364 protein-coding genes, 3 tRNA genes, 6 pseudogenes and 5 CRISPR repeat arrays (2 of these 378 cut by a window edge) are annotated in these 461373 nt (G+C 73.0%); of the genes and pseudogenes, 232 read left to right on the top strand and 141 right to left on the bottom strand.

Annotation, left to right across the window (positions count from 1 at the left end; all coding sequences use genetic code 11):
* The 7 genes from ftsZ to ACQPYD_RS24120 all read left to right on the top strand — a co-directional run.
* Positions 1–995, top strand: partial view of a cell division protein FtsZ gene (ftsZ, locus tag ACQPYD_RS24150; RefSeq protein WP_433702114.1) — the 3' portion only. 481 nt of this gene lie to the left of the window's left edge; the window shows 995 of its 1476 coding nt (coding positions 482–1476); the start codon falls outside the window, past its left edge; its stop codon occupies positions 993–995.
* Positions 996–1132: 137 nt separating this feature from the next.
* A complete protein-coding gene (pgeF, locus tag ACQPYD_RS24145) occupies positions 1133–1852 on the top strand; it encodes a peptidoglycan editing factor PgeF (protein WP_433697824.1) in 720 nt (239 codons plus the stop codon).
* Between the two features lie 156 nt (positions 1853–2008).
* Entirely contained in the window at positions 2009–2737 is a 729-nt protein-coding gene (locus ACQPYD_RS24140) for a YggS family pyridoxal phosphate-dependent enzyme (protein WP_433697823.1), read from the top strand.
* 136 nt (positions 2738–2873) lie between these two features.
* Positions 2874–3401: a cell division protein SepF gene (locus ACQPYD_RS24135; RefSeq protein ID WP_330159617.1), complete on the top strand. Its 528-nt coding sequence runs from the start codon at positions 2874–2876 to the stop codon at positions 3399–3401.
* A 39-nt stretch (positions 3402–3440) separates the two neighbouring features.
* Entirely contained in the window at positions 3441–3728 is a 288-nt protein-coding gene (locus ACQPYD_RS24130; RefSeq protein WP_267945813.1) for a YggT family protein, read from the top strand.
* A 134-nt stretch (positions 3729–3862) separates the two neighbouring features.
* A complete protein-coding gene (locus tag ACQPYD_RS24125; protein WP_267945812.1) occupies positions 3863–4741 on the top strand; it encodes a DivIVA domain-containing protein in 879 nt (292 codons plus the stop codon).
* A 69-nt stretch (positions 4742–4810) separates the two neighbouring features.
* A complete protein-coding gene (locus tag ACQPYD_RS24120; protein ID WP_433697822.1) occupies positions 4811–6571 on the top strand; it encodes a hypothetical protein in 1761 nt (586 codons plus the stop codon).
* 98 nt (positions 6572–6669) lie between these two features.
* On the opposite strand, the gene ileS is transcribed toward ACQPYD_RS24120, so the two are convergent.
* Positions 6670–9870, bottom strand: a complete 3201-nt coding sequence (gene ileS / locus ACQPYD_RS24115) for an isoleucine--tRNA ligase (RefSeq protein WP_433697821.1) — start codon at positions 9868–9870, stop codon at positions 6670–6672.
* 364 nt (positions 9871–10234) lie between these two features.
* Here ileS and ACQPYD_RS24110 point away from each other — a divergent pair, with 364 nt between their 5' ends.
* The 4 genes from ACQPYD_RS24110 to ACQPYD_RS24095 all read left to right on the top strand — a co-directional run bounded on the left by ACQPYD_RS24110 (position 10235) and on the right by ACQPYD_RS24095 (position 12616).
* Positions 10235–10495 (top strand): hypothetical protein, encoded by a 261-nt coding sequence (locus ACQPYD_RS24110; protein ID WP_267945809.1) that lies wholly within the window; start codon positions 10235–10237, stop codon positions 10493–10495.
* Positions 10496–10671: 176 nt separating this feature from the next.
* A complete protein-coding gene (locus tag ACQPYD_RS24105) occupies positions 10672–11082 on the top strand; it encodes a TraR/DksA family transcriptional regulator (protein WP_267945808.1) in 411 nt (136 codons plus the stop codon).
* Between the two features lie 29 nt (positions 11083–11111).
* Positions 11112–11693, top strand: coding sequence for a signal peptidase II (gene lspA, locus ACQPYD_RS24100; RefSeq protein WP_433697820.1), 582 nt, complete (start codon positions 11112–11114; stop codon positions 11691–11693).
* Positions 11690–12616, top strand: coding sequence for an RluA family pseudouridine synthase (locus ACQPYD_RS24095; RefSeq protein WP_267945806.1), 927 nt, complete (start codon positions 11690–11692; stop codon positions 12614–12616). Before lspA ends, ACQPYD_RS24095 begins: the two co-directional genes overlap by 4 nt.
* A 9-nt stretch (positions 12617–12625) precedes the next feature.
* Here the strand turns inward: ACQPYD_RS24095 and ACQPYD_RS24090 are convergent, their stop codons facing one another.
* Complete coding sequence (locus tag ACQPYD_RS24090) at positions 12626–13642, bottom strand: DMT family transporter (protein ID WP_433697819.1); 1017 nt, start codon at positions 13640–13642, stop codon at positions 12626–12628.
* 73 nt (positions 13643–13715) lie between these two features.
* Between ACQPYD_RS24090 and ACQPYD_RS24085 the strand changes: the two genes are divergently transcribed.
* Complete coding sequence (locus tag ACQPYD_RS24085) at positions 13716–14621, top strand: LysR family transcriptional regulator (protein ID WP_267945804.1); 906 nt, start codon at positions 13716–13718, stop codon at positions 14619–14621.
* Between the two features lie 79 nt (positions 14622–14700).
* Here ACQPYD_RS24085 and ACQPYD_RS24080 read toward each other — a convergent pair whose 3' ends face one another.
* From ACQPYD_RS24080 to ACQPYD_RS24065, 4 genes are all read right to left on the bottom strand, one after another.
* Positions 14701–16383 carry a thiamine pyrophosphate-dependent enzyme gene (locus ACQPYD_RS24080; protein WP_433697818.1) on the bottom strand — a complete coding sequence of 561 codons (1683 nt, stop codon included), beginning with the start codon at positions 16381–16383 and terminating at the stop codon, positions 14701–14703.
* A gap of 234 nt (positions 16384–16617) precedes the next feature.
* A complete protein-coding gene (locus tag ACQPYD_RS24075) occupies positions 16618–16932 on the bottom strand; it encodes an AzlD domain-containing protein (RefSeq protein WP_433697817.1) in 315 nt (104 codons plus the stop codon).
* Positions 16929–17630 (bottom strand): AzlC family ABC transporter permease, encoded by a 702-nt coding sequence (locus tag ACQPYD_RS24070; protein WP_433702113.1) that lies wholly within the window; start codon positions 17628–17630, stop codon positions 16929–16931. Before ACQPYD_RS24070 ends, ACQPYD_RS24075 begins: the two co-directional genes overlap by 4 nt.
* Positions 17631–17928: 298 nt before the next feature.
* Positions 17929–18780: a helix-turn-helix domain-containing protein gene (locus ACQPYD_RS24065; protein ID WP_433697816.1), complete on the bottom strand. Its 852-nt coding sequence runs from the start codon at positions 18778–18780 to the stop codon at positions 17929–17931.
* A gap of 65 nt (positions 18781–18845) precedes the next feature.
* Here ACQPYD_RS24065 and ACQPYD_RS24060 point away from each other — a divergent pair, with 65 nt between their 5' ends.
* The 3 genes from ACQPYD_RS24060 to ACQPYD_RS24050 all read left to right on the top strand — a co-directional run bounded on the left by ACQPYD_RS24060 (position 18846) and on the right by ACQPYD_RS24050 (position 20746).
* A complete protein-coding gene (locus ACQPYD_RS24060; protein WP_355013454.1) occupies positions 18846–19283 on the top strand; it encodes a GNAT family N-acetyltransferase in 438 nt (145 codons plus the stop codon).
* Between the two features lie 144 nt (positions 19284–19427).
* Entirely contained in the window at positions 19428–20084 is a 657-nt protein-coding gene (locus ACQPYD_RS24055; protein ID WP_433697815.1) for a PaaI family thioesterase, read from the top strand.
* 311 nt (positions 20085–20395) lie between these two features.
* Positions 20396–20746, top strand: a complete 351-nt coding sequence (locus ACQPYD_RS24050) for a chorismate mutase (RefSeq protein WP_433697814.1) — start codon at positions 20396–20398, stop codon at positions 20744–20746.
* Positions 20747–20792: 46 nt separating this feature from the next.
* Here ACQPYD_RS24050 and ACQPYD_RS24045 read toward each other — a convergent pair whose 3' ends face one another.
* The gene (locus tag ACQPYD_RS24045) at positions 20793–22097 is read right to left on the bottom strand and encodes an endonuclease/exonuclease/phosphatase family protein (RefSeq protein ID WP_433697813.1); all 1305 of its coding nucleotides are present in this window, start codon (positions 22095–22097) and stop codon (positions 20793–20795) included.
* Between the two features lie 230 nt (positions 22098–22327).
* Between ACQPYD_RS24045 and ACQPYD_RS24040 the strand changes: the two genes are divergently transcribed.
* From ACQPYD_RS24040 to ACQPYD_RS24030, 3 genes are all read left to right on the top strand, one after another.
* The gene (locus tag ACQPYD_RS24040) at positions 22328–23191 is read left to right on the top strand and encodes a hypothetical protein (RefSeq protein ID WP_433697812.1); all 864 of its coding nucleotides are present in this window, start codon (positions 22328–22330) and stop codon (positions 23189–23191) included.
* A gap of 305 nt (positions 23192–23496) precedes the next feature.
* Positions 23497–27060, top strand: a complete 3564-nt coding sequence (gene dnaE / locus ACQPYD_RS24035; RefSeq protein ID WP_433697811.1) for a DNA polymerase III subunit alpha — start codon at positions 23497–23499, stop codon at positions 27058–27060.
* A 150-nt stretch (positions 27061–27210) separates the two neighbouring features.
* Positions 27211–28020 (top strand): PadR family transcriptional regulator, encoded by an 810-nt coding sequence (locus tag ACQPYD_RS24030; protein WP_433697810.1) that lies wholly within the window; start codon positions 27211–27213, stop codon positions 28018–28020.
* A gap of 79 nt (positions 28021–28099) precedes the next feature.
* Here the strand turns inward: ACQPYD_RS24030 and ACQPYD_RS24025 are convergent, their stop codons facing one another.
* Together ACQPYD_RS24025 and ACQPYD_RS24020 are read right to left on the bottom strand one after the other, a co-directional pair.
* A complete protein-coding gene (locus ACQPYD_RS24025; RefSeq protein ID WP_433697809.1) occupies positions 28100–28633 on the bottom strand; it encodes a DinB family protein in 534 nt (177 codons plus the stop codon).
* A 117-nt stretch (positions 28634–28750) separates the two neighbouring features.
* On the bottom strand, positions 28751–29281 hold the full coding sequence (locus ACQPYD_RS24020; RefSeq protein WP_433697808.1) for a DinB family protein: 531 nt from the start codon (positions 29279–29281) through the stop codon (positions 28751–28753).
* An 83-nt stretch (positions 29282–29364) separates the two neighbouring features.
* Here ACQPYD_RS24020 and ACQPYD_RS24015 point away from each other — a divergent pair, with 83 nt between their 5' ends.
* Positions 29365–30075, top strand: coding sequence for a hypothetical protein (locus ACQPYD_RS24015; protein WP_433697807.1), 711 nt, complete (start codon positions 29365–29367; stop codon positions 30073–30075).
* An 18-nt stretch (positions 30076–30093) separates the two neighbouring features.
* Here the strand turns inward: ACQPYD_RS24015 and ACQPYD_RS24010 are convergent, their stop codons facing one another.
* The 4 genes from ACQPYD_RS24010 to ACQPYD_RS23995 all read right to left on the bottom strand — a co-directional run bounded on the left by ACQPYD_RS24010 (position 30094) and on the right by ACQPYD_RS23995 (position 34358).
* Positions 30094–31953 carry an AMP-dependent synthetase/ligase gene (locus tag ACQPYD_RS24010; RefSeq protein WP_433697806.1) on the bottom strand — a complete coding sequence of 620 codons (1860 nt, stop codon included), beginning with the start codon at positions 31951–31953 and terminating at the stop codon, positions 30094–30096.
* Between the two features lie 152 nt (positions 31954–32105).
* Positions 32106–32591 (bottom strand): Cys-tRNA(Pro) deacylase, encoded by a 486-nt coding sequence (gene ybaK, locus ACQPYD_RS24005; RefSeq protein WP_433697805.1) that lies wholly within the window; start codon positions 32589–32591, stop codon positions 32106–32108.
* Between the two features lie 205 nt (positions 32592–32796).
* Positions 32797–33573, bottom strand: a complete 777-nt coding sequence (locus tag ACQPYD_RS24000; RefSeq protein ID WP_433697804.1) for an LON peptidase substrate-binding domain-containing protein — start codon at positions 33571–33573, stop codon at positions 32797–32799.
* A gap of 224 nt (positions 33574–33797) precedes the next feature.
* On the bottom strand, positions 33798–34358 hold the full coding sequence (locus ACQPYD_RS23995) for a ferritin (RefSeq protein WP_433697803.1): 561 nt from the start codon (positions 34356–34358) through the stop codon (positions 33798–33800).
* Between the two features lie 248 nt (positions 34359–34606).
* Here ACQPYD_RS23995 and hisD point away from each other — a divergent pair, with 248 nt between their 5' ends.
* From hisD to ACQPYD_RS23945, 10 genes are all read left to right on the top strand, one after another.
* Entirely contained in the window at positions 34607–35908 is a 1302-nt protein-coding gene (gene hisD, locus ACQPYD_RS23990; RefSeq protein ID WP_433697802.1) for a histidinol dehydrogenase, read from the top strand.
* A gap of 95 nt (positions 35909–36003) precedes the next feature.
* Positions 36004–37101, top strand: coding sequence for a histidinol-phosphate transaminase (locus ACQPYD_RS23985; protein ID WP_433697801.1), 1098 nt, complete (start codon positions 36004–36006; stop codon positions 37099–37101).
* Positions 37102–37172: 71 nt separating this feature from the next.
* A complete protein-coding gene (hisB, locus tag ACQPYD_RS23980; protein ID WP_433697800.1) occupies positions 37173–37766 on the top strand; it encodes an imidazoleglycerol-phosphate dehydratase HisB in 594 nt (197 codons plus the stop codon).
* Positions 37767–37928: a hypothetical protein gene (locus ACQPYD_RS23975; RefSeq protein WP_267945781.1), complete on the top strand. Its 162-nt coding sequence runs from the start codon at positions 37767–37769 to the stop codon at positions 37926–37928. It begins immediately after the preceding gene.
* 16 nt (positions 37929–37944) lie between these two features.
* Positions 37945–38598 carry an imidazole glycerol phosphate synthase subunit HisH gene (gene hisH, locus ACQPYD_RS23970; RefSeq protein WP_433697799.1) on the top strand — a complete coding sequence of 218 codons (654 nt, stop codon included), beginning with the start codon at positions 37945–37947 and terminating at the stop codon, positions 38596–38598.
* 33 nt (positions 38599–38631) lie between these two features.
* Positions 38632–39399, top strand: coding sequence for a bifunctional 1-(5-phosphoribosyl)-5-((5-phosphoribosylamino)methylideneamino)imidazole-4-carboxamide isomerase/phosphoribosylanthranilate isomerase PriA (priA, locus tag ACQPYD_RS23965; protein WP_330159367.1), 768 nt, complete (start codon positions 38632–38634; stop codon positions 39397–39399).
* A complete protein-coding gene (gene hisF / locus ACQPYD_RS23960; protein ID WP_267945778.1) occupies positions 39396–40169 on the top strand; it encodes an imidazole glycerol phosphate synthase subunit HisF in 774 nt (257 codons plus the stop codon). Before priA ends, hisF begins: the two co-directional genes overlap by 4 nt.
* A 223-nt stretch (positions 40170–40392) precedes the next feature.
* The gene (locus tag ACQPYD_RS23955) at positions 40393–40950 is read left to right on the top strand and encodes a peptidoglycan-binding domain-containing protein (protein WP_433697798.1); all 558 of its coding nucleotides are present in this window, start codon (positions 40393–40395) and stop codon (positions 40948–40950) included.
* Positions 40951–41306: 356 nt separating this feature from the next.
* Positions 41307–43331 carry an ABC transporter ATP-binding protein gene (locus ACQPYD_RS23950; protein ID WP_433697797.1) on the top strand — a complete coding sequence of 675 codons (2025 nt, stop codon included), beginning with the start codon at positions 41307–41309 and terminating at the stop codon, positions 43329–43331.
* The gene (locus ACQPYD_RS23945; RefSeq protein WP_433697796.1) at positions 43328–45181 is read left to right on the top strand and encodes an ABC transporter ATP-binding protein; all 1854 of its coding nucleotides are present in this window, start codon (positions 43328–43330) and stop codon (positions 45179–45181) included. Before ACQPYD_RS23950 ends, ACQPYD_RS23945 begins: the two co-directional genes overlap by 4 nt.
* Positions 45182–45192: 11 nt before the next feature.
* On the opposite strand, the gene ACQPYD_RS23940 is transcribed toward ACQPYD_RS23945, so the two are convergent.
* Complete coding sequence (locus tag ACQPYD_RS23940) at positions 45193–46194, bottom strand: sugar isomerase (protein WP_433697795.1); 1002 nt, start codon at positions 46192–46194, stop codon at positions 45193–45195.
* 201 nt (positions 46195–46395) lie between these two features.
* On the opposite strand from ACQPYD_RS23940, the gene hisI reads away from it, so the two are divergent.
* The 15 genes from hisI to ACQPYD_RS23865 all read left to right on the top strand — a co-directional run bounded on the left by hisI (position 46396) and on the right by ACQPYD_RS23865 (position 59067).
* Positions 46396–46740 (top strand): phosphoribosyl-AMP cyclohydrolase, encoded by a 345-nt coding sequence (gene hisI, locus ACQPYD_RS23935; RefSeq protein WP_267945773.1) that lies wholly within the window; start codon positions 46396–46398, stop codon positions 46738–46740.
* Complete coding sequence (locus ACQPYD_RS23930) at positions 46737–47441, top strand: Trp biosynthesis-associated membrane protein (protein WP_433697794.1); 705 nt, start codon at positions 46737–46739, stop codon at positions 47439–47441. The genes hisI and ACQPYD_RS23930 overlap by 4 nt, the downstream gene beginning before the upstream one ends.
* Positions 47441–47722, top strand: a complete 282-nt coding sequence (locus ACQPYD_RS23925) for an HGxxPAAW family protein (RefSeq protein WP_433697793.1) — start codon at positions 47441–47443, stop codon at positions 47720–47722. The genes ACQPYD_RS23930 and ACQPYD_RS23925 overlap by 1 nt, the downstream gene beginning before the upstream one ends.
* Before the next feature lie 255 nt (positions 47723–47977).
* Positions 47978–48322, top strand: a complete 345-nt coding sequence (locus ACQPYD_RS23920; protein WP_433697792.1) for a CD225/dispanin family protein — start codon at positions 47978–47980, stop codon at positions 48320–48322.
* 91 nt (positions 48323–48413) lie between these two features.
* The gene (locus tag ACQPYD_RS23915; RefSeq protein ID WP_433697791.1) at positions 48414–48920 is read left to right on the top strand and encodes a DUF2752 domain-containing protein; all 507 of its coding nucleotides are present in this window, start codon (positions 48414–48416) and stop codon (positions 48918–48920) included.
* Between the two features lie 101 nt (positions 48921–49021).
* Complete coding sequence (locus tag ACQPYD_RS23910; RefSeq protein ID WP_433697790.1) at positions 49022–49384, top strand: CD225/dispanin family protein; 363 nt, start codon at positions 49022–49024, stop codon at positions 49382–49384.
* A 259-nt stretch (positions 49385–49643) separates the two neighbouring features.
* Positions 49644–50039 (top strand): CD225/dispanin family protein, encoded by a 396-nt coding sequence (locus ACQPYD_RS23905; protein WP_433697789.1) that lies wholly within the window; start codon positions 49644–49646, stop codon positions 50037–50039.
* A 244-nt stretch (positions 50040–50283) separates the two neighbouring features.
* On the top strand, positions 50284–51090 hold the full coding sequence (trpC, locus tag ACQPYD_RS23900) for an indole-3-glycerol phosphate synthase TrpC (protein WP_433697788.1): 807 nt from the start codon (positions 50284–50286) through the stop codon (positions 51088–51090).
* A gap of 246 nt (positions 51091–51336) precedes the next feature.
* The gene (trpB, locus tag ACQPYD_RS23895; protein WP_267945765.1) at positions 51337–52554 is read left to right on the top strand and encodes a tryptophan synthase subunit beta; all 1218 of its coding nucleotides are present in this window, start codon (positions 51337–51339) and stop codon (positions 52552–52554) included.
* Positions 52554–53366 carry a tryptophan synthase subunit alpha gene (gene trpA / locus ACQPYD_RS23890; RefSeq protein ID WP_433697787.1) on the top strand — a complete coding sequence of 271 codons (813 nt, stop codon included), beginning with the start codon at positions 52554–52556 and terminating at the stop codon, positions 53364–53366. Before trpB ends, trpA begins: the two co-directional genes overlap by 1 nt.
* A gap of 433 nt (positions 53367–53799) precedes the next feature.
* Positions 53800–54321: a MauE/DoxX family redox-associated membrane protein gene (locus tag ACQPYD_RS23885; RefSeq protein WP_433697786.1), complete on the top strand. Its 522-nt coding sequence runs from the start codon at positions 53800–53802 to the stop codon at positions 54319–54321.
* 52 nt (positions 54322–54373) lie between these two features.
* Entirely contained in the window at positions 54374–55351 is a 978-nt protein-coding gene (locus tag ACQPYD_RS23880) for a DsbA family protein (protein WP_433697785.1), read from the top strand.
* A 54-nt stretch (positions 55352–55405) separates the two neighbouring features.
* Positions 55406–56518, top strand: coding sequence for a prolipoprotein diacylglyceryl transferase (gene lgt / locus ACQPYD_RS23875; RefSeq protein ID WP_433702112.1), 1113 nt, complete (start codon positions 55406–55408; stop codon positions 56516–56518).
* Positions 56519–56616: 98 nt separating this feature from the next.
* Entirely contained in the window at positions 56617–57852 is a 1236-nt protein-coding gene (locus ACQPYD_RS23870) for a hypothetical protein (RefSeq protein ID WP_433697784.1), read from the top strand.
* Positions 57853–58008: 156 nt separating this feature from the next.
* A complete protein-coding gene (locus ACQPYD_RS23865) occupies positions 58009–59067 on the top strand; it encodes a hypothetical protein (protein WP_433697783.1) in 1059 nt (352 codons plus the stop codon).
* 216 nt (positions 59068–59283) lie between these two features.
* Here the strand turns inward: ACQPYD_RS23865 and ACQPYD_RS23860 are convergent, their stop codons facing one another.
* Positions 59284–61173, bottom strand: a complete 1890-nt coding sequence (locus tag ACQPYD_RS23860) for a bis-aminopropyl spermidine synthase family protein (RefSeq protein ID WP_433697782.1) — start codon at positions 61171–61173, stop codon at positions 59284–59286.
* 573 nt (positions 61174–61746) lie between these two features.
* Between ACQPYD_RS23860 and gltB the strand changes: the two genes are divergently transcribed.
* From gltB to ACQPYD_RS23835, 5 genes are all read left to right on the top strand, one after another.
* Positions 61747–66303, top strand: a complete 4557-nt coding sequence (gene gltB, locus ACQPYD_RS23855; protein WP_433697781.1) for a glutamate synthase large subunit — start codon at positions 61747–61749, stop codon at positions 66301–66303.
* Positions 66304–66335: 32 nt separating this feature from the next.
* Positions 66336–67808, top strand: a complete 1473-nt coding sequence (locus ACQPYD_RS23850; RefSeq protein WP_267945757.1) for a glutamate synthase subunit beta — start codon at positions 66336–66338, stop codon at positions 67806–67808.
* Positions 67809–68234: 426 nt separating this feature from the next.
* Complete coding sequence (locus ACQPYD_RS23845) at positions 68235–68618, top strand: DUF2784 domain-containing protein (protein ID WP_433697780.1); 384 nt, start codon at positions 68235–68237, stop codon at positions 68616–68618.
* 74 nt (positions 68619–68692) lie between these two features.
* Positions 68693–69592 carry a prenyltransferase gene (locus tag ACQPYD_RS23840; protein ID WP_433702111.1) on the top strand — a complete coding sequence of 300 codons (900 nt, stop codon included), beginning with the start codon at positions 68693–68695 and terminating at the stop codon, positions 69590–69592.
* Positions 69593–69715: 123 nt separating this feature from the next.
* Positions 69716–71014, top strand: coding sequence for an MFS transporter (locus ACQPYD_RS23835; protein ID WP_433697779.1), 1299 nt, complete (start codon positions 69716–69718; stop codon positions 71012–71014).
* A gap of 118 nt (positions 71015–71132) precedes the next feature.
* On the opposite strand, the gene ACQPYD_RS23830 is transcribed toward ACQPYD_RS23835, so the two are convergent.
* Complete coding sequence (locus ACQPYD_RS23830; protein WP_433697778.1) at positions 71133–71861, bottom strand: maleylpyruvate isomerase N-terminal domain-containing protein; 729 nt, start codon at positions 71859–71861, stop codon at positions 71133–71135.
* Positions 71862–72007: 146 nt separating this feature from the next.
* Between ACQPYD_RS23830 and pyk the strand changes: the two genes are divergently transcribed.
* Positions 72008–73441 (top strand): pyruvate kinase, encoded by a 1434-nt coding sequence (gene pyk / locus ACQPYD_RS23825; protein ID WP_433697777.1) that lies wholly within the window; start codon positions 72008–72010, stop codon positions 73439–73441.
* Between the two features lie 122 nt (positions 73442–73563).
* Here the strand turns inward: pyk and ACQPYD_RS23820 are convergent, their stop codons facing one another.
* The 3 genes from ACQPYD_RS23820 to ACQPYD_RS23810 all read right to left on the bottom strand — a co-directional run bounded on the left by ACQPYD_RS23820 (position 73564) and on the right by ACQPYD_RS23810 (position 75681).
* The gene (locus ACQPYD_RS23820) at positions 73564–74523 is read right to left on the bottom strand and encodes a DUF1266 domain-containing protein (RefSeq protein ID WP_433702110.1); all 960 of its coding nucleotides are present in this window, start codon (positions 74521–74523) and stop codon (positions 73564–73566) included.
* 209 nt (positions 74524–74732) lie between these two features.
* Complete coding sequence (locus ACQPYD_RS23815) at positions 74733–75518, bottom strand: transcriptional regulator (protein ID WP_433697776.1); 786 nt, start codon at positions 75516–75518, stop codon at positions 74733–74735.
* A 90-nt stretch (positions 75519–75608) separates the two neighbouring features.
* A tRNA-Leu gene (locus tag ACQPYD_RS23810) sits at positions 75609–75681 on the bottom strand.
* A 156-nt stretch (positions 75682–75837) separates the two neighbouring features.
* On the opposite strand from ACQPYD_RS23810, the gene ACQPYD_RS23805 reads away from it, so the two are divergent.
* From ACQPYD_RS23805 to ACQPYD_RS23785, 5 genes are all read left to right on the top strand, one after another.
* Positions 75838–76401, top strand: a complete 564-nt coding sequence (locus ACQPYD_RS23805; protein WP_267950446.1) for an ANTAR domain-containing response regulator — start codon at positions 75838–75840, stop codon at positions 76399–76401.
* Between the two features lie 321 nt (positions 76402–76722).
* A complete protein-coding gene (locus ACQPYD_RS23800; RefSeq protein ID WP_433697775.1) occupies positions 76723–78285 on the top strand; it encodes an ABC transporter permease subunit in 1563 nt (520 codons plus the stop codon).
* A 12-nt stretch (positions 78286–78297) separates the two neighbouring features.
* Complete coding sequence (locus ACQPYD_RS23795) at positions 78298–79287, top strand: branched-chain amino acid ABC transporter permease (RefSeq protein ID WP_267945750.1); 990 nt, start codon at positions 78298–78300, stop codon at positions 79285–79287.
* Complete coding sequence (locus ACQPYD_RS23790; RefSeq protein WP_433697774.1) at positions 79277–80146, top strand: ABC transporter ATP-binding protein; 870 nt, start codon at positions 79277–79279, stop codon at positions 80144–80146. Before ACQPYD_RS23795 ends, ACQPYD_RS23790 begins: the two co-directional genes overlap by 11 nt.
* Positions 80143–81000, top strand: a complete 858-nt coding sequence (locus ACQPYD_RS23785) for an ABC transporter ATP-binding protein (RefSeq protein WP_267945748.1) — start codon at positions 80143–80145, stop codon at positions 80998–81000. The genes ACQPYD_RS23790 and ACQPYD_RS23785 overlap by 4 nt, the downstream gene beginning before the upstream one ends.
* A gap of 380 nt (positions 81001–81380) precedes the next feature.
* On the opposite strand, the gene ACQPYD_RS23780 is transcribed toward ACQPYD_RS23785, so the two are convergent.
* Both ACQPYD_RS23780 and ACQPYD_RS23775 read right to left on the bottom strand, forming a co-directional pair.
* A complete protein-coding gene (locus tag ACQPYD_RS23780) occupies positions 81381–82631 on the bottom strand; it encodes an ABC transporter substrate-binding protein (protein ID WP_433697773.1) in 1251 nt (416 codons plus the stop codon).
* 473 nt (positions 82632–83104) lie between these two features.
* Positions 83105–83533, bottom strand: a complete 429-nt coding sequence (locus tag ACQPYD_RS23775) for a PaaI family thioesterase (RefSeq protein ID WP_433697772.1) — start codon at positions 83531–83533, stop codon at positions 83105–83107.
* Between the two features lie 119 nt (positions 83534–83652).
* Between ACQPYD_RS23775 and polA the strand changes: the two genes are divergently transcribed.
* The 5 genes from polA to coaE all read left to right on the top strand — a co-directional run bounded on the left by polA (position 83653) and on the right by coaE (position 90322).
* Positions 83653–86469 carry a DNA polymerase I gene (polA, locus tag ACQPYD_RS23770; RefSeq protein WP_433697771.1) on the top strand — a complete coding sequence of 939 codons (2817 nt, stop codon included), beginning with the start codon at positions 83653–83655 and terminating at the stop codon, positions 86467–86469.
* Between the two features lie 95 nt (positions 86470–86564).
* Positions 86565–86978 (top strand): alternative ribosome rescue aminoacyl-tRNA hydrolase ArfB, encoded by a 414-nt coding sequence (arfB, locus tag ACQPYD_RS23765; RefSeq protein WP_267945744.1) that lies wholly within the window; start codon positions 86565–86567, stop codon positions 86976–86978.
* Between the two features lie 440 nt (positions 86979–87418).
* Positions 87419–88915: a 30S ribosomal protein S1 gene (gene rpsA / locus ACQPYD_RS23760; RefSeq protein ID WP_352986020.1), complete on the top strand. Its 1497-nt coding sequence runs from the start codon at positions 87419–87421 to the stop codon at positions 88913–88915.
* Between the two features lie 239 nt (positions 88916–89154).
* The gene (locus tag ACQPYD_RS23755; RefSeq protein ID WP_433697770.1) at positions 89155–89658 is read left to right on the top strand and encodes a GNAT family N-acetyltransferase; all 504 of its coding nucleotides are present in this window, start codon (positions 89155–89157) and stop codon (positions 89656–89658) included.
* Positions 89659–89722: 64 nt separating this feature from the next.
* Positions 89723–90322: a dephospho-CoA kinase gene (gene coaE / locus ACQPYD_RS23750; RefSeq protein ID WP_433697769.1), complete on the top strand. Its 600-nt coding sequence runs from the start codon at positions 89723–89725 to the stop codon at positions 90320–90322.
* A gap of 130 nt (positions 90323–90452) precedes the next feature.
* Here coaE and ACQPYD_RS23745 read toward each other — a convergent pair whose 3' ends face one another.
* Positions 90453–91568 carry a hypothetical protein gene (locus ACQPYD_RS23745; protein WP_433697768.1) on the bottom strand — a complete coding sequence of 372 codons (1116 nt, stop codon included), beginning with the start codon at positions 91566–91568 and terminating at the stop codon, positions 90453–90455.
* A gap of 160 nt (positions 91569–91728) precedes the next feature.
* On the opposite strand from ACQPYD_RS23745, the gene uvrB reads away from it, so the two are divergent.
* The 16 genes from uvrB (at position 91729) to der (ending at position 110460) form a co-directional block, all read left to right on the top strand.
* Complete coding sequence (uvrB, locus tag ACQPYD_RS23740; RefSeq protein ID WP_433697767.1) at positions 91729–93825, top strand: excinuclease ABC subunit UvrB; 2097 nt, start codon at positions 91729–91731, stop codon at positions 93823–93825.
* A 194-nt stretch (positions 93826–94019) separates the two neighbouring features.
* Positions 94020–94478, top strand: a complete 459-nt coding sequence (locus ACQPYD_RS23735; RefSeq protein ID WP_433697766.1) for a DUF3060 domain-containing protein — start codon at positions 94020–94022, stop codon at positions 94476–94478.
* Between the two features lie 373 nt (positions 94479–94851).
* Positions 94852–95847 carry a GNAT family N-acetyltransferase gene (locus tag ACQPYD_RS23730; RefSeq protein WP_433697765.1) on the top strand — a complete coding sequence of 332 codons (996 nt, stop codon included), beginning with the start codon at positions 94852–94854 and terminating at the stop codon, positions 95845–95847.
* Positions 95848–95944: 97 nt separating this feature from the next.
* Positions 95945–96868 carry a hydroxymethylglutaryl-CoA lyase gene (locus tag ACQPYD_RS23725; RefSeq protein ID WP_433697764.1) on the top strand — a complete coding sequence of 308 codons (924 nt, stop codon included), beginning with the start codon at positions 95945–95947 and terminating at the stop codon, positions 96866–96868.
* A 445-nt stretch (positions 96869–97313) separates the two neighbouring features.
* The gene (locus ACQPYD_RS23720) at positions 97314–98954 is read left to right on the top strand and encodes a CTP synthase (RefSeq protein WP_267945735.1); all 1641 of its coding nucleotides are present in this window, start codon (positions 97314–97316) and stop codon (positions 98952–98954) included.
* Positions 98955–98994: 40 nt separating this feature from the next.
* Positions 98995–99663 carry an NUDIX domain-containing protein gene (locus ACQPYD_RS23715; protein WP_433697763.1) on the top strand — a complete coding sequence of 223 codons (669 nt, stop codon included), beginning with the start codon at positions 98995–98997 and terminating at the stop codon, positions 99661–99663.
* Positions 99664–99714: 51 nt separating this feature from the next.
* The gene (locus ACQPYD_RS23710; RefSeq protein ID WP_433702109.1) at positions 99715–100737 is read left to right on the top strand and encodes a site-specific tyrosine recombinase XerD; all 1023 of its coding nucleotides are present in this window, start codon (positions 99715–99717) and stop codon (positions 100735–100737) included.
* Between the two features lie 251 nt (positions 100738–100988).
* Entirely contained in the window at positions 100989–101948 is a 960-nt protein-coding gene (locus ACQPYD_RS23705; protein WP_267945732.1) for a ParA family protein, read from the top strand.
* Positions 101945–102328: a hypothetical protein gene (locus ACQPYD_RS23700; protein WP_402908417.1), complete on the top strand. Its 384-nt coding sequence runs from the start codon at positions 101945–101947 to the stop codon at positions 102326–102328. Before ACQPYD_RS23705 ends, ACQPYD_RS23700 begins: the two co-directional genes overlap by 4 nt.
* A gap of 131 nt (positions 102329–102459) precedes the next feature.
* Positions 102460–103305, top strand: a complete 846-nt coding sequence (locus tag ACQPYD_RS23695) for a segregation and condensation protein A (RefSeq protein WP_433697762.1) — start codon at positions 102460–102462, stop codon at positions 103303–103305.
* Positions 103302–103892: an SMC-Scp complex subunit ScpB gene (scpB, locus tag ACQPYD_RS23690; RefSeq protein ID WP_267945729.1), complete on the top strand. Its 591-nt coding sequence runs from the start codon at positions 103302–103304 to the stop codon at positions 103890–103892. The genes ACQPYD_RS23695 and scpB overlap by 4 nt, the downstream gene beginning before the upstream one ends.
* Positions 103879–106113 (top strand): pseudouridine synthase, encoded by a 2235-nt coding sequence (locus ACQPYD_RS23685; protein WP_433697761.1) that lies wholly within the window; start codon positions 103879–103881, stop codon positions 106111–106113. Before scpB ends, ACQPYD_RS23685 begins: the two co-directional genes overlap by 14 nt.
* A 120-nt stretch (positions 106114–106233) precedes the next feature.
* Positions 106234–106596, top strand: coding sequence for a chorismate mutase (gene aroH, locus ACQPYD_RS23680; RefSeq protein ID WP_330158635.1), 363 nt, complete (start codon positions 106234–106236; stop codon positions 106594–106596).
* A 68-nt stretch (positions 106597–106664) separates the two neighbouring features.
* Positions 106665–107885 (top strand): prephenate dehydrogenase, encoded by a 1221-nt coding sequence (locus tag ACQPYD_RS23675; RefSeq protein ID WP_433697760.1) that lies wholly within the window; start codon positions 106665–106667, stop codon positions 107883–107885.
* Positions 107886–108086: 201 nt separating this feature from the next.
* Positions 108087–108782: a (d)CMP kinase gene (cmk, locus tag ACQPYD_RS23670; RefSeq protein WP_344180170.1), complete on the top strand. Its 696-nt coding sequence runs from the start codon at positions 108087–108089 to the stop codon at positions 108780–108782.
* A 241-nt stretch (positions 108783–109023) separates the two neighbouring features.
* Positions 109024–110460 (top strand): ribosome biogenesis GTPase Der, encoded by a 1437-nt coding sequence (gene der, locus ACQPYD_RS23665; RefSeq protein WP_433697759.1) that lies wholly within the window; start codon positions 109024–109026, stop codon positions 110458–110460.
* Between the two features lie 134 nt (positions 110461–110594).
* Here the strand turns inward: der and ACQPYD_RS23660 are convergent, their stop codons facing one another.
* Positions 110595–112049 (bottom strand): MFS transporter, encoded by a 1455-nt coding sequence (locus ACQPYD_RS23660; RefSeq protein ID WP_433697758.1) that lies wholly within the window; start codon positions 112047–112049, stop codon positions 110595–110597.
* A 137-nt stretch (positions 112050–112186) separates the two neighbouring features.
* On the opposite strand from ACQPYD_RS23660, the gene ACQPYD_RS23655 reads away from it, so the two are divergent.
* Positions 112187–112684, top strand: coding sequence for a DUF523 domain-containing protein (locus ACQPYD_RS23655; protein WP_433697757.1), 498 nt, complete (start codon positions 112187–112189; stop codon positions 112682–112684).
* A gap of 108 nt (positions 112685–112792) precedes the next feature.
* Here the strand turns inward: ACQPYD_RS23655 and ACQPYD_RS23650 are convergent, their stop codons facing one another.
* Positions 112793–113929 carry a serine hydrolase domain-containing protein gene (locus ACQPYD_RS23650; protein WP_433697756.1) on the bottom strand — a complete coding sequence of 379 codons (1137 nt, stop codon included), beginning with the start codon at positions 113927–113929 and terminating at the stop codon, positions 112793–112795.
* Between the two features lie 133 nt (positions 113930–114062).
* On the opposite strand from ACQPYD_RS23650, the gene ACQPYD_RS23645 reads away from it, so the two are divergent.
* The gene (locus ACQPYD_RS23645) at positions 114063–114602 is read left to right on the top strand and encodes a helix-turn-helix transcriptional regulator (RefSeq protein ID WP_433697755.1); all 540 of its coding nucleotides are present in this window, start codon (positions 114063–114065) and stop codon (positions 114600–114602) included.
* Between the two features lie 54 nt (positions 114603–114656).
* Here ACQPYD_RS23645 and ACQPYD_RS23640 read toward each other — a convergent pair whose 3' ends face one another.
* Positions 114657–115196, bottom strand: a complete 540-nt coding sequence (locus ACQPYD_RS23640) for a dihydrofolate reductase family protein (protein WP_433697754.1) — start codon at positions 115194–115196, stop codon at positions 114657–114659.
* Positions 115197–115285: 89 nt separating this feature from the next.
* Positions 115286–116209, bottom strand: coding sequence for a helix-turn-helix domain-containing protein (locus tag ACQPYD_RS23635; protein WP_433697753.1), 924 nt, complete (start codon positions 116207–116209; stop codon positions 115286–115288).
* Between the two features lie 179 nt (positions 116210–116388).
* Between ACQPYD_RS23635 and ACQPYD_RS23630 the strand changes: the two genes are divergently transcribed.
* A tRNA-Pro gene (locus tag ACQPYD_RS23630) sits at positions 116389–116462 on the top strand.
* A gap of 231 nt (positions 116463–116693) precedes the next feature.
* On the opposite strand, the gene ACQPYD_RS23625 is transcribed toward ACQPYD_RS23630, so the two are convergent.
* From ACQPYD_RS23625 to ACQPYD_RS23605, 5 genes are all read right to left on the bottom strand, one after another.
* A complete protein-coding gene (locus ACQPYD_RS23625; protein WP_433697752.1) occupies positions 116694–117152 on the bottom strand; it encodes a carboxymuconolactone decarboxylase family protein in 459 nt (152 codons plus the stop codon).
* Entirely contained in the window at positions 117149–117547 is a 399-nt protein-coding gene (locus ACQPYD_RS23620) for a GNAT family N-acetyltransferase (protein ID WP_433697751.1), read from the bottom strand. The genes ACQPYD_RS23625 and ACQPYD_RS23620 overlap by 4 nt, the downstream gene beginning before the upstream one ends.
* A 170-nt stretch (positions 117548–117717) precedes the next feature.
* Positions 117718–118821: an LLM class flavin-dependent oxidoreductase gene (locus ACQPYD_RS23615; RefSeq protein WP_433697750.1), complete on the bottom strand. Its 1104-nt coding sequence runs from the start codon at positions 118819–118821 to the stop codon at positions 117718–117720.
* A 327-nt stretch (positions 118822–119148) separates the two neighbouring features.
* On the bottom strand, positions 119149–119616 hold the full coding sequence (locus tag ACQPYD_RS23610) for a MarR family winged helix-turn-helix transcriptional regulator (protein WP_433697749.1): 468 nt from the start codon (positions 119614–119616) through the stop codon (positions 119149–119151).
* A 332-nt stretch (positions 119617–119948) separates the two neighbouring features.
* A complete protein-coding gene (locus tag ACQPYD_RS23605) occupies positions 119949–120896 on the bottom strand; it encodes a DUF5996 family protein (RefSeq protein ID WP_433697748.1) in 948 nt (315 codons plus the stop codon).
* Between the two features lie 536 nt (positions 120897–121432).
* On the opposite strand from ACQPYD_RS23605, the gene ACQPYD_RS23600 reads away from it, so the two are divergent.
* The 3 genes from ACQPYD_RS23600 to ACQPYD_RS23590 all read left to right on the top strand — a co-directional run bounded on the left by ACQPYD_RS23600 (position 121433) and on the right by ACQPYD_RS23590 (position 122824).
* A complete protein-coding gene (locus ACQPYD_RS23600; protein WP_433697747.1) occupies positions 121433–122089 on the top strand; it encodes a hydrolase in 657 nt (218 codons plus the stop codon).
* Positions 122090–122244: 155 nt separating this feature from the next.
* Entirely contained in the window at positions 122245–122553 is a 309-nt protein-coding gene (locus tag ACQPYD_RS23595) for a GNAT family N-acetyltransferase (protein ID WP_433697746.1), read from the top strand.
* Positions 122546–122824, top strand: a complete 279-nt coding sequence (locus ACQPYD_RS23590) for a (4Fe-4S)-binding protein (RefSeq protein WP_330158616.1) — start codon at positions 122546–122548, stop codon at positions 122822–122824. Before ACQPYD_RS23595 ends, ACQPYD_RS23590 begins: the two co-directional genes overlap by 8 nt.
* Positions 122825–122970: 146 nt before the next feature.
* Here the strand turns inward: ACQPYD_RS23590 and rox are convergent, their stop codons facing one another.
* The 3 genes from rox to ACQPYD_RS23575 all read right to left on the bottom strand — a co-directional run bounded on the left by rox (position 122971) and on the right by ACQPYD_RS23575 (position 126926).
* Positions 122971–124410, bottom strand: a complete 1440-nt coding sequence (rox, locus tag ACQPYD_RS23585) for a rifampin monooxygenase (RefSeq protein ID WP_433697745.1) — start codon at positions 124408–124410, stop codon at positions 122971–122973.
* A 412-nt stretch (positions 124411–124822) separates the two neighbouring features.
* Complete coding sequence (locus ACQPYD_RS23580) at positions 124823–125653, bottom strand: NAD(P)H-binding protein (protein WP_433697744.1); 831 nt, start codon at positions 125651–125653, stop codon at positions 124823–124825.
* Between the two features lie 283 nt (positions 125654–125936).
* Positions 125937–126926: a DUF5937 family protein gene (locus ACQPYD_RS23575; RefSeq protein WP_433697743.1), complete on the bottom strand. Its 990-nt coding sequence runs from the start codon at positions 126924–126926 to the stop codon at positions 125937–125939.
* A 169-nt stretch (positions 126927–127095) separates the two neighbouring features.
* Here ACQPYD_RS23575 and ACQPYD_RS23570 point away from each other — a divergent pair, with 169 nt between their 5' ends.
* From ACQPYD_RS23570 to ACQPYD_RS23555, 4 genes are all read left to right on the top strand, one after another.
* On the top strand, positions 127096–127449 hold the full coding sequence (locus ACQPYD_RS23570; protein ID WP_433697742.1) for a cupin domain-containing protein: 354 nt from the start codon (positions 127096–127098) through the stop codon (positions 127447–127449).
* A gap of 188 nt (positions 127450–127637) precedes the next feature.
* Positions 127638–128804, top strand: coding sequence for an NAD(P)-binding domain-containing protein (locus tag ACQPYD_RS23565; RefSeq protein WP_433697741.1), 1167 nt, complete (start codon positions 127638–127640; stop codon positions 128802–128804).
* 420 nt (positions 128805–129224) lie between these two features.
* The gene (locus tag ACQPYD_RS23560; protein WP_433697740.1) at positions 129225–129728 is read left to right on the top strand and encodes a very short patch repair endonuclease; all 504 of its coding nucleotides are present in this window, start codon (positions 129225–129227) and stop codon (positions 129726–129728) included.
* A 119-nt stretch (positions 129729–129847) separates the two neighbouring features.
* The gene (locus ACQPYD_RS23555) at positions 129848–131941 is read left to right on the top strand and encodes a DNA translocase FtsK (protein WP_433697739.1); all 2094 of its coding nucleotides are present in this window, start codon (positions 129848–129850) and stop codon (positions 131939–131941) included.
* A gap of 36 nt (positions 131942–131977) precedes the next feature.
* Here ACQPYD_RS23555 and drmB read toward each other — a convergent pair whose 3' ends face one another.
* The 4 genes from drmB to ACQPYD_RS23535 all read right to left on the bottom strand — a co-directional run bounded on the left by drmB (position 131978) and on the right by ACQPYD_RS23535 (position 143667).
* Complete coding sequence (gene drmB, locus ACQPYD_RS23550) at positions 131978–133750, bottom strand: DrmB family protein (RefSeq protein WP_433697738.1); 1773 nt, start codon at positions 133748–133750, stop codon at positions 131978–131980.
* Positions 133751–133848: 98 nt separating this feature from the next.
* The gene (locus ACQPYD_RS23545; RefSeq protein ID WP_433697737.1) at positions 133849–137064 is read right to left on the bottom strand and encodes a helicase-related protein; all 3216 of its coding nucleotides are present in this window, start codon (positions 137062–137064) and stop codon (positions 133849–133851) included.
* Positions 137051–138967 (bottom strand): UvrD-helicase domain-containing protein, encoded by a 1917-nt coding sequence (locus ACQPYD_RS23540; protein ID WP_433697736.1) that lies wholly within the window; start codon positions 138965–138967, stop codon positions 137051–137053. Before ACQPYD_RS23540 ends, ACQPYD_RS23545 begins: the two co-directional genes overlap by 14 nt.
* Positions 138964–143667 (bottom strand): DEAD/DEAH box helicase, encoded by a 4704-nt coding sequence (locus ACQPYD_RS23535; RefSeq protein WP_433697735.1) that lies wholly within the window; start codon positions 143665–143667, stop codon positions 138964–138966. Before ACQPYD_RS23535 ends, ACQPYD_RS23540 begins: the two co-directional genes overlap by 4 nt.
* Before the next feature lie 478 nt (positions 143668–144145).
* On the opposite strand from ACQPYD_RS23535, the gene ACQPYD_RS23530 reads away from it, so the two are divergent.
* The 3 genes from ACQPYD_RS23530 to ACQPYD_RS23520 are packed head-to-tail and all read left to right on the top strand — an operon-like array spanning position 144146 to position 148019.
* The gene (locus ACQPYD_RS23530) at positions 144146–146206 is read left to right on the top strand and encodes a helix-turn-helix domain-containing protein (protein WP_433697734.1); all 2061 of its coding nucleotides are present in this window, start codon (positions 144146–144148) and stop codon (positions 146204–146206) included.
* Positions 146203–147168 (top strand): hypothetical protein, encoded by a 966-nt coding sequence (locus ACQPYD_RS23525; RefSeq protein ID WP_433697733.1) that lies wholly within the window; start codon positions 146203–146205, stop codon positions 147166–147168. The genes ACQPYD_RS23530 and ACQPYD_RS23525 overlap by 4 nt, the downstream gene beginning before the upstream one ends.
* Positions 147169–147188: 20 nt before the next feature.
* Entirely contained in the window at positions 147189–148019 is an 831-nt protein-coding gene (locus ACQPYD_RS23520) for a DUF6339 family protein (RefSeq protein ID WP_433697732.1), read from the top strand.
* Here ACQPYD_RS23520 and ACQPYD_RS23515 read toward each other — a convergent pair.
* From ACQPYD_RS23515 to ACQPYD_RS23500, 4 genes and pseudogenes are all read right to left on the bottom strand, one after another.
* Positions 148003–148269, bottom strand: coding sequence for a DNA cytosine methyltransferase (locus ACQPYD_RS23515; protein WP_433697731.1), 267 nt, complete (start codon positions 148267–148269; stop codon positions 148003–148005). The genes ACQPYD_RS23520 and ACQPYD_RS23515 overlap by 17 nt on opposite strands.
* A gap of 386 nt (positions 148270–148655) precedes the next feature.
* Positions 148656–148703: pseudogene (locus tag ACQPYD_RS23510) on the bottom strand (hypothetical protein); the annotation flags it as partial.
* A gap of 116 nt (positions 148704–148819) precedes the next feature.
* A pseudogene (locus tag ACQPYD_RS23505) lies at positions 148820–148939 on the bottom strand (DNA cytosine methyltransferase); the annotation flags it as partial.
* A 116-nt stretch (positions 148940–149055) separates the two neighbouring features.
* Positions 149056–150039: a DNA cytosine methyltransferase gene (locus tag ACQPYD_RS23500; RefSeq protein WP_433697730.1), complete on the bottom strand. Its 984-nt coding sequence runs from the start codon at positions 150037–150039 to the stop codon at positions 149056–149058.
* A gap of 280 nt (positions 150040–150319) precedes the next feature.
* Between ACQPYD_RS23500 and ACQPYD_RS23495 the strand changes: the two genes are divergently transcribed.
* Positions 150320–151306 carry an aldo/keto reductase gene (locus ACQPYD_RS23495; RefSeq protein ID WP_433697729.1) on the top strand — a complete coding sequence of 329 codons (987 nt, stop codon included), beginning with the start codon at positions 150320–150322 and terminating at the stop codon, positions 151304–151306.
* 173 nt (positions 151307–151479) lie between these two features.
* Here ACQPYD_RS23495 and ACQPYD_RS23490 read toward each other — a convergent pair.
* Positions 151480–151743 (bottom strand): annotated as a pseudogene (locus tag ACQPYD_RS23490) (hemerythrin domain-containing protein); the annotation flags it as partial.
* A 404-nt stretch (positions 151744–152147) separates the two neighbouring features.
* On the opposite strand from ACQPYD_RS23490, the gene ACQPYD_RS23485 reads away from it, so the two are divergent.
* Positions 152148–152221, top strand: a tRNA-Pro gene (locus tag ACQPYD_RS23485).
* A 208-nt stretch (positions 152222–152429) separates the two neighbouring features.
* On the opposite strand, the gene ACQPYD_RS23480 is transcribed toward ACQPYD_RS23485, so the two are convergent.
* Positions 152430–152834, bottom strand: coding sequence for a hypothetical protein (locus ACQPYD_RS23480; RefSeq protein WP_433697728.1), 405 nt, complete (start codon positions 152832–152834; stop codon positions 152430–152432).
* 38 nt (positions 152835–152872) lie between these two features.
* Entirely contained in the window at positions 152873–153562 is a 690-nt protein-coding gene (locus tag ACQPYD_RS23475; RefSeq protein ID WP_433697727.1) for a TetR/AcrR family transcriptional regulator, read from the bottom strand.
* Between the two features lie 370 nt (positions 153563–153932).
* Here ACQPYD_RS23475 and ACQPYD_RS23470 point away from each other — a divergent pair, with 370 nt between their 5' ends.
* Positions 153933–155360, top strand: a complete 1428-nt coding sequence (locus ACQPYD_RS23470) for an MFS transporter (protein ID WP_433702108.1) — start codon at positions 153933–153935, stop codon at positions 155358–155360.
* Positions 155361–155694: 334 nt separating this feature from the next.
* On the top strand, positions 155695–156702 hold the full coding sequence (locus tag ACQPYD_RS23465) for an SDR family NAD(P)-dependent oxidoreductase (protein ID WP_433697726.1): 1008 nt from the start codon (positions 155695–155697) through the stop codon (positions 156700–156702).
* A 52-nt stretch (positions 156703–156754) separates the two neighbouring features.
* Here the strand turns inward: ACQPYD_RS23465 and ACQPYD_RS23460 are convergent, their stop codons facing one another.
* The 6 genes from ACQPYD_RS23460 to ACQPYD_RS23435 form a co-directional block, all read right to left on the bottom strand.
* Entirely contained in the window at positions 156755–157309 is a 555-nt protein-coding gene (locus ACQPYD_RS23460) for a TetR family transcriptional regulator (protein ID WP_433697725.1), read from the bottom strand.
* Positions 157310–157481: 172 nt separating this feature from the next.
* Entirely contained in the window at positions 157482–159824 is a 2343-nt protein-coding gene (yicI, locus tag ACQPYD_RS23455; protein WP_433697724.1) for an alpha-xylosidase, read from the bottom strand.
* A gap of 55 nt (positions 159825–159879) precedes the next feature.
* A complete protein-coding gene (locus ACQPYD_RS23450) occupies positions 159880–160797 on the bottom strand; it encodes a carbohydrate ABC transporter permease (protein ID WP_433697723.1) in 918 nt (305 codons plus the stop codon).
* Positions 160794–161696 carry a carbohydrate ABC transporter permease gene (locus tag ACQPYD_RS23445; RefSeq protein WP_433697722.1) on the bottom strand — a complete coding sequence of 301 codons (903 nt, stop codon included), beginning with the start codon at positions 161694–161696 and terminating at the stop codon, positions 160794–160796. The genes ACQPYD_RS23450 and ACQPYD_RS23445 overlap by 4 nt, the downstream gene beginning before the upstream one ends.
* The gene (locus tag ACQPYD_RS23440) at positions 161693–162880 is read right to left on the bottom strand and encodes a sugar ABC transporter substrate-binding protein (protein WP_433697721.1); all 1188 of its coding nucleotides are present in this window, start codon (positions 162878–162880) and stop codon (positions 161693–161695) included. Before ACQPYD_RS23440 ends, ACQPYD_RS23445 begins: the two co-directional genes overlap by 4 nt.
* 495 nt (positions 162881–163375) lie before the next feature.
* A complete protein-coding gene (locus ACQPYD_RS23435) occupies positions 163376–163807 on the bottom strand; it encodes a PPOX class F420-dependent oxidoreductase (RefSeq protein WP_433697720.1) in 432 nt (143 codons plus the stop codon).
* 177 nt (positions 163808–163984) lie between these two features.
* Here ACQPYD_RS23435 and ACQPYD_RS23430 point away from each other — a divergent pair, with 177 nt between their 5' ends.
* Positions 163985–164353: a VOC family protein gene (locus ACQPYD_RS23430; RefSeq protein ID WP_433697719.1), complete on the top strand. Its 369-nt coding sequence runs from the start codon at positions 163985–163987 to the stop codon at positions 164351–164353.
* 17 nt (positions 164354–164370) lie between these two features.
* On the opposite strand, the gene ACQPYD_RS23425 is transcribed toward ACQPYD_RS23430, so the two are convergent.
* Positions 164371–165042: a TetR/AcrR family transcriptional regulator gene (locus tag ACQPYD_RS23425; RefSeq protein WP_433697718.1), complete on the bottom strand. Its 672-nt coding sequence runs from the start codon at positions 165040–165042 to the stop codon at positions 164371–164373.
* Between the two features lie 111 nt (positions 165043–165153).
* Here ACQPYD_RS23425 and ACQPYD_RS23420 point away from each other — a divergent pair, with 111 nt between their 5' ends.
* From ACQPYD_RS23420 to ACQPYD_RS23410, 3 genes are all read left to right on the top strand, one after another.
* Complete coding sequence (locus ACQPYD_RS23420) at positions 165154–166080, top strand: zinc-binding dehydrogenase (protein WP_433697717.1); 927 nt, start codon at positions 165154–165156, stop codon at positions 166078–166080.
* A 358-nt stretch (positions 166081–166438) separates the two neighbouring features.
* Positions 166439–167446, top strand: coding sequence for a glutathione S-transferase family protein (locus ACQPYD_RS23415; protein WP_433697716.1), 1008 nt, complete (start codon positions 166439–166441; stop codon positions 167444–167446).
* Entirely contained in the window at positions 167443–168660 is a 1218-nt protein-coding gene (locus ACQPYD_RS23410) for a saccharopine dehydrogenase family protein (protein WP_433697715.1), read from the top strand. The genes ACQPYD_RS23415 and ACQPYD_RS23410 overlap by 4 nt, the downstream gene beginning before the upstream one ends.
* 141 nt (positions 168661–168801) lie before the next feature.
* On the opposite strand, the gene ACQPYD_RS23405 is transcribed toward ACQPYD_RS23410, so the two are convergent.
* A complete protein-coding gene (locus ACQPYD_RS23405; protein ID WP_433697714.1) occupies positions 168802–169701 on the bottom strand; it encodes a LysR family transcriptional regulator in 900 nt (299 codons plus the stop codon).
* 110 nt (positions 169702–169811) lie between these two features.
* Between ACQPYD_RS23405 and ACQPYD_RS23400 the strand changes: the two genes are divergently transcribed.
* Positions 169812–170771 carry an EamA family transporter gene (locus ACQPYD_RS23400; protein ID WP_433697713.1) on the top strand — a complete coding sequence of 320 codons (960 nt, stop codon included), beginning with the start codon at positions 169812–169814 and terminating at the stop codon, positions 170769–170771.
* Here ACQPYD_RS23400 and ACQPYD_RS23395 read toward each other — a convergent pair.
* From ACQPYD_RS23395 to ACQPYD_RS23370, 6 genes are all read right to left on the bottom strand, one after another.
* Positions 170768–172060, bottom strand: a complete 1293-nt coding sequence (locus ACQPYD_RS23395) for an FAD-dependent oxidoreductase (RefSeq protein WP_433697712.1) — start codon at positions 172058–172060, stop codon at positions 170768–170770. The two genes, ACQPYD_RS23400 and ACQPYD_RS23395, sit on opposite strands and share 4 nt — an antisense overlap.
* Before the next feature lie 126 nt (positions 172061–172186).
* Positions 172187–173008: a TetR/AcrR family transcriptional regulator gene (locus ACQPYD_RS23390; protein ID WP_433697711.1), complete on the bottom strand. Its 822-nt coding sequence runs from the start codon at positions 173006–173008 to the stop codon at positions 172187–172189.
* 133 nt (positions 173009–173141) lie between these two features.
* Entirely contained in the window at positions 173142–173966 is an 825-nt protein-coding gene (locus ACQPYD_RS23385; protein WP_433697710.1) for a class I SAM-dependent methyltransferase, read from the bottom strand.
* Positions 173963–175261, bottom strand: a complete 1299-nt coding sequence (locus ACQPYD_RS23380) for an aspartate aminotransferase family protein (RefSeq protein WP_433697709.1) — start codon at positions 175259–175261, stop codon at positions 173963–173965. Before ACQPYD_RS23380 ends, ACQPYD_RS23385 begins: the two co-directional genes overlap by 4 nt.
* Before the next feature lie 11 nt (positions 175262–175272).
* Entirely contained in the window at positions 175273–176415 is a 1143-nt protein-coding gene (locus ACQPYD_RS23375; RefSeq protein ID WP_433697708.1) for an NAD(P)/FAD-dependent oxidoreductase, read from the bottom strand.
* Positions 176403–177689 carry a threonine synthase gene (locus ACQPYD_RS23370; RefSeq protein WP_433697707.1) on the bottom strand — a complete coding sequence of 429 codons (1287 nt, stop codon included), beginning with the start codon at positions 177687–177689 and terminating at the stop codon, positions 176403–176405. Before ACQPYD_RS23370 ends, ACQPYD_RS23375 begins: the two co-directional genes overlap by 13 nt.
* A 356-nt stretch (positions 177690–178045) precedes the next feature.
* Between ACQPYD_RS23370 and ACQPYD_RS23365 the strand changes: the two genes are divergently transcribed.
* The 9 genes from ACQPYD_RS23365 (at position 178046) to ACQPYD_RS23325 (ending at position 189023) form a co-directional block, all read left to right on the top strand.
* A complete protein-coding gene (locus ACQPYD_RS23365) occupies positions 178046–179374 on the top strand; it encodes a phenylacetate--CoA ligase family protein (RefSeq protein ID WP_433697706.1) in 1329 nt (442 codons plus the stop codon).
* A gap of 39 nt (positions 179375–179413) precedes the next feature.
* Entirely contained in the window at positions 179414–180946 is a 1533-nt protein-coding gene (locus ACQPYD_RS23360; RefSeq protein ID WP_433697705.1) for a class I adenylate-forming enzyme family protein, read from the top strand.
* Positions 180947–181389: 443 nt separating this feature from the next.
* Complete coding sequence (locus tag ACQPYD_RS23355; RefSeq protein WP_433697704.1) at positions 181390–182106, top strand: gamma-glutamyl-gamma-aminobutyrate hydrolase family protein; 717 nt, start codon at positions 181390–181392, stop codon at positions 182104–182106.
* A 423-nt stretch (positions 182107–182529) separates the two neighbouring features.
* On the top strand, positions 182530–184293 hold the full coding sequence (locus tag ACQPYD_RS23350) for a hypothetical protein (protein WP_433697703.1): 1764 nt from the start codon (positions 182530–182532) through the stop codon (positions 184291–184293).
* A 118-nt stretch (positions 184294–184411) separates the two neighbouring features.
* A complete protein-coding gene (locus tag ACQPYD_RS23345) occupies positions 184412–185338 on the top strand; it encodes a carbohydrate kinase family protein (protein ID WP_433697702.1) in 927 nt (308 codons plus the stop codon).
* Between the two features lie 231 nt (positions 185339–185569).
* A complete protein-coding gene (locus ACQPYD_RS23340) occupies positions 185570–186592 on the top strand; it encodes a glucosyl-3-phosphoglycerate synthase (protein WP_433697701.1) in 1023 nt (340 codons plus the stop codon).
* The gene (folP, locus tag ACQPYD_RS23335) at positions 186586–187446 is read left to right on the top strand and encodes a dihydropteroate synthase (RefSeq protein WP_433697700.1); all 861 of its coding nucleotides are present in this window, start codon (positions 186586–186588) and stop codon (positions 187444–187446) included. Before ACQPYD_RS23340 ends, folP begins: the two co-directional genes overlap by 7 nt.
* Before the next feature lie 10 nt (positions 187447–187456).
* Positions 187457–188149: a hypothetical protein gene (locus ACQPYD_RS23330; protein WP_433697699.1), complete on the top strand. Its 693-nt coding sequence runs from the start codon at positions 187457–187459 to the stop codon at positions 188147–188149.
* 82 nt (positions 188150–188231) lie between these two features.
* Positions 188232–189023 carry a dihydrofolate reductase family protein gene (locus ACQPYD_RS23325; RefSeq protein ID WP_433697698.1) on the top strand — a complete coding sequence of 264 codons (792 nt, stop codon included), beginning with the start codon at positions 188232–188234 and terminating at the stop codon, positions 189021–189023.
* Between the two features lie 48 nt (positions 189024–189071).
* Here ACQPYD_RS23325 and ACQPYD_RS23320 read toward each other — a convergent pair whose 3' ends face one another.
* The 3 genes from ACQPYD_RS23320 to ACQPYD_RS23310 all read right to left on the bottom strand — a co-directional run bounded on the left by ACQPYD_RS23320 (position 189072) and on the right by ACQPYD_RS23310 (position 191929).
* Complete coding sequence (locus ACQPYD_RS23320) at positions 189072–190238, bottom strand: PrsW family intramembrane metalloprotease (protein WP_433697697.1); 1167 nt, start codon at positions 190236–190238, stop codon at positions 189072–189074.
* Positions 190235–190849: a hypothetical protein gene (locus tag ACQPYD_RS23315; protein WP_433697696.1), complete on the bottom strand. Its 615-nt coding sequence runs from the start codon at positions 190847–190849 to the stop codon at positions 190235–190237. Before ACQPYD_RS23315 ends, ACQPYD_RS23320 begins: the two co-directional genes overlap by 4 nt.
* A gap of 339 nt (positions 190850–191188) precedes the next feature.
* Positions 191189–191929, bottom strand: coding sequence for an SDR family oxidoreductase (locus tag ACQPYD_RS23310; protein WP_433697695.1), 741 nt, complete (start codon positions 191927–191929; stop codon positions 191189–191191).
* 141 nt (positions 191930–192070) lie between these two features.
* On the opposite strand from ACQPYD_RS23310, the gene ACQPYD_RS23305 reads away from it, so the two are divergent.
* The 8 genes from ACQPYD_RS23305 to ACQPYD_RS23270 all read left to right on the top strand — a co-directional run bounded on the left by ACQPYD_RS23305 (position 192071) and on the right by ACQPYD_RS23270 (position 199837).
* Positions 192071–192781 carry a TetR/AcrR family transcriptional regulator gene (locus ACQPYD_RS23305; protein WP_433697694.1) on the top strand — a complete coding sequence of 237 codons (711 nt, stop codon included), beginning with the start codon at positions 192071–192073 and terminating at the stop codon, positions 192779–192781.
* Positions 192782–192931: 150 nt separating this feature from the next.
* Positions 192932–193570, top strand: coding sequence for an HD domain-containing protein (locus ACQPYD_RS23300; protein ID WP_433697693.1), 639 nt, complete (start codon positions 192932–192934; stop codon positions 193568–193570).
* A 153-nt stretch (positions 193571–193723) separates the two neighbouring features.
* Positions 193724–194422: a GNAT family N-acetyltransferase gene (locus ACQPYD_RS23295; RefSeq protein WP_433697692.1), complete on the top strand. Its 699-nt coding sequence runs from the start codon at positions 193724–193726 to the stop codon at positions 194420–194422.
* Positions 194419–195408 (top strand): amino acid ABC transporter permease, encoded by a 990-nt coding sequence (locus ACQPYD_RS23290; protein WP_433697691.1) that lies wholly within the window; start codon positions 194419–194421, stop codon positions 195406–195408. Before ACQPYD_RS23295 ends, ACQPYD_RS23290 begins: the two co-directional genes overlap by 4 nt.
* A gap of 8 nt (positions 195409–195416) precedes the next feature.
* Positions 195417–196169: an amino acid ABC transporter ATP-binding protein gene (locus ACQPYD_RS23285; protein ID WP_433702107.1), complete on the top strand. Its 753-nt coding sequence runs from the start codon at positions 195417–195419 to the stop codon at positions 196167–196169.
* A 104-nt stretch (positions 196170–196273) separates the two neighbouring features.
* Positions 196274–197257 (top strand): ABC transporter substrate-binding protein, encoded by a 984-nt coding sequence (locus ACQPYD_RS23280; RefSeq protein ID WP_433697690.1) that lies wholly within the window; start codon positions 196274–196276, stop codon positions 197255–197257.
* A 3-nt stretch (positions 197258–197260) separates the two neighbouring features.
* Positions 197261–198286, top strand: a complete 1026-nt coding sequence (locus ACQPYD_RS23275) for an LLM class flavin-dependent oxidoreductase (protein WP_433697689.1) — start codon at positions 197261–197263, stop codon at positions 198284–198286.
* A gap of 237 nt (positions 198287–198523) precedes the next feature.
* The gene (locus ACQPYD_RS23270) at positions 198524–199837 is read left to right on the top strand and encodes an NtaA/DmoA family FMN-dependent monooxygenase (protein ID WP_433697688.1); all 1314 of its coding nucleotides are present in this window, start codon (positions 198524–198526) and stop codon (positions 199835–199837) included.
* A gap of 155 nt (positions 199838–199992) precedes the next feature.
* On the opposite strand, the gene ACQPYD_RS23265 is transcribed toward ACQPYD_RS23270, so the two are convergent.
* Together ACQPYD_RS23265 and ACQPYD_RS23260 are read right to left on the bottom strand one after the other, a co-directional pair.
* Positions 199993–200304: a twin-arginine translocase TatA/TatE family subunit gene (locus ACQPYD_RS23265; protein WP_433697687.1), complete on the bottom strand. Its 312-nt coding sequence runs from the start codon at positions 200302–200304 to the stop codon at positions 199993–199995.
* Between the two features lie 246 nt (positions 200305–200550).
* Positions 200551–200892, bottom strand: coding sequence for a hypothetical protein (locus ACQPYD_RS23260; protein WP_433697686.1), 342 nt, complete (start codon positions 200890–200892; stop codon positions 200551–200553).
* A gap of 143 nt (positions 200893–201035) precedes the next feature.
* Here ACQPYD_RS23260 and ACQPYD_RS23255 point away from each other — a divergent pair, with 143 nt between their 5' ends.
* Positions 201036–201770, top strand: a complete 735-nt coding sequence (locus ACQPYD_RS23255) for a helix-turn-helix domain-containing protein (protein WP_433697685.1) — start codon at positions 201036–201038, stop codon at positions 201768–201770.
* Positions 201767–201949, top strand: coding sequence for a DUF397 domain-containing protein (locus ACQPYD_RS23250; protein ID WP_433697684.1), 183 nt, complete (start codon positions 201767–201769; stop codon positions 201947–201949). Before ACQPYD_RS23255 ends, ACQPYD_RS23250 begins: the two co-directional genes overlap by 4 nt.
* A gap of 63 nt (positions 201950–202012) precedes the next feature.
* On the opposite strand, the gene ACQPYD_RS23245 is transcribed toward ACQPYD_RS23250, so the two are convergent.
* Complete coding sequence (locus ACQPYD_RS23245; protein WP_433697683.1) at positions 202013–202618, bottom strand: TetR/AcrR family transcriptional regulator; 606 nt, start codon at positions 202616–202618, stop codon at positions 202013–202015.
* A gap of 119 nt (positions 202619–202737) precedes the next feature.
* Here ACQPYD_RS23245 and ACQPYD_RS23240 point away from each other — a divergent pair, with 119 nt between their 5' ends.
* The 5 genes from ACQPYD_RS23240 (at position 202738) to ACQPYD_RS23220 (ending at position 209609) form a co-directional block, all read left to right on the top strand.
* Positions 202738–204219 (top strand): DHA2 family efflux MFS transporter permease subunit, encoded by a 1482-nt coding sequence (locus ACQPYD_RS23240; RefSeq protein ID WP_433697682.1) that lies wholly within the window; start codon positions 202738–202740, stop codon positions 204217–204219.
* A gap of 169 nt (positions 204220–204388) precedes the next feature.
* Positions 204389–206323 (top strand): helix-turn-helix domain-containing protein, encoded by a 1935-nt coding sequence (locus tag ACQPYD_RS23235; protein WP_433697681.1) that lies wholly within the window; start codon positions 204389–204391, stop codon positions 206321–206323.
* A 96-nt stretch (positions 206324–206419) separates the two neighbouring features.
* Entirely contained in the window at positions 206420–207688 is a 1269-nt protein-coding gene (locus ACQPYD_RS23230; RefSeq protein WP_433697680.1) for a hydroxymethylglutaryl-CoA reductase, degradative, read from the top strand.
* A gap of 119 nt (positions 207689–207807) precedes the next feature.
* A complete protein-coding gene (locus ACQPYD_RS23225; protein ID WP_433697679.1) occupies positions 207808–208224 on the top strand; it encodes a hypothetical protein in 417 nt (138 codons plus the stop codon).
* Positions 208221–209609 (top strand): tripartite tricarboxylate transporter permease, encoded by a 1389-nt coding sequence (locus tag ACQPYD_RS23220; RefSeq protein WP_344178708.1) that lies wholly within the window; start codon positions 208221–208223, stop codon positions 209607–209609. Before ACQPYD_RS23225 ends, ACQPYD_RS23220 begins: the two co-directional genes overlap by 4 nt.
* A 75-nt stretch (positions 209610–209684) precedes the next feature.
* Here the strand turns inward: ACQPYD_RS23220 and ACQPYD_RS23215 are convergent, their stop codons facing one another.
* Positions 209685–210443 carry an IclR family transcriptional regulator gene (locus tag ACQPYD_RS23215; protein WP_433697678.1) on the bottom strand — a complete coding sequence of 253 codons (759 nt, stop codon included), beginning with the start codon at positions 210441–210443 and terminating at the stop codon, positions 209685–209687.
* Between the two features lie 207 nt (positions 210444–210650).
* On the opposite strand from ACQPYD_RS23215, the gene ACQPYD_RS23210 reads away from it, so the two are divergent.
* From ACQPYD_RS23210 to ACQPYD_RS23175, 8 genes and pseudogenes are all read left to right on the top strand, one after another.
* Positions 210651–212018 carry an NAD(P)-binding domain-containing protein gene (locus ACQPYD_RS23210; protein ID WP_433697677.1) on the top strand — a complete coding sequence of 456 codons (1368 nt, stop codon included), beginning with the start codon at positions 210651–210653 and terminating at the stop codon, positions 212016–212018.
* A 217-nt stretch (positions 212019–212235) separates the two neighbouring features.
* On the top strand, positions 212236–213582 hold the full coding sequence (locus ACQPYD_RS23205; RefSeq protein ID WP_433697676.1) for a TRAP transporter large permease subunit: 1347 nt from the start codon (positions 212236–212238) through the stop codon (positions 213580–213582).
* A gap of 2 nt (positions 213583–213584) precedes the next feature.
* Positions 213585–213836, top strand: a complete 252-nt coding sequence (locus tag ACQPYD_RS23200) for a hypothetical protein (RefSeq protein WP_267945641.1) — start codon at positions 213585–213587, stop codon at positions 213834–213836.
* Positions 213837–213991: 155 nt separating this feature from the next.
* Positions 213992–214087: pseudogene (locus ACQPYD_RS23195) on the top strand (MerR family transcriptional regulator); the annotation flags it as partial.
* Positions 214075–214464 (top strand): annotated as a pseudogene (locus ACQPYD_RS23190) (STAS domain-containing protein); the annotation flags it as partial. The pseudogenes ACQPYD_RS23195 and ACQPYD_RS23190, both read left to right, overlap by 13 nt.
* An 848-nt stretch (positions 214465–215312) precedes the next feature.
* Positions 215313–215807: a DUF6153 family protein gene (locus ACQPYD_RS23185; RefSeq protein ID WP_433697675.1), complete on the top strand. Its 495-nt coding sequence runs from the start codon at positions 215313–215315 to the stop codon at positions 215805–215807.
* A gap of 124 nt (positions 215808–215931) precedes the next feature.
* The gene (locus ACQPYD_RS23180; protein ID WP_433697674.1) at positions 215932–216561 is read left to right on the top strand and encodes a DUF305 domain-containing protein; all 630 of its coding nucleotides are present in this window, start codon (positions 215932–215934) and stop codon (positions 216559–216561) included.
* 69 nt (positions 216562–216630) lie between these two features.
* The gene (locus ACQPYD_RS23175) at positions 216631–217509 is read left to right on the top strand and encodes a F510_1955 family glycosylhydrolase (protein WP_433697673.1); all 879 of its coding nucleotides are present in this window, start codon (positions 216631–216633) and stop codon (positions 217507–217509) included.
* A gap of 255 nt (positions 217510–217764) precedes the next feature.
* Here ACQPYD_RS23175 and ACQPYD_RS23170 read toward each other — a convergent pair whose 3' ends face one another.
* The 6 genes from ACQPYD_RS23170 to ACQPYD_RS23145 form a co-directional block, all read right to left on the bottom strand.
* The gene (locus ACQPYD_RS23170) at positions 217765–221472 is read right to left on the bottom strand and encodes an AAA family ATPase (RefSeq protein ID WP_433697672.1); all 3708 of its coding nucleotides are present in this window, start codon (positions 221470–221472) and stop codon (positions 217765–217767) included.
* A gap of 231 nt (positions 221473–221703) precedes the next feature.
* Positions 221704–222690 (bottom strand): sporulation protein, encoded by a 987-nt coding sequence (locus ACQPYD_RS23165; protein WP_433697671.1) that lies wholly within the window; start codon positions 222688–222690, stop codon positions 221704–221706.
* A gap of 380 nt (positions 222691–223070) precedes the next feature.
* A complete protein-coding gene (locus ACQPYD_RS23160) occupies positions 223071–225311 on the bottom strand; it encodes a heavy metal translocating P-type ATPase (protein WP_433697670.1) in 2241 nt (746 codons plus the stop codon).
* Positions 225312–225782: 471 nt separating this feature from the next.
* Positions 225783–226535: a cupin domain-containing protein gene (locus ACQPYD_RS23155; RefSeq protein WP_433697669.1), complete on the bottom strand. Its 753-nt coding sequence runs from the start codon at positions 226533–226535 to the stop codon at positions 225783–225785.
* A complete protein-coding gene (locus ACQPYD_RS23150; protein ID WP_433697668.1) occupies positions 226532–227437 on the bottom strand; it encodes a PmoA family protein in 906 nt (301 codons plus the stop codon). The genes ACQPYD_RS23155 and ACQPYD_RS23150 overlap by 4 nt, the downstream gene beginning before the upstream one ends.
* A 16-nt stretch (positions 227438–227453) precedes the next feature.
* On the bottom strand, positions 227454–228569 hold the full coding sequence (locus ACQPYD_RS23145) for a Gfo/Idh/MocA family protein (protein ID WP_433697667.1): 1116 nt from the start codon (positions 228567–228569) through the stop codon (positions 227454–227456).
* Positions 228570–228683: 114 nt separating this feature from the next.
* On the opposite strand from ACQPYD_RS23145, the gene ACQPYD_RS23140 reads away from it, so the two are divergent.
* Positions 228684–229703, top strand: a complete 1020-nt coding sequence (locus ACQPYD_RS23140; RefSeq protein WP_433697666.1) for a LacI family DNA-binding transcriptional regulator — start codon at positions 228684–228686, stop codon at positions 229701–229703.
* Positions 229704–229815: 112 nt separating this feature from the next.
* On the opposite strand, the gene ACQPYD_RS23135 is transcribed toward ACQPYD_RS23140, so the two are convergent.
* Positions 229816–230052, bottom strand: a complete 237-nt coding sequence (locus ACQPYD_RS23135; RefSeq protein ID WP_433697665.1) for a hypothetical protein — start codon at positions 230050–230052, stop codon at positions 229816–229818.
* A 234-nt stretch (positions 230053–230286) separates the two neighbouring features.
* Here ACQPYD_RS23135 and ACQPYD_RS23130 point away from each other — a divergent pair, with 234 nt between their 5' ends.
* From ACQPYD_RS23130 to ACQPYD_RS23120, 3 genes are all read left to right on the top strand, one after another.
* A complete protein-coding gene (locus ACQPYD_RS23130; protein ID WP_433697664.1) occupies positions 230287–231462 on the top strand; it encodes an MFS transporter in 1176 nt (391 codons plus the stop codon).
* 222 nt (positions 231463–231684) lie between these two features.
* Entirely contained in the window at positions 231685–232287 is a 603-nt protein-coding gene (locus ACQPYD_RS23125) for a DUF1707 SHOCT-like domain-containing protein (protein WP_433697663.1), read from the top strand.
* A gap of 375 nt (positions 232288–232662) precedes the next feature.
* Positions 232663–233715: a hypothetical protein gene (locus ACQPYD_RS23120; protein ID WP_433697662.1), complete on the top strand. Its 1053-nt coding sequence runs from the start codon at positions 232663–232665 to the stop codon at positions 233713–233715.
* A gap of 219 nt (positions 233716–233934) precedes the next feature.
* Here the strand turns inward: ACQPYD_RS23120 and ACQPYD_RS23115 are convergent, their stop codons facing one another.
* Genes ACQPYD_RS23115 through ACQPYD_RS23090 form a run of 6 tightly spaced genes read right to left on the bottom strand, consistent with a single transcriptional unit; the run spans position 233935 to position 240604 of the window.
* The gene (locus ACQPYD_RS23115; RefSeq protein ID WP_433697661.1) at positions 233935–234555 is read right to left on the bottom strand and encodes a bifunctional 4-hydroxy-2-oxoglutarate aldolase/2-dehydro-3-deoxy-phosphogluconate aldolase; all 621 of its coding nucleotides are present in this window, start codon (positions 234553–234555) and stop codon (positions 233935–233937) included.
* Complete coding sequence (locus ACQPYD_RS23110; protein ID WP_433697660.1) at positions 234552–236009, bottom strand: mannitol dehydrogenase family protein; 1458 nt, start codon at positions 236007–236009, stop codon at positions 234552–234554. Before ACQPYD_RS23110 ends, ACQPYD_RS23115 begins: the two co-directional genes overlap by 4 nt.
* Positions 236006–236947, bottom strand: a complete 942-nt coding sequence (locus ACQPYD_RS23105) for a PfkB family carbohydrate kinase (protein ID WP_433697659.1) — start codon at positions 236945–236947, stop codon at positions 236006–236008. The genes ACQPYD_RS23110 and ACQPYD_RS23105 overlap by 4 nt, the downstream gene beginning before the upstream one ends.
* Positions 236944–238155, bottom strand: coding sequence for a D-mannonate dehydratase ManD (manD, locus tag ACQPYD_RS23100; RefSeq protein WP_433697658.1), 1212 nt, complete (start codon positions 238153–238155; stop codon positions 236944–236946). The genes ACQPYD_RS23105 and manD overlap by 4 nt, the downstream gene beginning before the upstream one ends.
* The gene (locus ACQPYD_RS23095) at positions 238152–239225 is read right to left on the bottom strand and encodes an L-idonate 5-dehydrogenase (RefSeq protein ID WP_433697657.1); all 1074 of its coding nucleotides are present in this window, start codon (positions 239223–239225) and stop codon (positions 238152–238154) included. The genes manD and ACQPYD_RS23095 overlap by 4 nt, the downstream gene beginning before the upstream one ends.
* On the bottom strand, positions 239222–240604 hold the full coding sequence (locus ACQPYD_RS23090; RefSeq protein WP_433697656.1) for an MFS transporter: 1383 nt from the start codon (positions 240602–240604) through the stop codon (positions 239222–239224). Before ACQPYD_RS23090 ends, ACQPYD_RS23095 begins: the two co-directional genes overlap by 4 nt.
* Before the next feature lie 127 nt (positions 240605–240731).
* Between ACQPYD_RS23090 and ACQPYD_RS23085 the strand changes: the two genes are divergently transcribed.
* The 3 genes from ACQPYD_RS23085 (at position 240732) to ACQPYD_RS23075 (ending at position 243782) form a co-directional block, all read left to right on the top strand.
* Positions 240732–241463, top strand: coding sequence for a GntR family transcriptional regulator (locus ACQPYD_RS23085; RefSeq protein WP_433697655.1), 732 nt, complete (start codon positions 240732–240734; stop codon positions 241461–241463).
* 284 nt (positions 241464–241747) lie between these two features.
* A complete protein-coding gene (locus ACQPYD_RS23080; protein ID WP_433697654.1) occupies positions 241748–242677 on the top strand; it encodes an alpha/beta hydrolase in 930 nt (309 codons plus the stop codon).
* Between the two features lie 235 nt (positions 242678–242912).
* Complete coding sequence (locus tag ACQPYD_RS23075) at positions 242913–243782, top strand: NAD(P)H-binding protein (protein ID WP_433697653.1); 870 nt, start codon at positions 242913–242915, stop codon at positions 243780–243782.
* 113 nt (positions 243783–243895) lie between these two features.
* Here the strand turns inward: ACQPYD_RS23075 and ACQPYD_RS23070 are convergent, their stop codons facing one another.
* Both ACQPYD_RS23070 and ACQPYD_RS23065 read right to left on the bottom strand, forming a co-directional pair.
* A complete protein-coding gene (locus tag ACQPYD_RS23070) occupies positions 243896–245170 on the bottom strand; it encodes an ArgE/DapE family deacylase (RefSeq protein ID WP_267945606.1) in 1275 nt (424 codons plus the stop codon).
* A gap of 32 nt (positions 245171–245202) precedes the next feature.
* On the bottom strand, positions 245203–246519 hold the full coding sequence (locus ACQPYD_RS23065; protein ID WP_433697652.1) for an MFS transporter: 1317 nt from the start codon (positions 246517–246519) through the stop codon (positions 245203–245205).
* A gap of 216 nt (positions 246520–246735) precedes the next feature.
* Here ACQPYD_RS23065 and ACQPYD_RS23060 point away from each other — a divergent pair, with 216 nt between their 5' ends.
* Positions 246736–247902, top strand: coding sequence for a helix-turn-helix domain-containing protein (locus tag ACQPYD_RS23060; RefSeq protein ID WP_433697651.1), 1167 nt, complete (start codon positions 246736–246738; stop codon positions 247900–247902).
* A gap of 33 nt (positions 247903–247935) precedes the next feature.
* Here the strand turns inward: ACQPYD_RS23060 and ACQPYD_RS23055 are convergent, their stop codons facing one another.
* Positions 247936–249111, bottom strand: a complete 1176-nt coding sequence (locus ACQPYD_RS23055) for a helix-turn-helix domain-containing protein (protein ID WP_433697650.1) — start codon at positions 249109–249111, stop codon at positions 247936–247938.
* A gap of 274 nt (positions 249112–249385) precedes the next feature.
* Between ACQPYD_RS23055 and ACQPYD_RS23050 the strand changes: the two genes are divergently transcribed.
* The 6 genes from ACQPYD_RS23050 (at position 249386) to ACQPYD_RS23025 (ending at position 256249) form a co-directional block, all read left to right on the top strand.
* The gene (locus ACQPYD_RS23050; protein WP_433697649.1) at positions 249386–250768 is read left to right on the top strand and encodes an MFS transporter; all 1383 of its coding nucleotides are present in this window, start codon (positions 249386–249388) and stop codon (positions 250766–250768) included.
* Positions 250765–251175: a RidA family protein gene (locus tag ACQPYD_RS23045; RefSeq protein WP_433697648.1), complete on the top strand. Its 411-nt coding sequence runs from the start codon at positions 250765–250767 to the stop codon at positions 251173–251175. Before ACQPYD_RS23050 ends, ACQPYD_RS23045 begins: the two co-directional genes overlap by 4 nt.
* The gene (locus ACQPYD_RS23040; protein WP_433697647.1) at positions 251168–251797 is read left to right on the top strand and encodes an RraA family protein; all 630 of its coding nucleotides are present in this window, start codon (positions 251168–251170) and stop codon (positions 251795–251797) included. The genes ACQPYD_RS23045 and ACQPYD_RS23040 overlap by 8 nt, the downstream gene beginning before the upstream one ends.
* Positions 251798–251870: 73 nt before the next feature.
* A complete protein-coding gene (locus ACQPYD_RS23035; protein WP_433697646.1) occupies positions 251871–253526 on the top strand; it encodes a thiamine pyrophosphate-dependent enzyme in 1656 nt (551 codons plus the stop codon).
* A 57-nt stretch (positions 253527–253583) separates the two neighbouring features.
* Positions 253584–254885 (top strand): M20 family metallo-hydrolase, encoded by a 1302-nt coding sequence (locus ACQPYD_RS23030; protein ID WP_433697645.1) that lies wholly within the window; start codon positions 253584–253586, stop codon positions 254883–254885.
* On the top strand, positions 254882–256249 hold the full coding sequence (locus ACQPYD_RS23025) for an NAD-dependent succinate-semialdehyde dehydrogenase (RefSeq protein WP_433697644.1): 1368 nt from the start codon (positions 254882–254884) through the stop codon (positions 256247–256249). Before ACQPYD_RS23030 ends, ACQPYD_RS23025 begins: the two co-directional genes overlap by 4 nt.
* Positions 256250–256393: 144 nt before the next feature.
* On the opposite strand, the gene ACQPYD_RS23020 is transcribed toward ACQPYD_RS23025, so the two are convergent.
* The 4 genes from ACQPYD_RS23020 to ACQPYD_RS23005 all read right to left on the bottom strand — a co-directional run bounded on the left by ACQPYD_RS23020 (position 256394) and on the right by ACQPYD_RS23005 (position 262106).
* The gene (locus ACQPYD_RS23020; RefSeq protein ID WP_433697643.1) at positions 256394–258331 is read right to left on the bottom strand and encodes an FAD/NAD(P)-binding protein; all 1938 of its coding nucleotides are present in this window, start codon (positions 258329–258331) and stop codon (positions 256394–256396) included.
* 164 nt (positions 258332–258495) lie between these two features.
* Positions 258496–259815 carry a winged helix-turn-helix domain-containing protein gene (locus ACQPYD_RS23015; protein WP_433697642.1) on the bottom strand — a complete coding sequence of 440 codons (1320 nt, stop codon included), beginning with the start codon at positions 259813–259815 and terminating at the stop codon, positions 258496–258498.
* Between the two features lie 189 nt (positions 259816–260004).
* Positions 260005–260946 (bottom strand): MBL fold metallo-hydrolase, encoded by a 942-nt coding sequence (locus ACQPYD_RS23010; protein ID WP_433697641.1) that lies wholly within the window; start codon positions 260944–260946, stop codon positions 260005–260007.
* 236 nt (positions 260947–261182) lie between these two features.
* Positions 261183–262106, bottom strand: coding sequence for a LysR substrate-binding domain-containing protein (locus ACQPYD_RS23005; protein ID WP_433697640.1), 924 nt, complete (start codon positions 262104–262106; stop codon positions 261183–261185).
* 213 nt (positions 262107–262319) lie between these two features.
* On the opposite strand from ACQPYD_RS23005, the gene ACQPYD_RS23000 reads away from it, so the two are divergent.
* The 3 genes from ACQPYD_RS23000 to ACQPYD_RS22990 all read left to right on the top strand — a co-directional run bounded on the left by ACQPYD_RS23000 (position 262320) and on the right by ACQPYD_RS22990 (position 266348).
* A complete protein-coding gene (locus ACQPYD_RS23000) occupies positions 262320–263108 on the top strand; it encodes an enoyl-CoA hydratase/isomerase family protein (RefSeq protein WP_433697639.1) in 789 nt (262 codons plus the stop codon).
* Between the two features lie 50 nt (positions 263109–263158).
* A complete protein-coding gene (locus tag ACQPYD_RS22995) occupies positions 263159–264889 on the top strand; it encodes an acyl-CoA synthetase (protein WP_433697638.1) in 1731 nt (576 codons plus the stop codon).
* 136 nt (positions 264890–265025) lie between these two features.
* Complete coding sequence (locus ACQPYD_RS22990) at positions 265026–266348, top strand: MFS transporter (RefSeq protein ID WP_433697637.1); 1323 nt, start codon at positions 265026–265028, stop codon at positions 266346–266348.
* Positions 266349–266399: 51 nt separating this feature from the next.
* On the opposite strand, the gene ACQPYD_RS22985 is transcribed toward ACQPYD_RS22990, so the two are convergent.
* The 13 genes from ACQPYD_RS22985 to eccD all read right to left on the bottom strand — a co-directional run bounded on the left by ACQPYD_RS22985 (position 266400) and on the right by eccD (position 284054).
* Complete coding sequence (locus ACQPYD_RS22985; protein WP_433697636.1) at positions 266400–267308, bottom strand: aminoglycoside phosphotransferase family protein; 909 nt, start codon at positions 267306–267308, stop codon at positions 266400–266402.
* Between the two features lie 188 nt (positions 267309–267496).
* Positions 267497–268084 carry a DUF488 domain-containing protein gene (locus ACQPYD_RS22980; RefSeq protein WP_433697635.1) on the bottom strand — a complete coding sequence of 196 codons (588 nt, stop codon included), beginning with the start codon at positions 268082–268084 and terminating at the stop codon, positions 267497–267499.
* Positions 268085–268089: 5 nt separating this feature from the next.
* A complete protein-coding gene (locus tag ACQPYD_RS22975) occupies positions 268090–268311 on the bottom strand; it encodes a DUF2945 domain-containing protein (protein ID WP_344184247.1) in 222 nt (73 codons plus the stop codon).
* 309 nt (positions 268312–268620) lie between these two features.
* A complete protein-coding gene (locus tag ACQPYD_RS22970) occupies positions 268621–271932 on the bottom strand; it encodes a right-handed parallel beta-helix repeat-containing protein (protein ID WP_433697634.1) in 3312 nt (1103 codons plus the stop codon).
* Between the two features lie 66 nt (positions 271933–271998).
* The gene (locus ACQPYD_RS22965; protein WP_433697633.1) at positions 271999–273618 is read right to left on the bottom strand and encodes a hypothetical protein; all 1620 of its coding nucleotides are present in this window, start codon (positions 273616–273618) and stop codon (positions 271999–272001) included.
* A 72-nt stretch (positions 273619–273690) separates the two neighbouring features.
* Complete coding sequence (locus ACQPYD_RS22960) at positions 273691–274050, bottom strand: hypothetical protein (RefSeq protein ID WP_433697632.1); 360 nt, start codon at positions 274048–274050, stop codon at positions 273691–273693.
* A 48-nt stretch (positions 274051–274098) separates the two neighbouring features.
* A complete protein-coding gene (locus tag ACQPYD_RS22955) occupies positions 274099–274437 on the bottom strand; it encodes a YbaB/EbfC family nucleoid-associated protein (RefSeq protein WP_433697631.1) in 339 nt (112 codons plus the stop codon).
* A complete protein-coding gene (locus tag ACQPYD_RS22950) occupies positions 274349–277639 on the bottom strand; it encodes a hypothetical protein (protein WP_433697630.1) in 3291 nt (1096 codons plus the stop codon). Before ACQPYD_RS22950 ends, ACQPYD_RS22955 begins: the two co-directional genes overlap by 89 nt.
* A gap of 32 nt (positions 277640–277671) precedes the next feature.
* Positions 277672–280380: an AAA family ATPase gene (locus ACQPYD_RS22945; RefSeq protein WP_433697629.1), complete on the bottom strand. Its 2709-nt coding sequence runs from the start codon at positions 280378–280380 to the stop codon at positions 277672–277674.
* A gap of 123 nt (positions 280381–280503) precedes the next feature.
* The gene (locus tag ACQPYD_RS22940; RefSeq protein ID WP_267945581.1) at positions 280504–280806 is read right to left on the bottom strand and encodes a WXG100 family type VII secretion target; all 303 of its coding nucleotides are present in this window, start codon (positions 280804–280806) and stop codon (positions 280504–280506) included.
* 51 nt (positions 280807–280857) lie between these two features.
* Positions 280858–281184 carry a hypothetical protein gene (locus ACQPYD_RS22935; RefSeq protein ID WP_267945580.1) on the bottom strand — a complete coding sequence of 109 codons (327 nt, stop codon included), beginning with the start codon at positions 281182–281184 and terminating at the stop codon, positions 280858–280860.
* Between the two features lie 22 nt (positions 281185–281206).
* Positions 281207–282652 carry a type VII secretion protein EccB gene (eccB, locus tag ACQPYD_RS22930; RefSeq protein WP_433697628.1) on the bottom strand — a complete coding sequence of 482 codons (1446 nt, stop codon included), beginning with the start codon at positions 282650–282652 and terminating at the stop codon, positions 281207–281209.
* A 1-nt stretch (position 282653) separates the two neighbouring features.
* Positions 282654–284054 carry a type VII secretion integral membrane protein EccD gene (gene eccD / locus ACQPYD_RS22925; protein ID WP_433697627.1) on the bottom strand — a complete coding sequence of 467 codons (1401 nt, stop codon included), beginning with the start codon at positions 284052–284054 and terminating at the stop codon, positions 282654–282656.
* 216 nt (positions 284055–284270) lie between these two features.
* Between eccD and eccCa the strand changes: the two genes are divergently transcribed.
* A complete protein-coding gene (gene eccCa, locus ACQPYD_RS22920; protein ID WP_433697626.1) occupies positions 284271–288245 on the top strand; it encodes a type VII secretion protein EccCa in 3975 nt (1324 codons plus the stop codon).
* Positions 288246–288313: 68 nt separating this feature from the next.
* Here the strand turns inward: eccCa and ACQPYD_RS22915 are convergent, their stop codons facing one another.
* From ACQPYD_RS22915 to ACQPYD_RS22900, 4 genes are all read right to left on the bottom strand, one after another.
* Positions 288314–289573 (bottom strand): S8 family serine peptidase, encoded by a 1260-nt coding sequence (locus tag ACQPYD_RS22915; RefSeq protein WP_433697625.1) that lies wholly within the window; start codon positions 289571–289573, stop codon positions 288314–288316.
* A 713-nt stretch (positions 289574–290286) separates the two neighbouring features.
* Positions 290287–306009: an ADP-ribosyltransferase gene (locus ACQPYD_RS22910; protein ID WP_433697624.1), complete on the bottom strand. Its 15723-nt coding sequence runs from the start codon at positions 306007–306009 to the stop codon at positions 290287–290289.
* Between the two features lie 783 nt (positions 306010–306792).
* Positions 306793–307008 (bottom strand): hypothetical protein, encoded by a 216-nt coding sequence (locus ACQPYD_RS22905; RefSeq protein WP_267945573.1) that lies wholly within the window; start codon positions 307006–307008, stop codon positions 306793–306795.
* Positions 307005–333095 (bottom strand): hypothetical protein, encoded by a 26091-nt coding sequence (locus ACQPYD_RS22900; RefSeq protein WP_433697623.1) that lies wholly within the window; start codon positions 333093–333095, stop codon positions 307005–307007. Before ACQPYD_RS22900 ends, ACQPYD_RS22905 begins: the two co-directional genes overlap by 4 nt.
* Positions 333096–333558: 463 nt before the next feature.
* Between ACQPYD_RS22900 and ACQPYD_RS22895 the strand changes: the two genes are divergently transcribed.
* From ACQPYD_RS22895 to ACQPYD_RS22830, 14 genes are all read left to right on the top strand, one after another.
* Complete coding sequence (locus ACQPYD_RS22895; RefSeq protein WP_433697622.1) at positions 333559–334128, top strand: DeoR/GlpR family DNA-binding transcription regulator; 570 nt, start codon at positions 333559–333561, stop codon at positions 334126–334128.
* Positions 334129–334709: 581 nt separating this feature from the next.
* Complete coding sequence (locus ACQPYD_RS22890; protein WP_433697621.1) at positions 334710–335243, top strand: hypothetical protein; 534 nt, start codon at positions 334710–334712, stop codon at positions 335241–335243.
* Complete coding sequence (locus ACQPYD_RS22885; protein WP_433697620.1) at positions 335237–336088, top strand: hypothetical protein; 852 nt, start codon at positions 335237–335239, stop codon at positions 336086–336088. The genes ACQPYD_RS22890 and ACQPYD_RS22885 overlap by 7 nt, the downstream gene beginning before the upstream one ends.
* 21 nt (positions 336089–336109) lie before the next feature.
* Positions 336110–336781, top strand: coding sequence for an SAF domain-containing protein (locus tag ACQPYD_RS22880; protein ID WP_267945568.1), 672 nt, complete (start codon positions 336110–336112; stop codon positions 336779–336781).
* Positions 336781–337551, top strand: coding sequence for a hypothetical protein (locus ACQPYD_RS22875; RefSeq protein WP_433697619.1), 771 nt, complete (start codon positions 336781–336783; stop codon positions 337549–337551). The genes ACQPYD_RS22880 and ACQPYD_RS22875 overlap by 1 nt, the downstream gene beginning before the upstream one ends.
* The gene (locus ACQPYD_RS22870) at positions 337548–338906 is read left to right on the top strand and encodes a CpaF family protein (RefSeq protein WP_433697618.1); all 1359 of its coding nucleotides are present in this window, start codon (positions 337548–337550) and stop codon (positions 338904–338906) included. The genes ACQPYD_RS22875 and ACQPYD_RS22870 overlap by 4 nt, the downstream gene beginning before the upstream one ends.
* The gene (locus ACQPYD_RS22865; protein ID WP_433697617.1) at positions 338894–339781 is read left to right on the top strand and encodes a type II secretion system F family protein; all 888 of its coding nucleotides are present in this window, start codon (positions 338894–338896) and stop codon (positions 339779–339781) included. The genes ACQPYD_RS22870 and ACQPYD_RS22865 overlap by 13 nt, the downstream gene beginning before the upstream one ends.
* Entirely contained in the window at positions 339778–340671 is an 894-nt protein-coding gene (locus ACQPYD_RS22860; RefSeq protein WP_433697616.1) for a type II secretion system F family protein, read from the top strand. Before ACQPYD_RS22865 ends, ACQPYD_RS22860 begins: the two co-directional genes overlap by 4 nt.
* 27 nt (positions 340672–340698) lie before the next feature.
* Positions 340699–340869 carry a hypothetical protein gene (locus ACQPYD_RS22855; protein WP_433697615.1) on the top strand — a complete coding sequence of 57 codons (171 nt, stop codon included), beginning with the start codon at positions 340699–340701 and terminating at the stop codon, positions 340867–340869.
* A 38-nt stretch (positions 340870–340907) separates the two neighbouring features.
* Positions 340908–341231 carry a TadE/TadG family type IV pilus assembly protein gene (locus tag ACQPYD_RS22850; protein ID WP_433697614.1) on the top strand — a complete coding sequence of 108 codons (324 nt, stop codon included), beginning with the start codon at positions 340908–340910 and terminating at the stop codon, positions 341229–341231.
* A 62-nt stretch (positions 341232–341293) separates the two neighbouring features.
* On the top strand, positions 341294–341662 hold the full coding sequence (locus tag ACQPYD_RS22845; RefSeq protein ID WP_433697613.1) for a TadE/TadG family type IV pilus assembly protein: 369 nt from the start codon (positions 341294–341296) through the stop codon (positions 341660–341662).
* Entirely contained in the window at positions 341659–342060 is a 402-nt protein-coding gene (locus ACQPYD_RS22840; RefSeq protein ID WP_433697612.1) for a pilus assembly protein TadG-related protein, read from the top strand. Before ACQPYD_RS22845 ends, ACQPYD_RS22840 begins: the two co-directional genes overlap by 4 nt.
* Before the next feature lie 16 nt (positions 342061–342076).
* Entirely contained in the window at positions 342077–345691 is a 3615-nt protein-coding gene (locus ACQPYD_RS22835; protein WP_433697611.1) for an OmpA family protein, read from the top strand.
* 266 nt (positions 345692–345957) lie between these two features.
* Positions 345958–346404, top strand: a complete 447-nt coding sequence (locus ACQPYD_RS22830) for a hypothetical protein (protein WP_433697610.1) — start codon at positions 345958–345960, stop codon at positions 346402–346404.
* Positions 346405–346431: 27 nt separating this feature from the next.
* On the opposite strand, the gene ACQPYD_RS22825 is transcribed toward ACQPYD_RS22830, so the two are convergent.
* Positions 346432–347910 (bottom strand): bifunctional phosphatase PAP2/diacylglycerol kinase family protein, encoded by a 1479-nt coding sequence (locus ACQPYD_RS22825; protein WP_433697609.1) that lies wholly within the window; start codon positions 347908–347910, stop codon positions 346432–346434.
* Between the two features lie 523 nt (positions 347911–348433).
* Between ACQPYD_RS22825 and ACQPYD_RS22820 the strand changes: the two genes are divergently transcribed.
* Genes ACQPYD_RS22820 through ACQPYD_RS22800 form a run of 5 tightly spaced genes read left to right on the top strand, consistent with a single transcriptional unit; the run spans position 348434 to position 354126 of the window.
* Positions 348434–349879 (top strand): NAD(P)/FAD-dependent oxidoreductase, encoded by a 1446-nt coding sequence (locus ACQPYD_RS22820; protein WP_433697608.1) that lies wholly within the window; start codon positions 348434–348436, stop codon positions 349877–349879.
* Entirely contained in the window at positions 349876–350640 is a 765-nt protein-coding gene (locus ACQPYD_RS22815; protein WP_433697607.1) for a DUF1365 domain-containing protein, read from the top strand. Before ACQPYD_RS22820 ends, ACQPYD_RS22815 begins: the two co-directional genes overlap by 4 nt.
* Complete coding sequence (locus ACQPYD_RS22810) at positions 350637–351902, top strand: class I SAM-dependent methyltransferase (protein ID WP_433697606.1); 1266 nt, start codon at positions 350637–350639, stop codon at positions 351900–351902. The genes ACQPYD_RS22815 and ACQPYD_RS22810 overlap by 4 nt, the downstream gene beginning before the upstream one ends.
* Entirely contained in the window at positions 351899–353326 is a 1428-nt protein-coding gene (locus ACQPYD_RS22805) for a class I SAM-dependent methyltransferase (RefSeq protein WP_433697605.1), read from the top strand. Before ACQPYD_RS22810 ends, ACQPYD_RS22805 begins: the two co-directional genes overlap by 4 nt.
* A 56-nt stretch (positions 353327–353382) precedes the next feature.
* Complete coding sequence (locus tag ACQPYD_RS22800) at positions 353383–354126, top strand: DUF1295 domain-containing protein (RefSeq protein WP_433702106.1); 744 nt, start codon at positions 353383–353385, stop codon at positions 354124–354126.
* 159 nt (positions 354127–354285) lie between these two features.
* On the opposite strand, the gene mug is transcribed toward ACQPYD_RS22800, so the two are convergent.
* The 3 genes from mug to ACQPYD_RS22785 all read right to left on the bottom strand — a co-directional run bounded on the left by mug (position 354286) and on the right by ACQPYD_RS22785 (position 357538).
* Positions 354286–354831: a G/U mismatch-specific DNA glycosylase gene (gene mug, locus ACQPYD_RS22795; RefSeq protein WP_355014547.1), complete on the bottom strand. Its 546-nt coding sequence runs from the start codon at positions 354829–354831 to the stop codon at positions 354286–354288.
* 323 nt (positions 354832–355154) lie between these two features.
* Positions 355155–355940, bottom strand: a complete 786-nt coding sequence (locus ACQPYD_RS22790) for an SDR family oxidoreductase (RefSeq protein ID WP_433697604.1) — start codon at positions 355938–355940, stop codon at positions 355155–355157.
* Between the two features lie 548 nt (positions 355941–356488).
* Positions 356489–357538 (bottom strand): NAD(P)-dependent alcohol dehydrogenase, encoded by a 1050-nt coding sequence (locus ACQPYD_RS22785; RefSeq protein WP_433697603.1) that lies wholly within the window; start codon positions 357536–357538, stop codon positions 356489–356491.
* A 210-nt stretch (positions 357539–357748) separates the two neighbouring features.
* On the opposite strand from ACQPYD_RS22785, the gene ACQPYD_RS22780 reads away from it, so the two are divergent.
* The 4 genes from ACQPYD_RS22780 to ACQPYD_RS22765 all read left to right on the top strand — a co-directional run bounded on the left by ACQPYD_RS22780 (position 357749) and on the right by ACQPYD_RS22765 (position 361289).
* Positions 357749–359374: an MFS transporter gene (locus tag ACQPYD_RS22780; protein WP_433697602.1), complete on the top strand. Its 1626-nt coding sequence runs from the start codon at positions 357749–357751 to the stop codon at positions 359372–359374.
* Positions 359375–359475: 101 nt separating this feature from the next.
* Positions 359476–359865, top strand: a complete 390-nt coding sequence (locus tag ACQPYD_RS22775) for a VOC family protein (RefSeq protein ID WP_433697601.1) — start codon at positions 359476–359478, stop codon at positions 359863–359865.
* 67 nt (positions 359866–359932) lie between these two features.
* Positions 359933–360316 (top strand): VOC family protein, encoded by a 384-nt coding sequence (locus ACQPYD_RS22770; RefSeq protein WP_433702105.1) that lies wholly within the window; start codon positions 359933–359935, stop codon positions 360314–360316.
* A 1-nt stretch (position 360317) separates the two neighbouring features.
* Entirely contained in the window at positions 360318–361289 is a 972-nt protein-coding gene (locus ACQPYD_RS22765; protein WP_433697600.1) for a sigma-70 family RNA polymerase sigma factor, read from the top strand.
* A gap of 69 nt (positions 361290–361358) precedes the next feature.
* On the opposite strand, the gene ACQPYD_RS22760 is transcribed toward ACQPYD_RS22765, so the two are convergent.
* Both ACQPYD_RS22760 and ACQPYD_RS22755 read right to left on the bottom strand, forming a co-directional pair.
* Positions 361359–362201 carry an alpha/beta fold hydrolase gene (locus tag ACQPYD_RS22760; RefSeq protein ID WP_433697599.1) on the bottom strand — a complete coding sequence of 281 codons (843 nt, stop codon included), beginning with the start codon at positions 362199–362201 and terminating at the stop codon, positions 361359–361361.
* 49 nt (positions 362202–362250) lie between these two features.
* Complete coding sequence (locus tag ACQPYD_RS22755) at positions 362251–362619, bottom strand: VOC family protein (protein WP_433697598.1); 369 nt, start codon at positions 362617–362619, stop codon at positions 362251–362253.
* A 138-nt stretch (positions 362620–362757) separates the two neighbouring features.
* Between ACQPYD_RS22755 and ACQPYD_RS22750 the strand changes: the two genes are divergently transcribed.
* Positions 362758–363429 carry a TetR/AcrR family transcriptional regulator gene (locus ACQPYD_RS22750; RefSeq protein ID WP_433697597.1) on the top strand — a complete coding sequence of 224 codons (672 nt, stop codon included), beginning with the start codon at positions 362758–362760 and terminating at the stop codon, positions 363427–363429.
* Between the two features lie 270 nt (positions 363430–363699).
* On the opposite strand, the gene ACQPYD_RS22745 is transcribed toward ACQPYD_RS22750, so the two are convergent.
* Together ACQPYD_RS22745 and ACQPYD_RS22740 are read right to left on the bottom strand one after the other, a co-directional pair.
* Positions 363700–364191 (bottom strand): ATP-binding protein, encoded by a 492-nt coding sequence (locus ACQPYD_RS22745; protein WP_344179224.1) that lies wholly within the window; start codon positions 364189–364191, stop codon positions 363700–363702.
* Positions 364192–364279: 88 nt separating this feature from the next.
* Complete coding sequence (locus ACQPYD_RS22740; RefSeq protein ID WP_433697596.1) at positions 364280–365425, bottom strand: protein-L-isoaspartate(D-aspartate) O-methyltransferase; 1146 nt, start codon at positions 365423–365425, stop codon at positions 364280–364282.
* 308 nt (positions 365426–365733) lie between these two features.
* Between ACQPYD_RS22740 and ACQPYD_RS22735 the strand changes: the two genes are divergently transcribed.
* The 6 genes from ACQPYD_RS22735 (at position 365734) to ACQPYD_RS22710 (ending at position 372723) form a co-directional block, all read left to right on the top strand.
* Entirely contained in the window at positions 365734–367206 is a 1473-nt protein-coding gene (locus ACQPYD_RS22735) for a helix-turn-helix domain-containing protein (RefSeq protein WP_344179230.1), read from the top strand.
* A gap of 20 nt (positions 367207–367226) precedes the next feature.
* Positions 367227–367706: a hypothetical protein gene (locus tag ACQPYD_RS22730; RefSeq protein ID WP_330162119.1), complete on the top strand. Its 480-nt coding sequence runs from the start codon at positions 367227–367229 to the stop codon at positions 367704–367706.
* A 554-nt stretch (positions 367707–368260) separates the two neighbouring features.
* Positions 368261–368749 carry an HIT family protein gene (locus tag ACQPYD_RS22725; protein WP_433697595.1) on the top strand — a complete coding sequence of 163 codons (489 nt, stop codon included), beginning with the start codon at positions 368261–368263 and terminating at the stop codon, positions 368747–368749.
* Positions 368750–369190: 441 nt separating this feature from the next.
* Positions 369191–369708: direct repeats of the CRISPR family, unit length 29 nt; unit sequence CTGCTCCCCGCGCACGCGGGGATGGACCC.
* Positions 369709–370035: 327 nt separating this feature from the next.
* On the top strand, positions 370036–370929 hold the full coding sequence (locus tag ACQPYD_RS22720; RefSeq protein ID WP_433697594.1) for a CPBP family intramembrane glutamic endopeptidase: 894 nt from the start codon (positions 370036–370038) through the stop codon (positions 370927–370929).
* Between the two features lie 16 nt (positions 370930–370945).
* A complete protein-coding gene (locus tag ACQPYD_RS22715) occupies positions 370946–372121 on the top strand; it encodes a sensor histidine kinase (protein WP_433697593.1) in 1176 nt (391 codons plus the stop codon).
* Positions 372118–372723 (top strand): response regulator transcription factor, encoded by a 606-nt coding sequence (locus ACQPYD_RS22710; RefSeq protein WP_267945529.1) that lies wholly within the window; start codon positions 372118–372120, stop codon positions 372721–372723. Before ACQPYD_RS22715 ends, ACQPYD_RS22710 begins: the two co-directional genes overlap by 4 nt.
* An 82-nt stretch (positions 372724–372805) precedes the next feature.
* Here the strand turns inward: ACQPYD_RS22710 and ACQPYD_RS22705 are convergent, their stop codons facing one another.
* A complete protein-coding gene (locus ACQPYD_RS22705; RefSeq protein ID WP_433697592.1) occupies positions 372806–373768 on the bottom strand; it encodes an alpha/beta hydrolase family protein in 963 nt (320 codons plus the stop codon).
* A 201-nt stretch (positions 373769–373969) separates the two neighbouring features.
* Here ACQPYD_RS22705 and ACQPYD_RS22700 point away from each other — a divergent pair, with 201 nt between their 5' ends.
* Both ACQPYD_RS22700 and ACQPYD_RS22695 read left to right on the top strand, forming a co-directional pair.
* On the top strand, positions 373970–374566 hold the full coding sequence (locus tag ACQPYD_RS22700) for a TetR/AcrR family transcriptional regulator (RefSeq protein ID WP_433697591.1): 597 nt from the start codon (positions 373970–373972) through the stop codon (positions 374564–374566).
* A 150-nt stretch (positions 374567–374716) separates the two neighbouring features.
* Positions 374717–375050: a CRISPR direct-repeat array (repeat unit 29 nt; unit sequence CTGCTTCCCGCGCACGCGGGGATGGACCC).
* Between the two features lie 229 nt (positions 375051–375279).
* Positions 375280–375729, top strand: coding sequence for a hypothetical protein (locus tag ACQPYD_RS22695; RefSeq protein ID WP_433697590.1), 450 nt, complete (start codon positions 375280–375282; stop codon positions 375727–375729).
* Between the two features lie 292 nt (positions 375730–376021).
* On the opposite strand, the gene ACQPYD_RS22690 is transcribed toward ACQPYD_RS22695, so the two are convergent.
* Positions 376022–377227 carry a DUF418 domain-containing protein gene (locus ACQPYD_RS22690; protein ID WP_433697589.1) on the bottom strand — a complete coding sequence of 402 codons (1206 nt, stop codon included), beginning with the start codon at positions 377225–377227 and terminating at the stop codon, positions 376022–376024.
* A gap of 263 nt (positions 377228–377490) precedes the next feature.
* Between ACQPYD_RS22690 and ACQPYD_RS22685 the strand changes: the two genes are divergently transcribed.
* On the top strand, positions 377491–378573 hold the full coding sequence (locus tag ACQPYD_RS22685; protein WP_433697588.1) for a GntR family transcriptional regulator: 1083 nt from the start codon (positions 377491–377493) through the stop codon (positions 378571–378573).
* A 146-nt stretch (positions 378574–378719) separates the two neighbouring features.
* Entirely contained in the window at positions 378720–379652 is a 933-nt protein-coding gene (locus ACQPYD_RS22680; protein WP_433697587.1) for an aldo/keto reductase, read from the top strand.
* Positions 379653–380010: 358 nt separating this feature from the next.
* A CRISPR array of direct repeats spans positions 380011–381749; the repeat unit is 29 nt; unit sequence CTGCTCCCCGCGCACGCGGGGATGGACCC.
* A 30-nt stretch (positions 381750–381779) separates the two neighbouring features.
* Here the strand turns inward: ACQPYD_RS22680 and ACQPYD_RS22675 are convergent.
* The 4 genes from ACQPYD_RS22675 to ACQPYD_RS22660 form a co-directional block, all read right to left on the bottom strand.
* The gene (locus tag ACQPYD_RS22675; RefSeq protein ID WP_433697586.1) at positions 381780–382289 is read right to left on the bottom strand and encodes a GNAT family N-acetyltransferase; all 510 of its coding nucleotides are present in this window, start codon (positions 382287–382289) and stop codon (positions 381780–381782) included.
* Between the two features lie 259 nt (positions 382290–382548).
* Positions 382549–382923, bottom strand: a complete 375-nt coding sequence (locus tag ACQPYD_RS22670; RefSeq protein ID WP_433697585.1) for a hypothetical protein — start codon at positions 382921–382923, stop codon at positions 382549–382551.
* The gene (locus ACQPYD_RS22665) at positions 382920–383450 is read right to left on the bottom strand and encodes an ATP-binding protein (protein ID WP_433697584.1); all 531 of its coding nucleotides are present in this window, start codon (positions 383448–383450) and stop codon (positions 382920–382922) included. Before ACQPYD_RS22665 ends, ACQPYD_RS22670 begins: the two co-directional genes overlap by 4 nt.
* A 112-nt stretch (positions 383451–383562) precedes the next feature.
* Positions 383563–384504, bottom strand: a complete 942-nt coding sequence (locus ACQPYD_RS22660; protein ID WP_433697583.1) for a helix-turn-helix domain-containing protein — start codon at positions 384502–384504, stop codon at positions 383563–383565.
* Positions 384505–384660: 156 nt separating this feature from the next.
* On the opposite strand from ACQPYD_RS22660, the gene ACQPYD_RS22655 reads away from it, so the two are divergent.
* From ACQPYD_RS22655 to cas2e, 12 genes are all read left to right on the top strand, one after another.
* Positions 384661–385506, top strand: coding sequence for a helix-turn-helix domain-containing protein (locus tag ACQPYD_RS22655; RefSeq protein ID WP_433697582.1), 846 nt, complete (start codon positions 384661–384663; stop codon positions 385504–385506).
* A 2-nt stretch (positions 385507–385508) separates the two neighbouring features.
* Complete coding sequence (locus ACQPYD_RS22650) at positions 385509–385694, top strand: DUF397 domain-containing protein (protein ID WP_344179272.1); 186 nt, start codon at positions 385509–385511, stop codon at positions 385692–385694.
* A 923-nt stretch (positions 385695–386617) separates the two neighbouring features.
* Complete coding sequence (locus ACQPYD_RS22645; RefSeq protein WP_433697581.1) at positions 386618–387334, top strand: GntR family transcriptional regulator; 717 nt, start codon at positions 386618–386620, stop codon at positions 387332–387334.
* A gap of 8 nt (positions 387335–387342) precedes the next feature.
* On the top strand, positions 387343–387603 hold the full coding sequence (locus ACQPYD_RS22640; RefSeq protein WP_433697580.1) for a DUF397 domain-containing protein: 261 nt from the start codon (positions 387343–387345) through the stop codon (positions 387601–387603).
* A 122-nt stretch (positions 387604–387725) separates the two neighbouring features.
* Positions 387726–388854: a CRISPR direct-repeat array (repeat unit 29 nt; unit sequence CTGCTCCCCGCGCACGCGGGGATGGACCC).
* Positions 388855–389027: 173 nt separating this feature from the next.
* Positions 389028–391934, top strand: coding sequence for a CRISPR-associated helicase Cas3' (gene cas3 / locus ACQPYD_RS22635; RefSeq protein ID WP_433697579.1), 2907 nt, complete (start codon positions 389028–389030; stop codon positions 391932–391934).
* Positions 391935–391977: 43 nt separating this feature from the next.
* Positions 391978–393639 carry a type I-E CRISPR-associated protein Cse1/CasA gene (gene casA, locus ACQPYD_RS22630; protein WP_433697578.1) on the top strand — a complete coding sequence of 554 codons (1662 nt, stop codon included), beginning with the start codon at positions 391978–391980 and terminating at the stop codon, positions 393637–393639.
* Positions 393636–394355: a type I-E CRISPR-associated protein Cse2/CasB gene (gene casB / locus ACQPYD_RS22625; protein WP_433697577.1), complete on the top strand. Its 720-nt coding sequence runs from the start codon at positions 393636–393638 to the stop codon at positions 394353–394355. Before casA ends, casB begins: the two co-directional genes overlap by 4 nt.
* 133 nt (positions 394356–394488) lie before the next feature.
* Complete coding sequence (cas7e, locus tag ACQPYD_RS22620) at positions 394489–395676, top strand: type I-E CRISPR-associated protein Cas7/Cse4/CasC (RefSeq protein WP_433697576.1); 1188 nt, start codon at positions 394489–394491, stop codon at positions 395674–395676.
* Positions 395673–396392, top strand: a complete 720-nt coding sequence (gene cas5e, locus ACQPYD_RS22615) for a type I-E CRISPR-associated protein Cas5/CasD (protein WP_433697575.1) — start codon at positions 395673–395675, stop codon at positions 396390–396392. The genes cas7e and cas5e overlap by 4 nt, the downstream gene beginning before the upstream one ends.
* Complete coding sequence (gene cas6e / locus ACQPYD_RS22610; RefSeq protein WP_267945509.1) at positions 396392–397135, top strand: type I-E CRISPR-associated protein Cas6/Cse3/CasE; 744 nt, start codon at positions 396392–396394, stop codon at positions 397133–397135. The genes cas5e and cas6e overlap by 1 nt, the downstream gene beginning before the upstream one ends.
* Complete coding sequence (gene cas1e / locus ACQPYD_RS22605; RefSeq protein ID WP_433697574.1) at positions 397132–398088, top strand: type I-E CRISPR-associated endonuclease Cas1e; 957 nt, start codon at positions 397132–397134, stop codon at positions 398086–398088. Before cas6e ends, cas1e begins: the two co-directional genes overlap by 4 nt.
* The gene (gene cas2e / locus ACQPYD_RS22600; protein ID WP_267945507.1) at positions 398085–398435 is read left to right on the top strand and encodes a type I-E CRISPR-associated endoribonuclease Cas2e; all 351 of its coding nucleotides are present in this window, start codon (positions 398085–398087) and stop codon (positions 398433–398435) included. The genes cas1e and cas2e overlap by 4 nt, the downstream gene beginning before the upstream one ends.
* Positions 398436–398533: 98 nt before the next feature.
* Positions 398534–399478: a CRISPR direct-repeat array (repeat unit 29 nt; unit sequence CTGCTCCCCGCGCACGCGGGGATGGACCC).
* Positions 399479–399557: 79 nt separating this feature from the next.
* Here cas2e and ACQPYD_RS22595 read toward each other — a convergent pair.
* Positions 399558–400034 (bottom strand): PACE efflux transporter, encoded by a 477-nt coding sequence (locus ACQPYD_RS22595; RefSeq protein WP_433697573.1) that lies wholly within the window; start codon positions 400032–400034, stop codon positions 399558–399560.
* Between the two features lie 98 nt (positions 400035–400132).
* On the opposite strand from ACQPYD_RS22595, the gene ACQPYD_RS22590 reads away from it, so the two are divergent.
* Positions 400133–401029 (top strand): LysR family transcriptional regulator, encoded by an 897-nt coding sequence (locus ACQPYD_RS22590; protein WP_433697572.1) that lies wholly within the window; start codon positions 400133–400135, stop codon positions 401027–401029.
* Positions 401030–401177: 148 nt separating this feature from the next.
* Positions 401178–401639, top strand: a complete 462-nt coding sequence (locus ACQPYD_RS22585) for a PPOX class F420-dependent oxidoreductase (protein WP_267945504.1) — start codon at positions 401178–401180, stop codon at positions 401637–401639.
* Positions 401640–402138: 499 nt separating this feature from the next.
* Here the strand turns inward: ACQPYD_RS22585 and ACQPYD_RS22580 are convergent, their stop codons facing one another.
* The 5 genes from ACQPYD_RS22580 to ACQPYD_RS22560 form a co-directional block, all read right to left on the bottom strand.
* Positions 402139–402540 carry a four-helix bundle copper-binding protein gene (locus tag ACQPYD_RS22580; protein ID WP_267945502.1) on the bottom strand — a complete coding sequence of 134 codons (402 nt, stop codon included), beginning with the start codon at positions 402538–402540 and terminating at the stop codon, positions 402139–402141.
* 101 nt (positions 402541–402641) lie between these two features.
* The gene (locus tag ACQPYD_RS22575; RefSeq protein ID WP_433697571.1) at positions 402642–404108 is read right to left on the bottom strand and encodes a cytochrome P450; all 1467 of its coding nucleotides are present in this window, start codon (positions 404106–404108) and stop codon (positions 402642–402644) included.
* 39 nt (positions 404109–404147) lie between these two features.
* A complete protein-coding gene (locus tag ACQPYD_RS22570; protein WP_433697570.1) occupies positions 404148–406172 on the bottom strand; it encodes a CocE/NonD family hydrolase in 2025 nt (674 codons plus the stop codon).
* Positions 406173–406184: 12 nt separating this feature from the next.
* Positions 406185–407537, bottom strand: coding sequence for an ATP-grasp domain-containing protein (locus ACQPYD_RS22565; protein WP_433697569.1), 1353 nt, complete (start codon positions 407535–407537; stop codon positions 406185–406187).
* A gap of 93 nt (positions 407538–407630) precedes the next feature.
* Positions 407631–408626, bottom strand: a complete 996-nt coding sequence (locus ACQPYD_RS22560) for an aldo/keto reductase (protein ID WP_433697568.1) — start codon at positions 408624–408626, stop codon at positions 407631–407633.
* Between the two features lie 399 nt (positions 408627–409025).
* Here ACQPYD_RS22560 and ACQPYD_RS22555 point away from each other — a divergent pair, with 399 nt between their 5' ends.
* The 3 genes from ACQPYD_RS22555 to ACQPYD_RS22545 all read left to right on the top strand — a co-directional run bounded on the left by ACQPYD_RS22555 (position 409026) and on the right by ACQPYD_RS22545 (position 410603).
* Positions 409026–409331 (top strand): hypothetical protein, encoded by a 306-nt coding sequence (locus ACQPYD_RS22555; RefSeq protein WP_433697567.1) that lies wholly within the window; start codon positions 409026–409028, stop codon positions 409329–409331.
* 117 nt (positions 409332–409448) lie between these two features.
* A complete protein-coding gene (locus tag ACQPYD_RS22550; RefSeq protein ID WP_352984852.1) occupies positions 409449–409697 on the top strand; it encodes a hypothetical protein in 249 nt (82 codons plus the stop codon).
* Positions 409698–409955: 258 nt separating this feature from the next.
* On the top strand, positions 409956–410603 hold the full coding sequence (locus ACQPYD_RS22545) for a VOC family protein (protein WP_433697566.1): 648 nt from the start codon (positions 409956–409958) through the stop codon (positions 410601–410603).
* 333 nt (positions 410604–410936) lie between these two features.
* Here ACQPYD_RS22545 and ACQPYD_RS22540 read toward each other — a convergent pair whose 3' ends face one another.
* On the bottom strand, positions 410937–411218 hold the full coding sequence (locus tag ACQPYD_RS22540; protein ID WP_433697565.1) for a hypothetical protein: 282 nt from the start codon (positions 411216–411218) through the stop codon (positions 410937–410939).
* Between the two features lie 84 nt (positions 411219–411302).
* On the opposite strand from ACQPYD_RS22540, the gene ACQPYD_RS22535 reads away from it, so the two are divergent.
* The 7 genes from ACQPYD_RS22535 (at position 411303) to ACQPYD_RS22505 (ending at position 417356) form a co-directional block, all read left to right on the top strand.
* Entirely contained in the window at positions 411303–411557 is a 255-nt protein-coding gene (locus ACQPYD_RS22535; RefSeq protein WP_433697564.1) for a hypothetical protein, read from the top strand.
* Positions 411558–411857: 300 nt separating this feature from the next.
* A complete protein-coding gene (locus ACQPYD_RS22530; protein ID WP_433697563.1) occupies positions 411858–412061 on the top strand; it encodes a hypothetical protein in 204 nt (67 codons plus the stop codon).
* Positions 412058–412381, top strand: a complete 324-nt coding sequence (locus ACQPYD_RS22525; protein ID WP_433697562.1) for a YidB family protein — start codon at positions 412058–412060, stop codon at positions 412379–412381. The genes ACQPYD_RS22530 and ACQPYD_RS22525 overlap by 4 nt, the downstream gene beginning before the upstream one ends.
* A 582-nt stretch (positions 412382–412963) precedes the next feature.
* The gene (locus ACQPYD_RS22520) at positions 412964–413317 is read left to right on the top strand and encodes a hypothetical protein (RefSeq protein WP_433697561.1); all 354 of its coding nucleotides are present in this window, start codon (positions 412964–412966) and stop codon (positions 413315–413317) included.
* Positions 413318–413546: 229 nt separating this feature from the next.
* Positions 413547–414653: an SDR family NAD(P)-dependent oxidoreductase gene (locus ACQPYD_RS22515; protein ID WP_433697560.1), complete on the top strand. Its 1107-nt coding sequence runs from the start codon at positions 413547–413549 to the stop codon at positions 414651–414653.
* Positions 414654–414728: 75 nt separating this feature from the next.
* A complete protein-coding gene (locus tag ACQPYD_RS22510) occupies positions 414729–415694 on the top strand; it encodes a TIGR03557 family F420-dependent LLM class oxidoreductase (protein ID WP_433697559.1) in 966 nt (321 codons plus the stop codon).
* A gap of 555 nt (positions 415695–416249) precedes the next feature.
* Positions 416250–417356, top strand: a complete 1107-nt coding sequence (locus ACQPYD_RS22505; RefSeq protein ID WP_433697558.1) for a glycoside hydrolase family 5 protein — start codon at positions 416250–416252, stop codon at positions 417354–417356.
* Between the two features lie 168 nt (positions 417357–417524).
* On the opposite strand, the gene ACQPYD_RS22500 is transcribed toward ACQPYD_RS22505, so the two are convergent.
* Positions 417525–420017 (bottom strand): ATP-dependent Clp protease ATP-binding subunit, encoded by a 2493-nt coding sequence (locus ACQPYD_RS22500; RefSeq protein ID WP_433697557.1) that lies wholly within the window; start codon positions 420015–420017, stop codon positions 417525–417527.
* Positions 420018–420674: 657 nt separating this feature from the next.
* Between ACQPYD_RS22500 and ACQPYD_RS22495 the strand changes: the two genes are divergently transcribed.
* The 10 genes from ACQPYD_RS22495 (at position 420675) to ACQPYD_RS22450 (ending at position 430886) form a co-directional block, all read left to right on the top strand.
* Positions 420675–420824 (top strand): hypothetical protein, encoded by a 150-nt coding sequence (locus tag ACQPYD_RS22495; RefSeq protein ID WP_433697556.1) that lies wholly within the window; start codon positions 420675–420677, stop codon positions 420822–420824.
* Positions 420825–421330: 506 nt separating this feature from the next.
* Positions 421331–422332 carry a substrate-binding domain-containing protein gene (locus tag ACQPYD_RS22490; RefSeq protein WP_433697555.1) on the top strand — a complete coding sequence of 334 codons (1002 nt, stop codon included), beginning with the start codon at positions 421331–421333 and terminating at the stop codon, positions 422330–422332.
* 59 nt (positions 422333–422391) lie between these two features.
* The gene (locus ACQPYD_RS22485; RefSeq protein WP_433697554.1) at positions 422392–423906 is read left to right on the top strand and encodes a sugar ABC transporter ATP-binding protein; all 1515 of its coding nucleotides are present in this window, start codon (positions 422392–422394) and stop codon (positions 423904–423906) included.
* Positions 423907–423919: 13 nt separating this feature from the next.
* Positions 423920–424930 carry an ABC transporter permease gene (locus tag ACQPYD_RS22480; RefSeq protein ID WP_402913102.1) on the top strand — a complete coding sequence of 337 codons (1011 nt, stop codon included), beginning with the start codon at positions 423920–423922 and terminating at the stop codon, positions 424928–424930.
* 110 nt (positions 424931–425040) lie between these two features.
* Positions 425041–426126 carry a zinc-dependent alcohol dehydrogenase family protein gene (locus tag ACQPYD_RS22475; RefSeq protein WP_433697553.1) on the top strand — a complete coding sequence of 362 codons (1086 nt, stop codon included), beginning with the start codon at positions 425041–425043 and terminating at the stop codon, positions 426124–426126.
* Positions 426123–427355: a hypothetical protein gene (locus ACQPYD_RS22470; RefSeq protein ID WP_433697552.1), complete on the top strand. Its 1233-nt coding sequence runs from the start codon at positions 426123–426125 to the stop codon at positions 427353–427355. Before ACQPYD_RS22475 ends, ACQPYD_RS22470 begins: the two co-directional genes overlap by 4 nt.
* 1 nt (position 427356) lies before the next feature.
* The gene (locus ACQPYD_RS22465) at positions 427357–428112 is read left to right on the top strand and encodes an SDR family NAD(P)-dependent oxidoreductase (RefSeq protein ID WP_433697551.1); all 756 of its coding nucleotides are present in this window, start codon (positions 427357–427359) and stop codon (positions 428110–428112) included.
* Between the two features lie 22 nt (positions 428113–428134).
* The gene (locus ACQPYD_RS22460; protein WP_267945478.1) at positions 428135–428866 is read left to right on the top strand and encodes a FadR/GntR family transcriptional regulator; all 732 of its coding nucleotides are present in this window, start codon (positions 428135–428137) and stop codon (positions 428864–428866) included.
* On the top strand, positions 428863–430008 hold the full coding sequence (gene dgoD, locus ACQPYD_RS22455) for a galactonate dehydratase (protein WP_344179350.1): 1146 nt from the start codon (positions 428863–428865) through the stop codon (positions 430006–430008). The genes ACQPYD_RS22460 and dgoD overlap by 4 nt, the downstream gene beginning before the upstream one ends.
* Positions 430009–430016: 8 nt before the next feature.
* Entirely contained in the window at positions 430017–430886 is an 870-nt protein-coding gene (locus tag ACQPYD_RS22450) for an SMP-30/gluconolactonase/LRE family protein (protein ID WP_433697550.1), read from the top strand.
* Between the two features lie 207 nt (positions 430887–431093).
* On the opposite strand, the gene ACQPYD_RS22445 is transcribed toward ACQPYD_RS22450, so the two are convergent.
* Genes ACQPYD_RS22445 through ACQPYD_RS22435 form a run of 3 tightly spaced genes read right to left on the bottom strand, consistent with a single transcriptional unit; the run spans position 431094 to position 432128 of the window.
* Positions 431094–431447, bottom strand: a complete 354-nt coding sequence (locus ACQPYD_RS22445; protein ID WP_433697549.1) for a DUF1048 domain-containing protein — start codon at positions 431445–431447, stop codon at positions 431094–431096.
* A gap of 1 nt (position 431448) precedes the next feature.
* A complete protein-coding gene (locus tag ACQPYD_RS22440) occupies positions 431449–431805 on the bottom strand; it encodes a DUF1048 domain-containing protein (protein ID WP_433697548.1) in 357 nt (118 codons plus the stop codon).
* Positions 431802–432128, bottom strand: coding sequence for a PadR family transcriptional regulator (locus ACQPYD_RS22435; RefSeq protein ID WP_267950435.1), 327 nt, complete (start codon positions 432126–432128; stop codon positions 431802–431804). Before ACQPYD_RS22435 ends, ACQPYD_RS22440 begins: the two co-directional genes overlap by 4 nt.
* 483 nt (positions 432129–432611) lie before the next feature.
* Here ACQPYD_RS22435 and ACQPYD_RS22430 point away from each other — a divergent pair, with 483 nt between their 5' ends.
* A complete protein-coding gene (locus ACQPYD_RS22430; RefSeq protein WP_433697547.1) occupies positions 432612–433055 on the top strand; it encodes a hypothetical protein in 444 nt (147 codons plus the stop codon).
* Between the two features lie 196 nt (positions 433056–433251).
* On the opposite strand, the gene ACQPYD_RS22425 is transcribed toward ACQPYD_RS22430, so the two are convergent.
* The 3 genes from ACQPYD_RS22425 to ACQPYD_RS22415 all read right to left on the bottom strand — a co-directional run bounded on the left by ACQPYD_RS22425 (position 433252) and on the right by ACQPYD_RS22415 (position 435506).
* The gene (locus ACQPYD_RS22425) at positions 433252–434208 is read right to left on the bottom strand and encodes an SDR family NAD(P)-dependent oxidoreductase (protein ID WP_433697546.1); all 957 of its coding nucleotides are present in this window, start codon (positions 434206–434208) and stop codon (positions 433252–433254) included.
* A gap of 288 nt (positions 434209–434496) precedes the next feature.
* Positions 434497–435345: an NmrA family NAD(P)-binding protein gene (locus ACQPYD_RS22420; protein ID WP_433697545.1), complete on the bottom strand. Its 849-nt coding sequence runs from the start codon at positions 435343–435345 to the stop codon at positions 434497–434499.
* Positions 435342–435506: a hypothetical protein gene (locus ACQPYD_RS22415; RefSeq protein WP_433697544.1), complete on the bottom strand. Its 165-nt coding sequence runs from the start codon at positions 435504–435506 to the stop codon at positions 435342–435344. The genes ACQPYD_RS22420 and ACQPYD_RS22415 overlap by 4 nt, the downstream gene beginning before the upstream one ends.
* Positions 435507–435854: 348 nt before the next feature.
* Here ACQPYD_RS22415 and ACQPYD_RS22410 point away from each other — a divergent pair, with 348 nt between their 5' ends.
* Positions 435855–436289 (top strand): hypothetical protein, encoded by a 435-nt coding sequence (locus tag ACQPYD_RS22410; RefSeq protein ID WP_433697543.1) that lies wholly within the window; start codon positions 435855–435857, stop codon positions 436287–436289.
* A 321-nt stretch (positions 436290–436610) separates the two neighbouring features.
* The gene (locus tag ACQPYD_RS22405; protein WP_433697542.1) at positions 436611–436883 is read left to right on the top strand and encodes a hypothetical protein; all 273 of its coding nucleotides are present in this window, start codon (positions 436611–436613) and stop codon (positions 436881–436883) included.
* Positions 436884–436995: 112 nt separating this feature from the next.
* Here ACQPYD_RS22405 and ACQPYD_RS22400 read toward each other — a convergent pair whose 3' ends face one another.
* The 3 genes and pseudogenes from ACQPYD_RS22400 to ACQPYD_RS22390 all read right to left on the bottom strand — a co-directional run bounded on the left by ACQPYD_RS22400 (position 436996) and on the right by ACQPYD_RS22390 (position 438561).
* Positions 436996–437514: a hypothetical protein gene (locus ACQPYD_RS22400; RefSeq protein ID WP_433697541.1), complete on the bottom strand. Its 519-nt coding sequence runs from the start codon at positions 437512–437514 to the stop codon at positions 436996–436998.
* Positions 437515–437772: 258 nt separating this feature from the next.
* Positions 437773–437958: pseudogene (locus tag ACQPYD_RS22395) on the bottom strand (BldC family transcriptional regulator); the annotation flags it as partial.
* A 153-nt stretch (positions 437959–438111) separates the two neighbouring features.
* Positions 438112–438561: an ATP-binding protein gene (locus ACQPYD_RS22390; protein ID WP_433696786.1), complete on the bottom strand. Its 450-nt coding sequence runs from the start codon at positions 438559–438561 to the stop codon at positions 438112–438114.
* Positions 438562–438874: 313 nt separating this feature from the next.
* On the opposite strand from ACQPYD_RS22390, the gene ACQPYD_RS22385 reads away from it, so the two are divergent.
* The 4 genes from ACQPYD_RS22385 to ACQPYD_RS22370 all read left to right on the top strand — a co-directional run bounded on the left by ACQPYD_RS22385 (position 438875) and on the right by ACQPYD_RS22370 (position 441407).
* Positions 438875–439681, top strand: coding sequence for a helix-turn-helix domain-containing protein (locus ACQPYD_RS22385; protein ID WP_433697540.1), 807 nt, complete (start codon positions 438875–438877; stop codon positions 439679–439681).
* On the top strand, positions 439681–439866 hold the full coding sequence (locus ACQPYD_RS22380) for a DUF397 domain-containing protein (protein WP_433697539.1): 186 nt from the start codon (positions 439681–439683) through the stop codon (positions 439864–439866). The genes ACQPYD_RS22385 and ACQPYD_RS22380 overlap by 1 nt, the downstream gene beginning before the upstream one ends.
* A 170-nt stretch (positions 439867–440036) precedes the next feature.
* On the top strand, positions 440037–440210 hold the full coding sequence (locus ACQPYD_RS22375; RefSeq protein WP_433697538.1) for a DUF397 domain-containing protein: 174 nt from the start codon (positions 440037–440039) through the stop codon (positions 440208–440210).
* Between the two features lie 474 nt (positions 440211–440684).
* A complete protein-coding gene (locus ACQPYD_RS22370) occupies positions 440685–441407 on the top strand; it encodes a response regulator (RefSeq protein ID WP_433697537.1) in 723 nt (240 codons plus the stop codon).
* Positions 441408–441505: 98 nt separating this feature from the next.
* Here the strand turns inward: ACQPYD_RS22370 and cutA are convergent, their stop codons facing one another.
* Positions 441506–441835, bottom strand: coding sequence for a divalent-cation tolerance protein CutA (cutA, locus tag ACQPYD_RS22365; RefSeq protein WP_433697536.1), 330 nt, complete (start codon positions 441833–441835; stop codon positions 441506–441508).
* A gap of 210 nt (positions 441836–442045) precedes the next feature.
* On the opposite strand from cutA, the gene ACQPYD_RS22360 reads away from it, so the two are divergent.
* Positions 442046–444559: a DUF1963 domain-containing protein gene (locus ACQPYD_RS22360; protein ID WP_433697535.1), complete on the top strand. Its 2514-nt coding sequence runs from the start codon at positions 442046–442048 to the stop codon at positions 444557–444559.
* A gap of 118 nt (positions 444560–444677) precedes the next feature.
* Here the strand turns inward: ACQPYD_RS22360 and ACQPYD_RS22355 are convergent, their stop codons facing one another.
* Complete coding sequence (locus ACQPYD_RS22355; RefSeq protein ID WP_433697534.1) at positions 444678–445577, bottom strand: oxidoreductase; 900 nt, start codon at positions 445575–445577, stop codon at positions 444678–444680.
* A gap of 66 nt (positions 445578–445643) precedes the next feature.
* On the opposite strand from ACQPYD_RS22355, the gene ACQPYD_RS22350 reads away from it, so the two are divergent.
* Positions 445644–446249, top strand: a complete 606-nt coding sequence (locus ACQPYD_RS22350) for a TetR/AcrR family transcriptional regulator (protein WP_433697533.1) — start codon at positions 445644–445646, stop codon at positions 446247–446249.
* An 83-nt stretch (positions 446250–446332) separates the two neighbouring features.
* Positions 446333–446716, top strand: a complete 384-nt coding sequence (gcvH, locus tag ACQPYD_RS22345) for a glycine cleavage system protein GcvH (protein ID WP_433697532.1) — start codon at positions 446333–446335, stop codon at positions 446714–446716.
* 235 nt (positions 446717–446951) lie between these two features.
* Here gcvH and ACQPYD_RS22340 read toward each other — a convergent pair whose 3' ends face one another.
* Entirely contained in the window at positions 446952–447137 is a 186-nt protein-coding gene (locus ACQPYD_RS22340; protein WP_433697531.1) for a hypothetical protein, read from the bottom strand.
* A 328-nt stretch (positions 447138–447465) separates the two neighbouring features.
* On the opposite strand from ACQPYD_RS22340, the gene ACQPYD_RS22335 reads away from it, so the two are divergent.
* The gene (locus ACQPYD_RS22335; RefSeq protein ID WP_433697530.1) at positions 447466–448782 is read left to right on the top strand and encodes a bifunctional o-acetylhomoserine/o-acetylserine sulfhydrylase; all 1317 of its coding nucleotides are present in this window, start codon (positions 447466–447468) and stop codon (positions 448780–448782) included.
* Positions 448779–449921, top strand: coding sequence for a homoserine O-acetyltransferase MetX (metX, locus tag ACQPYD_RS22330; protein WP_433697529.1), 1143 nt, complete (start codon positions 448779–448781; stop codon positions 449919–449921). Before ACQPYD_RS22335 ends, metX begins: the two co-directional genes overlap by 4 nt.
* A gap of 38 nt (positions 449922–449959) precedes the next feature.
* Here the strand turns inward: metX and ACQPYD_RS22325 are convergent, their stop codons facing one another.
* Positions 449960–450931: an aldo/keto reductase gene (locus ACQPYD_RS22325; RefSeq protein ID WP_433697528.1), complete on the bottom strand. Its 972-nt coding sequence runs from the start codon at positions 450929–450931 to the stop codon at positions 449960–449962.
* Positions 450932–451120: 189 nt separating this feature from the next.
* Positions 451121–451936: a hypothetical protein gene (locus tag ACQPYD_RS22320; protein ID WP_433697527.1), complete on the bottom strand. Its 816-nt coding sequence runs from the start codon at positions 451934–451936 to the stop codon at positions 451121–451123.
* Between the two features lie 122 nt (positions 451937–452058).
* Here ACQPYD_RS22320 and ACQPYD_RS22315 point away from each other — a divergent pair, with 122 nt between their 5' ends.
* The 4 genes from ACQPYD_RS22315 to ACQPYD_RS22300 all read left to right on the top strand — a co-directional run bounded on the left by ACQPYD_RS22315 (position 452059) and on the right by ACQPYD_RS22300 (position 459047).
* The gene (locus tag ACQPYD_RS22315; RefSeq protein WP_433697526.1) at positions 452059–453729 is read left to right on the top strand and encodes a hypothetical protein; all 1671 of its coding nucleotides are present in this window, start codon (positions 452059–452061) and stop codon (positions 453727–453729) included.
* Positions 453726–455054: a hypothetical protein gene (locus tag ACQPYD_RS22310; protein WP_433697525.1), complete on the top strand. Its 1329-nt coding sequence runs from the start codon at positions 453726–453728 to the stop codon at positions 455052–455054. The genes ACQPYD_RS22315 and ACQPYD_RS22310 overlap by 4 nt, the downstream gene beginning before the upstream one ends.
* A gap of 1 nt (position 455055) precedes the next feature.
* Positions 455056–458160 (top strand): tetratricopeptide repeat protein, encoded by a 3105-nt coding sequence (locus ACQPYD_RS22305; RefSeq protein ID WP_433697524.1) that lies wholly within the window; start codon positions 455056–455058, stop codon positions 458158–458160.
* 101 nt (positions 458161–458261) lie between these two features.
* The gene (locus tag ACQPYD_RS22300) at positions 458262–459047 is read left to right on the top strand and encodes an amidohydrolase family protein (protein ID WP_433697523.1); all 786 of its coding nucleotides are present in this window, start codon (positions 458262–458264) and stop codon (positions 459045–459047) included.
* A gap of 160 nt (positions 459048–459207) precedes the next feature.
* On the opposite strand, the gene ACQPYD_RS22295 is transcribed toward ACQPYD_RS22300, so the two are convergent.
* Positions 459208–460047 carry an alpha/beta fold hydrolase gene (locus tag ACQPYD_RS22295; protein ID WP_433697522.1) on the bottom strand — a complete coding sequence of 280 codons (840 nt, stop codon included), beginning with the start codon at positions 460045–460047 and terminating at the stop codon, positions 459208–459210.
* Positions 460048–460259: 212 nt separating this feature from the next.
* Positions 460260–461373 carry the 3' portion of a xylulokinase gene (gene xylB, locus ACQPYD_RS22290; protein ID WP_433697521.1) on the bottom strand. It continues 269 nt past the right edge of the window, so only the last 1114 of its 1383 coding nucleotides appear in the window; the start codon falls outside the window, past its right edge — the gene reads right to left on this strand; it ends in the stop codon at positions 460260–460262.

Here is a 461373-nt window from a genome sequence, read left to right as displayed (position 1 = left end):
TCCCCAACGACCGGCTGCTGTCCATCTCCGACCGCCAGGTCAGCGTGCTGGACGCCTTCAAGGCGGCGGACCAGGTGCTGCTCTCCGGTGTGCAGGGCATCACCGACCTGATCACCACGCCGGGCCTGATCAACCTGGACTTCGCCGACGTCAAGTCGGTCATGTCCGGGGCGGGTTCGGCGCTGATGGGCATCGGTTCCGCACGCGGGGACGACCGGGCCGTCGCGGCAGCGGAGATGGCCATCTCCTCGCCGCTGCTCGAAGCGAGCATCGACGGCGCCCACGGGGTGCTGCTGTCCATCCAGGGCGGCTCCGACCTGGGCCTGTTCGAGATCAACGAGGCGGCGCAGCTCGTCGCGAACTCGGCGGCCCCCGAGGCCAACATCATCTTCGGCGCGGTCATCGACGACGCCCTGGGCGACGAGGTGAGGGTCACCGTCATCGCGGCGGGGTTCGACGAGCCCGAGGTCAGCGGACCCGTGGTCCGGGAGCGGCAGCCGGTGGACCCTCCTGAGGCCGTCGCCCACAACGCGGGCTCCGCGTCGCGCAGGGAGCAGCAGCCCACCAGGGTGACGCCCCCCGCCGGCGACGCGGGCGGGACGGCGGCCGCCTCCATGCCGTGGATCACGCCCTCCCGCCCGGAGCGGGCCGAGCCGGAGGCGGCGTCCGCGCAGATGCCGCCGGTCCGGTTCCCGTCCGAACCGGAGCCGGTCCGCCAGGAGCAGGCCCCGGTCGAGCAGCCGCGCACGGAGACCCCGGCCCACGGCTCGGAGTCCCACGCCTCCTACGAGACGCCCGCCCCGGCGGGGTCCTCCGAGGAGGGGCGGCCCGCGGGGGAGCGGGAGGAGCCCTCGCAGCACGGCGAGGTCCAGTCCGGCCCCGTCCACGCCGTCTCCGACTCCACCGCCGAACGGCGGGGGGACGTGCCCACGCCCCGCCGCCGGGTCATCTTCGACGACCCCGACGACCTTGACGTGCCCGAGTTCCTGAAGTAGCGCACCACCGTCCCGGTACCATCGACGTGTCAGCGGCCCCGACCCATGCGGCGGGGCCGTCGCCGCCCCCGGGGAAGCGCGCGCCGGCCGCGCCGGCGCCGTCCCGGCGGGCCGAGGGAAGGACCGCGGTCACACGGATGGGCAACGTCATCGATCTGGGGCACGGCGTGCGTGCCGCCGTCACCGAACGGCACGGCGGGGTCAGTGCCCCGCCGTACGACTCGCTCAACCTGGGGCTGGGCTCGGGTGACGTGCGGGAGGCCGTCCTCGCCAACCGGCGGACCGCCGCCGCCGGCCTGGGGTTCGACATCGACCGGGTCGTGTGGATGCACCAGGTGCACAGCGCCGACGTGCTCGTCGTGGACGCGCCGGGTGGGGCGGGTGCCTGCGACGGGGTCGTCACGACCCGGCCCGACCTGGTCCTGGCCTCGATGGCCGCCGACTGCCTGCCGGTCCTGGCCGCCGACGGCGAGGCGGGGGTCCTGGGGGCCGCGCACTCGGGCCGCCTCGGGACGGCGAACGGCGTGGCGGCCAACCTCGTCGGGTCGATGGTCGGCCAGGGGGCCCGTGCCGACCGGATCACCGTCTTCCTCGGCCCGGCCATCTGCGGCAAGTGCTACGAGGTGCCCCCGGAGGTCCAGGCCGAGACGGCCCGGGACACCCCCGAGGCCGCCTCCACCACCCGGAAGGGCACCACGGGGGTGGACATGCTCGCGGCCGTCACCGCCCAGCTGCGGCGGGCGGGTGTGACCGACGTCCGGGCCGACGGCCGCTGCACCCTGGAGAGTCCTGAGCTCTTCTCCCACCGGGGCGGCGCGCCGACCGGAAGATTCGCCTCGTTCATCTGGCGTTCCTGACTGTCGTACCGGGCCGCCAGGATGGATTTCGGAACCCGCCGGAACCGCCAGGGACCTCCCCTCCTGCGGTGACGCGTCCGAAACACGGGTCCCACGACCCCCGGGGACCGCATCGGACTCCGGGGACCCACCCGACGGGGAAAGAGAAGGAGCACCGTGCCACACGTCGACCCAGCTCGCGTCGAGCAGGTCCGCGCCAACCTCGCGGCCGTGCGGGCCAGGATCGAGCAGGCCTGCGCGCGCGCCGGCCGCGCGCCCGAGGAGGTGTCGCTGGTCGCGGTCACCAAGACCTATCCGGCCGACGATGTGCGGATTCTCGCCTCCCTGGGTGTCCGCGACGTCGGCGAGAACCGGGACCAGGAAGCCGCGCCGAAGGCGGCGGAGACCGCTGACCTCGACTTGACCTGGCATTTCGTCGGACAGTTGCAGACCAACAAGGCGCGCTCCGTGGCCTCCTACGCCGACGTCGTGCACTCGGTGGACCGCGCCAGGCTGGCCCGGGCGCTCGGGGAGCGGGCGGCGGCGGCCGGACGCGGCCTCACCTGCCTCGTCCAGGTGAACCTCGACGACGACTCGCGGGCCGGCGTCATCGGACCGCGCGGCGGGGTCGACCCCGAGGACGCGCTCGCGCTCGCCGCCGACATCGAGGCGCACGAGTCGCTCAGACTCGGGGGCGTGATGGCGGTGGCCCCCCGGGCGGGCGACCCGGCCGAGGCCTTCGCCCGCCTCCACGGGGTGGCGAGTCGTGTCCGTGATCGTTATCCTCTGGCGACGGTGATCTCGGCGGGGATGAGCGCGGACCTCGAATCGGCGATCGAGCGAGGAGCGACACACGTGCGACTCGGTACGGCGTTGCTCGGCAACCGCGGACCGATCGTGGGGTAATGTCCCCACATAGACCTTGGAACCCGTCTGTGGAGTTCGCCCGAAAGGGCGCCCCACCCCGTGGAACGCGGGGACGGCGGGCCAGTACGGAGGAGTCGGCTGCGGTGAAGGCCGCGGGGACGACGGAGGACATGAGATGGCCGGCGCGATGCGCAAGATGGCGGTCTACCTCGGCCTCGTGGAGGACGACCGTTACGATCACCGCTATGCGGACGAATATGATGAGTTCGACGATTTCGACGAGGCCGTGGAGGAGCAGCGCGATCGCGATGCAGATTCTCCGCGTGGCGAGGAAACACGAGGCACCGCAGTGACGGACACCGGCGACTACCTGAGTACAGGTGAACGGCGCGGTGGAACGACCACGACTGCCTCAACCGCCGACCTCGCTCGGATCACAACGCTCCATCCGCGCACCTACAACGAGGCGCGTACGATCGGAGAGCACTTCCGGGAGGGCACACCGGTGATCATGAACCTGACCGAGATGGTCGACAGCGACGCCAAGCGTCTCGTCGACTTCGCGGCTGGTCTGATCTTCGGTCTGCATGGCAGTATCGAACGCGTGACCAACAAGGTGTTCCTGCTGTCACCGGCCAACGTCGAGGTCACCGCCGAAGACAAGGCCCGGATCGCCGAGCGAGGGTTCTTCAATCAGAGCTAGACCATCACACTTGTCCAGAGATTGGGTCGGGGAACGACCGTGAGTATCGTCGTTGCAGTGCTGCTCTTCGCGCTACAGCTGTTCGTTTTCGTGCTGATCGCGAGGGTGGTCCTGGAGATGGTGCAGTCCTTCGCCAGGACGTGGCGGCCCACCGGGTTCGTCCTCGTCCTCGCGGAGATCGTGTACACCGTCACCGACCCGCCACTGAGGTTCCTGCGACGGTTCATCAAGCCGGTGAGACTGGGGAGCGTCGCACTCGACCTGAGTGTCCTCGTCCTCTTCATCATCGTGTGGATCTTGATGGCTCTCATCGGGAGCCTCGCTTAGCAGGGAAGGGGCACGGGGGCAAGTATCAGGTCCCCGGTGCCGTTATGTGGTCTTGGTCATGATCTGGATTGCCGTAAGGTCACGATCAGGTAGCGTCCCTACGGACAGACTCCAAGCGCGCCAAGGAGACGAACATGCCGCTGACACCCGCCGATGTGCGGAACAAGCAGTTCAGTACGACCCGGCTCCGGCCGGGGTACGACGAAGAAGAGGTCGACGCCTTTCTCGACGAGGTCGAGTCCGAGCTCGACCGCCTGATCCAGGAGAACGAGGAACTGCGCGGCAAGTTGGCCGAGTGCCTGCGGGGCAAGGTGCCCAACGCCGGCATGCAGGACTTCCAGCAGCCCCAGGACCAGGCGCCGGAGCCCCAGCAGCACGAGCAGATGCGCCCGGAGCCCGTCCAGCAGCCGCAGGCCGTCGAGCCGCAGCCCCCGGTCCAGCAGCAGATGCCGATGACCGGCGCGAACATGGGGATGGGCGGTGAGGAGAACATGGACACGGCCGCCCGCGTCCTCGCCCTCGCCCAGCAGACCGCCGACCAGGCGATCTCCGACGCCCGCCGTGAGGCGGACGAGACCCTCGGCCGCGCCCGCCACGAGTCCGAGGACATCCTCGGCAAGGCCCGCCGCCAGGCGGACCAGATCATCGGTGAGGCCCGGGCACGGTCGGAGAACCTCGACCGCGACGCCCAGGAGCGCCACCGCCAGGTCATGGGCAGCCTGGTGCAGCAGCGTGAGGAGCTGGAGCACAAGGTCAACGTGCTCAAGGACTTCGAGCGCGAGTACCGGAGCCGTCTGAAGGACTACTTCGAGCGCCAGCTGCGCGAGCTGAACGAGGAGGGCAAGCCCGTCGAGCCGAACCCGAACACCACGGGCGGCTTCCAGACGATGGCTCCGCAGGCCGGTGGCGCCCCCGCTCTCCAGCACGGCCCCGGCGGCAACCCGTTCGGTCAGCCCGAACCCGCCCAGCACGGTGGATTCCACCCGGGTGAGGCTCCGCACGAGCGTCGCTAGACCAGCGGCATTCGGCTCCGAACAACTGAAGACTCCGGATACAACACGTGTAAAGGCCCTGGTCGACCCGTGATCCTTAGCATCCTCGCAACCGTGGCGGTGCTGGCGGCCATCGCCGTCATCGCGGCTGCCCTGGCCCTCGCCGAGACGGTCCTGGTGTACATCGCACTCGGACTGGCCGGCGCCAGCGTCCTCCTCCTCCTGGGGGGCATGGTCCAGGGACGCATCGCCGAGAGCAGGACGGGTCACCCCGGAACGGACGGTTTGGGGAAGTCGTCCGTCCCGACCGGCGCCGCCATCCCGGCGGCGACGGCAGCGGGCCCCCACGTCGTGCCGGAGTACTCCGGGCGCGTTCCCGTACCGGCCCAAGGGCCGGTACGGGAAGCCCCCGCGCAGGACACGCCCGTCTGGGCGGCCGCGGACGACGCCGGGCACGGGGAACCGGAGTACGACGTCCCCCGCTGGCAGACCCCCACCGCGCACGAGTGGCCGGAACCGGACACGGCGGTCACCGCGCCCGCCGGGAGCACCTTCCACGCGGGCTCCCCGGCCGAGGCCGGCCCGGCTCCCGCCTCCGAGGCGCGGACGGACGGGGAACCGGTCGACACGGCGGTCACCGCCGACATCCCCGAGGCCCGTGAACGGGCCGGTGAGGACGGAGAGGCACCCTCCCGCCTCCACACGGGGGACGACGGGCCCGAGCGGGACCCCGCCCCCTTCACCTACAGCATTCCCGGCCGGGGCTCCTCCCACGAGGACGGGGCCGACCCGGCCGACGCGACCGCGGACCCCGACGACGGGGTCGCGGGCGCCGGGGCTCCCGAGACGGACGCCTTCTCCTACCGGATCCCCGGCGAGGCGGACCGGACCGAGCGGGCGCAGGACGCCCCGGAGCCCGGCGACCCGGACACGGCGCAGGCCCCGGCGCCCGACTCCTCCGCGGACGGCGACGGGGAAGCCCGCCCGGACACCGACGCGGTCCCGCGCGCCGAGCAGGCCGTGGAGCACGCGGAGGCCGGCTCCGCCCGCGGCGAGGACGAGCCCGCGACCGACGGGGACGCCGGACCCGGGCCCACGGCCGACGGCGAGGACCCCGAGCCCGACACTGACGACACCGCGGCGCAGGGGGAGCGCGAACACGCCTCCTCCGAGGCGGAACCCGTACCCTCGGCGCACACCGACACCGACACCGACACCGACACGAGCGTGTCGGCGGAGGCCCACGCCCCGGAGTCGGAGGACGCGGACGCCGGCCCCGGGCAGGAGGACGGCGGGCGCGTCGAGGACGCTCCCGCCGCCGGTACGGGCGGCGCGGCCGAGGACGCGGACACCGGGGACCCCGCCCCGGAGGCGGGTTCCGCCGACGACGCGGACGGGGCCTTCTCCTACCGCCTGCCCGGCCGGGGCGCCGCCTCGGACGAGGGGGCCGACGAGGCGGAGAGCGACCGGGAGACCGCGGACACCGGGCGGACGTCGGCGTTCGGCTACCGGCTCCCACAGCCCGAGGACGGCGGGGCGGACGCGGAGCGGTCCGACCAGGACGGCGAGGACGACGAGGAGGTCGCCCCCGCGGCCGACGGCACCGCCGACGCGGGCGACCCCGACACCGCCCCGGCGCCCGCCCGTCCGGAGGCGGAGGGCGATGCGGCCGACGGCCCGGGGGACGGGACCGGGGACGCGGAGCCGGACGGGAGCGAGCGGCCCGCGAGGGCCGGGGACGCCGAGGAGGCCGAGGACGACCACGCCGTCGCCTACGCGGCCGTTCTCGAGGGGGACACCGACCTCGACGGCGACAAGGACTCCGACAAGGACTCCGACAAGGTCCACTGACACCGACGCACGCGAACGGGCGCCGCCCCCAGGGGGACGGCGCCCGTTCGCGTCGGGGCCCGGTCCGGCGGCCCCGGGGCCGCCGGACCGGGAGCGGGTCAGGCCTTGCGGAAACCGAAGGCCACGCCGAACTCCTCGGAGGAGGCGGTGTGCAGGTCCCGTGCCATCTCCCCGGCGGTGAACGCGTCGGCCAGCACCTCGCCGGCGATCGCCTCACCGTGCTCGGTGAGCGCCAGCTCGGTGGTCTCGTCCGTGGCCGTCCACCACACCTCGATGCGGTCGGACACGTCCAGGCCGCTCTTCTTGCGGGCGTCCTGGAGCATGCGGACCATCTCCCGGGCCAGACCGGCGCGGCGCAGCCGCGGCGTCAGCTCCAGGTCCAGGGCGACGGTCTCACCGGCCTCGGACGCCACGGCCCAGCCCTCCCGTGGCTGCTCGGTCACGAGCAGCTCGTCGGCGCTGACCTCGACGGGCTCCTCCTCGACCCGTACCCGCGCCCAGCCGCTCTCGCGGACCTGTTCCACCAGGGAGGCGGGATCGGCGGCCTCGATGGCCTTGGCCACCAGCGGGGTGCGCTTGGCGAACCGCTTGCCCAGCGCCCGGAAGTTCGGCTTCACGATGAAGTCCACCAGGTCGCCGCCCACGGAGGACAGCGCGTCCAGCGACTCCACGTTGAGCTCGTCGGACACCTGGTCGCGAAGCTGCTCGGGCAGGCCGGCGAAACCGGCGGCGCCCACCAGGGCGCGGGCCAGCGGCTGCCGGGTCCGCACGGCGGAGTCCACCCGGGCCGACCGGCCCAGCTCCACCAGGCGGCGGGCCAGCGCCATCTGCCGCGACAGGTCCGGGTCGACGAGGTCCTCGCGCACCTCGGGCCACGACGCCAGGTGCACCGACTCCGGCGCGTCCGGCCGGCGTACCGACGCCCACACGTGGTCGGTGAGGAACGGCACGATCGGCGCCATCAGCAGCGTGACGGTCTCCAGGGCCTCGAACAGCGTCGCGAACGCGGCGGCGCCCTCGGGGGTGTCCGCACCGCCCCAGAACCGGCGGCGGGAACGGCGCACGTACCAGTTGGACACGTCGTCCACGAAGGCCGTCAGACGGCGTCCCGCGGTCGTGGTGTCGAACGAGTCCAGCGCCGCCGTGACGTCCCTGACGACCTCGTTCAGCTCCGAGAGCAGCCACCGGTCCAGGAGCGGGCGGTCCTCGGGGGCGGGGGCGTCGGCCAGCCGGGAGTGGTCCCAGCCCCCGCCGGCGTTCGCGTACAGGGTGAAGAACGAGACGGTGCTGTAGTAGGTCAGCAGCACCTTGCGGACGATCTCCTCCAGGGCGGAGTGGCCGACCCGGCGGGCGGTCCACGGCGAACCGCTCGCCAGCATGAACCAGCGCAGCGCGTCGGCGCCGTGCTTGTCCATGACCGCGATCGGCTCCATGACGTTGCCCAGGTGCTTGCTCATCTTCCGGCCGTCCTCGGCGAGGATGTGGCCGAGCACGACCACGTTCTCGAAGGAGTTGCGGCCGAACACCAGGGTGCTCACCGCCAGCAGGGAGTAGAACCACCCGCGGGTCTGGTCGATCGCCTCGGAGATGTACTGCGCCGGGAAGTTGTCCCGGAAGGTCTCCTCGTTCCGGTGGGGCGCTCCCCACTGGGCGAACGGCATGGAGCCGGAGTCGAACCAGGCGTCGATGACCTCGGGGACGCGGCGGGCGACCCGCTGCTCCTCGGGCAGGGACGGGTCCGCGTCCGGGTCGGGGATGACGATGTCGTCCACGAAGGGGCGGTGCGGGTCCAGGGAGGACAGGTCCCGGCCGCTGAGGCGGCCCAGCTCCTCCAGGGAGCCCACGCAGATCTGGCGGCCGTCGGGGAACTCCCAGATCGGCAGCGGGGTGCCCCAGTAGCGGTTGCGGGACAGCGCCCAGTCCACGTTGCCGCGCAGCCACTCGCCGAAGCGGCCCTCCTTGACGTTCTCCGGCACCCAGTTGGTGACGTCGTTCTGCGCCAGGAGCTCGTCCTTGACCGCGGTGGTGCGGATGTACCAGGACGGGACCGCGTAGTACAGCAGCGCCGTGTGGCAGCGCCAGCAGTGCGGGTAGGAGTGCTCGTAGCTCAGGTGGCGGAAGAGGAGCCCGCGGTCCTTGAGGTCGCGGACGAGCGTCTTGTCGGCCTCCTTGAAGAACACCCCGCCGACCAGCGGCAGGGGGGACTCGAAGGTGCCGTCCGGGCGGACCGGGTTGACCACGGGCAGGCCGTAGGCGCGGCCCACGAGCATGTCGTCGGCGCCGAAGGCGGGCGCCTGGTGGACCAGGCCGGTACCGTCGTCCACGGTGACGTAGTCGGCGAGCACCACGTAGTGGGCGGGCTCGTCGAAGGGCACCAGGTCGAAGGGGCGCTCGTAGGTCCAGCGCTCCATCTCCTCGCCCCCGTAGCTCTCGCCCGTGAGCTCCCAGCCCTCGCCGAGGACCTTGTCGAAGAGCGGACGGGCCACCACGAGGCGCTCGTCGCCGTCGGTGGCCACCACGTACTCCACGTCCGGGTGCACGGCCACGGCGGTGTTGGACACCAGCGTCCAGGGGGTGGTCGTCCAGACGAGCAGCGAGGTCGGGTGCTCGGGCGAGGCGAGCGGACCGGAGGTCACGGGGAAGCGGACGTACACCGACGGGTCGGTGACGGTCTCGTACCCCTGCGCGAGCTCGTGGTCGGACAGGGTCGTGCCGCAGCGCGGGCAGTACGGGCTGATCCGGTAGTCGCGGACCAGCAGGCCCTTGTCCCAGATCTGCTTGAGGGCCCACCACACGGACTCCACGTACTGCGGGTCCATGGTGCGGTAGGCGTCGTCCATGTTCACCCAGTAGCCCATGCGCTCCGTCATGGTGGTGAACGCGTCGACGTTGCGGAGCACGGACTCGCGGCAGCGCTCGTTGAACTCGGCGATGCCGAAGGCCTCGATGTCCTTCTTGCCGGACAGGCCGAGCTCCTTCTCCACGGCGACCTCCACGGGCAGGCCGTGGCAGTCCCAGCCCGCCTTGCGGTCCACGTGGTAGCCGCGCATGGTGCGGAACCGGGGGAACACGTCCTTGAACGCGCGGGCCTCGACGTGGTGCACGCCCGGCTGGCCGTTGGCCGTGGGCGGGCCCTCGTAGAAGACCCAGTTGGGGCCGCCTCGGGTCTGGTCGAGCGAGCGCTGGAAGACGTCCTCCTTCGACCAGCGGCCGAGGACGTCCCGCTCCATGGCCGGCAGGTCGATCTGCGCGGGGAGCTGGGGCAGCGGGCGGGATGCGGGCCGGGGGTCGTTGGCCACGGTCGTACCTTTCCATCAGGGTCGTTCCTGACGGAGGGACGAGGCACGGGCCCCGCGGTACCACCCTCCTTGGACCGCGAGCGCGCCGCAGGGCGCGTCGGCAGGGTCCCACTTCGTTGCTCTGTGCCGGTTCTACTGGAGCCGCCCGCGCGGGCGGGCCCGTTCTTCCGGCGGTTCCGGGGTGATCTTCGCGCTGGTCGTGCCCCCGGGCTCGCACCGCCCCCGGGTCGCTTGGGCGGGCCAGGCCTTCTAGGCTGTGATCCGTCCGGTCGGGGCCAGCGCTACTCGTCCCCATCGACACCTGGAGCCAGGATAACGCAGCGCGGCGCTTCCGCCGTGCGCTCTTGTGACGGAGGGGGCCGCTGTGGCGGAGGACGTGAGGGGTGCGGTCCTCGTGACCCTGTCCGACCGGGACGACGCGGTGGAGCTGGCGGAGCAGCTCCTGGAGCAGGGCTACGAGCCGTGCCGCGTGCACCGGGACATGCTCGCGGGCGAGGACGACGCCGAGGACGCGGACTGGGTGATCGAGGTGCTGACCGGCCCCCACGGCGGGCCGGCCGTCTTCGACGAGCCGCACCTGGCCGCGCTGGCCGAGGACTACGGCGGTTTCGCGGCCGCGGAGTAGGACCCGCCGCCGCTGTCGAGCCGGGAGGGGACCGCCGGAGCGGCGCACCGTCCCGATCATTGCCTTGCACCGGGGGATTGCCTAGGCTTCGCGGCACCGATCACGGCACCGCCCGGGGGAGGACCCGCAGGTCGGCGAGGTCCGGGGTGTGCCGAACCATCTGGGAGGGGAATGCGATGAAGGCCACCGAAGCCTCCATGCTGCCGGTACTGCCGGGGGAGGACCCCTGGACCACGGAGGAGCTGACCGGGATCCGGCGAAGGCTGGAGGAGGAGATCGCGGTCGCGCGGCGGGAGATCCGCGAGGCGGAGGACGCGCTCGCCGACCGGCTCACCGACCCGGTGGACGGCGCCGGGGACGACCCCGCGGACGCCGGGGCGAAGACCTTCCAGCGCGAACATGATCTGGCGTTGGCCTACAATACTCGTGACCTGCTCTCCAAGAGCGAGCGGGCGATCGAACGGATGGACGCGGGAACATACGGGGTCTGTGAGTCATGCAGCCTGGCCATCGGGAAGGCGCGACTTGAGGCCTTTCCGCGTGCCACCCTGTGCGTCACCTGCAAACAGCGCGAGGAGCGTCGCTGACTGAGGTAGAGCCCTCCGGGGACAGCAACATGACCACGTCCGACACGACCGGTGCGCGCCCGCGCAGGTACCTTCTCCTGCTGCTGGTCGCAGCCGCCGCGATCGTCGCCGACTTCCTCACCAAGGAGTGGGTCCTGGCGACCTTCTCCCAGGGCGAGCGCGTCGACGTCATCGGCAGCCTCCTCCAGTTCACGCTGGTGTACAACACCGGCGCCGCGTTCTCCATGGGCACCGACTTCACATGGGTGTTCACCTGCATCGCCAGCCTCGTGGTCATCGCCATCGGGTACATGGGGCTGCGGGTCCGCAGCGTCTGGTGGGGCGTGACGCTCGGCCTGATGATGGGCGGCGCCGCGGGGAACCTCGTGGACCGGTACTTCCGGGAGCCGGCGCCCTTCCACGGCGCGGTCGTCGACTTCATCAGCGTCGGGAACTTCCCGGTCTTCAACATCGCCGACTCGTGCGTGGTCGTCGGGGCGTGCCTGGTGGTGGCGCTGACCTTCAAGGGCCTCAACCTGGACGGCAGCGTCGTCGAGGAGGAGCCCGCGAAGAAGGACGACAAGGGTTCCGGGCCCCACCCGGACGACACCACCGAAGGGAAGGGCCAGTGAGCGACACACGCAGCCTGCCCGTGCCCGACGGCCTGGAGGGCGACCGGCTCGACGCGGCCATCGCCCGCCTGTTCGGCCTGTCCCGCACACGGGCCGCCGAACTCATCCTCGACGGCAGCGTCCTGGTCGACGGGTCCGAGGCGGGCAAGTCCGACCGGGTCCAGGCCGGGGCCTGGCTGGAGATCACCCTCCCGCCGCCGCCCACGGCGCCCGTGCCGCGCCCCGAGGCCGTCCCCGGCATGCGGATCGTGCACGAGGACACCGACATCATCGTGGTGGACAAGCCCGTCGGCGTGGTCGCCCACCCGACGGTCGGCTGGACCGGGCCCAGCGTGCTGGAGGGCCTGCTGGCCTCCGGCGTGCAGCTGGCGACCAGCGGCGCCGCCGAGCGCCAGGGCATCGTCCACCGGCTGGACGCCAACACCACCGGCCTCATGGTGGTCGCCAAGAGCGAGACCGCCTACAGCGTGCTCAAGCGGGCGTTCAAGGAGCGCACCGTGGACAAGCGCTACCACACGCTGGTGCAGGGGCACCCCGATCCGCTCCGCGGCACGGTGGACGCGCCCATCGACCGGCACCCCGCCGGCGACGGCCGCTGGGCCGTGGTCGCGGGCGGCCGTGCGTCGGTGACGCACTACGACACGCAGGAGGCCTTCCGGGCCGCCAGCCTCCTGGAGATCCGGCTGGAGACGGGCCGCACCCACCAGATCCGGGTGCACATGGCCGCGCTGCGCCACCCGTGCGTGGGCGACACGCTCTACGGGGCCGACCCCACCCTGGCCGAGCGGCTGGGCGTGCGGCGGCAGTGGCTGCACGCCGTCCGGCTGGGCTTCGAGCACCCCACCGAGCACCGCCCGGTGGAGTTCTCCAGCACCTACCCCGCCGACCTCGAAGCGGCGATCGACGTGCTCCGCGAGGACTGACGGCGCCGTTCACGCGAAGGGGCGGCGGGCCCGGGCCCGCCGCCCCTTCGCGTGCGGTCGGGGCCCGGACCGCGGCGCGACGCGGCGCACGCGGACGACGCCCTGGCACAGGGCGGCCCCCAGGACGACGACCACCGCGCCCAGCGGCTGGTTCCAGGTCAGGGTCTCGCCCATGAGCACGGTCCCGGCGGTGATCGCCACGACCGGCGCCACGTAGGTGACGGTCGTGGCCACGGTCGCCCCCGCCTCCCGCACGATCGCGTACTGGAGGATGTACGCCACCCCCGTGCCGAGCACGCCCAGGACGGCCACCGACGCCACCACCTGCCAGGTCACCCCCGTGGGCGCCTCGGTGAGGAACGGGACGAGCAGTGCCAGGGGGAGGGAGCCGAGGAGCAGCTGGAGCGAGCTCAGCTCCAGGGCCCCGTGGGAGCTGCCCGCGACGAAGCGGCGCAGGTAGGGGGTGCCGATGCCGTAGCAGGCCGTCGCGCCCACGACGAACAGCATGCCGACGACGGCGTCGCGGTCGCCGGCGGCCACCTCGCCCAGCGTGTTCCACACCCCGAAGACGGTGAGCACGCCGAGGAAGCCGATCCCGAGCCCGAGGACCCTGTCCCGGTCGGGGCGCTCGTCCGAGAGCAGCGCCATCGAGAACACCACGCCGAACAGGGGCGTCGCGGCGTTCACGATCCCCATCAGCGCGGAGGGGATGAGCTGTGCGGCGTACCCGAACAGGGTGAAGGGGACCGTGTTGAGCAGCAGCGCCGCCACGAACATGTGGCCCACCAGGCGCGGAGAGGTGGGGAGGCGCCCGCCGCGCAGCAGCACGAGCGCCAGCAGGGGGAGCGCGCCCGCGGCCATGCGGCCGAGCGCGAGCTGCGCGGGGGACAGCGCGCTCGCCCCCACCTTGATGAAGACGAAGCTCATACCCCAGATCAGGGCGAGGAGGGCGAACTTGGCGCGCCAGTCGGAGAGCGGGTGCGGCGGGGGGCCGGACGTGGTCGCGGCGGAGGGGACGGCGGTCATGGGATGTTTCTATCCTGCACCGACGCATTAGGACTACTTCGTATTTCTTAATGCGGAGGTTAGGCTTGCTTACATGCTCAGCGTCGACCGACTCCGGGTCCTCCACACCATCGCGACGCACGGCTCCCTCACCGCCGCCGCCGAGGCCCTCCACGTCACCAACTCCGCCGTCTCCCAGCAGCTCACCAAGCTCGAGCGCGAGGTGGGCCAGCCCCTCGTCGAACGCAACGGCCGTGGCGTTCGCCTCACCGACGCCGCCGAGCTCCTGGTCGAGCACACCGCGAAGATCCTCTCCCTGGTCCACCGGGCCGAGGCGGACCTGGAGGCGCACCGCGACGACGTCACGGGCCACCTGCGCCTGAGCGCCACCCCCACGGCCGTCCGGGGCCTCCTGCCCCACGCGCTCACCTCCCTGCGCGAGGCGCATCCGGGCCTCCAGGTGGAGCTCCACGAGGAGGAGCCCCACGAGAGCGTGCCCTCGATGGCCCGGGGCGACGCCGACCTCGCCATGGTCATCGACTGGGTCGGCTCCCCGCTGGCCCTGCCCGCGGGGATGAGCCGGGCGCCGCTGCTGGAGGACGTCGGCGACATCGCCCTGCCCGCCGACCACCCCCTCGCCCACCGCGAGCTCCTCGAACCGGAGGAGATCCTCGACCTGCCCTGGATCAGCTGGTCGCGCGGGTCGATCTGCGACGACTGGCTCCACGGCATGATCCGGGCGCGCGGAGGCGAGCCCCGCGTCATCCACAACGTCGAGGAGCACCAGACCAAGCTGGCGCTCATCGCCGCCGGGATCGGAGCCGCCGTCATGCCCCGGCTGGGCCGGGGACCCCTGCCGGACGGGGTGCGGGTGGTGCCGGTGCAGCCCGCGCTGGTCCGGCAGGTGTACGCGTTCTGGCGCACCGACGCCTCGCGCCGCCCCGCGATCCGGGCCGCCGTCCGCGCCCTGCGTGAGGCCGCGGCCGCCTACGCGGACTGAGACCGGGGCCTTCCGGCGCCCGGGCGGCACACGGACCGGCCGCCCCGCCGCGCGGACGCGCCGCGCGGCGGGGGACCCGCTACCGGTCCCCGCCCAACAGGCCGGACAGGGTCGCGGTCGGGCTGATCACCTCCGGGTCGGTCCGGACGTCGACCAGTGTCGGAAGGTCCGCGCCGACTGCCTCGGCCAGCGCCTTCTCCAGTTCCTCACGGGTGTGGGCGGTCGCGCCCCGGGCCCCCAGCGACCGCGCGTACCCGGCCAGGTCGAGCGGGCCGCTGATCCGCGTCCCCGCGATGCGCCCCAGCTCCCGGGCCTGGTGCATGGCGATCGTGCCGTAGAGCCCGTTCTGGAACACCACCACGGTCACGGCCGCGCCCTCCCGCACCGCGGTCTCCAGCTCCTGTCCGGTCATCAGCGCGCCGCCGTCGCCGGCCACGGCCACCACGGTCCGGTCGGGAGCGGCGATCTTGGCCGCCACCGCCGCCGGCACGGCGTAGCCCATGGCCCCGCTGGTGGGCGCCAACTGGGTGGAGGGGTGCCGGAACCACCAGCCCCGGTGCAGGAACGTCGCGAAGTTGCCCGCGTCGTTCGTGATCAGGGCGTCCTCGGGCAGGGCCGTGCGCATGGCCGAGACCACCGCCCACGGGTGCAGGCCCCGGCCCGCGTGGTCCGCGGCGTGGGCGGGCGGGACCGTGCTGTCCACCCACCTCCGGCGGGCCGCGCTCCAGTCGCGGTAGGGAGCCTGCACGGGGGACCCGGCCAGCTCGCGCAGCGCCTCGCGGGCGTCGGCCACCGCGCCGAACCACAGGTCGGCGGTGGCGCCCACCTGGCCGGGGTCGATGTCGATCTGCGCGATCCGTGCCCTCGCCGGATCGGGCAGCCGGTACCCCTGCGTGGTGGTCTCGCTCATCCGGCAGCCGACCACCAGCACCGCGTCCGCCTCCGACAGGGCGTTGAGCACGGGCTTGGGGCACCCCAGTCCCAGGTGGCCGAGGTAGAGCGGGTGGTCGTTGGGGAACACGTCCTGGCGCCGCCACGAGGCGTACACCCCGGCGCCGAAGCGCTCGGCCACCCGGACCAGGTCCTCCCGGGCCGCGCGGGCGCCCCCGCCCGCGACGATCACCGGGCGGACCGCCCGGGTCAGCCAGGTGGCCAGCCGGTCACGGTTCTCCCCGCCCAGGGGAGGGCGGGGGACCACGTGCGGGCGCGGCGGATCCTGCGGTCCCACCCGGCGGCCGAACAGGTCGCCGGGCACCGCGATCGCCACCGGCCCCGGACGGCCGGTGGTGGCGACGCGGACCGCCCTGGCGGTCACCTCCGCGAGCCGGTCGGCCCTGTGCACGGTGGTCGCCCACTTGGTGATGGGGGCGTAGAACGCGGTGAGGTCCACCTCCTGGAAGGCCTCCCGGCCCAGCCGGTCGGTCTCCGCCTGTCCCAGGAACACGATCATCGGCGTGGAGTCCTGCATCGCGGTGTGCACGCCCACCGCCAGGTTGGACGCCCCGGGCCCCCGGGTGGCCGCGGCCACGGCCGGTGTCCCGGTCAGCTTGGCCTCGGCCTCCGCCATGAACCCGGCGCCGTTCTCGTGCCGGGTCGACACCAGCCGCATCAGGGGGTGCTGGTCGACGGCGTCGGCGAGTTCGAGGAAGCTCTCCCCGGGGACGGTGTAGCAGCGTCTGATCCCGGCGGAGGCGAGGACCTCCACCACCGCGTGAGCGGCGGTGTCGGTGGGTGGTGGGGTGCGGTCGGCGGCTGTGGCCATGGGGGTGGGATCCCTTCCATCGTCGCAAGGTCCACTCGGCGCCCGGGATCGGCCGGGCGCATGCGGCCGACTCTGACAGGCGGTCACGGGACGGTCAAGGACGGGCGTGGAGGCGGGAGGCGGTGGTGCGGGCCCGTTCCGACGGTGGGGGAGGGGCCGGGCGCGGAGCGGTGGCCGGGCCGCGGCGACGGGGCGGCGGAGGCCGGGCCGGGGAGCGCGCCCCGGCCCGGCGTGTCAGAGCCCCAGAGCGCGCAGGCCGGCCGTGACGGCCGCGGCCGCGACGATCACGACGAGGAACGGCGCCTTCAGGACGAGGGCGAGGACGGCGGCGCCCAGACCGCCCATCCGTGCGGTGTCCCAGGCCAGGGCCTGGCCCTCGCCGCGGAGCGCCTCCACCGCGATCAGCGCGGCCAGCAGGGCGATGGGGACGGCGGTCGCGAACCGCCTCAGCCACGGGTTGTCGAGGAGCCGCCGCGGAGCGGCCAGACCCGCGTACTTGAGCAGGTAGCAGCCGGCGGCGGTGGCGACGAGCGCGATCCACAGGGTCATGGGCGGGCCTCCCGCGAGGCGGCGCCGGAGCCGGACGCGGGCTCCGCGGCCGTCGGGGCGGGCGGGTCGGCGGAGGGGCCCGCGAGCGCGATCAGCGCGGCCGACGCGGCCAGCAGCACCGGTACCCCGGCGGGGAGCAGCGGGGTGGCGGCCAGGGCCAGCCCGGCTCCGGCGCCGGCGATCAGCCAGGTCCGGCCCCCGCCCTCGCGGAGACGGGGCCACAGCAGCGCGAGGAAGATCGCCGGGCCCACCGCGTCGAGGCCGAACGCGCCGATGTCGCTCACGCGCTCCGTCGCCAGCGCCCCCACCAGGGTGGTCGCCACCCAGAAGGAGCCCAGCACCGCGTAGGTCGTGACGAACGCCGTGCGCGCCGACTCCCGGTCCGGCTGGACCAGTGTGACCGCGGTGGTCTCGTCGATCACCCCGTGCGCGGCCAGGGCGCGGCGCGCGCCCCGCCACCCGAGGACGTCGGCCAGCCGCAGTCCGTACAGCGTGTTGCGGGCGCCGAGGAGCAGCGCGCCCGCCGCCCCGGCGACCAGGCTTCCGCCGCCCGCGACCACCCCGACCAGGGCGAACTGCGAGGCTCCCGTGAACATGAACAGGCTCATGAACACGGACTGGGCGGGTGAGAGGCCCGCGGCCACCGCCGCGGTCCCGAACGCGAGACCGGCGGCGCCCACGGCCACGCCGATCCCCATGCTGTCGCGTACCGCCGCCGAGCGGAGGTACGAGCGGAGAGAGAAGGATTTCACGGCGCCCACGCTAGGGGGGGCGGGCGCGCGCCGTCTTGAACGTTCTTGCCCGCGGGGAGCGCCCCCCGCGGGCCGCGGGCCGCGGGTCGCGTGGTTGCGGGGAGGGGCGGAGGGGCGACGCGAGGTGCGCGGGCATCGGCGTTCGGGCCCCGCCGGGGCGGCGGGCGGCCCGGGACGCGGACGGAGGGGGCCGGCCGGGTCCACCGCCCTCCGGAGCGCCGGAGGCGGGCGGCGGGGCCGCGGGTCAGGGGGCGAGCAGGGCGCGCTGGTAGGCGCCGGGCGGCACGCCCAGGTGGCGCTTGAAGTGGCGCGTCAGGTGGGCCTGGTCGGCGAAACCGACCTCGGCCGCCACCTCGGCCGCCCGGCGGCCGGCGAGGAGGAGCTGCCTGGCCCGGTCCACCCGCACCTGGTTGAGGTAGGCGTGCGGGGGCAGCCCGTACGCGGCCCGGAAGGCGCGGGACAGGGAGAACGGCCCGATCCCCAGCTGGGCGGCGAGCTCGTCCAGGGTCGGCGGGTCGAGCAGGCGGGAGGAGAGGACCTCCCTGGCCCGCGCCACCTCGGGGCGCGCCGCGTGCGGGACGGGATCGGCGGCCCGCTCACGGCCGTGGGAGCGCAGCAGCATGCCCAGGCCCCGCCGGGCGAGGGCCGAGGACGTCAGGCGGTCGCCGTGCTCGGCCGCCACGTGGGCGGAGGCCAGGACACGGGCGGCCTCGGGCGCGTGGATGCCCGACTCCGTGAACCCGGGGGTGCCGCGCATCCCCAGTTCGCGGGCGATGTCCACCATGACCTCGGGGGACGGGTAGAACACCCGGTACCCCCAGCCCTCGGGGACGCCGGCGTGGCCGGTGTGCACCTCCCCGGGGCCGACCACCGCCAGGCCGCCGGGGCCCACGCGCGCCTTGCCGCGTGAGTGGGAGTACTCCTCGATGCCGCCGGTGATCACCCCGATGGTGTAGGTGGGGTGGGTGTGCCGGGTGAATGTGGTGGTGACGAAGCGCGCGGTGAGGAGTTCGGTGCCGGGCAGTCCGGAGAAGCGCCAGTAGCGCGCGCTCTCCGTGCCCGGGTCGTCCACGCCGGGGTGTGTGGTGCTGGGCATGCCCATACCCACAGGTTAGGGGGCCTCCCGACAGGGCGGTCCGGGCCCGGGGCTAACCTTCGGGGATGACTACGACCGAGATCCGACTGGCACGGGACGAGCGCGACCGTGCCGCCGTGTTCGTCATCCGGGGCGCCGTGTTCGTCTCCGAGCAGCAGGTCCCCGTCGAGGAGGAGTGGGACGAGCGCGACACCGCCGCCGTCCACCTCCTCGCGCTGGCCGACGGGGTCCCCGTCGGCACCGTCAGGCTGGTGGACCAGGGCGACGGCGCGGGCCTCCTGGGGAGGCTGGCCGTGCTGCCCAAGGGGCGGGGGAACGGGACCGGGGCAGCCCTGGTCAGGGCGGCGGAGGAGCGGGCGCGCGAACGCGGGTTCGTCCGGGTGGAGCTGCACGCGCAGACCCACGCGCTGGGCTTCTACGCGCGGCTCGGCTACACGGCCCACGGCGACGAGTTCCTGGACGCCGGGATCCCCCACCTGCACATGGTGCGCGACCTGGCCTGACGCCGCGAGGGTGCTCCCCGTCCCGGTGCGGTGTGACGGGGAGCGCACGGCCGACGGGGGTGCGGCCGGAATACTACCGAGTAGGATTCGGTTCGACATCGGTGCCCCCTCCACCCGTGCACCCACCGACCCCACGAGGAACACATGACGGTCAACACGCAGCCGGCGACCGAGCGGCCGGACCCCCGGGCCTTCGGCCTCCCCGTGGTCGAGCAGGCCGAGATCCCCTCCGAGCTGCGCTCCCTGGTGGCGCGTGTCCACGACCTCATCGACGCCGTCGCCAACACCGAGGCCGACGGCGACACCCTCGCCGAGGCCGCGGCGACCGTGGAGGGCCTCACCGGCAGGCTCAACGTCGCCCGCAGGCAGATCGGCACCATGGTCCTGCGCGAGCTGCCCGGCGGCGACACCGAGTACGGGACCATCACCAACGTGGTGTCCGGCGACACCAACCCCGCGGCCCCGCCGCTGTTCCTGGACGCGACCGAGGAGGGGGTGCGCGGCGAGGTCACCCTCAACACCGTCTACCAGGGCCCGCCCGGACTGGTCCACGGCGGCTGGATCGCCGCCATGCTGGACCAGGCCGTCGGCTCCGCGTCCTCGCTCGCGACCTCGCCCGGCCTCACCGCCAGGCTGGAGGTCGACTACCGCAAGCCCACGCCGCTCTTCACGCCCCTGGAGGTCGTCGCGCGGGTGACCGGCACCGAGCGGCGCAAGGTGTACGTCACCGGCGAGATCCGCGTCAACGGCGAGGTCACGGCCGAGGCGACCGCCCTCATGGTGCGCGTCGAGGTGCCCTGACCGGCGCACGGGACACAGCTCCGAGGGCGGTCCGTACCCCGGTACGGGCCGCCCTCGTCCGTGCGCGGGACGGACGCGGTAGGATGGCGCCCGTGACCCACCGCATGCACGTGTTTAGCAGGCCGACGAGCCCGTCGGCCGCTTCCACGTAGGCGGAACAGGGAACGTCGGCAGCAGAGCACCCGGGCGGAGGCCCCGGTGCTCTTTCGTTTTCCAGGCGGCCGACGCCCCCGCACGTGTCACACCCGTTCCCGCGGGACGTACGGCCGCACCGCATCCGCGTCCGTGGACGCATCCCGTCGGAGGCCACCGTGAACCACCCGTCCGCCACCCCCGAGCCCGCGCCGGCCGTCCCCCCGGCCGCGCCGGAGGAGCAGATCGCCCTCCTGCGCGGTCGCATCGACCGCATGGACGCCGAGCTGGCCGCGCTCCTCGAACGGCGGGCGCTGGTCGCCGCCCAGGTGCAGAGGCTCAAGCCGGTCGGATACTTCGCCGGTCGCGACATGGGCCGTGAGCGGGCGCTGGTCGAGCGGATGGCCCGCCACGCCCCGCGCCTGGGCCCCGACCGGATCGCCGAGATCATGGACAGCGTCATCAGCGCCGGGCTCTCCGCGGCAGAGGAGGAGGCGGGGGCCCGGAGGGCGGGCTCCCCCCGGGCGTGAGCGGGCGGGGCCGCCCGCCCCGGACGCCCGCGCCCGGGGCGGCGGCTCAGGGGCGGAGCAGGTCCACCCAGACCAGGCGGTGGTCGGAGCTCGGGAACGGGTAGTCGCCGGTCAGGCGGAAGAGGCTGTCGTCCACGGTCGGCCAGAACACCCCCGATCCGCGGACCGGGACGGTGCGGGAGGGCAGTACGTAGTCCACGCGCAGGTTCCCCGGCCCCGGCTCGTCCGTGAAGTCGGCGCTGTCGAGGCCGGGGTCGCCCTCGTGGCCCTCGTTGGCGCCGCCCTGGCGCTGGGCGGCGCCCCTGCCGCCCTGGCTGGCGGGGCGTGGGTCGGTGATCCCCGGGTGCTCCAGGAGGCGGGCGATCGCGCCGGGGTGGCCGTCCCCGTCGTCGGGGTCGGCGTTCAGGTCGCCCGCGATGACGAAGGGGGCGCCGACCGGCAGGCCGCCGCGCCGGCCCTCGTCGTCGTAGATGTAGGAGCCCGCGCGCGGGGTGACGTAGTCGGCCCAGAAGCGGATCTCGTCGTGGTTGCGCAGGACGTTGCGCCTCTCGGGCCCGTCGAAGGCCGGCGGCGTGGGATGGCTGGCCAGGAGGTGGATCGGGCGCCCCCTCCCCGTGTCGACCGGGATGTCCCAGTGGCTCTTGGACGAGAGGCGGAGGACCTCCAGCGCCTCGTCGGAGTAGTAGGGCCCGCCGGTCGCCGGGTCGGTGGGCAGCAGCGCGTCCGGCATGTCCGCCCAGCGGAAGGTCTGGAAGGTGCGCACCCGCTCGGTGACGATCGGGTACATCGAGTACACGACCATCCCGTACTGTCCGGGGAAGGCGCCGTAGCCGAACGCGTCCTCGGCATAGCCGGGGGTCCCGGGCTCCGTCACCGCCCGGCCGTCCCCGTCGAGGTCCGCGCCCGAGGGCACGCCCGTGTTGACCGGGGCGGTGTACACGTACGGGTAGTCGATGCCCTCGGCGTCGTTCTGGCCGACGGAGAGGTAGTTGTCCTGGAACAGGCGGGCGCCCTCGCCCTCCTCGTCGTGGTCGAACTCGTTGACGAGGAGCACGTCGGGCCGCACGTGCTGGATGATCTCCGCGACGTTGCGGGCCTGCTCGCTGTCCGGGGTGGCGAGCTCGGCCGCGAGCGCACCCTGCCCGGGGCGCTCGAGGGCGGTGTTGAACGTCGCGAACCGGACCTGGTGCGGGCCGGGCGGCCCGGGGACGGACGGCGACTCCGCCGCGGCGGCTGGCGCCGCCACCAGGGCCGACGCCGCGAGGACGAGCGTGGCGGTGGAGGCCACGCGGCGTCGGGCCGGGCCGGCCGGGGGACCGGGCCGGGCGTCGCGGTTCACGGACGGGGGCATGGAGGCATCCTCTCACCGGGGGAGCGGGGGGCGGTGCCGCCACCCCGACCGCGGGAGGGTAACAGGCGGGGGTGAACCGGGGGCGGACCCGGGCCGTCCACCGGGCGCGGGTGGCGCGGGTGGCGCGGGTGGCGCGGGTGGCGCGGGTGGCGCGGGTGGCGCGGGTGGCGTGGGCCCCGGCACCCGGAAAAGCGCTTGGCCGCACGGTCGGCGGTTGGTTCCATGGGGCCATGGACCAGATCGAACCGAACCGCCCCTTCCGCTGGAACGTGGCCCGCGGCGACCGGCTGGGGTCCCTCGTCGGAGACGGGTCCGAGGAGTACGACCCCGGCTACGTCGCCGAGCTCACCGAGTGCGCGGCCAAGGTCGTCGCGCGCAGCGCCGACGGGGACTTGTTCTTCGTCGGCCGCTCGCCCGACAGCCTGTACGACCTGCTGGGCGGGGTCCTCGCGGGGACGGCCGACGCCGAGCGCCTGAACCGGCTGCCGCTGTCCCTCTACGGGTACGAGGGGCGCGTGACCACCCCGCAGGAGCGGCGGCAGCTGCGCGTCAACCTGGCCGACGCGGGGCTGTCCCCGGCGGGGCTGGCGGGCCGCAGGCGCCCCGTGGTCCTCGTCGACCTGGTCGCCGCGGGCTCCACCTTCGGGAACCTCCACCGGGAGCTGCGGGACTGGATCGACGACGAGCGCGCCGCCTGGAACGTGATCCGGACGAAGGTCCGCTACCTGGGAGTCACCGCCAGGGGGAAGACGAGCCCGAAGACCTGGCGCTGGCAGCAGCACGCCGACTGGGTGGGCGAGCTCCCGGCCCGCGCGGTGCGCAACGTGTCCGTCTCCGGTTGGCTGTGGGGCTATCTGGGCAACAGCCAACCCAAGGCCGAGCACTCCTTCCGGCGCCACCGCTGGGCGGACCCGGGTGTGACCGTGCCCCGGCGCGACGAGGAGGCCCGCGCGGCCCTGAACAGCGCGGTCGTCCTGCACGGCTACGGGCGCACCCCCGAGGCCAGGGAGCGCTTCCGCCGGGTCCTGGCGGGCGAGCCCGGCTTCCGGGAGCCCTGGCTGCGCGCCCTCGCCGGCCGCGTCCGCGCCGCCTGAGCGCCGCCCGGACCCGCTTCCCGGCGATCCCGCCCTCCCGTGCGGTCCGGCCCGGAGGGCCACCTCGCCGAAGCGGGGCGGTCGCCCCGGTCCGCCGGGGCCGGGTGGCCGGGCGCGACCGAACGCGGCGGGCCCCCGCCCCGCCCGGAGCCGCGCCGTGATCCAGGACACAGGGGCCCGTCCGGCTCCGCGTCCGCAGGTGGGGAGTCCGGTTCGTCGTCCACAGTGGGACACGGGCGTCGTGGGAAAGTCGTAGGCTCGGGAGATACCACCCGACCTACGACCCTCATGGGGGCACCCGAACCATGGCCGACTCCTTCGCACATCTGCACGTCCACACCGAGTACTCCATGCTCGATGGGGCTGCGAAGCTGAAGCCCCTCTTCAAGGAGGCGGCGAGGCTGGGGATGCCGGCGGTCGCCATGACCGACCATGGCAACATGTTCGGCGCCTACGAGTTCTACCAGCAGTCCAAGGGCACCGGTGTCACGCCGATCATCGGCATCGAGGCGTACGTGGCGCCCGAGTCGCGGTTCCACAAGAAGCGCGTGTTCTGGGGTCGCTCCAGCGGGTCGGACGACGTGTCCTCCGAGGGTGGCAAGGACATCTCCGGCGGCGGCCGCTACCTCCACATGACGATGCTGGCGCAGAACGAGACCGGGCTGCGCAACCTCTTCCGGATGTCCTCGCTGGCGTCCATGGAGGGCTACTACATGAAGCCCCGCATGGACCTGGAGCTCATGCAGGAGTACAACGAGGGCATCATCGTCTCCACGGGCTGCCCGTCGGGCGGCGTGCAGACGCGGCTGCGGCTGGGCCAGGAGAAGGAGGCCATCGAGTACGCGGCCGGGCTCCAGGACATCTTCGGCCGGGACAACGTCTTCCTGGAGCTGATGGACCACGGTGTGAGCATCGAGAAGGAGGTCCGCGACGGCCTCCTCAAGGTCGGCCGCGAGCTGAACATCCCGCCGCTGGTCACCAACGACTCCCACTACGTGTACGAGAACCAGGCGGCGGCGCACGACGCCCTGCTGGCGGTGGGCGTGGGCAAGAACCTGGACGACCCCACCCGGTTCCGGTTCAACGGCTCGGGCTACTACCTCAAGACCGCCGACGAGATGCGCGGCATCCTCGACTTCGACGAGTGGAAGCAGGGGTGCAAGAACACCCTGCTCATCGCCGAGCGCATCGACCCCAACGCCTACGACGCCGTGTTCAAGCACCGGGACCTCATGCCGGTCTTCCCGGTGCCGGAGGGCGAGACCCAGGCCTCCTGGCTGGCCAAGGAGGTCCAGCGGCTGCTTCCCACGCGCTACCCGGACGGGGCGGGCGAGGAGGTCCAGAAGCGGGTCGAGTTCGAGCTGGCGATCATCAACGAGATGGGCTTCCCGGCCTACTTCCTCGTGGTCGCCGACATCTGCCAGTACGCGCGCAAGAGCAAGATCGCCCTGGGCCCGGGGCGCGGCTCGGCGGCCGGGTCGATGATCGCCTACGTCCTCGGCATCACCGACCTCGACCCGCTCGAGCACGGCCTGCTGTTCGAGCGGTTCCTCAACCCCGAGCGCGTGTCCATGCCCGATGTCGACCTGGACTTCGACGAGCGTCGGCGCGGCGAGATGATCGAGTACGTCACGCGGCTGTACGGCGAGGAGCGCGTCGCCCAGATCCTCACCTTCGGCACCATCAAGGCCAAGGCCGCGGTGAAGGACTCCACCCGCATCCTGGGCATGCCCTACTCGGTGGGCGACCAGATCACCAAGGCGTTCCCGGCCGCGGTCGGCGGCAAGGAGATCCCGCTCGACGCGGTGTTCAACACCGAGCACGAGCGCTACTCGGAGACGACCGAGCTGCGCAGCCTCGTCGACAACGACCCGCAGGTCAACAAGGTCATGGAGACCGCGCGGGGTATCGAGGGCCTGACACGCGGCACCGGCGTGCACGCGGCGGGCGTCATCCTGTCCAAGGAGCCCCTGCTCGACGTCATCCCGCTGCACAAGCGGGACAACGACGGTGCCATCATCACGGGCTTTCCCTATCCTCAGTGCGAGGACATGGGCCTGCTCAAGATGGACTTCCTGGGCCTGCGCAACCTGACGATCATGGACGACGCGGTCAAGAGCATCAAGGAGGCGGAGGGGGTCGACATCGACCTCATCAAGCTTCCGCTGGACGACAAGAAGACCTACCAGCTCCTCTCGCGCGGCGACACCCTGGGCGTGTTCCAGCTGGACGGCGGCGCGATGCGCAACCTGCTCAAGCGGATGCAGCCGAAGAAGTTCGGTGACATCGCGGCGGTCAACGCCCTGTACCGGCCCGGCCCGATGGCCGCGAACGCGCACAACGACTACGCCGACCGGTCGAACGGGCGCCAGGAGGTCACAGCGATCCACCCGGAGCTGAAGGACGCCCTGGAGCCGATCCTCCAGGAGACCTTCCACCTGATCGTGTATCAGGAGCAGATCATGGCCATCGCCCAGCAGCTGGCCGGCTACACGCTGGGCGGCGCCGACCTCATGCGCCGCGCGATGGGCAAGAAGAAGAAGGAGGCGCTGGAGGAGGAGGAGGCCAAGTTCTTCCCCGGCGCCATGGAGAGGGGCTTCTCCAAGGAGGCCATCCAGGCCCTGTGGGACGTCATGCTCCCGTTCGCCGGGTACGCGTTCAACAAGTCGCACGCCGCCGGCTACGCGCTGGTCTCCTACTGGACCGCCTACCTCAAGGCCAACTACCCGGCCGCGTACATGGCCGCGCTGCTGACCTCGGTCAGCGACGACAAGGACAAGATGGCGGTCTACCTGGCGGAGTGCCGGGCGCAGGGCATCAAGGTGCTCCCCCCGGACGTCAACGAGTCGGGTCTGCGCTTCACACCGGTGGGCAAGGACATCCGCTTCGGCATGGGCGCGGTCCGCAACGTCGGCGCCAACGTGGTCAACTCCATCGTCAAGACCCGCACGGAGAAGGGCAAGTACACGTCCTTCACCGACTTCCTGGCCAAGATCGAGCTGGCGGCCTGCAACAAGAGGGTCATCGAGTCGCTGATCAAGGCGGGCGGGTTCGACTCGCTCGGCCAGCCGCGACGCGAGCTGTACCGCCACCACGAGACCGCGGTCGACGGCATGATCAGCTCCAAGAAGCAGGAGGCGCACGGCCAGTTCGACCTCTTCGGCGGTGCGGAGGAGGGCGGCGACTCCACCCCCATCGGCCTCAACATCAACTGGGGGGACGAGGAGTGGGACCGCAAGACCAAGCTGGCGTTCGAGCGGGAGATGCTGGGCCTGTACGTGTCCAGCCACCCGCTGGCGGGGGCCGAGCGCGTCCTGGCGCGGTCGCGGGACACGTCCATCGCGCAGATCGTCGCGGGCGACCTGAGCCGCGAACGGGGTGAGGTGCGCATCTCCGGCCTCATCTCCAAGGTGGACAAGCGCACCAACAAGGCGGGCAACCAGTGGGCCATCGCCACGGTGGAGGACCTGGACGCCTCCATGGAGGTGCTGTTCTTCCCCAAGACCTACCCCCTGTACGTGGAGGCCCTGCTGGAGGACACGGCGGTCACGGTCAAGGGCCGTCTGAACGACCGGGACGGCACGTGGTCGATGTTCGCCTCGGAGATGTCGATCCTGGACATCTCGCACATCACCGAGGGGGAGCCGCCGGTGCTGCTGACCGTGGACGAGAAGCGCCTCACCCCGGAGCTGGTCGGTGACCTGCGCCAGGTCCTGGCCACCCACAAGGGGGAGACCCCGGTGCGGATCAGGGTGGACAACCCGGTCCGGTCGAGGATCTACGCGGTGGACCGCTTCTCGGTGCGGATCTCCCCGGAGTTCAACGGCGAGGTGAAGAGCCTGCTGGGGGCGTACGCGGTCGACTACTGACCCCGGCCGACCAGGATCCCCGTGAGCCGCGCGGTGCGGCCCACGGGGATTCTTCTGTGTCCGGGACTTGTCGGAAGAGAGTTAACGATATATCTTTGAGCTATCAGAACAGAGTAGACAGTCTCTCTGTATCGATAGAAGGAGAACACCATGAGCGCCATGGCACTTCCCGGCCCCTGGTCCTGGAACGCACGCGGCGGACGCTCCGAGCGTGCGCGGCGTCCCTGGGACCGGCACCCGGCCGACGCACACCGGGGCCCCCACCCGCACCCCCACCCGCACGAGTACGGACACGAGCACGGCGGCGACCGGGCGCAGTTCGGACCGCCGCCGCCCCCGCCGCCTCCCGGCGTCCCGCCGGGAGGCGGGCCCTGGGGAGGCGCAGGAGTCCCCTTCGGTGGCCCGTTCGGCGGTTTCGGACACGGTCCCGGCGGCCACCGGGGCGGTCGCGGAGACGGTCGCCGGGCCCGGCGCGGCGACGTCCGCACCGGCATCCTGCTGCTCATCGCCGAGGAGCCGCGCAGCGGCTACGAGATCATCCGCGAGGGCCGCGACCGCAGCGGCGGCATGTGGCGGCCCAGCCCCGGGTCCGTCTACCCGATGCTCCAGCAGCTGGAGGACGAGGGCCTGGTCGCACAGGAGGAGGGGGAGGGGCGCCGCCGTCCCTACCGGCTCACCGAGGAGGGCATCGCCTACCTGGACGAGAACGGCGCCGGTCTCACCCCGCCCTGGGAGGCGGGCGCGGACGCCCACGCCGACAGCCGGTCCCGCTACGAGGAGATCGGCGGCCTGGCGTACCAGCTGGCAGCGGCCGCCGCCCAGGTCGCCCAGGCGGGCACCGACGACCAGCTGGACCGCGCCAAGCGGCTCCTGGCCGAGACACGGCGCAGCCTCTACCTGATCCTGGCCGAGGAGGACACCGCCCCGGAGTCGGACCCCGGGGAGGACACCGGCCTCTGAGCCGGGAACGCCGGGGGCCCGTGAACGCGACCCCGGGGTTCCAGCGGTCGCCACGGGCCCTCCGCGGTCCGGCCCCGCCCTACTCGCCGGTCACCCCGTCGGCGAGTTCGCGCAGCAGGTCCAGGTGCCCGTTGTGGCGGGCGGTCTCCTCGATCATGTGCACCAGGACCCAGCGCAGGGTGGCGGGCTCCTCGTCCTTCCGTGCGGTGGCGGCCACCGCGTCCAGGTCGAGCCCCGCGGTGATCTCGCGCGAGCGCGCGCACTGCTCCTCGTACTCGTCGAGCAGCAGGGACAGGGGGAGCTCACTGCCGCGCCGCCACTCGGCGTCGGGGTCCTCGGGGGTCGCGTGCCCGTTCTCGGGCAGTCCCATCAGGAGCTTCTCGAACCAGGCGTGCTCCACCCAGCGCAGGTGCGAGACCACTGCGCCGACGCTCATCAGCGGCGACGTCGGAAGCGGGGTGGCGGAGGCGTGCCCGGGGGACAGGCCCACGCACTTGGCGTGCACCGTGGCGCGGTGCCACTCCAGCCACGTCGTGAGCATGGTGCGCTCGTCGGCCGCCATGGGCGGATCGACGCGGCCGGGGGCGGTCAGGGGAGCGTTCTCGTCGTTCATCCCCGTATTGTCCGGTCGGCGCCCCTCGCACGCCAGCGCATTTCCGGAGGCGCCGCCCCGGTTCGGGGCCGGGGACGGGGAGGGCTCCGGGGGGTGCGCCCCGGCCCTGTCCCGGTCCTACTGCCCGGTCACGCCGTCGGCGAGTTCGCGCAGCAGGTCCAGGTGCCCGTTGTGGCGGGCGGTCTCCTCGATCATGTGCAGGAGCACCCAGCGCAGGGTCGGCTGCGGGCGCGAACGGCGGGCCGAGGCCCCCAGCTCCAGCCTCGCGGTGATCTCGCGCGAGCGCGCGCACTGGGCCGCGTAGTCGTCGAGCAGCCCCGTGAGCGGCAGCTCGCCGCCGACGCGGAACTCGGCGTCCGGGTCCTCCAGCGAGTACGGCGCCCGGTCGGCCTGGTTGAGCATCACCACCTCGAACCAGAACGCCTCCACCCACCGCAGATGGGACACGAGGCCGCCCGCGGTCATCAGCGGAGAGGTGGGGAGGGGAGCCGCCCCCGACAGCTCCGAGGCCAGACCGGCGCACTTGAGGTGGACCGTGGCGCGCTGCCTGTCCAGATAACTGGTGAGCATGGTGCGCTCGTCGGCCGCCAGGGGAGGATCGACACGCCGGGGCACGGGTGCGGCCGGAGGGCTGTTCTTGTCGCTCATGCCGGTATTCTCCGTTCCGGCTATGCCCTGTATCCACTGGTTTTCCGGGGTGGGACCGGGACGGGGTGAGGAGAGTTGGGGAGATGACGGAGCAGAACCGCGCGGACGGGGCGGCGCCGCTACGACAGCTGGCCGTGGGGGCGTGCGTCTTCGGGGCCCTGGTTCTGCTGGGCGCGCTGCTGGGCCTGGTGTGGTGGCAGTTCGCGCCCCGCGCGGAGGGCACCGCGCTGGGCGACGGGCAGGTCTTCACCGGCACCACCGAGGACGTGTTCGCCGGTGAGGGCTACTTCGTCGTCATGACCGCGCTCGCCGGCCTGGCCACCGGGTACGCGGCCTACATGGTCCAGTTCCCGCTGGCCCGGCGACGCCTCCAGGACCTGCGCCTGGCCGTCCTGGTCGCGGGTTTCCTGGGCGCGGTCGCGGGCGCCCTGCTCACCTGGCGCGTCGGGGTCGCCCTGGACGGCGGGGTCCACGCCGCCGTCGGGGCCGCGGAGTCCGGTGCGACGGTCGTGACCGGGCTCCATCTGGACGCGACCGCGTTCCTGGTGGCCTGGCCCTTCGTGTTCGTGCTCCAGTACGGCCTGCTCGACGCGGTCAGCATCGTGCGCCGCGACCTGCCCGGTGTCCCCCCGCCCGAGCCCGCGCCGCCCGAGGGGGCGGCGGAGGGGGCCGTCGGGCAGGAGGACGGGGACCGGGCGCCGCAGGACGGCGTGCTGCCCCCGGCGCCGCCCGCCCACGGTGCGCCGGTCGCGGTCGAACGCGACCCGTCCGGACCGGAGGACGCAGGACGCTGACCCCCGGCCGCGTGCGCCTCAGAGGGGCCGGACCGCGTCCTCGTACATGGCGTCGAGGAGGTGCCGGTACTTGGCCTCGATCGTCCTCCGCCTCATCTTGAGGCTGGGGGTGATCTCGCCCTCCTCCACGCTCAGGTCGTGGGGGAGGACGGTGAACCTCTTGACCGTCTCGTGCCGGGGCAGACCCCTGTTGAGCTCGTCGACGGCCTCCTGGACCATCTGCCGCACCCGGGGCTCCGCGGTCAGCTCCGTGTAGTCGAGGGCGCCCAGTCCGTTCTCGGCCGCCCACACGCCGACCGCCTCGGGGTCCAGGGCCACCAGCGCGGTGCAGTAGGGGCGCCTGTCGCCGTGCACGACCAGGTTGCTCACGTAGGGGCACAGCGCCTTGAAGCGGCTCTCGATCCCCTGCGGCGCGACGTACTTGCCTCCGGACGTCTTGATGAGCTCCTTCTTGCGGTCGGTGATCCGCAGGCGTCCGCCCTCCAGGACGCCGATGTCGCCGGTGGCGAACCATCCGTCCGGGCCGAGCGCCTCCTCGGTGGCGCCGGACAGGTTGTGGTACCCGCGCATCACGCACCCGCCGCGGATGAGGATCTCACCGTCCTCGGCGAGCTTGACCTCCGTGCCGGGCATGGGCAGGCCCACGGTGCCGAACCGGACCGAGCCCGGCCGGTTGAGGAACGTGCCCGCGCTGGTCTCGGTGAGGCCGTAGCCCTCCAGGATGAGGATCCCGGCCCCGTAGAAGAACCGGCCGATCTCGGGGGAGAGCGGAGCGCTGCCGGAGACGAAGAACTTGAGGCGCTCCCCGAAGCGCGACCGCAGCCTGGAGAACACGAGCCGGTCCGCCGCCCGGTGCTGGACGGCCAACAGGCCGGTGGGCGTCCGCCCCTCCTCCTTCTCGCGGGCGACCCGGTCCGCGACCCCCGCGGCCCACCGGAAGATCCGGTACTTGGCGGCGCCGCCCTCCGCGGCCTGCATGACGACCCGGTTGTACACCTTCTCGAAGATGCGCGGCGCGGCCGCCATGAAGGTGGGCCGCACGATCGCCAGGTTGTCAACGATCTTGTCCACCCGGCCGTCCACGGCGGTCCTGAAACCGATCTGCAACTGACTGACCTGCATGAGCTTGCCGAAGACGTGGGACAGGGGCAGCCACAGGTACTGGACGTCGTCGGGGGTGAGCATCTCCCAGCCCTGCCCGCGCAGCTCCTCGTCCAGGTCCTGGACCGCCTGGGCCTCGTACAGCCAGTTGGAGTGGTCCAGGCGCACGCCCTTGGGCCTTCCGGTGCTGCCGGAGGTGTAGATGAGGGTGGCCAGGTGGTCGGGCCGGACCGCCGCGACGAGTGCGTCGAACAGCCCGGGTCTCTCCTCCCGGAGCTCCGCGCCCAGTGCGGACAGCTCGTCCAGGGTGATGACCCAGTCGCCGTCCCCGTCGCCGTCGAAGACGACCACCTTGGACACGCCGGGGATCTGCGCCCGCTGGTCGACGAGCTTGGCGACCTGTGCGGCGTCCTCGGCGAAGACCACCATGCTGCCGGAGTCGGAGAGGATGTAGGCGCAGTCGGGCGGGGTGCTGGAGGGGTAGACGGTGGTGGAGGCGCCGCCGGCGCACAGGATGGCCAGGTCGGCGAGGATCCACTCCATCCGGGTGCCGGAGGCGATGGCGCACCGGGCCTGGGAGGTCACTCCCAGGGAGTGCAGGCCCAGCGCGAGGTCGCGCACGCGGTCGAGGGTCTGGGACCAGGTGAGGGTCTCCCACTTCTCGGGAGCGCCGCTCGGGTCGGGGACGGGATGGCTGAACGCCACGGCGTCACCGGACTCGGCGACGCGGTGGGTGAACATACCGGGAACGGAGGAGAAGGGGGATGTGTTGCCCATTTCACAAAGCTACCCCCGGGTAGGTAGCCCGGCAACAGCCCCTCCGCGGGCCTTCCCGGGCGTCGGACCCGGCAGGGAGGGAACGTGACGGGCCCCTGCCGTGCGTCCCCGCGCCCCGCCCCCCGCGTCCCGCCCCCGCGGCCGGACCGGCGTCAGCCGGCGCCGATCGGGGCGGTGACCGCCTCGGTGAGCGCGATCAGGTCGCTCGGGCGCAGCTCCATCTGCAGGCCGCGCCTCCCCGCCGAGACGTAGACGGAGGCCAGGTCCGTCACCGAGGAGTCGATCACCGTCCGCAGCCGCTTGCGCTGGCCCAGCGGGCTGATCCCGCCCCTGACGTAGCCGGTGATCTTCTCGGCCCTGTCGGGGTCGGCCATGGCGGCCTTCCTGCCGCCGACCGCGGCGGCGAGCGCCTTGAGGTCGAGCGAGGTGCTCACCGGGACGACCCCCACGGTGAACACCCCGTCCACCTCGGCGATCAGCGTCTTGAAGACGTGCTCGCGGGGCACCCCGAGCGCGTCGGCGGCGTCGGCGCCGTAGGAGCTCCCCTCCGAGCCGCCGTCCACCTCGTAGGGGTGCAGGGTGTAGGTGGTCTTGGTCCGCCCGGCGGCCACGGTCGCGGGTGTGGCTTTTCCGCTCATCGGAATTCCTGGTTCCTGTCTGCGCGCGAGCGCGCGGATGTGCGTCGACGGTCCGCGCGAAGCGTCCGGGCCGGTCCCGGGCGGGCCGCGCCGGCCGCACCTGTCCGTACAGCAGGCTAGACCCGGACCCGAGCGCCCCACGAGGGGACCTGCGGGGAGGGGCGGGCCTCCGGTGGAGGGGGTGCTGACCGCCCCCCGCGCCGGGTCAGTTGAAGGAGACGCCGTTGCTGAGGAAGGGGCCCGCGGGCAGGTTGGGGAGGGAGGGGGCCGCCACGATGCGGTTCTCCCGGCGCAGGAACCTGGCCGCCACCGCCAGCCGTGTCGCGGCGTCCTCCGCCTCCAGCATCCGCTGCTTCTCGGACTGGTCCAGCACGACCGAGGCGGCCACGGAGTACGACAGGGCGATGGGGTCCTTGGGCAGTTCCGGCGCGGCGTCCGGCGACATCCCGATCGACGCCAACCGCTGGGAGTAGGTCCCGAACAGGTCCCGTACGTGCTCGGCGTGCTCGTCGGCGTCAGGGCCCAGGGGCTCGGGCAGGAACGACACCGAGGCGGTCGAGTACACCTCGGGGGAGGAGGCGTCCACCTCGGCCAGGTCGGTGACCGCGAACCGGGCGCCCCCCTCGACCACCAGGTCGTAGCGCCCGTCGTCGTAGGTGCGCACGTTGCGCAGCAGGGCGGTGCAGCCGGTGGCGGCCACCCTGGGGAGCGAGGTCCCCGGACCGCCGATCGTCGGCACCCCCGTGTCGGCCCCGCCCGCGCCCTGGCCCGACTCGGCGGCCACCTCGTGTCCCAGCTCGATCCACACCACACCGAACCGGCGCGGTCCCCGGTCGTGCCCGGTCACCTCGCTCTGGGCGAGGGCGGGGCCGAGCAGCTCCGAGACCAGGGCCCGGTACCGCCGCTCGAAGACGTGCAGGGGAACGGTCATACCGGGGAACAGGACGGTGTTCAACGGGAAGATCGGCAGTGCCACGGGCATGCCCCCAGTATGCCTCCCTCCCGGCGGGGCGACGGCGTCGCGCGGGTCGGCGCGTCCGGGCGCGCGTACGGCCCGGGGATCCCGGTTCGGCCTCGGCAGAACACCGGAACGCGTACGGCCCGGGGCCGGCGCCGGGCTCCCCCTCGGGAACGGGCGTCCGGGCCCCGGGCCGTACGGGAAGAGGCCGCCCGGCGGGCGGCCGCGTGGCCGGAGGGCCGCGCCGGTCAGGAGACCGAGGGGCCCGCGGTGCCGGGAGCGCCCTGGCTCCCGTTGTCCTCGCTGGGCATGTCGCGGGCCACGAAGGTCTCCACGTCGAACAGGTTGCCCTGGGCGCGGTCCACCACGTTGAGGAGCGTCGACATCTTGGCGACCTCCTCGGTCTGCTCCTGGATGAACCACTGGAGGAACTGCTCGCCCGTGTAGTCGTCCTCGTCGCGGGCGACCTTGGCCAGTCTCTGGAACTGGTCGGTCACCTCGCGCTCCTGGCGCAGGGCCAGGGCGACCAGGTCGCGGGGGGTGGAGAAATCGGTCTCGATCTCGTCCACGGAGGGGAGGGCGAACTGGATGTCGCTGTCGAGAAGGAACCGCACGATCATCATCGCGTGGTCCCTCTCCTCCAGGGACTGCTCGTAGAAGACCCGAGCCAGCTGGGGCAGGTCCTGGTCGTCGAACCAGGCGGCGATGGCGACGTACTGGTGCGAGGCCGTGAACTCGTGCCGTACCTGGTCGACCAGGAGGCGGTGGAACTTGGAAAGGCCGATATCGCTGCTCTTGTTCGAAGTCATGGCTCTACGATAACCCATCGATAAGAGTTTTACGAAACGCGCCAAAACGTGTCGCGCATTGTTAGGCAAGCCTTTCTGAAGCTAAATTAGGTTAGGTGTCCCAAAGTTAGGCGACACTTATTCGCGGTATGTGCGGTGGTTGTCGGCCCAGGTCGCCGCGATCGCGTACCCGCCGGTCGCGAAGGTGTGGTGTCCATCATCCGGACACCGCAGCCCACCGAATGCGCGAGGCCCCCTAGACTGGGCCCGTGATCAGTCGAATCGACCTCCGAGGCACCCAAGGCGACCCGCGCGAAGCCCTTCCGCGCGCGGAACTGGACGTGGCGGCCGCCGCCGACCGCGTACGTCCCATCTGCGAGGACGTGCGCCATCGGGGGACCGAGGCGCTGATCGAGCTCACCGAGCGCTTCGACGGCGTCCGGCTCACCGACATCCGCGTGCCCGCCGAGGCGATCGAGGAGGCCCTGACCGGCCTCGACCCGGCCGTGCGCGCCGCGCTGGAGGAGTCGATCCGCCGCGCCCGCAAGGTCCACCGGAACCAGCGCCGCTCCGACCACACCACCCAGGTCGTCCCGGGCGGCACCGTCACCGAGAAGTGGATCCCCGTCGACCGCGTCGGCCTCTACGTGCCGGGCGGCCGGGCCGTCTACCCCTCCAGCGTCATCATGAACGTCGTCCCCGCCCAGGAGGCGGGGGTGCGCTCCCTGGCGGTCACCTCGCCCCCGCAGAGCGACTTCGGCGGGCTGCCGCACCCGACCATCCTCGCCGCGTGCGCCCTGCTGGGCGTGGACGAGGTCTACGCGGTCGGCGGCGCCCAGGCCATCGCCATGTTCGCCTACGGCGCCGAGGGGTGCGAGCGCGCCGACATGGTCACCGGCCCGGGCAACATCTGGGTGGCCGCGGCCAAGCGCCTGCTCAAGGGCGTCATCGGCATCGACGCCGAGGCGGGCCCCACCGAGATCGCGATCCTGGCGGACTCCACCGCCAACGCCGACTACGTCGCGGCCGACCTCGTCAGCCAGGCCGAGCACGACGTCGTCGCGGCCTCGGTCCTGGTCACCCCGGACGAGGCGCTCGCCGACGCCGTCACCGGGCACCTGGAGCGGCGCGTCGCCGCCACCAAGCACAGCGGCCGCGTCCGCGAGGCCCTGTCCGGTCCGCAGTCCGGCATCGTCCTGGTGGACGACCTCGAACACGGGCTCGCGGTCGTGGACGCCTACGCCGCCGAGCACCTGGAGATCATGACCGTGGACGCCCCCGCGCGGGCCGCGCGCGTGCGCAACGCGGGGGCGGTCTTCGTCGGCGACTTCTCCCCGGTCTCCCTCGGCGACTACGCGGCCGGGTCCAACCACGTGCTGCCCACCGGCGGCTGCGCCTGCCACTCCGGCGGCCTGAGCGTGCAGACCTTCCTGCGCGGAGTGCACATCGTGGACTACGACCGCGGCGCGCTGGCCGACGTCGCCCACCACGTCATCACCCTGGCCGACGCCGAGGACCTGCCCGCGCACGGCGAGGCCGTCGCCGCGCGCACGAACCCGGTGACGGCCTGAGCCCTGCGGCCGACCGCCCGGCGGGCGGGGGCCGGGGGGCCGCGCGGCCGCACAGGCCGCAGGAGTCCCGTGCACCCGCCCGCCCACAACCGACCATGAGCGTGGAACCCGTGAGCTTCACACTGAACGACCTGCCACTCCGCGACGACCTGCGGGGGCGCTCGCCCTACGGGGCGCCCCAACTGGACGTGCCGGTGGTCCTCAACACCAACGAGAACCCGCACGCGCCCTCGCCCCGCCTCGCCAGGGCCCTGGCCGACGCCGTCGCCGCCACCGCGCTGGGCCTCAACCGCTACCCCGACCGGGACGCGGTCCGCCTGCGCGAGGGCCTGGCCTCCTACCTGGGCCACGGTCTGACCGGCGCGCACGTGTGGGCGGCCAACGGGTCCAACGAGGTCCTCCAGCAGATCCTCCAGGCCTTCGGAGGGCCGGGCCGGACCGCCATGGGCTTCGAGCCGTCCTACTCGATGCACCCGATCATCTCCCGGGGCACCGGGACGGGATGGGTGTCCGTGCCGCGCGACGCCGACTTCCGGATCGACACCGACACGGCCCTGGCCGCGATCGCCGAGCACCGGCCCAGCGTGGTCTTCCTCACCTCGCCCAACAACCCCACCGGCACCGCCCTGGACATCGACGACATCGCGCGCGTCGCCGAAGCGGCGCCCGGGGTCGTGGTCGTGGACGAGGCCTACGCCGAGTTCCGCCGCACGGGCACGCCCAGCGCGCTCACCCTGCTGGCCGACCACCCCAGGCTGATCGTCTCGCGCACGATGTCCAAGGCGTTCGCCCTGGCCGGGGCCCGCGTCGGCTACCTGGCCGCGCACCCGGCCGTGGTCGACGCCCTCCAGCTGGTCCGCCTGCCCTACCACCTGTCCGCCGTCACCCAGACGGTCGCGCTCACCGCGCTCGACCACTCCGACGAACTCCTCGGCGCCGTCGACGACCTGCGCGCCGAACGCGACGCCGCCGTCGCCTGGCTGCGCGAGCACGGCTTCGCCGTGGCCGACTCCGACGCGAACTTCGTCCTGTTCGGTGAGTTCGAGGACCGCACCACGGTGTGGCAGGCGATGCTCGACCAGCAGGTCCTCATCCGCGAGGTCGGTCCGCCGGGCTGGCTGCGCGTCACCGTCGGCACCCCGGAGGAGATGGCCGCCTTCCGGGCCGCGCTCCTCCGCGCGACCGGCCGCTGACCGCGCCTCCGGGACCCGCCGGCCGCCGGCCCCGCCCCACCGCACCCGCCAGAACCACCGGGAGAGTCACCATGAGCCGTATCGGGCGCATCGAACGCGCAACCAAGGAAACCAAGGTCCTGGTCGAGATCGACCTGGACGGCACCGGCGTCGCCGACGTCTCCACCGGCGTCGGCTTCTTCGACCACATGCTCGACCAGCTCGCCAAGCACGGCCTGTTCGACCTGACCGTGCGCACCGAGGGCGACCTGCACATCGACTCGCACCACACCATGGAGGACACCGCCCTGGCCCTGGGCGCGGCCTTCCGGGAGGCGCTCGGCGACAAGGCCGGCATCCGCCGCTTCGCCGACGCCAAGGTGCCCCTCGACGAGGCCCTGGCCGAGGTGACCGTCGACGTCTCCGGCCGCCCCTACCTGGTCCACAGCGAACCCGAGGGCATGGCGCCGCTCATCGGCCGCGACTACGACACCACCATGACCCGCCACATCCTGGAGTCCTTCGTCGCCCAGGCGCGGGTCGCCCTGCACGTGCGCGTCCCCTACGGGCGCAACGCCCACCACATCGTGGAGTGCCAGTTCAAGGCACTGGCGCGCGCCCTGCGCTCCGCCACGGAGAAGGACCCGCGCGTCAGCGGCATCCCCTCCACCAAGGGCGCCCTGTAGATGGACACCGACCTGTGGGGGATCGCCCTCGTCGTGCTGGGCGGGTTCCTGGCCGGGGGCGCCTACGCGATGTGGAAGGTCAACAGGCTCATCGCCGTGGCCCTGGCCGGCTGCACCGTGCTCGCCGTCGCCTCCGGCGCTCTCCGACTGGGCTACCTGTAGAGGAAGGGCAGTTCCCATGCCGTCACGAGTGGTCGTCTTCGACTACGGCTCCGGCAACCTGCGCTCGGCGCAGCGCGCCATGGAGCGCACCGGCGCCGACGTCACCGTCACCTCCGACCCGCACGCCGCCCTGGAGGCGGACGGCCTCGTCGTCCCGGGCGTCGGCGCGTTCAGCGCCTGCATGTCCAGCCTCAGAGCGGCCGGCGGCGACCGGATCATCGGACGGCGCGTGGCCGGGGGCCGCCCCGTCCTGGGCATCTGCGTGGGGATGCAGGTCCTCTTCGACCGGGGCGTGGAGCGGGCCGACCCGAGGGCCGGGGACCAGGTGACCGAGGGCTGCGGCGAGTGGCCCGGGACCGTGGACCGCCTGCGCGCGCCCATCGTGCCGCACATGGGCTGGAACACCGTCCGGCCCCCCGCGGACACGCGGCTCTTCGCCGGGATCGGCCCGGAGGAGCGCTTCTACTTCGTGCACTCCTACGCGGTGCGCGAGTGGGAGTTCTCCACGCACAACGAGCGCATCCGCGAGCCCGGGGTCACCTGGGCCGAGCACGGCGAGCCGTTCGTGGCCGCCGTCGAGAACGGGCCGCTGTGCGCCACCCAGTTCCACCCGGAGAAGTCCGGCGACGCGGGCGCCCGCCTGCTCGCCAACTGGGTCGCCACCCTCTGACCGACGTTTTCCCACCGAGCACGAGAAGGTTTCATGACCGGCGAGCACACCCCGTCGTCCCCCGCACTCGAACTGCTTCCCGCCGTGGACGTGGCGGGCGGGCAGGCCGTCCAGCTGGTCCAGGGCAAGGCCGGTTCGGGGGGCCAGTACGGCGACCCCTTCGAGGCCGCCACGGCCTGGCAGAACGCCGGGGCCGAGTGGATCCACCTGGTGGACCTGGACGCCGCGTTCGGGCGCGGGCACAACCGCGACCTGCTGCGCGACATCGTGGGACGCCTGGACGTCAAGGTGGAGATGTCCGGCGGCATCCGCGACGACGAGTCGCTGGCCGCCGCGCTGTCCACCGGGTGCCGCCGGGTCAACATCGGCACCGCGGCCCTGGAGAACCCGGAGTGGTGCGCCAGGATCATCGCCGAGCACGGGGACCGGATCGCGATCGGCCTGGACGTGCGCGGCACGACCCTGGCCGCGCGCGGCTGGACCCGGGACGGCGGCGACCTGTTCGCGACCCTGGACCGGCTGGAGTCGGAGGGCTGCGCCCGGTACGTCGTCACCGACGTCAACAAGGACGGCACCCTCAAGGGCCCCAACCTGGACCTGCTGCGCACCGTGTGCGAGCGCACCGACAAGCCGGTGGTCGCCAGCGGCGGCGTGTCCAGCCTGGACGACCTGAGGGCCATCGCCACCCTGGTCCCGCTGGGGGTGGAGGGCGCCATCATGGGCACCGCGCTGTACGAGGGCGCGTTCACCCTGGAGGACGCCCTGGCCGCGGTGCGCGACGCGAAGGACGTGGTCCGGTGAGCCTGGCCGTGCGCGTCATCCCCTGTCTGGACGTGGACGCCGGGCGGGTGGTCAAGGGCGTCAACTTCGAGAACCTGCGCGACGCGGGCGACCCGGTGGAGCTCGCCCACGGCTACGACGCGGCCGGCGCGGACGAGCTCACCTTCCTCGACGTCACCGCCTCCAGCGGCGACCGGGAGACCACCTACGACGTGGTCCGCCGCACCGCCGACCAGGTGTTCATCCCGCTGACCGTGGGCGGCGGGGTGCGCACCGCCGACGACGTCGACCTCCTGCTGCGGGCGGGCGCGGACAAGGTGGGCGTCAACACGGCCGCCATCGCCCGGCCCGAGCTCATCGAGGAGATCGCCGAGCGCTTCGGCCGCCAGGTCCTGGTGCTCTCCGCCGACGTGCGCCGGGTGCGCGAGGGCGACCGGCCGACCCCCAGCGGGTTCGAGGTCACCACCCACGGCGGCCGCCGCGGGACCGGGATCGACGCCCTGGAGTGGTGCGAGCGCGCCGCCGGGCTGGGCGCGGGGGAGATCCTGCTCAACTCGATGGACGCCGACGGCACCAGGGCCGGCTTCGACCTGGAGCTGATCCGCGGGGCGCGGGCCCGGGTGGACGTGCCCCTGATCGCCTCCGGCGGCGCGGGGGCGGTCGAGCACTTCGTCCCGGCGGTGGAGGCGGGCGCGGACGCGGTGCTGGCCGCGACGGTCTTCCACTTCGGGGAGTTCACCGTGGCCGACGTCAAGCGGAGCCTGCGCGAGGCGGGCCACGCGGTGCGCTGAGGGATTTCGGCTGGTAGAGGTGCGCAAGGTCCCCGGGACGAGTACGTCCCGGGGACCTTCGAGCGTCCGTATGACGACACGTAGTCGTTTCCGTGTGGCGTTGCCTCGACACGCCGATGCTTCGTGTGAGCATGACCCCGTAGTGCCCATTACCCACGGGGGAAGGACCTTTTTTCGCATGTTTCCGCACTTCTTTGGTGGTTTTGGTAGGCGTTTCGTCTCCTTGATCGCCGCCTCCGCGGTCGCCGCCACCGCCGTCGTCGCCACCGCTCCCGCGGCCTCCGCCGACAACCTCAACCGGACCTCCGAGCAGGTCGTCGCCCAGATCGAGGCCGAGGCGTGGCCGTACTACGTGAGGGGCGACCGCTCGGTCGACATCGCGGCCGCACGCAAGCTGCTCGCCCACCACGGCTACCGCTCGGACAGCACCACCTCGCGGTTCTTCAACCTCAGCCTCGAGAACACGGTCAAGCGCTACCAGCGTGACAACCCGAACGACCTCGTCGAGACCGGGGCGCTCGACGACGAGACCTGGCTGCTGCTGCGCGAGCGCACCTTCGGCGAGTACGGCCCGGGCAGCAGCGGACTCGTCGTCGAGGCGATCCAGGTCCTCCTCAAGGAGAAGGGGATCGCCTCCGGACTCTCCGTCGACGGCCAGTACGGCTCCGCCACCGAGCGGGCGGTCCGCGCCGCGCAGCGCGAGTTCGGCATCGGGGTCGACGGCATCACCGGCCGCCTGACCTTCCGCGCGCTGGTCACCTACCAGGTCGCGGTCCAGTAGCACCCGGCGGTCGGAGGACGGCCGCTCCGACCGCCACGGCGCCCGGACCACCCCGGTGGTCCGGGCGCCCCGTCGACCACCGCACCCGGCGTGCGCGGGCCGCCGCACGCGGACCCCTCCGCCCGCCCCGGGCGCCGTCCCCCGCCCCCGAGCACTCCCGCGAGCGCCGGACCCTCCCGGCCGGAATAGCCCCGGCGCGAACCGCGCTGAAACAATCCGGTGGAACCTTGTCGGTTCCGCTGGATAGGTTGGCTCGACACACGCACCCACGTCCCCTTCGGCATGCCCGGAGGGCGTCGGCGCGTGAGGGGCCGGGCCGTGCCGGCGGAACCGGCAGGCAGACGAACGGGGGGCGTATGGCGCAGGGCACCAGCACGAGGGATCCGGGGACCGGGGAGGGCTCCGCGCCACCGGAGGAGCCCGCCGACGGCGCCGGGACCGCCGACCGCGCCGCGGACACCGCCGGCGCCGGGATCTTCGGCCGGGGCATGCGCGTCCTGTGGGTCGCCGCGCGCACCGAACCGTGGATCTTCCTCGCCGCCGTCGCCGGAGCCATGCTGCACGCCGGCGTCACCGTCGGCTCGGCCTCCGTCCTCGGCCACCTCACCGACACCACCATCCTCCCCGCGTTCGCCCGGGGCAGCACCACCGCGGCCGCGCTCGCCACCGCCGCCGGACTGCTCCTCGCGGTCGGCCTGGGCAAGGCCGTCGGCATCGCCATGCGCCGCATGCTCGCCGCCCTCATGCAGTTCCGCATGCAGGCCCGCTACCGCCGCGCCGTCGCCCGCAAGTACCTCGAACTCCCGCTCTCCTGGCACCACCGCCACCCCACCGGCCAGCTCCTCTCCAACGCCAACGCCGACGTCGAGGCGGCCTGGCAGCCGCTCGCCCCGCTGCCCATGGCCGTCGGCAGCGTCTTCATGCTCGTCATCGCCGCGGTGGCCATGCTCGTCACCGACCCCGTGCTCGCCCTGGTCGCCTTCGTCGTCTTCCCCGTCCTGGCCGCCGCCAACGTCGTCTTCCAGCGCCGCGTCTCACCCATGGCCTCCCGGGCCCAGGCCCTGCGCGCCGAGGTCAGCGGCGTCGCCCACGAGTCCTTCGACGGCGCCCTCGTCGTCAAGACCCTCGGCAGGGAGGACACCGAGACCGAGCGCTTCACCCGGTCCGCGCACAGCCTCCGCGACGCCCTCATCCAGGTCGGCCGCATGCGCTCCATGTTCGACCCGGTCATGGAGGCCCTGCCCAACTTCGGCGTGCTCGCCGTCCTGCTCCTCGGCATGTGGCGGCTCTCCACCGGCGCCATCGACCCCGGCGACCTCGTCCAGATCGCCTTCCTCTTCACCCTCCTGGCCCTGCCGATCCGCTCCTTCGGATGGATCCTCGGCGACCTGCCCCGCAGCGTCGTCGGCTGGGACCGCGTCCAGTCCGTCCTCGGATCCGGAGGCACCATGGAGCACGGCGACCGGACCCTGGAGGACAGCCCTCGCGGCATCGCCCTGAGCGCCCGCGGCGTCACCTTTTCCTACGCCGACTCCTACGACGCCGACGGCGGCGGCCGCGACCTGATGGACGACGGGGAGTCCACCGCCCGCACCACCGTCCTCAACGGTGTGGACCTGGACATCGCCCCCGGCCGCACCGTCGCCCTCGTCGGCCCCACCGGCTCGGGCAAGTCCACGCTCACCACCCTGCTCATGCGCCTCGTCGACCCCGACACGGGCCACATCAGCCTCGACGGCGTCGACGTCCGCGACCTCGCCCGCGGCCAGGTCTCCGAGCACGCCGCCCTCGTGCCCCAGGGCACCTTCGTGTTCGAGGACACGGTCCGCGACAACATCACCCTCGGCACCGACATCGACGACGAGCAGGTGTGGGCCGCCCTGCGCCTGGCCCGCGCCGACGGCTTCATCGGCGAACTCGACGGCGGCCTCGACGCCCCGCTCGGGGAGAAGGGCACCACCCTGTCCGGCGGCCAGCGCCAGCGCCTCGCCCTGGCCCGCGCCGTCGTCCGCCGGCCCCGGCTGCTGATCATGGACGACGCCACCTCCGCCGTCGACCCGCAGGTCGAGGCCCAGATCCTCGCCGGGCTGCGCGCACGCGACGACGCCGCCACCGTGGTCGTCGTCGCCTACCGGCGCGCCACCATCGAACTCGCCGACGAGGTCGTCTACATGGAACGGGGCCGCGTCCTGGCCCGCGGCACCCACGACGAGCTCCTCACCGCCTCACCCGGCTACAACAGGCTGGTCACCGCGTACGAACGGGCCTCCGCCGAGGGCGAGGCCGAACGCGAACCCGTCCCCGAGGAACCCGGACCACTCGAACCCGCCCCGCCCGCCACCGCGCACGGCGACCACGCCACCGAGGAGACGAGCCGATGAGCGCCCCCGCCCAGACCCGCGCCGATCAGCGGCCCGAACCGGACCCCGGGCGGGAGGCCGGCGACGCCGCCGACCCGCTCCTCTCCCTGCACCGCTCCACCGACACCGCCATGGGCACGGTCCGGCGCGGCCTGCGGCTCTCCCCGGAGTTCGCCAAGGGCCTCTGGCTCACCCTGGTGTTCGCCGTCGTCGCCACGGCCGGCAAGATCGTCGTCCCCGTCGCCGTCCAGCAGATCATCGACAACGGGCTCTCCGGCCCGGAAGGCCCCGACCTCGGCTTCGTCGCCCGCATGGTGGCCGCCTGCGCCGGACTCCTCGTGGTCACCATGGTCGCGTCCTACCTGATGAACCTGCGCCTGTACCGGGCCACCGAGTCCGGACTGGCCACCCTGCGCCGCAAGGCGTTCCGGCACGTCCACGACCTGTCCGTGCTCACCCAGAACAGCGAGCGCAAGGGCGCCCTGGTCTCCCGCGTCACCAGCGACGTCGACCAGATCAGCACCTTCATGCAGTGGGGCGGCCTGCTCCTGCTCGTCAGCGCCGGCCAGCTCCTCGTCGCCACCGTCCTCATGGCGGTCTACTCCTGGCAACTCACCATCGTGGTGTGGGTCTGCGTGCTGCCGCTGCTGTTCGGCGTCCGCTGGCTCCAGAAGCACCTGTCCTCGGCGTACATGAAGGTCCGCGAGAACACCGGCGACATGCTCGGCGTCATCGGCGAGACCGTCATGGGCGCGGCCGTCATCCGCGCCCACGGCACCGAGAAGCGCACCGCGGAGCGGATCGACTCCACCGTGACCAGGACCCGGCGCTCCCAGGTCCGCGCCCAGCGGCTGGCCATGGCGGTCTCACCCTTCGCCGAGATCGTCTCCGCGGTCGGCAACGCGGCCGTGGTCCTCGTCGGGGTCTGGCTCGGCCTGGGCGGCGACCTGACCGCCGGACAGCTCATCGCCTTCCTGTTCCTGCTGACCCTGTTCATCCAGCCCATGATGATGGCGACCGAGATCTTCAACGAGGCCCAGAACGCCATCGCCGGATGGCGCAGGGTCCTGGGCGTCCTGGACACCGCACCCGACATCGCCGACCCCGGGGAGGCCGGCAAGGTCCTGCCCCGCGGCCCGGTCCGGGTCACCTTCGACGACGTCACCTACTCCTACCCCGACGGCCCCGTCGTCCTGGACGACGTCGCCGTCGAGATCACCCCGGGCACCCGGGTCGCGGTCGTGGGGGAGACGGGCTCGGGCAAGACCACCTTCGTCAAACTCCTCACCAGGCTCATGGACCCCGCCAGGGGCACCGTGCGCCTCGACGGCGCCGACCTGCGCGAGGTCGCCTTCTCCTCCCTGCGCAGCCGCGTCGTCATGGTCCCGCAGGAGGGCTTCCTCTTCGACAGCTCCCTGGGCGACAACATCCGCTTCGCCCGCCCCGAGAGCACCGACGCCGAGCTGGAGGCCGCCGTCACCGAACTCGGCCTCTCCGAGTGGCTCGACTCCCTCGCGCACGGCCTGGACACACCGGTCGGCCAGCGCGGCGAGTCCCTTTCGGCGGGGGAGCGGCAGCTCGTCGCCCTCGTGCGCGCCTACGTCGCCGACCCCGACCTGCTCGTTCTCGACGAGGCCACGTCGGCCGTGGACCCCCACACCGAGGTCCGCATCCAGCGGGCCCTGGACCGGCTCACCCGGGGACGCACCTCCGTGGCCATCGCACACCGCCTGTCCACCGCCGAGGCCGCCGACCGGGTACTGGTTTTCGACGACGGCCGCATCGTCCAGAGCGGGTCGCACGCCGAACTCGTCGCGCGGCCCGGCGTGTACGCCGACCTGTACGCCTCCTGGGTCAGCTCCTCGGCCTGACCCCGCCACCGTCAGCGGCGGGACGCCCTCCACCAGTGGGCGGCCAGCAGCTCCGCCACCAGCGGCTCCACCAGCAGGCTCACATCCGGGTCGGAGTCGCCCGGGTAGCGGACGGTCAGCTCCGCCCCCGGCACGCGCTCGTGCCCGGGGGTGGGGCCCACGGCCACGAACGTGCCGCGCAGGTGCCCCAGGTGCTCGGCGAACCGCTCGTCGTAGGCCGACCCCGCGAACAGCAGAGCCCGGTAGTCCGTCACGGCCGCCAGGTAGCGGTCCGTGTGCGACCACTCCCCGGTCTCGCACGCGTACGCCGCCCGCACCGGGCCCTTGCGCAGGGCCTGGACGCCCTGCGAGGCCGACGCCATCCGCTCGTCCGGCGCCACCAGGTGCACACCGTGCGGCGACTCCAGGATCCGCGCCACCTCGGGCACCCACTCCGGGGCACTCGCCAGCAGCGACTTCGCGGCGTTGGCCGCCCGGCGCAGCAGCCCCGGGAAGTTCTGGCTGCTCCCGGACACCGGGGCGCCCAGGCGGTGGCCCAGCAGCAGGAGCAGCGCCAGCGCGTGCTGGTAGGCCCGGCAGGCCAGGCCGCTCGCCTCCTCGCCCGCGTGCAGCGGCACCAGCAGGTCCGCGTAGTGCCCCACCACCAGGTCCGCGGACGGGGCCAGCACGATCACCGGTGACCGCGCGACGTACCGGTCCAGCACCGTGTACAGCTCCCTCTGACCGCCGCCCAGGGACACCGCCACCACCAGCGTCTCCGGGCCGGCGGGCGGCTGCTCCGCGGACGAGGAGCGGTCCGCGCTCGCCGCGATGCCCGCGCGCCGCAGCCGGGCCGCCGCCACGTCGCAGGCGTAACGGGCCGAACCCAGGCCGACGAACCGCACGGCGGCGGGCTCGTCGGCCAGGAGCGCGGGCAGCGCGGCGTAGGGGTCCCACCGGGGGAAGCGGGTGGCGAGCGAGGTCAGCGCGGCGGGCTTGCCCGCCAGGTCGGCGGACAGGGTCTCGGCGGTCACGGAACTCCCAGGGTGGAGACGGCGGACGGAAGGGGCGGGGGAGCGCGGCGGGCGCCGGGTACGGACCGCGGCACCCGGACAGGGAGGACGCACGAACTCTAACCGCCCCGGACGAACGCCCCCAAGGGGACGCCCCGCGCCCGGTCCCGCTGGGCACGACCCGGTGCGGACCGCTGGACGGTCGGCCATAACCTGGAGGACATGAGCGTCACCAGCCTCGACCCGGCCATCGCCGCCCGACTCAAGCGGACCGCGGACGGCCTCGTCCCCGCCGTCGTCCAGCAGCACGACACCGGGGAGGTGCTCATGCTCGCCTGGATGGACGACGAGGCGCTGCACCGCACCCTCACGACCCGCGCCGCCACCTACTGGTCGCGCAGCCGCAACGAGTACTGGGTCAAGGGAGCCACGTCCGGGCACACCCAGCGTGTGGTGTCCGTCGCACTGGACTGCGACGGCGACACGCTCCTGGTCCGCGTCGACCAGGAGGGCGCCGCCTGCCACACGGGCGACCGCACGTGCTTCGACGCCGGGGAACTGCTGTGAGCTCCCCCACGACATCCCCCCGAGTCCGGCGCGAGTACGGCGTCACCATGCTCGGCCTGGCCGCCGCCGCCGGACTCCTCCTCGCCGCCGCCGGACAGCAGTGGGCGACCGGCCAGCTCACGGCGCCCGGACCGGTCCCGCCGGTCCCCGTCGCCCTCACCGGGGCCGACCTGACCGGCGCGCCCAGCGGCATCGGGTGGGCCGGCCTGGCCGGCATCGCGGGCCTGTACGCCACACGCGGATGGGCCCGGCGGATCGTCGGCGCCCTCGTCGCCGCGGGCGGCGTCCTCGCCCTGACCTCCGTGTGGGGGGCCACACGGCCCGACGCCCTCATGGAGGCCGTGGCGAAGAACGCCACCGACGCCGCGGGCACCGCGCAGGTGGCCGCGGCGCCCCACCTGGCCGCGCTCGGCCCCGCCATGGCCGCGGGGGGCGCCGTCCTCCTGGTCCTCGCCGGGCTCCTGTCCGCGGTACGAGCCCCTGCCTGGCCGGGCATGGGCACCCGGTACGATCGGGACGCCGCACCGCGCGCGACCCGGGCCGAGACACCTGCCGACCTGTGGAAATCGCTGGATGCCGGTGACGATCCCACACTCGACGCCCCCGACGGCGGCCGGTCCGAGGACCCCGCCGGCCCCGGGGACGCCGGCGAACCCGCACCGCTGGCAGCACGGCCAGCCGAACCGAAGGAGAACCACTGATGGCCGACGAACACCACGACGACCACGGCAACACCGTTTCCGCCTGGTTCCTCACCATCTCCTGGATCGTGGCCTGGACCGTGGCGGCCGTCGCCATCATCCTCGGCGGCGCCCTGGTGACGTGGACCCTCATCGGTCTCGGCCTCAGCGTCGTCCTCGCCGTCATCGCCGGCGTCATGAAGAAGGTCGGCCTCGGCCGCAAGGAGCCGCGCCCCTACCCGCAGACCCGCGAGGCGTGGGAAGCCGCCCGGAAGGTCTCGGCGACGGCGGGCAATAACTGACTCCCCTCCGCGAAACCGCAGCTCACAACGAGTGAATAACAGAAAATGGACGAAGGTCCCATGGGGCAGGTAGATTCACCACACCGGACCTGCCAAACGTGTCGTCGCCTGTCGGCTGATGTCCCCTCTGTCTGGCATCATTCGTTTCTGCCCGTGACGTACGCGTTCCGGTGACCCGATCCTGCCCCATGTCGGGCCGGTGTGTTCTCCACACCGTGCGAAATCCCTTGTCCTCTTTCTGAAAGTTGTACGACCATGAGCTACGGTCCCCCTCCCCCCGGCAACCCCGGACCGCCCCCCGGCGGCGGCTACGGGCCTCCCGGAGGCGGCTACGGCACCCCGCCCGACAACGGCCTCACCTGGGCGATCGTCGCCATCTTCTGCTGCTGGCCCTTCGCCATCCCGGCGCTCATCAACGCGACCAAGGTCAACGACCTGTGGAACCGCGGCGACCACGCCGGCGCCCACCAGGCCCAGACCCAGGCGAAGAAGTTCACGAAGATCGCCTTCATCTGCGGTGGCATCCTGTGGGTGGTGGTCGGTGGCCTCTACCTCCTGAGCGCCGTGCTCCTCGTCTCGGCAACGCCCACGTACTACTAGTCGGCACCCGCACCGAGCACGTCTCTGCCCCCGTGCGCCCTGCGGCCACGGGGGCAGAACCCTGTCCTCCCCGAACCCGTAGGCTGGTCCCGTGCACCCAAGCGAACCACCCGAGACCGCCGGGCCCCAGACGCCTGCCGCGCCCTCGTGGACCCAGCGCGTCGAACACCGGCTCAGGGCCCTGCCCCCGGTCGTGTGGCCCGTCGGCCTGGGAGTCCTCGGCCTGGCCGGGGCGACGCTCCTGCACTTCGTGGACCCCAACGAGCCCGGCAACTACCCGACGTGCCCGTGGCTGCTGCTCACCGGCACGTTCTGCCCCGGCTGTGGCAGCATGCGCGCGATCGCGCTGGCCACGCACGGCGACTTCCTCGGCGCCATCAGCATGAACCCCCTGCTGGTGCTCCTGCTCCCCTACATCGCGGTGACCTACACGTTGTGGCTGGTCAGGACGGTCCGGCCGCCCACGAAGCCGCCCAGGCTCACCCCGGGCTGGTTCCTGTGGCTGCTCCTGATCGTCATCAACGCCCACTGGATCCTGCGCAACCTGCCCTGGTTCTCCTTCCTCGCCCCGGGCACACCGCTGTTCCCCGGCTGGTAGCCAGAACCAGAACGGCACTTCCGCCGTCTGAGCGGATGAGCGCCACGAGCCCCCCCGCAAGAAACAACGCACCACACCTCGTCCTGGAAGGTTGGACCCCTATGAGCTACGGACCTCCCACCGGCGGCTACGGCCCGCCCAGCGGTGGTTACGGCCCGCCCGCGGGCTACGGAGGCGCGCCGGGGTACGGAGGCCCGCCCGCTGGCGGACCGCCCAAGAACTACGTGATGTTCAACATCCTGGGCATCTTCGGGTGCACCGTGATCGGCATCATCGGCCTGATCTTCGCGCTCCAGGTCAACAGCAAGTGGGAGTCGGGCGACTACGCGGGAGCCCAGTCCTCCGCGCAGGTCGCCAAGATCATGGGGATCATCGGCCTGGTCGGATTCATCTGCGTCGTCCTCTACCTGCTCTTCGTCCTCCTGATGTTCATCGTCGCCTTCGGTGCCACAGCCACGTACTGAGGCAGGCATCCCGGCCCACGGCAGCGCGTGCCGCCGCGAGCGGCGCGACGAGCGGTGCTCGGGACACGGCGCCCCTGTCCCCGGCCTCCGGGGGCAGGGGCGCCGACGAACGCGCGGCGCCCCCGGCCGGGAAGAGCCCCCCGGCTGCCCATCGGCGGTCACGGACCCGGACGGGCGGAACACCGGCGAGGGCCGTGCCCGACAGGCGGGCCGGGACGAGCCGGCCCGCCGACATCCCCCCACGAGAGCGGAACCCGACATGAGCTACGACGCCCTGCCCCCCGGCGGCCACGGCCCCCCCGGCGGATACGGCCCTCCAGGGAGCTACGGCGCGCCCGGCGGGTACGGCCCTCCCTCCGGCTACGGAGGCGTACCGGGCCACGGCGGCCCGCCTCCCGGCGACCCGCCCAAGAACCACCTGGCCATGAACATCCTGGGCATCATCAGCTGCTTCCCGGTGATCGGCATCATCGGCCTGATCTTCGCTGTCATGGTCAACAGCCAGTGGACGTCCGGCGACTACCGGGGCGCCGAGTCCTCGTCCAAGATCGCCAAGGTCATGGGCATCATCGGCGTGGTGCTCTTCGTCCCGGCGGCCCTCTACATCCTCTTCATGATCGTGATGATGGTCGGCCTCTTCCTCTCAGAGATCTGATTCCGGCGCGACGGCTCACGCCGCCCGGACACCTCCTGACACAAGCGGACAGAACCACCCCTCCCGCCTGGTCCCCCGGAGAACCCGGGGGACCAGGTGGGGGGTGGCGGCCCCCCGGCCCCCGAAGGTCGATACGATGACCAGCAACACGGTGCGCCGGCGGTGCGCCCGGGCACGCCGCGCGGGCGGCCCGCCCGCCGGAGCCACCACCGTGACAGACCACTGCACGAGGGAGCGGTAACTGGTGAGCGTGCTCGACGAGATCCTCGACGGAGTACGCGCCGACCTGGCGAAGCGGCAGGAGGCGCTGCCCCTGGACCGCCTCAAGGCCCAGGCCGAGTCGGCGCCCACCCCGAAGGACGCCGAAGCCGCCCTGCGCCGTCCCGGCGTCCACGTGATCGCCGAGGTCAAGCGGGCGAGCCCCTCCAAGGGACCGCTCGCGACCATCACCGACCCCGCCGCCCTGGCCCGCGACTACGAGGCCGGGGGCGCCGCGCTCATCAGCGTCCTCACCGAGGAGCGCCGCTTCAAGGGCAGCCTCGCCGACCTCCGGGCCGTCCACCAGGCCGTCGACACCCCGCTCCTGCGCAAGGACTTCGTGGTCAGCTCCTACCAGCTGTGGGAGGCCCGCGTCTTCGGCGCCTCCGCCGTCCTCCTCATCGTCGCGGCGCTGCCCCAGGAGGCCCTGGTCTCCCTGGTCGAGCGCGCCCGCTCCCTGGGGCTCATGCCCCTGGTCGAGGTCCACGACGAGGACGAGGTGACCCGGGCCGTCGACGCCGGCGCCACCGTCATCGGCGTCAACGCGCGCAACCTCAAGACCCTGGAGGTCGACCGGGACACCTTCTCCCGGATCGCCCCCGGCATCCCCTCCGACGTCGTCAAGATCGCCGAGTCCGGAGTCCGCGGCCCGCACGACCTGCTGGCCTACGCCGGCGCCGGCGCCGGCGCGGTCCTCGTCGGCGAGAGCCTCGTCCGCGGTCGGAACCCGCGCGAGGCCGTGGCCGACCTGGTGACCGCGGGAGCACACCCCGCCCTGCGTGACCGGAACTAGGGGACGAACAGCACGATGGGACAGACGACGCCACGGACGGTCGCGGTGAAGGCACACCCCGGCCTCCGATGGCGATGGCTCTAGGGAACCCGCAGGCATGAGCCGCGGGTTCCCGACGCCGCGTTGACCCACCGGTCCGAACGCGCCGCCGGAACCAGGCGGCGCGCAGCCGGTCGACGCGCGGACCCCCGCGGCGTACGCCCGGGGGAAGAGCCGCCGTCGGCCCCTTCCCAGGAGAACGTCCCAATGAGCCATGCTGGACCACTGCCCGACCACGGCGGGCACTACGGCCGCTTCGGGGGCCGCTTCGCCCCCGAGGCGCTCATCGCCGCCCTCGACGAGGTCGAGGCGGAGTGGGAGAAGGCCAAGAACGACCCCGCCTACCAGGCCGAACTGGCCGCACTGCTGAAGGACTACACCGGCCGCCCCAGCGCCCTCAGCGAGGCCCGCAACTTCTCCGAGCACTGCGGCGGCGCCCGCGTCCTCCTCAAGCGCGAGGACCTCAACCACACCGGCTCGCACAAGATCAACAACGTGCTCGGCCAGGCCCTGCTCACCCGGCGCATGGGCAAGACCCGCGTCATCGCCGAGACCGGAGCCGGACAGCACGGCGTGGCCACCGCCACCGCCTGCGCCCTCCTCGGCCTGGAATGCGTCATCTACATGGGGGAGGAGGACACCCGGCGCCAGGCGCTCAACGTCGCCCGCATGCGCATGCTCGGCGCCGAGGTCGTCCCCGTCACCATCGGCAGCCGCACCCTCAAGGACGCCATCAACGAGGCGTTCCGCGACTGGGTCGCCAACGTGGACCGCACCCACTACCTGTTCGGCACCGTCGCCGGGCCCCACCCCTTCCCCAAGCTGGTGCGCGACCTGCACTTCGTCGTCGGGGAGGAGGCCCGGGCCCAGGTCCTGGAGAGGGTCGGACGGCTCCCCGACGCGGTCGCCGCCTGCGTGGGCGGCGGCTCCAACGCCATGGCGGTCTTCGCCGCGTTCATCCCCGACGAGAGCGTCGCCCTGTACGGCTTCGAGGCCGGGGGAGACGGCGCGGACACCCCCCGCACCGCCGCGTCGATCACCGCGGGCAGCCCCGGGGTCTTCCACGGGGCGCGCACGTTCGTGCTCCAGGACGAGTTCGGCCAGACCCTGCCCAGCCACTCCATCTCGGCGGGGCTCGACTACCCGGCGGTCGGCCCCGAGCACGCCTACCTCGCCGACACCGGCCGGGCGAGCTACGAGCCGATCACCGACGCGGAGGCCATGGAGGCGTTCCGCCTGCTGTGCCGCACCGAGGGCATCATCCCGGCGATCGAGAGCGCCCACGCCCTGGCCGGCGCCCGCAAGCTCGGCGAGCGCCTCGGCCCGGACGCCGTCATCCTGGTGAACCTCTCCGGGCGCGGGGACAAGGACGTCGACACCGCGGCCGCGTACTTCGGACTCGTCGACACGGAGGGACAGGCGTGATGACAGCGACGACGCTGCAGACCAAGCTGGCCGAGGCCCGCGAGGAGGGCCGGGCGGCCCTGATCGGCTACTTCCCCGCGGGGTTCCCGGACCCGGACTCCTCCGTCCGGGTGATCCAGGCCATGGTGGAGGGGGGCTGCGACGTCATCGAGGTCGGCCTGCCCTACTCCGACCCGATGATGGACGGCCCCACCATCCAGAGGGCCGCGGACCGGGCCCTGGCGGCCGGAACCACCACCGAGGACGTGTTCCGCGTCGTGGAGGCCACCGCCGCCACGGGCGCCGCCGCCGTGGTCATGTCGTACTGGAACCCGATCGAGCGCTACGGGGTGGAGCGCTTCGCCGCGAACCTCGCCAAGGCGGGCGGGGCCGGGGTGATCACCCCCGACCTCATCCCCGAGGAGGCGGGGGCCTGGACGGCCGCCTCCGAGGCGTCCGGCCTGGACCGGATCTTCCTGGTCGCGCCCTCCTCCACCGACCGCCGCCTCGCCATGACCACCGCGGCGTGCAGCGGGTTCGTGTACGCGGCCTCGCTGATGGGCGTGACCGGCACCCGCACGCAGGTCGCCGACACCGCCGAGACGCTGGTGCGGCGCACCCGCGAGGTGACCCGTGAGTCCGGCCTGCCGGTCTGCGTGGGCCTGGGGATCTCCACCGCCGCCCAGGCGGCCGAGGTGGCCGCCTACGCCGACGGCGTCATCGTCGGCGCGGGGTTCTGCCAGCGGATCCTGGACGCCCCGGACCTGGAGACCGGCCTCGCCGCCGTCCGCTCCTTCGCCGAGGAGCTCGCGGGGGGCGTCCGCGACAGGTAGGGCCCGGTGTGCTCCGCGGGCCCCGTCCGCCCGGGACGCGCGGCCCGCCCGCGGGACGGGGGCCGGGTTCGCACGGGACCTCCGGGCACGGCGGTCGCGGCGTCGGTCACCGGCCGGGGAGACCTGTGGCACCGGTGTCGGGCCGTCCCCTCGGGGGCGGCCCGACGCTCTTCCCGCCTGGTCAAAAGCAGGGTTAAGAGGGTGAGAATCGGGTGAGAGGCCCCTGCCGGAACCCCTGAAACGCCTTCACGGGGGCCGAGTCGGTGATGTGATGGCGGTGTCGCGGATTCCTGGGGCGCCCGCCGCTACGCCCGGGGTTCCGGCCGCAGCGTCACGGACCCACCACAGTCAGTAGGATGTGACGCGATACGTAGAGCGACGGTCCAGACACCGAACGCGACAAAGCGTCCCCTACTCCCCGAAGGCCCAAGCGATGGACACAACCGACGAATCCCCCGACGCCTCCACCGCCCCCGCGGTCCCGCGCTCCCGCTGGGAGGCCGTCCAACCCTGGCTCACCCTCGCCTGCCGGCTCGGACTCGCGGCCGTCCTCGTCTTCGCCGCCGTCTCCAAGTTCCCGCCCGCGCTCTCCGTCCAGGCGGTCGAGGCCTACGACCTCTTCCCCGTCGAGGTCGCCCGGCTCATCGGCTACACCCTCCCCCTGTTCGAGCTCGCCCTGGCGGCCCTCCTCCTCGTCGGACTCGCCACCCGCTACGTCGGAGCCGTCGGCGCCCTCCTCATGGTCGTCTTCATCGCCGGGATCGTCTCCGCCATGGCCAGGGGCCTCAACATCGACTGCGGCTGCTTCGGCGGCGGCGGACAGGTCGCCCCCGGGGAGACCACCTACGGGCTCTCCATCGCCCGCGACATCGCCTTCGCCGCCATGGGCGCCTTCATCGCGGTCCGGCCTCGATCACCCTTCGCCCTCGACCGCGCCATCGGGCTCTTCCGGTGACCCCGGAACCCACGACGGTCGACCACCTCCAGCAGTAGAAACAGGGGAAAGCATGGGGAGTGAAGCGCGCAAGCGCTCCCGCGAGAAAATCAGGGAACAGCGCGAACGGGAGAAGCGGGCGGCCAAACGCACCAAGACGCTCATCGTCATCGGCGCCGCCGCGGCCGTCGTCGTCCTGGTCGTCGGCATCGGGTTCGCCGTGCTCAACGCCGACCGCCGCGACTCCGGGTACGAAGGGGCGCTCCCGCCCCAGGTCCTCCAGGAGGACGGCAGCGTCGTCCTCGCCCAGGAGGGCGCGCAGGCGCCCGTCGTCGAGGTCTACGCCGACTTCCAGTGCCCCGCCTGCCGCCAGTTCGAGCTGCTCAACGGCGACGTCCTCAAGCGGAACGCCGCCGAGGGCAACGCCATCGTGCACTACCGGCCGGTGAGCATCTTCGCCCAGCAGCCGGTGCCCATCAGCAGCAACTCGCTGCGCGCCGGCGCCGCCGCACGCGCCGCCGCCGAGCACGGCTACTTCGTCGAGTACAACGACATCCTCTTCGAGAACCAGCCCACCGAGGGCAACGAGGGCTTCACCGTCGACGAGCTCAAGGACTGGTTCCGCCAGACCGACGCCGCCGCCGAGCAGGAGGGCGAGTTCGACCGGCGGATCGACGAGGAGGCCGCCGTCGTCGCCACGTTCACCGAGGACTACCTGCCCGCACTCACCGAGGACGCCGTGGCGGAGATCGGCGAGGAGACCCTCGGCACCATGGTCCTGTCCGACCTGATCTCCTGGGGGGCCGACAACGGGCACGACCCCGCCTTCCTCGACGGCACCTACACGGGCGAGATCATCACCGCCACCGGAACGGCCTACACTCGCTACAGCGGAGACAACACGTTCCGCGGCACTCCTTCCGTGTACCTCAACGGCGAGTTGCTCGACAACAACACCGCCATGACGGTCAGGGGCCTCAACGAGGCGATCGCCTCCGCGGACGCCGGTGAGGTCGACACCCAGCCCATGGGTGACGGGGGTGCGGAGTAGCACCCCTGACAGCACCCCCGCACGCGGGGCGAACCCGAGAGCAGATCAGTGACACTGTCGTCGACAGCTTCCGAGGGCGCGGCCGGTCTCGGCCGCGCCCTCGCGGCCATCCCCAGCCCCCAGATCAACGCGATCCCGATCGGGCCCCTCCAGATCCACTTCTACGCGCTGTGCATCCTCGCCGGCGTCGTCGTCGCCGTGGTCTGGAGCGAGCGCCGCTGGGCAGCCATGGGGGGTGAGAAGGGCACCATCATGGACATGGCCGTCTGGGCCGTGATCCTGGGACTGATCGGCGGCCGGCTCTACCACGTCATCAGCGACGCCCAGCTGTACTTCGGCGAAGGGCGCGAGCCCATCCGCGCCCTGTACGTGTGGGAGGGGGGCCTCGGCATCTGGGGCGCCGTGCCCCTGGGCGCCGTCGGCGTGTGGCTGGTGGCGCGCAAGCGCGGGCTGTCCATGTCCAAACTGTCGTTCGCGATCGCCCCCACCATCCCCCTCGCCCAGGCCCTCGGCCGCTGGGGCAACTACTTCAACCAGGAGCTGTTCGGAGCCCCCACCGATCTGCCCTGGGCCGTCGAGATCTCCCCCTACCCCGAGGGCCACCTGCGCCCCGGCATGGAGTTCGGCGTCACCACGTACCACCCCACGTTCCTCTACGAGTCCCTGTGGTGCGTGCTCCTGACCGTGTTCCTGGTCTGGGCGGGACGCCGCTTCGAGGGCTCCCTCCAGGGCGGCCGCCTCTTCGCGCTCTACGTCATGGGCTACTGCGTGGGCCGGTTCTGGATCGAGTACCTGCGCGTGGACCCCGCCAACGACTTCCTGGGCATGCGCCTGAACAACTGGACCTCGATCGTCGTCTTCCTCGGCGCGCTCGCCTACTTCGTGTGGGCCGGGCGCCGCATCGACTCCTTCTCCACCGCCGTCGTCCCCCACGGCCACGACGCCGGAACCCAGGTGTTCGGCGCCACAGCCGGCAGTGAGGTGTCCGACGACAGCACCGTCTACAGCGCCGTGGACAGCGAAGAATCGGGTTCCGGAACGCAAAATGGCAGCTCAGAGGAGGCGGGCACGGAATACCACCCGAGCCCTGAGCGATCTAGTACCGAGGGCTCGACCGCGAACGACGCCGGAGACACGGGAACCGATTCCGGGGCGAAGCCCGAGTAGCGCAGGGCTCCTGAGCGCGGGCCGGCCGTGTCCGGCCGCGGAGCGGAGAACGCCCTGTACCTTTCGAGCAGACCACGGGTTGACGATTGAGAAAGACCGTGAGCAGAGCTGAGTCCGGGTACGGCCGCCGGGGACGGCGCGGAGGTTCACGCCGCGCCGGCCGGGCCTACACCGAGGACCACGCCGACGACTACGGCCACGACGAGGGCCGCGAGGACGACTACGACCCCGAGGAGGACTTCTCCGCGGAGTACGGTCACACCCGCACGTCCGACGCCGACACCGCCGACACCGCGGACCGGGCCGACGGGGGCGAGGCGTACGACGACTACGACGAGTACGAGGACGAGGAGGGGGCCCCGGCCGATGACGGGGCCGCCGGCTCCCGGCGGTCCTCCCGCCGCAGGAAGGGTCGCGGGGCGACCGCGGCCGGAGCTTCGAGGCGCAGGGCGTCCGGGGCCGGGCGCGGCGGGGTCGGCAAGGTCTCGGCCTTCTCCGCGTCCGCGATCAAGAAGGTGTCGGTCCTGGGCGACCGCCCCAACCAGATCGTCTACACCCTCGCCGAGCAGAGCAAGCGCAAGCGCGGCACAGCCGTCCTCGGCGTCCTGCTGGGCGCGTTCAGCATCGCGCTGGTCGCCCTCCTCGGACTGCTGACCTTCCAGCTCTTCACGGGGTCGGGGGGATCGGTCTCGGGCGGCGACGACTCGGTCGTGGCTCCGCCGGAGGGGCACAGCACCCTCACGCCGGAGCTCTACCTGTCCGAGCCCAACCGCGAGGACGTGTTCGGCGCGATCAACGAACGCCCCGAGGGCGCGGAGCCGATGACCGAGGAGTCCGTGTTCGGGGCGGTCGGCGAGATCGGGCTCGACGACATGACGCTGGAGCTCCGCCAGAGCAGCGTCACCGACTCCTGCACCTCACTGGTGTGGGGGGAGGAGCTCGGCCAGAGCCTCATCGACGCGAACTGCATCCAGGCCGCCACCGGTGTGTACACCGACGCGGGCGATGAGCACATCGCACAGGTCACCGTCTTCGACCTGGCCAACGCCGATGCGGCCGCCGACGTCGAGGCCTCCCTGGACCCGACCAACGCCGAGAGCGACGCCGGATTCCTGCTCACGCAGAACGGCGGCGAGATTCCCGGCCTCCAGGAGGGCTACAGCCAGGCGAACGCCCAGGTCATGGGCCACTACCTGGCGGTGTTCTGGGTCGCCGACACCGACGGCGCCGACCCGGGCGACAACGCCGACCTGGCGAAGCTGAGCGTGGCCTCCATGAACTCCACGCAATTCATCTACGAGGAGGTCGTCGAGGCGGGTCGGGCCGAGGAGTAGGCCTGTCCCGCCCTGTCGGACGCCCCGATAGGATCTCGGACAGATCGACCCTTCCGCCAGGGTCGTGCGGGCGGGGTGCTTTCCGCCCCTCTCCCCAAGCGAACCGGGCCGGCCACGCGCGCGCGGCCGGCCCGCATCCGAGGAAAGGTCCACTGGGTGTCCCCTTCTGAACCGTCGGCGTCCGGTCCCGCCGGACGCCGGAGGAAAAACAGCGAGTCCGACGAGGTGTCGGCGGGGCCGTCCTCCCGCACGGGTGGGCGCCGCCGGGCCGGAGGCCGGAGGAAGCAGGAGACCAAGGGACGCCGCCGTCCCCTCCTCGTGGTGGCCGGAGTGGCCGTGGTGGCGCTGGCCGTGCTCGGCACCGTGCTGTACATGCGCCTCGGCGAGGGGGGCGGAGCGGACCAGGCCGCCCAGGAGACCCGACCCGTCATGTACCGGGTGATCGACACCGGCCGGATGAACGAGGTGCTGGCCTCCCGTGAGGGCGACAGCCGCGCCCTCAACGCCGGAGAGCTGTTCGAGAGCCGCAACGCGGAGATCTCCAGCCAGGAGATCGACTTCACCCTGCGCGACTCGGACCTGAGCGAGGACTGCTCGGCCGCGGTGTGGGGGGAGCAGGTCCGTACCGCCCTGGCCGAGGCCGACTGCACCCAGGCAGGACGCGCCACCTACGTCTCCGACACCTACTTCGGCGTGACGGCCGTGTTCAACCTCGCCGACGTCGAGGGGAGCAGGGCCGTCGCCGCCGCCATGAACGCGCCCGAGGCGGACGAGGCCGGGGCCGACGAGGAGGGCGACGCCGCCCCGGACTCCGGGTTCGTGCTCTCCCCCTCCGGCGCCGACCCGTTCGACCGCCTGGGCGAGGGCTACAGCGCCAGCGACGCGATCGTCAGCGGCCACTACCTGGTCGTGGTGTGGGTCCAGCCCACCGACTCCGAGTCGGTCGAGGAGAGGGTCAGCCTCTCCGGCCCGCTCGTGGCGCTGGCGAACTTCCGCGACCCGCTCTACCGGCGGATGGTGCAGCTCGACGACGGCTCCGGCACCGGCCAGACGGACGAGGGCACGCAGGAGGGCACCGTCGAGGATCCGGCGGGGACCGAGGGCACGGTGCAGGACCCGGCCGGAACCGACGGCACGGTGCAGGACCCCGCGGGTACGCAGGGCACCGCGGAGGACCCCGCCGGAACCGAGGGCCTCGGCACCGGAACCGGCTGAACCGCGTGCGGAGGGGCCCGGAGGACACGTCCTCCGGGCCCCTCCGCACGTCCGCGGGGCGGGGGAGTTCCCCCGCGGATCCCGTACGGCCGTCCACCGGCCCCGGTGGGCCCGGCGGGCGCGGATCCCCGCCCGTGGCGTGGCCACCGGGGGAGCCGGGCCCGCCGGCGCCGTGCTGCCCCGGACAGCCCGGCGCGGCGCCGGCCGGGGCCGGACCTACACCTGGGCGAGCAGCGCGGCGGCCACGCCCCGCAGCTCCGCGAAGCGGTGCTCGGGCAGGTCGAGCAGCGTGTGGCCGGCCAGCCACCACGGAGCCGTGGACACGGCCTGGCGCGCGGTGCGCTTGTTGGCCGGGCGGCCCGCGCGCGCCGACACCTCGACGAGCCCGGCCCTCAGCGTGGCGGTGAGCGTGCCGTGTGCCCGCTCCTGCACATGGGTCAGGAGGAGGTCGACAGCGGCGTCCGGAACCCCCTGCGCCCGTTCGTCCGCCGGGACCCCTCCCCGGCCCTCCCCGGCGCCCGCTCCCGCCCCGCCCGGCTCGTCCACGTCCGGAGGGCGCCGCGTCAGGCGTACCGCGGTCAGGTCGTCGGCGCCGAACCCGCGCAGGAACCGCACCCGGAAGCGGGGCTCCACCAGGGCGCGCAGACCCTGCTGCCCCGCGGCGTCGCGCACGCACGCCGCGGAGGAGGGGACCAGGGCGTACACCGTGTCCGCGGCGGAGGCCAGGGCAGCGCGCGCCGCCAGCCGCTCCCACCCGCCGGTCAGGTTGAGCACGGCGCGGTCGCCCACGGGCGCGGGCGCGTCCATCCAGGTGGACAGCCGTACCCGCCCGGCCGCCGACACCTCCGACGGCCACTCGCCCACGAGCGTCGGCTCCGGGCCCTCGGCGGTGGTCCGGCCGCCGTCCCCGCGGCCCCTGTCCGCGGCCTCCCGGCCGTCCAGGTCCTCGCGCACGCGGTCGAGCACCGCGCGGGCGCGCCCGGCGTCGAGGCCGCCCCGGGCCTCCTTGGCGTTCACCCCCTGGCTGTACACCCTGGCGGCGTCGCCCGAGGGCGGCGCCGGGGCGCGCGTGAGCGGCCGGAGCACGTAGAGGTCGGAGGCCGCGCCGATGGACTCCGCGCCGTGGTACCGGTTGAAGTCCGGCCACACCGCCTCGAACAGCAGGTCCATCCGCGCCAGCCGCGACTGGGTGGCGGCCGCCAGCTTGGGCGTGGTCTCGCTGGCGCCGTACGCCACCAGGACCCGCCCCCGGCGGGGGTCGGCCATGCCCTCCACACCGCGGCGCACGAACAGCTCCACCCCGTCGGCGGTGTACGGGGGATCGGTGAACACCACGTCCGCGACGCCGCGCACCGTGGACGGCAGCCCCAGGCGCAGGTCGGCCGTGTGGGTCCGCACCCGCAGGTCCAGCCTGTCTGCCAGCGCGTCGATGTGTGCCAGCACACGCTCGTCGATGTCGACGACCTCGGCCCGGGCGCCGGGGCACACGAGCGTCAGCGCGATCGAGGTCAGGTCGTGGTCGCCCACGCACAGCAGGACCCGGTCGTGCAGGTCGAAGCGCGTGGCCAGGAACAGGGCACGGCGCAGTGCCGTCTCCGCGGTCGCGGTGACGTGGTCCAGGTCCAGGTCGGAGGCGGGGCCCTCGGCCACGGCGCGCGTCAGTTCGGCGTGGGCGCGGGCGTACCGGGGGAGGAGGTGCGCCACGGGGTCGGCGAGGTCGTCGCCGGCCGCGCCGGCGTAGCCGGAGGGCCGCGCCAGGCGTACCCGGCTCTGGCGGCCGTCGCTCTCGGTGGTGAGTTCACCGGCCTCGTCCAGCGCCTTGAGCAGCGACGACACCAGTGTGTACGCGACACCCGTCCCCCGAACCAGGTCGTCGGCGCCCCACCACCGGCCGTCGGCGAGCAGCGCCAGGACCCGGCGGAGCCGGGGCATGTCCGCCCCGTGCTCGCGCAGCAGCCGGAACGCGGCCTCGGGCAGCGGCGGCGCGCCCCCGGGCGGGGGCGCGGGGGAGGTGTCCGAAACCGTGACTCCTGGTGTTCGTGGGGTGTGGTCGGGGGGTGCGGAACCGTGGTCGTCCGGGTCCGGGAAAGTCGGGTGGCCTGCCATCCACCGATGGTCCCACGGGTCGACGGGTGGCTGTGGCCGCCCAGGTCAGAACGGTCCGTCGCGGGTGAGGGACAGATCACCCACGCGGGGGACCCGGGCCCCCTTGGGCGGTGCGTTAACGCCGGGGTAATGTTGACCACCGGTACACGGCGTCACGCGGTCCCGGAGCGGAACACCGACCCACAGTCGGGGTTTTATCCACTTTGGGAGGTTTAGCGGGGTTCCCTCGTGGAAAAACCGGCTAGGCCAGCCCTCATCGGGGACAACCGAGAGGGACAAGCACCGCCCCCCGGGGGGCGAACCGCGAACACCGGCGCACCGCGGCGCCATCTGGTCTAGACCTCCGATTCGCATCGCGGCCGGACCAGCGTGTATAAGGGAACCCGCCCGCAACAGGGACCCCGACCGCCACCGGCGACCACGAGGACGTGGACGCGCGACGGTAGCGCGAAGGGCGCCCGCACAGCGGGAACCGCCGCTCACGCGGCACACAACTACATCCGCACGCAGCAGGGCCAATGTCGTCCCGAATGCGCTTTTCACAAAGCCGACAAGAGACGACAGGGAGGGTAGATGCCCGCTGCTCAGGTGCGGCGTTCGTCCGTCCGAACGAACGCAGAATCCACTTCCCAGGGCCTGTACGACCCCACCTTCGAGCACGACGCCTGCGGTGTGGGCTTCGTCGCCGACCTCACCGGCCGGCGCAGCCACGACATCGTCGAGAAGGCGCTCACGGTCCTCCGCAACCTCGACCACCGGGGCGCCTCCGGCGCGGACCCCGACGACGGGGACGGCGCGGGCATCCTCACCCAGATCCCGCACGAGCTCTACACCGAGGTCTGCGGCTTCGCACTCCCCGAGCCCGGCGCCTACGCCACCGGCATCGCCTTCCTCCCCGTCGACGCCGCCGAGCGCGCCGCCGCCGTCGAGGCCATCGACGCCATCGTCGCCGACGAGGGGCTGACCCTCCTCGGCTGGCGCGAACTGCCCTTCGAGCCCCAGTACAGCGGCCCCGCCGCCCGCCAGGCCATGCCCTACTTCGGGCAGCTCTTCATCACCGGCACCCCGGGCACCCCCACCGAGGGCCTCACCGGCATCGAACTCGAACGCCACGCCTACTGCGTCCGCAAGCGCGCCGAGCACGAGACCGACGTCTACTTCCCGAGCCTGTCCCCGCGCACCATCGCCTACAAGGGCATGCTCACCACCCCGCAGCTCGAACCGTTCTTCCCCGACCTGTCCGACCGGCGCTACGCGTCCGGCCTCGCCCTGGTCCACTCCCGGTTCTCCACCAACACCTTCCCGTCCTGGCCGCTCGCCCACCCGTTCCGCTTCGTCGCCCACAACGGCGAGATCAACACGGTCAAGGGCAACCGCAACATGATGCGCGCACGCGAGGCCAAGCTCGCCAGCGACCTCATCCCCGGCGACCTCGACCGCATCTTCCCCATCGTCGACCCCGACGACTCCGACACCGCGTCCTTCGACGACGCCCTCGAACTCCTCCACCTCGGCGGACGCACCCTCCCGCACGCGGTGCTCATGATGATCCCCGAGCCCTGGGAGAACCACACCGAGATGGACCCGGCCGTCCGGGCCTTCTACGAGTACCACTCCACCCTCATGGAGCCCTGGGACGGCCCCGCCTCGGTGTCCTTCACCGACGGCACCGTCGTCGGCGCCGTCCTGGACCGCAACGGGCTGCGCCCCGGCCGCTACTGGGTCACCGAGGACGGCTTCGTCGTCCTCGCCAGCGAGGCCGGAGTCCTCGACATCGACCCCGCCACCGTCGTCCGCAAGGGACGCCTCCAGCCCGGCCGCATCTTCGTCGTCGACACCGCGCAGGGCCGCATCATCGAGGACGAGGAGATCAAGGCCGAACTCGCCGCCGAACACCCCTACCAGGAGTGGATCGACTCCGGCGTCCTGCGCCTCGCCGAACTCCCCGCCGCGGACCCCGTCCCCGTCGCCGAGCTCAACCTCGCCCAGCAGGTCTTCGGCTACACCGAGGAAGAACTCCGCGTCATCCTCACCCCCATGGCCCGCACCGGAGCCGAGCCCATCGGCTCCATGGGCACCGACACACCCGTCGCCGCACTCTCCGACCGCTCCCGGCAGCTCTTCGACTACTTCTCGCAGAACTTCGCCCAGGTCACCAACCCGCCGCTGGACGCCATCCGCGAGGAGATGGTCACCAGCCTGTCCACCCTCCTCGGCGCCGAGCACAACATCCTCGACGCCGCCCCCGGCGACACCCAGCGGCTCGTCCTGCCAACACCCGTCGTGGACCAGGCCGAACTCGCCGCCATCGTCGCCGCCGGCCGAGACAACCCCGCCCTCAGGACCTACACCGTCGACGGCACCTACCCCGTCGACGGCGGCGGGGACGCCCTCTCCGCACGCCTCGACCAGATCAACACCGAGGTGTCCCGGGCCATCGCCGACGGCGCGCACATCCTCGTGCTCAGCGACCGCGGGGCCGGCGCCGACCGGGCGCCCGTCCCCTCGCTCCTGCTCACCGGCTCCGTCCACCACCACCTGGTACGCGAGAAGACCCGCACCGAGGTCGGCCTCCTCATCGAAGCCGCCGACGTGCGCGAATGCCACCACGTGGCACTCCTCGTCGGTTACGGCGCCTCCGCCGTCAATCCGTACCTGGCCCTCGCCACCGTCCGCGACATGGTCGAACGCGGAACCCTCGGCGGCGTCGACGCCGACACGGCCGTCCGCAACACCGTCAAGGCGTTCGGCAAGGGCGTCCTCAAGGTCATGTCCAAGATCGGCGTGTCCACCGTCAGCTCCTACACCGGGGCCCAGATCTTCGAGGCACTCGGCCTCGGCGCCGAGGTCGTCGACCGTTGCTTCACCGGAACCACCTCACGCCTGGGCGGCGTCGGCTTCGACGTCCTCGCCGAAGAGGTCGCCATCCGCCACCGCCGCGCCCACGCCGCCAACCCCGGCGCCCACCGGCGCCTGGACGTCGGAGGCGAGTACCAGTGGCGCCGCGAGGGCGAACCCCACCTCTTCAACCCCGAGACGGTGTTCAAGCTCCAGCACTCCACCCGTACCCGCACGTACGAGATCTTCAAGGAGTACACCTCCAAGATCGACGACCAGGCCGAGAAGCTCATGACCCTGCGCGGGCTCTTCCGCCTCCGCGAGGGCGTGCGCGAACCCGTCCCCGTCGACGAGGTCGAACCCGTCTCCGAGATCGTCAAGCGCTTCTCCACCGGAGCCATGTCCTACGGCTCCATCTCCGCCGAGGCACACGAGACCCTCGCCATCGCGATGAACCGCCTCGGCGGCAAGTCCAACACCGGCGAGGGCGGCGAGGACCCCGCCCGCTTCACCCCCGACGCCAACGGGGACCTGCGGCGCAGCGCCATCAAGCAGGTCGCCTCCGGCCGCTTCGGCGTCACCTCCCACTACCTCAGCAACGCCGACGACATCCAGATCAAGATGGCCCAGGGCGCCAAGCCCGGCGAGGGCGGCCAGCTGCCCGGCCACAAGGTCTACCCGTGGATCGCCGACACCCGGCACTCCACCCCCGGCGTCGGGCTCATCTCCCCGCCGCCGCACCACGACATCTACTCCATCGAGGACCTCGCCCAGCTCATCCACGACCTCAAGAACGCGAACCCGTCCGCACGGGTCCACGTCAAGCTGGTCTCCGAAGCGGGCGTCGGCACCGTCGCCGCGGGCGTCTCCAAGGCCCACGCCGACGTCGTCCTCATCTCCGGCCACGACGGGGGGACCGGCGCCTCGCCGCTCACCTCCCTCAAGCACGCGGGCACGCCCTGGGAGCTCGGCCTCGCCGAGACCCAGCAGACCCTCCTGCTCAACGGCCTGCGCGACCGCATCGTCGTCCAGGCCGACGGACAGATGAAGACCGGACGCGACGTCGTCATCGCCGCCCTGCTCGGCGCCGAGGAGTTCGGCTTCGCCACCGCGCCCCTCGTCGTCTCCGGCTGCGTCATGATGCGCGTCTGCCACCTCGACACCTGCCCCGTCGGCGTCGCCACCCAGAACCCCGCCCTGCGCGCACGGTTCTCCGGCCAGGCCGACCACGTCGTGAACTTCTTCGAGTTCATCGCCCAGGAGGTCCGCGAGTACCTCGCCCGGCTCGGCTTCCGCAGCCTCGACGAGGCCATCGGCGCCGTCGACCTGCTCGACACCACCGAAGCCGTCACCCACTGGAAGGCCCAGGGGCTGGACCTCGCACCCATCCTCCACGAGGTCGAACCCCGCACCGGCGACCACCGCACCCACCAGCGCATCCAGGACCACGGCCTCGACAAGGCCCTGGACAACACCCTCATCCAGCTCAGCGAGGGCGCGCTCGACTTCGGCCGGCCCGTCCGGCTCGAACTGCCCGTGCGCAACGTCAACCGCACCGTCGGCACCATGCTCGGACACGAGGTCACCAAGCGCTACGGCGCCGACGGCCTCCCCGACGACACCATCGACGTGTCCTTCACCGGATCCGCGGGACAGTCCTTCGGCGCCTTCGTGCCCAAGGGCGTCACCCTGCGCCTGTCCGGGGACGCCAACGACTACGTCGGCAAGGGACTCTCCGGCGGCCGCATCGTCGTCCGCCCCGCGGCCGACTCCCGGCTCGTCGCCGAGGACCACATCATCGCCGGAAACGTCATCGGCTACGGGGCCACCTCCGGTGAGATCTTCCTCCGCGGCGTCGTCGGCGAACGCTTCTGCGTCCGCAACTCCGGCGCGCTCGCCGTGGTCGAGGGCATCGGCGACCACGGCTGCGAGTACATGACCGGCGGACGCGCCGTCGTCCTCGGCCGCACCGGCCGCAACTTCGCAGCCGGCATGTCCGGCGGCATCGCCTACGTCCTGGACCTGGATGCCCGGCGCGTCAACACCGAGATGGTCGAGATCGACGCCCTCACCGACGAGGACCGCGCCTACCTCACCGACGTCCTCACCCGGCACCTGGCCGAGACCGGCTCGGACGTCGCCCGGCGCGTCCTCGCCCAGGGCGACACCGGCCTCGCCCGGATCGCCAAGGTCATGCCGCGCGACTACAAGCGGGTCCTGCTCGCCCAGGCAGAGGCCGAAAGAGACGGCCGCGACGTCAACGAGGCCGTCATGGCCTCCGCGCAGTCCTGAGCGCCGGCCCACACGAGAGGAGGAGAAACACCATGGCCGACCCCAAGGGTTTCCTGAAGATCACCGAGCGGGAGCTCCCCGCCCACCGCCCCGTCGACGTCCGCATCCAGGACTGGCGCGAGGTGTACGAGGACTTCGACCGCGCCACCGTCACCAAGCAGGCCTCGCGCTGCATGGACTGCGGCATCCCGTTCTGCCACAACGGCTGCCCGCTCGGCAACCTCATCCCCGAGTGGAACCACCTCGTCCACAACCACGACTGGGCCGAGGCGATCGAACGCCTGCACGCCACCAACAACTTCCCGGAATTCACAGGCCGGCTCTGCCCCGCCCCCTGCGAGTCCGCGTGCGTGCTCGGCATCAACCAGCCCGCCGTCACCATCAAGAACGTCGAGGTCTCCATCATCGACCGCGCGTGGGAGGAGGGCTGGGTCAAGCCCCTGCCCCCCACCACGCGCACCGGCAAGAAGGTCGCCGTCGTCGGCTCCGGCCCCGCCGGGCTCGCCGCCGCACAGCAGCTCACCCGCGCCGGACACGACGTCACCGTCTACGAGCGCGCCGACCGCATCGGAGGCCTCCTCCGCTACGGCATCCCCGAGTTCAAGATGGAGAAGCGGCACATCGACCGCCGCCTCGCCCAGATGACCGCGGAGGGCACCGCCTTCCGCACCGGCGTCGAGATCGGCGTCGACATCACCGTCGACGAGCTCCGCGCCGGCCACGACGCCGTCGTCCTCACCGGCGGAGCCACCGCCTGGCGCGACCTGCCCGCACCCGGACGCGAGCTCAAGGGCATCTACCAGGCCATGGAGTACCTGCCCCTGGCCAACAAGGTGCAGGAGGGCGACTACGACCGCGCCCCCATCCACGCCGAGGGCAAGCACGTCATCGTCATCGGCGGCGGCGACACCGGCGCCGACTGCGTCGGCACCGCCCACCGCCAGGGCGCCGCGTCGGTCACCCAGCTGGAGATCATGCCCAAGCCCCCGGCGACGCGGCCCGACCACCAGCCCTGGCCGACCATGCCGATGCTGTACAAGGTCACCAGCGCCCACGAGGAGGGCGGACGGCGCATCTACTCCGTCAACACCCTGGAGTTCCTCGGCGACCAGGACGGCAACGTCCGCGCGCTGAAGCTGGTCGAGGTCAAGCGCGGCCCCAACGGCTTCGAGCCCGTCGAGGGCACCGAGCGCGAGATCCCCGCCGACCTGGTCACCCTCGCCATGGGCTTCGTCGGCCCGCAGAAGGAGGGCATGATCGACCAGCTCGGCGTCGAACTGGACGGCCGCGGCAACGTCGTGCGCGACAGCGACTACCGCACCACCGTCGACGGCGTCTTCTGCGCCGGCGACATGGGGCGCGGCCAGTCGCTGATCGTCTGGGCCATCGCCGAGGGCCGCTCCGCCGCCGCGGGCGTGGACCGCTTCCTCGCCACCGGGACCGGCCTCCCCGGCGGCACCAACCTGCCGGTGGCCATCCCGCCGACCGAGCGCCCCCTGGTCTAGGGAGCGCCCGCACCGCGGGACACGGCAGAACACCACGCGTCGGGCGCGGGGGGAACACCCCCCGCGCCCGACGCGTTCCCGCCTGCCGGTGCCTGCCGGTGCCTGCCGGTGCCTGCCGGTGCCTGCCGGTGCCTGCCGGTGCCTGCCGGTGCCTGCCGGTGCCTGCCGGTGCCTGCCGGTGCCTGCCGGTGCGAGGCCGGGCCGCGGGCGGCCACAGGCGCCGGGAGCCGCGCGCACAGGGCGCCCGCGCCCCGTCCACAGGCCGCACCGCCCCCTGGCCCGCCCGGCCCCGCCCGGAGATACTGGGAACAGACGGACCCGACCCGGCGCCCGGGCCTCCCCGCACCCCTCCCACGGAGCCCCGCACCGGGCCAGCCCCTCCGCCGGCCCACAGCGCCCGCGGACACACCAGCGAGGACGACGCCCATGGCCTACCGACTCATCGGCGACACCGCCATGGTCCTCCACCTGCTCTTCCTCGCCTACGTCACCCTCGGCGGATTCCTCGCCTGGCGGTGGCCCCGCACCATCCGGCCCCACCTCGCCTGCGCCCTCTACGGCCTCGGCGTCACCGTCGTCGGATGGCAGTGCCCCCTCACCGCCCTCGAGACCTGGGGACGCGAGAACGCCGGCCAGGCGGGACTCCCCGCCACCGGCTTCATCGACCACTACCTCACCGGCGTCATCTACCCCTCCCAACACCTCCTCACGGTCCAACTCGCCGTCGCCGCCACCATCGCCGCCTCCTGGGCCGGATACCTCATCCACCACCGAAGACGCAAACACCACAAAGCTTCGAACCCCGCGTAAAGAACGCGAATGGATTGTCCCGCGAGCTATTCTCCGCACCCGACAGCGGACGTACCGTCGAAGACATGACCGTCGTGACCTGGGACTCCTTCCGCACAGCGGAACACTTCACCATGCGCAACGCGCGACTCATCGACCGCCACCGCTTCGCCCACCTCTTCCAGAACGGCCCCACCGAACCCGTCCGCCAAGCACTCACCGCCTACCGCAACCTCGACGGCGGCTACGGCAACGGACTCGACCCCGACCTCCGCGGACACGCCAGCCAACCCGCCGCCGCCCAGATCGCCCTGCGCTACCTCGACGAACTCGGCCCCATCCCCACCACCGTCGGACTCGGCATCTGCCGCTACCTCTCCACCGTCAGCGAACCCGACGGCGGCCTGCCCCCCGTCCTGCCCAACGTCCGCTACAGCGAGGCCGCCCCCTGGTGGCAGCACCGCGACGACTTCACCGCCGACCTCGGCCTCACCGCCCACATCACCGGCCACCTCCACAAACACCACATCAGCCACCCCTGGCGCGACCTCGCCACCGCCTGGTGCTGGAAACGCATCGACGCACTCCACTGGACCGACCCCCACGAAGCCATCGGCATCTGCGCCTTCCTCCAACACGCACCCGACCGGCCCCGAGCCGTCCAGGCCATCAACCGCCTCTACCCCATGATCCGCGCCGGCATCGACGTCAACCCCAAACCCTGCGGACAGCGACACGTCCACACACCGCTCGACCTCGCCGACAACCCCAGCCACATCGCCCGGCCCCTCTTCACCGAAGCCGAGATCAACCGCAACCTCGACTACTTCGAGAACAGCCAACGCCCCGACGGCGGATGGGACGCCGCCTGGGAACACTGGGACACCGCCGCCACCATCGAACGCGAAGGCATGCGCACCATCCAACGCCTGCGCATCCTCCGCGCCTACGGCCGCGTCGCCGCCTTCCTCCCACCACCCCGCCGCGACCGCTGAACACCCGCCCACCGGGCCCGGCCCACCGACCGGGCCCCCACCCACACCCCAAAAACCCCCGGACACCCGCCCGCCTTCGATAGAGTCACCCGCCGACAACCCGACGGCACCCCGCGAAGGCACATGCCCACCACCACACCCCCCACGCCCGGCCGACCCACACCACGCCTCAGCCCGGCCTTCCACCGCTTCTGGGCCGGCAGCCTCTCCAGCAACCTCGCCGACGGCATCATGCTCACGGCCCTGCCCATGCTCGCCGCCGCCCTCACCAACGACCCCCTCGCCGTCGCCGGACTCACCGCGGCCCGCTACCTCCCCTGGCTCCTCTTCGGACTCCTCGCCGGAGCCCTCGTCGACCGCGTCGACCGCGTCAGGGCCATGGTCGCCGCCAACCTCCTCCGCGCCGCAGCCATCACCGCCCTCGCGATCCTCACCGCCACCGGCAACGCCACCGTCACCACCCTCTACATCGTCATGTTCGCCGCCATGACCTGCGAGATCGTCTACGACATCGCCGGAAGGGCCATCCTCCCCGCCCTCGCCCGCACCGCACTCGACCGCGCCAACGGACGACTCGTCGGCGGACGCGAAGTCGCCCAGGAATTCGCCGGCGCACCCCTCGGCGGCTTCCTCTTCGCCATCGCCGCAGCACTGCCCCTCGCCGCCAACGCCGGAGCCTACGCCCTCGGCGCCCTCATCCTCCTCGGACTGCCCCTCACCGCACGCCGAGCCCCCGCACCACCCACCGACCAGCCCGCCACCCCACCCGCCAACCCCGTCCGCGCCGTCCTCCACGACATCGCACAAGGCCTGCGCCACATCCACACCGACCCGCCCCTACGCGCCCTCATCCTCTTCGGCGCCACCCTCAACCTCGGCGCCGCAGCGGTCACCGCCGTCTTCGTCCTCACCGTCCAGGACCACTACGGCGTCCCCCCGCACCTCTTCGGCGTCTTCCTCGCCACCGCCGCCCTCGGCGCCATCGGCGGCGCACTCCTCGCCGGCAACACCGCACACCGCATCGGCCGCTACCGCGGCATCACCGCCGGATACCTCGCCCAAGCAGCCTTCTGCACCCTCTTCGCCCTCGCCCCCAACGCCCCCACCGCAGCCGCCGCCTGGACCCTCGTCGCCGCGGCCAGCGCCTACGGCACCGTCCTCTCCAGCGGCATCCTCCAGCAGATCGTTCCCGAACACCTCATGGGACGCGTCAGCAGCGCCAAACAGATGCTCGGCTTCGGACTCGCCCCCGCAGGCGCCCTCCTCGGCGGCCTCCTCGCCCGCGCAGACCTCCGGGCCCCCGCTCTCTTCGGCGCAGCCGTCTTCACCGCCGCCACCCTCCTCACCCTGCGCCACCTGCGCACCGCCACCGCCCGCGCCGACGCCAACGAACAGGCCGCCCGCGCCGACCCCGCCCACTGACACCCGCCCGCCCCGCCACCCCCTCGGGGACGGCAGGACCGGACAGGACAGGCCCCAGAAGCGCCCCCCGCGACGAACAGGCCCACCCCCAGAACCCGCCCCCGGCAAACCCCACCGCCTAACCCAACGCCAGGAACCGCACCCCCGCCCCCTCCCACGCACCCCGGGACACACCGCCCCCACGACCCGTCACCGAACGCACCGCGGCCACCCCCGCCTCACGACCCGACAACGCACCCGGAACCACCCCCTCCACCACCGCAGGATCGGCCTCCCCGAACAACAACCCCCGCACCACGTCCAAAGCCCCACCGCACACCCACGGACCCCGACCCAGCGCATCCGCCAGGTCCAACCCGTGCAACACCGACTCCACCACCCGCGTCACCAGGAAATCCGACAACAGCATCCGATCCCCGTGACGCGTCACCACCACCCGGTCCACCGGCTCCGCCGCCAACCGCGCCACCAACGGCGACCACCGCCCCCGCAACAACCGCCCCGCCTCACCCGCGTCCGCACGACGCGCCGCCGCCTCCACCGCCGAACCCACCCGCTGCGCGTTCACCTCCGCCGAGAACCGCACATCCGGCCGGTAATACTCCCCAGCAGAAACCAACGCCCCTCCCGTCACCGCAGGTTCACCAACCAACATCGGCTCCACCTGCAACATCGCCCTTACCGTGTGCGCCGCCAACGCCGCCACATCCCACGGCGCACACCGCGTCCCCACCACCGCCTCCTCCTCCGACAACCCCCACAACACCGCGTCCAACGAGGCAACCTCCACCGCCAACGCACCCAGCACCACATCACGCGAGAACACAGAACCTCCCAGAATCGCCACCGCCACAGGCAACCTACAGAAAGCCCCCGCACCACCCACAACCCCGTTCGTGCAACGACCCCGTTCGTCTTCCCGCAGCCTGAGATACGTCCATTCGCAACCTGGTTTAGACCACTGCATCCCCCAGACGCTCTAAAGTGATAGGCGTGACACGTCGAGCAAAAATCGTCGCGACCCTCGGTCCCGCCACGTCGAGCACGGAAGTCCTCCGCAAGCTCGTCGACGCAGGACTCGACGTCGCCCGTATCAACCTCAGCCACGGAACCCACGACGACCACAGCGCCAGCCTCGCCAACCTGCGCGAAGCCGCTGAGTCGGCCCAACGAGCAGTCGGAGTCCTCGCCGACCTCCAAGGACCCAAGATCCGCGTCGGCACCTTCCCCGACGGACCGGTCGAACTCACCGCCGGAGACGAGTTCACCGTCACCATCGACGACGTCCCCGGCGACGCCACACGCGTCTCCACCACCTACAAGGGACTCCCCGGAGACGTCCGCCCCGGCGACCGCGTCCTCATCGACGACGGCCGCGTCGTCCTCGAATGCACCAAGACCACCAGCACTGACGTCCACACCCGCGTCATCTACGGCGGAACCGTCTCCAACCACAAGGGACTCAACCTCCCCGGCGTCTCCGTCAGCGTCCCCGCCCTCACCGAGAAGGACGAGGCAGACCTCCGCTGGGCCCTCCACCAGGGCGTCGACATGGTCGCCCTCTCCTTCGTCCGCAGCCCCGCGGACGCCGAGGAATGCCACCGCATCATGGACGAGGAGGGCATCACCGTCCCCCTCATCGCCAAGATCGAGAAGCCCCAGGCGGTCGAACGCCTCCAGGACATCATCGAGGTCTTCGACGGAGTCATGGTCGCCCGCGGCGACCTCGGCGTCGAACTCCCCCTCGAGAACGTCCCCATGGTGCAGAAACGCGCCGTCGAACGCTGCCGCGACAAGGCCAAACCGGTCATCGTCGCCACCCAGATGCTCGAATCCATGATCGGATCACCCCGGCCCACCCGCGCCGAGGCCTCCGACGTCGCCAACGCCGTCCTCGACGGCGCCGACGCCGTCATGCTCTCCGGAGAGACCAGCGTCGGCCAGTACCCCATCGAGACCGTCGAGACGATGGCCCGCATCATCTGCGCCGCAGAACAGGAATCCCTGCGCGCCTCGCACATCCTCAACCGGGTACCCGAGACCACCGGCGGAGCCATCGCACGCGCCGCCGCCGAGATCGGCGCCACCATCGGAGCCAAGGCCCTCGTCGCCTTCACCATGTCCGGCGAAACCGCCCGACGCCTGGCCCGCTACCGCTCACCCATCCCGCTCATGGCGTTCACCACCGAGAACTCCACCCGCGGAACCCTCTCCCTCACCTGGGGAGTGGAGACCAACCTCGTGCCCTGGGTCGACAACACCGACGACATGGTCCGCCAGGTCGAAGCCGAACTCCTCCAGCTCGGCGACTACACCAAGGGCGACAAGGTCGTCATCGTGGCCGGCAGCCCGCCCGGAACCACCGGATCCACCAACTCCCTGCGCGTCCACCGCCTCGGCGACGCCGTCGCGCTCGGAACCACGTAGGACCGGCGCCCGCGACGGGCGCCCGCAAGACGTGCCGCATCAGGTCCGGCCCGGAGGAACGGCGTATGAGCCGCGCCGACCACCGGGTCAGGGCCAGGTGCGGCCGACGTCTTTCCGGAGCCCTACGGCTCCGGGTTGGCGGCCAACCCGCCCTCGGGAATGACCCGCTCCAACGGCATGTCCCACGGCAGCAGGTTCCACGGACTCCGCACATCCTCGGTGAGCAGCCCCAGAGCCGCCCACACCCGGTCCGTCCCCCCGTGGTCGCCCTCCACGCCCTTGTCCCGCCACAGCAGGTACCCCGCGTGGAAAGCCGTCGACAACTGCTGCCACGACGAGTACCGGCGCTGCAGGTCCGAGGCCACCCGCCGCAACAGGGTCTGCGTCTCCACCGGGCTCAGCCAGTCCAGGGTCGCGCCCCCGCACACCAACCGGATCACGTGCACCGACCGCCACCACTGGTACGCCCCGATGATCACCGTCTCGTCGGCCTCGCCGACCCCCGTGACGGCACGCAGCCGGACGACCTGCTCCGGCGTCAGCAGCACGTGACCGCCCGTCGCCTGCCCGCCCTCGTCCCGGGGGAACCGGGAACGCGCGATCCCACCCCTCAGGTCCACGACCAGGTCCAGGGTCGGACTCGTGTGCAACTCGTCCAGAAGACCCTCCACGGCCGCCAGGAGCGACTCCCGGTCCGTCACCTGCCACTGGCGCTCCAGCAGCCGCCGGTAGCGGCGGCGCAGCGACGGGCGCGCCACCACGTCCCAGGGCTCGGCGAGCGCCACCCGGAACGGGGCGGCGACGGCGGCCGCCCAGCGCTCCGTGCTCAGCGGCGCGTCCGGGTCCTTGGTGCGCACGGCGGGGGACTCACGGGCGCCGATGACCAGCTCGGCGAAGGAGCCGACGACGAGCGCCGCCGCGGGGAGGAACGACCATCCCGCCTGGCCCACGGCCACGAGAAGGACGACGAGCAGGGCGAACGGGGTCAGCAACCAGGGCTGGCGGCGTCGGGAGCCCCAGGCCACCACGACCCAGGCGCCGATTACCAGTGCGCCGACGATTCCGGCCACCGCGGTCAGCACCTGCTGCTCCTCTCCTGAGAACTCGTCCGTGATCTTCAAGGATCAGGGACACGCGGTCGCCGGGGCGACCGAACCCACGGGTTGTACTCAGGTTGTGGCCGTGATGTGACCGGTTCGGCCCGCCTTGCCCGGGGATAAAGTGACAAAAGGCCCATTTGTGGTCGAACTGGCCGGGTAGTTACGCAGGTTCCGGCCCCGCTGACCGCTCCTCAGTACTTGGGCCCCACGAACTCGTCCATCCGCGCCACGGCCGCCCGCTTCGACACCGACACGATGAACGCATCCCGGTTCGGGAGCTTCACCTCCACTCGGCGCCTCCATGAGATGCCGAGCCGGTCGAGGGCATGGACAAGAAGGTTGCTGATGTCCTGTGACGTGTTGGAGAAGAAATAGCGGGGGTACTCGTAGTACTTCCATCCTCCGTCTGTCTTCTTGCGCACACGGTTGGACACGCGGCAGCCGTCGGAGTGGATCAGTCCTCGGATGAACGGTTCGGGATGCTCGTCGACGGCTTCCTGCTGCCAGGGTTCGAGGATGATCGGTCGTGAGTGCTTCATTCCCTTGCCGTTCTGCGGGAAGATGCAGCGCCAGTGCTTCGAGGTGCCCTTGACTTCTGTGCACCCCCTGCGTCGCACCTGGAAGACGCTCACGGGGAAGACCTTGGGTATGGCCTGTGCGCACTCCTCGATGAGACCGGGCCATGTGTCGCAACAGGCGATCGACAGGTAGTCGACCCCGTTGCGGATATGTCCGATGTACCCGTCTCCCAAGTAGAGGCCGAGCAGGTAGACGTAGGCTGCGGGGTCCAGAGCACCCGTCCCGCAGACAGGGCAGTAAGCGGTCCGGTCGGCTTCCGTCTGCGGGGACCGCCGGGTGCCGTAGCGCCAGTGCCTGAGCGCTTGGACGGAGACGCCGCACTGTTTCGCGATGGCGCGGTCGGTCAGACCGAGGGCCTTGAGGCGAAAAGTCTCTTCAACGATGTCGCGTGAGTACATAGAGTGAAGATTCGCTCACGCCTGTGACATTCGCCCACGTCCGGTCAATGCTCCGAGAAGCAGAAAAGCCACCCCTTGGGGTGGCTCTCGTACCCTGGGTGGGATTCGAACCCACACTGCGCAGGACTTGAATCTGCTGCCTCTGCCATTGGGCTACCAGGGCTTGGAGAATTTGTCAAGTCATTCTCTGTAGTTTTCCCGGTCGGCCAGCGGCCCCGGTCAACGGTGGTGTCACGATTGGCGCGCATTGCCGGTCCCGACGCTCAGCATCCTAGCGGATCTCTGTAACCTCATGTACGTGACGAGGACGCAGAGCCGTGTGGTGATCGCGGAAGACGAGGCCCTGATCCGCCTGGACCTCAAGGAGATGCTGGAAGAGGACGGTTACGCCGTCGTCGGCGAGGCCGGGGACGGGGAGACCGCTATCCGGCTTGCCCGGGAGCTCAAGCCCGACCTGGTGATCACCGACATCAAGATGCCGGTGCTCGACGGCCTCTCGGCCGCCGAGCGCATCGCCGGTGAGCGCATCGCTCCGGTCGTCATCCTGACCGCCTTCTCCCAGCGGGAGCTGGTGGAGCGCGCGCGGGACGCCGGGGCCATGGCCTATCTGGTCAAGCCGTTCAACAAGTCGGACCTCGTGCCGGCCATCGAGATGGCCACCTCCCGCTACGCCGAACTGGCGGCGCTGGAGTCGGAGGTCGGCAACCTCCAGGACCGTCTCGAGACCCGCAAGCTGGTCGAGCAGGCCAAGGGGCTTCTCCAGGGCCGCCACGGGATGAGTGAGCCCGAGGCGTTCCGGTGGATCCAGAAGAACTCGATGGACCGGAGACTGACCATGAGGAAGGTCGCAGAGACGGTCGTCGAGACCCTCGGGGGACAGTAGGCCGACCGGGCCGACCCCCGCGACCCTGAACCGGGGCCGCACCCGACCGGGTGCGGCCCCGTTGTCGTGTCCGGGGGAGGAAGGGTGAGGGCCGGTGTGCCGGGGGTGACGAAACCTAGACGAATGGCCACCGTCAACGGGCGATGGATACCATTTTGATCTCGTTTGCGCACAATGGGGTGACGGTTGGGTCACGTGGCTTTAGCTCTGCTGAATGACCAGGCTAAACCGGGCTAAACTCGCCGCACCGAACAGTAAAGGACAAGCGGTGTCGAATGCTCGCATTTGGTGCCGTCACCCTCAGATGCGCAAGGAGCGCGCGTGCGCACACGTCTCGTGACCGTGTTGCTCGCCCTGATCACCGCCATCCTGGTGATCCCCGGGCCAGTGGCAGCGGCAGACGAACAGGGCGGTGAAGCGCTGCACGGTCAGATCCTCAACCCGGAGAACCGGGATCAAGGTGTCGAAGGCATCGGGATCACGGTCTACGACGGTGAGGACGAGATCGGGGCGGCGGAGACCGACTCTGATGGAATGTGGGAAGTGGAGCTGCCCGAACCGGGCACCTACCGCGTAGTGGTGGACCAGGAGTCCGTCCCCAGCGAGTACGTCGTACGAGAGGGCATCATCGTCGACGGCGAGACCGAGGTCGAGGTCGAGGCCGACGACCGGCGTCCCCTCATCGTGGCCCTGGAGGGCGCGGGCGCCGCGGAGGGCGGTGACGCCTCGGAGTCCCCCTCGGACGACGCGGCGGACGACTCCGGCGGCGAGGCCGGGGGAGAGGACGGGTCGGTCGCGCCGACGACGGGCGGCGGCAGTTCCTTCGGAGCCCAGTTCCTGCAGCTGACCGTGTCGGGGATCCTCTTCGGCCTGGTGATCGCGATCTCCGCGATCGGTCTGTCGTTGATCTTCGGTACGACGAAGATGATCAACTTCGCCCACGGCGACATGGTGACCTTCGGTGCGATGGTGGCGCTGTTGTTCAGCACGGGCGCCGCGGGGTTGGGCAATTCCCTGTTGGCGATCTTCGCGGGTATCGGGATCGCGGTCCTGATCGGCGGGCTGCTGGAGGCGAGGCTTCCGCGGACGACGTTGATCGTGGCCCAGTGGGTGGCGATCTTCGGCGGTATCGCGCTGGCGACGACGCTGGGGGTCATGGGCGACTCGATCGACTGGCAGGTGCCGCTGTGGTTGGCCGCCGCGATCGCGGTGGTCATGGGCGCGGTGCTGGGCGGGACGATGGAGCGCTACATCTGGCGTCCGCTGCGGCACCGCAATGTGGCGTTGATCCAGATGTTCATCGTGTCGATCGGTCTGGCGCTGATTCTGCGCCACGTGATCCTGGTGATCTTCGGTGCGGGCCGCAACCGCTATGCGGGTTATCAGATCCAGGAGCTGGTCCAGCTGGGTCCGGTGGCGATGGCGCCGCGTGACCTGGTGATCATGGGCGTGGCGGTCGCGGTGCTGGTGGCCGTGGCGTGTCTGTTGCAGTTCACCCGGATCGGCAAGGCGATGCGGGCGGTGTCGGACAACCGTGACCTGGCGGAGTCGTCGGGTATCGACGTGGACCGGGTGACCCTGTACGTGTGGGGTCTCGGCGGCGGTCTGGCGGCTCTGGGCGGCGTGCTCTACGGGCTGAACCAGGTGGTCGAGTACGAGATGGGCTTCCGCCTGCTGCTGCTGATGTTCGCGGCGGTCATCCTGGGCGGTCTCGGCACGGCGTACGGCGCGATGGTCGGCGGTCTGGCCGTCGGCCTGGTGGCGATGCTGTCCACCCTGTGGTTCCCGTCCCAGCTCATGCAAGCGTGGGCACTGGCCCTGATGATCCTCATGCTGCTGGTCAGGCCCCAGGGCCTGCTCGGTCGGCGCGAGCGGGTCGGCTAGGAGAGGTAGACGATGGACATCCTTTCGATCCTCGCCGAATCTACCCGTTCGGCGTTCGGTCCGATCGCGGCGATCTATGCGCTCGCCGCCATCGGTCTCAATATTCATTTCGGTTACACGGGCCTGCTGAACTTCGGCCAGGTCGGTTTCATGCTGGTGGGCGCGTACGGCGTCGGGATCAGTGTGGCGGTGTTCGATCTGCCGCTGGCCGCCGGTTTCGGTGTGGGCCTGTTGTGTGCGCTGGTGTTGGCGCTGCTGCTGGGTATTCCGACGCTGAGGTTGCGGGCGGACTACCTGTCGATCACGACGATCGCGGCGGCGGAGGTGATCCGCCTGGTGTACCGGGCGGGTTTCGCGGAGCCGTTGACCGGTGGCGCCTTCGGTCTCCAGAACCTGTCGGCGGACTTCCGGACGCTGAACCCGTTCGACGCGGGTGAGCGGTACGGGTTCGGTCTGCTGGCCTACAACGGCAACCACTTGTGGGTCCTGGTGGTGACGTGGGGCCTGGTGGCTGTGATGGCCGGTCTGACGTGGTTGTTGATGCACAGCCCGTGGGGCCGTGTGATCAAGGGCATCAGGGAGGACGAGGACGCGGTCCGCAGCCTGGGCAAGAACGTGTTCGCGTACAAGATGCAGGCGCTGGTGCTGGGCGGTCTGATCGGTTCGCTGGCGGGTTGCATGCTGGCGGTGTACCAGGCGTCGATCCAGCCGGACCAGTTCAAGCCGCAGGTGACGTTCTTCCTGTGGGTGATCCTGCTGCTGGGCGGTGCCGGGCGGGTGTTCGGTCCGGTGCTGGGCGCGATGGCGTTCTGGTTCCTGATGACGTTCACCGACGGTGTGCTGCAGGGCATGGGCGCCCTGGGCTGGCTGCCGTTCCTGGACGGTCCGGACTACGGTGCGATCCAGCTGGCGTTCGCCGGGTTGATGCTGGTGGTGCTGATCGTGTTCCGGCCGCAGGGTCTCATCGGCGACCGTAAGGAGATGTTGGTCAATGTCAAGTGACGAGGCGAACGTCGGCGCGGGTGTCGACCGGATGGTCGGCGCGGAGCCGGTTCCGGGTTCGGCGAAGTCGGATCCCATTCTGGTGGCGGACGGTGTGTCCCGGTCGTTCGGCGGTCTGACCGCTGTGGACGTGGAGCACGTGGAGGTGCAGCGGGGGACGATCACGGCGTTGATCGGTCCGAACGGTGCGGGCAAGTCGACGCTGTTCAACCTGTTGACCGGTTTCGACCGGGTGGACAGGGGCCGGTGGACGTTCGAGGGCCGGGCGATCAACGGCAAGCGCGGCCACCAGGTGGCGCGTGCGGGGATGGTGCGGACGTTCCAGCTGACCAAGGCCCTGACCCGTATGACGGTGTTGGACAACATGCTGTTGGGTGCGCCGGGTCAGTTCGGGGAGCGGATGGCGGGTGCGTTCCTGCGTCCTGTGTGGCAGAGGCAGGAGCGGGAGAACACGGCGCGTGCGCTGGTCCTGTTGGAGCGTTTCAAGCTCATCGACAAGCGTGACGACATGGCCGGCTCGCTGTCGGGCGGTCAGCGCAAGCTGTTGGAGATGGCGCGTTCGCTGATGACGGATCCGAGCATGATCATGCTGGACGAGCCGATGGCGGGTGTGAACCCGGCGCTGGTGCAGTCGTTGCTGGGGCACATCACGGCGTTGCGCGACGAGGGCAAGACCGTGTTGTTCGTCGAGCACGACATGGACGTGATCATGGGTATCAGCGACTGGATCGTGGTGCTCGCGCAGGGGCGGGTGATCGCCGAGGGCCGTCCCTCGGACATCCGTGCCGACCAGCAGGTGATCGACGCCTACCTGGGCGCCCAGGAGGAGACGGTCGAGACCCAGGGGAGTGGCGAATGACGGGGAAGGGCGGCCCGGGTCCGGGTCCGGACGGGGTTCCGGCGGAGGCCGAGGACGCGGCCGTGGTCCAGGAGCACCGTGAGGAGGTCCTGGAGCAGGCGAGGGCCGAGGCCGTGGAGGTGGGCGGTCCGGAGGACTACCTGCTGTTGGCGCGGGACCTGGTGGCGGGTTATGTGCCGGGGGTGAACATCCTGAACGGGTGCACCCTGACTCTCACCGAGGGTGAGGTCGTGGCGATCATCGGTCCGAACGGTGCGGGCAAGTCGACGCTGATCAAGACGATCTTCGGGCTGATCCCGGTGCGCGAGGGCGGTCTGACGCTGCGGGGTGCGAGTATCGCGGGTCTGCCGGCACACAGTCTGGTGGAGCGCGGTGTGGGGTACGTGCCGCAGACGCAGAACGTGTTCCCGTCGTTGAGCATCGAGGAGAACTTGCAGATGGGGGCGTATCTGCGGCCCCGTTCGTTCGCCGAGAGGTTCGGGGTGGTGGCCGACCTGTTCCCGTTGTTGGGGGAGCGGCGCAAGGCCAAGGCGGGTTCGCTGTCGGGTGGTGAGCGCCAGATGGTGGCGATGGGTCGTGCGTTGATGATGAACCCTTCGGTGCTGTTGTTGGACGAGCCGACGGCGGGTCTGTCCCCGATCTACCAGGAGGAGGTGTTCCAGCGGGTCAAGGAGGTCAACGAGACGGGTGTCTCGGTGGTCATGGTGGAGCAGAACGCCCGCCGGTGCCTCCAGATCTGTGATCGGGGCTATGTCCTGGACCAGGGCCGCAACGCGTACACGGGTTCGGGTGGGGATCTGTTGAACGATCCGAACGTGATCGAGTTGTACCTGGGGACGCTCGCGAAGGGCTGACCGGGGAGTGCGGAGGGGGCGGGGCCTGCGGGTCCCGCCCCTTTCGTCGTGTGCGGGGGTGTGGTCCTCCCGGCGGCCCGTGGGGCCGTATGCGCCCTCTCCGCCGTGTGCGGGGCCGTCTGTGCGGTGGCGAGGGGCGGTGTGCGGCCCGGGCGGCGGGGGCGCGGTGCGGCCCGCGGCCGGGCGGTGTGCCGTCCGGGGGCGGGCCGGGAGGGGCCGTCGGGCGGGTGCGGCCGTGCGGCCGCGCCGGGGGTGCGGGGGGTGCGGGGTTCGGCGGGGTGCCCCTGGGACGCGGAGAGGCGCCCCGGGTGTTCCCGGGGCGCCTCGGTGGTGCCGGTGTTCTGGGGGCGGGTCACCGCGGGGTGGCCGCCCGGCGGGGGTTACCCCTCGACGGAGTGCTCCTCGTAGGCGAGGATCTCGTGGCCGTCGTCCCCGAAGTGGAAGATCTCGAAGGTGGCGGCGGTCGGGTCGCCGTTGTCGTCGAAGTCGATGTTGCCGCTGACGCCCTGGTAGTTGATCTCCTCACCGTCGGCGAGGAGGTCGCGGCACTCGGCGAAGCTGCCGCACTCGGTGCCCTCGGGGCGGCTGATGTTGGGCAGCTCGGCGACGTAGTCGCTGGGGGCCACGCTGTCGGCGGCCTCGGCGGCCAGGGCGATGGCGGTGACGCAGTCGTAGACCTGGGGGGCGAACTGGAAGACGTCGAGGTCCTCGTTGAACGAGGTGAGGCCCTCGGTGAACTCGGGGTTGTCGGCGCTGGGGGCCACACCGGTGATGCCGTTGACGCTGTCGGGGTCGTCGGCGTTGACGGTCTCGCCGAGGCCGGCGTCGTTGAGGCCGTCGGTGATGAACAGCTGGTCGCCCGCGACGCCGGACTCCAGGAGCTGGGCGATGACCTGCGCGCCCTCCTCGAAGGCGATGAGCGCGACGGCGTCGGGCTCGTCGCCGCTGACGGCGTTGACGACGGAGTCGAAGGTGGTGGCCTCGGGGTCGTAGGTCTCGTTGACGGTGACCTGGGCGCCGAGGCTCTCCAGCTCGGCCTGGAGGCCGTCGGCGTAGCCGCGGCCGTAGTCGTCGCCGCGGGAGACGATGGCGACGTTCTGGTGGCCGGCGTCGGCGATGGTGCGGGCCATCACGATGGAGGAGAGGGCGTCGCTGGGGGCGGTGCGGAAGTAGTATCCGCCGTCCTCGATCTCGCTGAGCTCGGCTGCGGTGTTGGAGCCGGAGCACTGGACGATCTCGGCACCGGTGATGGTGTCGTAGGTGGCCTGGGTCATGCCGGAGGCGGCGGCGCCGATGACGGCGTTGACCTCGTCGGCGACGAGGGCGTTGGCGGCCTCGTTGGCCTGGGCGTTGTCGCCGGCCTCGTCGGCCTCGACGATGGCGGGGACCTCGGTGCCGAGGATGCCGCCGGCGTCGTTGATCTCCTGGACGGCGTACTGGGCCGCGGTGATCTGGGGCGGGCCGAGGAAGGCGAGGCTGCCGGTCTGCGGGTAGAGGACGCCGAAGGTGAACTCCTCGCCGCCGCCGGCGTCGCCCCCGCCGCCCTCTCCGCCGTCGCTGCCACACGCGGTCAGTCCGAGTACCAGGGCCGCGGTTGCGGCAGTCAGGCCCAGGACCTTCTTGCTTGCCATGATCGTGGTCACTCCGTTCAACCGGCGAAGCACGCGTTGCGTGTCGCAGCGGTGCCGTTGTTGCGTGTGCGCCCTGATGCCCGCGGTGTGTGGCATGACTTAATCAGGACCGTTAGCGGAGCTTAATCATGGATGTTCTACCTCGGAAAGAACATTTCGGGCGTTGGTGCCGACTCGCCGTCATGCTGTTATGGCTCTGTAGTCATCACGGGGATTCCCGTGCTTCCGGTTGGACGGTTGCGAGCTGTGCGCACACGGGGGAAAGCATTCTGTCGCGATGACCAGGCATGACGAAGCCCGACCGTCAAGGGTTGGGGTCGGGCCGGGGAAAGCCGGGAAAGCGCCGGGCGGGGGTCCGAAGTGGTCCTTACCGAATGAGGGAAATCCCTTGGCCGTTATTGCGCCGCGGTCGGGTGGGAGCCCTCGCGGCCGGTCCGCGGCGGTCCCTCCTCCCCGCGGCCCGCGCGCGTGCCCTACGCCTCGGGCGCGTCGCGGAGCATGCACGTGAGCCGCGAGGTGCACACCTTGCGGCCCCGGTCGTCGGTGATGGTGATGTCCCACGTGGCCAGGGTGCGGCCCAGGTGCACCGGGGTGGCCACGCCGGTCACGTACCCCGAGGTCGCCGAGCGGTGGTGCGTCGCGTTGATCTCGATGCCCACGGCGATGCGGCCGAACTGGTGGGCGTGGACGGTGGAGCCGATGGAGCCCAGGGACTCGGCGAGGACGCAGGAGGCGCCGCCGTGGAGGAGTCCGAACGGCTGGACGTTGCCCTCCACCGGCATGCGGCCCACCACGCGCTCGGCGGAGGCCTCGGTGACCTCGATGCCCATGGTCTCGCCCAGGCCGCCCGCGAGGGCGCCGTTGTCGAGCATGCGGCGCAGGGCCTCGGAGTCCGTCGTCATGATGTGTGCCTTCCGATTCGGTGGAAACGAGCCCGGGCCGGGTGAAACCGCCCGGTGCGGGGCCGGGGTCCTCGCGGGGGTGGCCGCGAAGTGTCCGCTCCGCATCCTAGGATTCGTCTGTGGTGACGAATCGAGAGACCCCCGACCAGACATCCCAGGCCAGCGCCGGGGCGGGCAGTGCCGCCCCCGCGGGTGGCGGTGGGCGCCCGCGCCTTCTCCTCCTCGACGGCCACTCGATGGCCTTCCGGGCGTTCTTCGCGCTGCCCGTGGACAAGTTCGGCACGAGTACCGGGCAGTCGACCAACGCCGTCTACGGTTTCGCGTCGATGCTGGTCAAGCTGTTGCGTGACGAGGAGCCCACGCACGTGGCGGTGGCGTGGGACCTGTCGGGCCCGACGTTTCGCCACGAGGAGTACGAGGAGTACAAGGGGGGCCGTTCCGAGACCCCGCCGGAGTTCCCCTCCCAGGTGCCCCTCACCCAGGACCTGATGCGGCTGATCGGTGTGGCCAACCTGTCGGCGCCGGGCTTCGAGGCCGACGACGTCATCGCCACCCTGGCCCGCCAGGGCTGCGAGGCCGGTATGGAGGTGCTCATCGCCTCCGGCGACCGGGACGCCTTCCAGCTGGTCACCGACTCCTGCACGGTCCTCTACCCGGGGAAGAGCCTGTCCGACCTGCGGCGGATGGACCCGGCGGCGGTCGAGGAGAAGTACGCGGTCCCCCCGGAGCGCTACCGCGACCTGGCCGCGCTGGTGGGCGAGAAGGCCGACAACCTGCCTGGAGTGCCCGGGGTGGGCCCCAAGACGGCCGCCAAGTGGATCGCCAAGTACGGGTCCCTGGACGAGTTGATCGCCCACGCCGACGAGATCGGCGGCAAGGCCGGGCAGAGCTTCCGCGACCACATGGACGACGTCCTGCGCAACCAGCGCCTCAACCTGCTGGCCACGGACGTGGAGCTGGGCGCCGACGTGGCCTCGCTGGTGTTGGGGGAGGCGGACAGGGCCGGGGTCGACGCGCTCTTCGACAACCTGGAGTTCGCCTCCAACCTGCGCGAGCGCCTGTACGCGGTCCTGAAGACGGACGGGGACGGCGGGGCCGGGGAGGGCGCGGTCACGGCGGCCGAGGGGTTCGCGGTGGACCTGACGGTGGCCGGCACCGGGGAGCTGGCGGCGTGGCTGCGCGAGCACGCCGCGGCCGACACCCCGGAGAGCGACACCCTCACGCCGCAGGCGCCGGCGGGGGTCGCGCTGGACGCGGTCTGGGGGCAGGGGTCGGGCCGGGTGGACGCGCTGGCGATCAGCGTGCCGGCCGGCGCGGCGGTGTTCGTCGACCCGACGCTGCTGGACCCCGCCGACACCGAGGCGCTGGCGGGGTTCCTGGCCGACCCCGCCCGGCCCAAGGTGGTGCACGAGTACAAGGGCGCCCTGCTGGCGCTGGGCGCGCACGGCTGGTCGCTGGGCGGGGTGGTGAGCGATACGGCCCTGGCCGCGTACCTGGTGCAGCCGGGGCAGCGCCGGTTCGATCTGGCGGACCTGTGCCGCAGGTACCTGGGCCGGGAGCTGGAGGAGGACACCTCGGGCGACCAGCTGTCGCTGGACCTGGGCGAGGGCGGCGACGCGGGCTCGGGCCGCCAGCACCTGCTGGCGGTGCGGGCGGCCGCGACCCGCGACCTGGCGGGCGTGCTGACGGCGGAGCTGGACAAGCGGGGCGGGACGCACCTGCTGGCCGACGTGGAGCTGCCGCTGGTGGACGTGCTGGCTCGGATGGAGCGGGCGGGCATCGCCGCCGACCGCGAGTACCTGGAGGGGCTCCAGGAGGAGTTCGCCTCGGCGGCCCGGGGCGCGGTGGAGAAGGCGCACGAGGTGGTCGGCCGGGAGTTCAACCTGGGCTCGCCCAAGCAGCTCCAGCAGGTCCTGTTCGAGGACCTGGGCCTGCCCAGGACGAAGAAGATCAAGACGGGGTACACGACCGACGCGGACGCGCTGGCGTGGCTGGCGGCGCAGAGCGACCACGAGCTGCCGGGGGTGCTGCTGCACCACCGCGACCAGACGAAGCTGAAGACGACGGTCGAGGGCCTGATCAAGACGATCGCCGACGACGAGCGCATCCACACCACGTTCAACCAGACGGTGGCGGCGACCGGGCGGCTCAGCTCGACGGAGCCGAACCTGCAGAACATCCCGGTGCGCACGGACGTGGGCCGGCGCATCCGGCGGGCGTTCGTGGTGGGCGAGGGGTTCGACGAGCTGCTGACGGCGGACTACAGCCAGATCGAGCTGCGCATCATGGCGCACCTGTCGGGCGAGCAGGCGCTCATCGACGCGTTCAACAGCGGTTACGACTTCCACGCCCAGATGGCCGCGCAGGTGTTCGGGGTGTCGGTCGAGGAGGTCGACGGCGAGGCGCGGTCGCGGATCAAGGCGATGAGCTACGGCCTGGCCTACGGGTTGAGCGCCTACGGCCTGTCCCAGCAGCTGGGGATCACGCCGGAGGAGTCCAAGAGGTTGATGGAGGACTACTTCGCGGAGTTCGGCGGGGTGCGCGACTACCTGAACGCCGTGGTGGAGGAGGCGCGCCGGGTCGGGTACACGGAGACGATCCTGGGTCGGCGCCGCTACCTGCCGGACCTGACGAGCGACAACCGGCAGCGGCGCGAGATGGCGGAGCGGATGGCGCTCAACGCCCCGATCCAGGGGTCGGCGGCGGACATCATCAAGGTGGCGATGCTTCAGGTGGACGCGGCGATCACCGATCGGGGGCTGTCCTCGCGGGTACTCCTCCAGGTGCACGACGAGCTCGTGGTGGAGGTCGCCCCGGGGGAGCGCGAGGAGGTCGAAAACCTCGTGACGCACGAGATGAACTCGGCCTATGCTCTGCGTGTCCCGCTGGGCGTCTCGGTCGGCAGCGGGCAGAACTGGCACGACGCCGCGCACTGAGCGGGGCGCCGGCGGCCCCGGTCCCGGGGCCGCCGCGAGGGACGCGGGAGGCGGGAACGGTGGCGGCGCGCGGTGGGACCGGCGACGGGGGCGGGTTGACCGTGGGTTCGGTCACGGTTCCCGCCGACGCCCTGGTGTGGAGGTTCTCGCGGTCCTCGGGGCCGGGCGGACAGCACGTCAACACCTCCGACACGCGTGTGTCGCTGTCCCTGGACGTGGCGGGGTGCGGTCCCCTGGGCGAGGTGCGGCGCCGGCGGGCGCTGGAGCGCCTGCGGGGGCGGCTGGTGGACGGGGTGCTGACGGTGACGGTGCAGACGCACCGGTCGCAGGTCCGCAACCGGGCCGAGGCGCGGGAGCGGATGGAGTCGCTCCTGGCCGAGGCGACGGCTCCGCCGGCGCGGGGGCGGCGGGCGACCAGGCCGGGGCGCCGGGCCGAGCAGCGTCGCCTCGATGCCAAGCGGCGCCGCGGTGACGTCAAACGGTCACGCTCTCGTCCTCCTTTGGACTGACCGGAACCGGGGCCCGTAACTTTTTTTCCCGGGGGTGCGGGAGGCGGTCCGCGGATGTCCGCACAGCTCCCCGCGGGGCGCCGTGCGCCCGTGCGGACGTGGGTGTACCGTCCAGTTGATCTTGACCGCCATGCTCGGGTAAGTTGCGGCCATTGTGCCCTTCGCCGGGTTGGCGGCCCCGGGTTCCGATTGACCAGGACGCCCTTGTCTCATATTCTGGCGGGACCGTTGTGGGTTCGTGCGGGCGGCTGCTGTCTCCGAGCAGGGGGCAGAGGTGTCGCACCGCTCCGGTCACCACTCTGGAACCAGGCGGCTGGTGTACACCGACGGATCAGGTTCCGTCGTGACCCTGCTTTCTGCGTCTGGATGACGGATCGACGGGCTCGAACCCGCGGCATGCCCATTTTCTGAATCTGTCCGTATCCGGAGTCCACCCACAAATGACGAGCAGCACCGAGGCCACCTCGACACCCCAGGTAGCGGTCAACGACATCGGGTCCGAGGAAGCCTTCCTCGCGGCGATCGACGAGACCATCAAGTACTTCAACGACGGTGACATTGTCGAGGGCACCATCGTGAAGGTCGATCGAGACGAGGTCTTGCTCGACATCGGCTACAAGACCGAGGGTGTGATCCCCTCCCGGGAACTGTCGATCAAGCACGACGTCGACCCCGGTGAGGTCGTTGCTGTCGGCGACCAGGTCGAAGCCCTCGTTCTCCAGAAGGAGGACAAGGAAGGTCGACTGATCCTGTCCAAGAAGCGCGCCCAGTACGAGCGCGCCTGGGGCACGATCGAGAAGATCAAGGAGGAGGACGGCGTCGTCACCGGCACCGTCATCGAGGTCGTCAAGGGCGGTCTCATCCTCGACATCGGCCTGCGCGGCTTCCTCCCGGCGTCCCTCGTCGAGATGCGCCGTGTGCGCGACCTGCAGCCGTACGTCGGCCGCGAGCTCGAGGCGAAGATCATCGAGCTGGACAAGAACCGCAACAACGTGGTCCTGTCCCGTCGCGCCTGGCTGGAGCAGACCCAGTCCGAGGTCCGCCAGACGTTCCTCAACACGCTCCAGAAGGGGCAGATCCGCAAGGGCGTCGTCTCCTCGATCGTCAACTTCGGTGCGTTCGTGGACCTGGGCGGCGTCGACGGCCTGGTGCACGTCTCCGAGCTGTCCTGGAAGCACATCGACCACCCCAGCGAGGTTGTCGAGGTCGGCCAGGAGGTCACCGTCGAGGTTCTCGACGTGGACATGGAGCGCGAGCGCGTCTCCCTGTCGCTCAAGGCGACCCAGGAAGACCCGTGGCAGCAGTTCGCCCGGACCCACCAGATCGGCCAGGTCGTCCCCGGCAAGGTCACCAAGCTGGTTCCGTTCGGTGCGTTCGTGCGCGTCGAGGAGGGCATCGAGGGCCTGGTCCACATCTCCGAGCTGGCCGAGCGCCACGTCGAGGTGCCGGAGCAGGTCGTCCAGGTCGGCACCGAGATCTTCGTCAAGATCATCGACATCGACCTCGACCGCCGTCGCATCAGCCTCTCGCTGAAGCAGGCCAACGAGAGCGTCTCCCCGGACCAGGTGGACTTCGACCCCACCCTGTACGGCATGGCGGCCGACTACGACGAGCAGGGCAACTACAAGTACCCCGAGGGCTTCGACGCGGACTCCGGCGAGTGGCTGGAGGGCTTCGAGGCTCAGCGGGACGAGTGGGAGCGCAGCTACGCCGAGGCGCAGGCCCGCTTCGAGGCGCACCGCAAGCAGGTCGAGGAGGCCCGTGCGGCCGAGGCCGACGCTGCGAACGCGCCCGCCCCTGAGGAAGAGGACGACTACACGGACGGTGGCGCCCAGAGCGCCGGCTCGTCCGGTTCGGAATCCTCCAGCAGCGGCGCCCTGGCCTCTGACGAGGCCCTGGCCGCGCTCCGCGAGAAGCTCGCGGGCGGCGAGGCCTAGGCAGGAGGTCCCGCAGAGGATCCCCTGACAGCCGCGAAGGGCCGTCCCCCACTCGGGGGGCGGCCCTTCGTCGTGTCCGCGCGGGGGTACGGGCCGGGTCCGCGTCGACGGCGACCGCGTCGCTTCCGCGCCCGCCCGCACCGGGGCGCGCCGGTTCCGCGCGGACGGCCCCGTAGCCGGACCCCGCCGGGCTAGGGTCGGTGGCGTGCCCCGGCGGGCGGGGCGCGTGAGGAGACGACGTGTTCGACATCCACCCGGCCACCCCTGCGGACGCGGGTGAGGTCTTCACCCTCCAGCGGGCGGCGTTCGTCGACGAGGCGCAGGCCCACGGCGACCCGTTCGTGCTCCCGCTCACCGAGGGCCTGGACCGCATCGCCAGGGTGCTCGCGCAGCCGGACGCCCTGGTCCTCAAGGCCGTGGAGGGCGCCCGGATCGTCGGCGCGGTCCGCGCGGCGGTCGCGGGGACCAACGCCGTCGTGGGACGCCTGGCGGTCGCCCCCGACCGGCGCCGCCTCGGCATCGGGCGGGCGCTGCTCACCCGGGTGGAGGAGGAGCTGTCGGTCCGCCACCCCGGGCTGACCTCCCTCACCCTGTCCACCGGCGCCCAGGGCGCCGGGGAGCAGCGTCTGTACCGGCAGCGCGGGTACGCGGAGACGTCGCGGGAGCGTGTGGCCGACCACCTGGTGATGGTGCACATGCGCAAGGAGGTCGTTCCGGCGGTGCGCTCCGGGGCCGCGGGGTGAGGTCCCGCACGGTCGGGGCGGGGCGCCCGTACCGGGCCGGGGCCGGCCGTCTAGGGTTCGGGACATGCTGAGAGTGGGACTGACCGGAGGGATCGGCTCGGGCAAGAGCACGGTCTCGTCCGCGCTGGCCGCCTACGGGGCGGCCGTCGTCGACGCCGACGCGATCGCCCGGGAGGTGGTCGAGCCGGGGACGCCGGGGCTGGACGCCGTCGTCGCGGAGTTCGGCGAGGGGGTGCTGGCCCCGGGGGGCGGGCTGGACCGTCCCAGACTGGGCGAGATCGTCTTCGCCGACGCGGACAGGCTCGCCGCGCTGAACGCCATCGTGCACCCCCTGGTCGCCCGGCGCAGCGCGGAGCTGATGGAGGAGGCGGTGGCCGCGGGGGTGGAGGTCGTCGTCTACGACGTCCCCCTGCTGGTGGAGAACGGCCTGGGGCCCCTCTACGACGTGGTCGTGGTGGTGGACGCCCCCGACGAGGTGCGGGTGGAGCGGGTCGTGCGGAGCCGCGGCGTGCCGCGTGAGCAGGTGTGGGCGCGGATCCGGGCGCAGGCGGACCGGGACGCCCGGCTGGCCGCCGCCGACCTGGTGGTCGACAACTCAGGGACCCCGCAGGAGCTGCGGGAGCGGGTCGCCCTCCTGTGGGAGGACCTCCGGGCCCGGGCCTGAGCGCCCCCGCCGCGTCCCCGCACCGGGCGCGTGCCGCGTCCTCCCGTGTGTCGCGCCCTGCCGCGCGGGGCTCAGCCGCGGCGTCCGCCGCGGTTCCCGCTCGTACGGGCCCGCGGACGGGGCGCCGGGCTCACCGCGGGGCTCCGCCCTCCCCGCCGCCCCGGTGGAGCGCCTCGGTCAGGGAGGAGCCCGCGTCGACGGCCTCGCGCACCAGCTCCTCGCGGACGCGGCGGGCTGCCTCGACGCCGAGCAGGCTCTCGTCGAGTTCCCCGGTGTGCATCGTGTCCCTGGCGGAGGACAGCGCGAGTTCGGCGTAGTCCCCGGCCCGGTCGGCGATGGCCTGGCACTGCTCCCATTCGCGGTGCGCGGTGACGGCCGCGTGGACGCGCTCGCCGTAGTCGGCCAGGACGCCGACGCGGTCGGCGATCGCCCGGTGGGCGCGTTCGACCGCCTCCTTGTGGGGCGCGAGCGCCCGCGTGACCTGCGGTGAGACGGCCTCGCGCGTGCGCTGCACCAGTTCCCTGCGCAGGGAGCGGAGTCGCAGCAGCTCCTGGGACAGCCGCCACTCCTCCTCCCTCAGGAGGGGGAGGGTGTGGCCGGCCTCGAACGAGTCGCCGAGCACGTCGGCGGCCTCCTCCACACGGTCCGTCGCCTGCTGGGCCCGGGCGAACAGGTGGGCCTCCGGTTCCTCGCGGCGGGTGGCGTAGCCGTAGGGGCGGCCGAAGTCCTCGGGCAGGACGTAGCGGTCGTGGTGTTCGGCGGCCAGGCGGGTCACCATGCCGGGGCGCATGACGGCGCCGGCGCCTCCCGCGGCCGCGGCCAGGTAGAGGGCGGCGGTGGCGGGGTCGCCGGGCACGGGCAGGTCCAGCGGTCCGAGGGCCCGGTCCAGGAGCAGGCGGGCGAGGAGCACCCCGGCCGCGGACGCGGGCAGCGCCCAGAAGGAGTGCACGACCAGGTCGGCCCAGTCGTCGGAGAAGGAGCCCTTGAGGGAGACCAGGACCAGGACGGCGACCGTGGCGCCCAGGCAGAGCAGGGCGAGGAGGGCGGGCCCCAGGGCGGGGGCGAGGAGGGCGGCGACGGCCAGGGAGGCGCCCCCCGTGGCGGTGAGGAGGGCGAGCTGCCTCCAGGTGGGCCGCCCGGGCGGGCCGGCGGAGGCGGGGAGGAGCTTCTCGGGGCGGGCCCTCATGCGCGCCAGCGCGCGCGGTGGGAGGCCGGGGTCGAAAGTGGGCCTGGAGGGGTGGGACACGGCTGGCACCTCGTCTCGGGGCGCTGGGCGCTGGCTCCGATGGTAGTCTCCGGCGTCCCGGACGCCCAGGGATGTCCTGGGCTGTCTGTAGCGTTAGGTGTGAGGGGACATGGGGCGGCTCGGGGGCGCCCCGCAGGCAGGAGCGGGAGAAGAGGGCGACGTGCGACCGGTCAGCGGCATCAAGCGCAGTGAGGCACCGTTCGAGGTCATCTCGGACATGACACCGGCGGGGGACCAGCCCGGGGCGATCGCGGAGATCACCAGGAGGGTGCGCGAGGGGGACCCGCACACGGTCCTGCTCGGTGCGACCGGTACGGGCAAGACGGCGACGGTGGCGTGGACGGTGGAGCAGCTCCAGCGGCCGACCCTGGTGATGCAGCCCAACAAGACCCTGGCGGCGCAGTTCGCCAATGAGCTCCGGCAGATGCTGCCCGACAACGCGGTCGAGTACTTCGTCTCGTACTACGACTACTACCAGCCCGAGGCCTACGTCCCGCAGAGCGACACCTACATCGAGAAGGACTCCTCGATCAACGACGAGGTGGAGCGCCTGCGCCACTCGGCGACCAACTCGCTGCTCACCCGCAGGGACACGATCGTGGTGGCGTCGGTCTCGTGCATCTACGGGCTGGGGACGCCGCAGGAGTACGTGGACCGGATGGCGCAGCTGTCGGTGGGCATGGAGGTCGACCGCGACCAGCTGCTGCGCCGACTGGTGGAGATGCAGTACTCGCGCAACGACACCGCGTTCACGCGCGGCACGTTCCGGGTGCGCGGCGACACCGTCGAGATCATCCCGGTGTACGAGGAGCTGGCGATCCGCATCGAGATGTTCGGTGACGAGGTCGAGCGCCTGCTCACGCTGCACCCGCTCACCGGCGAGGTGCTGGGGGAGAGCCAGGAGATGTTCATCTTCCCGGCCTCGCACTACGTGGCCGGTGAGGAGCGCACCGAGCGGGCGATCGCGTCGATCGAGGCCGAGCTGGCCGAGCGGCTGGCCGAGCTGGAGGGGCAGGGCAAGCTGCTGGAGGCGCAGCGCCTGCGCATGCGCACCACGCACGACCTGGAGATGATGCGGCAGCTGGGCACCTGCTCGGGCATCGAGAACTACTCGCGGCACTTCGACGGCCGCGAGCCGGGGAGCGCCCCCAACACCCTCCTGGACTACTTCCCCGAGGACTTCCTGCTGGTGCTGGACGAGTCGCACGTGACCGTCCCGCAGATCGGCGCGATGTACGAGGGCGACGCCGCGCGCAAGCGCACGCTGGTCGACCACGGTTTCCGGCTCCCGTCGGCCATGGACAACAGGCCGCTCAAGTGGGAGGAGTTCACCGGGCGGATCGGGCAGAGCGTCTACCTGTCGGCGACCCCGGGCCGCTACGAGCTGCGCCAGAGCGGCGGCGACGTGGTGGAGCAGGTGATCCGCCCGACGGGCCTGGTGGACCCGCAGGTGCTGGTCAAGCCCACGGAGGGGCAGATCGACGACCTGGTCCACGAGATCCGGGTGCGGGCCGAGCGCCAGGAGCGCGTGCTGGTGACCACCCTGACGAAGAAGATGGCGGAGGACCTCACCGACTACTTCGCGGAGCTGGGCATCCGGGTGCGGTACCTGCACAGCGAGGTGGACACGCTGCGCCGGGTGGAGCTGCTGAGGGAGCTGCGGGTCGGCGAGTTCGACGTGCTGGTGGGCATCAACCTGCTGCGTGAGGGCCTGGACCTGCCCGAGGTGTCGCTGGTGGCGATCCTGGACGCGGACAAGGAGGGCTTCCTGCGTTCGGAGACCTCGCTGATCCAGACCATCGGCCGCGCGGCGCGCAACGTCGCGGGCCAGGTGCACATGTACGCGGACAACGTGACGGACTCGATGAGGGCCGCCCTGGACGAGACCGACCGCCGCAGGGAGAAGCAGCTGGCGTACAACGCCGAGCACGGGATCGACCCGACCCCGCTGCGCAAGCAGATCGCCGATATCCTGGACTCGCTGAACCGGGAGGACGTGGACACCGAGGAGCTCATGGCCACGGGGTACCGCGGCAGCGGCCCCCAGGGCGCCAAGGCCCCCGTGCCGGCGCTGGGCGAGCGCGCGGACGTGTCGGCGATGCCGCGTGCCGAGCTGGCCGGGCTGATCGAGCAGCTGGGCGCGCAGATGCACCAGGCCGCCGCCGACCTGCACTTCGAGCTCGCGGCCCGGCTGCGGGACGAGATCGGTGAGCTGAAGAGGGAGCTTCGCGGGATGGACGCGGCCGGTGTGAAGTAGGGGGCGGGCGCGCCCGACCCCTGCCGGGCGGGGGGCGTGCGGCCTCGGCGGCCCCCGGTCGGGGCCGTCCGCGGCGTCTCGGGCGAGGCACGTTTCGAGAACGATGAGGTCGCGCAGTTACCTCCGCGTGACATACTCTTGGCCTTACGCAGGACGTATGTCGTGATTGCCGTGTATTCGGCTGTGGGGGACGCATGAGGGTTCGGTATCTGGTGGGCGCGGGCGGTGCGCTGGTGTCCGCGTCGCTGGCCACCGTCCTGCTCACCGGTTGTGGGACGGCCTTCGGGCAGGACGAGTCGGACGAGCCCGCGGTGCCCCCCACCCCGGAGGACGCGGCCCACGAGGCCGCGGTCCCCGAGCACAACGTCATCAACGAGGACGTCCTCATCATCGTGGACGACGGAGCCGAGGTCAGCGAGGAGTGCGGGGACCGCGAGGTCGTCGTCACCGCCGACGACGCCGTCGTGGTCCTGGACGGCGACTGCGGGCTGGTGCGCGCCACGGGCCGGGGGTCGACCGTGGACGTGGGCTCCGCCGACAAGATCGTGCTGGTCGGGGTGGACAACACCGTCTCCTTCGCCTCCGGCGATCCCGAGGTCATCAACCACGGCCGCAACACCACCGTCACCGAGGGCGGCTCGGCCGACGGGTGACCCGCGGCCGGGGAGCGCCGCGCGCCGCCCCGGACCGTCGACGGAGCGGGACGATTCCGTGTCGCTGCGTTGACCGCCCCGGCATCCGAGAGTGACCTTCCATCGGTTACCGTGGTGCGCGTCCACAACGCCCCGGACGGGGGCGGGCGGACGAAAGTTTCGGACGGGCGCGGCCGAGCGGAGTGAATTTTCGGCGGCTGTTCACTGTTCGGTTCTCCCGTTCGGTTCTGAGGCGGTACGGTCGTTTCGTTCCGCCCGCGGTGAATCCGGTCCCGTCGGGGCGGCACGACGGCCACGGGCGGCGCCGCGCACCGTCCGGCCGACCGGTCAGGGGACGCGCGCTCGGCGCGGGGATCCGCTAGGGGAGGGGTGGATGAGCGGTTATGTCGCACGGGTGCGGCACGACGAGTCGCCCGGAGGCGACGTCGGCCTGGACCCGTTGGTGCGGTCGGCCGCGCAGCGCTGGGCCGCATCGGACCCGCTGCTGCCCGAACCCGTCAGCTTCGCCCCGGGTTCCTACCCGCTCCTGACGGTCAGCGACGAGGACGGCCGCACGGTCGCGGCGGGCACCATGCACTACACCTGGTACCAGCCCGGCGAGGTCGGCCGGATCTGGGGCGTGCCCGACCAGCACTGGCTCACGCCCATCGTCGGGGGGCCCGACCCCGGCCGCGCCCTGGACTCCCTGCTGACCAGCTGGCGCGACCAGTTGGAGGACCTGCCGACGGGCACCGGCTCGGAGTCGGCGGCGCTGGTGAGCTGGCCCGCCCGCGACGTGTGCGGCATCATCCCGCTCCAGCGCCACGGCCTCCAGCCCTACACGGTCCTGGCGGCCCGCAAGCGGCGGCGCGGGGTCCCCCCGTCGCTGCCCCCGCGCGACGTGACGATCCGGCTGGCCGACCGCAGCGACCTCACCCAGGTGGTGGGGCTGCTGATGGAGGAGCACCGGTACGAGCAGAACTTCGGCGGGGTCTTCCTGCAACCGGACACCGCCGAGCAGACCCGGGAGGTGGCGGCGCGGGCGCTGAACCGCTCGCGTTCGTGGATCTGGCTGGCGGAGCGCCGCGGCCGTGCCGTCGGACTCATGTGGGTGTCGCCGCCGGAGCGCTCGCGGTGGGCCAAGCCCCTGGTGAACGCCCGGCCGATCGCGCACATCGGTTACGCGGTGGTGATCGCCGACGAGCGCGGCAACGGGATCGGCACCGCCCTGGTCGGCCAGGCGCACCAGGCCCTGGACAGCCACGGCGTGGGCGTCTCGGTGCTGAACTACGCGGCGATGAACCCGCTCTCCGGGCCGTTCTGGCACCGGATGGGGTACCGCCCGGTGTGGACGACCTGGGAGGTCCGTCCGGCGCTCGCCCTGCGCTGACCGGCGGGGAGGCGCCGGCCACCCCGGTTCCGGGGCCGCGGGCGGGGCTCCACTAGCCTGGGCGCAGAACGCGACGGGGCGTGGAGAGGCGGGGACGATGACCAGGCACGACCGTGGGCCCGAGGGTGCGGAGCACGTCGAGATCGTCGAGGTGGGGCCGCGTGACGGCCTCCAGAACGAGGCGACGACGCTGTCGGTCGAGGAGCGGATCGAGATGATCGACCGCGCCGCGGACGCCGGGGCCCGCCGGATCGAGGCGGTCAGCTTCGTCAACCCCAAGCGCGTCCCGCAGATGGCCGGGGCCGAGGAGATCATGGCGGGCGTCCGGCGCGCGCCGGGGGTCTCCCACATCGGGCTGGTGCTCAACCGGCGCGGGCTGGACCGCGCGGTGGCCGCCGGGGTGTCGGAGGTCAACGTGGCGGTGCCCGCCACGGACGGGTTCTGCGTCCGCAACCAGGGGTGCACGGTGGAGGAGATGCTGGACGCCCTGGCCGGTATCGACGCCGCGCTGGCGGGGACGGGCATCCCGCTGAGCGTGACCGTCTCGACCGCGTTCGGGTGCCCCTTCGACGGCGAGGTCGGGCCGGAGCGGGTGGTGGAGGTCGTCCGCCGGATCGCCGACACCGCCGCCGTGGAGATCGCCCTGGCCGACACGATCGGCGTGGGGGTGCCGGGTCAGGTGAGGGACCTGCTGGGCCGGGTTGCCGAGGTCGCCGGCGGCCGAGCCCTGCGCTGCCACTTCCACAACACCCGCAACACGGGTTATGCGAACGCGCTCGCGGCCGTGGAGGAGGGCGTGCGCGTGCTCGACTCCAGCGTGGGCGGGTTCGGAGGGTGCCCGTTCGCGCCCGCGGCGACCGGCAACATCGCCACCGAGGACCTGCTGTACATGCTGCACCGCAGCGGCCTGCACACGGGCGTGAGCCTGTCGGACGCCGCCGCGCTGGGTGGGTGGACGGGTGAGCGGCTGGGCAAGCAGCCGCCCGCCTACCTGGGCCGCGCCGGCGGGTTCCCGGCCTGACCCCTCCCGTCCCGGGAGCCGCGAGCAGGGGCGTGCGGGCCCGCACGCGGCGCGCCCCCTCCGGGGGGCGGGCCGCGTGCCGGGCGCCGTGGCCCCGGTCGCCCCCGGGTGTGGTGTTCGTCGCCGTGAGGGCCGTCCGGGCAGCCGCCCGAGCGGCCGTCCCGACCGGGTTCGGATGATTTTTCCGGCCCGGCCGCGGGGTCCGCGGAGGGTGTGACGTGCCCCGAAGCCCCTTCCCCACGGGGAAAGCGCGCTGGTCGGGCCGGGGAACACCCGTGCGGTGCGCGGCGTTCCCAGGTGAGTGCAGACGGGGGGCCTGTTATCCTGGTGCCCCGTGGAGTCCGGCGGCCTGAGCGAAGATCCCAACGCCCGCGACCGGACCGCCGCACGGCCGCTCAGCTCGTCCCGAGCCCGCCGTAGCCACTCAACCCACGGGAGCAACACTTTGGCATCCGCCGCGAGTACCAAGCACCTTTTCGTTACTGGCGGCGTCGCCTCCAGTCTTGGCAAGGGCCTCACCGCCTCCAGCCTGGGACGACTCCTGAAGTCGCGCGGTCTGCGGGTCACCATGCAGAAGCTGGACCCCTACCTCAACGTCGACCCGGGGACCATGAACCCCTTCCAGCACGGCGAGGTCTTCGTCACCGACGACGGGGCCGAGACCGACCTGGACGTCGGCCACTACGAGCGCTTCCTGGACGTGGACCTGGCCGCGACGGCCAACGTCACCACCGGCCAGATCTACTCCAGCGTCATCGCCAAGGAGCGCCAGGGCGCCTACCTCGGTGACACCGTGCAGGTCATCCCGCACATCACCAACGAGATCAAGGCGCGCATCTACGCGATGGACGCCCCCGACGTCGACATCGTCATCACCGAGATCGGCGGCACGGTGGGCGACATCGAGTCGCAGCCCTTCCTGGAGGCGGTCCGCCAGATCCGCCACGAGATCGGCCGGGAGAACTGCTTCTTCCTGCACGTCTCCCTCATCCCCTTCCTGGGCCCCGCCAAGGAGATGAAGACCAAGCCCACCCAGCACTCGGTCGCCGCGCTGCGCAGCATCGGCATCCAGCCGGACGCGATCGTGTGCCGGTCGGACCGGCCCATCACGCAGAGCCTCAAGTCCAAGATCAGCCTCATGTGCGACGTGGACGAGGCCGGCGTGGTCTCCACCCCCGACGCCCCCTCCATCTACGACATCCCCAAGGTGCTGCACCGCGAGGGCCTGGACGCCTACGTCGTCCGCCGCCTGGGCATGCCCTTCCGTGACGTGGACTGGACCGAGTGGGACGAGCTGCTGCGCCGCGTCCACCAGCCCGGCCACGAGGTCACCATCGCGCTGGTCGGCAAGTACATCGACCTGCCCGACGCCTACCTGTCGGTCAGCGAGGCGCTGCGCGCGGGCGGGTTCGCCACGGACACCCGCGTCAACCTGCGCTGGGTCGCCAGCGACAACTGCGCCAGCCCGTCGGGCGCGGCCTCCGAGCTCGACGGCGCCGACGGCGTGCTCATCCCCGGCGGCTTCGGCGTGCGCGGCATCGAGGGCAAGCTCGGCGCGATCCGGTACGCCCGTGAGAACGGCGTTCCGCTGCTCGGCATCTGCCTGGGCCTCCAGGCGATGGTCATCGAGTACGCGCGCAACGTGCTGGGGCTGGAGGGGGCCAACAGCACCGAGTTCGACGACAAGGCGGTCGACCCGGTCATCGCGACGATGGCCGACCAGACCGACGTCGTGGCCGGAGAGCGCGACATGGGCGGCACCATGCGGCTGGGCCTGTACCCGGCCGACCTGGGCGAGGGCACCGTGGTCCGCGAGCTCTACGACGGCACCGCGCAGGCCTCCGAGCGCCACCGCCACCGCTTCGAGGTCAACAACGCGTACCGCTCCCGGCTGGAGGAGGCGGGTCTGGTGTTCTCCGGGCTCTCCCCTGATGGCAAGCTGGTGGAGTACGTCGAACTGCCCCGGGACGCGCACCCGTTCTTCGTCGCGACGCAGGCGCACCCGGAGCTGCGTTCCCGCCCGACCAAGGCCAACCCGCTCTTCAGCGGGCTGATCGCGGCGGCTCTGGAGCACAAGGTCTCCTGACCGCCGGCCCGGGTGGGGCACGATCCTGAGAGGCGATCCCATGCCCAGTGACACCCACCCGGCCGAGAACGAGACCACGGGGGCGGACGCGAAGGTCGCGGACGCCCCCGAGTCGTGGCCGGTGGACCGGTCCGAGGTGCGCTACCGCAGCGCCAGGGTCACCATGCGCACCGACTGGGTGGAGATGCCCGGGGCCGGGGGCGTGGGCACCACGGTCGCGGGGCGCGACTACATGCAGCACCCGGGGGCGGCCGCCGTCCTGGCCCTGGACGACGACGGCCGGGTGCTGCTGCTGCGCCAGTACCGGCACCCCGCCCGGCACACCCTGTGGGAGCTGCCCGCCGGCATGATCGACGTGGAGGGCGAGGGCCCGCTGCCCACGGCCCGGCGGGAACTGGTCGAGGAGGCGGGCCTGCGCGCCGAGCGGTGGTACGGGCTCCCCGACTTCTTCCCCAGCCCCGGGTTCTCCGACGAGCGCATCCACGTGTTCATGGCCCGGGGCCTGTCCGAGGTCCCGGCCGAGGAGATCGACTTCGTGCGTGAGCACGAGGAGACCGACCTCGCCGCGGAGTGGGTCCCGCTGGAGGACGCGGTGCGCCTGGTCATGGAGGGGCGCCTGCACAACGGTCCGACCGTGATCGGGATCCTGGCCGCGCACGCCGCCTCCGCCGACGGCTTCGCGTCCCTGCGCGCGCTCCCCGCCGGCTGACCCGTGGGCGACGAACCGGCCGCCGCGCCGACCGGGGACCCCGGGGGCCCCGTGCCGCAGGGGAGGGGGGCGCGCCCCGGCGCCGGCGGCGACCCCGCGGACGCCGGGCCGCTGGCCCAGGTGTGCGCGGCGTTCCTGGACCACCTCAGCGCCGAGCGCGCACTGGCCGCGAACACCCTGCTGGCGTACCGTCGCGACCTGCGGAGGTACTCCGAGTACCTGGCCTCCGCCGGGGTCTCCTCCCCGGAGGGCGTCGGGCCCGCCCACGTGGGCGGGTTCCTGCGTGCGCTGCGGGAGGGCGGGGAGGGGCGTCCGCCGCTCGGCGCGGCGTCGGCCGGGCGGGCCCTGGCCGCGGTGCGCGGCCTGCACCGGTTCGCCGTGCGCGAGGGGTGGGCCGGGAGCGACCCCGCGGCGGAGGTGTCCCCGCCGGCTTCGCCGATGCGGCTTCCCAAGGCGGTGCCGCTGGACACGGTGGAGCGCATCCTGGCCGCGGCGGGCCCGGCCGACGGGGCCCCGGCCCCGCCCGCCGGGGACCGCGCCGCGCTGCTCGCCCTGCGCGACCGCGCCCTGCTGGAGGTCCTGTACGGGACGGGCGCGCGCATCTCCGAGGCGGTCGGGCTGGACGTCGACGACGTCGCCGACGCGGTCGGCGGGGACGAGGCGGTCGGCCTGGTGCGGTTCCGCGGCAAGGGCGGCAGGGAGCGCGTGGTCCCCCTGGGCTCCTACGCCAGGCGGGCGCTGTCCGCGTACCTGGTGCGGGCCCGCCCCTCCCTGGCCTCCTCGGGCCGGGGCGGGCCGGCCCTGTTCCTCAACGCCCGCGGCGGGAGGCTGACCCGTCAGGGCGGCTGGGGGGTGCTGGCGGCCGTCGCGGAGCGCGCCGGGGCCGGGGGTGTCTCACCGCACACCCTGCGGCACTCCTTCGCCACACACCTGCTCGACGGGGGTGCCGATATCCGCGTCGTGCAGGAGTTACTGGGGCACAGTTCGGTCACCACCACGCAGATCTACACACTTGTGACGGTGGAGCGTTTGCGTGAGGTGTATGCGTCGAGTCATCCGCGTGCACGACGCTGACGTGGCGCTATGTCGACGAAAAGGCCTGTCCGGCGGGCGAAGTGGAACAACGGGCCTGCCCGGCCCGATTTCCTCCGGAGGCGAAGGCGTGGGATTCTACCCATGCGTTTCGTTGAAGTGCGCCGTGTCGGCGATCTAGAGTCGCCGCACAGAGGTACGTTGCTGTCGACATATTGAGTTTCCGACGGCCGCCGGGCGCAGGGGGTGTGGCACCTTCGGGCCCGGTCGGCCCGTAGGGGAGGTCAAGGGTTGTGAACTGGGCGGAGGACGACGTGGCTGCGCATACCGCACCCGTCGGCGAGAGGGAACTCGCCGACCCGGTGACCAACCCCTGGGGGACGACACGCAACACGGGGGCCGACCTGCACAGCAAGAGACCGGAACGCAAGTATCCGGAGCCAGAGCCGCTGGACGAACACGGCCCGGCACGGATTGTAGCACTCTGTAACCAAAAGGGCGGGGTCGGTAAGACCACCACCACCATCAACCTCGGTGCGGCCATCGCCGAGTACGGCAGACGGGTCCTCCTGGTCGACTTCGACCCGCAGGGGGCCCTGTCGGTCGGACTGGGCCGGCTCGACCCGCGCGAGCTGGACCTGACCGTCTACAACCTGCTCATGCAGCGGGACGTGACGGTCGAGGACGTCCTGCTCAAGACGGACGTCGACGGACTGGACCTGATCCCGAGCAACATCGACCTGTCGGCGGCCGAGGTGCAGCTGGTGGGCGAGGTGGCGCGCGAGCAGATGCTCGGCCGCGCGCTGCGCCCGGTGATCAACGACTACGACGTCGTGCTGATCGACTGCCAGCCCTCGCTGGGGCTGCTCACCGTCAACGCCCTCACCGCGGCGGACGGCGTCATCGTGCCGCTGGAGTGCGAGTTCTTCGCGCTGCGCGGTGTGGCGCTGCTCATGGACACGATCCAGAAGGTCCAGGAGCGGCTCAACGAGGACCTCGTCATCGACGGGTTCCTGGGCACCATGTACGACCCGCGCACGCTCCACGCGCGCGAGGTGCTGTCCACGATCATCGACGGGTTCGGCGACAAGGTCTACGGCACGGTCATCAACCGCACCGTGCGCTTCCCGGACGCCACCGTGGCGGGCGAGCCCATCACCAGGTTCGACTCGACCTCGGCCGGGGCCAACGCCTATCGGGACCTGGCCAAGGAGGTGCTGGCGAGGTGGCCTCTCAGCGGTCACGGCGCGTGACCCTACCCGGGGCGGACGAGCTGTTCTTCCGTCCCAGCGGCACCGAGGAGGTGCCGGAAGAGACCGAACGCCAGCACACGGCACCGGAGCAGGGCAGAAGGAACGAGACGCCGCGTCGCACGTCGGGGGGTGCGTCCGGCACCAAGGTGCTCGGAGCTCCCAAGCCGAGTGGACGGCAGCGCCACGACGAGAAGATCACCGTCTACATCTCCGGGCCCGAGCTGCTGGCCCTGGAGCAGACCCGGCTCTCGCTGAGGGCGGAGCACGGACTGTCGGCCGACAGGGGCCGCCTGGTCCGTGAGGCCGTCGCGGTGCTGTTGGCCGACTTCGAGGAGAACGGCCAGGCCAGCATGCTGGTACGCCGTCTGACCGAGGGCTGAGCGGCGGCCTGGGAGCGTACCGGCGCCGGAGGGGGTGCCGGTTCGACGACGGAAAGGGTGCGGGTGTCACCGGTGGGGTCCGGCCGGTGACACCCTTGTTCGCATGAGTGAGACGACGCGGGGTCGCGGCCATGGCCGCTGAGCGGAGCCGGGCGGCCGCCTCCGAGGTGGACGAGAACGCCTTCCAGGTGCACCTGGAGAACTTCGAGGGGCCCTTCGACCTGCTCCTGGGGCTGATCTCCAAGCACAAGCTGGACATCACCGAGGTGTCCCTGTCGAAGGTCACCGACGAGTTCATCGCGCACATCCGCACGTTCGGCGACGACTGGGACCTGGACCAGGCCAGCAACTTCCTGCTGGTCGCGGCGACGCTCCTGGACCTGAAGGCGGCCCGCCTGCTGCCGCGCGGCGACGTCGAGGACGAGGCCGACCTGGCCCTGCTGGAGGCCCGCGACCTGCTGTTCGCCCGGCTGCTCCAGTACCGGGCGTACAAGGAGGTCGCCTCGTTCATGCGCGACCGGCTGGCCTCCCAGGGGCGCCGCTACGCGCGCGCCGTCCCCCTGGAGGAGCAGTTCGCGGGGCTCAGGCCCGAGGTGATCTTCCGGCTGGGCCCGCAGGAGTTCGCGGCACTGGCGGGACTGGTGTTCACGCCCCGGGAAGCGCCGAGCGTGCCCGTCACCCACATCCACCAGACCAAGACCTCCGTCAAGGAGCAGGGCGAGCTGATGGTCGCCGAACTGCGCGAGCACGGCCGGCTGACGTTCGCCGAGCTCACGGCGGCCTGCACCGGTACCTTCGAGGTCATCGCCCGGTTCCTGGCCCTGCTGGAGCTGTACCGGGCGTCCAGTGTGGGCTTCGACCAGCCCGAGCCCCTGGGGGAGCTGCTGGTCACCTGGACCGGCGGTGAGGGCGAGGTCGAGCTGGAGAGCGAGTACGACGGGACGGACGCGGTGGAACCGGGGGAGGAGCGGAAATGACCTGCGAGGACACGATCGGGGTGGGCGGGGCCGAGGCCCCGCCCACCCTTCGGCGCGACCTGGAGGCCGTGCTCATGGTGGTCGACCAGCCCGTGTCGGAGTACGAACTGGCGAAGGCGTTGGACGTCCCCGTCACGGTCGTCTCCGCGGCACTGGAGGACCTCTCCCGGGAATACACCGAGCAGGGGCGGGGTTTCGACCTGAGGGCGGTGGCCGACGGGTGGCGTGTGTACACGCGCCCCGAATGCGCCGACGTCGTCGAGCACTTCCTCCGGGAGGGGCAGGAGGTGCGGCTCACGCAGGCCGCACTGGAGACGATGGCGGTGGTGGCCTACCGGCAGCCGGTCTCCCGTGGCAGGGTCTCCGCAGTACGCGGTGTCAACTGTGACGGAGTTATGCGTACCCTCGTACTGAGGGGCCTGATCGAAGAGGCCGGACACGACGCAGAGTCCGGTGCGCAGCTGTATCGGACCACCTCCTATTTCCTGGAACGGTTGGGCCTGCGAGGCCTCGACGAGCTGCCTGATCTGGCGCCGTTCCTCCCCGACGACATCGAAGGTCTAGACGACACCGGTGAGCACACCTAATGAAAGTTCCCGCGGTGCGCGGGACGACGCCCCGCGCGGTGAGCGCGGCGACTACGACAACCGCGGTGGCCACGGCCGCCGCGACGACCGCCCCCGAGGCGGTCAGCGTGACGAGCGCGGCCCGCGGGGCCGCGACGACCGGCGCCCCTACGGCGACCGCGACAGCCGCTCCGGCGGCGACCGCGGTGGCTACCGGGGCCGTGACGACCGCGGAGGCGACCGGGGCCGCGGCGAGGGCCGCTCCTTCGGTGGCGACCGCGACAGCCGCTCCGGCGGCTACCGCGGCGGCCGCGACGACAGCCGCTCCGGCGGCCACCAGGGCGACCGCGGCGGTTACCGCGGCGGCCAGGGCTCGGGCGAGCGCCGCTCCTTCGGCGGTGACCGCGACAGCCGCGTAGGCGACCGGGGCGGTTTCCGCGGCGGGCGCGAGGACCGTGCCGGTCAGGGTTCGGGCGAGCGCCGCTCCTTCGGCGGCGGCCGTGACGACCGCGGCCGCGGCGGCTACCAGGGCGACCGCGGCGGCTACCGCGGCGCCCGTGACGACAGCCGCTCCGGCGGCGACCGCGGCGGCTACCGCGGCCGTGACGACCGTGCCGAGGGCCGGTCCTCCGGTGGCGACCGCGACAGCCGTGGAGGCTTCCGGGGTGACCGGGACAGCCGTCCCGCCGGTCAGGGTTCGGGCGAGCGCCGCTCCTTCGGCGGCGGCCGCGACGACCGCGGCCGCGGCGGCTACCAGGGCGACCGCGGCGGCTACCGCGGTGGTCGCGAGGACCGCGCGGGTCAGGGTTCGGGCGAGCGCCGCTCCTTCGGCGGTGACCGCGACAGCCGCTCCGGCGGCGACCGCGGCGGCTACCGCGGCCGTGACGACCAGCGCTCCGGCGGTTACCAGGGCGACCGCAGCGGCTACCGGGGCGGACGGGACGATCGCGCGGGTCAGGGTTCGGGGGACCGCCGCTCCTTCGGCGGTGACCGCGACAGCCGCTCCGGCGGCGACCGCGGCGGCTACCGCGGCCGTGACGACCAGCGCGGCGGCGGGCGCTTCGAGCGCGGCGGCCGCGGACCCGGCGGCGGTCGCGACGACCGCGGCGGCCAGGGTGCGGGCGGACGCCGCTCGTTCGGCGGCGACCGCGACAGCCGTGGAGGCTTCCGGGGTGACCGGGACAGCCGTCCCGCCGGTCAGGGTTCGGGCGAGCGCCGTGAGTTCCGCGGCGGCCGCGACGACAGCCGCTCCGGCGGTTACCAGGGCGACCGCGGCGGTTACCGCGGCGGACGGGACGACCGGGGGCGCGGCGAGAGCCGTTCCCACGGGGACCGTGCGAGCCGGGCCCGCGACGAGCGCCGCGCCCAGGGCGGGCGCGAGGGCACGCCGGGCGGCCCCAAGAGCGAGAGCCAGCTGTCGAAGGCGGCGCGCGAGCGCCTCAACGCCCTGCGGGCCGACTTCGACCCCAAGGACGAGGACCGCGCCGAGGAGGGCCGCGACACCTACACCGACGTCGAGGGCGGCATCCGGCTCCAGAAGGCGCTCGCCGCGGCCGGCGTCGCCAGCCGGCGTGCGAGCGAGGAGATGATCGCCGCCGGACGCGTCAGCGTGGACGGGCAGGTCGTGCGCAGGTTCGGAGCCCGGGTCAACCCCGAGGCCTCCGAGATCCGCGTGGACGGCATGCGCGTCGTGACCGCCCCGGACAAGCTGTACTTCGCGCTCAACAAGCCGCGCGGCGTCGTCAGCACCATGTGGGACCCGGAGGGCCGCCCCACCCTGGCCGACTACACCGGTCAGACCGAGGAGCGGATCTTCCACGTCGGCCGGCTGGACACCGAGACCGAGGGTCTCATCCTGCTGACCAACGACGGCGAGCTCGCCAACCGGCTCACCCACCCGCGCTACAAGGTCGTCAAGACCTACATCGCGAAGGTGCCGGGCCCGGTCCCGCACCGCGTCGTGCGCGAGGTGCAGAAGGGCATCGAGCTGGAGGACGGCCCTGTCCAGGTCGACTCCTTCCGCGTGGTCGAGAACGAGCCCCCCAAGGCGCTCGTCGAGATCCGGCTGCACGAGGGCCGCAAGCACATCGTGCGGCGCCTCATGGAGGCCGTCGGCCACCCGGTCGCCGACCTCGCGCGCACCCAGGTCGGTCCGATCGACCTCAACACCCTCAAGCTGGGCACGATGCGGGCCCTGACCTCTCGCGAGGTCAGTGAGCTCTACTCCGCGGCCGGTCTGTAGGGGCGGCTGTAGATACAGTTGACGGCGGTCGTCGGCCCGGGTCTCCCGGGCGGCGGCCGCCGCTCCCGCTTCCGGGGGCGGCACGCGAACGACGAGTACGACGACAAGGCGGGATCGAACGTGGCGGTACGGGCCATCCGGGGTGCGGTGCAGGTGGACGCGGACGAACGCGATCAGGTGCTGGAGGCCACGGTCGAACTGGTCTCCGAGGTGATGAGGCGCAACGCCCTGCAGACCGACGACGTGATCAGCGTCCTGTTCACCGCGACCCCCGATCTGACGAGCGAGTTCCCCGCGCTCGCGGCGCGCAAGATCGGCTTCACCGACGTCCCGCTCATGTGCGCGGCCGAGATCGCCGTCCCGCACGCCCTGCCGCGCGTGGTGCGCCTCATGGCGCACGTGGAGACGGACCGCCCGCGCGCCGAGTTGCAGCACGTGTACCTGCGCGGCGCCCAGGCGCTGCGGTTGGACATCGCGCAGTAGGGCGCGGAACGGCTTCCCCGGCAGGTCGTAGGCTTGGGGGACCAGCACACATCGGAGGCGGGGGAGCAGTGGGCGACACCAGCGGCACGGTCGGGGACGGGGGGCGCCGGGACTCGGTGCGCCGGGTCACGGTGATCGGGGCGGGGCTGATCGGCACGTCGATAGCCCTGGCGCTGCGCGCCCGCGACGTCGACGTCACCCTGACGGACCCGGACCCCGCGTCGCTGCGCCTGGCGTGCGACCTGGGCGCCGGCAGGCCCCTGGACGAGACCGCCGACCCGTCGGCGGCCCCCGCCGACGTGGCGGTCGTCGCCGCCCCGCCCGCCGTCGTCCCGCAGGTGCTGCGCCGCGCCCAGGACCGCGGGCTCGCCCACGTGTACACGGACGTGGCGAGCGTGAAGGCGAGCGTGCTCGCCGAGGCCGAGCGGCTGGGCTGCGACATGGCCACGTTCGTTCCCGGGCACCCGATGGGCGGCCGGGAGAAGCAGGGGCCCGGGGCCGCCCGCGCCGACCTGTTCCTGGGCCGTTCGTGGGCGCTGTGCCCCACGGGCAAGGCCGATCCGGAGACCGTCGCGGCGGTGGCGGAGCTCGCCCGCCTGTGCGGGGCCGATCCGCTGGTGCTGGACGCCGGGGCGCACGACCGCGCCGTGGCGCTGGTCTCGCACGCCCCGCACGTGGCCTCGTCGGCGGTGGCCGCGCGCCTGGTGTCGGGCGACACCGCAGCCCTCTCCCTGGCGGGACAGGGCGTGCGGGACGTCACCCGGGTGGCGGGCGGCGACCCCGCCATGTGGACGGAGATCCTCACGCACAACGCGGCCCCGGTCTCCGAGGTGCTGTACGCGGTGGCCGCCGACCTCGTCGCGACCGCCGACGCCCTGCGCGGGGTGTCGGGGGAGGCGGACGGCGCGGCCGGGGGCGCGGCATCCCGGGCCGGGGCGGCCTCCGGCGCGTCGGGGGCGAACCGGTCGGCCCCGGCGGAGGCCCTCGCCCCGGTGCGCGACCTCCTGGAGCGGGGCAGGTCGGGACACGGCCGCATCCCCGGCAAGCACGGCACGGTGCGGCTGCCCGAGTACACGGTGATGCCCGTGGTCATCCCCGACGAGCCGGGCACGCTGGGACGCCTCTTCGCCGCCGCGGCGGACGCGGGGGTCAACATCGAGGACGTGCGCATCGAGCACACCCCGGGCCTGCCGCTGGGCGTGGCGCAGCTGTACGTGCTGCCCGAGGCGGTGGACGCGTTCGCGCGGGCGCTCACGGCCGACGGGTGGTCGGTCCACCCGGGCGTCTGAGCCCCCTCCCGGGGCGGGAGCGTCCTTCCCGGGGCGCGGGGCCGCCGGGCCTTCCGGCCCGGCCCGCCCGCGAGGGCGCCCCCGGTCCCGGGCGGCGCCGGTCGGGGCCGTACGAACCCGCCGATTCCAGTCAAGAGCAGGCCGCCGCCACGGGTACGCTTGGGCGTCGGCACAAGTGAACGTCACCAGGAGTCAACGGCAGTGAGCGCGCAGGACAGCACCGAGGGCATCGTCATCGCGATCGACGGCCCCTCCGGGTCGGGCAAGTCGAGCACGTCCAGGGGCGTGGCCAAGGCGCGGGACCTGCGGTACCTCGACACCGGCGCGATGTACCGCGCGCTGACCTGGTGGATGCTCGACAACGGCGTGGACGTCGAGGACGCCGCGGCGGTGGCCGCCGCCGTCGAGCGCCCCGTCATCACCATGGGCACCGACCCCAACGCGCCCTCGGTCTCCGTCGACGGCCGCGACGTGGCCGCCGAGATCCGGAGCAAGGAGGTCACGGGCAGCGTCAGCGCGGTCTCCGCCGTGCCCGAGGCCCGTGAGCTGCTGGTGCGCACGCAGCGCGAGGTCATCGCGGCAGCCCGTGCCGCCGGTGCGGGTATCGTGGTCGAGGGCCGTGACATCACGACCGTGGTCGCTCCCGACGCCCCGGTCAAGCTGTTCCTGACCGCGAGCCCGGAGGCCCGCGCCCAGCGGCGCAGCAAGGAGGTCCGGACCAGCGACGTCGCCGCCACCCAGGCCGACCTGGCCCGGCGCGACAAGCTGGACTCCAGCCGGACCCACTCGCCCCTGACGCAGACCGCCGACGCCACCGAGCTCGACACCACCGGGCTGACCCTGGACGAGGTGGTCGCCCTTGTCGTCAAGCTGGCCGACGAGGCCGGCGCCCGCTAGCGGGGCGGACGGGCCGCTCCGGGGCCGCGGGGCGGACCCGCGGCACGGTGGGACCGGTCACGAACACCCCTTCGGGGGAACACACGGACATCCGCGGGGGTTCCTCCCCCGTGGCAGTACGCGGACGCCGTCGGCGTCCGCGCGGACACGCCTGCCCCGGCAATCTCCGGGACGGGTCGACCATTCGCATCCTCGCGGCACGCATCCTGGGCGCGCGGGGACCTAGAACCGGGAGCAGTACATGAGTGACTTCGACATCTCCGACGTCGGCCACGAGGGGTTGGACGGCGCCGAACCCGCGACCCTCCCCGTGGTGGCCGTGGTGGGACGCCCCAACGTGGGCAAGTCCAGCCTGGTCAACCGCATCATCGGCCGACGCGAGGCCGTGGTCGAGGACGTGCCGGGCGTGACCCGTGACCGGGTGGCCTACGACGCCGAGTGGCAGAACACCAAGTTCACGCTCGTCGACACCGGCGGCTGGGAGACCAGCGTCAGCGGGTTGGCCGCCATGGTGGCGCGCCAGGCCGAGTACGCCGCGCAGACCGCCGACGTCATCCTGTTCGTGGTGGACGCCACCGTGGGCGTCACCGACGCCGACGCGGCCGTCACCCGGGTCCTGCGCGCCACGAAGCGCCCCGTGATCCTGGCCGCCAACAAGGTCGACGGCAACATGCAGGAGGCCGACGCGCTCGCCCTGTGGCAGCTGGGCGTCGACCAGCCCTACCCGATCAGCGCCCTGCACGGGCGCGGCACCGGCGACCTGCTGGACGCCGTCGTGGAGGCCTTCCCCGAGCAGCTCGTCGGCGACACCGAGGACGAGGGCGAGGACGGCCCTCCCCGCATCGCCCTGCTCGGACGCCCCAACGTGGGCAAGTCGAGCCTGCTCAACCGCCTCGCCGGCGAGGACCGGGTCGTCGTGGACTCCGTGGCGGGCACGACCCGCGACGCGGTCGACGAGCTGATCGACCTCGGCGGCAAGACCTGGAAGTTCATCGACACCGCCGGCATCCGCCGCCGGTTCCGGGCGCTGCAGGGCGCCGACTACTACGCGACCATGCGCACGGGCACCGCCCTGGAGCGGGCCGAGATCGCCGTGGTCCTGATGGACGTCAGCGAGCCGCTGGCCGAGCAGGACATCCGGGTCGTGGAGCAGGTCGTGGAGGCCGGGCGCGGCCTGGTCCTGGCGTTCAACAAGTGGGACATCCTCGACGAGGAGCGCCGGAACTACCTGGAGAAGGAGATCGACCGCCAGCTGGCGCGCGTCTCCTGGGCGCCGCGCGTCAACGTCTCGGCGAAGACCGGCCGCCACATGGAGCGGCTCGTCCCGGCGATCGAGACCAGCCTGGCGGGGTGGAACCAGCGCATCTCGACCGGTCAGCTGAACAACTGGCTCAAGGACCTCGTGGCCGCGACCCCGCCTCCGGTGCGCGGCGGCAAGCAGCCCAAGATCCTGTTCGCGACGCAGGCGGGTTCGCGCCCGCCGCACTTCGTCCTCTTCACCACCGGGTTCCTGGAGGACAACTACCGCCGCTTCATCGAGCGGCGCCTGCGGGAGGACTTCGGGTTCGACGGCTCCCCGGTGCACATCAGCATGCGCATCCGTGAGAAGAAGGGCGCGACGCCGGGCCGTGCCTCCAAGGGCAGCGTGCGTCCGGACCGCAAGCACCGGCGCCGCTGAGCGGTGTCGCGCGGCCCGTCCGGGGCCCGCGACTGCCGGGGCGCCCGCACGCACAGGGGGAGCCTCTCCGCCGGAGAGGCTCCCCCTCGCCGTGTACCGGGGTGTCCCCGGGCGCGCCGCCGGGCCGGGCACGGTCAGGAGTCGGAGGGCAGCCGGCGCACGTTGCTCGGCGGGACGAACTTCCCCGACTCCCCGCTCGGCCTCGGGTAGGGCAGGCGGGTGCCGTCCCGCGCGGTGCGGGCCGAGGCCTCCATGGGGGGCGCGCCCGGGAGCGGCCGGTTCGCGCTCTCGTCCATGTGCCACACCACCACGAGTCCCACCACGCCCGCGATCATCAGCAGCCAGGCCGGGGAGTAGAGGTTCCCGGTGGACTGCACGAGCGTCTCCGCGATCAGCGGCGTGGTGCCGCCGAACAGCGCCACCGACACGTTGAAGCTGATCGCCAGGGCGCCGTAGCGCACCTTGGTGGGGAAGAACGCGGGCAGGGTGGAGGGGGCGGCTCCGGAGAAGTGCACCAGGGTCACCGCCAGGAGGACTATGCCCAGGGCGACGGCCCACACGCCGGCCTGTTGCAGCAGCCAGAACGCGGGCAGGGCCAGCACGATCGAGAGGAGGCTCCCGGAGGCGAGGACGGGCCTGCGCCCCACCCGGTCGCTGAGGCGCCCGAACTGGGTGACCCCGACCAGCATCAGCACCATGGCGGCCAGGGTCATGACCAGTGCGAGCGCGGCGCTGTAGCCGAGCTCGGCCTCCAGGTAGGTCGGCATGTACGCGGTCACCATGTAGTTGTTGACGTTGAAGACCATCACGAGTCCGATGCACAGGAGGATGGTCCGCCACTGCCCGACGACCGTCTCCCGGAGCTGGCCCTTGCGGCGCCCGCCCTCGGCGTCCTTGGCGAAACCTTCGGTGTTCTGGTTGAAGACCGGGGTCTCCTCCAGCTTGAGCCGCAGGTAGAGGCCGATGCCGCCCAGCGGGAGGGCGAGCAGGAACGGGAGGCGCCAGCCCCAGGCGAGCATGCCCTCCGGCCCCAGCACGAGGGTCATCAGGGTGACGATGCCGGCGCCGCCGACGTAGCCGCTGACCGTGCCGAACTCCAGCCAGGAGGACAGGAACCCGCGGCGCCGGTCGGGCGCGTACTCGGCGATGAAGGTGGTGGCGCCGCCGTACTCGCCGCCGGTGGAGAAGCCCTGGAGCATGCGGGCGACCAGCAGCAGGACCGGCGCGGCGATGCCGATCGTGGCGGCCGACGGGATGAGCCCGATGGAGAAGGTGCTCACGGCCATGAGCAGCATGGTGAAGGCGAGGACCCGCTTGCGGCCGATCCGGTCGCCCAGGGGGCCGAAGAACAGGCCGCCCAGGGGGCGGACCAGGAAGGCTGCGGCGAACGTGGTGAAGGTGGCGATGAGCTGCACGCCCTGGGACTGCGACGGGTAGAACACCAGCCCGATGGTGACGGCCAGGTAGCTGTAGACGCCGAAGTCGTACCATTCGGTCGCGTTGCCGATCGCGGCGGCGGTGACCGCCTTCCGGGTCGTCCTGTGGTCCGTCTCCAGGGCCTTTCGGCCCTGAGGCTGTGACTCGCTCACGTCTCCCCCTCGGTGAGTCCACCCAAGTGTCACCCAAAGCACCAGGTTAATCACTTTTTGTGATTAACCCGTGCGGTTCGGCCGTGTCGCCGCCGGGGTAGCGTGGCAGCGCGGGGGAGAGCGGAGAGAGGGAGCCCATGCGCAAGGTACTGGTCAGCGCCTGTCTGATGGGGCGCAGGGTGCGCTACGACGGGCGTTCCAAGGCGATCGGGGACGACCGGGTCGCGCGCTGGCGGGAGGAGGGGCGGCTCGTGGTGCACTGCCCGGAGATCGCCGGCGGGCTGCCCGTGCCCCGCCCGCCCGCGGAGATCGAGCCCGGCGCGACGGCGGCCGACGTGCTCGCCGGGCGGGCGCGCATCCTCACCCCCGAGGGCGCGGACGTGACCGAGCACTTCGTGCGGGGCGCCCGCGCGGCCCTCGCCACCGCCCGGGAGCACGGGGTGGAGGTGGCGGTCCTCAAGGAGTCCAGCCCGTCCTGCGGATCCCGCGAGGTGTACGACGGGACCTTCGGCGGACGCAAGCTGGCGGGCGCGGGGGTGACGGCCCAGCTGCTGAGGGACCACGGCGTCGCGGTCTTCAACGAGGACGAGGTCGCCGAGGCGGCCGGGTACCTGGACGCCGCCGAACGGGTCTGAGGGCCGGGGCCTCCGGGGCCGGTCCGGCCCCGGAGGCCCCCGTCCGGTGGAGGGGTCCGCGCCGCTCGGGCGGAGCGCACGGGGGACGCGGCCCGGCGGGGGCGGCCCTCATGCGCGCCAGGCTCCCAGGCACCGCGCCATGAGCCGGAAGGGGACGGCCCGCCCCCTGGTCTGGTCGACGGTGCCGGCCAGGTGCAGGTCCAGTTCGGGGCAGTGGAAGAGCCACGTCCCGGTGGCCCCCGAGTGGCCCACGAGGGTGACGGGGCGGCCCAGCGGGGACGCGAGCCGCCCCACGGTGAAGAACATGGTGCCCAGGCCGTACCGGAGGACGGGGATGTTGCGCAGCCGGTTGCGCCGCTCCGTGAGCGCCGCCAGGGAGCGGGCCTCCCCGAGGAGTTCGCCGCCGAGCAGCGCCCTCTGGAAGGCGAGGAGGTCCGCGGTGGTGCTGAACAGGTCGTTGGAGGAGGCGATCAGCGAGTCCAGCCGGACGGGGCGCCGTCCCGCGTGGAGGGGCGAGGGCTCGGCGGTCGCCGGGTCCGGCGGACGGTGCCCCGGGAGCCAGGTGTGGGCCAGGCCGAGCGGGGCGAGGACGCGTTCGGTCAGCAGGGCGGCGAACGGCCGGCCGGTCACCGCCTCCACGATGCGGATGAGCAGCTGGAACCCGGTGTCGGAGTAGCGGGCCTTCTGCCGGGGCGCGTCGAGGTCCTGCGGCGCGAAGTGGGGGCGCTGCAGTTCGCGTGTGGTCCGCACCGTGTCCTCGAACGTCCAGGCCAGGTCCCGCCCCCGGCCGAGGTGCTCGTACAGGCTCGGGCCGCCTCGGCGCCTCTCGAAGTGGTCGGGCAGCCCCGACGTGTGGCTCGCCAGATGGCGGACCGTGATCGCGGACGTGTGGTCCGTGCCCCGGAGGACGTGGAGCCCGGTGAGCGCCTCCGGGGGCAGGTACCGGCCGATCGGCGCGGCGAGGTCGAGTTCGCCGCGCTCGTGCGCCTGGAGCACCAGGGTGACGATGAAGCGCTTGGTGACGCTCGCGACGAAGAAGGGGGTGTCGGGGCGCGGCGGCCGGTCGTCGGCGGGCCCGGAGGCGGCGGACCAGCGCAGCCCGCCGTCGCCGCTCGCCAGGGCGAGGTTGGCGTGGTGGATGCCGGGCCGCGCGACGAGGTTCTCCAGCAGGCGCGTCAGTCGGTCGTCGACGCCGGGGGGCACCCGGTTGTCCTGGGCGCGGGTGGTGGCGGGCGGTGGTGTCACGCGGGCTCCTGGTGTGCCGGGGCGGCCTGTCGCCGTGCCTTCGGCGTCCGGGGCCGGGGGAGGGGGAGGGGACGATGGTCTCTATATGTCTATTAGACATGTCTATGAGAGTCAACGGGTCTACACTCGCCCCATGGCCCACGTGATCCTCGGACTGCTCCTGATCGCCCCGCAGAGCTTCTACGACCTCATCAAGGGGTTCGAGGCCGGCGTCGCGCTCTTCTACAGCGCCAGCTCCGGCAGCATCAGGCGCGCGCTCGACTCCCTGCTCGCCCGGGGGGCCATCGAGGTCGCCAGCGTCGAACCCGGGGGCCGGGGCCGCAAGGTGTACCGCGTGACCGGCGCGGGCCGCGAGGAGTTCCGCGCCTGGATGACGGGGGACCCGACCGGATCCGACCTGGAGACCGCGGCGCTGTCCAGGCTCTTCTTCCTCGGACTGCTGGAGCCGGACGAACGCGCGCTGGTCCTGCGCCGCGTCACGGCGCGCATCGAGACCGACCTCGCCGCCCTCTCCGACCTCGACAGGGGCCTCGACGCGACGGACGTCGCCGAGGAGCACCGCGACATCGTCGCCCACCAGCGCGCGGCGCTCGACTACGGCATCGCCTCGCAGCGGTTCATGCTCGACTGGTTCCGCGCCCACGCCGACCGGCAGGAGCGGTCGGACCGCTGAGGCCGGCGGGGCGTCCGCGCGGACAGGGCCGCGAGGACGCCCCGGGAGGCCGGGCTAGGGTCGGACGACCTCGTACCGGGCGCAGGCGAAGTCCCCGGCGCGGTGGACCTCCACGACCCTGAGGTCGACCCGGCCGGCCAGGAGCGGTGCCCCCGACCCCAGGGTGACGGGCGCGATGGACACGACCACCTCGTCGAGCAGCCCGAGTTCGGCGAACCGCCCGGCGATCCCGCCCCCGCCGACCACCCACACGTCGCGTCCGCCGGCGGCCCCGACCATCTCCGCGTGCAGGTCCCGCAGCTCCTGGTCGCTGTCGGCGCTCGCGAAGCGCAGGTCGCCCTCGACGCGGGGCAGGTCGCGGTGGGTGAGCACCCAGGAGGGGATGGCGTAGGGCCAGGCCTCGCCCCCCTCGTGGCGCAGGATCCACTCGTAGGTGTGGGCGCCCGAGACCAGCGCCCCCACGTTCTTCATGAAGTCGGCGTGCTCGTTGTTCGCCTCCCCCGGGTCCGCGGCGAACAGCCACTCCAGGGAGTGGTCGTCGGTGGCGATGAACCCGTCGAGGCTGGTCGCGGTGTTGTAGATCGTCCTGGTCATGTTCTTCCTCCGTGGTGCCGCCGCCCGGTGCGGCGGCCGTCGTGCCGGTCCCTGTGCCCCGGCGGTGTGTGCTCGCCCGCGCTCCGGGCCTACCGGTCGTGGTGCCGGCCCTGGAGCCACTCGATGGGGTCGCCGTGGTCCACCTCCACGCCCGCGGAGCGCAGCATCTGCCGGACGAGCTGCCTGCGGTGCGCGGAGAAGGTGAGGACGTGGGCGACGACGCTGCCGATGACGAAGCTCTCCGGCGGATCGCACAGGGCGTCCACCAGGCGGTCGCCCCAGGCGCCCCGGCGGCCGATGTCGTTGACGGCCGCGATCCACCGCGCCGCCGCGTCCTCGTGCCGTTCGAGGAGCGCCGCGGGATCGTCCGCCCCCCGTTCGGGCTGGTCGGCGCCCTCGATCGAGGCGAGCCACATCTCCTTGGCCCGCACCAGGTGTTCGAGGACGGCCGCGATCGACTCCTCGGGGCCGTCCCACGCCAGCACCGTGCTCCCGGGGGCGCGCACCTCCCGGTAGACCTCCGCGGGGAGCGGCGCGGCGAGGCGGAGCAGGTGGGCGGTGTCGTCGACGTCGTGGTGGATCTGGAGGGCGAGGACGTCCATGCCGGTGTCCTTCTTCGGGTTCTCCTCGATCCACAGGTGGATCGGCGGGTGGAAGTGGATGCCGTTCGGAGCGGGCAGCCACGTGGTGCTCCCCGGTGTGGTGGCCCCGGGAGGGTGCCCGTACGCGCGCCCGAAGGCGCGGATGAAGCCCTCGACGGACTGGTAGCCCGCGGCGAACGCGGCGTCGGTCACGGAGCTCCCCTGGCCGATCTGCCAGGCCGCGCGCTCCAGGAGGACCCTGCGGCGGAGGGCGACCGGGGCCTCCCCGGTGTCGCGGGTCATGCGGCGTGTGAAGTGGAACGGGGAGGCGAACGCGTGCCCCGCCATGTCGGTGAGGCGGGGGTTCTCCTCGTCCAGGACGGCGTCGAGCAGTTCCCGGAGACGGTCCCGTCCGGAGGTGGACTCGGTCATGTGACCAGTATGTTCCGGGCGTCGCCGGGTTCGCCTGACCGAACTTGCCCTCCCTCGCGCGCGGCGGCGGGTCCGGCCGCGCGGGCGCCGGGGCGGGGCGAATCGTGGTGCGGACGTCCCGGCGGATGCGGTAGAGTCTTCTCCGTCGGCGGGGCCGGAGACGGCGCCCGCCCAGCGGCCGGGACGTAGCGCAGTTTGGTAGCGCACTTGACTGGGGGTCAAGGGGTCGTGGGTTCAAATCCCGCCGTCCCGACAGAGAAGTAGCAGGTCGGAGAAGGGTCCGCCGCGAGGCGGGCCCTTCTCCGCGTTCCCGGTGGGGTCGGGGCGGCGCTGGACCGGGGCGGTGCGGGTCGTCGGCCCGCGTCGCGGGGGACGGCGGACGCCCGTGGTTCTCCCGGTAGGCGGCGGGAGAGGTCCGTCTCCCACCGCCGTGGCGCCGCCCCGGCCGGGCCGTGGACCGCCACGGCGGTGGAACCGCCTCCTCCTACTGTCCGAGCACCGGGTGGCCGCTGGCGATCGAGATGCGGTTGAACGCGTTGATGAGGGTGGTCGTCCACTCCACCGCGGAGATCTGGGCGGTGGTCAGGTGGGCCGCCGCACGAGCGTTGAGGGCCTGTCGGTCGATCGTCGGATCGATCACCGTCAAGGACTCCGCCAGCTCCAGCGCGGCCCTCTGCTCATCGGTGAACGCCGCGACCTCGCGCCAGGCCGGCAGCACGTCCAGGGTGCCCTGCGCCACTCCTGCCTTGCGCGCCTTGGAGGAGTGGATGCCCAGGCAGGTCGGACATCCGTTGATCTGGGACACCCGGGTGTTGATCAGCTCGAGGGTGTCGTCGCCCAGACCCGCCTCTCGTGCCGCGGACCGGGACGCCGCGGCCGCCTTGACCATCGCCCCGTAGACCTCGGGGTGCTCCTTGTCGATGTAGGGGCGCTCCGCGCTCATGCGTCACCCCTGCCCTTGACCGTCTCCTCGACCAGGGCGAGGTCGGCCGGCCTCGGTCGGCGGACCCGTCCGCCTCGGGCCGTGTACTCGTCGCCGTGCTTGCGCAGGTGCCCGGCGAAGAGCGGGCACACGGGGACGACGGTGAGGTTCCTGCGGATGCTGTCGGCCAGTGCCTCACCGACCAGCAGCCCGGCCAGGCCCCGGCCGCCGAACTCCGGTGCGACCTCGGTGTGGAAGAAGACGCGCTCGCCGGGTACCCCGGGCGGGTCGACGAAGTCCGCGCGTCCGGCGAGGGTGCCGTCGTCCAGACGCACGGTGTAGGCGCTGACGGCGCGTGTCTCGTCCAGCGCGACGTGTACGACGGCGCCGGTCCTGTCGGTCTGTGGCTCGCTCATGGCGACCTCTCTGTGGGGATGGTGTTCGGGTCGGTCGGTGGCGGACACGGTGGCGCCCCGGCCCGGGCGGGGCGGGCACCGGTCGGGCGGCCCGTCCGCGGGCCGGGCGCGGGGCGGCGGGCTCCTGCCGCCCGGAGCGGGAACCTGCCGCGCGAGTCCGTCATCGCGCCTCAGTCCGCCGCCGCCGCGGAGGCCTCCTCGGCGTCGCGAGCGGCGAGCAGTGAGGCGTGCGTGGGCGCCCCGGGCACGTGTTCCGGCCGGTTCTTGGCGAACTCCTCCCTCAGGACCGGCACGACCTCCTCGCCGAGGATGTCGAGCTGCTCCAGCACGGTCTTCAGGGGGACCCCGACACCGTCGACGTTGAACAGCTGGCGCTGGTAGTCGCCGAAGCTCTCGCGGAAGGTGAGGGTCTTGTCGATGACCTGCTGGGGGCTGCCGACGGTCAGCGGGGTCTCGTCCATGTACTGCTCCAGTGACGGTCCGCCGCCCATCTGGGGGGAGCGGTCGAAGTAGGGACGGAACTCCCGTACGGCGTCCTGGGAGCTGGGCCGCATGAAGACGTGGCCGCCGACGCCGACGACGGCCTGTTCGGGGGTGCCGTGGCCGTAGTGGGCGTAGCGCCTGCGGTAGAGGCCGATCAGCTTCTGGAAGTGCTTCCTGGGCCAGAAGATGTTGTTGGCGAAGAAGCCGTCCCCGTAGTAGGCCGCCTGTTCGGCTATCTCCGGTGAGCGGATGGAGCCGTGCCAGACGAAGGGGGGAACGCCGTCGAGAGGGCGGGGCGTGGAGGTGAAGGACTGCAGCGGGGTGCGGAAGCGGCCTTCCCAGTCGACGACGTCCTCGCGCCAGAGCTTGTGCAGGAGGGCGTAGTTCTCGACGGCGAGGTCGATGCCCTGGCGGATGTCCTTGCCGAACCACGGGTAGACGGGGCCGGTGTTGCCGCGGCCCAGCATCAGGTCCACGCGTCCGTCGGCCAGGTGCTGGAGCATGGCGTAGTCCTCCGCGATCTTCACCGGGTCGTTGGTGGTGATCAGGGTGGTGGCCGTGGACAGGACGATCCGCTCGGTGCGCGCCGCGATCCAGCCGAGCATGGTGGTCGGGGAGGAGGGCACGAACGGCGGGTTGTGGTGCTCGCCGGTCGCGAACACGTCCATCCCGACCTCCTCGGCCTTCTGCGCGATGGTGACCATCGCCTTGATCCGCTCGTGCTCGGTCGGTGTCCGGCCGGTGGCGGGGTCCTGTGTCACGTCACCGACGGTGAAGATCCCGAACTGCATCGCATCCACCTCCGTGTGGTCGCTGTGTCGACTGCCGTGGCGAACGCGGTGCCGGGTGTGGCCGCTCCGCCGCGACATCGTCGTCATTTGGTTGATGGATCAACTACGATACTCGAAAATTAAGTTGATCAATCAACAAAGAATGCGTTCGCTTCCGAAGGAACCCGGCTCGGTGCGAGCCCGGTGCGGTCCTGTCGGCATCGAGGACCGCCGAGGCGGTGCGGGGCGGCGCGGCCGGGCCGGTCGATCCCCGCCCCGCCGGGCGCTTCGGGGGGAGCGGCTCTCCGCGGGGGCGGGGCCGGCCTCCCGGGGCTCCGCGCCGCCCGCTCAGTCCGGCTGTTTCTCCATGTGGTCCGAGACGCGCTGGGAGAGCCGGGCGAACGTGCTGAGCTGGTTCGGGGTCAGGGCGTCGATGAACAGGCGGCGCACGTGCTCGACGTGCAGGGGCGCGGCGTCCTCGATCGCCTTGTGGCCGGCCGGCGTGGCGACGACGAATGCTCCGCGGGCGTCGTCGGGGCATTCCTCCCTGGCCACGAGCCCGCGCTTGACCATCCGCCTGACCTGGTGGGACATCCGGCTCTTCTCCCAGTTCACGAGGTTGGCCAGCTCCAGGAGGCGCAACTTCCCGTCACTCCTCTCGGTGAGGTTGACGAGCACGATGTAGTCGGAGGCGGACATCCCGGAATCGGCCTGGAGGAGACGGGACAGCCGTCCGATGAGCGTCTCCTGCATGTGGATGAAGCTGTCCCAAGCGGCCTTCTCCTCCGCCTCCAGCCAGCGTGGCGTCTCGTTCATGAGCGCAGTGTAACGAAGAAGTTGACATCTCATCCACCTGAGCTGGAACGACGGAGGTGCGGCCCCTTGCCCGGCCGGTGCGCGTCGTGCCCCGGACGCTGGGGTTCGGGGCCGCCCCGGCTCGGGGCCCGCGGTGATCCTGCCGCCGGTCGACGGCGCACCCTGTTCGCCGTCTCCCCGCGGACGGCAGGTGCCGCCCCTCCTCCCGGGGCGGCGCCGCGAAGCGATGCGTGTGGCCGTTCTCCGGGCCGCCCGCGCACGGACTTCCGGGAACGCGGGCGAGGCCCGTCGGCGGGGGCGGCGGTCCGTCCCGGCCCGGCCGGGAACCGTCGTCAGCCCCGGGGCGCAGGGGTTCCCTGCCAGCGGAGGGGGTCGTCCTCCAGCGCGGGGCGGTCCCAGTGCCCGAGGTCCGCGGCGGCCTCGTAGGTGGTGCGGAGGAACTCGGCGACCGCGCGGTCGGGGTCGGGCGCGGCGCGGGCGACCTCGTACGGCAGCAGGAACTGCTGGAACTCGGTGCTGAAGTACGCGCCTTCGGGGCCGACCGGCTGATCGGCGAACCCTTCGGGTCCGGGGTAGGCGTAGGAGTAGAAGGCGCCTTCCTCGCCGCCGCCGGGCCAGAACCCGCAGCTGGACAGCTCCCGGGAGTAGCCCTCGACCATGACCCAGTCCCCGCAGTTGGGCGCTCCGCCCGGGTGGGGCGGGGCCGACCGTCCCGAGAAGCGGGTGCAGGCGAGGTCCATCGCCCCCCAGAAGAAGTGCACCGGGCTGACCTTGCCGACGAAGTGTGACCGGAACTCGCCGATCACCCGGTTCGCCTGCAGCAGCTGACGCCAGAACAGGGTGGCCGCCTCGCCGTCGTAGGAGGCGTGCTCGTGGTCCTCGGCGAAGGGGATCGCCGGCTCGACCTCGTTGGGGCGCGGCCGGATCGGCGCCTCGATCCCGAGCCGGTCGAGCATGTCCAGGACCCGGGCGTAGAACTCGGCGACCGGCATCGGCCGCAGTGGGAGGCTCTGCGAGCCGCCGTTGCTGCTGCGGACCTCGAGCCGGTGGCCGACGAGGTCGAACTCGATCTCGAAGGCCCCCGTGCGGTACGGGATGGCCGAGGTCGTCAACCCGCGCGGGCTGACGTAGAGGGTCACCTGCCACCAGTGGTTGATCAGCGGAGCATGGGCCATGCGGATCTTGCCCACGATCTGGGTCCACATGTGCAGGGTGTCGCGTGTGGGGGTCCAGTCCGAGACCCGCAGGCTCGGCCAGTTCGTCTTCGACGGGCTGGTCATCGGTTCTCGCTTCCTTCGCCGTGCCGCCGGAGGGCGGAGGCGGTCGTGATCGTGGTCTGCGGACGGGCGCCCCGACCCCCTCGTCTCCTCGGGAGCGGAGCGGGCCGTGGTCCTGTCGGTCCCTGCCACACCCTCACGACGGCCGACGGCGTCCGCGTGAGCGGTGCCTCGCGCCCCAGGGGGCGCGAGGCACCCGATGGTAGTTGATACATCATCGGAACGGTAGGTGATTGATCAACTTGCTGGGCGGTGATCTGCGCCCCGGTGGGCGATGGCGCCGCCCGATCCGCACTTGGTTGACACATCATCTAATGCTGCTAATTTAGGTGACGCATCACCCAATTGGTGGAGATGTGGCGTCCCGGGCGCGGCCCCCGTGCGGAGGTCGCGCCGGTTCGCGGAGCCGTGCCGACCGATGTCGCGTGTCGTCGGCCGGTCCGGTCGTCGGGGCGCCGGTGCGGACGCGTGTGCCCGTGGCGCCCGACGGTCTCCCTGCCGAGCCCCCAGCACACGAGAACCCTGAGAGGAACCCCCCTGTGAGCACCGAAGCCAAGAACGGACTTCAGGCACTGCTGACGCCCGAGGAGAGCGTCGTCGTCCTGATCGACCACCAGCCGTTCCAGTTCGCCAACCTGAACAGCCACGAGCCGTCGATGGTCGTGAACAACGTCGTCGGTCTCGCCAAGGCCGCCAAGGTGTTCGACGTTCCGACCGTTCTCACGACGGTGCTGGAGGAGCGCGGCGGCTTCCTCCTCCAGGCGCTCCAGGACGTGTTCCCGGAGCAGAAGCCGATCGACCGTACGTTCATCAACACCTGGCAGGACGAGCGAGTCGTCGACGCCGTCAAGGCGACCGGCAGGAAGAAGCTGGTCATCGCCGGTCTCTGGACGGAGATCTGTGTCGCCATGCCGGCGATCCAGGCGGCGGGCGAGGGGTTCGAGGTCTTCGTCGTCACCGACGCGTCGGGCGGCATCTCGGCGGAGGCCCACGACATGGCCGTGCGGCGCATGGTCCAGGCCGGCGTGGTGCCGATCACCTGGCTGGCCGTGGCGGGGGAGTGGCAGCGCGACTGGGCCCGCGAGGAGACCGTGCAGGGCATGACCGAGGTCCAGACGCAGCACGCCGGCGCCACCGGCGTCGCCTTCGCGTGGGAGACGCAGCTGCTGGCCAGCCGTTCCAGAAGCGGCGTCTGACACGACCGCGGAACGGGCCCCGGTCCGGATGGGGCAGGGCGGGTGTTCGGAGCCGCGGGGGCGGCGGTACTGCCGGTGTGCCGTGTGAATATGTTGATGCATCATCTTTATGGGGTCGGCGTGACGCCCGGCCGACCGATCGAGGAGGAGGCCGTATGGCAGTCGAAGTGAGCGATGCGCCCGAGGCCAAGCGCTATGAGGCACGCGTCGACGGAGAACCCGGGGTCGCGGGCATCGCGGGGTACATCCGCACGGCGGAACTCGTCGCGTTCGTGCACACCGAGGTCGCGCCGGAGCACGAGGGGAGGGGGGTCGGGTCCGCGCTGGCCCGCACCGCCCTCGACGAGGCGCGGTCCGCGAACCTGCGGGTGCTCGCGACCTGCCCCTTCTTCGCGGGCTGGATCGCCCGTCATCCCGAGTACCAGGACCTGCTGTACCAGTCCCGGAGCAGGGTCAGTGACTGAACGGGCGGAGACGGCGGCTACGGAGGCCGGTACGAACGGCGGATCCGGGAAGAAGACGTACGAGGGGCGGTCGGTCACGGTCACCTTCGAGGCCGGGCGCTGCCGGCACGCGGCCGAATGCGTCCGGGGACTGCCCGAGGTGTTCGACACGGCTCGGCGCCCGTGGATACGGCCGGACGGCGCCACCGCCGATCGGCTGGTCGAAGTGGTGCGGCGCTGCCCTTCGGGTGCGCTGCGGTACCGACTCGCCGACGGCGGAACGGGGCCCTGAACGACCCGCGCAGACCACGCGCGGCTCGACCGGCGGCCGAGGCGCGCGGGTCCGCATCCCGCCGTCCCGACGGAGAGGCGGCCGGCCCCGGAGGGGCCCGTCCGAGGACGGGCCCCTCCGGCCGTTGCCGGGCGGTGGCCGCCGGCTCAGACCGCGGCGGCGCCGAACCACCTCGACAGCGGGCCGGCCAGCTCCTGCTGGTCCTCGCCGACCCACGCCACGTGCCCGTCCGGCCTCAGCAGCACGGCGGGCACGTCCGGTTCCCCGCCGGTGTCCTCGACGTGATCGACGCGGTCGGCCCAGCCCCGGACGGAGAGGCGCCCGGTCCGGTCCAGGAGCAGTCCCCGGCCCCCGTGCATCAGCTCGTAGAGGCGGCCGCCCCGGCCCAGCTCCACGTCGCGCATCCGACTGCCGAGCAGCTCGTGCCCCTCGCCGAAGTCGTAGCGGACGTCGACCGCGGTGATCATGCCGGTCACGTACCTGTTGACCTCCTCGAAGTCCATCAGCCGCGAGAACAGCCCCCGCAGCGCCGCCGCACCCGGGTCCGCGCCCAGCATCGTGATCTGCGCGCGGGTGTTGTCCAGCACGCGGGCGCCGACCGGGTGCCTCTCCTCGTGGTAGCTGTCCAGCAGTCCCTCCGGCGCCCGGCCCCCGACCGAGGCGGCCAGTTTCCAGCCGAGGTTGAACGCGTCCTGCACACCCAGGTTGAGCCCCTGCCCGCCGGTGGGCGGGTGGATGTGCGCCGCGTCCCCGGCCACCAGCACCCGGCCCGCCCGGTAGCGCTCGGCCTGCCGGGTGGCGTCGCCGAAGCGGGAGAGCCAGCGCGGCGAGTGCACGCCGAAGTCGGTGCCCGCGAAGGCCCGCAGCCGCTGCCTGAACTCGTCGAGGGTCGGTTCGGCCGCGCGGTCCTCGGCCACCCCGTCGGCGGGCACGATGACGCGGTGCACCCCCTCGCCCTCCTCGGCGGCGGGGGCGAGGCCGAACCGCAGCTGGGTCCTGTGGACCTTCGCGACGGCGGCGGCGATCACTTCCGGATCCGCGGTCACCTCCATGGCGCCCAGCAGCGTCTCGACCTTGGCGGGCTCGCCGGGGAAGCCGATCCCGGCCAGCTTGCGCACCGCGCTGCGCCCGCCGTCGCACCCCACGAGGTAGCGCGAGCGCAGGCGGGTGCCGTCCGCCAGCTCGACGTCCACCCCGTCCTCGTCCTGGTCCAGGCCGACCACCTCGCAGCCGCGCCGGATCCGCGTGCCCAGTTCGAGGGCGCGCTCCTCCAGCAGCCGCTCGGTGACCGGCTGCGGGGTGGCGAGACCGTACGGGTGGGCCGTGTCCAACAGCTCCGGCCACGGCTTGGTGACGCCCCCGAAGAGACCGCCGACCCGGAACTTCTCGCTGACCGCGAGGAACCGGTCCAGCAGACCGCGCTGGTCCATCACCTCGACGCTGCGCGCGTGCAGGCCCTGCCCGCGGGAGTGCCCCGTCGGCTCGGTCAGCTTCTCCAGCACGAGCGTGTCAACGCCGTGCAGCCGCAGCTCGCCGGCCAGCATCAGGCCGGTCGGCCCGCCGCCGACCACGATCACGTCGATCATGAATGCCCCTGTCCCTCGTCATGGCGTCCCGGCCGCCCGCACCTCCTGGGGGTGCCCGCGACCGACCGCCTTCCCCGCCGGTACGGCGTCCGCGCGAGCCCCGCCCGACCTGCGACGGCACACGCGTGACGTGGTTCCCGGAACCGTGTGTTCCGGCCACGAGCGATGATTCTGGGGCACGACCCGGGTCTTGCCGCAAGCCCCCGGGTGCGCTATACGTTGAGAGTGGAAGGACGGATTTTTCCTTCCCTCGCCGGTCCGACACGGACGGGCGACCCTCTCCCGAGCCGGTGACGCGGAGCTCTCCTCCTATCGCGTGGGCTCCCTCCTCCAAGCCCCCTGTCTCCTTCGGGGACCCTGTAGCCATCGCCGGTACCGCCCTGGAGGCAGAGGTGCGCGACCGGGGGCGCGGCTAGGCCCGCGCGGCCAGGAACTCGTCGAAGGACCGGGGATCGCGGCCGGTCAGGTCACGCACCACCGTGGTCACCTCGGACATCGTGCCCGAGCCCATGTCCGCGTAGAGCCACAGGAGATCGTCCACGAACCAGTCCGGCAGCCCCTGGGACCGCAGCGCGGCTCCCGCCTCCCGGGGGGTCTGGTCGTGGAACGGGACGCCGAGCTTCGCGGCGATCTCCTCGTGCGTCAGCGCCTCGGGGCCTGTGATGTCGTAGGCCGCGTTCCCCACGGCCGGACCCGTCAGCAGGGCCGCGGCGCACGCGGCGACGTCGTAGGCGTCGACGTAGGCCACCCTGCCCCCGCCGTAGGGGCCGGACACCGCGCCGCCGGCGGCGAAGCCGCCCTCCCCGGTGAAGAAGTTCTGCATGAAGCCCGTGGGCCGCAGCAGGGACCAGCCCGGGACGGAGGCGGCGAGGTGCTGCTCGATCTCCCAGTGGGCCCGTACCGACAGCTTCGAACCGGGCAGCGGCCGCCAGGCCGACACCTTCACGACCCGGGCCACCCCGGCACGCCGGGCCGCGTCCACGGCATCCACCTGCTGGCGGACCATCGGCTGCGGACCGGCGACGGGAAGCGCGCCGCCGCTGTTGAGCAGGAGCCGGTCGACTCCCTCCATCGCTCTCGCCATCGAGTCGGGATCGTCGAAGTCGCCGACCACGAAGTCGCAGCCCAGGCGCCGCCCCCTCTCCTCGTCGCGGACCAGGGCCCGGAAGGGGGCGCCCTCGCCCGCGAGCATGCGGACGAGGTGTCGGCCGATGCTGCCGGTGGAGCCCGTGACGAGAATCATCTGTTCCTCCTGGGGGTGGGCCCTCCCCCGGGGAGGGCCGCGGGGCCTGCGGGGGTTCTTCTCGGTGCGTGGCGCCTCCCGGCCGCGCTGACCGGGCCGGAGACCGGCTCCGTGCCGGGACCGGTGAGCGGGCCGGGCGTTCGCCCGGGGGCGGACATGGTGCTTCCGGTCGGGCGCCACCGGGTTCCGGGGGCGGGGGCGCTCGGCGGCACGCATGACAACACAGGATCCGACACCGCGATTCCGGCGGAGGAGGGCGGATCGGTACGGCGCGCCCGGGGGGTCAGGCGCCCGCTCCGAGGAGGGCCTCGCCCAGCGGGGTGCGGGCGTGCAGCATCCGCGTCCCGTCGCGCCGGCTGTGGACCAGCTGGGCCTTCCTCAGGATCGTCAGGTGGTGCGACGCCGTGGACACGGCTGTCGCACACGCGTCGGCGACCTCCGATGTCGACCGGGGGCCGTCCAGGGACAGCAGGGCACGGGCTCGGCCCGAACCGAGCAGTTCCACCAGGGACTCCTCGACCGCCGAGCGCTCCTGCGTCCACGACGCGGAGAGCCCGAGCACGGGGTAGAACAGCGTCGGCTGCGCGGGCGGCTCGGTGAGCACGGAGCAGCGGGGCGTGCTCATCACGGAGGGCACGAGCACCACCCCGCTGCCCTCGCAGTCGACCTCCTCGCTGTGCTTGCGCATCTCGATCTCGATGGCATCGCGGTGCCACGCGACGGAGCCGTGGAGCGAGCCGACCATCGCGGCTACCCCGTCCACGCCCACGCGGCGCACGCGCAGGTCGATGTCGGCGCTGATGAGCCGTCGGATCTGGGGCCAGTGCGGGGCCAGCGCGGCCTCCCAGACCTCCTCCCAGGCATCCGCCACCTGGGCCCGGGTCCGCTCCGGATGGGCGAACATGTCGGCGATGACCCGGTGGCGCAATCCCTCCGACCGGGCGAGCACCTTGGTGAGGTCCGCCCGGACGGACTCGGCGGGCACCCGGCGCAGGCGTTCGGCCTCGTCGGCCGGGGCCATGTCCCACGTCGGCGTCGAGGTGAGGAAGTCGGGGAAGTAGCCCTCCGGGCCGATCACCGTCCGCAGCACCCCGAAGGCCCCCCGGGGCATGGCCGAGCGCACCGAGCGGAGCCAGCCCCACTGGAGGGGGTGGTCCGGCGGGTTCTGGAGCACGCGGACCGCGTGGCACAGCTCGTGGCCGGGGGAGATGCCGAAACGGATGGAGGAGATGTCCGTGGCGCCGATCCGGAACCGGACCAGGTTTCGACCCATATCGAAAGAGTAGAGGCGCACGGGGCCGACGCGCCAGAGTGGAGGCATCGGGACAAGCCCCCCCAGGAGGAAACGTGCAGTTCGCGATGCTGTACCACTACGACCCCGCCACCGCCGGCCCCGTCGAGGTGCGGCCGGTCGTCGAGTTCGAGTTCGAAGGGTGAGGACCATGAGCGATGTGACCGTACCGGCCGTCGTGCCCGCCGTGGAGCTGCTGGTCGGCTACTCCCGGACCCTGCGGTTCGAGGGCTACCTCCACGGCTCCGGGATCTCCTTCTTCCTCGTGGACAACGACCCCGGCCAGGGCCCCGGCCTGCACCGCCACCCGTACACCGAGACGTGGACGGTCCTGGAGGGGGAGGCGACCATCACGGTGGGGGAGGAGCGGATCGTCGCCAGGACGGGCGACACCGCCGTCGTCCAGCCCCACGTGTGGCACGGGTTCACCAACACCGGCACCGGACGGCTGCGCCTCATGTGCGTGCACGCCTCGGACACGATGATCCAGGAGTGGAAGGACTGAAGCCCCCTCCCGCACGGGGGCGGCGGCGCGGGACCACCCGCGCCGCCGCCCCGTTCCCGCTCCGTCGGGTCGGAGCCTCGCCGTTCCACGTACCGCCGGGTGTCCGTCCGGAGCGGGCGCCGGGGATCCGGCATGAACCCCCCGCCGCCGTTGTTGCCCCCTGACAGCGGACGACGGAAGGGACGGACATGGCGGACGGGAAGGGTCGTGGCGGGTCGGGCGCCCCCGGAGCAGGGCACGGCCGCACAGGCGGATCCGGGCCGGCACTGCCGGGCTCGGCCGACGTGGTCGTCGTGGGCGCGGGACAGGCCGGCCTGTCGGTGGCCTGGCATTTGCGGCGCCTCGGGCTCACCCCGGGCTCGGACCTGGTGGTCCTCGACCGCGGGCCGGGTGCGGGCGGGGCCTGGCAGTTCCGGTGGGAGTCGCTGCGGCTGGACAAGGCGCACAAGGTCGATGACCTGCCCGGCATGGGGGAGCTCGGTCTGAGCTTCGCCACCGCGGACCGGACGAGGGCGGCCAGGGAGGTCGTGGCCGACTACTACGAGCGCTACGAGCAGGCGTTCGCGCTGGACGTGCGCAGACCCGTCGAGGTCACCGGAGTCCACGAGGACGGCCGCGGAGGGTTCCTCCTCACGACCGGCCGGGGCGACATCGGCACCCGGGTCCTCGTGAACGCCAGCGGGACGTGGGCACGCCCGTTCCGGCCCTACTTCGCGGGCGCCGCGGAGTTCCGGGGCACGCAGGTCTCCACGCCCGGCTACCGCTCCGCCGAGGACTTCCGGGGGAAGCGCGTCCTCGTCGTGGGCGGGGGCACCTCCGCGGTCGGGTTCCTGCGCGAACTGGAGGGCGTGGCGGCGGCCACGGTATGGGCCACCCGCCGGCCCGTCGAGTTCACCGACGACCCGGACGCGGGGGTCACGGCCGTGCGGATGGCCGACGAGGCGGCCAGGGCCGGGCGGCCGCTCCCGAGCATCGTCAGCGGCACCGGCCTCCCCGCCACCCCGGAGAACCTGGCCGCGGCCGAGCGGGGGCTCCTCGTGGCCCGGCCGATGTTCTCCTCGGTCGAACCGGACGGGGTCCGCTGGGCCGACGGGACGTTCGCCCCCGTGGACGCCATCATCTGGGCCACCGGGTTCCGGGCCGAGCTCACCCACCTGGCGCCGCTGCGCCTGCGCGAGCCCGGCGGCGGCGTCCGCGTCGACCAGGGCCGCTCGGTGCGCAACCCCCGCCTGTTCCTGGCGGGTTTCGGCCCCCAGGCGAGCACGATCGGGGCCAACCGCGCCGGCCGCGCCGTCGCACGGCAGGTCGTCGCCGAGCTCCGTACCCCCGTGGCGGATCCGGCTCCCGTGGGCTAGACAGGTTCCCCGCGCGGCACGCCCGCCGGCTCCGGCGCGAGGAGCATGGTGTCCAGTACTCCGGACCGGACTCGCCGGCGCTCACCGATGACCTGAGTGCCTGACCGGCGTTCGCATCTCACCGGTGATCCGGGGCGCGACGGCCCTGCCACTCCTTGCCGGAATTCCTTGGGAAGGTGTCGGACCTCGGTGGGGCACGCTCCTTTCCCGAACACAATCAGGTATCCGATATGTTCACACTCGGAAGCCCCTGACTTCGTACGAGAGCTCGGGGAGCGCCGCTCGACACGTCCCGGTCCCATCCGAACCCGGAGCGGCCGAACAGCGGTTGTGGCACAGGACCTTGCACACCGGGTCGGGTGGGTTCGATGACGCGCGAGGTCGAGATACCCGTGGGAAAACCGGTGAGGGAAGGCACTGATGGACGAGACGTCGGTCGAAGCGGTATCGTGCCGGCCCGCAGGCGTGCATGCGGCCACCTCGGCGCGTATGTCCCGACAGAAACGCAAGGACACAGCACCCGAGATGGAACTACGGCGTGCACTGTATCGCAGGGGTTCGCGCTATCGGGTGAATCGACCGCTGGAAGGCATGCCACGCAGAAGAGCGGACGTAACCTTCGTCGGGGCCAAGGTCGTCGTGTTCGTCGACGGGTGTTTCTGGCATCGCTGCCCTGTCCACGGAACGGCTCCGGTCAACAACGGAGCATGGTGGGAGCACAAACTGAGCGGGAACGTGGCTCGTGACCGCGAAACCGATACCAGGTTGCGAGAGGCCGGCTGGGCGGTGCTCCGTTTCTGGGAGCACGAAGACATGGAAGCAGCTGCTTCCGAGATCGAACGTGTGCTGAGAGAACGCCGCCTTGCACGCGGAAGGGTCGGGAGAGGCCGCAAACCGGAATCGCCGGTTCGTGGCCCCCGGTGAGTGGGCTGTCGTCCCTCCTCTTCCCAGGCGGTCGCAGACGCGAATTTTTGAAGAGAACCGTTCTACGTCAGAACCTTTCCACGGGAGGAACGGCGTAGTGTCTTGCGAAAGGCTGGCTGTTGTACGGCGGGATCGAGCTCGACGGCCGCTATCGCCTCGAGAAGCACCTGGGCAGTGGAGGCATGGGCGAGGTCTGGGGCGGTCTCGACCTCAAGCTCCGTCGAGCGGTCGCTGTCAAGCTTCTGCCCCTACGCCACGCCGATCCTTCGCGGATGGACCGTTTTCGGCGCGAGGCCGAGATCGCTGCGGCCTTTCAGGATCCGGGCATCACGGTTGTCCATGACACAGGGGAGAGCCATGGGTTTCTCTACGTCGTCATGGAGAAGGTTGACGGCGAGGACCTGAAACGTCTTCTCGACCGTCATTCTGACGGTCTGCCGGTCGAACAGGTGTTGGACATCGGAGTGCAGGTGGCCGAGGCCCTGATCGCCGCGCACGGTCGCAATGTGGCGCATCGCGATGTCAAACCTTCCAACATCATGCTCACCCCTCGGGGACAGGTGAAGATCTGCGACTTCGGAGTGGCTCGGGTCCTCGAGGACAACCGTGGGGAGCAGGGTACCGCCGGGATCGGCACGGCGGTCTACATGGCGCCGGAGCAGTTCGACGGCGTGGTGGGCATCCGATCCGACCTGTACTCGCTGGGGTGCGTCCTCTACGAACTCGTCACCGGTTTCCCACCTTTCCGGGGAACGCCTCATAAACTGATGGATCTACACCGTCGTGCGCTTCCCGCGTCTTTCGCGGAGTGCCGTCGGAGTGTGCCGGCGGGGCTGGAGGCCCTCGTCACGGACCTGCTCGGCAAGCGCCCCGAGGAGCGACCTGCGAACGCTGAGGAGGTCCGCGATCGGCTGAAGAGGATCGTTCGGGGACACGACCGGGGAAGTGATGCCGTTCATCACGACTCCCGGACGGTGATGCCCACCGGCCCGAAGCCTGCTGTCCCGCCGGCGTCCGAGCCCTTCATCCCGCCTTCGCCCCGTCTCCTCGCTTCCGGTTCGCCGGCCAAGAAACACACGCCTCACAACAGTCATGTCATGTCTACGGTCCAGAGTGTGTTGGCCAGGAGCAATGTGGACGCTCGCGTGGCAGGGTGTGTTCGAGGTCCCGTGGTCAGCAGATATGAGATCCGTCTGCCCTCCCCGGAAAGTGCGTCTCGTGTCGGACGGCTGGTCGAACAGATCTCCGTGGAACTGGGTGGTGTCGACGTGGAGTTCCTCGCCTTCGTGCGATCGACATCGGCTCTTCCCGGGGGAACCGCGGTGGGGTTGGAAATCATCAACGCGGACCCGGAGGTCATCGGTCTGGGAGACCTGCTTCGCTCGGCACCCGTGCCGCAGGAGAACTCGTCCCTGTTGTACGGCCTGGGACGAGGCGCTGCGGGACCCGTGCTGGTGAACCTGGAGGAGACCCCCCATCTGCTGATCACCGGTGCCCGTGGAACGGGGAAGTCCATGGCGATCCGTGCTGCGGTGACCTCCCTGCTCGTGCGTACCACCCCCGAAGAGGTTCGCCTGGTGCTGGTCGACTCACCCGGCGGCCGGCTCTCCGTCTTCGACGACGTGCCCCACCTGTTGTTCCCCGTCACCGACGACCCGACGGGGGCGGTGGTGGCGTTGCGATGGGTGGAGGAGGAGATGGAACGTCGCTACGACGACCTCGCCTCTCACGGACATCGCACGGTTCACGGCTACAACGTGGCGGTACGTGAGGGACGGACACCACCTCCGGCACGGAGCCTCGGGACGAGAACCCCACACCCTTCGATCGTGGTCTTCGTCGACGAGGTGACCGTGCTCACCGACCGGCATCGCGAGGAGACCGAACACTTGCTCGGAAGCCTTGCTCGATTGGCGCGTGCGGTGGGTATCCACCTGGTCCTGGCCACCCGTGAGGTGCACACCGGTGCACTCACCGAACGTGTCCATGCCGACATCCCCTCCCGTCTCACTTTCAGGACGATTTCCGTAGAGGGGGGCGAGGTGACCGTCGACGACGGGGGCACCACGCGACTTCGTGGATCCGGCGACGCCCTGTTTCTGCCGAGAGGAGCGAAGAGACCGACACGGCTACGTACATCCCTGGTGTCCCAGGGGGACCTCACCTCCGTCGTCGATCACTGGAGGCGGTCCGGTCACCGGCCGGACCGGTGAAATGCCGGGGGCACCGCCCGGTGCCCCCGGCTTCCCTCAGTTGTCCTGGTTGAAGAAGCCGACCGACGAGTCCTCCGGGGTGCCCAAGAGTATGCCGCGGTCCAGGAAGGAGTTGTTGGTCTCGCAGCTCGTCTCGGGCAGAAGTACGCAGGCGTAGCAGGCGGCCAGATTCAGCCCGTTGACCCCGCTCGCCTCCGACTCCATGCAGGGAGGGTCCTGGGAGCACCAGGCAGCCCGGTTCAGAGCCGATTCGAGCGTGGCACGCAGTCGCGCGTACTCGCCCTGGGCAACCACGCCCCCGAGGCTCCCGGCGGAGTCACTGGTAGCGGTGTAGATCAGCATGCCCGCCATGTCGTCGGACACGTACAGCCGTTCCCGCAGGGAAGCAGCGGGATATCCGGCCCCCAGGCTCCATTCGTTGATCAGGATGTGGGCCAGGGTGTGCAGGAGCACGTACCTGGGGGTGATCGGTGAATCGACGGCCTCGTCCTTCCTGTCCGAAGACGATTTTCGAGCCAGGGAACGCAGTACACGGGTGTGTTCCCGACGGATCCGATCCATCCGTTGCACCGTGCCGGGGCGGCGCTCCCAGCTGTGCAGCAGGTCGTTGTCCAGGGTCAGGAAAACACCTTCCCCACTCACCTCGACAGCGGGAAGCCAGTCCTGTGCCTCCAAGGCCAGAGCGGCAGGTTGCGTGCCCGGGCTCATCACGTCGGGCGCCTGAACACGGGTGAACGCCTGCAGGGCGCGCACCTCACGGAGCCGCTTCACCTGCATGCTGCGTTCGATTCCGAAGGGAAGCGCAGCACGGTCACCCTCGGGCTTCACACACTCGAAGTCCTGGTCCCTCTCCGACTCGGCGGTGCCGAACATCAGCTGTTCGTACTCTTCCCTCCTGAGTCGTTCGGCCGGTTCGAAACCGCCGTACGCCTCGGACTCGGGTTCCGTGTCCGCCAGCTCCATCCGTTGACGGACGGCGTTCACGATCTCCTGGCGGGTGAAGAGCGATCCCTGTAGGAGTCCGGTGCCCTCGATGACCTTGTCGAGAAGGGCGTCGTCGACCTTTTCCGCGATCAGAGGTTCCAACACGCCATAGTGGTCGTGGACCCGTTTCTGCAGGGTGGCCGACCACGGGGGGATGGACAGGGCGGATCGGTTGACGGGGAACCAGGCCGCGGACGAACCACGCTGCAGGGTGCGAGGTGCGGACGTGCAACCGACCTCCACACCTTCGGCCCCCAACCAAGGTCGCCTTCCCGAGCACGAGATACCCAGGGCCTGCATGGCCCCGCCTCCGAAGGCACCTTCCAGGGAAGCCTTCTTCCCACAGGAGCAGCGCACCACGACCGAACGCAGTGAAGCGGTCCGCCCGGTGCTGTGCAGGGTCAACTCGTGTCGGGTCCCCGTCTCCGAACTCACCGGAGAGGTTCTCTTGTGGACCCAGGCGAAGTAGGGGAAGTCGTCCAGGTGTCCGTTCTCGCACGCGACGACGAACCGTGAGGGGGACAGGGATTCCTCGCACGCACCGCAGAGGCTTTTCCCGCGGGGCGAGCCGAACTCACGGAACTTCTTGAGTTCGTGGCACTTGGGACAGGAGTACATCTCGGGGAAGAGACGAACTCGTACCCCGTCGCCGACCGGTGGATTCGAGGCCGGAGGAAGACGAAACCCCTGGACCCCCAACCAGTGCTGGAGGCGTGGCTCGAAGATCGCCGTGGAGTCGTCCACCTTCCACGAGTCGATCCCGCTCACCACGTAGGACTTCTCGTCGATCGCGACCAGCGCACCCACGCCGTAGGTGGTGATCATCTGGGTGCGACGTACGCCGCCCAGAGGGGTTCTCGAAGCCTCTGTCGAGTTCTCCCGCCTCCGGGGACGGCGCTGTCGCCGTTCGTTCATGGCCATGTTCAACGCTCCAGGTAGAGATCGGATTCGACGTCGACGTCGCGCATGCTCCACAAGGTCGGGAACGCGTCGTCCAGGTCCTCGTCGGAGTACGAGCACAACAGGGCGGTGTCGGGAGCGCGCTCCTTGCTGCGCTCGAACGTGTACGGAGCCTCGTAGACGAGGTCGCCGTTCCCTTTCGCGAGAAGACGCCACTCCTCGAAGAAGTGGTCGATGTCCTCCGCCGTCGCGGCGACTTCCTCGGGATCGACATCCTTGACACGCAGCAGCACGAGTTCCCTGATCTGCTCCAGGCGCTCCTCGAAGTCCCCCACACGGGCCGCAGCGTCGTTGGCCCTGGCCTCGGGGTACAACAGACGGGCCATACCCACGAGCACGGCATGGAGAGCCCGGTCACGAGCCCTGGCGGAGAACGGTGTCACGCTGGTCGACTCGACCTGGCGGTAGAGAGCCGAGTGGTACGAGGTGAAGCTCTCGTAGTGAGACCGGTCCCGCGAACGTGCACCGTTGAACAGCGTCACCACGAGACCGGGATGGCGTCGTCCGACACGGCTGCTCGACTGGATGTACTCGGCCGTCGTCTGGGGCTGCCCCATGATCGCCATGAGCCCCAGACGGTCGATGTCCACGCCCACGGAGATCATGTTGGTGGCGAGGACGGTGTCGAAGGCGCCCTCCTCGGGAAAGGCACGGTTCAGATCCTGGAGCCTCTGAGGGATCTCGCTGGACGTGACCCGGCTGGTGAGCTCCGACAGGAATTCCGCAGGGCGTGTTTCCTGATCATGGCGTTCGGCCAGGAGCTTGAGCCGGTCCTGTACATCGTCGTGTACCTGCAGTTCCGCCGCCGCCAGCAGCCGCAAACTGTTGAAGTACCCGACCAGGGTCCAGTAGGCGTCCCGGACCTTGTCGGTGCTCCTGATGGTGAAGGCGTGGTGCAGCAATGCCGCGTAGGACCGGACCAGCAGTGTCGCCTGACTGGTGGACGGGGTGAGCAGCCCGACGTACAGACGGGACGCCTTGTCCTTGGCGGAGGTCTCCACGGCGAACCACGAGTCACGGGAGTCGAGTCCGGCCGGCGGGAACTGGCGTACGTCACGGTTGAACAGTCCTCGGGCCTGGTCCCGGGCACGACGGATCGTCGCCGTGGAGGCGATGACCTTGGCCTGGTCCGCAGCGACGTCGACCGCGGTCTCGTACAGACCGGTCAGGCTTCCGAGGGGGCCCGAAATCAGGTGCAGTTCGTCCTGGACGATCAACTCCGGTGGCGGTGTCCCGTCGTCGACGTCCCGGTTGAACAGGGCGGCCACCCGGGGGCGCCAGGCGATCTGGGCGAACTTGTCGACCGTTGCGATGACCAGGGTCGGTCGGCGCGCGTAGATCACCTCGTCGACCACGTGGACGGGGAGCGCGTCATGGAAGTCGCACTCCTGGGAAGGGCAGAAGATCCGCATGTGTGCGGTGCTCGCGTCCGCCTCGTAGTGGTGGGCGTCCATAGGTGTGCCGCACCAGGGACAGGCGCGCAACTGGACGGGATCCTCCTCCTGGAGCGTCTTCCCTTCCCGCAGCTGCTTCAGGCTCGCCGCCGCGTCCTTGATGGTGTTGGGGGTGGCGGCCTTGCCCACCCACATACCGAGGGAGATCGTTTCTCCACCCAGTTCCCGAGGGGACAGGCGACGCATGGTCTCCATCGAGCAGATCAGGGTGGCGGCACGTTCGAACTGCTGGAGGGTGAGTAGACGCAGTGTGTAACGCATGAGGGCGGTGACACCACCACCCGTCTTCCCCAGTCGGCTCCGGCGCAGGAACACCGTGAAGGCGATGAGACCCAGGTAGGCCTCGGTCTTGCCACCGCCGGTGGGAAACCACAGCAGATCGGCGACCTTGCGGTCGTCGTGATCGGGATCGACGATGCCGTTCAGGCACAGGAGCAGGAAGGCGATCTGGAAGGGACGCCAACGGCCGTCGAGGACGGGTGCCCCGTGCCCGCCGGACCTGATCCAGTTGGTTCTGCCTCGCTGTAGGGCCATGGCCCGATTGGCACGACGGAATGCCGCTTCGACCTCCGGGTCCCTGCGCAGCAGTTCGATACCGGCGGACATCCGGTCGCAGGCCTCCGAACAGAGATCCACCTGTGCCTGGGCTGCCCGACCGTACTCGGTGGCTTGGAGTAGGCGGGCCTCCTCCGCACGTTCGGCGATCCAACCCCGGTACCCCTTCACCAGGCGACGCAGAGCTCCCACGACGTCGGTGTCGGCGGAGCTCAGACGGTCCATGTCCAGTTCCGAGGCATCGATCTCCGGGTTGGAGTCGGTCAACAGCACCTCGTAGGAGGGGACGAAGGCGGTGCGCACGCTCTCCACCGCCATGGGGACGCCGCGCAGCAGGCGCTCGTCACGCGGTGGTGGTGGGGTCCAGTCCCAGACGGTGGCACAACCGTGTCCGACGGCGAAATGGGGAGTGTGCCGGTGGAGCAGCTTGTTGACGTGGATCTCCTCCTCGTCCGTACCCACAGGCACCGGGCGTTCGACCAGAGCGGGTGCGGAGACGTCCCCACCATGCACGGAGAGGGCCGGTTGGAAGAAGCAGTGGACGTCCTGGAGGTCGTAGGCACCGATCGTGTGCGTGTTGAGCAGAGCAGCGGTGACGGCAACCGATCTGGGCGCCCCTTGCGTGGAACGGGCGGGGCGCACCTGTACACGAAGGCTCAGCCCCGGGACGATCTCCTCCGTCCACAGTTCCGGACGGGTCACGTCGACGATCACGCCCTTCTCGGGCACGGGGATGCGGTGCCAGCGCAGCTTCTGCTCGGCTGTCGAGCGACGTTCGGCACGCTCGGCCGCCACGGGGTGCCCATCCGGGTCACGCGCTTCGTACACGGCAGCCGTAACCTTGACGACGACGGAGGAGGCCCGTTCCGGGTCGACGGCGAAGGTGAGACCCATCGACGAGGGGTTCTGCATGTTCGCGGCCGCCACGCCGACATCGAGTACCTCGTCGACACCCACGCGAGCCCCCGCCAGGTCGACGTCCTGCTCGGAGATGTTCTCCGGGACCTCTTCCCGCTTCGCACGCCTGGGGAAGAGCACGCCGGTCAGGTAGGTGGTGAGCGGGGCGTCGGAGAGCACCTCCTGGTCTCCGCCGACCGGTCCCAACAGGTCCCTCTGCAGTTGTTCGACCAGCTCGGACCGGAACATGTAGTGCTCGTCATGTGCCGTCATCGTGGTTCTCCTCCTCGGGCTTGGGGTCGTACTCGAAAGTGCTCAGTCCCGTGAGACGAGGGGCGAGCCACACCCCGCGGGTGCCCAGGCCGGCTCGGAGACCGGCCGCCTCGCTGCCCGCGGAAGCCTCGACGGAATCGATGCGCACGCCGGACAGCAGACGTGGCCAGTTGCGTGGCTCGTAGCTGGGGCCGAGCTTCATGAAGTGGTACAGATCGCTCCGGAGGCGGTCGGACAGCATGCCGATGGGGCGTTCCCGGTGCACCACCACGTAGTGAGGGCTCCGGCCGGGTTCGTCGGAGTCGGGCAGCAGCCGTTCCAACCTCACCTCGTCCCCCTGACGGACACCAGTGGCCAGATACTCCTGCACCTTCTGAGGATCCTCGACGAATCCGTGGGTCCCGGCGGGGAATTCGGTGCAGACGTCCCCGGCGTGCAGTTCCAGGCCCAACCGCGCCCATCGGCGGAACGAGTACCGTCCCCACCGGTCGAGCCCTGGTGCCGAGCGGACGAAGTACTGCTCGGGGGGATCCATGTGCAACAGCTCTTGGCGGGGCCGCGTCATCGCGACATAGAGGAGCCGTGCCTCCTCCGCCACGTCGACGTGGCGTTCACGTTTCTTCCTGCCCGCCTTTTCGGACTTCTGCTCCCCGACCGGCAGACTTCCCGGATCGACCACGACCACCCGGTCGAACTCCAGCCCCTTGGCACGGTGGAAGGAGGAAACCACGAGGGAGGCGGGAGGCTGCGCCGTCAACTCATCGGCCAACCTTCCGAGTGCCACGGCCGTTCTCAGACGTCCCATGTCGACGTTGCGAGCTCCGTCCCTGGCAGAACGTCGTAGACCGAGCCACAGCGGTTCGACCTCGTCGACGGGGAGACCGTACGCGCTCACGACTTCCTCGAACCGGCTCCTGGTGAGGATCGAACCGTCGACCGTCCTGAAGAGGAAGGCCAACCACGCCGGGGCGCTACGGTCACGGGCCGAGCGTTGTAGTTGATGGTGCACCCCTCCTTGCCAGAGGGAGCCGGACAACAGGAGTGCCTGGCCGTTGGTACGGCACAGAATCGCGGTGGTGCCTTCATGGGATCCCAGGCTGAGAAAGCCGAACTCGTCCATGTCCAGGCTCAAGGTGGTGCGGAGGGAACCACGGAGCTCCTCGTGGATCCCCGGTCCGACGACACGACCGGATTCGGCGTCGCGTCGCAGTTCCGGACCGTGTGGCAGGGCCAGTCCCGATTCTGACGTGCACGTCCGGAAATTGGAGGTGAGGCGCAGCTCGATCAGGTCCTCGCCGAAAGTGCGGCGTACCCAGGTGAAGAAGCGCCCTGTCTCCTGAGCACGTTGTTCGACGTCGGGGATCGTGAATCCGTAGATCGACTGGGCGGGATCACCGACCACGGTGAAACCGGGGTCGAACTCGTCCAGCAGGACCTCGACCATCTCTCGACGTGGCCCCACCAGATCCTGAACCTCGTCGATCACTACGTGGACCAGGTCCCCTCCGAGCTCCTCCTCGGCGAGACCGTCCTCGATCGCCCGGCGTGCTCCCTCGATACGTGCGTCGAAGGAGCGTTCCTCCCAACCGCCGCCGGCGTCGACCTTCATGAGCAAATCGAGTGCCCAGGAGTCGAATGTCTGCGCGCGGACGTGGCGGGCGGAACCTCCGTGCGTGATCGTGCGGGCCCGCAGTTCACGGACCGCGGCCCGGGAGAAGGTGAGCACCAGAATCTCCCCGGGGCCCACTTCCTCCTCGGAGACGAGGAAGTCGAGCCGCCGGATCAGGGTGTGGGTCTTGCCCGCGCCCGGTCCCGCGGTGACGAGTACCTGGGCATCGGCCGGCTGTTCCACCACCGCACGCTGTTCGTCCGTCAGCCCGTCCAGAGGATCGGATGTGTTCACTTCCGTCCCCACAGGTGTTCGAACTCGGTGAAGGCCAGCTTCTTGTCGTAGTTGGTCACGTTGTCGTGGACGTCCAGGATGCGGCAGATCTCCTTGCCGCCGTTGAGCTTTCCGCGAAGACCACGGCCGATCATCTGTTGATAGACGTTCGGGCTGTAGGTGGGGCGAGCCACGATCACGGTCTTCGTGGCGGGTGCGTCGAACCCCTGGGCCAGAACGCCGTAGTTGGTCAGGACCCGGATCTTGCGGTTGCGGTAGTCCTCGATGATGCGGCGCCGTTCGGGCAAGGGGGTGGTCGAGTCGACCGCCTCCGCCCGGATACCGTGTTTGTTGAGCTTTGCGGCCATGAGTTTTGCGTGGTTGACCGACGTTGCGAACAAAAGCACGGGTTCGTCGTCCGGGAGATTGCGGATCTCCTCGATCAGCATGGTGTTTCGGCTGTGGTCGTCGGCGATCCGTTTCTCCGCGGAGATCGGAAGCCGGCGCAGGAAGGAACTCTTCTCCAGATCCTCCAGTTCCGTCTCGCTCAGCTCGATCGTGACACCGGTGAGCTCACGGTGCTCCACATGCGCCAACACACCCAGGTTCTGCAGTTCGGTGTAGGGGTCACCGTCGAAGATCCCCTCGTCCAGGCGTATTCCGCCGTAACGTTGAACGAGCCGCTGCGTCTCCTCCTCGTTGAATCCGCGGAACGGTGTCGCGGTCAGGCCGATCAACGGTCGTTCCGAGGAGCGATGGGTGATGCCCAACAGCTTCAGCAGTTCGGTGTAGCGAGGGGTGATGGAGGTGTGTGCCTCGTCGATCAGCACCAGGGCGGCATCACGCAGCCAGGCGTATTCCGCCGTGTGCAGGCACTTCTCCAACTTTGCGTCCGTGGCGACCACGAGGTGGGAGTTCTCGGACACGGGGGCGGCCTCGTTCGATTCACGCAGGCGACTGATCGTCAGAGGACTGTCCGGGCCCACCTTCGACCACACGAACTGCCAGCTCTGCACGGCCTGCTCGCACAGCTCGCTGGTCTGCGCGATCCACAGCACGGGGCGGCCACCCAGCCCTTGTGCCTTGATGACCCGGATGACGGCTTCGGCTGCGACACGGGTCTTGCCGGCCCCTGTGGGCAGGCACAGCATCGCCTTGCCCGCCTTGTACCTGGTGAGCCGGTCGAACATCTTGGCTGCCAGTTTTTCCTGGTAGTCGTGCAGGCGAGGGAACTCGCGCGGACCATCGACGGTCTCTGTGGCGGGCAGACGTGGTTCCTTCGTGCCGGCGTAGTTCTGGGGTAGTCCGAGCTGGTTGACCACCTGTAGGGACCTGTTGTCCCCATTGAAACCACAGGCGACGTCGGGAACGTTGGCCTCGATGTCCTTGCGGTAGTGCCGCATCACCGAGGTTCCGTAGGAGTCCACCGCCAGCTGGGCGATCTCCCGGTGGGCGGCTTCCCCGTTCTGTTCGATGTTCTCCGATTCGAGCAGACCTTGGGGCAGTCCTGCCTTGATGGCCTCCACATCAGCCAGTTCCAGCAGTTTGTCGGCGACGTCCGGAGCCTTGCGGGCGCGTTCCAGTCGTTCGTTCTTCTTCTGTTTCTCCCGCTGCTCGAGGAGCTGACGGCATCGATTCGGCCCGAGGCCGAGGCCGAGTTCGACATCGATCGCGTTGAGCACGGCCAGATCGTCATCGGGGTCCAGGACCAGGACGGAACGATCGAGCACCGCCGAGTCGAGTTCGGTGGTGTTCATTCCCTTGGGTGTGCGCACGATCTGTTGCAGTTCACCGCATCGCACGATCGACCAACCGTCCACCTGGGCACGATGGGACAGCCTCAGGTGAGGAAACTCCTCGAGGATCAGGTTCGCTTCGGACTGGGCGACATGACGTATCTCTTTCTGGATGACGTCGTCGGGGGAGACCATTCCCCAGTCCCGGCGCATCACCTCGGCGGTCTCCGCATCCGGTACCAGTAGGGCCGGGAGCGACTCACGGATCAGGGACTCGTACTCGGCACGGTCGGACGTGACGGCGATGTCCGCGTCCTCGTACTCGCTGCTCCACCCGGCGCCCACCCGGCAACGTGTGGGCAGCCCCTCGGGCCAGTCGGCTCCTGCTTCGACCAGCAGGGCGTACACCTTTCCGGGAAAGACGTCGTCCTCGCTCAGTGCCGCTTCCTCGACGAGTTTCCTCCAGAAGCGGGTACCGATGGCTTCCAGGGTGTCGGGCAGCTTCAGCGCCTCCGCCACGACCGAGGAGACCTCGGAGACCGGAAGCACGTCATGGTGCACCCGGAGCTGCGGGCCCACGGAGTCCGGTAGGGAACGTAGTCCACGGGAGGTTCGGAGGTGGCCGTGTCTGTGTGCCATCCACCTCAGTGGGGAGACGACCGCTTTCACTGTGGAACTGCTCCGGCCGACCCGAAGCGTCCAGCTGGTGACCAGCCCCAGACGGGGGAGGGCCTGCAGGAAGGAGGCACTTCCCTCCTCGGAGAGCTCGGTCAGGAAGTGCAGGGGGCCCGCAGGAGGTGCGCCCTCGAAGTGCATGGAATCCAACTTGGGCCTTCGCTCCGACGCGGGAAGACTGCGGCAGTAGCGCTCCCAGATGGTCTTCACGTAGGCGTCGTACCACTCCTCACCACTCTGGGGCCTCACCTTCTCGACAGGGCCGTCGAGCAGTCCCAGGTCACCGAGGATCACACGATCGGGTTCGTGGAAGTTCAGGTCGACCGCCACGTGGGCATCCCGGGAACCGTCACGAGGAACCACGGGGCCGGGGAGAAGACAGTTCCGGATCGGCCGAAAGTGGCCGGCCACCGTACGAACCCTGAACTGTCGGTAGGTGTCGATCTCCGCGGAACGGATCGCCGTGAGTGTGTCGGCCGGTCCGGCTTTTCGGGACAGCTCCCACAGGGCGGTCCACCTGGCGTCGTCGTAGCCCGAAAAGCCCTTCGTCAGGACGGAGGCGAATCTGCCGGCTGCGTCCGCTTCGTGGATCCCGAGCTCGTCGAGGGCGCGTTGTACTTCACCGTCCGTGATGACTCGTTCGTCGACGTAGGTCATCCGATCGGTCAGGTTGTCCGAGTCGCTGCTGCGACGGAAGACATTGGGGGAGGGGGCGACCAATTGGTGATCCTCGGTCAGGACGATCCTGGCCTTGAGCGCCTCCTCCGCGAGAGAGGTGTGCCCCTCCTCCGCGAAGGGGGAGTGGTGACGTCGAATGTCCGCCACGATACGGATGGCTGTCCGTGACGACTCGGGGGCGTGGTCTGCGACGAGCGCTTCGAGCCAATCCACGATCGAGGCGGTCTCGAGCTTGGCGGAGGCCAGAATTCTCTCGGCACTCTGCCTGCGATGAGTGGTGTTCTCCACCGAATGGTGGCACCAGTCCGTCGGACGGCCGGGGTACTGTGCCCACAGGTCGAGCCACTTCTTCTGCAGGCGCGCGGGATGGAGCCGCACGGCCTCCGGAAGGCCGAAGCGACCGTCCTGGTCCGGCAGGGTGGGGCTCACCGCGGCATGTTTCCAGATCGCATCGACGAGGTCCGTGGCGGCGAACTGGGGCTCTTCACGACCACGTGCCGGCACGAAGTCCAGGTATGTGCACGGGTCGTCGGAGTGCGACAGCTTTTCCAACGACTCCACTACCAGCCTGGCGGAGACGCGAATCAACTCACGGTTGAACTCGTTTCCGTCGTACAGATTCTGACGGTCCTCGCTTGTCTTCCAAGGGGCGTTGAGGATGCCACGCAGCGTGGTGGTGAAGTTCGTGGGGAAGAAGGCCCAGAACTGCCCGAGCTGTCCTCGCCCCTTCCTTTCCGGGACGGCCCAGGAGACATCGATCTCCGGTCGGTCGTGCAGTTCCCCGGCTTCACCGATCGCATGGGGGGAGGGGCGGTGTCTCCTGGTGAAGACCCGCCACCTGTCGACCGTTTCCGTTGTGGATCCCCCCACTCCGCTACGGATCTGCAGAACTCGGGTGTCGCCGTCGATCTGCTGGGAGATGTGGCGGATACGTGGAGCGGTACCACGCCGATCTTCGAGCACGACGGATCCCACGTGTGGAGAGAACAGGGGGAACTCCACGGGAAACGCGTCGAGGTCCTTGCCCAGGCGTGTGGCCTTTCCGGGTTTCAAGGGAAGACGGACCACGGTGGTGGCCCAGTCCAGGAGCTCGGCCAGAACCGGATCGTCCTGCATCTCTTGCCCCGGTTCGAGGGGGCGGGCCATACGGAGAACGGGAATCTCCTCGATGTCGGCCCACACCGACCGGATCTCCTGTTCGGCCCACTCTCGGGAGAAACCGAAGCTCCTGCCGGGCTCCCGGCTGAAGAACTGAGGAGTGTCGGTGACACTCAGAACGGACTTGACGCCGACGCCGAAGCGACCGATTTGCCCACCCCGCTTGCGGGACACCCCCATGCGGAGAATGGTGTCGGCGCCTTCCGGAGCCATGGGGCTGCCCTGATTTGCACAGTAGAGGTGCTCCTCGGTCAGGATGACGGAGACCCTGCCGCCGGGCTGGGCAAGGAGTTCGTCGGCTCCGTTCTGCACCAATTCGTAGATCTGTCGATCACCATAACCGCCCTGGGTGATGCGGCGTTCGCTGTTGGCGTGCTCCTGGATGAGACCCCGGTCGATGCGGTAGGTCTCCAGAACTCGCCGAGACTGTTCCATGACCATTTGCAGAACGGAGTTGATCTCTGGAGTTCTCATGTGTGTGCTTTTCTTTTTCGAATGCACGACTTCAGGGCGAGGCGGGGGTCGACCGATGTGCGCATGAAGATGGCAGGGGGAGGGGCGAAGAAAGAAGAGTGCTCACTCCGTGGAGGGGCGATCGGGTCGCTGGTGTTTCACTTCTGGGGGAGAGTCGGGTGGTTTTCCGATTTCGGCGTCCACGGGAAAAGGGTACAGTTCACCCCTGGATTGAAGCATGTTTTTTCGACTTCGCCGAAGCTGAAGTAATCGGGAGTATGGCACGGGCTCGAGGGTGTGGCAAGTTCCAAGGTGGGGTGGGGCGGCGCCGCTCGTTGTCGGGTGGTGCAGTAGTGCAATATGTCCTTTTTGGGACTCTTGGGGTCGTCTCTCCATAGAAGAGTCTCTCCCGAGGTGTGTCAAGCTTGGTTTGACAGTTGGTGTCACGTCAAAGGATGCTTGGGGTGAGGCTTTCGGAGACCTCGAGGACGGAGCGCAGATGACGGTGCACGAAGGCGAACCCTTCGGTGTGTGGCTGGGGCGCCAGCTGCGTCGGAGAGGTGTCAGCCAGGCGGAACTGGCCAAGGAGCTGGATGTCACCCGCGCCGCGGTTTCGGCATGGATCACGGGGCGGGCCGAACCACGCCTGGAGAAGATCGAGCTGATCGAGCGGTTTCTGGGGTTGTCGTCGGGAGCTTCCGTGACGCGTGCGGAGCTCTCCGACTCGGCCGACTCCCTCGGGTGGTACCACCGTCCCGCCCACAGGGACGGAGGCAGGGAGCTGGGTAACGCGGCAGCCTACGCCTTCGACTCGGACCTTGCCGTCCTCGCTCGTGAGGCCACCCAGAACAGTCTGGACGAGAGGTTCGACCCCGAGCGTCCGGTCCGGGTCCGCTACGTTCTGCACGAGCTCACGGGGGAGAGGCTGCACCGCTTCCTGAAGGCTCTCCGCTGGGACGATCTGAGGGAACACCTTCACGCCGCCGCCGATCCCCTTCGCAAGACGGGAAGGATCCTGCGCAACGGCCTTCAGGACCTTGCAGAGAAGGACAGCCTGGTTCTCCTGAGGATCGACGACTACAACGCCTCCGGGCTGACCGGACCGGAGTACGGCGACGGGCGCTTCGCGGCGGTGGTTCGCCGGCAGCTCGACAGTCACAAGAGCACGACGGCCGGTGGCTCCTTCGGGCTGGGCAAGGCCACCTTGTGGGCGTCCAGTCGGTTCGGGTTGGTGATGATGCACAGCACCCTCTCCGAAACGTACGAGGGGCAACGGGAGCGTCGTCTGATCGGGCGTCTGGATCTGCCCTGGCACGAACTCGGAGATCAGCAGTACGCGGGGCCCGCATGGCTCGGTGTGCCGGACCGAGAACGTGACGGAACGTCGCGTTCCTGGTGGGCGGACGAACGCACGGTCGAGGAGCTGTACCTCTCCCGAGGTAGCGACGAACCAGGCACCTCCTTCCTGGTGGTGGGCGCCTACGACGCGGCCACGGAGGGCGGAGACCTCGAGACGATGCACGAGAACCTGGTGCGCGGTGTCGCCGACAACTTCTGGGCCTCCATGATCGCCGGACGTGATTCGGCACCCATGCTGGAGGCGACCGTGGAATCCCTTCGCAACACGACAACTGTGCGACCCGAGGAGAGGGTCGACCCGCATCGTCACCAGCCTTCCAGGTCGCGAGCGGTCCGAGCCTTCCTGAACGGCGAGACGGTGGAGAGGATCACCGATGCGGAAGCCGTACTCCAGAAGACCGTCCCGCTCACGGTGCCACCCGTCAAGGGCCGCAGCAAGGCGTTCGAGCACGAGGCAGTACTGCTGGTCACCCCCATGGAGAACGGAGAGGAAGAGCGCCCCAACCGCCTGGTGTGCATGCGAGGCACCCGCATGATCGTCATGGACAGGGCCGTGGGTGAAGTCGTGGGGACCCCACCGTTCCAGGCCGTTCTTCTTGCCGGTCTCGCGGTGGGCGAATCGGAGGAGAACGCCGCAGCGGAGGCTTTCCTCCGTACGGCCGAACCTCCCGACCACAACGACTGGAAACAGACGGACGACCTGACGGCCACCTATGCTCGTGGCGCGGCCACACGTCTTCGTGAGTTCCGCCAGGCGATGATCACCATGACGCGTGCGGCCGCGCGTCCTACGGAAGGACCTCCCGACGAGGTCCCGGAAGCGCTGCGGGGACTGCTGGACCTGGACCCGCCCCAGCCCAACCCGGCGCCGAAGCACCCCACGGTCAAGAGTCTCACCGGTGAGGTGAGGCCTGACGGTGCCTGGCAGATCCGGGCCGTTGTGCGGCTTCCTGAAGGTGTGGATCCCTGGATCATGCGGCCCGCCCTGCGTTTCGGAACCCTCTCGGGCGGTGGGCTCCCCGCCGGCTGGGCCGAACTCGAGCCGGAGTTCGGCTGCGAGGTCGTCGAAGGCAGGTTGCGGTTCACACCGGGCGCGCGCACCGCTGCCTTCCGGGGGGTGTCGGACGTGGCCAGCCACCCTGTGGCGGCCAACCTGGCCATCGCCGAAGTGGATCTGGTGAGGGGAGAGAGCGCACCGTGAAACGACTGTTTCCTTATGCGGTTCTGGCGGGAGAGGTCGGCCTGGAGGTTCTCCGCGCCCGACTCGACGACGTGCCGATCGAGTTCTCCATGATCTCCGGGGCACAGCGGACCGTCGCACTTCACGAAGTGGAACGGGAGCGCTGGGGGACAGCCACCCTCACGGTGAGGGTGCGTCTGCCGAAGCGCGAGCTCACGGACGGACCTTGGACGAACGTTGCTTGTGCAGCGGTTGTGTCCGAACGCCGCACCAACGTTCGCGCACATGTCCCGCTCGAGCAGGACGAGCCCGGTGTCTGGCTGGGTGAGGTGACCCTGCACAGAGAACGTCACGTGAACAAGGCCGAATTGACCGCCCAGGTGAGCGCAACGGTCGATGAGATCGACAGTCGTCTCATCGGCAGGAGCGAGGCATCATGGACCGTCGATCTCCTGGCGACCACACCCACAAAGAAGGATGGTATCCGTACGGAGTGGGTGGACTTCGGCGGGGAAGAAGCTGGTCACCTCGATCTCTTCCGCAGTGATCCGTGGTTCGTGGAAGCTGTCGGGGAGGAACCGACCTTGTACCTCAACAAGCGCTTCGAGGGAATCGAAGCGATCTTGAGGAGCAACAGGGCTGTGGACCGACCGGCGCAGAACGCTCTGGCCTCGCAGATCGCCCAAGAGGTGTGGACCGTGCTGTTCACCTCCGTGGTCAGAGGGCTTCCCAAGGATGATCAGGGACGACCCGAATGGCCGGGAGGGTGGCAGGAGAGCACGCTGAGGAAGATGCTCCCCGATGTCCTTCCCGATTACTCGCTCACCGATGCGCTGGCGGAGATCGTTGCCCGAGAGGACGGGGGTGGGGGGGACATTCACGCGCGCGTGGCGCACGCCGCCGCTGTGCAGGCCCGGCGCACACGTCATCTGGGTAGTTTCCTTCGCGCGTTTCGCAGGAAGGCCCAGGAAGAGGAACAGTGATTTCGCCTCCCGAGAATCTGATGTCGTTGCCCAACGAAGCCGCGACGAGGCATCTGACAGAAGCCGTGCTCCAGGGGCGCGCACCGATCCCGGCCAAGGGTTTGGACAGGTCGGTACGTGCTCACCCGAGCATGGAACCACGATCCATCGACCCGATACGTGAATTGATCGATGAAGCTCGCAAGCGCTTCGATGACGCTCCGACGGAGGCCGATGCCTGGTTGGCGCCCCGGCTGCACTCCGTGCTGCGGTTCACCCGGGCCGAGGCGGCCGACAGCGGTCTGTGGAACCATCTCGCGTTGCGGATCGCACCCGACCACGTCTTCTGGCGTCACATCGGGAAGGCCACACAGAAAAAACCTGTGCCCATGGTGAGCAGGAGCCGTTTCATCGGACCGTTCCACACCCAGGCCTTCGCACGACTGTGGTGGGCTGCGGAACTCTTCCGGGACGGCTACGACTACGAGCCCGTCGTGGTTGCCTGCGGAAACCAGGATGTTCTCAACACGGCCCTGCGTATGTCCATCGTGTTGCACCGACCCACGGCCCAGGCTCTCCTGCGGCTGGTGAAGGACGGAACGGCGGGTGCCGGCCGTGAGGCCAATGCCCTGGCCAAGGCGGTCAACGCTGTGGCGAGCACGCTCTCGCTCGAGACGCTCGCGCCGGACGCGGAGCCGGACACGGACGCCTATCGGTTCTGGGTCGGTGGAAGAGAGGACTCACTCATCCCCTTCGACTCCCTGCCCGACGGACCGGATGACGGGAGGGCCCCGCTCGACTCCGTGAATCGGCTCGAAGGTGTCTTCCGGACGATCTATACCGAGGTTCCCGCTGTCACGAAGAGCGGGTGAGCATCAGATAGGCGTGCACCTGTTGGGCGATGGCACGAGCAAGCCCGACAGGGACCGCATTGCCGATCTGGCGAGCGATCTGTGTCTTGCTACCGCACCACAAGAAGTCCTCGGGGAATCCCTGGAAGAGAGCTGCCTCGTAGTGGGTGATCGGTCGGTGTGCCCACGGATGGAGGTAGCGTCCCTTCTCCGGTTTGTAGAACTCGGTGCGAATGGTGACCGAGGGGCGGTCGAGGTGCAGCCGACCCATGACGTCTCCCGTGCCGCTGCGGTGGTTGAGCCAGCTCTCGGTCGACAGGTGCGGCGGAAGGTCGTGGCGATTCCCCCCCGGGGTATCGCCTTGTACCTTTCGATGGAAAGATCGATCGGGTTTCGCCCTATGTGCAACTGGTTGGTACGGAATGGGCCTGGCATGTCTTTTTTGAGGAGGTTGATGCACCCGGGGGGAAGTTCTGTGTCCTCGGGTTTCACCAAACTCTTCGGTGCCTGTGGAGTTCCGAAGATGTTCTGCACCGTTTCCCATGGCTTGATGCTTTCCCACAGGACCGGTTCGAGGTTTTTTGCGTGGGTGGGTACAGGGTGTTTCAGGGGGGACTTCTGTGGATGCAGGTCCATGACATCTCGGCGTGTCGCCAGGACAATGGTTCGTTTGCGAGCCTGGGGAACGCCGTAGTCCGCTGCCACAAGGTGTTTGCGTTCGAGAACGTAGTTTTCGAGCGCCCCTTTTCTGCGACCGCGAATTCCAGCTCGGCGTACTCGGGGGACTTGAGAAAACGGTCGACGTTCTCGATCACGAAGACCTTGGGCTGAAGTTTGCCGACCACCCTGATGTATTCACGCCAGAGCTGATTTCGTGGATCATCGGGGTCCTGTTTCCCCAGGGCGGAGAAACCTTGGCACGGAGGCCCGCCCAGGATCACGTCGACGATCGTTATCTTCTCGGGCAGGGGTCATACGGACACCTTAGCGATCTTCGGACGAGCAGGCGTGTTCGGAAGGGTGTGAGGGATCTCGACCCCCTCTCCCCACCGGGGTGTCAGTGGTCGAGTGCTGCTCGGATCGAGTTTCCCAGCGCCGCTCCGAGAGGAGGTGGGAACGCCTGCCCGACCTGACGGTACCGGGCGGTCTTACGTCCGGCGAACTGCCAGTCGGACGGAAAGCCCTGGAGGAGAGCCACCTGCTCCACCGTCAGTTTGGGCAGTCCTCGATGACCGTGTGTTCCCTCACCCTGTCTCATCACGAAGTCCGGCCCCGGAACGTCGTCACCGATGCTCGCGCCGTTGACGCCCAAGCGGGCCCAGATCCTCTTCGTGCGAGTGGGACCCAGATCGGCACCGCCCCTCTCCTTGGACCCGCCCACGATCGTCGGTGCCACCTCGTTCGCCAGAAGGCTCCATTCATGGGCCTCCTGCCACCCACGGCTCGCCATCAACGGGCCCAGGACCTCCCCCACGGTGGCCGCCTTGCCCGTGGACGAAGGCCAGGAGAAGTGGTCCATGTCCTCAGGTCTCATGGCCACGAGAACTCCGTGTTCGCGACGTTGGGGAACCCCGAAGTCCTGTGCGTCGAGAACGTGCCACACGCACACGTAGCCGCAGTGCTTCAGCTCCTCCTCGACGGAGTCACGGAGCTCGGCGAACTTGGGCGACTTCACCAGATGAGGGACGTTCTCCAGCATGACGGCCCGGGGTTGGACCTCCGTTGCCAGCCAGACGGTTGCCTTGAGCAGGTCGTCACGCTCACTCGTGGCCTGACGCTGTTGCCCTGCCACCGAGTAGGGAATACGTGGAAGACCACCTGCCAGCAGGTCGACGTTCAGGACCTGGGGATATTCGTGTCCCACGAAATCTCGTAGGTCCGTCTCGACGACATCCCATTGTGGTCGGTTCAGAAACAGGGAGGCGCACGCGTGAGGGTCGGTGTCGAGAAGGAGTGTCGGATCGAAGCCTGCTTGTTCCAGGCCGAGAGCCTGGCCACCGGCTCCGGCGCAGATGTCCAGACTTCTGAACCTTTTTTCCATGGTTCCCCTGTTGTGTGTCCGAGGGTGGCGCGCAACATCGTCCACCGATCGGTACATGTATCGCTTCGGATGGCGCCTTCTCACGGTACCTGGGCGCGCCGACCTTTCGGTGTGCAAGGGTGCTTTTCCAGAGGAAGAGAACTGCGCGAGAGTTGTGACGTGTTGTCTGCGGATCCAGCTCCCGTGGGCTGGACAGGTTCCCCGCGCGGCACGCCCGCCGGCTCCGGCGAGGACCGCAGCGTTCGAGAGTTGTCCGTGGGCACACGGAGAAGGGGAGCGCATGGGGACGACCAGGCTGGGACGCTCGCGGGTGGAGGTCGGCGCGCTCGGGTTCGGCGCCGTGGGGATCGGCAACGGCATGGACCGGGCAGTGTCGGAGGAGGCCGCCCACGACGCCGTGCGGGCGGCGTGGGACGCGGGGGTGCGGTACTTCGACACCGCCCCGCACTACGGGCTGGGCCTCTCCGAGCGGAGGCTGGGACGCGCGCTGGCCGACCTGCCCCGGGAGCGGTACACCGTGTCGACCAAGGTCGGCAGGCTGCTGGAACCGGCTCCGCACCGGAGCGGGGAACGCGACGACCACGGTTTCGACGTCCCCGCCACGCACACCCGCCGGTGGGACTTCAGCGCGGACGGAGTGCTGCGGTCACTGGAGGGGAGCCTGGAGCGGCTCGGCCTGGACCGGGTCGACCTGGTCCTCCTCCACGACCCGGACGACCACTGGGAACAGGCCGTGGGCGAGGCCTACCCCGTGCTGCACGAGCTGCGCGACCAGGGGGTGGTCGGCGCGATCGGCGCGGGCATGAACCAGGCCGGGATGCTGGAGCGCTTCGCGGTGGAGACCGACGTGGACGCGGTGCTGCTCGCCGGGAGGTACACGCTCCTGGACCGGTCGGCGGCGGCCACGATGCTCCCGGCCTGCCGGCGCGCCGGGGTGTCGGTGATCGCGGCCGGTGTGTTCAACAGCGGAGTGCTCGCCACGGACGAACCCGTCGAGGGCGCGACCTACGACTACGCGGCGGCGTCGCCGGAGGTGCGCTCCCGGGCCGCAGCGGTCGCCGGGGTCGCCCGCCGCCACGGGGTGTCCCTGCCGGGAGCGGCGATGGCGTTCGCGGCCCGGCACCCGGTGGTGGCCACCGTCCTCGTGGGGGCGCGGTCGGCGGAGCAGGCCCGGCGCAACGCCGACCTGTTCGCCCGGCCGGTGCCGGACGCGCTGTGGTCGGACCTGGTGGGGGCGGGGCTGCTCGGGGAGGAGGACCTCGGCTGACCCGGCGGCGGGACGGAGCCCTTGCCGGGGGCCTTCCCGGGAGCTCAGGCGAGGGGGCCCAGCAGGGTCCGCCTGTCCAGCCCCTCGTCGGTGAGCTCGTCGAGGACGCCGGTGATCTGCTTCTCCTCGTACCGGAAGTGGGTCTCCATGACCGCCTCGATCCTGTCGAGGTGGCGCAGCTGCTCCTCGGCGCCGTGCCCGGAGTCCACGGCCTTCTGCAGGCCGGCGATGAGGTACTCGATCATGCTGTGGTCCTGCTTGAGCTTGGCGACGACGGGCGCGAGGTCGGGGCGGCGCTCCAGGAGGAGGGGGAAGAGGGCGGCGTCCTCGCTCGTGTGGTGGCCGTTCAGGGCGGTGCAGAACCCGAGGCAGAAGAGCCGGAGGTCGCGGGAGACGGACTCGGCCCCCGCGCCGTCGGTGACGGCCTCGCGGGCCACCTCCAGGGCGTCGCGCAGCCGCTGGTGGACAACTCGGAGCTCCCGCCCCCAGGCGTGTGCCCTCTGCTCGGTCAATGCGTGGCTCCAGGTGTCGTGTGGAAGGGAGGAGCGCCCCGCGGCGGTTGCCGTGGGCACGGCGCGCCGGCGTCCTGCGGAAGGCCCGGGAGCGCGAAACGCCCCACGGTACCGCGCGGAGCCACCGCGGAGGCCTCGCCGCCGCCGGGGCAGGCAGGGACACGGGAAGCCGGCGCGCCCTCCACCCGGCGGGAGGCGCGGCCGGTCCACCGGGTCGCGACCGCCCTCGGAGGAGGGCAGTCCGAAAGGTGTGGGCGGTTCGAGAGCACTGCCGGATGCGCTACAGTTTTACCTGTTGGCGGGACCGGAGACGGTGCCCGCCCAGCGGCCGGGACGTAGCGCAGTTTGGTAGCGCACTTGACTGGGGGTCAAGGGGTCGTGGGTTCAAATCCCGCCGTCCCGACAGGGAAGTAGCAGGTCAGGGAGAGGTCCACTTTCGAGTGGGCCTCTTTCTGCGTCTTGGACGGGGTGGAAGCGGGGCGAGGCGGAGTGGGCGGGACGTCGGTCCACGGCGTTGGGCGTCCACCGCCTTGACCACCGAGCGGCGTACGGGCCGCGGTCGGGGGCGTCGATCGCGCTCCCACGGGAGGACGCGGGGTCCGGCACGGAAATCATGACGGCTTCCCACGCGCCGTCATGTCACCGCGGTCGCCCGGGGCGGTGGGGAGGGCCGTGGCGGGGGCGTGCTCGTTCTTGCGGCGGGCGCTCCTGGCGAGCCGCCGCATCACGTGGTCGTGGAGGGGGCGCAGCAGTCGTTTGGCGCGCAACGCGAGGTGTCCCTCCCAGTCGGTGAGGATGAGCGGGCGGCCCCGCTCCACGCCGCGCAGGATTCGAGCGGCGATGTCGTCGGCGCCCAGCCTCGACCCGTCGATGAGTCGCGCCGCACCCGCTTCCACGGATGTGTCGCTCCCGCGCAAAGAGGAGGCCAGGCCGCTGCGGAAGAACGAGGGGCAGGCCACCGACGTGCGCACCCCGTAGGGCGACAGTTCGTGGGAGAGGGTCTCGCTCAGAGCCACGACCGGACCCCGTGCGGCCCAGGGGCCGGAGCTACAGGTCAGCGGGCGCGGTCGCCCGCGGCGCTCGGCTCCGGGCGGGCGGAGGGGGCGGTGACGGGGGCCAGCCACAGGCCGGTGAGCGCATCGGTCAGGCCGGTGGCGGCCTCGTGCCACGAGCCCCTGGGGGTGGGCTCGCCCCCGGCGAGGGCCCGCTCGTGCTCGGCGAAGGTGTGCACGATGAGGTGGCGGGCCATGTCCTGCCGTTCGCGGCGCACGGGTGCGGGCAGGTCGGGCAGGCACCTGCGCAGCTCCTCCCCGGTGCGCACCAGCGAGGGTGACTCCATGGCCTCCCGGGAGACGATCCCCCGGAAGGCGGGGTCGGCCAGCGCCTGGGCGCTGAAGCGCCCGTACCAGGAGGGTGTGCCCAGGTCGTCCAGGTGCTGGGCCAGGGGCTCGACCATGCACGCCACCCAGTCCCTGACCTCGGAGGAGCCGTCGACCCGTGCCACCATGCGGCGCCGCACGTCCTCGACGGGCCCGGTGCGGCGGCGCACGATCGCGCGCACCAGCCCCTCCTTGGAGCCGAAGTGGTAGGTGACGGCGGTGTTGTTGCCCTGTCCGGCCTCCTGGCCGATCTGGCGGTTGGACACCCCCGCCATGCCGTGTTCCGCGAACAGCCGCTCCGCCGCCGACAGGATCGTCTCCCGTGTCGCCGCCACCCGCTCCGACCTCGCCACCCTGCCGCTCATGCCGACCACCGTACCGATCTCCGCGCGGGGCGGTTCACCCGTGTCGCCGGGGCGGGCCCCCGTTCACCGGTCCGGGGCTGGCCCCCGTTCCCGGGTCCGCGCCCCTCGGACGCGTGCGTGCGCGCCGGTCGCGCCCGTTCCGGGTGGGAGCGGGCACCGGAGCCGTCGACGTTCTCCCCGCTGATATGGCCCCCCTCACTCCCGCCGGGCGTGGAGTCGGCCCGGCACGTCCTGTTAGTCTAAGTCATGCGCCTGACTTAAAAGTCGGCGCTTTCGCGTGTCCGAATACGGGGGTTCCTGCTCGATGACCGATGCCCGCACCAGCCCACCCGAAGCGCGGACGCCCGCGCGCCCTCCCGCCCGGCCGAACGTGGTCATCTGCGTCCTCGCCTTCAGCGGCATCGTCGTCTCGCTCATGCAGACCCTGGTCATCCCCCTCGTTCCCGTGCTGCCGGGCTTCCTCGGGGCGACCCCCGGGGACACGGCGTGGGCGATCACCGCCACACTGCTCGCCGCCGCGGTCGCCACCCCCACGGTGGGCCGCCTGGGCGACATGTACGGCAAGCGCCCCATGCTGGTCCTCAGCCTGTCGGTCCTCGTGGTCGGCTCGGTGTTCTGCGCCCTCGCCGACAGCCTGGTGCCGATGGTCGTGGGCCGCGCCCTCCAGGGGCTGGCGGCCGGGGTCATCCCGCTGGGCATCAGCATCATGCGCGACGAGCTGCCCCCCGAACGCCTGGGCGGGGCGACCGCGGTGATGAGCGCGTCCCTGGGGGTGGGCGGCGCGCTCGGTCTGCCCGCAGCGGCGTTCCTCGCCCAGACCGCGGACTGGCACACGCTGTTCTGGGTCGCCGCGGCGCTGGCCGGCGCCGCCGCCGTCCTGGTGCGCACGCTCGTCCCGGACTCGGGGGTCCGCGCGGGGGGCAGGTTCGACCTGCCCGGGTCGGTCGGCCTCTCCGTGGCGCTGCTCCTGCTCCTGCTGGCCGTGTCCAAGGGCTCGGACTGGGGATGGGGCAGCGGCGTTCCCGGGGCGATGCTCGCCGCAGCGGCCGTGGTGCTCCTGGTGTGGGGGTGGTGGGAGCTGCGCGCCCCACACCCCCTGGTCGACCTGCGCACCAGCGTGCGCCGCCAGGTCCTGCTCACCAACACCGCCTCCCTGGTGTTCGGGTTCTCCATGTTCGCCATGTCCCTGGTCATTCCGCAGCTGCTCCAGCTGCCCGAGGCCACCGGGTACGGGTTCGGGCAGACGATCCTGGTCGCGGGGCTGGTGATGGCCCCGAACGGGCTGGTCATGATGGTGATGGCGCCGCTCTCCGCGCGCCTGTCCCGCGCCATGGGCCCGAAGACGACCCTGATGTGCGGCGCGCTCCTGGTCGCCATCGGCTACGGCCTGAGCCTGCTGCTCATGTCCGGCATCTGGCAGCTCATGATCGCCTCCACCGTCATCGGCGCCGGTGTGGGCCTGGCCTACGGCGCCATGCCCGCGCTGGTCATGGCGGCTGTGCCGCGGTCCGAGACGGCCGCTGCCAACAGCCTCAACACCCTCATGCGCTCCATCGGCACCTCCGTGGCCAGCGCCGTCACCGGCATGGTCCTGACCAGCATGACCCTGCCGGTGGGCGGCCAGGACCTCCCGTCGCAGGGCGCCTTCACCCTGGTCCTGGGCATCGGCGGGCTCGCCGCCCTCACCGCCTTCGCCATCGCCGCGTTCCTGCCCGGGCGCCGCAAGCCCTCGGCGGACGACCCGCCCGCGTCCGGAACCGCGGAGCCCGTCGGCGCCGCGGCCACCCGGGGCGCCTGACCGGTGCGCGCCCGGGGCCGCCCGCTCCGGGCGCGGCGAAGTCCCGGGGTCGTCCGCTCCCGCCCGTTCGCGCACCCGACCCGATCCGCGCGTGTCCCGCACGGCCCTGTGTGTGGGACACGCGCGGTCCTCGTCGGGCCCGATGGCGGGGCGCGTCCTCGGCGGTGCGGGCCCTCCTCCCGCCCTGGTGAGAGCAGGGTCGCAGCCCCGCCCGGGTCGCGTGCTCCCCCCGTCGCTTAGGGTGGCGTGGGTGTCAACTAAGTTGACAGCAGGGTCGTGGAAGGCACGGCCCACACGAGCGGCGGGATCGGCACCCCGCCGGCGAGGAGGAGACATGACCGCGAACGGCACGCCCATCACCGCAGGGAACACGGTGGAGGAGTGGCTCGCGCACCCCGCCGGAGGGCCGGTCCTGCGCGAACTGCTGGAGGGGTCGGGACAGGACGCGGACGCGCTGCGCCCCGTCGGCAAGCTCTCCCTGGCCAAGCTCGTCGAGATCGCCGGCGACCGGTTCCCGCAGGAGCTCGTCGACGAGCTCGTGCTCCGCGCCAACGGCGGGGTCGCCCCCGTCGTCGAGGAGGAGCCGGAGGCGTCCGCGACCGGTGCGCGGTTCGCCGGACGCACGGTCGTGGTCACCGGAGCTGGCTCGGGGATCGGCCGCGCCACCGCCGCGCGGATCGTGCGCGAGGGCGGCCGGGTGATCGCCGTGGACATCGCGCAGGACCGCCTCCGGTCCCTGGTCGACGCCTCGCCCGAGGACACGGTCGTGCCCGTCGCCGCCGACATCACCGGTGACGAGGACGTGGCGCGGATCGTCGAGGCGGCGGGCGGGCGCGTCGACGGCCTGGCCAACGTCGCCGGGATCATGGACGACATGTCGCCCCTGCACGAGGTGAGCGACCGGACCTGGGAACGCGTCTTCGCGGTCAACGTCGACGGCACCTTCAAGCTCTCGCGCGCGGTGGTCCCTGCCATGCTCGCCGCCGGGCGGGGCGCGATCGTCAACGTCGCCTCCGAGGCGGCGCTGCGCGGCAACGCGGCGGGGATCGCCTACACGGCCTCCAAGCACGCCGTCGTCGGCATCACGCGCAGCTCGGCGTTCATGTACGGACCGCACGGGGTCAGGGTCAACGCCGTGGCCCCGGGGCCCGTGGCCACGGGGATCGAGGCGACCTTCGGCTCGGAGTTCGGCAAGGCCCGCATCGGTGAGTTCATGCGGCTCATCCCGCAGGTGGCCGACGCGGACAAGCTCGCCGCGTCGATCACCTGGCTGCTCAGCGACGACAGCGACAACGTCAACGGCGTCGTGCTCGCCTCCGACGGGGGCTGGTCCGTCCAGTGACGGACGCCGGCGCCCGGTCCCCGCGAGGAGGGGGCCGGGCGCCGGGACGCGTTCAGTCCCCGGGGGTGATGAGGTCCTGGAGGAGGGCGCCGTAACGCGCCACGACCTCCCCCCGGTCGGCGTCGGCCAGCTCCTTGTCGCCGACGACCCAGAGGCTGTAGAGCAGGCCGCCGACGAGCGCGGCGGCCAGGCGGGCCCGGAGCAGGGCGTCGGGGCCGGAGAGGCGTTCGGCCAGCGGACGCACGAACGCCGTCTCGTGGGCCTCGTGCAGGCGCGACCCCACCGTGCTGGCGTCGCTGGCCCGGATCAGCGCGAGGTAGATGCCGCGCGTGTGGTCGTCCACCGTGAGGACGTAGTCGACGAACCGCGTCCCGAGCGTCTCGATCGGCCCGCCCAGGAAGGGCGCCCGGTCGGAGCCGATCCGGACGGTCTCCAGGAACAGCCGCTCCTTGGTGCCGAAGTGGCGGATGACCAGGGCGGGGTCCACCTCTGCCGCCGCGGCGATCTCGCGGACCGAGGTCCGGGAGTAGCCCTGTTCGACGAACAGGTGGGCCGCGGCGGCGGCGATGGCGTCGCGTGTGGGGATCTCGGGGTCGCGTCGGGGCACCGTGCGATTCTAGGGCGTGCCCGGCGGACGCCCGTCCCGCTGCGCGACGCCCCGTCACGCCGCGGCCCGCGGGGGCCGTGCGCGGACCCCCGCCGCAGGAGGCCCCGCACGGACGGACCGCGCGGCGCGGCCCGGGGAGGAGCGGAGCCGGTCCTCCCCGGGCCGTCCCCGGTCAGGGCAGGCGCAGGCTCAGGCTCGTGGCGCCCGCGGGGGCCGACGCCAGGGTGCCGCCCTCCCCGTCGGCGGCCTCGGTGGAGGGGTCGGCGGGGACGGCTCCGGGCGCGCCCACCAGGAGGACCCTCCACCCCCGGGCCGGGGCCGGGTCGGCCTCCACGGTGACCCCGTCCTCCGAGCGCGAGACCCGGAAGACGGCGGCGTCGGAGCCGTCGGCGGCCGGCACGGTCACGACGGTCGGACCGGCGGCCGGCTCGGCCGGGGCGCCTGCCCCGTACACGCGCAGGGTCAGGCCGTCCGTGTAGTCGTAGTCGGGGCGGTCGTCCACCGCGCCGACGGGCAGGACCGCGCCCGGCCGCACCAGCAGCGGCAGGGAGTCGAAGCCGTGGACCTCGCGGCGCCACCCCGGGCCCCGCACGGTCTCCCCCGTGAGCAGGTGGGTCCACACCCCCTCGGGCACGTAGTACTCGACGGAGCCGTCGGGGCTCAGCACGGGGGCGACGAGCAGGTCGCCGCCCAGCATGTACTGCGTGTCCAGGTGGTGGCAGGTCGGGTCCTCGGGGAACTCCAGCACCATCGCGCGCATCACGGGCGTGCCCCGCAGGTGGGCCTGGACGGCGGCCCCGAACAGGTAGGGCATGAGCTCGCACTTCAGCCGGGTGAACGCGCGGGCCACGTCGGTCGACTCCTCGTCGAACTCCCACGGGACCCGGTAGGAGCGGCTGCCGTGCAGCCTGCTGTGCGAGGAGAGCAGGCCGAACGCGAGCCAGCGCTTGAACAGCCCCGGGTCCGGGGTGCCCTCGAAGCCGCCGATGTCGTGGCTCCAGAAGCCGAAGCCCGACAGCCCCAGCGACAGTCCTCCGCGCAGGCTCTCCGCGACGGCCTCGAACGTCGAGGCGCAGTCCCCGCCCCAGTGCACGGGGAAGCTCTGGCCGCCCGCCGTCGCGGAGCGCGCGAAGAGGACCGCCTCTCCCTCGCCCCGTTCACGCAGCAGCAGGTCGAACACCGTCGCGTTGTACAGCTGCGTGTAGTAGTTGTGCATGCCGTGCGGGTCGGAGCCGTCCGACCACACGACGTCGGTCGGCACCCGTTCGCCGAAGTCGGTCTTGAAGCAGTCCACACCCATGTCCAGCAGGGGCTTGAGCTTGCCGGCGTACCACTCCCGGGCGTCCGGGGACGTGAAGTCGACCAGCGCCATCCCGGCCTGCCACATGTCCCACTGCCACACCGTCCCGTCCGGCCGCCGGACCAGGTGCCCCAGTCGGGAGCCCTCCTCGAAGAGCGCCGACCGCTGGGCGATGTAGGGGTTGATCCAGACCGAGGTCCGCAGCCCCTTGGCCTTGAGCCGGGAGAGCATCCCCACGGGGTCCGGGAAGACCTCCGGGTCCCAGACGAAGTCGCACCAGTGGAACTCGCGCATCCAGAAGCAGTCGAAGTGGAACACGCTCAGGGGCACGCCCCGGTCCGCCATGCCGTCGACGAACCGGTTCACGGTGTCCTCGTCGTAGGAGGTGGTGAACGAGGTGGACAGCCACAGCCCGAAGGACCACTGCGGGGGCAGGGCGGGGCGGCCGGTGAGCGCGGTGTACCGGTCCAGCACCTCCTTGGGGTCCGCCCCGTGGACGACGTAGTACGTCAGGGCGTGGTCCTCGACGCTGAACTGCACGCGGCCCACCGACTCCGAGCCGACCTCGAACGACACCGGTCCGGAGTGCGCGACGAACACGCCGTAGTTGCGGTTGGTCATGTAGAACGGGACGTTCTTGTAGGCCTGCTCGCTGTTCGTGCCGCCGTCGGCCTGCCAGATGTCCACGGTCTGGCCGTTGCGCACGAACGGGGTGAACCGCTCGCCCATGCCGTACACGAGCTCGCGGATCCCCAGGGACAGCTGTCCGAGCATGTGGTGGGCGCCGTCCGCGTCCTCGACGAAGCCGGTCCCCTTCGCGTCGACGCCGGTCAGCGTGGCTCCGTCGGCGCTGAACTCCATGCGCCACGGGCCGTCGGTGCTCACCGTCAGCGAGAGCGCCCCGCTGGTCAGCTCGACGGTGGAGCCGTCGCGCCGGACCGAGGCGGCGCCGGGGGCGCCCCGGACGTCGAACTCGGGCGTGGGCCGCACCGAGCCCGCCAGGTGGGTGGTCCGGACACCGATCACCCCGGGGGCCGGGGACCAGCAGTCGACCGTCACCAGCGCCGTGTTGAGCGTGTCCCCGCGGTGGCCGATCGGGCGCACCGGCGCGTAGAGGGTGAAGCGGTCCCCGTCCACGCGGACGTCGCGGACCTCGCGCGCGTAGTGGGCGCGCACGCCCTCCCTCATCTGCCAGAAGCCGTCGGTGAACTTCATGGGCGGACTGCCCCTCTCGTCTTGGTGTCGGTTCGCCGTCGGTGCCGACGACGGGTCACTTGAGCGCTCCGCTGGAGATCCCGGCCGCCACGTACCTCTGTGCGACGACGAGCAGCACCGCGGCGGGGACGGAGGAGAGGACGGCCGCGGCCATCACGGCGCCCCAGTCGCCGACGTGCGCGCCGATGTACTCGTAGATGCCGAGCGTCACGGGCTTCACGGCGTCGGTCGTGTTCAGGGTCAGCGCGAAGAGGAAGTCCGACCACGCGAACAGGAAGGTGAACAGCCCGGCGGTGATCAGCGCGTTGCGGCTCATGGGCAGCACGATCGAGACGAGGACGCGCAGCCGCCCGCCGCCGTCGATCATCCCGGCCTCGATCACCTCCTCGGGGATGGACACCATGAAGGCGCGCAGCAGGACGATGGAGAAGGGCAGGCCCAGGGACGCGTCCGCCAGGATCAGCCCCAGGTAGGAGTTGACCAGTCCCAGGCCGACGTAGGCGTTGTAGAGCGCGTTGGCGACGACGATGCCCGGGACCATCTGGGTGATGAGGGTCGCGAACACGATCGTGTCCGCACCGCGCAGCCGGAAGCGGGCCAGGGCGTAGGCCGCCGGGGCGGCCACGGTGAGGCAGACCGCCACCGAGCCGAGCGCCACCAGGACGGAGGTGAGCAGGTTGCCCGCCTGCGACTCCCACGCCCGCTGGAAGTTGCCGAGGTCGAGCGAGCGGGGGAACCACGGGAGGCCGGCCGCCGAGGCGCCCGGCTGGAGCGCGGTGTTGACCATCCAGTACAGGGGGAAGAGCAGGACCGCCAGGACGAGGACCCCGACCACGAGGCTCACGGCGTCGCCGCGCGCCTTGCGGGTGGTCCGCGGCCGGCGCCGCGGGGAGCCCCCCGGCGTCCGCTGCCGCCGGGTCGTGGCGCCCGGGAGGCGGGCCGGGTCCCCGGTACCGCTGCGCAGTGCGCTCATCGGTTGACACCTCCGCGGTTGGCGCGCAGATAGACCGCCGCGAAGACCATGCTGAGGACGATCAGGACGTTGCCGACGACGGCGCCCTGGCCGAAGTCGAGCCGGAGGAACGACAGCTGGTAGGTGAGGGTGCCCAGCGTCTCGGTGGAGTGCGCCGGCCCCCCGTTGGTGAGCGCCAGGACCAGGTCCAGGATCTTCACGGTGGACATGAAGCCCAGCACTAGCACCACGGTCACGACGGGCCGCAGCAGGGGCAGCGTCACGGAGAAGAAGGACCGGAACGGGCCCGCGCCGTCCAGGACGGCGGCCTCGCGCAGTTCGGCGGGGATCTCCTGGAGGCCGCCGTAGAGGATCACCATGTTGAAGGGGACCCCGATCCAGATGTTGACGAGGACGACCGACAGGAGCGCCTGGTCGGGACTGCTCAGCCAGGGGACGGCCGACGAGGTGAGGTGGAGCGCCTGGAGCGCCTCGTTCAGCACGCCGGTCTCCTGGTCCAGGACGCGGCGCCACACGGTGCCCGCCACCACCATGGGGATCAGCCACGGCAGGAGGAGCAGGGAGCGCATGACCCCCGAGAGCGGGAACCGGCGGCTGAAGAAGAGGGCGAGCGCCATGCCGATGCCGAACTGCCCCGCCAGGGAGCCGACCGTGAACAGGAGGGTCCGCCACAGCGAGGCGCCGAACAGCTCGTCGGAGAAGACGGTCCGCCAGTTGTCGAGGCCGTTGAAGGGCGCCTCGCCCGTGAAGTAGGTGGAGAAGGTGTAGTCCTGGAAGCTCATCACCACGTTGCGGACCAGCGGGTACCCGAAGAACAGCAGCATGTACGCCAGCGCGGGGGCCACGAACAGCCACGGTGTGAGGGCGCGCCGCCGCGGCGCGGGGGTCCGTGTCCTCATGACCGTCCGCCCGTCTGCGACTCGACCTGTTCCTGGGCCCTCTCCATGGCGTCCTGCGGGCTCGCCCGACCGGTGAGGGCCGCTTGCAGCGCGGTGCCGATGGCCTGGGAGTAGGTGTTCCACTCGGTGCCGACGTGCTCGGTCCTGCTGCGCGCGGTGGACACCTGGTCGACGAAGGGGGACAGCTCGGGTACCTCCTCGCGGTACCGCTCCGCCGCCCAGGGGTCCAGGGGCACGTTGCTGCCCTTGGTGGACCAGTCCAGCTGCGCCTCCGGCGTGGTCAGGCAGGCGACGAGTTCGGCGGCGACCTGCTCGCGGCCGGGGTCGGCGGCGTTGACCGGCACGGTGTACGCCTCGCCGCCGATGGGGGCGACGGAGGTGTCCCCCGCCGCGGGGACGGGGATCTCCGCCACCGCCCACGCGCGCTCGGGGTGCTCGCGCAGGACCGGCATCTGCCAGGGGCCGTTCACCATCATGGCGGCGTTGCCCGCGATGAACTGGTCGTTGGCGTCGGCCTGGGTCCAGTTGACGACCGACGGCGACACCGACCCCTCCTCGACCAGCGAGACGACGTACTCGAGCGCCTCCACCGACGCGGGGGAGTCGAGCTCCCGCTCGTCGCCGCCGTTGGACCACAGCCACGGCAGGAACTGGTAGACGCCGTCCTCGGTGGCGAGGGCGCTGATGGCGAGGCCGTAGCGGTCGCCCTCGGTCAGGGCGGCGGCGGCCTCCCGCAGCTCCTCCCAGGTCGCCGGCGGTTCGATCCCCTCCCGCTCCAGGAGGTCGGCGTCGTAGAAGAGCCCGATCGAGTTCACCGACCGGGCCGCGCCGTAGTACACGCCCTCGTAGCTGCCGAAGGCGAGAGCGCTCTCGGTCAGCCCGTCCGTGGGCAGGCCGAGCCGCTCCAGGGGGACCAGGCCGCCGGCCTCCGCGAACTGGGGCAGGTCCGAGCCGTCGAGGGAGATGACGTCGGGGAGGGAGTCGGAGGAGGCCATCCTCAGGGCCTTGGGGACGAGCTGGTCGGCGGGGACGCTGAGCTGGTGCACCTCCACGCCCGCCCGGTCGCCGCAGGCGTCCATGACCTCCTGGTCCCAGGAGTGGTAGGGCTCGTCGGTGCCCGAGTTCATGATCGTGTACACGTTCGGGTCGCGCTCGGCCGCGCAGCCGACGAGGGTCAGGGTCATCGCCGCCGAGCAGGCTGCCGCGCGGACGCGGCGGCGCGGGGACGGTGGCGGGGGGCGGTGTGGGTGCATCGGGGCCCTCTTCGGCGGGGGGTGGGCGGTGCGGTCGCGTCGTGGCGCGGGCCGCGGGGGGTGTCGCCGTCGGCCCGGTGATCGGATCACCGGGCTGGGTCGGGCGGGGTCGTCGGAGGGCGGGGCGGCTCGGTCTGCGGTGGACCCGCCACCCGGGGGTCGCCGTCGTAGGAACTCGTCAGCCGGTGTCGAATCGATTCGACAGTGGGGTACAGGGGTGTGTGTCGAAGCGCTTCGACAGCAGCCCCATCGTAGGAACCCCGCCCTGGTGTGACAAGACCCCCTCGCCCCGTATCGCCTCCGGGGCGAGGGGGTCGCGGCGCGGGGCCGGGGCGGGCGGCCGGTCGGGACGGAGGGGCCCGCCGCCCGGCGCTCCCCTCCCTCCCGGGGTCCCCGACCGTCGCGGAGCGGTCGTCCCCGGCGACCTCAGCGCAGGCTGGCGCCGTACACGTGGTCGACCGTCATGGTCATCAGCACCCTGCGCTCGGAGACCATCACCGCCCGGTACTCGTCCCAGTCCGGGTGCTCGCCGGCGGCGAGGCGGTAGTAGCCGACCAGCGCCTCGACCTCGGGGCCCCCGGGGTCCGTTCCCGGGCCGGTCAGGGACGCCACGCCCTCGGCGGTGGCCCACGCGCGGCCGTCCCCGCTGGTCACCTCCAGTGTGGCGCGGGGGTCCCGGCGGAGGTTGGCCGTCTTGGCGCGCCCCTCCGTGACCGAGACGTGGATGAGGCCCGCCTCCCGGTCGTAGAAGGGCATGACGGGCGAGAGCTGGGGGCGGCCGTCCGCCTTGATGGTCGCGAGGACACCGAGCCGGCTCTCCGCGAGCAGGGTGCGGGGATCGAACGTTGTGGCTGTCATGCCCGGAGCCTAACCGGACACGGGCGGCCGTCGCCGTAGGACGTGCGGTCGCGGGGGCGGCCGGGGGCGGGGCCGCCGCGCGGGGCCTGCGTGACGCGGAGCCGGCTCCGGCGTAGGGTGTGCGGCACCGAACGGCCGGGCTCCGTCCGGCCGCCGCCACCACCGCTGGAGGCAGGTGTGCGCCTGGTCTGCGTGCTCGACACCGAGGACCTCGAGGAAACGGCCCGGTTCTGGTGCGGGGCCCTCGGCTTCGTGCGGGAGGAGAGCCAACGGCACCCCTCCTACCTCGCCCTCCTGGACCCCGGTGGGCGGTGGCCGGACCTGCTGCTCCAGAAGGTGCCCGAACCCTCCCGGGGCAAGAACCGCATGCACCTGGACATGGTCGTCCCCGACCTGGAGGCCGAGGCGGAGAGGGTGATCCGGCTGGGCGCCCGGCGGGTGCGTCCGACCTTCGAGGAGGCGGGGGACCTCATCGCGGTCCTGGCCGACCCCGAGGGCAACGAGTTCTGCCTGGTCCAGCAGCTCGAAGGAGCGCGGGAGGCGTAGGCGGGACCCGTGCGCGGCTACGCGGGCCGCGGGGCGTAGGCGATCCCGGGGAGGCCGGGCAGGACGGCGAACGCCGCGCGCAGGCGGCGCGCGAGGTCGTCGGCGCCGGGCGTCCCGTCCTGGGCGCCCCAGTCGCCCAGCGCCTGGTTGAAGGACGCGACGAGCATGTCGAGCGCCAGTCGCGCCCCCAGGTCGTCCGGGGAGGGGAGCTCGAGCCGCCGGTACAGGATCGCCATGGCCGTGCGGGTCGTGCGGTCGCAGAAGTGGCGGGCCTGCGCGTCCATCGACGGCGTCCGCTCGGCCAGCCTCTGGCTGAGCAGGAGCTGCCGCGTCCACCCTTCGTCGCCCGTCCGGTCGAGGGCGGCCAGGAGTCCGTCCTGGAGGAACCCCAGGAGCGTCGAGTCCCCGGCGGAGCGGGTCTCCAGCTCGCCGAGGCAGGCCGTCCACAGGTCCTGGCCGGGGGCCAGGGCCACGTCCTCCTTGCTGGTGAAGTTCCGGAAGAACGTGCGCTCGGAGACCTCGACGGCCTCGCACAGGTCGTGGAGCGTCGCGCCGTCGAAGCCGTGTTCGGTGAACAGCTCCAGGGCCGTGGTGACCAGCCGCTGCCGGGTGAGGAGCTTCTTGCGTTCGCGCAGGGACAGGGACGGCCGCGGTGAAGAGGGGGACGAAGGGGACGTAGCGGTCGACATGGCGGTCAGCCTAGCATGCGCTTCACAGGTAAATGCTGGTTGACGGCTTATGCCTATCACCGGCACTATTGTGGCCGTTGCCCTGTTCATCGCTCGGAAGGCGGACCTCCCATGCGCGCACTGCTCGTCGACCACTCGGTTCACGGAGGACTGCGGCTCGGCCGGGTCCCCGACCCCCGCCCGGAGCCGCACCAGGCCCTGGTCCGCGTGACGGCGACCTCCCTCAACCACGGCGAGGTCTCCGGTATCCGGAAAGCGCCGGAGGGGGCCGTGCTCGGCTGGGACGCCGCCGGGACGGTGGAGCGGGCGGCCGCGGACGGCTCGGGGCCTCCCGCCGGCGCCCCCGTGGTGACCCTCGGCGCCGGCGGGGCGTGGGCCGAACTTCGCGCCGTGGACACCGCGATGGTCGGAACCGTCCCGGCGGGGGCCGACCCCGGGGCGATCAGCACCGTCCCCGTCGCCGGCGCCAGCGCGCTGCGCGCCCTGCACCGCATCGGCCCGATCCTGGCCAAGCGGGTGCTGGTCACCGGGGCCTCGGGCGGCGTCGGCCGCTACGCCGTCCAGCTGGCGAGGCGGGGCGGGGCCCACGTGATCGCGTCCACGGGAGCGCCCGAACGCCACGGCGACGGCCTGCGCGCCCTGGGTGCGCACGAGGTCGTCGCCTCCCCCGACCGGGTCGCCGAGCCGGTGGACGGGGTGGTGGAGCTGGTCGGCGGCCGACAGCTCGTGGACGCCTACGGCCTCCTGGCGCCGCACGGCACCCTCGTCGCCGTGGGGCACTCGGCCGCGGAGGGGGAGGTGTTCCCCTACGGTGCGCTGATCGGCGACGGCGGGCGCCACGACCGCTCGCTCGTCACCTTCTTCCTCCCCGCCGCCCCCGGACTCGCCGCCGACCTGACGTGGCTCGCGGCCCGGGTGGCCGCGGGCGAACTCGACCCGCAGACGTCCTGGCGCGGCGGTTGGGGCCGGGCCGCGGAGGCGGTCGAGCTCCTGTTGGGCAGGCAGCTGCACGGCAAGGCGGTCCTGGACCTGCTCTGAGGGCCCGCCCGTCCCGGATCGGCCGGGGCGGCCGGCGCGGCCCGGCCCGGCTCATCCGGCGGCGAACAGCTGCCTGTAGTGCGCGATGAGCTCCTCGTCCGGGCCGGTCCCCTGCGGGGCGGGCCGCCCGTCGAGGGCCGCGGCGAGGCCCTCCAGGCACGTGTCCCACCCCGCGGCCGTGTTCGCCGTCCACTCCGGCAGTTCCCGGCCCGCGTGCCGACCGGCTCCGCGCGCGGGGAAGCGCAGGGCGGGCGCGGCCGGGCGTGCCGGTGACCGGCGCCCGCCGTGCCGGGAACGGCGGGCCGCGGGCGGATACGATGCGGCTCCGACCGTGACAGCGCGTCCGAGAGGAGCCGGGATGAGGGCCAACAGGATTCCGACCGAGGAGATCAGGCGGGAGCCGGCGGCGTTCGACGACAGGGTCACCGCGGACGGCCGGTTCGGCCGTGCCGCCGAGCCCGGACGCTTCCGCCTGGTGGTCAGCCGGGCCTGTCCGTGGGCGCACCGGGTCGTGGTCGTGCGGCGGCTCATGGGCCTGGAGGGGGCGGTCTCCCTGGCCGTCACCGACCCCCGGCAGGAGGACATCGACGGGGACCCGCACTGGGTGTTCACCGAGGAGACCGGCAGCCCCGGGGACAGGGACCCCGTCCTCGGCATCCACGCCCTGCGCGAGGCCTACCTCGCCCGCGACCCGCACTACGACGGCGGTGTCAGCGTTCCCGGCCTGGTCGACGTGGACAACGGGCACCTGGTCTCCAACGACTACGACCGGCTCTCCCTGGACATGGCCGCCGAGTGGGGCGGCCTCGTCCGGGACGGGGCGCCGGACCTGTACCCCGCGCCGCTGCGCGACGAGATCGAGGCCCTGGGCGCGGACGTCTACCGGGACCTCAACAACGGCGTCTACCGCGCGGGTTTCGCACCGGACCAGGCGCACTACGACGCCGCGGTCGCCGGGGTCTTCGCCCGCCTCGACGCACTGGAGGAGCGCCTCGCCGCCCGGCGCTACCTCGTCGGCGACACCGTCACGATGGCCGACATCAGGCTGTTCACGACCCTGGTCCGGTTCGACTCCGTGTACCACGGCCACTTCAAGTGCAACATCAGGAAGCTGGCCGAGTACCCGGCGCTGTGGGCCTACGCCCGCGACCTGTTCCAGACGCCGGGCTTCGGGGACACCACCGACCACGACCACATCCGCGTCCACTACTACTACGTGCACACGGGCATCAACCCGACCAGGATCATCGCCGCCGGCCCCGATCCGCGGGGCTGGCTCACCGCCCACCACCGGGAGGAACTCGGAGGGAGCCCCTTCGGCGCGGGGACCGCGCCGGGCCCGGTGCCCGAGGGCGAGCGCGTATGACCGCCGCCGACGGAGGGGCCGCGGGCCCCGGCGGCCCCCGCCCGCGCAGGTACGACCTGGTCCTGTTCGGGGCGACCGGGTTCACCGGCGGGCTCACCGCCGAGTACCTGGCCCGGAACGCGCCGGCCGGGACCCGGTGGGCCCTCGCGGGGCGCGACGAGGGCCGTCTCGCCGCCGTGAGGGAGCGGCTGGCGCGGACCGACCCCGCTCTGGCGGGCCTGGACCTGCTCGTCGCGGACTCGGGGGACCCGGTGTCGCTGAGGGCGGTGGCCGAGGCGTCCCGGGTGGTCGCGACCACGGTCGGGCCCTACATCCGCCACGGCGACGGGCTCGTCGCGGCGTGCGCGCGGGCGGGGACGGACTACGTCGACCTGTGCGGCGAACCCGAGTTCGTCGACCGCACCTACCTGCGCCGGCACGCCGAGGCGGTCGACAGCGGGGCCCGGATCGTGCACAGCTGCGGTTTCGACTCCGTGCCCCACGACCTGGGCGCGTACTTCACCGTCGGCCTCCTCCCCGAGGGGGTCCCCCTCCGGGTGGAGGGGTTCGTCAGCGCCTCGGCCGCCGTGTCCGGGGGCACGTTCCACTCGGCGGTGACGGCGTTCTCGCGCCTGGGGGCGGGAGCCGCGGCCGCCCGGCGGCGCCGGGAGCGGGAGCGGTCGGAAGGGGACGGCGGCCGCAGGGCGCGGGGACTGCCCCCCGTACCGCGCCGGGAGGGCAGGCTCGGCGTCTGGGCCCTGCCGCTGCCCACCGTCGACCCGCAGGTCGTCCTGCGCTCCGCCCGGGCGCTCGAACGCTACGGGCCCGACTTCTCCTACGGCCACTACGCGGCCGTCGGGAGGCTGCCGAGCGCGGTCGGGATCGCCGGGGGCGCCCTGGGCCTGGCGGCGCTCGCGCAGGTGCCGCCTGCGCGGGAGTGGCTGCTGAAGCGGATGGGGGCGGGCGAGGGGCCGTCGCCGGAACGGCGCGAGCGGTCGTGGTTCAGGGTGGTGTTCCTGGGCGAGGGCGGCGGCGAGCGCGTGGTCACGGAGGTGTCGGGGGGAGACCCGGGCTACGGGGAGACCGCGAGGATGCTCGCGGAGTCCGCGCTGTGCCTGGCCTTCGACGACCTCCCGCCCGTGGCGGGGCAGGTCACCACGGCCACCGCCATGGGGGACGCGCTGACGGCGCGGCTCCCGGACCTGGGGTTCCGGGTCCGGGCCCACTGGTCGTAGGGCCTCGCGGCCCCGGGGCGCACGCGCGGCCGCGGCGGGGCCGCGCGTGCGCCGTGCGGGAACCGTGCCCGCGGGGCGTCGGGGGCCGTGTGCCCCGCGCCTCGGGACCCGCGCCCCGGAGGGGGCGGCGCGATCGGGCACTCAGAGGGCGCGGGCGTGCTCGCGCAGGATCCGGACGGCCTCGGCGACGGCGGGGCGGCGCGAGGTCCCCGCCCGCCAGAGCACGGACACGCCGCGCACCGGACAGGGGTCCAGCGGCTTGACCACGACCGTGGCGGGGAGGTCGCCGCGTCCCAGGCGGGGGACCAGGGCCACGCCCAGGCCGGCCCCGACCAGGGCGATCTGGGTCTGGTACTCGGCCACGAAATGGGCGAAGTCGGGCTCGGTCCCCACGGAGCGCAGCGTGCGCGTCAGCCAGTCGTGGCAGACGGTCCCCGGCGGCTGGCAGATCCAGCGGGCGTCCGCCACGTCCTCGCGGTGCAGGACCGCCCTGTCGGAGAGCGGGTGGTCGCGGGGCAGCAGGACGTCGCACCTGTCCTCGCCGACGACCTCCCGGGACACCCCGTCGGGAACGGTCATCGGCGCGATGTCCCAGTCGTGGACCACGGCCAGGTCCACCGTGCCTTGGGCGACCATGTGCGGGGTGGCGTGGGGGTCCTCCTCGAACAGGCGCAGGTCGAGGGCGGGGTGGGCCGCCGCCAGTTCGGCCAGCGCCCCGGGGAGCAGGCCCCGCGCGGCCGTCGAGAAGGCGGCCACGGTCAGCCGCCCGGTGGGCCTCCCGCGCCGCTCCTCCAGCGCCACCTCGGCCTCCTCCACGAGGGAGAGCACCCGGGCGGCCGTGCCCACGAGCGTCCCGGCGGCGTCGGTGAGCACGACCCCCCGCCCCCGGCGCTCCAGGAGCGTGGTCCCGGTCTCACGTTCGAGCTTGGCGATCTGCTGGGAGACCGCCGACGGGGTGTAGCCGAGCGCCTTGGCGGCGGAGCTGACGGAACCGTGGACGTGCACCGCATGCAGGGAACGGAGCCTGGAGAGGTCGAGCACGGGAGCGTCCTCCGTCGGTCGGGCACCGGTGATCGTTCAGCACCGCTGAAGAGAAGTATGTAGGACATTTCGCTGGTGCTTAAACCAGGGGTCCCCCCATCATCGGTTCCATGCGTCCCCTTCACACGTTCCTCGCCGTCCTCGTCGCCCTGGTGTGGGGAGTCAACTTCGTCGTCATCGAGGTCGGCCTCGACCACTTCCCACCGCTCCTGTTCTCCGCCCTGCGCTTCCTGGCGGCGGCCCTTCCCGCCGTCTTCTTCGTGCGCCGCCCCCGGGTGGCCCTGGGCTGGGTCGTCCTCGTGGGCCTGGTGCTGGGCGTGGCCAAGTTCGGCCTGGTCTTCCTCGGCATGGACCTGGGCATGCCGGCCGGGCTGGCGTCCCTGGTCCTCCAGGTCCAGGCGGTGTTCACGGCGGTCATCGCCGCGGTCTTCCTCGGGGAGAGGCCGGGTCCCGTCCGCTGCGCGGGGATGGCCGTCGCCCTGGGAGGGATCGGCGTCGCCGCCTACGACCAGGGCGCCACGGGGCCGGTGGCGGGCTTCGTGCTCGTCGTGGCCGCCGCCGCGTTCTGGGGGCTGTCCAACGTGCTGACCCGCAAGGCCGCGCCCCCCGACGCCCTGAGCTGGATGGTCTGGGTCAGCCTGGTGCCGCCGCTGCCGATGTTCGCCCTGTCGCTGCTGGTGGAGGGGCCCGAGGCGGGGCTGGCCGCGCTGAGGGGGCTGGACCCCGCGGGGGTGGGCGTGATCGTCTACGTCGCCTGGATCTCCACGCTCTTCGCGTTCGGGGTGTGGGGGTTCCTGCTCCGCCACTACGACGCCTCCACCGTCGCCCCCTTCTCGCTGCTGGTCCCGGTGTTCGGCATGTCCTCGGCCGCGCTGCTGCTCGGCGAGAGGGTCACCCCGCTGAGCCTGGCGGCGGCCGTGCTCCTGGTCGGCGGGGTCGCGCTCGCCTCGCTCGGCCGCAGGGGCGCCGGCAGCGGCGCACCGCGGGTCCCCGGGGCGGCGGCGCCCCCCGCTTCCGGGGCGGAGGGCGACCCGGACGGGCCCCGCCCGGTCCCCGTCCCCGGGGTCTAGCCGGGAACCGCGCCCGGCTCGGGCCGTTCCGGCGGGCGCCGGGCGAAGTCCGGTGCGTGCTCGGGGCGCAGGCCCACCCCGATGAGGCGGGCGGGCACGTACGCGAGCCGGGGCACGCGCGTCAGGAGCGCCAGCAGCGGCGCGGGCGGGCCCGGCCGCCTGCCGCGGATGATCGGCTCGACCATCCCGCGGTGCATCAGCCGCTGCAGGAGCTGGACCCCGGCGGTCGGCAGGAGGCGGCGCCTGCGGACCGCCGCCAGGTCGCGGCCGGTGACCGACCGGTGCAGGAGCGGCCGGGCCAGCAGGGCGGCCGCGGCGACGGCGTCCTGCACGGCGAGGTTGATGCCCACGCCCCCGACCGGGGACATCGCGTGCGCCGCGTCGCCGATGCACAGCAGCCCGTCGGCGTGCCAGCGCCGCAGCCGGTCGAGCCGCACGTCCAGGTGTTTGACCTCGTCCATGGACCCCAGCGCCCCGACGCGGTCGGCCAGCTCCGGCATCAGTTCGGCGATGTCGTCCCGGAAGGCCGCGATCCCCCTCCCTCGCAGCGCGGCGTCGGTGCCCTTGCGCGCGATGTAGGCGAGTTGGAGGTAGCCCTCGCGCGGGATGACCAGGGCGAACCGGCCCCGCCCCGCACGCGGCGTCAGGGCCCTGCCGTCCGCCGGAGCCCCGGGCAGCCGGAACCACCAGGCGTCGATCCCCACGGGGAACCTCCGGGTGGGCAGTTGCGCCTCGCGGCGTGCGAGCGACCAGCGGCCGTCGCAGGCCACCGTCAGGTCGGCGCGCAGAACCCCGCCCCGGTGCGGGGCCCCGTCCTCCCCGGTGTCCCCCGGGCCTTCGGCGCGGGGCCGGTGGCGTACGCCGACGATCCGGCCGGCCTCGCGCACCAGACCGGTGGCCTCGGTGCTCATGCGGAGCGTGAACCCCGGTTCGTCCCGTCCGGCCTCGGCCAGCAGGTTCAGCAGGTCCCACTGCGGGACCATCGCGATGTAGGGGTGGCGCACCCGCAGGAGGCGGAAGTCCGCGACGGTCACCGTGCGTCCGCCGCCGACGGGGAACGCGGCCCCGCTCAGCCTGCTCTGCGGGAGCCGGGCGAACCGCTCGCCCAGCCCCAGTTCGTCCAGCAGGTCCATGGTGGAGGGGTGGACGGTGTCCCCGCGGAAGTCCCTCAGGAAGTCGGCGTGCTTCTCCAGCACCGTCACCTCGACGCCGGCGCGTGCCAGGAGCAGTCCCAGGACCATCCCGGCGGGGCCGCCGCCGATGATCGCGCAGGTCGTTCTGTCGTTCATCGGGACTCCCGGGAGGTGGTCGGGGCGGTCGGGCGGCGCGGGCCCGCCGGCGCGCCGCAGGGCGGGGCGGCGGACGTGTCGGCGGTGACTGCGGTGGGCGGGCTGTGCATGGACGGCTCCTCGGGATCAGTCGGTGCGCGGCTCCGGCGGGATCGCGGCGGCCCTGAGGAACGCGTCGGCGAACACCGCGCAGGTCTCCTCCGGGTCGGGGAGATCCGCGCCCGGCACGCCCCGGAGGGCGGGGCGCAGTATCGAGTGGACGGCGATCGGGCCGATCATCTGCTGCATGAGCAGGGGGACGGGCAGGTCGCGGATGCGGCCCGCGGCGATCTCCCCCGCGAGCCACGCGCCCAGCCCCGCGAGCATCCGCGGGAAGACGAGCCGGGAGACGAGGTCCGCGGCGGGGCCCTCGGGCCGGGCGAACACGTCGGCCAGGAGGGCGGGCAGCACACGCGGCTCCCGGCCGAGCCCGGCCGCCACCAGGCGGTAGATCCCGTGGACCCGCGTCCGGAGGTCCTCCCCGGGCCGGGCGACCGCCTCCTCCAGGTCGAGGATGGGGCTGTACCGCTCGAACACCGCTCGGAGGAGCCCGTCCCGGCCGCCGAAGGCCGCGTAGAGGCTGTGCACCGAGCACTCCGCGGACGCGGCGACCGCCTCCAGCGTGGCGGAGGCCAGGCCCTGTCCGCTGATCAGCCCCGCCGCGGCCTCGACGGCGCGCGCCCTGACCGGGCGCCTCCCGCCGGGGTCGACGCCGGCGGCGCGCACCGCCTCGTCCAGGGCCCCGCGGGAGCCCCCGACGCGGCGCAGCAGGGTGCTGCGGGAGACGCCCGCCTCCTCCGCGATCGCGACCAGGGGCACGTCGGCCACATCCTTCCCCAGGTTCTCGGCGGCGCGGACCGCCGCGCCCACGAGGTCGTCCGGGACGGTACTGCGTGTTGGTTCTGACATCAACTTCAAGGTAACCCGTAACCGAGTTCCAGACAAGGGGGCGGGAGCGCGAACCCGTCGCGCTCCCGCCCCGTGCCGCGCGCCTCCCGCTCCGCGCGCCTCCCGCTCCGCGCGCCTCCCGCGAGGCCGGGGATCAGCCGTCCGCCTCCGGCCTCCTCGCCGTCGCGAAGCGCGGGCGCTCCGTCGCCGGAGGGAGCCCGTCGGAGGACTCCAGCGGTGCGAGCAGCGCGAAGAGCTCCCGGCGCAGTTCCTCCAGCAGGTCGGCGGGAAGGTGTTCGTAGAAGGACCGGATGCCGGTGGACCAGGTCCACTCCCACCACGCGGCGGCGTCGCGGAAGACGAACCGCGCGGTCTCCTCGCGGGCCCGGACGTCGGTGAACCCCGCCGCCTCCAGCAGGGTCCCGGGGTCCACGCCGTAGACCCTCCGGCGGAACACGGAGCTCCCGGCGCGTTCGGCGTAGGACCGGAAGACCTCCCGGACCTCCTCGAGGTCGCCCGGCACCAGGGGCGTGGACGGGACCGAGACCGCGCAGCGCCCTCCCGGCCTGAGCGCGCGGCGGAAGCCGTCCACCGCGGCCCCGGGGTCGGGCATGGCGAACAGGGCGAAGGCGCACAGCACCACGTCGTAGGAGGACTCCGGGACAGTGAGGGCCTGGGCGTCCATCCGCGCGGCCCACGCGTTGGCCGTGCCGCCCGCCTCGATGTCCGCCGCGAGGTGCGCCACCATCGCCGGGGAGAGGTCGACGCCGTCGACCCTGCCCCCGGGACCGACGCGCTCCGCGGCCGGGAACAGGCACGCGCCCCGCCCGGCGGCGACGTCGAGCACGCGCTCGCCGGGAGCGGGCGCCGCCAGGTCCACCAGACGCCGTCCGAACGTCCGGAAGTAGGCGACGTGCGGGTCGTACCCGGGGGCGCACCTGTCGTACACGGAGGCGTTCACCCGGGGAGGCCCGCTCACCGGACGATCCTCGTGGCCGGGGCCTGTGCCAGGGACTCCTTCAGGACCGCGGCGATCGTGTCGATGTCCTCCTCGGTGTGGGCCGTGCTCAGGAACCAGGGCTCGTCGGGGTTGGGGTGGAAGTACAGCCCGCGCCGCTGGCAGGCGGACTGCAGGGCGCGGTGTGCGGCGCGGTCCACCGCCGAAGCCTCGTCCAGGAGTGCCATCGACAGCACGGAGCCGACCCGTTCGAACAGCACCGACCTCCCGGCGGCGGTGGCCGCCTCGCGGACGCGGTCCTCGGCGTACGCGCCCAGGGCCTCCAGGTCGTCGTAGAGGTCCGGGGCGGAGCGGATCTTGGTCAGCGTGGCGGCGACGGCGCGCAGGGCGGCGTGGTTGCCCGCGTAGACGCCCGCGTGGAACGCCTCGTAGGTGGTGAGCGGTTCCATGGCCTCGCGGGACCCGCCGAAGGCCGCCACGGGGAAGCCCCCGCCCATCACCTTGGACAGCACGGTGAGGTCGGGGATGACGCCGTACCGCTCCTGGGCGCCTCCGCGCGCCACCCGGAACCCGGTGATCACCTCGTCGAAGACCAGCACCGCGCCCTTCTCCCGGGTGCGCAGCCTCAGCAGCTCCAGGAAGCCGGGGGCCGGGGGCACCACCCCGGCGTTGGCCAGGACCGGCTCGCAGAGGACCGCGCCCAGCTCGCCGCCGTACTCGGCGAACACCCGCTCCACGGCGGCCGCGTCGTTCCAGGGGATCTGGATCGTGTGGCTCATCGCCTCGGGGATCATCCCCGCCGCGCCGGGCCGGGGGCGGTAGCCCTCGGCCCCCGGGGCGCGCAGCAGGGTCTCGCTCCAGCCGTGGTAGTGCCCCTCGAAGGTGAGGAGCAGGGGGCGGCCCGAAATCGCGCGCGCCAGCCGCACCGCCGACATCAGCGCCTCGGTGCCGGAGTTGGCGAACCGCAGCTGCTCGACGCCGGGGACCAGTTCGGCGACCAGGCCCGCCGCCTCGCGGTCCAGGCGGTGCGGCAGCCCCGTGAGGTGCCCCCGTCCGAACTGGTCGGCGATCTGGTCGGTGACCTCCCGGTCGGCGTAGCCGAAGACGTGCGGACCGTAGCCCATGTTGGCGTCGATCAGCTCGTTGCCCTCCACGTCGCGGATGCGGCAGCCGGACGCCGACTCCACGACGAGGGGCGTCACGACGCCCCTGGCCCGCATGTTGCTGCTGACCCCGCCCGCGACGACCGTGTGGATGGCGTCGTAGGCCGCCTTGTTGGAGGCCGGGGCCGTCGCGTTCGTGCTGGTGTCCGTCATCGGTGTCTCTCCTACTGTGTCGCGTTCGCGGTCGCGTGGCGGGCTCCGGCGCCGGCCGGGGTCTCCGTGCCGAACCGGTCGGGTGGGAAGGGGGCGAGCAGGGGGTCGCGGCGGCCGTACACGATCTCCTCGGCGGCGAGCCTGCCCAGGAGAGGGCCGAGCGTCGCCCCGCTGTGGCTGACGGCCTCGTAGTAGCCGGGAACGGCGTCCAGGAATCCGACGCTGGCGTGCCCGTCGGCCGGGTAGGCGCGCGTCCCGAGGCGCACCCGCTCGGGGCGGGCGCCGCGGAGGCCGGGCAGGACCGCGGCGGCGCGGCCGACCAGCTCGGCGAGGAGTTCGTCGAGCCGCCGGGCGCAGGGGCGGGCCGTGCCGATGCGGGCGTCGACGGCGTCCGACCGCACCAGGACGGAGTCCGGGCCCGACGGGCGGACGCTGACGTCCGGGCCCAGCAGCATGGCGTCCGTCGCGCCGGGCAGGGGGAGGTCGGCCAGAAGGCCCAGGGTGGGCCCGAGGGTGAGCGGTCCGCCGACGAGTCCGGCGACCTCCTGTCCCTGCGCCCCGGCGGCGTTGACCACCACGTCGGCCTCCACCGTGCCGCCGTCGGCGAGGCCGACGGCGCGCACGGTTCCGTCCGCGTCGGTGCGCACCGACGCGGCCTCCGCCCCGAACCGGACGTCCGCCCCGCGGCCCCGGGCCTCGCCGAGCAGCCAGGCAGCCATGGGGGGCAGGTCGACCCACCCCTCCTCGGGCAGGCGGGCGACCAGTGCCGGCAGTGCCGCGGGGCGGACCCCGGCCGGGAGGCCGGTGCGGGCCGGGTCCGCGCAGTGGGCCGCGTACCCCCGCCCCGCCGCGGTGGCGACGGCGTCCTCCAGGCGCGGCGTGTCGTCGCTCCAGACCAGGCTCGGGCACGGGTGGAACCCGGGGACGCCCTCGGCCCTCAGCCGGTGGAGCTCGCCCAGCCCGGCGCGGTTCAGCTCGAAGTAGGCCCGGGGCGCCTTGCCGAACGCCGTGGCGCGGGAGAAGGAGGCCGCGCTCGTGACCGAGGCCGGGACCGGCTCCCGCTCCAGGACGGTCACGCGCGCCCCGGCGAGGGTGAGGTTCCACGCGACGGAGGCGCCGATGATCCCCCCGCCGACGACGGTCACCTTGCGCATGCGTCGTCCTCCTCCGGTGTCGTCCGCGCGTCCCCGGCGGCCGGTGGCTCCCCGTCCCAGCCCACGGGTCCCTCGGGCCAGGCCGCGCCCACGACCCTGTGGCGCGAGGGCGTCGGCCATCCGGTGCGGACGCCGCCGGTGAGGTTGACCAGGACCGGGGCGTCCGGGGGGAGCGTCCCCTCGCGTCGCATGCGCACCGTTCCGGCCAGGGCGGTCGCGCTGGCGTGGCAGACGCTCACCCCCTCGGTCTCCTCCAGCAGGTCGCGGGCCTCGCGGATCTCGGACTCGCCCACCGCGAGGATCCGGCCCCCGGTGGTGTCGCAGACGTACCGGATGTAGGGGTAGGTCCGGGTGGGGTCGCCCCGCAGGATGGCCTCGGCGATGCCGCGCGGCTCCCTGACGATGTGCCGCTCGGAGATGGCGGACGCGCCCTCGCGGTAGGCGTGCGCCATGGGGGCGCAGCTCTCCTGCTGCACGGCCACGAACCGGGGGAGCGCGGACAGCCGGCCCAGGAAGCGGTACTCCAGGGCGCCCTTGTAGGCGCCGAGGAGGCCCATGCCGCTGCTGACCGCCTGGAACACGTACTCGGGCGGCGCGTCCATCTGGTCGAACGCCTCCAGGTAGGCCAGCTTCAGCCCCTCCCTGCGGGCGAGGTTGAAGAATCCGCCCTCGAAGAAGGCCCCGGTGCGGTCGGCGAAGCGGCGTGCGGCCGCACCCGCCGAGACGAAGTCCCCCTCGACCAGGTACGTCGAGACCGCGTCGTGGTCCGGGTAGTTGAGCCGGTGGCGGAAGCGCCGACCGCAGAAGAGCGCCATCTCGACCCCGTCGAGGAGCTGGACCCCGCGCGCGTAGGAGGTGGAGCTGTTGCCGGTGGAGGCCATCACGAACCGCTTCACGCCGAGTTCGGCGAGGCGGGACAGTCCCACGGAGGCGATGCGGTCCTTGGTGCTGAGCGTCGGGTTGGCGCTCTCGTCCTTGAGGACGAGCCGGGAGAGCCCGACGCGTCGGCCGAACTCCTCGGCGGGGAAGCACGGCGTGTCCCCCTCGCCGAGCCAGGTGGCGCTGTCCCGGGAGCGCAGGGGGAGCAGGTCGAAGTAGGTCTGAAGGGGGTTGTGTCCCTTTTCGAGGGATACGGAACCGAGGTCATGAATGGCGTCGACGGCTCCGCCGCATTCGCCGCAGCGGTTCGCCGGGCCGTCGTCCTTCCACCGGCCGCAGGCCACGCACGCCAGTGAGAAGCCGCTTCCCCGGCGGATGGACGAGGAGTCTCTCATGAGTGCTTCGTAGTGCAGGTTGAACCCCATGGGAACCTTCCGATGGTGGTGCCTGGAGACTGTCCGAAAACGCCGTGGGGCACTCGGGCGAACGGTGTGAGGAAAGGGGTCCGTCGTTCCCGGCGGCGAGGGGATTCGGTGTGGAGTGCGTAGAATTGGTCGGTTATATACCCTGGTGGAGGAGGCCGAAGGGGTACAAAATAATTGTTTCCCTGTAATCGCCGACGGGAATCATTCCCCCGGAGATTTTCTGACGGACGACGGCTTGCCCTGGTCGAGCTCCCCCGATAAGGGAAAGAACGCACATGATCAACGGTGTTTTTCCGGGTGTCGGAGAATGGTCCGATTTCGACGGTTTGAAAGGAATATGGGAGGATCGGATTCCCGAGGCGCTCCGCCGGGCCGGCCGGAGCGACTTCTACCGCGGGCGCCTCGGCGACGGCCTCCCCGGGGGGCTGGCCGACCTGGAGGGCCTGCCGCTCACCACCAAGGACGACCTGCGCGCGAGCTACCCCTTCGGGATGGTCGCGGTCCCGCGCCGCGCACTCGTCTCGTACCACGAGTCGAGCGGGACGTCCGAGGGGGCGCCCACCGCCTCCTTCCACACCGAGGCCGACTGGGCGGAGATGCTCGACCGCTTCGGCCGGAACAGGCTGGGCATGGCCGACACGGACACCGTGCTGGTCCGCGTCCCGTACGCCATGGTCACCATCGCGCACCAGGTGCACGCCGCGGCCAGGGCGGCCGGGGCCCTGGTGGTGCCGGCCGACGCGCGCTCCACGGCCATGCCCCTGCCCCGCGTCCTGCGGCTGCTGCGCGACCTGCGCGTCACCGTGGCCGCGGCCCTGCCCACCGAGCCGCTGCTGTGGGCCGCCTGCGCCCGCCTGGCCGGGGAGTCCCCCCGCGCCCACGCCCCCGGCCTGCGCGCCCTGCTGAGCGCGGGGGAGCCGCTCAGCCCGGCCCGGCGCCGCCGGATCGAGGAGCTGTGGGGCTGCGCGGTCCACCTCAGCTACGGCAACTCCGAGTGCGGGTCCAACCTGGGCGGAGAGTGCCCCGAGGGGAACCTCCACCTGTGGGCCGACCGCTACCTGCCGGAGGTCCTCGACCCCGCGACCGGGACCGCCTCCTTCGAGGGGCGGGGGCGGCTGGTCCTGACGACCCTGTTCCGCGAGGCGATGCCGCTGGTGCGCTACGACACCGGTGATTTCGTGGAGCTCTCCTACGGCGGCTGCCCCTGCGGCTGGGCCCTGCCCCGGGTGCGGGTGGCCGGGCGCTGGGACCACGGCGTCTCCCTGCGGGGGCGCCGGGAGCGGGTGTTCGCCTCGGACGTGGAGGAGGCCGTGTTCTCCCTGCCGTCCGAACTGGGGGTGCTCTTCTGGCGGGCCGTCGAGGACGGGGGGGTCCTCCGCGTGCGCGTCGAGGCCGGGGACGGCGCCGCCGGGGAGGTCTCCGCGGCGCTGGCCGACGAGGTCGAGAGGCTCCTGGGCGTCGGACCCGAGGTCGAGGTGGTGCCCGCCGGGACCCTCGTGCCGCTGGAGGAGCTGACCCGGCGGTCGTTCACCGCCAAGCCCCGCTACCTGTCACCGGCGGGCGCGTCGGCGGGGACGGGGGCGATGTACCAGGGGCCCGCGCCGCAGGCCGTGGCCCGGGGCTCCGAACCGGAGCCGCACACGGCCCGCTCCTGAGGCCGGTGTCCTGCCGTACCAGAGGAGAGGGAACCCCCCATGACCATGTCACCAGTGCTGGAAGCCCTTGCCGCCGACCGTGACCGCGCCGCCTTCGTGGACGGGCGGGGGGAGGTGACCGCCGGGGAGGCGCTGGACCTCGTGTACAGGGTCGCCCGCGCACTCCTCGACGGCGGCCTGGGGCCGGGGCGCGCCGCCGTTCTCCTGGGGCCGGTGAGCACGCGGCTGTACGTGGTCTCCCACGCGGTCGAACTCGTGGGCGCGGCGCAGCTGGACGTCCCCGCGTCCCTGCCGCCCGGGGAGCGGGCGCGGCTCGTGGAGGAGTGCGGGGCGAGGGTCGTGGTCGCCGACCCCGGAGCCGTCGAAGCCGACGGGCTCGGGGCCGCTGCCGGCCTCCCCGGCGTCCGGCTCTGGACAATGGCGCCCTCGGAGGCGGGGGAGGACCTGTTCGAGGCCTGTCGGCGACACTCGGCCCTGCCCTTCGGGTCGCTGGCGCGCACGGGCGATCCGCGCTCGATCGGTCTGACGAGCGGTTCCACCGGGCGGTCCAAGGCGGTGGTGCGGCGGTTCCGCTCCGCCCCCGGCTCCAACGCCTCGTGGCTCGCGCGCCTTCTCGCCGGTGCGGAGGGCCCGGTGCGCACGCTCCTCACGGACCGGCTCGTCGGCCCGATCCGGGCACTCGGCGACGCCACCGTGATCACCGGGGGCCGGGTCGCCTCCCTCGCGGACTGCGAACCGGACTCCCTCCGCGGCGCGGTGCGCGAACACGGGATCACCCACACGGCGATACCGGCCACCTACCTGCGCCCCCTGCTGGACCACCCGGACACGGCCGACGCGGACCTGTCCTCCCTGCGCTGCGTCGTCACCGGTGGGGGGCCGGTCAGTCCCGCGCTGCTCAGGAGGGCGACGGCCCGGCTGGGGCCGGTCGTGCACTGCTCCTACGGGCAGACCGAGGCGGGGCACATCGCCTGGCTGGCCCCGGAGGACTACGCCGACGGGAGTGGGGAGGCCGTGCGCAGCTGCGGCCGTCCGATCCCCGGGGTGCGGGTCGAGGTCCGCGACCCCGCCGGGCGGGCGCTCGGCGTGAACGAGCGGGGCCGGGTGTGGGTGCGCACGCCCCTCCTGATGGACGAGTACCTGGGGCGGCCGGAGGAGACCGCGCGCGTGCTCCGGGACGGGTGGCTGGACACCGGGGACGTCGGACGCCTCGGGGAGCGGGGCCTGCTCACCCTGCTGGGGCGGGCGAGCGGCGCCGTGGTGGTCGGCGGCGAGACCGTCTTCACCGCCGAGGTGGACGCCCTCCTCCAGGAGCATCCGCACGTGCTCGACGCGGCCGCCTTCGACGTCCGCGGCGAGGACGGCGCGACCCTGCACGCCGCGGTGGTCGTCGCGCCGGGCGCCGAGCCCGCGGAGTCCGAGCTGAGGGAGCTGGTCCGGGGGCGGCTCGGACCGAACCACGTGCCCTCGTCGGTCATGTTCGTGCCGCGCATACCGCAGACCCCCGCCTACAAGGTGTGCCGGGAGACGCTGCGGAGCTGGCACGCCTCCCCGCCCGCCCCGGCGGGATGACCCGCGGCGCGGCCCGGCGCGCATCCCCTCGCGCCGGGCCGCCGCCGCGCCGCCCTGCCTCCGCCCGGTCCCGGAAGGGGCGCACGCCGGTGTGGGCGCGTGGTTCCGGAGGGGAGGAAAAGGGAGGGGCCCGTCTTCTGGGCCTGTGCGGTTCAGGGTCTGGAAAAGGATGCGTTGTCCGCATTCGGTCTTCTCCCTCGCGGGGATTCCTCTGTGGTTTCATGGGTCTTTCGCGGGGATACGGTGCGGGGATCGCGGTCCCTGTCGGCGTTTCCACCGTCTCCGGCACGGTGCGCCCTCCGTCCGGCCGGGCGGAGGGCGCGGGGGGCACGCGTGCCCTGCCGGGCGGGGCCCACCGGGCCGCCCGGCTCCCGCCGGGGCGGCGGAGTGCGCACGCGGGGTGACCGGAGCGCTCCGGCAGGAGTGACGAGGAGGGGAGTGAGGTGCCGACCGTCATCGGGATCTCCGCCTACGCCGAACGCGCCCGCTGGGGCGAGGCCTGGGACATGGACGCGAACCTCCTGCCGGCGGCCTACGCCGACGCGGTCGCCGCGTCCGGGGCCGTGCCGGTGCTGGTTCCCCCGGTCCCCGGGGCCGCCGGAGCCGTGGGGCGCCTGGACGGCCTGCTCCTCGCGGGCGGGGGCGACATCTCCCCGGGCCGCTACGGCGCCCCGGTGGGAGAGCACACGGCGGGCGTCCAGGACCGGCGCGACGAGGCGGAGGGCGCACTGCTCGCCGCCGCCCTGGCCCGGGGCGTTCCCGTGCTGGGGATCTGCCGGGGGATGCAGTTGCTCAACGTCGCCCGCGGCGGCACCCTGCACCAGCACCTGCCCGACGCGGTGGGCCACGAGGGGCACCGGCCGAGGGCCGGGGTGTTCGACCCCCACCCCGTCACCGTCGCGGCGGGCTCCCTCACCGCCCGCGTCCTCGGCCGCACCCGGCTCGACGTGCCCACCTACCACCACCAGGCCGTCGCCACCCTCGGCGAGGGCGTGGTCGCGACGGCGTGGGCGGACGACGGCACGGTCGAGGCGGTCGAGTACGCCGACGCCCGCGACGTCCTCGGAGTGCAGTGGCACCCGGAGATGGGGGACGACCCCGGCCTGTTCGACTGGCTCACCGGGAGGGCCTCGGCCGTTGAGCGGGCTCCGGCGGGCTGACCGACGACAGGACCCGCGCCGCGCGCGGGTCCGCGTCCGCTGCGGCGCGCACGCCGCGCCGGGGCCGGACGACGGGGACCGCGCCGCCGCGGGGCGAGGGCGCGTTCCCGTGTGACCGCCGGTCCCGCACCCCTGGAGGTCCGCGCCCCCGGGCCCCGGCCTGTGGGCGCCCGGGGCCGGAACCCCCTCGCGCGGGGCGTTCCGTTAGGTTGTCGTCCGGCATGGCGGACGGCGCGGACGCGAGCGCGCGAGGGAACCGGGCGAGGAGCACGAGTGAACGGCGACGAGCGGCCGGAGGGTCCCGGGACCGCACAGGAACCCGCGGAGCCGCGGAGGGGAGTGGTCCCCGGGGCGTCCACGGAGCCCCGGCGGCTCGGGGAGGGCGCCCGGTGCGCCGGACCGGGGGAACCGGAGGCGCCGCCTGTGCCGGAGACCCCCGGTCGGCGGGTCAGGAGCGTCGTCGCGTGGGCCGGACTCGGGCTGCTGGCGGGCGCGGCCTGCCTGGCGGTGTGGGGCTTCTTCGGCGGGCTCCGGTCCGCGTCCCGCGAGGAGGTCGTCGGCGGCTGGCTCCTGGTGCCGCTCCTGGCCGCGGTGCTCCTGGCCTGGGCGGCCCGCATGGCGGTGCGTGTGTCCGACGAGGGCGACCTGCCCGTGCGGGGGTGGGCCGTCGCCGTGCTGGCGGCGGTCTCGGCGGGCCTGGCGTTCCTGGCCTTCACGGCCTTCCCCCGCGACTCCTTCCTCGCCACCGCGGGCGCACCGGAGTCCTTCGCCCCCTCCCAGCGCGCGACGGTCCTGTGGCTCGCCCTCTGCCTCACCTCCCTGGGCGGCCTCCTGCTGGCGGCCGCCCCCATGTGGCCCTCGCCCCGGCGGTGGGGCCGCATGCTGCTGGGCTTCCCCGCCGGAGTCCTGGCCGTGGCGGTCGCCGGCGCCCTCGTCCCGACCGCCGTGCTCCCGTCCGTGCTGCACACCGTGGCCGTGCCGGGGGACCCCGTTCCGGAGCCGCCGACGGTCACACGGGTGGGGTGGACCTGGAAGCCGCCCCCGGCGGCGCGGATCCAGGACGTGGTCCGCGGCAGCCGCGGAGCGCTGGTCGTCCTGGACGACGGGGTGGTCGCCCTGGACGGGGCGACGGGCGGGGAGCTGTGGAGCTACCGGCTCCCCTACGCGGACGGCGTGGCGGGCGGCGCCGTCGACGGCGCGGCGTACGTCACGTACACGGAGGCTCCGGAGGGGGACGCCGCCGGGCCCGCGGACCCGGTCACCGTGCTGCTGGACCCGGGGACCGGGGAGGTCGCCGGCCGGTTCGCGCTCTCCGAGGAGGACCGGGAGGAGTACGCGGGCTGGAACGCCGGCCTGCGCCTGCGCTGGGACGGCCCCGCCCTGTCCGGCCGGTCGGTCGACGGGCGCGAGGAGCTGTGGTCCCACACCCCGGCCGGCGTTCCCGGCCGGGACTGCCTCGGGGACGAGGCGCGGATGGCGGGGGACCGTGTCGTCTTCGTCCACGCGTGCCTCGTGCCGGAGGGGGGAGGCGCGGGCGCGTACGCGGTCGTCGGCCTGGACGCCGGGGACGGCTCCGAGGTCTGGCGGCACGAGTGGGAGACGGCGGAGGGGGAAGAGGTCCCCTTCCTGAGCGTGCCTCCGGCGGGCGGGGGAGACCCCGTGGTCCTGCTGACCCGCTGGGGCGGAGCCAGGCACCATCCGCCGGCGTTCCTCGACCTGGACTCGGGGGCGGAGGTCGCCGCACTGCCCGAGGAGGCACGGGAGTCGGAGCACGTGTCCGTCTTCGAGGACGACGTGCTGCTCGCCGACACCGGCGGGGCCGTGGTCCGTGTGGACGACTGGACCGAGGATGAGGTGCTCAGGGTCCGGGTGCTCGGCGCCGGCACCGCGGAGGTGACGGACTATGTCCTCGGCTCGGGGGCCGAAGGGGTGGTCCTCCCCCTGGCCGACGCGGTCCTGCTCCCGCGCATGGCGTGGACGGGCCTCTCCAGCGGGACGGTCCCCGACCTCATGGTGGTGCCCTTCGGGGACAGCGTCACCGAGGAGGGGGCGGAGGGCGTCCCCGTGGGCGTGCGCGACCCCCGCGGCCGCGAGTACGACTACAAGAGCCTCGACCTGGTCGCCGTCCCCGGGGCGGTGGCCGTCCACGCGGAAGGCGCCGACCGGGTGGAGGGGCTCGTCCCCTGAGGCTGTGGAAGAGTGTTCCCGGCACACCGGGAACCCCTCCCCGGCAGACCCGTCCCGGGCGCCGGCGGCCGGGCCCCGGCGGACCCGGCCCCCCGACACGGAACAGCCTGGAGGCAGCATGGCGACCGCGCCCGCCGCACCCGTCCACGACGTCCTGGTGGTGGGCGGCGCCGGGGTGGACACCGTCGTCCGCGTCGACGCCCTGGAGGTGCCCCCGGGCGACTCCGTGTCCGTCCCTCCGGCATACGACTACGTGGGCCACACCGGGAACGGGGTGGCGCTCGGCTGCCACGCGCTGGGTCTGGCGGTGAAGTTCGTGGACTTCCTCGGGGACGACGTCCAGGGCCGCATGGTCCTGGAGCGCTACGCCGGACTCGGCCTGGACTTCGAGCACGTCGTCTCCCCGCACGGCACCCCCCGCGGGATCAACCTGGTGGACCCCGGGGGACGGCGCTTCTCCTTCTACGACGGCCGCCACCCCGCCGACCTGCGCCTGCCCCGCGAGTTCTACCTGCCCCACCTGGAGCGCGCCGCCCACGTGCACCTGTCCATCGTCAACCACAACCGCGACGTGTACGAGGACCTGGAGGGGCTGGAGGCCACCAGCTCCACCGACCTGCACGACTGGGACGGGGAGGACCCCCACCACCTGCACTACGCCCTGCGCTCGGACCTGGTGTTCATGAGCGCGGCGACGGTTCGCGACCGGGTCGGCGAGGTGCTGCGCGGCATCCTGGACCGCGGGCGCGCCCGCCTCGCCGTGGCCACCGACGGGGCCGAGGGCTGCCACGTGCTCGTGCGCGGCGGGGAGGGGCCCCGGCACTTTCCGGCGGTGCGGCCCGAGCGCCCCGTCGTGGACACCAACGGGGCGGGGGACGCCTTCGTGTCGGGGTTCCTGTACGCCTATCTCGGCGGCGCCCCGGTGGAGGAGTGCGTGCTGGCCGGCTCCGTGGCCGGGGCCTTCACGTGCGGGAGCGCGGGGACCCACAGCGACTTCGTCGACCGCGACGGCATGGAGCGGCTGGTCGCCGCCGCGCGCCCCTGAACCGTGCGGAGCGGGCCCGACCGCTCCGCACGGGGGCGCCCCCGTGCGGCGGACCGGGCACGCGGGCGTCCGGCCCGAAGGGATCGCGGCCTCCGCCGACGGGTCGCGTCCGCCGCACCGGCCCCCCGTGAGTCACCCGTCACAGAGCGCGGGGATTTCGTGCCCGAATTCACGTCCTGGCCGGTGCCCCGCACGGAACGTGCCCTAGGGTTGGCCGCTGGGGAGGCTTCTGTGGAGAACGCGTGGTTCGGACGTCGCACGTACCGGTCCTCGGACTGGTCGGTCGAGCGGCTGGTCGAACTCAAACACCGGGGGCGCCGCACGGTCAGCCTGGTGCTGCCGGCGCGCGACGAGGCCGCGACCGTCGGGGGGATCGTCGCCCGGGTCCGCCGGGAGCTGGTCGAGGACGCGCCCCTCCTGGACGAGATCGTCGTCATGGACTCCGACTCCGCCGACGACACGGCCGCCGTGGCCCGCGAGGCCGGAGCGACCGTCCACCGCGTCGGCGACGTCCGCCCCGACCTCGGCCACCACCGGGGCAAGGGCGAGGCGATGTGGAAGTCCCAGTTCGTGACCTCCGGCGACATCGTCGCCTTCCTGGACGCCGACCTCGTCGAGTGGGGTCCCCACTTCGTGTCCGGGCTGCTCGGCCCCCTGCTCACCCAGCCGGACGTGTCCCTGGTCAAGGGCTTCTACGACCGCGTCCTGGACCCGTCCGGGGACGGCGGGGCCGCCGGGGGCGAGGTCTCCTACGAGGGCGGACGGGTCACCGAACTCGTCGCCCGCCCCACCATCGCCCTGCGCTGGCCCGCGCTCTCGGGTGTCGTGCAGCCGCTGTCGGGGGAGTGGGCCGTGCGCCGGGACCTGTTCTCCCAGCTGTCCGTGCCGACCGGCTACGGCGTCGAACTCGCCGTCCTGGTCGACACCCACCTGCGGCGCGGCGTGGACGCCGTCGCCCAGGTGGACCTGGGGCGCCGGGCCCACCGGCACCAGTCGCTGCGCGACCTGGGGGCCATGGCCACCGAACTCCTCGCGGTCGCCGACCGCCGCTCCGGCCTCGACCGGGGCTCCGACCGGGTCGAGCTCCGGCAGTTCGGCTCCGGGGAGGCACGGGGGGCGCCTCTCGCGACCGAGGTCAGCGTCGTGGAGCGCCCGCCGGCGGCCGATGTGGGGGCGCGGGAGTCGCGGGCGGGCGGCGGAACCGGGCGCGCGGTGCTCCCGGACGGACTGGAGGGGGTGATCGGCCGGTGCTGAGACTGCGGGGCCGGGAGTACGGCGCGGACACGGCGCTGGTCATGGCGATCGTCAACCGTACACCCGACTCCTTCTACGACAAGGGCGCCACCTGGGACGACGGGCCCGCGTTCGAGCGCGTGCGCAGGGTCGTCGACGAGGGCGCCGACATCGTGGACATCGGCGGGATCAAGGCGGCCCCGGGGGAGGAGATCGGCGCGGACGAGGAGAAGCGCCGGATCGTGGACTTCGTGGCCGGGGTCCGGGCCGAGTTCCCCGACCTGGTCATCAGCGTGGACACCTGGCGGGCGTCCGTGGGCCGGGCGGTGTGCGAGGCGGGGGCCGACCTGCTCAACGACGCCTGGGGCGGGCACGACCCGGGGCTGGCGGAGGTCGCGGCCGAGTTCGGCGTGGGCCTGGTGTGCACCCACACCGGGGGCGTCACCCCGCGCACCCGGCCGCACCGGGTGCACTACGAGGACGTGGTGCGCGACGCCGTCGACCGCACCGTCGCCCTGGCCGAGCGCGCGGTGTCCCTGGGGGTGGACCCGGCGTCGGCCCTCATCGACCCGGCGCACGACTTCGGCAAGAACACCTGGCACTCCCTGGAGCTGACCCGGCGCCTGGGCGAGATGACCTCGACCGGGTGGCCGGTGCTGGTGTCGCTGTCCAACAAGGACTTCGTCGGCGAGACCCTCGACCTGCCGGTGGGCGAGCGCCTGACCGGGACGCTCGCGGCGACCGCGGTGTGCGCCTGGCTGGGCGCGCAGGTCTACCGGGTCCACGAGGTGGTGGAGACCCGGCAGGTGATCGACATGGTCGCCGCCATCCGCGGGGTCCGACCCCCTGCGCGCACCGTGCGGGGGCTGGCGTGAGGAGTCGTCCTTGATCGTGGGAACCGTGGTCTGCCCGCATCCGCCCCTGCTGCTGCGCGAGCTCACCGGGGGCCAGGACGTGGCCGCCGAACTGCGCAAGGCGTGCACGGAGGCACTGGGGGCGCTGACCGCGCTCGCACCGGACGCGGTCGTGGTGGTCGGCGGGCACGACGCCCCGGGCGAGCACGCCGGGGGCGCGGTGCCGGTCCGGGGGTTCGGCGGGACGGGGGAGCGGGCGCCCCGGGAGCGGGCGCTGCCGCTGAGCCTGGGCGTGGCACGCCGGCTGCTCGACGGGGCCGGGTACTCCGGGCCGGTGGAGATGCTGACGGTGGCCTGGGACGCGTCCGCCGCCGAGACGGAGGCCGCGGGGGCGCGGATCGCCGGGCGGGGCGGCCGGGTGGGCCTGCTCGTCATGGGCGACGGCGGGGCCCGGCGCGGGCTCAGGGCCCCCGGGCACCTGGACGGGCGCGCCTTCGATTTCGACGAGGGGATCCGCCGTTCGCTGGCGGAGGGGGACCGGGCCGGCCTCCTCCGGCTGGACCCGGGTCTGGCGGCGGAGCTGATGGTGGCGGGCCGGGCGGCGTTCCAGGTCATGGGGCACGCGCACGCCGGCGGGGCCCCCGTGCGGCCCGAGCTCCTCTACGCCGACGACCCGTTCGGCGTCATGTACTTCGTGGCGACGTGGCTGCGCGGGGCGGGATGAGCCGCGCGGCGCCCGCCGTCCACGGCTCCTCCCCGAGCGCGGCGACGACCCGCCAGGGAGCCGAGACCCCGGAGGCACCGTCGTGCGCCTGCTGTTGAACGACGCCCTGCCCGAGGCCGCCGCCCCGGGCGAACGCCTGGACGCGGCGGCGCTGGAGGGGCTCTACGCCTACCCGGGCGGGGCGGGCCGTCCCTGGGTGCGGGCGAACATGGTCGCGACCCTGGACGGCGCGGCGGCCGGCGGCGACGGGCGGACGGGGACCATCAACACCCCCGCCGACCGGCTGGTGTACACGCTGCTCCGCGACCTGGCCGACGTCGTGCTGGTCGGGGCCGGAACCGCCCGCGTCGAGGGGTACCGGCGCCCGCGCCCCCGCACCAGGGACCGGGCGGCGCGCGCCGTCGCCGGGGGCCGTGCGGCCTGCCCCGAGCTGGCCGTGGTCAGCAGGACGGCCGCGGTGCCGCCGCTGCTCGCGGCGGACCCCGGGGGCGGAGCCGGCGGGGACCGGGGCGGCGTGCTGATGGTGACCTGCGGGGCCGCGGGCGCCGAGGCGATCGGGCTGGCCCGGAGGACCCTGGGCGCGGACCGGGTCCTGGTGTCGGGCGGCGACTCCGTCGACCTGCCCGCCGCCGTCGGGGCGCTGGCCGCGCGCGGGCTGCCCCGGATCCTGTGCGAGGGCGGTCCGCGCCTGCTCGCCGACGTGGCCGCCGCCGGCCTGCTGGACGAGCTGTGCCTCACCGTGGTCCCCGCCCTGGCGGGCGGCGCCGAGCAGCGCATCGCCGTGGGCGCCGTCGCCGACCGCGCGTTCGCGCCCCGGGTGCTGATCGAGTCCGAGGGCACGCTGCTCCAGCGCTGGACCCGCCCCGGGGCCTGAGATCCCGTCCCCCGCCGCCCCGCGCCCGCACGGCCGCGGGGCGGCGTGTCAGACGGCGTGTCCGGCGTACAGCGCGGCCCGGTCCTCGGCGGCCTGCACCATCCGGTCCTGCCTGTCCCGGACGGCCGGCTGCTCCGGCTGCGCGACCCGCTGGAGTTCGCGTCGCCGCCCGTGCCGCGTGGCCAGGGCCACGGCCGCCGATCTGCGCATCCCGAGCTCTTCCGCCTCCGAGCCCAGCGCGTCGCGCACCCGGCGCCGGTAGGCGCGCCGCACGGTGAGGTACACGGCCGTCGTCGTCGCGAAGATGACGGCGACCTTGGCCAGGACGCCGAGGACACCGCCGAACAGGGGCGCGTCCAGGAGCCAGTGCAGCGCCATCGCGAGCGCCACCAGGAGGGCGGCGCACACCGCCCGGCGGGTCCTCGGCCGCCAGCCCACCGCGGCGAGCAGGCCGACGGCGGTGCCCGCGACGGCCGACATCGCCCAGTGGGATCCCGGACCGGTCAGCCCCACCCGGATGACGGCGGTCTGCACCACGGGGGCGAGGCCGCCGGTCCCGCCCGCCATGAGCACCGCGTTCATCGAGTAGATGAAGTTCTCCGTCACCTCGAACCCCAGGCCCACCAGGGAACCGATCGCGAAACCGTCCACGGGCCCGCGCACGGAGGTCGGGAAGGCGACCGCGACGAGCACGATCCCCGCCAGTTTCAGCACCTCCTCGTTGAGCGGCGCGGTCAGCGCGGCGCCCCAGAGCCCCGCCAGGTCCAGTCCCAGGCCCTTGGCCCAGACCGCCCCCAGGCCGCCGTTGGCGACGACCCCGGCGCCGGTCGCCGCGAACAGGCCCCAGGCCACCGCGACCACGGAAGCGTCCGCGTCGGGCTCCCGCACGGGGCGGATGCGGCGCAGCACCCAGAACCCGAAGGCCAGGGTCACGATGCCGAGCGCCGCGGCCAGCAGCGCCTCGGGGAGGAAGGCCCGCACGGGGAGCGCCAGCTGCAGCGCCAGGTAGAGCAGTCCGGCCAGGCACAGCACGGTGATCAGGACGAGTGAGGCCAGGGCCGGCAGCCGCCGACCGCGCGCGGACCCCCCGTCGCCGGGCCGCGGCGCGGGGACGCGCCGGGGACCCGGAGGGGTGTGGGGCGAACGGCGCGGGGACGGCACCGTCCCCCGGTCGGTGGCGGCCGGGGCGGGCCGGTCGTCGGGTGCGTGGTTCATGCGGCTCCCTCCCTGGTGAACGAGACGGCCCGGACGACGTCGGCGACCGCGGCGAGGTCGGCCGTCGTCGCGTCCTGCCCGGCGAGCGTCATCTCCACGGCGAAGAGGCCGTCGGGGGAGGGGTAGACGACCGCCGCGCCCTGCTGGGAGTCGCTCTTGAGGGTGCCCGTCAGCCCCTCGGCCCCGTCCTCGGTCGAGATCGCCTCCGGTTCGCTCAGCCGTGCCGACGCCTCGCCCGCGCGGGCGACCCGGCGCATGCCGTCCCACAGCTCCTCGGCGGTGGGCGGCGGCGAGGTCGTGGGGGTGACGGAGTTGAGCGTCAGCTGCACGGGGCCGCGGTCGAAACGGTAGACCTGCCCGGCCTGGCTGGCGCCGGTGTCCAGGAGCCAGCCGTCCTGGGGGAAGGTCAGGGACGCCCGGTACTCCCCCGCGGCGCCGACGGTCACGGGTTCGCCGGAGGGGACGGTCTCCGAGCCGGGCAGGAGCGCGTTGACCAGCGGCCAGCCCACGACGAGGGCGGCGACCGCGGCGGCGGCCAGACCCAGTGGGACCCAGTTGCTCAGGGATCCGCGCTCCTGCGCGCGCGGGCCGTCCCCTGTCGCCTCCGTCATGGCGCCCCCTCCGTCGCTCACGGTGAACCCTCACCGCCAGCGAAACACCCGGAGGTGCGGTGCGGGGCGACCCACGGGCGACTTGGCGCACGTTGACGGCGATTTCACCAATCAAGGAGCTTCCTGGGCGAAACGGGCTCGTGGGTGCGGCCGCGACCGCCTCCCCGGGCCGGGTCCGCCCGCCGCTCTCCTGGCCGCTCCGGACATGGCGGGTCGCCCGGACCGGTCCGCCGCCTGCCCGCCTCGGGCACCCCGGCGGCTCCGCCTCGCGCGCCGCCGGGGTCCCCGCCCCGGGGCGGCGCGGGGTCCGCGCACGCCCGGGCCGGGGGCCGCCGGGGGTCAGGCGATGCCGCCGTTGGCGTAGACGGTCTGGCCGTTGATCCAGCGTCCCGGGCCGGCCAGGAAGGCGACCGACTCGGCGATGTCCTCGGGCAGGCCCAGGCGCTCCAGCGGGGGCTGGGCGGCGAGCCGGTCGACGGTCTCCCGGTCCTTGCCCTCCAGGAACAGCGGGGTGGCGGTGGGCCCGGGGGCGACGGCGTTGACCGTGACGTCGCGTCCCCGCAGTTCGCCGGCGAGGACCGGGGTGAGGGCGTCCACGGCGGCCTTGCTCGCCGCGTACCCCGCGTAGCCGGGGAAGGCGAGCTTGACGACCGAGGACGAGAAGGTGATGACCGCTCCTCCCCGGCGGACGCGGCGGGCCGCCTCGCGGGCGACCGCGAAGGTGCCGCGCACGTTGGTGCGCAGGAGGTCGTCGAGGGCGTCCAGGTCCTGCTCCGCGACCCGGGCCAGCCTGAGCACCCCGGCCGTGTGGGCCACGACGTCCACCCCGCCGAAGGCCCTCTCCGCGGTGTCGAAGAGCGCCTCGACCTGGTCGGCGTCGGCGACGTCGGCACGGGCCGCGAGGGCCCGGCCGCCCCGGCCGGTGATGGAGGCGACGGTCTCCTCGGCGCGTCCGGCGTTTCCCGCGTAGTGCACCACGACGGACATCCCGTCGCGGGCGAGGCGTTCGGCGACGGCGCGTCCGATGCCGCCGGAGGCCCCGGTGACGAGGGCGACCCGGTGGGTGTTCTGGGTGTCCATGGCGCTTCCCCTGGCTTGTATCGGTGTTCCGTTTTTCTGTTATCGACGATAACACCAGAAGCGTACCCGAGATACGTGCTTTGCGTAACCTTGATATCCCGTGGGGGTCCCGCGGGTGCGCGGAGTGGCTATCCTCGGCACGTGGACACGCGCACGCAGATGCTCGAGGCGGCCGAACGCCTGCTCGACGACTCGCCCGACCGGGACATCGCCACCCGGGCGGTGTGCGAGGCCGTCGGCGTGGGCGCACCCGTCCTCTACCGGCTCTTCGGGGACAAGAACGGTCTGCTCAGCGCGCTCGTGGACTACGGCTTCGAGCGCTACCTGGGCGCCAAGCGCTCGGCCGGGCACACAGAGGACCCCGTCGCGGACCTGCGCCGGGGATGGGACGCGCACAACGGCTTCGCCCTCGCCCACCCGGCCGTCTACCGGCTGATGTTCTCCCCCCACCTCGCGCAGGTGCCGGGTGCGTCGAAGGAGGCGTTCTCCCTGCTGGAGCGGACCCTCGTCCGCTGCGCGGCGGCCGGCCGCCTGCGGGTCGGGCCCCACCGCGCCGCCCAGGCGATCATGTCCGCCAACGTCGGCGTCGCCCTGAGCATGGTCAGCCAGCCCGACGTCTACACCGACCCCGGCCTGTCCCACCGCGTCCGCGACGCCGTCTTCGCCGGCCTGCTCACCGGGGACCCCGTCCCCGGGGACGCCGACCCCGCGGAGCCGGAGCCGGGGGCGGGCGCCGCCGCTCTGCGGCTGGCCGCCCTGCTGTCCGACGGCTCGGACGCGCTGACCGGCGCGGAGTCGGCCCTGCTGCGCGAATGGCTCGACCGCATCGCCGCGGGCGTCCCCCGCGCGTAGCCCCGGGCGGCGGTCGCGCGGGAGCGGAGCTCCCCGGCCGGACCGCGGGGCCGCCCCGGCGATCGGCGGGCGACACGTCCGCGCGGACATGGCGCGGGGCCCCCGACGGGATCACGATGGGCAGGAGCGCCCCGACCCGAGAGGACCGACATGGCCGAGACCGTCGCCGGAGTGGCCGTCCCCGACACCGAACTCGTCCGCGAGGCGACCGCGCTGGTCCGCGGCGCAGTGGACGACCTCCTGTTCCACCACTCGCGCAGGGTCTTCTTCTTCGGCGCGCTCCAGGGACGCGGCCGCGGGATCGAGGCCGACCCCGAACTCCTCTACGTCGGCGCGATGTTCCACGACCTGGGGCTGACCGCCGGGTACGGCAGCGCGGACCGGCGCTTCGAGGTCGACGGGGCCGACGCCGCGCGGGCGTTCCTGCTGGACCACGGGTGCTCGGAGGGCGACGCGCGCAAGGTGTGGCTGGGGATCGCCCTGCACACCACGCCCGGCGTGCCGGAGTTCCTCGAGCCCGAGATCGCCCTGGTGGCCGCCGGGGTGGAGACCGACGTCCTGGGGCTGGGCCTCAGCGGCCTGGCCGCGGACGACATCGGCGCCGTCACCGGGGCGCACCCGCGCCCGGACTTCAAGCGGCGCATCCTGGCGGAGTTCACACACGGCAACGCCCACCGGCCGCGCACCGTCTTCGGCACCGTCAACGCCGACGTGCTCGCCCACTACGTCCCGGGTTTCGTGCGGGACGACTTCGTGGAGGCCGTCCTGGGCAGCCCCTGGGCGGAGTGAGCCGGGGCTGTCTCCCTGGGCCGCCCCGGTGCGGGCGCCGGCCCCCTAAGCCTACTTTTCCTACTTGACATATGGGTTTTGTGGGAAAGAGAATTCGAGGGCGGCCCCAGCCCCGCCCCCACGGGCCGCACGACAGCGAGAGCGAGGCCGCCCATGGGTCCACAACGGCCCGCGCCGCCGGAGACCACCGTCCTCCGGGCCGCGCGCATCGACGATCCCCTGGCCGCACCGCTGGTGGACGAGCTCCGCCGCGAGTACACCGCGCGCTACGGCAGCGCGGCGGGCGACGAGATGACCCGGTTCCCGGTCTCCGACTTCGCCCCGCCGCACGGGCTGCTCCTGCTGCTCCTCCTGGACGGACGGCCCGTCGCAGGAGGCGCCTTCCGCCGCTACGACGACCGGACGGCCGAGGTCAAGCGCATGTGGACCGCATCGGCGCACCGGCGGCGCGGCTACGCGCGCCTGGTCCTGGCCGCCCTGGAGAGGGCCGCCGCCGCGGCCGGGTACGGGCGCGTGCACCTCACCACCGGACCGCGCCAGCCCGAGGCGCGCGGACTCTACCTCGCCGCGGGGTACACGCCGGGCTTCGACGTCGCGGCCGACCCCGAGAGCGTCGGGCCCCTCGCCTTCGGCAAGGACCTGCCCCCGTTCCCGCAGCGCCCGTGGCGCACGGAAACGGGAACCGCGGCACGCGGTCGGGAGGCCCGGAGCGCCGCCCCGGACCGGCCGGTCCCGGCCCCGCGGACGGCGCGCACCGCCGGGGACGCCCCGCGGCCCGTCCCTCCCGCCGCCCCCGGCCGCGGCCCCCTCCACTCCTGCACGGGCCCCTTCCGGAGCGGGGGCGGGAGGTGAGCGCCCCGACGACCGCAGAGGCCGCCCCGCCCGCCGGCGGCGGCAGCGACCCGGTGGACCCGGCGGGACTCCCCGTCCGGCCCGCGCTCCACCCCCTGCGCTGGGCGGCCGGAGCCGTCGTCGCCGTCCTGGTCGCGATGTTCCTCAACATGCTCGTCACCAACCCGGCGTGGAAGTGGGACGTCGTCGCCGAGTACATGTTCGCCGAGTCGATCCTCGGCGCCCTCTGGCTGACCGTCCGGCTCACGGTCTACGGCACCGTCATCGGCTTCGCGATCGGCGGCGTCCTCGCCCTCATGCGGCTCTCCCGGAGCCCCCTGCTGGCCGGGGTCGCCTGGGTCTACGTGTGGGCGTTCCGGTCGATCCCCCTCATCGTCCAGCTGCTGTTCTGGTACAACCTGGCGATCCTGTACGACCGGCTGTCCTTCGGGATCCCGTTCGGCCCGGCGTTCGTCACCTTTCCCACCATGGAGCTCATCAGCCCCATGACGGCGGCGGTCCTGGGACTGGCCCTGCACCAGGCCGCCTACGCGGCGGAGATCGTCCGCTCCGGAGTGCTCTCCGTCGACCAGGGCCAGCGCGAGGCCGCCGCCGCGCTCGGCCTCCCGCGGTGGCGCCAGGTCCGCCGGATCATCCTGCCCCAGGCCATGCGCACGATCATGCCGACCGCGGGCAACGAGGTCATCGGCCTCTTCAAGGGCACCTCCGTGGTGTACGTGATGGCGCTGGGCGAGCTCTTCTACCGCGTGCAGGTGATCTACAACCGTACGGGCGACGTGGTGCCCATGCTCATGGTCGCGACCCTCTGGTACATCGTCCTGACCACGCTGCTGTCCGTCGCCCAGTTCCACGTCGAGCGCCACTACGCCAAGGGCTCCGTGCGCGTCCTGCCGCCCACGCCGCTCCAGCGGCTCCGCGCGGCGGGGGACGCCCTCGCCCGCCGGACGGCGCGCGGCGGACCGGCACCGAGAGGAGGAACCCCGTGAGCACTCCCATGGTGGAGGTGCGCGGCGTCCACAAGAGCTTCGGCGCCCTGGAGGTGCTGCGCGGCGTCGACCTGACCGTCGAGGCAGGGCACGTCACCGCCGTGCTCGGGCCCTCGGGCTCCGGCAAGAGCACCCTGCTGCGCTGCGTCAACCACCTCGAACGCGCCGACCGCGGCTACGTCGCCGTCGACGGGGAGCTCATCGGCTACCGCCGCGGCCGCGGCGTCCTGCACGAGCTCAAGGAACGGCAGATCCTGCGCCAGCGAGCCGCCATCGGCTTCGTGTTCCAGAACTTCCACCTGTTCCCCCACCTGACCGCGCTGGAGAACGTCGTGGAGGCCCCCCGGTTCGCGCTCCGGCGCCCCGCCGCCGAGGTGGAGGCCGAGGCCCGTGCCCTGCTGGACCGGGTGGGGCTGGCCGACAAGGCGGACGTCCACCCGCGGCGGCTCTCCGGAGGCCAGCAGCAGCGGGTCGCGATCGCCCGTGCCCTGGCCCTGCGCCCCAAGGTCCTGCTCTTCGACGAGCCCACCAGCGCCCTCGACCCCGAACTGGTGGGCGAGGTCCTCGACGTCATCCGGGACCTCGCGGCGGGCGGGACCACGATGGTCATCGTCACCCACGAGACCGGGTTCGCCCGCGAGGTCGCCGACACCGTCGTGTTCATGGACGGGGGACTGGTCGTGGAGTCCGGGCCGCCCGCGCAGGTGCTGGACGCGCCCCGCCACGAACGCACCCGGGCCTTCCTCGACAAGGTCCTCTGACCGGTGGGGCGCTCCCGCGCCCCGCCCCCACCGCCCGCACCGCACACCGCCTTCCGCCCCGCCCGGTCCCGTCCGAACACGGGACCCATCCCCCGAGGAGCCCCATGCCGACCCCGCCCCCCGCCCCCTCCAGGAGGGCCCCCGCCGTGCTGGCCGCCCTCGCGGCCCTCTCCCTGACCCTCAGCGCGTGCGCAGACCCCGAGGAGGGAGCCGCCGCGGCGGACGGGGCCGGGGAGGAGAGCCCCTTCAACCTCACCCCCGACCAGGACCGGGTCCGGGCGGAGGCCGTTCCCGAGATCGCCGCGCTCGTCCCCGACGGGGTCCGGGAGTCCGGTGAGCTGAACGTGGGCCACTCCAGCGGCGGGGCGCCGCCCCTGACGTTCTACGCCGACGACGACGAGACCGTCATCGGGGTGGAGACCGACGTCGCCCAGCTCGTCGCCGACGTCCTGGACCTGGAGTACGTCCCCGAGGCGACCGGCTGGGAGAACCTCTTCCTCTCCGTGGAGAGCGGACGGTTCGACGCCGCGTTCTCCAACGTCACCGTCACCGAGGAGCGCAAGGACCTCTACGACTTCGCCACCTACCGGGTGGACACCGTCTCCTTCGAGAGCAGCGTCGACAGCGGCATCGGGGAGGTCGCCGGGCCCGAGGACGTCGCAGGACTCTCGGTCGCGGTCAGCTCCGGCACCAACCAGGAGGAGATCCTCCTGCGCTGGGACGAGCAGAACCGGGAGGCGGGACTGGAGCCCCTCGACCTCCAGTACTACGAGAACTCGAGCGACTACTACCTCGCCCTCCGGTCCGGGCGCATCGACCTCTACCTCGGCCCCACGCCCAGCGCCGCGTACCACGTCGAGGTCGCCGGGGAGACCGAGATCGTCGGCACCGTCTCCGGCGGCGGTGAGATCAGGGCCGAGATCGCCGCGATGACCCTCAAGGACAACGGCCTCGTCGCGGCGCTGGAAGCCGCCCTCGACCACGTCATCGAGGGCGGCGAGTACCAGGAGGCGCTGGAGCGCTGGGCCGTCGGCGGCGAGGCCGTCACCGAGTCCGAGACCAACCCGCCCGGCCTTCCCAGGAGCTGAACCATGCCCTACCCACTGCACATCGGCGCCTCCCTCGACGGCGTGGAGGACCCGTTCGACCTCGCCTCGTACGCCGGGGCGGCGCGCCTCGCCGAGGAGGCCGCCCTCGACTTCGTGGCGCTGGACGACTCCCTCACCGGGGCCGACCGGCCCGACGCCCTCCTCACCCTGGCCGCCGTCGCCCCGCTGACCGGCCGGATCGGCCTGGTGCCGACGGTCACCACCACCCACACCGAGCCGTTCCACGTGGCCAAGGCGGTGGCCTCCCTGGACCACGCGAGCCTGGGGCGGGCGGGCTGGCGGGTGGAGGTGTCGCGCACGGAGGCCGACGCCCGGGCCGTCGGGCGCCGGGAGACCGCCCCGGACGCCGCGCTCTGGGCGGAGGCGGAGGCGGTCGCCGACGTCGCGTCGCGGCTCTGGGACAGCTGGCAGGACGACGCGGAGATCCGCGACACCGCCACCGGGAGGTTCGTCGACAGGGAGAGGCTGCACTACGTGGACTTCGAGGGCCCGGGCTGGAGCGTGCGCGGCCCCTCGATCACCCCGCGCCCGCCCCAGGGGCACCCGCTGGTCGTGGTGCGCGCCGACGGCGAACCGTCGCTGCGCGCGGCCGCGACCACCGCCGACGTGGTGCTCGTGGCCCCCGCCACCCTGGGCGGGGCCCGCACGTCCCGGGCCCGGGTGCGCGAGGCGGTGGCGGAGGCGGGGCGCGACCCGGAACGGGTGTCGGTGCTGGCCGACGTGAACGTCTTCCTCGACCCGGGCCGGCCCGGACCCGCCCGGGCGCTGCCGGGGCTGACCCACACCGGCTCCCCGGGGGCGCTGGCCGAGACCCTCCTGGAGTGGGGGCGGGTCGTGGACGGGTTCACGGTCAGGCCCTCCTCGGCCGCCGCGGACCTGCCCGTGTTCGCGGAGCGGGTGCTGCCGCTGCTGCGGGAGTCGGGTGCGTTCCGGGCGGAGTACGCCGAGGACACCCTGAGGGCCCGCTTCGGCCTGCCCCGTCCCGCCAACCGCTACGCGCCCGCGTGAGCGGGGCGGGGCCCGGGGGCGGCGAGGCGGACGCACACCGGTACGGGATGGGACTGGAACTCGGGGTGAGCCCGATCCCGCCGCCGCGGGAGCCGGAGGCCTGCGCGGGGAAGGGGACCGCGCCCCCGGCCGGGGCGCAGGTCCCGGGCCGCGGGAGGGCCCGGCGCCTCCGGCGCGGCCGGGGCGCGGGGACGACCGCTGGGGCGGGAACGGCGCAGACGGATGAAGGAGAACGCGATGGGCGGCAGTGAGTCCGAGGTCCGGCAGGTGCGGCTGGTCGCGCACTTCCCGGGCGTGAACAACACGACGGTGTGGAGCGACCCGGCGTCGCTGAGCCAGATCGACTTCTCCTCGTTCGAGCACCTGGCGCGCACCGCCGAACGGGGACGGTTCGACTACCTCTTCCTGGCCGAGGGGCTGCGCCTGCGGGAGCACCAGGGACTGATCCACGACCTCGACGTGGTGGGGCGGCCGGACACGCTCACGGTCCTCGCCGCACTGGCGTCGGTGACCGACCACCTCGGGCTGGCGGGCACCCTCAGCACCACCTACAACGAGCCCTACGAGCTCGCCCGCCAGCTCGCCACCCTGGACCACCTGAGCGGGGGACGCGCCGCGTGGAACGCGGTGACCTCCTCCGACGCGTTCACCGGCGAGAACTTCCGGCGCGGCGGCTACCTCGACCACGCCGACCGCTACGAGCGGGCCTCCTCGTTCGTGCGCGCCGTCCGCGCGTTCTGGGACGCGGCGGGCGAGGGCGCCGACGGCACGGGGGCCGGCACGGCCCGCCACCACGACCGGTTCTTCGACATCGAGGCGCGGCCCACCCTGCCGCGGGCGCCGCAGGGGCAGCCGGTCGTCATCCAGGCGGGGGACTCCCCGCAGGGGCGGGACTTCGCGGCGGCCTCGGCCGACGTCGTCTTCTCCCGGCACGGCGGGTTCGAGGAGGGCAAGGCGTTCTACGCCGACGTGAAGCGGCGGGTGGGGGCCCACGGGCGCGATCCGGAGTCGCTGCTGATCATGCCCGCCGTCACGTACACGGTCGGCGACACCGCGGCCGAGGCCGACGAGAAGGCGCTGCACATCCGCTACCAGCAGGTGAGCGGGCAGACCGCGATCCGGTTCCTGGAATCGGTCTGGGGCAGGGACCTGTCCGACCACGACCCGGAGGGTCCGCTGCCGGACGCCGACCCGGTGGTCGGGGACACCGGCATCACCCGGGGCCGCACCAGGCTGGTCCGCGACCCCGCGGCCACGGTGCGCGAGTGGAGGGAGCTGGCCGAGGCCAAGCGGCTGAACATCCGCGACCTGGTCGTGGAGGTGTCCGCGCGCCAGACGTTCGTGGGCACCCCGGAGTCGGTGGCCGCGGACATCATCACGCACGTGCGCGAACGCGCGAGTGACGGGTTCGTGCTGGTCCCGCACATCACCCCGGGAGGGCTGGACGAGTTCGTGGACCGCGTCGTGCCCCTGCTCCAGGAGCGCCGTGCTCTGCGCGCCGAGTACACCGGTGCGACGCTCCGCGAGAACCTGGGGCTCCCGCCCCGCTGACCCCGCGCTCCCCGCGGCGGTGTCCGCACCGGGTGGGGAGACCGCCCGAAGCCCCTCCGGGCCGTGCGCGCACCCTTCGCCCGCGCGCCGCCCGGAGGCCTTCCGTGCCTCGCCCCGGGAGCACCGCCTCCGTGCCGGGGCGGGGGGAACCGCTCTTACCTGTCGGCGGAGCGGTGGCTGACGACCGTGCCCTCCAGGGGAGGTCCGGTCGGCGCCGCGGCGTGCGCCACGGCCCGCAGGGGCGCGGCCTGCCGGGGAGACGGGCCGGAGCCCGCGTCCTCGGCGCCGCCGGACCCGGAGTCCGCGTCCGCGCCGGACTGCCCGCCGGTGTCGGTGGCCTTGAGCTCCGTCTTCAGGATGCGTGCGCTGCGCCCCAGCGAGCGGGCGAGGGCGGGCAGACGCTTCGCGCCGAACAGCAGGAGCGCGATGACGAGCAGGACCAGGATCTCGCGTGCTCCGATACCCATGTGTGGCTCCTCAGGTGGGTTCCCGTAGTACCGATGCGCCCTGCCGCGGCAGGGCGCGGGTCCGGGCGTGACGGATCGATGTTAGACCCGTCTCCGCCGGTCGCGGCGCCGGGGGCGTCCTGTGGTCCCGCCGGGGCGCCTCCCGCCGTCCTGTTCGCCGGCCGCCGGGGTCCGGGCGGCCCGTGCCCGGTCGCGGCTGTGGGCGCGGGCGCGCTCCCACGGCCGCGCGTGCCCGGGCCCCGCCCGTCAGCCCCGGCGCTCCCCGCCCACCCGGCGGTCGCTGCGGCGGGGGAGGGGCGGGGCGTGGCCGGCGCGGTGCTCGACGACGGAGTCCACCAGGAGGTGGAGCCGGTCGCGGTGGACGTAGCGCCAGGTGCCGTCGCGGTCCTGGTAGCCCCAGCTGAAGCCGTTCTTGAGGCCGATGGAGACGTTGCCCAGGTAGGCGGGCCCCACCAGGGCCCGGTCGACCTCGGCCCCGGGGGTCCAGGGGAAGCGCCGCCACTCGACGGTGAAGGCGAGCCCCCTCAGGTCCATGAAGGCCTCTGCCGCCCTGGCGAACACGTCCGTGTTCAGGTTCGTTCGGTCCATGTCCCCAGCATCGTGGAGAATCCCCCCGCCGCACCAGCGATAGGAATTTCTCCCTGTCCGTGTGGTCGAATGTGCACCACGGTGCTTCAATTTCCACCATGGGTGCAAATATTTTCGGGACATCTCTGCGTAAGGCGCGTGAATTGAACGGCTACACGCAGCGCCAGTTGGCCCAGAGGCTCGGTTCCGGTGTCGCCGCCTCGACCCTGTCCCGGTGGGAGAGCGGCAAGGCGCGCCCCCGCCAGGACAGGGTGAAGCAGCTGAGCGACCTGCTCGGCGGCAACGGGGTGCTGCTGCGGGAGTGGCGCCTGGAGGTGGCCGGGGCGGAGATCCCGTCGTTCATGCGGTCCCTGGGGGACCTGGAGAACGAGGCGGTGACGATCGACACGGTCACGGTGTCGGTCGTTCCGGGGCTGGTGCAGTGCCTGTCCTATGCGCGCGAGGTGTTCCGTGCGGGGCGTCCGACCGAGTCGGACGATGAAATAGAGCGTTTGTCGCAATTGCGGGTGAGGAGGTACGAGGCGCTGGTCGGAAGGAACAATCCTCTGATCACCGCCGTTTTTCCGCAGTTCGCACTGGAATGGATGCCGGAAGCGGTCAGGAAGGAGCAGGCGGAGTCGCTCCTGCACATGGTGGCGCGAGGCCGGACATCCGTACAGGTGTTCCCCAATGGCTCCCTGTACCTTGCATCGGTTGCTCCGGTCCAGGTGTACAGGTTGCGCGACGGGACGATCATTGCGTCCTCGGACCACGGAGGGGGGAACTTCGTGCACCAGGAGCCCTCCGAGACGGCCGTCCTGGAGAGGAAGGTCCGCGACGCGCTGAGCATGGCACTTCCCGTGAGCCACACGGTCGAGTTCCTGCGGGGGATGCTGTGAACGCCTGGCACAAGTCCACCTACTCCGAGAGCGGGTCCCACTGCGTGGAGGCCCGTGAGCACGAGAGCGGGGCCGACGTGCGCGACGCCCGCAACCGGGAGGCGGGGTTCCTGTCCTTTCCCGCCGACGAGTGGCGGGTGTTCCTCGGCTGCTCGCAGGCGGCCCGGCAGCGGGTCTGAGGCGGCCCGCGGCCCGGCCGCGCGACGCCCGGCGCCGGTCGCGGGGAGGCCCGGCGGACGGGGTCAGCCGACGACGCGGCGCAGCTCCCCGCGGCAGTGCCGGTAGACCTCGACCGGGTCCTGGGTTCCGCCGCCCGCGGAGATCTCGCCCCACCGCTCCCAGCTCGTGCGCCACACCGCCACGGCCACCTCGGCGACCAGCAGCACGGCCACCGGGTCGTGCTCCCCGACCTGCTCGGCGACGCGTGCCCTCAGCCGTGCGGCCAAGTCCTTCTCCTGGGAGGCCGCGAGCGCCCGGAGGTCGGGTTCGCGCGCGAGGAGCCGGGCGAGGCGGCGGTGCTCCTCCAGTCCGGGGTCGTTCTCCCGTCCCATCGCGCTCTCCGCGGCGGACTCGATGGCGCGCAGCACGGCCGCGGGCTCGGGGTCGGACGCCTCCAGGCCGTCGATCACACCGAGCAGCCGGTGCTGGCCGGGCAGGCCCGCCTGCTCCTTGGACTCGAAGTGCCGGAAGAAGGTGCGGGAGGAGACGCCCGCCCGCTCGGCGATCTGCTGGACGGTCGTCTCCCGGACCCCCTGCTCCTCGAACAGCGCGAGCGCCGCCTCGTGGATCTCCTGGCGCGTGGTGAGGCGCCTCCTGGCGCGCAGGTCGCGGGGGACGTCGTCGTTCATGCGGTCCTTCCTAGCACACGCGCCCGCGGTGACGATGCGCACACCGAGTCATGTCAGCTTACGACAACTTGGCGCATTGTGACACTATCTCGGGGTTTGCCGACGAGAAGAAGGTGCCCATGACGCACGTCCGAAACCGGGACGAACCCCCGGCTGCCGAGCCCCTCTCACCGGAGGGGGGAGGCCCGCGGCCGACCGCGCGGATCGCGCCGGTCATCGCCGTCCTGGCGGTCTCCGCGCTGCTGATGATCCTCAACGAGACCGTCCTCAGCGTGGTGCTGCCCCAGCTCATGCAGGAGTTCCGTGTCGAGGCCACCACCGTGCAGTGGCTGACCACCGGGTTCATGCTGACCATGGCCGTGGTCATCCCGACCACGGGCTACCTGCTCCAGCGGTTCACCACGCGCGCCCTGTTCACGGCCGCCGTCCTGCTCTTCCTCGCCGGAACCGCGATGGCGGCCGCGGCCCCGGGCTTCACCGCCATGCTGCTGGCCCGGGTGGTCCAGGCGTGCGGGACCGCGATCATCCTGCCCCTGCTCATGACCACCACCCTCACGTCCGTGCCGGTCGCCCACCGGGGCACCGTCATGGGCCTGAACTCCGTGGTCATCTCCGTGGCCCCGGCCATCGGACCCACGGTCTCCGGTGTCGTCGCCGACTCCCTGGGCTGGCGCTGGGTGTTCGGCCTGATGCTGGTGATCGGCGTGGTCACGCTGGTGCTCGGGCTCGTGTTCATCAGGGTGGCCGACGAGACCCGCCGGGCGCCGCTGGACCTGCTCTCCGTCGTGCTCTCGGTGGTCGGCTTCGGCGGACTGGTGTACGGTCTGGCCTCCGTGGGCGCCGCGGTCGCGGGGGCCTGGCAGCCGCCGGCGGCACTGGCGGTCGGCGTCGCGGCCCTCGCGCTGTTCACGGTGCGCCAGGTGCGCCTGCAGCGGAGCGGATCGGCCCTGCTGGACCTGCGCCCGTTCGCCGTCCACAACTTCCGGGTCTCCCTGGTGATCGTCGTCGTCTGCATGGCGACGATGCTGGGCACCGTCGTGGTGCTGCCGATCTACCTCCAGACCGCGCTGGGCCTCAGCATGCTCACGACCGGGCTCCTCCTCCTGCCGGGCGGCCTGGTCCAGGGCGTCCTGTCACCGCTCATCGGCCGGATCTACGACAGTGTCGGACCGCGCCCCCTGGTCGTCCCGGGCGCCCTCCTGCTGTGCGGCGGCCAGTGGTGGCTGGGCACGGTGGGGGCCGACACCTCCGCCGGACTCGTGGTCGCCATGCACGTGGTGTTCTGCGTCGGCATGGCCATGCTGATGACACCGCTGATGACCCTGTCCCTCGGAGCGCTGCCGCGCAGCCTCTACGGGCACGGGAGCGCGATCATGAACACCCTCCAGCAGTTGGCCGGAGCGGCCGGCACGGCCCTGCTCGTCGCCGCCATGTCGATCGGCGCGGCGGCCGCGGCGGGCCTCGGCGGAGCCGGGGCGCAGGCGGTCGGCACACAGGACGCGTTCGTCATCGGCGGCTGCCTCGGCCTCGTCGCGGTGGTGTGCGCCCCGTTCGTGCGGCGCCTCGGCCGGGACGGCGACCGGGAGGGAGCCGACGCCTGACCCGTGTCGCACCCGCGCCCCGGGCGGAGGCCGGGCCCGGCCTCCGCCCGGGGCGGGCGCCGCCCGGCACGGGGCGCACGGGGCCGGGAACGCGCCCCGGGGGAGCGCGGAGCGCGGCCCGGCGGCGGCCGGTATGCCCTCCCACCTGAGGAGATGCGATACTTCCGTGATGCACGACACTCCCGCGCCACTCGATCCCCGGGCCCAGCGCGCGGTCGTCGACCTGCTGGCCCGGGTGGAGTCGGGCGACCAGCTCTCCGCCGAGGACGTGCGCTCGCTCCTGGGGCCCGTGGGAGAAGGGGTGGTCGTCCGCGCGCAGCGGGCGGCCGCCGGGTTCGGCAGGCTGCGGCGCCGCGACGGCGAGCTGTCCGCCCTCATCGCCAGCACACGCGACCTGGTCGAGGTCCGCGACGTGCAGGCCCTGCTGCGCAAACTCGTGGACCGCGCCCACGACCTGGTCAGCACCGACGTCACCTACCTCTCCGTCTACGACGAGAGCACCGACGAGCTGTTCGTCCGCGCGAGCCGCGGCACGGTCTCCCCGCGCTTCCAGGGGCTGCGCGTCCCCGCGGGGATGGGCATCGCCAGCCGGGTGGTGCGCACCCGGTCGCCCCAGTGGACGGCCGACTACGGCGCGGAGCACGACCTCGACCGCGACCCCGAGATCGACGCCGCCGTGGGTGAGGAGCGCCTGCGGTCCCTGCTCGGTGTGCCGATGGCCGCCAACGGCGAGGTGCTCGGCGTCCTCTTCGCCGCGGACAGGTCCACACGCTCCTTCGCCAGCGACGAGATCGCGCTGCTGTCGGCCTTCGCCGACCACGCCGCGGTCATCCTGCACACCGCCCGGCTGTTCTCGGCGGTGACCGACGCCGCCGACCGCGCCGAGGACGCCCAGTCCCGCGCCGAGCGCCACCTGGAGGCCATGAACGCCTCCGCCCGCGTCCACGAGCGGCTCACCGCCCTGGTGCTGTCCGGCCACGGCCCCCGCGAGGTCGCGGCCACGCTCGCCGAGTCCCTGGGGCGGCCCGTCGCCATCGCCGACCGGGAGCTGCGGCCGGTGGCCGCGACCGCCGAGGGGGGCGGTCGCTGGTGGACGCGGGGACGGCTGTCGGCCCCGGCGGTGCGGGCCGCCGAGCGCAGCCGGGCCTCGGGCCACTGCGCCCCGGTCGGCGCCGAGGGCCTGGACGTCGTCGCCGCCGCGATCGCGGGCTCGGAGCTGCTGGGCCTGCTGCTCGTGGGCGTCGGCCCGGCCCCGCTCACCGACGTGGAGCGCCGCACCATCGAGCGCTCGGGGCAGATCGTGGCCCTGCTGACCATGCAGCGCGAGGCCCTGACCGACGCGGAGGAGCGGGTGCGGGGCGAACTCGCCCTGGACCTGGTCTCGGGATCGGCCGACATGGACGCGCTGGAGCGGCGGGCCGCCGCACGCGGAATCGTCCTCGACCAGCCCTGGTCGGGGGTGGTGGTGCCGGTCCCCGACCGGGCGCGCCACCCGCTGCTGCGCACGCTGTCCGCCGCCAGCCGCAGGTGGCTGGTCGCGGCCCAGGGGGAGGGCGTGGCGGTGCTGGTCCCCGGGGGCGACCCCGGCGAGGCGGCCCGCCAGGTCCGCCGCAGCCGGGGCGCGCGGGAGGAGGGGCCCATGCTCGCGGTCGCCTCCCGGGTCAGCGGCCCGGCCGGCATCGGCGCGGCCCTCGCCGAGGCGTGGGAGTGCGCCGGCCTCCTGCCCGCGCTGGGCGTGTCCGACGGGGCGCACGAGGCCGACGAGTACGCCCCCTACCTGGCGATGTTCGGCACCGACGGCGTCCGGGCGCTCGCCTTCGTCGACCGGATGATCGGCCCCGTCGTCGACTGGGACCGCGAGCACCGCACCGAGCTGGCCGCGACCATCGCCGCCTACGCCGACGGCGGCGGCAGCGTCTCCCGTGCCGCACGGGCCCTGTACGTGCACCCCAACACCGTCAAGCAGCGCCTGGAGAGGGTGACCGCCCTGCTCGGACCGGACTGGAGGTCCCCCGACCCGATGTTCCGGGTGGGCGTCGCCGCGCGCCTCCACCGGCTGCGCACTGCAGGAAACAGACATGTGAACGCGGCCCCCGTTGTCTGAACCGGACATGTCGTCCGTGTGACGTTCGCTGCTTACATGGACCCGACAGCAGTGACGCACCGCACACCGGTGCCCGTTCCACGGGGGAAGCACGCAGTGGCTCAGAACAGCAGGTTGACCGGGTTCCGCACGCTCACGGTCCAGGAGCGCCGGGAGGCCGTGGCGAGGGAGAGCGGCGTGGAGCCCGCCGTGTTCGACGCCCTGGAGCCGGGCGGGCTGGGCGTGGAGGCCGCCGAGCACATGATCGAGAACGTCGTCGGGGTCATGGGCATCCCCGTCGGCATCGCCACCAACGTGACCGTCAACGGGCGGGACGTGCTGGTGCCGATGGCCACCGAGGAGCCGTCCGTGGTCGCGGCGGCGAGCAACGCCGCCCGGATCGCCCGGGTGCGGGGCGGCTTCACCACCAGCAGCACCGGACCCGTCATGCAGGCCCAGGTGCAGGTCGTGGACGTCGTCGACCCGGCCGGGGCCCGGCTGCGGGTGCTGGAGGCCCGCGACGAGCTGATCGCCCTCGCCGCCGAGCAGGACCCCAAGCTCGCCGAGGTGGGGGGCGGGGTCCTGGACCTGGTCGTGCGCACCGTCGAGGCGCCCGGCGCCACCTACGTCGTCGCGCACCTGGTCGTGGACGTGCGCGACGCCATGGGCGCCAACGCCGTCAACACCATGGCCGAGGCCGTGGCCCCGCGCCTGGCGGAGATCGCGGGCGGCCGGGCCGTGCTGCGCATCCTCACCAACAAGGCCGACCTGCGGCTGAGCCGGGCCCGCGCCGTCCTGGACGCCGAAGCCCTCGGCGGGGCCGAGATCGTGGACGACATGATCCACGCCTACCGGCTCGCCGCCGCCGACCCGTACCGGGCCGCCACCCACAACAAGGGCATCATGAACGGCGTGTCCGCCGTGGTCCTGGCCACCGGGAACGACACCCGCGCGGTCGAGGCGGGCGCCCACTCCCACGCCGTGAACGCCGACGGCGTCTACTCCTCGCTGTCCACCTTCGAGAAGAACGCGGACGGCGACATCGTGGCCACCCTGGAGCTGCCGATGCCGGTCGGCCTGGTCGGCGGGGCGACCCGCTCCCACCCGGCCGCGCGCGCGGCCATCGCCGTCACGGAGGTGACCACGGCCCGGGAACTGGGCGAGCTCGTCACCGCGGTCGGCCTCGCCCAGAACATCGCCGCCGTGCGCGCCCTGGCGGGCGAGGGCATCCAGCGGGGGCACATGTCCCTGCACGCGAAGAACATCGCCATCGCCGTCGGCGCCGCCGGCGGCGAGGTGGACCGGGTCGTGGCGGTCCTGATCTCGGAGAAGGCCTTCCGGCACGACCGCGCCGAGGCCGTCCTGGCCGAGATCCGGAGCCGGTGACGCACCGGACCCCGTGCCGGGGCGCGGCAGCCGCCGCCCCCGCGCGCCCCCACCCGGCGCGGCGCCCGGGGCCGCAGGGCCCTCCGCGCGTCCGCCACCCTCAGTGAACGGAACCAACCATGTCCAACCTCCTGGAGATCTGGGGCGACACCGTCGACTCCCGGCACACGCTCGGCGCGATCGCGCTCGGCGTGGGCATCGCCACCCCCCTCTACCTGGTCGCCGACCTCTTCTTCTCCCGCGGCTCCGGCGACGACTCCCTGTCCGGGTCCTACGCCCTGCTCGTGGGCCTGGCCGGCTGCCTGATCGCCGGGTTCGTCGGCGCCCGCCTCTTCGCGCCCAAGCGCGTGGTCACCGAGCAGCAGTCCTCCCGCGAGGGCCGCGCGGAGGCGATGGACGCCATCGAGGCCGAGTACGGGCCCCTGGGCGACCCCGGCGAGCTGCCCGGCCCCGTCCAGGACGAGATCCGCGCGCTGGGCCTGTACGAGGACCTGCGCGCGCAGCACGAGCGCCGCGGCGGGACGGTGGCCGAATGAGCCCCGAACTGCTCACCGACGCCGCCTGGGCCCTGGGCATGGGCCTGGTCGGCGCGATGGTCTTCGCGCTGATCGGACTGGTCTCGGGCACCGACGAGACCGCGACGGTGGCGCCGCTGACCCTGCTCGTGGTGCTGCTGGGCGTCCCCGCGCCCGGGGTGTTCACGTTCTTCATGGCGGGGATCGTCGCCAAGCACATCACGCACGCCATCCCCACCACGCTGCTGGGCATCCCCGGCGACACCATGGCGGTGCCGATGCTCAGGGACGCGCAGATGCTGCGCGAACTCGGGGTGCCGCACATCGCGCTGCGCAAGGCCATCTCGGGCGGTGTGGTCGCCGCGTTCATCTCGGTGCCGCTGGCGGTGCTGTTCGCCTGGCTGCTCAGCCCCTTCGCCGACACCATCGGCAGGGCGGCGCCGTGGATCTTCGTGGCCGCGGCCGTGCTCATCGCCTACACCTCCAAGGGCCGCCTGGCCTCCGTGCTGGCGCTGGTGCCGTTCGTGCTGCTGGTCGTGGGCCTCCAGGCCTTCGTCACGAACACCACCGGGACGTCCCTGTCGATCAGCTTCTTCCTGGGCATCGCGACCGGCCCGCTGATCGCCGACCTGCTCATGGCGCTGTCGCCGTCGGGGCGCGCCTCGCTGCGCCGGGAGGCGCCGCGCACCTTCGACCTGGCCCCTGACACCCGGACCTGGAAGGGGCGGCTGCCCAACCCGCTGAAGGTGCTGGACCGCAAGCAGCTGGGGTACACGAGCGCGGCGGCCGGCGTCTCCAGCGCGACGTTCGTGTTCTCCCCGGTGGCCATGACCGTGCTGATGGGCGAGATCGCCGGCGCGCGCATCAAGAACGGCTACCACCGGCTGACCTCGGTGATGTCGGTGCGCAACGGCACGACCGAGTCCACCTACATCGCCGAGACGCTGATCCCGCTGATCGCGCTGGGCCTGCCGCTCTCGCCGATGGCCGCCGGCCCGGCCGCGCCGCTGTTCAACGCGCCGCCCGTGTACACGGTGGACACCGAGACCGGTGCCACGAACAACCTGCACGACCTGCTGTCGGGCGGCGAGTTCCTGGTGTACGGGCTGCTGGGCGTGGCGCTGGCGTCGGCCGTGGCGTACCCCTTCGCGATGACCTACGCGCACCGCGCCGCCTCGTTCGTGATGCGCAAGGTCTCCCACGAGGCGATCATCGGCGCCTTCGCCGGTCTGATCATGGTGATCTGCCTGTACGAGGGCGGGCTGCTCGCGGTCGGGGTGACCCTCACGGTCGGCCTGGTCGGAGGGCTCCTGAACAAGTTCCTCAACATGCACACGGGTGTGCAGTTCATGGGCTTCTACGTGGCGGTCCTGACCGTCCCGGCCCTGCTGGCCCTGGTTGGCTGAGGGGTTCGTTCCGCAGGCCCCGGTCGCGATCGCGCGGCCGGGGCCCGCGCATGCCCGGCTGTGGGCCCCGCCGTGCTAGATCCTGGCGCCGATGGCCCCGGCGGCGCGTGAGATCTCGGGCAGGAGGGCCAGGAGCTCCTCCGGAGTGGTCGTCTCCGCGGTCGTCACCAGGTTGATGGCCGCCGCCGCGCCGCCGTCGTGGCCGGGGACCGGCCGGGTGAGGCTGAGCGCACCGAGCTCGCGTTCGGACTCGGCCAGGTGGTAGCCGGTCTCCCTGATGCGGTCGAGCTCCGCGCGCAGGTCGTCCGGGGTCTGCACCCGTCCGTCCGCGAGGCGGGCGTCGGGCAGGTCCGCGAGGTAGTCGTCGAGTTCCGCGTCGTCGTCGTGCGCGAGGAGGACCTTGCCGCCGCCGAGGTCCAGCGGGACCCGCCGCCCGATGGGGAACTGGTAGCGCAGGGGGTCCACCCCGTCCACGCGTGCGACGAGGATGCGTTCGGGCCCGGAGCGCACGAAGAGTGACGAGGTCAGCCCGGTCGAGGCCGACAGCTCGGTCAGGATCGGCGTCGCGACCGTGCTGAGCCGGTCGTTGACGACGAACGCGTGGGCGAGTGACAGGATCACCGGGCCGAGCGAGTACCCGAGGCCGTCCTGCTGGATGTAGCCGCGCCGCACGAGCTGGTTGACGGTCCGCTGGGTCGTGGCCAGGTGGAGGTCGCTCTCCCTGGCGATCTCGCTGAGCCGGAGCGGCCCGCGCGCACGCTCCAGGCACTCCAGGACGTCCAGGGCCCGGTCGAGCGTGCGTCCCTGGTTCCCGGTCCCGGTCGGGGCTCCCATACTCGCTGTCCCCAGCCCTTCCGTTGCGATTCCGGCTTGTCCCGGGGGCCGTTCCGACGCCTTCGTGAGGGCCGCGGCCCCGGCGGGCACGGCGGTTCCGCCGCTCGGTCCTCGCTCCCAAGGTAGCGGACGGGTTTCCGCCGGGTTGACAGCGTGAAGCGTCGCAGGTCACACTTCCTCTCAATTGGTAATAGTAACTATCACTGAATGATAGAAGGTGTGACGATGAAGGTCGCCGTCCTCGGGTTGGGCGAAGCCGGATCCACCTACGCCACGGCGTTCGCGGCGGCGGGTTGGGAGGTCTCGGGCTACGACCCGGGCGAGACGCCCACCCCCGCCGGAACGGGGCGGGCCGCCTCCACCGCCGACGCCGTCGCGGGAGCCGACCTGGTCCTCGGGCTCACCACGGCGGCGCACGCGGTCGCGGCCGCCGAGGCGGCCCGCCCCGCACTGCGCGCCGACGCGGTCTACGTGGACCTCAACGCCTCCTCGCCGGAGACCAAGACCCGCGTCGCGGAGGCCCTCGGCGCGTCCGCGCGGGTCGTGGACGGGGCGATCATCGGATCGGTGCTGGTGCTCGGCGCCAGGGCCAAGGTGCTCCTGTCCGGCGCGGCCTCCGGCGACGCGGTGCGCCTGCTGGGCGCGGTCGACGCCGGGACCGAGCCCATCGGCGGCGAGGTCGGCGACGCCACGCGCCGCAAACTGCTGCGCAGCGTCTTCATGAAGGGCCTGGGGGCCCTCATCACCGAGGCCGTGGACGCCGGCGCCGCCGCGGGCGAGGAGGCCTGGGTGCGCGAGCAGATCGCCGACGCCCTGTCCGAGGGCCCGGCCGCCCTGGACCGCCTGAACAAGGGCACCCGCCTGCACGCCCTGCGCAGGTCCGGTGAGCTCCGGGCCAGCATCGACCTCCTCGCCGGACTGGGCGTCGACGCCCCGGTCAGCGCCGGAGCCGCCGACCGCCACCTGGCGCTGGCCCGCCGCGCCCAGGACGACACCCGGGCCCTGGCCGACGCGTTCGCCGGGATCCCCACCGCCGCCATCGGCGACGGCCGCGACCGCCTCGGCTTCGTCGCCCCCCACATCCGGTCGGTGTGGCCCGGCGCCCGTGTCGCGGGGCGCGCGCTCACCGTCCTGACGCGGCCCGGCGACAACCGGGCCCTGCACCGGGCTCTCGGCCGGGCCCTCCCCGGGGACGTCCTGGTGGTCAACGGCGGAGGGGACCGCTCCCGCGCGCTGCTGGGCGAGCTCATCGCCGAGCGCGCCCTCAACCGCGGCATCCGCGGCATGGTGGTCGACGGGGCGGTCCGCGACGTCGACGAGCTCCGCGACCTCGGCTTCCCCGTCTGGGCGGCCGGGGTCTCCCCGGCAGGGCCCTACAAGGACGGCCCCGGCCACGTCGGCGTGCCGATCGCGGTGGGCGGCGCCGTCTGCGCCACCGGGGACATCGTCGTCGCCGACGGCGACGGCGTGTTCGTCGTCCCGCGTCTGGAGGCCGAGCAGGCCCTCCGCGCCGCACAGGCCGTCGTCGAGGACGAGGCGCGCCGCCGCGACGCCATCCGCGGTGAACGCGGATGAGACGCCGCCCCGGCCCGTCCGCCGTGCCCCTCCCCGCCGCCGCGAGTCCGGCCCTCCCCGTCGCCGGAGCCCTCTCCGCGGCCCTCCCGGTTCCCGCGGTGTCCGAGGCCCCCACGGCCCTCGGCGGCTCCGCGGCCCCCACGGCCCTCGCCGGTGCGGAGCCTGCCGGGACCGGCCGCCACCAGCACCAGCCCGCCCCACCCCCGAAGGTCGCACCATGCCCACCGCACTCCTAGCCCTCGCGGCCTTCATCGCCGTGATCATCGTCTGGAACGTCGTGTTCAAGAGGAACATGGGCGAGGCGATGCTCCTCGGGATGATCACCACCGCGCTCTTCGCCGGAGCGCAGGCCCCCGCCTACCTGCTGGGCGGGCTCGCCGACGCCCTCACCCACGACGTGCTCTACGCCGCCCTGGCGTTCGTGTTCATGGCCCACCTGATCGACGTCACGGGTCTCATCCAGAAGATCCTGGCCATCCTCAACTCGGTCTTCGGGCGCATCCGCGGCGGCCCCGCGTTCATCGACACGGCGGGGTCGGCGGTCTTCGGCTCCCTCTCGGGGTCCAACTCCGCCAACACCGCCTCCAGCGGCTCCTTCACCGGGCCGTGGATGGTGCGCACCGGGTGGACGCCCACCCGCGCCGCGACGGTCCTCGCGGGCAACGGGGGCATGGGCGCCGCCCTGCCGCCCAGCGCGTCCATGGTCATCATGGTCGGGTTCGCCGGCGGCATGGTCACCACGGGCCAGGTCTACCTGGCCCTGCTCACGGCCGGCGCCTACCAGATCCTGCTCAGGATCGGCCTGGTCATGTACTTCGTCCGCAGGGACGGCATCCCCAAGGCCGACAGGCACGACCTCGTCCCCCTGCGCACGTCGCTCAGGGAGGGCGCGGGCGCGCTGTCGATCTTCCTGGGCGCCCTCATCCCCATCGTCGTCACGATCGGCCCCGTGGCCGACTTCCTCGCGACGTCCACCCCCGTCGGCGACGCACTGGGCGAGATCTCCCTGCTGACCTGGATCCCGATCATGATCATCGGGTTCTCCCTCGTCGCGGGGCGCGACCGGCTGCCCGGGAACCTCCGGGGCTGGTCGGCGCTGCTCGACGGAGCCATGCCCAAGTTCGCCACCATCGGCGCGCTGCTGTTCTTCGCGATCGCGGCCAGCGAGATCCTCGGCCGGCTGGGGCTCGCCGGGGACGTCAACGCGCTGCTCGCGGACCTGCCGGTCAACCGCTTCCTGCTCGTCGCCGTGGTCGGCCTGGTGGTGGCACTGGTCGCCGGGCCGCTCTCGTCCACGGCGACCCTCACGGCGGTGGGCCAGATCTCCTTCCTGGCCCTGGTGGGCGTGGGCGTGGACCCGCTCCTCGCGGTCGTCGCCATCCTCGTGTTCGCCTCCACGGAGGGGGCGTCCCCACCGGCCTCCGGGTCGATCTTCGTGGCGGCGGGCCTGACTGGGGCGCGCCCCGAGAGCACGTTCCTGCCGCTGATCGCGTACTACATGATCCCGATCTTCCTCATCGGCTGCCTCATCGGATGGGGCTTCCTACCGGTCCTGGGGGGCTGAACATGACCGCCGTCAAGTCTCGGGCGTTCACCGTCGTCCGCGCGCTCTTCAAGCTCGGGCTCCTGGCCTGCTTCGCCCTCGGGAGCCTCCTCGTCCTCGGCCAGCTGGCCGGGGTGGTGGCCCAGCGGCCGGACTGGATCACCGCCAGCTCCACGTGGCTGTTCGTGCCGACGGTCACCGCCGCCGCGGTGTTCGGGGTCCTCGGATACATCGGCAACTACCTGGCGCCCGAACCGGCCGAGGGGGGCGAGTAGGCACGACGGCCGGGGCGGGCGGGTCGGGTCGGGTCGTTCCCGCCCGCGCGCCGTGTCGGGCTTGTCCCCCCGTGGAGGCGCGTCCCGCGCTGCGGGCCCTCCCCGGGGCCGTGGAGCGTCGTACCCGAGGAGGGGCCCGTACGGGCGGGGACCGCATGCGGATCGGTGAGGTCGCCGAGCGCACGGGGCCGCCGCTGCGTACGATCCGCGGCTACGGGGAGGCCGGGCTGGTGGAGCCGTCGGCGTGGTCGTGGCCACGCACAATCCGGCCCCGGGCGTGGTCGTGTCGATGGCGACCCTCGCCGGAGGGGCCGCCGTGCGGGCGGGTGTCACCAGCGTGCCGGACCCCGAGGGCGGCACACGCGTGGACTCGGTCGACGGCGAGGTCTCCTCCGCCTCCACCGGGGCGCTGGTCGACCGGTTCGACCGCACCGAGGAGGGGGCGGAGAAGGTCGTGGCGGACATGAGCGGGGCCCACGTGTGGGACTCCTCGGCGGTCGCCGCTCCGGACCAGGTGAGCGAACGCTTCCGCGAACACGGCGTGGGCGTGGAAGTGGAGACCACCGGGCTCGACCGGCCCGGCGCGCACCTGCACCGGGAGCTGTCGGGCCAGCTCCCCGCCGGGCACCGACCGGGCCCCGGAAGACGGACCCGTCCCGGGGCGGCGGCGCCCCCGGGACGGATCTGCGGGGGCGCTGCCGGACGGGCCGACGGTGTGGGTAACCTCGTGGACGTGGCCACGGCAACCGCGACGACGATGAGGCCGCTCTGGACCAGGGCGGCCCTCGTCGTGCTGTCGGCCCTGGGCCTCGTGGCCGTCCTGCTGTGCCATCCGCACGCGGCTCCGTCCGAGGCCTCCGTCGCCTCCCCGCCTGCGGCGGGCGGGACGGCCGCACACGCGGCCCTCGTCCCCGACGCACCGCACGCCGACGGGCACGGCACCTGTGACGAGGACGCGGACGTCGTGGCCGACCAGCGCGGCGGGTCCCTCTCCGCGTCCGCCCTGCTGGGCCTCGGCGTCTTCGCGCTCGCCGGCCCGCTCCTCCCCGCGCCGCGCCCGGTCGGCGGCCACCGTCCGCCGCGGCGCCGCCGGGGGCTGCCCCTCGCGGGCACGAGAGCACTCGTGTCCCTGTGCGTCCGCCGGGTGTAGACCGGCCGACCGGCAGCACCTCCGAGCACGCGCGCCCGCGCGTCCGCCCACGGCCCCTCACGTCCTGAGGGGCGCCGGGCCGACGCGCCCGGCCGCGCCCCGGGCGCCGCCCCTCCGGACCTCCGCCGACCCCGGCGCCGGTGCGGTGTCCGCGGCGCCCGCTCCGGAGGCGCCGCCGCCCCCGGCCCGCGGCCCGCGCCGCGCAGGCCCCGACGACGCCTTCCGTCCCGCAGCGCTCCACGGAGCGCGCCACCCCATGACGAGGCCGACATGGACGACCACCGTGCCCGAGGACCGCGCGGAGCACGCCGCAGAGCGAGGCCGGCGTGACCGCGCCCGACCCGGACCGCCGGAACACGCCGAGAACCCCTGCCGGGGCCCGGCGGCGGTCGGCGGCGCGCCCGCGACCGAGGCCCGCCCGGCTGCGGCTCCTGCTGACGGCCGCGCTCGTGCTGGGCGTGGGCGCGATGCACACGCTCGGGCACGTGTCCGAGGGCCACCACGGCGGCGGACCCGCGCCGACGGCCGTGGCCGCGTGGCAGGGCGGTGCCGCCGACACCGACGCCTCCCCGGCGGCCGCCGTCCCGGAGCGGGCGGCGCCCGGCCCCGGCGCCGCCGAGCCCCCGCCCACGGACCCCGCGCTCATGTGCCTGGCGGTCCTCGGCCTGGCGGCCGTCCTCCTGGGGGTCGCCGCGGTGGCGTTCGCCCGGTGGCCCGGAGCGCCCTCGCACACACCGCCGTCGGTCCGGCGGTCGTCCGGGCCCCTGCGCCGGCCCCCCGACCCGCCCTCTCTCGCCCGGTTGCAGGTGCTCCGCATATAGGAGCCCAGCGGACGGCGCCCGCCGAACCCGGTGCGCCGTCCGGCCGACACCCCTGCAGCGACGCCGCGCCGGCCCGGTCCGGGCGCGCGGCGACAGGACCACACGGAAGAGAGAAGGACCGACCATGACCGAGAACAAGCGCACCCTCGCCTCGGCGGCGGCCGCGGTCGCCGCAGCCCTGCTCCTGGCCTCGTGCGGCGGGACCGGCGACGGCCCGGCGCCGGAGGCGGCCGACCAGGGCGCCGCCGCGTTCAACGGGGCGGACGTGGAGTTCGCCCGGATGATGATCCCGCACCACCGCCAGGCCGTGGAGATGTCGGAGCTGGCCCGGACGCGGGCCGGTGAGGACGTCCGCGCGCTGGCGGAGGAGATCGAGGCGGCCCAGGGGCCGGAGATCGACAGGATGAACGGCCTGCTGGAGTCGTGGGGCGAGGACACCGGCGACACCGGCGCCGGGGACCACGCGGGCATGGACGGCATGCTGTCGCAGGAGCAGATGGCCGAGCTGGAGCAGGCCGAGGGCGAGGCCTTCGACACCCTGTTCCTGGAGCTGATGGTCCTCCACCACGAGGGGGCCGTCGCGATGGCCGAGACGGAGCTGGAGGAGGGCGCCGACCCCGGGGCCCGGGAGCTGGCGCGGGAGATCGTCGACGCGCAGCGGTCCGAGATCGAGCTGATGGACACCATGCTCGGCGGCGCCGGTGGCGGCGACCGGGACGAGTCCTCCGGGAGCGGGGAGCACGGCGGTCACTGACCGCGTCCACGCGGGCGCCGGGCGACCGGCCCGGCGCCCGATCGGCCTTCGGAGGAATCGGTGGGAAGAGTGAGTACGAGTCAGAGGCGGCTGTCGGCCGCGGCCGCGACGGCGGTCCTGGCGGTGATGGCGGCCGGGTGCGCGGCGGAGGGGCAGGAGGGGGCCGACCGGTCGTCCGGGGCGGGCGCGGCGGGCGTCGCGCTGCCCGGGGAGGTGTCGCACGTGCACGCCGTGGACGTCGACCCCGAGAGCGGCGACATCCTGGTCGCCACCCACGAGGGCCTCTACGTCCTGCCCGCTCCGGGCGAGGGGGAGGGGGCCGCCGAGGCGCGCGGGGTCGGTCCGGCCATCGACCTGATGGGCTTCGCGGTCGCCGGACCGGGGCGCTACGTGGCGAGCGGACACCCCGGTCCGGGGGTGGACATGCCCGACCCGGTGGGCCTGATCGAGTCCCGCGACGGCGGGTCGACCTGGCAGGCGCTGTCGAGGGCGGGGCGGTCGGACTTCCACGCCCTGGCCGCGACGCCCGACAGGGTGGTCGGGTTCGACGGCGCCCTGCGCGCGACGGAGGACGGCACCACGTGGGAGGAGCTCGACGAGGGCGTCGAACCGTTCTCCCTGGGAGTGGCCGACGACGGCCGGACCGTCGTGGCGACCACGCGGGGCGGGCTGGTGCGCTCGACCGACGGCGGGTCCGGGTTCTCCGCCGTCGACGGGGCGCCGCTGCTGGCGCTGGTCGACTGGGTCCCGGGGACGGTCACCGTCCTCGGGGTGGCGCCGGACGGCGGCGTCCACCGCAGTGAGGACGCCGGCGCGTCGTGGGAGCCGGCCGGACGGATCGACGGCGGGGCGCAGGCGCTCCACGCCGACGCCGACCAGGTCGTCGCGGTGGCCGGCGACCGGGTGGTCCGGTCCACCGACGGCGGTTCCGTCTTCGGTTCCTGGTGAGGGCAGGGGGCCGCGGTCGCACCCATGGCGGCCGCGGCCCCCGGTCCCTCTGCGGCCCCGTCCCCCGCGACCGGGGGCAGCCCCGCCGGTCGCGTCCGCGACGTGCTCGGATGCCGCCCCGGCCCCCGCGGCCGGGGTCGGTTCTCCGGGACGGCCGGGTCCGGGGCCGGTGGGGCCCTCCGGGACGGCCCGGCCCCGGAGGGCCCGCGCCCTGTGCGGGAGGAGCGGCCGCGGGCCGGGGCCCGCGGCCGCTCCCTACAGGTACAGGCCCGCGCCCGTCCACGCGGTCCCGTGCCCGGGCAGGCCGGCGGGCACGTCCTCCGGGGCGAGCGTGCGCAGCACGTCCCCGTCGCCCAGGTCCAGCCCCGCCACCCGCTCCGCCTGGGCGCGAGCCGTCCGCTCGAAGAGGTCCTCCGCCAGGCGGGCGTTGGACGGGGACTCCGGCCGCCCGCGCAGCAGCAGCCCGCGCACGGCCCCGGCGGTCCCCGGGGCCAGGCGGAACCCCGCCTCCCGGGCGAGCCCGGAGAACACCTCCGCCAGGTCCTCCTCGGACAGGTCGGCGAAGCGCAGCCTCCGCGTGAACAGCGCGTCGAGCTCCGGACGCGCCTCCAGCAGGCCCGGCAGCCCCTCCGCGGAGCCGGACACGACCACCATCAGGTCGTGCCGGTGCACACCCGCCAGGCGCACGAGTTCCCGCACCGACTCGTCCACCGACGCGTCGGCGCCGGGTCTGGCCAGCACCGTGTGCGCCTCCGCCAGGAACAGCACCCCGCCCAGCGCCGACCGCACCGCCGACGCGGTCAGCTGTGCGCTCTGCCCGGGCATCGCCCCCAGCAGTTCCTCCCGTCCCACCCGCACCACATGTCCCGACGACAGCAGCCCACGGCGGCCGCACACCGCTCCGGCGAGCTCGGCGAACGTCGCCCGCCCGGTACCCGCGGGACCGAGGAGCGCCATGTGGTCGATCGCGCCCGACACGGTGATCCCCGCCGAGCGGCGGGCCTCCTCCACCCCGGCCCGCGCGTCCAGCGCGCGCAGCTCCCGCCGGGCCGCCTCCTGGCCGACGAGCCGCTCGGCGGAGGCCAGGGGGTCCTCCTGCGCGGGGGCGCCGATCCGGGAGCCCGCAGTCAGGGGGAGGTCGGAGGGCAGCAGCTCGCGCAACTCGTCGGCCGACCGCTTCCGGCCGTCGGTGATGCGCTCGGCCTGCAGGGCGGTCGCACGCTCCAGGAGGTTGCGCACCAGCCGCGCGTTGCCGAACGCGTGGTCGCGCCCCGTGGCCCGCAGCAGGCGGCGCACCCGTTCGGCCGTGCCCGCGCCGAGCGCGAACCCGGCCTCGCGAGCCATGACCCCGAAGATCTCCGCGAGCTCGTCGTCGGTGTAGTCGGGGAAGGAGAGGTGACGTGGGAACCGCGACGCCAGGCCGGGGTTGGAGGAGAGGAACCGCGCCATCTCCTCCGGGTACCCGGCCACCACCACGACGAGGTCGTCGCGGTGGTCCTCCACCAGGCGCAGCAGCGTCGCGACCGCCTCGGCCCCGTAGTCGTTGGTCGAGGTCGAGGAGGTGAGCGCGTACGCCTCGTCGACGAACAGCACCCCGCCCAGCGCGCCGCGCACCACACGCTCCACCTTCGGCGCCGTCTGCCCGATGTACTCGCCCACCAGGTCGCCGCGCGAGACGTCCACCAGGTGCCCGGACGACAGCAGGCCCAGTTTCGCGTAGACCGCGCCGAGCATCCGGGCGACCATCGTCTTGGCCGTGCCCGGGCTGCCGGTGAACACCATGTGCCGTGCCGGCGCGGACACCGGGACCCCGGAGGCGGCGCGCAGCCGGTCGGCCTCGGCCTCGGCCGCGTACAGCCGCACCTCCCGCTTGACCGCCTCCAGGCCGACGAGCGCGTCCAGCTCGGCCAGCGGGTCCTCCGGAACCTTCGACGTCCCCCGTCCGACGGGGACCGCGGCGACCGACTCCGGGTTCTCGGGCAGGTCCTCGGCCAGCAGGCGGCGCAGCCGGTCGGTCTCGCCGTCCGAGGCGTCGGAGCCCGCCCCCAGACCCGCCGGAGAACCGGCGGGCGAGGCCGCCACCCGGACCGCCTGCCGCGACAGGGCGCGGTCCAGCAGGATCCGGGCCGTGCGGGCACCGGCGGAACCGCGGCCGCGCGCGAGGCGTTCCAGCAGCCTCCCGGCCCTGGCCAAGGTTTCGGGGTCGGCCTCCAGGCCCCCGTCCTCCACCATGGCGGCGAAGATCGCGGTGAGCTCCCCGCCGGTCGGATCACCGAACGACAGCCGTCGGCCGATCCGGGCGGCCAGCCGCGGGTGGGCCGACAGCAGGCGGCCGAGGGACTGCTCGGTGTCGGCGAACACCACCACCAGTTCGTCGGCGTGCTCGTCCATCTTGCGCGCCAGCGCCGCCAGCGCGTCGGCGCCCGGGTTGCGCCCGCTCTCGGACCCGGCCAGCGCCGCCGCCTCGTCCACGAGCAGCACCCCGCCCAGGGCGCCGCGCACCACCTGCGCGACCCGCTCGGCCACGCCGCCGGAGTGGTCGGCCACCAGGTCGGCCCGGCCCACCTCGGTCACCCGGCCCGTGCGCAGCAGTCCCGCGTCCGCGTAGAGCGACCCGATGATCCCGGCCACCGTGGACCTGCCCGTGCCGGGGGCCCCGGCGAACACCATGTGCCTGCCGGGGGCGGCGACCGACAGCCCGGCGTGCGCCCGGCGGCGCGCGGTCTCGGCCTCGGCGGCCACGGCCCGGACCTCCCGCTTGACCTCCTCCAGGCCGACCAGCGCGTCCAACCGCTCCAGCGGGGTGGGGCCGAGGGCCGGGTCCGCGGTGCGCGGCCGCGCGGCCTGCTCCGGCCCGTCCGCGCCGGGCAGCCCCGGAACGGTCACGGGCGTGCTCGGCGGTCGGCAGTAGCGGCGCAGGTCGGTCTGGAACCCGCTGACCGGAAGGGGGCTGCTGAACCGGTTGGACTTGCGCACCTCGTTGCCGCTGGAGCTCAGGGCCAGCGCGCAGCGCGTGCCCATGTCCAGCCAGGTCCGGCAGGCGTCGGCCTCCCCGGCCACGACGCCCTGCCACAGCCAGGTGCGCACCCGGTCCTGCCACGCGGACAGGTCGAACGCCTTCCTGCGTTCGGCGAAGTCCGCCGACAGCTCCCGGTACTCGCCGGGGCCGAGGAGGGAGCCGGTCATCGGCGGCAGGCCGTACAGGCGCAGGCCCAGGCACAGGTCCACCAGGGTGTCGGACAGCGACGGGACGTCGTGTGCGACCGCGGCCAGCCGCGCGTGAGCGGGGGCGAACCTCTCGTGGGCCCAGGCCAGGAACCGCGCGGGCGGCGCGAACTCGGGGATGCGCGGGAAGTGCTCGGCGTCGATCGCCGCCGCCCAGGCGGTCCGCAGGTCGCGGGGGCTCGCCGACATGTCGAACTCCAGGTCGGCGGGGTGCGCGGCACGCCGGTCGAGCAGGTCCCGCCAGGCCCGGCGGCGCTCCTCCCAGGGCTCGACGCCCTCGGCCGCGTCCAGGACGTCGCCGATGAGGGCGAAGGCGGTGCGGCGGTGCTCCCGCTCCTTGGCCACCTCGATCAGGCCGTAGCACGGCGGCATGGTCAGGGTGTCCAGGAGCCACTGGTGGGACTGCGACCTCAGGTCGTCCACGGTGGAGTGGCGGCCGATGAGGATGGAGGGCATGCGCGAGCTGCTGCCGCCGACGACCCGCAGCGGCCCCTGGAGGGTGACCAGGTGGTCGACGACGTCGCCCCGGAGGCGCTTGTGCCGCTGCTGCTCCGTGCCGGAGGGCTGCCCCGGCGGGAACTCCCGGCCGCGCGGGTCCTCGATGACCAGGTCGAACAGCTCCACGAGTTCGTCGACGAGCCGGTTCGGCACCCGCCACGGCCCGTACTCGTAGATGTCGAGGACGGGTTCGTCGGTGAGCAGCAGTTCCAGGTGCTCGGGCAGGCGGATCGCCGACACACGGACTCCTTCGGGGGAGGGGGCGGGACAGGCGTTGACGCCGTGTGAGGATACGGTCCTGGTTACCGGGGACGACAGACATTTTCCGCCTGTGCCGGGGCGGCGCCCCCGCACACGGCCGCCCGTGCGGCACCGCCCGCGGCCCGCTGCGCCCGTACCCCCCTCCGGCCCTCCGCGGTCCCGCGCGGGCGGGGGAGGGTCCCCCGCCCGCGCGTGCTCCCCGGGGCCGGGTCACTCCTCGTCGGACTCCTCTTCCTCCTCCTCGGCCTGCTCCTCCCCGTCGGAGTCCTCACCGATCCCGTCCACGATCTCGGACACCACGTAGCCCGCGGCCAGGCCGCCCACGACACCCGCGGCGGCCCCGCCGACGACGCCGAGCATGCCGCCGCCGCGCTCCTCTTCCTCCCCGTGGTAGTGCTCCCCGTAGCCGTGGTGCTGTCCGCCGAACAGCTCGCGGTGGCGCCGGAGCGACTCCTCGATCCAGGAGTCCAGCGTCCCCGCCCAGTCCAGGCGGTCGGCGTCGTCGTGCCCGACACGGAACCCGCTGTGCACCTCCCCGCCCTCGGAGAACATCCCGCCGCGGCGGTCGAACTCCACCACCGCCGACACGCCCTCCGGGTCGGGGACGAGCGCGATCTCGACCTCGCCGATCTCGTGGGCGTACCGCTCGGAGGGGTGGAACTCGAACTCCTGGAAGAACGGGTACTCCTGCGCCGTCCCCGCCAGGTAGCCGCCCTCCACACCGGTGGACCCGAGCCCGAACCCGAGCAGGGCCAGACCCTCCAGCACGCGCTCCTGCACGGGCAGCGGATGGACGTGCAGCCGGTCCAGGTCGCCCTTGTCGGAGGCGCCGTCGACGACGACCTCGGTGCGCAGGCCCACCAGGACGCCCGGCAGGGGCCCGCCCCCGGCCTCGGTGAGCGGCGTCTGCCACGGGATGCCGAAGGCGAAGGGGACGGACAGGGTCTCCCCGGCCGCCAACCGGACCCCCGAGGCCACCGGGACCCGGGCGAACTCCACGCCCTCGTGCTCGTCGCCGTCCTGGGCGCTGACGACCAGGGCCAGGACGATCTCCGCGATCTCGGCGTCCCCGTCCCCGCCGCTCAGCTCGACGCGCCCCTCCAGTGCGGAGCCGGGACGGGTGTGGGGGTTCTCGACGACGGTGTCGATGCTGAGCCCGCCGATGCCGAAGGCCGCGAGCAGACGTTTGAAGACCATGGATGTCCTTCCGGGAGGGCCGCGTGCGTGGGATCGCCCGCGGGCGCGGGCGCCGAACGGCTCGTCACGTCCTGCGAACGCGGGGCCTCCCGGCCCGGTTCCGCCGGGGGAGCGGAGTCTCCGGGGACCGCCGCTTCGGGGACGTCCCAAATGGGAACGGGGCGGCGGCCGGGGCGCGCGGACCACGCGCGACCCGGGCGCCGCCCCGTTCCCGTGCGGTGGGACGACGGTGGAGGAGCCGGACCGGAAACCGCGGCGCCCGGGGCCTTCCCGGACGGCCGTGCCGGCAGGAGGGCGGACGCGCCCCCGCGGACCCGGGGTTCCGGGCGCGGACCGGGTCCCGCCGGAGCGGCCGGCCGCCGGACGTGTCGGGCCGACGCCTACGCCCCGATCCGCTCACGCGTGCCGGCCGACCGGAGCAGGGCCTCCGTGCTCGCCTCCGGACGGAGGTCGAGCCGGCGCAGCAGCTGCGCGTTCAGGGCGACCACGACCGTCGACAGCGACATCAGCACAGCGCCCACGGCCATCGGCAGCACGAACCCGACGGGGGCGAGCACACCCGCGGCCAGCGGCACCGACACCAGGTTGTACCCGGCTGCCCACCACAGGTTCTGCCGCATCTTCCGGTACCCCGCCCGCGACAGCTCGATCACCGACAGGACCGAACGCGGGTCGTCACTGGCCAGGATCACCCCTGCCGAGGCGATCGCGACGTCGGTCCCCGCGCCGATCGCCAGACCGACGTCGGCCCGGGCGAGCGCCGGGGCGTCGTTGACGCCGTCCCCGACCATGACGACCTTGCGCCCCCCGTGCTGGAGCTCGGCGACCTTGGCCCCCTTGTCCTCGGGCCTGACACCGGCGAAGACCTGGTCGATGCCCAGCTCGGCGGCGACGGAGTTCGCGACCGCCTCGGCGTCCCCGGTGATCATGACGACCCTGATGCCGAGCGCGTGCAGGGCCTGCACCGCCTGCCGGGACTCCTCCCGGACCTCGTCGGCCAGGGCGAGCGCGCCGACGACCTCCCCGTCGGACAGCACGTGCAGGATGATCGCGCCCCGGTCCTTCCAGGTGTGCGCGACCGCCATCTCCTCGGCGCCGTGCGCCTCCAGCATGCCGGGACCGCCCACGTCGACCCTTCGGCCCCGGACGGTGCCGGAGACGCCCACGGCGGTGGAGGCGCGGAAGTCGGTGGCCCGGGGCACGTCGACGCCCCTGCGGCGCGCGGCGGCCACGACGGCCCTGGCGAGGGGGTGCTCGCTGTCGGCCTCCACGGCGGCGGCCAGGGCCAGGAGCTCGTCCTCGCCGAGCCCGGCGCCGGGGGCGATGTCGGTGACGGCGGGCTCGCCCTTGGTCAGGGTTCCGGTCTTGTCGAAGAGGACGGTGTCGGCGGTGCGCATGCTCTCCAGCGCCATGCGGTCCTTGACCAGGACGCCGCCCCTGGCGGCCCGCTCCGTGGCGATGGAGACCACCAGCGGGATGGCCAGCCCGAGGGCGTGGGGGCAGGCGATGACCAGCACGGTGATGGTGCGGACCAGGGCGTCCTCGGGCGCTCCGAGGAGCGACCAGGCGACGAGGGTGAGGACCGCCGCGCCCAGCGCGAACCAGAACAGCCAGGCCGCGGCCCTGTCCGCGAGGCGCTGCGCGCGCGACGAGGAGCTCTGGGCGTCGGAGACCAGGCGCTGGATGCCGGCGAGCGCGGTGTCCTCGCCCACGGCGGTGATCCGCACCCGCAGCGCCGTGTCCGTGGCGACGGTTCCGGCGACGACGTGGTCCCCGGGGCCCCGGCTGACGGGGCGGGACTCACCGGTGATCATCGACTCGTCGACGTCCGCGGTGCCCTCCGTGACCAGGCCGTCCGCGGGGACCCGCCCGCCGGGGCGGACGACGACCGTGTCACCGAGGACCAGGTCGGCGGGGGCGACGGTGACCACCTCGTCGCCGACGACCTTCTCCGCCTCGTCGGGCAGCAGCGCCGCCAGGGACTCCAGCGCGGACGAGGTCTGCGCCAGCGAGCGCATCTCGATCCAGTGTCCCAGGAGCATGATCACGACGAGGAGGGCCAGCTCCCACCAGAAGTCCAGCTCGTGGGAGAGGACGCCCAGGCTCGCCCCCCAGGAGGAGAAGAAGGCCACGGTGATGGCCAGGGCGATCAGCAGCATCATGCCCGGCCGGAGAGCCCTGATCTCGTCGACCGCGCCCGTCAGGAACGGGCGACCGCCCCAGAGGTACATGACGGTGCCGAGCACGGGTGAGACCCATCCGGCTCCGGGGAACTCCGGAACCGGGTAGCCCGCGATGGAGGCGAACATCGTGCTCAGGCCGACCGTGGGAACGGCCAGGACCAGCATGATCCAGAACAGCCGCCGGAACTGGCCCACGTGGTCGCCGTGGCCCGCGTGCCCGGAGTGCCCTCCGTGTTCGGAGTGGTCCGAGGGTCCCGCGTGTCCACTGTGGTCGGATCCGGGGCGCCCGCCCTGTCCGTGTCCCGCGGTAGCGGCGTCGTCCGGGTGGTCGGAGTGGTCCGCGCGGGGTGCGCGGTCGTCGGGGGCGGCGTGCCCGGTGTGTTCCGCGGGGCCTGTGCGGTCGTGGTGCGGGTCGTGTTCTCGCGGTGTCTCGTCCATGGCGCCCACGGTATACCCCTAGGGGGTATCTGACAAGGAAAGTGGTCCCTTGTTCCACTGTGTCGTTCCGGCCCGTGTCGTGTCGGAGGGGCCCGGGCCGGGCGGTCGTCCGGACCCCACGGCCTCCGCCCGCACGTCCCTCAGGGTCGGGGCCCGCGCCCCGCCGGGGCCGCCGTCCCGGCTCGCAGCCCCCGGAGGACCTGGCGCGGGGGCCGCGGCGCCGCCTGAGGCCGGGCCGAACCGATCGCCCCGTGCCCGGCGTCCTGCCTCTCCGAGGCCCACCGCCGTACCCCCTCGGTCCGGACGCCGTCCGCGGCGCCTGCCCGGGGCCGGGCGGGCGCCGCGGACGGGAGGGGCCGCGGCCCTCTCCGTTCTGCGCCGCGATCGCGTACCCGGCGCGGCGGCCGGGCGTCGGGCCCGGCCACGGGCGCGCGGTCGTCGGCGGCCCCGCCGCACCGCTGGCGCGCCCGGTCAGCGCGCAGGGCCGTCCGCACCGCCGGAGGGTCCCGGCCGCCGCTTGCGGAGCCGGCCGCACATGCCGAAGTGCCGCGGCCCGGGAAGCGGTTCGGTGCGCACCACGGCCGCCTCCGCCATGGCGCCGGGGTCGCCCCGCTCCAACGAGGCCAGCTGCCGCCGGGTCAGCTCCGCCTCACGCTCCACCCCCTCGCGCCAGATCTCCCGCCACGCCTCCACCCGAGGGCGGACGATCTCCGCCGCGAGCCGGTGGAACTCCCGGAGGGCCTCCCCGCCGTCCTCCCCGGCCGCGGCGACGAGTTCCAGGTACCCCTCCACGGCGAGGTCGCGCCGGGCCCGGGCCAGCGCCGCCCGCTCCTCCTCGGGGGCGTCCTGGGAGAGGCGGGCGGCGGCCTCGTAGGCCGCGTGGTCGGCCAGCACCGCGCGCGGGAAGGTGAAGACGGCGTCGCCCGCCTCCGGGAGGCCCGCGTTCTGCATGACCGTGGTGATCTCCAGCCCGCCGTGGTTGACCAGGCGGTGCACCGTGCCCGGACCGAACCACAGGACCGTCCCGGGGGCCAGGGCGTCGGCGGCGCTCCCCTCCGGGGTGACGGTGTGGACCTCTCCGCGGCCGGCGACCACGACGTACGCCTCGGAGGAGGCGGTGTGCATGTGGGGCGTGCCGCCGTGGAGCCCGTCCGCGGCCTCCCAGTCGTAGACCCGGAGGTTGCTGACGGCCGCCCCGCCGGGGAACCCCGGGGCGGCGCTCACGGCGCGAACTCCGCCGCGAGGGCACCGACCTCGTCGGAGGCGCACATCCGGTCGACGAACACCAGACGGTGGCGCAGGTCCAGGACGCCGCCCGGTTCGAGGACGACCGTCTCGTCGAAGGACGGCGAGGGGCTGAACACGGGGAACGGCTCGGAGCGCACGAACCACCGGATGGGCGCCGTGCCGCTCGACGTCCCCGCGAAGCAGAGGACGGTCGCCCCTCCGTCGATCTCGTCGTGCTGTCCGGTCAGGGCGATCCAGTCGGACCGGGTGCCCATGACGTCGCCCCCGGTGACCCCCGTCGCGCTCACCACGTCGCACCCCGTCCACGACCGCGGACCGCGCCAGAACAGCCCGGTGTAGCCCGCGGCGTCGCGGCCGTGCGTGGTGGGGCTGCCCAGTTCGAGGGCGCTGCCGCGCACGTTGGTCAGCGAGGTCGCGAAGTCCAGGGCCCAGATCCCCCGGGCGGGGTCCACGGCGTGGAAGCGGTGCGTGCGCCTCTCCCCGATCCACCGCTCGCCGGTCGAGGCCGTCCAGGAGAGGCTCTCGGTGAACGCGGCCTCGCCGTCGCCCTCGACCACGGCCTCGAAGCGCTCGTGGCGGATCGTCCCGGCGTTGTCGAGCCACTGGTAGCCGCTGCCGCGCACGAAGGTCGGCCCGCCCCAGAAGTTCTGCCCGGAGACGTGGGACCAGGTCATCTGCAGGCCCTTGTGCCAGCGGTGGTCCCACGGCCGCACGGCCGTCAGGGGAGCGCCGCCGAGGGTGCGGAGCGGGTGGAGGAAGGGTTTGGGGGCCTCGACCGCCGGGGCGTCGGGCCGCAGGACGTAGCGGGCGATCTCGGTTCCCGCCGCCGTGACGGTGAGCGTGTCGGGGTCTTTGGACAGGGTGATCGTGTCGGGCACTGGTCCTCGCCTCGGGTCAGGTGAGGGCTGCCGCGGCCCTGGCCGCGTCGCCCCCGTGCATGGAGTGGTAGAAGCTGTCGTCCGGGGTCAGGTCCCGGCGCCGCACCGTCCCGCCGAGGAAGGCCGACCGGTACATGCCCGCGACGAGTTCGAGGGCCCGGCGCCCGTCGTGGCCGCCGGCGCGGGGCCGTTCGCCGCGCTCCATCGCGTCGAGGAGCGCCGCGAGCTGGGTCCGGTGGGAACTCGGCACGTCCTCCTCCGGCTGCCAGGACGCGCCCGACCCGGCCCGCGCGGCGTGCGGCGCGGGGGTCCAGCGCCAGTGGGTGTTGTCGTAGCCGTAGAGGTGCTCCAGCTCGACCGTGGCGTCCTCGAAGTCGAAGCGCAGGTAGCTGGTCTCCCGGGGTGAGAGCAGGCTGTTGACGACGGAGAGCGTGGCGCCGGACTCCAGCCGCACGATCGCCGACGACACGTCCTCCGTCCGGGTGGACCGCGCGAGGGTGGACATCGAGGCCGTCACCTCGGACCAGTCGCCGAGCAGCGAGAGCGCGAGGTCCATCTGGTGGATGCCGTGGCCCATGCTCGGGCCCCCGCCCTCGGTCTCCCACCGGCCGCGCCAGGGGACCTCGAAGTAGGCCGGGTCCCGGTACCAGAGCGTGTGGCACACCCCGACGAGGGGGCGGCCGAGGGTGCCCTCGGCGATGTGGCGGCGCAAGCGCTCGGCGCCGGACCCGAAGCGGTGCTGGAACACGTAGCTGGCGAAGGGGCCGGCACCGTCCCCCTCGTGGGCGACGACCTCGTCGTACTCCGCGAGGGAGAGGGCGGGCGGCTTCTCGCACCACACCCAGGCCCCGGCGTCCAGGGCGGCGACGGCCGCGCCCTTGTGGGCGGAGGGCGGTGTGCAGACGATCACGAGGTCGGGGGACTCCGCCGCGAGCATGGCGTGGACGTCCGTGTACCTGCCGGGGACGCCGTGCTCGTCCGCCGCCGCCTCCACGCGTGCTCCGTCGAGGTCGGCCAGGGCGGTCACGTCCACCCGGCCGCCCATGGCGGCGAGGGCGGGGAGGTGCCTGCCGGTGGCTATCGCGCCGCTGCCGACGACGGCCACACGGATCGGGGGTCTGGAACCGGTCACGGGTGCTCCTGGGGGGTGGGAGAAATAGTGAACGTTCACTTTTTGTGGCACGGCCTAAGGTATGAGCGTTGGCGCCGCGCGTCAAGACCCTCCCCGCCCGCGAAAGAAGGCCAGATGTCCACGTCCGGGACGCCGCGTCGGCCCACCATCATGGAGGTCGCCCGCCTCGCGGGGGTCTCCCACCAGACCGTCTCCCGGTACCTGCGCTCCGAGGGCGGGCTCAAGGAGTCGACACGGGAGCGCGTGGGCGCCGCGGTCAGGGAGCTCGGCTACCGGCCCAACCTCATCGCGCGGTCGATGCGCACCCGGCGGACCGGGCGCCTCGCGGTCCTGCTGCCCGGCCTGGGCTCCTTCAGCCCCGACCGCATGCTCCTCGGGGCCATCGCCGCCGCGCGCGCGGCGGGGTTCGCCGTCGAGGTGCAGAGCGTGGACGGCGGTTCCGGCGCGCGCGCCGAACGGGTGCTCGAACTCGCCGACTCCGGGCAGGTGGAGGGCGTCCTGTCCCTGGCCCCGGTCGTCCGCGAGGGCGAACGGATGCCGGCCGGGGGAGTCCCCGTGGTCGTCTGCGCCGGGTACGACGACCAGATGCGCGGCATCGGCGAACTCGCGGACGGGTCGGTCGTCGCCGACCTCGTCGCGGGCCTGGCCGCGGCGGGGCACCGGCGGTTCCTGCACGTGTCGGGCTCGTTGCTGTTCGCCTCCGCCCGGGGGCGCAAGGAGACCTTCCTCCGGACGGTCGAGCGCCTCGGCCTGGAGTCCCACGGCGTGGTCGACGGCGACTGGTCGGCCGAATCCGGCCGCGACGCCGTGCGCTCCCTCGCCGAGGGCAGCGGGGTCACCGCGGTGATCGCGGCCAACGACGTGGTCGCCGCGGGGGTGGTCCGCGGAGCCCTCGAACGCGGCTGGGGCGTGCCGGACGACCTCAGCGTGACGGGATGGGACAACAACCCGGTGGGCGCCTACCTCTCCCCGGCGCTCACGACGGTCGACGTCGACCGGGAGCGGCTGGGCCGTGACGCCATGGAGCGACTGGTCGCCTCGGTCCGGGGGACCGAGCCCGAACTGTCGGACGGGCCGCTCAACAGGATCGTCTGGCGCGAGTCCACCGGTCCTGCTCCGCTGCGGCCCCGGTAGGGCCCCACCGGGGTCGCCGAGCGCCGAGCGCCGAGCGGCGCTGCGGGTCGGCGCTCGGCGGAGCCCTCCGGGCGGCTCCCGCTTCCGTCGTCCCCGCCGCGCGGCCGACCGCTCAGCGGAAGGCGGCGGCGTTCGCCGGGGCGCACCGCTCGAACGGGGCCGCCGGGGAGCCGGTGGCCGGTTCCACCGTGCCGTGGATCCGGAGCGGCCCGTCCGCCTCCGCGCCCCCGGGGAGGCCCGCGTTCGCGGCGTCGCGTGCGAGGTCGCGCGGCCGGTCCGGACCGCGTTCGGCCGGCTCCCTCGGGAGGACCCGTCCGATGTTCCCGGTGGCTCCGGTCACGGGGGCCACCGGTGCGCTCCTCGGGTGTTCCGGAAGACGCCGGAACCTCGACCTCCATCGAGACCGAGGGCGCCGCCGGGGCCCGCCGGAGCCCCGCGGGCATGGGCGGAGCCGCCCCGGGGCCGGGGCCGCTCGCCGGTACGCAAGGGGTGTCATGGGATGATCCGCTCGCACCTGCGATTTCTGTGTCTATTGGGACTCTTGGTGTGCATGTGATGAAAGCGGTTGTCTGAAGGGGGCTTCATGGGGGTCGGGCGGTCACCGGGACAGGCATGGCTGTGGCCGCTCCTGGCAAGCGTGGTGCTGACCCACACCGCCCTCAACCTCGCCCGGCCGCTCATCTCCTACCGGACCATCGCCATCGGCGGGGACGCGGTGGCGGTCGGCCTGGTCACGGCCGCGTACGCCCTGCTCCCCCTGCTCATCGCGGTCCCCCTGGGCCGGTCCACGGACCGCGCCCGGCGCACCGCCTGGATCGTCGGGCTGGGAGCGCTCATCCTGGCCGTCGGCTGCGTGTTCCTGGCGGTCACGACGGGCCTGGTCTCCCTCGCGGTCGCCAGCACGGTGGTCGGCGTGGGCCACCTGCTGTGCATGGTCGCGGGCCAGGGACTCATCGCGCGGTTCTCCCCGCCGGAGAACCTGGACCGCGACTTCGGCTGGTTCACGGCCGCCGCGTCGCTGGGCCAGCTCGCCGGCCCGCTGATCTCCGGCGCGGTCCTCGCCGACGCCTCCGGTCCGGCCCTGCTCTCCGCCACGTCGACGGCGCTCGTGATCGCCTGCGCCACCGCCGTCCTGGGCTTCCTGCCGATCCTCTTCCTGCTGCGCCTGCGCTCCCCGGCCCCCTCCGGGGGCGTCGCCCCCGGGCCCGTCCCGACCCTGTCCCTCCTGCGCAGGCCGGGTATGCCGTCCGCGCTCCTGGCCAGCCTGGCCCTGCTCTCGGCGGTGGACATCCTCACCGCGTACCTCCCGCTGATCGCCGAGAGCCGGGGCATCCCGCCCGTGCTCGTGGGGGTCCTGCTGAGCCTGCGGGCGGGAAGCTCCCTGCTCTCGCGGCTGATGCTCTCCCGGCTGCTCACGCGCTGGTCGCGCAAGCAGCTGATCGTGGCGAGCACCGCCGTGGCGGCGCTCGCCCTGGCGCTGGTCGCGGTGCCCGGCGGCGGGCCGGTCGCCCTGGGGGCCGTGCTCGTCGCGGGCGGGTTCCTGCTGGGGCTGGGGCAGCCCCTGACCATGGCGGAGGTCGCCACCGCGGCGCCGAAGCAGGCGAAGGGCGCGGCCCTGGCCCTGCGCATCTGGGGGAACCGGCTCGGCCAGGTGGCCATCCCCGCCGCCGCCGCGGCGATGGCGGGGACCGCCGGAGCGCCCGGGGCGCTGCTGTTCTCCGCCGCGGTCCTGCTGGCGGCGGCGGTCACGGCCGCCTGAGCGGGGGCCGCGACGGAAGCACGGCCCCGACCGGGTCGCCCCGTGCGGCACCGCCCTCGTACCTGCCGGGGACGGCCGGCGCGCGGCGGACGGAGCGCCTCCGCGCGTGCCGGCCGCCTCCGCCCGTGTACGCGAGGAGGCCCTCGCGCACCCGCGGGAACTCCCGGCGGACCGGACAGCGGTCGGCAGTGCCGTCCCGGTCCGCCGTCTATCCTTGTTGCCATGACCTCCCAGCCTTCGGAACCCTCTCCGCGCCCCGCCCCCACAGGAGGGCTCCGCGCCTCCCACGACGACCGGGAAGCGGTGGTGGAGCAGCTGCGCGACGCGGCGGCCGAGGGCCGCATCGACCTCGACGAGCTGGACTCGCGCCTGGAGCAGGCGCTGAGCTCCAAGACCCACGACGAGCTCGCCGCCCTGACCGCCGACCTGCCGAGGCCGGAGTCCGCCGTGGACCTGCCGCCGCTGGAGCTCAACGGCGGCATGCACGGCGCGTCCCGGGGCCCGGGGCACTGGGAGGTCCCCGGGCACGTGATCGCCCGCGGAGGCATGGGGGGCGTGAAGATCGACTTCTCCCGGGCCGAGTGCCGCCTCCGGGAGGTCGTGGTGGAGGCGTACGGGGAGGCGGGCGGCGTCACGGTCGTGATTCCCGACGGCTGGGCCGCGGAGACCGGCGGAATGGACCCCGGCTTCGGCGGCCTGAAGGACAAGACCGCTCCCGACCGGCTTCCGGGAACCCCCCTGATCCGCCTCACCGGTTCCGGCGGCATGGCGGGCGTGGTCGTCCGCCACCCCAACCGCTGGGAACGGCGCAAGCTGCAGGGCTGACCGGGGCCCGTGCCGGGCGACCGGTGCGGGACCCGGGTCCGCCGGCGGCCCTCGCGCCGTCGCGCCGTAGCGCCCGCGTGCCGCCGCCCGCCGTCCTGCCTCCCGCCGTCCTGCCTCCCACCGCCCTGTCGCGCGGGGCCCGGCGGCCCCGGAGGGGCCGGGACCGTTCGACCGCCGCGCGCGGGCAGCCCCGGCAGGTCCCGGGCCCGCCGACCGGCTGGTATCGTGCCGAACCCGCTGATCCCCCCGGAACCGGGCACGCGATCGGGACGTGCGCGGCGCAGCGGACCACCGAACCACCGGACCGGTGCGGCGGCGGCCCCACCGGGTCGCGCCCCGGCCGTTCCGGTGCGAGAGACGAGGGACGGGGCCGGCATGGCGGGCAGCGCGGAGGACCGGGTCGCCCCGGTCCCGGGGGAGGACGAGGCCCCCGAGGCGGGCAAGGCCCCGGGCCTGCTGGGGGAGGCGCTGGCGACCACCGTCCGCCTCCGGCGCCCCCTGTACGGCTCCGCCCTGGCCGTGACGGCCCTGGCCGCCTGCGGCGTGGCCGCGATCGCGGTCCTGGGCTTCGCCCTGACCTGGGACGCCTTCGAGCTCCTGCGGGAGCGCGTGCGGTCCAACCAGGAGGCGGAGGTCCCCCCGTTCTCCGCCACGGGCGACATCGACGTCGCGTTCACGCTGAACGGGATGCTCGTGGTGTCCCTGCTGCTCCTGCTCGCGGCCGCGGTCCTCACCCTGCTGTACACCGCGCACGCCGTCGCCGTGCGGGACGCCCCGCCCGGCCGCCGGACCCCGCCCGACGGCGGCCTGTGGCGGCGCGCTCGCCCGTACATGCTCCGCGTCCTCGCGACGCAGCTGGCCGTCGGGCTGTGCGTCGTCGTAGCCGTCCTGGCGGGGGCCTTCCTGTTCGACTCCCTGGCGAGCGACCTGATCCCCGGCATCGAGCGGCCGGGCGCCCCCTTCACCGGCTTCGGCGCGGCGGACTGGACGGTGGGCCTGGGCCTGCCCCTCGCCGCCGGGTGCGTGGGCCCCTACCTCGTGGTCCGCCTCTCCCTGGCCCCCTCCGCCGTGGTGTTCGAGGACGTCCGGACGGCGGGGGCGCTGCGCCGCTCGTGGAGGCTGACGGGCGGCGCGCGGGCGGGGACCCTCGGCCTCTGGCTGCTGATCGCGGCGGCCGTCGCGATCGCGTTCATGCTCCTCCTGGCCGCCGCCTCGCCCCTCGCCGCCCCGGCGGGGGAGGCCATGATGCGGCTCAGCGACGGGAACAGGTTCACCACCGCGACCCTGGTCCACTACCTCCCGGCCGCGATCGCGCTCGTCCTGCTCCCCCTGGCGGCCGTGCCGCCGGTGGGAGCCGCGCTCCCCGTGCTCTACGCGCGCCTGAGCGCCCGGGAGGAGGGGCGGCGAGCACCCGGGTCAGGAGTGTGAGGCCGCCCTCGCGCCTGCGCGCCGGCGAGGAGGGGCCAGGTCGCCGGACTCCACGGTGGTGCCGCCGCCCTCGCGCCTGCGTGCCCGCGAGGAGGGGCGGGCCCCGTGCCCGGTCCCGCCGCCACCGTCCTGAGGCCCTCGGAAGGGGGCCCGCTCCGGCGGCGGCGGAGCCGCCGGGACACCGGCCGGAACCGCCGCCGCCTCCGGACGGGCGCCGGGTCAGCGGAGCGCGGCCGCCCCGGCGGCGAGCCGGGTGACGCGCTCCCAGTCACCCTCCCGGACCGCGTCCGGCGGGGTGAGCCAGCTCCCGCCCACGCACGCCGCGTTGGGCGCCGCCAGGTAGTCGGGGGCGCTGTCGGCCGTGATCCCGCCCGTCGGGCAGAACACGACGTCGGGGACCGGCCCGGCCACCGCCCGGAGGAACCCCGGGCCCAGGACCGAGGCGGGGAAGGCCTTCTGCGCCAGGAACCCCTCCTCCCGGGCCGCCAGGACCTCGCTCACGGTCGCCACCCCGGGCAGGGCGGCGATCCCGCTCCGGGCGAGGTGCCGCAGCAGGCCCGGCGTGGTGCCCGGGGTGACGAGGAAGTCGGCCCCGGCCTCGACGGCGTCGTCCGCCTGGCGGGGCGTGAGCACCGTCCCGACCCCCACGAGCATGCCGGGCACCCCGCGGGCGACCGCGCGGACGGCGGCGAGGGCCCCGGGGGTGCGCAGGGTGAGCTCGACGACCCCCACGCCGCCCGCCAGGAGCGCCTCCGCCAGGGGGACGGCCCGGCCGGGGTCCTCGACCGTGACCACGGGGATGACCGGAGAGCGGTCCAGGACGGTTTCCGTCGGCGTCACAGCGCGATCTCCTTGCCCAGCGCGCGGGTGTCCGCGGAGTCGATGACCCCGTACCAGTGGGCCACGAGCCCGGTGAAGAGCCCGTCGGCGACGAGCTCCCCGGGGAAGATCCCCGCCTCCATCAGCCGGGGGACCACGTCCGCCGCGCGCCTGCGGTCGGGCAGCAGCCCGGCCAGGACGGCGGCGAGGGGGTCCTCCACCCGGGGGCCGGCCGCGGCGACGTGGTGCATCCAGGCCGCCACCGCCAGGGCGCTCCAGCGGGGCTCGCCTCCCCGGTCCAGCACCGCCCGGACCGTGGGGAGCAGGCGCGGCCCGAGCTTCTGGGAGCCGTCGGCCGCGACCTTGGCGGTCGTGTGGCCCAGGGCGGGGTTGGCGAACCGGGCCAGGACCGACTCCGCGTAGGCGGGGCCGTCGAGGCCGTCCGGCAGGCGCAGCGAGGGCAGGGCCTCCTCGTGGACGAGCCGGTGCGCCGCCTCCGCCGCGACGGGGTCCGCCGCGCACGCGGCGATGGTGCGGTGTCCGAGGGCGAGCCCCAGGTAGGCCAGCAGCGAGTGGCCGGCGTTGAGGACGCGGAGCTTGGCCTCCTCCCAGGGGCGGACGTCGCCGGTCAGGAGCGCCCCCGCGCGCTCCCACGGGGGCCGGGCCGCCGCGAAGCGGTCCTCGACCACCCACTGGCGGAAGGGCTCGGCGATCACGGCGGCCTCGTCGCGCAGGCCCAGGGCCCCCTCGACCAGGTCGAGGTCCTCCGCCGTGGTCGCCGGGACCATCCGGTCGACCATCGTGTCGGGGAAGGAGACCGACTCCGCCGTCCAGGCCCGCAGCCGCTCGCCCTCGGCCCCGGGCAGGGCGTCGGCGAAGTCCGCGACCAGCGACCCCAGGCGGTCCCCGTTCCCGGACAGGTTGTCGCAGGAGACCACGGAGACCGGGCCGGCGTCGCGGAGCATGCGCAGCTGGAGGCCCCGCGCGATCCGGCCGACCGCGGTGAGCGGGGGAGCGCCCTCCAGGTCCGCGCGCACCGCCGGGTCCCGCACGTCCAGGCGCCCGGTAAGGGGGTCGGCCCGGTAGCCCTTCTCGGTGACGGTGAGGGTCACGACCCGGGTGCCCGGGGCCGCGATGCGCTCCACCACCGCCAGGGGGTCGCGCGGCCCGGCGAGCGTCTCGGTGACGGCGGAGACCACGCGGGAGGCCCCGCTCCCCGGGCCGCGCTCCGTGACGGTGAACAGCCCGTCCTGCGGGGCCATCTGCTCCCACACGCGCGCCGAGCGCCCGGTCACCGCGCTGATCCCCCAGGAGGTGTCCCCGGTGGCCAGCACGGCGTCCTCGGTGTAGACGGCCGTGTGGGCGCGGAAGAAGGCCCCCGCGCCGAGGTGGACCACCCCGGTGCGCAGGGCGCCGCGGTCCAGGGACGGGGAGCGCCCGGAGCGGACGAGCGAGGCCGGTGTGAGCCTGTTCATCGCCGTGCTCCCGTCCGCGCGGCGTGGGCGCGCGCCTGCTCCAGGGTGGGCAGCAGCCCCGTCCCGCCGCGGCCGCCCACGTTGAGGCTGGCGGCGGCCGCGGCGAGCCGGGCGGCGTCCGCGAACCCGTCGCCCAGGACCATGCGCGCGGCCAGGGTTCCCAGGAACGCGTCCCCGGCGCCGGTCTGGTCCAGGACCACGGGCGCCGGGACCGCGTCGACCCAGGTCTCGCCCTCCGCGGTGGCCAGGTGCACGCCGCGCGAGCCGCACGTCACCGCGACGTGCCGGGTCCCCGCCTCCAGGAGGCGCCGGGCGGCCTCCGCCGGGGAGCCGCTCCGCAGCAGGGACGAGGTCTCCCCCGGATGGGAGGGGGTGACGAGGTGGGCGAGGGGCGCGAACTCGGCCAGGACCGCGGCCGCGGCCTCCCGCGTGGTCAGCGCCGGCCGGTGGTTGGGGTCGAACACGAACCTGCGGGCCAGGCGCGCCGCGGCCCGGACGGCCTCGTGCGCGCTCCCGGAGACGGCGCAGGCGATGCCCGAGGCCACGACCGCCCCGGCGGCGGACAGGGCCTGTTCGTCCAGGTCGGCGGGGCACAGCGTCGATCCGACGCTCCCGCTGCGGGCGTAGGAGAACGCCCGCTCCCCCTCGGGGTCGCTGTGGACCAGGTAGACGCCCTGCTGTCCGGGGCGGAAGCGCAGCAGCGCCGTGGAGACCCCCAGTTCGGCGACGCGGTCGGCGATCGACCGCCCCAGGGGGTCGTCGGTCAGGACCGCGGCCAGGCCGGTCCGGGCGCCGGCCCGGGCGGCCGCCGCGGCGACGTTGAGGGCGTCGCCGGACACCCCGAGGCGTGCGGGGATCCCGTGGGCCACCGGTTCGTCGGTGGCCACCTCCAGGAGGATCTCCCCCAGGACGACGACGTCGAGTCCGTGAGCGCTCACCAGTCGTGCACCGTTCCGTCCAGACGCCGGTTGACCGGCAGGTACCGGGGGTCGTAGGGGTGGCGGGAGGCCGCCTCCTCGTCGAACTCCACGCCGAGGCCCGGCGCCTCGCCCGGGTGCATGTACCCGTCGGAGAAGGTGTAGCCGGTGCGGAACACCTCCTCGTGTGGCCCCGTGTGGCCCATGTACTCCTGGATGCCGAAGTTGGGGATGCTCAGGTCGACGTGCAGCGCCGCCGCCATGGCGACCGGCGACAGGTCCCCGGCGCCGTGGGACCCCGACCGCACCCCGTACAGGTCCGCCAGCGAGAACACGCGGCGCAGGTGGGTGATGCCCCCGGTGTGGGAGACCGAGGTGCGGATGTAGTCGATGAGCCGTTCGGTGATCAGCTGCTGGCAGTCCCAGACCGAGTTGAAGACCTCGCCGACCGCGACGGGGGTGGTGGTGTGCTGCCGGATCAGGCGGAAGGCCGACTGGTCCTCCGCCGGCGTCGGGTCCTCGATCCAGAACGGCCGGTAGGGTTCGAGCGCCGCGCCCAGGCGGCCCGCCTCGATCGGGCTGAGCCGGTGGTGGACGTCGTGGAGCACGTGCACGCCGTAGCCGAACTCCTCGCGGACGTGCCGGAGCATCTCCGGCGCGAAGTCGAGGTAGAGCGAGGTCTCCCAGGAGTCCTCCTGGGGCCGGTTGGCGTTGGCGGGCTCGTACACCCGGCCGCCGGCCCCCGCGATGCCGTAGGTCTTGTCCAGGCCCGGCACCGCCGACTGGACGCGGATCGCCTTGTACCCCAGGTCGAGGTGGCGCTGGAAGTCCTGGGACAGGTCCTCGAGCGAGGAGCCGCTGGCGTGGCCGTAGACCATGACGCCGTCGCGTGCGGCGCCGCCGAGCAGCTGGTAGACGGGCATCCCGGCGGCCTTGCCCTTGATGTCCCACAGGGCCACGTCCACGGCCGCGATCGCGGTCATCGTGACCGGGCCGCGCCGCCAGTAGGCGCCCTTGTAGAGGTACTGCCAGGTGTCCTCGATGCGGCGCGCGTCGCGGCCGATGAGGAGCGGGCACAGGTGGTCGCGCAGGTAGGAGGCGACCGACAGCTCGCGCCCGTTCAGGGTGGCGTCGCCGACGCCGGTGACGCCGTCCTCGGTCTCGATGACCAGGGTGACGTAGTTGCGGCCGGGTGAGGAGACGACGACGCGCGCGTCCGTGATCTTCACAGGTGGTCCTTCCGGGGGTGTGCGGGGTCGGTGGGGTCGGGGTCCGGGCCGAACCGCAGCATGACCTTGCTGCTTCCCGAGGCGGGGTCGGCGGCGACCCGCATCGCCTCCTCGGCGCGGCCCAGGGGGAAAGTGTGGGTCATCAGCGGGCGGACGTCGAGGCCCTCGGCCATCGCGGTGAGGGCGTCGTCGATCTCGTGGGAGAAGCGGTAGGAGCCCTTCCACGTGATCTCCCTGGTGACGAGGTCGCCCAGGACCGCGGCGGCCTCCGTGCCGGGGAGGTTGCCCACCTGGACGACCGTCCCGCCCCGGGCGGTCGAGCGCAGCACGGGGCCGAGCGCCCCCGGCGCCCCGGACGCCTCGATGACGATCTCGGCGTCCTCGGGGAGCGGCTCGCCGAGCGAGACGTCGCGGAGCCCGTCCGCGCCCATGGCCCGGGCGACCGCCAGCGACGCGGGACTGATGTCGGCCACGGTGACCCGTCCGGCCCCGGCGTGCTTGAGGGCCGCGGCCACGAGGCAGCCGATGGGCCCGGCGCCGTTCACGGTGACCTCCCTGCCGGCGACGTCCCCGGCGCGGGACACGGCGTGCAGGGCCACGGCCAGGGGCTCGGCCAGAGCCCCCTCGCGGGTGCCGACCCCCGCGGGGAGGGGGCGCAGCTGCTCGGCGCGCACCGCCCTGAACTCGCTGAAGCCGCCGTCGGTGTGCGGGTGGAAGGCGGCCGATCCGAAGTACCGCACCCGCGGGTACAGGTTGGTGCGCCCGGCCAGCCTCTCGGGCATGCGCCCGTCGCCGACGAGTTCGGCCGGGTGCACGGTGACGGGCAGGCCCTCCTCGACGCCGCTCACGCCGGGGCCGACCCGGGCGACGCGTCCGGCGATCTCGTGTCCCAGGACCAGGGGGTCGCGCAGGACGGCGGTGCCGGAGCGCCCGTGGCGCCAGTAGGCGAGGTCGGACCCGCAGATCCCGCCCCATTCGACGGCGACGACCACGTGCCCCTCCGGGGCGACGGGGTCGGGGCGCTCGTCGACCCGCAGGTCTCCGGCCCCGTGGACGGTCACGGCCCTCATACGGCGTCCTCCAGTCGGACCAGGTCGCGTCCGCGCACCTCGGGCATGAGGTACGTGGAGACGAGCGTGATCAGCGAGTAGGCGATGATCATGGCGGCCAGGGGCCACCAGGACCCGGTCACGGCGGTGAGCGTCGCGGCGAGCACCGGGCCGATGGCCGTGGCGAGGACGCCCCCGATCTCCTTGGCCAGGGCCAGCTGGGTGAAGCGGGTGCGCGCCCCGAACAGCTCGGCCATGGTGACGCTCTCCACGGAGAACAGGCCGAGGACCGAGAGGTTGAGCCCGACGACCATCGCGACGGTCACGAGGACGACGTCGCCGGAGTTGATCATCAGCATCATGGGCACGGCGAACAGCATGCTCGCGACGGTGAGGCAGAAGTAGAGGGGGCGGCGGCCGAAGCGGTCGCCCAGCACGCCGACCAGGGGGACGGTGACGAAGCCGAGCAGGGAGCCGTACACGATGGCGGAGGTGCCGACCGAGCCGTCCATCAGCAGGGTGGCGCTCAGGTAGCCGACCAGGAACGTCTGCACGATGCCGGAGTTGCCCGCCTGGCCGAAGCGCAGGCCCAGGGCGATCAGGAAGGCGCGGCCCTTGCGCTGGTGGAGGGCGGCCTCCAGGCTGCTCCTGTCCTTCTCGACGGCGGTGGCCGCGAGTTCCTCGCGGGTCATGGCCACACCGTCGACGATGTCCTCGCGCTGCTCGAAGACGGGGCTCTCCTTGACGGAGTGGCGGATCCACAGGGCCAGGAGCAGGAGGAGGGAGCTGGCCAGGAACGGGATGCGCCAGCCCCAGGCCAGCAGTTCGGCCTCGGAGAGGGCGAACACCAGGACGGCCCAGATCGCCGAGGCGGCCAGGGTTCCGGAGTTGGTCCCCAGGCACACCAGGGAGGCGATGAACCCGCGCCGCCGGGCGGGCGCGTACTCCGCGAGCATCACCGTGGCGCCCGCGATCTCGGCGCCCGCGCCGAAGCCCTGCGCCAGCCGCAGGCACACGAGCATGATCGGGGCCAGGAGCCCCACCTGCTGGTAGGTCGGCAGGGCGCCGATCAGCGTGGTGGAGACGCCCATGAGCGCGACGGTGATGAACAGGACCTTCTTCGGCCCCAGGCGGTCGCCCATCCGGCCGAAGTAGACCGCGCCGGCGAGGCGGGCGACGTACCCGACGCCGTAGGTGCCCATCGCCGCGATCAGGCCGACCGCCGGGTTGAGGTCGGGGAAGAAGATCTGGTTGAAGACCAGGGCCGCGGCCAGGGAGTAGAGCTGGAAGTCCATGAACTCCATGGCTGTGCCCAGCCATCCGGAGACCGAGGCCTTCGTGAGGTCCCGTGTGCTGCGTTCGCCCTGCCCCACGGGGGTGGGAGGCGCCTGTTCGGTCATGGGAGGTTCCTTCGTCGGGCGGCTTCGACCTGCGGTGACATCGCCGGGAAACCGGGTGTGAACGTCGTGGCAACTGGCATACAAGCACTGGTATACCAGTGGAGTCAATGGCGGTAGACTTCCGGACATGGCTGACGACACCCGATCCGGGGGACCACTGCTGTCCGCGCGGGACCGCACCTTGGACACCCTCCGTCGCGCGGTCATCACCCTGGAGCTCAAGCCCGGGGCGCCGCTGTCCGAGAACGAGCTCGCCGCCGAGCTCGCGGTGAGCCGCACGCCCGTGCGCGAGAGCCTCATCCTCCTGCGGGAGGAGGGCCTGGTGGAGGTGTACCCGCAGGTCGGGAGCTTCGTCTCGCTCGTGGACCCCGAACGCGTCGCCCAGGCGCAGTTCATCCGGGAGGCGATCGAGTGCACCTCCCTCGCCCAGGCGCGGCCCCCCTTCTCGCCCGAGCACATCGCCGACCTGCGGGCCAACCTGCGGACGCAGCGCGACGCCGAGGCCGCGGGGGACCACGACCGGTTCTTCGAGCTGGACGAGGAGTTCCACCGGGCCCTCCTGGCCCTGGCCGGGCACGAGAGCGCCTGGGGGACGGTGAACGCGGCCAAGGCCCACCTGGACCGCGCGCGCAGGCTGAGCCTGATCGACACCCGGCCGATGGGGGTGCTCGCCGAGCAGCACACGCAGGTGGTGGACGCGATCGAGGCGGGCGACCTCGACGACGCGGTCCGGGCGCTCCGCTCGCATCTGCGCGCCGTCTTCGAGGACGTCGAGCGCATCCGGGCGGTCTCGCCCGAGTACTTCTCGGACGGGCGCCCCCGGCGCCCGGTCCGGCGGACCGTGTCCTCGCTGAAGTAGGAGCGCCCCCTCCGGCGCGGGCCGCCGGAGGACGCGAACCGTCCCCGACCCGCTGCCGCGCCGCGCCCCCGGCGCCCGGTCCGCGCGACCGCACGGCATCCCCGTCCGGAGCGGCCCGCGCCCGCCGCGCCCCGGCCCGCGGGGGTCCCGCGCCCCGGGAGCGGGTACGCGGAAGGGGACGGATCCCCGAGCCGGTGACCGGTCGCGGGCCCGGCGGACGCGGGCAGTAGGTTGGCGGTGACGAGGCGGGGCCGCGTGGGAGCGGCGGTCGACGGGAGCGGTCCATGGAACTGGCGAAGGTGCACCCCGAACTGCGGCAGGCGGTGAAGAGGGTGCCCGCCCTGCCCCTGCACCGGCCCCGGCTGCGCAACCTGCTCAGGGCGGCCCAGCGCGGCCTCGGCCGCGACGCGGTCGTCGACGGCGTGCGGTTCCGGGACCTGTCCGAGGACGGTGTCGACGTGCGCGTCTACGAGCCGGAGGCCGGCGCGTCCGGCGCCGGGCTGCTGTGGATCCACGGCGGGGGGCTGGTCATCGGCCAGCCCTCGCAGGACGACCGGTTCTGCTCCACCGCCGCGCGAGACACGGGCCTGGTCGTGGTCTCGGTCGACTACCGGCTCGCGCCGGAGCACCCCTTCCCGGCCGCGGCCGACGACTGCGTCGCCGCCTGGGACTGGTTCCAGCGCTCGTGCGAACGGTTCGGGGTGGACGCGGACCGGATCGTCGTCGGCGGGCAGAGCGCGGGCGGCGGACTCGCCGCGTGCCTGGTGCAGAGGCTCCACGACCGCGGCGGGGTCCAGCCCCGCGCGCAGCTGCTCGGCTGCCCGATGCTCGACGACCGGACCGCGGCCCGGACCGAGCTGGACGGCGAGCGGCACTGGGTCTGGAACAACCGCCTGAACCGGTTCGGCTGGCACGCCTACCTGGGCCGGGAGCCGGGGGGCGAGGCCGAGCCCTACGCCGCGGCCGCCCGGCGCGACGACCTCCGGGGCCTGCCCCCGGCGTGGATCGGCGTGGGCGACATCGACCTGTTCTTCGAGGAGGCCACCGGCTACGCGCGCCGGTTGCGCGAGGCGGGGGTGGACTGCGAGCTGGAGGTCGCCCCCGGCGCGCCCCACGGCTTCGAGGCCTGGGCGCCCGACGCCCCCGTGTCCGAGGACTTCTCCCGCCGGAGCAGGGGATGGCTCGCCCGGGTGGTCTCGGCCGGGAACGCGTAGCGCGCTCCGGCCCCCGAGCGCGAGGGCCCGCGGTCCCGGCTCCGCCGCCGGGGCCGCCCACGGGTGGTCCGGGGCCGCCGTCGGCCTCCGCCCGGCCTCCGTCACGGCCGGGAGCCACGGGGCCGCCGGACCGATCCGCCGGCCTCCCGTGTTGTGGCCGGATTCCGGCCGCAACCCCTCGTACCGTGCGAGGCGAACCGCGACCCCGCGGAACACGAGTACGAGGAGACACCTGATGCGCATCGCCGTGACCACCCCCACCGGTACCGTGGGCCGCCACGTCGTCAACGGCCTCGTCCGGGCCGGAGCGCGCCCGCTGCTGCTCATGCGCGACCCCGCCCGCCTCGACCCGGCCCTCGCCGGCCTGGTGGACCCGGTCGCCGTGGACCAGGGCGACGGGGCCGCGGTCGTGGCCGCGACCGCGGGCGTCGACACCCTGTTCTGGGTCGATCCGCCCACCCCCACCGACGACCCGGTCGCCGCGTACGCCCGCTTCGGCGCGCACGCCGCGCGCGCCGTCACCGCCAACGGGATCCGCCGCGTCGTCTTCCTGAGCAGCGTGGGCGCGGAGCGCCGCTCGGGCGCGGGGGAGATCGACGGGCTGGCCCGCACCGAGCAGCTGCTGGACGACACCGGCGCGGACGTGGTGCACCTCAGGTGCGGCTTCTTCTTCAGCAACCTGCTGATGGAGCTGGACTCCATCCGGTCCGGCGCCATCCGGGTCGTGCTGCCGGTGGACCACCCGATGCCGTGGGTCGCGCCGCGCGACATCGCCGAGGTGGCCGTGGGCCGCCTCCTCAACCCCGGGTGGACCGGCCGGGTCGTCCAGGCCGTGCACGGCCCCGCCGACCTGTCCTGGGAGCAGGCCGCGGCGGTCGTCGCCGACGTCACCGGCCGTCCCGTGCGGGCGGAGCGCATCGCCGACGAGCGGATGCGCGACACCCTCGCCGGGGCGGGCCTGGGCCCCGGCCTGGTCGAGGCGGTGATGGGCATGTCCACCGGGCTGCGCGACGGCTTCAGGCCGGAGCAGTCGCGTACCGCGGCGACCACGACGCCGACCACCCTGGCCGCGTGGTGCCAGGACGAGCTGCGCCCCCTCCTCTGAGGGGACCGTGCTGATCGCGCCCCCGAAGGACGGCGGGGGCGCGCCCGGGACCGCGCGTGTCCGCCCGCCCGGCCCGCCCGCCGACGCGGGCGGGCCGGGCGGGCGGGCGGGTGCTACGCCTGCGCGGTGCCGCACCAGTCGGCGATGAACAGGGCGATGCTCTTGGTGATCCGCCGGACGGACTCCACCTCCACGCGCTCGTCGAACCCGTGGATGGCCTCGGAGACGGGACCGTAGACGAGGGTGGGGATGTCGCCGTAGAGCGTGAAGACGCGGCCGTCCAGGTAGCCGGGGGTCGTGAAGCTCCGGAGCTCGGACCCGAACACCCGCTCGTGGGACCGGGCGAGCACGGCCTCGGCCTCACTGCCCTCCTCCAGGACGTAGCCCTCGGCGTAGAACCCGGTCCGGGTGGCCACGGCGGAGATCGGGTGGCCCTGGGCGTCGGACGTGACGGACTCCAGCGCGCCGGTCAGCTCCTCCCACGCCTGGTCGGCGGTGACGCCCGGGTAGAGGGCGGCCCGCACCTCGATCTCGCACCAGGCGGGGACGCTGGACGGCCAGTCGCCGCCCCTGATCGTGCCCAGGTTGAAGTTGATCGGGTGGTCGAGGTCCTCGAAGTGGCGGTGGGAGCCCCGTTCGGCGTTCCACCGCTCCTCCACGCGGCGCAGCTCGCCCATCACGTGGTGGGCGGCGTCGATGGCGTTGAAACCGGAGCTCATCTCGCGCGGGTGCGTGGGGACGCCCGCCACGCGGACCGTGAACCAGATGACCCCCGTGTTCGCGCGGACGAGCATGTCCTCCTCGGGCTCGGGGATGACGACGGCGTCCGCCGTGTACCCGCGCATGAGCGCGGACAGCGACCCGTTGCCCGTGCACTCCTCCTCGACCACCGACTGGAAGTGGATGGGAGCGGCGGGGGAGAGGCCCGCGGCGCGGACCGCGTCGAACGCGAACAGGTTGGCGACCAGGCCCGCCTTCATGTCCCCGCTGCCCCGGCCGTGGAGCCAGCCGTCGATGACGGGGGCGTCCCACGGGGAGCGCGACCACGCCTCCTCCGGGCCCTCGGGGACGACGTCCACGTGACCGTTGAGGATGAGGGACCGCCCCGTGTGCTCGGTCGGCCGGTAGGTGCCGACCACGTTCGTCACGCCCTCGTAGGAGACTGTGCTCGGCCCGTAGCCCACGTGCTCGGAGAGCTGTGCGGCGTCCAGCTCCCACCGGTCCATCGCGAAGCCGCGCCGCTCCATCTCGGCGTACAGCAGGTCCTGGGCGGAGCCCTCCCGGGTGCGCAGGGACGGGTGGCGGACCAGTTCGGCCGTCAGCTCCAGCTGGGCGTCGAAGGCCGCGTCGACCGCGTCGCAGATCCTGCGGGCATCGTCGGCGTGCATGGGGTGGTTCCTCTCGTTCGGGGCGGTGCGGTTCAGGAGACGATGGACTTGTCGGTGATGCGCAGGCGCTCCCCGTAGGCGCCGCCGACCGCCGAGAGGAGCGCGATCACGACGAGGATGAGCGCGGCGGACCAGGAGGCGTTTCCGGAGGCGGCGAGGAAGGCGGTGGCGATCAGGGGCAGGAACCCGGTCAGCGCCCCCGCGAGGTTGTAGCCCAGGGAGACCCCGCTGTAGCGCAGGTGCGGCGGGAACAGGTCGGTGAGCAGGGCGCCGGTGACGGCGTAGGCGATGGTGACCAGGGCGATGCCGGCCGTGACCGCCAGGACGATGGCCAGGGGGTCCCGCGTGTCGATGAGCCAGAACAGCGGGAAGGCCGCGGCGGCGGTCGCCAGCGAGCCCGCCACGGTCATGCGGCCCGGTCCGAAGCGCTCGGCCAGGCGCCCGGCGAACACGGTGACGACGATCTGGAGGGCGGCGGCGACCAGGGTGGCGTTGACCATGACGCTCCGGTCGACGCCCAGGGTGTTGGTGCCGTAGCTGACCACGAACGTGGTGATCATGTAGAACCCGCCGACGCCCAGCATGGCCGCGGCGACGGCGACCAGCAGACGGCCGCCCGCCTGGCGGAAGACGTCCAGGGCGGGGATCCTGGAGCGCTCCTCCTGCTCGACGAGGTCCTGGAAGATGGGCGACTCCTCGACCTTGAGGCGGATGTACAGGGCGATGCCCAGGAGCGGGAACGCGGCGAGGAACGGCAGGCGCCACCCCCAGGCGTCGAAGGCATCGCCGGGCAGCATCAGGACGAGGGCGAACGCGCCGGAGGACACGAGCGTGCCCACGGGGGAGCCGACCTGCACCAGGGCGGCGAACCGGCCCCGGGTCTCGATCGGGGCGTGCTCGACGGCGATGGTCACGGCGCCGCCCCACTCCCCGCCGACGGCCAGGCCCTGGAGGAGCCGCAGCACGGTGAGCATGACGGGCGCCGCCAGGCCGATGGAGCCGAAGTCGGGCAGCAGGCCGATCAGGCCGGTGGCGCAGCCGATCATGACGATCGTCGTGAGCAGGGCCGGCCGCCTGCCGAAGCGGTCGCCCATGTACCCGAAGAGCAGGGCGCCCAGGGGGCGCGCGGCGAACCCGACCCCGAAGGTGGCGAACGCGGCGAGCGTGGCCGCGGTGCTGTCCAGCTCCGTGAAGAACAGCCGGTTGAACACCAGGGCGGCGGCGGTGCCGAAGAGGAAGTAGTCGTACCACTCCAGCGCGGTGCCGACGAACGCCGCCCAGGCGATGCGTGAGGCGTCCGCTCCGGAGACGGTCTTCGTTCCGCCGGGGGGAGGTGCTGGGGAGTCCATTGGGGGCCTTTCGTTCGGCGGTGCTCTGCTCGGCACCCCTCGTCGGTTCACCGGATGTGCCGTCCCCCAACGGGAGGGGGCGCACGGGGAGCGGGGGCGGCGTGGCGCCGCCCCCGCTGGTAGTCCATGATCAGGGGGATCGGGTGACCTGGACAATGGTCATCCCCAACCGCCTCGCGCGTTCGACTGTGTGAACACACAACGAGGAGAGTCCCCGTGTCCTGGTCCGAAGAAGGCTCCCCCGGGGCCGTGGCCCTGCGCGCGTGCCTGCGCGAGGTCGACGCCCTCGCCCGCGCCTACCTCCTGGAGGTGCGGGGGGTGACCGGGTACCCGGAGGCGGCGATCGCCGACGAGGAGCTGCTGGCCACCGCGCGCGAGTCCCTGGAGTACCTCCTCCGGCTGGTGGCCGGGCTGCCCGTGACCTCGGACCGGCGCTCGCTGTCCCGGGAGGTGGGCCGGCGCCGCGCCCGCCAGGGCATCCCGCTGGAGTCCCTGCTGCGCGCGGTGCGGATGGACTTCCGGTTCATCTGGAACGCGTTGCGCGAGCACGTGTCCGACGAGGACCTGGTGGCGTTCAGCGACGGGGTGCTCCCGATCTGGGACGCGGTGGAGCTCCACCTCACCGACGTCCACTCCGGGTACCTCGCGGAGCTGACCGCGATGCGCAGGCAGGCCGAGCACGAGAGGGTCTTCCTGCTGCGCAGCCTGTTCGAGGCGGAGCGGCAGGACCCCCACCTGGTCCGGCAGGTCGCACGGGCCCTGGACGCGGACGCCCGGGACCTGTTCGCCGTCGCGGTCGCCGCGCCCGGCCGCGAGGCCGAGCTGCGGGCGGCGGCCGCCGGCGCGGGGGCGGACGACATGCTCGTGGACCTGGACAGCGAGGTCCTGGCCCTCCTGCGGTGCACCGACCCGGGCGGCGCGCCCCCCGAGTGGCTGCTCGGCCTGCCCGTGGGGCTCGCGCCCACCGCCCGCGGCGTCGCCGAGATCCCCCGCATGCGCCGTGTCGCCGCCAGGCTCGCGCGGGCGGTGCGGCCGGGGGACGGGCGCGCCCTGCGGGTGCGCTCGGACTGGCCCGCCGTCGTCGTCCGCGAGCTCGGCGACGTGGCGGAGGTCCTGGCGGAGGAGGTCCTCGCCCCGCTCGACGGGCTTCCGGAGAGGGAGCGGTCGGCGCTGGTCGAGACGGCCCTGGCGGTGCTGGAGCGGGGGTCGGTCAGCGAGGCGGTGCACGCGCTGTACTGCCACCGCAACACGGTCCTGAACCGCCTGCGCCGGTTCGAGGAGCTGACCGGCAGGAACCCCGCGCGCCCGGGCGACGGCGCGCTCGTCCTGCTGTCCCTGGAGGTGGCGCGCGCACGCGGGGCCGACACGGACCCGTCCTCCTGAGGCCCGGCCCGGGGCCCGGTCGGGCCGGAGCCGTCAGGGCCGGCCGGGCGGGTGCTCCGGCGCGAACAGGACCAGGGCGCGCGCCGCCTCGCGGGGGACCGTGAGGTCCAGTCCCGTCACCTCGCGGAAGGCCTGGAGCCTGTTCACCACCGTGTTGCGGTGGCAGTACAGCGACGCCGCGGTGTCCTTGACCGAGCCCGTGGCCGTGTAGTGGGAGAGCGTCTCCATGAGCCTCGCCCTGGGCCCGGGCGCCAGCCGGGCCAGGCGCGCCGCGGCGGCGCCCCCGAACCCCGGCAGCACGCGGCGCACCTGGTCGCCCGCCACCGCGAACCACACGTCGTCCTCCCGGACCAGGCCGCCGCGCTCCCCGGCGTAGCGGGACAGGACCCTGGCCGCCCCGACGGCGGCGGGGACCGCGGCCAGCCCGGCCGCGTCGGCCACCAGGCCGCCCGCCACCCCCTCCAGGGAGGCCGCCCACCCGGGCCCGCCGACCTCCCGCACCAGCGCGATCCCGTCGTCGAACTCCCAGCTCAGGTGGCGTCCCCGCTCGCGCTCCCGGGTGATGCGGCCCTGCGCCCCGTCCCGGGCCGCCGAGGGCGCGGCCACGAAGGCGACCTCGAACCGGCCGTGCTCGGGCAGGCCGAGCACGCCCGCCACCTCCGAGGCGACCTCCGCCGACCGCTCCCCGGAGTTGAGCAGGCGGGAGAAGGCCTGCGCCGTCACGGCGCGCGAGTCCCGGGCCAGGACGGCCCGCTCCTCCAGGAAGGCGGCCTGCACGTCGCTGATGTACTCCTCCACCGTCGTCAGGATCTCCTCGGCGTGCAGCACCAGGACCTCCGACGACCCGGGGCCGCCCGCCCGCACCAGCCCCGCCCAGATCACGCGGAAGTCGAGCCGGACCGCCTCCAGCAGCTTCTCCCTGGGGACCCCCTGGCGCGCCCGGCGCACGCCGAGCCGCTCCGGCAGGCCGCGCAGGCGGGCGGGCAGCGGGGCGCCCGCGATCCGGCGGATCAGCATGTCGAGGGTGTCGGAGGCGGTCCTGCGCAGGTCGTCCTCGGGGACCGCGCCGCCGGTGTAGCCGCCGAGGTCACCCAGCCGCCGCAGGAAGTCGTCCACGAGGTTCTCGCGGTCCTCGGCGAGGAGTTCGAGCATCCGCGCCCACGCCGGGGGGCCGGGCGCGGTGCGCGCGGGGCCGGGTTCGGTGGTCATCGGGGCCCTCCGAAAACGTCATCTGGGCGATACATGGGAGAAATGCCAGGGGTCGGCGCCGGAGGGGGCGTGCCGGGAGTTCGCAAACCCCCCTCCACCTGGGCCTATTCTGCTCGGTCGGTGGATTCTCCCACAAACGGACCGTGGGCCCGTGTGCATTTACACAGTCTGGCGGGGAAATCGTGTGTGAATGCCGATTGAGCTCCGACCTGCGGCGCACCGAGTATGAGCCGAGACACACCGCGCTGTTTCCACAGCTCAACCGGAGACCTCCATGACCGCAAGCCCCACACCCCCCGTCGGCGCCGACCCCGCGGCAGCGGGCCGCGACCGCCTCGCGCCCGCGAAGATGAAGAGGATCGCGACCGCCAGCGTCATCGGCACCACCGTCGAGTGGTACGACCTCTTCCTGTTCGGCACCGCCTCCGCCCTCGTCTTCAACCAGGTCTTCTTCCCCGACCTCGACGGCGCGGTCGGCACGATCCTCGCCTTCCTGACCTTCGCGTCCGCCTACGTGGCGCGCACTGTCGGCGCGGTCCTCTTCGGCCACTTCGGCGACCGCCTCGGCCGCAAGTCGATGCTGCTCGTCTCCCTCATCACGATGGGCGCCGCGACCGTCGCCATCGGCCTGGTCCCCGACTACCGGGCCATCGGCGTCGCCGCCCCGCTGCTCCTGCTCACCCTCCGCCTCGTCCAGGGCCTGGCCCTGGGCGGCGAGTGGGGCGGAGCGGTCCTGATGACGGTGGAGCACGCGCCCCCGCACAAGCGGGGCTGGTTCGGCTCGCTCGTCCAGGTCGGCGTCCCGGCGGGAACCCTCATCGCCAACCTCGCCTTCCTCGGCGTCCTGGCCGCCGTCGACCACGACGCCCTGCTGACGTGGGGCTGGCGCGTGCCGTTCCTGCTGTCCGCCCTCCTCGTCGGCGTCGGCATCTACATCCGGCTCAACATCGAGGAGACCCCCAGCTTCCAGCAGGTCAAGGACCGGGGCGCCAAGGCGAAGCTCCCGTTCGCCCACCTGATGCGCCACTACTGGAAGCAGGTCCTCCTGGGCGGCGTGGCCACCCTGTCCACCGGCTCCACCTTCACGCTCCTGGTCACCTCCGGCGTCAACTACGGCACCGCCGAACTGGGGCACTCCGAGGACCTCATGCTGTGGGCGGTCCTGGTGGCCTGCACCCTGGCCTTCGTGGCCATCCCCGCCTTCGGGCGCCTCTCCGACCGCGTGGGGCGCAAGCCCGTGATCCTGGCCGGTGTGGCGGCCGAGGCCCTGCTGGCGTTCCCGTTCTTCTGGATGCTCGACACCGGCTCGACCGCGCTCGTGTTCGCCGCCTACGCCCTGATGATGGTCGCCTTCTCCGCCAACTACGGCCCGATCGCCACCTTCCTCGCGGAGCAGTTCGGCTCCCGGATCCGCTACTCCGGCCTGTCCGTGGCGTACATGCTGTCCGGCCTCCTCGGCTCCGCGATCACGCCCGCCGTCACCGTCGGGCTGCTCTCGCTCACCGGGCAGAGCTCGTCGATCGCCTGGTACATCCTCGGCGCCTCCCTGCTGTCCCTCGTGGCGCTCCTGCTCCTGAAGTCCGTCGCCGGCGAGGACTTCGACGCCGCAGACGCCACCGGGGCGGACGGGGCCGCGGAGACGGAGGTGCGGGCGTGACCCCCCGCAGACTCGGCGCGGTCGACGGACTCGCCGCACCCGTGGGCGCGTTCTCCCACGCGGTCGTCGCCAACGGCTTCGTGTACACCTCCGGGCAGCTGCCCTCCGACGAGCACGGCGCGACCCCCGCCACGTTCGAGGAGCAGCTCACGCGCACCCTCGACAACCTCCGCACCGTCCTGGAGGCGGCCGGGAGCTCCCTCGCCCACGTCGTCAAGGTCAACGGCTACCTCACCGACCCCGGCCACCTGGAGACCTACAACCGGGTCTACCGGGCGGCGTTCGGCGACGCGCTCCCCGCGCGCACGACCGTCTGCGTGTCCCTGTGGGGCATCGCGCTGGAGATCGACTGCGTCGCGGTCCTCGCCGACCGCCCCGGCGGGGGGACCGGTGCCGCCGATGCCTGACACCGGACCCGGCACCGCCGCGCTCCTGCGGGCGCTGGCCGGGGTGGAGCTGCCCACCCTCGGCCACGTCCTGGAGGAGGGGTTCTGCGACCCCGCCGTGCGCACCGTCACCCCGGGCGCCCCGCGCATGGGCGGTGAGGCGCTCACCGTCCACCTCGCCGAACCCGACGCCCTCGCGGTCAACCGCGCCCTCGTCCGGCTGCCCCGGGGCGGCGTCCTCGTCGTCGGGGTCGACGGCGGGGCGCACGCGCCCATCGGCGCCGTCACCGCCGCCGCGGTCGCCGCCCGCGGCGGCGCGGGGATCGTCGTGGACGGCCCCGTCACCGACCTCGCGGCGCTCAGGGACAGCGGCCTCCCCGTCTACGCGCGGGGCTCCACCTGCCGCACCACCAAGCGCCTGGGCACCGCCACCGAGGCGGCGGGCGCCCCCGTGACCGTCGGCGGGGTGCGCGTGCGGACCGGCGACCTCGTCCTGGGAGACGAGAACGGGCTCCTCGTGGTCGACCCGCGCACCTTCGACCGGTCCCTGGTCGAGGGCGCCCTGCGCTCCGACCGGGACGAGCCCGGCCTCGTGGCCCGCATCCGCGCGGGGGAACCCCTCACCGGCCTCCTCGCGCTCTGACCCGCCCCACCGGGGAGTCCGACGGCCTCCCCGCGCCCCGAACCGCCCCACCAGGAAGAAGGCACCGCCCCTCATGTCCACCACCGACCCCGCCCGCCCGCGCTCGGCGGGCCACCTCGTCGTCGCCCAGCTCGAACGCGAGGGGGTCCAGCGCGTCTACGGGGTACCGGGGGAGTCCTACCTCGACGTGCTCGACGGCCTGCACGACTCCTCCGTCACCACCGTGGTCACCCGCCACGAGGGCGGCGCCGGGTTCATGGCCCTGGCCGAGGGCCGGCTCACCGGCCTCCCGGGCGTCGCCATGGTCACCCGCGGGCCGGGCGCGGCGAACGCGTTCATCGCCGTGCACACCGCCCACCAGGACGCCACGCCGCTCGTGCTGTTCGTCGGGCTGATCCCCGTCGCCGACCGGGGGCGGGAGGCGTTCCAGGAGTTCGACCTCACCGCGTGGTTCGGCAGCACCGCCAAGGCCGTGGTCACCCTGGACGACCCGGCCGCGGCGGCCCGGGTAGTCTCCGACGCCGTGCGCCTCGCACGCTCGGGCCGCCCCGGGCCGGTCGTGGTCGGCCTGCCCGAGGACGTGATCCGGCTCTCCGCCGGGGGAGCGGACACGGTGGAGCCCCGCGCGCTGCCGTCCGGCCGCCCGGACGCCGACGCGCTCGCCCGGGCCCTCGCCCGCGTCGACCGGGCCGAGCGGCCCGTCGTCGTCGTGGGCGGCGAGAACTGGACCGACGCGGACGGCGCGGCGCTGGCCGCCTGGGCCGCCGCCCGCGACATCCCGGTGCTCGCCGACTTCCGCGCCTACGACGCCGTGCCCCACCGGCTGGACGGCGCCGACAGCCCCTACGCGGGCTCGCTCGGCTACGGCCGCTCCGACGCCGCGGCCGCGCTCCTCGACGACGCCGACCTCGCCCTCTTCGTCGGCGCCTGCCGCACCGACGTGCTCAGCGACGGCTACACCCGGGGCGGCCGGGCCGAGACCGTCGTCGTCCTCCCCGGCGAACCCCTCGGACACAGCGGGCGCCTGGACCAGCACCTCGTCGCGGACCCCGCCGGGTTCGTCGCCGCCCTCGCCGAGGCCGGGGGCGCACCGGTCCGGCACGACCCCGGGCGCCTGGCCGGGGCCCGGGACGCCCACACCGCCTTCTCCACCCCGGTCGCGGCGGCCGACGACGGGGGCTTCGTCGACCTCACCGCCGCCATGGGCGTGCTGCGCGAGGAGCTCGACGACGACGCCGTCATCACCTACGGCGCGGGCAACCACGCGGTCTGGCCCGCCCGGTACCTGGAGCACCGGTCCGCCCGCTCCCTCCTGGCGCCTCGCAACGGCGCGATGGGGATGGGCATCCCGGCCGCCGTCGCCGCCTCCCTCGTGCGGCCCGGGCGCCAGGTGGTCTCCGTCGCCGGGGACGGGTGCTTCCTCATGAACGGCCAGGAGATCGCCACCGCGATCGGCTACGGTGCGGTGTTCACGGCGATCGTCGTCGACAACGGCGTCTTCGCGACCATCCGCGAACACCAGGAGCGGCACTACCCGGGGCGGCCCTCCGGCACCCACCTCACCAACCCCGACTTCGCCGCGCTGGCACGCTCCTACGGCGGGTACGGGGAGACCGTGACCGCCACCGCCGACTTCCGGGGCGCCCTGCGCAGGGCCCTGGAGAGCGGGCTCCCCGCGGTCCTGCACGTCAGACAGGACCCCGCGGTCCGCGCCCCCGGCGCCTACTGACCCGGCGCCCCGCGCCGACACCGCCCACCCGTGCCCGACGAGCAGAGGAACGAGGCCATGACCTCCAGCCCGCCCCGACCGCCGCGCGACCCCGCGGCCGACGACGCCCGCTTCCTGCGGGACTTCGAGACCATGAGCTCCTTCGGCGCCACCCCCTCGGGCGGCGTCGACCGCCAGGCGGCGAGCGAGGCCGACAACGCCCAGCGCCGCTGGTTCGCGGGCCTGCTGGAGGAGAACGGGCTGCGCGTGGTCTACGACCGCGTCGGCAACCAGTTCGGACTCCTGGAGCGCGTGCCCGGCGCCCCCTACGTCGTGGTCGGGTCCCACATGGACTCGCAGCCCACCGCCGGGCGCTACGACGGCGCCTACGGGGTCCTGGCCGCGGCCCACGCCGTCTTCCGCATCGCCGCCGAGGACGGCGCGGAGGCGCCCCCCGTCCACAACCTGGCCGTGGTCAACTGGTTCAACGAGGAGGGCTCCCGGTTCACGCCGTCCATGATGGGCAGCGCCGTCTACACCGGCAAGCTGCCGCTGGAGACCGCCCTCGCCGCGAGCGACAGCTCGGGCACCACGGTCGCCGAGGCCCTGGCCCCCACCGGGTTCCTCGGTGACGGCGACGGGCCGGAGGCCGTCCTGTGCGCCGAGATCCACATCGAGCAGGGGCGCCTCCTGGAGAACTCCGGCACCACCATCGGCCTGGTCGGCGCCAGCTGGGCGGCGAGCAAGTACGAGATCACCGTCCACGGCGAACAGGCCCACTCCGGCGCCACCGCCATGGAGGACCGCCGCGACGCGCTCGTGGGCGCGTCCATGCTCGTCGTCGCCGCGCGCGAGCTCGCCGACCGGTTCCCCGGCGTCCTGCACACCGCCGTCGGCCGCCTCGACGTGTACCCCAACTCCCCGGTCGTGGTGCCCTCCCGCGCCACGCTCCTGCTCGACCTCCGCTCGCCCGACGAGGCCGTCCTCGCCGAGGCCGAAGAGCTCCTGCTCGCCGAGGTCGCCCGCGTCGAGGCGGCCGCGAACGTCACCGTCGAGCGCACGCTCTCGCACTCCTGGGGCGTCAACCCCTACCAGCCCGAGGGCGTCGAACTGGCCCGTGCCAGCGCCGAGCGGCTCGGCCTGCGCAGCGGTGAGATCATGACCGTCGCCGGGCACGACTCGATCAACATGAAGGAGCGCGTGCCCACCGTGATGCTCTTCGTCCCCTCGGCGGGCGGGGTCTCCCACAACGAGGGCGAGTACACCGAGGACGCCGACCTCCTCGCCGGCCTGGAGGTGCTCACCGACGTGACCCGCCGCCTGGGCGCCGGAGAGCTGGAGAACGCCGAACCCCACGTTCCCGGAAGGAACCGAGCATGACCGAGTACGCCGTCACCGACCCCGCCACGGGACGCCTCGTCAGGAGGTTCCCGACCGCCACGGACGCGGAGGTCGACACCGCCGTCGAAGCCGCGGGGAGGGCCTTCCGCGCCTGGCGCCTCCGCCCCGTCGCGGAGCGCGCCGCGTACCTGGCCGCGGCGGCGGAGCGCTACCGGGCCGACCGCGAGCGCCTGGCCGGGATCATCACCCGGGAGATGGGCAAGACCACGGCGGAGGCGCTCGGGGAGGTCGACCTGTGCGCCCGGATCTACGACTACTACGCGCAGAACGCCGCCGCGTTCACCGCCGACCGGGTCCTGGACGTGTCCCACGGAACCGCGACCGTGCGCACGGAGCCCATCGGCGCGCTGCTCGGGATCATGCCGTGGAACTACCCCCACTACCAGGTGGCGAGGTTCGCGGCGCCCAACATCGCGCTCGGCAACACCGTCCTGCTCAAGCACGCGCCGAGCTGCCCGGAGTCGGCCGGGGCCGTCGCCGGCCTGCTCGCCGACGCGGGCCTCCCCGAGGGCGTGTACACCAACCTGTACGCCACCGAGGCGCAGTGCGTCCGGATCATCGAGCACCCGGCGGTCCAGGGGGTCTCGCTCACCGGCTCGGAGCGGGCGGGGCGCGCCGTCGGCGAGGTCGCCGGGCGCGCCATGAAGAAGACCGTGCTGGAGCTGGGGGGATCCGACCCGTTCATCGTCCTGCCCGACGCCGACCTGGGGCGCGCGGTCCGCGCCGCCGTGGCCGGGCGGATGGGCAACGCGGGCCAGGCGTGCACCGCGTCCAAGCGGTTCATCGTGCTGGACGAGGTGTACGACGCGTTCGTGGAGGGGTTCGTGGACGCGGTCGCGCGCCTGCGGGTCGGCGACCCCACCGAGGAGGGGGTGGACCTGGGGCCGCTGTCCTCGGAGGCCGCGGCCGTGCACGTCGCCGGCCAGGTCGCGGACGCGGTCGCCCACGGCGCCACCGTCCTCACCGGCGGGGGGCGCCCCGACCGCCCGGGCGCGTTCGTCGAGCCCACGGTGCTCACCGGGGTCGCCCCCGGTACCCGCGCCTACCGGGAGGAGATCTTCGGCCCGGTGGCCGTGGTCCACCGGGTCGCCACCGTCGACGAGGCCGTGGAGCTGGCCAACGACACCCCCTACGGCCTGGGCAGCGTCGTGTTCGGGGAGGACGAGGAGGCGGCCCTGGCCGTGGCCGACCGGCTCGACGTGGGGATGGTGTCGGTCAACGCGCCGTCGCGGACCCAGGCCGACCTGCCGTTCGGCGGGGTGAAGGCGTCCGGTGTGGGGCGCGAGCTGGGCGAGTACGGCATGGCCGAGTTCGTCAACCGCAAGCTCCTCCGCACGCGCTGAGCGCGGTCGGCCCCCCGGGGCCCGGTGGGGTTCCCCGGGGCCGGGACGCCAGGGGCGGGCGGGCCTCCGGGGCCGGGCGCGGTCGGTGGTTGTGGCGGAGCGGTCCCGGGCGGGCCTCAGGGGACGGGACCGCCGCCCGCCTCCTCACGGGCGCAGGCCGCCCAGGACGGCACGGGCGATCGCGTCGTTCTGCCGGAAGAACCCGGCGTTGGTGCGCGGACGGGAGAACCCGCCCGCCCCCACGCCGCCGGCGACCAGCGCGCCCGCGCCGAACCGGGCCGGGTGCGGCGTCCCGTCGGCGCCGCGCAGCCGCTGGTCGGCCGGGTCGGCGTCGACGAGCCCGGTGCCGGGCCGCTCCCGGATCTCCCCGCGCTCGAGCAGGGCCAGCAGCAGCGGGTCGGTCGTCCGGGCCAGCGAGGGTTGGGGCAGCCTGGCCTCCAGGAGGGCGGAGGCCCCGACCGTCGCGTCCGTGCTGGAGGACCTGGCCAGGAAACGGCCCTCGGGGGTGTCCACCTCCATGTCGGCGCCGACGAACCGCAGGACCCCCGCCCGGGCCAGCGCCAGGAGCTCCTCCAGCCGGGGGCCGGGCGGCCCGCTGGCCAGGTAGCTGAAGAACCCGGTGAACCGGGGCAGGTCCCGCGCCGCGGACTCCTGGGAGATCCGCCCGGAGCCGATCGCCTCGGAGATCACCGTGAACACCGACAGCAGCGCGAAGAAGACCGCCAGGTCCATGCTGTGCCCCTGGTCGCGCCGCCGCTCGAGGTCGGCGTCGATGTAACCGTCGAGCCACGCGCCGAGCGCGTCGTGGTCGGCGAACCGGAGCCCCGCCAGCGGCCGGTCGATCCGCCCGACGTCGAACCGGTCCCCGTCCTCGCGCACCGCCTCGGAGACCAGTTCCTTGAGCTGGGCCCCCGACCAGTCCAGGGAGTCCAGCCGCCGGACGAACTCCTCCGCGTCGACGTCCAGCCGCTCGGGGTGCGACAGCGCCAGTTCCCGGTAGTGGGCGTGGGCCAGCTCCCGCACGACGAGCGGCCACACGTCCTCCCGGAGGTCGAGGGGGCCGGGGCCGAGCGCGTCCAGGGCCTGCGCGCTCACGTGCCTCGGCAGTGCGGGGCGCGCCCCGGGCAGGTGGTAGTGGATCTTGGAATGGTAGGGAACCCCGCGCCGCGATCCGGCGTGGAGGACGGGCTCGGAGCCGGAGGGTGAGTAGCGCAGGGTCCCGTCCGGGTCCCTGCGGAAGACGCCGCCCCTCCCGGAGGTCAGCAGCACGACGGTGTCCACGAACGCCAGTCCCATGCCGCGCACCAGCGCGGGCTCGCCGGGCGGGACCGCGTCGAGGGAGATGTCCGCGGTGGAGGCGGTCGGTATGTGGACGAGGCCGTGCGCGGCGGCGTGCCGGGCGAGCTCGCGCTCCTCCTCGGTGGGGCCGGTGTCGGCCGAGCCCTGCGCCAGGACGACGGCGTCCGCGTCCAGGGTGTTCCCGGGAACCGGCGGGCGGCCCGCGCCGGCGGTGCGGTCCGGGACCGGATACGGCGGGCGGTCGAGGAACAGGCGCTGGCGCCCGTCGGCCAGGTCGCGCAGGTCCACCGCCCGTGCGGCCACGGAGCGGACGGCCACCCGCCCCGGGGCCCGCTCGGCCACGTGGTGGAAGACCCAGGACAGGTACCTGCTCTGGAACCTGCGGGTGGCGAACCAGCCGGGATGGACCCGGCGGGCCTCGGCGAGGTCGGCCGCGTCGGCTGCGAACCCGGGCGGCCTGTGCAGGCGTCCCGCAGCGAGGTCCTCGGCCCACTCGGTCAGGGTGGGGCCGGGGACGACGGGCCCGGAGCACACCACCGACGCGTCGGTGAACATCGTGCAGTCGTTCGCCGTGGTGTTCATCCAGAGCCAGGGCGACTGCGCGCGCCGCCAGATCCGGCCGCCGCCGGGCGGGTACGGATCTACGAGGTAGACCTCGAGCGTTCTGTCGGGCAGGAGTTCGTGGACGTTGGCGGTGATCCGTTCGAGGAGGGAGGTGGCCCTGGGGCCCGCGCCGACGAGCGCGATGCGGAGCGGGCGCCGGGGGAGCGCTGTGGTGGTCACCCCCTGAGGCTAATGCATACTAAATAGGTAGTAAATATCGGAAATTTGAGGGTGGTTCGCGGCCCGGGAGCGGAACCGCGACGCGAGGGGCGGACGGGACTCAGGGGGCGGGCGCGGTCGGGGAGGTCAGGGGTTGTGGCGGAGCGGCCCCGGGCGGGCGGGCCTCAGGGGACGGGCGCCGCCTCGACCCTGCGCAGCGCCTCCCGCCAGGGCGCGGGCACCGCGCCCGAGCAGACCACCTCGCGCGCCCCCAGGAACCCGGCCAGGTCGGCGACCGCGCCCGCGACACCCTCCGCGGCGTCCGCGACCTCCTCGGCGGAGGCCGGGTCCGGGGACGGGGCGGCCCCGGCGTCCGAGCCCGCCGCCCGGACCCCGGTCGCGCCGGGCTCGGCGTACACGTTCTCCAGGTCCAGGACGCCGCGCCGCCGGTCGAACCTCGGCGCGATCCTGCCCACCAGCCGGTCGCCGTGCAGGACCGGCAGGACGTAGTAGCCGAACTCCCTCCGCGCCTTGGGCACGTACATCTCGGTGCGGAAGCGGAAACCCCACAGCAGCTCGGTCCGCTCGCGGTCGCAGAGCAGGTTGTCGAACGGGGACAGCAGCACGGTCCTGGGCCCCCACGCCTCCCCGCCCACGGTCTCCAGCTGCGGGAGGACGTCCGCGTGCACGAACCACGGCTCGTCCGGGTCGGCGCCCTCGACCCGGGCCCGCACCGCCCGGCCGTCCGCCACCAGCCGTTCGAGCGCCTCCGGCAGCGCGTCGTAGCGGTCGCGGACGAAGTGGTTCGCGACGTCCCCCGCGCGTCCGGCGCCCAGAGCCCGCAGGGCGTGCTCGGCCGAGAGCGACACGATGTCCGCGTCCGGCAGCTCGGTCCGGTCGGCGCGCTCCGGCAGGCACCGTTCGGCCAGGTCCCACAGGCGCTTGCCGCCCTCCCGGCCCGCCACCATCACCCGTCCCTGGGTCCACAGCAGATCGAGCATGCGCTCGACGTTGCGCCCCTTCGTCCATCCGCCCGACTCCCAGGGCAGCGCGGAGCGGTCCTCGAACCCGCCGACGGGCAGGGGCCCCTTGTCCTCCAGCCGCTGGAGGACGTGCTCGCGCAGTTCCGCGTTGGCCTCGACCCAGGCCACCAGCCGCCGTCCGTAGGCGGAGACGCCCCTCGGGTAGCGGCGCATCAGCCCCCGGTGCAGCGCGTAGTCCTCGGTCAGCACGATCGACGCCGCGTGGGCCCAGTACTCGAACAGCCAGCGCTCGTCCCACAGGAGGGCGTCGAGGTCGGCCTCGTCGAACCTGCCCACCCTGCTCCACAGGACCAGCAGGTGGCTCCGGGCGACCACCGCGACGGGGTCCAGCTGGAGGCAGCGCAGCGCGCGCAGGACCTCGCGCAGCCCGTCGGTGTCGGCGGCGGGCCGGGGGCCGGCCAGCCTCTGGCGGGTGATCGCGAGGCGGCGGACGGTGCGGCGGTCCAGGTCGAGGGGGCGCACGGAGGCTCCTGGGGAGAGGGGGAGGGGAGAGGAGGCGAGGGCGGGACGGGTGCCTCGTGAGGCGTCGCGTCCCCGCCAGTGAACCGCGCGCCGACGACGTTCCGCGGTACGGGAGGGCGGTCGGCGCGCTGCACGGGCTCCGGGAGGGGGTGGGTGCGGTTCCTGCCGCACCGGTCCCGGGCGACCGCGTCAGAGCCGGGTGGGGAGCGGTCCGCCGTTCCACTCGACGGCGTCGGACAGCGCCGCCGTGAGGTCCATGGCGGTGCCGGTGAGGTCGGCGTGGGCGCGGTGCAGGTTCAGGGCGATGCGCTCGGCGTCGTCCCAGTCGCGGAACTCGCCCAGGTCGCAGGCGAGGGCGGTCTCCAGCGGGGTGCGCCCTCGGGCCACCCCGGCGCGGGCGGTCTCCAGGACGAACCGGTAGTAGCGCTCGTGGGCGCCCAGCACCGCGTCGAGCTCGGCGGCGCCGAACAGCGGCCCGTGCCCGGGGACCACGTGGTCGGGCGCAAAGTCGTGCAGCCACTCCAGGGAGCGCAGCGCGCCCTCCAGCGAGCCCATGAACACGAGCGGGGTGAGGCCGTGGAACACCAGGTCGCCGGTGTACAGCACCCGCTCCTCCGGCAGCCAGGCCACGACGTCGCCGGGGGTGTGCGCGGTGTACCCGGGGTGGAGCAGGTCCACGCGCCGCCGACCGGTGTACACGGTCAGCCCCCGGTCCAGCACGATCGACGGGGCGCGCCGGCTGACCCCGCCCCAGTCGGGGGCGGGGGACCAGAACGGCGGGCAGGCGTCGAGGAACGGGTCGTGGAGCAGGGCCTCGCGCATGGCGGCCTGTCCGATGAGCGCGGTGGAGTCGGGCAGCAGGCTGTTGCCGTAGGTGTGGTCCCCGTGCTGGTGGGTGTTGACCGCCCACCGCACGGGGGTGTCGCCGGTGGCGCGCGCCAGGGCGTCGAGGAAGCGGCGGGTGCGGGCCTCGGTGGCGCAGGTGTCGACCACCAGGAGGCCGTCCTCGCCGGCGACCGCGCCCGCGTTGTTCACCCACCAGGTGCCGTCGGGCTGGACCCACGCGTACACGCCCTCGACGATCTCGGTCAGGGCCGCGGCCTCGGGGCCGGCCGGTGCGTTCGAGCCCATGGTGGCGGTCTCCTCACGGAACGTGCGTGCGGTCGGGGGAGCAGGTTACCGCCGACGGGTGGGAGCCGGCGACGGGGAGTCCGGTCCCGGACGCGCCCGGTTCCGGGGCGCACGGCGCCCACCTGCGATGATCTTGTACTTGTAGCGAGGTTGGACGCCGAGACCGTCGATAAGTACAAGATCATCGGGGGCGGGCGGGGCCTCGCGTCGCGCCCGCGGCGGTTCGGGGCGGTCCGCTAGCCCGGCCTCGGCCCGGGGTGGGGCCGGACCACGTGCCCGGCGGCCTCCAGGCCCGCCGTCGCCGCGTCCACGAAGACCGCCACGCTCGCGTGGCGCCGCCGGGGCGGCCACACCACCGACGTGCGCCAGGCCAGCGGGTTCCCCTCCAGGGGCGACCACACCAGGCCCTCGGGTAGCCCGCCCAGGGGCCTCTCGTTGAAGTGCACGCCCCGCCCGGCCATGACCAGGCCGTTGACGAACAGCGGGTTGCGGGCGTGCCGGATCGCCCCGGGTCGGAACCCCTCCGAGCTGCACGCGGACATGACCTGGTCGTAGAGCATCGGCGCCATCGCCCGGGGGAAGACCACCAGCGGCATCCCGTTGAGGTCGCGCAGCCGCACCGGCCCGCCCCCCGCCAGCGGGTGCTCGGCGGGCAGCAGGACCCCCAGGGCCCGGTGGGCCACCGGACCCGACTCCAGACCCGTGGTGTCGGAGGGGTGGCGCACCACCCCGACGTCCAGGTCGCCCTCGCGCAGCGCCCGCAGCTGCTCGTCCGTGGTGAGCTCGTGCAGGTCCACCAGCACGTCGGGAGCGTTGCGCGCCAGCTCCGCGACCAGGGTGCGCAGCGTGGCGGGCATGGTGTCCGGCGGGATCCCCGCACGCAGGATCCCGCTCTCCCCGGGGCGGATGCGGCGCATGGCCTCCAGGGCCGACTCGGTGCTCTCCAGCACCGGCCGGGCGTGTTCCAGCAGCAGGGCCCCGGCCTCGGTCAACCGCACCTGGTTGCGGCCGCGGTCGAACAGCCGCACGCCCAGTTCGCGCTCCAGGTCGCGGATGCGCTGGGACAGCGGCGGCTGGGCCATGTGCAGGCGGGCGGCGGCCCGGCCGAAGTGCAGCTCCTCGGCGAGCACCGTGAAGTAGCGCAGGTGGCGCAGTTCCATGCGGGGACCCTACCGGTCATATCACTGCGATATCGCGGGAGGTCCCAACTGGTGTTGGACTCCGGCGGCGGTGAGCTGTTGTGATGTCGTTCATAGGGCGGAGGGCCCGGGTTCTCCCGCGGGCCACCGGGGAGCACCGGCTCCACCCGCCCCTCCGGCGTGCGCGATCCCGTCCGCCGCACTCCTGCTTGTGAACTCGTGAAAGGCATCGGCATGTCACCGAACGACGACCTCGTCCTGGCGCACCGCGAACCCCTCGCCGAGGGCCACGCCACCGTCATCACCCTCAACCGCCCCGACAAGCTCAACGCGTGGACCGGCGCCATGCGCACCCGCCTGGTCGGGCTGTTCGAGGAGGCGGGCGCCGACCCCGACTGCCGCGCCGTCGTGCTGACCGGCTCCGGCAGCGCCTTCTGCGCGGGCCAGGACCTGGCCGAGACCCGGGACATCGACCCGGCCGACCACGCCGCCGCCGAGGCGTGGATCGACGACTTCGACCTGCTCTACAGGGCCCTGCGCGGCATCGACAAGCCCACCATCGCGGCGGTCAACGGCGTCGCCGCCGGCTCCGGGTTCCAGTTCGCGCTCCTCGCGGACCTGCGCGTCGGCCATCCCGGCGTGCGCATGGGCCAGCCCGAGGTCCGCTCCGGCATCCCCAGCGTCACCGGCATCTGGGCCATGTGGGACATCCTCGGCAAGGCCCGCACCATCGAGTTCACCCTCACCGGCGAGCTGGTCGACGGGGACGAGGCCCACCGCCTCGGCCTGCTCACCCGGCTCGTCCCCGGGCGGGACGAGGTGCTCCCCGCCGCCCTCGCCCTCGCGGACTCCCTCGCCTCCCTGCCCCCCGGCGCCGTCGCCCTCACCAAGGCCCGCCTGCGCGAGATCGACGACGAGGCGCTGACCGACTCCATCACCGCGGCCAAGAGGGTCCACGCCCAGGCCTACGCCAGCGGCGAGCCCCAGCGGGAGATGGAGCGGTTCCTGGCCAAGCGCCGCTGAACCGCAGCTCCACCACCGACGCCACAGCAGGAAACAGGGGAGACCACCCGATGACCACCACCGGAACCGAGGACGGCACGCACTCCGGAGCCGGGGCCGCAGCCCCGGGCACCGCCGTCCCGGACCCCGCCCAGTACCCGGCCGCGGCCGCACCCACCCCGGAGGCACTCGCCGAGGGGGACCGCCTCTACCGGCTCCTGTGCGAGGAGCAGGACTGGGAGGCGCCCGAGCGCTACAACATGGCGGTCGACGTCGCCGACCACCACCCCGGCGACCGCGTCGCCCTCGTCTTCGAGGACCACACCGGCCACCGGGAGGAGGTCACCTGGGACCGGATCCGCGACCGGGCGGCCCGCGTCGCCGCCCACCTGCACGCCCTGGGCGTGCGCAAGGGCGACCGGGTGGCCGTGCTGCTGCCCCAGCGGCCCGACACGCCCGCCACCTACCTGGGCGTCCTGCGCACCGGCGCCGTCCTGGTCACCATGTCCCCGCTGTGGGCCGACGACCCCATCGCCTACCGGCTCGCCGACTCCGGCAGCGCCGTCCTCGTCACCGAGAACGCCTCCCTGGGGCGGGCGGCCGACGCGGTCGCGGCGATCGCCTCACTCGGGGGTGAGGGGGCCGGCGGCGCGCCGTCCCCGGCCGACGTGCGGATCGTGGACGTGGACGACCCCGCGATCGCCGCGTGCGAGCCCCGGTACGAGGCGGCCGACACCGCCGCGGACGACCCCGCCCTCATCTTCTACACCTCCGGCACCACGGGCCCGGCCAAGGGCATCGTGCACGCCCACCGCACCCTCCTCGGGCACAACGAGTTCCGGTACTGCCACGACCTGCGCCCCGGCGACGTGTTCTACGGCGCGGGCGACTGGGCGTGGTCCATGGCCAAGCTCATGGGTCCGCTGCGCGTCGGGGCCACCCACCTGGTCTACCGCCCCCGGGCGGGCTTCGACCCCGAGGGCCTGCTGGCCGCCATGTCCCGCAACCGGGTCACCACCGCCCTGGTCAACCCCACCCTGCTGCGCAAGCTCCGCGCCGACGTCCCCGACGCCGGGCGGCGCCACCCCCAGGCCCTGCGCGTGGTGTGCTGCTCCAACGAGCCCCTCACCACCGACCTCATCGCCTGGTTCCGCGAGCAGTTCGGGGTGACCCCGCTCGACTACTACGGGTCCACCGAGTCCTACCCGCTGCTGGGCAACCTGCCCGGCGTGCCGGTCAAGCCCGGTTCGGTGGGGCGCCCGCTCCCCGGGTGGGAGGTCGCGCTCCTGGACGCCGACGGCAACGAGGTGCCCGAGGGCGAGCCGGGGGAGATCTGCCTCCGCGCGCGCAGCAACCCCCAGTTCCCCCTCGGCTACTGGAGGAGGCCCGACGCCTCCGCCGAGAGCTTCGGCGGCGACTGGTACCGCACCAAGGACCAGGCCACCCGCGACGCCGACGGCTACTACTGGTTCCTGGGCCGCACCGACGACGTCATCAAGACCTCCGGGTACCGGGTGGGCCCCTACGAGGTCGAGGCGGCCCTGCGCGAGCACCCGGCGGTCGCCGACGCGGGCGTGGTCGGCCTGCCCGACCCGCTGCGCGGACAGGTCGTCAAGGCGTGGATCGAACTCGCCGACGGGTACCGCCCCGGCGACGACCTCGCCGACGAGATCCGCGCCTTCGCCCGCGAACACTACTCGCGCTTCGCCTACCCGCGCCTGATCGCCTTCGCCGAACGCCTCCCGCGTTCCGCGACAGGCAAGGTCCAGCGCGCCGAGCTGCGACGACGCGACACGGTCTGAGAGACCGGTGCGGCGGCGGCCCCCGCCGCCGCACCCGGCCGCGCCAGGCCACCCCGGCGGGCCGCCCCGTCTCTTGTCCCCCCTAACATCGATCCCGGGCCAGGCCCGGGCAGTGAGAAAGAGGAGTTCGGGTACGGTGCTGAACGATCAGGAAGCCCCCGCGACGCCACCCCGCGACATGGGCGGCGTACGCCGCCGCGTCACCGTGGCCACCGCCATCGGCAACTTCGTGGAGTGGTTCGACTCCGGCGCCTACGCCGTCATGTCGGCCACCATCGCGGTGCTGTTCTTCCCCAACTACGACCCCGCCGCCGCGCTGCTGGCGACCTGGGCGATCTTCGCGGCGGGGTTCGTCGCGCGGCCGATCGGCGCCCTGTTCTTCGGCCACTACGGCGACCGCATCGGCCGCAACCGCGCCCTCGCGCTGAGCGTGCTGTGCATGAGCGGCGCCACCCTCGGGATCGGCCTGCTGCCCACCTACGCGGCGATCGGCCTCGGCGCCCCACTGCTGCTTCTGCTCATGCGCACGGTCCAGGGCTTCTCCACCGGCGGCGAGTACACGGGCGCCTCCTCCTTCATCATGGAGTACGCCCCCGAGGGCCGCCGCGCCCGGTACGCCAGCGCCGTCCCCATCACCGTCGGCGTGGCCGCGGTGGTCGGCTCCGGCGTGGGCGTGCTGCTCACCGGCACCCTCAGCGAGGAGGCCCTGATGTCGTGGGGCTGGCGGATCCCGTTCCTGATCGCGGGCCCGCTCGGCGCCATCGGCCTGTACCTGCGCTCCCGCCTGGACGACACCCCGGTCTTCCGCGAGATGGCCGCGCAGGAGAACACCACGAAGAGCCCGCTGCGGCAGGCCTTCCGGGTCTCCGGGCGCCAGATGTTCACGCTGTTCGGCTACAGCATCACGAACGCGGTCGGCTACTACTTCATGAGCTCGTACATGATCAGCTACATGTCGGAGTCGCTGGACTACACCAAGACCCAGGCGCTCATGACCAGCGTCGTCGCGATGCTCGCGTACACGGCGGCGTGTCCGCTGATGGCCGTGGCCAGCGACCGCTTCGGCAGGCGGCCCATGCTGATGATCGCCTGCGGTGGGTTCGTCCTGCTGACGTACCCCGCGTTCCAGCTGATGTCGACCGGGCTGGCCGGGGCGCTGGTGGGGACCTCGGTCCTGGCCGTGCTCGTCGCCGTGATCGGCACGTCCAACGTGCCGATGATGGTGGAGATGTTCCCCGCGCAGCTGCGGGCCAGCGGCTCGGCGGTCGGCTACACCGCCGCGTACGTGCTGTTCGGCGGCACCGCGCCGTTCGTGGCGACGTGGCTGGTCAGCAGCACCGGCAGCGCTCTCACGCCGGCGTTCTACCTGGTCGGGGTGGCCGCGATCAGCCTCCTGGTGGTGCTGACCCTGGTGAGGGAGACCAAGGACCTCTCGCTCACCCGCACCACGCTGCGCTGACGGGAGCGCCGCCCGGTCGGCGGCACCGGCCCGTGCCGCCGACCGCCTCCCTCAGCCCCGGGCGAGGCGGCGCAGCGCGGCCCGGGCCGGCGGCCCCCAGGTGTCGTGGCCGCCGGGGCGTCCGCGGACGCCGGCCTCGCCGACGAGCACGCCGCCGAGTGCGCACAGCACCGCCCAGCCGCGGGCACGGCGCAGGGTCGCTGGGTCCGGGGCCGGGCGGTAGGCCCCCAGGAAGCGGTCGAGCCCGCCGTCCGGCAACAGGATCCAGGCGGCGGCCAGGTCGCAGGCCGGGTCGCCCGCGCACAGGTCGCCGAAGTCGATCACCCCGCACAACGCGCCGTCGCGGGTCAGGACGTTGGCCGGGTGCAGGTCGCCGTGCAACCACAGCGCCGACCCCTGCCAGCGGGGAGCGGCGACCGCGTCCTCCCAGACCGCGCGCACCGCCTCCGGGTCCTCGATCAGCCCCTGGGCTGCGGCCGAGGCGAACTGTTCGGCGAACTGCCCGGCATGGCCGGCCAGGGGGCGCCTGCTCTTGCGGTTCACGGGTGCGTCCTCGGGCGCGGGCCGGTGCAGGGCGGTCAGGAAGGCCGCCAAGTCCTCGGCCGCACGGGCGGCGTCCGTGACCGGGGCGCGGTCCGCGGGCGTTCCCGGAACCCAGGTGGTCACGGTCCAGGGGCGTTGGAACCGCGCACCGGGCATGCCCAGGCGCAACGGGACCGGGACCGGCAGCGGAAGGCGCGGCGCAAGGGAGGGCAGCCAGGCGAGCTCTCCCCGCACCAGGGCCTCCGCGGACCGCGGCGTCCAGGGCAGCCGTACGGCGAGGTCGTCCCCGAGCCGCCACATCTGGTTGCCCGCGCCCCGCGTGCCCGAGTACAGGGGACGGTCGGCCAGGTCGGGGTGCTGTTCGCGCAACAGGTCCCGGACGAACTCCGCGGTGAGGCCGAGAGGGGGGTGCGTCATGGCCAGAAATGTAGCCCACGGGCCCGGCCCGCGCGCGGGCGGTGCGGAGCAGACGCGCAGGGGCGCGGACGCCCGTCGTCCCCGGCCGGGTGGGCGGGGGCGGCGGTGGTCGCAGCGGGGTGCGGTGCGGCGGCGCCCCGACCCGGCGGACCGCCCGGAGCACCCGGCCCGCGCGCGGGCGGGCTGCGTCACCCCCGGGGGGACGCGCCCGTCGGGGCGGACCCGGGGCCGTGCTCGTCCGAGGGCCGTGCCGGATAGGTGACGACGCGGTCGGTGCGCACGACGGCCCCCGGGGTGAGCCGGGCGGCGTCCACGCGGTGGCCGTCCATGATGTGGAGGACCTCGTGGCCGTGGGCGAGGAGGTGGTCGGCGATGATGCGCCGGTGGCACCGCCACCACACCGCCTCCGCGCACATCACGGCGGCGCGGTGGGCCGTGCCCGCCGCGCGCAGCCGGGCGAGCCCCGTCCCGAACTCGGCCGAGAGCCCGTGGTCGGCGTAGTTGTGGAAGCCGCGGTTGCGCCAGAGCCCGTTGACCTCGGGGGGCACGCCCCCGGCGACGGGGCGCCGGTCGCCGAGCTCCGCGACGCGCTCGTAGCGCACGCCGAGAGCGCTCAGGGCCGTGGAGAGCGCCTCCTCGTCGAACTGCGGGTTGCGGCGGGAGCCCGGAAGCCTGCGCACGTCGACCACCGTCTCCACGGCGGCCTCCTCCAACAGGGCGGCGAACTCCTCGAACGTGCGGTCGGAGTGGCCCACGGTGAGGAACGGCGGCGCCATCGCGGCTAGCCGCCGCCGGACGTCCGGGTCAGGGCTTCGTCCTTGTGCGCCGCCGTGCGGCCGGTCCTGTCGCTCTCGATCTCGTACTGCGGATCGTCCTCGGACGCGCGGCGCGTACGGCCCCGGAACGTGAAGTCGCCGGTGTGGACCCTGGTGATCGTGCCGGACACCCGTCCGGCCTCGGAGTTCCAGCTCACATGGTCGCCGACGTCGAAACGGCGTGTCATCGCGCACCCTCCTCCGGTCGTGGCGGGACGGACCCCCGACATACCCCGGACGACCCCGGGGTATGCGGGCGGGGCACGCCGCGGGGCCCACCGCCGGGGAAGACGCCTCGCTCCCCGGTTCGGTCCCGGGTCTCCCCGTCCACCGGGCGGCGCCCGGTGGACGCGGACGGGGGCCGGGCGCCGGAGCGGTTGCGCGGAGGTCGGCGGGGGCGCGCCCGGCCACGGGCGGTCCGTGACCGGGCCCCTGCCGGAGGGGCCTCCCGGCCGTCCTGCCGCACGGGGCACACCGCCGCCGGCCCGCGGACGGCCTCAGCGGGCCGGGATGTCCTCGGGCAGCAAGGTGGTGAAGTCCTCCATGGTGGCGTTCTGGACGCCGTTGACCAGGCGGCCCGCCTGCCGGGTGATCATCCGCTCCAGCACCTGGCGCGCGTAGCGGGCGTTGCCGAAGTTCACGTCGCGGACCACCCCCGAGAAGTGCTCGTGCAGGGCCGCCGTCGTCGCCTCGCCGCAGGTGTACCCCGAGCCCTTCGCCATGCGCTGGACGATGGTGACCAGCTCGTCGTCGCTGTAGTCGGGGAACTCCACCTGGTGGTTGAACCGGGAGGCCAGACCGGGGTTGGAGTCGAGGAAGCGCTGCATCTCGTTGGTGTACCCGGCGACGATGACCACCGCCTCGTCGCGGTGGTCCTCCATGAGCTTGACCAGGGTGTCGATGGCCTCCTGGCCGAAGTCGTTGCCCGATCCGCGCGGCGCCAGCGAGTAGGCCTCGTCGACGAACAGCACGCCGCCCTTGGCCCGCTCGAACACCTCGGCGGTCAGCTGGGCGGTGTGCCCGACGTAGCGCCCCACCAGGTCCGAGCGCGCCGCCTCCACCACGTGGTCGCCGCGCAGCACCCCGAGGGCGTGCAGGAGCTTGCCGTACAGGCGGGCCACGGTCGTCTTACCGGTACCGGGGGGACCGGCGAACACCAGGTGGTGGCTCATCGGCGCCACCTGGAGCCCCATGGCGCGCCGCTGCTGCGACATCAGCAGCAGGTTGGCCAGGTCGTTGACGGTCTCCTTGACGCTCGCCAGGCCGACCATGGCGTCGAGCTCCTCGCGCAGGGCGGCGATCCCGTCCGCCGTGCCGCCGAGCTGCTCCTCCTCGGCCGCCTCCCCGAGGTCCTCGGGCAGCAGGAGGGTGAGCGAGTCCGGGCTGTCGGGGATGGTCCCGCCCAGCCGGTACGCCTGGCGGTCGATCATCTCCTCGAAGAGCTTGCGGGCCTCGCGGCCGTTGCCGAACGCCGGGCCCTTGGGCACCCGCTCGAAGTGGGCGAGCAGGGCCGCCTCGGTCTCCTCCGCCATCCGGTAGCTGTGGGAGACGCACATGTTGCGCACGATCTCCGTCAGCTCCTCGGCCGCGTAGTTGGTGAACTCGATGGTCCGGCTGAACCGGGAGGCCAGGCCGGGGTTGGTGTCGAGGAAGCTCTGCATCTGCTCGGTGTAGCCGGCGACGATCACCACGACCTCGTCGCGGTGGTCCTCCATGAGCTTGACCAGGGTGTCGATGGCCTCACGGCCGAAGTCGGGGCCGCCGCCGCTCCCGCCCTCGCTGCCGCTCGCCAGCGTGTAGGCCTCGTCGACGAACAGCACGCCGCCCTTGGCCCGCTCGAACACCTCGGTGGTCTTGATCGCCGTGCCGCCCACGTACTGCGACACCAGGTCGGCGCGGGCGACCTCCACCACGTGCCCGTAGCGCAGGACGTCCAGTTCGGCGAGGATCTGCCCGTACAGCCGGGCCACCGTGGTCTTGCCCGTACCGGGAGCGCCGCCGAAGACCAGGTGTCGGCTCATGGGCGGCGTGGGCAGGCCCATCTCGGCCCTGCGCTGGGCCATCTGGTTGCGGGTGACGAGCGTCTTGACCTCGTGCTTGACCCCGGCCAGGCCCACCAGCGCGTCGAGCTCCTTGAGGGGGCCGACCTCCTCGGAGTCCTCGTCCTCCTGCACGGGGGCGGGGGCCTCCGGCATCGGGACGGGCGCGCCCGCCAGGTCGCCGAACGCGTCCGGCGCGCCGTTGCCGCGGCTGAGCAGCTCCTCCGTGCGCATGCTCTGGCTGGCCACGGTCTGGCGCAGACCGGAGCGGCCGTTGTCGCGCACCGAGCAGTCTTCCACGACCACGTCCTCGGCGGAGTGCACGAGGATGCCGTCGGCGCCGTTGCCGAACACCTCGCACCTGCGCAGCGTGGCGGTCGCCTTCGCCGCCACCAGCACGCCGTTGCGGCGGCCGTTGTACACCCGGGTGCGCAGCACCGTCGCCCGGCCGCCGGCCCGCACCGCGATGCCGTCGCCCGTGCACTCCGACACGTCGCAGTCGCGCACGTCGGCGGAGCCGTCCGCGCCCACCGAGATCCCGGCGTCGCGGCTCCCGGAGATCTGCACACCGGTCAGCAGGGGCGCCCCGCCCTCCTCCACGGACACGGAGCTCTTGCCGGTGCGGTCCAGCGTCACGTCCTCCAGGCGTCCGCGTCCGCCCTTGCCGAACACCACGCCCTGGCCCCGGGTGTTGTTGATCGCGGTCCCGCGCATGAAGGGGGCGCACTCCTCGACCACCACGCCGGGGCCGGCGGTCCCGCTGACCAGGCCGCGGTCGAACTCCACGACGCTGTCGCCGCGCAGGCTCAGCCCCTGCCCGCCGCGCACGACCAGGCCGAGGAAGGCGGTGGAGGACCGCTCCACGGCCTGCACGGCGTCGCCGCCCGACTCCTCCACCTCGCAGTCGGTGAAGGTGCCGCGCGCCCGCCCCGACAGGTGGATCGCCACGTTCTTGGCGCGCACCACGCGCACCCGCGCCACCTGCGGGTCCGCGCCGTTGTGCACGACGACGCCGCGCCCGCCCACGTCCTCGAACACGCAGTCCTCCACGACCGGGCGCGAACGGCTGGACACGACCAGCCCGTCGCCCTCGGTGTCGTGCACGCGTGTGCCCAGCAGCGACGCGGCGGAGCCCTCCTCCAGCGCCACCGCGGGCTTCTTGGTCCCCGAGATCTCGCAGTCCCGGATCGTGCCCCCGGACTGTCCGCTGGCGAACACGCCGTTGCCCCCGGCGTCGCGGAGCACGCAGGAGCGGATCGTGGGGCGCGCCTGCTCGCCGATGACCACGGCGCTGGTGTCGACCTCCTCGACCACGCAGTCCTCGATGACGCTCGGCCCGGAGGAGGTGATCACCACCCCCGCGCCCGCCGAGCACGTGACGCGGCTGTCGCGCATGGCGAGCGCGCCGTCGCCGCGCACCGACACCGCGGTCCAGGACGCGCCCTCCACCTCGCAGTCGGCCATCTCCAGCTGCCCGAGGGGGATGTCCACCGCGGGGTAGTCGGCGTGGCGGCCGCGCAGGACCAGCCCGGACAGCTTGACCGCCTCGGCGCCCGAGACCACGGCGCAGCCGGAGCCGGTGGTGATCTCGACGCTGCCCAGGCCGTCGCGGGCCATCAGGGTGACCACGTCGCGCAGGACGAGGCTCTCCTCGTAGCGGCCGGGGGCGATGGTGATGAGGGCACCGCTGGCGGCGGCCTCGACCGCCTCGGTGATCGTCGCGTGCCCGTCCTGGGCGCCGGCGTCGACGGTGAGGAGCTGCCTGGTCATCGGTGTCTTCCTAGATCGGGGGAGGGGAGGTGGCGGGGCGGCGGGGGCCGCCCCGCCGGGGGCGGGTCAGGAGCAGGACGCGCGCACGGCCGAGGCGGCCACGTGCGAGCTGGCGTGCTCCTGGTCCGCGAGGGCGTCGGCCCCCGCGTTGGTGAGCTTGACGGTGAACTCCTCCGTGGGAGAGGTGAACCCGGTCACCTGGACCCATCCGCCCCGGATCCCCGCCTGGTCGATCCCGAAGACCGCCACGGGCGACCCCTCGGCCGAGGGGCCGGAGAAGAGCTGGTAGCGGGCCTCCCCGGGCGAGATCCACAGCGGGCTCTCGTCGTCGGGCACGTGGACGTAGAGCTCGCACGAGATCCCGGCCTCCCCGGGGGTGAACGTCCAGGTGGCGTACTGGCCGTTGCCCCTTTCCGGGTCGCCCGAGACGGGAAGCGCCTCGTAGCCGCCGTCGCAGCCCTCCTGAGCGTACCCGCCGGGCCGGGTGGCCCAGCTGGCGGTGCCCTCGGCGCTGTCCCAGCGCCCCTCGTTCGCGTAGGAGGCGCCGGGGGAGGCCTGGCAGCCGGGCCCCGATACGGCGAGGAAGGGCTCCGGTTCCGAACCCCCGGTCATCGCGACGGAGTTCTCCAGGACGGAGCCCCCGCCCTCCGAGGGCGGCGGGTCGGCGACCGGGGCGTCGGCGGACGCCGACCCGCCGTCCGCTGTGTCGCCGCTGCCGGCGGCCCCGCCCTCCCGGGCTGTGTCGCCGGTTCCGGCGGTGTCGGCGAGGGGGGCGTTCATCTCCTCCGTGGCGGGGCCGCTCCCGGTGTCCCCGGTGCCGGTGTCGCCGGTGTCGCCGTTGCCGGCGCCTTCTCCGGCCGCCCCGTCGGTCTCGCCCTCCCCGGAGGTCCCGGCGCCCTCGTCGCCTCCGGCCGCCGTGTCCTCTCCGGCCGTGCCGTCCGCGGCTTCCCCGTCGGCGGGGGGACCGGCGGCCGTCTCGCCCGCGCCGGCCCCGGGCTCCCCGGCGGCGGCCGTCTCGCCCGCGCCGTTCCCGGCCTCCTGGGCTCCGGACGCGCCCGGGTTCTCCTGCGCGGCGGGGGCGGTCTCCACGGGGTTCCCCCCGCCGGTGGCGCCGGCGCCCGGGTCGGGCATCGTCGGGGTTGCGGCTCCGTCCCCGCTCACCTCGGGGACGTAACCGGTCTCCTGGGGCGCGGCGCCCTGTTGGGGCACGGTCGCGGCGCCCGTGTCCGCCGGAGCGGCGACGGCCCCGGACTCACCGCCGCCCGAGGCGCCGGCCTCGGCGGTGCCCGAGGACGGGCCGCCGGCGCCGCCGGCGTCCGAGGCGAGCGGCGTCGCCTCCAGGGTCACCCCGGGCACGCCCGCCGTCATGGCGAAGGGGGCGGCGACCAGCAGCAGGCCCGCGATGGCGGCGCCCGCCAGGGCGGGCTTGCCCGGACGGTCCAGGGCCACCTCCGGGGCCTGGGGTGCGGCCGGTTCGTGCAGGGCGCCGGTGATCCGGGGAGCGGGAACGGCCTCGGCAGCCCCCTCGGCGGCTCCGGACGGGGGAGCAGGTGCGATGTGCGCCGCGGAGCCCGCGGCCCCGCCGGAGACGGTGCCGTCGGCTCCACCGGAGAGCGCCGTCCGGAACTCGGACGACGGTGTGGGACGGTCCTCCGCCGCGCCGCGCGCCTGCGCACTCTCAGACATCGGAACTCCTTCTCGGGGGGCCCGGGCGGCCGCGGGAACGGCCGCCCGGGAAGGTGGGGGCGGGGGCGGGGATCACCGGCGTCCTCCGGGACCACCAGGGGTGTTGATGTCCGGGACGCGGTTCACATTGTCCTCTTCCGTGCGGCCGAACTTCTCCTTGGTGCCGCCCAGGATGGCGCTCGTGTCCTGCGCCGCGATGACCACGAAGCCCATGTACTCCTCGATGGAGGTCCTGAGCAGCCCCAGGGACTTGTCCATCTCGTCGGCGAACTTGTCGCCCTTGCCCCAGATGGTGGGGTCCTCCAGGGAAGCCAGTTCGCTGTTCAGCCACTGCTGGGTCTCATGGGCGTACTCGGCCGCGTCGTTGACGCTCCAGCTGTTCCTGGCCATGCCGTCGAGGTCGGCGAAGAAGCCGTCGCCGCGGTCCGTCATGTCCGTCTCCTCTTCTCGGTTCCCAGCCGCGGGTGCGGCGTGGGACGCCTACTGTCGCGGGTCGTCGGAGGGGATGCCCAGGCGGTCGAGCAGCTTGAGCGGGTCGAGGTCGCCGTTCATGATCTCCTGAGCGCCCGCCACGTCCGGCATGAAGGGGCTGTAGGCCTCCGTGACGCGCTCGGCCATCTGGCTCCGTGCCTTGTTGACCACCTCGGTGATGGCGGCGGCCAGCTCGGTGGGTGCCATGTCCCGGTAGGCCTGGGTGTGGAACTTCAGCTCGACCAGCTCGCCCGTCGCGTCAACCTTCGCGCCCACGAGTCTGTTCTTCGCCACGACCTCTTCGGTTGCCGCCTCCAGGTTTGCGCTTGCGTCCACCAGTCGGTCCATCGTCTTGTGAAGCTGTGCCAGTTCCTCTTCCATCTGGCGTTGCATCTGCGAGCTCATGCCGGGATGCTCCCTTCTTGTTCTGGCCGGGGACGGGACGTCCCAGTGCGGATCTCTGCGCGTCGGCCGTGGTTCCCCAGACCTTCTCGTCCTCGGAGAGCCAGGTGGAGCGCTGCCGGTCGCGGTTGTTGTCACCGCCACCGCCACCGCCGCCCATGCCGCCGCCCATCATGGGGGGCATCATCGGCATGCCGCCCATACCACCCATGCCGCCGGCTCCGGCGCCTGCGCCTCCGGTGCCCGCACCCGGTTGGCCGCCCAGCCCCCCTGCGCCGCCGAGCCCGCCTCCGGCGCCCGGGGCGCCCTGGCCGCCGGAGGCCCCGTTGGGGCCGCCCGCCGTGTACTGGGTGCCATCGGGGTTGGCGAACAGCGAGGAGCGGTCGGAGCTGTCCGGCGAGCCCGGGCCGTCACTGGAGTAAGGGCTGGGATCGAGGCCGCCGTAGTTGAGGCCGATGTCGTCGGGCGCCAGCGGCGGCGGCAGGATCTCCGGGATCGGTCCTTCCGGGATGCCGCCGCTGTCCGTGATCGGCTCCCCGGTCTCGGGGTTGATCGGGTAGGGCTGGCCGGTGAGCGGGTCGATGACGTAGGGCTCGCCGGTGACCGGGTTGATCGGTACGTCCTCCCCGATGCCGGTGCCGGGGCCGTTGAGCCCCAGGTCCGCCGGCGGCGGTGGAGGCTGCAGCACGTAGTCGTCGCCGTTGGAGGTGCCGGGGCCGTTGAGCCCGAGGTCGGGCGGGGGAGCGGGCACGTTGAAGTCGTAGTCGGTCGGCAGCCCGGTCGACGGGTCGATGCCGACCGGTTGTCCGGTGACCGTATCGATGGGCAGGACCTGCCCGGTCTCGGAGTCGTAGTTGATGGGCAGGCCGGTGTCGGGGTTGTACGGCAGGCCGGTTCCGGGGTCGACGGGGAAGGGTTCGCCGGTCTCGGGGTTGAGCGGGAGCCCTGTCGCCGGGTCGAACTCCAGGGAGCTGCCGGTCTCCCCGATGGGGAGCGGCTGTCCGGTGACGGGGTCGACGGGGAGCGGTTCGCCGGTGATGGGGTCGACAGGCAGGACTTCCCCGGTCTGGGGGACGAAGTTGATGGGCAGGCCGGTGTCGGGGTTGAAGGGCAGACCGGTCTCGGGGTCGATGGGGTAGGGCTCGCCGGTCTCGGGGTTGAGCGGGAGCCCTGTCGCCGGGTCGAACTCCAGGGAGCTGCCGGTCTCCCCGATGGGGAGCGGCTGTCCGGTGACGGGGTCGATGGGCAGGACCTGCCCGGTCTGGGGATCGAAGTTGATGGGCAGGCCGGTGTCGGGGTTGAAGGGCAGGCCGCTCTCGGGGTCGATGGGGTAGGGCTCGCCGGTCTCGGGGTTGAGCGGGAGCCCTGTCGCCGGATCGCGCTCCAGGGAGCCGTTGTAGCCTGCCGGACCGCCGCGGCCGCTTCCCGGGCCGTTGAGCCCGAGGTTCGGGGGCGGGGGCGGGGGGATGAAGGGCCCGTTCATGCCGGGGTCGCTGCCGCCGCCCTGTCCGGGGCCGTTGAGGCCGAGGTCGTTCGGGGGCGGCGGGGGCGGGGGCATGAGGGGGCCGTTCTCGCCCCCTTGGCCGAAGCCGGGGCCGTTGAGGCCGAGGTTCGGAGGAGGCGGGGGAAGCGTGATGGGGCCGCCGGCCCCCTCGGGACCGCCGATTCCCTCGGGGCCGCCGTTGCCGGGGCCGTTGAGGCCGAGGTCCGGCGTGAACGGCGGCGGGCCGCCGAGACCCTCGGGACCGCCCTGTCCGGGGCCGTTGAGCCCGAGGTCGTTCGGGGGCGGCGGGGGCGGGGGCAGGATCTCGTTGTTCCCGGGGCCGTCACCGCCGGTTCCGGGCCCGTTGTACGGAAGCTGCGGGGGAGGCGGCGGCGGGGGCGGCGGGGGCGGCGGAGGACCTGGCATGTCTTCCTCGTCCCAGCCGGCGAAGGGGTTGTCGATCTCCCAGTCGTCGAAGGGGTTGTCGATCTCCCAGTCGTTGAACGGGTTGTCGGGACCGCCTCCGCCACCGGGACCGGGACCGGGGCCGGGGCCCGTGGGCGTCTCCGTCGGGAGCGAGGTGGGAACCTCGATGCGCGGCAGGACGTCGTTGACGCTCTTGTAGTAGAGCGCCATGCTGTCGCGCAGGTCGTTGACGGTCTCGTAGACCCCCTTGTAGTGGTCCCGGAACCTCTGGTACAGCGTGTTGTTGATGTTGTCCTGGGTGGCCTGGTCCCCGGGGATGCCCATCACCGGTTCCCCGCCGGGCGGTCCGTTGTTGATCAGGACCTGGAACTGGTCCCGCTCCGGGTTGAACGTCTCCGTCCCCGCGGAGGTGTAGAAGTACCAGGTGTCGAGGACGCCCTGGACGGTCCCGCCCGTGCCTTTGAGGGCTTCGCTCACCGCCGTGGCGAGCCCGCTGGTACCGGGCTTCAGGCTCTCCCTGAGATCCCCCAGCTGCTTCGTGTAATCGGGGATCTTGTCGTAGACCGCGGTCATCCGGTACGCCAGGTCCTTCAGGCGGTACTGGTACGCCGCCGCGGCCGAGCCCTGCATGGGCCCGTCCGGGGTGTCGATCTCCTTCCAGAGCTTGTTCAGGCTGCCGCCCCCCTCTCCGTCGATGTAGGGGGCCAGCTTCTCGCGCAGGTTGTTCAGGTCGTCGATGGTGTTCTGCAGCCGCGTGATGTCCCAGCTGGTGGACACCAGCTTGTTCTTCTCGTAGTCGGCGAGGAGGGCCAGGTTGCTCAGCTGCTGGCGGAACGTGTCCTGCGGGGGGGTTCCCTCCTCGTGCAGGCTCTCCTTGTCATCGCTGAGGGTCTTCTCACCCCACAGGTGCCTCTGCATCGTGTAGCCCGCGTAGTCGATGCCGTAGGTCTCGTAGGAGTAGCCGTAACCGCTGGGCGTCGACATGTAGGCCGTGTAGTAGTCCCGGTAGCTCCACCAGCGGTCCATCTCGTGGCCGCCGTAATTCCAGGAGAAACCGGTGAAGGGGTTGGTGTTCTCGTGGAAGTGGTAGCGCCCGTCGGCGACCCAGGGGTCCTTGGTGACCGTGTCGATGCCGACCATCGGCGGATAGGAGCCCCCTTCGTCGCTGTCGGCGAAGATGTTCATGAGCTCGTGCAGCGGTTTGTCCGGAAGGTCTTCCAGTTCTCTTTCCGGCGGCATTTTCCCCTCCTTCTGTGGATCGCGCCTCGGGGCTAGGCCTCGCTACTGTCCTCGTCCGTGTCCTGGTTGTTTCCGCCGCCGCCGCCGCCGCCGCCACCGCCACCGCCGCCGCCCGAACTGCTCTGGCTCGGGTACATCAGGTTGAAGATCTCCTGGGCGGTGAGGCTCTGCTCGTCCTCGAGGTCGGCGAAGACGATGAGGTTCTCCGAGAGCCTGTCCTCGATCTGGATCAGCTCCGTCTGCAAGCCGTCGAGGAACTGGTAGATGCTGTTCAGCGAGGAGTCGATCTTCGAGCCGAGGGTCCCTGCCTCCGTGAGGATGGAGGGGTTCCCGAGCCTCTGGTAGGGGCCTTCGCCTCCGTACACGGAGAAGTCGGTGACCAGATAGGCGATCTCGTCCTGGAGGGGGGACACGATCTGGGAGCGGAAGTCCTTGATCCGTTGGAGGTCGATCTTGGTGCCCTTGTCACCGTTGTCGCCTCTGGTGTCATTGGTCCCGCCGGTGTCGCCCCCGCCTTCTCCCTCTCCTTCGCCTTCTTCCTCGTCCTCGCCTTCTCCTTCGCCCTCTCCCTCGCCTTCGCCCTCTTCTTCGTCCTCTTCTTCTTCGTCCTCGTCCTCCTCCTCGTCCTCTTCTTCTTCGTCCTCTTCCTCTTCCTCCTCTTCTTCGTCCTCGTCCTCGGATTCTTCGTCTCCGGGGTTTTCCTCTTCGTCCCCGGGCTGCTCTTCCTCGTCCTCGCCCCCGGCGCCGTTCCCGCTGCCCTCGCCTTCGGTGTCCTCCTCGGGCCTGTCGGAGGTGACCGCGACGGGGGGTTCGGTGATGTAGGCCGGATCCGTCGGTATCGGGTCCTCACCGGGGGTGTGGTCGGCCGTCACCGTCTCGCGTTGACCCGACTCCAGGTCCTCCTCGTCACCGGGGTCACCGGGCGTTTCGTTCCCCGGCCCCGGACCTGGTTCCAGGCGGCTCAGATTCTCGTCGGGGGTGTCATCCGGTGTCGTTTCCCCCGGTTCGCCGGGGGTGTCGCCCGTCTCCGCGACGGGGGGCACGGTGATGTGTGCCGGCTCCAGGGGCACCGGGTCCTCGCCGGGCCCGTCGCCGGTGGAGTCGTGCTCCTCGCCGGGGCGCTCTGACGTGACCGGAGGCGTGGTGCCGCCAACGGGAACGCCGGGGGACCCGCTGCCCGGGTCGGTCGCGCCGGGGCGGTTGCTCCCCACGTGCTCGGGGATTTCGTCCTGGCCGGGTCCGTCTCCGCCGGGCCGGTCCTCGCCGCCCGGCCGGTCGTGCCCGGGGACCTCCTGTTCGCCGGGTCCGTCGCCGCCAGGGCGGTCGTTGCCGGGGGAGTCCTCGCCACCGGGCCGGTCTCCGCCGGGTCGGTCCTCGCCCTCTTCGTCCTGGCCGGGCCCGTCTCCGCCGGGCCGGTCGGAGTCGTCACTGCTCTCGTCGCCGCCCGGCCGGTCCTCCCCCTCTTCGCCCTCTTCGTCCTGGCCGGGCCCGTCTCCGCCGGGCCGGTCGGAGTCGTCACTGCTCTCGTCGCCGCCCGGCCGGTCCTCCCCCTCTTCGCCCTCTTCGTCCTCGTCCTTCTCGGAGATGGTGATCAGGCCGGTCTCAGGGTCGACCTCCACCCTCCCGTCACCGGGGTCGAAGGTCACCTCGCCGGTCTCGGGGTCGAGGGTGAGCTTCAGGTCGCCGACCTCGATCGTGGTCGGCAGCGACTCCCCGTCCTCGCCCGCGCGGGACGTCTCGATCTCGACGGTGCCCTCGGCCGGGTCGATGGTCAGGCCCAGGTTCCCGGTCTCGACCGTGAGCGGCGCCGCCTCGGGGTCGAGGGGCACGTCCCGGTCGCCGGGCTCGATGCTGATCGTGTTGGTGTCCGGGTCCAGGACGAACTTCAGCTCGCCCGCCTCGACGGTGGTGACGGCCGTCTCGGGGTCCAGGGTCACGACCGGCGCCCCGGGGATCTCGGAGTCGTTCTCACCGAAGGCGGGGTCGTCGGCGTCGGCGGATATGGGCTCCACACCGGTGATCGGTTCCCCGGCCGAGTCCCGTTCCGACTCGTACAGCTCCCCCCGCTCCACCTCGGAGAGGGGTTCCAGGGGGAGGTCGCTGAGGGGGGCGACGGCTTCCTGGAGCGGCTCCGTGGGCAGCTGCGGGGTCATCGCCTCGAAGGACTGGGACTCCATCGGCGCCAGCGCCTCCGTCGCCTCCGCCCGCTGGAAGGGCTCCGCGAGAACGGTGGGCTCAGGGGCGGTCGTCTCCCCCTCGGGGACGGACTCCGCGTTGGCGGGCACCCCGACGGAGGCGATCGTCGGTTCGAGGGGAAGGGCCGGGGTCCCCTGCATCACCGGTGTGAACTGGCTCTCCGTGTGGAGCGTTTCGCCGGAGACGTCCCCCGCGGGGGCGGACACGGCGACGACGTGCTCGGTGTCCTGCCCGGGGAACACGTGCGGGGAGGCGGTGTCCCCCGCCCGCTGCGCGCCGAACAGCATGACGCCGTCGCCGTCGACGCTCACCGGGGACTCGCCCGGGTCGAGCACCGCCTCCTGGGTGGCGGTGTCCACTTCGACCGAGGAGCCTGCGTGTCTCAGCATCAGCAGGCCGCTGGTCAGGTCCACGCTGATCGGGGCGGATTCCGACCGGTTCGTGGTGGTGCTCTGCTCCTCGAGGAGGGCGGCCTCCTCGGTCTCGGTCGGGTCCGGCTCCTCTCCGGAGAGGGCAGCACGGAAGTCGAAGAGGGGGGGCTCCACGTCAGGACCTCCTCACCGCCCACAGGGCGGTCGTTCGTCGGGTTGTCGGGGGTGGGGGATGGGGGCGGGGCGGGCGCCCCGAGGGGAGTGGTGGGCCGCCCGCCCCGGGGGAGGGGGAACGGACTACAGGAGCGCTTGCCAGTTCATGGCCTCGCGCCCGTCGGTGGAGGAGTAGTTGTTGCGGATCTCGTTCAGGGCGGTCTCCGCCTTGTTCAGCAGAACCTGCATGTCGGCGACGTTGGCCCGCCACGAAGCGACCTTGCGGTCGTACTCCGTGGCCATGGCGCCGTCGAGCTCCGCCTTGACCGTCTGCATCTGGGCGTCGAGCGCCTCGATCTGGTTCTGTACGGCCTGCGTCTGGGTGCGCAGCTCGTTGGTGGCCTCGTCGACGTAGGCGTAGCTGACGTCGAAACCGTTGATGGTCATGGTCTCGCCTTCCGGAGGGGGACTCGTGCGTGTGGGAGCGGTCGGCAGGCCTCAGCCGGACTGGTTCGGGTTGAGCTCGTTCATCCACCGCGAACCGGTGATGACGGCCGCGTCCTCCGTGGCGTGCATGGCGTGGACGGTGCCGCCGAACGTGCCGATCATCTGGTTCATGTCGTTGGTGATGAGCCGCAGCTCCTCCAGCCAGCCGACGACCGCCTCGCTGTACTTGTTGGAGGCCGCGCCCTGCCAGGACATGCGCAGTTTGTCACGCGTGTTGTCCACGTTGGTGTAGATGGTGTTGCACTGGCTGTGGGCCTCGGTCATCGCCTCCTGGGCGATGCGCTCGGCCTCGTCTGTAGTCCTTGTCCTCTGGTTCACAGGCTCTCCTCGGGTCGTTCCATCAGGGGCATCCGGCGTCCTCGACCATCGACGAGGACGCCAGGGGGAGGGCGGCTGCCTCCGGGTCGAGTACCGGACCGGAGGGCAGCAGCCTCAGGAGGGAGGTCGGGACCGGGACGGCCTGGGCCGTCTCGTACCCGAGGGCGGTCAGGGCGGCATCGTCGACCACCGGGTACTTGGCCGCGCTGTCGGTGACGAGGTAGTGGGTGGTGGCGGCAGCGCCGCCGCCCACCGGCTGGGCGGCGGCGACCGTGCCCCGGCCGGAGGCGATGCCCACCAGGTCGGGGGTCGGGCAGCCCGGCGCGATCCCGGGCCGCTCCTGCACCGGCCACGCCTCCACCCCGGCGGGGTCGTCCATGGTCAGCGACAGCGAGCCGTCGGGGGCCAGCCGCAGGCACGGCACGCCCGCGCCGACGCCCACCAGCTCCGGCGGGGCGCCCGGGTGGCGCTCCTCGCGCGGGGCTGGGCCGTCGGAGAGCCGGGTGTGCGCCTCGCCGGCGGGCAGGGGCAGCGCCTCGGCGGGGGCGTCGGGGTAGGCGGCGCCCGAGATGTCCGGGTTGGCGAGCAACAGCAGTGCCTGCGTCACGGAGAGCGGCACCAGGCCGTCCCGGGTGAGCAGGTAGTGCTGGTCCCCCTGCCCGGGGGTGGACACCGCGAACACCTGTCCCACCTGCCGGGGCCCGCCCGCCAGCTCGCCCGCGTCCTCACCGGCGCCCGGGACCTCGGGCGCGGTCAGGTCCGGGCCGGTGGGCACGGTGTTGAGGAAGGCGGCGGTGACGGGCAGGGCGTCGCTCGTCCCGTAGCCGAGGGCCTGGACGGCGCCGCCCTCCTCGTCCAGGCGCAGGCGGGTGCCGTTCCACAGCAGCTGCGGAGCCCCGTCCGGCCCGGAGACCAGGACCGCCTGCTCGGCGGAGGGCGGGGTGGGCTCCGGGGCGTCGCCGACGACCAGGGCGGTGCGGCCCCGCTCGTCCTCCTCGCCCTCGGGCGGCAGCGCGCACACCCGCCAGACCGCCTCCTCCAGGCCCGCTTCGGTGGGAAGGGAGTCGGGCGCGGCGGCGATGCCCACGGGGCCGCCCACGGGCACGCCTTCCAGGGACCGGGCCGAGACCAGGCTCACGGCGGCGTCGGCGCCCTGGACCAGGCGGGCGGAGGCGCCGTTGGCCACGGGGCGCAGCACCCCGGCCGAGTACATGTAGGAGGCCCCGGTGTCGCGGTCCACGATCAGCCGGCCCTCCTGGCGCCAGCTGGTGGCGCCCCCGGGGAAGATGAGGCCGAACACGAGGAAGCCGATGCACAGCACCACGCCGATCGCGATGCCGATGTAGGTGCCGGTACGGGTGCGGCGCATGGGGGCGTCGACCGCGTCGGGGTCGCCCTCCAGCATGGCCGTGCCCAGTCGGCCCACGGTGAAGTTGTGGGCCATCACCCTGTCGCGACGTGACTGCATGTCAGCCGCCGATTCCGCGCAGGAGCGAGAACACGCCGAAGATCGCCAGTACCAGGGGCACGATGGCCACCGTCAGCAGCGACTGGATGATCTCGGCGGCCCGGCCCCAGTGGGGCAGCGGCCGTGTGCCCGGCAGGTTCCAGGACACCACCGCCAGGATCGCGGAGGCGGCGAACAGGCCCACCATGGCGAGGGTGCGGGGCAGGGGGTCGGCCGTCCACACCACGACCAGGACCAGCGCGGTCAGCCCGATCCAGGGCGGCGCGACCACGTAGGACCGCTGCCAGGCGCTGGCCAGACCGCGTGACTGGAGCAGCATCACCAGCGACACGATCACGCACAGGGTGATCGGCACCCACCCGGGGGTGGCGCCGAGCACGACCAGGCAGACCGTCAGGACGGCGCCGGTGGCGGCGTACAGGGCGGTCTGGAACCGGTCGGCGAGCTCGGCGCGGTCCAGGACCCCGCGCGCGGGGTAGGGGTCGATGCCCTCCTGGAGCTGGTCGGGGTTGGAGGGCAGCGGCGGCAGCTTCAGGCCGGAGAGGCGGAAGGCCAGCTGGGGGGCGAACGTGCCCAGCAGCAGCGCGATGAGCGCCACCAGGGCCGCCACGGCCGGGACCGTGGCGCCGGGGATGAACATCAGGGAAAGCGCGCCCAGCGCGCACAGCACCTCGGCGGTGAACAGGCCGGCGAAGAAGGGCACGGAGCCCGCCACGGCCGCCAGGCCGAGCACGCTGGCCCCGGCGGCGGTCACCGCTCCCGTCAGGACCCGCGCCCCGATCAGCGCGGTGCCGGGGTCGCCCGAGGGCACGGACGCGCCGGCCACTGCCATGTACAGGGTGGCCGCCGCGGCCAGGCCGGTGGCGGCGGCCAGGTCGCCCATGGCGCGCGAGGCCGCCCAGGCCGACAGCAGCATGAGGAGCGACGAGCAGGCCGCCGACACCGCGGTCAGGAGGCCGGGGCCGCCGCTGACCAGGACGGCCAGTCCGGTGAAGAGCACGACCAGGCCGAGCGCCTGGAGCAGGACGCGCGTGGCTTCGGGACGCCACCGGTCGGCGCGCTCACTCATGCCGGTGGCGACGCCGTCGGTCAGGTCGTCGAAGTGCACCGGCGGCAGCTGGTCGCGGCGGGGGCGCAGGTAGAGGGTCTCGCCGTGGCAGAGTCCCAGGGAGCGGAGGGTCTCGTCCTCCTCCAGGGGCTCGTCGCCCAGTTGCTGGAGGACCCATCCGTCGTGCTCCAGGCCGCTCTCGTCCAGGTCCTCGCCGTTGTCACCCTCGGCGTAGAGCACGAGGGTGGGCAGGATCTCGGAGAGGGGGACCTCTGTGGGCGCCGCGATCTCGAAGGAGCGCTCGGGAGCGCGGATCAGGAGCCGGCACAGGTCAGGGGAGGCGACATCGTTCATCCGGTGGGGCCCATCATGAGGCAGGGTCGTGACAGGGGTGGAAGTGACGGTAACACTCCGACGACCCATTTTGGAGGTGTGTTGTTTTAAATTTTGGTGTCTGTCACTTTAGTTGGCAACGGTAGTGTTCTGCTGCCGGCGTCCGGTTCCGGACGCCGGTTACGGTCCCCGTTCCGGACCGCCCCCGCTGTTCCCTGCAAGGGAGGACCCCGTCCTGTGAGTACGATCCTCGTCCGCCGTCCCCCGCGGCGCCCCGGGCCGGACCTGCCCTCGGGCGAGGTCAGCCTCCAGGAACCACCGGAGCTGCCCGAACCGCAGGCCAACGCCTCCTCGGTGTTCACCTACCTGCCGATGGCCATGACCTCCTTGGCGATGATGATGATGATCATCCGCCCCGGGAGCATGATGGGCGGCGGCGGTGGGGGCAACAGCATCATGCCCTATCTGGCGGGCGGGATGATGCTCACGGGTGCCGTGGTGATGCTCGGCGGCCAGTACCTGCGCACCATGCTGGAGCGCCGCCGCCAGCTCAACGACGACCGCCGGGACTACCTGCGCTACCTCAAGCAGATGCGCACCCGCCTGCGGGGGGTGGTCACCGAGCAGCGCGACGCGATGCTCTGGCGGGCGCCCCACCCCGACGCCCTGTGGTCGATCGTGCGCACCTCCCGGCTGTGGGAGCGCAGGGGGACCGACGACGACTTCGCCGAGGCGCGCATGGCCGTGGGCGAGCAGGCGCTGTCCATGACGATCTCCCCGGTCTCCTCCAAACCGGTGGAGGACCTCGAACCCCTCAGCGCCCACGCGCTGCGCCGCTTCATCCGCGCCTACGGAACCGTCGAGGACCAGCCGGTCCAGATCTACCTGCGCGGGTACTCCCGCATCACCATGCGCGGCGACCTGGACGCCAGCCGCGGCCTCGTCCGCGCCCTCATCGGTCAGCTCGCCGTCTTCCACGCCCACGACGAGCTGCGCGTGGCCGTGTGCGCCTCCGAGGAGAACCTGGCCCTGTGGTCGTGGACCAAGTGGCTGCCCCACGCCCAGCACCCCACCGCCCGTGACGGCGCGGGCCAGGCCCGGCTGCTGTGCACGGACGCGATGGACCTCGAACAGCTCGTCCCGGACCTGGCCGACCGTCCCCGCTTCGACCCCACCGAGACCCCCAGCCGCGAGGAGCCCTTCACCGTCATCGTCGTGGACGGCGGGCGCATCCCCCCGGGGTCGCGCATGCTGGGCGGCGGCTACCGCAACGCCGTCGTCGTCGACGTCGCCGACCCGATGCCCCCCGAGGACGACCCCTACACCCTGGCCCTGCGGGTGGAGACCGAGCGCCTGGTGATGCTCTCCCGCGACCACAGCGGCCGCGACGTCGAGGAGGTGCTGGGCCGGCCGGACTCCCTGAGCCTGTCCCGCGCCACCTCCCTGGGCCGCCTGCTCTCGCCCTACCGGATCGGCATGGTCGTCGAGGTCACCGAGCCCCTCACGACCGACTTCGAGCTGACCGCGCTCCTGGGCATCCCCGACCTGCACCGGCACGACACCGAACGCATGTGGAGCGAGCTGCACGAGAAGGACCGGCTGCGCGTGCCCATCGGCATGAACTCCGACGGCGCGCCGCTGGAGCTGGACCTCAAGGAGTCCGCGCTGGGCGGCATGGGCCCGCACGGCATGCTCATCGGCGCCACCGGTTCGGGCAAGAGCGAGCTGCTGCGCACCCTGGTGCTCGGCCTGGCCCTGACCCACTCCCCCGAGACCCTCAACTTCGTGCTCGTCGACTTCAAGGGCGGCGCCACCTTCATCGGACTCGACCAGCTCCAGCACACCTCCGCGCTCATCACCAACCTGGCCGACGAGGCCATCCTGGTCGAGCGCATGCAGGACGCCCTGCACGGCGAACTGGTCCGCCGCCAGGAGCAGCTGCGCTCCGCGGGCAACTTCAGCTCCGCCCTGGAGTACGAGAGGGCCCGCGAGACCAACCCCGGCATGGAGCCGATGCCCACGCTGTTCGTGGTCGTCGACGAGTTCAGCGAGCTGCTGGCCGCCCACCGCGACTTCATGGACCTGTTCGTCATGATCGGCCGGCTGGGCCGCAGCCTCGGCGTCCACCTGCTGCTGGCCTCCCAGCGCCTGGACGAGGGCCGTATGCACCAGCTGGAGGGCCACCTGTCCTACCGGATCGCGCTGCGCACCTTCTCCGCCATCGAGAGCCGCGGGGTGCTCGGCGTCCCCGACGCCCACCAGCTCCCCTCGGCCCCCGGCAACGGCTACCTCAAGACCGACACCGAGACCCTCACCCGCTTCAAGGCCGCCTACGTCTCCGGGCCCTACCGGGTCAAGCGCCGCGCCGCCCGCAGGAACACGGTCGGCGGCGAGGTGGTGCTCTTCACCGACACCCCCGTGGACGCGACCGCTCCCGAACCCGAGGAGCCCGAGGTCCAGGAGGAGGAGACCGGCGAGTCCCTCCTCGCGACCGCGCTGGAGCGGATGGACGACCTCGGCCCCGCGGCCCGCGAGGTGTGGCTTCCCCCGCTGGAGGTGCCTCCGCTCGTGGACGAGCTGCTCGCCATGGTCGGCACCCGCCTGCCCGAGGGCGGCCTGGCCTGGAGGAAGGAGACGGTCCTGCGCGTGCCGCTGGGGATCATCGACCGCCCCTTCGAGCACAGGCGCCTGCCCCTGGTGGCGGACCTCTCCGGGGCCGGCGGACACGTCGGCATCGCGGGCGGCCCCCAGAGCGGCAAGAGCACCATGCTGGCCACGTTCATCCTCACCCTGGCGGTGTGCAACACCCCCGCCCAGGTCCAGTTCTACGGGATCGACTGCGGCGGCGGCGTGCTGACCGCGCTCAAGGACCTGCCGCACGTGGGCAGCGTCGTCACGCGCACCGACGAGCGGCGCATCACCCGCACCATCATGGAGATGAACGAGATCCTCACCAAGCGTGAGGTCTTCTTCGCCGAGAACGGCATCGACTCCATGGGCACCTACCGCAGGCGCCGCGCCGCCGGGGAGTTCGCCGACCAGCCCCACGGCGACGTCTTCTTCGTCATCGACGGCTGGGGCACCATCCGCCAGGACTACGCGGACCTGGTCGGCCCCATCGTCCAGCTCGTGCAGCGCGGCCTCAACTACGGCGTGCACGTCGTGGTCGCCTCCCCCCGCTGGGCCGACTTCCACACCGCCGTCCGCGACCTCATGGGCACCCGCTTCGAGCTGCGCATGGGCGACCCCGTGGACTCCATGGTCCACATGCGCGCCGCGCAGACCGTGCCCCGCGTGCCCGGCCGCGGCATCACCGACACCAAGCACCACCTGCTCACCGGCCTGCCCCGCGCCGACGGCGACGCCGACTCGGTCACGCTGTCCGAGGGCATGAGCGAGCTCGTCGAGCGCGTGCGCGCGGCCTGGGACGGGCCGTCCGCCCCGGCGGTGCGCACCCTGCCCCCGATCCTGCACGCCCGGGAGCTGCCCGCCTCCGAGCTCACCCCGATGGGTGGTCTCAAGGTGCCCATGGGGCTGGAGAGCCGTCGGATGCAGCCGTTCTGGCACGACTTCGGCGTCACACCGCACCTGCTCGTGGTCGGCGACACCGAGACGGGCAAGACCACGCTGCTGCGCCACATCACCAACGCGATCCGCAGCCACTACGGCCCCACCACCGCACGGGTCGTGCTCGCCGACCAGCGCCGCCAGCTCTACGACGCCGTGCCCACGGACATGCAGCTCGGCTACGCGGTCTCGGGCGACAACGTCAAGGAGATGATGGCCGCCGCCGCGCAGGCCATGAAGGCGCGGCTGCCCGGGCCCGACGTCACCCCCGACCGCATCCGCAAGCGCGACTGGTGGACCGGCCCCGAGCTGTTCGTCCTCATCGACGACTTCGAGATGGTCTCCGGAAGCGGCTCCAACCCGCTGACCCCGCTCCTGCCGATGCTCAGCCAGGGCGCGGAGATCGGTCTGCACGTGGTTCTCGTGCACGCCGCGGGCGGTTTCAGCCGGGCCTCCGGCGACCCCGTCATCCGGTCGCTCATCGACTCCAACACGCCCAGCATCATGCTGTCCGCCCCTCCCTCGGAGGGCATGCTGTTCGGCAACATCCGGGCGCGGGCGATGGCCCCCGGCCGCGCCCTGTGGATCGCGCGCCGAGACCCGGTGGAGGTGCAGCTGGCCATCGCCGAGGGCGCCGAGGACTGATCCCCCGGAAGGGGGTCGGCGGGGCCCGTGGAGCACGCCCGGAGGCGTGCCCCGCGGGCCCCGCCGCGTCAGCGCACCGGTTCGTCGGAGCGCATCGGCACCGGTTCGCCCGGGCCGGCTGGACGCCACTTGCGGTCGCGCCCGCGCTTGAACACCGCTCCGCCCAGGACGCACAGCACGATGAGCAGGAGGGTCACGGACACCACGGCCGCCGTGGGCGGCGCGTCCACCGAACCGTAGGGGGAGGGATCGGGGACGAACCCCTCGCCCGCCACCCCGGCGGGGACGCCGCCCGGTGCGATGGCCATCGCCGCCAGCGGGTCGATCCTGCCGTACCCGGCCAGCGGGTCCGAGTCCCCCCGCGGTGAGGCGTAGGCCGTGGTGGTGAGCCGCTCGCGCACCTGCTCGGCGCTCAGGTCCGGCTCCCGGGCCATGAGCAGGGCCGCGGTCCCCGCCACGAACGCCGCGGCCACGCCGTCGCCCGCGGCGGTCACGTGGCCGCCGCCCGGGCCGGTTCCCACCACGCGGTCGCCCGGCGCGACCAGGTCCACGCGGGCCAGGTCTCCGCTGGGCAGGACCAGCGGGCCCTGGGCCACGGGGAGGCCCTCCACGTCGTGCGCGGCCACGCTCAGCACCGATGCCTCCTGGGCGGGCCGGCCCGGCAGCGGCCCCCGGGACGTGGGGACCGTCGCCGGGGCCACGACCAGGGCGTCGGCCTCCTCCGCGGCCTCCACGGCGGACTCCAGGGCGGGGGAGGACTCCCACGTGCCGGTGCCCACCAGGACCACGCGGGCCCCCGCGTCCACCGCGCTCCCGATCCCGGCGGCGATCTCCTGCGCGGAGGCCAGGCCGGTCTCGGGGCTGCCTGTGGCCACGGCCGTCACCGACGCGCCCGGGGCCACGCCCACCAGGCCGCTGTCCTCCACGGACCGGGCGGCGACCACCCCGGCCAGCGACGTGCCGAACCCGAGGCAGTCGGCGGACTGCCCGCCCTCCACGGCGTCGGCCAGCGCGGGGGCGCCGCCGTCCACCTCCGGGGCCAGCAGCGCCACGTCCACCCCCTCGCCGGTGCTCAGGTCGTGGGCCCGCGACAGGCCGAGGAAGTGGTGTGTCCAGGGGGTCTGCTCCACGACGTCCCCGCCGGCGGCCGCGCACGGCTGGTTCTCGGCCTTGAAGGGGTGGACCTGTGCGAGCGAGACGGGGTCCTGGGGCGTCTCGGCCGACGCCGGAGCCGCGGGGAGGGGGGCGAGGAGTCCCAGGGCCAGCGCCGCTGCGGCGGTGCGGCGGCGCCGGGACCGGGCCGTCCCCGGATCGGTGTGTGCGGTCACCTGGTGTGTGCTCCAGACTGTCAGGGGGTGTCCTCGGGGCGCTCCGCGCCCGGTGGGGCGACCCGTACGGGTCGAGGGGGTGCGTCTTCCGCGCCGAGGCCGTACGCGGGGGAGAAGGGCGCCGGGGAAGGTTCCGCGCCCCTACGCTAGCCTCCCCGCGACGCGCCGGACCCGGGGCGGCCGCCGTTCCGTCGGGGCCTCTCCGGAGCCGTTCCGTCGGGACCCTCCGCGCGGGACGGGGCCGGCCCCGCGAGCCCCGCCGGACCCGGCGTGACCGGTGCCCTCCCCTGGGCGGTGACGCGGCCGCGACCGCGGGGGAGGGGCGGCCGTCCGTTCGGACGGAGCCCCGGGAGGAGGACCGACTGCGGTAGCGTACTCCGTTTCGTGTGTACGTTCCATGAGCGTCCGGTGGCCGGTCCGCGTCGTCTGCCCCCGGAGGGAGGGTTCCGCGGGAGGAGGGCGGCGCCACAGTGGCACGGCGGCTCTCAGAGCCGGGGCGGGGTGCTGTTCGCCGGTCGCGGGGTCGCGGGCCAGGTGTGCGGGGGCCTGCGCTCCTCGCGGGCGATGTGTACGGGTGTGTCGGGGGGGTCGTACAGGGACACGCCGTCGTCGCTGCCGTCCAAGTCGGGGTTCGGGTCGGGAACCGGGTCGGTGTCGTGCTGGTCAGGGTTACCGCTGTCGCGGGTGTCGCGGCTGCCCCTGCCCTCCCCGAGCTAGGAGCGGCCGTCGTCCCCGTCCGCTCCACGGTTCCCGACCCCGCCCTCGGGGCCGCGCCCGGTGTCGGAGCCTTCGCTGCTCCCGGGGTCGCGCTCGCCGTCGCCGCCTTGGTCGCCGTCGCCGTCGGAGCGGTCGCCGCTGTCGCCCGAACCGTCCCCGTCCCGGCCTCCGTCCTCGTCGTCGTCCTTCTTCCGGTCGTTGTCGGGGGCGTCCTCGGCGTCCTCCTCGTTGTTCTCCTCGTCGCCCTTGTCCTCGGACGCGTCCTGGTCCTTGTCCTCGGGCTGCTTCCGGGACGGGTCGGCCCCGGCCACCTCGGGCGCTGCCTCGGGGTCCGCGACGTCCTGGCCCCGGCCGTCGTCGACGGTCGGAACGGCCCGGGGCGTCGTCTCCTCGTCGGAGGGGGTGCGTGCGGTGTCCTGCGCGGAGTCGCCGTTCCCCTTGTCCACGGAGCCGTTCAGCTCCTGTTCGAAGAACGCGAACAGGTCGGCCGCCGGGCCGGAGAGCACGGGCGCCTGCTCGACCGGGGGCGCGGTCCCCTCCTGTGAGGAGGTGCCCGTGCGGTCCTGGGGCAGGGCGGAGGAACCCTCCCCGTCCCGGTTGTGGGTGAGGGGTCGGGGGGTGGGGGTTTCCCCAGGGGCCGGTCGGGACGGGGTTTCGGAGGTTTCTTCGGGGGTCGGTCGCGTGCTCGTCCGGCTCTGCGGGGGGCTGCCGGGGGCCGGGCTCGTCACGCTCGGGGCGGGGGAGCGCGGTTCCTCCCGTGCGGTCTCCGTCGGGGGGACCTGCTGGTCCTCGGGGGCCTGGCGGGTCTCTGTCCGGTCGGGGGAGTTCTGTCGGCCGTGGTCGCCTGTCAGGCCGGTGCCGAGCTGGGAGGGCTCGTTCCCGCTCGGCCTGGTCGTGGCGGGCAGCGACCACCGGGCCCTCCACTCCTGCCGCAGGCGGTTCTCCTCTTCCGGCGTCCGCGCCCTGTGCTGCCAGTTGGCCCTCCAGTCCTGCATGGCCCGGAGCCGGTTGTCCCACTCGCTCCGGTCCGGGTCCGTGGAGGGGGTGGGCAGGTCAGGGGTCGAGGAGGCGGGCTGATCCGGCCGGGGCTGCGGGCTCGGGAGGCTGTCCGGGTCCGTGGAGGGGGCGGGCAGGTCAGGGGTCTGCGGTCGACTAGCGGTCGGCTCCTCGGAAGCGCGGTCGGTCCGGTCGGGGGAGCTCTGCCGTCCGTGGTTCCCCGTCAGGCCGGTGTCGGCCGGGGACGGCTCGTCGCCCTCGGAAGGGACCGGGCTCGACGAGCGCAGCCGCTCCAGTCGCAGCCGCATGTCCCTGAGTGTGTCCGAGTCCGGCGTGGACGCCTCCGAGAGGGTGTCCTGGTCCGCCGGGAGGTCTGTGCCGTGGTCGGGTCCGCTCTCCGTGTGGAGGGGGAGGCGCTGCCCGTCGAAGGTGAGCACCGCGTCCAGGGCCGCCGCGGCCATCTCCTCCTCGGACGGTGCCGGCTGCGGTTGCTGGTCCCGATCCTCCGCAGGCCGGTCCTGCTGCTGCGGTGCGCTCGGGGCCGTGGGGGGACCGAGCAGGGCGGTGGTGTCGGACTCCGGGGGGAAACGCTGCGCTCCCCGGGCTTCGATCCAGGCGACGTCGTCGGGGCCGCCCAGGTCCGTGTCGTACCGGAACCCTTCGGGAACGGCCGGGCCCACCGCCAGGGACCGTTCCATGAGCGATCGCATCAGCTCTCTGCGTTCTTCCCCGCTGAGCGAGGCCGCCTCCGGGTAGTGCCTGTCGAGCCAGCGGGGGCGTGGTGCCTCCTCCTCGTCGTCACTGACGTCGTACAGGTTCTCCTCGTCGTTCGCCGTGTATCTGTCGGCGGGGCTGTCGGCGCGCTCCGGGGCGGGGCCGCGACGGGTCTCGGCCTGGTCGCCGGGCAGGGCCGCCTCGTGCCGGGACGGCCCGTTCCCGTCCTCCCCCGTCGGCGTCGCCCACACCCTCGGTCTCCGGACCGTCGCGGACTCGGGCCGGGCGTGCGTTTCGGAGGAAGGGCCCGAACGCTGGTCCGTGTGGCTGAGGGGCCCCTTCGACTGGTTGCGTGAGTGGCGTTCCGGGCGGTTGTCGGCGGGAGCGGTCTCGTTGCGGGAGGAACCGTCCTGGCCTTGGAGGGCCCTGCCCATCACTGTGTCCCGTGCCAGTTTCTGCCGCGCCCGTTCGAGCACCTCGGCCGCGCTCGGCTCAGGTGCTTGCCTCGGCACGTCTTCCTGCGGCCGGTTGTCGCGCTCGGGCAGCTCGGTGGTCGCGGGATCCGGGGTGTTCCGCTGCGGGGGCTGGGGAGGCGCTTCCTCCTCCCCGGGCTCCCGCGGCCGGATGTTGAGGTCCGAGCCGAGGGTGTCCAGGAGGTCCGGGCCGGTGTTCCGCTGTCCGGTGTCCTGCTCGGGTCGCCGGTCCTCCTGCCCGGGCTGCCGCTCGGACAGCTCGACGGCCTCGGGGTCGGCGGCGGGGTCGGGAGCGTTCTGCTGCGGGGCCGGAGCAGGAGGAGGCGACGGCTCCTCCTGGATGGTGTCGAGGGCCGGTGCGCTCGCGGTGCGCGGCCGGGGCAGGGACGAGAGGTCGCCCAGGCCGTCGCGCAGTTCCCGGAGTGCCGTCACCCAGTTGCGCACCGCCTCGTCGAAGTCCTCCCGCCGGTCCTCGTAGGTGGTCTCCAGGTTCCTGTAACGCGCCTGGACCTGCGGGTCGTCGGGTGAGGCGATGAGGTCGGAAGCCGCTTCGTCCAGAGGCCAGCGCGCGTCGAGATAGGCCTTCTCCGCGTCTGCGAGCGCCTTCTGGATCGCAGCGAAACGCTCGGTCAGGGGGGCCATCCGGGTGGCGGCGTCGGGCGTGATGATGCCCATCCTCACCGCGTCGCCGTGGGAGATCCACCGGGTCGTCTTCACGGTGGTCCCGCCCCGCTGCCACCGGGCCGGGCGGGTCGGGACGGACGAGGGGGTGCTCCGGCCGCCGAAGGCGCCGCGCACCGCCCTGCCCGCGGACGCGGCCTTGTCCCCGACGTAGCGTGCCGAGCGCTTGTACCAGGGACCGCTCAGCTCGGTCCTGGCCCCGATGAACACGTCGGTGTCCATCTCGACCAGGTAGCCGGGTCCGGTACGGACGCGGTCGGAGTGGGGAGGCTCCTTCGGCTTGCTCCCGCGCGCGGTGTCGCCTCCGGACGTGGACGCTCCCGTGTTGTTGGCCGAGCCGTAGTGGGTGGCCGTCGTCGGAGGCCCCGTTCCGGTGCGTCCGGAGGGGCGCGCCTCGAAACCCATGGTCGTCGTGGACGACTCGTTGTGGAACGGGGAGAAGGTCCTGCTCGTCTCCGAGGAGTCGGTCAGGCGCATGCCCGGGTTGTAGTCCTTGATGCGCGCCGTCTCCGGATGGGAGACGGCGCGCATCATCCACGTGGTCGGGCCCAGCTCGGGCAGCTCGGCGCCCGTCTCCGAGCCGGCCTCGGCGAAGGAGGCCTTGATGCCGAGTTCGGTGAGCGTCTGGTCGATGGCGTTGTTGCGGGAGTTCAGCTTGAGCTTGTCCGCCACGTAGTCGGCCGCCTTCTGGACGGCCTCCGGGGTGTAGCGCCCGTCGCCGACCGCGTCCGCGGGCGGGTTCCAGCCCCACGACTTCGCCAGGACGATCCGGCCGAGGTCGAGGATGTCCTTGCCCTTGTTCTCGACGGACGCGAGCAGGGTCAGGGCGTCGTTGAAGGCGTCCCGGGACTGCGGGCCCCCGGCGGGCGTCAAGGAGCGCGCCATGTCGGTCAGTGAGGCGTAGTTGTCGTTGGAGGGGTTCTCCGGAGCGGTCCGGTTCCCCGTCTGCTGTCCGCCGGGCTGTCTGCTGTTCCCCGCGGGGGTGGTGGTGCCGTCGGTGGTGGTGCGGGTGGTGGTGTTCCCCTCGGGGGTGTTTCCCCCTGTGGTCGTGCGGGGTGTGTTGTCTCCTTCCGGGGTGGTGCGGGTGGTGGTGTTCCCCTGGGGGGTGGTGCTGCCGTCGGTGGTCGTCCGGGGTGTGTCGTTCCCCCCGGTCGTGCCCGCTTCGTTGCCTAGGTCGAGGGCGAAGGCCGGGTACAGCTCCTGCGCCCGGCCCGAGTTCCCCGTACCGGTGAAGTCGCGCCTGCGCGAGCCCGGGGTCTCCCCCAGGAGGGAGTTGGCCTTGCCCTGCTTCTCGGAGATGTGCAGGTCGAGTGTCAGCCGCGTGTCGGACGACACCCGCGCGTAGGGCGTCTCCATGGTCAGCTGGGTGGAGCGTTTGTCCGTGTCCCGGATGATCCCGCCGCCGCCGCGCGCGTTCGTCGTGGTGCCGTCGCCCTGCAAGCCCATCAGGTAGGGGCGGCTCGGCGGAGGGGCGCCCCCAGGCTGGTCGCCCCCCGACTGGGGCAGCGGTGTCAGGAGCGACCCGTGGGCCCCGTGGAACGCGGAGCTCTCGCTGCCCTGCTGAAGCCGGTCCCCTTCCTCCGAGCCCTGGCGTTGCCGGTACTCCGTCTTGCCGCCCAGGTACTCGACCTTCACGTCGTCCCTGTCGAGCCGCAGTTTCACGGTGGCGTCCAGGGACAGCGGCGCGCTCGTCGGGGCGTTGAGGTTCCCGATGGAGTGGTCGATGGGGCTGATCTTCACCGTCACCGGTACGCCGGTGTTGGGGTTGAGCCCGGTGTGGGACTCGAGGGCCTTCAGGATGATCTCCCGGCTGCCCTTGGTCAGCTGCCAGCCCTGCGAGGCCAGGTCGTCGACGAGGTTCTGGACGGCCTCGCCGGGGTCGACCGGATCGAGCATCGTGCCGGAGTCCTCGAAACCCGGGCGCGGTGTCACGGACGCGGGCGGCTCCGGTTCGGGCTGGGGGACGCGGACCAGCTCGCCGTCGACCTCCAGGACCCGGTCCTCGACCATGCCCGACGCGTGGGCGTCGCGGATGTGGATCAGTCCGGTTTCCAGGTTGTCGGAGTCGGCCTGCCAGCCCCGGTAACGCGCGTCGCGGGAGAACGTCGGCCCGATGCTCCAGTTCTTGACGAACTCCAGCGCCTGCGTGATGCGCCCCGAGGCGGAGTAGGAGTACGACATCGGGATCTTGGGGTGGAACTCGACCGACTCGTTGAACCTCGACGTGGGCCTGGTGATGGTGTAGCGGTCGAACAGGCTCTTGCCCGCGGAGGGGCCGAGCTGGATCAGGGGGGCACCCGCGGAGTTGGGCGCGGTCCCGCCCGCGGACTGCTCGGCCGGCTGTACGGGGTTGGGGTTGACCCGGCCCCCGCCCGTGGCCAGGAGGGTCAGGTCGGTCCTCCTCCCGTCCCTGGAGAACACCTCCAGGGTGTTCTTGCTCTTGAAGACGACCGCGCCGTCGGACTGCTCGAAGCGGTCGACCGAGTCGATGTCGAACCGGGTGGACGACGTCGTGCGGAGGTGCATCGGGGAGAGCGCGCCCCCGCTCGCCTCCGTGCGGGTGCGCGCGCCGCCGGAGGAGCGCGCCGCCGGGTTGTCCGCGAGGTTCTCCGGGGAGAGCGCGTTCTCGTAGAACTGCCTGCTTCCCTCGCCCCGCCGCAGGAAGTGCCGCAGCTTGCGTTCGTTGCCGAGCCCCCTGGAGGGGCGCGGGCCGTCCGCGCCCCTCTCCCAGGGCGCGGTGGAGGAGAAGCTCTCGTAGGTGGCTTCGAGCAGGCTGCTCACCCGGTTGCCGTCACCGGTGGTGAACCGGGTGTTGACGTGCTCGACGGTGGCGGGGGTGTCGCGGAGCTTCTCGGCCCGGCGCTGTTCGACGGGGCGGGTGTCGGGGGCGTTCTCCGCCGGGTTCCGCTGCCCGGTGGTGTCCTGCGTGGTTTCGGTGTCGGGTGCCTGAGCGGTTTCGGTGTGCTGCTGCCCGGCTGTGCCTTGCGTGGTTTCGGTGTTCTCCTGGCCCGTGGCGCCGTCGTCGTCCGTGTGGGTGTTGTCGGCGTCGCCCGTGGTTTCCGTGGCCGGCGGTCTCCGGACGTCGCCGGTCCGCGAGTCGGTGTTCTGCTGACCGGTGGTGTCCTGAGCCGTTGTGGTGTTCGGCTGGTCGTTGGTGTTGGTGTTGGTGTTGGTGTTGGTGTTGGTGTCGGGGGCTGCTGTGCGATCGTCGTCCCCGGTCCGGGAACCGGTGTTCTGCTGCCCGGTGGAGTTCTCCGAGGCTGGGGCGGGCACCTGTTCGGTGGGCTGTCGGCTCTGCCCCCCGCCGAACAGCCTCTTGACACCGCCGGTCAGGTCGCGCGTCTTGCGGACCCTGTCCGGCGCCGGCCTCGTGGGGCCGTCGATCATCTCCTTGGCCTGATCCACCGGTATCGGCCGGATCCGGGTGACCCGCGGGGCAGGGGTAGGGGCGGGGGCGGCGCCGTCCCGGCCGCCGCCTTCCCCGCCCGGCGCCGCCTTGGCCGTGTCCATCGTGGCCAGCGCCTGGATCGGGCTCCTGAGCAGGTCCTTTCCGCGGTCGGACAGCGGCGTGTCGCCGCCCAGGACCATGCCGAGGTCGTCGTCCTCGTAGAGCCTCGCCCTGAACCGGACCCCGGAGTTCCAGACACTGGAGTCCTCCGCGTACTGGATGGTCCGCTCACTCTGGGACTTCATGCCCAGGCCCCGGCTCTTCCCCTTGGTGTCGCTCATCTGGAGGGCGACCGAGAACACGCCGCCGTCGCTCGGGTTGCCGGCCGCGTCGACGGCGTCGATCCGGCGGATGTAGCCGCCGGAGGAGAACCGGACCGTCTTGCGCTTCTGCGAGCCCTCCGCGGTGGTGATCTCGGTCCCGCCCGCGTACTCGCCTCCGGTGCCCCTCGTGGTCTCTCCCGCGTGTCTGAGCGAGGAGAAGTCCGCACTGATGCGCACCGCGACGAACGGGGAGCGCAGCACCTTCTGGCCCGACTCGAAGAGCGCGCCGGGGTTGAACCTTCCCGTGTCGATCAGGTGGATGGGCCGGCCGTGCAGTGTCAGGTCGTCCGTGCCGCTCTTGAAGTCGGACGCGGAGATCGCGTCCATGACCCTGTGGGTGTTGAAGACGGCGGTCTCGTGGTCGCGCCGGAAGGGACGGTGCTCGCGCGTGGAACCGGTGAACGGGCCACTGGTCTCGTGGCCGGGCCGCCGGGCGAAGTTCTTGGGGTCGCGCGCCATGTCGGGCAGGACCAGGCCGGGCAGCTTGTCGGCCAGCCCGGTCAGCACCTCGTGCGCGATCTGCTGGTAGATGCTGCGCTGCTGCCCGTCGACCTCGCGGTACTGGCTGCCGTCGGGCCAGGTGAAGTCGCGGGGCACGGCCCCGTGGAAGGTGACCGGGTGCTCCTCGGCCAGGTTCGGGCGAGGGGGCCGCAGGTTTCCGGACTCTTCGTCTCCGGGCGGACGCTCTCCGGCAGGCCGCTCGCCGGGCGGTCGTTCCTGCTCCGGTTCGCGCTCCCCTTGCTGATCCCGGCCCCCGGCCCCGGTGTCCCCGTTCCGTTCGTCGCCCGGCGCACTCCGGTTCCCGCCGTCCCCGGACCGCTGGTCGCCGGTGGCGCCGGGAGCGGTCCCGGGGGTGTTCACCGTCCCGGGCCGCGTGTTGCCCCCCTCGGTCCGGACGGGCCCGGGAGGCGCGGGCACCTTGTCCGAGGGCTCGTCCCCGTTCAGGATGCGGGCCTCCTGGACGGTGAGGATCTCGACGGTGTCGCCCTGGAAGCGGTACACGTCGGCCTCGCCGTCGAAGTGCACGTAGTAGTTGCGCTGCACGTCGTAGGCGGACGACTCGGTCTTGCCGTAGTTCATGCGGTTGACCGACCCCGACGACACCTGCGAGCCCTCCGCGGTCGACCGGCCCCGCACGCCCCCCTCCACCGCCAGCGCGTCGACGCGGGCCCTGTGGGTGCCGCCCACGGCTCCCGCGTCCACGCTGACGCCCGCGCCCAGGGTCCCGCCGAGGAAGTCGCTGTGCCGGAGTGAGCTGCCGCTCTCGTTCTCGGCCTTGTTGCCCTTGATGTACTTCGCGGGCTGGATGGTGTGGCCCTTGGCGTCGTAGGCGGTGGGCACGGACTGGACGCTCACCAGCCGGGGCCTGCCCGAGGGGTCGGTGACGGTGAAGACCGCGGGCGCCGAGGTCATCTCCGGCAGGTTGTTGCGGATGGACTTCTTGGAGAAGGTCTCCCCGACCTGGTCGCGGAAGGCGTCCAGCTTCTGCTGCCTGCGCCTGTCGACGAACCCGGGCGTCACCTTGTCGACCGCGGACTTCCACCATCCCCGGTCCCGCTCCGGGGACCACAGGTGGTCGGCGATCCAGTCGGGGAAGGGCTTGTCGGAGGACCCGTCGCTCAACCGGATGTCGCCGACCGACACGGGGTGCCCCTTGTCCGTGTGCGGTCCCGCGGGCCTGTGGTCGTCGTTGCGGCCGCGCTGGTGGCCCTCGCTCGCGAAGGGGTCCCGCAGGCGGATCGTCTCCGGGCCCGTGTTGGCCACGACCTCGCCCGGAAGGATCAGGAGCACCCCGTCGGAGGACTCGGCCAGGGCGTTCACGGCCTGGTCCGGCGGGGTGTCGTCGACCGGAGCGGTGTCGTCGTCGGAGCCGGCGCCGTTGTTCGGGCCGGTGCCGTCCGGCGGAGTGCCGCTGTTCGCCCGGGTGGTGCCGCCGGCCGCTGCCCGCCTCGGGACGTGCACGGGGGTCAGATCGAAGGACATGGTCAGGTCGGAGGCGTAGACCTCGGGCTTGCCCTTGATCTCGTAGCTGGTGTAGCTGTCGTGGACGCTGACCGCCGTGTCCACGCTCTGCCGTTGGCGTGTTCCCCCCGAGAGGCTGACGGTGAAGCGGGGGCCGATGTCGGCGCCGCCCACCGTGCCGAGGAGCAGGGGGGTGACCTGGAACCCCACTCCGACGAACTTGGTGCCGCCGTGGTTGCCGCTGCCCTCGGCCGGGTTGGCCTCCCCGGCCTCGTCCACCAGCTTCAGCTCGGTGGAGGCCGTGCCCTGTTCCGGCTTGGTGGGCGCGTGGTGGAAATCCCCGCGGGAGGAGCGCAGCCGCAGATCCGCCCGCCACGTGGAGCCGTCCGCTCCGGTGACCGTCGTGGAGAACCCCTCCGGTCCGAAGAACACGCCCGTCTGCTTGCGTGCCTGGGCGTCGACCTGCTCCCTGACCGCGTCGCGCACGGTGGCGTCGACGTGTCCGGCGTCATTGGCGAGGGTGTCGTCCACGAACGAACGCAGGTGCTGGGCGTGGACCATGCTGGAGTTGACCAGGTTCGACGTCAGCAGGTAGCCGAGGTCGTAGGGGGCGCCCGTCCGGTCCGGCCGCACGGAACCCGGGTAGTTCCGGGGCGCGGGCTCCTCCCGTGGCCGGGTGTCGCCGGTGTCGGTGTCGGGCTGTGGGGGTTCCGTGTCCGTGCCGACGATGGTTTCGGTGTTCTCCTGCGGTGGCGGAGGAGGCTGTTCCGTGCCTGTGGTGTTCACCGTGTCGACGGGGTCCACCGTGTCCGTGGTGTCCACGGGGTCTGCGGTGGTTTCGGTGTTCTCTTGCGATTGTGGTTGCGGGGGCGGCTGTTCCGTGTCCGCTGGGGTCGTGGTGTTCCTGGTGTCCGTGGTGGTGTCGGTGTTCTCCTGCTGGGGCGGGAGCGGTTGTTCCGTACCCGTGGTGGCCACGGGGTCTGTGGTGTCCACCGTGTCCACGGGGTCTGTGGTGTCCACGGGGGCCACGGGGTCCGCGGTGGTGTCGGTGTCGTGCTCGTGCCGTAGGGGCAGCGGGGGCACGTGCTCCGTGTCCGTGACGTCGGTGTCGACGGGCAGCACCGACGGCTCCGGTTCGGTGCCGTCGCTCTCGGTCGGAGCGGGCGCGGGAGGCGGGGGAGGCGTGCCCTCCTCGTGTTCCCCGTCCTCGGTCCGTGTCCGCGCCTCCTCCGTGATCACGGGCGTCTCGGACCCGGGCGGCACGGGTGTGCGCACCACGTCCCCCCGCGACTCCCCGGTCTCGGCGGGCAGCGGGTCCGGCGGTGTCGCCTGTCCCCGCGAGACGCCGGTCTCGGCGGGGGCGGCCCCCGCGGTCTCGTCGTCCGTGTTCGGCTCGGGCGCTGACCGGGCCGGAACCGGCTGCGGGGACGGTCCGTCCCCGTGGCCGGAGGGCTCCTCCCCGGTCACCGGTCCGCTCCGGACGGGCGGGGTCTGCGTGTTGAGGGCGCTGTGGAACGCGTCCAGGGGCGAGTCCGCCGCGGGGTGCGCCCCCGGCGCCCGCTCCGTCGGGTCGCTCGGTGGTGTGCCCGTCGCGGGGCCGGTCGCCTCCGCCGGATCCGGCGCCGCGTCGTCGGTGTCGGTGTCGGTCAGGCCCAGTCCGCGGGCGAGGGAGTCGCGTTCGGCGCCGTTCATCCCGGTGCCGTCCCCGTCCGGGTCCCGTACCTCTCCGGCGATGTCGGTCACGGCGAGGACGACGGGGTCGCCGGAGCCGGCCGGGGCGGAGAACCCCATCGCGTTCATGCGCATGTTCAGTCTCGTGCGCGCCGCGGAGCCAGGTGAGGACAGGTCGGCGATGGACCGCGCCCGGGCGAGGGCGGCCGCCGTCGCGGCGGCGTCGCCGCGGGAGGCGGCCACGTCGCCGAGGGCGATACCGACGGCGATGCTCGCGGCCACGTTGACGGCGCGGGTGAGGCTCTCGTGCCGGTCGGCCGCGTCCTCCGCGGCCGCGATCGCGGCGCGGCGCCGGGCGTCCGCCGTCTCGGCGGCCTCGCGCGCCTCCCCGACCCGGTCCCCGTCACCGTGTCCGGTGGTCCGTGCGGTGCGGGCGGCGGTGTCGGCGGCGTCGTAGGCGATACGGGAGGCGCGTTCGGCGTCGTCGCGCGCGGTGTCGGCGTCCGAGACCCGTGTGAGGGCCGCGTCGCGCTCCTGTGCGGCGTCGGTGATCCGGTCCGGGGCCTCGGGGTCCACCTCGGACGGCTCGGGGACCGCGTCCCGGGCCGCGGCCGCGTCGGCGGCGCCCCGTGCGGCGACGCTCTCCGCGGCGGCGGCGAGGTCCGCGGCCAGGGCGACCGTGGCCGCGACCGCCTCCGGGGCGGTGTCGGCGATCTCCGAGGCCCGGTCCGCCAGCAGCTCGGCCGCGTCCCGCAACTGTTCGAGGCGTCCGATCGCCGCGGTCCGGCCGGGGCCGTCGGCATCCCGCAGGGCGGAGACCAGGTCCGCGGTGAAGCGTTCCGCCGCCCCGTGTATTCCTGTCAGGGCCGCTGCCGTGTCATCCGCGTCCAGGGCCCGGTCGATGCGGTCCAGCACCTCGCCCGTCCAGGCCGGGGCCGCGGCGGCCCCGTCGTCGTGCGCGGGGGGCAGGATCTCGGCGTGGAAGAGGTAACCGCGCCCCCAGGGCTCGACCGCGGTGATCCGGTAGCGGGTTCCCCGGGTGAGGATCACCTCGCGCTCGCCGGGGTGTTCGCTCCGGTCGCCGACCCACAGCCCCCGGGAGCCTTCCGGCACGTTCAGCCGCATCAGGTCGATGGGGGAGCCGCCCGCCGCGGACGGAACGGTACCGAGGGAGACCGAGAAGTACCCCTGTTCCACGTGAGTGGTCCCCACGAGGGTGCGGGGATCGGTGCTGCCCTCGCCCAGCAGGTGCTGGTGGTGGTACATGCCGTGCACGGCCTCGAAACCCTCGGGGAAGGGTCGGCCCGTGGCGCGGTCCAGGCGCCGGAGCAACGCCAGGACTTCCGAGGAGTCGGGGAAGTGCGCCGGTTCACCGCGCAGGGCGAGGGACTCGGCGATCCGGCCCGCGCTTCCGGAGCTTACGTGGAGGTTCTCCAGTGCCGCCTCCGGGTACGGGTTGTCGAGGACGCCCCGCACGATCCGCTTCTGCTCGGGGCTCAGTCCGCCCCGCTCCGCGGCTTCCTCCAGCCGTGCCAGGTCGGGCCACCGGCCGCCGCCGATCTCGTAGACCTGCCATCCGGGGTGGGACCGGCTCTCGTTCCGGATCCGGTCCAGTTCGGCCTGCACCGTCGCCTCGTTCAACGGACGCAGACGCGCGAAGCGGTTCAGCCAGGAGGACCGGGTGTAGGCGGAGACCGCGTCCTGGGTCGCGGTGGGGAGCGCGTCGAAGGTGTTGGGGTTGTAGCCGGGGTCGTGCAGGAGGGCGCCGTAGCGGTCGGTTTCGGCGCCGGTCGGCAGCCGGCGGATCGTCCCGGACCCGGCGTGGGCGTCGTTGTCCGTCGTTGTCCGGCCCGGCGTCGACGACTCCCCGGACCGTCCTTGCGGGGCGGGTGCGTCTTTGTCGCCGTCCACCAGCGCCGTGTTGACGGTCGTCACCGTGTCCGGTGCGCCGTAGGGGGAGGGGCCCCGGTCTGCGGGGTCCTGCATCGCGTAGCGGACGTAGTCCGTCGTGAGCTGCCCGCCGGGCTGCCAGAGCCGGGCGCGGACCGGGTCGTGGCGGTCCCGGAGGTGGCGGTCGATGCCGCGGGCCAGGGCCTCGGCGTCCCGGACGCGTTCGGCAGGGACGGAGTCGCCGCTCAGCGGGAGGCGCCGGTCGGAGGGGTCGGAGACGGTGTACACCAGTGCCTGCGCCAGCGTGCGCGCCTCGTGGAGGGAGCGGTTCTGCGGGGCCGAATCGTCGACCGGTCGCAGCAGCCTCCAGAACTCGGCTCCCAGCGCCCGTGCCCGGGGGATGTCCTTGTCCGCGAGGGAGCGGGTGAGTTCGGGCAGGCGGTCCAGGACCGACGCGGCGCGGGCGTCGGCCCGCGGGTCGATCCCGGGAGCGGTGGGGTCGGTGCGTGTCTGTGCGGGGGCGGGGGAGCCGCTGTCCGCCGCGCGCTCGGGTCCGGCGGCGGCGTCCTCGCGGCTCTCCTCGCCGTCCTGCTCCTGGCCGCCCTTCTCGTCGGTGGACTCCTCCTCGCGCACGGATCCGGCGTCGTCGTCCGCGCGTTCGCCGTCCTCGCCGTTCTCGTCCCCTGAGCGGTCGCTGCTCTCCTCGCCCGACCGCTCCCTGTCGTCGGACCGGTTCGTGTCGCTGTCCTGGGGGCGGTCGTCGTCGCGGTCGGAGGGGGTGCGCCCGGTGTCCTCCGTGTCCTGGGGCGGTCCGCTCACGGTTGTGGTGTCGGTGTCGTGCAGGCCGTCGCTCTCGGTGAGGGGAGACGGGGGCAGCGGGACCTCGGTCGGTGAAATCTGCTGTTCGGGGGTGTGCGCGGTCTCGGGAGTCGCCCGCTGGTCGTCCGTCGAGGGGCCCGGGGCGTCCTGTCCGGCGGGGTCGCCGGTGGTCTCGGTGTCCGGTGCGGGCGGTACGTCCTCGGTGACGATCTGGGGGGTGTCTCCGTCGCGGGGTGAGTGGTCGGTGGAGGAGCCCGGGGCGGGGGTGTCGCCGGTGTTCTGGGACGGACGTCCACCGCTGTTGCGCTCGGTGGGCGTGGAGCGCTGGTTGTTGTCGGTGGTCGTGTTCTGCGAGGTGGCCGTGGGCGGTGGAGCAGCCTGGCCGATCGGGGGTGCCACGGCGACGGGAGGGGCGGTGTGCTGTTCCGGTACGGGGGCGGAGCGGTCGGCCGGGTTCGTGCCGTTGCCGGTGTCGGGTGTGGTCTGTTCGGCTGCGGGGGGCGGGGTCGCCATGGGGTTGTCGGGGACGATGGCGTTGAGGAAGTTGACGGTCAGGGGGCCGTCGTTGTTCATGCCGGGGTGGAAGAGGTCGTTGCCCAGGCCGGGGTGTTTGGCCTCGGTGGTCCCGAAGGGGTCCTTGCCGTTCTCGGGGGTCTTGAAGGGGTCGGGGTAGGGGGTGCGGGCGTCCTCGTCCTGGTGGACGCGGACGGTGTCGTCGGTGGCCTGGTCGGGGTCGCCGAAATCGGATTCGTCGTCGCCGAACTCCGAACCGGAGTCGGAGTCGGTGTCGCTGACCAGGTCGGGGACGTCGTCGATGTCGGAGGAGTCATCGCGGTCGCCGGTGTCCTGCGAGGCGGTGGCCGGGGGGCCGTCGCGGTCGGGCCGCCCGTCCTGTCCCTGGTCGGGGCTGTCCCCGTGTGAGCCCCGGGGGTCCTGCCCGCCCCGGTCCTGATCGCCGTCCCAGTGTTCGGGTCCGCTCTGGGCGGGGGGCAGACCGTTCCCGTTGCCCGGAGCCTCCGGCCCTGTTCCGGCGGCGCTCTCGCTCTGGGTCCGCGATGGTGCAGGCGTGGACAGGTCGGGTTTGTCTTTGTCCTTGAAGAGTTCGGTGCCGTGCAGGATGCCGTCGGTGGCGCCTTGTTGGATGCCTGCCTGGGTGGCGCCGGCGGTGGCGGAGTAGCCGGAGGCCTCCCAGCCGCGTCCGTCGGCCAGGCTTCCCAGCCCTTCGCCGAGGTAGCCCTCGAGTGCTCCGGTGCCGATGCTGCCGCCGACCTGTTGGGTGTAGGCGCCGGTGGTGGAGAAGTAGTCGTTGAGGGGTTTGTTCAGGTTGACGGGGACGTCGGAGAGGTGGTCGCGCATGTGCGGGGGGAGGCGGTCGCCGATGGTGTCCCGTAGGTGCTGGCCCAGGTTGGGGTCGTTCCAGTGGCGGGACAGGGTGTCGGCGTAGTCGCGGCCCAGGTCGCGTGCGGCGCTCTCGCCGAGGTGGTCGCCGAAGTTGCGGGCGAACACCTCGGCGAAGTCGTTGCGGGCGGCGGCGGCCTTGGTGGCGTTGTCGAAGGCCCCTGCGCCCAGGGGGCTGGCGGGGTTGTAGGGGGTGAGGAACTCGTCGTTGTGGCGGCCGAACACCTCGGCCAGGTCCTTGTTGAGCGACGGAGAGGCGGGCGGGGTGTCCCGGGGTGCGGGTGTGGTCCCCGGGGTGTCCTTGGGCGCGGGGGAGTCCGGACCCCGGTCCGGGTTGTTGGCCGGGGGGTCGTCCTTGACCGGCCCGGCCGGGGGGTCGTCCCTGACCGGACCCGTGGGGGGACCGTCGGGGCCACCGCCGCCGGGGGGTGGCGGGGTGTCGGTGTCGCGGTGCAGCGGTGGCGGGTCGTCCCTGACCGGCCCCGCAGGCGGAGGCCCGCCGGGCGGCGGCCCGGTCGGGGGCCCGTCCGGGGTCTCGCGCACGGGCGGGCCGGTGGGGGGTCCGGCCGGGGGTGGTCCGTCAGGGCTGGTGCGGACCAGGGGTGGCGGGTCGGGGAGGTCGTTGAGGTGTTTGAGGCCGTTGCTGAACAGGTCGGACAGGTGTTTGCTGAACAGCCCGTCCATGCCCGCGGAGAAGACCGCGGAGAGCACGCCCTCGAGGGCGGCGCCCTTGTGGGCGCTCGCGGTGAGGTTGCCGTCGCGGTGGTGGCGGGTCCCCCGCCCGATCTGGATGCGCTGGATGATGCTGTCCATGCTCGCGAAGATCTGGCTGATGATCTGGTGCCCGGGCACGGTGATCACGAGCCAGGTCAGGATGCGGCGCATGGCCAGGCTGCGGATGGCCTTGAAGACGGGGATCCACTTCAGGGAGGCGCCGAAGGTGAACTTGGCCATGGCGATGGCCCAGGCGATCTCGACCAGGAGCTGGACGAACTGGCCGATGACCATCATGTGCATGTACTCGACGTTGGCGCGGGCCTTGAAGAGTTCGGCGGACATGGTGGTGGAGTTGTCGCGGGCCGAGCCCACGTAGTTGTTCTCACCGCGGGTGAACTGGTCCAGGGACTGTTCGTAGCGGTCGGCGGTGCGGCCGTCGAAGTGGCGGCGGGCGTGTTTGCGGCTGAGGTCGAACAGGTCCTCGAGCACGGCCAGGCGCTGGTCCAGGGCGGTGTAGATCTCCGAGGCGCGGCCGAGGTTGTTGATGCCTGCTCTGGGGACCTGGATGCCGGTGAGGACCTCGATCGCTTTGCGAGAGGAGTCGGACATGTTGTGGTCCAACGGCATACGCGATCCCTCCCTCTACCCCCTGGTACCGCTGCGCGGGCACGAAACTAGCACCGGAGAAGTCGGGTGAATCGGTGGTCCATTACCTTGCCCGAAACCCTCGTTGAGGTTCCTCCGATCGATTTTCGAAGGTCATGGGCGTGCTTCGGAAGCGCTGGAGGGTTTCTGGAACATGTTTCACCAGGTCGCTGTGTCGAGTATTTTCGCAACGGTTTTCCTGGAGCCGACCGGGTATTCTTTTCCTGTTTCCCTCGCGGCGAGGCACTGCTCCTGATGGAGGTTCGGTGCCAGGTGGGGATACTGGTGAGCCTGTGTCGGCCGACATCGGTCGTGGCATCCGTGAAGGAGCCGCTCCGGTTCTGAAGGGGCGGCATCGGAAGAGGGGTGTGTGCCGGGGTATCCGAATGTCGGCCGCGTGCCGGCGGGCGGACGTTCAGTTCCTGTTTATCAAGAATTCGCTTCCGCGATTCGCGTGATACGACTTTGTGTCATCGGGAGGCGAAGTCCTGGGGTGCTGAGCACGGAGGAGCAGGAAGAAGTGAGCCTTCCGGGATGAACACATTCTTCGCGAACCGGCGCTGGAAAGGAAGAGGGAACTCGTCGCGCTTCTCAGGGCCAGGGGCGGGGCGCTCTTCGCCGGCCCCGGGGCCGAGGGGCGGTGCCGGACGGGCCCGCCCCTCGGCCGCCGCCGCTGAGCAGGCGGTACGCCGGGTCGTCGTGGAACGGGTCCTGGATTGGGTGGGGATCAGGGGTGTCGCGCGCTGGCGCAAGGGCCGGCCGTGGTCACGCCGGTTCTTCGAAGTAGCGGACGTAGGCGTTGGACTGCGCGGCGCAGTCGTCGAATACCTGCTCGCCGGACCATCCGCGCGTGGCGCGCAGGCGCGGGATCGCGTCGGCCGTCGCAGGGTCGTGGCCGGTGAGGGTGCCGTCGTCGTGCAGCGTCAGAAACGGCCGTGTCCGCTGCGTGCGGCGGTCCTGGACATAGAGCACACGTGTCACCGGCCGCCCCCTGGGAAGAGGCTGGCGGTCCCTCGTGCGTTGCGGGCCAGCATGTCGAAGCGCTCCATCATCTCGTCGAACCATTCGGACCGGCCCAGGCGGACGAACTCGCCGTAGAGCCCGGCGAGCCGGGTCCGCAGGAACCGGATGTCGGCCCGCGTCAGCGGGTTGGCGATCCACTCATTGGCCTCGAAGTCGTAGAAGGGCCGCATGCCGTTGGTGTAGGCCAGCCCCTCCAGGTCGGTGGGGTCCTCCGGTGTGTGCTCGTACTTGAACCAGGCCTTGCCGTGGTCGATGCCCGCCACGTGCCCGTTGCCCTGGTCCAGCCAGTTGCCCGGATTGCGGTCGCCGTTGGCGATCAGCAGGTCCAGCAGGCCCAGCACGTGTCCGTCCCGCGTGTTCAGGAGCGGGGATCGCGGGTTGTCCAAGTGGGTGAACCCCGATACGCCGTTCATGAAGTGCATGAACAGCTCGAACTCGCCGATGCGCAGGACACCGGGGACGTTGGCGCCGATGGCGCGGCCCACCAGCGAGGCGAGCTGTTCGGCGTCGGCGCGCTCACGGGCGAAGGTGGTCTCCTCGGTGTCCTTGTAGACCGCCTGCGCGCCGTTCTCGAAGCGCATGAGCGAGGTGTTGCCGTCGGAGCCGTCCTCGACGAGCTGCTCCTGGCTCACCACGTCGAATCCGGTGGTGGCGGCGAGGTCCTGGATACCGGCGAAGGTCCCGTTCCACAGCATGAGCGCTGCGGTCCGCTCGTCCTGGTTCCCGTCCTGGTCCTGGGTGGTCTCCTCGGTCGGGGCCGCGCTCTGCTGGTCGTAGGCCGCCGTGGAGGTGTCGTGGGTCCCGGCGGGGTCCTGGGTGTACTGGATCGGGGCGGGGTACTGGGAGACCTGGGTTCCGGGGGGGTAGGCCGGGCCCGGGGCGGCCTCGTGGCCGTCGGTGTCCGTGTACTGCTCGGAGGGGTCGGTCTGCGTGCGGTGGCCGCGGCGGTTCCGGTGGTGGCCCGCCATGAAGACCTGGACCTGGGCGTCCTGGGCGGTGTGGTGGCCGATGTCCTCGGGCCGGTAGCGGTAGGTGAGGTCGGCGATGACGTCCTCGACCGTCGAGGGCTTGTCGTCCTTCTTCTTGTCCGCGGCGATGAGCGCGCCGAGATCGGGCCCGGTCGGGGGGTTGCCGCCCCACGGGTCGCCGGAATCGGCGAGAGCCGGCTCCTGCGTGCGCACCGCCGGCGCAGGGCCGTAGAAGTCGTCGTCCAGGGACATGCCGTCGTCGCTGTCGTCCGAGTCGGAGTCGGAGTCCGAGGTCAGGTCCGGGAGCGAGTCGGTGTCCGAGTCGGCGTCGTGCTGGGCCGGGTCGCCGCTGTCGTGGTTGTCGCGGTCGCCCCGGCCGTTCCGGCCGTCCCCGCGCGAGGAGCTTCCGCCGTCCCCGTCCGTTCCGCGGCCCCTGTCCTCGCCCCCGCGCCTGCGGTCGCCCTCGTGCCCGGTGCCGGAGTCGCGCTCGCCGTCGGAGCGGTGGTCGTCGCTGCCGTTGTCGTCGCCCCGGTCGCCGCTGCTGCCCGAACCGTCCTCGTCCCGGCTCCCGCCCTCGTCGCCGTCCTTCTTCCGGTCGTTCTCGGACGACGTCCTCCCCGGTTCCGTGTCCGCCGGGATCTGCTTCCGCAGTTCCCGTACGTCGGCGGCGTCCTTCCGGGCCTTGTCGGCGAGTTCCTTGGCGTCGTCGCGGGCCTTCCGGGCGGCCTTCGCGGCTTCCGCGGCACGCTCGGACGCGGTCTTCGCCTTCTGGGCGGCCTCCTGCGCGTCCTCGTGTGCCTGACGGGCGTCGGTGGCGGCCGGGCGGGCGTTCGCCACGATCTTGACCGCGGAGTTCCGGGCCGTCTCGGCGATCTTCTGTGCGTCCCTCGCGCGTGCGGCGGCCTTTCGGGCGTCCTGCGCGGCGGCGTCGGCCCTCTCGCGCAGGTTGTCGGCCTCCTGGGCCGCCTTCTTCGCGTCCTCGGAGGCCTTGGCCGCGGTCCTCGCCGCCTCGCGGGCGGTCTGCTGGGCCTCCCGGGCACGTTCCCGCGCATGCTCCGCGTCCCGGAGAGCGGTGTTCGCAGGGGTGCCGGTCGTCTCCCGGCGGTCGGTGCCGGTCGACGCCGTCTGCGTCTCGGGGGAAGGGCGGGGGGTGTTCGCCGCCGCCTGGACCGCGCGGTCCGTGGCGGTGCGGGCCGCGCGGGCGTCGGTTTCGGCCTTGATGGCGTCCGCGGCCCTTTCCTGTACCTCGTCGGCCTTGGCCTTCGCCGCGTCCGCCGCCGCTTGGGCGTCCTTGGCGGCGTCGGCGGCTCCCCGTGCCGCCGTCCTGGCGTTCCGCGCGTCCCGGGCGGCCCGGTTCGCGTCGTCCCGGTGGCCGGACGCGCTCTTGTCGAGGGCCTCGGCCCACGTCTGCAGCTCCTTGGCGTCCGCGGCCATCCGGTCGGCCTTGGTCTTCGCGGCGTCCGCGTTCGCCTGCGCCGTCTCGGCCTCCGTCGCGGTGCTCTCCGCCTCCGCCCGCGCGGTGTCGGCGCGACCGGCGATCCCCTCCAGCTCGGAGATCAGGTCGTCGGCTCGGGCGCGCGCGTCCCGGGCGGTCGGGCCCCCGTCGGCGGACCGGTCCTGCCCGGACAGGCCGTCCACGGCGGTTCTGAGCGCCTGGTGCCGTGTCCGGGCCCCGTCGAGTTCGTTCCCGAGCCCGGTGACGGTCCGCGCGTGCCGCTCCGCGGTGCGCTGGGCGTCGGCTGCGGACGTGTCCGCTCCTTCCGCCTCGGAGACGGCGGTGCGGAGCCGTCCGACGAAGGTCTGATTATCGCGTACGGGCGCCGTCTCGGTGGCGTTGTCCCGGGTGGCGGTGATGTTCCTGTGGACGGTCGTGGCGTTGTCGTGCGCGGTGTCCGCCGCCTGCTGCGCGTCCTGTGCCTGTCGTACCGCCCCCGGCGCGGGGGCGCCGTCGGCACCGGGCACGGGGGCGCGCCCCTCCGGCCCGGCCGCGGGTGCTTCACCGCCGGAACCCTCGAGGAAGCGGTTTCCTGCCTGGAGGTCGGCCCTGCTGAGGTCCAGGGCCGTGGAGAGGCCGTTCGCGGCGACGCGTGCGTCACGGGCCGCCTGGACCGCGGTGTCCGCCACGTCGGAGGCGCGCTGGACCCGCGCGTCAATGGTGTCCGTGTTCCGCTCCGGGCCGTCCTCGGTGTCCCGGACGGGGGAGTCGGACGGCGGAACTTCGAGGTTCAACGCCATCCGGAAGTGGTCGACCAGGTTCTGGTGCGGTTCCGTGGGCGCGGGCTCTGTGGGCGCGGGCTCTGTGGGCGCGGGCTCTGTGGGCGCCGGCTCTGTGGGCGCGGGTTCCGTGGGTGCGGGTTCCGTGGGTGAGGGCTCCGGGGCCGGCGGGGTCACGGTGATGCTCGGCAGGGGCCCGCCGGTGGTGGTGACGTCGCCGGTGTTGCCGGTGCTCGTGGTGGTTCCGGAAGTGACACCGGTGTTGCCGGTACTGCCGGTGGCCGTGGTGCCGGTCGTGCCGGTGGCCGTGGTGTTGCCGGTGCTGCCGGTGGCCGCAGTGGCGTCGGCGGGGGCCGGTGCGAGGGTCGGCCCTCCGCTGCCGTCGCCGCCCGACGTGCGGGCGGGGGGAGCGGTGCCGCCGTCCGTCCCCTGCCCGACGCCCCCGAACGTGGTGCGCACGGTGTTCGTGGCCGCTCCCAGGGCGTCGATCTGCTCGTTGAAGGCTTTCAGGGCATCTTCGTACTTTTTCTCCTGGTCTTCGTAGGCCGTCCGGGCGCTCTCGTTGTCCGGCTTGTCGGCGTACCGCTCGGCCAGGCCCTCCAGCGGGGCCCGGGTGTCGGCGTACTCGGCCTCCGCCTCGGTGAACTCCTTCCGAGTCCTGGCCAGCTGCTCCACGACGGGGGCCGTGTCCTCCGCCTGGTCCGGCGTGAGGAAGCCCATCGCGATCGCGTCGGACTCCGAGTACCACTCGGCCGTCCGGATCGTGACCTGGCCCATGGCCCAGCGGGTGGGACGGGAGGAGGGCGAGGTCGACAGAAGGCTCGGGTCCTCCGAGCGGAAGGCGGCGGGCGTCCTGAGCTTGCTGCCCGCTGCGAACGCCCAGGTGGTGTCGTGCTCGATGAGGTAGACGGGCCCCTGGCGGAGTTTGTCGGACTCCTGGTAGCCCTTGACCGCCTGGTTGGAGCCGCTTCCGGACCCGTTGGACGAACTGGTGTTCAGTCCGGCCGTACCGGTGTAGTTGCCCTCGTGCCCGTCGTAGGGGATGCCCTCGACCTCGGTGCTCAGCCCGGAGGGGCGCATCTCCGCCCCGCGGCCCCGGCTCGCGCCGTGGGAGGCGCCGGCGCTGTGCGTCCGGGAGCGGGTGCGGGAGTCGCTGACCTGACCGCCCGGCAGCGCGTCCAGGATCTTCGCCCCGCGGGTGCTCGCCACGGCCTTGGCGCCCCACTGGGTGCGCTTGAGGTCCGCGAACTGCACCCCCTCCTGCTCGCGCGAGGCCGACTGGACCACCGCCTTGACGGCCCCCTTGCTGAAGCTGTGGTCGATGTCGTTGTACACCGGGTCCTGGCCGTACTCGGCGGCGAGGTAGGCACGCGCCTCTTTCGCCTCGGCGCTGGTGCGCTCCGGTTTCGCCGTGGCGGGGGCGGGCTCCGCTCGCGTGTCGGCGGGGGTGGTCCGCCCCTCGGCGGGGGTGCCGGCGGACGGCTTCCAGCCCAAGGACCGTGCGAAGACGATGTTGGCCTGGTCGCGCAGGGCCTGGCCGTCGTTCTCCACCATGGCCGGCAGTGCGAGGGCGGAGTCGTGGCCGGGCCTGGGACCCGCCTTGTCGGCCCAGGCGCGTAGCAGGTCGGGCACGGAAGCGTCCTTGGGGACTGTGGGCAGCTGCGTCGCGCCGTTGTCCGAAGGAGGGGCGGTGGCCGGGTCGTCCCCGGTGGTGTCGTCGCCCTCCGGGGCCGGGGGGGTGTTCCGGTCGGTCCCGGTGGATTCGGTGCCCTCCGTGGACGTGGTGGCGGCCGGGGCGGGTGGCGGCGACAGCAGGTCGGCGCCGGTTCCCCGCGTGTCCCCCTCCGTGACGGTGGTCGTGGTGGTCTCCGCCGGGGGGGCGAAGTCCATGTACGCGAACGCGTACAGCGTGTCGACCTGCCCGCTGTCCGCTTCGCCCGTGTAGGTCGCGCGCGGCGGGTTGCCGCTCTGCCCACCCTTGGGCGCGCCGAGTTCGAGGGTGAGGGTCATGGTCGTGTCCGCGCGGACCTTCGCGAACGGGGTGTCCAGGTGCAGCTCGATGGTCCGGGCGTCGTCCCGGGACTCCCCGGAGGTGCGGCTGTCGTTCGTGGAGGAGGACAGCGATCCGGCGGGGGCGGCGAACAGCGGGCGGTCGCCCGGCTGCTGGTCAGCCCCCTGGCCGTCCTGGGGGTAGGAGGTGGGTTGCAACAGCACGGCGTCCAGGCTCGACGAGTTCCCGGTCCCCCTGGTCTGTGAGCCCGCCTGGGTCTGCGTCCACTTGTGCGACTCGATGTAGTAGCCGGACTGGCCGGGGTACGAGACCTCGGCCGGTTTCGGGTCCCTGGTCAGGTTCACGAAGACTTTCGCCTCGGTGCTCCAATGCTGTCGCTGCGGCCCAGAGTCCGGCCCGGACTCCGACCCCAGCGCGTGGACCTCCACCGGCACCGGGACGGTGGAGTCGGGGTTCTGGCCCAGGTGCGTGGTCAGTTTCTGCAGCAGGTTCTCGCGTGACTGCTTCGTCAGCTCCAGGCCGTTCGAGGCGAGGTCGTTCACCAGGTTCTGGAGGGCGCCCCCGGGGTCGGCGGGATGGAGCTGCCTGCCGTTGTCCTCGAACCCGGGGCGCACCCGGGCGTTGTCGGGCTTCTTGGGGTTGGGCTGTGCGCCCAGGTGCACCTTGTCGCCGTCGCGGATCGCCCGGTCCTGCACCAGCTTGTCCTGATGGGCGTCGCGGGAGTGCACGTAGCCGGCGAGCAGGTCCTTGACGGGGGCGGTCCACCCGAGGTAGAGGGTCTTCCACGTCAGGGTCGGTCCGATGCTCCAGTTCTTCAGGAACTCGAGCGCCTGCGTGAGCTTGCCGGAGGCGCGGAAGGCGTACGTCTTGGTGTCGTTCGGGATGAACAGCACCGACGACGTGAACGTGGTCGCCTGGGTGTTCGACCTGCCCCGGGAGAAGAACGTGCGGGTGTGGGAGGGACCGACCAGCGGGATCGGCCGGACGGCCTCCTTGGGCAGGGAGTCGTCGGTGGGGTACGGGTTCGGGTTGCGGCCCCCGCTGCCTCCGAACCTGAGACCGACGCTGCGGGTCAGGGAGGTGGTGGTGGACAGGGTCGTCTCGCTGCTGCCGCCCCACCGCATCTGGGCGCCGACGGGGCGCAAGTCGGTGACCTCGTCGGCCTCGACCTTCGTGGCGATGGTGACGCGGATGCCGTGCGGCGACCAGAGACCGCCGCTCATCTCCAGGCGCATCCGGGAGCCCCACGATGTGGCCGCGCTCTTGCTCGCGGCGAGTTCCTCCGCCGACGAGTGGTTCTCGAACCGCAGACCGTTCCCGGACGCCCGGGAGAGGAACGATTCGAGCTTGCGCCGGAATCCGTCGTGGAGGCCGCTGCGCGTTTCCGAGAAGGTCCGGAACGTCTCCTCCAGCAGCCCGCGCATGCCCCGGCTGCCGGTGTCGAAGTGGGTGTTGACGCGCTCGACGGTGCCGCCGATGCGGCGGATCGCCCGGGCACGGGTCTGGGCCAGGGGCAGCGGGCCCTGCTGGGGCCCACTCTCCGGGGTGCCGTCCCCGCCCTGCTCGTCTCCGGGCGCGATCGTGTCCGGCGCCGTTCCGGTGGTGGTGTCGGTGGTGGTGCCGGGGGGAGGCGGCGGGGAGGGGACCACCGCCCGGTTGCCGTCGGTGCCGGTGGTGGTCGCGGTATCCGCGGGAGGCGCGGTGGTGTTCTGGGCAGGGGTGACGGTCTCGGAGCCTCCGCCGAGCAGGCGTTCCCAGGTGTGGACGGCCCCGTCCCGGATCACGGTCCAGCGGCCTCTCCGGTCATCGCCCGGCGTGCCGTCGGAGGTGGTCCGCGGGACGAAGTCCCCGCGGACCACGTTCCGCGACTGCTCGTACGTGAGCCGTTGCCGGCCCCCGGTCGTGTCGGGCTCCGTGTTCCCGGAGGTGTCCGTCCGCGTGGAGTCCTGTCCCCCGGTGTCGGCGGTGGTCTCGGGGGTGTGTCCCTCCGGTTCCCCGGTCCGGTCGTCGGGGGCGGTGTCGCGGGTCGTTCCTGCCGGGTCGGGCACGGTGTCCGGGGAGTCCGAGGCCGTCGGGGGCGCCTTGGGTGTGAGAAGGACCGTGTGGGTGTCCAACCCGTCCTTCAGGAGCGGGGCGCCGTGCTCGCGCTGGGGCCGGTCGTCGCGTGCCATCCCGATGTCGTCGTGCTCGAACAGCCGTGCGGTGAAGCGGGTGCGGGACGTCCACACGTCGGAGTCCCCGCTGAACAGGACCGTCTCCTCGGAGCCGTGGGAGAGGCTCTGAACGGCTTCCTTGCTGGTGCCCCAAGAGGTGAGCAGCGCGATCGCCGGGTTCCCCAGGACCCGGGGGACGCCGCGTGCGTCGGCGCCGGCGTCGGTGCGCACACTGCCGCCCACCGTGGTGCTGACCGAGTGGTTGAGGCTCGCCCCCTTCGTGGTCCTGATGCCGGCCGATCCCCCGAATCGGCCGCCGCCGCTGGCGGTCGTGTCGAACTGGTGCACCAGGGGGTCGAACTCGCCGTAGACGCGCAAGGTGACGAAGTCGGGACGCAGCCCCCTGTCCTTGATGAGCGTCGTCAGGTCGATCACGGCGGTTTCCTGGAGGCGGACCGGGATGCCGTCGCCGGGCAGGTTGTACGCACCGCTCTTGAGACTGGACTCGGAGAGCGCCTTGATGACCTTGAGGGTGTTCTCGCGTGCCACGTCCGCGTTGCGGCGCAGGCCCCAGCGCTCGCGGAAGCTGCGGACCGCGTCCGGTGCCATGTGGCTCGGGCGGACGGCGTAGTTCTTCCTGCTCCTCCCCAGGTCCGGGATGACCATGCCGGGGTGCTTCTCGGCGATGCCCTCGAGCACGCGGTACGCCAGTTCGTCGTAGAACGAGCGCTGCGGTGCGTCGGGCTTCGGGGGGTCGACGTCCGCGCCGTCGTTCCCGGTGGTGCTTGCCGTGTTCGCGGCCCCCGTGTTCGCGGCGGTGCCGGTCGTGTCGGTGCTGTCCGTCGCTTCGCCGCGGTTCTCCGGTGTGGCCGGGGAAGCTTCGCCGAACCCGAGTACGGTGGTCCCGCTCAGGTCCGTGATCTTGTCCGCGGGGCCGTTCGCCACGAGGTTCGGGAACGGGGGCCGGGGCGGCGCGGCCGGTCCGTCGGTCGAGGTCGGGGCCTTGGGGAGTTCGCCGTTGAGCAGGCGGGCGTCCTCGACCGTGAGCATCTCGACGGTGTCGGCCTCGAAGCGGTGCGCCTCCGACTCGCTGTCGAGGCGGACGTAGAAGTCGCGCTTGACGTCGTAGGCCGCGTGGCCGGCGGGGGCGTGCACGACGTGGCTGCTGGTCCCCGAGGCGGTCAGGGTGGTCCCCGTGCTCTTCTCGAACGTGGCCGAGTACTCCACGAAGGGCACGTCGAGCCGGATGCTCTTGCCGTTGGGCAGTTCCAGCCAGATGCCGAAGCCGCCGCCGATGGAGCCGGAGGCCACCGTGGAGCTCTTCACGGTGGAGGAGTCGCTCTTGACGAGGGTGTTTCCGTGGACGAAGTCGGCCAGGCCGGGGGCGAAGTCCTTGCGGTCGTACTCGGTCGAGACCGACCACATCTCCATGGTGCGGGGTGGGCGGGAAGAGCCGGTGGGGAAGACGATTCGGATCCGCGAGGACCCGTTGGAGATCTGCGGCAGGTACTGCAGCACCCGGTCGTTGTCGAAGGTCGACTCGATCCATGCGCGGTGCTCGTTGTCGCTCTGTTCCTTCTTGGAGGGGGTGCGGCCGCTGCCCCTGCCCTCGGGGCGGGGGCCCAGGAGGTGGTCGGCGAGCCAGGTGCCGAGGGTGTCCTTCCGGCCGCCGCCCGTCGTGGCTGTGGTGGTGCTGTCGCTGCGGTCGCCTTCGCCGCCGCGGTCGGTCCCGCCGTCACCGGACGTGGAGTTCCGGGTGGTTCCGCCGTCCGACGCCGACGAGAAGCGGGTGATCTCGAGCGGGTGGCCGGTACCGATGAACGGCCGGTTCACCGGCGGGCGGTTCCCGTTGGCGTCCGCCGGTCCGTTCTTGGGCACGATGTGCCGGGGCGCGTCGGAGGGCACCACCTCCCCGGGCAGGTTCATGCTCAGTCCGTTGTGCGAGATCCCCTCCCGCACGCGCGGGGCGGTGAGGCCGGGGCCGGTGACGGACGCCCGCATGTGCAGGTCGGCGACGTAGGGGGTCAGGGGGCCGAGCAGTTCGATGCCGGTGTCGGCGTTGGCGCTGGTCGCGGCCGACCCGGAGGTGCCGCGGACCTTCGCGCCGCCGCGCCCGCCGCCGGCGAGGATCGGACCCGCGTCGTTGCCGCCGATGCTGCCGACGTACAAGGGGTTCACCGATACCTTGCCGCCGACGGTCTTGCCCTGGCCGTGTGACCCGCTCTCGCTGGAGTCCACCCCGGGGCCGGCGTTGTGGAGCCTCAGCCGCCTGGAGTCCTCGCCGCCGCTCAGGGTCCGCATGTCGAAGCGGTAGAACTCGCCGTCCTTGGGGCGCAGGTCGATGTCGGCGCTCCACGTCTGTCCGTCGTGGGTGGTGCTGACGGTGTGCCCGCCCTCGCGCAGGAAGGGGCGGGGCCCGTCCCTGTCGAGGATGTCGACCACGCCGTTCAGGATCGCCCGCCGCGCGGGGGCGGGCATGTCCGGAGTGCCGGCGAGAACGTCGTTGACGAACCCGTGCAGGTGCTCGGTGAAGAGCATGTCCGGTCCGAGGAGGGTGGACGTGGTCAGGTAGCCCAGGTCGTAGGCCTGGCCCGCCCGGTCCGGAATGAAGTCGCTGGAATAGGTGAGACGCCGCGTTTCGCCTTCCTGCGGGGGCGGCGGTGCGTCCTCCCGGGTGCTCCGGTCCGGCTTGGTCGGCGTGTCCCCGAACCACCGGCGACCCAGGGACGAGAAGAAGGAGCGGGAGCTCTGCGGGTCCGGTCCGCCCCGGGTGTTCGGCCCGCGGCCGTCCCGGCCGCTCCGGTCCGGGTCCCTGTCGTCGTCGGTCCCGGTGGTGTTTCGGTTGTCGGTCGGGCCGCCGTCGCGGGTGACGGGGGAGTCGGTGTCGAGGGCGCCCAGCGGGATGTCCCTGCTGGTTCCGCCGAGGGGGACGGGTCCGGGGTCGCGGCTGGACTCGCCGGTGGTCTCCAGGACGGCCATGACGGTGGTGGGGCCGTCGGGTCGCAGCAGGTCGGCCTGTGTCTGGGCGAGCTCGTTGTAGGTGCGGTAGGCGTCGTTGGCCTCGCGCTGGGCCTGGTAGGCCTGGGCGCGCAGGTCGGCGGCGTCGGGGCGGCCCTGGCTCTCGGCCTCGCGGGTCTGGGCGACCAGGTCCTGGGCGCGCTGGTAGCCGCTGATCGCGTCCTTGATGCTGGCCGAGGCGAGTTTGCCGAGGCGGATGGCGTCGGCCATCCTGTCCGCCGCGGCCTGCGGGGAGAGGTTTCGCGGTCGGCCCGTGTCCTCGGCCATGGGGAAGGCCACGATGTCGTGGCGGCCCCGGCCGCCTCCGCGGGAGGAGCGGCCGCCGTTGCCGTCCGTTCCCCGGCCCCCGGTGCCGCGCCCGGAGCCGCCCCTGTCGCCGGACCGGCCGTCGCTGCTGCCGCCCTGGTCGCCGCCGTCGGAGCGGTCGCCGTCGCCGCCCTCGGACGAGGTCCTCGCCGGACCCCCGGCCGCCGGAATCCTCTCCAGAAGATTCCGGACGCTCCCGATGCGCCTCCGGGCGCTGTCGGCGATCTTCTCGGCGTCGTCGCGGGCCTCCCGGGCGGTCTCCGCGGCCTCGGCGGCACGCTCGGCCGCGGCCTCCGCCTTCTGGGCGGCCTTCTGCGCCTCCTGGTGCGCGCGACGGGCGTCGGCGGCGGTACGGTCGGCGGTCTCCACGGTCGCGTCGGCGGTGTTCCGGACCTCCTGGGCGGTCTCCAGCGCCTCCTCGGCCCGCGTGGCGGCGTCGGCGGCCGACTGCCCGGCGTCGTCCGCCCGGGCGCGCAGGCGGTCGGCCCGCTCGCCCAGTTGCCTCGCGTCCTCCGCGGCCCGCTGCGCCGTCGCGGTCGCCTCGCGGGCGGTCCGCCGGGCTTCCTGGACCCGGGTCCGCGCGTCCTCCGCGGCCTGGCGCGCCGCGTTCGCCCGCGGGTCCGCGGTCCCCCGGGAGCCGTCGGTCGTGTTCGGCGCGGCCTGGGTGCCCGTGTCGCCGGGAGCTCTGCCCGGCGGGTTCGTCGTTCCCCGGGGGCCGGCGCTGCTCGACCCCTCGCCGCCGGTCGGGTCGGTCGTGCCCGGCGCCGTCTGACCTCCGGGGGAGGGGCGGGAGGCGTTCGCGGCGGCCTGGGCCGCGAGGTCCGCCGCGGTACGTGCGGAGAGGGCCTGGGCCTCGGCCCGGGCGGCGTCCCCGGCCGCGTCCTCGGCGTCCGTCCGCACCTCGTCGGCCCTGGTCGCCGCCGCGTCCGCAGCCGCACGGGCCTCCCCGGCGGCGTCGGCGGCCCCCCGTGCCGCCTCCCTGGCGTTCCGCGCGTCCTGGACGGCCCGGTCCGCGCTGTCCCGGTGGGTCGAGGCCTCGGCGTGAACCCCCTCGGCCCAGGTCCGCAGGGTCTCGGCGTCCGCGGCCATCCGGTCGGCCGCGGCCTTCGCGGCGGCGGCGTCCGCCTGCGCCTCGGCGGCCTCCGTCGCGGTGCTCTCCGCCTCCGCCCGCGCGGCGTCGGCGCGATCGGCGATCCCCTCCAGCTCGGAGATCAGGCTGTGGGCCTGGTCGCGCGCGTCCTGGGCGGCCCGGTCCCCGCCGTCGGACCGGTCCTGACCGGACAGGCCGTCCACGGCGGTGCTGAGCGCCTGGTAGCGCGGCGGGGTCGCGTCGAGGTCCGTCCCGATCTCGGCGACGGTGTCCTCGTGCCCGTCGGCGGTGTCATGGGCCTCGGTCGCGGCGGTGTCCGCGTCCTCCGCCTCGGAGGCGGCCGTCCTGACCCGCTCGATGAAGGCGCCGCGATGGGGCTCGGGCGTCGTTGCGGTGGCGTTGTTCCGGGTGGCGGTGATGTCGTTGTCGGCGGCGGTGGCGTTGTCGTACGCGGTGTCCGCGGCCGTCCGTGCGTCCTGCGCCTGGCGTATCGCCCCCGGGGAGGGGGCGCCGTCGGTCGCGGGCGCGGGGGCGCGTCCTCCGGTCCCGGCGGCGGGTGCTCCGCCGTCGGAGCCCGTGAGGATGCGGATACCGTTCCGGAGGTCGGCCGTGCCGCGGTCCAGGGCGGTGGAGAGGTCGTTCGCGGCATCGCGTGCGTCACGGGCCTCCTGGACCGCGGTGTCCGCCGCGTCGGAGGCGCGCTGGACCCGCGCGTCCACGGTGTCCGTGTCCTGCTCCCGGCCGACCTCGGGGCTCCGGAAGCCGTCGGAGTCCGGCGCGGGGGTGTCCGACTCCGGCGCGCGGAGGTTCAGCTCCGACAGGAAGCGGTCGGCCAGGCCCTCGCCCGGGCCCGTGGGCTCCGGGGCCGGCGGGGTCACCGTGACGGTCGGCCGGGGTCCGCCGGTGGTCGTGGTGGTGGCACCGGTGTCCCCGGTGGTCGTGTCCCCGGTGGCCGGTGCGCGGTTCGTCCCTTCGCCTCCGTCGCCGCCCACCGTGCGCACGGGGGGAGCGGTCCCGGCGTCCGTCCCCTGCCCCGCCTCCCCCAGGGTGGTGCGCGTGTTGTTCACGGTCTCGATCAGGGCGTCGATCTGGTCGTCGAAGTCGGCCAGGGCCTCTCTGTACCTGTGCTCCTGGGCGTTGTAGGCGTCCTCGGCGCTCCGGTCGCCCGGGTTGGCGGCGTACCCCTCGGCCAGGCCCTCCAGCGGGGCCCGGGTGTCGGCGTACGCGGCCTCCGCCTCGCTGAACTCCTCCCGCGCCCGGTTGAGCCGGTCCATGACGGGGGCCATGTCCTTCGCCTGGTCCGGCGTGAGGAAGCCCATCGCGATCGCGTCGGACTCCGAGTACCAGCCGGCCATCCTGACCGTGACGTCGTCCACGCCCCAGCGGGTGGGCCGTCTGTGGAGCGGGGTCGACGGCAGGCTCGGGTCGTTCGGGTGGAAGGCTGCCGGCGCCTTGAGCTTGCTGCCCGCGCCGAACGCCCAGGTGGCGTCGTACTCGATGAGGTAGACGGGCCCCTGGCGGAGCTGGTCGGACTCCTGGTAGCCCTTGACCGCCTGGTTGGAGCCCGATTCCGCCCCGTGGGACGAGCTGGTGTTCACACCCGGCGCGCCGGTGTAGGTGCCCTCGTGCCCGTCGTAGGGGATGCCCCCGGTGGTCAGCCCGGACGGGCGGAGCTCCCCGCCGCGGCCCCGGCCCCCGCCGTGGGAGTCGCCGGCGCTGTTCGACCGGGGATGGACGCGGGAATCGCTGAGCTGGCTGCCCGGCAGCGCGTCCAGGATCTTCGCCCCGCGGCTGCTCGGCACGACCTTGGCGCCCCACTCGGTGCGGCCGATGTCCGTGAACTCCACCCCCTCGGCGTTGTGCGAGGCCGACGGGTACACCGCCTTGACGGCGCTCTCGCTGAGGCTGTGGTCGATCTCGTTGTACACCGGGTCCTGGCCGTAGGCGTCCGCCAGGTAGGCGCGCGCCGCGTCGGCGGTGGCCCGGGTGGGCTGCCCTCCCTCGGGGGTGCCGGGGGGCGGCTTCCAGCCGAGGGTCTGCGCGATGACGACGTTGGCCTTGTCGCGCAGCGCCTGTCCGCCGTCCTGCACCATGGCGGGCTTGGTGATGGCGGTGTCGTTGCCCGGCCGGGGGCCGGCGTCACCGGTCCACGTGCGCAGCGCGTCGGCCACGGACGCGTAGATGGGGGCCGGGGGCCGCTGCGCGGTGTCGCCCTCGGCGGGGGCCCGGTCCTCCCCGGGGGTGTCGTTTCGCGTCCGGTCGCCGGTGGTGTCGCCGCCCTCCGGGGCCGGGGGGGTGTTCCGGTCGGTCCCGGTGGATTCGGTGCCGTCCGTGGACGTGGTGACGCCCGGAGCGGGCGGCGGCGACAGCGTGTCGGCGCCGGTCCCCCGCGTGCCCCCCTCCGTGACGGCGGCCGTGGTGGTCTCCGCCGGGGGATCGAAGGTCATGTACGCGAACGGGTACATCGTCTCGACCCGACCGCTGTCCGCGGTGCCCGTGTAGGTCGTGCGCGGCGGGTTGCCGTTCTCCCCGCCCTTGGGCTCGCCGAGTTCGAGGGTGAGGGTCAGGGTCGTGTCCGCGCGGACCTTCGCGTACGGGGTGTCCATGTGCAGTTCGACGGTGTGGGCGTCGTCCTGGGACTCCCCGGAGGAGCGCCCGTCGCGCGTGGACGAGGACACCGCTCCGGCGGGGGAGGCGAACAGGGGACGGTGGTCCGGCTGCCCGTCCGACCCCTGGTCGTCCTGGGCGTAGGGGAGGGGCTGCAGCAGCACGCCGTCCGCGCCCACCGTGGTCCCGGTCCCCCGGTTCTGCGAGTGCGCGTCGGTCGCCTTCCACGAGTGCGACTCGATGTAGTAGCCGGACTGGCCGACGTACGAGACGTCGGTGCGGTCCGGGTCCCTGGTCAGGTTCACGTAGACCTTGCCCGGGGAGGCCGAGCGCATGGGCCGCGGCCCCGAGTCCGGCCCGGGCTCCGGCCCCAGCGCGCGGACCTTGACCGGTACCGGGACGGTGGAGTCGGGGTTCTGGCCCAGGTGCGTGGTCAGTTTCTGCAGAAGGAGCTCCCGGCCGCCGGCCGTCAGCTCCAGTCCGTTCGAGGCGAGGTCGTTCACCAGGTTCTGGATGGCGGCCCCGGGGTCGGCGGGCTGGACCTGCCTGCCGCTGCCCTCGAACCCGGGGCGCACCTGTGCGCTCTCGGGCTTCTTCGGGTTGGGCTGCGGGCCCAGGTCCACCCTGTCGCCGTCGCGGATCGCCCTGTCCATCACCAGGTCGGCCTGCTGCGCGTCGCGGGAGTGCACGTAGCCCGAGACCAGGTCCTTGACGGGGACGGTCCACCCGTGGAACCGGGTGTTCCAGCTCAGGGGCGGCCCGATGCTCCAGTTCTTCGCGAACTCGATCGCCTGGGTGAGGTGGCCGGAGGCGCGGAAGGCGTACGCCTTGGTGATGTTCGGGATGAACAGCACCGACGACGTGAACGCGGTCGCCTGGGTGTCCGACGTGCCGCGCGAGAAGAACGTGCGGGCGATGGAGGGACCGACCAGGGGGATCGGCCGGACGGCCTCCTTGGGCAGGGAGTCGTCGGTGGGGTGCGGGTTCGGGTTGCGGCCCCCGCTTCCCCCGAACTTGAGCCCGACGCTGCCGGTCAGGGAGGAGTTGGTGGACACGGACACCTCGGTGCCGCCGTTCCACCGCATCTGGGCGTCGACGGGGCGGAAGTCGGTGACGGTGTCGATCTCGACCTTGGTGGCGACGGTGGCGCGGACGTCGTGCGGTGACCGGAAGCCGCCGCTCATCTCCTGGCGGATGCGGGAGCCCGACGGCGTGGTGGCGCTCTTACTCGCGGCGAGTTCCTCCGCCGACAGGTGGTTCTCGAACTGCCGACCGCCTCCGGACGACTGGGAGAGGAAGGAGTCGAGCTTGAGCCGGAATCCGTCGTAGAGGCCGCCGCGGGGCTCGGAGAAGGTCCGGAACGTCTCCTCCAGCAGCCCGCGCATGCCCCGGCTGCCGGTGTCGAACTGGGTGTTCACGCGTTCGAAGGTGCCGCCGATGTCGCGGATCGCCCGGGCACGGGCCTGGTCCAGGGGCAGCGGGCCCTGCTGGGCCCGGTTGGCCGGGGCGCCGTCCCCGTTCCGGTCGCCGCCCGCCGAAAGAGGCTGCTGCGTCGTTCCTGTGGTGGTGTCCGCGGTGGTGCCGGGGGGAGGCGGCGGGGAGAGGACGACGGCCTGGTTGTCGTTGGTTCCCGTGGTGGTGCCGGGGGGAGGCGGCGGGGAGAGGACCACCGCCCGGTTGCCGTCGGCGACGGTGGTCGTCACGGTGCCCGCGGGAGGCGCGGTGGTGTTCGGGGCAGGGGTGACGACTTGGGCGCTCTCACCGAACAGGCGTCCCCAGGTGTGCACGGCCCCGTCCCGGATGACGGTCCAGCGTCCGCCCTGACCGTCGCCCGGCGTGCCGCCGGGGGTGGTCTGCGGGACGAAGTTCCGGCGGATCATGTCCCGTGCCTGCTCGGGCGTGAGCGGTTGCCGGCCGCCGGTCGTGTCGGGCTCCGTGTTCCCGGAGGTGTCCGTCTGTGCGGCGTCCTCCCCCCGGGTGTCCGCGGCGGTCTCGGGGGTGTTCCGCGTCTCCTGCCCGCCGGAGGGGGTGGCGGTGTCGCCGTCGCGGGCCGTGCCGGCCGGGTCGGACACGGTCTCCGGGGAGCCCGTGGCCGTCGGGGGCATCTTGGGTGTGAGGAGGACGGCCTCGGCGTCCATCCCGTCCCCCAGGAGCGGGATGCCGTGTTCGCGCTGGGGCCGGTCGTCGCGCGCCATCCCGATGTCGTCGTGCTCGAACAGCCGTGCGGTGAAGCGGGTGCGGGACGTCCACACGTCGGAGTCCCCGCTGAACAGGACCGTCTCCTCGGAGCTGTGGGAGAGGCCCTGGCTGGAGCCCTTGCCCAGGCCCAGGGAGGTGTTCAGCGAGGCCGAGGGGTTTCCCAGCACCCGGGGGACGCCGCGCGCGTCGGCGCCGGCGTCGGTGCGCACGCTGGCGCCCACGTTGAGGCCGACCGAGTGGTTGACGCTCGACCCCTTCGTGGTGGTGATCCCGGCCGAGCCCGCGAACCGGGCGCCGCCGCTGGCGGTCGTGTCGAACTGGTGCACCAGGGGGTCGAAGTCGCCGTAGACGCGCACGGTCACGGCGTCGGGACGGGACCCCTTGTCCCGACGGAGCATCGTCGGGTCGATCACGGCGGATTCCTTGAGGCGCACCGGGATCCCGTTGCCGGGCAGGTCGGGCGCACCGCTCCTGAGACCGGACTCGGAGAGCGCCTTGATCACCTTGAGGGTGTTCTCCTGGGCCACGTCCGCGTTGCGGCGCAGGCCCCAGCGCTCGCGGAAGCTGCGGACCGCGTCCGGGTCCATGTGGCTGGGGCGGACGGCGTAGTCCTTGGTGGTCCGCGCCAGGTCCGGGATGACCATGCCGGGACGGTTCTCGGAGATGGCGCTGAGCACGCGGTACGCCAGGTCGTCGTAGAACGGGCCCTGCGGCGGGGGAGGCGCCTGGGTCCCGCCGTCGGCGCCGTTGTTCTCCGTGGTGTTGTCCGTGTTTCCCGTCGGGGCGGTGGGGGGAGCGTGGCCGAACCCGCGTACGGTGGCCCCGCTCAGGTCCGTGGGGTGGTCCACCGCGAGGTTCGGGAACGGGGGCCGGGGCGGCGCGGCCGGTCCGTCGGTCGAGGTCGGGGTCTTGGACGGTTCGCCGTTGAGCAGGCGGGCGTCCTCGACCGTGAGCATCTCGACGGTGTCGGCCTCGAAGCGGTGCGTATCCGGTTCGCCCTGGATGCGGACGTAGAAGTCGCGCTTGACGTCGTAGGCCGCGTGTCCGGAAGGGGCGTGCACGACGTGGCTGCTGGTCCCCGAGGTGCTCAGGGTGGTTCCGGTGCTCTTCTCGAACGTGGCCGAGTACTCCACGAAGGGCACGTCGAGCCGGATGCTCTTGCCGTTGGGCAGCTCCAGCCAGATGCCGAAGCCGCCGCCGATCGAACCGGAGGCCACGGTCGAGTGCTTCACGCTGGAGGAGTCGCTCTTGACCGCGGTGTTGCTGTGGACGAAGTCGGCCAGGCCGGGGGCGAAGTCCTTGCGGTTGTACTCGGTCGAGACCGACCACATCTGCATGATCCGCGGACGGCCGCCGGGGAACTCGATCCGGATGTGCGCGGAACTGTTCGACATCTGCGGCAGGTACTGCTGGACCCGGTCGTTGTCGAAGGTGGACTCGATGCGGTCGCGGTACTCGTTGTCGCGCCGCTCCTGCCTGGAGGGGGTGTGGCCGCCGCCCCGGGCGCCCCCGGGACGGGGGCCCAGGAGGTGGTCGGCGAGCCAGGTGCCGAGGGTGCCCTTCCGGCCGCCGCCCGTCGCGGTGGTGCTGTCGCTGCGGTCGCCCTCGCCGCCGCGGTCGGTCCCGCCGTCACCGGACGCGGTGTCGCCGCCGGTGGCGCCCGCGGTGTCCCCATCGCTTCCGTCGTCGGATGCCGGGGGGACCGGGGAGAAGCGGGTGATCTCGAGCGGGTGGCCGGTGCCCATGAACGGCCGGTTCACCGGTGGATGGTTCCCGTTCGCGTCCACCGGTCCGTTGTCGGGCACGATGTGCCGGGGCGCGTCGGAGGGGACCACCTCGCCCGGCAGGTTCATGGTCAGCCCGTTGTACGCGGTCCCCTCCTGGACGCGCGGGGCGGTGAGCCCGGGACCGGTGACGGACGCCCGCATGTGCAGGTCACCGGTGTAGAGGTTCGGTGCGCCGAGCAGTTCGATGCCGCTGGCGGCGTTGGCGCCGGTCGAGGCCGATCCTGAGGTGCCGCGGACCTTCGCGCCGCCGCGCCCGCCGATGGCCGCGATCGGACCGGCGTCGTTGCCGTTGACACCGGTCATGTAGAAGGGGCTCATCGTGAACTTGGCGCCGACGGTCTTGCCCGCGCCGCGGGACCCGCCGTCGCTGGAGTCCACCCCCGGACCGGCGTCGTGGAGCCTCAGGAACCTGGAGTCCCCGCCACCGCTCAGGTTCTCGGTGTCGACGTGGTAGAAATCGCCGTCCTCGGGGCGCAGGTCGATGTCGGCGCTCCACGTCTGCCCGTCGTGGGTGGTGCTGACGGTGTGCCCGCCCTCGCGGAGGAAGGGCCGCGGCCCCTCCCTGTTGAGGGTGTCGACCAGGCTCTCCACGATCCCCTGCCGCGCGGGGGCGGGCATGCCCGGCGTGCCGGCCAGGACGTCGTGGACGAACCCGGGCAGGTGCTCGGTGAAGAGCATGTGCGGTCCGAGGACGGTGGACGTGGTCAGGTAGCCCAGGTCGTAGCTCTGACCGCTCCGGTCCGGCACGAGGCCGCCGTCGTAGGTGAGGGGCGGGGGCGGTGGCGGGCCCTCCTGGGTGCTCCGGTTCGGGTCCCGGTTGTCGTCGGTCCCGGTGGTGTTCCGGTCGTCGGTCGTGCCGTCGTCGCGTGTGAGGGGGGAGTCGGTGCCGAGGGGGCCGAGGGGTACGTCCCTGCTGGTCCCGCCGAGGGGGACGGGTCCGGGGTCGCGGCTCGACTCGCCGGTGGTCTCCAGGACGGCCATGACGGTGGTCGGGCCGTCGGGGCGCAGCAGGTCGGCCTGCATCTGGGCGAAGAAGTCGTAGGTGCGGTAGGCGTCGTTGGCCCCGCGCTGGGCCTCGTAGGCCTGGGCGCGCAGATCCTCGGCGTCGGGGCGGCCCTGGCTCTCGGCCTCGCGGGTCTGGGCGACCAGGTCCTGGGCGCGCTGGTAGCCGCTGATCGCGTCCTTGAGGCCGGCCGAGGCCAGCTCGCCGAGGCGGATGGCGTCGGCCATCCTCTCCGAAGCGGCCTGCGGAGAGGGGTTCCCCGCCCGGCCTGTGCTCTCGGTCATGGGGAAGGCCACGATGTCGTGGCCGCCCCGGCCGCCTCCGCGCGGAGCAGGCGGCTGCGACTCCTGACCCCACCGGTCAGAGCCCGGCAGGTCGTTCCGCACCGGCGCCGGTTCCCCCGACCGATCCGCGCCAGGACCCGCGGACGACACGGCAGGCGAGCTCACGGAGGCGTCATCAGCGTCATCGGGCGGGGTGAACCGCACCGGCCGCCCCGCCTCCACCGGAACCACCCGCTGCCCAGCCCGCCTGCCAGAAGCCCGGGCGAGGACATCGTCGGGAACGGGGACGCCGGAGCCACGCAGAACGTGCAGCACATCGGCCAGCGTCCCCTGCTTCCGCCACACCTTGAGCTGGTTGTACACCTCCATCGCGGACACCGGGACCTGTCGGCCGTCCGGAACGGTGACGGTGAGGTCCCGCGCCGGTGAGCGGTGCACCATCTGGTCGAACCCGACGCCGAACACATCCAGAGCCACACGCTCCAGCCCCGCCCGATCCAGGCCCGGGCCTGCGGAGACCGGCTGCAACCCGGAGAGCAAGTGGTGGGCGACATCTCGTAGCGCTTCGTCGGGCAGGGCTCCGATCCACTCGCCGCCCGCCACCTCCAGGCCGCTGTCGGCGAGCACGCCGAGCGCTTCGACCAGCTCGCCGTTGGAACGCCACTGGTCGATCTGCGTTCGCACGTCCCCGGCGATGATGGGAGGGCGCCCCTGAACGGCGGGAATGTCGTCGATCGGCCCGCGGCCCGCGGCGTGGTCGCGCTCAGCGGCGAAGACGGCCAGCGCGTCGACGTAGGCCAGCTCACTGGACTCGGTCAGCACGTCTTGGAGCTCGCCCCGAACGGGGTCGGGCAGCGCATCGGTCATGGCGGAGGCGGGCACGCGCACCCCGCTCCGGCCGACGAGATCCAGCGCCCGCGCCAGCCGACCGTCGGCCCGCCAGCGGCCGACCTGGGCGTCGAAGGCGGCACGGGCTTGGGCCGCGCGGGTGTCAGCGCCGGAGTCGGCGCCCCGCGCCGCGGCGTCCTCGGGAGAGACGAGCTGGTCCGCGACCCGCTCACCGTCCCACCCCCGGATCAGTTGGTCCGTGGCCAGGGCGAACCGGTCGAAGACGGCGGCCCGCCGCGGGTCGGACGCGTCCAGACCGGGCGCGAGGATCTGGATGACGTCCGACTTCACCTCGTCGGACAGTTCGGCGGCCCGTCGCGGCGGCGTGTAGTCGGATGTGCCGTGCTCCACGACCGAGGCGATCGTGTCGAGGTACCCGCTCAGGACAACGGGGTCGCGGCGTGCGTACAACCGCCCGTCGGTGCCCCGCTTCGCCCATGCGTTGCCCATGAGGCCGTAGCCGTGGTCATCGTCGCTGGGACGCACCGCATCGGCGTCCCTGCTCCCCCGGAAAACCGTTCCCGGCTGGAAGTACTCATCGAGCAGCCCCAGCAGGTGCGCGGTCTCATGGACACCCGATTCCACCGGGAACGTCTCGTTCCAGCTATGGGTGCCCATGATTCTGTCCCCCGGCCGGGCGTGCAGGTCGATCTCATGGTGGACCTGGGCAGCGGGGGTGGAGTCGTCTGCCAAGAGGAGGCGGACGTGCAGCTGGTCCCCGCTCCCGGGCGGGGCCGGCTCGGCACCCGATGCGGAATCGGCCACCTTCATGTCGTCCGGGTCCGGGACGCTCTCCTTCCCGAAGAGGGTGTTGAACAGGTCGTCACCGAGTTTGTGCATCCGGGTGCCGTCCGCACCCACCACGGTCCCGTCCCCGCGGACCCGGAACTGCCGGTTCCACATGGCGTCCAGCTTGGCCTCGTACGCGCGCACGTACGCCTCGTACCGCTCTGGCGTCAGACTGTCCTCGTCGCGGCGGATCCGAGGGCGGAAGGTGAGCTCCAGGACATGGGTCGGGCCCCCCTCCGTGCGGTGTTCCTCCGGAATCGGGATTCGCGCCCACTCGAACCTGCGGGTGGCCCACAGGGGGTCCATCTCCGCCTTGACGAACCGCTCCGGGTCGCCGGGCCGGGCGTCGGGGTTGTCCAGTACCGTCGCCGGGTCGACCGGGTCACCGTTGGCGTCGAGGTCGACGGGGTTGCCGTCATCGTCGAGGCCCACCGGGTCACCGTCGGGGCCGAGGTCCAGCGGCCGGGCCGCGCGGGAGTCGGCCATGGGTTCGGCGAAGTCGGCGTCCACGGATCTGCCCACCTGGTGGACCGGCGCCGCCGCCCGCGCGGCCTCCCACGCGGACGGGTCCGCCAGGCCGGTGTGCACCCGCGCGGGTTCAGCACTCCGAGGGTCGGACCAGCGGCGTGCCGGACGCGGCTCCACCATCGTCTCGATCCGCTCCAGCGTCCGCCGCGCCACATACGGGCGGTCCTCACCCCGCGCCGGATCCCCGTCCAGCATCCCCAACCGACGCAGTACCTCACCAACGCCCCGGCCATCACCATCCGCTCCCAGATCCGGCGGCACACCATCAGCCGCAGGCGGCACCGGAGACCAGACCAGCGTGGCGTGCGCCCCCTCAGAACTGGGGCTCACCAGATCGAAGCTCACCTTCAGCTGCTGTCCACCGCGCGGCAACACGAACTTGTCGTTGAACACCGCCTCGACATGCCGCTTCAACGCCATCGACGCATAGACCTGAGCCCGCATGTCCACACCCTGTTGGAGAAGAGCGCGGATCCGCAGCTTCACATCGCGAACCGAGGACGGATCCCCCTCACCCGCACCATCGATCTTCCTCGTCGTGGACTCGAAGAAGAGATTGTCGATCCGCACCTCAGCACGCATCGGACCATGGTTGGTGTTCACCTCCACCGTCAACGGAGGCGCACCCTCCGGCAGCTTCAGGTTCTGCGCGAAAAGGCTCGAGACCTTGCGTACCTGCGGCTGCGACTCCTGACCCCACCGGTCAGAGCCCGGCAGGTCATCCCGCACCGGCGCCGGTTCCCCCGACCGATGGTTGACCGGCGTCCCGAACACCGGAGCACCAGCGACATCCGGATCCGGAGTCCGCGCGGCACCGGTCACCGACCGATCCGCACCAGGACCCGCGGACGACACGGCAGGCGAGCTCACGGAGGCGTCATCAGCGTCATCGGGCGGGGTGAACCGCACCGACCGCTCCGCCCCCACCGGAACCACCTGCTGCACATCCCGCCCACCAGAACCACTGCCCTCTTGAGGAACCGGAGATCCGGACGGGGAGAGACCGAAGATCTCACCGTTGTCCGCGGGACGGTCCGGGTCGCGCTGGGTGTCGGGCCTGTTCGAGTCAGGGGTGACCTCAGAGGTTCCTTCGCCGCTCCGCTCTTGGCCGTCCCCTTCGGTGGTGGAGTCCCCCTCGTGCACGGATTCGGTGTCGTCGTCCGTGCGTTCGCCGTCCTCGCTGTCCTCGAGGTCGGATCGGTCGTTGTTCTCGTCCCCTGACCGGTCCCCGTCGCCTCGGCCCTCTCCGCCTCCGGAGCGGTTCCCGTCGTCACCGGGCTGGTCTGTGTCGCGGTCCTGGGATCGGTCGTCGTTCCCGGAGGATCCCTCATCGCGCTCGTCGGACTGTTCGCCGTCGCGGTCGGAGGGGTTGTGTCCGGTGTCCTCGGTGTCGTGTTGGCCGTCGCTGTTGCTGTCTTCGGCGGCGGGAGGCGGGGACTGTGGGGTGTCGCTCGATGAGGTCTGCTGTTCGGGGGCTGGTGCGTTGTCGGGGTTCGTTCGCTGTGCGTCCGTCGGGCTGTCCGGGGTGTCCAGGCCGGTGGAGTTTCCGGTGTTGTTGCCAGTAGTCGCGGACTCCGGAGCGGGCGGTGCGCTTTCGGTCGAGGTGCGCACAACGTCGCCGTCGCGGGTCGGGCGTTGTGCGGACGGGTCCGTGGTGCGGGTGTCGCCACCGGTGCGTTGGGGCGAGCGTTCACCGCTGTTGCGGTCGGTGGGCGCGGAGCGCTGGCCGGTGTCGGAAGCAGGGTTCTGCGGACCGGGCGCGGGGGGCTGTTGGCCCGCGGGCGTCGGGGCTGCCTGGTTGATCGGCGCAGCCACGACCGGCGCAGGGGTGTGCTGTTCCTGGCCGCTCCGCTCCTGGGGCGTGGTGCGGTCCCCGTGTTCGGTGCCGGGGTTCTGTGCCTGCGGTTCCGGTGCGGTCTGTTCGGCTGCGGGGGGCGGGGCCATCAGGGGGTTGTCGGGGACGATGGCGTTGAGGAAGTTGACGGTCAGGGGGCCGTCGTTCATGCCTGGGTGGAAGAGGTCGTTGCCCAGGCCGGGGTGTTTGGTCTCGGTGGTCCCGAGGGGGTCCTTGCCGGTGTCGGGGGCCTTGAAGGGGTCGGGGTAGGGGGTGCGGACGTCCTCGTCCTGGTGCACGCGCACGGTGTCGTCGTTGGGTTGGTGGCGGTCGTCGGGGTCGCCGAGGTCGGAGCCGCCGAACACGGAGTCGGAGTCGGTGTCGCTGTCGGTGTCGCTGTCGCTGACCAGGTCGGGGACGTCGTCGATGTCGGAGAGGTCGTCGCGGTCGCCGGTGTCCTGGGAGGCGGTGGCCGGAGGGTCGTCGCGGTCGGGCCGCCCGTCCTGCCCACGGTCGGGGCCGTTGTCGCGGTCGTCCTCCCGCGGGGGCCCGTCGCCGCCGCGTTCGGGGGAGTGGTCGCCGTTCTGGCCGGGGTCCCCGCCCGTCCACGGGTCGGGGGTCTGGGGGCCGGTGGGAACGTCGTTGCGGGTGTCGGCGCTTTCGCTCTGGGTCCGCTGCGGTTCGGGCGTGGACAGGTCGGGTTTGTCTTTGTCCTTGAAGAGTTCGGTGCCGTGCAGGATGCCGTCGGTGGCGCCTTGTTGGATGCCTGCCTGGGTGGCGCCGGCGGTGGCGGAGTAGCCGGAGGCCTCCCAGCCGCGTCCGTCGGCGAGGCTTCCGAGTCCTTCGCCGAGGTAGCCCTCGAGTGCGCCGGTGCCGATGCTGCCGCCGACCTGTTGGGTGTAGGCGCCGGTGGTGGAGAAGTACTCGCCCAGGGGTTTTTGCAGGCCCACGGGCACGTCGGCGAGGTGGTCGCGCATGTGCGGGGGTAGGCGGTCGCCGATGGTGTCGCGCAGGTGCTGGCCCAGGTTGGGGTCGTTCCAGTGGCGGGCCAGGGTGTCGGCGTAGTCGCGGCCCAGGTTTCGGGCTGCCGTGTCGCCGAGGTGGTCGCCGAAGTTGCGGGCGAACACCTCGGCGAAGTCCTGACGTGCTGCGGCGGCTTTGGCGGCGTTGTCGAAGGCTCCTGCGCCCAGGGGGCTGGCGGGGTTGTAGGGGGTGAGGAACTCGTCGTTGTGGCGGCCGAACACCTCGGCCAGGTCCTTGTTCAACGACGGAGAGGCGGGCGGGGTGTCCCGGGGTGCGGGTGTGGTCCCCGGGGTGTCCTTGGGCGCGGGGGAGTCCGGGCCCCGGTCCGGGGTGTTGGCCGGCGGGTCGTCCCTGACCGGCCCGGCCGGGGGGTCGTCCTTGGGCCTGGTGGGGGGTCCGTCGGGGCCACCGCCGCCGGGGGGTGGCGGGGTGTCGGTGTCGCGGTTGAGCGGCGGGGGGTCGTCCCTGACCGGCCCGGCCGGGGGGCCGTCGGGGGGACCGGTGGGCGGCCCGGGCGGGGGCCCGTCCGGGGTCTCACGGACCGGGGGTCCGGTGGGGGGTCCGACCGGGGGTGGTCCGTCAGGGCTGGTGCGGACCAGCGGTGGCGGGTCGGGCAGGTCGTTGAGGTGTTTGAGGCCGTTGCTGAACAGGTCTGTGAGGTGTTTGCTGAACAGCCCGTCCATGCCGGCGGAGAAGACCGCGGAGAGCACGCCCTCGAGGGCGGCGCCCTTGTGGGCGCTCGCGGTGAGGTTGCCGTCGCGGTGGTGGCGGGTCCCCCTGCCGATCTGGATGCGCTGGATGATGCTGTCCATGCTCGCGAAGATCTGGCTGATGATCTGGTGCCCGGGCACAGTGATGACCAGCCAGGTCAGGATGCGGCGCATGGCCAGGCTGCGGATGGCCTTGAAGATCGGGATCCACTTGAGCGAGGCGCCGAAGGTGAACTTGGCCATGGCGATGGCCCAGGCGATCTCGACCAGGAGCTGGACGAACTGGCCGATGACCATCATGTGCATGTACTCGACGTTGGCGCGGGCCTTGAAGAGTTCGGCGGACATGGTGGTGGAGTTGTCGCGGGCCGAGCCCACGTAGTTGTTCTCACCGCGGGTGAACTGGTCCAGGGAGCGTTCGTAGCGGTCGGCGGTGCGGCCGTCGAAGTAGCGGCGTGCGTGTTTGCGGCTGAGGTCGAACAGGTCCTCGAGCACGGCCAGGCGCTGGTCCAGGGCGGTGTAGATCTCCGAGGCGCGGCCGAGGTTGTTGATGCCGGCTCTGGGGACCTGGATGCCGGTGAGGACCTCGATCGCCTTGCGAGAGGAGTCGGACATGTTGTGGTCCAACGGCATACGCGACTCCACCTCCCCGACCGCGCCCCGTGGGAGAGATGAAGGTAGCACCGGCGCGCCTATATGTGGAAGTAGTTGCGCTTATGTTTCTGTTCCCGTTCGTGTGTGTTGCTTTGTGTGCATCGCAGCTGTGATAGACGGTCCGAACGCGAGCCTCCTCCGAGGGTGCCGTCGGCGCACTCCTCCGCTCCGTGTCGCCGCCCAGGTCGGCAGGGCCCTCCGGGGCCCCGGAGGGCGGCCACGTTGTCATTTCGCAACGGTTTCCTTCGAGCAGTGGGGGTATTCGCCTACCGTTCCCCTTCGGCCGAGATGTTCTCCCCTGAGGAAGCAGAGGACCCGATCCACTTCGCGTGGCGGACCGGGAGGCGTCGACCTCTCGGCCAAGGGGGTGACCATCGACGGATCGGAGGACCTTGTGAGTGGTCTCAGTGCCGGCGCCACGGCTGTCAGGCGCACAGGGGGAATGAGTGCCACGACGACACCGTCGGGAACGGGGCGGCTCTCGGCCGCCGAGGGCAGGATCGCCAGGGCCGCCCTGGCGGAACTGCCGGGGAACGGGGTCGTCATGCTCGACGCCGGACCGATGGCGGAGCGGATCGCGGGGCTGCTGCCCGCCGGGTGCGGGCTGAACGTCCTGACCAACGCGGTCCCCGTCGCGCTGGGGCTGGCCTCGCGCCGCGACCTCTCCGTGCACCTGCTGGGGGGCCGGGTGAGCGCGGCGGCCGGGACCACGCTCGCCTCCGTGCGCCTGTTGGAGCAACTCCATGTGGACGTGGCCTTCATGGTCGCCGACGGGGTGTCCCCCGAGCGCGGCCTGACCTGTGCAGATCCCGCGGAGGTGATGGCCAGGAGGGCGATGGTGCGCGCCTCGGCCAGGACGGTGCTGCTGGCCGACCACACCAGGATCGGCGGCGACCGCATCGCCCGCTTCGCGCGGCTGCACGAGGTGGACTGCCTCATCACCGACGCGGGCACCGACCCCGACGACATCCGGAGGCTGCGCGGGCGCGGACCGCGCGTGCTCGTGGTCTGACCCCGCCCGCTGCAGGGCGCCTCCGGAGCGTCTGCGTACGTGTCGCGTTCGGCGCCCCGGTGTTCTCCCCCACACCGCGGCGCCCTCCACGCCCTGTCCCCGACCCGCGCCGCGGGCCGGGGGTGGGTGAACCGGCTCCGAGGGCGATGTCGTTCAGATGTTGTTTCGCGTGTGTTTCTCTCGGGGGAGGGGGTGTGTGGTCTTGTCGGGCCGCTGTGAGGCTGATGTCCGGAAGGTCGACCGTGTCACAGTCACAGAAGGGGCACGGGGGGTTGTTACAACAGGCGACTCCTCTATAAGCTCACGCAAGGACAGAAAAAAATCCAACCAATACCACATGGTTTCGGTCAGTCCTCGGGACCCGCCCCGCGCGACTCCGGTCACGCTGGCCCGCGTCGGGTCCGAACCCGGGCGGAGGACCCCCTCCGCCCGTCCGCTCAACGGCCCCCCGCGCCCGGTCCCGTGACCTCCCGGGCGCAGGAGACAGCCCCCACCCCTCGTCGGAAGGGAAAGGGCCCGCCCACCCGGGCCGGTTCCGCTGTGCACCACCCTCCCCTTCCATGGCAGTGGAGAACTCACCGATGACGACAGCCGCGAGAAGAGACGTCGCGGTCCTGCGCGCGGCCGCGGCCGCGGGATGCTGCGCGGCCCTCGTCCTGGCCGCGGGATGCGCGTCCTCCGAGGACGCGGGCTCCGAGGCGGGGGCGGCGACGAGCTCCCCGGCTCCTCCGGCCAACGAGGAGGAGGCAGCGGCGCTCGCCGCCTACACCGGCATGTGGGACACGGTCGTGGCAGCCTCCCACGAGGGCGGCGAGGTTCCCCCCGAACTCCAGGACTACGCCGTGGGCGGCGCCTACGCGCTCATGAGCGCGGCCCTGGAGGGGGCCGGCGCCTCCAGTGGGCAGGTCACCGGCGAACCCGTCCTCGCCCCCGTCGCCGCGGTCGAAGGACCCGACAGCGCGACGGTCGAGGACTGCCTCGACGACTCCGCCTGGAACCTCGGCATGGGCTCCTCCCCAGGGCAGGGCCCGCGCCTCGTCGAGGCCACACTCATTCACGACGGACTCGCCTGGCGCGTGTCCGACCTCAGGATCTGGGAAGCGGGATCATGCTGAGACTCGTACGACCCGCGGCCACCGCCGCGGTACTCACCGTCCTGGCCACCGGGATCGCCGCTCCGGCGCACGCCGACGACGGCTCCTTCCTCGGCCAGATCGAGTGCGGCAGCTCGGGCGGCCTCGGCTGCTCGATCCTGCTGCGCTACTGGCAGAGCCAGGGGGGCCAGCAGGGCTCCGACGGCTCGGGCGGCTCCGGAGCCCCGGCCGGTTCCTCTGACGGCGTCGACTGGGACGCCATCGACTGGGGTGCGATCGACTGGTCACAGGTGGACTGGAGCGCCATCGACTGGGACTCCATCGACTACGACGGCGAGGGGGAGGAGGGCACCGACATGATCACCACCCTCCAGGAGGCCATGGACGCCTTCGAACTGCCCCCGCCGCAGATCGAGACCTCCCCGGGCAGCGGCTCCCTGGTCCTGGTCAACACCCCCGTGTGGCTGTGGGTGGAGTCCCAGGACTGGGAGGCCACCGAGGCCTCCGCCGCCATCCAGGACTCGTCCTTCACGGTCACCGCCAGCCCCACCTCCACCCTCTGGACCCTGGGCGACGGTACGCAGATCCGCTGCGAGGGCCCCGGGACGCCCTTCGACCCGGCCGTGCACGACCCCGACTCGGCCTCCCCCGACTGCGGGCACGTCTACGACCTGTCCTCCGACAGCCAGCCCGGCGGCGCCTACCCCGTCACCGTCCAGGTCGGCTGGGACGTGGGCTGGGAGATCAGCGAGGGCGAGCTCTCCGAGGGCGCGGCGGGCGAGTTCGATCCGCTCACCACGACCTCGCAGGTCGAGCTCCGTGTGGCCGAATCCCAGGGCCTGGTCACCGACACAGGCAACCGCTAACAGCGAAAGAAGACGACAGACGTGGTGGACACGAAGACGGCACCGGCGCCCGCGGCCTCCCCGCGGCAGGGGGAGACCCCTCCGGTGCGGCTCCTGGGCAGCGGACCCCGCCGCTGGCGGTGGCTGGTCCTTGCCCTCGGCATGATGACCGCGGGCGGCCTGAGCGGCGTCCTGGCCCTGGAGCAGATGGACGACCGCCAAGGGGTGCTCGTCGCCGACACCGACCTGCCCGCCGGCCACGTGGTGGCCGCGGAGGACCTGCGGATCGAACGGATCTCCGTCGCCGACGGGGTCTCCTTCGTCGGCTCCGAGAGCCTGGAGTCGACGGTCGGCCAGACCCTCACCGTGCCCGTCACCGAGGGCGGCCTCCTCCCCGAGGCCGCCCTGGGCGCCGAGGCGGCCTTCCCCGAACGCGACCGCGCCGTGCTCGGCGTGGCCCTGCGCGTCGGCCGGTTCCCCGCCTCCATCGGACCCGGCGCCGCGGTCTCCGTGGTGGTCCACCCCGAGGAGGGCGCCACCGGCGGCGTGGAGGCCTACCGCGCGCTCGTGCGGGACGTCCAGCCCTCCGCGGCCGAGGACGGCTCCGTGGAGCTCGAACTCGTCGCCTCCTCCGCCGACGCCGCGGCCATCGCCTCCGCGGCGGCCGTCGAGCGCGTCAGCGTGGTCCAGGTCAACCCCCGGGGAGGCGCGTGATGCCCCGCACCGTGGCGCTCTTCTCCCTGGGCGGAGCACCCGGCGTCACCTGCGCGGCCATGGCGCTGGCCGCGGTCTGGCCCGGCGGGGCGGGGGCGGTCCTGGTGGAGGCCGACGCCTCCGGCGGCGACGTCGCCACCTGGCGGCGCCTCCAGCCCGAGCCCGGCCTGACCGGCCTGGCCGCCGCATCCCGGCACGGCGGTGCCTCCGCCGACCTGGCCGCGCACACCCAGGTCCTCCCCGGAGGGCTGTCGGTGTGCCACGCGCCCGTCACCGCGGACCGCGCCGACGGCGCGGTGCGCCTGCTGTCCCAGAACCCCGGCGTGCTCGCCTCCCCGGTCGGACCCGCGGTCGTGCTGGACCTGGGCCGCCTGACCCCCGGCGCGGCGGCCGCCGCGCTGGCCACATGGGCCGACGAGGCCCTGCTGCTCGTCGCCGACGACCTCGCCCAGCTGCGCCGGGCCAAGGAGGCCTCCGAGGCGCTGACCCGCAGCCTGCCGCGCCTGCGCACCGTCGTCGTCGGCGGCAGCGGCGGCGTCCGCGAGATCGAGGGCGCGCTGGGCCCGGGCGTGTGGGGACGGCTTCCCACCGACGAGCGCTCCGCGTCCTTCCTGCGCGGGGAGACCAACCCGCGCAAGCCGGAGCGCAGGCCCCTCCTGAAGGCGGCGGCGCGCCTGGCGGCCGACCTCGCCCGGAGCGGCGACCCGGCCCCCGCACCCGGCGCCGAAACACCGGCGCCCGCGCCCGAGGCGACGGGAGCCCGCGCATGAGCAGCGGACACGACGCCGGGTACGACATCACCGACGGCTACTTCCTGGACACCGACCGGGCCCGCACCGTGGCGAACCGCGTGGAGCGGACCGTCACCGAGGCCACCCGCCGGCTGAGCGAGGAGACGCGGGGCGAACCCGAGGACTCGCCCGAGGAGTACCGGGCCCGCGCCGAACGCGTCATCGCCCAGATCCTCGACGAGGACGCGAGCCGGGCCCTGTCCGAGGGCCGGCAGGTGCTCGACGCCACGACCGAGGCCTCCGTCGCCGCGGGCGCCCTGGCCCGGGTGTGCGGGCTCGGCCCCCTCCAGCCCCTCCTGGACGACCCCGGCATCGAGAACATCAACATCAACGGCGTGCACGTGTGGGTGCGCCGCGCCGACGGCAGCCGCGAGCGGCACGACTCCCTCTTCGCCGACGCCGAGGAGGTCGTCTCCCTGGTCCGTCGCCTGGCGTCGGAGTCCGCCACGGGGGAGCGCCGCTTCGACCCGGGTGCGCCCATCCTCGACATGCAGCTGCCCGGCGGCGAGCGCCTCAACGCGGTCATGGAGGTCGCCCGGCAGCCCTCGGTGTCCATCCGACGCCACCGCTACGGCCGCACCACCCTCGGCCAGCTCCAGGAACTGGGCACGATCGACGACACCCTGGTCGCCCTGCTGCGCGCGGGGGTGCGCTCCCGCCGCAACATGGTCATCACCGGCGGTACCGGCGCGGGCAAGACCACCCTGCTGCGGGCCCTTGCCGCCGAGATCCCCGTCGACGAGCGCCTCGTCACCATCGAGGACGTCTTCGAGCTCGGCCTGGACCGCGACCGCGACGCCCACCCCGACTGCGTGGCCCTCCAGGCCCGCCCGGCCAACGTCGAGGGCGTCGGCGAGATCACGATCGCCGACCTCGTGCGCACGGCCCTGCGCATGTCGCCCGACCGGGTCATCGTCGGTGAGACGCGCGGCCACGAGACCGTCCCGCTGCTCAACGCCATGAGCCAGGGCAACGACGGCAGCCTCACGACCCTGCACGCCGCGAACTCCGCGGGCGCCTTCACCAAGCTGGGCGCCTACGCCGCCCAGTCCGCCGAGCGCCTGCCCCTGGACGCCACGGCCTCCCTGGTGGCCGCCGCCGTGCACCTGGTGGTGCACGTGTCCGCACTGCCCACCGGAGGCCGCATGGTCACGAGCGTGCGAGAGGTGGTGGGCGCCGAGGGGCAGAACGTGGTCTCCAACGAGGTCTACCGGCGTGATCGCAACGGGCCCCTGCCCGCGGCCCCGCCCAGCCCCAACACGCTCGACGCCCTGGCCGAGGCCGGTTTCGACCCCGCGATGTTGACCCCCGACACGGTGGGGTGGACGCGATGACGACCCCTGTCCTTCTCGTCGCCGCCGCCGGCGTCCTGCTCGGCGCGGGGCTCTGGCTGGCCCTGGCGTCGCTGGCCGCGTCCGGTGGCGGCTCGCGCCCGTCGCGGATCCCTCAGTGGCGAGCCCTCATGTTCGGTCGGCAGCGGCCGCTGCGCTTGGTCGCGGCGATCGCCGGCGGCCTGCTCGTCTGGATCCTCACCGGCTGGCCGGTGGCCGGGGTGCTCGCAGCCGCGGGCTGCTGGTGGGGGCCCGCGGTGCTGGGACCCGACCGCGGCCACCAGGACCAGGTGGACGGGGTTGAGGCCGTCGCGGCCTGGACCGAGATGCTGCGCGACCTCATGGCCGGCGCCGCCGGCCTGCACCAGGCCGTCGCCGCCACGGTGCCCATCGCGCCCGAGCCGGTGCGGGAGGCTGTCGCCCATCTGGCGGAGCGGCTGCGCGCTGGCGGGTCCACGCAGGAGGCCCTGCGAGCCTTCGCCGACGAGGTCGACAACCCCACCGCCGACCTGGTGGCCGCCGCACTGAGCACGGCCGCCACGAGGCACGCCACCGACCTGGGCGTCCTGCTGGGCACGTTGGCCGAGGCCGCTCGGGAACAGGCGGCGATGCTCGTGCGTGTGGCCGCCAGCCGCGCGCGGCTGCGCACCTCTACCCGGATCATCGTCGGTACGACCCTGGGTATGGCCGCGTTCCTGATGTTGTTCAACCCCGATTACCTGGAGCCCTTTGATGGGTTCCTCGGCCAGTTGGCGCTCGCGGCTATCGGTGGCCTGTGGGCGGCAGCGCTCGTCTGGTTGTCCCGCATGTCCCGCTTCGATTTGGGGCCGCGGGTGCTCGCACCCGAACCCGCCCGTACCTCGGAGGCCGTCCGATGACCCCCGTCCTGGCTGCTGCCCTCGCGGGCGCCGCTCTCGGGCTGGCCCTGTGGGCGCTCTTCGCTGCCCGTTGGGCTCGGCCCACTCTCGCCGAACGCCTGGCCGCTCCGCCGCCTCCCCGGCCCATCATGGTCGCGGGTCCGGAGACCGGGGTATTGACGCGCCTGGGAAAGATCGGCTCCCCGATCCTGGAGAGCTTCGGTATGCCGGGGCCCCGCACACGGCGCAACCTGCGGGTGTGTGAGCGTTCGTCGGAGTCCTACCTCGCCGAGAAGTTCACCGCTCTGGTCCTGGGACTCACCTTCCCTCCGCTGATGGGTGCCATGCTCTCCCTCGCGGGCGTCCTCCCTTCTGGTGTGCTCGTGGGGGCCATGTGGGTGGCTTTCGCAGTGATCGTCTGGTTCGCCCCTGACATGTCTCTGCGTGATGAGGCGGACAAGCGCCGAGAGCGTATGCGTCGCGCGCTGGCCAGTTTCGCAGACCTGGTCGTGGTGTCCCTGGCCGGAGGCGCGGGCGTCAACGGAGCTCTGGCCGACGCCGGGGCGGCGGGTAACGGGTGGGCCATGGCCCGTATCCGGGAGAGCCTGCGTGAAGCGGCGCTCATGAGGCAGCCGCCCTGGATCGCCTTGCGCGACCTCGGTGAGCGCTACGACACCCCCGAGTTCGCCGAACTCGCGGCCAGTCTCCAGCTCGCCGGTGCCGACGGCGCGCGCATCCGCAGCTCTCTGGCCTCCAAAGCCAAGACACTGCGCACCCAGTTCCTGTCCGAGATGGACGCTGAGGCCCAGTCCGCCACCGAGCGGATGAGCCTGCCGGTGGTCCTGCTCTTCGCCGGTTTCCTGGTTCTGTTGGGTTATCCGGCAATGAGCCACATCCTGTCTAGCCCATGAGATTTCGACACACCCTGGAGCATTCCGATGCAGCGCATTACCGCCTACCTCAGCTCCCTGCTGCTCAGCCGCAGGGACGATGGCTACTCCACCGAGACGGTTATCCTCACAGCTCTGCTGGTAGGGGTTGCCGCCGCAGTTGGCGGAGGTCTTTTGCTCTATGTGCAGGAACGAATCGCCGCCCTTCCCACGGGCTGAGCGTGTGCAATCCACGGGATGACCGCGGTAGCGCGGAGATGGCTGTGGCCGCGCCCATGCTGCTGCTTCTGGTCTTGCTCGTCGTCCAGACCGCCTTGTGGATGCATGGTGATCACGTCGCAGCCGACATCGCACGCAGGACCGCTGAGCAGTCGCGCACGGCGGGCGGTGGCACGACGGTGGCCGATGGAGGAGGTTCCTTTCTCTCCGGCCTCGACGTGTCCGTCAACCGCACGGCACAGGAGGTACGCGTGGTCGTAGACGCCGAAGTGCCCAGTATCATCCCTGGTTTCAGTTGGCCGGTGGGCCACGAGGTCACCGCGCCCGTGGAGCGTTTCGTCCCGGCGGAGGCCGCCCCGTGATCCCCGTACACCCAACGGAATCCCGACGAGCTGACCGCGGGTCGGCCTCGGTGGAGTTGGTATTGCTCACCCCCGCCCTCCTGGCGTTCGCCATGCTCATGGTGCTCGCCGGGAGGGTGGCGGACGCCAACTCCACCGCTGACCAGGTGGCGCACGCTGCCGCCCGGGCGGCCTCCCTCGAACGCAGCGTCGGCGCGGCCGAGGCGGCCGCCTCGGGCACAGCCGCGAGCTCCCTCGCGGAGAACGGCCTGGCCTGCGGCGACCACTCCGTCACCCTCGACCACGGCGGCCTGGCCCCCGGAGGGGCGGTCACCGCCGTGGTCGAGTGCCGCGTCGGGGTGAGCGGCCTGACCGGACTGAGTGTCCCGGGGGCCATCACGATCACCGGGGACGCCACGGTCGTCGTCGACACCTTCAGGGGGCAGCCGTGAGACGCACGGACGACAGTGGCCAGGTCTCGGCATTCGTCGCCATCCTGGTAGCGGCCTTCCTGCTGTGCCTGGGACTGGTCACCGACGGCGGAGGTCTGCTGGGCGCCCGCAACGAGGCGGCCACCCTGGCCCAGGAGGCCGCCCGGGCGGGTGTCCAACAGCTCGACTGGGCCGCCTACCGCGAGGGCACGAGCGAGGTCGCCCTCGACCCCTCGGCGGCGTCCGCCGCCGCGCAGTCCTTCCTCAACGCCGCCGGCGCCACCGGTACGGTCTCGGTCAGCGGCGACACCGTGACCGTGACCTGTTCCGTGGGATACTCCTTCACCCTCCTGCCGATGGGGTCGACCACCGTCGACGCCACGGCCACCGCACGGCCCCACACCCAGGCGACCCCCTAGCTCCAGTGAGGCGGACATGTCCCAGATCCGACGGCTGAGCGCACTCCTGCTCGCAGCGGCGATCCTGCTCGGCATCCCCTACCTGCTCCTGTGGCACCTGCCCTGGCCGGAGCTGCCGGACTCCTGGGCCGTGGCCGCGGCCCACCTGCGCGGCTGGCGTCTGCCGCCGGGTGTGTTCACCGCACTGCTCATCAGCGTGCTCTGGGCACTGTGGGGCCTGTACACGGCCGGGCTGGCCGTGGAGACCGTGGCCCGCCTGCGCGGCCTTCCACGGAGGCTGCGCCCCCTGGGGCCGCTCCAAGTGGTGGCCGCAGCCGCCGTGGGCACCGTGGCGCTCGCCCCGGCCACGGCTTTCGCCGACGCGGTCACCACACAGGACGACCACGAGGCGGACGGGGAGCAGGACGGCGACGCGCCGTCCGCCCCCGAGGAGGCCCCGTCCGCGCAGCCCGTCGAGAGGGTGCGCACCGTCTCCGGCTTCGGTGTCGGCTCGGCCGAGCTCACCGAGCAGATGCGTGACGACCTCGCGCCCGTCGTGGACATGATCGACTCCTACGGCGACACCGAGACGCCCGTGCGCATCACCGGTCACACCGATCCCACCGGGACAGTCCAGGCGAACCAGGAGCTGTCCGAGCGCCGGGCCCAGGCGGTCGCCGACCACCTCGACGAGGCCTTGGGCGAGGACGCCCCGGAGATGACGGTGGACGGCGTCGGCTCCGAGCAGCCACGCGAGGGCGGCGCCGCCGCCCAGCGCAGGGCCGAGGTCACCTACACCGTCGTCCCGCAGCCGACCTCCCTCCAGTCCCGTGTGATGGCGGCGGCCGAGGCCGAGGAGCCTGCCGCCGCTGCCGGGGCAGGGGAAGCCGCTGACGCCGCCGAGGAGGACGACCCGGTGGAGGCGGCGGCCGCCGCCGCTGCCGAGGCCGCCGCCGAGGACGGCCGCGAGGTGCTGGTCGTGGAGATCCCCGACGGCGCCGTCACCGGTGCCGTGGCGTTCGCCGGCCTGGCCGGGGGATACCTGCTGGGCAAGCGCGGCGTCCGCATGCCCAGCGTGAACCTGAGCCTGCCCCGCCTGCCGAGGGCGTCCCGCCGCCTGGCCCTGACCGCCGGCCCTCCCAGGCCCACCCCCGGGGAGGACATCGACGAGCGCGTGACGGTGGAACTCGACCACGTGCCCGGTCTCGGGATCACCGGTCCGGGCGCCGCCGGGGCCGCCCGGCGCCTCATCGTCAACGCGCTCGACCGCCTCGACCACAACTCCGTGCGCGTGCTGCTCACCGAGGACGACGCCGCCCGGCTGGTGGGCGATCGGGGCCGCGACCTGCTGCGCGCGCACCCCTGCGAGCCCGTGCGGATGGTCGGCACGATGGAGGAGGCACTGAGCGTCCTCCAGCACGAGCTGCACCGGATCGCCGAGGACCGGGAACCGCGGCCAGCCAGCCCCCTGGCCCTGGTGACCGCGCCCGGTTCCGAGCACGAGACCGCGCTGTCGGGCCTGCTGCTGCACGGCCAGCACCAGGGCATCACGGCCGTGATCCTGGGCCGCTGGCCGCTCGGCGGCAGCTGCGTCATCGAGGAGGACGGCCTCATCACCGAGACCAGTCCGCCGCTCAACCCGGTCTTCCACTGCTCCTGGCCCGGTGCGACCGCCGAGGAGGTCATGGACGCCGTCCGTGCCTACCGCCACTCCTCGCCCGCCGTGGAGGAGACCGAGGAGCGCGTGCAGAGCCAGGAGGCCGCCCCGGCGGAGACGGTGGAGGAGGCCGGCTCCTTCGCGGAGCCGTTCCTCGGGGCACTGGGGGAGCAGGCTGTCTCCGCGTCGGCCGAGTCCGTCGAGACGGCTGAGGCGGCCGAGACGGCTGAGGTGACCGAGTCCGCCGAGACTGTCGCGACGGCCCAGGCGGTTGAGCTGACCGAGCCGACCGAGACGGTGGAGTCGGTCGAGTCGGTCGGCACGCCGGAGTCGACCGGGACGGCCGTGCGTGAGAAGGCGGACCGCAAGGCTGGAAAAGCCGCGAAGGCGGCGAAGACCAGGAGGGCCAAGGAGGCCGATGTCGCGGAGGAGGGGTTCTGGGACGTCGACGTCTGGAACACCGACTTCTGGGAGGGCGAGACGCGTGCGGCCAGGAAGGCCGACACCGCACGGACCGGGACCGAGCAGGCCGACGCCGTCCCGTCCGTGTCCGAGCCGTCCGCCGCCGCGTGGTACGAGACCCCGGTGACGGACGAGGCGCGGCACGAGGCCGTGCCGGCGAACACCGCCCGGTCGGATCGTTCTGCCGCCGAGGAGACCGCGGCGCGACCGCCCCTGTCCGAGGTCTCCGCTCCCGCGGAGGCGGTGCCCGAGCCGTCCGCCGCCAGGTGGTCCGAGACCGCGTTGACCGATGCGGAGCGGGGCGGAGCCGTGTCGGCGGACGCCGCGCAGCCGGGCGTCCGGTCGGATCGTTCCGCCGCCGAGGAGACCGCGGCGCGACCGGTCCCGTCCGAGCTGTCCGTCCCCGCGGAGGCGGTCCCCGGGCCGACCGCCGCCGTGCCGCCGGTGTCCGAGGAGCCGGAAGCCCGTAAGGCCGCGTCCGAGCCGACCGTTCCGGAACCGGCCGTGGCCGAGTCGACCGTTCCGGAACCGGCCGTGTCCGGGCACGCGGACGCCGCACGGACGGACATCGCGTCCCCGGCCGCCGGGGCGGACCGCTCCGCCGCGCCCCCGTCCGCGGAGGAGGAGGCTGCCCCCGAGCCGTCCGGTTCCGCTCAGGCGGTTCCGGAGGCTCCGGTGTCCCCGGAGGCCGTGGCGGAACCGTCCCCGGCTGCCGGGCCCGTCACCTCCGAACCCGTTCAGCGGGAGGCCGCCCCCGGGGAACCGGTGTCCGCTCAGCGCGCGCCGGAAGCGTCCACTGCGGAGGAGCCCGCTCCCGTGGCGGCCGAACCCCGACGGCCCTCCGCCGAGCAGTTCGCCTCCGAGCTGTCCCCGTCCGGGGGCAGCGCGTCCCGGGAGCGTGCGGCCGAGGAGAGCGTCCCCGAGCCCGCCGCGCCCCAGGGGGGCGCGCCCGCGCAGTCCACCCCCTCCGAGGAGCCCGTCGCCGCGCGGCCCGCTCCCGGGCGTCCGAGCACGGGCACGGTCCCGTCGGTGGTCGCCTCCCCCGCCCGCGCGGAGCGCCCCGCCCAGAAGAAGCACACGGCGCCTCCCCGGCAGGAGCAGGCCCCCGAGGAGGAACCCGCGCCCCTCCGCAAGGCCGCCAAACGCGCCGTCCGGTCCCGCCGTCCGAGGCCCGATGGGGGCGCGTCCACCCCGGCTGCCCCGGCTGCACAGACCGCCCAGGTCAGGCGGTCCGAGCCGCCCGCCGCCCCCGAGCAGCCCGCGCGTCCCGAACGGGCGCTCGCCCGCGCCCAGCGCGCGGCGAAGTCCGGGACGGCCCGTGCCGACGGCGTCACCAGCAGGGCGGAGCGCCTGGAGAGGCTGAAGAGGGCGGAGCGCAAGAACGCCACCGCCCGTGCCGGAGCCGGCGCCGAGAACCCGGCGACGGACGCCGAGGGCGGGGAGCCGGACGAGGGCAAGTCGTCCCGGCCCCTGCTCCGCAAGCCCAAGAAGGCGGGACGCGGAAGGAGCTGGCGCCCCCGGGAGAACTCCTGACCCCGGGGCCCGGGCCTCACGGAGTGGACGGCCGGAGCCGGCTCCGCACACGGCGGGACCGGTGTGCGCGGCTCCGGCCGCGCCCCTTCACCGGCCCCTCGGGGCGGCGGCACGGGGCCGCTCGCACGGACACCCCGGCCCGGCGGGCCCGCCGGGCCGACAGGCGCGGGTCCCGCGCCCCGGCGGGTCGTCCCCGCCACCGCGTCCGGCGATGGGTAGCATTTTCGTGACTGAAGGTAACTCGTCCCACCAAGCACGGAGAGACCATGCAGCTGCCCTTCAAGACGCGCGACCTGCCCCTCCGGATCATCACGGGGGCGTTCATCCTCAACTCCGGGCTGGACAAGCGCGGCGTCGAGGGGGAGGCGGCCGAGGGCATGCACGGCATGGCGGTCGGGACCTACCCCTTCCTGAGCAAGGTGGATCCCAACACGTTCGTGCGGCTGCTGTCCGCCGGGGAGATCGCCCTGGGCGCCGCCCTGCTCCTGCCGGTCGTGCCCAGCCGCCTCGCGGGCGCCGGCCTCACGGCGTTCGGGGCGTCCCTCCTCGGCCTGTACCTGCGCACCCCGGGCATGCGCCGTCCCCAGAGCCTGCGCCCCACGCAGGACGGGCTCCCCCTGGCCAAGGACTCCTGGCTCCTGGGCGCAGGGCTGAGCCTGCTCCTGGACTGCGACTCCGAGGCCGACCGGTGCGGCTCCCGCCGTCGCCGCTGACGGGGCCGCCCCCGGGGCGGGGCCCGGTCAGGCCCCGGAGCCCACTGAGGGTACGAACACCCGCAGTGCCCCCGGCCGCTTGGTGAAACGGACGTTCTCCGAGCCCTCCAGCACCTCGCCGTCCACGGCGAGCAGCCTCGGCTCGGAGGGGATCGACAGGGTGAGTCCGGTGGTCAGCCGCTCCACGTAGCCGTCGCGCTGCGTGATCTCTCCGAGGAGGACGTCCGCGAGGGCGCGCAGACGGGGGAACGGCTCCCGCGCGCTGAGCACCCGCACGTCCAGGCACCCGTCGTCCAGCCGCTCGCGCAGGGCGGGCACGCGGGCGTGCGTGCGGTAGCGCCCGTTGCCCACGAACGCCCACCACACCAGGGTCCGGCGTCCGTCCACGAGCGCCGGGGTCGGGTCCACCTCCCACAGGTCCTGCCACAGGGCCAGCGCGAACGCGGGCCACTTGCCGATCCGTCCGGCCCACGCGTCCCGCCGCTCCACCATGCGCGGGTAGGAGCCGAACGACGCGGTGTTGAGGAAGATCCTCCCGTCCACCTCGCCCACGTCCACCCGGGCCAGCCGCCCGTCGGAGAAGGCCCGCAACGCGATGTCGACCGACGTCAGTCCCAGGGTGCGGGCGAAGTTGTTGAGGGTGCCGGTCGGGAGCACCAGCAGCGGGCGCCCGTGGTCGAGCGCCGCCTTGGCCGCGGCGTTGACCGTGCCGTCGCCCCCCGCGATCGCCAGGACGTCCGAGGTCCGCGCGGCCTCGTCCAGGACGGCGGGGACGTCGTCGTCCGCCGACATCGGGATGATCCGCGCCTTGGGCAGGGCCCGGGCGACCCGGCTGGTGACGTCGGAGCTGCTCAGCCCGGGCACCGCGCCCGTGGCGGAGCGCGGGTTGACCACCACGGTCGTCCCGGAGCCCTCGGAGTCCACGTCCGCCACGCCGTCGGCCACCGCGTGGGCGCCGAAGACCAGTTCGGGCCGGGCCGGGAGCATCTTGCGCGCCAGCACCGCCGCGCCCGTGCCGATGGCTATCCCGCCCAGGACGTCCCCCGGGTAGTGGACGCCGCTGTGCACGCGGGAGAACGCCACCCCGCTCGCGAGGAGCGCGGCCAGCGCCGACAGGGGCCGGGGCGCGTCCGCCATGATCCCGCCCGCGAACGCGACAGCTGCCGCGGTGTGCCCGGACGGGAACGACGAGCTGCCGTAGTGCTTGTAGGGCGCGCGCGCCTTCGGCACCGCGGAGTTGTCCGGGCGGATCCTCCTGGTGAGCTGCTTGACCACGGCGGAGACCCCGTTGGCGGTCCCGGCGGCGATGATCGCCCGCAGCGCCGTGCGCCGCAGGCGCGGCCCGCCGCTGACCGCCAGGGTCGCCGATATCACGAACCAGGGGGCCATGTTGTCGGTGGCCTGGACGAACTTGGGCGTGTACGGGTCCAGGAGCGGCATCCCCATCCCGGTCACCCGGTCGTAGATCCTCTTGTCCGTCGTCTGTAGACGCCTCAGAAGCCTCATGGCCCCAGAGTGGTGTGCGAGGGGTGAGATGTCCATAAGGGCGCGCCCGGCGTCCGACCGCGGAGAGGGGCCGCGCGGGGCCGGGCCCGGCGTCCCCGCGGTCGGGAGGACGCCGTGGTGGCCGGGGGCGCGGACCGCCCGCGCACCGGTTCCGCCCCCGCCGGTCGGCGCGGGGAACCCCGGCCGGAGGTGTCCCGTCTCACGGGGGTCCGACCGGCCGGTGCCCTACCGGGGGTCGGCCCCGCGCCACCCGGTGCGCGCCCCGCGGGCTTCCCACCGGGGGCGGCCGACGCGGCCCGTCCTGCGCGACAGCGGTCCGGCCGGGCTCCCTCCGGGCACGCGCCCCTCGCCCCGACCGTGCCGCACGCGCGGCCCGGGGCGCCCGTTCCCCGCCCCGACCGTGCCCGTGCCGGGCCTGCCGTCCCCGGCCGCGCCCCGCCCCCATTCATCGCCATCCGGACCAATCCGCGGTCCCGTCGGCACCGAATCACCCACACCACATCGCACACGTGAGTGAGGACGCATGGGCACAGGGCAGCACACCCTCCGGCGGCGCCGCGTCGCCGTCATCGGGTCGGGGGTCTCCGGACTGACGGCCGCGCACATCCTGAACCGGGACGACGACGTCACCCTGCTGGAGGCCGACGACCGCCTGGGCGGGCACGCCCACACCCACCGGGTGGCCGACGCGGGCGGCGGGGAGCTCCGGGTCGACAGCGGCTTCATCGTGCACAACCGCCGGACCTACCCCCGCCTGCTGCGCCTGTTCGACGAACTCGGCGTGCGCACGCAGCCCACCGAGATGAGCATGTCGGTCAGCTGCGACGGCTGCGGCCTGGAGTACGCGGGCGCGCGCGGGCTGCGCGCCATGCTGCCCAACCGCTCCCGGCGCAGCCCCGCCTACCTGCGGATGCTCGCCGAGATCCCCCGCTTCCACCGGGCAGCCCGGGGCCTGCTGGCGTCCGCCCCGGACGGGGCGGACGCCGCGGGGGAGGGGGCCCCGCGCGGCGGCGGGGCCGCCGGGGCGCGCGTGCGAGGGGCAGGGCGGGGCACACGCGGGGTCCGCCGCCCGGCGGGCCGCCGGGCCCCCTCCGCCGGGGCGGGCCCCGGCACGCTCCCGCGCGGGGCACGGCCGGGCACGGACGGGCCCACGCTCGGCGAGTTCGTCCGCCGACACGGGTTCAGCCCGTACATGACGGCCCACTTCCTCCTCCCCCTGGTCTCGGCGGTCTGGTCGTGCCCGCCCGGCGCCGCCACCGACTACCCCGCCCGCTACCTCTTCGCCTTCCTCGCCAACCACGGGATGCTCGGCGTGTGGGGCTCGCCCCGCTGGCGCACCGTCGTGGGCGGCTCCGGCTCCTACGTCGAGCGCATCGCCGGGAACCTGCACGCGGTGCGCACCGGCAGCCCCGTCCGCTCCCTGGCCCGTACCGCCGACGGGGTGCGCCTGCGCACCCCCACCGACACCCTCGACTTCGACGCGGCGGTCGTCGCCACCCACGCCGACCAGGCCCTCGCCCTGCTCGAACGCCCCACCGACGCCGAGCGCGAGGTCCTGGGGGCCTTCGGCTACTCCCGCAACCCGACCCTGCTGCACACCGACACCTCCGTGCTGCCCCGCGACCGCTCCGCCTGGGCCAGCTGGAACCACCGGCTCGCCTCCTGCGAACCCGACCGGGACCCCGTGCGGGTCAGCTACCACATGAACCGGCTCCAGGGCCTGGACGCCGCCGACCAGTACGTGGTCACCCTCAACGGGACCGACAGGGTCGACCCCGCCCGGGTCGTGGCCGCCGCCGACTACGCCCACCCCGTCTACACGCCCGCTGCCCTGGCCGCGCAGCGCCGCCTGCCGGAACTCGACGACGGCGTGGTCGCGTTCGCCGGCGCCCACCACGGCTGGGGCTTCCACGAGGACGGGTGCGCGTCGGGCGTCCGGGCCGCCGCCTCCCTGGGGACCCTCTGGTGAGGCCCGCACCCGCGCCCGCCCTGTACGAGGCGACCGTGCGCCACGTGCGCGTCGAACCCGTGCGCAACGCCTTCGCCCACCGCACCTACTACTGGCTGGTCGACCTGGACGACCTGCCGCGCCCGCCGCTGCCGCTGCGCCTCCTGGCCGGGTTCCGCGCCGCCGACCACGGACCGGCCGGGGGCGCCTCCGCGGGCCCGCCGCGCGCGGACATCGACGGCTACCTCGCCGAGCACGGCGTCGACCTGGAGGGCGGGCGCGTGCTCATGCTCGCCCACGCCCGGGTCCTCGGCCACGTGTTCAACCCCCTGACCGTCTACTGGTGCCACCACCGCGACGGCGGCCTCGCCCGGGTCGTGGCCGAGGTCCACAACACCTACGGCGGGCGCCACCGCTACCTCCTGGAGGTGGACGGGCGCGGCCGCGCGCGGACCGGCAAGGCGCTGTACGTGTCGCCGTTCAACGACGTCGACGGCCACTACCGCGTCAGCCTCCCCGAACCGGGCGAGCGCCTCGCCCTCACCATCGCCCTGCACCGCGAGGGCCGGCCCCCCTTCACGGCCTCCGTGCACGGCGTCCGGCGCCCCGCCACCGCCGCGTCCCTGCTCCTGCGGGCGCTGCGGTACCCCCTCGCACCCCTGGTCGGAGCCCTGCGCATCCGCGTCCAGGGCATCGCACTCCACTTGCGCGGCCTGCCCGTCCGGCCCCGCCCCGACGGGCCGCCGCCCAGCACAGAGGAACGGAAGGCAGCACGGTCATGACCACGACCAGTCCCCACACGCCGCAGGCCCTGGACGCCCGCAGATGGCCCGACGTGGCCCGGGTCCCCGGCGCCCCCCTGCGCGCCCTCGCGGCCCGTGCCCTCACCGGGTACGCCGCCGCGCGAGCGGGCGTCCGCGTGCACACCGGGCCCGAGGACCCCGGCCCGGTGCCGCGGGGCGACCGCTCCGGGGCCCCGGTCCTGTGGCTGCGCGACCCGGACGCCTTCCACCGGCGCCTGGCCGCCGGCGGACTCATCGGCTTCGGGGAGTCCTACATGGCGGGCGAGTGGGACTCGCCCGACCCCGTCGCCCTGCTCACCCGTCTGGCGGGGGACTACGCGAACCTCGTGCCGCGGCCCCTCCGGCCGCTGCGCCACGTCACCCTCCCCCGGCGGCCCCCCTCGGACCGCAACACCCGGGCGGGCGCGCGCCGCCACATCAGCCACCACTACGACCTGTCCAACGACCTGTTCGCGGTCTTCCTGGACCGGACGATGACCTACTCGTCCGGCCTGTTCGCCCGGGACGAGCCGCGCGACCGGAAGACGCTCGCCCGGGCCCAGGAGCGCAAGATCGACCGCCTGCTGGACGGCGCCCGGGTCACCGCGGGCACCCGCCTGCTGGAGATCGGCACCGGCTGGGGCGAGCTCGCGATCCGGGCCGCCCGCCGGGGAGCCCGCGTCACCACCGTCACCCTCTCCGCCGAACAGCGCGACCTGGCGCGCGCCCGCGTCGCCGACGCCGGGGTCGCCGACCTGGTCGAGGTCGAACTGCGCGACTACCGCGACGTACGGGGCGTCCACGACGCCGTCGTCAGCGTGGAGATGGTCGAGGCCGTCGGCGAACGCTACTGGCCGGTCTACTTCGCGGCCCTGGACCGGCTGGTCCGGCCCGGGGGCCGGGTGGCCCTCCAGAGCATCACCATGGAGCACGGCATGATGCGGGCCTCGCGCGGCTCCTACACCTGGATGCACAAGTACGTCTTCCCCGGCGGGCTCATCCCCTCGGTCACCGCCGTCCAGGAGCAGCTGCGGGCCCGCACCTCCCTCGCGGTCGTCGACCGGCTGTCCTTCGGCCGCGACTACGCCGACACCCTGCGCGTGTGGCGGGAGAGCTTCGACGGAGCGGCGGACAGGGTCCGCGAACTCGGCTTCGACGACACCTTCCGCCGCATGTGGTTCTTCTACCTCGCCTACTGCGAGGCCGGATTCCTGTCCGGGATCATCGACGTCGAGCAGATCATCATGGAGCGTGCCCGGTGACCACCGATACCACCACCGCGACCACCGGCCCCGTCGGCACGACCGCGGCGACCGCCCAGGCGCCCGGTGCGGCGGGGGGACCGGGGGCGGGGACCTGCGCCCCGCGCGGCGCCGCCCACTTCCTCGCGCCCCTCGTCGCCGGCCTGTTCAACGGGGTCATGCCCGTCCGGCTGCGCGCCTGGGACGGCAGCGAGGCCGGACCCGCCGACGCGCCGCGCGTGGTCCTGCGCGACCGCGACGCCGTGCGCCACGTCCTGGCCCGCCCCGGCGAGCTCGGACTCGCGCGCGCCTACGTCACCGGCTCGTTCGACGTCGAGGGCGACCTCGCCGACGGGCTGCGCCGCGCCTGGGCGAGCGTCGCCCGCCACGGGACCTCCCTGCCCGGGCCGGTGGAGGCCGCCCGTGCGGCCCGCGCGCTCGTGGCCCTGGGCGTGGTCGGCCCGCCCCCGCCCGCGCCCTCCTCCGAGGCCGCGCTGAGGGGGCGCCGCCACTCGCGCGCACGCGACGCGGCCGCCATCGCCCACCACTACGACGCCGGCAACGACCTCTACGAACTCCTCCTGGACGAGTCCATGGCCTACTCGTGCGCCTACTGGACCAGCGACGACCCCGGCTACACCCTCGCCGACGCCCAGCGGGACAAACTCGCCCTGGTGTGCTCCGAACTCGGCCTGTCCGAGGGCGACCGCCTCCTCGACGTCGGCTGCGGCTGGGGCTCCCTCGCCCTGTACGCCGCCCGGCACCACGGGGCGGCGGTCACCGCCGTCACCCTGTCCGCCCGCCAGCGCGACCACGTCGCCGACCGCGCCCGCGCGGAGGGGCTCGACGGCCTGGTCGAGGTCCGGCTCCAGCACTACGGGGACGTCGACGACACGGGCTTCGACGCCGTCGCCTCCATCGAGATGGGCGAGCACGTGGGGCGCGACGGGTACGCGTCCTTCGCCCGGTCCCTGCGCGCGCGGCTGCGGCCCGGCGGGCGCCTGCTCCTGCAGCAGATGTCCCGGCGCGGCAGGCACCCGGGAGGAGGCCCGTTCATCGAGCGCTACATCGCCCCCGACATGCACATGCGTCCGGTCGGGGAGACGGTCGGCCTGCTGGAGGACGCCGGGCTGGAGGTGCGGGGCGTGCGGGCCATGCGCGAGCACTACGTGCGCACCGCTCGCGCCTGGTCCGCCGAGCTGGAGCGCCGCCACGGGGAGCTGGTGGACCTGGCGGGCGCGGAGTCGGCGCGCGTGTGGCGGCTCTACCTGGCCGGGGGAGCGCTGGCCTTCGAGGAGGGGCGCATGGGCGTGGACCAGGTCCTCGCCGTACGGCCCGACCGCACCCCGTCCTCCTCCGGGCACGCCCGCGCGCAGGGGGCCGGCCGTCCCGCCGGTTCCGGTGGGACGGCCGGGGCAGGGGAGTCCTGCGGGGGCGACCGGTGAACGCCGCCGCGCTCCTGCCCACCCTGGCCGTCTCCGCCGCGGCCGTGGCCGCGCTCATGCTCGCGACCTTCGCCGTCGGCCTGCGCGCGGGGCGGCACAGCGTCGTGGACGCGGCCTGGGGGGCGGCGTTCGTCCTGGTCGCGGCGGCCTGTGTCCTGACCGCGACCGGCGACCCGGACCGTGCCCGGCTCCTGTTCGGGCTCACCGCCGTGTGGGGCGTGCGCCTGGCCGTCCACATCGGACGGCGGGGCCGGGGCGGGGGAGAGGACCCGCGCTACGAGCGCCTGCTCTCCCGGGCCCCCGGCAACCCGCACCTGTACGCCCTGCGGATCGTCTACCTCCTCCAGGGCGCCCTGGTCCTGCTGGTCGCCCTGCCGGTCCAGGCGGCCGCGCACACCACCGCCCCGCTCGGCCCGCTCGCCGCCCTCGGCGTGCTCGTGTGGCTGGCGGGGTTCGTGTTCGAGTCGGTCGGCGACGCCCAGCTGGCCCGGTTCAGGCGCGACCCGGCCAACCGGGGCCGGATCATGGACCGGGGGCTGTGGGCGTGGACGCGCCACCCCAACTACTTCGGCGACGCCTGCGTGTGGTGGGGGCTGTTCCTGGTCGCCCTGGACGGCTCGTGGTGGGTGCTGCTCACGCTGCCCGCGCCGCTGGTGATGACCTACCTCCTCACCCGCGGGTCGGGACAGCGCCTGCTGGACGAGCACATGGCGGGACGGCCCGGCTGGGCCGACTACGCCCGGCGCACCAGCGCGTTCGTCCCCCTGCCGCCGAAACGGGAGGGCGGCCCGCCCCGCTGAGCCGCGTGCCGGCGGCCGTCCCGGGGCCGCGTGCGCCGGGACGGCCCGAGCCCTCGCCCCCGCGTCCCGGCGGCGCGGGGGCGCCGGGGCCTCTTCGACGGTGGCGGGCCCCTCCGCACCCGGGGCCCGGCGCCGAGGCGCCGTGCCCCGCCGCGTCCGTCAGGTCCCGCCGGAGGCCCGGTCCGGGAGCCCGGCGGCGCGCCGCAGACGGGCGAACTCCTCGGTGAGCGGCCCCAGCAGCCAGTGCGCGTTCCGGCCGCTGGGGTTGGGCAGCAGCCACACCCGGGTGTCGCCGATCGACATGTCCTGGGGCCCCACCGCCGCGCGGCGGTCGCCGAAGGCCTCCCGGTAGGCGGTGATCCCCAGGACGGCCAGCCACCGGGGCCGCCGACGCAGGACCTTGGCCCGGAGCCTCTTCCCGCCCTCGACGATCTCCTCCCGGCCCAGCTCCTCCGCCTGGGCCGTGGCCCGCTCCACGAAGTTGGTGATCCCCAGGCCCAGGGCCAGGAACTCCTCCTCCTCGTCGGGCCGGAGCCGCCGTGGGGTGAAGCCGGAACCGTGCAGGGAGGGCCAGAAGCGCGTGCCCGGCTTGGCGAAGTGGTGCCCGACCGCGCCCGCGGTCAGACCGGGGTTGATACCGCAGAAGAGCACGTCGAGGCCGTCCCTCACCACGTCCGGGACCACTCTGCCGCGCGCCGCCTCCAGCTCGGCCCTGCTCGGTCCGGGCGCCCTCCCGGAGGAGGCGCGCGCGGCCGGGCGCGGGGCCCCCGCCTCCGGCGGTGCGTCTCCGGTCCGTTCGCTCGCGTGGTCCATAGACTCCCCTTCCGTGGCCCGGGGCCGGCGGCGCGGGGAACCGCGCCGCTGCCGGTGCCCCTTCCCGGGGCCGCCGCGTCCACACCCCGGGGCGCGGCGCCACCGTGCGGCGGCGCGCCCCGGGGCACCGCCCGGACCGGCGCCCGCGGGCGCGCACGCGGCGCGCCCCGGGCCCCGGGCCCCGGCGAAGTCCGGGAACGGCCTTCGCGGAGTACCTACACCGAGGGGATCTGCCCGCCGTCCACCCGCACCGTCGAACCGGTGACGTAGGCGGCCTGGCGGCTCGCCAGGAACGCGGCCACCGCCCCGTACTCCTCCGTGGTGCCGTAGCGCCCGGCGGGGATCTGGGCGCTCGACTCGCTGCGCACCTCCTCGAACGGGCGGCCCTCGCGCTCGGCGCGGCCCCGGTCCAGCGAGTCCGTGCGGGGCGTGGTGATCCGGCCGGGGACGATGACGTTCACGGTCACCCCGTCCGCCGCCACCTCGTTGGACACCGTCTTGGACCAGGCGTGCAGCGAGGCCCGCAGGGTGTTGGAGATGCCCAGGTTCGGGATGGGCGTGATCGGCCCGGACGAGGTGCTGGTGATGATCCGGCCCCAGCCGCGCTCGCGCATGCCGCCGACCACGGCGTCGGTGAGCCGGATGACGGGCAGGACCATGGACCCGTACATGTCCTCCCACACCCCGGCCTGCTGGCCCAGTGCGGGGGTGGGCGGCGGTCCGCCGGTGTTGTTGACCAGGATGTCGACCGGGCCGAGCTCGGCGGCCACTCTTTCGACGACCCCGGCCGCGCCCCCGTGGTCGGCCAGGTCCCACTCCACGGCCAGCGCGGACACGCCGTGCCCGGCGCACGCCGCGACGGTGGCCTCCAGGCGCTCCTTGTCACGGCCGGTCACGGCCACGTGCGCGCCCTCGGCGGCCAGCGCGACGGCGATGGCCCTCCCCAGGCCGGAGCTGGCCGCGGTGACCAGAGCGACCTTTCCCGCGATCCCCAGATCCATGTCTCTCCTCACGGTTCCTACCAGTGCTGACGGCATCCTGGCAGCACACCTCCCCCGCGGTGAAACCGGGGGCCGATCACCGGACGGCCCCGCCGGGACCGCCGGAGCGCCGCCCGCAGGGCCGGGCCGCCCGGCGCACGCGGCGCGACTCCGGCCCGGGAGGGCGCCCTTCGGAGCGGCGGGGCCGGGCCGCCGCTCCGCGGGGGCGCATACGGGCAGGTCGGACGGGTCGGGGCGGGTCGGGCGGCCCTCACACGGACGGCGGGGGAGGGGTGCCGGGACGGACCCCGGTCCGCCCTCCCCGCGCCCGACCCGGTGGGGGCCCCGGCGCGGGAAAACCACGGGACCGCTCCGGGACCGCTCCGGGACCGCCGCGACGCGTGGCGCCGCCGCCGTCCGGCCACCGGACGGGGCCGCCCCCGGCCGCCCCCGGGACGGCGGAGCCCCGCCCGGGAACGGGACGGCGGTGGGGGAGCACGGGGCTTCGGGGGCCTGAGCACAGGGGGCGGGGCCGGGCGGTCGCCCGGCCCCGCCCCCTGCCCGGCGGGTCAGCCCCCGTGCGGGACCACCACGGCCCGTCCGGAGACCTCGCCCGCCTCCAGCTTCCGGTACGCCTCCAGGGCGTCCTCCATGCCGAACCGCTCCACGTCGGGACGGATCTGCCCCGCCCGGTACATGTCCACGACCTCCCACAGGTCCTCCACCGTGCCCCAGTAGGTGTTGGTGATGTAGGACTCGTAGGGGGTGGTGAAGAACGAGAACTCGCGGGTGCCGCCCGCGATGCCCACGACCGTCAGCCGGCCGCCCTGGGCCAGCGTGTCCGCCGCCGTCGCGATGGTCGGGGTGATGCCCACGAAGTCGAAGGCGGCGTCCACGCCCCGGCCGCCGGTGATCTCGCGGATCTCCTCCGCCTGCCGGGCGCCCGCCCCGACGGTGATCGCCCCGTTCTGCTCCGCCCGCGCCCGGGCCTCGGGCTTGACGTCGGTCGCGATCACGGTGGCCCCGGTCAGCGCGCGCAGGATCTGCACGCCGATCTGCCCCAGCCCTCCCAGGCCGATGACCAGGGCGTGGCGGCCCCCGCCCTCCAGGTGCGGCAGCGCCTGCTTGACGGCGTGGTACGGGGTCAGCCCCGCGTCGGACAGCGGCGCCGCGTCCACCGGGTCGGCGTCGCCGAGCGGGACGAGGTGGTGCTCGGGCACGGTCACGTACTCGGCCATGCCGCCGTCGCGGCCGAGACCGACCGCCATGTAGGGCATGGTCGCGACGTTCTCGCAGTAGGTGTCCTGGCCCTTGGCGCACTTGCGGCAGTGGCCGCAGCCGATCGGGCCGTAGGCCAGGTAGGCCTCGCCGACCTTCACGCGCTCGCTCACGCCGTCGCCGAGTTCCTCGACCCACCCGGCGTTCTCGTGGCCCAGGACGAACGGCGGTCTCTGCGCCCCCGGCTGCCCCTCCTTGAAGTGGCGGTAGACGCTCACGTCGGAGTGGCACGCGCCCGCGCCGGCGACCCGGAGCAGGACCTCCCCCGGACCGGGAGAGGGCTTGGGGACGTCGGTGAGTGACGGAAACTGCTCGTAGTTCTCGAAGACCACGGCTCGCATAGGGCGCTCCCCCAACTGTCACAGGGACACGTCGGCGCGCACGTGCGGCACTCTCCGTGTCCGGTCGGCCGCTCGACGCTATCAGCGCAGCTGGCGGAAGTCTGTCAATGAACGTCCCGAAAAGCGTTCGTTGTTTTTGACCCGGACGATGAGTTCCCGGCCCTCTCCTGGTCCGTACACATGAACGAAAAATCCAGGAGAAAGGTCGCGATGAACGGCAAGACACGGACCGGCGGAGCGCCTCCGCGCGCGGACGGACGGACCTGGCTCGGCCTCGCGGTGCTGGCCCTGCCCACCCTGCTGCTCTCCCTGGACATGAGCGTCCTCTACCTGGCCCTGCCGCACCTGGCGGCCGACCTGGAGCCCAGCGGCCCCCAGCTGCTCTGGATCATGGACGTCTACGGCTTCATGATCGCCGGGTTCCTCGTCACCATGGGGACCCTCGGCGACCGGGTCGGGCGCAGGCGGCTGCTGATGATCGGCGCCGCCGTCTTCGGGCTCGCCTCCGCCGCCGCGGCGTTCTCGCCCACCGCCGAGGCGCTCATCGCCGCCCGCGCGCTCATGGGCGTGGCCGGGGCCACCCTCATGCCCTCCACCCTCGCCCTGATCAGCAACATGTTCACCCACCCGGGACAGCGGGCGGTCGCCGTCTCCGTGTGGACGAGCTGCTTCATGGGCGGCACCGCCTTCGGCCCGGTCGTCGGGGGCCTGTTCCTCCAGTGGTTCTGGTGGGGCTCGGTCCTCCTGCTCGGCGTGCCCGTCATGGTGCTGCTGCTGGTCTGCGCGCCCCTGCTCCTGCCCGAGTTCCGGGACCCGGAGCCGGGCCGCCCCGACCTGTTCGGCGTCGCCCTGTCCCTGGCCGCGATCCTGCCCGTCGTCTACGGCCTCAAGGCCGCCGCGGGCGGAGGCCCCCTCCTGGCGCCCCTGGCCTCCGTCGCCGTCGGACTCGCGGTGGGAGCGGTGTTCGTCCGCCGCCAGCTGCGCCTGACGGAGCCGCTGCTGGACCTGAGGCTGTTCCGCCGCCCCGGGTTCGCCCCCTCCCTGGGGGTGATGATGGTCGGCGCCGTCGCCATGGGCGGCACGTTCCTGCTGCTCAGCCAGTACCTCCAGCTGGTCGCCGGGCACTCGCCGCTGGTGGCCGGCCTGTGGCAGGCGCCCCCGGCGCTCGCCATGGTCGCGGCCACCCTGGTGGCCGCGCCCCTGGCGGCCCGGATCGGGCGCGCCAACGTCATCGGCGGCGGCATGTTCGTCAGCGCCGCCGGGTTCGTCCTGCTGTTCCTGGTCCCCGCGGAGCAGGGCACCCCCGTCGTCGTCACCGGGCTCCTCCTGGCCTCGATCGGCCTCGGGCCCGGGGCCGCCCTGCTCACCGACATCGTCGTGGGGGCGGCGCCCAAGGAGCGCGCCGGCGCCGCCGCCGCCATGTCCGAGACCAGCGGGGAGTTCGGCATCGCCATGGGCGTGGCCCTCCTGGGCAGCCTCGCCGCCGCCGTCTACCGCACCGGGACCGCCGTCCCCGAGGGCGTCCCCGACCGGGCGGGGGAGACCCTCGCCGGGGCCGTCGCCGTCGCCGCGGAACTGCCCGCCGACCTGGCAGCCCAGCTGCTCGGGCCCGCTCGGGAGGCGTTCACCCTGGGCCTCAACGCGGCCGGGGCGGTCGGCGCCGCGGCCATGGTCGTCTTCGGGACGGTCGCCCTCGTGCTCCTGCGCTCCGCACCGTCCGCGGAGGACGCGGTCGGGGGAACCGGCGACGACGGCGACGGCGGCGGCCCCGGAACAGGGGCGCCGCCGGCGGACGACGGGTCCGCGAGGGTTCCCGCGGCGGCCGATGAGTCCTGACCCCCGACCGGGTCTGTACGGGTGGGAGCCCGGAACGCCCGGGACGACACCCCGCCGCCCACCCTTCCGGGAAGCGGCGCCGACAACCCGCGGAGGACACCATGGCCCGCCCCAACCTCGACAGCATGCTCCTGGCCACCACCGACCCCGACCGGCTGCACGCCTGGTACGCCGCCGTTCTGGACCCTCAGGCCGACGACTCCATGGACGGCTACCGGGTCCTGCGGTTCGGCGCCTTCCACCTGCTCATCGACCGCCGGGACGACGTCGGCCCCGCCTCCGCCGAGCCCTCCCGGATGATCCTCAACTTCGACGTGGACGACGCCCGCGCCGTCGCCGCCCGCATGGACGGGGCGGGGACCGAGTGGCTCGCGCCTCTGGAGGACCGCGACGGCAGCCTGTTCGCCACCGCCAAGGACCCCGACGGCAACCTCGTCCAGATCATCCAGCTCAGCGAGGAGCACCGCGCCGAGATGGAGGACGGCGCGTGAGCGGGACACGCCCGTCCCCGACAGCGACACTGTGACCAGCTCGAACGCCGACATGAGGGAGAACGCCATGTTCGACACCACGAGGGCCTTCGCGTCCTTCGCCGTCCCCGACGCCGCGAGGGCGCGCGCCTTCTACGGCGACACCCTCGGCCTGGCCGTGGGCCCCGTCGAGGGCATGGAGGACGAGGGCCTGTTCAACATCGACCTGGGGGAGGGGCGGGCGGTCCTCGTCTACCCCAAGCCCGACCACGAGCCCGCCGTGTTCACCGTGCTCAACCTCGTCGTCGACGACGCCGAGGCGGCCGTGGACGAACTCGCCCGGCGGGGCGTGCCCACACTGCGCTACGACGGGTTCGACCAGGACGCCAAGGGGATCGTGCACGGCGGCCCCACGGTGGCGTGGTTCGCCGACCCGTTCGGCAACGTGTGTTCTGTCATCCAGGAGGCGTAACGTGACAGCCGTGGTGGAAAACGCGTCCGACCAGGAGTTCGCCAGGCTCGCCGACCCCTACCGGCGCGAGCTGTACGCGCACTGCTACCGCATGCTCGGTTCGGTGCACGACGCCGAGGACCTGGTCCAGGAGACCTACCTGCGCGCCTGGAAGGGCTTCGACCGGTTCGAGGGCCGCTCCAGCCTGCGCACCTGGCTCCACCGGATCGCCACCACGGCCTGTCTCACCGCCCTGGAGAGGCGCCGCAGGCGCCCCCTGCCCACCGGGCTCGGCGGGCCCTCCGCACCCGACGGGGAGCTCGCCGACCGCCCGGAGGTCCCCTGGCTGGAACCGGTGCCCGACGCCCTGGTCGGCGCGGACGACCCCGGCGCGGTCGTGGCCGCGCGCGAGAGCGTGCGCCTGGCCCTGGTCGCCGCGCTCCAGTACCTCCCGGCCAAGCAGAGGGCGGTGCTGATCCTGCGCGACGTCCTGCGGTTCAGCGCCGCCGAGGTCGCGGACGTCCTGGACACCTCCGTGCCCGCCGTCAACAGCCTGCTCCAGCGGGCCCGCGCCCACCTGGCGCGCGAGGCGCCCACCGAGGAGGCGGTGTCCGAGCCGCCGCCGGGCCAGGGCGAGATCCTCGCCAGGTACGTGGAGGCCTTCGAGGCCTACGACATCCCCGCGATCACCGAGCTGTTCACCGCCGACGCGGTGTTCGAGATGCCTCCGTACACCACGTGGGTGCGCGGGGCGCGGGACATCGGCCGCCTCATCTCCACGCACTGCCCGGCCTCCGGTCCCGGCGACATGGTCCTGCTGCCGACCCGCGCCAACGGACAGCCCGCCTTCGCGGTGTACATGCGCGGCGGCGACGGCGTCCACCGGGCGTTCGGGCTCCAGGTCCTGGACCCGGTCCCGGAGGGGGTCGCCCACACGGTGATGTTCTTCGACACCTCCCTCTTCCCGCACTTCGGCCTGGCGCCGAGCCTGTAGCGGTCGGCGGTCCGGGACCGGGACCGGGACCGCGGGGCCGGGACCGCCGGGGCCCGCCGCGCGGGGTCCTCACCCCGCGCGCAGCGCCCCGTGCAGGGCCTCCGCGAACTCCTCCGTGTGCGTGTCGTACCCCAGGTGGTCGCCCGGGAAGGGGACCGGCTCCGTCCCGAGGCGGCCCGCGAGGGCGAGCCCGATGTCGTGGATGAGCGCCCCCTCGGACCCCGTGCCGAGCCCCACCACCACCCGGGCCCCGTTCCCGGACAGGGCCTCCACGTCGGGGCGGTACAGGGAGATCGGCAGCAGGCCGTGGGCCAGGAAGTACGCGAAGTTGGCGCTGACCCGCTCGAAGGTGGCGGCCTCCTCGGGGTCGGAGGGGACGCCGTCGCCCTCCGACCCCTCGTCGGCGTCCAGGCCGTTGAGCCCCAGGAACTCGCGGACGGCCGCGTCGGTGCCCTCGTTCAGGTAGGTGTCGTACACGTGCCGGTCCGCGGCCACGGCGTCGGAGGGGTCCTCGAGCATCAGCACGCAGGCCGGCTCGTGCGCGACGAGCACCCTCACCAGGTCGGGGCGCCCGGCCGCCAGGGCCAGGCCGATCTGGCCTCCGCCGCTGGTGCCGAACACGTACGCGGGGCCGCCGCCGAGTGCCTCGACCAGGCGGGCGGCGTCGTCGCCGTGCACGTCCACCCGCTGCTCGACGGGGTCGCCGTCCAGGGCGCTGCGCGAGTTCCCGCGCGGGTCGTAGGCGACGGTCGTGTACCGGTCGGCGAGCTGCCGGGCGAGTCCAGCGAGGACCCCGGCGTCCTGCGGCCCCCCGGGGATCAGCAGCAGCACCGGGCCGGAGCCGCGGACCTCGTGGTGGATCGTGGCGCCCGGCACCTTCAGGGTGCGGACCTCGGGCTCGTGGTGCGACATCGGAATCTCCTCCTCGAAAGGTGTGCGCGGACGCGGGGCGCGGCGGCGGTCACGCGCTGCTGCTCACCACCATGCGGTTGCCCTCGCTGTCGCGGAACTCGGCGACCGTGAGCCCCGGCCGGTAGGGCGCCTCCTGCGGCTCGGTGACGATCTCGACCCCCTCGGCCCGGAGCGCGGCGACCGTTCCCGCGACGTCGTCGTCCACCAGCACCATGACGGGTTCGGGGGAGGGGGTTTCGTCGCCACGCCGGACAAAGTGCAGGGACGTGGCGGCGCCGGGGAGGCCGAGTTCGATCCACCGCCACCCGTCGTCGCCCATGGGCGCGTCCGCGACCACCCGGCAGCCGAGCTTGCCGGTGTAGAACGCCTTGGCCCGCTCCTGGTCGAACACGGGAAGCTCGGCGAACTGTACGTGCATCGTCGTCACATCTCCTCGGAGCCTCTGCGGAGGCCGCTATAAAACTAGACTGTCCAGTACTGGAATTGCACCAAACTAGACCGTGCAGTACCAATGGGTCAACCAGGACGGACGACGAGGACGGGCGGTCGCGCGACGGTGTCGGACACACAGAACCCTCAGGGCGGAGCCGAGGGCGGGGGCCGCTCGGCCCGCAAGCGCCGCGCCATCCTGGACGCGGCGCGGGAGGTCTTCCTCCGGGGCGGCTACCTAGGCACCAACATGGACGAGATCGCCGCGCTCTCCGGGGTGTCCAAGCAGACCGTCTACAAGCACTTCGGCAGCAAGGAGTCGCTGTTCGTCGAGATCGTCACCGGCATGACCTCCGGGGCGGGCGACACCGTCCACGAGCGGCTGCCCGAGCCCACCGGGGACGACGACCTGGCCGAGTACCTGCGCGACTACGCGTACCGCCAGCTCACGGTGGTGCTCACCCCCGACCTGATGCGGCTGCGCCGCCTCGTCATCGGCGAGGTCGCCAGGTTCCCCGAACTCGCCCGGGTCCTCCACGAGGGCGGCCCCGCGCGCGCGATGCGCGCCATGGCCGGCCTGTTCGAGCGCCTGGCCGGGAGCGGGCGCCTCGACGTGGCGGACCCGGACACCGCCGCCTCCCACTTCAACTGGCTGGTCATGGCCGAGCCCGTCAACCGGGCCATGCTCCTGGGCGACGAAGCCATCCCGCCGCCGGAGGAGCTGCGCCGCCACGCCGAGGAGGGGGTGCGGGTGTTCCTCGCCGCGTACGGCCGCGGATCCGGGCGGCCGGCGGAGTAGTCCGCGGCGGGGCGGTAGGCAACGGGCGGCGCCGCGCGCCCGGCCCCCGGGAGGCCGCCCGAACGCGGGTGCTTCCGGCCGGGGAGCTTCCGGAAGGGAACGGCCCGGCCGGGCCCGTCGCGGGGCGAGGCCGGCCGTGTCCCCCGTGCGGGCGCGGGTGCACCTGCGGTGCGCGTGCAGGTGCACCCCTCCCGCGTACGTGCCGGCCTGGTACGGGGCCGGGAGGCTTCGGTCGTGAGGGGCGCCCGCGGAGAGCGGCGGGGCGCCGGGTCACTCGGCGGGGACCGTGAACTCCGCCCAGATCGCGGCGCCCACCCCCTCGTCGGGGAACAGGGCCCGGCGCGTCCCCCAGCGCTCCGCGAGGCGGTCGATCAGGACCAGCCCTTGCCCCAGGGCCACGTCCGGCCACACCTGGCCCAGGCCCTCGCACGGGAAGTGCGGCACGGTGCTCTGCTCGCCCTCGCCGACCATCGACAGGCACAGCACCGACCCCCGGCCGGGCACGCCGTACAGGGTCAGCGTGCGGAGCATGCGGCCCCCGCGGGCGTCGGGCCCGGCGTACTCCACCGCGCTCGAGAACATCTCGCTCGCGCAGAGCACCATGTCCGAGACCAGGTCCTCCGTGACGTTCGTGAGCATCTCCAGGTCGGCGCGCAGTTCGGATCTCACCCGGCTCGCCCCCGTCGGGACGCGCGGGTACACGCGGGGGCTCCACCGCCATCCGGGGGCGGCGGTCTGTGGACTGTACGGCGTGATGGACATGGGGCTTCTCCTTCTGGGGCTGCGCGGCGGGCCGTGGCCCGGGGCTGTCTGACAGGGGCCGGGGCGGAGGGGTCCGCCCCGGCGGGGATCACCGGCTGGACGCGAACACGGCGTGGGGGTCGTCCAGCCACACGAGCTGGTGGTCGAAGGCCACGGTCAGGCCGAACCGGGTGCGCTCCGGGCGGCCGGCCTCCACCCACAGCTCGTGCGCGGCCTCGAGCTCGTGGAACAGCCGGCGCGGGCCGTGCTGGCGGACCTCGTAGCCCTCTTCCTTGAACTCGGGGTCGATGTGCCACGAGGCCCACGACCACGTGTGCGGGTCGATCAGGTAGACCGTGTACCGGGGGTCCGCGGGGTCCTCGGCGAACCGCGTCCGGTGCACCACCGTGGGCATGCGCACCCCGACCGCGAAGGACCCGTGGGGGTCCCGGATCGGCTCCTCCGGCCCCAGGCGGGTCCGGGTGACCGAGAACTCCGCGTCCGCCCGCACGTAGGTGTCCACCAGCGACAGGGGCTCGTGGGCCGGCCGGACCCACGCGTGCCCGCCCCCCACCACCGGGCCGCGCGCCGTGCCGTACGCGCCCACCTCCAGGTCGACCAGCACCCCCTCGTGGAAGGAGTTGGCCCACGTGGTCAGCACCCGCCCGCCGGGCTGCGTCTGCGCCACCCACGCGTAGGGGACCCGCCGCACGGCCACGCAGCTGAACACCCGGTCGAACGGGGCCCTGGCCGCCCAGCCGTACTTGCCGTCCCCGCTCACCACCAGCGGGGCGAACCCGGCGGCCATCAGCGAGACCCGGGCGCTCTCGGCGAGAGCGAAGTCGATCTCCACCGACGTCACGGCGTCGTCCCCGAGCCGGTGCGACAGCAGGGCCGCGCCGTAGCCCGTCCCCGTGCCGATCTCCAGGACCCGCATGCCCGGGGACACCTGTAACAGGTCCAGCACCCGGGCCAGCTCCGAGGGGGCGGGGGAGGCCGTCACCGGGTGACCGGGGCCCCGGCCGTCCCCGACGCCCCCGCCGACCCTGGCCGCCACCGGGAGGTCGGCGTAGGCGGCCTCCCACCACCGCGTCTCGTCGTCGCGCCGGTCCACCTGGAGGCCGCCCCCGCCCCCGTCGATGACGTCCGGCAGGAACAGGTGGCGCGGCACCGCCTCGAACGCCCCCCGCCAGTCGGGGGACAGGTCGCCGTCCACCGCCAGGCGGGCGACGAGTCTCCGGTGCGCGGGGATCATCGGCCGGCCCCGCCGGAAACCGGGTCCCCGTCCGGAGACGGAAGAGAGTATTCGCAGGTAGTGGAAACGAAGAGTGCGCACGTGGCGGAAACGGCGGCTCCGGGCTTGTGGCCGCCACCGTTCCTGCCGTGCCCGTCGTGGGGGGTGGGGTTCATGATCTCGCTCCTCGGCGCTCCGCCGAAGAAGACGGAAACAGGGTCTTCCGCCCATTTCGGGGGCAAGCGATTCCGGGTAAGGATGTCTATGGAGATGTAACGACGTCCGCCCCTGCCCCTGGAATTCCGAGCCGATATACACCGGCGGTATGAATGCCCGAGTTACCGGTCACCCCCCGCCCGACTCCGCCGCGCACCTTCTGGTCCCGCGCCGACGTGCGCCGATCCCTCGCCGACCAGGACGCGGGCGCCCTGTTTCGCCTGGTCAGGCAGTACACAGGCGCCAGTCAGCAGGCGATCGGCGCCGCCACCGACCTCGCCCAGCCGCACGTGAGCGCGATCATGGCCGGACGGCGCTCCGTGACGGCCCTGCGCACCTGGCGGCGCCTCGCCGACGGGCTGTCGATGCCCTCCGACGCCCGCCGGCTTCTCGGACTCGCCGAATCGGACGGTGGCGATATCGGCGCGGATCGGGGTACAGGCACTTCAGCGCACGGCATGGACGAATTGTGGTCTGCGCCGAGAACAGCGCAGGACATCGCCGAGATCACGCTGAAGGATCTGATGAAACGCAGGGACGCATTCGCGGTCGGTGGTGCTCTCATCATGGGCGCCACATTGACGGAAGTGCTGGAACACTGGCTGCTTCCCACACTGGCCGGTTCCGGCCACGGGCCCAGCACCATCGGGGAATCGGAACTGGGGAGGATCGAGGCCGCCACCGTGGCGCTGCGCCACTGGGACGACAGGTGGCGCCTGGGAATCCGCCGCAAGGCGGTGATCGGACAACTGTCGGAGGTCTCCGAACTGGTCGAGGAGGCCCAGCCCGCACCCGTCCAGGCCAGGCTGTTCACGGTCATGGCCGAACTCTCCAAGATCGTCGCGGCCATGTCCTACGACGCCGGGGACCACCCCACCGCGCAGAAGTACTACACCTTCTCGCTGCGGGCCATCCACCAGGCGGGACCCGAACACCGCCTGTACGGGGTCGGCGTGCTCGCCGACATGGCCCGCCAGATGCTGGACCTGCACCGCCCCGACGACGCCCTCGACATCTCGCGGCTGGCGCTGGACAGCGCGCACGCCCACCGCGCCCCCGAACGGGTCCTCGCGATGCTGCGCACCCGCGAGGGGTGGTCGTACGCCCGGATGGGCCGGACCGAGGCCTACCGGCGCACCGTCTCCCAGGCCGAGGAGCTGCTCGACGGGGGAGGGGGCGGGGAGGTGCCGGACTGGGCGCGCAACTTCGACCACGCCGAGCTGTCGGGGGTCGTGGGAGCGCGCTACCGGGACCTCGCGGGAGGCCAGGAGGACCGCGCCGCACGGCGCAGGTTCGCGGAGGAGTCCGCCCGGCACATCGGCCGGGCGCTCAGACTGCGCGACCCCGCCAAGAAGCGCAGCCGGGCCTTCGACCTCGTCGGGCTCGGGCGCACCTACCTGCTGCTCGACGAACCGGAGGAGTCGGTGCGGGTCGTCAGACAGGCCGCGGACATGCAGCGCTCGCTCGACTCGGGAAGGGTGCGCCGGCGCATACACGACTGGTACACCGAGTCGGCCGCGTTCCACCGCCAGCCCACCGTGGCCGAAGCGCGTGACGAGTTATCGCGTACTCTGCTTGCCCAGTAGACGGAAAGGAATGGGACAGAGTGACGCGCATCGGAATCACTGGCCACTCGAACCTCTCCGCTGACAGTGCGGAACTGGTACGAAAAGCCCTAGTAGACGCACTGGAAGACTACACCGAGGGCGGTCTCGTCGGAATCTCCTGCCTCGCGCGCGGCGCGGACCAGCTCTTCGCCGAGGAGGTCCTCGACCTCGGCGGAACGCTGGAGGTCGTACTCCCCTCCGCCGACTACCGCGAGGCCAAGGTCGGCCCCGAGGCACGCGGGGGCTTCGACCGGCTGCTGGTCCGCGCGCACCACGTGCGGTACATGAGCCTGACCGCAGGCCGCCAGGCCTACGAGGAGGCCAACGAGGCGGTGCTCGGCGGGGTCGACCTGCTCTTCGCGGTGTGGGACGGGCAGCCGTCCGGCGGCGGGGGCGGAACGGCCGACGCGGTGCGGCTCGCCACCGAGCGGGGGATCCCCGTGAACGTCATCTGGCCCGAGGGGGCGCGCAGGGAGTAGCCCGGGCGGGACCCGGCCGGGGGCGCGTCCCCCGGCCGACGGTCCCGGCGGGGTTCAGGGGTTCAGGGGTTCCGGCCGTGGTCCGGTGCGGCCGCGGAGTTGTCCTTGGTCATTCGAGTTGTTTGACGGTTTTCAGGTCGTGTGTCCAATTTTTGAGAAGTTGGAGAAACGACCGCTCACTGTTGGTAGAGTCCCAGGTCATTCACGTGCTCCCCGTGTAGCGGGGATGGTCCCGACGGCGACCGGTTCGCTGATCTGAGGGCGGTGTGCTCCCCGCGCATGCGGGGATGGGCCCACCTTCCACAACGACGGCGACACCGCCTCCCACTGCTCCCCGCGCACGCGGGGATGACCCCCAGGTTGCGGTTGGAATGATCTCGCCTGTGCTGTGCTCCCCGTGTACGCAGGGATGAGCCCAGTATCGGGAATTGAGCCCTCGCCGAACCACAGAATGGGAGCCTGGTAGCACGAACCCATGCCTGAGGGACAGGTTGCCTGGAGAGATTCGGGTTGCCCCCCGTGTTCCCACGTCCCGTACGAGAGCTAGGAGCCCTGTGAGTACCTCGTCCGCTGAGAGCGGTTGTGTCTTCTGCCGGATCGTGGCGGGGGATTCGCCTGCTCACCGCATCTGGGAGAGCGGCACCCACCTCGCTTTTCTGTCGATCTTCCCGAATACCGAGGGCTTCTCCGTCGTCATCCCCAAGGCGCACCGTCCCAGCTACGTGGTCGAGATGGAAACGGAGGATTACACGGCGCTGCACCTTGCCGCTCGGGAGGTCGCTCAGCGGTTGGACAGCGCGTTCCCGGGTGTCGCGCGCACGGGGATCATGTACGAGGGGTACGGGGTGGACCACGCCCACGCCAAGCTGTTCCCGATGCACGGCACCGCGGGCAACGCCGGCGAGAACTGGCGGGAGGTGGTCTCGCCCATCGACGGCTACTTCGACCGCTATCAGGGGTACCTCTCCTCGCACGACCACGTCCGAGCCGATGACGAGTGGTTGGCAGACATCGCAGAGCGCATCAGGAAAGCCGATGGTTGATCCTGGCGCGTAGGGGTCTGGTCCATGGAATTGGAAAGTGGCGTGACTAAGGAGCCCACCCCAGCGAACAGGTTTGCTGGATGCAGTGAGGTTGACTGGCAGGGTTCTGTGCTCGGTGCCTCGGCTGAACTGCTGATCTGGTCCGGACGCAGATCAACTGGGAACTGTTACGTGGAGAACTGGCCGCCGGGCTGTGGGATGGCAGAGGGTCGCGTTGGGGACGAGCGTGTCCTTCGCGACGTATGCAGAGTCCCAGGGCCGGCCTGGAGCCAGACGGACACCAACGGCTCCTATCTCGGGTTGGCGCAGAAGCTGTTTTGTGGCGCAGTGGGAGTGAAGATGGTGAAAGTTCGCTTATATGAATTATTGAGTCGAGTGTCCAAAATCCAAGAAGTTGGAAAAATGGCTGCTTGCCATTGGTAAGATCCCTGGTCATTCACTCTGCTCCCCGCGCACGCGGGGATGGACCCGCGCCCTGAACCCCACCACGTGAGCCGACGCCCTGCTCCCCGCGCACGCGGGGATGGACCGCTCACCGACCTATTCCGAGGGATCGCCGCTGACTGCTCCCCGCGCACGCGGGGATGGACCCATGGTGGTGTTCCTTTCAGCAGGTGGGAGGGGCTGCTCCCCGTGCACGCGGGGATGGACCCTGCATCGGCCCCAGCGCACGGGCACGGTTCTCCTGCTCCCCGCGCACGCGGGGATGGACCCTTCAAGAATAAGGAGATCCCCGCCGCGACCATCTGCTCCCCGCGCACGCGGGGATGGACCCCCGTGGGCGATCACCGCATTGATCGTGACGCCCTGCTCCCCGCGCACGCGGGGATGGACCCCACCCGACCTCGCCGGTCGGGCGCCGGTTCGCGCTGCTCCCCGCGCACGCGGGGATGGACCCACCTGGATGTCCACCGACGCCCAGGGCGGGACCTGCTCCCCGCGCACGCGGGGATGGACCCCGGCCTCTTTCCTGGTCACGAAACGATAACGACTGCTCCCCACCTCCGCGGGGATCCACCCTCCATGCCCACACCACGCCCCTCGACGTCGCATGACATCTGTCATGCCTGACCCGTGCGGATCGCAGACGAATCCCGTGATCGGTGGCACTCGGTTACGGGCTCGCGCGGAAATACGTTCGTGGCATGAGCCGGAACGACGACCTCTCCGCCCCGACGACACCGTCACGACCAGCGGTTCCACCGTCCCCTCCTGCCCGGGACGGCAACTCCGTGGAAGCTCCGCCGTCCCCGCGCCGTCGAAGCCCACGACCGGTCCCGCCGGGCGTGGAGTACCACCGTGTACTCGCCGACGACAAGCGCCGTATCGGTCGCGGCATCCTGGCGATCGTGCTCCTGGTCGGCGGGCTGTTCGCCTTCAACATCCTGATCGCCCTCGCTGCCGCCTTCGTCGATGTGCAGACGGGCAGAATTCCCCCGACGCTGGGCGGCACCGACTACACACCGCTCTTCCACGCCGCCAACCTGGCCTCGGTCGCCCTGCTCATCCCGTGGAGCATGCTCCTCCAGCGGTGGCTCTACGGGGTGAAGGGCGCCTCGCTGCACTCCGTGGTCTCGTGTTTCAGGTTCGACGTGTTCGGCCGGGCGTTCCTGATCATCGGCCCCCTCTGGCTTTTCCTCTCGCTCGTCGGCCTGAACTTCCTGCCTGTGGAACAGGCTCACCGGTCGATCGCCGACCTGATCGCCGTATTCACCGCCACCCTCCTGCTGACCCCCCTGCAGTCGGCCGGGGAGGAGTACGGTTTCCGCGGACTCGTCTTCCGCGTCGCCGCGAGCTGGGGGCGCGGGCCGCGCACGGCGATGGTCCTCGGGGTACTCGTCTCCAGCGTGGTGTTCACGGCCGTCCACCTCTCGACCGATCCGTGGTTCAACCTCTGGTGCTTCTCGCTCGGTGTCAGCCTGGCCCTCATCACCTGGCGCACCGGCGGCATCGAGATCGCGGTTGTCATCCACGCCTTGAACAACACGCTCACCTTCCTCCTGCTCACCGTTCTGCACGCAGACCAGAACGCTGCGTTGGAGCGGTCGGCGGGCTCCCAGTCGGCCGCCCTGCTCATCCCCTGTCTCACCCTTGTCGCCATCACGGCGGTGGTGTGGCTGCGCACACGCAGGAGGGGCCCTGCCCTGACCCCTGCGGACCCGCAGCCGGTGCGGGTGTGACGGGACAATGGCGACCATGAGTGATCTACCGCTGGTCGGGGCACGCAGGTTCGAGGCCTACATGCGCTGGTCCACGTACTTCGCCGTCTCGATCCCGGTCGGCACCCTCCTCCGGAGCGCGATCGAGGCCGACGGGCTCACCGGAGCGCCCCTCGCCGCGGTGGTCACGGCCCTGGTGCTGTCAGTCGTCCTCTTCGCCGGCAACATCCTGGTCGTGAACTGGAGCATCGACACCCTCGTCGGGCGCGAACGGCGGCTTCTCACCGGCGGTGTCGTCGCGTGGGCGCTGGTTCTCGTCGCCCTCGTCTCCGTGACCTTCCTGATTCCCCTTCCCGCGATGGGCATGACGGTCGCGGCGGCGATCGGCTCGGTCGCCGCCAGCTTCGTTCCCGTCCTCGACGCGCGCCGGGTGCTGCTGCTCAACGTTGCGGCCGTCGTCCTCTCCGTCCCGCTCGTGGGCGTCGAGGACATCGTGCTGGTGCTGGTCGGAGCAGTGGTGATCAGCTTCGCCATGTGGGCCTGCTGGTCGTGCTCGTGGATGCTGCGGGTACTGCTCGAACTGCAGAAGGCGCACGAGGTCCGTGCCGAGCTGGCGCTCGCGAACCAGCGCCTGCGCATCTCGCGCGACCTGCACGACGTGTTCGGCCGGACCCTGGCGACGATCGCGCTCAAGAGTTCACTGGCATCGGAACTCGTTCTGCGCGGTCAGGACGAGAGGGCGGCCCGCGAGCTCGGCGAGGTCCGGCGGCTGGCCGAGGAGGCGGGAACCGAGGTCCGCCACGTCGTGCGCGGCGAGCTCCGTACCACCTGGGACAGCGAGCTGGCGGGGGCGCGGTCCCTGCTGGAGTCCGCCGGTATCCGCTGTACGGTGACCGGGGACCCCGTGCCCGAGGGGCGCGCCGAGGATCTCGCCTGGGTCGTTCGCGAGGGCGTCACGAACGTCCTGCGCCACTCGGCCGCGGCACAGGTCACGCTCGCGACCGCAGTGGAGGGCGGGCAGGTGCACCTCACGATCGCGAACGACGGTGCCGGTTCCGAGGGGTCGGGGGAAGCCGGCGCCGGAGGGGGAACGGGACTGCGCGCGATGTCCGAGCGGATCGGCGCGCTCGGCGGGGAGGTCACCGCGCGCCGCGACGGAGACTGGTTCCTGCTCGACGCCATGATCCCGCTCCCGGAGGAAGGGACCGCATGACCCGCATCCTCGTCGCCGACGACGAACACCTCATCCGCGACGCCATCGCCGGACTGCTCGACCTGGAGGACGACTTCGAGGTCGTCGGCCAGGCGGCGTCCGGTGACGAGGCGCTGGCGACGGCCCTGCGGGTCCGCCCTGACGTGGCCCTGCTCGACCTTCAGCTGCCCGGGCCCGACGGCATCGAGGTGGCCCGGCGCCTCGCGGCCGAACTGCCGGACTGCCGCTGCGTCATCGTGACCTCGCACGGGCGCCCCGGCTACCTGAAGTCCGCGCTCGCCGCGGGCGTGCGCGGTTTCCTGCCCAAGACCGTCTCCTCGCGCACCTTCGCCGAGGTCGTGCGCAAGGTCGCGGGCGGAGGCAGGTACGTGGACCCCGAACTCGCGGCCGAGGCGATCGGCGCGGGCGACTCCCCGCTCAGCCCGCGCGAGGCCGACGTGCTCGCCCTCGCGCGCGACGGCGCGCCCGTCGAGGAGATCGCCCGGCGCGTCTCCCTGTCCCGGGGGACCGTGCGGAACTACCTCGCGGCCGCCATCGCGAAGCTCGACGCGGCCAACCGCCACGAGGCCGCTCGCATCGCGGAGGAGCACGGCTGGATCTGAGGGGGCGCCCCCTTCGCAGCCCGGCCCGTCTCGGAGCCGCGGCCCCTCCCCGCGTGGGGGAGGGGCCCGCTGGAGCCGTGCGCTACTTGGACTCGACCCGTCCGAAGCCCTCGGGGCCGCCGGTCAGCGCGTCCTGCGCCTCCTGCCACGCGTCGTCGCCGGGGCGGAACTGACTGCGGAGGTAGGCCGCGGAGAGCTGTCCCAGTGCGGCGACCCGCTCCGGGCTCTCGTCGGTGGTCTCGTCGGCGTCGTATCCGGCGATCCCTCCGAGCCCGTGCTCGGCGCCGAACAGGGTGAGCAGTGTCTTGGGGCCGGGGGAGAGGCGGTAGGGGTCGGCGTACCAGTCCGGCCCCATGTCCGTGAAGTGCCGGGGGTCGTCCTTGTCGCCGGCCACGACCAGCGCGGGCGTGGCCATCGTGGAGAAGTCGGTGTTCCGGAGGACCGGGATCCGCTCCGTCATGGGCCCGGTCAGGATGTCGCCGCCCCTGCCCGGTGCGGCCAGCAGCACCCCCTGCCCGATCCGGGGCTCGACGAGGTTCACCTCTTCACCGGTGTCGGGGTCCGTGACCCGGGCGCCCAGCAGGAGGGCGGCGGTGAAGCCGCCGAGCGAGTGCCCGGCCACGGCGACGCTGCCGTGGTCCACGCGTCCGGCGAGCTGCGGCACGGTGTTCTCGATCGTGTCGAGTCGGTCGAGGATGCGGGTCATGTCCTCGGCGCGTGAGCGCCAGGACAGGGGTTCCGTGGGGGTGTCCGCGAGCGCGTGCCGGAGCGTTGCGGAGCTGAGGTGGGTGGGCTGGACGACGATGAAGCCGAGCGCCGCCCAGAGGTTGGCGAGGGGGCCGTAGCCGTTGAGCGAGGACAGGTTGTTCGAGAAGCCGTGCCCGTGGGAGAGGAGGATGACCGGCAGGTCGGTCCCGTTCAGGGGTGCCGTGACACGGACCTGCATGTCCACGGGGCGTCCGGGAACGGGCAGGACCACGGGGCTGAACGACAGCACGGGGGCGGGCGGGACGACGGTGACGCGGGTGGAGGCCGCTGAACTCATGGTGTGCCTTGTCCTTCGGTTCGGGCCGGGAGCCTTCGCCGCTGCTCTTGTGGCGCCGATGGCGGGTGAGGGCGGTCGGGCGGCGTCCGGCGTAGGATGAAAACAAGCGGAACATTGCTCCGATTAAGATACGGAGCACTGCTCCGTTTTGCAAGTGGAACACTGCTCTGCTTCATTGGCGGCTGAGGGAAGGAGGGCGTGATGCCCGCATCGGACAAGGCAGGAAAGGCTGCGGGGCCGAGCAAGCGGGCCGACGCGGTGCGCAACCAGCAGAAGCTCCTCGCCGCAGCGGCCGAGGTCTTCGTGGTCTCGGGCGTCGACGCCCCGATCCGCGAGATCGCGGCCAAGGCAGGGGTCGGGATGGGGACGATCTACCGCCACTTCCCGACGCGCGCGGACCTCGTGGTCGCCGTCTTCCGCCACCAGGTCGAAGCCTGCGCCGAAGCCGGCCCGAGGCTGCTGGCCGAGACCGACTCGCCGTTCGAGGCCCTGCGCCGGTGGATCGACCTGTTCGTCGACTTCCTCGTCACCAAGCACGGACTCGCGAACGCGCCGCAACCGGACAGCAGCGGCTTCGCCGCGCTCCACACGTACTTCCTCGACCGCCTGCTGCCCGTCGCCGAGCAGTTGCTCGACGCGGCGATCGAGGCGGGGGAGGTCAGGCCGGGTGTGCGGGCCTACGAACTGATGCGCGGCGTCGGCAACCTCTGCATCGGATCCGACGGGGACCCGCGCTACGATCCACGCAGGCTGGTCGCGCTGCTTCTCCGGGGGCTCCAGGAATCGGACGCTTCCTGAGGCCTACGGCTGGTTCGGGGGAAGGTTGGGCATCCGTTGTGCCGGCTGACGTCGCCGATGTTCCTTCTGGGTCTTTTGTTGCTTATGACTGTTTCTCGAGAAGTTGTAAAATCGGCTGCTTGCCGCTGGTAAGTTGCCAGGTCATCGAGTCTGCTTCCCGCGCACGCGGGGATGGACCCCACCGACAGCGGCCTGACCGACGGGGAAGCCGCTGCTTCCCGCGCACGCGGGGATGGACCCGCAGCGGGCGCGCCGGCCATGGCGGGCACGCGCTGCTTCCCGCGCACGCGGGGATGGACCCGCCGCCTCGGCGGCGGTGGCCTCGCGGACCGTCTGCTTCCCGCGCACGCGGGGATGGACCCCGAGGAACCACGTCCTGAGGAGTACCGTGACACTGCTTCCCGCGCACGCGGGGATGGTCCCGGCATTGCCTCTGACATGGCCAACACCGTTCCCTGCTCCCCGCGCACGCGGGGATGGACCTGCCCCTTTCATCGAGGGTGAGCGCGCCCTTGAGCTGCTCCCCGCTCCGGCGGAAAGGGATCCGACTTCTCTGTGCCGACTCGTCTGCTCCCCGCGTAGCCAGAACCGACTGTGGCGGTCCAGCTGCACAGCCACAGGCTTCTGAGGTGGCTATTTCGGCCACGGCTGAAATGTATTGCGACGTGCGAAGCACCTGCCTAGCCTGACTGTAGGTACTCCCATTCCTGGGTATGGAATGGGAAGGCGATTCACATGGTTCTTTTGTTGAGGAAGTTCTCTTGAAGACTCTCATGAGCATGAAGCGGATTTCAGTCGCGACAGTGGCGCTGGCTGCGGCGTCCACCTTGTTGTCGCCGGCATCGTTGGCTCTCGCTGCGGAATCGACGACCGATCGCGTCCAGGCTGCGGCGAGATGTGAGGTTCGCAGCAACGGCAAGCTCTACTGTGGCAACTATGGGGGTGCCCCGTTGTACGCCACGCGAAGCTATGACAGTGAAGTTCGCGACTATATCGAAACAACGCAAAGCGTCTTCCTGTGCTGGGGGCGTGGAGACCGTCATAACGGCGGAAACAATGTGTGGTATTGGACCAACGGGGACATGTATGGAAGGTGGGGAAACGTTCCCGCCGAATATGTCTTCACCTCGGTCGATCCCCCCGCTGGAATGACGAAGTGCTGATTTCCCCAGGTGGCTGATCCCCGCTCCCGCGAGGACGGTCCCCCGACCTTCTCGACCCACGCGTTACTCGATCCGACTGTGCAGGTTGAGCGGGAAGGCCGTGGGGACCGCTCGGGCGGCCCGATCCTCACCAAGTTAGGAGGGGCGAGGCGGCCCGAGAGCAGTAGCCGGGCGGACCGGCGCAGAGCCGGGTGGTGAATTCTCACCGCCCCTCCGACCGGTCGATGGCCAATGCACGCACGTCGCCTCCGCCAGGTGCCCGGACCGGCGCACCTGGCGGGGGCGACCCTGCCTACCCGCGACTGCTTCCGCTGCCTCCACCGGCGCCCGATCCGCCCCCGTAGGTGAGGCGGCGCAGCGCCACCTCGGCGGGTCCGCGCATGCCCCGGCGGCGCATGAGGTCGGCGAGCAGCACCGTGGTCAGCCACACGGCCACCGCGATGCCCACGCCCACGGCAGGTGAGGTCAGGTGCACATCGAGCGTGTAGGAGGAGAACAGCACCGCCCACGCCACCGACTGGGCCAGGTAGAAGGTCATGGAGCGCTGTCCGAGCGCGGCCAGGGCGTTGGTCACCGGCCCCTGCCTGCCGGTGAAGCGGACCGCGATCAGGCCGATGAGCGCCGCGTAGCCCAGGGCGCCCGCGTAGCCGCTCACCTGGTGCAGGCCGCTGGTGAGCAGGACGTCCCCGGGGGTGGCGTCGGTCCACACCCCCGCCTTGTCCAGCGCCAGGGGGAGGCCGCCCAGCGCGGCCAGGGGGATGCCCACGAACGCGGTCGTGCGCAGCAGTCGCAGGTGTTCGTGGGGCCGCTCCAGGAGCCGGTGCCGGGCCGCCAGGACGCCGATCATGAACGGCACGAGGGTGCTGATGAACATGATCACGACCAGCACCGCGAACAGGGTCAGACGGAAGAGGAGTTCGTTCGCGAACCCGTCGGGCATCAGCGGCATGCCCCCGCCCGTGATGGCGTTGTCGCTGGCGACCAGGGCGTGGACGGCGGCGGCCACGGGGAGCCAGAGCGCCGCCAGGATCACCAGGGTCCGGTCGCGCAGCCGTAGAACGCCCATCAGGAGCAGCGTCACCAGGCCGTACACGGCCAGGATGTCCGCGGGGAAGAGCAGCACCGTGTGCGCCAGCCCGAAGACGATCAGCCACAGGCCGCGCCGGCGCAGGAGGCCGCGGGTCCGGGGCCAGGCGTACCCCTGTTCGCTGCGGCGGCGGTGGATCTGGGCCAGACCGTAGCCGAACAGGGCCGCGAACATGGGGTAGCTGCGCAGGTCGACGAACATGGTCGTGCCCGCGACGGTGAGCTGGTCCGCGGCGGTGGCGATGTTCTCGGGTCCGCCGATGAACACCGTGAACAGGTGTGTGTGGGCGAGTGCGATGAACAGCAGCATGACGCCGCGTGCCAGGTCCGGGGCCAGGGAACGGCGGTCGAGCGGGAGCGGACGGTCCGGGGCGGACGCGGTGCCGGGCCCGGCAGCGGATGTGTCGGTCATGGTGGCCTCCGAGTGGGCCGTCGATTTCTGGGGGACGGTGTACGCGCCGAGGTGTACGCCTCTGAGTGGTGCGCCTTGCGTACAGAGTACACACCCTATGGCTTCAAGAAAGCCTTCAATAAAAGGCTTTTTTCGTCGGTCAGTACTAGTGCACTAGGGGAGTTGAAGGGCTTCTCGGTTTGCCCTGGCGTCTTTGTCGAGGTGCTCGATGTTCCGTTGTGCACTAGTACACTCTGGGCAAGCGGAGAAGGATCGAGGGGTCTGTGATGTCCACGACTGCGAAACAAGAGCTGCCGCCCTACGCGCGCGTCGTCGCCGACATCCGCGCGCGCATCGACGGCGGGGAGCTGCGACCGGGGGACCGGGTCCCCTCGACCAGGGAGATCATGCGCGAGTGGGGGGTGGCCATGGCTACCGCCACCAAGGCGCTCGCGGCCCTGCGCCAGGAGGGCCTGGTCGAAGCGGTGCGCGGGGTGGGGACCCTCGTACGGCGGGAACCGGACTCCGCGCCGGACCCACGAGACCCCCGGGAGCAGCGGGAATACCGGATTCCGCGGGAGCGCCCGCGTCCGGCGGAGCCGACGGAACGCCGCCTGGTCGCCGACACCGCCCTCACCAGGGGGGCCATCGTCCGGGTCGCGATCACCATCGCCGACGCCGAGGGCATCGAGGGCCTGTCCATGCGCAGGGTCGCCACCCAGCTGGGGGTGAGCACCATGGCCCTGTACCGCCACGTCGCGAACAAGGACGCGCTGGTGACGGCGATGATCGACCAGGTCTACGCGGAGCACGCGCTTCCCGAACCGCCGCCCGCCGACTGGCGGGAAGCCCTCGAGCTGGCGCTCCGCACGGAGTGGGGCATCTACCGGAGGCACCCCTGGACCGTTCGGCTGACCATGCTCGCCGGAGCCGTCCAGTCCCCCCAGCTCCTGGAGAACGCCGAGTGGATGATGCGGGTCGTCAGCGCCCGGGGGCGCTCACCGGACGAGGCCATGGCGGTGCTCACCTTCGTGTCCGCCTACACCTCGGGGATGGCACTCCAGGCCACGCGGGCGGTGGTGGAGGACTACGAGTTCGGGATGGACGCCGAGCACTGGTGGCGGTCGCGGGGGCCGGAGTTCCTCCGGCTCGCCGAACAGGGCCGGTACCCGCTCACGTTCAGCATCTCGGGGCCGCCCGACGTGCGCGGAGTCTTCGAGCTCGGCATGAAGCACCTGCTCGACGGCCTCACGCCCCTGATCGAGGGGGGAGCGACCACCGCAGAAGGTCGCAGCGGGGCCGTGCCCCACCCCGACGTCCAAGACTCTGATCCCGGTCCCGGTTCGTGCCCGCTCCGGCACGGGTAGGCGGTTCCGCCGACCGGGCCATGCCTCTCGCGGACGGCTCCCGCCACCCGCCCCGCCCCCGGCCGCGTGCGGTCCGGCGCGGCACTCCGGTCCTGCCGTACGCAGGGCACGCCCCTCGGACTTCCGCCCGTGATAGGGAGTTGCGCATGAAGACCTTCACTCTGCCCGGCACCAAGATCACCGCACCCAACGTGGTGCTCGGTCTGATGCGCATCCAGGAGAAGACCGACGAGGAGGTACGCACCCTCGTCCGCACGGCGATCGACGCGGGCATCACGTTCCTCGATCACGCCGACATCTACGGCAGCGAACCGCACGGCTGCGAGCGCCGCTTCGCCGAGGCGATGCGGCTGAGCCCCGCCGAGCGCGAACAGCTGGTGATCCAGACCAAGGCCGGGATCGTCACCGACGGCCCGTACTTCGACTTCTCCTACGAGCACCTCATGGAGACGGTGCACGGTTCGCTGAAGGCGCTCGACACGGACTACATCGACATCCTGCTGCTGCACCGGCCGGACGCCCTCGTGGAGCCGGAGGAGGTGGCGCGGGCGTTCGACGACCTCGCCGAGGCCGGCAAGGTGCGCGCCTTCGGCGTCTCCAACCACACGCCGAGACAGATCGACCTGCTGCGCCGCTACGTGAGGCAGCCGATCGTGGCGAACCAGGCGCAGCTCTCCATCACGCACGCCCCGCTCATCGCCCAGGGCGTGGCCGCGAACATGCAGGGGCTGGAGCAGTCGGTCAGCCGCGACGACGGCCTCGTCGACTACTGCCGGCTGCACGACATCACCCTGCAGGCGTGGTCCCCGTTCCAGGCCGGTTTCTTCGACGGGCCGTTCCTCGGGTCGCCGCGCTTCCCGGAGCTGAACGCGGTCATCGACCGTCTCGCGGCGAAGTACGGCGTGCCGCCGATCGCGATCGCCACCGCGTGGATCACCCGGCACCCCGCGCGGATGCAGGTGGTCATCGGCACCACCACGCCGGAACGCGTCACCGCGGCGGCCCAGGGCTCGGACCTACCGCTGACCCGGCCTGAGTGGTACGAGGTGTTCCGTGCCGCCGGGTACACCGTGCCGTAGCCACGTCTCGGGCGGCCTGCCGGACGGATGCCGTGCTCCACGGCTGTCCGTTCGGCAGGCGTTCCGGGGGCCTCCGGCCTTTCGGAACGCCGACGCGGATGTGGGGATGCGCGCCGAGCCACGGCGGTGCCTCTAGTCCTGCTGGGAATTCGGGCCTTCGACGGACATCGGGCGGCAATGCGGGATGTATGGAAAGGTGTCCTGTGGTGCCGCTCCGGCGCGAGCCGGAGAAGTCCTGGGTGATGTATGGGTTTGTGGGTGGGTTATGGGGTTTCCTTCCTGTTTGTTCCGAGTGTCTAATTCTCGACAACTTGCAAAAATGGCTGCTTGGCGCTGGTAAGTTCGCAGGTCATCGAGTCTGCTCCCCGCGCACGCGGGGATGGACCCGGGAAGGTGTTCGATCCGGCGGTGGGCACGTCCCTGCTCCCCGCGCACGCGGGGATGGACCCCGTGGCGTGTCTGCCGTGGATGGACGGGGCCGCTGCTCCCCGCGCACGCGGGGATGGACCCAGCTCCACCGCCTGCTCCAGCAACGGCTTGCTCTGCTCCCCGCGCACGCGGGGATGGACCCGAGAAGGGCGGGACCGCCTGATGGTGACCGCACTGCTCCCCGCGCACGCGGGGATGGACCTCAGGAGGCGGACCGATGACTCCCGCCCACGCCCTGCTCCCCGCGCACGCGGGGATGGACCCACATGGTGCGCCGGCGTTCGTCCCCCACGATCCTGCTCCCCGCGCACGCGGGGATGGACCCTCATCAAGAGCTAGCGCGTCGGCGACAGTGGCCTGCTCCCCGCGCACGCGGGGATGGACCCGGGGGCGACGCAGGCTGCGGCAGGCAACCACACTGCTCCCCGCGCACGCGGGGATGGACCCGTCCTCGGCGCGGTGATCGGCGGTCGCGTCCTCTGCTCCCCGCGCACGCGGGGATGGACCCCGCTCGGCGAGCGCCGACTCCCACCGGGCCGTCTGCTCCCCGCGCACGCGGGGATGGACCCCGCTCGGCGAGCGCCGACTCCCACCGGGCCGTCTGCTCCCCGCGCACGCGGGGATGGACCCCGTCCGCACCTGCTGCCCTGCCCGCGCGAGGACTGCTCCCCGCGCACGCGGGGATGGACCCCCCTTGGCCGCCAGCTTCGGTCGGACCGGGGCCTGCTCCCCGCGCACGCGGGGATGGACCTACGGCTGGCACAAGGCCGGTGTGAGCCTTCCCCTGCTCCCCGCGCACGCGGGGATGGACCCAGGGGACCGGGCAGGGGGCCACCAGGAAAAGGCTGCTCCCCGCGCACGCGGGGATGGACCCCGCCGACGGTTCAGCGGATGGCTCGGCACCCTCTGCTCCCCGCGCACGCGGGGATGGACCTCGGACATCAAGGGATACAAACCCCATGGCCGGCTGCTCCCCGCGCACGCGGGGATGGACCCTGGCCGTGCACGGACTCGGAGGCCCCGGCAGCCTGCTCCCCGCGCACGCGGGGATGGACCCCAGCGGTGCGCAAAGGTCCCGGCGGCCTCGGCCTGCTCCCCGCGCACGCGGGGATGGACCCTCCTCAGGGTCGGCCTTGCGCAGGATCCCCAGCTGCTCCCCGCGCACGCGGGGATGGACCCCGACCGCCGAACGACTGCCCCCTGATGGACCCCTGCTCCCCGCGCACGCGGGGATGGACCCACGACTACATCCCCGACCCGCCCACGAAGCACCTGCTCCCCGCGCACGCGGGGATGGACCCCGTTCTCCGGCCGGTACGCCTCGGTCTTGTTGACTGCTCCCCGCGCACGCGGGGATGGACCCCCGCAGCCCAACCCCATGGGCACCGTTCCGATCTGCTCCCCGCGCACGCGGGGATGGACCCAGGGAAAGCTCAGGTCACCTTGTGTTCACGGGCTGCTCCCCGCGCACGCGGGGATGGACCCGACCTGCGGTACCGGATGTTCACGGTGGCCGACTGCTCCCCGCGCACGCGGGGATGGACCGGTCGTACTTGCGCTGTGTCCAGCGCACAGCCTCTGCTCCCCGCGCACGCGGGGATGGACCCGTCCCCGAAGCCGAGGCCGAGCCCCTGTCCCTCTGCTCCCCGCGCACGCGGGGATGGGCTGCCATCCACGAGCCCCAGCCGTTTCGCTGGCTCAGCCTCCGCGCTGGACGGACGTGTCGAACGAGATCCACACGTCAGGAGGCAGGTCCTTCCGCCCCGGTACCGGTCGGTGTTCCTCGGACCAGGCGTCACCGGCGATCTCCGTTGCGGCGCGGCGCCAGAACCGCACCGCGGCCGTGTTGGCGTCCTGGAAGGCGACTGCCCACGGCCCGGGATGCCTGGCCACGACCTCGCGGACCATGCGCAGCCCGATCCCCGACCTTCGCGCACCCCGCACCACGAAGAAGCTGTTCAGCACCCGTTCCGGTCCGCTCAGCCCACGCACGAAAACGAAGCCGACGGGTTGGTCGCCGATCGTCGCCATGTACGGCGCCCAGTCGGAGTCGGTGAAGGCAGCCCGGAGCCGTTCGCTGCGGAAGGCCCCGTCCGGGCCGGGCAACAGTCCGCGGAACTCCGACATGTCATGGCTGAACATCAGCCACAGCCGCTCCACGACGAGGTGATCGGCGGTGTGTGCGAGGCGCACGGAGACGTCTGACATGGGAATCCTCTGCATGAATGGCTGACCGGCGGCCCCTTCCTCTCCGACGTCACGCGCCGGCGTGAACGGCGTCGGAAAAGAGAGCTGACACCCCTGAATCGTCGATCTCGGGCACGAAAAAAGCCTCCCCGGCGGAGGTGTGTCCGGCCCGGGGAGGCCTTGTCGTTGGTGTGGATTCTAGCAGTGGCAGGCTTGCCACCCCTATCGGGAATCGGAGCCCCAGAACCCTCCCGCCTGCCCCCGACACGGGGGTGACCCGTCAGAGAAGGGGCGAGAGCACGTGGTGCGCGAAGGCTCCGAGTGCCGCCGCGAGGACGTGGCAGCACAGGGCCAGGCCAAGGCTTCCGCTTCCACGGATCTTGCGATGGGAGCGGTGACGGGGGCGAGGCGGCGGGGCCGCAGTCCGCGTCTCCACGGCAGCGGGGGAGAGGCGGGCGTGCTGGACCTCCATCCACGCGGGCAGGATCCCGTGGAGCTGCCGGTAGGCCACGCGCGGGTTGTCACCCATCTGGGCGAGGAGGAGCTCTTCCCTGGTGGAGGCGGCCGGAAGTCGCGGATGTGAGAAGCGCTGTCCCCGGGGCGCGTGTAGGACGGAGCGGACCCCGGGAGCCAACCGTGCGGAGGAGACGGTCATCGTCCGTCCCCAGGGTTCGAAGCGGTGCCCAGGGCGAATTCGGCCCAGATCACGGTGCCCAGTCCTTCGCAGAAGGGGAAGTCCACGACCCTGCGGGCTCCCCACGCCGTGGCCAGGTGGTCGACGAGGAGCAGGCCGCGCCCGCGTTCGGCTTCCTGCCACTCCTCGCGGGTGCGCTGGCGAGGAATCCGGGGGCGGGAGACCCGGGCCCCGTCGTCGATGATCGACAGGCGCAGGGCGGCCCCGGCCAGGGAAGCGGCGGGAACCGTCAGGGTGCGGATGACCCGTCCATCGTTCTCGCCCGACCGCGAGTGCTCGACGGCATTGGCGAACATCTCACTTGCGCAGAGCACGACGGTCTCCACCAGGTCCGGTTCGATCCCGGGGAGCCGGCCCAGGTCGGTACGCAGGTCGGAGCGGACCCGGCTGGTGGTGGCCAGGGTTCCGGGGTACAGGCGCGGTTCCCAGCGTGGGCAGGGAACGGCTGGGGCGGGGGAGGCTGCAGGGGGCTGCGGCACAATGGTCATGTCGGCATCTCCTCGGTCTAAGAGGTAAGTGGGTGCTGGCCGAGCCCTGGGGGTGCGTTCAACACCCGCCGGGGCATTCGTGTGTCCGGCCAGGGACACGGGGGAGCGACTGTCAGGCCGGTGCGGCTGTGCTCTGCGAGGGACGAAGCGCCGAGCTGATCCCGTCGTCGGCGGGTCCGGTCGTGATGGCACGCGGCCTGGGCTTGTCCGGGAAGCGTTCGATCGCCTCGTCCAGGATCCGCAGGGAATTCGCGGCGGGCAGGGAGACGCCCTGGAGGGTGGCGAAGAGGTCGCTGTAGCTCTTGACCTGGGTGGCGTCGGTGACGAGATGGCCGGGACCGTGGGGGAGCGGGGTGTAGGCCAGGTTGTGCCGGGGGGAGAAGGACAGGGTCCAGAACGCGCCGCGCAGGCCGGGGTGGGGAGCTGTTCCCTCCGGGATGACGTGGACGGTGACGCTGTCCGTCATGGCGAGCTTGCGCAGGTGGGTCAGTTGTTCGCGCATGACCTTGGGCGGGGCGACGGGCCGGGTGAGTGCGGCTTCGTCGACGATCAGACAGTAGTAGGGAGCTCCGGAGAACAGGCCCGAGACCTCGCGCACCGCCGGGCGGTCGGTGAGGAAGGAACTCGACTCCATCGGACGCTCCGCCTGGAGGAGGGCGCGGGCGTACTCCTCGGTGAGGTAGCCGTCGGGCAGGACCAGGGGCGCGTAGTGGCGGACCTGGTAGGTGTGAAACAGGAGGTCGGCGACGGTCGCCCCGGCCTGGAGCCGCGAGCTGAGGAAGATCTGCGCCCAGGCGTCCCACAGGACGCCCTCCGCTCCCAGGACCTTGTCCAGGTGCCGAATGACAGTGCTGTCCGGCTCGGAGGTGCCGGCCTCGATGTCGCGGACCATGTTCGCGTACGTCAGGGCTTTCTGAGCGACGTACTCAACGGAAAGGTCGAGCCGTTCGCGTGCCGCCCGCACCCGCTCCCCGTACCGCTCCCACCCCGAAGCTGACGTCAGCGCTGTTCCCGTGTCCGTTGTCCCCGCTCGTAGCTGGCGGCTTGCAGCCATGACATACCTCCTGCGTGTGGAAGACATGAGCCTCGCTCGTCACTGAGAGGTCGAGGTTGACTACAAGTAGAGCCTACGGAAACCGCAAATGCAATCCGCATCTACAGATTTCTGACTGCGTTTGTGGGTGGTGCCTGTGCGCGTCACTATGGGCGCATGACTATGAGTCCGACTGTCGCCCAATGGCAACTTGCTACCGAGATGCGCAATTTGCGCGGAGATCGCAAGCTTGCGGATGTAGCCAGAGCTGTCAAGGTCAACGTCTCCACGGTCTCTCGTTGGGAGACGCCGGGGGTAGAAGGCGTGATCCCGGGACCTGGCAGTCTTGAGCGCCTGCTGGAGTACTACGAGCTGGGGCCGGAGGCCATCCAGCGCTTCCTGAACATGCGCAAGGAGGCGCGTTCCTCCGGCTGGTGGCAGTCCAGCGGTGTTGCCGAGGACTACGGCACCTACATCGGTCTCGAAGGCGCGGCCAACCGGATACGAACATACGAGCCGGTTCTCGTCCCCGGGCTGCTGCAGACCGAGGGTTATGTGCGAGCCCTCTTCAAGGGCACCATGCCCAGCGCTCTGCCCGAGACGGTCGACGCTGGAGTCACGGTTCGGCTGGGGAGACAAGAAGCCTGGGCGGCCAGCGGGGCCCGCCTGTGGGCCATTGTCAGTGAGGCCACGATCCGCACAACTGTCGGTGGGCCTAAGGTGATGGCTGAACAAGTCCGCCATCTCATTCGGGCTGCGGAGCGACCGAACGTCACTCTCCAGGTCCTGCCGTTCGAGGCGGGTGCCCATGTGGCGTTGGAGATCGGTAACTTCACCCTGCTCACGCTGAACGAGTTGATGGTGCTGGTGACCGTCACGGATAACACAAGTCTCTTTTGGGACGATCCGGGTTCCGTCGGGCGCCACGAGGATGTGTTCGAGCGTCTGCTGGCGGATGCCTGGCGTCCGACGCAGACAGTCGACTTCCTGGAAGGAGTCGCTCGGGCCTTGGAGAAGGAGTAGTTATGAAGTCGCACGCTGCGACCTGGTTCACCTCGAGCTACAGCGGGACCTCGTCCAACTGCGTTGAGGTATCCGACCTGGACGATGCCACGGCGATGCGAGACTCCAAGCATCCAGAGCTCGGTTTTCTTGCCTTCCCTGTCAGGGAGTGGGACGCCTTCATTCGCGAGGTGCGGAAGAGTGAGTGAGGTGCGGTCTTGTTCTCGCGTGTGTCCAGGTGTGCGGTGTGGGGGCCGATGTTCCTGATGGCTGTTTCTCGACAAGTTGCAAAAACGGCCGCTTGGCGCTGGTAAGTTCGCAGGTCATCGAGTCTGCTCCCCGCGCACGCGGGGATGGACCCGCCGCACGGCGGGTCCAACAGGGGTTGGCCGACTGCTCCCCGCGCACGCGGGGATGGACCCGACGAAGGCCCCGACCAGTACGGTCGGGGCCTCTGCTCCCCGCGCACGCGGGGATGGACCCTACATGCGCGGAGACCACGGCAAGTCGTACATCTGCTCCCCGCGCACGCGGGGATGGACCCACGCTTGACTCGATTCGCGGAATGCTCGTTGACTGCTCCCCGCGCACGCGGGGATGGACCCCGCGGCTCACCGCACGTCGCCCAACCGGCCACCTGCTCCCCGCGCACGCGGGGATGGACCCCCCGCCGTCGCGGTCGCGTAGGCCTTCGGCGCCTGCTCCCCGCGCACGCGGGGATGGACCCACGTGGACGGTCGTCGGGCCGATGATCCCGTGCTGCTCCCCGCGCACGCGGGGATGGACCTCCGAGGTCTTCCAGGGCCTGCCGCATGGCCGTCTGCTCCCCGCGCACGCGGGGATGGACCCCGGACGTAGGGGGCGGACTCGGGGAAGGCCCATTGTTCCCCGCGCACGCGGGGATGGACCCGGGCTCCACTCGTCCGCGTGGCTGTGGCGCCCGCTGCTCCCCGCGCACGCGGGGATAGGTCCGTTCGATGTGCACGGCCGGGCCGCTCGCCCCCTGCTCCCCGCACGTGCGGGGATTTACCCTCGACCTGTTCATCGCATCCGACGAGCACTAGTTGCCTCTGCGGGTTGAGGTCAGATACCACGTGGAGACTGCCTTCATGGCAGAACTCGTGGGTATACATTGGCCGCATTCGGTCGGCGGGGCGACCTCAATCAGGGCGGCAAACTTTCTACGCTCAACACGATCGCCGCTGAGTACGGAGTGAGCATGATGGTGGCCCGTCGCTCCATCGACCTGCTGCGACAGGAGGGGATCCTGAGTAGCAGGAAGGGCAGTGGTACTTACGTAAGGGAGCAGAAGCAGGTGCGCCGATACGGTATCCAGCGTTACAGCAAGTCCGTTTGGGCCGGTGCCAAGCCTCAGCCTTTACTGAGTGCGGAGGGTGCCGACCAGGGTAAGGCCGTGGAGCAGGAAGCTCAGACCAGTCAAGTGCCTGCGCCGGTCTTCGTGGCCGAACGCCTGCCGGACGTCAACGTGGGCGATCTCGTTTATGTCCGCAAGCGCGTCACGAAGCTTGACGGAACCATCAACCAGTCCGCTGACAGCTACTTCAGCCTTGGCACGGGCGAGCGCTCTCCGGCTCTGATCGCCGGAGAGGGTGCGGGAGGGCACATCGCGCGTATCAACGCGATCAGCCCCGTGCGCGAGGTTCAGGAAGAGATCAGCACCCGCATGCCCACAGGTCCGGAGGCGGGGCGTCTCCAGATTCCGCCGGGCACGCCCATTTTCGAGGTCATCCGTACTTACCACACGGACGATGGGCCTCTTGATGTGGCTCAGTTCCTCATCCGGGGTGACATGGCGGTTTTCGACTACAAGTTCGCGGTGCCCGACTAAGGGCATATATGTGGCCCGACGCCTCAAGGCGTCGGGTCTCTTCCTGTTTGTTGGCTCCTTGCGCGGAGGAGAACACTGTGCGAGTCGGTGGTTGTGTGTCACATTGGTTCAAGTCGAGTTACTCGCAGAGCGAGGCTGCCTGTGTCGAGGCCGTCTGTTCACATGAAGGCGCGGCGATGCGGGACAGCATGAATCGCGACCTGGGTATGTTGAACGTCCCCGCCGGAGAGTGGGGCGCCTTCGTTGGTAATGTGCGCAGGAGTGGCTGAAGTGCGGTTCCGTTGCCTTCTGTGTTCATGTGCGACGTGTGGGTTTTGGTGTTCCTGATGACTGTTTCTCGACAAGTTGCAAAAACGGCCGCTTGGCACTGGTAAGTTCGCAGGTCATCGAGTCTGCTCCCCGCGCACGCGGGGATGGACCCAGAGCGCACCGTCGGGCGGCCCAGTCGACCCACTGCTCCCCGCGCACGCGGGGATGGACCCGAGGCGGCGGCCCTGGCCGACGTCTCCGCCGTCTGCTCCCCGCGCACGCGGGGATGGACCCGGGTGGTCGTTGGACCGGCTGCACCCGATCGTCTGCTCCCCGCGCACGCGGGGATGGACCCACCCTGTAGGACCCGGCCACCCGAACGGAAAACTGCTCCCCGCGCACGCGGGGATGGACCCGCGCCACCTGGGTCTGCAACCCCTGTGAGCACCTGCTCCCCGCGCACGCGGGGATGGACCCTCCTCGACGCGGTCCGGGCACACGTGCTCGACCTGCTCCCCGCGCACGCGGGGATGGACCCGACGCCGCCAAGATCAAGGCGCTGTTCGGACTCTGCTCCCCGCGCACGCGGGGATGGACCCTGCGCGCTCCGGCGCTGGACGACCCGGCCGCCCTGCTCCCCGCGCACGCGGGGATGGACCCCGGCCGGCGCCCCGCGGGTCAACGCCCGGGGCCTGCTCCCCGCGCACGCGGGGATGGACCCACCGGCGAGACGGGGTGCCCCTCGGTGGTGGTCTGCTCCCCGCGCACGCGGGGATGGACCCTGGTGCTGGCCGTGATGCAGGACGCCTACACCCTGCTCCCCGCGCACGCGGGGATGGACCCGCCTCCAGAAGGAAGAGACCCAGTCCTACCGGCTGCTCCCCGCGCACGCGGGGATGGACCCGCCGGAGGCTCTTGGAGCTTCACCCCAGAGCACTGCTCCCCGCGCACGCGGGGATGGACCCCGCACGTCTCGAGCCGGGAGTTCCCTGGAGGACTGCTCCCCGCGCACGCGGGGATGGACCCGGGCCCCCCGCCGCTTCTTCAGCCCGCATGCGCTGCTCCCCGCGCACGCGGGGATGGACCCCTGTCGGGCGAGGAGCTCGACGCCGAGGTCGCCTGCTCCCCGCGCACGCGGGGATGGACCCTACCTCGTGCAGGAGCAGATCCACCCGGCGCTCCTGTTCCCCGCGTACGCGGGGATGGACCCGGCTCCTACCCCGACCACCTCGCCCAGCAGGACTGCTCCCCGCACGCGCGGGGATGGCCCCGCGCCCCACCACCCACCCCAGCTACTCCTGCCTCACGCGACAACCACGGGACCAGATACCACAAGAGCCCCGATTCCGTGGATGAACCCGTGAGTAGCAACTGGCCGCATCTGGTCGGACTAATGTTCGAGAAAGCCCGCGAAACCTCCCCCGGGTTCGATTGAATATCCCGCATGACCCTTCCCGGACAGCCCTTGACCTGGGCTGCCACGTTGTCCCCTGTCGCTCGCGCAGTGTGGGCCAAACACGACTTCGAGTCCGACGGCTGGCTTCCGCTGCACCGCCACATGGCCGACAGCGCCGCCGTCGCGGACAAGCTCTGGGACGCATGGCTCCCCGCCCAGGTGCGCGACCACGTCAGCGCCGCGCTCCCGCAGGGCCCCGACGACGCCCGCCTCCTGGCGGTCTGGCTCGCCGCCACCCACGACATCGGCAAGGCCACGCCCGCCTTCGCCTGCCAGGTCGAGCACCTCGCGGACGACATGCGCGCGCACGGCCTGGAGATGCCCCTCCAGAAGCAGATGCCCGACCGGAACCTCGCCCCCCACGGCCTCGCCGGTCAGCTCATCCTGCGCGACTGGCTCGTGGACCACCACGGCTGGAACCCCCGCGACACCCACCAGCTCACCATCGTCGCCGGCGGACACCACGGCGTTCAGCCCGGCTACTCGGCCATCGCCGAACTCGACCGGCACCCCCAGCTCCTCCGCACCCCCGGCCACGAGACCGCCTGGTCGACGGCCCAGACCGAACTCCTCGACACCGCCGCCCGGATCACCGGAGTGGACGCCCGCCTCTCCGACTGGAAGTCGCTCAAGCTCCCGCAGACCGTGCAGGTCCTCCTGAGCGCACTGGTCATCGTCGCGGACTGGATCGCCAGCAACCCCGATTTCTTCCCCTACTTCCCGGGCGAGCGCAGCACCGACCCCGAGCGCACCCGCGAGGCCTGGCGCCTCCTCGACCTCCCCCGGCAGTGGAAGGCCGAGGAACCCGAAGGCACCGCGGCGGAGCTCTTCTCGGAACGCTTCGACCTTCCCGAGGGCGCGACCGTCCGCCCCGTCCAGGAGCAGGCCGTCGAGGCCGCCCGGCAGATGTCCGGCCCCGGTCTGATGATCGTCGAGGCGCCCATGGGCGAGGGCAAGACCGAGGCAGCCCTTGCCGTCGCCGAGATCTTCGCGGCCCGGTCCGGCGCGGGCGGCTGCTTCGTCGCCCTGCCGACCATGGCCACCAGCAACGCCATGTTCGAGCGCTACCTCACCTGGCTCGAACGCCTTCCCGGAATGCCGAAGGAGGCCGCCTCGGTGTTCCTCGCCCACTCCAAGGCGCACCTGAACGAGGAGTTCACGCAGCTCATGGGCGGCGGACGCCGCCTGGCCAGCGACACCGACCGCGACGCCGAGGACAGCGGCTCCGGCGCCGGGCACCGCACCCCGGCCGCCCTCACCGCCCACCGCTGGCTCCGGGGCCGCAAGAAGGGCATGCTCTCCTCCTTCGCCGTCGGCACCGTCGACCAGCTCCTCTTCACCGGCCTCAAGAGCAAGCACCTGGCCCTGCGCCACCTCGCCATGGCGGGCAAGGTCGTCGTCATCGACGAGGCCCACGCCTACGACACCTACATGAACGCCTACCTCGACCGCGCACTCTCCTGGCTCGGCAGGTACGGCGTCCCCGTCGTCTTCCTCTCCGCGACCCTGCCCGCCCGGCGCAGGCGCGAGCTGGCCGAGGCCTACACCGGCACGCCGGGGGAGGGTTACGACGAGATCGGGAAGGCCCGCGCCTACCCCCTGATCACCACGGCCGAGACCGGCGCCGCGCCCCGCCTGCACACACCCGCCGCCTCCGGCCGTGCCACCGACGTCGTCGTGGAACCCCTGGCCGACGACCTGGACGTTCTCACCACACGCCTGGAGGAGGCCCTGACGGACGGCGGTTGCGCTCTGGTTGTACGCAACACCGTCGCACGCGTCCACGAGGCCGCCGCGCACTTGCGCGCCCACTTCGGCGACGACACGGTCACCGTGACCCACTCGCGCTTCCTCGCCCTGGACCGCGCCGCCAACGACGACGCCCTGGTGGCCGACTACGGGCCGCCCGCCAAGGTCGCCGACCTCGGCGGGGAGCGCCCGGCCCGCCACATCGTGGTCGCCAGCCAGGTGGTGGAGCAGTCCCTGGACGTGGACTTCGACCTCCTGGTCACCGACCTCGCCCCCGTCGACCTCCTGCTCCAGCGCATGGGCCGCCTGCACCGCCACCCGCGCGGGCAGGACCAGTCCGACCGGCCCGAACGCGTGCGCCGGGCCCGCTGCCTGGTCACCGGCGTGGACCGGGACGAAGTGCCGCCCGAGCCGGTCCGGGGCTCGCGGACGGTCTACGGCGAGTACGCCCTCCTGCGCGCGCTCGCCGTGCTCCGCACCCGTCTGGAGGCGGAGCCCGCCGACGCGGACACCGCCCGCACCGTCCGCCTCCCCGACGACATCAGCCCCCTGGTCCAGGACGCCTACGGCGACGGGTCGATCGCCCCCGACACCTGGGACGGGGCGATGGCACGGGCCCTGGACGCCCACGAGACCGAGCAGGCGCGCAAGGGCGAGAAGGCCCAGACCTTCCTGCTCAAACCGGCCGCCCGGGACGGGCGGGCGCTCATCGGCTGGATCGAGGCCGGGGTCGGCGACGCCGAGGACACCCAGGCCGGCAAGGCCCAGGTCCGCGACACCCGCGACAGCCTGGAGGTCCTGGTCGCCCGCCGGGCAGTCGACGGCACCGTGACCACCGTCCCCTGGCTGGCCGACGGGCGCGGCGGACTGGACCTGCCCACCGACAGCGCGCCGCCGCCCGCCGCCGCGCGGGCCCTGGCCGCCTCCGCGCTGCGGCTGCCCTACCAGTTCACGTTCCCCAAGGAGCTGGACCAGGCCATCGCCGAACTCGAGACCGACCTCGTCCTCGCCTGGCAGACCAAGGACGCCCACTGGATCGCCGGAGAGCTCGTCCTCTTCCTGGACGAGGGCGACCGCGCCGAACTCGCCGGATTCCGGCTGCACTACACCCCGACCGACGGACTGGAGGTCCACCGTGCCGACTGACGCCTCCGGGCCAGCGTCACCCTCACCAGACGCGTCCCCGCCGATGCCCCCGCCCTCCTTCGACCTGACCGCCAGGCCCTGGATCCCCGTCCAGCGGCTCGACGGGACCGAGGCCGAACTCTCCCTCACCGAGGTCTTCGAGCAGGCCTCGCAGGTCCGGCGCCTGGTCGGCGACGTGCCCACCCAGGACTTCGCCCTTCTCCGGCTGCTCCTGGCCGTCCTGCACGACGCGATCGACGGACCGGAGGACATCGAGGACTGGGCGGAGCTGTGGAACGGCGGCGAGGGCGACCTTCCCGCAGACCGCGTCCGCGACTACCTCGGCGAGCACCGCGACCGCCTCGACCTGCTGCACCCGACCGCGCCCTTCCTCCAGGTCCCGGACCTGCGCACAACCAAGGGCGAGTACTCCTCGCTGGACCCGATCGTGGCCGACGTGCCCAACAACGCGCGCTTCTTCACCATGCGCGCGCACGGCGCCGAACGCCTGGGCTTCGCCGAGGCCGCCCGCTGGCTTCTGCACGCCCATGCCTACGACACCTCGGGGATCAAGTCCGGAGTGGTCGGCGACCCCCGGGTCAAGGGCGGCAAGGTCTACCCGCAGGGCGTGGGCTGGGCCGGGAACCTCGGCGGGGTCTACGTGGAGGGCGACGACCTGCGCGCGACCCTCCTCCTCAACCTGCTGCCGCGCGATACCGACAACCTGCGCTCGCGTCCCGACGACCTCCCGGCCTGGCGCCGGCCTCCGGCCACCGCCGAGGCCCTCGGGGGAGTGGAGGCGCAGACCCGCCCCCACGGCCTGCGCGACCTCTACTCCTGGCAGAGCCGCCGGGTCCGCCTGCACCACGACGGTGAAGCCGTCCACGGTGTCCTGCTCGCCTACGGCGACCCGCTGACCCCGCGCAACAAGCACGATCGCGAGCCCATGACCGCCTGGCGGCGCAGTCCCGCCCAGGAGAAGAAGCTCGGTGAGGAGCAGGTCTACCTGCCTCGGGACCACGACCCGGCCCGCAGCGCCTGGCGCGGCCTCGCCGCCCTGGTCACCGGCCGCGTCCGGGGCGCGGAACAGCGCCGCGAGGCCGCGAAGGTCGTGCGCCCCAGGGTTCTGGACTGGATCTCGCGCCTGACCGTGGAGGGGTTCCTGGACAAGGGGTTCCTCATTCGCACGCGCCTGGTCGGCGCGGTCTACGGCACCCAGCAGTCGGTCATCGACGAGATCGTCGACGACACCGTCGCCATGCCCGTGGTCCTGCTGAACGAGCAGGACAGCACGCTCGGTCAGACGGCCGTCGACGCCGTCAACGACGCCGAGGAGGCGGTCATGGTCCTCGGGGACCTGGCCACCGCCCTGGCCGAGGCGGCGGGCGCGGAGGCCGAGGCCCCGCGGGCCACCGCCCGCGACCGGGGGTTCGCCGCGCTGGACGAGCCCTTCCGCAAGTGGTTGCGCGACCTGCGCCCCTCCGACAACCCGCTCTACCCGGCCGAACAGCGCCGCCAGTGGCAGCTCACGGCACGCCAGATCGTGTCCGGCATCGGTGACGACCTCCTCGACTCCGCCAGCGAGGCCTCCTGGACCGGGCGGGTCGTCGCCGCCAAGAACGGCCCGGTCTGGCTCACCGCCTCCCGCGCCGACCTGCGCTTCCGCTCGGGACTGCGCAGGGCGCTCCCCATGGCCACCACCGACGACCCGGAGACACAGCAGTGACCACCACCAGCACAACCAGCCCCACACGCAAGGGCGCCGCCGCGAACACGGCCTACGTGCCCGAGCTCCGGGAGGTCGGCACGTTCGTGGACGAGCGCGTCCGCGCGCTCCAGGGCGGCTACCTCAAGGACCTCTCCGCGGCCGTCTCCACCCTGGCCAAGCTGCGCCGGGGCGCGGGCAAGCCCATCGAGGCGGTCCCGGAGCTGGTGGGTCTGACCCTCGACCACCGCTTCTACGAGACCTTCCCGGTCGAGGACCCCCGCACCGAGGCGGCCGAGGCCGCCGCCCACGAGGCGCTCACCCTCTACGCCCTGCACCAGCAGTCCAAGCGTGAGCGGGGCATGCACAAGCGGGGCATCGGGCTCGGCGGGGCCGTGCGCCGACTCATGCCCGGCGGCGACATCGACGAGCCCCTGCGCAAGAGGTTCGTGCAGGCCGGGAGCGCCGCCGACCACGCCACCCGCCTCGACCGGCTCCGCGGCATCGTCAGCCTGCTGCGCACCGAGGACATCCCGCTCGACTACGGGCTCCTCGCCGACCAGCTCCACGACGCCCGCACGCCGGCGGGGGCCGCCCGGGTGCGCCGGGCCTGGGGGCGCGGCTTCCAGGCCCACCGGCCCGAGCGCGTCGACGGCGCCGCACCGGACGCCGAACCCGGCGCCCCGGACGGGGACAGCCCGGACGGGGACAGCCCGGACGCCGCCCCGGAGAGCTGAACACCGCCGCCCCCGGCGGGCCGTGCAGGCCCCGGGAGCGGCCAGCAGATCCCTCGCGCTGCTCCGGCAGCGCTGTCAGCCGGCCCCTCCCACGTGCCCTGACGGGCACCGACAAGACGACGAGGACACCACCATGAGCCGCACCATTCTCGACGTGCACGTGTTGCAGACCGTGCCGCCCAGCAACCTCAACCGCGACGACACCGGCGCCCCCAAGACCGCCGTCTACGGCGGCGTCAAGCGGTCCCGCGTCTCCAGCCAGGCATGGAAGCGCGCCACACGGCTCGCGTTCGACGCACTCCTCGACCCGCAGGACCTGGGCACCCGCACCAAGCGCGTCGCCGAGCTGATCGCCGCCCGCATCCGTGAACTCGATTCCTCGGTGGAGGAGGCGGAGGCGCTCGTCCTCGCCGCGGAGACCGTGCAGACGGCCACCGGCTCCAAGATCGAGGTGCCCAAGCGCAAGGCCGACGCCGCCAAGAAGAAGGGCGAGAAGGAGCCCGCCCCCGAGTCCGCCTACCTGATGTTCCTCAGCGCCCAGCAGCGGGACGGCCTGGCCGCACTCGCGCTGGAGGGCCGCGAGGACATCAAGGCGTTCCTCAAGGAGAAGGAGAACAAGGCGCGCGCCAAGTCCGTGGCCGACACCCGCCACTCGGTGGACATCGCCCTGTTCGGGCGCATGGTCGCGGACGGCGCCGACATCAACGTGGACGCAGCCGCGCAGGTCGCCCACGCCATCAGCGTCCACGCCGTCGAGAACGAGTCCGACTACTACACGGCCGTGGACGACCGGAACCCGGAGGAGGACACCGGGGCGGGCATGATCGGCACCGTCGAGTTCAACTCCGCCACCCTGTACCGGTACGCGGCCGTCGACGTCGACCTGCTCAAGAAGAACCTGGGGGAGGGGCTGCGCGAGGACGAGCCCGTCACCGAACCGCTGCGCCGCGCCGTCGAGGCGTTCGTGCGCGGGTTCGTGGAGTCGCTGCCCACCGGCAAGATCAACACCTTCGGCAACCACACCCTGCCCGACGCGGTTGTCGTCAAGTTGCGCGACTCCCGGCCGATCAGCTTCGTGGGCGCGTTCGAGGAGCCGGTGACGGCCGGGGCCGGACACGTGGCCGAGGCCAGTGCCCGCCTGGCCGACCACGTCTCCCAGGTCGAGCGCGCCTACGGGGCCGAGGACGGCGTGGACACCTGGGTCGTGCACGTGGGGGAGCGCACCGCCAAGCTCTCCGGCCTGGGCTCCGTCGTCTCCCTCCCCGAGCTGGTCGACCAGGTCGGCGCGGCCGTCGCGCAGCGTCAGGCGCCGACGGCATGAGTGCCCTGCCCCTCGTCCTGGCCGGCCCCCTCCAGGCGTGGGGGTCGGCGTCCCGGTTCGCCCGCCGGGGCACCGAGAACGCCCCCACCAAGAGCGGGATCGTCGGCCTGCTCGCCGCGGCCCTCGGACGCGACCGCACCGCCGACCTCTCCGACCTGGCCGCGCTGCGGTTCGGCGTGCGCGTGGACCAACCGGGCGTGCGCGTGCGCGACTACCAGACCGCGAAACACCTGGTCACCGGGGTCTCCATGCCGGTGTCGGAGCGCTTCTACCTGTCCGACGCGGTGTTCGTGGCGGCGGTCGAGGGCGACCCCGAACTGGTCGCCGACCTGTACCGGGCCGTCCGCGAACCCGTCTACCTGCCCTACCTGGGGCGGCGCTCGTGCCCGCCCGCGCGGCCCGTGGACCTGGGCGCCCCCGTCGACGGCACGGTCGAGGACGTCCTGGAGCGGACGCCCTGGCAGGCCGCCCGCTGGTTCCAACGCCAGCGGCGCCGGAAGGGGGAGGAGCTGGTGGAGCTCAGCACCCTCGTCGACGCCGCGCCGGGGGAGACCCGGGCCGACACCCTGCGCGACCTGCCGCTCAGCTTCAACCCCCTGCACCGGCGCTACGCCCTGCGCGCGGTGACCCCGGGGGCGGTCCGCGTGCCGAACCCGCTGGTCCGCCGCGCCGCACCCCCCGACCACGACCCCGTGTCCGCACTGGGAGGCAGCTGATGTACCTCACCCGATTCCGGTTCAACACCAACAGGCCGGGAAGCAGGAAGCTGCTGTCCTCGCCGCAGGCCGTGCACGCCGCCGTGCTGGGCGGCTTCCCCGACCTGCTCCCGGGCGACCCGGGGAACCAGGGGGCCGCGGGGGCGCCGCGCGTGCTGTGGCGGGTGGACCGCAACGCCAGGGCGGAGGTGCTGCTGTACGTCGTGAGCCCGGCCGCGCCCGACCTGACCCACCTGGTGGAGCAGGCGGGGTGGCCCAAGGCGGAGGGGGACGGATGGCAGACCCACGACTACGGCGGGTTCCTGGGCAGGCTGGAGGCGGGGCAGACGTGGGCGTTCCGGCTCACCGCCAACCCCGTGCACAGCATCCGGCGCAAGGACGGGGAGCCGACCAAGGTCACCGCCCACGTCACCCCCCGGCACCAGGCGGGATGGCTGCTGCAGCGGCAGGAGGCGAACGGTTTCGAGATCGTGCGCAGGCCGGTCGACCAGCAGTTGATTCCGGGCGAGGACGAACACGAGTTGGTCGTCCACGGTCGTGACGCAACAGGGTTCGACAAGGCCGACCCCCGCCCCGAGAAGAAGGGGAGGTCCCGTATGCGCGTCCCCCTGGTGACCGCGACCTTCGACGGCAGGCTGACCGTCACCGACCCGGACGCCCTGCGCCGCGTGCTGTGCGCCGGCCTGGGGCGGGCCAAGGCGTACGGCTGCGGCCTGATGACCCTGGCGCAGGTGGGCCGATGACCACGGTGAGCAAGCGGCGCGCCTCCACGCCGCGCGAACTGACCAGGGTCGGCGAACGGCTCTCCTTCGTCTACCTGGAGCGGTGCGTCGTCCACCGCGACGACAACGCGATCACCGCCGAGGACGGCGAGGGCGTGCGGCACATCCCGGGCGCCACCATCGGCACCCTCCTCCTCGGGCCGGGCACGAGGGTGACCCATCAGGCGATGAGCGTCCTGGGGGAGTGCGGGGCCAGCGTCGTGTGGGTGGGCGAGCAGGGGGTGCGCTTCTACGCGGCCGGCCGCGGCCTGACGCGCTCCTCGCACCTGGTGGAGGCCCAGGCGAAGGCCTGGGCCAACCGGCAGAGCCGCCTCGACGTCGCGCGGGCGATGTACCGGATGCGGTTCCCCGACCTGGACGTGGAGCGGTTCGGCCGCCAGGAACTCCTCGGCAAGGAGGGCAAGAGGGTCCAGGCGTGCTACCGGGCCGAGGCGGAGCGGACGGGTGTGCCCTGGCACGGGCGGCGCTACACGCCGGGGCACCACGACAACTCCGACGCGCCGAACAAGGCGATCACCTCGGCCGCCCAGTGCTTCTACGGGGTGGCGCACGCGGTGGCGACGGCGCTCGGGTGCAGCCCGGGGCTGGGCTTCGTCCACTCGGGGCACGAACGGGGGTTCGTGATGGACGTCGCCGACCTGTACAAGGTGGAGATCGGCATCCCGGTGGCCTTCGACGCGGCGGCGCAGGGCGAGGAGGACGTGGACGGTGTGACGCGTCGGCTGCTGCGGGATCGGATCAACCAGGAGAAGCTGTTGGACCGGTGCGTCGACGACATCAAGAGGCTCCTGCTGGGTCAGGGGCACGACGCGGACGACGGCCGGGAGGGTGAGGCGGACGAGGTCGGACTGGTGGGCGACCGGGGCGAACTGCTCGAAGCCGGGCGCGACTACTCCCACGAGGTGGTCTGGTGACCGTCGTCGTCCTCACCAAGTGCCCGCCGGGGCTGCGGGGTTTCCTCACCCGGTGGCTGCTGGAGATCTCGGCCGGGGTGTTCATCGGCAACCCGTCGCGGAGGGTCAGGGAGGCACTGTGGGCGGAGGTGAAGGAGTACGCGGGGAACGGCAGGGCGCTGCTGGCGTACAGCAACGACTCCGAGCAGGGGTTCACCTTCGAGACCTTCGAGCACCACTGGCAGCCGGTGGACCACGAGGGGCTGACCCTCATACACCGTCCTCGCAAGGCAGCGGTCGAGGCCGCTCAGGTGCCGAAGACCGGGTGGAGCAAGGCGTCGAAACGGCGGCGTTTCGGGGGAAGGTGAGCTTCATGTCCGATGTGAGTGCTTTGGGTCCGGTGTCTGTTTCTCGAGAAGTTGGAAAATCGGTCGCTTGCCACTGGTAAGTTCCCAGGTCATCGACTCTGCTCCCCGCGCACGCGGGGATGGACCCTTCCCTCTGCGAATTCTTCGGAATCTCTGAACCTGCTCCCCGCGCACGCGGGGATGGACCCCTCCATGGTCGGAGTCGCCACCCACACCATGCCTGCTCCCCGCGCACGCGGGGATGGACCCGACGCGGGGTCGTTGCCCGCGGTGGTCGCCGCCTGCTCCCCGCGCACGCGGGGATGGACCCTTGGACCGGCTCCAGTCGATCGTCCTCCTGGTGCTGCTCCCCGCGCACGCGGGGATGGACCCAGCAGCGCGTACCCGATCTGGACGTTGTTCTTCTGCTCCCCGCGCACGCGGGGATGGACCTTTGTCAACGATCCAGGTAAGGACCGGGGAGACCTGCTCCCCGCGCACGCGGGGATGGACCCCGCCCGCGCGGGGGTGGTGTGCACCCCGTAGGCTGCTCCCCGCGCACGCGGGGATGGACCCGCCTCAATCGAAGGGGAGACGCGTCTGGGGGTCTGCTCCCCGCGCACGCGGGGATGGACCCCCGCAGGAGCAGGCGGGCCGGTGCAGGACCCACTGCTCCCCGCGCACGCGGGGATGGACCCCGGGAAGTGGGCGAAGTACGGCGTCTTCCGGGCTGCTCCCCGCGCACGCGGGGATGGACCCTGCCGATCGGCACGGAGCCGCTTGACCCGAACCTGCTCCCCGCGCACGCGGGGATGGACCCTGGGTCTCGGTCAGGGCGAGCAGCCGCGTCTTCTGCTCCCCGCGCACGCGGGGATGGACTCTACATGGCCGTGAACCGACTTCTGTACTCGATCTGCTCCCCGCGCACGCGGGGATGGACCCGGTGTCTCCGAGGGGCGCCGCTGTCCCTTGGGCTGCTCCCCGCACGCGCGGGGATGGACCCATGGACTACACCACCACGTGGATTGGCTTCGACTGCTCCCTGCGCACGCGGGGATGGACCCCCTCATGGGGTGGCCGCTGACGAGATCCTGGCCTGCTCCCCGCACCTCGCGGGGATGGCCCAGACGGTGTCGGCCGCCCTCAGGAGCGTTCCGAGGAGGGAACGGACTCCTGGGAGGGCGCCCCCGGAACAGGCTCCGCGATAGCGGAGGACGGCAGCCCGAAGATCTTGTCGAAGGCCCAGTTGTAGCCGAACGTGTAGAACGGGATGTAGACGATGAACACCAGGTCCAGCAGGAACGCCTGGACCAGGCTGATGTCCAGCCACCACGCGATGAGCGGGATCAGGTAGCACACCAGCGTCAGCTGGAACGCGACCGCGTGCAGGATTCTGCGCCTTACCGTGCGCTCGCGGCTGACCTGTCGGCGCTCCCACGCCTCGAACAGGTAGTTGAAGGCCATGTTCCACAGCGCCGCCACCGTGGCGATCATGATCGCGAGCGGGGCCGTCGTCCCTGGGCCGCTTCCTGTCAGGGCCGTCATCACGGCGGTGCCCACGGCGAAGCCGATGACCTCGTAGCCGCCCACGTACACCAGCTTGCGCTTCAGACCTTGCACTTCGCACTCTTTTCGGGATCCGGATGCAACAGAGGTCGACGCTAACGTCAGCTACGGTGATGGAAAAAGTCAGCTTCTTTCAGATCGGTTGACAGAACGTGGGCCTCTCCAGCGACAACATCGACCTCTTCCTCGCCGTGGTCGACCACGGCTCCTTCTCGGCCGCCGCACGCGCGCTGAACCGGGTCCCCTCGGCGGTGAGCATGGGCATCGCCAACATCGAGGCCGAACTCGGCTACCCGCTGTTCGACCGCTCACGGCGCGAGCCCGTCCCCACCGCGCGGGCGCAGGCCCTCGTGCCGCACGCCCGGCTCGTCGCGAGCAGGCTGCGCCTGCTCCAGGCCCACGCGGTCGAGCTCTCCGACGACCTGGAGAGCACGCTCACGGTCGGGGTGTCGGCGGGGGTCGACCACCGGCCGCTCCTGGACGCGGTGGCGGAGATCGCGGCGCGCCACCCCCTGCTCTCCGTGGAGATCGCCGACGCCCCGCAGGACGACGTCCGGGAGCAGCTGCACTCGGGGACCGTGGACCTGGCGCTGATGTTCGCCCGCACCCGCAACGACCGGGAGGAGGTGTTCCTGAACGTGGCGGAGGAGACGTTCGTGGCGGTGGCGTCCGCCTCCGTGGAGACCTTCGGGATCCCCGCGGACCTGCGGCGCCTGGAGGACCTGGCCGGGGCGCGCCAGATCGTGGTGTCCAGCCTGGAGCGGCAGATGACGGAGCGGCGGCTCGTCGTCTCGGACGCCTACTGGCGCGCGAACTCGGTGGAGACCGCGCTCGGCCTGGTGGAGCGCGGGGTCGGCTGGGCCAACCTGCCGCTGCCGCTCGTGCGGGGAAGGGCCGCGGCCGGGGCGGTGCGCGTGATGGAGTTCGAGAACCTCAGGAACGGCCTGGCCATGCCGGTGCAGCTGGTGTGGCTGCGCGGCAGCCCCCTCCGCAAGGCGGCGGGGGAGCTGGTCGACCGGATGGGCCGGGACTGGCGCGTCCGGGGCTGACCCCGGGCAAGGCACGGGGGCCGGTCCCGGCAGGGCGGGGGAGTGCCGTGACACGGTCTGCCAGGGCCTGGTTCCCCCCTCGGCGGAGCACTAGGCTGACCCGGTTCGTGAGCGGAACGCGGACACCCTGAGCAGCGAAAGCGAGAAGATGAGCCCTTCGATCGCCACCAACACCAAGGTCGACCTCGACGGTCTGCTGGAGTTCGCCCGCCCCCGCCACCGGGGGCTCCTCATCACCCGCCGGGCCGACGGCGGCCCCCAGGCCTCGCCGGTCACCTGCGGGGTCGACACCGAGGGCCGCATCGTGGTCTCCACCTACCCCGAGCGCGCCAAGGCCCGCAACGCCGGCCGCGACCCGAAGGTGAGCATCGTGGTGCTCTCCGAGGACTTCGACGGCCCGTGGGTCCAGATCGACGGCGACGCCGAGGTCATCGACGGGGAGGAGGCGGTGGAGCCCCTGGTCGAGTACTTCCGGGTGATCTCCGGCGAGCACCCGGACTGGGACGAGTACCGCGAGGCGATGCGCCGGCAGGGCAAGGCCCTGGTCCGGATCACCCCGAGGCGCTGGGGCCCGGTCGCCACCGGCGGGTTCCCCGCCGACCGCGTCTGACACGGCGCAGGGCCGCGCGGATCGGTGTCCGCGCGGCCCTGCGTGCCTTGTCCCGGCAGCCCCGGCCCCGCGTGTAGGCCACTACCGCTCCGGCGGTCCGCCCTCCCGGCCGGGACCCCCGGGGCCTTCCGGTCCGCCTCCGCGCCCGGAACCCCCAGGTCCTTCCGTCCCCCCGGACCCTTCCGGCGGCTCCCCGCCCTCACCCGGGTCCCGTCCCGGCGGGCCGCTCCCGGGCGGGGCATGGGCCCCGCCGCCCTCCTCCGGAGGAGGCCCTTCCCGGGACTCGCCCCAACCGGTCGGGTAGCGCCGGCCGTCCGGCCGCTCCTTCCAGTAGTCGGGCGAGCGTACGGCCCGCTGCTTGCGGATCGTGTCCCAGCGGATGACCCACAGCACGAAGAAGAACAACACCACCGGCAGGGCCGCGACCACCGCGACCACGGCCACCCCTGTCGGCATCGGCCCGTCCATCGCCTCCCCTTCCGTCGGCGCCCCCGCGGCCTCAGAGAGCGGCCAGCAGCTCCCGGCACGCCTGCTCGCAGCGGCGGCACGCCTCCGCGCACAGGCGGCAGTGCTCGTGCTCCCCGGCGTGCCTCTCGCACTCCTCGGCGCACTTGCGGCACGCCTCCGCGCAGGCCTCCAGCAGGAGCCGCAGGACGTCGTCCTCCTCGCCGGTCCGGCGGGAGACCGCGCGGCCGGTCACGGCGCACATGTCCGCGCAGTCCAGGTCGGTGCGGACACAGGCGACCAGGTCAGCCACCGTCTCCTCGCCCAGGCAGGCGTCCGCGCACACCGTGCACACCTGTGCGCACTCCCCACAGGCTTCGACGCACGCGGTGATCTTCGCGCCGACCCCCTCGGGGTCCTCCGGGTGGGTGTACAGGATCTGTCCGACGGTGCTCATGGCCCCTCCTCAGTGGTCCGCCCGGGCTCGGCGCCCGGGCGGGTTCGGTCTCGGTCGTGCTCGGAACCGGGTGAGGAGGGGCCCCGTCCGGGTTCGTCGGCTCAGGCGCCGCGTCCGGGCAGGGTGAAGCGCAGGGCGAAGTGGTTCAGCGACGCCGGGAGGCCCGACGCGGGGAGCGGGCCGCGCGCGTCGACACGGGTGAGGTCGCGGTCCCGCACCAGGGAGCGCAGGAACAGCGACAGGGTCAGCGGCACCACCTCGCGCCCCGCGCACCCGGCCGGACCGTAGCTGAAGGGCAGGATCCCCGGGTCCTTCTCGGCCCGGCCGTCGATCCACACCTCCGGCGCGAACTCGTCGGCGTACGGCAGGCGAGAAGAGTCGCGGTGGAAGTAGGCGCTCATGACCACGAACGCCGTCCCGGCGGGGAACACGCGGTCCCCCCAGACGGTCTCGCGGTTGCTCTCCCGCAGCACCGCCAGCGTCGTCGGCCAGAGCCGTACGGACTCCAGCACCGTCGCGCGCAGCAGCGGCAGGTCCAGCCCCCCGGTCTCCTGGATCTCCTCCCGGGCCGCGTGCGCCCCCGGGCTGTAGGACGTCAGGAGCGCCAGGGAGCGGAACGCGGCGATCGCCGCGGCGTCGAACGCGAACAGCCAGTGGGCCGCCTGGTTCTCCGGGTGGGACCCGGCCTCCCGGGACAGGCCCGCCGCGAGGCTGCCGGGCTCGGCCCGCTCGACGGCGCGGCCCACCCGGTCGAGGAACTCCGCCCTCACCTTCCGGTGCACCGGCGCCGCGTACGACCAGTTGCCCCGGGCCCTCAGCCGGCGCAGCAGTTCGGTGGTCCGGACGTCCCCCGCCGCGGAGGCGCCGAACACCACCCGCCGGGCCAGCGCGTCGAAGGACGCGGAGAACCGGTTCCAGTCGAGGACGCCGCCGTCCCCCAGCGCGGTCAGCAGGGCCCGTGCCTCCTCGTCGGCCTGGGCCGCGACCGCGTCGCCGTCGGGGTGGAGCACCCGGCCGGTGGACAGGGCCTGCTCGTTGGAGGCCCGCCGGTGGGGCCGCTCCTCGGGCTCGGAGACCAGGACCGCGTGCGGCTCGAAGTGCGACAGCGCGCCGCGCTTCTCGCGCCCGCCGGACGAGAACGGGTCCGGGGTGCCCTCCAGCAGTGTCCTCACGTCGTCGGCGGCCAGCACCAGGGCGGCGTCCCTGCCGGCCAGGCGCAGCGGCAGCGGCCCGTCGCCGTGCCTCTCGCGCAGGTCCCGCAGGGTGGAGACGATGTCCCGGTCCGCCTCCAGTGCGCTGACCAGGCTTTCCATCAGGGGGCGCCGTACGAGCACGCCCCGCGCCAGGGTGGGGAGCAGGACCTTCGACAGGACGCGCGCGGTCTCGGCGGCGTCGGGGCCTCCCAACTCCGCTTCGACGGCGCCCTTCGCCTCTCCCGCGAGTGCCTGCGGCGCTCCGGTCGCGCCCGGCTCCGTGTCCCCGGAGGCGCCGCGCCCCTTCGAGCCGTCCGGCCCCTTCCCGTCCCTGCCTGCGGTGCGCGCTCCGGCGCGCCCCCCGGTGGAGGTCATGGCCTTCCTCCCCTCCCGCGTCGCGGATGTCGGTCCTCGTCAGATGTGGTCCCTGGGCACGCTCTCGCTCCACTCCCTGGAGAAGATCCGCTCGTTCCCCTCGAACGCGTCCAGGGTCGCGTATACCCGGAACTCCGTCTCGGTGCACTCCAGGGAGGTATGGGTCTCGGTACGGGTGCTCCAGTCCCCGCGGGCGAACCGCATCGTCCACGTGGACCGGCCCCGGGCGGATGTGAAGTCGTCCGCCACCGACTCGTACAGCTCGTGGGCCCGCCGTCCGACGTCCAGGTCGATGTCCTCGAAGTGGAGGATCCCCCCGTCCTTGACGATCTCCAGGGACGACCGGGTGTCGACCATGTCCCTGTGGACGGTCCAGCGGTGGTCGGGGGTCTCCCGCCGCGTGGTCTCGATCTGCGGCGTCCCCTCGGGCTCGCCGAAGGGCTGCGGGTGCAGTTCCTCGTCCTCGGGGACGGGACGCACCGGCAGGTGCAGCGTGCTCCCCCCGGGGTGGACGGTCATCAGCACCGGGCGCGGCGGGGGCCAGGCCAGGGGCCAGTACGACGTGGACAGCGACAGCCGTATGCGGTGACCCGCGGGGAAGACCTGGGCGACGCCGTTGAGGGTGACCTTCACCCGGCAGCGCTCGCCCGGCTCCATCGCCCGCGGCGTCTCGTGCCCGTCCCGGTGGGTGAGGTTGAGCAGGCCGAAGGTCACCCGGGTGGCGCTGCCGTCGGGCGCCACGTCGCACAGCCTGGCGGCGACCATGGCCACCGGCTCGGTGACGGAGAGCTCGAGTTCGACCTCCGCCTCACCGAGGATCTCGACGTCCTCGACGAGGACGTCGCTGTCGAAGACCAGGGAGCCGCCGTCCTCCTCGCGCTGGTCGTAGGGCAGGTCCGGCGGGGCGTTGTACGAGGCCCACTTGCCGGCGAACTGCCCGGTGGTCAGCGGGGACCGCAGGGTCAGCGACTCGGCGCTGACCTTCTCCCCGGGGCTGCCGATGCGGTACCTGGCCAGCGGCAGCCCGGTCCGCTCGATGCCGGGGGAGGGCCACGCGTCCTCGCGCACCCACCGGCCGGGACGCTCCTGGTAGGAGGTGGACGGCGGGACGCTGTCCTGCATCCACGCCCACAGGGAGGGGCCCTCGTCGACGCCGTTCTCCTCGCCCTTGAGCCAGTGGTCCAGCCAGCGCACGACCTCCTGGAGGTAGCCGATGGCGGGTCCGGGCACGCCCATGTGCGGGTAGCGGTGCGACCAGGGGCCGATCAGGCCCCGGCTGGGCACGTCCAGGTTCTCCAGGACGCGCAGGACGGCGTTGGAGTAGCCGTCGGCCCACCCGCTGGAGGCGAGGACGGGGCAGCGCACGTCCGTGTAGTCGCCGCACACCGAGGCGTGCCGCCAGTAGTCGTCGCGGCGCTGGTGCCGCAGCCACTCCAGGACCCACGGCTCGGTCGCCTCCAGGCGCTCGCGCCACATGTCGCGCCAGCTCTCCCCCACGACGGCGGGGTCGGGCGGGCAGGTGCCGAACGCGAACATGGTCCCGGCCTCCGCCAGGTTGTCCGAGAGCAGGCACCCGCCCATGTAGTGGAAGTCGTCGCCGTACCGGTCGTCGGTGAAGGAGCTGATCACGATCGCGCCCAGGCTCGGCGGCTGCCGGGCCGCGACCTGGAGGGCGGCGAACCCGCCCCAGGACAGACCCAGCATGCTCGTGCTGCCGTCGCACCAGGGCTGGTCGGCCAGCCAGGCCAGGACCTCCTCCGCGTCCTGCTGCTCGCGTTCGAGGTACTCGTCGACGAGCACCCCCTCGGAGTCGCCCGTGCCCCTCAGGTCGACGCGGACGCAGGCGTAGCCGTGCCCCGCGATGTAGGGGTGGTGCTGGGAGTCGCGCACGGCCGTCAGGTCGCGCCTGCGGTAGGGGATGTACTCCAGGACCGCCGGTACGGGGGTCGCGTCGGAGGAGGTGGGGCGCCACATCCTCGCGGCCAGCCGGACCCCGTCCGACATGGGGATCCAGAAGTGCTCGTCGGAGCGGACCGCGTGCGGCAGGGAATTCACCACGTGCATGTACGGTCCTCCTCAGCGCTCGGCGCCCTGCTCGGTGCCCCGGCCGGTGCCCTGCTCGGTGCCCCGGCCGGGCGTCATGTCCTCGTCCTCGTCCTCTTCCGCGAACTCGAATCTCAGCGCCTCGACGCAGCGCTCGTACTTGGCGCGCATCTCGGTCTCGTCCGCGGCGCCGATGGTGATCTTGGCGAGCTCGAAACTGTAGCTGTCCTGGGACCGCATCTGCGAGAGCGGCTCGCCGGGTCGGGGCACCACCTTCACGCTCACGCCCGGCAGGGAGCGCTCCAGCTCGTCCACCTCCTCGTCGGTGGGCACGCGCACCGGGACGCCGTCGTCCCCGAAGCGCCGGTGGTACCACTCGGCCGCCACGTCGTACTCGCCCCGGGCCTCGGCGGGCATCCGGGGGTCCCTGCCCAGGCTCAGCAGCAGCATGCGCTCGTGGTTGGCGATCCCGTCCACGAGCTCGAACAGCTCGGCGTGGGACTGGGAGTGCCGGGGGTTGACCTCCAGCAGGTTCAGGCCGTCCTCGACGGGGTCGTAGAAGAACTCGACGCTGAACGTGGAGTTGTCCAGCCCGACCTGGCGGATGACCCGTTCGGAGACGTCGGCCATGCGCGCGCGGACCTCCTCGGGGAGCCCGGAGGGGTACTGGTGGCGCAGGAAGGCGGGGCTGCCGGGGTAGTCGACCGAGTCGAGCGCCGCGTAGACGACGACGTCGCCCCGGTACACGAAGCCCTCGACGGCGGCCTGCACGCCGTGCAGGGCGCCCTCGGCCAGGCAGGTGCGTCCGCCCACCTCGGAGATCTCCGGGGGCAGGTCGACCCGGGAGAGGATCTGCTCGAAGGGGCGGCCGATGCGGTCGATGCCCTCGCGCAGTTCGGAGACCGCCTCGCCGAAGTCCTTGTCGTCGAGCACGTGGAAGGCGAGCTCGGAGGAGGCCGACTTCACCGGCTTGAGCCACATGGGGTAGCCGGGCGGGTCCGGCACCGCGGGGTCGCCGTTCAGCTCGACGAGGGCGAAGGGCGGGTACTCGTCGATGACCTTGCGCTGCTCCAGGCGGCTCCAGTACTTGTGCTCGCACTTGACCACCGACTCCAGGCTCGCGGAGGGGAGGCCGCGGCGCTCGCACAGGATCGGCACGAGCAGCGTCACGGGGAAGTCCCAGTAGCCGCAGATGGCGTCGACGGTGCCGGGGAAGTCGTCGAGGACCTTCTCGGCCCTGGCGATCAGCTGGTCGATGTCGACCTCGCCGGTCTGGAGCTCGTCCAGGCTCAGCAGCTGGTGGAAACGGCAGTCGCGTCCGGTGGGGGTCCGGCGCAGGATCTCGTGGTTCCGCTCGTCCAGTCCGACGACGAAGACGTTCTTCACGGGGCGCACCACCTTTTCTCATCAGGGAAATGATGCTGGTGGTGCGCCTACCCGACATGACCGTTACAAACCCGAAATGTGACGAGGTGCTCGTCAGCCGGCGGGCGCGTACCGGTCGATCTCGGCCAGCTCGGAGGCGTCGAAGTCCAGGTTCCCGACCGCGGCCACGTTGTCCTCCAGCTGCCCGATGCTGCTCGCGCCGATCACCGCCGACGTCACCCGCCCGCCGCGCAGCACCCACGCCAGCGCCGTCTGCGCCAGCGTCTGGCCCCGCCGCCCGGCGATCGCGTCGAGGGCGCGTACCCGCTCCAGGACGTCCCCGGTGACGCCCTCGGCGCTGAGGAACGGACTGCTCCCGGCGGCACGCGAGCCCTCCGGGACGCCGTTCAGGTACCGGTCGGTCAGCAGGCCCTGGGCGAGCGGGGAGTAGGCGATCGAACCGGCGCCCACCTCGTCCAGCACGTCGAGCAGGCCGTCCTCCACCCACCGGTTGAACATCGAGTACGACGGCTGGTGGATCAGCATCGGCGTGCCCAGGTCCCGCAGGATCGCGGCCGCCTCGCGGGTCTGCCCGGGGGAGTAGTTGGACACCCCCGCGTACAGGGCCTTCCCCTGGCGCACCGCCGTGTCGAGCGCGCCCATGGTCTCCTCCAGGGGCGTGTCCGGGTCGGGGCGGTGGGAGTAGAACACGTCCACGTGGTCCAGGCCCATGCGGCCCAGGCTCTGGTCCAGGCTGGCCAGCACGGACTTGCGCGAGCCCCACTCGCCGTACGGGCCGGGCCACATCAGGTACCCGGCCTTGGTGGAGACGACGATCTCGTCCCTGTACCGGCCCAGGTCCCCGGCGAGGATCCGGCCGAAGTTCTCCTCGGCGGCCCCCGGCGGCGGTCCGTAGTTGTTGGCGAGGTCGAAGTGGGTCACCCCCAGGTCGAACGCCCGCAGCACGATCTCCTTCTGCCGGGCGAGGTCGCGGTCGTGTCCGAAGTTGTGCCACAGGCCCAGGGAGAGGGCGGGCAGGCGCAGACCGCTGCGCCCCACACGCCGGTAGGGCATGGAGTCGTACCGCGTGGGGGCGGCGACGTAGGTCATGGGTCATTCCCCGTTCTCGTGGCCGGACGCCGCTCGTCCGGCGTGCGGAGGCTACAGCGCGGACGCGGGCCCGAGCGCGAGCGCCCCCGGCGCGGCGGGTCCGGTGCCGTCCGGGAGGGCGGTCCGGGGCCGTGGTGGCGCCGGTGCGGCTCGAACGCCGGCGGAGGGGTGTCCGCGAGCCGGTCCGAGGCAAGCGCGCAGCGCGTCCGCGCGGGCCAAGAGACACCAAAACACCCCCAAGACTACTTTGAGTGATTTTGTGAACGCATACGGTTACTAGGCGGGCGTCGTGGACATCTATTCCGCGGGGGCCGTTCACCGAATCCGGCCCTCGCATCCGGCCCCTGCGACGCTCCGCCGACATGTCGGGGCGCCAGGCCACAACGAGAGGGAACTCGTATGAACCGCAAGACCGTGACCCGCCTCGCCTTCGCCGCCATCGTGGCCCCCGCCCTCGCCTTCGGCGCGCCGGCGGCGGCCATGGCGGACAGCTTCTTCGCTGCCGGCATGAGCGAGGCCGGCCCCCACGGGGCCTCCCAGGCGGGCGTCATCGCCGGGGCCACGAGCGGCCACGGGGGCGACCACGAGGACGGCCACAAGGACGGCCACGAGGGCGGCAAGGGCGGCAGCTTCTACATCAAGAAGTGGAACGAGGCCGGCCCCCACGGAGCCTCCGAGGGCGGCGTGGTCAGCGCTGCCGGTTAAGGCGCCCCGGTCGCGGGCCCTCGGGCCCGCGGCCGGACCCGGGTGAACTCCGGCGCGGCGACGAGAGAGCGCCGCGCCGGAGCCTTTTTCCGTCTCAGAACATGATTGGCAGGAACGATGCTTCGTTCGTCCCGCGCCCTGGTCACGACCGCCCTCGCCCTGGGCATCGCCCTGGGCGCGCCCGCGGTGGCCTCGGCCGACGCCCGATTCCACAGTCAGGACTCCTTCGCCGGGCCGAAGGGGGCCAGCATCACCGTGGTCCGCAGTGTGGTCACCGACGACGGCAGGGTCTCCTACGAGAAGGTGACCTACACCGCCGGCCCCAAGGGCGCCGGGGTGTCCGGCGTCCGCAGCGGCGCGAGGTGACACCGGGGGCGCGTCCGTGCCGGAGCGCGGGCTCCCCGGCCGGGCCGTCCCGATGACGGTCGGCCCCGCCTCCCCGGAGGCGGGGCCGACCTTCGGCGTGCGGGGAGCGCGGGCGGCGCCCCGCCCGAGGCCGGCCCCGGCGGGCACGGGACCGTCCCGGCCGCGCACATCCCGGCGCCGTCCGCACCCCGTCCCCGCGGGCCGTGGTGTCCTTGGGGGGGCCGGAACGACCGGCCGACGACGGCGAAGGACCAGCGGATGAGCTTTCCACCCACGCTCGACCACCTCGTGTACACCGTGCCCGACCTGGCCGGGGGAGTGGCCGCGTTCGAGGCGCGCACCGGCGTGGCCCCCGCGCGCGGCGGCTCCCACCCGGTCGGGACGGCGAACGCGCTCGTCGCGCTGACCGTGGACGGGGCCCGCGCGCCGTACTACCTGGAGGTCATCGGGCCCGACCCCGAGCGCGGCGACCCCGGCCCGGTCCGCGTGTTCGGCATCGCCGACCTGGAGGGGCCCCGACTCGCCGCCTTCGCGGTCCGCGTGGACGGCGGCCTGGAGGCGGCGGTGGAGCGGGCCCGCGCGGTCGGGCACGACCCCGGCGGGATCGAGCCGTGGTCGCGCGCCACCCCCGGGGGAGCGGTCCTGCGCTGGCTGCTCGCCAGACGCGAACTGCCGGCCTATCCCGCGCCGGTGCCGTTCCTCATCGACTGGGGGCGGACCCCGCAGCCCGGTCTGGGCGACCTGCCCGCCCTCGAACTGGTCTCCCTGCGCGCGGAGCACCCCGACCCCGGCTCGCTGGAACCGGCGCTGCGGGCCCTGGGCGCGGACCTGGAGGTGGCGACCGGTCCCGCGCCGCTGCTGGAGGCGGTCCTGCGCGGTCCGCGGGGGGAGTTCGTGCTGCGCTGACCGGCCGGACCGGGCCGCGGCGCACGCCGCGGCCCGGAAGGGCCCCTACACGGGCGCGCGCCCCGGCCCGCCCCGGGCGCCGCCTCCACGGGTCGGGGGCGGACCGAGTACGCCGGAAAACGGCAATGGGTCAGAGTTTTCGCAGGTCAGGAGGTAGGACGATCCGCCCGTTCGGAGTGGTCCAATCATCCGGTGTGGTTCATGCCGGTATCACCTGGTTCTGAGCTCCGGTAACCGCTCTCACCGGGGGTGCGTCAACCCCGTTTGACGGATGCGGGCGCTCCCGATCCTGCCGTGATCCGAGACGGGGGTCGGCAGCTCAGCGCCGGGGACTCACTTGGACTCGGTCCGGCCCAGCGGGGCGGTGCTCTGCGCGAGGGGCCGCTGCACCGAGCCCCACGAGGCGTCCTCGACGCCGAGCGCGTGGCGGAGGTAGGCCCAGGTGGTCCGCTGGACCAGTGACAGGCGGTCCGGGTTCTCGTCGGTGGTCTCCTTGGCCTCGTAGTCGGCGATCCCGCCGAGGGAGTGCTCCCCGCCGAACACGGTGAGCAGGCTCTTGCCGCCCGGGTTGAGGGTGTAGGGCTCGGTGATCCACTCCGGTCCCCTCGCGGTCACCGGCAGCTTCGGGAGCAGTGGGCCCCCTGGGGCCGCTCGGCTCCGCAGGCCCGGCAGTACAGGCCGCCCCTGGGGTTCCACTCCTTGCACCGCGAGCACGTGTACCGCAGGGGGGTCGACGGGGCGGCGGATCCGGCCGCTGTGACGGTCATGGCCACCCGGCACGAGCTCTCCCAGCGTCATCCGGACATCGTCTTCACCAGCGTGCCACCCGGTGTCCACGGGGCCGGGGCGGTCGGGAGGGTCTCCCCGATCGGGACGACGGCGCCGACCATGTGGGCGTACGCCGACGTCCAGGCCGAGCGCTATGCTCGGGTTGTGGCCCGCGTCTCCGGCTGAGACCCGAAACGGCGGAGGCCCGCCTTGCCCACTCATGACCCCGGACACGACAGGGGTTGAGGAGCATCGGAACGGAAACCCGCGCCGAGCGCCGGATCCTGTTCGGATGTTCCTCAATCCCCGACCCCCGCCGGACGTCTCGGTGAAATCGAGACGACTCCTCCCGGCGCCCCCTGGCGGAAGGCTCGGACGTCGGCGTCGGAGGGGCGAGTCTGCTCTTTTTCATGACTGTCTGCGTTCGTTCCGTTACCCTCTTTGGTGGTCGTGCGGTGCGCGACCCGATCTTCGAGGAGGGGTTGAGTGTTCAAGAGCCTGGTGTGGACCATGGTCAAAGTGGCGGCGAAACGAGGGGCCGCGCAGGCGATGGCCAACCAGATACGTGACAACGCGCAGGTGCGCGAGAACTTGAGGAAACTGGCGGAGCTGGCCACGCAGGCGGCCCAGCAGGTACAGGCCATGCAGGACGCACTCAAGGCGGACGCGGCCAAGGGAGGCGCCAAGTGAGCGCGGAGACTTCGGAGATCAACGCGATCGACATGGGGCAGCTGCTGCTGTTCCTGGCCGACCACGGGTTCGCTGCCCAGGTGGGGTCCTGGGTCAGCGCCGAGACGCCCAACCAGCCGATCACCGGGGAACAGCTGCTGGAGGTCCTGCACGACCAGGACCTCGAGGAGGCGGCGCGAGAGGCCGGGATGAGCGTGCAGGAGTACGCCGACCGGCTCGCGCGCGAGCTGCCCGCCGCCGCCAACGCGGTGACCCCCGAGGGCGAGCTGCCCGAGGACGAGGAGTTCAAGCAGCACTTGCAGGACTTCTACAGCGAGTAGCGACCACAGCTGCCGGCCACGGGCCGTTTCCCCGCAGAAGGGGAGCGGCCCTTCTTGTGTACGGCATGCCGTGTCCACGGCACCTGCGGCGGCTCCCGGTCCTCGCGGGCCATGTACCGAGCTGCCCACGCAACGGCTGGCCGTCGGTGGCGTCGTCCTCGGCGGTTTCCCAGCGTCACCGGGCCGCGTCGCCGGCCTCCCGCCCGACTCGGGTGAACCGGGCCGGCAACCCCCGGGCGGGGTGCCCGCCCACGCCACGAGCACGGCGTATCGGCCCTTCACGCGGACCATGGGCGCCGGGTGCGATACAGGAGGCGGCGCGGTCACAGGGGGCTTCCAGGGGTGAGGAAGGAGGGGCGAATGTTCGAATTCTGGGTTTCGGCAAGCATCGTTGCCAGTGCGGTCGGACCACCCCCAGCCATCCCCGGAGAGCCTCCGGTGGTTACCTGGTTCGCCCCCTCGGGGGCCCGTCGGTCCCCGTCCTCCGGCGCCTCTCCGCGGCCCTCCCGCCGGTTTCACGCGCCCCGGCCCGGGTAGCCGAACCCCTACACCCCATCGTCGAGCAGAAGGGGAGTGAACGCGGTGAACGAGGACACACCCCCGATCGAGGGCTACGAGGGACTGCCGATCGCCACGCTCCAGCACAGGGTCCGATCGCTGGACGCGGAGCAGATGCGACGGCTCATCGCCTACGAGGAGGCCCACGCCGACCGGACCGGCGTACTGGAGATCCTCAAGAACCGGCTCCACGGCCTGGAGGAGGGCGCCGAGCCGTCCGGGGGGTCGCAGCGGTTCCAGCCGGAGCGGCCGGGGCCGGCCGCCGGGGGATCTCCCGTGAACACGGACACGGTCGCGCCCCAGGCGAGCCCGCCGCCGCACGGCGTGCCCGCCCAGCCCGCCAAGCCCAAGGGCGACTACCAGCCCGGCAACCAGTAGGCGGTCGCGAGAGGCCCGGGTCCGGGGGACGCGGGGGCGCCCCCGGGCCCGCGCCCGCAAGCCGGGAGCCCGGTTTTTCCCATGGGTTCCCACCTGCGGTTTTCGTCCGAGGGGCGGCGGGTAGCCGTATACCCACATCCCCCGACCGGCGTACAGCGAACACGGGGAGTGACATGACGGTGGTGCCACGTACATCCACGGAGACCGGCGACCCCGGGGGGAGGGCCCGGTGATCCGCTGGAAGCCCGTCCTGGCCCTGGCCGGAACCCGGTGGGCGGTGTCCCGCCTCCGGGGCGGGCACGAGCCCCGGCCGCGCCGCCGCCCGGGGGTCGTGCCGTGGGCGGTGGCCGGGGCCGCGGTCGGCCTGACCGCCGCCGCCGTGAGCCGGAACCGCACCACGCTCCTGACCGGGCGCGTCGTGCTGGTCACGGGCGGGTCCCGCGGGCTCGGCCTCCAGATGGCCCGGGAGTTCGGCTCCCGCGGCGCTTCCGTCGTGGTGTGCGCGCGCGACCGCGACGAGCTCGACCGCGCCGTCGCCGACCTGGTGCGCAGGGGGGTCACGGCGCACGGCGTCCGGTGCGACGTCCGCGACGCCGGGCAGGCCGAGAGGATGGTCGAGGAGGCGGCGGCGCGCTTCGGCCGCCTCGACATCGTCGTCAACAACGCGGGCATCATCCAGGTCGGGCCGCAGTCGGTGCTGACCGAGGACCACTTCCGCGACGCCATGGAGACGATGTTCTGGGCGCCCCTGCACATCTCCCGTGCCGCGCTCGGCCCGCTGGAGAGGACCGGGGGACGCCTCGTCACCATCACCTCGATCGGCGGCCACCTCAGCGTCCCGCACCTGCTGCCCTACTCGTGCGCCAAGTTCGCCGAGGTCGCCCTCTCCGAGGGGCTGGGCGCCGAGGTGGCGGGCCGGGGCGTGAAGGTCACCACGGTGGTGCCCGGGCTCATGCGCACCGGGTCCCACAAGGCCGCGGTGTTCACCGGCGACCCCGAGCGCGAGTACTCGTGGTTCTCCCTGGGCGCGGGCCTCCCGCTGGTCTCGGTGAGCGGCGAGCGCGCGGCCGCCCGGATCGCCGAGGCGACCGCCCGGGGCCGCAGCCACCTCGTGCTCACCCCGCTGGCCCGCGCGGTCATCGTCGCCCGCGGGCTCTCCCCGGCCCTCGTCCAGCGGGCCATGGGGATCATGGCGCGGCTCCTGCCCGCCCCGCCCGAGCATGTCGAGGAGCGGCCCGGCAGGGAGGCCGACCACGGCCTCGTCAACCAGGCGCTCAAGGCGCCCACCGCGCTCAACGAGCGCGCGACCAGGAGACTCAACCAGAAACGGGAGTAGGCGGCCGGGTGCGGGCCCGCGCCGCAGACGGTGCTCGGGCCCGGCCCGCCGCGACGGCGATCGGGGGATGGCGACGTGACGCGTTTCGGATACTTTCTCGCCAGTGAGGAACACGGTCCCGCGAGCCTGGTCCGCCAGGCGCAGGGGGCCGAGGAGGCCGGGTTCGACGCACTGTGGATCTCCGACCACTTCCACCCGTGGCTGGACTCCCAGGGGGAGAGCCCGTTCGTGTGGTCGGTCGTCGGCGCGATCGGCCAGGCCACCGCGCTGCCGGTCACCACGGCGGTGACCTGTCCGACCACGCGCATGCACCCGGCGGTGGTGGCGCACGCCGCCGCGACCTCGGCGGCCCTGGTCAGGGGCGGGTTCACGCTGGGGGTCGGCACGGGGGAGGCGCTCAACGAGCACATCCTCGGACTGCCCTGGCCGCCCGCCGCCCAGCGCATCGCCATGCTGGAGGAGGCCGTCGAGGTGATGCGCAAGCTCTGGACGGGCAAGCTCGTCACCCACCGGGGCGAGTACTACGACGTGGACACCGCGCGCCTGTACACGCTGCCCGAGGAGCCGCCGAAGGTCTACATGTCCGCGTTCGGTCCCAAGGCGACCGCGCTGGCCGCGCGGGAGGCGGACGGCCTGATCCAGGTCGCCCCCAGCCCGGAGACCGTCGAGAGGTTCCGCTCCGAGGGGGGCGCGGGCAAACCCGTCCAGGGCGGGCTCAAGGTCTGCTGGGACCGCGACGAGGCGCGGGCCCGGCGCCTGGTCCACGAGCGGTGGCCCAACGAGGCCCTGCAGGGGGAGGCGGCCCAGATCCTCCCCCTGCCCCGCCACTTCCAGCAGCTCACCGAGGGGCTGGTCACGGAGCAGATGGCGGCGGAGCAGGTGACCTGCGGGCCCGACCCCGAGGCACACCTCGCCGCGATCAGGCCGTACCTGGAGTCCGGGGTGGACGAGGTGTACGTCTGCCAGGTCGGCGACGACCAGGAGGGCTTCTTCGAGTTCTACCGGAAGGAGATCCTGCCCCGGCTCAGGGCCGGGGGCTGAGCCGGCCCGGCGCGCGGGCGGCCCGCCCGCGCGCCGGGCCCGCAAGGACGACCAGTGAGGAGGAGACATGAACGCACGAACCCGTGACGGCACTCCGGCCCCTGCCACGCGCTACCCGGACCCGATGCCGCCGATGCCGCCGGACCCGTTCCCCCCGACCCCGATGCCGGACCCCCCGTCCCCGCCGGATCCGCTGCCGGAGCCCCCGGGGCCCGCGCCCACACCCGAGCCGCCCGGCCCGGAACCCGAGCCCGAACCCGCCTGAGGACGGGCCGGTCCCGGTAGGGGCCGGGCCCGGTGGCCGAGCCCGCGGACGCGCCGCTCCCGGCGCGCCCGCGGGCTCCGCGCTGTCCGCGGTCCGCCGCCGCGGCCGGTCGCGGGGAGCGCCGGGGCCGGGCGGTGGGGCGCACGGGAAGGGTGCGTATTCGTCGCGTAAGGGGGATTGACCGCTCCGTGACCGAAGTCTAGGTTGCGAGAAAAGAAAAGACTCCTTCCGGTTCGGTGCGACGTCCTCCCCCGGACCGCGCCGGGCCGCCACCCCGCTGGAGGAAGCCCGTGGCGCACCACCCCCCGACCCCCGCCCGCACACGCCGGACCCCCGCCGGCGCCGCGCTCGTGGGAGCGCTCCTGCTCGCCGTGGCGCTCCTCGTCCTCGCGGGGGCGCACGGCCCCACGGGGGCGGCGCTGGCCTCGACCGGGCAGACCCGGGCGCCCTCCGGCCCCGAGGCCGCCGCGGGCCCCGCGGACACCCACGGGCAGCTCGCCGTCTGCGGCGTCAAGCTCTGCGACAGCGACGGCGACCCGGTCCAGCTCACCGGGATGAGCTCGCACGGACTCCAGTGGTACAGCGACTGCCTCACCGACGGATCGCTGGACGCGCTCGCCCACGACTGGAACGCCGACGTGCTGCGCGTGTCCATGTACATCCAGGAGGACGGCTACGAGACCGACCCGCGCGGGTTCACCGACCGGGTCCACGAGCTGATCGAGGAGGCCACCGCCCGCGGCATGTACGTCATCGTCGACTGGCACATGCTCACCCCCGGCGACCCCAACCACAACACCGAGCGCGCCCGCACCTTCTTCTCCGAGATCGCCTCGGTGCACGCCGACAAGGACAACGTCCTGTACGAGATCGCCAACGAGCCCAACGGGGTCTCCTGGGACGCGATCAAGGGCTACGCCGAGGAGATCATCCCGGTCGTCCGCGCCGAGGACCCCGAGGCCGTCGTGCTCGTCGGCACCCGCGCCTGGTCCTCCCTGGGCATGTCCGAGGGCTCGGACCACACCGAGATCACCGCCGACCCGGTCGACGCCGACAACATCATGTACGTCTTCCACTTCTACGCCGCCACCCACGGCTCCTACCGGGAGGCGTTCCGGGCCGCCGCCCAGGAGCTCCCGCTGTTCGTCACCGAGTTCGGCACCCAGCAGGCCACGGGCGACGGCCCCAACGACTTCGCGTCGGCCCAGGCCTACCTCGACCTCATGGAGGAGGAGCAGATCAGCTGGGTGAACTGGAACTTCTCCGACGACTTCCGCTCCGGCGCGGTCTTCGAGACCGGCACCTGCGCCGCCGGAGGGCCCTGGACCGGCAGCGACTCCCTCAAGCCCGCGGGCGAGTGGATCCGCGACCGGATCCGGGAGAGCGGCGCCGCCTGACCCCCGCCGCGCGGCGGCCCCCTGCCGGGGAGGCCGCCGCACGCGGCGGGGACCGCCCCGGGCGGTGAGGGGGCGCACCGGGAGAAGGGTGCGCCGCCTCCCGCCGGGGGCGCCGGGCACGCGGGGGCGCGCCGGGACCGCGGCGCGCCCCGGCCGTCCCGGCCCGCCTCAGAAGGCGGGGGCGGTGGAGATCCGCAGGTCCCCGTCGTCGCCCGCGTCCACGATCACCCGGTCGCCCGGGACGACCTGACCGTCCAGCACCATGCGCGAGAGGCGGTTGCCGACGGTGCGCTGGATCGTGCGCGCCAGCGGCCGGGCGCCGTACGCGGGCTGGTACCCGTGCTCGGCCAGCCACGCGACCGCCTCGTCGGTGAACCGCACCGTGATGTCCTTGGCCCTGAGCCGCTGTTCGAGGCTCTCCAGCATGAGCCGGGTGATCTGGGCCAGCTCCTCGTTGCCGAGCTGCTTGAAGACGATGACCTCGTCGATCCGGTTGACGAACTCGGGCCGGAACTCCTCGCGCAGCCGCCGCATCACCCGCTGCTCGGTGTCGGGGTCCATCTGCCCGTCGGCGGTGAACCCCATCGGGCCGCCGCCGGTGATCGCCTCCGACCCCAGGTTGCTGGTCATGACGACCACCGTGTTGCGGAAGTCCACCGTCCGCCCCTGGCCGTCGGTCAGGCGGCCGTCGTCCAACAGCTGCAGCAGCAGGTTGAACACGTCTGGGTGCGCCTTCTCGATCTCGTCCAGCAGGAGCACGGAGTAGGGGTTGCGGCGCACCGCCTCGGTGAGCTGGCCCGCCTCCTCGTAGCCGACGAACCCGGGAGGCGCGCCGGTCAGGCGGCTGGTGGTGTGCCGCTCCTGGAACTCGCTCATGTCGATGCGCACCATGGCGTCCTCGGACCCGAACAGGGCCTCGGCCAGCGCCCGGGCCAGCTCCGTCTTGCCCACGCCGGTCGGCCCCAGGAACAGGAAGCTGCCCACCGGACGGTCGGGGTCGCCCAGCCCGGCCCGGGAGCGGCGGATCGCCTCGGAGACCGCCGTGACCGCCTCGTTCTGGCCGATCACCCGCGTGTGCAGCACCTCCTCCAGGTTGACCAGCCGGTCCCGCTCCTCCTGGGTGAGCTGGGAGACCGGGATGCCGGTGCTGCGGGAGACCACGTCGGCGATGTCGTCGCCGGTCACCTCCGGCACCGCGGAGCCGGTGCCGCGGGCCTGGTGGATCGAGCTCCGGGCGGCGGAGATCTCGTCGCGCACGGCCGACGCCCGCTCGTAGTCCTCCTCCTGGACCGCCCTGTCCTTCTGCTCCTCCAGCTCCCTGAGCCTGTTCTCCAGGTCGCGCAGGGCGGAGCTGGAGGTCTTCAGCCGCAGCCGAACCCGGGCGCCCGCCTGGTCGACCAGGTCGATGGCCTTGTCCGGCAGGAACCGGTCGGTGACGTAGCGGTCCGACAGCTCGGCCGCCGCGACCAGGCTCTCGTCGCTGAACCGCACCTGGTGGTGGGCCTCGTAGCGGTCGCGCAGGCCGCGCAGGATCTCGACGGTGTCCTCCACCGACGGCTCGGGCACCTGGATCGGCTGGAAGCGGCGTTCGAGCGCGGCGTCCTTCTCGATGTTCTTGCGGTACTCGTCGACCGTGGTCGCGCCGATGACGTGCAGCTCGCCGCGGGCGAGCGCGGGCTTGAGCATGTTCCCGGCGTTCATCGACCCCTCGGCCGCCCCGGCGCCCACGATCGTGTGGATCTCGTCGATGAAGATGAGCAGGCCCTCGGACTGCGCGCGGATCTCGTCCACGATCGCGGTGAGGCGCTCCTCGAAGTCGCCCCGGTAGCGCGTGCCCGCCACGATCCCGGCCAGGTCGAGCTGGACCAGGCGGCGTCCGCGCAGGGTCTCGGGGACGTCGTCGTCGAAGATGCGCTGGGCGATGCCCTCGGCGATCGCGGTCTTGCCCACGCCCGGGTCGCCGATGAGCACCGGGTTGTTCTTGCGGCGCCGGGCGAGCACCTCGATGCACTGCTCGACCTCGTCGTCGCGGCCCACGACCGGGTCCAGGCGCCCCTCCCGGGCCAGCGCCGTCATGTCGGTGCCGTACTCGTCCAGGGTGGGCGTGGCCGAGGGCTCCTCCTCGCCCCGGTCGGCGGCGGGCACGGGGCCCGCGGCCTTCTGCAGCGCGGGCGGCGTGATCCCGGAGTCGCGCATGAGCTGACTCACCGGGCTGTCGGGGTTGACCGCCAGGGCGAACAGCAGGTGCTCGGGCGTGATGCTGGAGCTGCCGGTGGCCCGCGCGATCTGGAGCGCGTCCAGCAGGGCCCTCTTGGCGGCCGGGGTGAGCCTGGCCGACCCGCGCACCGTCCGGGGCGCCTGCGCCACCGCCTGGTCGATCACCGCGGTGAGCTGGTCGGTGTCGGCGTCGGTGCGGCCCACCAGCTCGCGCGTGGGCTGGTGGCGCAGCAGGGACCACAGCAGGTGGACCGTGTCCACGTCGGCGCCGCCGGCCTCCAGGGCGCGGCGCACCGCGGCGTCGGCCACCTCCTGGGCCTCGGCGCTCATCAGCTTGGACAGGTCCACGCGGCGGACCGGGCCCCGGGCCCCGAGGAACCGGGCCAAGAACTCGTCGAAGGACCCGGGGTCGCTGCCGCGGTCGTCGGGAAAGTCGTGTGTCATCTCGTCTCGTCCCCCGTGCGTGTGGTGGCGTGTCATCGCCAAGTAGTTGCTCGGTAACTCTACGTGAATGACCCTGAATCGGGCGTCAGTGTCCTCTGGTGTGGCCGGGCCGTCGGGGCCCGCGGCCACCGGCCCTCCGGCCGTGCCCCGGGCCCTCCCGGCGGATGCGCGACGATCGGCCCCCTCCTCGACTCCGGTGCCGCCACGGCAGTCCCGGCGCGGCCGCCATCGGGACCGCCGGCGCCACCGCGGCGCTCGCGGAACTCGTCCGCGGCGCGGCCTCCGGGGCGGCCCCGGCCGCCTCGACGAGGGCTGCCCCGCAGTCCCGCCGAGGTCTCCGGCGATCCCCGTGGCGGCGCCCACGCCGTCGCCGGCCGCCCCTCGGCACTCCCGGGAACGCCCGCGGGTCCGGGCGCCGGCCGACGTGGTCCTCTGTACACCGCCAGTCCCACGCTACCCAGCGGGGCCGGACCCGATGTCCGTCCCCTCCCGGCGGCCCCTGTCCGTCTCCGGGTCCTCCCGGCGGCGGGCGCGAACGGGGCTGCGTCGGCCGCCGCGCGGCACGGCCCCGTGTCCTCGCCGCGGCGCACCTGCGCAACTCCCAGGGGTTGCCTTGTTACTCTGAGTCACCATCGTTGTGTCAACCGGAGGAGTCCCATGAGCCGCGTCCTGGCAACCCTGGCCCTGTCCGCCGCCCTGGCGGGGGCCGCGATCGCCCCTGCCGCCGCCGCCGACCACACCGGCATGGGGGTCGTGACCCACGTGATCCCCGCCGTCCTCTTCGGCGGCACGACCTCCCAGGCCTGACGGGGGAGCGCCCGCGCGACCGGTCCCGCCGACCCGTCGGCGGGACCGGTCGTGTCGTGGGGCCGGGACCGATGCGCGGATCGGCCGCGCCCTGTCCGACGGGCCCGGCGTCCACCCCGGCCTCGCCGGGGACCGACCGGGCGCACGCCCCGCCCCTTCGGAGGTCTCTGCCCGCCGGGCCGGTCCGGGCTCCCCCCGAGCCTCCGCGCCCCCGTACTCCCGGAGCCTTCCGCCCGGCCCGCGTCCCGCGCCCCGTGCGCAGCCCCCGGTGTCCGGATCCCCGGCCTCCGCGGCACTCCGTCCGCGTGTCCTCCCGGCCCGAGCGCGCTCCCCGCCGTCACCCGGGGTCACTCCGCCGTCGTCCGCAGGTCGCCCCCACTTCTGGAAAAAATAATTAATTAGTATTTATTCTTGACGTTACCTACGTCACGGTGGCATGCTCTCAGCGAGCCACAGAGGTGTCCGCGCAGGTGAGAGCGGGCGCTGACATATCAGGGAGGTCCCCCATGGAGAGACGACCGCGGCGCTTCCGCGGGCGCGCGCTCGCCGCACTGGCGGTAGCCGTGTGCGCGGTGACGCTCGCAGGGTGCGCCGGAGGAAGACTCGGCGAGGACGGCCGCATCGGCGTCGTCTACATGGACGCCCAGGGCTACTACGCCGGGGTCCGCCAGGGCATGCAGGACCACGCCGAGGAGTCCGGGCGCGAACTCCAGCTCCTCGAGCTCAACGCCCGCGGCGACGCCTCCGAGGAGAGCACCTTCGTGGACGTGACCGCCTCCGCGGGCGTCGACGTGCTCGTCCTGTCCCCGGTCTCGGCCACCGCCTCCATCCCCGCCCTGCGGCTGGCCCACGAGAGCGGCATCCCCGTCGTCTGCTACAACACCTGCATCGAGGACGAGGCCGCCCGCGAGTACGTCACCTCCTACATCCTCGGCGACCCGCACGAGTTCGGCCGCCTGCTGGGCGAGGCCGCCGCGGAGCACTTCGAGGCAGAGAAGGTCGACGACCCCAAGATCGCCGTCCTCAACTGCGAGTTCGTCGAGGTGTGCGTCCAGCGGCGCGAGGGCTTCGAGGAGGCGCTCTTCGACCGCCTCCCGGACGCCGAGATCGTCGCCAACCAGCAGGGCGCCACCATCGACGAGGCCGTCGACGTGGGCGAGCGCGTCCTCACCGCCCACCCCGACCTCGACGCCTTCTACGGCGAGGCGGGCGGCGCCACCATGGGCGCGGTCCGCGCCGTGCACAGCCGGGGCCGCGACGGCGACGTCGTCGTCTTCGGCAGCGACATGTCCACCGACGCCGCACGCGCCCTGGCCGACCACACGGTCCTCAAGGCCAACGTCGACATCTCCGGCATCGCGGTGGGCCGCATGGCCGGGCAGACGGTCGAGGACATCATCGCGGGCGAGGAGGGCGGCGAGTTCGTCACCAACGCCCCCATCGACCTCTACACCACGCCGGAGGACGGCTCCCGGTGGCTGGAGGAGCACCCGGACGGCATTCCGTGACCGGCGACCCGCACCCCAGCCATCCCACCCGTCCCACCCGTCCCACCAGTGGAGCACCCATGAGCGACACCTCCCCGGTAGCGGCCGACGCGCCGGTCGTGGCCCGCACCCGGGCCGCCACCAAGACCTACCCCGGGGTCAGGGCCCTGGACGGCGCCGACTTCGAGGTCCGCGCCGGAGAGGTCCGCGCGCTGCTCGGCCGCAACGGAGCCGGAAAGTCCACCCTCATCCGCATGCTCTCCGGGGTGGAGACCCCGGACGCGGGCGAGGTCGAGATCGACGGCACGCCCCTCGGGGAGGGCGGCGTCCGCCGGGCCGCCGAGCTCGGCGTGGGCACCGTCTACCAGGAGCTCAGCCTGGTCCCGCAGCTGTCCGCCGCCGAGAACCTCTACCTCGGGACGTGGCCCACCACCGCCGGGCGCGTCGACCACGCCGCCATCAGGAACGGCGCCCGCGAGGCCTTCGCCGAACTCGGCGTCGACATCGACCCCGCCGCCGCGGCCGGCGACCTGCCCCTCGCCCAGCAGCAGCTCGTGGAGATCGCGCGCGCCCTGCGCTCGCGCCCCCGCCTGCTCATCCTGGACGAGCCGACCAGCGCCCTCGCCGCGGGCGAGGCCGACATCGTCCTGGAGGCGGTCACGCGCGTCGCCGCGAGCGGCGTCGGCGTCATCTACGTCAGCCACCGCCTGGACGAGATCCGCCGCGTCGCCGACACCGTCACGGTCATGCGCGACGGGACCGTCGTGGAGACCGTCCCCGTCAAGGGGGCCACCACCGCCCGGATCGTCTCCCTCATGCTCGGCCACGACGAGCAGGAGCAGGAGAGGCCCGACAGCCGGGTCGACCGCTCCGGGACCCCGCTGCTGTCCGTGCGGGGCCTGTCCGTCCCGCCCAAGGTCGGCGACGTCTCCTTCGACGTCCACCCCGGCGAGGTCCTGGGCCTGGGCGGGCTGATGGGCTCCGGCCGCACCGAGATCCTGCGCGCGCTGGCCGGCTTCACCCCCGCCACCGGGACGATCGAGGTCGAGGGCGCGCCCGTCGCCAGGCCCACGCCGCGGACCATGAAGCGCCTCGGCGTCGGCATCACGCCCGAGGACCGCAAGGGCGAGGGCGTCGTCCCGCTCCTCGGCGTCTCCGAGAACATGGTGATGACCTGGTTCGGCGGCGCCTCCAGGGCGGGCACGGTCCTGCCCTCCCGGGTGTCGGCCATCGGCGGCGGGCTCATCGAGCGCTTCTCCATCAAGGCCGCCCGCCCCGACACCCCGATCGTCAACCTCAGCGGCGGCAACCAGCAGAAGGCCGTCATCGGCCGCTGGCTGCACGCCGGGAGCCGCATCCTGCTCCTGGACGAGCCCACGCGGGGCGTGGACGTCGAGGCCAAGGCCCAGATCTACCGCATCGTGCGCGAACTGGCCGCCACGGGCGCGGCGGTCGTCTTCGTCTCCAGCGAACTGGAGGAGCTGCCCCTCGTGTGCGACCGCGTGCTCGCGCTGCGCGGCGGACGCCTCGAAGGCGAGTTCACCGGCGACGACATCACCCTGGACAACATCATGGCCGCCGCGATGGCGGCGTGAACGGCGAGGAACTATGACCACCACCACCCAGGTCACCGGCGAGGCGGTCTCCGCCCGCGGCGACCTCATCGGCCGCTTCGGCCCCCGTCTCAACGAGATCGGCCTGCTGGCCGCCATCGTGCTCCTCTACGTCGTGCTCGGCTCCACGGCCGCCGGGTTCCTGAGCCTGGACAACCAGCTCGGACTCCTGCGCAACGCCGCGATGATCGGCATCGCCGCCTGGGGCGTCACCCTGGTGATCGTCGCCGGCGAGATCGACATCAGCATCGGCCCGGCGGTCGCCTTCGCGTCCGTCATCGTCGCCAAGGGCGCCACCGAGTGGAACATCGGCGTGGGCGGGGCGATCGTCCTCACCCTCGTCATGGGCGTCCTGTGGGGAGCCCTCGCCGGGTGGCTGCGCGCCCGGTTCAACGTCCCCTCGTTCATCACCACGCTCGGACTGTGGAGCGTCCTGGGCGGCCTCGCCCTCTACATGACCGACGCCCTGCCCGTCCCGCTCCCCGAGAGCGCCGTGTTCGACGTCCTGGGCGGTTCGATCCTGGGCGTGCCGACCTCCGCGGTGATCATGCTGGTCCTGTTCGCGGTCTTCGCGTACGTCTCCCGCTACACCGCCTACGGCCGCTCCGTCTTCGCCACCGGCGGCAACGCCGCTGCCGCCCGGCTCGCCGGGATCAACGTCTCCCGGGTGCGGATCGCGCTGTTCGCCACGACCGGCCTGCTCGCCGCCATCACCGGCGTGCTCATGGCGGCCCGGCTGGGGTCGGGCAACGGCGGCGCCGCCGCCGGGCTGGAGTTCGACGTCATCGCCGCCGTCGTCATCGGCGGCACCGCCCTGGCGGGCGGGCGCGGCTCCCTCGGCGGGACCTTCCTCGGCGTCATCTTCATCACCGTCATCGCCAACGGGCTGGTCCTGCTCGGGGTCAACTCGTTCTTCCAGGACGTGGTGCGCGGCCTCATCATCGTGGCGGCCGTCCTCGTCAACGTCATCATCAGCAGGCGCGAGTCCGCCCACAGACTCACCTAGCGGAGCGCCCGCGGGACCGGCACGGTCCCGCGGGCGCCCCACCCGAGCCGGGGCGGCCCGCCACACCGCCCCGGCCGTACGCCGTCCGCACGAAGAAACGGGGGAGACCCATGAACGCGACCACCGAACCGCTCCCGGACACCATGCCCGGGGTGCGCCTGCCCGGCGACTCCACCGCCGTCGTCGACACCCTGCCCGTGCCCGAGCCCGGCCCCGGGCAGGTCCTGCTGCGGGTCGGCGCGTCCGGCATCTGCGGCAGCGACATCGGGTTCATCTACCACGAGCACAAGACCCACCGGGGCGTCGACGGCCCCGCCTACCGCGGCGTGGTCGCCGGCCACGAGCCCTCCGGCACCGTCGTGCAGGCGGGGCCGGGCTGCCGCCGCTTCGGCGCCGGGGACCGCGTCATCGTCTACCACATCGCCGGCTGCGGGCTCTGCGACAACTGCCGCCGCGGGTTCATGATCAGCTGCACCGACCCCTCCCGCGCGGCCTACGGGTGGCAGCGCGACGGCGGCCACGCCCGCTACCTGCTGGCCGACGAGTCCACCTGCGTGCCCCTCCCCGACGAGCTGTCCTTCGTGGACGGGGCCCTCATCGCGTGCGGGTTCGGCACCGCCTACGAGGGGCTGCGCCGGATCGCGGTCAACGGCGACGGCGACCTCCTCGTCGTCGGCCTGGGCCCCGTCGGGCTGGCCGCCGGCATGATCGGCCGCGGCATGGGCGCCGCCCGCGTCATCGGCGTCGAACCCTCGAAGGTGCGCCGCGACTGGGCCGCCGGCCTCGGCGTCTTCGACGCCCTGGCCTCGCCCGAGGAGGCCGCCGAGACGGTCGGCCGCGCCACCGGCGGACGCGGCGCGGCCACCGTCATCGACTGCTCCGGATCGCGCCCCGGCCGCTCCCTGGCGCTGGAGAACGCCGCCGAGTGGGGGCGCGTGTCCCTGGTCGGCGAGGGCGGGACCCTGGAGACGGAGGTCTCCGACACCCTGCTGCACAAGCAGCTCACCCTGTACGCGTCCTGGGTGACCTCCCTGCCCGCCATGGCCGAGCTGGCGCAGAACCTGGTGCGGTGGGGGCTGAGCCCCGAGCGCGTGGTCTCGGACCGCTTCGCGCTGGCCGACGCGGACGAGGCCTACCGGCTCGCCGCCGGCGGCAGCCGGGGCAAGGTCGTCCTGGTGGACGGGGACCGGTCGTGACCGGGGCCGTCACGGTCGAACGGGACGCCTCCGGGGCGCACGAGCTCGTCGTCCTCGACAACGGGCTGCTCAGGGTGACGGCCGCACCCGCGCTGGGCGGGCGGATCCTGTCCGTCCGCCACCTCGGACGCGAGCACCTGTACCGCAACCCGCGCCTGCTGGGGGAGGACCTCCAGCCGCTCCCGGGCGTCGTGCTCGGCCCGGTCGGCGGGCCGATGAGCGCGTGGCACAACGTGGGCGGCGACAAGACGTGGCCCGCGCCCCAGGGGTGGGACGGCCCCGGCCAGTGGGCCGGACCGCCCGACCCGGTCCTGGACTCGGGGGCCTACGCCGCCGAGACCTCCACGGCCCCGGACGGATCGGCCACCCTCACCATGACCAGCGGCGACGACCCGCGCTCGGGGCTGCGCCTGGTCCGGCGCCTGACCCTGGAGCCCGGGGCCTCCGGCTACCGCCTGGAGCTGGAGGCGGTCAACGCCTCCGGGGTCCCGCGCGAGTGGGCCCTGTGGAACGTCACCCAGATCGACGGCGGCGACGGACCCGGCGGTGCGGACGGCGGGACGCCCGCGGACGCGCACGGCCACGGGGTCTACGTCGGCGTGCGCGGCGGGGGCCCGCACACCGTGCCCCTGGTCGCGGGCGACGCCAACCCCGCGACCGCCGAGCACACCCCCTCGGTGGTGCGCGTGCCCGCGCAGGACGTCGTCGGCAAGGTCGGCTTCCCCACCGCCTCGGGCTGGCTGGCCCACGTGGGTGCGGCCGGCACCCTCACCCAGCGCTTCGCCGTGGACGAGGGCGCCGCCTACCCCGACGAGGGGTCGCGGGTCGAGGTGTGGCTGGAGTACCCCGTCGAGCACCCCCTGGAGCACCTGGGCGGCCTGCGCCCCGTCGACAGGGTGGTCGAGTGCGAGGCGCTGGGCCCGCTCACCGTCATCGCCCCGGGCGAGAGCACCGCCCTCACCGTCGAGTTCGGCTTCGGCACGACCGCCGGACCCGTCCTGGGAGTGACCCCGCAGGGCTACTGGTCGCAGCCGTCCGGCCCCGGGACCGCCCCGGGCGCGGACCCGGCCCCTCCCGCGGTCTTCACGGCCCTGCGGGAGGGAACACACGACGGGGGCGCCCCGGCGGGGGAGCCCGCAGGACCCCGGCCGGGAACCGCCCACGGCCCCGGCACACCCGCGTCCGCCGACCGCGCGCGGACCCACGACCACCACCCGGACCAGGAGTGACATGACGAACAGCAGGCACGACGGGGTCACCGCCGTGGTCACCGGCGCGGCCCAGGGCATCGGCGAGGCCACCGCCCGCCGCCTGGCGGACGAGGGCGCCGCGGTGGTGCTGGCCGACCTCTCGCCCCGTGTGGAGGAGGCGGCCGAGCGCGTCCGCGCGCACGGGGGCCGGGCCGTCGCCGTCCGCGCCGACGTGTCCGACGAGGGCGACTGGGCACGCCTGGTCGAGACCGCCCGCTCGGAGTTCGGCCCGGTGGGGGTCCTGGTGTCCAACGCCTACACCGTCGAGGTCGCCCCGGCCCACGAGACCACGCTCGCCTCCTGGGAGCGCCAGCTGTCGGTGAACCTCACCGGCGCGTTCCTGGGGATGCGCGCCTGCCTGGACGACCTCACCGCCCAGCGGGGCAGCGTCGTCCTCACGTCGTCCGTGCACGCCTGGTTCGGGCTGCCCGGCCGCCCCGCCTACGCCACCACCAAGGGCGGCCTGACCGCCCTGACCAGGCAGCTCGCCGTCGAGTACGGCCCGAGCGTGCGCGTGAACTGCGTCCTGCCCGGCCCCATCCTCACCTCCGCCTGGGACGGGGTGGGCGAGGAGGACCGGCGCGAGAGCGTCGCCCAGACCGCCGCCCGGCGCTTCGGCGACCCAGCGGAGGTCGCCTCCGCCATCTCCTTCCTCGCCTCCGCGGAGGCCTCCTACGTCACCGGGGTGAGCCTGCCGGTCGACGGAGGGTGGAGTATCTACAAGGCGTCGTCGTGACGCACCGGAAGGGGAGGAACTGATGGCGGCCTACTCGGGGCGCGGGGTCCACGGCCAGACCGTGCGGTTGCTGGGGGAGCGCGTGCTCTCCGGCCGGATCGCCGAGGGCGAGACGATCGACCTGGCCGCCCTCAGCGACGAACTCGACCTCAGCCTCACCGCGATCCGCGAGGCGATCAAGGTCCTCGCCGCCAAGGGCCTGGTCGGCTCCCGGCAGCGCAAGGGGACCTTCGTGCGGGCGCGCGCGGACTGGAACCTGCTCGACCCCGACGTGGTCAGGTGGCAGATAGCGGCGGGTGCCGGGGACGTGTTCTTCCGCAACCTGGCCGAACTCCGCGAGGCCCTCGAACCGGCCGCCGCCCGCCTGGCCGCCCTGCGCGGGACCGCGGAGGACGTCGCGGCGCTGCGCGCGGCCGTGGCGGACATGGCCGAGTCCGGGGAGGCCACCCCCGAGGCCGCGGCCGACGCCGACCTGCGCTGGCACCGCGCCCTGCTGGCCGCCACCCGCAACGAGCTGTACACCCGCACGGACGTCTTCTTCGCGGCCGGGCTCTCCGAGCGCGACCGCCTGGTGCACGGGGGAGCCCACAAGGACCCCGTGCCCAGCCACGCCGCCGTCACCGAGGCGGTCGCGGCCGGGGACCCGGTCGCGGCGGAGCAGGCCATGCGCTCCCTGCTCGACCAGGCCAGGGAGGACCTCCTCCGCGCCACCGGAGAAGGCGCACACGACGACGATCTGGAGAAGCCCCAGTGAGGATCACCCGCATCGAGACGTTCCTCGTCCCGCCCCGGTGGCTGCTGTGCCGCGTGGAGACCGACGACGGGGTCGTCGGCTGGGGCGAACCGGTGGTGGAGGGCCGCGCCGAGACCGTGCGGGCCGCCGTCGGGGAGCTGTCCGACCTCCTCATCGGCGAGGACCCCACACCCGTCGAGCACCACTGGCAGCGCCTGACCAAGGCCGCGTTCTACCGGGGCGGCCCCGTGCTCTCCAGCGCGGTCGCCGGACTCGACCAGGCCCTGTGGGACATCGCGGGCAAGCGACTGGGGGTCCCCGTCCACCAGCTCCTGGGCGGCCCGGTCCGCGACCGGGTGCGCGTCTACGGCTGGGTCGGGGGCGACGACCCGGCGGAGCTGGCCGACGCGGTCTCCGCGCGGGTGGAGTCCGGCCTCACCGCCGTGAAGATGAACGCCTCCGGCGTCATGGGCCGCTCCGCCACCGTCCGCGAGATCGACGCCATCGTGGACCGCCTGGCCCAGGTGCGCGACGTCCTCGGACCCGACCGCGACGTGGCGGTCGACTTCCACGGCCGGTTCAACGCCGCCACCGCCCGCCGGGTCCTGCCGCTGCTGGAGCCGCTGCGCCCCATGTTCGCCGAGGAGCCGCTTTTGCCCGAGTACGGGCACCTGCTCCCCGACATCGTCCGTTGCAGCCCGGTGCCGATCGCCACGGGCGAGCGCCTGTACAGCAGGACCGACTTCCTGCCCGCGCTCCAGGCCGGGATCGCGGTGGCCCAGCCCGACCTGTCCCACGCCGGCGGCATCTCCGAGGTGCGGCGCATCGCCTCCCTGGCCGAGACCTTCGACGCGGTGCTCGCCCCGCACTGCCCGCTGGGCCCGGTCGCCCTGGCCGCCAGCCTCCAGGTCGCCTTCGCCACCCCCAACTTCCTCATCCAGGAACAGAGCATCGGCATCCACTACAACAAGGACGCCGAAATGCTCGACTACGTCGTGGACGCCGGAGTCTTCGCCTTCCCGGACGGGAACATCCACCGTACGGACGCCCCCGGGCTCGGAGTGGAGGTGGACGAGGACGCGGTGCGCCGCGCCGACCGGGTGGGGCACCGGTGGCGTCCGCCGGTGTGGAGTCACGAGGACGGATCTTTCGCGGAATGGTAGGGGGACCGATGGAACCGGTGGTCAGTGTCTGGAGCGAGGACCGCTTCGAGCTCGGGGAGGGGCTGCGCTGGGTCGGCGGCGACCTGCTCATGGTGGACATCCTCCGGGGCCGCCTGCTGAGACTGGCCCCCGGGTCACCGGGGCCCGCCCACGAACTCGCGGCCCTCGACGTCCCCCTGGGCGCGGTCGCCCCGGTCCGGCACCGCGCCGGCGCCCTCGTGGCGGCGGCGGGCACCGGCATCGCCCTGCTGACGGGCACCGGCGGCGGATCCGCCGCCGTGGAGTGGCTGGGCCGCCCCGAGGACGGCGCGGCCACGCCGATGCGCATGAACGACGGCTGCTGCGACCCGCACGGGCGGTTCTGGGCGGGGTCCATGGCCTACGACGGCACCCCCGGGGCCGGGTCGCTCTACCGGGCCGACCCCGCCGGAGGGGTCACCCGCGTCCTGGACGGCTACACCGTGCCCAACGGCCCCGCCTTCGCCCCGGACGGCTCGGTGATGTACCTGGCCGACAGCGCGGAGGGGCGCATCGACGCCTACGCACTGGACGCCGAGGGCCTGCCCGGGGAGCGGACCGTGCTGGCCCGCGTCGGGGAGGGCAGCCCGGACGGCATGCAGGTCGACGCCGAGGGGCACCTGTGGGTCGCGGTCTGGGGTGCGGGGCGCGTGCACCGCTACGCGCCCGACGGCACGCTGGACCGGGTGGTGGAGGTGCCCGCCGAGCAGCCCACCAGCGTGTGCGTGGTCGGGGACGGCGAGCCCGTGCTCATGGTCACCTCCGCGACCGTGGGGCTCACGGACCCGGGGGCCGGCGACGGCGCGGTGTTCGCGCTGCCGGTGGAGGTCCCCGCCGCGCCCGCGCACCACTTCGGCTGAACCCCCGGGGCCCGGGGCCGGCGCGGCACGCCCGCCCCGCCCCGGGCCGTCCGGACCCCGTGCCCTCCGAGGTCCCGTGCGGGCGTTCGCGCGGAGGGATCCGGCCCTGCGGCCTGCCCACGAAGCGGCACGGAGGCCCGTGCCCCTGAACCGGGTGCGGCCCCGGGAACCGCGGGGCCGCACCCGCCCGGGGCCGCGCTGGAGGGCTCAGCCGCGGCCTCCTCCGGGTTCGCCCTCCTTGCCGGCCGCGCCGGACCCCTCGCCGACGGACTCCTGGTAGAGGTCCGCGTAGGTGCGCGAGTCCTTGACCAGGTCGTCGCAGAAGGCGGCGACGTCGTCGCCGATGAGTTCCAGGACCCCCTTGCCGGCCGCGGCGCCCTCCTCGAAGAACTCGACGATCCCCGGAAGCAGGTCACCGTCGGCCAGATCGACCGGTCCGACCTTGAAGAAGTACCTCTGGATCTCCTTGTAGACGATCCGGTAGTCCGGCGGAAGCGCCTTGACCCGCGCCACGTGCGCCCGCCACTGCCTCTTGCCCTCGATGATGTCCTGGACGCCCATGTCAGCCTCCCAGCCTGCCCAGTTTCCTTGCGACGTTGCGGTTCAACTGCTCGCGCCACCGGTCGCGGTGGCTCCGGGACCCCTCTCCGCCGGCCAGCGCCGCGCAGAAGCCCGCGATGTCGTCGCCCAGCACGTCATGGACGTCCTGCCCGTCCGCCGCCGTCTCCTCGAGCAGCCCCAGGGCGCTGTCGAGGATCGGCACCAGGTTGCGGCCGGTGAAGCCCGAGTAGGGGAAGAGGTGGGTCTTGATCTGCTCCCACGCCGCCCGGTGGCCGTCCGGCAACGCCTCGGCCCGGACCTCGAACGCCTTCCACTCCCTCGTGAGGTCGCTGCCCGTCATGGTCTCCCAGAGGTTCATCTCCCACCCTTCCTGAGCTCGTCGACGCGTGAGGAGAGGTACTCCCACTTCGCCCAGAACGTCGCGAGTTCCGCGCGCCCCGCGTCGTTGAGCGCGTAGAACTTGCGCGGCGGCCCCATCCCGGACGGTCGTTTCGTCACCTGGACGAGCCCGTTCCTCTCCAGCCGCAGGAGGATGGTGTAGACCGTCCCCTCGACGACGTCGGCGAAGCCGAGTTCGTTCAGCCGCCGCGTGATGGCGTAGCCGTAGGTCTCCTCGCCGCCGATGATCTCCAGCACGCAGCCCTCGAGCGTGCCCTTCAGCATCTCCGTCAGGTCGTCCATCGCGGAGCCCTCCGGCTTCTCCTCGGTACTTCGTGGCATTAGGTACCACTATAAAGTACCACAGAGTAGAGGATCCCGTTCCGCGAACGGGGGTGAAGGCCACGGCCGCGCCACCCGTTCTCCGGGACGGCGGCCTGCCCGTCGCCGCGGACCGGACGGACGACGGGTGTTCGTTGCGTGCTCCCGCGGGTACTTTCCGTAGGGGCGGATCCGCCCCGCACCGGGCCGCCCGGCCCGGCGGACACCCCTTCCGCGACGTACCGCCCCCTGCCCCCGGCGGTCGGTGACCCCCGATCCGCACAGACGCCGTCCGCGGCCACCGCCGACGGCCGACGCGGCCCGGCGCCTCCCCCTTCCACGAGGCGTCCGGCCGCCGCTGCCACGCTCCCGACTCGTACCCCAGGGGGAGTCTCCGCGCGCCCCGGACCACAGCACACCGGCCGGGCCGCCCGCGACCTCCCCCGTCCCCGAGAGGAAGACGACATGCCCCGACACCGCCGCTTCGAGAAGGACCGGGCCCAGACCCTCAACCCCGGCGAGTGGACGTCGCTGGAGTTCGAGACCGTGGTCGACGCCGACCACGGCGGCACCTCCACCGGCAGCCTGTACAGCCTCGTCGGCGTCAACGAGAAGGACGGCGCCCTCTACGACTTCTCCGTGGGGGTGACCATCAGCGACCTGTCCGCCGGCGCGGAGGTGCAGATCCGCGCCACCGAGTACGAGCCGGACGGCGACGGCGGGTGGCAGTACGCCCGCAACCGGCCGGTCGACAGCCCCGTGCAGGCCGGGGGGAACGGCCACTTCACCTACACGTGGAAGGGCAGCCTGGCCAAGGGGCGGCGGGTGCGGGTGCGCCTGGCCCAGCAGGGCGACACCGCCGCGACGATCGTGTCGGCCACCGCGGACGTCTTCTACTGGCCCAAGTAGCGCCGCGGAGCGCAAGGCCGGACCCCCGGGGACCCGGAGGTCCCGGAGGGTCCGGCGCCGTCTCCTCCCGTGGCGCGCCGTCGCGGGAGGGGCGCTCCGCGCTCCGGGCGCCAGGACACTGCGCACGGGCCCCGCGGAGAGCTGCGGCGGCGCCACCGCGAGCCCTGTGCATGCGGCAGGGCCGACCGGGTCGCCGTCACGCGAGGGGCGTGGCGCCGGGGTCCGGGGCGACGCCGGTGGCGGAGGCCGTGGCCTGCCACAGCCCGCTCGCGAGCACGGGGTCCCGCGAGGCCGCCGACCGGCGGGCGGGACCGGCCGGACCGCGGGTCTCGAACGGCCCCGTCGGACCCAGGTAGCCGCCGCCGGGGACCGGCCCGGTGGCCGCGAGCAGCTGGGGGCCGATCCCGGCGGCGACCGGCTGGGAGAGGTAGCGGTCCGGCAGCACGAACAGGCGGTCCTTCCACGTGCCCCCGCGGGCGAGGGCGTTGTTCAGCAGCTCCGACGTCGTCAGCCCCGGATGGGCGGCGACCGACAGCACGGGGTCGTCGGCCAGTCGCAGCCGTCGGTCGAGCTCGGCGGCGAACAGCAGGTTCGCGAGCTTGGAGGCCCCGTAGGCGCGCGTCGGCGAGTAGCGTCGGCGCTCCCAGTGCAGGTCGGTGAGGTCGAGTCCGCCGGTGCGGTGTCCCAGGCTCGACGTCGTCACCACCCGGGAGGGCCGCCCCGGGGTCCCGGCCGACCGCAGCGCGGGCATCAGCAGCCAGGTCAGCGCGGCCGGACCGAGGTGGTTGGTCCCGATCTGCAGCTCGAACCCGTCGCGGGTCCGTTCGTGCGGTCCCAACGACACGGCGGCGTTGTTGACCAGCACGTCGACCCGGTCCCCGGTGCGTTCCCGGATGTCCGCGGCGGCGGCGCGCACCGAGTCGAGGTCGGCCAGGTCGAGCAGAACGGTCTCGGCCGAGCCCGGGCCGTCGATCCCTGCCCGCACCCGCTCGACGGCCGCCTCTCCGCGCCGGGCGTCGCGAACGGTCATCAGGAGCCGGGCGCCGGCCCCCGCCAGCGCACCGGAGAGGGCGAGGCCGAGGCCGGAGGTCGTCCCGGTGACGACGACGGTGCGACCCGTGAGGTCGGGGAGGTCGTTGGGCGGAGGCGCCATGGGTTCGTGTCTCCTGTTCGGATGGTCCTGCCCGTCCGCGCCGGACGGCGCGGCGCCGCACACGGCCCGCCCGCGCCCACCGGTGCTGTTCCGGAGGCGGCGGGCAGACCGGACGGGCGGTGCGCTCGGGCAGCGTCCGCGGGCAATTCATGTGACGGTGTCACGCGAACTACGGTCCCCCATGCGGATGACGCTGTCAAACGGGTGGGCCGCGCGACGCGGTCCGAGGACGGGGAGCCGGACGGCGCGGACGGCGCGGCCGTCCAGCGGTTCACCGCGTCCGCGGTCTCAGCCGCGCCGTCCCGCCTCCCGTTCGAGGAGGGCGCGGAAGGAGCCCGGGGGCCGTCCGGTGACGCGCCGGACGGTGTCGGTGACGCGGTCCTCCGCCCCCTCGGAGATGGCACGGTCCATGTCGGCCAGCAACGCGGCGAACACGGGCGGCACCTGTGCCGAGAGGCGGTCGCGCATCTGCTCGACGGTCAGGCGGCGGTGCTCCACGGGCCGACCGGTGACCTCGCTGACGGCGGCGGCGATGTCGTCGTGGCTGAGTGCCTCCGGCCCGGTGAGGACGAGATCGGTGTCGGGGGCGTGTTCGTCGGTCAGTGCGCGGGCGGCGACGGACGCGATGTCCTCGGCGTCGACGAAGCCGATCCTGCCGTCGCCGGCGGCGGTCCGGATGACGCCCTCCTCGCGGATGCCGTCGGCGTGCGCGTGCGTGCCGGTGAAGTTCTGCATGAACCACGAGGGCCGCAGCACCGCCCACTGCCCGAACAGGCCGGGCAGGGCCCGGTGCACCTGTCCCACCGCGGGGCCGCCCTCGGGGACGGCCGAGGAGCTGAGGAGCACCGCGCGGCGCACGCCGCGGGCGCGGGCCAGCCGGAGGAACGGAAGCATGACCGCCGCCGGATCGGGGTCGCCCACGGGCGGGACGAGGTAGACGCGGTCGGCGCCGCCGAGCGCGGCGGCGTGGGTGGCGGGGTCGTACCAGTCGAAGCGGACCGGTTCCGCGCCGGGGACCGGGGCGCCGCGGCGGCTCGCGGCCCTGACGCGGTGTCCGGCGGCCGCCAGCCGGGCGGCGGTGCGGCTGCCGGTGGTGCCGGTGGCGCCGATGACCAGGGTGGCGGAGGTGGCGGTCATCGGCTGCTCCCGGTGACGTCGGCGCCGGTTTCGAGGACGGCGAGGGGGAACTCCGTGAGGCCGTCCTCGGCCCACAGGGCGACCCGTGCGGCGATGTCCTCGTCCAGCAGGAGCCGCAGGCCGTGGCGGTGGAGATCCTCTTGGGAAGTCGGTGCGGACACGGGTGTCCTCCCTCTCGCTCGGTGTATTCGGACCGTGGGTCCGTTTGAAACATACGGACTGTCGGTCCGCTTTGCAAGTGCGGGAGTGTCCGGGGATGGGGGTTCTTCATAGGGATTGGCCCCCGGACGCTTGCTCGGTGTACCTCTTCTTGGGGTGCGGGTTACCCAGGCATTACTCCAATTGGTAATATGACGATCACTCTGAGTGGCGATAGAGTGCTGTGCTGCGGCCTGTCCGCGGTCCGAAGCGACCCCTCGTCCCGCCCGGAGTCTCACCCCGTCGTCCCTCTCTCCGGAACGGAGCAACCCCGCATCCCCCACACCCGCCTGAGACCCGTGAAAAAGGACATGAGAAACCGTCAGCCCGAACCCCACGTGAAAGAACTCCACGCCACGGCCCAAGCACTGTGGCGCGCGGTCTACGAAGCCAGCGCCGTGGTCTTCGCGGAGCGCACCGTGCACCAGGCACGGCTGGCTGATCTCGACGCCGCCCAGCAGTGGGCCCGGACCCGGGTCGCCTCCGCCCGCAGGGAGCTGGTCAGGGCCTTCGACGCCAGGGACGCCGTACGGGTCGAAGCCGCCCAGCGGCACCTGCGGGAGTGCGAGGCCGAGGAGGTGCACATCGACCTCGCGGTGACCGCCGAGGCGCGCGCCCTCGTCCGTACGGGACTGGCGGAGCTGAACTCGACCCTGGAACAGGTCTGCCGCGCCCTCGACGCCGACCGGAGGGTGCAGGAGGCCGTCGCCCGCGAGCACGGGGTGCGGCCGGGCGCGAGGGCCTGAGCGAGGAGGCCCGGCGGCGGCCCGGTGGTCGGGCTCCGGCGTCCCGGCCGGGCCGCCCCCGCCGGACGCGGGGCGCGGCTCCGCCGTGCCCCGCGCTCCAGGACGGCCGGTCCGGCCGCCGGCCCCGCCCGGTCCGGCACGGGGAGCCCCCGGGCCGCCGCGGCCCCGGGGCACCCCGTGCCGTGACCAGACCCCGCGCCTGGCCTGCCGACCGGGCTTCGGGGGCACGGCCCTCCGGACCTGGCGTTCCCGATGGTTTGCGCTCCTCCATCCAGGAGAGGCTCAACTACCCGGGGTAATAAAAGGGAACGGAAGGTAGTTATGCGTCGTTTCGCCACCACTCTGGCCCTCGTCCTGCTGTGCGGCGCCGCGCCGGCTGCGTCCGCGCACGCCGCGGCCATCCACACCTGCGCCCGGATCGTCTTCGAGGAGGCGAGAGCCGTGGCCGAGGGGGAGGACTGCGAGAGCAACGGGGAGTCCGGCCCGGGGGAGATGCACTCCGAGGAGGTCGGCACGAGGTACGCCTGCGAGGAGATCACCCCGTCGGTCGACCGGGCGGACGCCACGGGCGCGGGGTGCCGACCGCTCTCCTGACCGCGGTCGTGAGGGGCCGCGTCGGTCCGCCCCCGGTGGTCGCCGTCCCGGCCCCGCCGCCACGGCGAGACCGGGGCCCGAGGGCGGGCAGCTCCGCTTGCCGCCGGGCGGCTCAGTCGTCCGAGGCGGGGCTCCACGACACCCGTACCAGGCACTCCACCGATTCGGGAGGCGGACTGAACCCCGCGGTGCGGGCCTCCTCAGGGGTCATCCACAGGATCAGGTCGGGGAGGTCGTCCTCGTCCTCGTAGGCGGACGCCACCGCGCGGACCCGGTCCGCGTCCAGGTCCGGGCCTCCGCGCACGAACCCCGCCGCCCGCCGGATGATCCTCATGCCGTCCGGCACCAGGTGGTCGAGCGCGGGGACGCCGGCCTCCGCCACCCGCGCGATCTCCTCGGAGGGAGCGTTTCGGGCAGGGTCCGCTTCGACGGGGTCCTCCCCGGCGGCGGCTTCCGCGCCCGGCACCTCGTGGCCGCACGGCTCGTACCGGGCGCGTGCGTGGGAGAACGCGGCCGGTTCGGAGCCGGGCAGGGCCGAGTACCTGGGGGAGCGGTGTACTCGGACGGCTGGGGTGCCGCATGTAGGGCAGAGGATCATGGTCCGCCGGTACCCGTCAGGTGTGGTGCTCATGCGGAACGGCCCTTCTGCGGGGGCCTCAAACTCGCTGGTCGAGGACCGAAACCCCGTGCGTCGCCGAGGTGGCACACGGGGCGGTTCCTACGGTCGCGGGCGGCATGCCTGTCATGTGCCGGGTGTTCGCCGAAGCTTCTCGTCCCGTGTGCGCAGGGTGGTGATGAGGTCGTCGAGGTGTGCGGCGGTGGTGTGGGCTCCGGTGTCGGTGGCCAGGTCGCGGGCCTCTTCGAGGGTGCGGATGAGGGTTGCGTGGTCGGGGCGTGCGTCGAGCAGGGTGGTGATCTGGGTGCGGGGGTAGCGGCGGTGTCCGCCGAGGGTTTTGACCGAGGCGAGGCGGCCGTCTTTTTCCCAGCGGGCGACGGTCTTGGGGTCCACGCGGAAGAGGCGGGCGACCTCTGCGGGGGTGAGCAGGGCCTCGGCGCTCTCGACGAGAGCGGGCAGGGAGGAGGACAACCTTGTTCTCTTTCTGTCTGGGCGGGGGTCGGGGCCGGACCGGGGAAGGACGTCCGGCCCAGAGCGGGTGGGCGGGGCCGCCGGCCCCCCCTTTTTTCGGCGGCGGCCCCGCGGTGGTGTGCCGCCGGGTGGGGGAGTGGTTCAGCGGCCGAAGACGGCGCGGACGGTGATCGCTCCGCAGGGGGCCTGTGTCCAGTCCCAGTAGGCGCACACGGCTTCGACCAGGCGTAGGCCGTTGCCGCCCACGCGCAGGGGTTCGGGGTCGGGGACGGCGGGGAGTGTGGGGGCGGTTCCGGGTGTGGGGCCGTTGTCGGTGACGTGGAGTTCGAGGTGGCGGCGGGTGCGGTGGATCTCGATGCGCACGGTGCCGCCGGGCAGGCCGGAGGCGGTGTGGCGCAGGGCGTTGGCGGTGAGTTCGGTGACGGTCAGGGCCAGGGGGTCGGTCAGGCCGGGGCGGGAGCGGGTGGCGTGGGCGGTCCATTGGCGGGCGGCTTTGACGTGGCTGGGGTGGGGGCCGATGAGGATGCCCGATGTTGTGGGGGTTCCGCACAGGCGGCGTGGAAGTGCGGGGGGAGGGGCGGTAGGCTGCATTCGTTTCATCTCGGGGCTTTCGAGGTGGGACACAAGCTCCGGCGACCGCTCTCTCACTTCGGTCACCGGAGCTTTTCTGTGTCGAAAGGTTGGTTTCCGCGCCAATTGGGAGGAAGGCGGGCAATGTCTCTTCCCTGTGGCGAAGAGGAAGTTGGCGGGAGTGGGAAATGGTGCCGATCTCCGGTCCGCAGCCAACCGCCGGTTCTGTTACGACTATGCCCAGTCCCAGCTCAGAGGGCTACCAATACAACTGAAGAGGGGTGACTACTCAGAACCCGTTGCGGAAATGTGCTGCGTGTAGTTTCCTTGCCCCATGGCTGACAAGATCCACCAGGAGTGGAAACGGTTCGGTGACAGGGTGCGCGAAATGCGCCGTCAGGCTGGGGTTTCCCAGGCCGAACTCGGCCTGCGCCTGAAACTGACCGGAGGGATGGTCGGCCACCTGGAGCGGGCGACGCGTGTCCCCAACAGGGATCATGTTCGCACAATGGACACGGAGTTCGCTACAGGCGGAGAGTTGGATTCCCTCTGGCTGGAGGTGGTCCAGGGGAAGTCGGTATTGCCCTGGTTCAGGGACGCCTTGGAGATGGAGCGCCGTTCAGAATCCATTTCGGAGTACCACCCGATTCTCATCCCCGGTCTGCTGCAAACCCGCAGCTATGCCCGTGTGCTCATCACGGCAAGGCAGCTGCGTCACACGGCAGAGGAGATCGAGGAGGTGGTGGAGCTCCGAGCGAACCGGCTTCCGACGATTCGGCCATCCCGGCCCGCTCTGTGGTTCGTGGTGGAGCAGAGTGTGGTCAGGCGTGTCATCGGGGGCGAAAAGGTCATGCGGGAGCAGCTCCAGCACATCATCACGTTGGCCGAAGAGGACACGATCCGCTTCCAGGTCATCCCTGACGACGTCCATCATCACTGTGGACTGTGTTCTCCGTTCCGGTTGATGAGCATGCAGAACGGCCGGAAGGCGGTGCGGATGGAGCATACTCTTGGTGGAAGCAGTTTCGATCGGACGGCTGAAATCGAGGAGATGTCCGACCTGTTCGGTGCACTTCAAGCCGAAGCGCTGTCTCCGCGACGATCCCTCGAAGTCCTCCATGCGACGATGAAAGGCCTGTGATGAGCACCGCCGACAACTGGTCCTGGCACAAGTCCAGTTACAGCGATGGACGGGGTGGGGACTGCGTGGAGGTTTCGGAAGGACCTACCACTCATGTTCGTGACACCCAGAACCGGAACTTGGGTCACTTGTCGACCGAAGCTTCGGAGTGGACGGCGCTACTGGCTGCGGTGCGCGCCAAGTAGCGGAGTAGTGAGTCGGCCCTGCCCGGACAGACGGGTGGGGCCTGCTGTATGCCCGGGGTCGAGGAAGCTCTCACGGGCAGGCCGTTTCGCGGTGGCCCCTGCCGAGCACAGGTCCAGGGAGACGCTTTCAAGCGAGCGAAGCCCGGACATGCTGAGAGAGGCCCTTGACGATGTCGGAGAAGTGGCACAAGTCCAGCTACAGCGATGGTGGCGGTGGCCACTGCGTGGAGGTCAGTGAAGGAGTAACCACTTTGGTGCGCGACACCCGGAACCGGGAGCTGGGGCACCTTCACGTCCCCGCTTCCGAGTGGACCGCGCTGCTGAACACGGTGCGCGGCTGGTAGTACCACCCTCACACAAGCGAAGAACCGCACCCTGCCGTCTGCCCGGGCAGGGGGCGGTTTCCATGTTCAGGAGATCGGTTCACCCACGGGAGGATGCACAGCCACGGCCGAGCGTCCTTCGACGTGCTCGGCACAACCCCTCCGGCCTATGACCACGGCCAATGGCGGATCCGCCTTCCCCGGGGGAACGCGGACAACCTCCGATGTCGCCCACACCCGCGCCACTCGTGAGAAGATAAGACACACCGCCCACCAGGAGGAATCGATGGGTCTCCATTTCTCCCGATCTCCTTTCGCGCCTCTGGTCACCGGCTGGACCTGCACGTACGGCAATCACCTTCACTGCCCCGGGGCTTCGATCCTCGAAAGCCCTTTCTGCGAGGGCTGATGAAAACCCTTGCCCCTTTCGGGGGAAATGTCCGAATGCCCGGAAGGCGACTTCCGGCGGCTGTCTGACAGAAGAAAGGCCCGCCCGTGAGCCCCCACCCCCCCACTCCCGCCGAAATACCTCTCCCGATCGACGACTCCCCCACCCCTTCCGCGCCGATCCGCGTCATGGTCGTGGACGACCACGCGCTGTTCCGCCGCGGCCTGGTCTCGGTCCTGGACGAGGAGGAGGACATCAACGTCGTCGGTGAGGCCGGACGGGGGTCGGAGGCCGTCCGGCTCGCCGCGGGGGTACGCCCCGACGTGGTCCTGATGGACGTGTGGATGCCCGGTTCCAACGGCATCGACGCCTGCTCCCAGATCCGGCAGGCCGCCCCGAGGACCAAGTTCATCATGCTCACCATGAGCGACGAGAACTCGGACCTGTTCGACGCCCTCAAGGCCGGCGCCACCGGGTACCTCCTCAAGGAGATCGCGGTCACCGACATCGCGCGCGCCGTGCGCGCCATCGCGGACGGCCAGTCGTTCATCAACCCGCGGATGGCCAACAAGCTCATCGGGGAGTTCGCGGAGCTGGCCAAGCAGGAGGCCACCCCGCCGTCCGCCCCCGCCATCCCCGACCTGACCCCGCGCGAGACCGAGGTCCTCAAGCTGCTCGCCCGGTCGCTCAACAACCGCGAGATCGGGGAACGCCTGTTCATCACCGAGAACACGGTGAAGAACCACGTGCGCAACATCCTGGAGAAGCTGCAGGTGCACTCCCGCACCGAGGCCGCCATCTACGCGGTGCGCGCCGAGTACGTCAGCTAGGGGCCCGGAGTCGACGGCACAGACGGCCCAGACGGCCCAGACGGCCCAGACCGGCCGGTGTCCGGGGTCGCCGAGGTGTGGGAGCTATCCCGTACCTGTTAGGCGTTGTCGGGGGCTGTCGTAGTCCCGATCCACCGCAGGTAGTCGGGTGAGCCCGCCACGATCGCGGTCGCGACGACCTCGGGGTTCGTCCACGGGTGGTGCTCGACCAGGTGGGCCTCGATCTGGGGGTACCGGTCCGCGCGCGCCTTCAGCAGGAGCTGCCACTCCTGTCCGGTGCCGAACTCGCCCAGGTGCCAGAACACCGACGTGACGGGTCCGACGATCTGCGCGCCGACCGCGAGCTTGGCTGTTACGAGGGATTTCGCCAGCTCCACCGCCTGCTCGCGGGTCCCGGTCGCCGTGGACACCTGGACGTAGTCGGTCATGGCGGGGTCCGTTCCGTCGCGGGGGTTCTCCGGCCAGTCTAGAGTTCATCCCCCTTGCCGAGTCGGCGTCAGCAGATCAGTGTGCGGGAGAAGGCGCGGAAGCGGTCGGCCCTGTGTTCGTCCAGGTGGTGCGGGAGGCGGCATCCGGCCGACCTCGGACGGGTCGCGGTGCCGAACGCTAATGTCACGCCCTGTTCCTAAACTGCCGGCATGCACACATCCGAAGCAGAAATGGCCGATTCGGGCGCCGGCACGGACAGCTCGTCCCGGGTGGCGGCAGCGGTGCGCGACTGCCTCGCGCCGTTGCGGGTCTCGGAGGTCTTCGAGCCGGCGGTCGAGCACGTACTGCGCGGCACCGGTCCGGAGGTCATGGCGGCGTTGCGTGAGCGGCCGACCGGCGCCGACATGGTCGCCAAGCCGGACGTCACCTGGTCGGCCGCGCGGCTGACGGCCGTCGCCGACCTGCATCCCGGCTGGTCGCCGAAGGACGCCGAGGCCGCACGGCTCACGGTCTACCGGACCGCGCGGGCCGACGTCCTCGCCCGGTTCGGGCAGGTGCTGCACGCCGCCACCGACAGGACCCCGGCCTCCGGGGAGCCGTCGTGGCTCCTCGTGCTGGCCGACGACGTGATCCGTGCGTACGGTGCCGCCGGGGCCGACGCCGAGGCCGTCCAGCGGCGGTGGGACCCCCCTATGCTCACCGAGGTCGCCCGGATCGGCGACGCACCCGGCCGGACCCCCGTGCACGCCACCCTGTCGGCGCTGCTGTACGCGGACTCACGCCATTGGGCGTATCGCCGGCACCGGCTTCTGGAGAGCGACGCGGGCATCGCGTTCCTCGCCCGGTACGCCGACGAGCTCGCGGAGGTCGCCACCGGGCTCGCGGACCACGGCCGGAGGTCCGTGCTGCGCCTGTGCGCGCGCAGACCGGAAGCGCACGCCGCCCTCGCCGCCGAGCTGGCGGCCGACACCGACGCGGGCGTCCGCACGGAGGCGCTGGACACCCTGTCCCGGCTCGACGGGCCGCGGCAGGTGGCCCTGCTGCGACAGCACCTGCGGACCGCGTCGCCGGACCGCCTGTCGGACCCCCTGGCCCACCTGGCCGACCTCGACGGCGGCGCCGCGGCGATCGAGGAGGCCCTGGCCGACGGCGGTGACGGGCCGGAGGACCCGGAACGCGACCAGCTGCTGCGCCGGGCCGTCTTCCGGGTACGGGTGCTGAGAGCGGCGGAGGCCGTCGTCCCCGTGCCGCTCGTCGCCGCGCCCCAGGACGCGGACCTCGCGGAGGAACTGCGGGCCCTGGGGGCCGACGGATCCGGCGGAGACCGTTCCTGGCACGGTGTCGAGGGGCGGCTGTCGCTGATGCCCGACGTCCGCGCCCTGCGGGACGCGTACCGCGCCGCCGGGATGTCCGACGCGGACCGGCGGACCGCCGCGCTCCTGGTCACCCGCACGAACCACGCCCGCCGAAAGATCGGCGCCTTCCTGACGCCCGAGGACGCCGGGCGCTGGTGGCCCCTCTTCGCCGAGCGACTCGACCTCGCGGACGAGTACCTCGACGGCGGCGACGGGAAACGGCACCCGGACGAGTCCGCCGTCGACACGAGGACGATGATCCTGACCATCCTCGAACGGTTCCCCGCCGCCCCCGAGGCCCTGGTCCCGCGCCTGACCTCGTTCGCGCTCGGTGCGAACCGCCACCGCCTGGCGGCCCGGCGGGTGCTCGGCGACCACCCGGGCGCCCGGGCAGCGGCGAAGGCCGCGCTGTCGGACGCCGACGAGAAGATCCGCTCGTCCGCCGCGGAGTGGCTCGCGGGGCTGGGCGAGCCGGGAGCGGTGGCGCCGGAGCCCGGCTGGGAGTTCGGTGCGGGGGTGCTCTCCCCGGCGGTGAGGGCCCTGCCCGCGTCCACGCTGTGGTGGCTGGACCGGTTTCGGGAGCAGGCGCTGGACAAGGGGGTTCCGGCGGACGACGTGGACCGGTGGCTCGGGCTGGCCCGTCCGAAGCTGCGGACGGCGCGCGACGGCTCCGGCCCGGTCGTCGGCCGGCTCGGCGGTCCGCTGATGCTCCCGCCGGACGTGCCCACCCCGGCCACGGTGTGGGCCTCAGACGACGCAGACGTCTCCGACGAGTACCAGCTCATCGCGACGCTCGACCTGGCGGCGATCCCGCCGGGCGCCACCGACCTCCCGCTCCCGCCCGACGGCCACGTGCTCCTGTTCGCGAACGTCGAGCTGGACGACGTCGTCCTGCCGGGCGGCGCCGTGTACGTCCCGGCCGGGACGCCGGTCGAGGAACGGGAGGTCTCGCTCGACTACGAGCCCTACGAGTACGACTCCCCCGAGGACCTGGACGAGGAGCTGCGGCGCATCGGCGACCTGCGGCTGACCCCCGGCGTGGGACTGCCCTCCTGCCCTGTCGGGGACGAGGCCCTCGCCCTGCACCCTCACGCGGACACGCTGCAGGAGGTCTGGTCCGAGCAGTCCGACGAGGGGGGCGAGTGGCAGATCGGTGGCTACGCCGCGGACTTCGACGGCTACGGGGACCCGGCGGCCGCCTCGGCGTACTCGGAGGAGGGCGGGCAACGGCCCGGCCCCGAGGACTGGGTCCTGCTAGCGCAGTGGGTCGGGGTCCCGATGGGGATCCTGTACTGGACCATCCCCCGCCAGGACCTCGAGGCGCGCCGCTTCGACCGCGTCGTCGTGCAGATGTACTCAAACCCCTGACCGGCCCGGCTCCTGGGCGCGCGGCCCACCGCGTACGGGTGGGTCGCGCGCGGTGCCACGGCCGGTGCGCCCGTGACCGCGCGCCGGTCGGGGACGCCTCCGGCGCGCCCGCCCCGGTTCAGGCGCCGGGCAGCGGAAGCCGGGGGAAGGCCACCCCCGTCAGGGTTTCGGAGACCTCCCACAGGCGTCGCGCCACCTCGGCGTCCCGCGCCCTCGCCGAGCGGCCGACCAGCTCCGGTGCGCCGCGCCCCTCCAGGAATCCGCCCGGCCCCGCGTAGCTGTCGCCCGGAACCTCCGCCACGGCCGCGTACAGCGTCGGCAGGGCCCCGTCCTCGTCGCTCTGCGCCAGGAAGCGGACCACGGCCTGCTCCACGAGGTGGCGCACGCGCCGCCGCGGGTCGGTCTTCAACAGGTTCGTGGCCGCCAGGCCGGGGTGCGCGGCGGTGGCCGTCACGGGGGAGCCGGCCCGGGTGAGCAGCCTCTGGAGTTCCGAGGTGAACAGGAGGTTGGCCAGTTTGGACTGCGCGTACGCGGCCGTCGCCCGGTACGGCTTGCGCTCCCAGTTGAGGTCCTCGAAGTCGATCGCGCCCGTCTTGTGGCCGTTGGACGAGACCGTGACGACCCGGCCCCGCAGGCGTGGCAGCAGCAGGTTCGTGAGCGCGAAGTGCCCGAGGTGGTTGGTCCCGAACTGCAGCTCGAAGCCGTCGGCGGTGCGTGTCAGCGGCGGGAACATCACCCCCGCGTTGTTGACCAGCACGTCGACGGGCTCGGTGAGGTCCTCGGCGAAGGAGCGGACCGAGGCGAGGTCGGCGAGGTCGAGCCGCCGGACCTCGACGTCGCCCGTCATCGCGTCGGCGGCTTCGCGCCCCTTGTCGACGGTGCGCACGGCGAGCACCACGCGTGCGCCCCTGGCCGCGAGGAGGCGGGCGGCGGCCCGGCCGATGCCGCTGTTCGCGCCGGTGACCACGACCGTGCGCCCCGCCATGGAAGGGATGGCCGAAGCAGAGAATGTTGTCATGGGCTACAAAGTAGCCAGTGAAAACAAAGTAGTCAACGAAAACATGGTCTGCTAGACTCGGGTCCCATGTCAGACCCCAACGAAGAGCGGCCCTACCACCACGGAAACCTCCGGGCCGTCCTGCTCGACGCGGCCGAGCGCTGCCTCCGGGAGCGCGGCGCGGACCAGCTGTCGCTGCGCGACCTCGCCCGGGAGGTCGGCGTCAGCCACGCCGCGCCGCGCAGGCACTTCTCCGACCGGCAGGCGCTGCTGGACGCGCTCGCCGAATCCGGGTTCGCCCAGCTGGACACGGCGCTGCGCGCCGCGCTGGCGGGCGCGGGGGAGGACTTCCCGGCGCGCGTGCGGGTCGCGATGACGGCCTACACCCGCTTCGCGACCGAGAACGCCGCACTCCTGGAGCTGATGTACTCCAGCAAGCACCGGCCGGGGGCGACGCGGGTCATCGAGGCGGCCGAGGCGCCGTTCGGCCTGATGGCCGACCTGATCGAGCGGGGGCAGGAGGAGGGGGTGCTCCGGGCGGGCGACCCCGAGCGCATCGGGCTCGTCCTGTTCGCGACCCTCCAGGGCATCGCCTCGATCATCAACGGCAACTTCGTCGGACCGGACATGCTCGACGCACTCGTGGAGACCGCGGTCGAACAGTTCCTCTCCGGAAACCGCCCGGCGGAGTGAGCCGATCACCCGAAGCGACCACGCGATCTCCCACGGTGCGCGAGCATGGAGTGGCACGTCAGCCGCACCGACGAGGAGAACCCGTGTCCCAGCTGCCCGAGAACCTGCGCTATACCGACGACCACCTCTGGGTGCGCACGGACGGAGACGTCGTGACGATCGGCCTGACCGCTCACGGGCAGGAGCTGCTCAGCGAGATCGTCCTCGTGGAGCTCCCCGGGGTCGGGGACGAGATACAGGTCGGCGGCACGGCCGGGGGAGTGGAGTCGGTCAAGGCCTACAACGACCTCTACGCCTCCGTGGCGGGCGAGGTCGTCGCGGTGAACGAGGCGCTCGTCGAGGAGCCCGGTCTGGTCAACGAGGACCCCTACGGGGACGGATGGGTCTACAGGCTCAGGCCCTCCGAGGCCGGAGCGGTCGACGAACTGCTGGACGCCGAGGTCTACCAGGCGGTCGTCGACCAGTGACCCGCACCCGGCGGCCGACCGGGTCGGCCGCCGAACGCGGTGCCGTGCCGTGGTTCGGCACGAGGACGACGAGGAGGCGCATGCCCCGCGCACGGAGCTCGCGGGTCACCCGCCGAAGCCCGCGAGGCCGCCGGGCCCCGGCGTGAAAGGGGCCGGATCCGCCGCACGGGCGGGGGAGCGCCGGTGCTCGGGGATGCGGTGTCCGGGCCGCGCGCAGGGGGCGGCGGATCAGTGCTCAGTCGAACTCCTCCTCGTACACCACACCCCCGCCGAACAGGCCGGCCTCACGCAACCGGTTCTGAGCCTCCCGGGCCATGTGCGGGCCCAGGTCCTCGTCCTCAGACAGGCCGTGGTCGGCACGGAAGGCCGCTTCCAGCTCGGGGGTCATGGCCGGGTGGACGTCGAACTCGTGGATGGTCATGGTGTCAGCCTAGACCGGGGAAGCCCGCCGAGCGCTCAAGCGCCGGACCTCCGTCATTCCCCCGCCGTCACCGCCCCGGACTCCGTCGTCGGGCGAAGGCCGGGACAGGGCGCCGGTCGGTCCGGGCGGGGTGCGCCATGATCCGAGCTTCCGGCGGCGACTCCGGCGTCGGTTGATCCACTTCCCCTCTTCTGTTGTCGGGGAGCGGGTGGGGGGTGTCCGGAGCCGGGGCGGGGAATTCCCGTCATCCCTGGTCCTCGTGAGGGGAGGGGTGCTAGCCTCCACCTATTCCCTACTTTTCCGATCTGAATTGAATGCAGAGGTGCGCATGACCGCTGAGACCGCCCCCGAGCAGGCCTGGTCCTTCGAGACACAGCAGATCCACGCCGGAGCCGTGCCCGACCCCGCCACCAACGCCCGCGCCACGCCCATCTACCAGACGACGTCCTACACGTTCCGCGACACCCAGCACGGCGCGGACCTGTTCAGCCTCGCCGAACCCGGCAACATCTACACGCGCATCGGCAACCCCACCCAGGACGTGCTGGAACAGCGCATCGCCGCGCTGGAGGGCGGGGTCGCGGCCGTCGCCTTCGCCTCCGGCTCGGCCGCCGTCACCGGAGCCGTCCTCAACCTCGTCGGTGCGGGCGACCACATCGTCTCCAGCGCCCTGCTCTACGGCGGCACGTACAACCTCTTCCACCACACGCTGCCCAAGCTCGGCGTGCGGGTGAGCTTCGTGGAGGACCAGGACGACGCCCGGGCCTGGAGGAACGCCACACGGCCCGAGACCAGGCTGTACTTCGCGGAGTCCCTCGCCAACCCGGGAGGCAACGTCCTGGACGTGGGCCTGGTCGCCGGGGCCGCCCACGACGAGGGCATCCCCCTCGTCGTGGACAACACCGTCCCCACGCCCTACCTGCTGCGGCCGATCGAGCACGGCGCGGACATCGTCGTCCACTCCGCCACCAAGTACCTCGGCGGCCACGGCACCACCGTCGCCGGAGCGGTCGTGGACGCGGGGACCTTCGACTTCGGAGCCCACGGGGACCGGTTCCCCGGCTTCGTGGAACCGGACCCCAGCTACCACGGGCTCCGCTACTGGGAGGCGCTCGGCCCCGGAGCCTACGCCGCCAAGCTGCGCGTCCAGGTGCTGCGCGACACCGGCGCCGCCATCGCCCCGCTCAACAGCTTCCTCATCCTCCAGGGAATCGAGACCCTCTCCCTGCGGATCGAGCGCCACGTCGCCAACGCCCAGGCCCTCGCCGAGTGGCTGGAGTCGCGAGACGAGGTCGAGACGGTGTACTACGCCGGCCTGCCCTCCAGCCCCTTCCACGAGCGCGCCCGGACCTATCTGCCACGGGGCGCCGGCGCGGTCGTCTCGTTCGACCTCCGTGGCGGAGTCGGCGCGGGCCGGGCCTTCGTCGACGGGACCGAGCTGTTCAGCCAGCTCGTCAACATCGGTGACGTGCGCAGCCTCATCGTGCACCCCGCCAGCACCACGCACAGTCAGCTCTCCGCTGAGGAGCAGGCCGGAGCGGGGGTCACCCCGGGCCTGGTCCGCCTCGCCGTGGGGCTGGAGCACGTGGACGACCTCAAGGCCGACCTGGAACTGGGCTTCCGGGCGGCCAAGGCCCACCAGTGACCGTGGCGCCAGGCCGTCCCGCCGCCGGAGGGTGGCGGGACGGCGACCCCGCCGGGGGCAGGAGGTGGGTCCGGCTGGAGGCGCCCCTGCGCCTGGAGTCGGGGGAGACCCTGGCCGGGGTGCGCATCGCCTACGAGACCTGGGGGCGGCCCGATGCGCACGGATCCAACGGGATCCTCGTGCTCCACGCCCTCACCGGGGACTCGCACGTCGCCGGACCCGCGGGCCCCGGACACTCGGAACCCGGCTGGTGGGAGGGCCTGGTCGGGCCGGGCCTGGCGCTGGACACCGACCGGTACTTCGTGGTCGCCCCCAACGTGCTGGGCGGCTGCCAGGGCAGCACCGGTCCCTCCTCACCGAGGGAGGACGGAGGGGCGGGGGCGTGGGGAAGCGGCTTCCCCCGGATCACCCTCCGCGACACCGTCCGGGCGGAGGAGGCGCTGGCCGACGCCCTGGGGATCGACACCTGGGCCGCGGTGGTCGGCGGTTCCATGGGAGGGATGCGCGCCCTCGAATGGGCGGCGACCTTCCCCGAACGGGTCCGCCGGACCCTCGTCCTGTCCTGTCCCGCGGCCACCTCCGCCCGGCAGATCGCCTGGGCCGCACCCCAGCTGCACGCCGTGCGCTCCGACCCGGACTGGCGCGGAGGCGACTACCACGGCACCGGCCGCGCTCCCACCGCCGGGCTGGGGGTGGCGCGCAGGATCGCCCACGTCACCTACCGGGGCTTCGGCGAACTGGAGACCCGGTTCGGACGCGACCCGCAGGACGGGGAGGACCCGGCCGGGGGCGGTCGCTTCGCCGTCGAGTCCTACCTCGACCACCAGGCGTGGAAGCTGGCGCGCCGGTTCGACCCCGCCAGCTACGTGCTCCTGACCGAGGCGATGAACGGTCACGACGTGGGCCGGGGGCGGGGCGGTGTCGCGAAGGCGCTGCGCCGCCTGCCCGCGCGCACCCTCGTGGCGGGGGTGAGCAGCGACCACCTGTACCCGCTGGAGCAGCAGGAGGTCATCGCCCGCCACCTGCCCGTGCCCGGGACGGTGCGGGTGATCGACTCGCCGTACGGGCACGACGGGTTCCTGATCGAGGTCGGCCGGGTGGCCGGGCTGGTCCGCGAACTCCTGGCGGACGGGGGCTGAGGCCGGGACAGGGCGCCCTGTCCCGGCCTCCCGGGACCTCAGGAGGCCCCGGACCCTCCCGGGGCGGAGTCCTCGGACAGCAGCTCGGTCGACTCCTCGTCCAGCCGCAGGTGGTTGACGGCCAGCAGGTCGGTGAGCTGGTCGGTGTTGCGCGCGCTGGCCAGGACCGACGCCACGGCCGGCCGGTCGGACAGCCACGACAGCGCCACCGAGGCAGGGGAGACGCCGTTGCGGGCCGCGACCGCGTCCAGGGCCCCCAGGACCAGCTCGGCGCGCGGGTCGTCCAGGTAGGCGCGGGCCGCGCCCGCGCGCGGGCTGTCGACCTCCGCGCCGCCACGCCGGTACTTGCCGGTGAGGAACCCGCGGGCCAGGCCGAAGTAGGGCAGCAGGGACAGGCCGCGCTCCAGGGCCAGGGGCACCAGGTCCTCCTCGACCCCGCGCTCCATCAGGTTGTAGTGGGGCTGCACGCACACCGGGGCGTGGAGCCCCTGGTCGGCGCAGATGTCCAGCCACTCGCGGATGCGCCCGGGGCTGTGGTTGGACAGGCCGATGTACCGGATCCGACCGTCGTCCACCAGCTCGGAGAACGCCCGCGCGCTCTCCGCGAGCGGGGTCCCGGGGTCGTCGTGGTGCGCGTAGTAGAGGTCGATCACCTCCACGCCGAGCCGGGCCCGGGAGGCGTCCACGGCGGCGTGGACGTTGGCGGCGGACAGGCCCCGGAACTCCGGGTGCCCGCTGACCTTGGTGGCGAGGACCAGGCCCTCGGGGCGGCCGCGCGCCGCCAGCCAGCGGCCGATGACCGTCTCGGACTCTCCTCCGCTGTTCCCCTCGGCCCAGGAGGAGTAGGAGTCGGCGGTGTCGACGAAGTTGCCGCCCCCGGCGACGAACGTGTCGAGGACCTTGAAGGAAGTGCTCTCGTCGGCGGTCCAGCCGAAGACGTTCCCGCCCAGGCACAGGGGGGATACGCGCAGGTCGGTGCGGCCGAGAGGGCGAAGCCGTACGTCGTTCATGCTCACCGTGTTCCGTCGGGTGTGTGGTGCCGCGGACAGGTTAGGCCAGAGCGGGGCGCCGGGCCACCGTTTCCCGGAGAGTGCGCGGAGCGGCCCCGGCCGCCGTGACGGCGCGCCCCGCCACGCGCGGACCCGGCCGGGTCTCCGGTCCCGTCCCGGGCGGAACCGGTCGCGCACGGCCGGCCCGCGTCACCGGACCCCCGGGTTGGCGGGGGTCTGGAGGACCAGCTCCTCCTCCCGCTCGGGAAGGTAGTGCACCGTCAGCACCCGCCCCACCTGCACGCTCACGACCGAGGACGCGGGAAGGACCTTCACGACCGCCGCGTGGAAGAGGCTTCCGTCCGGGCGGGTCACCCCCAGCCCGATCTCCATCTCCGGGTTGCCGTTGAGCAGGCGTCCGGTCGGCCGCACCGAGGAGACGACCCCCTGCGCCCGCACACCGCGCGCCGCGATGTCCAGGTTGCGCTCCGTCGTCAGACCCGCGCGCACCATCACCGCGTTGTAGGCGGCCTGCACCAGGGCCGGGTCCTCCCCGCTGTCCAGGAAGACCGCCCCGGGCCGGTCGTGCCGGTACCGGACCGGCAGCACCGTCCCCGGGACCAGCTCGGCCACCTGGGTGATGTCGACGACGTGCTTGGCCACCGCGGAGAACCGGTGCCCCTCCGGCGTCTCGACGTCCATGCTGATCGCCAGCTGGGGCTGGTCGTTGACGCTCAACCCGGTACGGGCCACCCCGGTGACGGTCCCGATCCCGACGGGGGCGCCGGCCGCCTCCCTGCGGCCCAACCCGCCCCCGAGCCCGCCGAGCGCCGAAGCGACCCCCAGCATCGGCAGCGTGGTGCCCAGCATCACCAGCGCCCCGATCGGCGCCCACATGTTGCGTAGCCACGGGCTGACGAACGCGTCCGGGGGCGCGGTCGCCCCCGCCCAGACGTACCAGCCGACCAGGCCGAGCGCCGCGACCGCCTCGACGAGCACCACCGAACGAACCACCGACCTGCCCATGGATGCCTTCCTCTCACGCTCTCGATGTCCACCGGGACCCATCAAACCCCGCCGCCGCGTCCTACCGATCCCAGGTTCGGACCTGCCGTCGACCGGCGGGGCCGGGCCGGTACCCTCGTCCTGTGCCAGCGACTCCCCTCGGGACGCTCCAGCCCCGGTCCCAGGTCATCGACCGGGCCTGGCGAGCGCTCGGCCCCGGACTGGAACCGCTCAGCGGCCCCGGCGGCGCCCCGCTCACCCGCGCCGTCAAACTCCTCGTCCTCCCGCTCGTCCTGCGCCCCGTCCTGCGCCCGGAACTCGCCGGGGACCTCCTCACCGACGAGGCCGCCGACCTGGCCGCCGGCCTCCTGCGCGAGGACGGGCCGCGACTGGCGGCCGCCGCCGGCTGGTTCACGCTGCTCAAGCGGGTCCGCCGGGCCCTGCGCGTGGTCGGGGGCAACCCGCAGGACCTGTACTTCCAGCGCTGCTACGAGCTCGCCGCCGAGCACGGGGCCCCGCGGCCGCCCGACGCGGAGGAGGTCGCGAGGAAGGTCGTCCTGGAGCTGGCCGCGCGCGACGGCGGGCGCACCGTCGAAGCCCTCAAGGCCCACCTGCGCGATCCCGCGACGGAGAGGTCGGTCGCCGAGGCGCTGTCCCGCGCCTGGGGAGCACGCCCCGTGCCCGCCGCCCCCGGCGCCGTCCCCGAGGCGAACGCGCTCTCCCTCGCGGACACCGTCCTGGACGGTTGCGTACCGGCCGACCGGGCCGCCTCCGGGAACCGCGGCGCCGGGCGCGCCCCCGGCGGCGCCGTCCCCGCCGACGGTCCCCGGCCCCGGGCGCAGGAGCGCGGGGCGGACCGCCGGGACACCGGCGGCGCCGAGCGCGGCACCGCGGAGAGCGCCCTCGCCGCCCTGGTCGGGGACGGCCACGGCACGCGTCTGGGAGCGGCGCTGTGGGCCTCCGGAGCCGTCTCCGACTGGGGACCCGAAGGCGTACCGCCCCACCTGGGACTGAGCGCCGCCCCCCTGCCGCCGCGCCCCGGCGTGGGGAGCACGGCGTCCACCGCGGCCCTGCCGGCGCCCCTGGACCGCACCCTCTACGAAAGGGTCTTCACCGTCCTGAGGGCGCCCGGTCACCACGACCTGCCGCCGGTCCCCGAGCTCGTCGACGCCGAGACCGCGCGCAGCTGCTCGCCGCTCGGCCTGTCCGACGAGTCGCTGCGCGTGGCGCTCCTGGTCGGAGGACGCCTCGCCGCGGGGCTCGACCCGCTCGGCACCGCCCCGGGTCCCACGCGCGCGCACCGCGCCATCGACCGCCGCTGGCGCCGCGAGTCCTCCGTGGCGCGCGCCCGGCGCATGACCGTGTCGCCCTTCGACGCCCCGATCGCCCACGGCACGGGGGCCGGGGGTCCCGGCGCCGGTCTCCCGGACGTCGGGCGGACGGGGGCCGGCGCCCCGGCCGCCGGGCTCCCCGACGCGGAACCCCCGGCCCGCTCGGACGCGGACCGCGCGGCCGCCCCCGCGCCGGACGGCGGGACGCCGAGGACAGGGCCGGCCTCCACGCTGCCCCCGGCCTCCGGCGAGGACCTTCTCGCCGACCTCGGCCGCTCCCTGCGGACCCCGTGGATCGCCTACACCCGCCGCCTGTGGGCGCGCCTGCACGGCCGCGACGCCCACGCGGCCGGGATCGACGGCCCCGCCGAGCTGTGGTCCCTCCTCGACGGCGTCTCCTACTCCGTGCTCATGGACCACCGGGCCCGCGTGCGCGCGGCCCTGCGGACCCTGACCGACACCACCTCCGGGAGCGCGGCATGACCTGGATCGAGGTGAGGGCGGAGGAGGACGGCGTGAGCGTGGCCGTCGAGGGCCGCCTGAGCGTCCCCGAGTTCGGCCGGTCGGTCCTCGACGCGGCCGGCGCGCTCCTCACCTGGCCCGACATCGCCGGGGCGGGCGCAGGCGCCACCGGGATCGCCCCGGGAACCGCCCTCTCCGACGCCGGGGAGGGGGCCGCCCCGTTCGGCGGACCCCGCGCCGACCTCCTCCCCGACGCCCTGGTGGAGTCCGCGCCCGAGGCCCAGACGTGGCTGTGGGCCGTCTACGGGGCCGGGGCGGCGCGCGCCGTGGCGGCCTGCGCGAGCGGCCGGGCGCACGCCCTGCGGGTGGCCGCGGAGCCGGGCGCGCTCGCGCGGGACCTGCACCGGCTGGCCACGGGGCACTGGGCGTCCCGCTGGTGGCCCGCCTCCCACCTGGACGGCGTTCCCGCCCTCGACGCCGACCTGCTCGGACTGGAGCTGGCCGCGCTCTCCCACCGGTGCCAGCAGGTGTGGGACCCGGACGCGGACCCCGCCGCCGACCTGGTCCTCGAACACCGCGCGGGCCTCCGGCCGCTGCTCGACCTGTGGCACGCCCGGCCGGGCGCCGTCTCCGACGTCCTCCGCTCCGTGCGGGCGGTGGCCGACGACGCGGGGCTCGACGTCGACGGCCTCGCCGGACCCGACGACCCCGGGGGCCGCGACGGCTCCGGTCCCACCGGGTGGGCGGCCCCCTTCGCGGGCGGTACCGTCCCCCGTCGGCCGGGCGCCCTCCCGCAGGACCACGCCCTCGCCGCCGGCGGCGCCGCCGGGCCGCCCCCCGGCGCCAGGGTGATGGGACGGGGGACGGGGACCAACGACTGGTGCCGGTACCCGCCCGGGTTCGTGGACGCCTCCGAGGACGCCGTCACCTGGACCGCCTTCGCCCACGGCCCCCGGCGCGCGGTCCTGGTGGAGGCGGTTGCGGGGGAGGCCCGTCCGGCCCCCGGCGTGCGGCCGGTCGCGGAGGTCCGGGTCGGCGCCACCGCCCCCGTGCGGGTGCGCTGCGAGCGCGCGGGGGACGCCTGGGCCGCCCTCGTGCACACCGCCCTGCCGGACACGGCCGCCCCCTCCCCGGACGTCCAGGTGGTCCTGCCGGGGTTCGACCCCGGACCGCAGGACCCCGCCCGCGCCCGCCGGACCCGCGAGGGGCTGCGCGCGCTGGCCCGCCGCCGCCTCACCGCTGCCGGGGTCGCCACCGGGCCGGACGGAGCGGGAGCGGGGGAGGGGATCGGCCCCGCGCCCTTCCTCGCCGAGATCGTCGCGGCCCACACGGAGGAGGACTTCTGACATGGCCCACCCCCACGACCCCTCACGCGTCCCCGCCGGGGACGCTCCCGCCGAGCCCGCCGACCCCCTCGGCCCGGCCGACGCCTCCGCCGGGGACGCCCCCGAGGAGCGCCCCATGGGCTTCGGGGAACCCTTCGACTCGGGGCTGGCCCACAGCGAGGCGCTCCTTGCCGGGAGGGAGCTCGCCGCCGCCGAGGACGTCCTCCTCCAGCTCCTCGACGCGGCCGAACGCCTCCCGGACAGCCCCGACGTGCGGTTCCTGCGGGGACTGCTGCTCACGGACGTGGGCATGGTCCGCTCCGAGCGCGGCGCACCGGGCGACGGGGTCCCCGCCCTGGACGGCGCGCTCGTCCTCCTGCGCGCCGTGGAGCCCCACGCCACAGGCCCCCGCGGCCGCCCCCTGTGGCTGTCCATCCTCCTCAAGGCCCTCCTGGAACGCGCCGAGGCCGCCCGCAGGTCGGGCGACCACCGCACCGCGCACACCCTGCTGGACGAGGCCGACCGCAGGGCCGGGGAACCGTGCGACGACGGCGCACGCCGGGCCGAGCTCGCCGACTCCCGGGCGCGCCTGCTCATGGAGCGCGGCGACTGGGGCGCGGCCGAGGAGCTCCTCACCGCAGCCCTGGCCACCGCCCCCGAGGGCCCGGCCCCCTACCTGCTGACGTCCATGGGCCTGCTCCTGGCGAGCACCGGCCGACCAGACCAGGCCGAGGACCACCTGGACCGCGCCGCCGAGCGCTTCCGCGCGCTCGACCCCGCCGGTGACGAACCGGCCTTCCTCACCGGCCACCGGGGGTTCGCCGCCGTGCGCCGGGGCGACCTCGACGCGGCCGAACGCCTCTACCGCACGGCCTCTGTCGCCCTCGAACGCCAGGGCGACCACGTGTCCCTGGCGGTGTGCGAACAGGCCCGCTCGCTGATCGCGCAGGCCAGGGGATCGGCCGACGCCGCCCGCGAGCTGGCCGCCTCCTCCCTGTCCCGCTTCGAGGACCTCGGGGTGCGCCTGGCGGCGGCGGACGGCCTCGTCGTGACCGCCCGGCAGGCGTTCGAGGCGGGGGACCACCTCGCGATGAAGGACATGTGCGAGCGGGCCCGCGCCGTCTTCGAGGAGATGGGCGCCTACGAGCGGTGCGCCCAGACCGACTTCCTCGTCGCGCGGGCCGTGGACGGGCTGCTGCGGGCGGGCCGCTTCGAGGGACACGAGCGGGAGGCCCTGGACTCCGCGCTGGCCCTGGCGCTCCCCGCGTCCCTCGCCCTGGAGTCCATGCGGGCCGACTTCGCCACCGGGCACGCCCGCGACCAGTGGTCGGCGCTCTCCCGGAGCGCCGTCCGCCTCGTCTTCGAGCTGGCCCTGCTGCGCCGGGACCAGGGGCTGCTGTTCGAGCTGGTGGAGTTCCGCTGCGCCGGAGCCCCGCTGGCCCCCGCGTCCGCGGCGGAGGGGGCCTTCCCCGGGCCGGGGGCCAGGGGATCCCTCGCCCCTCCGGGCCCGGAGGGGCCGGTCCCGCCCCCTTCCGGAGGGGGAGTCGCGGACGTCTCCCTCGCGGCCGGGGGAGGGCAGGACCCGGGCGCCCGGGGCGCCGACGGGGTGAGGGTCGCGCTGCCGCCCCGCGTCCTGATGGGGGAGGGCACCGACCGCACCGCGCTCCAGGAGTACGTCGTCGCGGCCGAGGGCCGGTACCGGCGCAGGGTGACCTCCGACCGGACGGTCGTCGCCACCGCCGGGCCGTCCCCCTCGTTCCCGTATCCGGTGCCGACCGTGCTGGTGCGGCTCGCGGACGCCGGGGACCTGTACATGACCTGGCGGTGGACGCTCGGCGCCCATGGTTTCGGCACCGGGTACGCGCCCGGTGACGACGCGGACGCGGTGACGGCCGAACTCGCCGCCGCGCTGCCCGGCCCCGGAGAGGACGTGGCCGCGGCCCTCGCCGACGGGGCCATGACCGACCCCGCGCGGGAGCGGGACCTCGCCGCCCGGCTGGCGTCGGTCCTGTGGCCGGCCGAGCTCACCGACCAGATCCGCCAGGTGGGGGAGGGGACGGGCGTCCGCCCGCTGGTGCGGGTGCAGCCGTCCCCGCGCACCGGCCAGGTGCCCTGGGAGCTCCTGGCCGTGGACGGCGACCAGCGGCTGCTCGACCTGGCGGACGTGGTGCTGGCGGTGCCGCTCGCCCTCGGGGCGCCGACCGACACCCCACCCGCTCCACCGGCCCCACCCGGAACACCGCCCTCACCGGCTGCGGCCGGGGCGCCCGGCCGTCACGGGCCGGGGGACCACGGGGCCGTCCCGCCCCCCGACCCGGCCGCGCCCACGGGCCGCACCGCGACCGCTCCCGCCGTCCTCGTCCTCGACCCCCGGGTCCCGGGCTTCCGCGCGGACTCACCGCTCGGGTCGGTCCTGGGCAGGCCGGGCACCGACCCCGACCTGCTGGCCCTGGTCCGAGCCCACCGGGACGCGGGCGACATGCTGCCCGCGGTCTCCGCCCCGGAGGAGGCACTGCGCCGCACCGACCAGGACCGGGAATGGCTGGGACGCGCCCTGCGATCGGGCGCCCGCCGCCTGCTCTACGTCGGCCACGTCACGTCCGCCCCGGTGGAGGGCGGCCAGAGCGAGGACGCCCGCCTGCACCTGTGCTGCGGTCCGGAAACCGAGGGGCACGCCGAGGTCGTCCGCTCCCACCGGCCGCTCTCCGCCAAGGACCTGCTCACGGGCGGCGCCGACGGCCGCTCCGGGGCCGAGCTCTGGCCCTCGCCACCCCGGGTGGGGCTCATCGCGTGCGAGAGCGGCGCGGACGCCCGCTTCACCGAGTCCTTCGGGCTGGCATCGGCAGTGCTCCGCAACGGCGCGGACCTGGTCACCTCCGCCCGCTGGGTGCTGCCCACCAACCTCGCCCTGCACCGCTTCGGGAGGGTGCCCCCCGACGAGCGCCCCCTGTCCGCCCTGGTGGCGGCGGTGGACGCCGCCCACGACGCGCCCGACCCCGTACGCGCGCTGGCCGACTGGCAGCGCACCCGGCTGGACCGCTGGCGCACGGCCGGGGACCCCTCCGCGACCCCGCTGATGTGGGCCGCCCTGGTCACCGCCACCGCCGAGCCGCCCCGGGGCCGCTGATCCGGAGAACGCCCCGCCGAACCGGAGCCCGCCCGTGCTCCTGCCCGCCCCTCGGGGCCCCGGGCCGCCCGACCGTCCCCGCCCGTGAAAGGCGATCCGCCGTGAACGCACCCCGCCCGCTGTTCGACGCCCACCTGCACATCGTCGACACCCGCTTCCCGCTGGTGGCCAACGGCGGCTACCTGCCCGCGGAGTTCACCGCCGAGCACTACCGGCGGCGCGTGGCGGACCTGGGGGTGGTGGGCGGGGCGGTCGTCTCCGGATCCTTCCAGGCCTTCGACCAGGGCTACCTCCTGGACGCCCTAGAGCGGCTGGGCCCCGGGTTCGTCGGCGTCACCCAGATCCCCCACGACACCCCCGACGCCCGCATCGCCGAACTCGCCGCCAAGGGGGTGCGCGCGGTCCGGTTCAACCTGCGCCGGGGCGGTTCGGAGGGCGCCGAGCACCTGGAGGCCCTCGCCCGGCGCGTGCACGCCGTGGCCGGGATGCACACCGAGCTCTACGTCGACGCCCGCGACCTGGGGCGGATCGCCGACACCGTGGCCGCGCTCCCGGCGGTGAGCGTGGACCACCTGGGCCTGCACGCCGACGGTCTCCCGGACCTGCTCCGCCTGGTGGAGCGGGGGGCGCGGGTCAAGGCCACCGGTTTCGGGCGCGTGGACCTGGACCCGGTGGCGGCGATGCGCGCGGTGCTGGAGGTCGACCCGTCCGCGCTGATGGCCGGCACCGACCTGCCCTCCACCCGCGCGCGGCGGCCGTTCGAGGACACCGACCTGGACCTGGTCGCCCGGGCCGCCGGGGAGCACCTGGACGCGGTGCTCCACGACAACGCCGCCGCCTTCTACCGCGTGGGGAGCCCGGGGGAGCGGTCGTCCCGGCCCCTCTGACCCGGCCTGGGGTTCGGCTCCCCGATCCTCCCGCGAGCCCCGCCCCCGCCCCGCGAGGCCCCGTCCCCGTCCCGATGATCTTGTACCTAGAGCGAGGTTCGGCGCCGAGACCGTCTACAAGTACAAGATCATCGGGGGTCGGGGGGCGTGCCGGACCGGCTCACCGCGCCCGGACGGCGTCCGACCCGAGGAAGTCGAGCACGAGCGTGACGACCCGCTCGGGGAACTGGTCGTGCGGGTAGTGCCCCGCGCCCTCGATCATCTCCAGGCGTCCGAGGCCGGACGGCAGGGCGTCGACGATCGCCGTCCCCTCGGCGCGCGGGTCGGCCCAGTCGGGGTCGAGCGTGCCCATCACGACCAGGACCGGGCAGCGGACGCCGCCGAGGTGCGCGCCGGCGTCGGACGGGGCGCTGCGGCCCATGTTCTGCAGGGCCTTCATCCGGCCCGGCTCGCGCAGCATGGAGTCGATGCGGTCGAGCCGCTCGGCCCAGTGGTCCGGCTTGGCGCCGGGGTAGGCCGCGTCGAGGTAGGAGCGCCAGAGCGGCACGCTGCCGAGCATCCCCGCGCCGAGCAGCCGCAGCATGCCCCGCCGGAAGCGCCTCACCCGCAGGTCGCCGAGGCCGATCGACTGCTCGCGGGTGAACGGCGCCAGCTCGACGACCGCGGTGACCAGCGAGGGCTCCTGCGCCGCGGCGATGGTGGCGGCCCCGCCGGAGAACGAGTGGCCGACGAGCACGGCCGGCCCGCCCAGGTGGCGGATGACGGCGAGCAGGTCCGCGGCGACGGCGGTGCGGCTCCATTCCGGCCAGTCCACGCCGGACTCGCCGCTGCCGCGCAGGTCCACGGCGGCGACCCGGTAGCCCGCCGCCACCAGCGGAGGGACCACGGCGCGGTAGGCGGCGCGGCTGTCGCCCATGCCGTGCGCGAGGACGACCAGCGGCCCGGCGCCCGAGACCTCGTAGGCGATCGTGCCGCCGTCGACGGCGAGGTACTCGGTCATGGCATCCCCCAAGTGGCTAAGTGCGTTAGCTAAAAGCTAATGGCATTAGCCAACCTTGTCAACGGCGTGCCCGCCGGGGGGTCCGCGTCCCCGGCAGCACGCGGGACCGCCCGTGCGGTCGCGCGCGGAGCCCCCGCCGCGCGCACATTCCGCACCCGCACCCGAACGCACCCGTGCCCCCGCCCGCGCCGGGCGGGGGCACGGGGCCGGGGTCAGACGCCGTGGAGGGACTCGCGCGCCTCCGCGTAGGCGCGCCGCACGAGGGGCGCGTCGACGGGCTCCAGCTCGGCGCCCTCGCCGAGGTCCCAGACCGGCGGCTCGGCGGTGCCCGCCAGCGCCCAGGCCGCCTGGCGGGCCGCGCCGACCGCGACGTACTCGGCGGGCGGCGGCACCGCCACCGGGACCCCCAGGACCGTCGCCGCGACCTCGCGGACCGCGGCCGACCGGGCGGCCCCGCCCACGAGCAGGACCCGCCCGACCGGCACGCCGGTGCGGGTCATGGCGGACAGGCCGTCGGCCAGCCCGCACAGCATCCCCTCCACCGCCGCGCGCGCGACGTTCTCCGGCCGCATGTTGGCCCGCCGCAGCCCGTGCAGGGAACCGGCGGCGTCGGGCAGCACCGGCGTGCGCTCGCCGTCCAGGTAGGGCAGGAGCACGACCCCCTCCGCGCCCGGTTCGGCGGCCAGCGCGAGCGCGTCCAGCCCGGCCAGGTCCACGCCGAGCATCGCCGCGGTCGCCCCGAGGACCCGCGCCGCGTTCAGCGTGCACACGAGCGGCAGGTGCCGCCCGGTCGCGTCGGCGAACCCGTTGACGATCCCGTCCGGGTCCCGGCTCGGCCCCTCGCTCACCGCGAACACGGTCCCGCTGGTCCCCAGGGACACCACGGCGTCTCCCGGCCGCAGCCCCAGCCCCAGGGCGGCGCCCATGTTGTCGCCGGTCCCGGGCGCGATCACCGCGCCCGACGGCGTGTGCCCCACGACCTCGGAGGGTCCGGCCACCCGGGGCGCCTCCAGCTCGCGTCCGAACGCCCTGGCCATCAGGTCGGTGCGGTAGGACCCCTCGGCCGGCGACCAGTACCCGGTGCCCGAGGCGTCGCCCCGGTCGGTGACGGGACCGGCCCCGCCGCCGGCCAGCCGCCAGGTCAGCCAGTCGTGGGGGAGCAGCACGCCGGTCGCGCGGGCGGCGTTCTCCGGCTCGTGCTCGGCCAGCCAGCGCAGCTTGCTGACGGTGAGGCTGGCGTTGGGCACGTTGCCCACGGCCCCGGCCCACTCCGCGGGCCCGCCCAGTTCACCGATCAGGTCCAGGGCCGCCTGCGCCGAGCGGGTG

Source organism: Nocardiopsis sp. CA-288880 (genome assembly GCF_050955985.1).
Taxonomy (GTDB): domain Bacteria; phylum Actinomycetota; class Actinomycetes; order Streptosporangiales; family Streptosporangiaceae; genus Nocardiopsis; species Nocardiopsis tropica.
Note: the sequence above shows the minus strand (reverse complement) of the source record. Positions and strands in the feature narration are given on the sequence as shown.

What these genes read in the sequence shown, in the direction of transcription:
- ACQPYD_RS23380 (WP_433697709.1), bottom strand. Translation starts at nt 175,261, where the DNA reads ATGACGGACACCAGCACGAACGCGACGGCCCCGGCCTCCAACAAGGCG.
- ACQPYD_RS23580 (WP_433697744.1), bottom strand. Translation starts at nt 125,653, where the DNA reads ATGATTCTCGTCACGGGCTCCACCGGCAGCATCGGCCGACACCTCGTC.
- coaE (WP_433697769.1), top strand. Translation starts at nt 89,723, where the DNA reads ATGCTGAGAGTGGGACTGACCGGAGGGATCGGCTCGGGCAAGAGCACG.
- ACQPYD_RS23725 (WP_433697764.1), top strand. Translation starts at nt 95,945, where the DNA reads ATGACCAGGCACGACCGTGGGCCCGAGGGTGCGGAGCACGTCGAGATC.
- ACQPYD_RS22340 (WP_433697531.1), bottom strand. Translation starts at nt 447,137, where the DNA reads ATGACCATCCACGAGTTCGACGTCCACCCGGCCATGACCCCCGAGCTG.
- ACQPYD_RS23925 (WP_433697793.1), top strand. Translation starts at nt 47,441, where the DNA reads ATGGCCGACGAACACCACGACGACCACGGCAACACCGTTTCCGCCTGG.
- ACQPYD_RS23070 (WP_267945606.1), bottom strand. Translation starts at nt 245,170, where the DNA reads ATGCACGCCGACGATGCCCGCAGGATCTGCGACGCGGTCGACGCGGCC.
- ACQPYD_RS23985 (WP_433697801.1), top strand. Translation starts at nt 36,004, where the DNA reads ATGAGCGTGGAACCCGTGAGCTTCACACTGAACGACCTGCCACTCCGC.
- ACQPYD_RS23395 (WP_433697712.1), bottom strand. Translation starts at nt 172,060, where the DNA reads ATGAACGACAGAACGACCTGCGCGATCATCGGCGGCGGCCCCGCCGGG.
- ACQPYD_RS23515 (WP_433697731.1), bottom strand. Translation starts at nt 148,269, where the DNA reads ATGGGTCGGCTGCACCTCGACCGCCCCTCGGTCACCATTCGCACCGAG.
- ACQPYD_RS22860 (WP_433697616.1), top strand. Translation starts at nt 339,778, where the DNA reads ATGACCCCCGTCCTGGCTGCTGCCCTCGCGGGCGCCGCTCTCGGGCTG.
- ACQPYD_RS22810 (WP_433697606.1), top strand. Translation starts at nt 350,637, where the DNA reads ATGACCACGACCAGTCCCCACACGCCGCAGGCCCTGGACGCCCGCAGA.
- ACQPYD_RS22695 (WP_433697590.1), top strand. Translation starts at nt 375,280, where the DNA reads ATGGAATGGGAAGGCGATTCACATGGTTCTTTTGTTGAGGAAGTTCTC.
- priA (WP_330159367.1), top strand. Translation starts at nt 38,632, where the DNA reads ATGACCGGCGAGCACACCCCGTCGTCCCCCGCACTCGAACTGCTTCCC.
- ACQPYD_RS23715 (WP_433697763.1), top strand. Translation starts at nt 98,995, where the DNA reads ATGCCCAGTGACACCCACCCGGCCGAGAACGAGACCACGGGGGCGGAC.
- ACQPYD_RS23570 (WP_433697742.1), top strand. Translation starts at nt 127,096, where the DNA reads ATGAGCGATGTGACCGTACCGGCCGTCGTGCCCGCCGTGGAGCTGCTG.
- ACQPYD_RS22465 (WP_433697551.1), top strand. Translation starts at nt 427,357, where the DNA reads ATGACGAACAGCAGGCACGACGGGGTCACCGCCGTGGTCACCGGCGCG.
- ACQPYD_RS22895 (WP_433697622.1), top strand. Translation starts at nt 333,559, where the DNA reads ATGAGTGCCACGACGACACCGTCGGGAACGGGGCGGCTCTCGGCCGCC.
- ACQPYD_RS22995 (WP_433697638.1), top strand. Translation starts at nt 263,159, where the DNA reads ATGACCACCACCGGAACCGAGGACGGCACGCACTCCGGAGCCGGGGCC.
- ACQPYD_RS23315 (WP_433697696.1), bottom strand. Translation starts at nt 190,849, where the DNA reads ATGACGGAGGCGACAGGGGACGGCCCGCGCGCGCAGGAGCGCGGATCC.
- ACQPYD_RS23815 (WP_433697776.1), bottom strand. Translation starts at nt 75,518, where the DNA reads ATGTACTCACGCGACATCGTTGAAGAGACTTTTCGCCTCAAGGCCCTC.
- ACQPYD_RS23140 (WP_433697666.1), top strand. Translation starts at nt 228,684, where the DNA reads ATGTCCACGTCCGGGACGCCGCGTCGGCCCACCATCATGGAGGTCGCC.
- ACQPYD_RS22360 (WP_433697535.1), top strand. Translation starts at nt 442,046, where the DNA reads ATGCACACATCCGAAGCAGAAATGGCCGATTCGGGCGCCGGCACGGAC.
- ACQPYD_RS22640 (WP_433697580.1), top strand. Translation starts at nt 387,343, where the DNA reads ATGTGGCCCGACGCCTCAAGGCGTCGGGTCTCTTCCTGTTTGTTGGCT.
- cas7e (WP_433697576.1), top strand. Translation starts at nt 394,489, where the DNA reads ATGAGCCGCACCATTCTCGACGTGCACGTGTTGCAGACCGTGCCGCCC.
- ACQPYD_RS23910 (WP_433697790.1), top strand. Translation starts at nt 49,022, where the DNA reads ATGAGCTACGGACCTCCCACCGGCGGCTACGGCCCGCCCAGCGGTGGT.
- ACQPYD_RS23905 (WP_433697789.1), top strand. Translation starts at nt 49,644, where the DNA reads ATGAGCTACGACGCCCTGCCCCCCGGCGGCCACGGCCCCCCCGGCGGA.
- ACQPYD_RS23880 (WP_433697785.1), top strand. Translation starts at nt 54,374, where the DNA reads ATGGGGAGTGAAGCGCGCAAGCGCTCCCGCGAGAAAATCAGGGAACAG.
- ACQPYD_RS22435 (WP_267950435.1), bottom strand. Translation starts at nt 432,128, where the DNA reads ATGGACGACCTGACGGAGATGCTGAAGGGCACGCTCGAGGGCTGCGTG.
- cutA (WP_433697536.1), bottom strand. Translation starts at nt 441,835, where the DNA reads ATGACCGACTACGTCCAGGTGTCCACGGCGACCGGGACCCGCGAGCAG.
- ACQPYD_RS22735 (WP_344179230.1), top strand. Translation starts at nt 365,734, where the DNA reads ATGCCCGAGTTACCGGTCACCCCCCGCCCGACTCCGCCGCGCACCTTC.
- ACQPYD_RS23790 (WP_433697774.1), top strand. Translation starts at nt 79,277, where the DNA reads ATGTCAAGTGACGAGGCGAACGTCGGCGCGGGTGTCGACCGGATGGTC.
- ACQPYD_RS23475 (WP_433697727.1), bottom strand. Translation starts at nt 153,562, where the DNA reads ATGAGCGGCAGGGTGGCGAGGTCGGAGCGGGTGGCGGCGACACGGGAG.
- ACQPYD_RS23260 (WP_433697686.1), bottom strand. Translation starts at nt 200,892, where the DNA reads ATGGACCGAACGAACCTGAACACGGACGTGTTCGCCAGGGCGGCAGAG.
- ACQPYD_RS22495 (WP_433697556.1), top strand. Translation starts at nt 420,675, where the DNA reads ATGAGCCGCGTCCTGGCAACCCTGGCCCTGTCCGCCGCCCTGGCGGGG.
- yicI (WP_433697724.1), bottom strand. Translation starts at nt 159,824, where the DNA reads ATGAAGTTCACCGACGGCTTCTGGCAGATGAGGGAGGGCGTGCGCGCC.
- ACQPYD_RS23565 (WP_433697741.1), top strand. Translation starts at nt 127,638, where the DNA reads ATGGCGGACGGGAAGGGTCGTGGCGGGTCGGGCGCCCCCGGAGCAGGG.
- ACQPYD_RS24040 (WP_433697812.1), top strand. Translation starts at nt 22,328, where the DNA reads ATGGACCAGATCGAACCGAACCGCCCCTTCCGCTGGAACGTGGCCCGC.
- ACQPYD_RS24090 (WP_433697819.1), bottom strand. Translation starts at nt 13,642, where the DNA reads ATGACCGCCGTCCCCTCCGCCGCGACCACGTCCGGCCCCCCGCCGCAC.
- ACQPYD_RS23085 (WP_433697655.1), top strand. Translation starts at nt 240,732, where the DNA reads ATGGCTGACGACACCCGATCCGGGGGACCACTGCTGTCCGCGCGGGAC.
- ACQPYD_RS23730 (WP_433697765.1), top strand. Translation starts at nt 94,852, where the DNA reads ATGAGCGGTTATGTCGCACGGGTGCGGCACGACGAGTCGCCCGGAGGC.
- ACQPYD_RS22585 (WP_267945504.1), top strand. Translation starts at nt 401,178, where the DNA reads ATGAGCCCTTCGATCGCCACCAACACCAAGGTCGACCTCGACGGTCTG.
- ACQPYD_RS23885 (WP_433697786.1), top strand. Translation starts at nt 53,800, where the DNA reads ATGGACACAACCGACGAATCCCCCGACGCCTCCACCGCCCCCGCGGTC.
- ACQPYD_RS24135 (WP_330159617.1), top strand. Translation starts at nt 2,874, where the DNA reads ATGGCCGGCGCGATGCGCAAGATGGCGGTCTACCTCGGCCTCGTGGAG.
- ACQPYD_RS23440 (WP_433697721.1), bottom strand. Translation starts at nt 162,880, where the DNA reads ATGACCCTGACCCTCGTCGGCTGCGCGGCCGAGCGCGACCCGAACGTG.
- ACQPYD_RS23950 (WP_433697797.1), top strand. Translation starts at nt 41,307, where the DNA reads ATGGCGCAGGGCACCAGCACGAGGGATCCGGGGACCGGGGAGGGCTCC.
- ACQPYD_RS23160 (WP_433697670.1), bottom strand. Translation starts at nt 225,311, where the DNA reads ATGGACGAGACACCGCGAGAACACGACCCGCACCACGACCGCACAGGC.
- ACQPYD_RS23310 (WP_433697695.1), bottom strand. Translation starts at nt 191,929, where the DNA reads ATGGACACCCAGAACACCCACCGGGTCGCCCTCGTCACCGGGGCCTCC.
- ACQPYD_RS23560 (WP_433697740.1), top strand. Translation starts at nt 129,225, where the DNA reads ATGGACGAGACGTCGGTCGAAGCGGTATCGTGCCGGCCCGCAGGCGTG.
- ACQPYD_RS22550 (WP_352984852.1), top strand. Translation starts at nt 409,449, where the DNA reads ATGCTTCGTTCGTCCCGCGCCCTGGTCACGACCGCCCTCGCCCTGGGC.
- ACQPYD_RS23040 (WP_433697647.1), top strand. Translation starts at nt 251,168, where the DNA reads ATGCCTGACACCGGACCCGGCACCGCCGCGCTCCTGCGGGCGCTGGCC.
- ACQPYD_RS23370 (WP_433697707.1), bottom strand. Translation starts at nt 177,689, where the DNA reads ATGAGAGACTCCTCGTCCATCCGCCGGGGAAGCGGCTTCTCACTGGCG.
- ACQPYD_RS22380 (WP_433697539.1), top strand. Translation starts at nt 439,681, where the DNA reads ATGAGCACCGCCGACAACTGGTCCTGGCACAAGTCCAGTTACAGCGAT.
- ACQPYD_RS23920 (WP_433697792.1), top strand. Translation starts at nt 47,978, where the DNA reads ATGAGCTACGGTCCCCCTCCCCCCGGCAACCCCGGACCGCCCCCCGGC.
- ACQPYD_RS23400 (WP_433697713.1), top strand. Translation starts at nt 169,812, where the DNA reads ATGCGTCCCCTTCACACGTTCCTCGCCGTCCTCGTCGCCCTGGTGTGG.
- rpsA (WP_352986020.1), top strand. Translation starts at nt 87,419, where the DNA reads ATGACGAGCAGCACCGAGGCCACCTCGACACCCCAGGTAGCGGTCAAC.
- ACQPYD_RS22700 (WP_433697591.1), top strand. Translation starts at nt 373,970, where the DNA reads ATGCCCGCATCGGACAAGGCAGGAAAGGCTGCGGGGCCGAGCAAGCGG.
- ACQPYD_RS23125 (WP_433697663.1), top strand. Translation starts at nt 231,685, where the DNA reads ATGACCTCCCAGCCTTCGGAACCCTCTCCGCGCCCCGCCCCCACAGGA.
- ACQPYD_RS23320 (WP_433697697.1), bottom strand. Translation starts at nt 190,238, where the DNA reads ATGAACCACGCACCCGACGACCGGCCCGCCCCGGCCGCCACCGACCGG.
- ACQPYD_RS24025 (WP_433697809.1), bottom strand. Translation starts at nt 28,633, where the DNA reads ATGAACGACGAGAACGCTCCCCTGACCGCCCCCGGCCGCGTCGATCCG.
- ACQPYD_RS22975 (WP_344184247.1), bottom strand. Translation starts at nt 268,311, where the DNA reads ATGACACGCCGTTTCGACGTCGGCGACCATGTGAGCTGGAACTCCGAG.
- ACQPYD_RS23010 (WP_433697641.1), bottom strand. Translation starts at nt 260,946, where the DNA reads ATGGGCTCGAACGCACCGGCCGGCCCCGAGGCCGCGGCCCTGACCGAG.
- ACQPYD_RS23375 (WP_433697708.1), bottom strand. Translation starts at nt 176,415, where the DNA reads ATGCGCAAGGTGACCGTCGTCGGCGGGGGGATCATCGGCGCCTCCGTC.
- ACQPYD_RS22650 (WP_344179272.1), top strand. Translation starts at nt 385,509, where the DNA reads ATGAAGTCGCACGCTGCGACCTGGTTCACCTCGAGCTACAGCGGGACC.
- ACQPYD_RS23645 (WP_433697755.1), top strand. Translation starts at nt 114,063, where the DNA reads ATGGCCCACGTGATCCTCGGACTGCTCCTGATCGCCCCGCAGAGCTTC.
- ACQPYD_RS22770 (WP_433702105.1), top strand. Translation starts at nt 359,933, where the DNA reads ATGTTCGACACCACGAGGGCCTTCGCGTCCTTCGCCGTCCCCGACGCC.
- pgeF (WP_433697824.1), top strand. Translation starts at nt 1,133, where the DNA reads ATGGGCAACGTCATCGATCTGGGGCACGGCGTGCGTGCCGCCGTCACC.
- ACQPYD_RS22385 (WP_433697540.1), top strand. Translation starts at nt 438,875, where the DNA reads ATGGCTGACAAGATCCACCAGGAGTGGAAACGGTTCGGTGACAGGGTG.
- ACQPYD_RS23295 (WP_433697692.1), top strand. Translation starts at nt 193,724, where the DNA reads ATGGGTCCACAACGGCCCGCGCCGCCGGAGACCACCGTCCTCCGGGCC.
- ACQPYD_RS23420 (WP_433697717.1), top strand. Translation starts at nt 165,154, where the DNA reads ATGCGCGCACTGCTCGTCGACCACTCGGTTCACGGAGGACTGCGGCTC.
- ACQPYD_RS23205 (WP_433697676.1), top strand. Translation starts at nt 212,236, where the DNA reads ATGCCCACCGCACTCCTAGCCCTCGCGGCCTTCATCGCCGTGATCATC.
- ACQPYD_RS23520 (WP_433697732.1), top strand. Translation starts at nt 147,189, where the DNA reads ATGTCGTTGCCCAACGAAGCCGCGACGAGGCATCTGACAGAAGCCGTG.
- ACQPYD_RS23615 (WP_433697750.1), bottom strand. Translation starts at nt 118,821, where the DNA reads ATGCAGTTCGGGATCTTCACCGTCGGTGACGTGACACAGGACCCCGCC.
- ACQPYD_RS23835 (WP_433697779.1), top strand. Translation starts at nt 69,716, where the DNA reads ATGCCCACCACCACACCCCCCACGCCCGGCCGACCCACACCACGCCTC.
- ybaK (WP_433697805.1), bottom strand. Translation starts at nt 32,591, where the DNA reads ATGAGCGGAAAAGCCACACCCGCGACCGTGGCCGCCGGGCGGACCAAG.
- ACQPYD_RS23300 (WP_433697693.1), top strand. Translation starts at nt 192,932, where the DNA reads ATGGCCGAGACCGTCGCCGGAGTGGCCGTCCCCGACACCGAACTCGTC.
- ACQPYD_RS22400 (WP_433697541.1), bottom strand. Translation starts at nt 437,514, where the DNA reads ATGAGCACCACACCTGACGGGTACCGGCGGACCATGATCCTCTGCCCT.
- ACQPYD_RS22305 (WP_433697524.1), top strand. Translation starts at nt 455,056, where the DNA reads ATGGCCCACCCCCACGACCCCTCACGCGTCCCCGCCGGGGACGCTCCC.
- ACQPYD_RS22560 (WP_433697568.1), bottom strand. Translation starts at nt 408,626, where the DNA reads ATGACCTACGTCGCCGCCCCCACGCGGTACGACTCCATGCCCTACCGG.
- dnaE (WP_433697811.1), top strand. Translation starts at nt 23,497, where the DNA reads ATGGCCGACTCCTTCGCACATCTGCACGTCCACACCGAGTACTCCATG.
- ACQPYD_RS23545 (WP_433697737.1), bottom strand. Translation starts at nt 137,064, where the DNA reads ATGACGGCACATGACGAGCACTACATGTTCCGGTCCGAGCTGGTCGAA.
- ACQPYD_RS22970 (WP_433697634.1), bottom strand. Translation starts at nt 271,932, where the DNA reads ATGACCAGGCAGCTCCTCACCGTCGACGCCGGCGCCCAGGACGGGCAC.
- ACQPYD_RS23450 (WP_433697723.1), bottom strand. Translation starts at nt 160,797, where the DNA reads ATGAGCGCACTGCGCAGCGGTACCGGGGACCCGGCCCGCCTCCCGGGC.
- cas3 (WP_433697579.1), top strand. Translation starts at nt 389,028, where the DNA reads ATGACCCTTCCCGGACAGCCCTTGACCTGGGCTGCCACGTTGTCCCCT.
- ACQPYD_RS23215 (WP_433697678.1), bottom strand. Translation starts at nt 210,443, where the DNA reads ATGGGAGCCCCGACCGGGACCGGGAACCAGGGACGCACGCTCGACCGG.
- ACQPYD_RS23280 (WP_433697690.1), top strand. Translation starts at nt 196,274, where the DNA reads ATGCCGACCCCGCCCCCCGCCCCCTCCAGGAGGGCCCCCGCCGTGCTG.
- ACQPYD_RS23415 (WP_433697716.1), top strand. Translation starts at nt 166,439, where the DNA reads ATGAGGGCCAACAGGATTCCGACCGAGGAGATCAGGCGGGAGCCGGCG.
- ACQPYD_RS22760 (WP_433697599.1), bottom strand. Translation starts at nt 362,201, where the DNA reads ATGTCGCACCACGAGCCCGAGGTCCGCACCCTGAAGGTGCCGGGCGCC.
- ACQPYD_RS22375 (WP_433697538.1), top strand. Translation starts at nt 440,037, where the DNA reads ATGTCGGAGAAGTGGCACAAGTCCAGCTACAGCGATGGTGGCGGTGGC.
- ACQPYD_RS23075 (WP_433697653.1), top strand. Translation starts at nt 242,913, where the DNA reads ATGCGCATCGCCGTGACCACCCCCACCGGTACCGTGGGCCGCCACGTC.
- ACQPYD_RS24010 (WP_433697806.1), bottom strand. Translation starts at nt 31,953, where the DNA reads ATGGGCAACACATCCCCCTTCTCCTCCGTTCCCGGTATGTTCACCCAC.
- ACQPYD_RS22680 (WP_433697587.1), top strand. Translation starts at nt 378,720, where the DNA reads ATGAAGACCTTCACTCTGCCCGGCACCAAGATCACCGCACCCAACGTG.
- ACQPYD_RS23845 (WP_433697780.1), top strand. Translation starts at nt 68,235, where the DNA reads ATGGCCTACCGACTCATCGGCGACACCGCCATGGTCCTCCACCTGCTC.
- ACQPYD_RS23180 (WP_433697674.1), top strand. Translation starts at nt 215,932, where the DNA reads ATGACCGAGAACAAGCGCACCCTCGCCTCGGCGGCGGCCGCGGTCGCC.
- drmB (WP_433697738.1), bottom strand. Translation starts at nt 133,750, where the DNA reads ATGATCACCACCTACGGCGTGGGTGCGCTGGTCGCGATCGACGAGAAG.
- ACQPYD_RS22910 (WP_433697624.1), bottom strand. Translation starts at nt 306,009, where the DNA reads ATGCCGTTGGACCACAACATGTCCGACTCCTCTCGCAAAGCGATCGAG.
- ACQPYD_RS23425 (WP_433697718.1), bottom strand. Translation starts at nt 165,042, where the DNA reads ATGTCGACCGCTACGTCCCCTTCGTCCCCCTCTTCACCGCGGCCGTCC.
- ACQPYD_RS22980 (WP_433697635.1), bottom strand. Translation starts at nt 268,084, where the DNA reads ATGGCGCCGCCGTTCCTCACCGTGGGCCACTCCGACCGCACGTTCGAG.
- ACQPYD_RS23275 (WP_433697689.1), top strand. Translation starts at nt 197,261, where the DNA reads ATGCCCTACCCACTGCACATCGGCGCCTCCCTCGACGGCGTGGAGGAC.
- ACQPYD_RS24105 (WP_267945808.1), top strand. Translation starts at nt 10,672, where the DNA reads ATGAAGGCCACCGAAGCCTCCATGCTGCCGGTACTGCCGGGGGAGGAC.
- ACQPYD_RS22985 (WP_433697636.1), bottom strand. Translation starts at nt 267,308, where the DNA reads ATGACGCACCCCCCTCTCGGCCTCACCGCGGAGTTCGTCCGGGACCTG.
- ACQPYD_RS23795 (WP_267945750.1), top strand. Translation starts at nt 78,298, where the DNA reads ATGGACATCCTTTCGATCCTCGCCGAATCTACCCGTTCGGCGTTCGGT.
- ACQPYD_RS22705 (WP_433697592.1), bottom strand. Translation starts at nt 373,768, where the DNA reads ATGAGTTCAGCGGCCTCCACCCGCGTCACCGTCGTCCCGCCCGCCCCC.
- ACQPYD_RS22890 (WP_433697621.1), top strand. Translation starts at nt 334,710, where the DNA reads ATGACGACAGCCGCGAGAAGAGACGTCGCGGTCCTGCGCGCGGCCGCG.
- ACQPYD_RS23285 (WP_433702107.1), top strand. Translation starts at nt 195,417, where the DNA reads ATGGTGGAGGTGCGCGGCGTCCACAAGAGCTTCGGCGCCCTGGAGGTG.
- ACQPYD_RS22715 (WP_433697593.1), top strand. Translation starts at nt 370,946, where the DNA reads ATGAGTGATCTACCGCTGGTCGGGGCACGCAGGTTCGAGGCCTACATG.
- ACQPYD_RS23850 (WP_267945757.1), top strand. Translation starts at nt 66,336, where the DNA reads ATGGCCGACCCCAAGGGTTTCCTGAAGATCACCGAGCGGGAGCTCCCC.
- ACQPYD_RS22745 (WP_344179224.1), bottom strand. Translation starts at nt 364,191, where the DNA reads ATGTCCATCACGCCGTACAGTCCACAGACCGCCGCCCCCGGATGGCGG.
- ACQPYD_RS23625 (WP_433697752.1), bottom strand. Translation starts at nt 117,152, where the DNA reads ATGAGCGCGGAGCGCCCCTACATCGACAAGGAGCACCCCGAGGTCTAC.
- casA (WP_433697578.1), top strand. Translation starts at nt 391,978, where the DNA reads ATGCCCCCGCCCTCCTTCGACCTGACCGCCAGGCCCTGGATCCCCGTC.
- ACQPYD_RS23390 (WP_433697711.1), bottom strand. Translation starts at nt 173,008, where the DNA reads ATGTCAGAACCAACACGCAGTACCGTCCCGGACGACCTCGTGGGCGCG.
- ACQPYD_RS22450 (WP_433697550.1), top strand. Translation starts at nt 430,017, where the DNA reads ATGGAACCGGTGGTCAGTGTCTGGAGCGAGGACCGCTTCGAGCTCGGG.
- ACQPYD_RS23235 (WP_433697681.1), top strand. Translation starts at nt 204,389, where the DNA reads ATGCACGACACTCCCGCGCCACTCGATCCCCGGGCCCAGCGCGCGGTC.
- ACQPYD_RS22830 (WP_433697610.1), top strand. Translation starts at nt 345,958, where the DNA reads ATGCAGCTGCCCTTCAAGACGCGCGACCTGCCCCTCCGGATCATCACG.
- ACQPYD_RS22825 (WP_433697609.1), bottom strand. Translation starts at nt 347,910, where the DNA reads ATGAGGCTTCTGAGGCGTCTACAGACGACGGACAAGAGGATCTACGAC.
- ACQPYD_RS22320 (WP_433697527.1), bottom strand. Translation starts at nt 451,936, where the DNA reads ATGGGCAGGTCGGTGGTTCGTTCGGTGGTGCTCGTCGAGGCGGTCGCG.
- ACQPYD_RS22670 (WP_433697585.1), bottom strand. Translation starts at nt 382,923, where the DNA reads ATGACCGTCTCCTCCGCACGGTTGGCTCCCGGGGTCCGCTCCGTCCTA.
- hisH (WP_433697799.1), top strand. Translation starts at nt 37,945, where the DNA reads ATGCCGTCACGAGTGGTCGTCTTCGACTACGGCTCCGGCAACCTGCGC.
- ACQPYD_RS22855 (WP_433697615.1), top strand. Translation starts at nt 340,699, where the DNA reads ATGCAGCGCATTACCGCCTACCTCAGCTCCCTGCTGCTCAGCCGCAGG.
- lspA (WP_433697820.1), top strand. Translation starts at nt 11,112, where the DNA reads ATGACCACGTCCGACACGACCGGTGCGCGCCCGCGCAGGTACCTTCTC.
- ACQPYD_RS23975 (WP_267945781.1), top strand. Translation starts at nt 37,767, where the DNA reads ATGGACACCGACCTGTGGGGGATCGCCCTCGTCGTGCTGGGCGGGTTC.
- ACQPYD_RS23465 (WP_433697726.1), top strand. Translation starts at nt 155,695, where the DNA reads ATGACCGCGAACGGCACGCCCATCACCGCAGGGAACACGGTGGAGGAG.
- ACQPYD_RS22800 (WP_433702106.1), top strand. Translation starts at nt 353,383, where the DNA reads ATGCTCGCGACCTTCGCCGTCGGCCTGCGCGCGGGGCGGCACAGCGTC.
- ACQPYD_RS24075 (WP_433697817.1), bottom strand. Translation starts at nt 16,932, where the DNA reads ATGACCCTGTGGATCGCGCTCGTCGCCACCGCCGCCGGCTGCTACCTG.
- ACQPYD_RS22575 (WP_433697571.1), bottom strand. Translation starts at nt 404,108, where the DNA reads ATGACCTCCACCGGGGGGCGCGCCGGAGCGCGCACCGCAGGCAGGGAC.
- ACQPYD_RS23495 (WP_433697729.1), top strand. Translation starts at nt 150,320, where the DNA reads ATGGGGACGACCAGGCTGGGACGCTCGCGGGTGGAGGTCGGCGCGCTC.
- ACQPYD_RS23435 (WP_433697720.1), bottom strand. Translation starts at nt 163,807, where the DNA reads ATGACAGCCACAACGTTCGATCCCCGCACCCTGCTCGCGGAGAGCCGG.
- hisB (WP_433697800.1), top strand. Translation starts at nt 37,173, where the DNA reads ATGAGCCGTATCGGGCGCATCGAACGCGCAACCAAGGAAACCAAGGTC.
- cas5e (WP_433697575.1), top strand. Translation starts at nt 395,673, where the DNA reads ATGAGTGCCCTGCCCCTCGTCCTGGCCGGCCCCCTCCAGGCGTGGGGG.
- ACQPYD_RS23130 (WP_433697664.1), top strand. Translation starts at nt 230,287, where the DNA reads ATGGGGGTCGGGCGGTCACCGGGACAGGCATGGCTGTGGCCGCTCCTG.
- ACQPYD_RS22480 (WP_402913102.1), top strand. Translation starts at nt 423,920, where the DNA reads ATGACCACCACCACCCAGGTCACCGGCGAGGCGGTCTCCGCCCGCGGC.
- ACQPYD_RS22390 (WP_433696786.1), bottom strand. Translation starts at nt 438,561, where the DNA reads ATGCAGCCTACCGCCCCTCCCCCCGCACTTCCACGCCGCCTGTGCGGA.
- ACQPYD_RS22445 (WP_433697549.1), bottom strand. Translation starts at nt 431,447, where the DNA reads ATGGGCGTCCAGGACATCATCGAGGGCAAGAGGCAGTGGCGGGCGCAC.
- hisI (WP_267945773.1), top strand. Translation starts at nt 46,396, where the DNA reads ATGAGCGTCACCAGCCTCGACCCGGCCATCGCCGCCCGACTCAAGCGG.
- ACQPYD_RS22460 (WP_267945478.1), top strand. Translation starts at nt 428,135, where the DNA reads ATGGCGGCCTACTCGGGGCGCGGGGTCCACGGCCAGACCGTGCGGTTG.
- ACQPYD_RS22820 (WP_433697608.1), top strand. Translation starts at nt 348,434, where the DNA reads ATGGGCACAGGGCAGCACACCCTCCGGCGGCGCCGCGTCGCCGTCATC.
- ACQPYD_RS22410 (WP_433697543.1), top strand. Translation starts at nt 435,855, where the DNA reads ATGAGAAACCGTCAGCCCGAACCCCACGTGAAAGAACTCCACGCCACG.
- ACQPYD_RS22490 (WP_433697555.1), top strand. Translation starts at nt 421,331, where the DNA reads ATGGAGAGACGACCGCGGCGCTTCCGCGGGCGCGCGCTCGCCGCACTG.
- ACQPYD_RS23090 (WP_433697656.1), bottom strand. Translation starts at nt 240,604, where the DNA reads ATGACCGAACAGGCGCCTCCCACCCCCGTGGGGCAGGGCGAACGCAGC.
- ACQPYD_RS24080 (WP_433697818.1), bottom strand. Translation starts at nt 16,383, where the DNA reads ATGGCCACAGCCGCCGACCGCACCCCACCACCCACCGACACCGCCGCT.
- ACQPYD_RS22870 (WP_433697618.1), top strand. Translation starts at nt 337,548, where the DNA reads ATGAGCAGCGGACACGACGCCGGGTACGACATCACCGACGGCTACTTC.
- ACQPYD_RS22355 (WP_433697534.1), bottom strand. Translation starts at nt 445,577, where the DNA reads ATGACAACATTCTCTGCTTCGGCCATCCCTTCCATGGCGGGGCGCACG.
- ACQPYD_RS22545 (WP_433697566.1), top strand. Translation starts at nt 409,956, where the DNA reads ATGAGCTTTCCACCCACGCTCGACCACCTCGTGTACACCGTGCCCGAC.
- ACQPYD_RS23025 (WP_433697644.1), top strand. Translation starts at nt 254,882, where the DNA reads ATGACCGAGTACGCCGTCACCGACCCCGCCACGGGACGCCTCGTCAGG.
- trpA (WP_433697787.1), top strand. Translation starts at nt 52,554, where the DNA reads ATGACAGCGACGACGCTGCAGACCAAGCTGGCCGAGGCCCGCGAGGAG.
- ACQPYD_RS22850 (WP_433697614.1), top strand. Translation starts at nt 340,908, where the DNA reads ATGGCTGTGGCCGCGCCCATGCTGCTGCTTCTGGTCTTGCTCGTCGTC.
- ACQPYD_RS24020 (WP_433697808.1), bottom strand. Translation starts at nt 29,281, where the DNA reads ATGAGCGACAAGAACAGCCCTCCGGCCGCACCCGTGCCCCGGCGTGTC.
- ACQPYD_RS24000 (WP_433697804.1), bottom strand. Translation starts at nt 33,573, where the DNA reads ATGCCCGTGGCACTGCCGATCTTCCCGTTGAACACCGTCCTGTTCCCC.
- ACQPYD_RS23410 (WP_433697715.1), top strand. Translation starts at nt 167,443, where the DNA reads ATGACCGCCGCCGACGGAGGGGCCGCGGGCCCCGGCGGCCCCCGCCCG.
- ACQPYD_RS23030 (WP_433697645.1), top strand. Translation starts at nt 253,584, where the DNA reads ATGACCTCCAGCCCGCCCCGACCGCCGCGCGACCCCGCGGCCGACGAC.
- ACQPYD_RS24030 (WP_433697810.1), top strand. Translation starts at nt 27,211, where the DNA reads ATGAGCGCCATGGCACTTCCCGGCCCCTGGTCCTGGAACGCACGCGGC.
- ACQPYD_RS23050 (WP_433697649.1), top strand. Translation starts at nt 249,386, where the DNA reads ATGACCGCAAGCCCCACACCCCCCGTCGGCGCCGACCCCGCGGCAGCG.
- ACQPYD_RS23995 (WP_433697803.1), bottom strand. Translation starts at nt 34,358, where the DNA reads ATGACTTCGAACAAGAGCAGCGATATCGGCCTTTCCAAGTTCCACCGC.
- ACQPYD_RS23610 (WP_433697749.1), bottom strand. Translation starts at nt 119,616, where the DNA reads ATGAACGAGACGCCACGCTGGCTGGAGGCGGAGGAGAAGGCCGCTTGG.
- ACQPYD_RS23530 (WP_433697734.1), top strand. Translation starts at nt 144,146, where the DNA reads ATGACGGTGCACGAAGGCGAACCCTTCGGTGTGTGGCTGGGGCGCCAG.
- ACQPYD_RS22430 (WP_433697547.1), top strand. Translation starts at nt 432,612, where the DNA reads ATGCCCCGACACCGCCGCTTCGAGAAGGACCGGGCCCAGACCCTCAAC.
- ACQPYD_RS22405 (WP_433697542.1), top strand. Translation starts at nt 436,611, where the DNA reads ATGCGTCGTTTCGCCACCACTCTGGCCCTCGTCCTGCTGTGCGGCGCC.
- ACQPYD_RS23945 (WP_433697796.1), top strand. Translation starts at nt 43,328, where the DNA reads ATGAGCGCCCCCGCCCAGACCCGCGCCGATCAGCGGCCCGAACCGGAC.
- ACQPYD_RS24125 (WP_267945812.1), top strand. Translation starts at nt 3,863, where the DNA reads ATGCCGCTGACACCCGCCGATGTGCGGAACAAGCAGTTCAGTACGACC.
- ACQPYD_RS24070 (WP_433702113.1), bottom strand. Translation starts at nt 17,630, where the DNA reads ATGGGGATCGGCGTGGCCGTGGGCGCCGCCGGTCTCGCGTTCGGGACC.
- ACQPYD_RS23640 (WP_433697754.1), bottom strand. Translation starts at nt 115,196, where the DNA reads ATGACCAGGACGATCTACAACACCGCGACCAGCCTCGACGGGTTCATC.
- ACQPYD_RS22950 (WP_433697630.1), bottom strand. Translation starts at nt 277,639, where the DNA reads ATGCCGCCGGAAAGAGAACTGGAAGACCTTCCGGACAAACCGCTGCAC.
- ACQPYD_RS22965 (WP_433697633.1), bottom strand. Translation starts at nt 273,618, where the DNA reads ATGTCTGAGAGTGCGCAGGCGCGCGGCGCGGCGGAGGACCGTCCCACA.
- ACQPYD_RS23605 (WP_433697748.1), bottom strand. Translation starts at nt 120,896, where the DNA reads ATGACCAGCCCGTCGAAGACGAACTGGCCGAGCCTGCGGGTCTCGGAC.
- ACQPYD_RS22875 (WP_433697619.1), top strand. Translation starts at nt 336,781, where the DNA reads ATGCCCCGCACCGTGGCGCTCTTCTCCCTGGGCGGAGCACCCGGCGTC.
- ACQPYD_RS23735 (WP_433697766.1), top strand. Translation starts at nt 94,020, where the DNA reads ATGAGGGTTCGGTATCTGGTGGGCGCGGGCGGTGCGCTGGTGTCCGCG.
- ACQPYD_RS22555 (WP_433697567.1), top strand. Translation starts at nt 409,026, where the DNA reads ATGAACCGCAAGACCGTGACCCGCCTCGCCTTCGCCGCCATCGTGGCC.
- ACQPYD_RS23095 (WP_433697657.1), bottom strand. Translation starts at nt 239,225, where the DNA reads ATGAGGGCCGTGACCGTCCACGGGGCCGGAGACCTGCGGGTCGACGAG.
- ACQPYD_RS23240 (WP_433697682.1), top strand. Translation starts at nt 202,738, where the DNA reads ATGACGCACGTCCGAAACCGGGACGAACCCCCGGCTGCCGAGCCCCTC.
- ACQPYD_RS23500 (WP_433697730.1), bottom strand. Translation starts at nt 150,039, where the DNA reads ATGGAAAAAAGGTTCAGAAGTCTGGACATCTGCGCCGGAGCCGGTGGC.
- ACQPYD_RS22780 (WP_433697602.1), top strand. Translation starts at nt 357,749, where the DNA reads ATGAACGGCAAGACACGGACCGGCGGAGCGCCTCCGCGCGCGGACGGA.
- ACQPYD_RS24065 (WP_433697816.1), bottom strand. Translation starts at nt 18,780, where the DNA reads ATGCCCAGCACCACACACCCCGGCGTGGACGACCCGGGCACGGAGAGC.
- cas6e (WP_267945509.1), top strand. Translation starts at nt 396,392, where the DNA reads ATGTACCTCACCCGATTCCGGTTCAACACCAACAGGCCGGGAAGCAGG.
- ACQPYD_RS23265 (WP_433697687.1), bottom strand. Translation starts at nt 200,304, where the DNA reads ATGGGTATCGGAGCACGCGAGATCCTGGTCCTGCTCGTCATCGCGCTC.
- ACQPYD_RS23120 (WP_433697662.1), top strand. Translation starts at nt 232,663, where the DNA reads ATGGCGGGCAGCGCGGAGGACCGGGTCGCCCCGGTCCCGGGGGAGGAC.
- scpB (WP_267945729.1), top strand. Translation starts at nt 103,302, where the DNA reads ATGACCTGCGAGGACACGATCGGGGTGGGCGGGGCCGAGGCCCCGCCC.
- ACQPYD_RS22325 (WP_433697528.1), bottom strand. Translation starts at nt 450,931, where the DNA reads ATGAACGACGTACGGCTTCGCCCTCTCGGCCGCACCGACCTGCGCGTA.
- ACQPYD_RS22740 (WP_433697596.1), bottom strand. Translation starts at nt 365,425, where the DNA reads ATGATCCCCGCGCACCGGAGACTCGTCGCCCGCCTGGCGGTGGACGGC.
- ACQPYD_RS23165 (WP_433697671.1), bottom strand. Translation starts at nt 222,690, where the DNA reads ATGGTCTTCAAACGTCTGCTCGCGGCCTTCGGCATCGGCGGGCTCAGC.
- ACQPYD_RS22580 (WP_267945502.1), bottom strand. Translation starts at nt 402,540, where the DNA reads ATGAGCACCGTCGGACAGATCCTGTACACCCACCCGGAGGACCCCGAG.
- trpB (WP_267945765.1), top strand. Translation starts at nt 51,337, where the DNA reads ATGAGCCATGCTGGACCACTGCCCGACCACGGCGGGCACTACGGCCGC.
- ACQPYD_RS22785 (WP_433697603.1), bottom strand. Translation starts at nt 357,538, where the DNA reads ATGCGAGCCGTGGTCTTCGAGAACTACGAGCAGTTTCCGTCACTCACC.
- ACQPYD_RS22660 (WP_433697583.1), bottom strand. Translation starts at nt 384,504, where the DNA reads ATGGCTGCAAGCCGCCAGCTACGAGCGGGGACAACGGACACGGGAACA.
- ACQPYD_RS23080 (WP_433697654.1), top strand. Translation starts at nt 241,748, where the DNA reads ATGGAACTGGCGAAGGTGCACCCCGAACTGCGGCAGGCGGTGAAGAGG.
- ACQPYD_RS22900 (WP_433697623.1), bottom strand. Translation starts at nt 333,095, where the DNA reads ATGCCGTTGGACCACAACATGTCCGACTCCTCTCGCAAGGCGATCGAG.
- eccB (WP_433697628.1), bottom strand. Translation starts at nt 282,652, where the DNA reads ATGCAGTCACGTCGCGACAGGGTGATGGCCCACAACTTCACCGTGGGC.
- ACQPYD_RS23005 (WP_433697640.1), bottom strand. Translation starts at nt 262,106, where the DNA reads ATGGAACTGCGCCACCTGCGCTACTTCACGGTGCTCGCCGAGGAGCTG.
- ACQPYD_RS24085 (WP_267945804.1), top strand. Translation starts at nt 13,716, where the DNA reads ATGCTCAGCGTCGACCGACTCCGGGTCCTCCACACCATCGCGACGCAC.
- ACQPYD_RS22775 (WP_433697601.1), top strand. Translation starts at nt 359,476, where the DNA reads ATGGCCCGCCCCAACCTCGACAGCATGCTCCTGGCCACCACCGACCCC.
- ACQPYD_RS22485 (WP_433697554.1), top strand. Translation starts at nt 422,392, where the DNA reads ATGAGCGACACCTCCCCGGTAGCGGCCGACGCGCCGGTCGTGGCCCGC.
- ACQPYD_RS22665 (WP_433697584.1), bottom strand. Translation starts at nt 383,450, where the DNA reads ATGACCATTGTGCCGCAGCCCCCTGCAGCCTCCCCCGCCCCAGCCGTT.
- ACQPYD_RS22420 (WP_433697545.1), bottom strand. Translation starts at nt 435,345, where the DNA reads ATGACCGCCACCTCCGCCACCCTGGTCATCGGCGCCACCGGCACCACC.
- ACQPYD_RS22440 (WP_433697548.1), bottom strand. Translation starts at nt 431,805, where the DNA reads ATGAACCTCTGGGAGACCATGACGGGCAGCGACCTCACGAGGGAGTGG.
- ACQPYD_RS22500 (WP_433697557.1), bottom strand. Translation starts at nt 420,017, where the DNA reads ATGACACACGACTTTCCCGACGACCGCGGCAGCGACCCCGGGTCCTTC.
- ACQPYD_RS22960 (WP_433697632.1), bottom strand. Translation starts at nt 274,050, where the DNA reads ATGACGGACCGCGGCGACGGCTTCTTCGCCGACCTCGACGGCATGGCC.
- ACQPYD_RS23065 (WP_433697652.1), bottom strand. Translation starts at nt 246,519, where the DNA reads ATGGACTCCCCAGCACCTCCCCCCGGCGGAACGAAGACCGTCTCCGGA.
- ACQPYD_RS23245 (WP_433697683.1), bottom strand. Translation starts at nt 202,618, where the DNA reads ATGAACGACGACGTCCCCCGCGACCTGCGCGCCAGGAGGCGCCTCACC.
- gltB (WP_433697781.1), top strand. Translation starts at nt 61,747, where the DNA reads ATGCCCGCTGCTCAGGTGCGGCGTTCGTCCGTCCGAACGAACGCAGAA.
- ACQPYD_RS23055 (WP_433697650.1), bottom strand. Translation starts at nt 249,111, where the DNA reads ATGACCACCGAACCCGGCCCCGCGCGCACCGCGCCCGGCCCCCCGGCG.
- ACQPYD_RS23270 (WP_433697688.1), top strand. Translation starts at nt 198,524, where the DNA reads ATGGGCGGCAGTGAGTCCGAGGTCCGGCAGGTGCGGCTGGTCGCGCAC.
- ACQPYD_RS23575 (WP_433697743.1), bottom strand. Translation starts at nt 126,926, where the DNA reads ATGGGTCGAAACCTGGTCCGGTTCCGGATCGGCGCCACGGACATCTCC.
- ACQPYD_RS22885 (WP_433697620.1), top strand. Translation starts at nt 335,237, where the DNA reads ATGCTGAGACTCGTACGACCCGCGGCCACCGCCGCGGTACTCACCGTC.
- ACQPYD_RS23000 (WP_433697639.1), top strand. Translation starts at nt 262,320, where the DNA reads ATGTCACCGAACGACGACCTCGTCCTGGCGCACCGCGAACCCCTCGCC.
- ACQPYD_RS22940 (WP_267945581.1), bottom strand. Translation starts at nt 280,806, where the DNA reads ATGACCATCAACGGTTTCGACGTCAGCTACGCCTACGTCGACGAGGCC.
- ACQPYD_RS23110 (WP_433697660.1), bottom strand. Translation starts at nt 236,009, where the DNA reads ATGAACAGGCTCACACCGGCCTCGCTCGTCCGCTCCGGGCGCTCCCCG.
- ACQPYD_RS22425 (WP_433697546.1), bottom strand. Translation starts at nt 434,208, where the DNA reads ATGGCGCCTCCGCCCAACGACCTCCCCGACCTCACGGGTCGCACCGTC.
- ACQPYD_RS23345 (WP_433697702.1), top strand. Translation starts at nt 184,412, where the DNA reads ATGGCGACCGCGCCCGCCGCACCCGTCCACGACGTCCTGGTGGTGGGC.
- ACQPYD_RS22295 (WP_433697522.1), bottom strand. Translation starts at nt 460,047, where the DNA reads ATGACCGAGTACCTCGCCGTCGACGGCGGCACGATCGCCTACGAGGTC.
- ACQPYD_RS22710 (WP_267945529.1), top strand. Translation starts at nt 372,118, where the DNA reads ATGACCCGCATCCTCGTCGCCGACGACGAACACCTCATCCGCGACGCC.
- ACQPYD_RS23620 (WP_433697751.1), bottom strand. Translation starts at nt 117,547, where the DNA reads ATGAGCGAGCCACAGACCGACAGGACCGGCGCCGTCGTACACGTCGCG.
- ACQPYD_RS23035 (WP_433697646.1), top strand. Translation starts at nt 251,871, where the DNA reads ATGTCCACCACCGACCCCGCCCGCCCGCGCTCGGCGGGCCACCTCGTC.
- ACQPYD_RS23535 (WP_433697735.1), bottom strand. Translation starts at nt 143,667, where the DNA reads ATGAGAACTCCAGAGATCAACTCCGTTCTGCAAATGGTCATGGAACAG.
- ACQPYD_RS23210 (WP_433697677.1), top strand. Translation starts at nt 210,651, where the DNA reads ATGATAGAAGGTGTGACGATGAAGGTCGCCGTCCTCGGGTTGGGCGAA.
- ACQPYD_RS22835 (WP_433697611.1), top strand. Translation starts at nt 342,077, where the DNA reads ATGTCCCAGATCCGACGGCTGAGCGCACTCCTGCTCGCAGCGGCGATC.
- ACQPYD_RS22570 (WP_433697570.1), bottom strand. Translation starts at nt 406,172, where the DNA reads ATGCACGTGGTGAATTCCCTGCCGCACGCGGTCCGCTCCGACGAGCAC.
- ACQPYD_RS22955 (WP_433697631.1), bottom strand. Translation starts at nt 274,437, where the DNA reads ATGGACCGACTGGTGGACGCAAGCGCAAACCTGGAGGCGGCAACCGAA.
- ACQPYD_RS24015 (WP_433697807.1), top strand. Translation starts at nt 29,365, where the DNA reads ATGACGGAGCAGAACCGCGCGGACGGGGCGGCGCCGCTACGACAGCTG.
- ACQPYD_RS23785 (WP_267945748.1), top strand. Translation starts at nt 80,143, where the DNA reads ATGACGGGGAAGGGCGGCCCGGGTCCGGGTCCGGACGGGGTTCCGGCG.
- ACQPYD_RS23220 (WP_344178708.1), top strand. Translation starts at nt 208,221, where the DNA reads ATGAGCCCCGAACTGCTCACCGACGCCGCCTGGGCCCTGGGCATGGGC.
- ACQPYD_RS24060 (WP_355013454.1), top strand. Translation starts at nt 18,846, where the DNA reads ATGACTACGACCGAGATCCGACTGGCACGGGACGAGCGCGACCGTGCC.
- der (WP_433697759.1), top strand. Translation starts at nt 109,024, where the DNA reads ATGAGTGACTTCGACATCTCCGACGTCGGCCACGAGGGGTTGGACGGC.
- ACQPYD_RS23200 (WP_267945641.1), top strand. Translation starts at nt 213,585, where the DNA reads ATGACCGCCGTCAAGTCTCGGGCGTTCACCGTCGTCCGCGCGCTCTTC.
- ACQPYD_RS23360 (WP_433697705.1), top strand. Translation starts at nt 179,414, where the DNA reads ATGACCATGTCACCAGTGCTGGAAGCCCTTGCCGCCGACCGTGACCGC.
- ACQPYD_RS22755 (WP_433697598.1), bottom strand. Translation starts at nt 362,619, where the DNA reads ATGCACGTACAGTTCGCCGAGCTTCCCGTGTTCGACCAGGAGCGGGCC.
- ACQPYD_RS22310 (WP_433697525.1), top strand. Translation starts at nt 453,726, where the DNA reads ATGACCTGGATCGAGGTGAGGGCGGAGGAGGACGGCGTGAGCGTGGCC.
- eccD (WP_433697627.1), bottom strand. Translation starts at nt 284,054, where the DNA reads ATGAACGATGTCGCCTCCCCTGACCTGTGCCGGCTCCTGATCCGCGCT.
- ACQPYD_RS23860 (WP_433697782.1), bottom strand. Translation starts at nt 61,173, where the DNA reads ATGGCAGGCCACCCGACTTTCCCGGACCCGGACGACCACGGTTCCGCA.
- ACQPYD_RS23635 (WP_433697753.1), bottom strand. Translation starts at nt 116,209, where the DNA reads ATGACCGAGTCCACCTCCGGACGGGACCGTCTCCGGGAACTGCTCGAC.
- ACQPYD_RS23775 (WP_433697772.1), bottom strand. Translation starts at nt 83,533, where the DNA reads ATGACGACGGACTCCGAGGCCCTGCGCCGCATGCTCGACAACGGCGCC.
- ACQPYD_RS22350 (WP_433697533.1), top strand. Translation starts at nt 445,644, where the DNA reads ATGTCAGACCCCAACGAAGAGCGGCCCTACCACCACGGAAACCTCCGG.
- ACQPYD_RS22790 (WP_433697604.1), bottom strand. Translation starts at nt 355,940, where the DNA reads ATGGATCTGGGGATCGCGGGAAAGGTCGCTCTGGTCACCGCGGCCAGC.
- ACQPYD_RS23695 (WP_433697762.1), top strand. Translation starts at nt 102,460, where the DNA reads ATGGCCGCTGAGCGGAGCCGGGCGGCCGCCTCCGAGGTGGACGAGAAC.
- cas1e (WP_433697574.1), top strand. Translation starts at nt 397,132, where the DNA reads ATGACCACGGTGAGCAAGCGGCGCGCCTCCACGCCGCGCGAACTGACC.
- ACQPYD_RS23595 (WP_433697746.1), top strand. Translation starts at nt 122,245, where the DNA reads ATGGCAGTCGAAGTGAGCGATGCGCCCGAGGCCAAGCGCTATGAGGCA.
- ACQPYD_RS22655 (WP_433697582.1), top strand. Translation starts at nt 384,661, where the DNA reads ATGACTATGAGTCCGACTGTCGCCCAATGGCAACTTGCTACCGAGATG.
- ACQPYD_RS22675 (WP_433697586.1), bottom strand. Translation starts at nt 382,289, where the DNA reads ATGTCAGACGTCTCCGTGCGCCTCGCACACACCGCCGATCACCTCGTC.
- ACQPYD_RS24045 (WP_433697813.1), bottom strand. Translation starts at nt 22,097, where the DNA reads ATGCCCCCGTCCGTGAACCGCGACGCCCGGCCCGGTCCCCCGGCCGGC.
- ACQPYD_RS23445 (WP_433697722.1), bottom strand. Translation starts at nt 161,696, where the DNA reads ATGAGGACACGGACCCCCGCGCCGCGGCGGCGCGCCCTCACACCGTGG.
- rox (WP_433697745.1), bottom strand. Translation starts at nt 124,410, where the DNA reads ATGATCGACGTGATCGTGGTCGGCGGCGGGCCGACCGGCCTGATGCTG.
- ACQPYD_RS24055 (WP_433697815.1), top strand. Translation starts at nt 19,428, where the DNA reads ATGACGGTCAACACGCAGCCGGCGACCGAGCGGCCGGACCCCCGGGCC.
- ACQPYD_RS23225 (WP_433697679.1), top strand. Translation starts at nt 207,808, where the DNA reads ATGTCCAACCTCCTGGAGATCTGGGGCGACACCGTCGACTCCCGGCAC.
- ACQPYD_RS22335 (WP_433697530.1), top strand. Translation starts at nt 447,466, where the DNA reads ATGACCGCTGAGACCGCCCCCGAGCAGGCCTGGTCCTTCGAGACACAG.
- ACQPYD_RS22690 (WP_433697589.1), bottom strand. Translation starts at nt 377,227, where the DNA reads ATGACCGACACATCCGCTGCCGGGCCCGGCACCGCGTCCGCCCCGGAC.
- ACQPYD_RS22475 (WP_433697553.1), top strand. Translation starts at nt 425,041, where the DNA reads ATGAACGCGACCACCGAACCGCTCCCGGACACCATGCCCGGGGTGCGC.
- ACQPYD_RS23780 (WP_433697773.1), bottom strand. Translation starts at nt 82,631, where the DNA reads ATGGCAAGCAAGAAGGTCCTGGGCCTGACTGCCGCAACCGCGGCCCTG.
- ACQPYD_RS23655 (WP_433697757.1), top strand. Translation starts at nt 112,187, where the DNA reads ATGCGCAAGGTACTGGTCAGCGCCTGTCTGATGGGGCGCAGGGTGCGC.